The organism is Chryseobacterium ginsenosidimutans, assembly GCF_024807225.1.
Taxonomy (GTDB): domain Bacteria; phylum Bacteroidota; class Bacteroidia; order Flavobacteriales; family Weeksellaceae; genus Chryseobacterium; species Chryseobacterium ginsenosidimutans.
Genome location: NZ_JANUCO010000001.1, coordinates 3,114,264 through 3,575,636 on the forward strand (window position 1 = coordinate 3,114,264; position 461,373 = coordinate 3,575,636).

Annotated in this window: 386 protein-coding genes, 6 tRNA genes and 13 pseudogenes; 140 read left to right on the plus strand and 265 right to left on the minus strand. The window is 34.7% G+C overall.

Annotated features, from left to right (window positions below):
• Positions 1–246: 246 nt before the first annotated feature.
• From J3D55_RS14670 to J3D55_RS14680, 3 genes are all read left to right on the plus strand, one after another.
• On the plus strand, positions 247–1,875 hold the full coding sequence (locus J3D55_RS14670) for a M1 family metallopeptidase (RefSeq protein WP_259132251.1): 1,629 nt from the start codon (positions 247–249) through the stop codon (positions 1,873–1,875).
• Positions 1,876–2,036: 161 nt separating this feature from the next.
• Positions 2,037–3,761 carry a M61 family metallopeptidase gene (locus J3D55_RS14675; RefSeq protein ID WP_259132252.1) on the plus strand — a complete coding sequence of 575 codons (1,725 nt, stop codon included), beginning with the start codon at positions 2,037–2,039 and terminating at the stop codon, positions 3,759–3,761.
• 425 nt (positions 3,762–4,186) lie between these two features.
• Complete coding sequence (locus tag J3D55_RS14680; RefSeq protein WP_259132253.1) at positions 4,187–4,396, plus strand: hypothetical protein; 210 nt, start codon at positions 4,187–4,189, stop codon at positions 4,394–4,396.
• Positions 4,397–4,454: 58 nt separating this feature from the next.
• Here J3D55_RS14680 and J3D55_RS14685 read toward each other — a convergent pair whose 3' ends face one another.
• From J3D55_RS14685 to pepE, 3 genes and pseudogenes are all read right to left on the minus strand, one after another.
• Complete coding sequence (locus J3D55_RS14685) at positions 4,455–5,621, minus strand: sensor histidine kinase (RefSeq protein ID WP_259132254.1); 1,167 nt, start codon at positions 5,619–5,621, stop codon at positions 4,455–4,457.
• Positions 5,622–5,627: 6 nt separating this feature from the next.
• Positions 5,628–6,999 (minus strand): annotated as a pseudogene (gene dacB, locus J3D55_RS14690) (D-alanyl-D-alanine carboxypeptidase/D-alanyl-D-alanine endopeptidase).
• Between the two features lie 167 nt (positions 7,000–7,166).
• The gene (pepE, locus tag J3D55_RS14695) at positions 7,167–7,859 is read right to left on the minus strand and encodes a dipeptidase PepE (RefSeq protein ID WP_259132255.1); all 693 of its coding nucleotides are present in this window, start codon (positions 7,857–7,859) and stop codon (positions 7,167–7,169) included.
• A gap of 199 nt (positions 7,860–8,058) precedes the next feature.
• Between pepE and J3D55_RS14700 the strand changes: the two genes are divergently transcribed.
• Positions 8,059–8,607 carry a tetratricopeptide repeat protein gene (locus J3D55_RS14700; RefSeq protein ID WP_259132256.1) on the plus strand — a complete coding sequence of 183 codons (549 nt, stop codon included), beginning with the start codon at positions 8,059–8,061 and terminating at the stop codon, positions 8,605–8,607.
• Positions 8,608–8,643: 36 nt separating this feature from the next.
• On the opposite strand, the gene J3D55_RS14705 is transcribed toward J3D55_RS14700, so the two are convergent.
• Positions 8,644–9,129 carry a YdeI/OmpD-associated family protein gene (locus J3D55_RS14705; RefSeq protein ID WP_259132257.1) on the minus strand — a complete coding sequence of 162 codons (486 nt, stop codon included), beginning with the start codon at positions 9,127–9,129 and terminating at the stop codon, positions 8,644–8,646.
• A 666-nt stretch (positions 9,130–9,795) separates the two neighbouring features.
• Between J3D55_RS14705 and fsa the strand changes: the two genes are divergently transcribed.
• On the plus strand, positions 9,796–10,449 hold the full coding sequence (gene fsa / locus J3D55_RS14710) for a fructose-6-phosphate aldolase (RefSeq protein WP_259132258.1): 654 nt from the start codon (positions 9,796–9,798) through the stop codon (positions 10,447–10,449).
• A 59-nt stretch (positions 10,450–10,508) separates the two neighbouring features.
• On the opposite strand, the gene J3D55_RS14715 is transcribed toward fsa, so the two are convergent.
• The 4 genes from J3D55_RS14715 to J3D55_RS14730 form a co-directional block, all read right to left on the minus strand.
• Positions 10,509–11,351 carry a GLPGLI family protein gene (locus J3D55_RS14715; protein WP_259132259.1) on the minus strand — a complete coding sequence of 281 codons (843 nt, stop codon included), beginning with the start codon at positions 11,349–11,351 and terminating at the stop codon, positions 10,509–10,511.
• Between the two features lie 125 nt (positions 11,352–11,476).
• Positions 11,477–12,376 (minus strand): GLPGLI family protein, encoded by a 900-nt coding sequence (locus J3D55_RS14720; RefSeq protein ID WP_259132260.1) that lies wholly within the window; start codon positions 12,374–12,376, stop codon positions 11,477–11,479.
• A 274-nt stretch (positions 12,377–12,650) separates the two neighbouring features.
• A complete protein-coding gene (locus J3D55_RS14725) occupies positions 12,651–14,519 on the minus strand; it encodes a M56 family metallopeptidase (protein WP_259132261.1) in 1,869 nt (622 codons plus the stop codon).
• Positions 14,520–14,524: 5 nt separating this feature from the next.
• On the minus strand, positions 14,525–14,890 hold the full coding sequence (locus J3D55_RS14730; RefSeq protein WP_259132262.1) for a BlaI/MecI/CopY family transcriptional regulator: 366 nt from the start codon (positions 14,888–14,890) through the stop codon (positions 14,525–14,527).
• Positions 14,891–15,228: 338 nt separating this feature from the next.
• Here J3D55_RS14730 and J3D55_RS14735 point away from each other — a divergent pair, with 338 nt between their 5' ends.
• The 5 genes from J3D55_RS14735 (at position 15,229) to J3D55_RS14755 (ending at position 18,200) form a co-directional block, all read left to right on the plus strand.
• Entirely contained in the window at positions 15,229–15,810 is a 582-nt protein-coding gene (locus J3D55_RS14735; protein ID WP_259132263.1) for a hypothetical protein, read from the plus strand.
• A gap of 406 nt (positions 15,811–16,216) precedes the next feature.
• Positions 16,217–16,501, plus strand: coding sequence for a hypothetical protein (locus J3D55_RS14740; RefSeq protein ID WP_259132264.1), 285 nt, complete (start codon positions 16,217–16,219; stop codon positions 16,499–16,501).
• Positions 16,502–16,561: 60 nt separating this feature from the next.
• A complete protein-coding gene (locus J3D55_RS14745) occupies positions 16,562–17,083 on the plus strand; it encodes a GLPGLI family protein (protein WP_259132265.1) in 522 nt (173 codons plus the stop codon).
• 55 nt (positions 17,084–17,138) lie between these two features.
• Entirely contained in the window at positions 17,139–17,336 is a 198-nt protein-coding gene (locus tag J3D55_RS14750; protein ID WP_259132266.1) for a hypothetical protein, read from the plus strand.
• A 411-nt stretch (positions 17,337–17,747) separates the two neighbouring features.
• Positions 17,748–18,200, plus strand: coding sequence for a carboxymuconolactone decarboxylase family protein (locus J3D55_RS14755; RefSeq protein WP_259132267.1), 453 nt, complete (start codon positions 17,748–17,750; stop codon positions 18,198–18,200).
• A 163-nt stretch (positions 18,201–18,363) separates the two neighbouring features.
• On the opposite strand, the gene J3D55_RS14760 is transcribed toward J3D55_RS14755, so the two are convergent.
• From J3D55_RS14760 to J3D55_RS14775, 4 genes are all read right to left on the minus strand, one after another.
• Positions 18,364–18,436 (minus strand) — tRNA-Met (locus J3D55_RS14760).
• A 39-nt stretch (positions 18,437–18,475) separates the two neighbouring features.
• Positions 18,476–18,548, minus strand: a tRNA-Met gene (locus J3D55_RS14765).
• A 39-nt stretch (positions 18,549–18,587) separates the two neighbouring features.
• Positions 18,588–18,660, minus strand: a tRNA-Met gene (locus tag J3D55_RS14770).
• A 39-nt stretch (positions 18,661–18,699) separates the two neighbouring features.
• Positions 18,700–18,772: transfer RNA gene (locus tag J3D55_RS14775), tRNA-Met, on the minus strand.
• A gap of 101 nt (positions 18,773–18,873) precedes the next feature.
• On the opposite strand from J3D55_RS14775, the pseudogene J3D55_RS14780 reads away from it, so the two are divergent.
• From J3D55_RS14780 to J3D55_RS14810, 7 genes and pseudogenes are all read left to right on the plus strand, one after another.
• Positions 18,874–19,486 (plus strand): annotated as a pseudogene (locus J3D55_RS14780) (L-threonylcarbamoyladenylate synthase).
• 42 nt (positions 19,487–19,528) lie between these two features.
• The gene (locus J3D55_RS14785) at positions 19,529–20,230 is read left to right on the plus strand and encodes a CPBP family intramembrane glutamic endopeptidase (protein WP_259132268.1); all 702 of its coding nucleotides are present in this window, start codon (positions 19,529–19,531) and stop codon (positions 20,228–20,230) included.
• A 4-nt stretch (positions 20,231–20,234) separates the two neighbouring features.
• Complete coding sequence (gene yaaA / locus J3D55_RS14790) at positions 20,235–20,993, plus strand: peroxide stress protein YaaA (RefSeq protein ID WP_259132269.1); 759 nt, start codon at positions 20,235–20,237, stop codon at positions 20,991–20,993.
• Positions 20,994–21,845 (plus strand): peptide chain release factor N(5)-glutamine methyltransferase, encoded by an 852-nt coding sequence (prmC, locus tag J3D55_RS14795; protein WP_259132270.1) that lies wholly within the window; start codon positions 20,994–20,996, stop codon positions 21,843–21,845.
• Between the two features lie 19 nt (positions 21,846–21,864).
• Positions 21,865–22,194, plus strand: a complete 330-nt coding sequence (locus J3D55_RS14800; RefSeq protein WP_259132271.1) for an antibiotic biosynthesis monooxygenase family protein — start codon at positions 21,865–21,867, stop codon at positions 22,192–22,194.
• Between the two features lie 73 nt (positions 22,195–22,267).
• Entirely contained in the window at positions 22,268–23,734 is a 1,467-nt protein-coding gene (locus J3D55_RS14805) for a ligand-binding sensor domain-containing protein (RefSeq protein WP_259132272.1), read from the plus strand.
• Between the two features lie 6 nt (positions 23,735–23,740).
• On the plus strand, positions 23,741–24,100 hold the full coding sequence (locus tag J3D55_RS14810; RefSeq protein ID WP_259132273.1) for a DUF4180 domain-containing protein: 360 nt from the start codon (positions 23,741–23,743) through the stop codon (positions 24,098–24,100).
• 20 nt (positions 24,101–24,120) lie between these two features.
• Here the strand turns inward: J3D55_RS14810 and rhaM are convergent, their stop codons facing one another.
• The 11 genes from rhaM to J3D55_RS14865 form a co-directional block, all read right to left on the minus strand.
• On the minus strand, positions 24,121–24,438 hold the full coding sequence (gene rhaM, locus J3D55_RS14815) for an L-rhamnose mutarotase (protein WP_259132274.1): 318 nt from the start codon (positions 24,436–24,438) through the stop codon (positions 24,121–24,123).
• A 78-nt stretch (positions 24,439–24,516) separates the two neighbouring features.
• Positions 24,517–24,912, minus strand: coding sequence for a Rossmann-fold NAD(P)-binding domain-containing protein (locus tag J3D55_RS14820; protein ID WP_259132275.1), 396 nt, complete (start codon positions 24,910–24,912; stop codon positions 24,517–24,519).
• On the minus strand, positions 24,866–25,510 hold the full coding sequence (locus J3D55_RS14825) for an NAD-dependent epimerase/dehydratase family protein (RefSeq protein WP_259132276.1): 645 nt from the start codon (positions 25,508–25,510) through the stop codon (positions 24,866–24,868). The genes J3D55_RS14820 and J3D55_RS14825 overlap by 47 nt, the downstream gene beginning before the upstream one ends.
• Entirely contained in the window at positions 25,507–26,292 is a 786-nt protein-coding gene (locus tag J3D55_RS14830) for an SDR family NAD(P)-dependent oxidoreductase (protein WP_259132277.1), read from the minus strand. The genes J3D55_RS14825 and J3D55_RS14830 overlap by 4 nt, the downstream gene beginning before the upstream one ends.
• Before the next feature lie 142 nt (positions 26,293–26,434).
• Complete coding sequence (locus J3D55_RS14835) at positions 26,435–27,169, minus strand: helix-turn-helix domain-containing protein (RefSeq protein ID WP_259132278.1); 735 nt, start codon at positions 27,167–27,169, stop codon at positions 26,435–26,437.
• A gap of 1 nt (position 27,170) precedes the next feature.
• On the minus strand, positions 27,171–27,527 hold the full coding sequence (locus tag J3D55_RS14840) for a hypothetical protein (protein WP_259132279.1): 357 nt from the start codon (positions 27,525–27,527) through the stop codon (positions 27,171–27,173).
• A 31-nt stretch (positions 27,528–27,558) separates the two neighbouring features.
• Positions 27,559–28,221: a rhomboid family intramembrane serine protease gene (locus J3D55_RS14845; RefSeq protein ID WP_259132280.1), complete on the minus strand. Its 663-nt coding sequence runs from the start codon at positions 28,219–28,221 to the stop codon at positions 27,559–27,561.
• 7 nt (positions 28,222–28,228) lie between these two features.
• A complete protein-coding gene (locus tag J3D55_RS14850) occupies positions 28,229–28,798 on the minus strand; it encodes a hypothetical protein (protein ID WP_259132281.1) in 570 nt (189 codons plus the stop codon).
• A gap of 14 nt (positions 28,799–28,812) precedes the next feature.
• Positions 28,813–31,404 carry a DNA gyrase/topoisomerase IV subunit A gene (locus tag J3D55_RS14855; protein ID WP_374759497.1) on the minus strand — a complete coding sequence of 864 codons (2,592 nt, stop codon included), beginning with the start codon at positions 31,402–31,404 and terminating at the stop codon, positions 28,813–28,815.
• 7 nt (positions 31,405–31,411) lie between these two features.
• Positions 31,412–31,888: a hypothetical protein gene (locus J3D55_RS14860; protein WP_259132282.1), complete on the minus strand. Its 477-nt coding sequence runs from the start codon at positions 31,886–31,888 to the stop codon at positions 31,412–31,414.
• Positions 31,889–31,950: 62 nt separating this feature from the next.
• A complete protein-coding gene (locus J3D55_RS14865) occupies positions 31,951–33,840 on the minus strand; it encodes a DNA topoisomerase IV subunit B (protein ID WP_259132283.1) in 1,890 nt (629 codons plus the stop codon).
• 580 nt (positions 33,841–34,420) lie between these two features.
• On the opposite strand from J3D55_RS14865, the gene J3D55_RS14870 reads away from it, so the two are divergent.
• Positions 34,421–35,569, plus strand: coding sequence for a methionine aminotransferase (locus J3D55_RS14870; RefSeq protein WP_259132284.1), 1,149 nt, complete (start codon positions 34,421–34,423; stop codon positions 35,567–35,569).
• Positions 35,570–35,680: 111 nt separating this feature from the next.
• Here the strand turns inward: J3D55_RS14870 and J3D55_RS14875 are convergent, their stop codons facing one another.
• Positions 35,681–36,445, minus strand: a complete 765-nt coding sequence (locus J3D55_RS14875; protein ID WP_259132285.1) for an SDR family NAD(P)-dependent oxidoreductase — start codon at positions 36,443–36,445, stop codon at positions 35,681–35,683.
• Between the two features lie 99 nt (positions 36,446–36,544).
• Entirely contained in the window at positions 36,545–37,483 is a 939-nt protein-coding gene (locus tag J3D55_RS14880) for a helix-turn-helix domain-containing protein (RefSeq protein ID WP_259132286.1), read from the minus strand.
• Between the two features lie 158 nt (positions 37,484–37,641).
• On the opposite strand from J3D55_RS14880, the gene J3D55_RS14885 reads away from it, so the two are divergent.
• On the plus strand, positions 37,642–37,803 hold the full coding sequence (locus J3D55_RS14885; protein WP_259132287.1) for a hypothetical protein: 162 nt from the start codon (positions 37,642–37,644) through the stop codon (positions 37,801–37,803).
• A gap of 83 nt (positions 37,804–37,886) precedes the next feature.
• Here J3D55_RS14885 and J3D55_RS22565 read toward each other — a convergent pair whose 3' ends face one another.
• The 15 genes from J3D55_RS22565 to J3D55_RS14950 form a co-directional block, all read right to left on the minus strand.
• Positions 37,887–37,991: a DUF933 domain-containing protein gene (locus tag J3D55_RS22565; RefSeq protein ID WP_374759498.1), complete on the minus strand. Its 105-nt coding sequence runs from the start codon at positions 37,989–37,991 to the stop codon at positions 37,887–37,889.
• Positions 37,981–38,979, minus strand: a complete 999-nt coding sequence (gene ychF, locus J3D55_RS14890; protein ID WP_374759499.1) for a redox-regulated ATPase YchF — start codon at positions 38,977–38,979, stop codon at positions 37,981–37,983. The genes J3D55_RS22565 and ychF overlap by 11 nt, the downstream gene beginning before the upstream one ends.
• Before the next feature lie 181 nt (positions 38,980–39,160).
• Positions 39,161–39,712: a ferritin gene (locus J3D55_RS14895; protein ID WP_259132288.1), complete on the minus strand. Its 552-nt coding sequence runs from the start codon at positions 39,710–39,712 to the stop codon at positions 39,161–39,163.
• Between the two features lie 213 nt (positions 39,713–39,925).
• A complete protein-coding gene (locus J3D55_RS14900; protein ID WP_259132289.1) occupies positions 39,926–41,779 on the minus strand; it encodes a LamG-like jellyroll fold domain-containing protein in 1,854 nt (617 codons plus the stop codon).
• A 181-nt stretch (positions 41,780–41,960) separates the two neighbouring features.
• Entirely contained in the window at positions 41,961–42,632 is a 672-nt protein-coding gene (locus J3D55_RS14905) for an HAD-IA family hydrolase (protein ID WP_259132290.1), read from the minus strand.
• Positions 42,633–42,639: 7 nt separating this feature from the next.
• Positions 42,640–43,794, minus strand: coding sequence for a TIGR03364 family FAD-dependent oxidoreductase (locus tag J3D55_RS14910; RefSeq protein ID WP_259132291.1), 1,155 nt, complete (start codon positions 43,792–43,794; stop codon positions 42,640–42,642).
• Between the two features lie 12 nt (positions 43,795–43,806).
• A complete protein-coding gene (locus J3D55_RS22355) occupies positions 43,807–44,082 on the minus strand; it encodes a DUF5690 family protein (protein ID WP_374759500.1) in 276 nt (91 codons plus the stop codon).
• A 4-nt stretch (positions 44,083–44,086) separates the two neighbouring features.
• Positions 44,087–45,109, minus strand: coding sequence for a DUF5690 family protein (locus J3D55_RS14915; RefSeq protein WP_310467086.1), 1,023 nt, complete (start codon positions 45,107–45,109; stop codon positions 44,087–44,089).
• Positions 45,110–45,119: 10 nt separating this feature from the next.
• Complete coding sequence (locus J3D55_RS14920; protein ID WP_259132292.1) at positions 45,120–47,945, minus strand: TonB-dependent receptor; 2,826 nt, start codon at positions 47,943–47,945, stop codon at positions 45,120–45,122.
• A gap of 335 nt (positions 47,946–48,280) precedes the next feature.
• A complete protein-coding gene (locus J3D55_RS14925; RefSeq protein ID WP_259132293.1) occupies positions 48,281–48,856 on the minus strand; it encodes a helix-turn-helix domain-containing protein in 576 nt (191 codons plus the stop codon).
• 409 nt (positions 48,857–49,265) lie between these two features.
• Positions 49,266–50,873: a glycoside hydrolase family 10-like protein gene (locus J3D55_RS14930; RefSeq protein ID WP_259132294.1), complete on the minus strand. Its 1,608-nt coding sequence runs from the start codon at positions 50,871–50,873 to the stop codon at positions 49,266–49,268.
• 654 nt (positions 50,874–51,527) lie between these two features.
• Positions 51,528–51,713 (minus strand): hypothetical protein, encoded by a 186-nt coding sequence (locus tag J3D55_RS14935; RefSeq protein WP_259132295.1) that lies wholly within the window; start codon positions 51,711–51,713, stop codon positions 51,528–51,530.
• A 91-nt stretch (positions 51,714–51,804) separates the two neighbouring features.
• Positions 51,805–53,610 carry a translational GTPase TypA gene (typA, locus tag J3D55_RS14940; RefSeq protein WP_259132296.1) on the minus strand — a complete coding sequence of 602 codons (1,806 nt, stop codon included), beginning with the start codon at positions 53,608–53,610 and terminating at the stop codon, positions 51,805–51,807.
• Positions 53,611–53,797: 187 nt separating this feature from the next.
• Positions 53,798–54,055 carry a DUF1294 domain-containing protein gene (locus J3D55_RS14945; protein ID WP_259132297.1) on the minus strand — a complete coding sequence of 86 codons (258 nt, stop codon included), beginning with the start codon at positions 54,053–54,055 and terminating at the stop codon, positions 53,798–53,800.
• Positions 54,056–54,112: 57 nt separating this feature from the next.
• The gene (locus tag J3D55_RS14950) at positions 54,113–54,319 is read right to left on the minus strand and encodes a bacteriocin-like protein (protein ID WP_259132298.1); all 207 of its coding nucleotides are present in this window, start codon (positions 54,317–54,319) and stop codon (positions 54,113–54,115) included.
• A gap of 193 nt (positions 54,320–54,512) precedes the next feature.
• On the opposite strand from J3D55_RS14950, the gene J3D55_RS14955 reads away from it, so the two are divergent.
• Positions 54,513–54,869, plus strand: coding sequence for a hypothetical protein (locus J3D55_RS14955; protein ID WP_259132299.1), 357 nt, complete (start codon positions 54,513–54,515; stop codon positions 54,867–54,869).
• A 110-nt stretch (positions 54,870–54,979) separates the two neighbouring features.
• Here the strand turns inward: J3D55_RS14955 and J3D55_RS14960 are convergent, their stop codons facing one another.
• Positions 54,980–55,657 (minus strand): YceI family protein, encoded by a 678-nt coding sequence (locus J3D55_RS14960; RefSeq protein WP_259132300.1) that lies wholly within the window; start codon positions 55,655–55,657, stop codon positions 54,980–54,982.
• Between the two features lie 281 nt (positions 55,658–55,938).
• On the opposite strand from J3D55_RS14960, the gene J3D55_RS14965 reads away from it, so the two are divergent.
• The 3 genes from J3D55_RS14965 (at position 55,939) to J3D55_RS14975 (ending at position 61,521) form a co-directional block, all read left to right on the plus strand.
• Positions 55,939–58,341 (plus strand): hypothetical protein, encoded by a 2,403-nt coding sequence (locus J3D55_RS14965; RefSeq protein WP_259132301.1) that lies wholly within the window; start codon positions 55,939–55,941, stop codon positions 58,339–58,341.
• Positions 58,342–58,806: 465 nt separating this feature from the next.
• Positions 58,807–60,930: a Tex family protein gene (locus J3D55_RS14970; protein WP_259132302.1), complete on the plus strand. Its 2,124-nt coding sequence runs from the start codon at positions 58,807–58,809 to the stop codon at positions 60,928–60,930.
• Between the two features lie 12 nt (positions 60,931–60,942).
• Positions 60,943–61,521: an RDD family protein gene (locus J3D55_RS14975; protein WP_259132303.1), complete on the plus strand. Its 579-nt coding sequence runs from the start codon at positions 60,943–60,945 to the stop codon at positions 61,519–61,521.
• Positions 61,522–61,704: 183 nt separating this feature from the next.
• Here the strand turns inward: J3D55_RS14975 and J3D55_RS14980 are convergent, their stop codons facing one another.
• Complete coding sequence (locus J3D55_RS14980) at positions 61,705–63,276, minus strand: M20/M25/M40 family metallo-hydrolase (RefSeq protein ID WP_259132304.1); 1,572 nt, start codon at positions 63,274–63,276, stop codon at positions 61,705–61,707.
• Between the two features lie 218 nt (positions 63,277–63,494).
• Positions 63,495–63,671 carry a BF3379 family histone-like protein gene (locus tag J3D55_RS14985; RefSeq protein ID WP_027381692.1) on the minus strand — a complete coding sequence of 59 codons (177 nt, stop codon included), beginning with the start codon at positions 63,669–63,671 and terminating at the stop codon, positions 63,495–63,497.
• 665 nt (positions 63,672–64,336) lie between these two features.
• Between J3D55_RS14985 and J3D55_RS14990 the strand changes: the two genes are divergently transcribed.
• On the plus strand, positions 64,337–65,299 hold the full coding sequence (locus J3D55_RS14990) for a beta-1,6-N-acetylglucosaminyltransferase (protein WP_259132305.1): 963 nt from the start codon (positions 64,337–64,339) through the stop codon (positions 65,297–65,299).
• An 89-nt stretch (positions 65,300–65,388) separates the two neighbouring features.
• On the opposite strand, the gene J3D55_RS14995 is transcribed toward J3D55_RS14990, so the two are convergent.
• The 3 genes from J3D55_RS14995 to J3D55_RS15005 are packed head-to-tail and all read right to left on the minus strand — an operon-like array spanning position 65,389 to position 69,891.
• Positions 65,389–66,825: a SusD/RagB family nutrient-binding outer membrane lipoprotein gene (locus J3D55_RS14995; RefSeq protein WP_259132306.1), complete on the minus strand. Its 1,437-nt coding sequence runs from the start codon at positions 66,823–66,825 to the stop codon at positions 65,389–65,391.
• A gap of 20 nt (positions 66,826–66,845) precedes the next feature.
• Positions 66,846–68,126, minus strand: coding sequence for a SusC/RagA family TonB-linked outer membrane protein (locus J3D55_RS15000; RefSeq protein WP_259132307.1), 1,281 nt, complete (start codon positions 68,124–68,126; stop codon positions 66,846–66,848).
• Positions 68,104–69,891, minus strand: a complete 1,788-nt coding sequence (locus tag J3D55_RS15005) for a TonB-dependent receptor plug domain-containing protein (protein ID WP_259132308.1) — start codon at positions 69,889–69,891, stop codon at positions 68,104–68,106. Before J3D55_RS15005 ends, J3D55_RS15000 begins: the two co-directional genes overlap by 23 nt.
• Positions 69,892–70,719: 828 nt before the next feature.
• Here J3D55_RS15005 and J3D55_RS15010 point away from each other — a divergent pair.
• The 8 genes from J3D55_RS15010 to J3D55_RS15045 all read left to right on the plus strand — a co-directional run bounded on the left by J3D55_RS15010 (position 70,720) and on the right by J3D55_RS15045 (position 81,756).
• Positions 70,720–71,169: a MarR family winged helix-turn-helix transcriptional regulator gene (locus tag J3D55_RS15010; RefSeq protein WP_259132309.1), complete on the plus strand. Its 450-nt coding sequence runs from the start codon at positions 70,720–70,722 to the stop codon at positions 71,167–71,169.
• Between the two features lie 22 nt (positions 71,170–71,191).
• Positions 71,192–72,040: a universal stress protein gene (locus tag J3D55_RS15015; protein WP_259132310.1), complete on the plus strand. Its 849-nt coding sequence runs from the start codon at positions 71,192–71,194 to the stop codon at positions 72,038–72,040.
• A gap of 360 nt (positions 72,041–72,400) precedes the next feature.
• On the plus strand, positions 72,401–73,801 hold the full coding sequence (locus J3D55_RS15020) for a glycoside hydrolase family 28 protein (RefSeq protein ID WP_259132311.1): 1,401 nt from the start codon (positions 72,401–72,403) through the stop codon (positions 73,799–73,801).
• A gap of 1 nt (position 73,802) precedes the next feature.
• A complete protein-coding gene (locus J3D55_RS15025; protein WP_259132312.1) occupies positions 73,803–77,366 on the plus strand; it encodes a DUF4450 domain-containing protein in 3,564 nt (1,187 codons plus the stop codon).
• A gap of 173 nt (positions 77,367–77,539) precedes the next feature.
• A complete protein-coding gene (locus J3D55_RS15030) occupies positions 77,540–78,088 on the plus strand; it encodes a hypothetical protein (protein ID WP_259132313.1) in 549 nt (182 codons plus the stop codon).
• The gene (locus tag J3D55_RS15035; RefSeq protein WP_259132314.1) at positions 78,057–79,676 is read left to right on the plus strand and encodes a hypothetical protein; all 1,620 of its coding nucleotides are present in this window, start codon (positions 78,057–78,059) and stop codon (positions 79,674–79,676) included. The genes J3D55_RS15030 and J3D55_RS15035 overlap by 32 nt, the downstream gene beginning before the upstream one ends.
• A gap of 425 nt (positions 79,677–80,101) precedes the next feature.
• On the plus strand, positions 80,102–81,148 hold the full coding sequence (locus J3D55_RS15040; RefSeq protein WP_259132315.1) for a GntR family transcriptional regulator: 1,047 nt from the start codon (positions 80,102–80,104) through the stop codon (positions 81,146–81,148).
• Between the two features lie 170 nt (positions 81,149–81,318).
• Positions 81,319–81,756 (plus strand): nuclear transport factor 2 family protein, encoded by a 438-nt coding sequence (locus tag J3D55_RS15045; protein ID WP_259132316.1) that lies wholly within the window; start codon positions 81,319–81,321, stop codon positions 81,754–81,756.
• Between the two features lie 364 nt (positions 81,757–82,120).
• On the opposite strand, the gene J3D55_RS15050 is transcribed toward J3D55_RS15045, so the two are convergent.
• The 18 genes from J3D55_RS15050 to J3D55_RS15130 all read right to left on the minus strand — a co-directional run bounded on the left by J3D55_RS15050 (position 82,121) and on the right by J3D55_RS15130 (position 109,939).
• Positions 82,121–83,272, minus strand: coding sequence for an alpha-hydroxy acid oxidase (locus J3D55_RS15050; protein WP_259132317.1), 1,152 nt, complete (start codon positions 83,270–83,272; stop codon positions 82,121–82,123).
• A 75-nt stretch (positions 83,273–83,347) separates the two neighbouring features.
• Positions 83,348–84,736, minus strand: coding sequence for an FGGY-family carbohydrate kinase (locus J3D55_RS15055; protein WP_259132318.1), 1,389 nt, complete (start codon positions 84,734–84,736; stop codon positions 83,348–83,350).
• Between the two features lie 357 nt (positions 84,737–85,093).
• Positions 85,094–86,374, minus strand: a complete 1,281-nt coding sequence (locus J3D55_RS15060) for a sugar isomerase (protein ID WP_259132319.1) — start codon at positions 86,372–86,374, stop codon at positions 85,094–85,096.
• A gap of 222 nt (positions 86,375–86,596) precedes the next feature.
• Positions 86,597–88,699, minus strand: coding sequence for a bifunctional aldolase/short-chain dehydrogenase (locus J3D55_RS15065; RefSeq protein ID WP_259132320.1), 2,103 nt, complete (start codon positions 88,697–88,699; stop codon positions 86,597–86,599).
• Positions 88,700–89,011: 312 nt separating this feature from the next.
• On the minus strand, positions 89,012–91,069 hold the full coding sequence (locus J3D55_RS15070) for a RagB/SusD family nutrient uptake outer membrane protein (RefSeq protein ID WP_259132321.1): 2,058 nt from the start codon (positions 91,067–91,069) through the stop codon (positions 89,012–89,014).
• Between the two features lie 10 nt (positions 91,070–91,079).
• A complete protein-coding gene (locus tag J3D55_RS15075; RefSeq protein WP_259132322.1) occupies positions 91,080–93,356 on the minus strand; it encodes a SusC/RagA family TonB-linked outer membrane protein in 2,277 nt (758 codons plus the stop codon).
• Positions 93,304–94,125 (minus strand): TonB-dependent receptor plug domain-containing protein, encoded by an 822-nt coding sequence (locus J3D55_RS15080; RefSeq protein ID WP_259132323.1) that lies wholly within the window; start codon positions 94,123–94,125, stop codon positions 93,304–93,306. The genes J3D55_RS15075 and J3D55_RS15080 overlap by 53 nt, the downstream gene beginning before the upstream one ends.
• A gap of 346 nt (positions 94,126–94,471) precedes the next feature.
• Positions 94,472–94,672 (minus strand): L-rhamnose/proton symporter RhaT, encoded by a 201-nt coding sequence (locus tag J3D55_RS22360; RefSeq protein ID WP_310467102.1) that lies wholly within the window; start codon positions 94,670–94,672, stop codon positions 94,472–94,474.
• Complete coding sequence (locus J3D55_RS15085; RefSeq protein WP_310467104.1) at positions 94,659–95,561, minus strand: L-rhamnose/proton symporter RhaT; 903 nt, start codon at positions 95,559–95,561, stop codon at positions 94,659–94,661. The genes J3D55_RS22360 and J3D55_RS15085 overlap by 14 nt, the downstream gene beginning before the upstream one ends.
• An 859-nt stretch (positions 95,562–96,420) precedes the next feature.
• Positions 96,421–97,470 (minus strand): glycoside hydrolase family 88/105 protein, encoded by a 1,050-nt coding sequence (locus J3D55_RS15090; protein ID WP_259132324.1) that lies wholly within the window; start codon positions 97,468–97,470, stop codon positions 96,421–96,423.
• A 12-nt stretch (positions 97,471–97,482) separates the two neighbouring features.
• Positions 97,483–98,259: a rhamnogalacturonan acetylesterase gene (locus J3D55_RS15095; protein ID WP_259132325.1), complete on the minus strand. Its 777-nt coding sequence runs from the start codon at positions 98,257–98,259 to the stop codon at positions 97,483–97,485.
• Between the two features lie 8 nt (positions 98,260–98,267).
• Positions 98,268–100,148 carry a rhamnogalacturonan lyase gene (locus tag J3D55_RS15100; RefSeq protein WP_259132326.1) on the minus strand — a complete coding sequence of 627 codons (1,881 nt, stop codon included), beginning with the start codon at positions 100,146–100,148 and terminating at the stop codon, positions 98,268–98,270.
• Between the two features lie 299 nt (positions 100,149–100,447).
• Positions 100,448–101,245 carry a DUF4350 domain-containing protein gene (locus tag J3D55_RS15105; RefSeq protein ID WP_259132327.1) on the minus strand — a complete coding sequence of 266 codons (798 nt, stop codon included), beginning with the start codon at positions 101,243–101,245 and terminating at the stop codon, positions 100,448–100,450.
• A gap of 161 nt (positions 101,246–101,406) precedes the next feature.
• Positions 101,407–102,069 (minus strand): glycosylhydrolase-like jelly roll fold domain-containing protein, encoded by a 663-nt coding sequence (locus J3D55_RS15110; protein WP_259132328.1) that lies wholly within the window; start codon positions 102,067–102,069, stop codon positions 101,407–101,409.
• Positions 102,070–102,244: 175 nt separating this feature from the next.
• Positions 102,245–104,185, minus strand: coding sequence for a glycosyl hydrolase (locus tag J3D55_RS15115; RefSeq protein WP_259132329.1), 1,941 nt, complete (start codon positions 104,183–104,185; stop codon positions 102,245–102,247).
• Positions 104,186–104,379: 194 nt separating this feature from the next.
• The gene (locus J3D55_RS15120) at positions 104,380–105,702 is read right to left on the minus strand and encodes a rhamnogalacturonan acetylesterase (RefSeq protein ID WP_259132330.1); all 1,323 of its coding nucleotides are present in this window, start codon (positions 105,700–105,702) and stop codon (positions 104,380–104,382) included.
• 2 nt (positions 105,703–105,704) lie between these two features.
• On the minus strand, positions 105,705–108,560 hold the full coding sequence (locus J3D55_RS15125) for a glycoside hydrolase family 2 protein (RefSeq protein WP_259132331.1): 2,856 nt from the start codon (positions 108,558–108,560) through the stop codon (positions 105,705–105,707).
• Positions 108,560–109,939: a rhamnogalacturonidase gene (locus tag J3D55_RS15130; RefSeq protein WP_259132332.1), complete on the minus strand. Its 1,380-nt coding sequence runs from the start codon at positions 109,937–109,939 to the stop codon at positions 108,560–108,562. The genes J3D55_RS15125 and J3D55_RS15130 overlap by 1 nt, the downstream gene beginning before the upstream one ends.
• Positions 109,940–110,145: 206 nt before the next feature.
• Here J3D55_RS15130 and J3D55_RS15135 point away from each other — a divergent pair, with 206 nt between their 5' ends.
• From J3D55_RS15135 to J3D55_RS15160, 6 genes are all read left to right on the plus strand, one after another.
• Positions 110,146–111,009: a helix-turn-helix domain-containing protein gene (locus tag J3D55_RS15135; RefSeq protein WP_259132333.1), complete on the plus strand. Its 864-nt coding sequence runs from the start codon at positions 110,146–110,148 to the stop codon at positions 111,007–111,009.
• Positions 111,010–111,128: 119 nt separating this feature from the next.
• Entirely contained in the window at positions 111,129–112,520 is a 1,392-nt protein-coding gene (locus tag J3D55_RS15140) for a TolC family protein (protein WP_259132334.1), read from the plus strand.
• Positions 112,521–112,545: 25 nt separating this feature from the next.
• On the plus strand, positions 112,546–113,022 hold the full coding sequence (locus tag J3D55_RS15145) for an HlyD family secretion protein (RefSeq protein ID WP_259132335.1): 477 nt from the start codon (positions 112,546–112,548) through the stop codon (positions 113,020–113,022).
• A gap of 142 nt (positions 113,023–113,164) precedes the next feature.
• Positions 113,165–113,590, plus strand: a complete 426-nt coding sequence (locus J3D55_RS15150; RefSeq protein WP_510185684.1) for an HlyD family secretion protein — start codon at positions 113,165–113,167, stop codon at positions 113,588–113,590.
• A gap of 2 nt (positions 113,591–113,592) precedes the next feature.
• The gene (locus J3D55_RS15155) at positions 113,593–115,212 is read left to right on the plus strand and encodes an MFS transporter (protein WP_259132336.1); all 1,620 of its coding nucleotides are present in this window, start codon (positions 113,593–113,595) and stop codon (positions 115,210–115,212) included.
• A gap of 21 nt (positions 115,213–115,233) precedes the next feature.
• A complete protein-coding gene (locus tag J3D55_RS15160; RefSeq protein ID WP_259132337.1) occupies positions 115,234–115,653 on the plus strand; it encodes a mismatch-specific DNA-glycosylase in 420 nt (139 codons plus the stop codon).
• Between the two features lie 107 nt (positions 115,654–115,760).
• Here the strand turns inward: J3D55_RS15160 and J3D55_RS15165 are convergent, their stop codons facing one another.
• The 9 genes from J3D55_RS15165 to J3D55_RS15205 form a co-directional block, all read right to left on the minus strand.
• On the minus strand, positions 115,761–116,366 hold the full coding sequence (locus J3D55_RS15165; RefSeq protein ID WP_259132338.1) for a DNA-3-methyladenine glycosylase: 606 nt from the start codon (positions 116,364–116,366) through the stop codon (positions 115,761–115,763).
• A 63-nt stretch (positions 116,367–116,429) separates the two neighbouring features.
• Entirely contained in the window at positions 116,430–116,705 is a 276-nt protein-coding gene (locus J3D55_RS15170) for a UBP-type zinc finger domain-containing protein (RefSeq protein WP_259132339.1), read from the minus strand.
• Positions 116,706–116,731: 26 nt separating this feature from the next.
• Positions 116,732–118,393 (minus strand): FAD-dependent oxidoreductase, encoded by a 1,662-nt coding sequence (locus tag J3D55_RS15175; RefSeq protein ID WP_259132340.1) that lies wholly within the window; start codon positions 118,391–118,393, stop codon positions 116,732–116,734.
• Positions 118,394–118,405: 12 nt separating this feature from the next.
• Positions 118,406–119,824 carry a sensor histidine kinase gene (locus tag J3D55_RS15180; protein WP_259132341.1) on the minus strand — a complete coding sequence of 473 codons (1,419 nt, stop codon included), beginning with the start codon at positions 119,822–119,824 and terminating at the stop codon, positions 118,406–118,408.
• 316 nt (positions 119,825–120,140) lie between these two features.
• Entirely contained in the window at positions 120,141–120,548 is a 408-nt protein-coding gene (locus J3D55_RS15185) for a VOC family protein (protein WP_259132342.1), read from the minus strand.
• 261 nt (positions 120,549–120,809) lie between these two features.
• Positions 120,810–122,096, minus strand: coding sequence for a TolC family protein (locus J3D55_RS15190; RefSeq protein WP_259132343.1), 1,287 nt, complete (start codon positions 122,094–122,096; stop codon positions 120,810–120,812).
• Between the two features lie 74 nt (positions 122,097–122,170).
• On the minus strand, positions 122,171–124,486 hold the full coding sequence (locus tag J3D55_RS15195; protein WP_259132344.1) for an ABC transporter permease: 2,316 nt from the start codon (positions 124,484–124,486) through the stop codon (positions 122,171–122,173).
• Positions 124,487–124,681: 195 nt separating this feature from the next.
• Positions 124,682–125,404 carry an ABC transporter ATP-binding protein gene (locus J3D55_RS15200; protein WP_259132345.1) on the minus strand — a complete coding sequence of 241 codons (723 nt, stop codon included), beginning with the start codon at positions 125,402–125,404 and terminating at the stop codon, positions 124,682–124,684.
• 74 nt (positions 125,405–125,478) lie between these two features.
• Positions 125,479–126,720: an efflux RND transporter periplasmic adaptor subunit gene (locus J3D55_RS15205; RefSeq protein WP_259132346.1), complete on the minus strand. Its 1,242-nt coding sequence runs from the start codon at positions 126,718–126,720 to the stop codon at positions 125,479–125,481.
• A 268-nt stretch (positions 126,721–126,988) separates the two neighbouring features.
• Between J3D55_RS15205 and J3D55_RS15210 the strand changes: the two are divergent.
• Both J3D55_RS15210 and J3D55_RS15215 read left to right on the plus strand, forming a co-directional pair.
• A pseudogene (locus tag J3D55_RS15210) lies at positions 126,989–128,333 on the plus strand (sigma-54-dependent transcriptional regulator).
• Positions 128,334–128,475: 142 nt separating this feature from the next.
• Positions 128,476–129,792, plus strand: coding sequence for a sensor histidine kinase (locus J3D55_RS15215; protein ID WP_259132347.1), 1,317 nt, complete (start codon positions 128,476–128,478; stop codon positions 129,790–129,792).
• Between the two features lie 130 nt (positions 129,793–129,922).
• On the opposite strand, the gene J3D55_RS15220 is transcribed toward J3D55_RS15215, so the two are convergent.
• The 4 genes from J3D55_RS15220 to J3D55_RS15235 form a co-directional block, all read right to left on the minus strand.
• Positions 129,923–130,957 carry an IS110 family RNA-guided transposase gene (locus J3D55_RS15220; RefSeq protein WP_259132348.1) on the minus strand — a complete coding sequence of 345 codons (1,035 nt, stop codon included), beginning with the start codon at positions 130,955–130,957 and terminating at the stop codon, positions 129,923–129,925.
• A gap of 311 nt (positions 130,958–131,268) precedes the next feature.
• Positions 131,269–132,807, minus strand: a complete 1,539-nt coding sequence (locus J3D55_RS15225; RefSeq protein WP_259132349.1) for a RagB/SusD family nutrient uptake outer membrane protein — start codon at positions 132,805–132,807, stop codon at positions 131,269–131,271.
• An 11-nt stretch (positions 132,808–132,818) separates the two neighbouring features.
• The gene (locus tag J3D55_RS15230) at positions 132,819–135,296 is read right to left on the minus strand and encodes a SusC/RagA family TonB-linked outer membrane protein (RefSeq protein ID WP_259132350.1); all 2,478 of its coding nucleotides are present in this window, start codon (positions 135,294–135,296) and stop codon (positions 132,819–132,821) included.
• Positions 135,256–135,738, minus strand: a complete 483-nt coding sequence (locus J3D55_RS15235; RefSeq protein WP_259132351.1) for a TonB-dependent receptor plug domain-containing protein — start codon at positions 135,736–135,738, stop codon at positions 135,256–135,258. Before J3D55_RS15235 ends, J3D55_RS15230 begins: the two co-directional genes overlap by 41 nt.
• A 383-nt stretch (positions 135,739–136,121) precedes the next feature.
• On the opposite strand from J3D55_RS15235, the gene J3D55_RS15240 reads away from it, so the two are divergent.
• From J3D55_RS15240 to J3D55_RS15260, 5 genes are all read left to right on the plus strand, one after another.
• Positions 136,122–136,637 (plus strand): DUF2975 domain-containing protein, encoded by a 516-nt coding sequence (locus J3D55_RS15240; RefSeq protein WP_259132352.1) that lies wholly within the window; start codon positions 136,122–136,124, stop codon positions 136,635–136,637.
• Between the two features lies 1 nt (position 136,638).
• A complete protein-coding gene (locus J3D55_RS15245; RefSeq protein WP_259132353.1) occupies positions 136,639–136,845 on the plus strand; it encodes a helix-turn-helix domain-containing protein in 207 nt (68 codons plus the stop codon).
• A gap of 122 nt (positions 136,846–136,967) precedes the next feature.
• Positions 136,968–137,840: an ABC transporter ATP-binding protein gene (locus J3D55_RS15250; protein WP_259132354.1), complete on the plus strand. Its 873-nt coding sequence runs from the start codon at positions 136,968–136,970 to the stop codon at positions 137,838–137,840.
• A 2-nt stretch (positions 137,841–137,842) separates the two neighbouring features.
• On the plus strand, positions 137,843–139,741 hold the full coding sequence (locus J3D55_RS15255; protein ID WP_259132355.1) for an ABC transporter permease: 1,899 nt from the start codon (positions 137,843–137,845) through the stop codon (positions 139,739–139,741).
• Position 139,742: 1 nt separating this feature from the next.
• A complete protein-coding gene (locus tag J3D55_RS15260; RefSeq protein WP_259132356.1) occupies positions 139,743–141,020 on the plus strand; it encodes a M1 family aminopeptidase in 1,278 nt (425 codons plus the stop codon).
• A 195-nt stretch (positions 141,021–141,215) separates the two neighbouring features.
• On the opposite strand, the gene J3D55_RS15265 is transcribed toward J3D55_RS15260, so the two are convergent.
• Genes J3D55_RS15265 through J3D55_RS15275 form a run of 3 tightly spaced genes read right to left on the minus strand, consistent with a single transcriptional unit; the run spans position 141,216 to position 142,937 of the window.
• Positions 141,216–141,914, minus strand: a complete 699-nt coding sequence (locus tag J3D55_RS15265; RefSeq protein ID WP_259132357.1) for a LytR/AlgR family response regulator transcription factor — start codon at positions 141,912–141,914, stop codon at positions 141,216–141,218.
• A 2-nt stretch (positions 141,915–141,916) separates the two neighbouring features.
• Positions 141,917–142,498 (minus strand): sensor histidine kinase, encoded by a 582-nt coding sequence (locus tag J3D55_RS15270; protein ID WP_259132358.1) that lies wholly within the window; start codon positions 142,496–142,498, stop codon positions 141,917–141,919.
• Positions 142,488–142,937 (minus strand): hypothetical protein, encoded by a 450-nt coding sequence (locus tag J3D55_RS15275; protein WP_259132359.1) that lies wholly within the window; start codon positions 142,935–142,937, stop codon positions 142,488–142,490. Before J3D55_RS15275 ends, J3D55_RS15270 begins: the two co-directional genes overlap by 11 nt.
• Positions 142,938–143,095: 158 nt before the next feature.
• Here J3D55_RS15275 and J3D55_RS15280 point away from each other — a divergent pair, with 158 nt between their 5' ends.
• The 3 genes and pseudogenes from J3D55_RS15280 to J3D55_RS15290 all read left to right on the plus strand — a co-directional run bounded on the left by J3D55_RS15280 (position 143,096) and on the right by J3D55_RS15290 (position 148,848).
• On the plus strand, positions 143,096–144,481 hold the full coding sequence (locus J3D55_RS15280; protein WP_259132360.1) for a TolC family protein: 1,386 nt from the start codon (positions 143,096–143,098) through the stop codon (positions 144,479–144,481).
• Between the two features lie 12 nt (positions 144,482–144,493).
• Positions 144,494–147,779: pseudogene (locus J3D55_RS15285) on the plus strand (efflux RND transporter permease subunit).
• A complete protein-coding gene (locus J3D55_RS15290) occupies positions 147,766–148,848 on the plus strand; it encodes an efflux RND transporter periplasmic adaptor subunit (protein WP_259132361.1) in 1,083 nt (360 codons plus the stop codon). The pseudogene J3D55_RS15285 and the gene J3D55_RS15290 overlap by 14 nt, the downstream one beginning before the upstream one ends.
• Before the next feature lie 140 nt (positions 148,849–148,988).
• Here J3D55_RS15290 and J3D55_RS15295 read toward each other — a convergent pair whose 3' ends face one another.
• Entirely contained in the window at positions 148,989–151,091 is a 2,103-nt protein-coding gene (locus J3D55_RS15295; RefSeq protein WP_259132362.1) for a sigma-54-dependent Fis family transcriptional regulator, read from the minus strand.
• Positions 151,092–151,375: 284 nt separating this feature from the next.
• Here J3D55_RS15295 and J3D55_RS15300 point away from each other — a divergent pair, with 284 nt between their 5' ends.
• Together J3D55_RS15300 and J3D55_RS15305 are read left to right on the plus strand one after the other, a co-directional pair.
• Entirely contained in the window at positions 151,376–151,993 is a 618-nt protein-coding gene (locus tag J3D55_RS15300; protein ID WP_259132363.1) for a cysteine hydrolase family protein, read from the plus strand.
• 145 nt (positions 151,994–152,138) lie between these two features.
• A complete protein-coding gene (locus J3D55_RS15305) occupies positions 152,139–152,909 on the plus strand; it encodes an alpha/beta hydrolase (protein ID WP_259132364.1) in 771 nt (256 codons plus the stop codon).
• A gap of 94 nt (positions 152,910–153,003) precedes the next feature.
• Here the strand turns inward: J3D55_RS15305 and J3D55_RS15310 are convergent, their stop codons facing one another.
• The 13 genes from J3D55_RS15310 to J3D55_RS15370 all read right to left on the minus strand — a co-directional run bounded on the left by J3D55_RS15310 (position 153,004) and on the right by J3D55_RS15370 (position 169,672).
• Positions 153,004–153,873 carry a glycerophosphodiester phosphodiesterase family protein gene (locus J3D55_RS15310; protein ID WP_259132365.1) on the minus strand — a complete coding sequence of 290 codons (870 nt, stop codon included), beginning with the start codon at positions 153,871–153,873 and terminating at the stop codon, positions 153,004–153,006.
• Between the two features lie 13 nt (positions 153,874–153,886).
• On the minus strand, positions 153,887–155,290 hold the full coding sequence (locus J3D55_RS15315; protein ID WP_259132366.1) for a RagB/SusD family nutrient uptake outer membrane protein: 1,404 nt from the start codon (positions 155,288–155,290) through the stop codon (positions 153,887–153,889).
• Positions 155,291–155,304: 14 nt separating this feature from the next.
• On the minus strand, positions 155,305–157,716 hold the full coding sequence (locus J3D55_RS15320) for a SusC/RagA family TonB-linked outer membrane protein (protein WP_259132367.1): 2,412 nt from the start codon (positions 157,714–157,716) through the stop codon (positions 155,305–155,307).
• Entirely contained in the window at positions 157,670–158,515 is an 846-nt protein-coding gene (locus J3D55_RS15325; protein WP_259132368.1) for a DUF4974 domain-containing protein, read from the minus strand. Before J3D55_RS15325 ends, J3D55_RS15320 begins: the two co-directional genes overlap by 47 nt.
• A gap of 77 nt (positions 158,516–158,592) precedes the next feature.
• A complete protein-coding gene (locus tag J3D55_RS15330) occupies positions 158,593–159,390 on the minus strand; it encodes a FecR family protein (RefSeq protein ID WP_259132369.1) in 798 nt (265 codons plus the stop codon).
• A 157-nt stretch (positions 159,391–159,547) separates the two neighbouring features.
• Entirely contained in the window at positions 159,548–160,066 is a 519-nt protein-coding gene (locus J3D55_RS15335; protein ID WP_259132370.1) for an RNA polymerase sigma factor, read from the minus strand.
• A 143-nt stretch (positions 160,067–160,209) separates the two neighbouring features.
• Positions 160,210–160,482 carry a hypothetical protein gene (locus J3D55_RS15340; RefSeq protein ID WP_259132371.1) on the minus strand — a complete coding sequence of 91 codons (273 nt, stop codon included), beginning with the start codon at positions 160,480–160,482 and terminating at the stop codon, positions 160,210–160,212.
• An 11-nt stretch (positions 160,483–160,493) separates the two neighbouring features.
• Entirely contained in the window at positions 160,494–161,852 is a 1,359-nt protein-coding gene (locus J3D55_RS15345; RefSeq protein WP_259132372.1) for a S41 family peptidase, read from the minus strand.
• 10 nt (positions 161,853–161,862) lie between these two features.
• Positions 161,863–162,603: a hypothetical protein gene (locus J3D55_RS15350; RefSeq protein ID WP_259132373.1), complete on the minus strand. Its 741-nt coding sequence runs from the start codon at positions 162,601–162,603 to the stop codon at positions 161,863–161,865.
• A 159-nt stretch (positions 162,604–162,762) separates the two neighbouring features.
• On the minus strand, positions 162,763–163,677 hold the full coding sequence (locus J3D55_RS15355) for a T9SS-dependent choice-of-anchor J family protein (protein WP_259132374.1): 915 nt from the start codon (positions 163,675–163,677) through the stop codon (positions 162,763–162,765).
• A 73-nt stretch (positions 163,678–163,750) separates the two neighbouring features.
• The gene (locus J3D55_RS15360; protein WP_259132375.1) at positions 163,751–165,073 is read right to left on the minus strand and encodes a beta-helix domain-containing protein; all 1,323 of its coding nucleotides are present in this window, start codon (positions 165,071–165,073) and stop codon (positions 163,751–163,753) included.
• Between the two features lie 302 nt (positions 165,074–165,375).
• Positions 165,376–168,663 (minus strand): TonB-dependent receptor, encoded by a 3,288-nt coding sequence (locus tag J3D55_RS15365; protein ID WP_259132376.1) that lies wholly within the window; start codon positions 168,661–168,663, stop codon positions 165,376–165,378.
• 55 nt (positions 168,664–168,718) lie between these two features.
• The gene (locus J3D55_RS15370) at positions 168,719–169,672 is read right to left on the minus strand and encodes a FecR family protein (RefSeq protein ID WP_259132377.1); all 954 of its coding nucleotides are present in this window, start codon (positions 169,670–169,672) and stop codon (positions 168,719–168,721) included.
• A gap of 262 nt (positions 169,673–169,934) precedes the next feature.
• On the opposite strand from J3D55_RS15370, the gene J3D55_RS15375 reads away from it, so the two are divergent.
• The 4 genes from J3D55_RS15375 to J3D55_RS15390 all read left to right on the plus strand — a co-directional run bounded on the left by J3D55_RS15375 (position 169,935) and on the right by J3D55_RS15390 (position 176,498).
• Positions 169,935–170,528, plus strand: a complete 594-nt coding sequence (locus J3D55_RS15375) for an RNA polymerase sigma factor (RefSeq protein WP_259132378.1) — start codon at positions 169,935–169,937, stop codon at positions 170,526–170,528.
• A gap of 378 nt (positions 170,529–170,906) precedes the next feature.
• Positions 170,907–172,094 carry an FAD-dependent oxidoreductase gene (locus J3D55_RS15380; protein ID WP_259132379.1) on the plus strand — a complete coding sequence of 396 codons (1,188 nt, stop codon included), beginning with the start codon at positions 170,907–170,909 and terminating at the stop codon, positions 172,092–172,094.
• 27 nt (positions 172,095–172,121) lie between these two features.
• Positions 172,122–173,882: a flavin monoamine oxidase family protein gene (locus J3D55_RS15385; protein ID WP_259132380.1), complete on the plus strand. Its 1,761-nt coding sequence runs from the start codon at positions 172,122–172,124 to the stop codon at positions 173,880–173,882.
• A 219-nt stretch (positions 173,883–174,101) separates the two neighbouring features.
• Positions 174,102–176,498: a hypothetical protein gene (locus J3D55_RS15390; RefSeq protein ID WP_259132381.1), complete on the plus strand. Its 2,397-nt coding sequence runs from the start codon at positions 174,102–174,104 to the stop codon at positions 176,496–176,498.
• Between the two features lie 98 nt (positions 176,499–176,596).
• Here J3D55_RS15390 and J3D55_RS22570 read toward each other — a convergent pair.
• The 8 genes and pseudogenes from J3D55_RS22570 to J3D55_RS15435 all read right to left on the minus strand — a co-directional run bounded on the left by J3D55_RS22570 (position 176,597) and on the right by J3D55_RS15435 (position 183,890).
• Positions 176,597–177,380: pseudogene (locus tag J3D55_RS22570) on the minus strand (L-fucose dehydrogenase).
• Between the two features lie 246 nt (positions 177,381–177,626).
• Positions 177,627–178,451 (minus strand): amidohydrolase family protein, encoded by an 825-nt coding sequence (locus J3D55_RS15405; RefSeq protein ID WP_259132383.1) that lies wholly within the window; start codon positions 178,449–178,451, stop codon positions 177,627–177,629.
• Between the two features lie 28 nt (positions 178,452–178,479).
• A complete protein-coding gene (locus J3D55_RS15410) occupies positions 178,480–178,809 on the minus strand; it encodes an L-rhamnose mutarotase (RefSeq protein WP_259132384.1) in 330 nt (109 codons plus the stop codon).
• Entirely contained in the window at positions 178,806–179,657 is an 852-nt protein-coding gene (locus J3D55_RS15415; RefSeq protein WP_259132385.1) for a fumarylacetoacetate hydrolase family protein, read from the minus strand. Before J3D55_RS15415 ends, J3D55_RS15410 begins: the two co-directional genes overlap by 4 nt.
• Positions 179,658–179,886: 229 nt before the next feature.
• Complete coding sequence (locus J3D55_RS15420) at positions 179,887–180,651, minus strand: SDR family NAD(P)-dependent oxidoreductase (RefSeq protein ID WP_259132386.1); 765 nt, start codon at positions 180,649–180,651, stop codon at positions 179,887–179,889.
• Between the two features lie 206 nt (positions 180,652–180,857).
• Positions 180,858–182,499: pseudogene (locus J3D55_RS15425) on the minus strand (UxaA family hydrolase).
• Positions 182,500–182,608: 109 nt separating this feature from the next.
• On the minus strand, positions 182,609–183,391 hold the full coding sequence (locus J3D55_RS15430; RefSeq protein ID WP_259132387.1) for an MFS transporter: 783 nt from the start codon (positions 183,389–183,391) through the stop codon (positions 182,609–182,611).
• Complete coding sequence (locus J3D55_RS15435) at positions 183,300–183,890, minus strand: MFS transporter (protein WP_259132388.1); 591 nt, start codon at positions 183,888–183,890, stop codon at positions 183,300–183,302. The genes J3D55_RS15430 and J3D55_RS15435 overlap by 92 nt, the downstream gene beginning before the upstream one ends.
• Before the next feature lie 328 nt (positions 183,891–184,218).
• Between J3D55_RS15435 and J3D55_RS15440 the strand changes: the two genes are divergently transcribed.
• The gene (locus J3D55_RS15440; RefSeq protein WP_259132389.1) at positions 184,219–184,704 is read left to right on the plus strand and encodes a hypothetical protein; all 486 of its coding nucleotides are present in this window, start codon (positions 184,219–184,221) and stop codon (positions 184,702–184,704) included.
• Positions 184,705–185,145: 441 nt separating this feature from the next.
• Here J3D55_RS15440 and J3D55_RS15445 read toward each other — a convergent pair whose 3' ends face one another.
• The 12 genes and pseudogenes from J3D55_RS15445 to J3D55_RS15495 form a co-directional block, all read right to left on the minus strand.
• Positions 185,146–185,277: a hypothetical protein gene (locus J3D55_RS15445; RefSeq protein WP_259132390.1), complete on the minus strand. Its 132-nt coding sequence runs from the start codon at positions 185,275–185,277 to the stop codon at positions 185,146–185,148.
• A complete protein-coding gene (locus J3D55_RS15450) occupies positions 185,258–186,052 on the minus strand; it encodes a hypothetical protein (protein ID WP_259132391.1) in 795 nt (264 codons plus the stop codon). Before J3D55_RS15450 ends, J3D55_RS15445 begins: the two co-directional genes overlap by 20 nt.
• 13 nt (positions 186,053–186,065) lie before the next feature.
• Complete coding sequence (locus J3D55_RS15455; RefSeq protein WP_259132392.1) at positions 186,066–186,899, minus strand: hypothetical protein; 834 nt, start codon at positions 186,897–186,899, stop codon at positions 186,066–186,068.
• A gap of 10 nt (positions 186,900–186,909) precedes the next feature.
• Entirely contained in the window at positions 186,910–187,809 is a 900-nt protein-coding gene (locus tag J3D55_RS15460; protein WP_259132393.1) for a hypothetical protein, read from the minus strand.
• An 83-nt stretch (positions 187,810–187,892) separates the two neighbouring features.
• The gene (locus J3D55_RS15465) at positions 187,893–188,225 is read right to left on the minus strand and encodes a helix-turn-helix domain-containing protein (RefSeq protein WP_310467123.1); all 333 of its coding nucleotides are present in this window, start codon (positions 188,223–188,225) and stop codon (positions 187,893–187,895) included.
• A complete protein-coding gene (locus J3D55_RS15470) occupies positions 188,209–188,556 on the minus strand; it encodes a helix-turn-helix domain-containing protein (protein WP_310467125.1) in 348 nt (115 codons plus the stop codon). The genes J3D55_RS15465 and J3D55_RS15470 overlap by 17 nt, the downstream gene beginning before the upstream one ends.
• A 142-nt stretch (positions 188,557–188,698) precedes the next feature.
• The gene (locus J3D55_RS15475) at positions 188,699–188,911 is read right to left on the minus strand and encodes a hypothetical protein (RefSeq protein ID WP_259132395.1); all 213 of its coding nucleotides are present in this window, start codon (positions 188,909–188,911) and stop codon (positions 188,699–188,701) included.
• Positions 188,912–188,977: 66 nt separating this feature from the next.
• Positions 188,978–189,778, minus strand: a complete 801-nt coding sequence (locus J3D55_RS15480) for a hypothetical protein (RefSeq protein WP_259132396.1) — start codon at positions 189,776–189,778, stop codon at positions 188,978–188,980.
• A gap of 19 nt (positions 189,779–189,797) precedes the next feature.
• Positions 189,798–190,469: a hypothetical protein gene (locus J3D55_RS15485; RefSeq protein WP_259132397.1), complete on the minus strand. Its 672-nt coding sequence runs from the start codon at positions 190,467–190,469 to the stop codon at positions 189,798–189,800.
• Positions 190,470–190,625, minus strand: a pseudogene (locus J3D55_RS22715) (hypothetical protein); the annotation flags it as partial.
• Complete coding sequence (locus J3D55_RS15490; protein WP_259132398.1) at positions 190,573–190,704, minus strand: hypothetical protein; 132 nt, start codon at positions 190,702–190,704, stop codon at positions 190,573–190,575. The gene J3D55_RS15490 and the pseudogene J3D55_RS22715, both read right to left, overlap by 53 nt.
• A 20-nt stretch (positions 190,705–190,724) precedes the next feature.
• Positions 190,725–191,540, minus strand: a complete 816-nt coding sequence (locus tag J3D55_RS15495; protein WP_259132399.1) for a phage tail-like protein — start codon at positions 191,538–191,540, stop codon at positions 190,725–190,727.
• A 509-nt stretch (positions 191,541–192,049) separates the two neighbouring features.
• Between J3D55_RS15495 and J3D55_RS15500 the strand changes: the two genes are divergently transcribed.
• Positions 192,050–193,687 carry a helix-turn-helix domain-containing protein gene (locus tag J3D55_RS15500; protein WP_259132400.1) on the plus strand — a complete coding sequence of 546 codons (1,638 nt, stop codon included), beginning with the start codon at positions 192,050–192,052 and terminating at the stop codon, positions 193,685–193,687.
• A gap of 95 nt (positions 193,688–193,782) precedes the next feature.
• Here J3D55_RS15500 and J3D55_RS15505 read toward each other — a convergent pair whose 3' ends face one another.
• Complete coding sequence (locus tag J3D55_RS15505; RefSeq protein WP_259132401.1) at positions 193,783–194,538, minus strand: SDR family oxidoreductase; 756 nt, start codon at positions 194,536–194,538, stop codon at positions 193,783–193,785.
• A 368-nt stretch (positions 194,539–194,906) separates the two neighbouring features.
• Here J3D55_RS15505 and J3D55_RS15510 point away from each other — a divergent pair, with 368 nt between their 5' ends.
• The 9 genes from J3D55_RS15510 to pdxR all read left to right on the plus strand — a co-directional run bounded on the left by J3D55_RS15510 (position 194,907) and on the right by pdxR (position 205,153).
• Positions 194,907–195,395, plus strand: a complete 489-nt coding sequence (locus J3D55_RS15510) for an RNA polymerase sigma factor (protein ID WP_259132402.1) — start codon at positions 194,907–194,909, stop codon at positions 195,393–195,395.
• A gap of 83 nt (positions 195,396–195,478) precedes the next feature.
• Complete coding sequence (locus J3D55_RS15515) at positions 195,479–195,808, plus strand: hypothetical protein (RefSeq protein WP_259132403.1); 330 nt, start codon at positions 195,479–195,481, stop codon at positions 195,806–195,808.
• Positions 195,809–195,836: 28 nt separating this feature from the next.
• Positions 195,837–196,310, plus strand: a complete 474-nt coding sequence (locus J3D55_RS15520; protein ID WP_259132404.1) for a FecR family protein — start codon at positions 195,837–195,839, stop codon at positions 196,308–196,310.
• Between the two features lie 87 nt (positions 196,311–196,397).
• Complete coding sequence (locus J3D55_RS15525; RefSeq protein ID WP_259132405.1) at positions 196,398–199,520, plus strand: SusC/RagA family TonB-linked outer membrane protein; 3,123 nt, start codon at positions 196,398–196,400, stop codon at positions 199,518–199,520.
• A 10-nt stretch (positions 199,521–199,530) separates the two neighbouring features.
• Positions 199,531–201,264 carry a RagB/SusD family nutrient uptake outer membrane protein gene (locus J3D55_RS15530; protein WP_259132406.1) on the plus strand — a complete coding sequence of 578 codons (1,734 nt, stop codon included), beginning with the start codon at positions 199,531–199,533 and terminating at the stop codon, positions 201,262–201,264.
• Positions 201,265–201,276: 12 nt separating this feature from the next.
• Positions 201,277–202,380 (plus strand): metallophosphoesterase, encoded by a 1,104-nt coding sequence (locus tag J3D55_RS15535; RefSeq protein ID WP_259132407.1) that lies wholly within the window; start codon positions 201,277–201,279, stop codon positions 202,378–202,380.
• 253 nt (positions 202,381–202,633) lie between these two features.
• Positions 202,634–203,092, plus strand: a complete 459-nt coding sequence (locus J3D55_RS15540; protein WP_259132408.1) for a DoxX family membrane protein — start codon at positions 202,634–202,636, stop codon at positions 203,090–203,092.
• A 25-nt stretch (positions 203,093–203,117) separates the two neighbouring features.
• Entirely contained in the window at positions 203,118–203,561 is a 444-nt protein-coding gene (locus tag J3D55_RS15545) for a carboxymuconolactone decarboxylase family protein (RefSeq protein ID WP_259132409.1), read from the plus strand.
• 128 nt (positions 203,562–203,689) lie between these two features.
• Positions 203,690–205,153 carry a MocR-like pyridoxine biosynthesis transcription factor PdxR gene (gene pdxR, locus J3D55_RS15550; protein WP_259132410.1) on the plus strand — a complete coding sequence of 488 codons (1,464 nt, stop codon included), beginning with the start codon at positions 203,690–203,692 and terminating at the stop codon, positions 205,151–205,153.
• A gap of 180 nt (positions 205,154–205,333) precedes the next feature.
• On the opposite strand, the gene ppk1 is transcribed toward pdxR, so the two are convergent.
• The 4 genes from ppk1 to J3D55_RS15570 all read right to left on the minus strand — a co-directional run bounded on the left by ppk1 (position 205,334) and on the right by J3D55_RS15570 (position 210,075).
• Positions 205,334–207,364 carry a polyphosphate kinase 1 gene (ppk1, locus tag J3D55_RS15555; RefSeq protein WP_259132411.1) on the minus strand — a complete coding sequence of 677 codons (2,031 nt, stop codon included), beginning with the start codon at positions 207,362–207,364 and terminating at the stop codon, positions 205,334–205,336.
• Positions 207,365–207,563: 199 nt separating this feature from the next.
• Positions 207,564–208,394, minus strand: a complete 831-nt coding sequence (locus J3D55_RS15560; RefSeq protein ID WP_259132412.1) for a universal stress protein — start codon at positions 208,392–208,394, stop codon at positions 207,564–207,566.
• Between the two features lie 46 nt (positions 208,395–208,440).
• Positions 208,441–209,856: an inorganic phosphate transporter gene (locus J3D55_RS15565; protein WP_259132413.1), complete on the minus strand. Its 1,416-nt coding sequence runs from the start codon at positions 209,854–209,856 to the stop codon at positions 208,441–208,443.
• 15 nt (positions 209,857–209,871) lie between these two features.
• A complete protein-coding gene (locus J3D55_RS15570; RefSeq protein ID WP_259132414.1) occupies positions 209,872–210,075 on the minus strand; it encodes a hypothetical protein in 204 nt (67 codons plus the stop codon).
• Positions 210,076–210,501: 426 nt separating this feature from the next.
• Here J3D55_RS15570 and J3D55_RS15575 point away from each other — a divergent pair, with 426 nt between their 5' ends.
• A complete protein-coding gene (locus J3D55_RS15575) occupies positions 210,502–212,073 on the plus strand; it encodes a sigma-54 interaction domain-containing protein (RefSeq protein ID WP_259132415.1) in 1,572 nt (523 codons plus the stop codon).
• Positions 212,074–212,077: 4 nt separating this feature from the next.
• On the opposite strand, the gene J3D55_RS15580 is transcribed toward J3D55_RS15575, so the two are convergent.
• From J3D55_RS15580 to J3D55_RS15670, 19 genes are all read right to left on the minus strand, one after another.
• Complete coding sequence (locus tag J3D55_RS15580; protein WP_259132416.1) at positions 212,078–212,716, minus strand: TMEM175 family protein; 639 nt, start codon at positions 212,714–212,716, stop codon at positions 212,078–212,080.
• Between the two features lie 355 nt (positions 212,717–213,071).
• Positions 213,072–214,424, minus strand: coding sequence for a sigma-54-dependent transcriptional regulator (locus J3D55_RS15585; RefSeq protein WP_259132417.1), 1,353 nt, complete (start codon positions 214,422–214,424; stop codon positions 213,072–213,074).
• A 24-nt stretch (positions 214,425–214,448) separates the two neighbouring features.
• Entirely contained in the window at positions 214,449–214,751 is a 303-nt protein-coding gene (locus tag J3D55_RS15590) for a sensor histidine kinase (protein ID WP_259132418.1), read from the minus strand.
• Positions 214,732–216,711 (minus strand): histidine kinase dimerization/phosphoacceptor domain -containing protein, encoded by a 1,980-nt coding sequence (locus J3D55_RS15595; protein WP_259132419.1) that lies wholly within the window; start codon positions 216,709–216,711, stop codon positions 214,732–214,734. The genes J3D55_RS15590 and J3D55_RS15595 overlap by 20 nt, the downstream gene beginning before the upstream one ends.
• 44 nt (positions 216,712–216,755) lie before the next feature.
• A complete protein-coding gene (locus J3D55_RS15600; protein WP_259132420.1) occupies positions 216,756–217,421 on the minus strand; it encodes a YoaK family protein in 666 nt (221 codons plus the stop codon).
• A 4-nt stretch (positions 217,422–217,425) separates the two neighbouring features.
• On the minus strand, positions 217,426–217,899 hold the full coding sequence (locus J3D55_RS15605; RefSeq protein WP_259132421.1) for a Dps family protein: 474 nt from the start codon (positions 217,897–217,899) through the stop codon (positions 217,426–217,428).
• A 1-nt stretch (position 217,900) separates the two neighbouring features.
• Positions 217,901–218,326: a DoxX family protein gene (locus tag J3D55_RS15610; RefSeq protein WP_259132422.1), complete on the minus strand. Its 426-nt coding sequence runs from the start codon at positions 218,324–218,326 to the stop codon at positions 217,901–217,903.
• An 11-nt stretch (positions 218,327–218,337) separates the two neighbouring features.
• Positions 218,338–220,230 carry an amidohydrolase gene (locus J3D55_RS15615; RefSeq protein WP_259132423.1) on the minus strand — a complete coding sequence of 631 codons (1,893 nt, stop codon included), beginning with the start codon at positions 220,228–220,230 and terminating at the stop codon, positions 218,338–218,340.
• On the minus strand, positions 220,230–220,829 hold the full coding sequence (locus J3D55_RS15620) for a M17 family peptidase N-terminal domain-containing protein (RefSeq protein WP_259132424.1): 600 nt from the start codon (positions 220,827–220,829) through the stop codon (positions 220,230–220,232). Before J3D55_RS15620 ends, J3D55_RS15615 begins: the two co-directional genes overlap by 1 nt.
• Before the next feature lie 556 nt (positions 220,830–221,385).
• On the minus strand, positions 221,386–222,774 hold the full coding sequence (locus J3D55_RS15625; protein WP_259132425.1) for an alginate export family protein: 1,389 nt from the start codon (positions 222,772–222,774) through the stop codon (positions 221,386–221,388).
• A 13-nt stretch (positions 222,775–222,787) separates the two neighbouring features.
• Positions 222,788–223,420, minus strand: coding sequence for a hydrolase (locus J3D55_RS15630; protein ID WP_259132426.1), 633 nt, complete (start codon positions 223,418–223,420; stop codon positions 222,788–222,790).
• A 41-nt stretch (positions 223,421–223,461) separates the two neighbouring features.
• Positions 223,462–224,373, minus strand: coding sequence for an alpha/beta fold hydrolase (locus J3D55_RS15635; RefSeq protein WP_259132427.1), 912 nt, complete (start codon positions 224,371–224,373; stop codon positions 223,462–223,464).
• 155 nt (positions 224,374–224,528) lie between these two features.
• Complete coding sequence (locus J3D55_RS15640; RefSeq protein ID WP_259132428.1) at positions 224,529–225,017, minus strand: MaoC family dehydratase; 489 nt, start codon at positions 225,015–225,017, stop codon at positions 224,529–224,531.
• A 37-nt stretch (positions 225,018–225,054) separates the two neighbouring features.
• Positions 225,055–225,876, minus strand: coding sequence for an alpha/beta fold hydrolase (locus J3D55_RS15645; RefSeq protein WP_259132429.1), 822 nt, complete (start codon positions 225,874–225,876; stop codon positions 225,055–225,057).
• Positions 225,877–226,644: 768 nt separating this feature from the next.
• On the minus strand, positions 226,645–227,349 hold the full coding sequence (locus tag J3D55_RS15650) for a hypothetical protein (protein WP_259132430.1): 705 nt from the start codon (positions 227,347–227,349) through the stop codon (positions 226,645–226,647).
• 19 nt (positions 227,350–227,368) lie between these two features.
• Complete coding sequence (locus J3D55_RS15655) at positions 227,369–227,881, minus strand: hypothetical protein (protein ID WP_510185685.1); 513 nt, start codon at positions 227,879–227,881, stop codon at positions 227,369–227,371.
• A 201-nt stretch (positions 227,882–228,082) separates the two neighbouring features.
• Positions 228,083–228,156: transfer RNA gene (locus J3D55_RS15660), tRNA-Arg, on the minus strand.
• Between the two features lie 91 nt (positions 228,157–228,247).
• Positions 228,248–230,011 (minus strand): TonB-dependent receptor, encoded by a 1,764-nt coding sequence (locus J3D55_RS15665; protein ID WP_259132432.1) that lies wholly within the window; start codon positions 230,009–230,011, stop codon positions 228,248–228,250.
• Between the two features lie 86 nt (positions 230,012–230,097).
• On the minus strand, positions 230,098–233,061 hold the full coding sequence (locus J3D55_RS15670; RefSeq protein ID WP_259132433.1) for a tetratricopeptide repeat protein: 2,964 nt from the start codon (positions 233,059–233,061) through the stop codon (positions 230,098–230,100).
• Positions 233,062–233,312: 251 nt separating this feature from the next.
• On the opposite strand from J3D55_RS15670, the gene J3D55_RS15675 reads away from it, so the two are divergent.
• From J3D55_RS15675 to J3D55_RS15685, 3 genes are all read left to right on the plus strand, one after another.
• Positions 233,313–235,121: an amino acid permease gene (locus tag J3D55_RS15675; protein ID WP_259132434.1), complete on the plus strand. Its 1,809-nt coding sequence runs from the start codon at positions 233,313–233,315 to the stop codon at positions 235,119–235,121.
• A gap of 138 nt (positions 235,122–235,259) precedes the next feature.
• A complete protein-coding gene (locus J3D55_RS15680) occupies positions 235,260–235,598 on the plus strand; it encodes an Mpo1-like protein (RefSeq protein WP_259132435.1) in 339 nt (112 codons plus the stop codon).
• A gap of 558 nt (positions 235,599–236,156) precedes the next feature.
• Positions 236,157–236,504, plus strand: a complete 348-nt coding sequence (locus J3D55_RS15685) for a DUF4377 domain-containing protein (protein ID WP_259132436.1) — start codon at positions 236,157–236,159, stop codon at positions 236,502–236,504.
• 33 nt (positions 236,505–236,537) lie between these two features.
• Here J3D55_RS15685 and J3D55_RS15690 read toward each other — a convergent pair whose 3' ends face one another.
• The gene (locus J3D55_RS15690) at positions 236,538–237,488 is read right to left on the minus strand and encodes an SPFH domain-containing protein (protein WP_259132437.1); all 951 of its coding nucleotides are present in this window, start codon (positions 237,486–237,488) and stop codon (positions 236,538–236,540) included.
• A 122-nt stretch (positions 237,489–237,610) separates the two neighbouring features.
• On the opposite strand from J3D55_RS15690, the gene J3D55_RS15695 reads away from it, so the two are divergent.
• The 7 genes from J3D55_RS15695 to J3D55_RS15725 all read left to right on the plus strand — a co-directional run bounded on the left by J3D55_RS15695 (position 237,611) and on the right by J3D55_RS15725 (position 241,547).
• Positions 237,611–238,183 (plus strand): Crp/Fnr family transcriptional regulator, encoded by a 573-nt coding sequence (locus tag J3D55_RS15695; protein ID WP_259132438.1) that lies wholly within the window; start codon positions 237,611–237,613, stop codon positions 238,181–238,183.
• Positions 238,184–238,395: 212 nt separating this feature from the next.
• Entirely contained in the window at positions 238,396–238,929 is a 534-nt protein-coding gene (locus J3D55_RS15700) for a YceI family protein (protein WP_259132439.1), read from the plus strand.
• A 103-nt stretch (positions 238,930–239,032) separates the two neighbouring features.
• On the plus strand, positions 239,033–239,251 hold the full coding sequence (locus J3D55_RS15705) for a tautomerase family protein (RefSeq protein WP_259132440.1): 219 nt from the start codon (positions 239,033–239,035) through the stop codon (positions 239,249–239,251).
• Positions 239,252–239,257: 6 nt separating this feature from the next.
• Positions 239,258–239,782, plus strand: a complete 525-nt coding sequence (locus tag J3D55_RS15710; RefSeq protein ID WP_259132441.1) for an SDR family NAD(P)-dependent oxidoreductase — start codon at positions 239,258–239,260, stop codon at positions 239,780–239,782.
• Positions 239,757–239,990 carry an SDR family oxidoreductase gene (locus J3D55_RS15715; RefSeq protein WP_259132442.1) on the plus strand — a complete coding sequence of 78 codons (234 nt, stop codon included), beginning with the start codon at positions 239,757–239,759 and terminating at the stop codon, positions 239,988–239,990. Before J3D55_RS15710 ends, J3D55_RS15715 begins: the two co-directional genes overlap by 26 nt.
• A gap of 71 nt (positions 239,991–240,061) precedes the next feature.
• A complete protein-coding gene (locus J3D55_RS15720; protein WP_259132443.1) occupies positions 240,062–240,442 on the plus strand; it encodes a nuclear transport factor 2 family protein in 381 nt (126 codons plus the stop codon).
• A gap of 31 nt (positions 240,443–240,473) precedes the next feature.
• A complete protein-coding gene (locus tag J3D55_RS15725) occupies positions 240,474–241,547 on the plus strand; it encodes an NAD(P)H-dependent flavin oxidoreductase (protein WP_259132444.1) in 1,074 nt (357 codons plus the stop codon).
• Between the two features lie 88 nt (positions 241,548–241,635).
• Here J3D55_RS15725 and J3D55_RS15730 read toward each other — a convergent pair whose 3' ends face one another.
• Positions 241,636–242,991, minus strand: coding sequence for a deoxyguanosinetriphosphate triphosphohydrolase (locus J3D55_RS15730; protein ID WP_259135122.1), 1,356 nt, complete (start codon positions 242,989–242,991; stop codon positions 241,636–241,638).
• A 162-nt stretch (positions 242,992–243,153) separates the two neighbouring features.
• On the opposite strand from J3D55_RS15730, the gene J3D55_RS15735 reads away from it, so the two are divergent.
• From J3D55_RS15735 to J3D55_RS15745, 3 genes are all read left to right on the plus strand, one after another.
• Positions 243,154–243,696 (plus strand): hypothetical protein, encoded by a 543-nt coding sequence (locus J3D55_RS15735; RefSeq protein WP_259132445.1) that lies wholly within the window; start codon positions 243,154–243,156, stop codon positions 243,694–243,696.
• Positions 243,697–243,786: 90 nt separating this feature from the next.
• A complete protein-coding gene (locus J3D55_RS15740) occupies positions 243,787–244,494 on the plus strand; it encodes an endonuclease (RefSeq protein ID WP_259132446.1) in 708 nt (235 codons plus the stop codon).
• A gap of 11 nt (positions 244,495–244,505) precedes the next feature.
• The gene (locus J3D55_RS15745; protein WP_259132447.1) at positions 244,506–245,597 is read left to right on the plus strand and encodes a hypothetical protein; all 1,092 of its coding nucleotides are present in this window, start codon (positions 244,506–244,508) and stop codon (positions 245,595–245,597) included.
• Here J3D55_RS15745 and J3D55_RS15750 read toward each other — a convergent pair whose 3' ends face one another.
• Together J3D55_RS15750 and J3D55_RS15755 are read right to left on the minus strand one after the other, a co-directional pair.
• Positions 245,598–246,323, minus strand: a complete 726-nt coding sequence (locus J3D55_RS15750) for a LytR/AlgR family response regulator transcription factor (RefSeq protein WP_259132448.1) — start codon at positions 246,321–246,323, stop codon at positions 245,598–245,600.
• Positions 246,320–247,396, minus strand: a complete 1,077-nt coding sequence (locus J3D55_RS15755; RefSeq protein ID WP_259132449.1) for a sensor histidine kinase — start codon at positions 247,394–247,396, stop codon at positions 246,320–246,322. Before J3D55_RS15755 ends, J3D55_RS15750 begins: the two co-directional genes overlap by 4 nt.
• 252 nt (positions 247,397–247,648) lie before the next feature.
• Between J3D55_RS15755 and J3D55_RS15760 the strand changes: the two genes are divergently transcribed.
• The 3 genes from J3D55_RS15760 (at position 247,649) to J3D55_RS15770 (ending at position 249,832) form a co-directional block, all read left to right on the plus strand.
• A complete protein-coding gene (locus J3D55_RS15760) occupies positions 247,649–248,020 on the plus strand; it encodes a hypothetical protein (protein WP_259132450.1) in 372 nt (123 codons plus the stop codon).
• Positions 248,021–248,022: 2 nt separating this feature from the next.
• Positions 248,023–248,988, plus strand: a complete 966-nt coding sequence (locus J3D55_RS15765; RefSeq protein ID WP_259132451.1) for a DUF6268 family outer membrane beta-barrel protein — start codon at positions 248,023–248,025, stop codon at positions 248,986–248,988.
• A gap of 181 nt (positions 248,989–249,169) precedes the next feature.
• Complete coding sequence (locus J3D55_RS15770; protein WP_259132452.1) at positions 249,170–249,832, plus strand: glycosyltransferase family 32 protein; 663 nt, start codon at positions 249,170–249,172, stop codon at positions 249,830–249,832.
• Position 249,833: 1 nt separating this feature from the next.
• Here J3D55_RS15770 and J3D55_RS15775 read toward each other — a convergent pair whose 3' ends face one another.
• Complete coding sequence (locus tag J3D55_RS15775; RefSeq protein WP_259132453.1) at positions 249,834–250,169, minus strand: DMT family transporter; 336 nt, start codon at positions 250,167–250,169, stop codon at positions 249,834–249,836.
• An 820-nt stretch (positions 250,170–250,989) separates the two neighbouring features.
• Here J3D55_RS15775 and J3D55_RS15780 point away from each other — a divergent pair.
• From J3D55_RS15780 to J3D55_RS15805, 6 genes are all read left to right on the plus strand, one after another.
• Entirely contained in the window at positions 250,990–251,490 is a 501-nt protein-coding gene (locus J3D55_RS15780; RefSeq protein ID WP_259132454.1) for a MepB family protein, read from the plus strand.
• Between the two features lie 39 nt (positions 251,491–251,529).
• Positions 251,530–252,249: an AAA family ATPase gene (locus tag J3D55_RS15785; RefSeq protein WP_259132455.1), complete on the plus strand. Its 720-nt coding sequence runs from the start codon at positions 251,530–251,532 to the stop codon at positions 252,247–252,249.
• A complete protein-coding gene (locus J3D55_RS15790) occupies positions 252,246–252,632 on the plus strand; it encodes a hypothetical protein (protein WP_259132456.1) in 387 nt (128 codons plus the stop codon). Before J3D55_RS15785 ends, J3D55_RS15790 begins: the two co-directional genes overlap by 4 nt.
• Before the next feature lie 152 nt (positions 252,633–252,784).
• Positions 252,785–253,408 (plus strand): ankyrin repeat domain-containing protein, encoded by a 624-nt coding sequence (locus J3D55_RS15795; RefSeq protein WP_259132457.1) that lies wholly within the window; start codon positions 252,785–252,787, stop codon positions 253,406–253,408.
• A 10-nt stretch (positions 253,409–253,418) separates the two neighbouring features.
• On the plus strand, positions 253,419–254,198 hold the full coding sequence (locus tag J3D55_RS15800; protein WP_259132458.1) for a hypothetical protein: 780 nt from the start codon (positions 253,419–253,421) through the stop codon (positions 254,196–254,198).
• Positions 254,199–254,666: 468 nt separating this feature from the next.
• Positions 254,667–255,086, plus strand: a complete 420-nt coding sequence (locus tag J3D55_RS15805) for a DUF1801 domain-containing protein (RefSeq protein ID WP_259132459.1) — start codon at positions 254,667–254,669, stop codon at positions 255,084–255,086.
• 81 nt (positions 255,087–255,167) lie between these two features.
• Here the strand turns inward: J3D55_RS15805 and gcvP are convergent, their stop codons facing one another.
• The 22 genes from gcvP to tpx all read right to left on the minus strand — a co-directional run bounded on the left by gcvP (position 255,168) and on the right by tpx (position 273,483).
• Positions 255,168–258,026: an aminomethyl-transferring glycine dehydrogenase gene (gene gcvP, locus J3D55_RS15810; protein ID WP_259132460.1), complete on the minus strand. Its 2,859-nt coding sequence runs from the start codon at positions 258,024–258,026 to the stop codon at positions 255,168–255,170.
• Positions 258,027–258,892: 866 nt separating this feature from the next.
• Complete coding sequence (locus tag J3D55_RS15815; RefSeq protein ID WP_259132461.1) at positions 258,893–259,543, minus strand: J domain-containing protein; 651 nt, start codon at positions 259,541–259,543, stop codon at positions 258,893–258,895.
• A gap of 732 nt (positions 259,544–260,275) precedes the next feature.
• The gene (locus J3D55_RS15820) at positions 260,276–260,548 is read right to left on the minus strand and encodes a hypothetical protein (protein ID WP_259132462.1); all 273 of its coding nucleotides are present in this window, start codon (positions 260,546–260,548) and stop codon (positions 260,276–260,278) included.
• An 87-nt stretch (positions 260,549–260,635) separates the two neighbouring features.
• Positions 260,636–260,980: a hypothetical protein gene (locus J3D55_RS15825; protein ID WP_259132463.1), complete on the minus strand. Its 345-nt coding sequence runs from the start codon at positions 260,978–260,980 to the stop codon at positions 260,636–260,638.
• 14 nt (positions 260,981–260,994) lie between these two features.
• Entirely contained in the window at positions 260,995–261,549 is a 555-nt protein-coding gene (locus tag J3D55_RS15830) for an RNA polymerase sigma factor (protein WP_259132464.1), read from the minus strand.
• Positions 261,550–262,148: 599 nt separating this feature from the next.
• Entirely contained in the window at positions 262,149–262,607 is a 459-nt protein-coding gene (locus J3D55_RS15835; RefSeq protein WP_259132465.1) for a DoxX family protein, read from the minus strand.
• A gap of 54 nt (positions 262,608–262,661) precedes the next feature.
• Entirely contained in the window at positions 262,662–263,135 is a 474-nt protein-coding gene (locus tag J3D55_RS15840) for an SRPBCC domain-containing protein (RefSeq protein ID WP_259132466.1), read from the minus strand.
• A 122-nt stretch (positions 263,136–263,257) separates the two neighbouring features.
• Positions 263,258–263,686 (minus strand): SRPBCC family protein, encoded by a 429-nt coding sequence (locus tag J3D55_RS15845; RefSeq protein WP_259132467.1) that lies wholly within the window; start codon positions 263,684–263,686, stop codon positions 263,258–263,260.
• A gap of 118 nt (positions 263,687–263,804) precedes the next feature.
• Positions 263,805–264,638: an SDR family oxidoreductase gene (locus J3D55_RS15850; RefSeq protein WP_259132468.1), complete on the minus strand. Its 834-nt coding sequence runs from the start codon at positions 264,636–264,638 to the stop codon at positions 263,805–263,807.
• Between the two features lie 136 nt (positions 264,639–264,774).
• Entirely contained in the window at positions 264,775–265,641 is an 867-nt protein-coding gene (locus J3D55_RS15855) for a VOC family protein (protein WP_259132469.1), read from the minus strand.
• 114 nt (positions 265,642–265,755) lie between these two features.
• Positions 265,756–265,992 carry a helix-hairpin-helix domain-containing protein gene (locus J3D55_RS15860; protein ID WP_259132470.1) on the minus strand — a complete coding sequence of 79 codons (237 nt, stop codon included), beginning with the start codon at positions 265,990–265,992 and terminating at the stop codon, positions 265,756–265,758.
• A 35-nt stretch (positions 265,993–266,027) separates the two neighbouring features.
• Positions 266,028–266,441 carry an SRPBCC family protein gene (locus J3D55_RS15865; protein WP_259132471.1) on the minus strand — a complete coding sequence of 138 codons (414 nt, stop codon included), beginning with the start codon at positions 266,439–266,441 and terminating at the stop codon, positions 266,028–266,030.
• A gap of 80 nt (positions 266,442–266,521) precedes the next feature.
• The gene (locus tag J3D55_RS15870) at positions 266,522–266,953 is read right to left on the minus strand and encodes a VOC family protein (RefSeq protein WP_259132472.1); all 432 of its coding nucleotides are present in this window, start codon (positions 266,951–266,953) and stop codon (positions 266,522–266,524) included.
• A 264-nt stretch (positions 266,954–267,217) separates the two neighbouring features.
• Entirely contained in the window at positions 267,218–267,994 is a 777-nt protein-coding gene (locus J3D55_RS15875) for an alpha/beta fold hydrolase (RefSeq protein ID WP_259132473.1), read from the minus strand.
• A 3-nt stretch (positions 267,995–267,997) separates the two neighbouring features.
• Positions 267,998–268,522, minus strand: coding sequence for a DinB family protein (locus J3D55_RS15880; RefSeq protein ID WP_259132474.1), 525 nt, complete (start codon positions 268,520–268,522; stop codon positions 267,998–268,000).
• Positions 268,523–268,662: 140 nt separating this feature from the next.
• Complete coding sequence (locus J3D55_RS15885) at positions 268,663–269,115, minus strand: hypothetical protein (protein WP_259132475.1); 453 nt, start codon at positions 269,113–269,115, stop codon at positions 268,663–268,665.
• A gap of 136 nt (positions 269,116–269,251) precedes the next feature.
• Positions 269,252–269,659 (minus strand): VOC family protein, encoded by a 408-nt coding sequence (locus J3D55_RS15890; RefSeq protein ID WP_259132476.1) that lies wholly within the window; start codon positions 269,657–269,659, stop codon positions 269,252–269,254.
• Between the two features lie 39 nt (positions 269,660–269,698).
• Positions 269,699–270,109, minus strand: coding sequence for a VOC family protein (locus J3D55_RS15895; protein ID WP_259132477.1), 411 nt, complete (start codon positions 270,107–270,109; stop codon positions 269,699–269,701).
• Between the two features lie 77 nt (positions 270,110–270,186).
• Positions 270,187–270,777, minus strand: a complete 591-nt coding sequence (locus tag J3D55_RS15900; protein ID WP_259132478.1) for a Crp/Fnr family transcriptional regulator — start codon at positions 270,775–270,777, stop codon at positions 270,187–270,189.
• 280 nt (positions 270,778–271,057) lie between these two features.
• Positions 271,058–272,269, minus strand: a complete 1,212-nt coding sequence (locus J3D55_RS15905) for a DUF763 domain-containing protein (protein WP_259132479.1) — start codon at positions 272,267–272,269, stop codon at positions 271,058–271,060.
• Between the two features lie 220 nt (positions 272,270–272,489).
• Positions 272,490–272,894 carry a glyoxalase superfamily protein gene (locus J3D55_RS15910; RefSeq protein ID WP_259132480.1) on the minus strand — a complete coding sequence of 135 codons (405 nt, stop codon included), beginning with the start codon at positions 272,892–272,894 and terminating at the stop codon, positions 272,490–272,492.
• Between the two features lie 91 nt (positions 272,895–272,985).
• The gene (gene tpx, locus J3D55_RS15915; RefSeq protein ID WP_259132481.1) at positions 272,986–273,483 is read right to left on the minus strand and encodes a thiol peroxidase; all 498 of its coding nucleotides are present in this window, start codon (positions 273,481–273,483) and stop codon (positions 272,986–272,988) included.
• Between the two features lie 168 nt (positions 273,484–273,651).
• On the opposite strand from tpx, the gene J3D55_RS15920 reads away from it, so the two are divergent.
• Positions 273,652–275,871 (plus strand): NADP-dependent isocitrate dehydrogenase, encoded by a 2,220-nt coding sequence (locus J3D55_RS15920; RefSeq protein WP_259132482.1) that lies wholly within the window; start codon positions 273,652–273,654, stop codon positions 275,869–275,871.
• A gap of 58 nt (positions 275,872–275,929) precedes the next feature.
• On the opposite strand, the gene J3D55_RS15925 is transcribed toward J3D55_RS15920, so the two are convergent.
• The 3 genes from J3D55_RS15925 to J3D55_RS15935 all read right to left on the minus strand — a co-directional run bounded on the left by J3D55_RS15925 (position 275,930) and on the right by J3D55_RS15935 (position 277,871).
• Complete coding sequence (locus tag J3D55_RS15925) at positions 275,930–276,781, minus strand: IS3 family transposase (protein WP_310466776.1); 852 nt, start codon at positions 276,779–276,781, stop codon at positions 275,930–275,932.
• A gap of 14 nt (positions 276,782–276,795) precedes the next feature.
• Positions 276,796–277,230: an IS630 transposase-related protein gene (locus J3D55_RS15930; RefSeq protein ID WP_259128546.1), complete on the minus strand. Its 435-nt coding sequence runs from the start codon at positions 277,228–277,230 to the stop codon at positions 276,796–276,798.
• A 302-nt stretch (positions 277,231–277,532) separates the two neighbouring features.
• Positions 277,533–277,871 carry a winged helix-turn-helix transcriptional regulator gene (locus J3D55_RS15935; protein WP_259132483.1) on the minus strand — a complete coding sequence of 113 codons (339 nt, stop codon included), beginning with the start codon at positions 277,869–277,871 and terminating at the stop codon, positions 277,533–277,535.
• Positions 277,872–277,984: 113 nt separating this feature from the next.
• Here J3D55_RS15935 and J3D55_RS15940 point away from each other — a divergent pair, with 113 nt between their 5' ends.
• The 3 genes from J3D55_RS15940 to J3D55_RS15950 all read left to right on the plus strand — a co-directional run bounded on the left by J3D55_RS15940 (position 277,985) and on the right by J3D55_RS15950 (position 280,333).
• A complete protein-coding gene (locus J3D55_RS15940; RefSeq protein ID WP_259132484.1) occupies positions 277,985–278,731 on the plus strand; it encodes an SDR family oxidoreductase in 747 nt (248 codons plus the stop codon).
• A gap of 190 nt (positions 278,732–278,921) precedes the next feature.
• A complete protein-coding gene (locus J3D55_RS15945; RefSeq protein WP_259132485.1) occupies positions 278,922–279,893 on the plus strand; it encodes a heme-binding domain-containing protein in 972 nt (323 codons plus the stop codon).
• A complete protein-coding gene (locus J3D55_RS15950) occupies positions 279,893–280,333 on the plus strand; it encodes a hypothetical protein (protein ID WP_259132486.1) in 441 nt (146 codons plus the stop codon). Before J3D55_RS15945 ends, J3D55_RS15950 begins: the two co-directional genes overlap by 1 nt.
• Positions 280,334–280,601: 268 nt before the next feature.
• Here J3D55_RS15950 and J3D55_RS15955 read toward each other — a convergent pair whose 3' ends face one another.
• Entirely contained in the window at positions 280,602–282,161 is a 1,560-nt protein-coding gene (locus J3D55_RS15955) for a hypothetical protein (protein WP_259132487.1), read from the minus strand.
• Positions 282,162–282,652: 491 nt separating this feature from the next.
• Here J3D55_RS15955 and J3D55_RS15960 point away from each other — a divergent pair, with 491 nt between their 5' ends.
• The 4 genes from J3D55_RS15960 to J3D55_RS15975 all read left to right on the plus strand — a co-directional run bounded on the left by J3D55_RS15960 (position 282,653) and on the right by J3D55_RS15975 (position 285,868).
• On the plus strand, positions 282,653–283,669 hold the full coding sequence (locus J3D55_RS15960) for a sensor histidine kinase (RefSeq protein ID WP_259132488.1): 1,017 nt from the start codon (positions 282,653–282,655) through the stop codon (positions 283,667–283,669).
• Complete coding sequence (locus tag J3D55_RS15965; RefSeq protein ID WP_259132489.1) at positions 283,650–284,417, plus strand: LytR/AlgR family response regulator transcription factor; 768 nt, start codon at positions 283,650–283,652, stop codon at positions 284,415–284,417. Before J3D55_RS15960 ends, J3D55_RS15965 begins: the two co-directional genes overlap by 20 nt.
• A 142-nt stretch (positions 284,418–284,559) precedes the next feature.
• Complete coding sequence (locus J3D55_RS15970) at positions 284,560–285,333, plus strand: DUF1223 domain-containing protein (RefSeq protein WP_259132490.1); 774 nt, start codon at positions 284,560–284,562, stop codon at positions 285,331–285,333.
• 142 nt (positions 285,334–285,475) lie between these two features.
• Positions 285,476–285,868 carry a DoxX family protein gene (locus J3D55_RS15975; protein WP_259132491.1) on the plus strand — a complete coding sequence of 131 codons (393 nt, stop codon included), beginning with the start codon at positions 285,476–285,478 and terminating at the stop codon, positions 285,866–285,868.
• Positions 285,869–286,019: 151 nt separating this feature from the next.
• On the opposite strand, the gene J3D55_RS15980 is transcribed toward J3D55_RS15975, so the two are convergent.
• The 9 genes and pseudogenes from J3D55_RS15980 to J3D55_RS16020 form a co-directional block, all read right to left on the minus strand.
• A complete protein-coding gene (locus J3D55_RS15980) occupies positions 286,020–287,210 on the minus strand; it encodes an MFS transporter (protein WP_259132492.1) in 1,191 nt (396 codons plus the stop codon).
• A gap of 75 nt (positions 287,211–287,285) precedes the next feature.
• On the minus strand, positions 287,286–288,287 hold the full coding sequence (locus tag J3D55_RS15985; protein WP_259132493.1) for an aldo/keto reductase: 1,002 nt from the start codon (positions 288,285–288,287) through the stop codon (positions 287,286–287,288).
• An 87-nt stretch (positions 288,288–288,374) separates the two neighbouring features.
• The gene (locus J3D55_RS15990; protein ID WP_259132494.1) at positions 288,375–289,283 is read right to left on the minus strand and encodes a helix-turn-helix domain-containing protein; all 909 of its coding nucleotides are present in this window, start codon (positions 289,281–289,283) and stop codon (positions 288,375–288,377) included.
• A gap of 345 nt (positions 289,284–289,628) precedes the next feature.
• The gene (locus tag J3D55_RS15995) at positions 289,629–290,039 is read right to left on the minus strand and encodes a hypothetical protein (RefSeq protein ID WP_259132495.1); all 411 of its coding nucleotides are present in this window, start codon (positions 290,037–290,039) and stop codon (positions 289,629–289,631) included.
• 108 nt (positions 290,040–290,147) lie between these two features.
• Positions 290,148–292,476, minus strand: a pseudogene (gene bglX, locus J3D55_RS16000) (beta-glucosidase BglX).
• A 186-nt stretch (positions 292,477–292,662) separates the two neighbouring features.
• Positions 292,663–293,370 (minus strand): carboxylesterase family protein, encoded by a 708-nt coding sequence (locus tag J3D55_RS16005; RefSeq protein WP_259132496.1) that lies wholly within the window; start codon positions 293,368–293,370, stop codon positions 292,663–292,665.
• Between the two features lie 242 nt (positions 293,371–293,612).
• Complete coding sequence (locus tag J3D55_RS16010; protein WP_259135124.1) at positions 293,613–295,001, minus strand: glucoamylase family protein; 1,389 nt, start codon at positions 294,999–295,001, stop codon at positions 293,613–293,615.
• Positions 295,002–295,079: 78 nt separating this feature from the next.
• Entirely contained in the window at positions 295,080–296,504 is a 1,425-nt protein-coding gene (locus tag J3D55_RS16015; RefSeq protein WP_259132497.1) for a RagB/SusD family nutrient uptake outer membrane protein, read from the minus strand.
• Between the two features lie 10 nt (positions 296,505–296,514).
• The gene (locus tag J3D55_RS16020) at positions 296,515–299,340 is read right to left on the minus strand and encodes a SusC/RagA family TonB-linked outer membrane protein (RefSeq protein ID WP_259132498.1); all 2,826 of its coding nucleotides are present in this window, start codon (positions 299,338–299,340) and stop codon (positions 296,515–296,517) included.
• Between the two features lie 452 nt (positions 299,341–299,792).
• On the opposite strand from J3D55_RS16020, the gene J3D55_RS16025 reads away from it, so the two are divergent.
• Together J3D55_RS16025 and J3D55_RS16030 are read left to right on the plus strand one after the other, a co-directional pair.
• Positions 299,793–300,470 (plus strand): DUF4197 family protein, encoded by a 678-nt coding sequence (locus tag J3D55_RS16025; protein WP_259132499.1) that lies wholly within the window; start codon positions 299,793–299,795, stop codon positions 300,468–300,470.
• Positions 300,471–300,510: 40 nt separating this feature from the next.
• Complete coding sequence (locus J3D55_RS16030) at positions 300,511–300,816, plus strand: DUF493 family protein (protein WP_259132500.1); 306 nt, start codon at positions 300,511–300,513, stop codon at positions 300,814–300,816.
• A 56-nt stretch (positions 300,817–300,872) separates the two neighbouring features.
• On the opposite strand, the gene J3D55_RS16035 is transcribed toward J3D55_RS16030, so the two are convergent.
• The 21 genes from J3D55_RS16035 to J3D55_RS16135 all read right to left on the minus strand — a co-directional run bounded on the left by J3D55_RS16035 (position 300,873) and on the right by J3D55_RS16135 (position 316,237).
• Positions 300,873–301,223: an ArsC/Spx/MgsR family protein gene (locus J3D55_RS16035; RefSeq protein WP_259132501.1), complete on the minus strand. Its 351-nt coding sequence runs from the start codon at positions 301,221–301,223 to the stop codon at positions 300,873–300,875.
• Positions 301,224–301,311: 88 nt separating this feature from the next.
• Positions 301,312–301,926: a deoxynucleoside kinase gene (locus tag J3D55_RS16040; protein ID WP_259132502.1), complete on the minus strand. Its 615-nt coding sequence runs from the start codon at positions 301,924–301,926 to the stop codon at positions 301,312–301,314.
• Positions 301,927–301,964: 38 nt separating this feature from the next.
• Positions 301,965–302,657 carry a hypothetical protein gene (locus J3D55_RS16045; protein WP_259132503.1) on the minus strand — a complete coding sequence of 231 codons (693 nt, stop codon included), beginning with the start codon at positions 302,655–302,657 and terminating at the stop codon, positions 301,965–301,967.
• A 7-nt stretch (positions 302,658–302,664) separates the two neighbouring features.
• Positions 302,665–302,952 (minus strand): hypothetical protein, encoded by a 288-nt coding sequence (locus J3D55_RS16050; RefSeq protein WP_259132504.1) that lies wholly within the window; start codon positions 302,950–302,952, stop codon positions 302,665–302,667.
• 73 nt (positions 302,953–303,025) lie between these two features.
• A complete protein-coding gene (locus J3D55_RS16055; protein ID WP_259132505.1) occupies positions 303,026–304,051 on the minus strand; it encodes a glutaminyl-peptide cyclotransferase in 1,026 nt (341 codons plus the stop codon).
• A gap of 108 nt (positions 304,052–304,159) precedes the next feature.
• Positions 304,160–305,182, minus strand: coding sequence for a glutaminyl-peptide cyclotransferase (locus J3D55_RS16060; RefSeq protein WP_259132506.1), 1,023 nt, complete (start codon positions 305,180–305,182; stop codon positions 304,160–304,162).
• Between the two features lie 34 nt (positions 305,183–305,216).
• Entirely contained in the window at positions 305,217–305,600 is a 384-nt protein-coding gene (locus tag J3D55_RS16065) for a VOC family protein (protein WP_259132507.1), read from the minus strand.
• 12 nt (positions 305,601–305,612) lie between these two features.
• Entirely contained in the window at positions 305,613–306,041 is a 429-nt protein-coding gene (locus J3D55_RS16070) for an SRPBCC family protein (protein WP_259132508.1), read from the minus strand.
• A 202-nt stretch (positions 306,042–306,243) separates the two neighbouring features.
• Entirely contained in the window at positions 306,244–307,854 is a 1,611-nt protein-coding gene (locus tag J3D55_RS16075; protein WP_259132509.1) for a Na+/H+ antiporter, read from the minus strand.
• Between the two features lie 109 nt (positions 307,855–307,963).
• Complete coding sequence (locus J3D55_RS16080) at positions 307,964–308,968, minus strand: bestrophin family protein (RefSeq protein WP_259132510.1); 1,005 nt, start codon at positions 308,966–308,968, stop codon at positions 307,964–307,966.
• 156 nt (positions 308,969–309,124) lie between these two features.
• On the minus strand, positions 309,125–309,799 hold the full coding sequence (locus J3D55_RS16085; protein WP_259132511.1) for a DUF2490 domain-containing protein: 675 nt from the start codon (positions 309,797–309,799) through the stop codon (positions 309,125–309,127).
• Positions 309,800–309,936: 137 nt separating this feature from the next.
• Positions 309,937–310,332: a DUF1398 domain-containing protein gene (locus J3D55_RS16090; RefSeq protein WP_259132512.1), complete on the minus strand. Its 396-nt coding sequence runs from the start codon at positions 310,330–310,332 to the stop codon at positions 309,937–309,939.
• A 155-nt stretch (positions 310,333–310,487) separates the two neighbouring features.
• Positions 310,488–310,937, minus strand: coding sequence for a VOC family protein (locus tag J3D55_RS16095; protein WP_259132513.1), 450 nt, complete (start codon positions 310,935–310,937; stop codon positions 310,488–310,490).
• Positions 310,938–311,124: 187 nt separating this feature from the next.
• Positions 311,125–311,532 carry an SRPBCC family protein gene (locus J3D55_RS16100; RefSeq protein WP_259132514.1) on the minus strand — a complete coding sequence of 136 codons (408 nt, stop codon included), beginning with the start codon at positions 311,530–311,532 and terminating at the stop codon, positions 311,125–311,127.
• Positions 311,533–311,667: 135 nt separating this feature from the next.
• On the minus strand, positions 311,668–312,039 hold the full coding sequence (locus J3D55_RS16105; protein WP_259132515.1) for a VOC family protein: 372 nt from the start codon (positions 312,037–312,039) through the stop codon (positions 311,668–311,670).
• Positions 312,036–312,440, minus strand: a complete 405-nt coding sequence (locus J3D55_RS16110) for a hypothetical protein (protein WP_259132516.1) — start codon at positions 312,438–312,440, stop codon at positions 312,036–312,038. The genes J3D55_RS16105 and J3D55_RS16110 overlap by 4 nt, the downstream gene beginning before the upstream one ends.
• 2 nt (positions 312,441–312,442) lie before the next feature.
• The gene (locus J3D55_RS16115) at positions 312,443–312,913 is read right to left on the minus strand and encodes a hypothetical protein (protein ID WP_259132517.1); all 471 of its coding nucleotides are present in this window, start codon (positions 312,911–312,913) and stop codon (positions 312,443–312,445) included.
• Positions 312,914–312,959: 46 nt separating this feature from the next.
• Positions 312,960–313,487: a hypothetical protein gene (locus tag J3D55_RS16120; RefSeq protein WP_259132518.1), complete on the minus strand. Its 528-nt coding sequence runs from the start codon at positions 313,485–313,487 to the stop codon at positions 312,960–312,962.
• Between the two features lie 4 nt (positions 313,488–313,491).
• Complete coding sequence (locus J3D55_RS16125) at positions 313,492–313,947, minus strand: DUF1569 domain-containing protein (protein WP_259132519.1); 456 nt, start codon at positions 313,945–313,947, stop codon at positions 313,492–313,494.
• A gap of 86 nt (positions 313,948–314,033) precedes the next feature.
• Positions 314,034–315,680 (minus strand): hypothetical protein, encoded by a 1,647-nt coding sequence (locus J3D55_RS16130; RefSeq protein ID WP_259132520.1) that lies wholly within the window; start codon positions 315,678–315,680, stop codon positions 314,034–314,036.
• A 71-nt stretch (positions 315,681–315,751) separates the two neighbouring features.
• Complete coding sequence (locus J3D55_RS16135; protein ID WP_259132521.1) at positions 315,752–316,237, minus strand: ecotin family protein; 486 nt, start codon at positions 316,235–316,237, stop codon at positions 315,752–315,754.
• Between the two features lie 219 nt (positions 316,238–316,456).
• Between J3D55_RS16135 and J3D55_RS16140 the strand changes: the two genes are divergently transcribed.
• Positions 316,457–317,815 carry a hypothetical protein gene (locus J3D55_RS16140; protein ID WP_259132522.1) on the plus strand — a complete coding sequence of 453 codons (1,359 nt, stop codon included), beginning with the start codon at positions 316,457–316,459 and terminating at the stop codon, positions 317,813–317,815.
• Positions 317,816–317,866: 51 nt separating this feature from the next.
• Here J3D55_RS16140 and J3D55_RS16145 read toward each other — a convergent pair.
• A pseudogene (locus tag J3D55_RS16145) lies at positions 317,867–323,789 on the minus strand (alpha-2-macroglobulin family protein).
• A 105-nt stretch (positions 323,790–323,894) separates the two neighbouring features.
• Here J3D55_RS16145 and J3D55_RS16150 point away from each other — a divergent pair.
• From J3D55_RS16150 to J3D55_RS16175, 6 genes and pseudogenes are all read left to right on the plus strand, one after another.
• Positions 323,895–324,569: a UbiA prenyltransferase family protein gene (locus tag J3D55_RS16150; RefSeq protein WP_310467153.1), complete on the plus strand. Its 675-nt coding sequence runs from the start codon at positions 323,895–323,897 to the stop codon at positions 324,567–324,569.
• A gap of 3 nt (positions 324,570–324,572) precedes the next feature.
• Positions 324,573–324,812 (plus strand): hypothetical protein, encoded by a 240-nt coding sequence (locus J3D55_RS16155; protein ID WP_259132524.1) that lies wholly within the window; start codon positions 324,573–324,575, stop codon positions 324,810–324,812.
• Positions 324,800–325,108, plus strand: coding sequence for a type II toxin-antitoxin system RelE/ParE family toxin (locus tag J3D55_RS16160; protein ID WP_259132525.1), 309 nt, complete (start codon positions 324,800–324,802; stop codon positions 325,106–325,108). Before J3D55_RS16155 ends, J3D55_RS16160 begins: the two co-directional genes overlap by 13 nt.
• Positions 325,105–326,185, plus strand: a pseudogene (gene recF, locus J3D55_RS16165) (DNA replication/repair protein RecF). Before J3D55_RS16160 ends, recF begins: the two are co-directional and overlap by 4 nt.
• A 91-nt stretch (positions 326,186–326,276) precedes the next feature.
• Positions 326,277–326,663 carry a four helix bundle protein gene (locus tag J3D55_RS16170; protein WP_259132526.1) on the plus strand — a complete coding sequence of 129 codons (387 nt, stop codon included), beginning with the start codon at positions 326,277–326,279 and terminating at the stop codon, positions 326,661–326,663.
• A 35-nt stretch (positions 326,664–326,698) separates the two neighbouring features.
• A complete protein-coding gene (locus J3D55_RS16175) occupies positions 326,699–326,995 on the plus strand; it encodes a hypothetical protein (RefSeq protein WP_259132527.1) in 297 nt (98 codons plus the stop codon).
• On the opposite strand, the gene J3D55_RS16180 is transcribed toward J3D55_RS16175, so the two are convergent.
• Genes J3D55_RS16180 through J3D55_RS16190 form a run of 3 tightly spaced genes read right to left on the minus strand, consistent with a single transcriptional unit; the run spans position 326,973 to position 330,750 of the window.
• The gene (locus J3D55_RS16180; RefSeq protein ID WP_259132528.1) at positions 326,973–329,003 is read right to left on the minus strand and encodes a transporter-like protein; all 2,031 of its coding nucleotides are present in this window, start codon (positions 329,001–329,003) and stop codon (positions 326,973–326,975) included. The two genes, J3D55_RS16175 and J3D55_RS16180, sit on opposite strands and share 23 nt — an antisense overlap.
• A gap of 13 nt (positions 329,004–329,016) precedes the next feature.
• The gene (gene mtgA, locus J3D55_RS16185; RefSeq protein WP_259132529.1) at positions 329,017–329,661 is read right to left on the minus strand and encodes a monofunctional biosynthetic peptidoglycan transglycosylase; all 645 of its coding nucleotides are present in this window, start codon (positions 329,659–329,661) and stop codon (positions 329,017–329,019) included.
• A gap of 42 nt (positions 329,662–329,703) precedes the next feature.
• The gene (locus J3D55_RS16190; protein WP_259132530.1) at positions 329,704–330,750 is read right to left on the minus strand and encodes an ABC transporter substrate-binding protein; all 1,047 of its coding nucleotides are present in this window, start codon (positions 330,748–330,750) and stop codon (positions 329,704–329,706) included.
• A gap of 59 nt (positions 330,751–330,809) precedes the next feature.
• Between J3D55_RS16190 and J3D55_RS16195 the strand changes: the two genes are divergently transcribed.
• From J3D55_RS16195 to J3D55_RS16225, 7 genes are all read left to right on the plus strand, one after another.
• Positions 330,810–330,883: transfer RNA gene (locus tag J3D55_RS16195), tRNA-Arg, on the plus strand.
• Between the two features lie 1,101 nt (positions 330,884–331,984).
• Complete coding sequence (locus J3D55_RS16200; RefSeq protein WP_259132531.1) at positions 331,985–332,656, plus strand: MarR family winged helix-turn-helix transcriptional regulator; 672 nt, start codon at positions 331,985–331,987, stop codon at positions 332,654–332,656.
• A gap of 3 nt (positions 332,657–332,659) precedes the next feature.
• Complete coding sequence (crtID, locus tag J3D55_RS16205) at positions 332,660–334,111, plus strand: bifunctional phytoene desaturase/3,4-desaturase (protein ID WP_310467156.1); 1,452 nt, start codon at positions 332,660–332,662, stop codon at positions 334,109–334,111.
• Positions 334,112–334,132: 21 nt separating this feature from the next.
• Positions 334,133–334,969, plus strand: a complete 837-nt coding sequence (locus tag J3D55_RS16210) for a phytoene/squalene synthase family protein (protein ID WP_259132532.1) — start codon at positions 334,133–334,135, stop codon at positions 334,967–334,969.
• Between the two features lie 32 nt (positions 334,970–335,001).
• Positions 335,002–335,457: a sterol desaturase family protein gene (locus tag J3D55_RS16215; RefSeq protein ID WP_259132533.1), complete on the plus strand. Its 456-nt coding sequence runs from the start codon at positions 335,002–335,004 to the stop codon at positions 335,455–335,457.
• Between the two features lie 3 nt (positions 335,458–335,460).
• A complete protein-coding gene (locus J3D55_RS16220; protein WP_259132534.1) occupies positions 335,461–336,141 on the plus strand; it encodes a lycopene cyclase domain-containing protein in 681 nt (226 codons plus the stop codon).
• A 492-nt stretch (positions 336,142–336,633) separates the two neighbouring features.
• Complete coding sequence (locus J3D55_RS16225; protein WP_259132535.1) at positions 336,634–337,692, plus strand: 3-oxoacyl-ACP synthase III family protein; 1,059 nt, start codon at positions 336,634–336,636, stop codon at positions 337,690–337,692.
• Between the two features lie 138 nt (positions 337,693–337,830).
• On the opposite strand, the gene J3D55_RS16230 is transcribed toward J3D55_RS16225, so the two are convergent.
• Both J3D55_RS16230 and J3D55_RS16235 read right to left on the minus strand, forming a co-directional pair.
• The gene (locus J3D55_RS16230) at positions 337,831–338,022 is read right to left on the minus strand and encodes a cold-shock protein (RefSeq protein ID WP_259132536.1); all 192 of its coding nucleotides are present in this window, start codon (positions 338,020–338,022) and stop codon (positions 337,831–337,833) included.
• An 89-nt stretch (positions 338,023–338,111) separates the two neighbouring features.
• Positions 338,112–338,303: a cold-shock protein gene (locus J3D55_RS16235; RefSeq protein ID WP_259132537.1), complete on the minus strand. Its 192-nt coding sequence runs from the start codon at positions 338,301–338,303 to the stop codon at positions 338,112–338,114.
• Positions 338,304–338,684: 381 nt separating this feature from the next.
• Here J3D55_RS16235 and J3D55_RS16240 point away from each other — a divergent pair, with 381 nt between their 5' ends.
• The 4 genes from J3D55_RS16240 to J3D55_RS16255 all read left to right on the plus strand — a co-directional run bounded on the left by J3D55_RS16240 (position 338,685) and on the right by J3D55_RS16255 (position 341,041).
• A complete protein-coding gene (locus J3D55_RS16240) occupies positions 338,685–338,810 on the plus strand; it encodes a hypothetical protein (RefSeq protein WP_259132538.1) in 126 nt (41 codons plus the stop codon).
• 218 nt (positions 338,811–339,028) lie between these two features.
• Positions 339,029–339,619, plus strand: coding sequence for a Crp/Fnr family transcriptional regulator (locus J3D55_RS16245; protein ID WP_259132539.1), 591 nt, complete (start codon positions 339,029–339,031; stop codon positions 339,617–339,619).
• A gap of 125 nt (positions 339,620–339,744) precedes the next feature.
• Positions 339,745–340,293: a carboxymuconolactone decarboxylase family protein gene (locus tag J3D55_RS16250; protein WP_259132540.1), complete on the plus strand. Its 549-nt coding sequence runs from the start codon at positions 339,745–339,747 to the stop codon at positions 340,291–340,293.
• 22 nt (positions 340,294–340,315) lie between these two features.
• Entirely contained in the window at positions 340,316–341,041 is a 726-nt protein-coding gene (locus tag J3D55_RS16255) for a peroxiredoxin family protein (protein ID WP_259132541.1), read from the plus strand.
• Between the two features lie 634 nt (positions 341,042–341,675).
• On the opposite strand, the gene J3D55_RS16260 is transcribed toward J3D55_RS16255, so the two are convergent.
• From J3D55_RS16260 to J3D55_RS16285, 6 genes are all read right to left on the minus strand, one after another.
• Positions 341,676–342,686 carry a phosphotransferase gene (locus tag J3D55_RS16260; RefSeq protein WP_259132542.1) on the minus strand — a complete coding sequence of 337 codons (1,011 nt, stop codon included), beginning with the start codon at positions 342,684–342,686 and terminating at the stop codon, positions 341,676–341,678.
• A gap of 477 nt (positions 342,687–343,163) precedes the next feature.
• Positions 343,164–343,682, minus strand: a complete 519-nt coding sequence (locus J3D55_RS16265) for a DUF2911 domain-containing protein (RefSeq protein WP_259132543.1) — start codon at positions 343,680–343,682, stop codon at positions 343,164–343,166.
• Positions 343,683–343,895: 213 nt separating this feature from the next.
• Positions 343,896–345,410 carry a sodium:solute symporter family protein gene (locus J3D55_RS16270; protein ID WP_259132544.1) on the minus strand — a complete coding sequence of 505 codons (1,515 nt, stop codon included), beginning with the start codon at positions 345,408–345,410 and terminating at the stop codon, positions 343,896–343,898.
• A 100-nt stretch (positions 345,411–345,510) separates the two neighbouring features.
• Positions 345,511–347,877: a PIG-L family deacetylase gene (locus J3D55_RS16275; protein ID WP_259132545.1), complete on the minus strand. Its 2,367-nt coding sequence runs from the start codon at positions 347,875–347,877 to the stop codon at positions 345,511–345,513.
• Between the two features lie 704 nt (positions 347,878–348,581).
• On the minus strand, positions 348,582–349,343 hold the full coding sequence (locus J3D55_RS16280; protein ID WP_259132546.1) for a lipopolysaccharide kinase InaA family protein: 762 nt from the start codon (positions 349,341–349,343) through the stop codon (positions 348,582–348,584).
• An 18-nt stretch (positions 349,344–349,361) separates the two neighbouring features.
• On the minus strand, positions 349,362–350,408 hold the full coding sequence (locus tag J3D55_RS16285) for a glycosyltransferase family 9 protein (protein ID WP_259132547.1): 1,047 nt from the start codon (positions 350,406–350,408) through the stop codon (positions 349,362–349,364).
• Positions 350,409–351,391: 983 nt separating this feature from the next.
• Between J3D55_RS16285 and J3D55_RS16290 the strand changes: the two genes are divergently transcribed.
• Positions 351,392–351,961 carry a helix-turn-helix domain-containing protein gene (locus J3D55_RS16290; RefSeq protein WP_259132548.1) on the plus strand — a complete coding sequence of 190 codons (570 nt, stop codon included), beginning with the start codon at positions 351,392–351,394 and terminating at the stop codon, positions 351,959–351,961.
• 89 nt (positions 351,962–352,050) lie between these two features.
• Positions 352,051–352,596, plus strand: coding sequence for a DUF3575 domain-containing protein (locus J3D55_RS16295; protein WP_259132549.1), 546 nt, complete (start codon positions 352,051–352,053; stop codon positions 352,594–352,596).
• A 511-nt stretch (positions 352,597–353,107) separates the two neighbouring features.
• On the opposite strand, the gene J3D55_RS16300 is transcribed toward J3D55_RS16295, so the two are convergent.
• The 17 genes from J3D55_RS16300 to J3D55_RS16380 all read right to left on the minus strand — a co-directional run bounded on the left by J3D55_RS16300 (position 353,108) and on the right by J3D55_RS16380 (position 376,125).
• Positions 353,108–354,901 carry a pyocin knob domain-containing protein gene (locus tag J3D55_RS16300; protein ID WP_259132550.1) on the minus strand — a complete coding sequence of 598 codons (1,794 nt, stop codon included), beginning with the start codon at positions 354,899–354,901 and terminating at the stop codon, positions 353,108–353,110.
• Between the two features lie 2 nt (positions 354,902–354,903).
• A complete protein-coding gene (locus J3D55_RS16305; protein ID WP_259132551.1) occupies positions 354,904–355,842 on the minus strand; it encodes a hypothetical protein in 939 nt (312 codons plus the stop codon).
• Between the two features lie 91 nt (positions 355,843–355,933).
• Complete coding sequence (locus J3D55_RS16310) at positions 355,934–356,323, minus strand: hypothetical protein (protein ID WP_259132552.1); 390 nt, start codon at positions 356,321–356,323, stop codon at positions 355,934–355,936.
• Between the two features lie 2 nt (positions 356,324–356,325).
• The gene (locus J3D55_RS16315) at positions 356,326–356,946 is read right to left on the minus strand and encodes a hypothetical protein (RefSeq protein ID WP_259132553.1); all 621 of its coding nucleotides are present in this window, start codon (positions 356,944–356,946) and stop codon (positions 356,326–356,328) included.
• A 254-nt stretch (positions 356,947–357,200) separates the two neighbouring features.
• On the minus strand, positions 357,201–357,812 hold the full coding sequence (locus J3D55_RS16320; protein ID WP_259132554.1) for a leucine-rich repeat domain-containing protein: 612 nt from the start codon (positions 357,810–357,812) through the stop codon (positions 357,201–357,203).
• Positions 357,813–358,162: 350 nt separating this feature from the next.
• Positions 358,163–358,603: a lysozyme gene (locus J3D55_RS16325; RefSeq protein WP_259132555.1), complete on the minus strand. Its 441-nt coding sequence runs from the start codon at positions 358,601–358,603 to the stop codon at positions 358,163–358,165.
• Positions 358,600–359,169: a hypothetical protein gene (locus J3D55_RS16330; protein WP_259132556.1), complete on the minus strand. Its 570-nt coding sequence runs from the start codon at positions 359,167–359,169 to the stop codon at positions 358,600–358,602. The genes J3D55_RS16325 and J3D55_RS16330 overlap by 4 nt, the downstream gene beginning before the upstream one ends.
• 212 nt (positions 359,170–359,381) lie before the next feature.
• Positions 359,382–360,698 carry an ATP-binding protein gene (locus J3D55_RS16335; protein WP_259132557.1) on the minus strand — a complete coding sequence of 439 codons (1,317 nt, stop codon included), beginning with the start codon at positions 360,696–360,698 and terminating at the stop codon, positions 359,382–359,384.
• Positions 360,699–362,201: 1,503 nt separating this feature from the next.
• Entirely contained in the window at positions 362,202–362,945 is a 744-nt protein-coding gene (locus J3D55_RS16340; protein WP_259132558.1) for a hypothetical protein, read from the minus strand.
• 725 nt (positions 362,946–363,670) lie between these two features.
• A complete protein-coding gene (locus J3D55_RS16345) occupies positions 363,671–367,363 on the minus strand; it encodes a hypothetical protein (protein ID WP_259132559.1) in 3,693 nt (1,230 codons plus the stop codon).
• A gap of 219 nt (positions 367,364–367,582) precedes the next feature.
• Complete coding sequence (locus J3D55_RS16350; RefSeq protein ID WP_259132560.1) at positions 367,583–368,449, minus strand: hypothetical protein; 867 nt, start codon at positions 368,447–368,449, stop codon at positions 367,583–367,585.
• Between the two features lie 533 nt (positions 368,450–368,982).
• A complete protein-coding gene (locus J3D55_RS16355) occupies positions 368,983–369,393 on the minus strand; it encodes a 5-fold beta-flower protein (RefSeq protein WP_259132561.1) in 411 nt (136 codons plus the stop codon).
• Between the two features lie 264 nt (positions 369,394–369,657).
• Entirely contained in the window at positions 369,658–370,680 is a 1,023-nt protein-coding gene (locus J3D55_RS16360; RefSeq protein WP_259132562.1) for a hypothetical protein, read from the minus strand.
• A complete protein-coding gene (locus J3D55_RS16365; RefSeq protein ID WP_259132563.1) occupies positions 370,677–374,678 on the minus strand; it encodes a phage tail protein in 4,002 nt (1,333 codons plus the stop codon). The genes J3D55_RS16360 and J3D55_RS16365 overlap by 4 nt, the downstream gene beginning before the upstream one ends.
• A gap of 317 nt (positions 374,679–374,995) precedes the next feature.
• The gene (locus J3D55_RS16370; RefSeq protein WP_259132564.1) at positions 374,996–375,370 is read right to left on the minus strand and encodes a hypothetical protein; all 375 of its coding nucleotides are present in this window, start codon (positions 375,368–375,370) and stop codon (positions 374,996–374,998) included.
• A gap of 50 nt (positions 375,371–375,420) precedes the next feature.
• Entirely contained in the window at positions 375,421–375,585 is a 165-nt protein-coding gene (locus J3D55_RS16375; RefSeq protein WP_259132565.1) for a hypothetical protein, read from the minus strand.
• A gap of 381 nt (positions 375,586–375,966) precedes the next feature.
• Entirely contained in the window at positions 375,967–376,125 is a 159-nt protein-coding gene (locus J3D55_RS16380; protein ID WP_165602510.1) for a hypothetical protein, read from the minus strand.
• An 867-nt stretch (positions 376,126–376,992) separates the two neighbouring features.
• On the opposite strand from J3D55_RS16380, the gene J3D55_RS16385 reads away from it, so the two are divergent.
• Complete coding sequence (locus J3D55_RS16385) at positions 376,993–377,655, plus strand: S24 family peptidase (protein WP_259132566.1); 663 nt, start codon at positions 376,993–376,995, stop codon at positions 377,653–377,655.
• A gap of 74 nt (positions 377,656–377,729) precedes the next feature.
• Here J3D55_RS16385 and J3D55_RS16390 read toward each other — a convergent pair whose 3' ends face one another.
• From J3D55_RS16390 to J3D55_RS16480, 19 genes and pseudogenes are all read right to left on the minus strand, one after another.
• A complete protein-coding gene (locus J3D55_RS16390; protein ID WP_259132567.1) occupies positions 377,730–378,650 on the minus strand; it encodes a hypothetical protein in 921 nt (306 codons plus the stop codon).
• A 150-nt stretch (positions 378,651–378,800) separates the two neighbouring features.
• Positions 378,801–381,395 carry a PKD domain-containing protein gene (locus J3D55_RS16395; protein WP_259132568.1) on the minus strand — a complete coding sequence of 865 codons (2,595 nt, stop codon included), beginning with the start codon at positions 381,393–381,395 and terminating at the stop codon, positions 378,801–378,803.
• 98 nt (positions 381,396–381,493) lie between these two features.
• Positions 381,494–382,576 carry a PKD domain-containing protein gene (locus tag J3D55_RS16400; protein ID WP_259132569.1) on the minus strand — a complete coding sequence of 361 codons (1,083 nt, stop codon included), beginning with the start codon at positions 382,574–382,576 and terminating at the stop codon, positions 381,494–381,496.
• Entirely contained in the window at positions 382,506–384,473 is a 1,968-nt protein-coding gene (locus J3D55_RS16405) for a hypothetical protein (protein ID WP_259132570.1), read from the minus strand. The genes J3D55_RS16400 and J3D55_RS16405 overlap by 71 nt, the downstream gene beginning before the upstream one ends.
• A gap of 13 nt (positions 384,474–384,486) precedes the next feature.
• Complete coding sequence (locus tag J3D55_RS16410; RefSeq protein ID WP_259132571.1) at positions 384,487–387,339, minus strand: contractile injection system baseplate wedge protein; 2,853 nt, start codon at positions 387,337–387,339, stop codon at positions 384,487–384,489.
• A gap of 24 nt (positions 387,340–387,363) precedes the next feature.
• Positions 387,364–390,417 carry a baseplate J/gp47 family protein gene (locus J3D55_RS16415; protein WP_259132572.1) on the minus strand — a complete coding sequence of 1,018 codons (3,054 nt, stop codon included), beginning with the start codon at positions 390,415–390,417 and terminating at the stop codon, positions 387,364–387,366.
• A gap of 88 nt (positions 390,418–390,505) precedes the next feature.
• Positions 390,506–390,916, minus strand: coding sequence for a gp25 family contractile injection system sheath assembly initiator (locus tag J3D55_RS16420; protein ID WP_259132573.1), 411 nt, complete (start codon positions 390,914–390,916; stop codon positions 390,506–390,508).
• A 155-nt stretch (positions 390,917–391,071) separates the two neighbouring features.
• Positions 391,072–391,363 (minus strand): annotated as a pseudogene (locus tag J3D55_RS16425) (PAAR domain-containing contractile injection system baseplate protein).
• A 2-nt stretch (positions 391,364–391,365) separates the two neighbouring features.
• Entirely contained in the window at positions 391,366–393,108 is a 1,743-nt protein-coding gene (gene vgrG / locus J3D55_RS16430; RefSeq protein ID WP_259132574.1) for a type VI secretion system tip protein VgrG, read from the minus strand.
• A 1-nt stretch (position 393,109) separates the two neighbouring features.
• On the minus strand, positions 393,110–393,829 hold the full coding sequence (locus tag J3D55_RS16435) for a CIS tube protein (protein ID WP_259132575.1): 720 nt from the start codon (positions 393,827–393,829) through the stop codon (positions 393,110–393,112).
• Positions 393,829–393,990 (minus strand): DUF5908 family protein, encoded by a 162-nt coding sequence (locus tag J3D55_RS16440; RefSeq protein WP_259132576.1) that lies wholly within the window; start codon positions 393,988–393,990, stop codon positions 393,829–393,831. The genes J3D55_RS16435 and J3D55_RS16440 overlap by 1 nt, the downstream gene beginning before the upstream one ends.
• Positions 393,991–394,187: 197 nt before the next feature.
• Complete coding sequence (locus tag J3D55_RS16445; RefSeq protein ID WP_259132577.1) at positions 394,188–394,655, minus strand: phage tail protein; 468 nt, start codon at positions 394,653–394,655, stop codon at positions 394,188–394,190.
• Between the two features lie 2 nt (positions 394,656–394,657).
• A pseudogene (locus tag J3D55_RS16450) lies at positions 394,658–395,090 on the minus strand (phage tail protein).
• Between the two features lie 122 nt (positions 395,091–395,212).
• Positions 395,213–396,544 (minus strand): phage tail sheath family protein, encoded by a 1,332-nt coding sequence (locus J3D55_RS16455; protein WP_259132578.1) that lies wholly within the window; start codon positions 396,542–396,544, stop codon positions 395,213–395,215.
• Positions 396,545–396,569: 25 nt separating this feature from the next.
• Positions 396,570–397,001 (minus strand): phage tail protein, encoded by a 432-nt coding sequence (locus J3D55_RS16460; RefSeq protein ID WP_054509740.1) that lies wholly within the window; start codon positions 396,999–397,001, stop codon positions 396,570–396,572.
• Between the two features lie 38 nt (positions 397,002–397,039).
• Positions 397,040–398,605: a phage tail sheath C-terminal domain-containing protein gene (locus J3D55_RS16465; protein WP_259132579.1), complete on the minus strand. Its 1,566-nt coding sequence runs from the start codon at positions 398,603–398,605 to the stop codon at positions 397,040–397,042.
• Between the two features lie 78 nt (positions 398,606–398,683).
• Complete coding sequence (locus tag J3D55_RS16470) at positions 398,684–400,429, minus strand: contractile injection system sheath protein (protein WP_259132580.1); 1,746 nt, start codon at positions 400,427–400,429, stop codon at positions 398,684–398,686.
• A gap of 53 nt (positions 400,430–400,482) precedes the next feature.
• Entirely contained in the window at positions 400,483–401,067 is a 585-nt protein-coding gene (locus tag J3D55_RS16475) for a contractile injection system cap protein (RefSeq protein WP_259132581.1), read from the minus strand.
• 358 nt (positions 401,068–401,425) lie between these two features.
• Complete coding sequence (locus J3D55_RS16480; protein ID WP_259132582.1) at positions 401,426–401,626, minus strand: hypothetical protein; 201 nt, start codon at positions 401,624–401,626, stop codon at positions 401,426–401,428.
• Between the two features lie 283 nt (positions 401,627–401,909).
• Here J3D55_RS16480 and J3D55_RS16485 point away from each other — a divergent pair, with 283 nt between their 5' ends.
• The 5 genes from J3D55_RS16485 to J3D55_RS16505 all read left to right on the plus strand — a co-directional run bounded on the left by J3D55_RS16485 (position 401,910) and on the right by J3D55_RS16505 (position 409,426).
• On the plus strand, positions 401,910–402,224 hold the full coding sequence (locus tag J3D55_RS16485; RefSeq protein WP_259132583.1) for a hypothetical protein: 315 nt from the start codon (positions 401,910–401,912) through the stop codon (positions 402,222–402,224).
• Positions 402,225–402,269: 45 nt separating this feature from the next.
• Positions 402,270–403,784 carry a contractile injection system tape measure protein gene (locus J3D55_RS16490; RefSeq protein WP_259132584.1) on the plus strand — a complete coding sequence of 505 codons (1,515 nt, stop codon included), beginning with the start codon at positions 402,270–402,272 and terminating at the stop codon, positions 403,782–403,784.
• A 284-nt stretch (positions 403,785–404,068) separates the two neighbouring features.
• On the plus strand, positions 404,069–408,289 hold the full coding sequence (locus tag J3D55_RS16495) for a phage tail protein (protein WP_259132585.1): 4,221 nt from the start codon (positions 404,069–404,071) through the stop codon (positions 408,287–408,289).
• A gap of 5 nt (positions 408,290–408,294) precedes the next feature.
• Positions 408,295–408,747, plus strand: a complete 453-nt coding sequence (locus J3D55_RS16500) for a hypothetical protein (protein WP_259132586.1) — start codon at positions 408,295–408,297, stop codon at positions 408,745–408,747.
• Positions 408,748–408,790: 43 nt separating this feature from the next.
• Positions 408,791–409,426 carry a hypothetical protein gene (locus tag J3D55_RS16505; protein WP_259132587.1) on the plus strand — a complete coding sequence of 212 codons (636 nt, stop codon included), beginning with the start codon at positions 408,791–408,793 and terminating at the stop codon, positions 409,424–409,426.
• A gap of 713 nt (positions 409,427–410,139) precedes the next feature.
• Here the strand turns inward: J3D55_RS16505 and J3D55_RS22575 are convergent.
• Together J3D55_RS22575 and J3D55_RS16510 are read right to left on the minus strand one after the other, a co-directional pair.
• Positions 410,140–410,277: a T9SS type A sorting domain-containing protein gene (locus J3D55_RS22575; protein ID WP_374759522.1), complete on the minus strand. Its 138-nt coding sequence runs from the start codon at positions 410,275–410,277 to the stop codon at positions 410,140–410,142.
• A complete protein-coding gene (locus J3D55_RS16510; RefSeq protein WP_259132588.1) occupies positions 410,246–412,471 on the minus strand; it encodes an alpha-amylase family glycosyl hydrolase in 2,226 nt (741 codons plus the stop codon). The genes J3D55_RS22575 and J3D55_RS16510 overlap by 32 nt, the downstream gene beginning before the upstream one ends.
• 569 nt (positions 412,472–413,040) lie before the next feature.
• Between J3D55_RS16510 and susR the strand changes: the two genes are divergently transcribed.
• The 10 genes from susR to J3D55_RS16560 all read left to right on the plus strand — a co-directional run bounded on the left by susR (position 413,041) and on the right by J3D55_RS16560 (position 428,528).
• Positions 413,041–414,696, plus strand: coding sequence for a SusR family glycan utilization regulator (gene susR / locus J3D55_RS16515; protein ID WP_259132589.1), 1,656 nt, complete (start codon positions 413,041–413,043; stop codon positions 414,694–414,696).
• 248 nt (positions 414,697–414,944) lie between these two features.
• Positions 414,945–417,749, plus strand: a complete 2,805-nt coding sequence (locus tag J3D55_RS16520; protein WP_259132590.1) for a SusC/RagA family TonB-linked outer membrane protein — start codon at positions 414,945–414,947, stop codon at positions 417,747–417,749.
• A gap of 12 nt (positions 417,750–417,761) precedes the next feature.
• Positions 417,762–419,330, plus strand: a complete 1,569-nt coding sequence (locus tag J3D55_RS16525) for a RagB/SusD family nutrient uptake outer membrane protein (protein ID WP_259132591.1) — start codon at positions 417,762–417,764, stop codon at positions 419,328–419,330.
• Between the two features lie 15 nt (positions 419,331–419,345).
• A complete protein-coding gene (locus tag J3D55_RS16530) occupies positions 419,346–420,464 on the plus strand; it encodes a SusE domain-containing protein (protein ID WP_259132592.1) in 1,119 nt (372 codons plus the stop codon).
• An 8-nt stretch (positions 420,465–420,472) separates the two neighbouring features.
• Positions 420,473–421,576: a SusE domain-containing protein gene (locus tag J3D55_RS16535; protein WP_259132593.1), complete on the plus strand. Its 1,104-nt coding sequence runs from the start codon at positions 420,473–420,475 to the stop codon at positions 421,574–421,576.
• Positions 421,577–421,588: 12 nt separating this feature from the next.
• Complete coding sequence (locus tag J3D55_RS16540) at positions 421,589–422,593, plus strand: alpha-amylase family glycosyl hydrolase (protein WP_259132594.1); 1,005 nt, start codon at positions 421,589–421,591, stop codon at positions 422,591–422,593.
• A complete protein-coding gene (locus J3D55_RS16545; RefSeq protein WP_259132595.1) occupies positions 422,553–422,957 on the plus strand; it encodes an alpha amylase C-terminal domain-containing protein in 405 nt (134 codons plus the stop codon). Before J3D55_RS16540 ends, J3D55_RS16545 begins: the two co-directional genes overlap by 41 nt.
• An 11-nt stretch (positions 422,958–422,968) precedes the next feature.
• The gene (locus J3D55_RS16550) at positions 422,969–424,963 is read left to right on the plus strand and encodes a glycoside hydrolase family 97 protein (RefSeq protein WP_259132596.1); all 1,995 of its coding nucleotides are present in this window, start codon (positions 422,969–422,971) and stop codon (positions 424,961–424,963) included.
• Positions 424,964–425,256: 293 nt separating this feature from the next.
• Entirely contained in the window at positions 425,257–427,500 is a 2,244-nt protein-coding gene (locus J3D55_RS16555; protein ID WP_259132597.1) for a glycoside hydrolase family 95 protein, read from the plus strand.
• Between the two features lie 20 nt (positions 427,501–427,520).
• The gene (locus J3D55_RS16560) at positions 427,521–428,528 is read left to right on the plus strand and encodes a pectate lyase family protein (protein ID WP_259132598.1); all 1,008 of its coding nucleotides are present in this window, start codon (positions 427,521–427,523) and stop codon (positions 428,526–428,528) included.
• A 353-nt stretch (positions 428,529–428,881) separates the two neighbouring features.
• On the opposite strand, the gene J3D55_RS16565 is transcribed toward J3D55_RS16560, so the two are convergent.
• Positions 428,882–429,628, minus strand: a complete 747-nt coding sequence (locus J3D55_RS16565; protein ID WP_259132599.1) for a response regulator transcription factor — start codon at positions 429,626–429,628, stop codon at positions 428,882–428,884.
• Positions 429,629–430,369: 741 nt separating this feature from the next.
• On the opposite strand from J3D55_RS16565, the gene J3D55_RS16570 reads away from it, so the two are divergent.
• Positions 430,370–434,872, plus strand: coding sequence for a fibronectin type III domain-containing protein (locus J3D55_RS16570; protein ID WP_259132600.1), 4,503 nt, complete (start codon positions 430,370–430,372; stop codon positions 434,870–434,872).
• A 328-nt stretch (positions 434,873–435,200) separates the two neighbouring features.
• Here J3D55_RS16570 and J3D55_RS16575 read toward each other — a convergent pair whose 3' ends face one another.
• The 4 genes and pseudogenes from J3D55_RS16575 to gnd form a co-directional block, all read right to left on the minus strand.
• Positions 435,201–437,000, minus strand: coding sequence for a BamA/TamA family outer membrane protein (locus tag J3D55_RS16575; RefSeq protein WP_259132601.1), 1,800 nt, complete (start codon positions 436,998–437,000; stop codon positions 435,201–435,203).
• Positions 437,001–437,219: 219 nt separating this feature from the next.
• On the minus strand, positions 437,220–437,930 hold the full coding sequence (gene pgl / locus J3D55_RS16580) for a 6-phosphogluconolactonase (RefSeq protein ID WP_259132602.1): 711 nt from the start codon (positions 437,928–437,930) through the stop codon (positions 437,220–437,222).
• 27 nt (positions 437,931–437,957) lie between these two features.
• Positions 437,958–439,437, minus strand: a pseudogene (gene zwf, locus J3D55_RS16585) (glucose-6-phosphate dehydrogenase).
• Between the two features lie 12 nt (positions 439,438–439,449).
• Positions 439,450–440,868 (minus strand): NADP-dependent phosphogluconate dehydrogenase, encoded by a 1,419-nt coding sequence (gene gnd, locus J3D55_RS16590; RefSeq protein ID WP_259132603.1) that lies wholly within the window; start codon positions 440,866–440,868, stop codon positions 439,450–439,452.
• A gap of 736 nt (positions 440,869–441,604) precedes the next feature.
• Here gnd and J3D55_RS16595 point away from each other — a divergent pair.
• Together J3D55_RS16595 and J3D55_RS16600 are read left to right on the plus strand one after the other, a co-directional pair.
• On the plus strand, positions 441,605–442,168 hold the full coding sequence (locus tag J3D55_RS16595; RefSeq protein WP_259132604.1) for a hypothetical protein: 564 nt from the start codon (positions 441,605–441,607) through the stop codon (positions 442,166–442,168).
• An 84-nt stretch (positions 442,169–442,252) separates the two neighbouring features.
• On the plus strand, positions 442,253–442,948 hold the full coding sequence (locus J3D55_RS16600; protein WP_259132605.1) for an ABC transporter ATP-binding protein: 696 nt from the start codon (positions 442,253–442,255) through the stop codon (positions 442,946–442,948).
• Positions 442,949–443,166: 218 nt separating this feature from the next.
• On the opposite strand, the gene J3D55_RS16605 is transcribed toward J3D55_RS16600, so the two are convergent.
• Positions 443,167–445,104 (minus strand): SPFH domain-containing protein, encoded by a 1,938-nt coding sequence (locus J3D55_RS16605; RefSeq protein ID WP_259132606.1) that lies wholly within the window; start codon positions 445,102–445,104, stop codon positions 443,167–443,169.
• A gap of 455 nt (positions 445,105–445,559) precedes the next feature.
• Between J3D55_RS16605 and J3D55_RS16610 the strand changes: the two genes are divergently transcribed.
• Both J3D55_RS16610 and ade read left to right on the plus strand, forming a co-directional pair.
• Positions 445,560–445,856: a hypothetical protein gene (locus J3D55_RS16610; RefSeq protein WP_259132607.1), complete on the plus strand. Its 297-nt coding sequence runs from the start codon at positions 445,560–445,562 to the stop codon at positions 445,854–445,856.
• A 523-nt stretch (positions 445,857–446,379) separates the two neighbouring features.
• On the plus strand, positions 446,380–448,005 hold the full coding sequence (gene ade, locus J3D55_RS16615; protein WP_259132608.1) for an adenine deaminase: 1,626 nt from the start codon (positions 446,380–446,382) through the stop codon (positions 448,003–448,005).
• A 214-nt stretch (positions 448,006–448,219) separates the two neighbouring features.
• Here ade and J3D55_RS16620 read toward each other — a convergent pair whose 3' ends face one another.
• The 6 genes from J3D55_RS16620 to J3D55_RS16645 all read right to left on the minus strand — a co-directional run bounded on the left by J3D55_RS16620 (position 448,220) and on the right by J3D55_RS16645 (position 455,066).
• Positions 448,220–449,026 carry a patatin-like phospholipase family protein gene (locus J3D55_RS16620; protein ID WP_259132609.1) on the minus strand — a complete coding sequence of 269 codons (807 nt, stop codon included), beginning with the start codon at positions 449,024–449,026 and terminating at the stop codon, positions 448,220–448,222.
• A 92-nt stretch (positions 449,027–449,118) separates the two neighbouring features.
• On the minus strand, positions 449,119–450,669 hold the full coding sequence (locus tag J3D55_RS16625) for an amidohydrolase family protein (RefSeq protein WP_259132610.1): 1,551 nt from the start codon (positions 450,667–450,669) through the stop codon (positions 449,119–449,121).
• A gap of 825 nt (positions 450,670–451,494) precedes the next feature.
• Positions 451,495–452,091, minus strand: a complete 597-nt coding sequence (locus J3D55_RS16630; protein WP_259132611.1) for a hypothetical protein — start codon at positions 452,089–452,091, stop codon at positions 451,495–451,497.
• 74 nt (positions 452,092–452,165) lie between these two features.
• Positions 452,166–452,780 (minus strand): PH domain-containing protein, encoded by a 615-nt coding sequence (locus J3D55_RS16635; RefSeq protein ID WP_259132612.1) that lies wholly within the window; start codon positions 452,778–452,780, stop codon positions 452,166–452,168.
• 406 nt (positions 452,781–453,186) lie between these two features.
• Positions 453,187–454,575 carry a dihydrolipoyl dehydrogenase gene (gene lpdA, locus J3D55_RS16640; RefSeq protein WP_259132613.1) on the minus strand — a complete coding sequence of 463 codons (1,389 nt, stop codon included), beginning with the start codon at positions 454,573–454,575 and terminating at the stop codon, positions 453,187–453,189.
• Between the two features lie 230 nt (positions 454,576–454,805).
• Positions 454,806–455,066: a hypothetical protein gene (locus J3D55_RS16645; RefSeq protein ID WP_259132614.1), complete on the minus strand. Its 261-nt coding sequence runs from the start codon at positions 455,064–455,066 to the stop codon at positions 454,806–454,808.
• A gap of 484 nt (positions 455,067–455,550) precedes the next feature.
• On the opposite strand from J3D55_RS16645, the gene J3D55_RS16650 reads away from it, so the two are divergent.
• Positions 455,551–455,925, plus strand: coding sequence for a hypothetical protein (locus J3D55_RS16650; protein WP_259132615.1), 375 nt, complete (start codon positions 455,551–455,553; stop codon positions 455,923–455,925).
• A gap of 77 nt (positions 455,926–456,002) precedes the next feature.
• On the opposite strand, the gene J3D55_RS16655 is transcribed toward J3D55_RS16650, so the two are convergent.
• The 4 genes from J3D55_RS16655 to J3D55_RS16670 all read right to left on the minus strand — a co-directional run bounded on the left by J3D55_RS16655 (position 456,003) and on the right by J3D55_RS16670 (position 461,224).
• Positions 456,003–457,403: a glycoside hydrolase family 3 C-terminal domain-containing protein gene (locus J3D55_RS16655; protein ID WP_259132616.1), complete on the minus strand. Its 1,401-nt coding sequence runs from the start codon at positions 457,401–457,403 to the stop codon at positions 456,003–456,005.
• Complete coding sequence (locus tag J3D55_RS16660; protein WP_259132617.1) at positions 457,372–458,661, minus strand: glycoside hydrolase family 3 protein; 1,290 nt, start codon at positions 458,659–458,661, stop codon at positions 457,372–457,374. Before J3D55_RS16660 ends, J3D55_RS16655 begins: the two co-directional genes overlap by 32 nt.
• Positions 458,661–460,103 (minus strand): alpha-L-fucosidase, encoded by a 1,443-nt coding sequence (locus J3D55_RS16665; protein ID WP_259132618.1) that lies wholly within the window; start codon positions 460,101–460,103, stop codon positions 458,661–458,663. The genes J3D55_RS16660 and J3D55_RS16665 overlap by 1 nt, the downstream gene beginning before the upstream one ends.
• A gap of 227 nt (positions 460,104–460,330) precedes the next feature.
• Entirely contained in the window at positions 460,331–461,224 is an 894-nt protein-coding gene (locus tag J3D55_RS16670) for a TIGR01777 family oxidoreductase (protein WP_259132619.1), read from the minus strand.
• Between the last annotated feature and the right edge of the window lie 149 nt (positions 461,225–461,373).

The following is a 461,373-nucleotide window of genomic DNA, read 5'->3' on the forward strand; positions in this document are numbered from 1 at the left end:
CTTAAATTATACTTAGCGTAATCCTTGACAAGGTTTAAAACCTTGTCAAGGATCATAAAACCACTCCCTCCAAAACAGGCGAATTCTTACCTTATACATTTTAAAAGTGAAACACTGGAATGTCTTCTAAAAATGTAACAAACTTTTATTTCTGTCGTCTAATCCGAAAAAGATGGTAATAATTTAATTTTCTAAATTTTACAATCGATTAATTTTTTAATTTTAGCAAATTAATTTTAATTTCAAATGAAAAAGCTTTCGTATACCATATTATTTGCTTCAGGATTAGCTTTCGGGCAATTCTTCGAAAAAGATAAAGTTTTTACCAAACAAGATACTTTAAAAGGTTCTAACACCCAATTTCGAAATTTTTGGGATGTAAAGAAATATGATCTTTCTGTAGAACCCGATTTTGCTCAGAAAAGCATTAAAGGAAACAATAAAATTAGTTTCGAGATCATCAAAGACGTTACAAATCCTACTTTCCAGATCGATCTTCAACAACCGATGAAAGCCGATAAAGTGGAAGCAAGTTTTCCTATAGCCGATTCTAAACAGGATGGTGATTTTATCTGGATTAAAACCAATAAAAGCTTTAAAAAAGGCGAAAAATATACGATTGACGTTACCTATTCCGGAAATCCTACGATTGCAAAACGTGCGCCTTGGGACGGTGGCTGGGTTTTTACAAAAGACGAAAAAGGAAATCCTTGGATGAGCGTTGCCGATGAAGGAATCGGAGCTTCTATCTGGTTGCCTACAAAAGATATCTGGAGCGATGAACCGGATAACGGAGTCGTGATGAAAATTATTACCCCAAAAGATTTAGTGGGTGTAGGAAACGGAAAATTAATCGAAAAGAAAGCGGAAGGCGATAAAATGGTATATACTTGGGAAGTTAAAAACCCTATTAATGCCTATTCCATCATTCCGAATATCGGGAAATATGTGAATTTTAAAGACACTTTCAATGGAGAAAAAGGAAAACTGGATTTAGATTATTGGGTTATAGATTATAATTTAGATAAAGCTAAAAAACAGTTTCAGCAGGTAAAACCAATGCTCTCTGCATTTGAATATTGGTTCGGACCGTATCCTTTCTATGAAGATTCTTACAAATTAGTCGATTCGCCATATCTGGGAATGGAACATCAAAGCAATGTTGCTTACGGAAACGGCTACCAAAACGGTTATATGGGACAAGATTATTCCGGAACGGGAGTTGGTTTGAATTGGGATTATATTATCGTTCACGAAAGCGGTCACGAATGGTTTGCCAATAATATTACCGCGAAAGATCAGGCAGATATGTGGGTTCATGAAGGTTTTACGATGTATTCTGAAGTTCTTTTCACCGAAAGATATATGGACAAAAAATCTGCAGATATTTATGCACAGGGAATTAAACACGGTATCGAAAATGATGTTCCTATCATCGGAAAATATGGGGTAAGAAATGAAGGAAGTGGCGATATGTATCCTAAAGGCGCAAGTATGCTTCACACGATTCGTCAGGTGATTAATAATGATGAAAAATTCAGGCAGATTTTAAGAGGAATCAATAAAGATTTTTATCATCAAACGGTAACAACGGAGCAAATTGAGAATTACATTTCAAAAAAATCAGGAATTGATTTTTCAAGTGTATTTAACCAATATCTGAGATCTACAAAGATTCCCACTTTAGAATATTCTCAAAAAGGTGGGGAGCTGAAATTCCGATATACCAATATTGTTAAAAACTTAAAACTTCCGATTATCATTGAAGGCATCACCATTACTCCGACCGAGCAATGGCAAACCGTAAAGCTGAAGAAAGGCAGTCCGGTAGAATTTAACACGAATTATTACATTGATTATAATAAAGTTCAATAATTTATAAAAAGGGCAAAATCGCTAAAATGGTGATTTTGCCCTTCTTTTTTTAGTCTTTTTTTGATTTTGCAATGTAATCTTTAAAATTTTAAGAAAAGTTTAATACAACATTTCGTAACAAATTTACTTTTTCAGCAACTATTTAACTATAATTTGACTCAATGAAAAAAATAGCACTAAGTTTAGGAGTTTTAACGACCTTTTTAGTTAATGCTCAATCCATTAAAACGACCATCGATCTTGTGAACGTAAAAGACGATAAAGTTGCCGTAACAATGGAATTCCCCAAGATGAAATCTGGAGATGTGAAATTCCACTTTCCTAAAACTGTTCCCGGAACGTATTCTATAGACGACTATGGAAGATTCGTGGAAGGCATTAAGTTTTTTGATAATAAAGGAAAAGAATTGACTTTCACAAAAGTGAACGATAATACCTATTCATTAAAAAATGCTCAAAATTTAACTAAAGTTACTTACTTGGTTAATGACAGTTTTGATGATGAAATGGACACTTCAAAGCACAAAGCGGTATTTTCGCCTTCAGGAACGGATATTGAACAAGGGAAAATTTATCTTGTCAATACCCACGGTTTTGTAGGATACATCGACAATATGCAGGATGTTCCTTATCAATTGGTGATTCAAAAACCGACTGATTTCTATGGAACAACAGCTTTGGTTGACCAAGATAAATCTGAATCTACAGACACTTTTGTATTAGCAAATTATGCAAAAGTAACCGACTCTCCGTTAATGTATTCAAAACCCGACTATATCACTTTTAACGCGGGAGGTATGGATCTTGTTCTGGGAGTTTATTCTCCGACAGGAAAGTATAAAGCGGCAGATTTTAAAGATAATTTAGAAAAAATGGTCATGGCTCAAAAGAAATTTTTGGGTGACATGAATACCAATAAAAAATATGCGATCATGCTTTATCTTTCGGGAACGGGTGAACCGCAGATTAAAGGTTTCGGAGCCTTGGAACACCACGAATCTACAAGTGTTGTATTGCCTGAAATGATGCCTAAAGAAGCGATTGACAAGACTATTACCGATGTTGTTTCTCACGAATTTTTCCATACGGTGAATCCTTTGAAGACGCATTCGGAAGAGATTCATTACTTCGATTATGCAGATCCGAAAATGTCTCAACACCTTTGGATGTATGAAGGCGGAACGGAATATTTTGCTAATTTGTTCCAGATTCAGGAAGGTTTAATCAATAAAGATGAATTCCTTCAAAGAATGAACGAAAAAATTACAAATTCTAAGAACTACAACGACACCATGCCTTTCACGGTGATGAGTAAAAATGTCCTTCTGGATGAGTACAAAGATCAATACAGAAACGTATACGAAAAAGGAGCGCTTTTGGCGATGTGTCTTGATATTGAGCTAAGAAAACTGTCAAACGGTGAAATGGGTTACCGCGATATGATCAGAAAATTATCTCAGAGATTTGGTGAAAATAAGCCGTTCAAAGATGATAAATTAATCGATGAACTAGTAACTGTTACAGGATATCCTCAAGTGAAAGATTTCTATAACAAATACATTGCAGGAAGTCAGCCGACACCTTACATCGAATATCTGAATCAGGTAGGTGTGGAAGCGAAAAAACAGGAAACTCCGCCGATTTTCTGGTTTATTAAAGATCCACAACAAACGGGTTATGATGATAAGGATAATGCATTTGTATTTGATGAAAGTTCAGCATTGTCGCCTTTTTCAAAAAGTATAGGATTTAAAATTACAGATAAAATCGTTGCTTTGGACGGAAAAACCATCAATATTCAGAATATCCAAGCTTTTATTGAATATGCAAAAACAATTAAGGACGGACAAAATGTAACGGTAACAGTTTCTAAGAAAGAATGGTGAGAAAACCGATAAAATCGACCTTAAAGGAAAAGCTGTTCTGGATAAAATGACAGTGGAAACTCTTGCATTTAAGACTAATCCAACTCCTGCAGAACAAAAACTTCAGGATCAATGGTTAACCGGAAAGAAATAAGTAAAAATTAATAATAATTGAGCGGGGAATTTTCTCCGCTTTTTTTGTTTTTAAACATATAGCTGAAAATGTTATTTACCCAAAATATAATTTATAATTAGTTAAAAATTTTATCTTATAAAGTAAATTACAATTAAAAATATTTTAAACGAACTGATTTTATCTTAAAAAAAACAACAATATTAATAATTTTTACAGCAAAACAACATGAAAATATAAATTATTATAAAATTAGCAGCCGAAATAATAAAAATATTATATTTGAATTACAAATTTTTAAATACAAAATAAAATGAAAGAACTTTCAAAAAACGAAATGGAAAAAACTAAAGGTGGATTAGTTTATGGTGCAGGAAATAGAGTCTTAAAGGATGTAGTCACATATTATGGATATGCAGGAAATCCTTGTAAATATAGTAAGTATATAACCAAAAGATATACAGATGGCTCATATGAGACTTATAGTATTATTGGGACTTTAGTTGAATCCTGTTATGTTTAAAAGAATAAGGTTGTCTAAATAGGCAACCTTAAATTTGATTAATAATTAGTTCTGTATTTTATGTTATACTTTTAATGACAATTCTAAAAGTTGTTCCCTTTCCAATTTCTGTCTGTGCAATTTTAATCTCTCCGTTATGATATTCCTGAATTACCCTTTTTGCGAGTGACAATCCCAATCCCCAACCTCTTTTTTTGGTTGAATAGCCCGGTTTAAAAGCATTTCTTGCCTGCTGCTTCGTCATTCCGCTGCCGTTATCCTGAACTTCGACTAAAATATTTTTATTTCTCTCAAAAACAGACATGGAAATCGAACCTTCTCCTTTCATTGCATCCACAGCGTTTTTTACGAGATTTTCAATTACCCAGCTCATCAGAATTTTATTGTGCGGAACAGAAATTTCATAGTTCGGAAGATGTAACCCAAAATTGATCTTTCTTGAAATTCTTGTTTTTAAATAATCATAATTCTCCTGAATCGTTGCATTAAAATCTCGGTCATTAAGTTCCGGAACAGAGCCAATTTTAGAAAACCTTTCAGAAATAGTCCTTAGTCTTTCAATATCTTTTTCAATCTCATGAACTCCTTCAGAATCAGGATCGTCGAGCTTCATAATTTCCATCCAGCCAATCATTGATGATAACGGAGTCCCGATCTGGTGCGCTGTTTCTTTCGCCAGACCTGCCCAAAGATAACCTTCGTCAGTCTTTTTAACTGTTCTGAAAAACCAAAATGAAAAAAGAAAATAACTTAACAGAAATAAACCTAGCAAATAAGGTGAGTATTGAAGATAATTCAACACTTTTGAATTGTCATAATATACAAACTGTCTATTTCCATTTGCAATCTTGAGTTCAATAGGCTTGTATTTTTTTTCCATACTTTCCATTAAACTTCTTAGCTTTTCTGGACTTTCTATTATATCTTCAGGAATATTTCGGTAAAAACCTAATTCTAATATAGGCTTCTTATTTTTGTCAGTTACAATAAAAGGAATTGTATTATTAGAAGCATTAATTGTGAGAATAAGCTCCTGTAAATCTAAACTTGGATTAACTTCCTGTTGAAATTTCAGAGCAGTCACCAAAATATCCACCCTTTTGACCTCTTCTTTTCGAAGAAAATTAAAAAGAATAGTCGACGCAATAACGATGGTTAATACAACAATCGTCATCAAAACAAAAATGATCCAGTTATTTAATCTTGAAATTATGGATTTTTTCAAAGTAATTTATTTTAAAACATTCAGAATTTTCTGCAGCTCTGTGCTTCCGCTTCCCTGATAATTGTTAATAATGATTGAAAATACATATTTTTTTCCATCTTTCGACGTGTGATAGCCTGCAAAAGATTTGGTGTCTTTCATGGTTCCGCTTTTCATTTTCATTCCGTTGTCCTGCGTTGGAAAACCATCGTAATAAGTGTCGAACCAAGGTTGTTTTTTGGCGTATAATAAAGCCTGAACTTCGGCTTTTGCAGCCACATAATTTTGTGGTGAAAGTCCGCTTCCGTCAGCAAAATTAATCATATTCGGATTGATTCCTTTTGATTTCCAGAATTCTTTCAGAAACGCTACTCCACTTTTAAAACTCGGGTTTCCTTTTTTCTCTTTCCCTAATGTTTTGATTAAAGTTTCGCCATAAAAATTAATACTTTTCCTCAAAAACCAATACACAATTTTATCTAAAGTCGGAGATTCGTACGTAAGAATTACATTACTTTTCGGAACTTCAAGCGGCTTCTTTCCTTCAATTTCAAGCTGAGAATTGGTTACTACTTTTCCTGCAAATTCAATTCCTGATTCTTTTAACCATTGTTGCACTTCCGCTCCTAATTGTAATGGAGGATTGGGTACAGAAACCTGAAACAGTAACGGTTTTTGCGGGTAAAGTTCCATTAATTAAAGCCACATTGGAATGCGGTGCCGTAAAAATCAGACTTTGATCTGAACTTCCCCCAACTTTCACATCATTCAGCCAATTAATGCCTTCCAAAGGATAAGAAAAACTCTTGAATTCTGTTCCGTTCATGTTGATATCAAACTGATTTTCACGCCAGTTGATTCCCCAAACTCCTGCACCGTAATAATTTCCCAAATCATCCCACGGCCAACCTCCCGGAATTGTCTGATGATCGAAATAAGAATCATCAATAACAAGATCACCCGAAATCTTTTTAATTCCTGAATTTTTTACGGCTTCAATTAATTTTTGTTTAAAATTTTCAGGTTTATAAGCATCATATCTCCAGCTTCCCAATGTAGGATCTCCGGTGGAAGTGATGAAAAGATTTCCGTTCAGATTTCCTCCCGAAATACTTCCCGAATAGCTTGAAGTTGTTTTAAATGTATAATTCTTCCCCAATGTTTCCAACGCTGCAGCTGCGGTAAATATTTTCTGCGTAGAAGCCGTAGAAAGCCCTTTATTTCCCTGATAATCGTAAATTAAATTACCATTTTCATCAGAAACATAAAATGATAAACCAGACGAAATTGCTCCCGAAGAATCCATCAGATCTTTGGTTGCAGCCTCCAGTTTTTGGGTGATATTTTGAGCAAAAATAATTTGCGTTGATAAAGTAAGAACAGCAAATGCCTTTTTCATTGTGTTTAATTCTCTTGTAAATTCAATTATCTGTTTAAATGCTTCGACAAGCTCAGCATGACATTCCTAATACTAAACGTTTTTTATTAGCAATTAATTGTTAACATTGTCATGCTGAGCCTGTGGAAGCATCTTTAAACCTTATTCAAATATAATTAAATTAAAAATTATAGTTCTGAACCCGTTTCAATCTCGTAAGGTTCTTTATCTTTTTCGAAAATTCTTGTGAGTTCATTTCCTTCTACCGTAATTTTGTTTCCGATTTTTCTGATCCAGTTTCCTTCGCGAAGTCCTACAACTTTCAAGTCATTTTGCGTTAAAAATTCTTTAATTCTTGTTTCTCTCGTTTCTCCGTTATGCTTCAAATCCGGATTTGGATCTAAATAATGTGGATTTAAATTGAAAGGAACCAATCCCATACAATCAAAACTCGGCGGATAAACGATCGGCATATCGTTCGTGGTTTTCATGTTTTGTCCGCCGATATTGCTTCCTGCGCTGCATCCTAAATAAGGTTTTCCGCTTTCTACATTTGATTTTAAAACCGACATTAAACCTTCTTCATGTAAAGTTTTAACTAATAAAAAAGTGTTTCCGCCGCCTGTAAAAAAACCTTTTGCGTTGTTTACGGCTTCAATTTTATCTTCAAATTCGTGAAGACCTTTTACTTTAATATGGATGGTTTCGAAGAAAGAACGTGCTTTTGCAGTGTATTCATCATGAGAAATTCCGCCTGGTCGGGCGAAAGGGACAAAAATTATTTCGTCGATTCCTTGATATAATTTAATTAATTCTTCTCTTAAATATTCTAAATATTCTCCACCAAAAAGTGTGGAAGTCGAGGCTAATATAATGTTCATAAAGAGAAATGGTATTGATTATTAAAAATAACAGTTGATATACAAAGATAAACTCAAACATTGACGAATCAAAAATTAAGCTAAAAAAAACACTTATCCCGTTAATATTTTCTAAAAAACCTTAAAGCTTCTAAAATTTAAATCTTTGTGGAATTATTATTGAACTTTAGAAATTAGAAATTTTAAAAAATATAAGATTATGAAAATGACTAAAATGAATATCAAAAATCTGTTTTTAGGTTTAATGCTTGTTGGAGGTGCAAGTTTTGTACATGCACAAACGACTCAAACAGATACCGCAAATATGGCTGCTACAAGCCAATCTGCCAATCCTACGATTGATGGTCTTAAAAAACAAATTGAGACCAATCCAAAAGATACTGAAGCATTAGCAAAACTTGCAGGAGCTTATCAGGACGCTTCAGACTGGACAAATGCAGTGGATACATGGAAAAAAATCTCTGTTTTGTTACCGGATTGGGCTCCGTCATATTACAGTCAGGCTTATGCCTATCAATCTGCTAAAGATGATGCCAATGCAAAGCTTTCTTATGAAAAATATATAGCTACTGTAAAGCCTGAAGAAGTGGAACAAAGTAAGAAAAATCTGGCATATGCCTATTTCTATATCGCTTTCGCAGAACAGCAAAGTGACCCTGCAAAAGCCAAGGAACATATTGCAAAATCTATACAGTATGATCCTACCAATCAGGATGCTGTAAAACTTAACCAAGTTTTAAATTCATAAAATAAAATCCGGAAAATGTTTCCGGATTTTTTTGTTTTAATTGATATTCTTGCCGAAAAAATCGGTTTCACCATGTAAATGACGGATGATTTTTTGAATATTTCTGTTGATACTTTCTTCGGTTTTAAGATTGTTAATATATCTGATTAATTCTAATTTTCTTGAAGAAATCAGGTTTTCAAAGTTGGCAGAAGCCACCGGATTTTCATTAATCGCTTTCTCTAATTCTGGATGAATGGAAATCGTTCTGTCGGAATCATCAAATTCAACAGAAACCTCGATCATTTCACCGATTCTTTTGGGTGAATTTTTCAGCATCGTCAAATTGATGTATAATCGCCATTCTCCTAAATATTTCATCAGATTTTGCTTAAATTCTTTACCATTTACAGTTCCTTTCACCGGAATCGGGCTTTTACTCTTCCTTGATTTCTCGAAAATTTGATTTAAAATTTCTTCAGGAATGAACACAAAAGGATTGATGCCGATGATTTCTAATTTTGCTGTGAAGTAGTTTTTCATTATTTATAAAATTAAGAATTTATTGTTTTATTGAGTAAACTCCTATTATGTATTTTTTTTATTTCCCACGGATTGCACAGATTTTCACGGATTATTGTGTTTTATTTTGATTTGTATTGATCATGTTTTATAGAGTATTATTTTTTCTTCTATGACTTACCTGGAATTAAATAACGATTTCAAAATGAGAAACTTAGCCATGCCAAGATTTAAAATCTTGACATGGCTTCGGCTATATAGAAAGATTAATGTCCAAATTTTCTACAGAATGACAACTCCTTGTTTATTTCCAACTCTTGAAAGAACAACAAAAATCCTAGCCCCGATTGCAATGAAAATCCTTTTTTGCAAAAAAAGATTGTAATGGAAAGCGGGAAATAGCTTCAAAAAAAATATATTTTTATTTCCCACGGATTTCGCAGATTTTCACAGATTATTGTGTTTATTGAATTTATATTGATAATGTTTTATAGAGTTTTATTTTTTAACTCATCCTTTCAAAAAGAGGGAAATTTTCGCTTCTCGAATATTGGTTTAAATTTTAGACTTGAAACTCAAAACCCCGAAACGGGAATCCCGTATCTCAAACCTCGTAACTCACCCCCAAATTAATTTCCCACACAAAATGGAATGTTTATCTTTGTATAAAATAAATCTGTAAAACAAATGAAATTTTTTATTGACACTGCTAATCTAGAGCAAATAAAAGAAGCTAAAGACCTTGGAATCCTTGATGGAGTAACAACAAATCCTTCATTGATGGCAAAAGAAGGTATTCAGGGAGCTGAAGCTATTAAAAATCATTATAAAGCAATCTGCGAAATCGTAGACGGAGATATTTCTGCTGAAGTTCTTTCTACAACGTACGAAGAAATGATTAAAGAAGGTGATGAATTGGCAGCAATTCACCCAAATATCGTAGTGAAAATCCCGATGATTAAAGACGGTATCAAAGCGTTAAAATATTTTTCTGACAAAGGAATCAGAACGAACTGTACCCTAATTTTCTCTGCAGGACAGGCTCTTCTGGCTGCAAAAGCCGGTGCAACGTATGTTTCTCCTTTCTTGGGAAGACTTGATGATATTTCAACTGACGGATTAAACTTAATCCAGGAAATCAGATTGATTTTTGATAACTATATGTATGAAACTGAAATTTTAGCAGCTTCTATCCGTCATCAAATGCACATTATCGACTGTGCTAAAATCGGAGCAGACGTGATCACTTCACCACTTCCTCCGATCTTGAGTTTGCTAAGACATCCATTAACAGACAGCGGATTGGCTCAGTTTATTGCAGATTCTCAGAAATTAGCATAAGGATTGATCCTCTTTTAGATATAATTCGGCGCGGAAACTTTGTTTCCGCGCCGAAGTTTTTATTTCAACAGATCAATCTCAAGAATATTATTGTCTTTCGCATTATCTTCTTTTACTTTTCTTTCGCGTTTGCGCATCATCTCTTCGATATCCAATTTATTTCCTTTTTCATCGGTCATTACAACTTTTTCTCCGCTTGAAAGTATTTGTCGCATTCCTTTTGTGGGATTATTACGACTGTCCAGGAACTGGTTTTTGTATTTATCTTGAGATAAAGAGATCAATGCTCCGAATCTTTTTTTATCGGTTTCACTTTTCCATTCTTCATCTTTTAAATCTTTAATCGCTTTTAAATTATAAAAATGAGAATTGGTTTTATCTTCAATTTTAACGATCAAACCAGGTAAACCATGAAATTTATACGGTCCGTCCTGAATAGGGATATCTGTAACAAACCAAGCCGTCCATTGTCGCCCTGCAAAATCTGCAACTGCTTTTTGTGTATTAAATTCGCCAATTTTCTCTTTATCCGGTAAAATTTTCCAGCTTAGCTTTCTTTCATCCGAGACTTTATAATCATCCATATCCAAACGATTGAAAAATAGAATATTGTAATCGGGATAAGATTTTTCAACAACATAAGAGATGATTCCGAACTTAATTTTAGTAAAATCTAAGTTTTGATTTTTAGACTGAACCTGAATTAATGAGTCTGAAATATAGCGATCGCGACTGTAAAATTTCGATCCTTTTTTAGAAATATCCAAAAACATTAATTCTGTTTTGGTTTCATCTTTTTTTGTTGAGTCTGAAATTAATTTATACTCATAAATAAATCGTTTATTTTGAGCATTCATCATTATTACTAAAAGGAATGCAAAGGAAAAAATTATCTTCTTCATTACTATTTTGTTTCGTTTTTAAGTTTAATTTTTATAATCTGTTTTATTTTTTGATTTTTAAAGATAATAAAAGAAAGCAGGATGAAAATAACTTTCACCCTGCTTTTCAAGAATATTTTTTGTTCTTATTTTACCAAATCCGGTTCGATAGGATTGTTATTTTTTGCTAAAGATTCCTTTGTTCTTTTTTCCATTTCTCTGAAAACCTGATTCGGATCTGAGATTTCTTTTCCGTCCGAACTTCTTACTTTAAAAGATACTTTTGAGTTTTCTGTATTTCCCATCATCATTTGTCTCATGTTTTTGGTAGGATCGTTCACATAATCTTTCCAGACTTTTTTGTACTGATCTTTCGTTACTTCAATTTCTTTTCCGCCGATTCCCATCACTCTTACGTTTCCGGGCATTTCCAGTTCTTTTTGTTCGGCAGGAGTTTCTATTTTTTTGTTTCCGACTAAAGTCATAATGTGTGATCCAGTTGTGTCTTCCAGTTTCACGATTAATCCCGGAAGTCCGTAGAATTTATACGGTCCGTCCTGAAAAGGAATATCTGTTGTGAACCACGCAATCCATTGTCTTCCACCGTAATCTGTGGTTGCTTTTTGAGCATTGTATTCCCCGATTTTCTGTTTATCGGCCAGGATTTTCCATACTGGTTTTTCCTCTTCTTTTACTTTATACTGGTCTGTAGAAACTCTTGTAAAAAGGTAAGTTTTAAAATCGGGATACGATTTCATGACTTTATAAGAAGTTGTTTCCGGGCTTTCTCTTCTGTTGACACTGATGCTTCCGCCGCCGCCTTTAATTTGTTTCTGAATTTCTGCCATCGAAGTAGAATCTGCCACAAATTTGTCTCGGCTGTAATAGTTTGATCCGTTTTTATCGATGTCCAAAAACATCATTTCCTTTTTCACGTCTTCTTTATTATTAGAATCCGGAATAGATTTGTATTCGTAAAAAAAACGATTGATCTGAGCGTTGGTAAGCACTCCTAAAAATAAAAAGAGTAAAATGCTATTTTTCATACGTTGTATTTTAAGTTTTTAATTGACCGTTTTAATGCCTAGAATTAATTTAAACGCAAAGATTTTTTGATAGCTAAATGCTTTTAAGTTATACAAAGACGTTCTACTTAAAAAAGGACACAAATTTCTTTACTTAAACATTTTAGGTGGAAAACGGATATTCAAATTAAGTTTAAATAAAAAAAGCTTTGTCAATAAGTTGGTTTAAAATTAAAAATTTGAGGTTTGAAATTTTATGTTTACTGACAAAGCCTATAATTGGAACTTTTTATAATTAATTTTTCGTTTCGATTCTTATTTCTCCCGAACTGTCGCCGTCTTTTGATCTTTTATTGACGTTCATATTCTTGATTTTATTCGGTTCCAAAGATTCAAGTTCTTGCTTTGTCACTTCTTTTCCGTCGATATAAAACTTCATGTTACTCATGTCTCCTGTATACTTTTTCATACCTTCACCTCCAATGATTTTAGCATTATTATTCATCGTCATTACTCTTACATTGTCGAATTTCATCGGCTTAAAAGTATTATTAGTATTGCCGTAAATGTATACTCTTCGATCACCATCTAAAGCTCTTCTTTCTGCATTCAACTTAGCTCTCTCAACTTCAAGTTTGGCTCTTTTTTCGTCTAATTTTGCACGTTCTTTATCAAGTTTAGCTCTTTTTTTGGCAGTTGCCTCATCGTCTTTTGCTCTTGATTCTGATATTTTAAACGTTTTTTCCATGTCCGGCGACCATTTCATATCTTTCATGTCTTTGAAAGTATATACTTTTACTTTAGATGCGTTTGGAGCATTCGGAGAACTTGGCGGCGGTGGTGGAGCATCTGGGAAATCAACATTTATTTCAGGAATATCAGGAATTTCTACATTCAGATCTTCCAATTCTCTTACTTTGTCTTTCCATTCTTTTGATTTAAAATAATCGTTGACATTAACATCTTTTCCGTCCATTCTGATGACCATCGCAGATTTTAGGAAATCCTGAGAACTTGCAATCTTTCCGATTTCTCCAGATAATTTTCCGATTTCTTCTAAATTCTTATTGTAATCTTTGCTTTCAGGTTTAAGATTTTTCAGGTTTTCGCTCTTTTCCTGAATTTTTTTACTCAGATCAGCAATTTTCTTATCATCTTCCGCTCTTTTGTACACTCTTGGAGTAACTACAACATGGTTTTTAGATGAATTTGGAGTGATCGTATCTTTTTTAATACTGATATGATTATCGTTTTTGATTTGAGAAACTGCTTTCTCAATTTCTATATTGGTTGCTTTAATTTCTGTATTCTTAGCATTTACCAGGTAAGCAAAAGCTACCGAAAATAGGACAGGCAATGCAAAAATTCTACGCGCATACCCGAATTTGGTGTTAGGTTTTTGTAACATTTTTAATCGTTTTTTAAGGTTTGAACTTAAGAACGGACTTGTCGCAGGCAACTGGTTTCCGGAAAAGTGGCTTGCTAAAAGCATCTGCGCAAATGCTTTTGTGTCCGATTGTTTTACGGCTTTTTTATCAGCCAGATATTCGTGAATTAAACTAATTTCTTTTTTAATGATATGAAAAAAAGGATTGAACCAGAAAATAGACGTAATGATCTCAATAAAGATTCTGTCGAATGAGTGTTTCTGCTCTATATGCACCATTTCGTGCTTTAAAATCTGCTTTCCGACTTCAGAATTCAACATGATGGAATTCTTCCAGAAAAGGTTTTTAAAGTAAGAAAACGGAGCTTCAGTAAGGTTTGTATGGTAAAAATTGATCCCATCAAAACTTTCTTTCTGAAACTGACTTTTAAGCTGTTGGATCCTGAAAATCCCGTAGATAAATCTTCCTAAAAAATAGAAAGAAGCCAATCCCAAAGCTGAAAAAATAATTCTAAAATAAATGTGGTCATTGTTTGAGTTTTTAGTTGTATTAAAATTCTGTACCTTATCTATTAGCTTATATATATCACTGTTTACTTCAATCGTGAAGTCTTCAACCTTTATTAAAGGAAGCAGCAACGATATGAGCATCGCCGACAAAAGATAAAATCTGTTGTAGTGATGAAATGTCTTGTCTTTTAAAGACAACTGATAATACAAAAACATTACACCAGAACATAAAATAACTTTTCCGAAGTATAGAAGTACAGTTTCCATAGTTGTTAGTTTTTCTTTTTAAGCTCGTCTAATAGCATTTGAAGGTCTTCTACCGTCATTTCGTTTTTTTCTACAAGGAAAGAAACGGCACTTTTGTAAGAACCTTTAAAATAATTTTTCACAAGACTTTTCATCGTTTTTCCTGAGTACTGCTCCTGAGAAATCAACGGAAAATACTCGTGCTGTCTTCCGTATACGCTGTAGTCTACGAATTCTTTTTCCTTCAGTACTTTCAAAATTGTAGAAACGGTGTTGGTGTGAGGCTTTGGTTCAGGGAAAAGATCAAGAACGTCCTTTAGAAATCCTTTATCCAGTTTCCATAAATATTGCATCACCTGCTCTTCCGCTTTTGTTAAAGTCTGAATTTTCATATCCTTTTCATTTTATCATTAATTGTGACATAAAATTTTCACTTAATTCTGTATCACTAAGAAATTAGTTATACAAATGTAGAAATAAAATCAATTGAAACAACTATTTTTTTAGTGATAAACTAAAAATCAATATAATCAATTGAAAATCAATTAAATAAATTTTATTAAAATATGTTAAATTTTTAACGTAGTCAATTTATTGCCTATTTAATCGATATAAAAATGTTTGATTACAAAAGAAATTCTTAAAACTTGTTAAATTTTATTAAATAAAATTAAAATCTATTTGTTTAAACCGAGAAATTATATTTATTTTAGTGCTTTAAAAATTTCTCATGAAAAGATATAATTTATTAATTGTACTATTATTACTTATTTTTAACATTACTACCGCTCAAAAGAAAGGTACTCCGGCTGCGGATTTCAGTGCGATAGGGCAGGCTAAAACCAAAATCGAAAATACAGTTCCTCTATCGATTAAGTATCTGAAAGAAATCAGCGAAAAAGAAAGCGACCCGAATATTCTTACGAACGGTAAAACCGCTTTGGCAAGAGAATACGGAACAGTGGAACTTGAATGGCGTCTTTACAGAGGAAACATGAACAACTGTATCCTGAACAATTCTTCTAAAAAAGCCAAAAAATGTATGGAATATCATACTTCAATGTTCAGAGGTACCTTGATTAATTATAACAACTACATCACAAACCTTACAAGAAAGAACGGATATCTTGGTGTAGAAGGTGATACGAAGTTTGAATTCAACCCTGCTGAAATCACTACAAAACTTAGCGAATCTTTCTTCAACGGAAACGACGCTGCAAACAGAATGAAAGGAAATCAGAAAAAAGAATTTATCGGTCAGACAATGGCAGATGATAATGCTCTTACGCCTTTCAATCAACTGGCTCAATAATTTTTTTAATTAAATGATATTTAAATCCCGCTTTTTATAAGCGGGATTTTTTTGTTTTTAATTATTAATCAGTCTTATTTAGTTCCTAAGAGTTTATTTAAAATTTCTTAATCCCAATAAACAAAGTTTAAAGCTATTAGTATATGAAAAAAAAGAATATAATGCTAAAAGTAGCGTACAATTAACTATATTTCACTCTAAATACAAGGATAAAAATTAATTCATAAATGTTTTTTAAAGAAAAATTTCAACTCATAAATGCTTTTAAAATATTATTATCATACAGATTAACAATGTTTTAGCAAATACCACTTTCCATAGTTGTGAATAAGAATTTTAATGTAATATTGTCAATAGATTGCAATCGAAAAAAATTAATCATTAACAATTTAAAAAATTAACATTTATGAAAAAAATGCTCTTTATTGTAGCTCTAGGAGTAGCTGGTTTAGCAAGTGCTAAAGGTAATGAAAAAGTAAACACTGAAAAGAAGGCAGAAAAGAAAGCCAAAACAGAACAGAAAGCACCCGTTAGACAGTGCGGTGTAGCAATTACATACTGGTCAGGAGGTCAGGTAATAGGTTACCAAACAGTTTATTCTGATCAGCCTGATTTAGGAAGTTGTCAGGCATGGCAAACAGGTGTTCAAGTTGCACTTTGGGCTTCAGGGTGGTTAGTGTCAAATCCATAAAATTTAAGTTGGTTTAACAGCCCTTCCAGCATACTGGGAGGGTTATAAAATTTTTAATATATGATTATGATAAGAATTTTTCTATTGATTGTACTTTTTATTTCTGGACATTATTTCTCACAACAAGTTCACGTAAAATATCTAAAAGTATTATCATCATATACAACAACTCATGAAGATTTGTATATAAAAAATAATCAAATAATTTCTATTCAGGATTCGATTATAACAGAAAACAAATTAACTGGTGATTGGACTATCGCTGTTAATTTAGATAAGGGAAGAAAACCAAACAAACAGTACTACGTCTCTGACATAAATAACGAATCAGAAAGAGATATCTTTTTCACTTCCAGTGTGGATAGTAAAGAATTCTTTATTTATGATAAAGTACCAAAACCTGAATGGAAAATTGAAAAGGAGACTAAAAAAATTCTAGGTTATAATTGCACTAAAGCAACAGCAATTTTCAGAGGATCAAAAGTAACTGCATACTTTACAAAAGAATTACCTTATTCTGCTGGTCCATTTAAATTTTATGGATTGCCTGGCTTAATCCTAGATATTAGAAACCGACAATAGAGATCATGATATTTGGAAGGCAGAATCAGTTAATATTGATGATAAAAGTGCAATTGTGTATAAGCCACAGTTTTTAAATAAAGAAAAAATAAGTTTGAAGGATTATGTTGCAGCGAAAGAAGCTCACATGAATAAAATATTTGCCAAAGTAACGGACAATTTGCCGAAAACAAGTGCCAAAGTTCAAGTAACAACCAGTCAACGATTTACGGTTGAACAAAAATATGAATGGGAAAATGAAGCTTCCAATTAGTTTTGTTTTTCATGTTATTAAATTTCTTGAATTCTTTTGAAGCAAATTCTTCAACATCTTTTATTATTTCTCAACCAATGGTATAAACTACACCAAAGGTTTCCACAGGAAAAACATTTAAGAGATTTATATTGTTTACTTTATGAGGAATAAAGCCATAGCCTTTAAAATAATAGATGCAATATTTTTGTCCCGTCGATATTTAAGTCCTGCTTTTTATAAGCGGGATTTTTTTGTTTTTAATTATAATTTCCCGCTAGGTTTGTCATCCTGAAACCTTCAAGGTTTTAAAAACCTTGAAGGTTTGATTTTAAACATACTCTAAAGTTTTTCATTTATTTTTCCTAAAGTTTGTCCAATAATTAAAATACGGTTGTCATAAAGGTATAACAATTTAAAATATACTTTTTTATGGAATCAAGAATCAATTTATTTGAAAAAGGAAAAAAAGCAATCACTCCGATCTTTGGAATTAATCAATACCTAAAACATTCTTCTATTGACAGACAATTGATGGAGCTGATTGATTTCAGAATCTCTCAGATCAACCAATGTGCTTATTGTCTTGATATGCACTCGAAGGAACTTCGTGCAATGGGCGAAACAGAACAACGTCTGTACGGACTGAGCGCTTGGAGAGAAACTCCGTATTTCACAGACAGAGAAAGAGCTGCTTTTGAATATGCTGAAGCAGTGAATGCTCTTCACGTTTCTGATGAAGTGTATGAAAACACAAAAAAGCAATTCTCAGAAGAAGAAATCATAGATCTTACGTTGGTGGTGAATGCAATCAATGTTTGGAACAGATTCAATATTGCTTTCCGACAAATCCCGGGAGATTATCAGGTAGGAATGTTTGGATAGAATATTGCTCCAAAATTTAGATTTGATTTAATAGAAAGAGAGCCATACCGTGGTTCTCTTTTTTCGTATTCTTTAGGATGTAAAAAGAAGTAAAAGTAATTTAATTCACGATTAGGAGAAATAAAAAAGAGGATTCCAAAATTTGAAATCCTCTTTAAAATAGTAGCGGGAACAGGACTCGAACCTATGACCTTCGGGTTATGAGCCCGACGAGCTACCTACTGCTCCATCCCGCGGTGTATCTTTAGAGTGCTTACCGAAAGCACTTAACTTAGTAGCGGGAACAGGACTCGAACCTATGACCTTCGGGTTATGAGCCCGACGAGCTACCTACTGCTCCATCCCGCGGTGTATTTTTAGAGTGTTTACCGAAAACACTTAGCTTAGTAGCGGGAACCGGACTCGAACCGATGACCTTCGGGTTATGAGCCCGACGAGCTACCTACTGCTCCATCCCGCGGTATATTTTTTAAAACGTTACCGACAAACGTTTAATTAGTAGCGGGAACAGGACTCGAACCTATGACCTTCGGGTTATGAGCCCGACGAGCTACCTACTGCTCCATCCCGCGATATTGGATTGCAAATGTACGAATATTTTTTGAAAATCCTAATTTTTCTTTTAAATAAAGGACTTTTATGAAAACTATTTTAATATTCGTATCTTTGAACTATGGCAAAGATACTGAAAATTTACCCTGACAATCCTCAGGAAAACCTTATCAATGAGGTTATTAAAACTTTAAATAACGGTGGATTAATCATTTATCCTTCGGATACAATCTATGCTCTTGGATGTAATATTTTTGATGTAAAAGCCATGGAAAAACTGGCTCAGATAAAAAAAATCAAGTTAGAAAAGGCCCAATTCTCTATAATTTGTAATGATCTCAGTCATCTTTCGGATTTTACAAGACCGATTGACACTTCTGTTTTCAGGTTTTTAAAAAGCCATCTTCCAGGACCTTTTACTTTTATTCTTGATGCCAATAAAAATTTACCGTTGGCTTACAAAGGTCACAAAACGATCGGTATTCGTGTTCCGGATCATCCGATTCCACAGTTGATTGTTGAAAAATTAGGACATCCGATTGCCTCAACGTCTATTAAAGATGATGATGAAGTCTTGGAATACTCTACAGATCCTGAACTGATCGCAGAAAAATATGATAATTTGGTGGATATCGTGATCGATTCCGGTTATGGAGATAACGTCGCTTCTACGATCGTGGATCTTACTTCCGGAGAAACCTGAGATTATCAGACAAGGAAAAGGAGATATTTAACTATCAACCAAAAATAATTAACTATCAATTTATATTGATTTGATGAGTCTGAACGGAAAACATTCTTTAGGAATTTTGCTTACTTTCGTGCTGTTGGCTTCGGCGATGTTGTATATTTTTCCTTTTATTAATACAATAACAGGAACTACAGCGGTTACGGCAGAAAAATTTTTCTATTCCAGAATTACTATCTGGTTGGTTTTAGCCATCACTTTTCTTTATAGTTTTTTCATTGAAAAAGATACTTTTCTACTTTGGAAAGACAAAAAATATTCAATCGGATTTTATGTAAAAGCTATTATAAGTTTATACTTAATTTGTGCAATTGGGGGAAGTTTTCTCAATCTTCTCATCAAACATATAACACACGAAAAAACCAGTGCTATCATTATCCGGCTTCTTTCAATTTTTAAAAACAATTATTTATTAATTATCTTTACATGCTTAACGGCGGGTGTTATAGAAGAGCTTCTGATGCGCGGTTATATGCAACCGAGATTGGAGAAAATTTACCAAAATCAGTATTTCGGGATCATAATTTCTGCCATTCTTTTTGGGATTCTTCACAGCACTTACGGAACGGTTGGTCAGGTTGTAGGACCTCTCTTTATCGGGATCGTTTTTGCAATGTTTTATAAACTTTATTCAAACATAAAAATATTGATAATCTGCCATTTTATGTACGATTTTATATCGTTAATGGTCATGAATTTTATTAATATTAAACATTTATCTGCATTTTAACATTATGAAAATAGTAACATCTCCTGCTAAATTAATGAACGTAGAAAACTCAACCGAACTGTTGAAATCTACCACCCCAAAATTCATTGAACAGGCGGAATTTATACAATCTTATTTAAAACACAAATCTCCAAAATACCTTTCCGAATTAATGGAAATTTCGTCAAAACTGGCAGACGAAAATTGGGAAAGAAACCAAAAATGGAAGGCAAAACCTACTGCCAAAGAATCTGCTCCTGCAATGTTTGCTTTTACAGGCGAGGTTTATAGAGGTTTGGATGCCAAAACACTGGATAAAACTGCGGTTGATTATCTGCAAAAAAATTATAGAATGCTTTCCGGATTGTACGGTTTGCTGAAGCCTTCTGACAAAGTAATGCTTTACCGACTGGAAATGGGAAGACCTTTTGTGTTCGATGAATACAAGAATCTTTACGAATTCTGGAGAGAAAAAGTAACGGAACAGCTTAATTCTGAAATGAAGAAAAATGAAATCCTTTTAAATCTCGGAAGTAACGAATATTTTAAAGTAATCGATCGTAAAAAATTGAACCACACTGTAATTGATTTTGATTTTTATGAATTAAAAGAAGGAAAACTTAAAACGATTGTGGTATATACAAAGCACGCAAGAGGTTTGGTCGTAAGATTCTGCGCGCAAACCAATGCTCAGAATTTGGATGACGTGAAAGCTTTCAATTATGAAGGGTACAGAATTGATGAGGAAAAATCTACCGATATAAAACTGGTTTTTACAAGATAAATGACGATTTCAGAATTTAAAATATACTTTAAAACAGAACTTTCCGAGTTGTATACAGATTCGGAAACTGTGTTTTTGTCATCTATTTTTGTTGAAAAAATTGCCGGATTCAGCAGTTTTGATCAAAGAAAACTTTCAGAGCAGGAATTAGCCGTTGATATTGAGAAAAAGCTTTTAGAAGTGATTTCAGAATTAAAAACCAATAAACCTTATCAACAGATTTTGGGTGAAACAGAATTCTACGGAATGAAGTTTTTCGTAAATGAAAGTGTCTTAATTCCACGTCCCGAAACGGAAGAATTATTGGAAATTGCAATTCAAAAAATTAACAATTCACAATTCACGAGTAATAAGCTAAAAATCCTAGACATCGGAACCGGAAGCGGCATTATTCCTTTGGTTTTAAAAAAATATTTTCCGCAGGCTGAAGTTACTTCGATCGATTTTTCAGAGAAAGCTTTGGAAACGGCGAGAAAAAATGCAGATTTTCATCAGCTGGAAATTAATTTTATTCATGGGGATTATCTGAATTTTGATTTTAACCAAAACTTTGAAATTATTATTTCCAATCCACCTTATATCGGAATCGAAGAAGAACATGAAATTGCCGATTCTGTAAAGGAATTTGAGCCGAAAATGGCACTCTTCTCTCCTACTTCCGATGCTCTGATTTTCTACAGAAAAATTGCAAAAGATGCTGAAAAACATCTAAATGAAAACGGACTATTATTTTTGGAAATCAACCAAAAATTAGGTTCTGAAACGTTGGAATTATATGTCGATGGTTTCTCTGAAGCAGAATTAATAAAAGATTTATCTGAAAATGACCGATTTATTTTCGGAAAAAAATAACTTTACTGAAAACTAAAATATGACCACAATCTCAAAGGAAAATAATTATTTAACACTGATAAACGTTTTCACCGTTGAGCCGGAAAACCAGCAAAAATTAGTTGATCTTCTCATATTAGCTACAAAAAATACAGTTCGTAATATTGAAGGTTTTATCTCTTCAAGTCTTCACAAAAGCCTTGATGGAACGAAAGTTACGATGTACGCACAATGGAAAAGCATTGAAGATTATCAAAATATGAGAAACAATTCTACAGCATCACCTTATCTGGAAGAAGCCTTACAAATCGCAAAATTCGATATGGGAATGTATAAAGTTGTAGAAACTTTTTTACCGGAATCTAAGTAAAATTTGCAATAAAACAATATTTTCAACGAAAATAAATAAGCTAATAAACCATTTAAATAAAAATTTAAACATAATGAAAAAATCATTACTTCTTTTATCTGTTTTTGTTTTATCAAGTAAAATCTACGCACAAAATCTTTTTCCGGTTAAATTAGACAATTGTAAAACTGATAAATTCTGTCTCGATTGCGGAGATACAAAAGCTGGATATAATGAAGAAGAATTTCAAAAACTGAATGAAAGACTTAATAAATCTCTTACTCTAAAGGGATTATCTGGTGGAATAAAATTTCAGGTTTTAGTAGATTCAAAAGGAAAAGCGTGCGTTTTAAGTCACACAGACCAATCAAATAATATTATTACCCAAACAATCATACAAGAATTAAACAAATTTAAAGCTTGGAATCCTGCAATTACTGATAATAAAAAAGAGGACAAAAGTTCTATTAATTTGGCTTTTCTAGTTAAAGACAATTCGATAAAAGGTGGTGTCGAAAGAGTGGATGTGGATGCTTTTAAAAAATCGTTTGACAGACCCACCAAACCGGAAATTTTCAACAAAAATTATAATTATAAAAACGAAAATTTAAAAAATTATAAAATCACTGTATGGAATTCGAAAAACTCTAATCTTCCTAATAATACAACAGATAATATCGCTATTGACAAAGATGGAATTGTGTGGTTGACTGTTGATGAAGGACTCGTAAAATTCGATGGTTCTAAATTTATAAATGCAGAACAAAATATTACTGATAAAGGAAAATATTTTTCTTATACGGCATTAGAATCCGACAATAGCAATACAAAATGGATCTACGCCGGCAATAATGTTTACAGTTACAATAATGAACAATGGACAAAATACGACCCAAAAGTTATGGGATTTGATCGTGCTAATGAAATTATTAATAACAAGAAAACCGGAGAAATATTTTTCTGTTCAAATGAAGCCATAACAATTCTTAAAGATGGAAAATGGTCTGCGATCAATCATGATAAAATCAAAGAGATGCCTGCAGGTATTATTTCATTTGCAAAAAGAGATGCCAAAAACAGACTTTGGATAGGCACTTTCAAAGGAACTGCCATGATTGACGAAAACGGTAAAGTAACAAATTTTGAAAATTCTGACACCGTATTGAAGGGAAAAACCATCACTTCTATGGACGAAGATGAAAACGGAAATTTATATTTCACTTTATATGAATTTAACAGGGCAGATAAATTAAAAGTGAATAATAACGAAGGAATTGCCATAAGATCTAATGATGGAACTTTTAAACAATTCACAACAGATAATTCCGGAATGCCTTTCAATCATACAAATTGTGTGGTTTATGATAAAAAAGAAAAAGTTATTTGGATTTCGACTGACAGAGCAGGATTGGTTCGTTACGATCTCAATGGAAATTGGGAAAACTACCACAATGAAAATTCAGAAATTCCTACCTCATATATTTCTACCATGAAAATGGATGATGAAGGAAATCTATATCTTGCTACAAGACAAGGTTTAGTGAAGCTTGAAAAAAAATAATTAACGATGCAAACCAAAACCCACGAAATCAACAATACCAAAATCGCAGAAATAATTTCTGATAAAATCATCATACAAAACGCTCAAGATGGTTTAGATCTTTTGGGAAATATGTATTACCAGGATTTCGATAAAATTATTATTTACGAAGAAAATATTACTCCGGAATTTTTTGATCTGAAAACAAAAATTGCCGGAGATATTCTTCAGAAATTCTCAAATTATCGTGTGAGATTGGCGATTGTCGGAGATTTCAGCAAGTATGAAAGCAACAGTATTAAAGATTTTATTTTTGAAAGCAATAAAATGAAGCACATTAATTTTGTTGAAAATTTAGAACAAGCCTTGGAAAAACTTTCACACTAAATCTTTAAAACCGATTATTTTTATTCTAAATGAAAAACCTCTTCTAAAGGAATACTAATTGGAGAATTATCCGGATTGGTTTCCATAATATCTGCCATATAATCCCACCATTTTTTCACAATTTCAGAAGCTCCTAAATCCTGAGAACCAGAACCTTCAGAAACGATTTGATGAGCAAACAGAATATTGGTGTCTTTATCCCAATAGATCGTATAATCCGATACTCCTGAATTTTTCAGTAATACTTTTAATTCCGGCCATATTTCACGGTGTCTTTTTTCATATTCCTTTTCGCAGCCGGGCTTTAGAAACATTTTGAAGGATACTCTTTTTTTCATTATTTGTTTTGAATGTATTTTTTTGAATACCAAAACTAACCATCATTTTCAAAACAACCAAATTTAATTAGTGAGCAATTATATTTTATTCAACTTTTTTGAGGTATTTTCTTTATTTTCGAAAAAACGAACAGCATCTTTAATAGCCTTCTCAATGGGTTGATATTCTATTCCAAATTCATCAATTGACTTTTGATTAGAATAAAAATTGTCTATTCTTAATGCTTTCATATTTACAGAGCTTAAATTGGTTTTAATTTTAAAGCATCTTAAAACATCTCCTATAAAACCCAAAGTCTTTAAAATAAAATCCGGAATCGGAATCATTACCGAGTTTTGATGGGTTATTTTATTTACCTTTTGAAAGAAATCTTTATACTTCAGATTTTCATGCGTTAAAATATATTTTTCGCCGTTTTTTCCTTTTTCAATTGCTTTTACAATTCCATTGGCAACGTCTTCTACATGAACCAAACTTTTTCCACCTTTCGGGTAAAATAACAGCTTTTTCTTCCAGACCCAAAAGATAATTTTCCCGGAAACTCGGCTTGTAATCGTAAGCTCCGATCATGAAAGTCGGATTTAAAATGATGACTTCTGTTGTTTCATTATTTTTTAACAGAAAATTTTCTGCTTCCTGTTTGCTCTTAGCATAAAAAGAATGGGTAAAAGGATATTTCTGTTGACTATTTTCGTTTCCTAAATCTTCCAAATCACCAAAACCCAACGTATTTGCAGAGCTTATAAACAAGAATTTGTGAACCTTTGCCTCTACAGATTGAGAAAATAACCGGATGGTTGCATCATAATTTATTCGCTCATAATCCTTGTAAAAAAGTAGATTTTGTTGGGTTTCCGCCGCAATATGAATGACGTAATCAACCTCTTTCAAATGCTTTGAAATATCAGAAAACAAATCACCTTCGATCAGTTTAAGGTTTTCATTTTCTTTACCCAAATAACCGCTTTTCTGGCGCACCAAAGCAATAATAAAATAACCATCTTCTAATAATTTTATAACAACATTTGCTCCTAAAAGTCCAGTAATTCCGGTAACAAAAACTTTTTTCATGCTTCGATTTCTTTTTTAATTGCGCTTGTCATTAATGGGAGCTTAATCCAGATTGGCAATATTTTCATAATAATCCAGCTTACAGGATTTACAACGATTACAGAATCTTTTTTAAAGAGCTGCTTAATACAATAATCCGCAACTTTAGTAGGATCAAGAAGGGTCAATTTTCCTAAAAACCCTTGTTTCTCTATTCTTTTGCTTACATCAGGATTGGTTTTCATCGCACCCGGATTGACAACGCTTACAAAAACATTGGTATCTTTCAATTCTTCATGCAAACCTCTTGAAAACGAATGCACAAAGGTTTTGGAAGCCGGATAAACCGTTTTGAAACCGATCGGAGAAAATGCAGTCATACTCGACACATTTAAAATATACGCTTGAGGCTGTTTCAGTAAATTGGGCAATAATTGATGAGTAATTAAAGAAGTCGCCATTACATTCACCTGAAGAATCGTATTGATATAATTAGGACTTGCATCTAAAAATTTTCTCGTTCCGCCTAATCCTGCATTATTAATTAAAATATGAATATCAAATGATTTATTTAACCATTCTGTCAGATTTAAGACATTTTCATTAACGGAAAGATCAACTTCATAGTAATGCGTTTTTACATTAAATTTTTCTGAAATCTCTTCACTCAATTCTTTTAAATATTGATTGGGAAGACTCACGAGAATAATATTGATTTTCTTTTGGGCAAGACTTTCGGCAAACGCTTTTCCTAATCCCTGACTCGCTCCTGTCACAACTGCGTATGATTCTTTGATATTCATAACAAAACTTTCTGGAGCAAAAGTATCTTCAAAAAGTCCTTTTTATGTTCCAAATTATCTGAGTGAACCTATTTTTAAGTAAAAATTTAAAATTCATTAACAATTGTAAATCAATTACTTAAATCAAAAATAAAGTTAAAATTTATAAATCTGAACTGTTTTTGAATTCGGAAGGAGTTTGATTCGTGAATTTTTTAAAGGTAGTATTAAAAGAGGTCTTTGAATTGAATCCGGATTCATAGGCGATTCCAAGAATTGAAAGTTTGTGATTATCCTTCAATAATTTTTTAGCATAATCAATCCTGAATTCATTGACATACTGGAAAAAGTTTTTCTGAAAACCAGTATTGATTACGTACGACAAATGATGTGTGGAAACGGAAAGCATTTCGGAAAGCTTAATCAAATTAAGTTCGCTGTCGAGATATGGTTTTTGGGTTTCCATGACTTCTTCCAACTGCATTTTAATCTTTACTAATTCTTCGTCAGAAATAAGTTTACGTTTAATTTCTTCTGTTTTAGAATCATCCATGGAAATTAATTCTTCACGCTGTTTTTCTTCTACCGGATAAATTTCTTTTTGCTTTAAAGAATTATAAGCCACGAAATAAATTACCGATAAAAAGATGGTATTAATGAAAACATTTAATGATTTGGCATTAAAAGACAGATTATAAATCGCAAAAACGATACTTACGATGAAAATAATAAGAATGATATATTCAAGCCAGTTCAGATTAATTTCTTCCGTATTCGAAGAGAATTGCTGAATTTTCTTCTGATGTTTCCTGATCGTAAAATACGAAAGTCCGCTGTAAAATAAAGCCTGAAAGAGAATTAGACTTATAGTAACATATTGAAAAGTATGAAAACCCAATTCAACACAAATGAGACTTAGTAAAAATATTACGGGAAGAAACCAGATATTTAAGGTCGTAGATTTTAAACTTAAAAACCGGATTTGTATAAAATAAAACGCTGAAATAAAATACAATGGGCGTTAAAAACTGAATGAAGCGTCCCAAAAACAGCACGTGAATTTCGATCGTCGTATCCGTGATTAAAAAAAGAACTTCATCAAGCCAGAAAGTCGACCATAAAAAGAGAAATATCCCGAACCAGAAATTAGCTTTTTTATTGACTTTTAAAGGATTTGCCAGCTTCAGTAAAGACAGCAAAACCAATGAACCATAAATAAGTACAACGATAAAATTGTTTAACTCTGATGCGTTCATTGGTTTTGATATTTTAGTTAAAGATAAACTTTTACCCTATTCTTTTCCTTACAAAAATCTCATAGCTCAAATAAATCAATGGGAGAGCCATAATTCCTAGATAGAGTATATTGTGCATTGCAAGTTCAGGAAATATTAAAACTGAATATATAAGTCCGAAAAAAGCACCTCCTAAATGTGCTGCATGACCTGTATTATCATTACTTCTTGGGTTTAGCATGCTATAAACTGAATACGCAAAATAAAGCAGTCCAAAAATATATCCAGGAATACTCAACTGAGGGGGTAAAAATATAATCCCGATCTTTGTAAGTACAGGATTCAAAGAAACACTCGCAAAAATAATTCCAGCAACACCTCCACTAGCTCCGATAGCTGAATACCAACTCTGATTTTTATATATTAATAATGACAATAGATTTCCAACAATAATTGATCCTATATAAATTGCTAAAAATCCAGGAATTCCAAAAGCGCCTAATATTGCCGGACCAAACGAATAAAGAACATACATATTCAACACCAAGTGCATAATATCCGCATGAAGAAAACCGGCAGAAAGTAAACGAATGTATTCTTTTCTGTTCAGAATCGCTCCAACGCTGAACTTATATTTTTCAAAATTACTGCTTCCATTGGGTGCTACAAAGCTTATGATGGCAGTAATTGCTATAATTACTATTAAAATATTCATTTGTTTTTTATTTAATTTTTTGAATGAAGAGTTCTTTAGAATCTCCATTTTCTGAAGGAATCATTTCACTTTTGATGTAAAATTTTCCGTCTTTGCTATACAAAAAGTAGTCCAAATCAATTCCTGTATCTTCACCTTCAGAAATAATCTCGGGCAAAAATTTAATCGTATTATTTGTATTGTCTGCTTTTCCAAAACTTCCGTAAACATGGTGCATTCCTTCCTTTACGGTATCATTTGGCTTTTCATACCAAAGATAGAAATCTCCGTCTGTGGGAGAATCGAGGATCAGTTTTGCTTTAAGTTTCGTTCCGTCATTTTCTCCGGCATAATCGATATAATCTAAAAAGTACTCTCCTTTCCATTTTCCGAAATCTTTTTCATTAACTTCATCATAATCCAAATCAGATTTCACGCTTTCCGAATCAACAGATGCTTCTTCAACTTGAGGTATTTCAGTAGAATCAACAGGGGTTGTGTTCGCTGAAACTACTGTTGTTTCCTTTTTAACTTCCTTCTTTTTACAGGAAAAACTTATTGCGGAAATTAAAATAATCGGAAATAATATTTTTTTCAATGTGTATATTTTAATTATGCTTCATTATTCTCATCATCACTTTGAAACAAATCTCCTATCGTTCCGCCATCATCATCGCCTTCAATACGTTCCTGTTCTTCATACACTTCAGGCTCTTCTTCTTCCGGCTCAGGAATGGTGATATTAATTGATTTTACTTTGAATTTAGTGAACTGATTCCCAATAGCTTTGATCCCTTTTACCATGATGAATTCATCAATATTTATGGTTTCAGGATCGCGGTCTTTACCTTTGTCTTTAGCAAAAATAATTTCGGCAGTTGCACCATTTGAAACAAGTATATTTTCAATAAATGATTTTGAATGTTCAGATGGCATGAAAGTCTGTATATTCGTGTTATTTTCGAATAAGAACCTCTTAATGAAGTAGATATCTTTTTCGCCATCAAAATAAATACAGGTTACAGGCTGATTCGGTCGCCATTTTTCAAGCACCAAATATTCATCATCAAAACGGTTTCCAAGATCAAAAGACACCAGTTTTGCTTCTCCGTTGGTATTGATTGTCAGTATTTTATCATCACCTTTGAAACTTCCCAGCAAAGTTCCTCTTGCATCTGCATTTAATCTTCTTACCGTATCATCAAACCAGATTTTTCTCGGTGCCAAAGTAGAAACTCCTTCTTCTTTAAGGTCTACTTTTTTAATCGAATATTTTGTGACCAAATTTCCCTTAGAATCACGACCTTTTATCGCTAATTCTGAGAAATCGATATCCATTTTATTTTTTCTGATTCTTGGATTCGGTTTTAAAAGAACACTTACTGTTTCCGCTTCACCATTTGGATTTGCCGAAAAATAAAGCGTTTCCGAACCTTTTTTATCTGAAGCCAAAGGATAATCTGTATTTCTTGTGACTCCTGTTACAGAAAAACGTTTCATATAATAAGGTCCGTCGCGACCTTCACGATAGATCATGTTGTAAACCGTTCTCTTATCGTTTTTCTTGAAAATGGCAACGTGCAAAATATCTTTTCCGATAAAGGTTTTGGCTTCTACTTTCACCACTTTCATGCTTCCGTCTTTCCTGAAAGTAATGATGTCGTCGATGTCTGAACAATCGAATAAATACTGATCTTTTTTCAGGGAAGTTCCTATGAAACCTTCTTCAAAATTGGCATAGAATTTCTCATTCGCAACCGCCACTTTTGTAGCATCGATCGTATCAAAAATTCTAAGTTCAGTCTTTCTCTGTCTGTCTTTTCCGTATTTTTTCTGAATATTTAAATAATAATCAATCGCATACTGAATAAGATTCGCCAAATGATGTTTTACCAGCTCTATTTTACCTTCCAGCGCGGCAATATTTTCTTTAAATTTATCTAAATCGAACCTTGAAATTCTCTTGATTCTGATTTCTGTTAATTTTAAAATATCTTCTTCGGTTACCGCTCTTAAAAGATGTTTCGTATGAGGTTTTAACCCTTCATCGATTGTTTTTATAACATCTTCCCAGGTTTCCACTTCTTCAATATCGTGGTAGATTCTGTTTTCAATAAAAATCCTTTCCAATGAAGAAAAATGCCAGCTTTCCTGTAACTCATGAAGTTCTATTTCAAGTTCTTTTTTAAGCAAAGAAACCGTATGTTCTGTATTTCTTCTTAAAATTTCAGAAACATTCAGGAACATTGGTTTATCACCAACAATTACACAGGCATTCGGAGAAATCGTAACCTGACAATCGGTGAAAGCATACAGTGCATCGATCGTTTTATCAGGCGAAGAATCATTAGGAAGATGAATCAGAATTTCTACTTTATCTGATGTATTATCTTCAATTTTTTTGATCTTAATCTTCCCTTTTTCATTGGCTTTCAACACAGAATCAATCAAATCTCCTGTATTTTTGGAAAAAGGTAACTCCGTGATCATCAAAGTATGCTTGTCGACCTGAACTATTCTTGCTCTGGCTCTTACTTTTCCACCTCGGTGACCGTCGTTATATTCTGAAACATCTAAAAATCCTGCCGTTAAAAAATCCGGGAAAAGCTCAAATCTTTTACCTTTAAGGTGAGCGACAGAAGCATTAATTAATTCATTAAAGTTATGAGGAAGAATTTTTGTGGAAAGACCAACCCCGATTCCTTCAACTCCCTGAGCCAAAAGCAACGGAAATTTTACGGGTAAATCAATAGGTTCGTTATTTCTGCCGTCATAAGATTTTGCCCAATCGGTAGTTTTCGGGTTGAAAACCACTTCCAGCGCAAAAGGTGTCAATCTTGCTTCAATATATCTCGCCGCCGCCGCAGAATCTCCTGTGTAGATATTTCCCCAGTTTCCCTGAGTATCAATCAACAGCTCTCTCTGCCCGATTCCTACCATTGCATCCGTTATGGAAGCATCACCGTGAGGGTGATATTTCATGGTATTTCCTACGATATTGGCAACTTTATTATAACGTCCGTCTTCCAGCTCTCGCATGGAATGCATAATTCTTCTTTGAACAGGTTTAAAACCATCAAAAACCGAGGGAATCGCCCTGTCTAAAATTACATAAGAAGCATAATCCAGAAACCAGTCTTTGTACAGTCCGGAAACTTTTTTTAAGCTCTCACCATCATTATGCGAGTGTTCTTCTGTCATCATTTATATATTAACTCTTTTTCTCGTTATTAGCTTTAACTACTTTATTTAAGGAGAATTTTAAATCATTAATTTCTTTTCTTGTCAAATATGAAACTTCATATTTCAACATTGTTGAACCACCATTTTTGCTTGAGATCGTCACATAGAGTCTTTTTATAAAGAAAATATCAATGATCTCAAATTTTAATAGTTTGTACTTTGGAAATTCATCACTTAATGCCTTATGCAAAAAAGGAATGATATCCCTATTTCTGAAATGAAGCGCTTCTCCGTCGCTATCGTATTCAAAAATCTGTCTTCCAGTCAGGTAAAAAAGCACTATTAAAATAATTGGAATCGCAATTAATAGTAAACTTTCCTTTCCTAAAATATCAAATCTGTATTCTTCCAACAGATAAGCTCCCACTCCGCCTATCAAAAACATGATCAGCAGTGTATTTACGAAGCTGTAAACCGAGGTCTTATTACGGTTACTAAGTCTCATAACTATATTAGTTTTTTATGGTTGTGCGTGGCTTGTATGCGTTTTTTTATCTATAATTTTAATTAATTTTCATCTATAATTTCACTCAATATTTCTTTTTTATTAATGTCTGGATCTTCTACGACAAGATTTTCAAGGATAAAAACCTGTCTGTCCGGAGTGTTTTTCCCCATATAAAACTCCAATAACTGCTCAATTGTCTGATCTTTGCCTATCACTACAGGCTCCAGACGAATATCTTTTCCGATAAAATGTTTAAATTCATCAGGAGAAATTTCACCTAATCCTTTAAATCGGGTGATCTCAGGATTTTTCCCTAATTCATTCAATGCTTTTACTCTTTCTGCTTCCGAATAACAATATCTTGTTTCCTTTTTATTTCTAACCCTAAATAATGGTGTCTGAAGAATATAAAGGTGATTATTCTTAATTAAATCCGGGAAAAACTGCAAAAAGAACGTGATCATCAACAGACGAATGTGCATCCCGTCGACATCGGCATCGGTTGCGATAATTACCTGATTGTATCTAAGATCTTCTAAACTTTCTTCAATATTTAATGCAGCCTGAAGAAGATTAAATTCTTCATTTTCGTACACTACTTTTTTCGTTAATCCGTAACAGTTCAACGGCTTACCTTTTAGCGAAAATACAGCTTGCGTTTCAACATCTCTGGATTTTGTGATCGATCCGGATGCAGAATCTCCCTCAGTGATGAAGATCTGGGTTTCCCCTTTTCTTTCGTTTTTCTGATCGTTGTAATGCTGTCTGCAGTCGCGAAGTTTTTTGTTGTGAAGAGACACTTTTTTTGCTCTTTCTCTTGCCAGTTTCTGGATTCCGGAAAGTTCTTTTCTTTCTCTTTCAGAAATTAATATTTTTCTTTGAATCGCTTCTGCAATTTCCGGATTTTGATGTAAGAAATTATCTAATTTACTTTTTAAACAGTCGATAATAAAAGTTCTTACCGTCGGTCCGTTTGGTCCCATATCGTTTGAACCTAATTTAGTCTTTGTCTGAGACTCAAAAACAGGTTCTTCAACATTAATGGAAATCGCAGCAACAATAGATTTTCTTACATCTGAAGCATCAAAAGTTTTATTAAAAAACTCTCGAATCGTTTTTACATACGCTTCACGGAAAGCATTCAGATGCGTTCCTCCCTGCGTTGTATTTTGTCCGTTTACGAATGAAAAATAGGTTTCTGTCTGAGATTTATCGGTATGCGTAATCGCAACTTCTATATCATTATCTCTCAGGTGAATGATAGGATATAATGTTTCATTTTCCAGCTCTTCATCCAACAAATCTTTAAGACCGTTTTCAGAAAAGAAAGTTTCACCGTTAAAAAAGATTTTCAACCCCGGATTCAGGTAAGAATAGTTACGAAGCATTCTTTCGATGTATTCTTTTCTGTATTTAAAGTGAAGGAAAATATCACCATCCGGAATAAAAGAAATTTCGGTTCCGTTTCTGTCTGAAGTATCCTTTTCTTCATGATCTTCAGTGATCAATCCACGGGAAAACTCAGCAATCTTCATTCTTCCTTCACGGAAAGATCGTACCCGGAAATACTCCGAAAGCGCGTTTACGGCTTTTGTACCGACCCCATTCAGACCGACTGATTTTTTGAAGGCTTTACTGTCGTACTTACCTCCGGTGTTCATTTTGGAAACGGCATCCACCACTTTTCCAAGCGGAATTCCACGACCAAAGTCACGAATAGTAACTTTACCGTCGTCGACTTTTATTTCAATTCTTTTGCCCGATTTCATTCTGAACTCATCGATGGAGTTGTCTAGAATCTCTTTAAGCAAAATATAAATACCATCATCAGCAGACGAACCGTCTCCGAGCTTCCCGATATACATTCCGGGGCGCAAACGGATGTGTTCCTGCCAATCGAGGGTTCTGATATTATCTTCGGAATAGATTGGGTTTATTTCTTGTGACATACGTAATTTCAGCAAACGTACAAAAGTACGAATTTGGAAAAAATTATCCGAATTTTTTAATTCATTTTTTATCGATATTTATCTATATTTTTTGGATAGTTCTCAACGAAATTCTGTATTTACATTATTCAATCGTAAGTGAAAAACAAAATTGTTGTATTTTTCCTTATTAATTAGATAAAAATTCACTTGATATTTAACCTTTAATACCAAAAAAAGGATTCGATAAGATTAAAACCAACTCTCGATAAAACCAAACTAAGACCATGAAAAATAAATTACATGCCTGCATCATTGATGACCAGGATGACGAAGAATCTATCTCCCTACTCCTGAGAAATAAATTCCCTGAGTTTGAAATCGATTTTTAAACCTACGGCATTCCGTACGCTTCCGATTATCTCAGTCAACATTCTCCGGATCTTTTATTTGTCGATATTCAACTGGTGGATGAAACGGCGGTGAAAATTTTATCAAAAATCAGTTTAAATAATTAAAATTTATCGCCTTAATCTCATATTTTTTAGCCTTTAACTTGAAAAAATAAATTAAATTCGGTGTAAGTAAAAAATTCGCTTTAATGATACAACTTCCTTTATCAAAACTTTCCAATGTGGGAACTACTATTTTCAGTCAGATGACGCAGCTTGCCAATGAAAATGAAGCCATTAATCTTTCACAGGGGTTTCCCGATTTTATGCCGGATTCTGAACTGTTGGATCTGGTTGACAATTTCATCAAAAAAGGCTTTAATCAATATGCTCCGATGGGAGGAATGATTGGTTTAAAGGAAGAAATTGCTAAAAAAATTGAAAATTCTCATCAGGCGATTTATCATCCCGATTCTGAAATTACGGTTACTGCGGGAGGAACTCAGGCTATTTTTACAACGATTGCCACTTTTGTAAAAAAAGACGATGAAGTCATTATTTTTGAACCTGCATACGATTGCTATGAACCGACGATAGAACTTTTCGGAGGAATTGTAAAGCGTTTTGAAATGAAAGCTCCAAACTATGAAATTGACTGGAATGTCGTGAAAAATCTAGTAAGCGAGAAAACTAAAATGATCATCCTCAACAATCCGAACAATCCTTCAGGAAAGATTTTAAAGGAAAATGATATTCAGGAATTGATTAAAATTGTAGAAGGAACTTCCATTCTTATTTTAAGTGATGAAGTCTATGAAAATATTGTTTTTGATGGAAAACAGCACTTAAGCATCTGTAAATATCCTGAATTAAAGGAAAGAAGTTTATTGGTTGCCTCTTTCGGAAAGCTTTTCCATGTTACAGGCTGGAAAATAGGATATTGTGCCGCGCCAAAAATTCTGACGGACGAATTCAGAAAAATACATCAGTTCAACGTTTTCTCCGTAAACACGCCGATTCAGCTTGCTTTGGCAGAATACATGAAAAATCCGGATCATTATAACTATTTAAACCAGTTTTTTCAGGAAAAAAGAGATTTTTTAAGACAAGGTTTAGCCAATACTCCTTTTGAATTGCTGGATTGTGAAGGAACTTATTTTCAGGCTTTGAAATATAATAAAATTTCCGATAAAAGCGATTTTGATTTTGCCAGTGAACTGACTATTACTCACAAAGTGGCAAGCGTTCCGTTTTCTTCTTTTTATAAAAATAAACTGAATGAAAATGTCATCCGTTTGTGTTTTGCAAAAAAACAGGAAACGTTGGAAAGGGCGCTTGAGAATTTGTCGAAACTTTAATATTTAAATTTTCTCGCAGATTGAGCAGATAACGCAGATTTTTCTTTAATTATCTGCTCAATTTATGAGAAAAAAGATAGCTTCAATGAAACTATCTTAATTTATCAGGATCTATAAAAACATTCCGCCCGAAACTTCTATTCTCTGTCCGTTGATCCATCTTGCATCTTCGGTACATAAAAACGCGACAACTCCACCAATATCGTCCGGAACTCCTACTCTTCCCAAAGCTGTAGCACCCGCAATCATATCATTTACTGCCTTTGTATCTCTTACAACTCCTCCGCCAAAATCCGTTTCAATCGCACCCGGAGCAACTACATTAACTTTGATTTTTCTTGAACCCAATTCTTTTGCCATATATTTCGTCAACATTTCAATTCCTGCTTTGATAGAACCATAAATGGCATATCCCGGAGTCGCAAATCTTGCCAATCCTGAAGAAATATTTACAATTCCTCCATCTTCATTAATGAACGGTAAAAATTTCTGAGTTAAGAAAAATACTCCTTTAAAATGTATATCCACAACATCATCCAACTGCTCTTCCGTTACTTCTGTAATCGATGAATGTAAAGATGTTCCGGCGTTGTTGATTAAATAATCGATATTTCGGCTTCCTGTATTTTCTTCCAAATGATCTCCAACTTGCTTTACAAAAGCATCAAAACTTTTAAGATCTTTCGTGTCTAATTGATAAGCAATCGCTTTTCTTCCCAAAGCCTGGATTTCTTCAATTACTTTTTCAGCTTCTTCCTTATTACTTCTGTACGTGATGATAACATCAAGACCTTTTTGAGCGATTTTAATAGCAGAATTTCTTCCTAATCCACGACTTCCGCCAGTTACTAATGCGATTTTTGTTCTTGTTTCCATTTTTTTAATTCTTTTTTGATTCTTTTTGATGGGACAAAGTTCAGACAATTTCAGGTTGATGTGTTTGCTTCAATCAAACTGAAATTTGCAAAATTCAAATCACGAACGAAATTCTAAAGGTGCCAATGAAGTTTTCTTTTTAAAGAAGTTGGAGAAATGAGCAATTTCTTCAAATCCTAAAGCATAAGCGATTTCCGAGACATTCCATTTTGTTTGCTTTAATAATATTTTGGCTTCCTGAATCACTCTTTCTGCAATGATTTCGGTCGTGGTTTTTCCTGTGCTGTCTTTCAATTTTTTATTTAAATAATTCACATGAACCGCCAATCTGTCTGCATAATCTTTTGCTGTCTTCAGCTGTAATCTCTGATCCGAAGATTCAATAGGAAACTGTCTCTCCAACAACTCAATAAACAGTGAAACCACCCGTAAAGAAGCATCATTGGAAGTAGATAATTTTGAAGCCGGCTGCAGCTTTTGTCCGTAATGAATCAGTTCCAGCACATAATTTCTGATCAGATCATATTTAAAAATATAATCAGAACTAATTTCCTTTTTTATCTTGCTAAACAACTGTTCTATTTCGTTCGCCAATTCATCATCAATCTCAAATAAAGGAATATTTCCCGGCTGGAAAATCGGTAAATCTTCAAGTGTGCTGTGAGATTTATCTTTAATAAAAAAATCTTCGGTGAAAACACAGAAACTCCCCGACTGATCCTGATCTTCCGGAATCCAATGATACGGAACTTTGGGTGTCGCAAACAGCAAAGCATTTTGTTTTATCTGAATAATCTTATCTGCATATTCTGCCCTGTTCTTTCCTCTTATCAAACTTATTTTGTAATATTTCCTCCTGTTATAAGGCATTTCGGCAGTGGCTCTTGCCCTCTCAATAGTTTGGGCAATATCAAAAACATTAAAATGACCAATATCTTTATGAAGACCCTTTGGAAAGATGCTTTCAAGGTCTGTTCCGAGCTTTTCGCTCATTTCCTGATAGAAATCTTCGAGTGAAGTACGAACGATTTTTTCCATGATGTATTGTTTGCGAAAATCAAATGTACGAAATAATTGATTTGGGTCTTAACAGATAAATGAATTATGTAATTAAATAAATTTTTCCATTAAAAGTGATTTATTTATATTAATTTTTCTTAACTTAGTTTTCACTAACTCACTAAAAATCAATTATCATGAAAAATAAAAACTTAAACAACGGAAAAAAATTAAACAAAAAGCAATTGCGTTCCATTGTCGGAGGAAAAGAACAATGTGTTGAGCCAACAACAGGGCAATGCAGAAAATTTGGAATTGGCTGTGCAGAGAAACAATGCCAACTTCTTCCGATAGATTAGCCGTTAAAACAAACAAATTTTACGCAAAAAACGCTCCCAAAATACATTGGAAGCGTTTTTCTATAACTAACTTTAATATTTTCTTATACGTTGAATCTAAAGTGCATGATGTCACCATCCTGAACGATATATTCCTTACCTTCTACAGAAAGTTTTCCGGCCTCTTTTATTTTTACTTCAGAAACCATACGTCATGTAATCGTCATACTTAATCACTTCAGCACGGATGAATCCTTTTTCAAAATCTGTATGAATTACCCCTGCAGCTTGAGGAGCAGTCCACCCCTGTCCGATCGTCCAAGCTCTTACTTCTTTTACTCCTGCCGTGAAATACGTCTGAAGCTTCAATAGATCGTATGCTTTTCTGATCAAACGGTTAACTCCAGGTTCTGTAAGACCTAGCTCGTCAAGGAAAATCTCTCTTTCTTCGAAAGTTTCCAATTCGTTGATATCTGCTTCAATCTGAGCTGCCAAAACTACGACTTCAGCATTTTCATTTTTAGCCATTTCTTCGATTTTCGCAATCCAGTCGTTTCCGTTTTTAATTGAATTTTCATCAACATTACAAACGTAAAGAACCGGCTTGTTCGTCAAAAGCTGAACATCATCGATGATAGATTTTGCAAAATCATCCATAGGAAACTCTCTTGCATTTTTACCGTCTTCGATAAATATCTCAAGATTTTTAAGTGTTTCGTACGTCTGAATATCGTCTTTCTTTCCAGATTTGATGAATTTTTTAGCTTTTTCAACAGCTTTTCCAACGGTTTCAAGGTCTTTCAACTGAAGTTCGATATCGATAATTTCTTTATCTCTCATCGGATCTACCGACCCTTCAACGTGAATGATATTTCCATTATCAAAACATCTCAAAACATGAATAATAGCTTCACACTCGCGGATATTTGCCAAGAACTGATTTCCTAAACCTTCTCCTTTACTTGCGCCTTTTACAAGACCTGCGATATCTACGATCTCCACAACAGCCGGTAAAACTCTCTCCGGTTTTACTATTTTTTCCAATTCGAACAATCTTTGATCCGGTACAGAAACTGTTCCCAAATTTGGTTCGATTGTACAGAAAGGATAGTTTGCCGATTGAGCTTTTGCGTTGCTCAGACAGTTAAAAAGAGTTGATTTACCTACATTCGGTAAGCCTACGATTCCACATTTCATATTGTAAAATTCTAAGTTTAAGGTTTAGTATTCAAGGTTTAGACAAATTCTGTTTTAAATTTTGAACTCAGAACCTTGAACTTTAAGCGTGCAAAGATAGTGATTTTAAGGAGAGTTTCATAATAAAAAATCTGCCAAATATTTGACAGATTTTCAATAATTTAAATTTATGATTGCATTTTTATGGATTATCTCCTGTAGCTTCCTGAGCCAAAGGAACGCCATTCGGTGCATTTTGTAATGTTTTGTCTAAAGTAAACAGAGATTCGTCTGTAGCTCTGTCTCCGCCGGCAATTTTCAGTTTGTCGATCAGGCTGGAAGCCAATGTTTCTTCTTCAATCTGTTCCTGAACAAACCACTGCATAAAATTCCATGTTGCCCAGTCTTTTTCTTCCAAAGCCATGTCTACGATTTTGTAAATAGCCGTTGTATTATCCACTTCATGCTTGAAAACTCCTTCAAAACAATCCGTTAAAGATTCAGGATCTGCGGGTGGTGCAGGAATCGACTCAACCTTTGGTTTTCCCCCTCTGTTCAGCACATATTCCATGAATTTGATCGAATGATTTCTCTCTTCCTGAGCATGTCTGTAAAGAAAATTGGCAATTCCCTGATATCCTTTATCATCTGCCCAAATTCCGTAAGATAAAAAAACGTGTGATGCGTGAATTTCTTTGTTCATTTGATCGCTCAATGCTTTTTCTATCGTCGAGGAAAGTCTATTGGTATTCATAATAAAATATTTTTAGTGATTATGAAATCTATGATGCAAAAATGATTCCGAGAAGTTATTTTATTCAACCATATACATTACATGCAGTTTATAATATATTGAATTACTTTATTTTAAGTTAATAATTTATAGTTATTCTAAAATAAGTATCAAACTAAAAAAGCCTCCGATATTAAAATCGAAAGCTTTCTGTAAGGAACAATTACCTGTCTCCTATTGTTTTATAAATGTTTTATTCAATGATTTTCCTTTTCCTGATATTTTTATGAAATAAATACCGCTTGAAAAGTGACTGATATTCAGTTTTTCATTATAATTTTCGTTTGAAGAATTTATTTTTTTTGATAAAACCAAAGATCCTTTTGCATCCATAATCTCCACTTTCATTTCCTTTTCCTTTGATTTGAATTTTACGTTAACTTCCTGATTGGCAGGATTTGGATAAATCACAAAATCATTAGTTGAGATTTCCTCATCTTTTGCAGATAAACTTCCGCTTGAGCACAACGGAATTCTGTTTACTCCATCAATTCCCCAAGTTGGCTGAACCGGAATGCACAACCAATTCAAAACTGTCGGCAAATGATCTGTTTCTCTGGTTGTCGTTAAATAATTATAAATTTTAAAATTAGTAACCGTATTCAGATTTCTTGCGGGAGTTCCTGTAATGGCAACATTATTGACATTCGGACTTGAGTCGTTTAATGTATTTCCTGTCGTTTCATCACATTTCCAATTGGCTAATAATTGAGAATAATAAGGATGTGAAGGCGTAATATCCTGATTTGCCCAGTTCACAATCACCTCATTCGGAAGTGCCGATTTCCAGACTCTGATGTCTTTGTAAGAAGCTGCAAGATTAAGATTATAAACGTTTGTACCATCCTGATTGATCGTGAACGGAAGTCCAGAATCGATATTTCCGATCGTATTCATCTTGGCAAAAGTCACAGGAACACCATCTTCGTATAACGTTACAAGTCCGTCTCTGTCGAAGGTTGCTGCGATATGTTTCCAAACATTGGTCTCTACTTTTCCACCTGTAAGATCTATTCTGTTGGTTCCGTCACCAATATTCATTCTAAAAGTCTGCCCAGAATATCCTGAAATTACAAAACCTTTATTTTTTCCGCTTGCCCAGTTTTTATTACTTATCATTACAGGATCGCTCGTGTAAGCTGCATTTGGTTTTACCCAAAACTCAATCGTAAAATCCTGATTTGCACCAAAATTAAAAGGCGTTTGATTTGCCGGTTTTGCGTAAGTTCCTGCCGGAAAATTTAACTCATTAAAAGTTTTATTGGATTGTAAAGTTGTCTTACTGATCTGTTGAGGAGTAAAAGTCGGGTTAGAATAAATCGTGAAAATATTCCTTTCTGAAAGATTTCCACCACCGTGACCGTTATCTACAGCACCGTGATCCGTCGTTAAAACCACCAACCAGTCTTCATTATTATATGTTGCTCTGTTTTTCATCGCCGCTACAATTTCGCCAATATAAGCGTCTGTTGTCTGCATTGAAGCCACATATTGCGGCACGCTCGAAGAAAATCCGTAAGAATGTCCTGCGTGATCTACATCGTCAAAATCAACAAATAAAATATCCGGATTATCGCTTTGTAAAGCTGTGACAGCCGCATTTTTCACCGCTAAATCTGATCCTAAATTCGTCTGAACATCCGCATTCTGAACAATCTGATCATTAATCGGAGCCCAATTTACTAAAGAGATCGTTCTTAGATTAGGATTATAAGTTTCTGCTCTTGTCATGAAATCAGGATAATTAACGTAATTAGGATTCGTAAAATTATTGTCCTGAACATTGTGTTTTGTATGCCAAACTCCCGTCAACATTGTACTCCATCCGTTTCCGCTCCAAGTTGTTGCCGCGCAAAGCCCGTCCAAAGAATAAATAGACTGATTTGCCAACGTGTGAATGTTTGGTGTATTGGAAGACATCATTACATCAGCACGACAACCGTCGATCCCGATAAAAAGAACTTTTTTCGTCTGAGCTCCAAGAAAACAGCTCATAATGACTGCCATTGAAAATAGTTTTGCTTTCATAATAATAAGTAGTTTTTGAATAAGTATTTGTAAGTTTAGAACCTTGTCAAAGTTTTAAACTTTGACAAGGTTGATCACCACACTTTCACCAGTTTATTTTTGGTATTTGTGAAAATATTCGTGTCATTAATGTTTAAAATCAAAAAATTGAGGCTGAATTGGGTAGCTGAATTTGAAAGGATTAGTAAAGAATTGCTTCAGCCTCAGAGATTGTATTGAAAATATAATCGGGATTAGATTTTTCCAGTTCGGATTTGCTTTGAGCTCCGGAAAGAACGGCAATTGTCAAACCACAGTGCGCATTTTTCCCTTCTTCAATATCGATGACGGAATCACCTGCTTTTAAGACTTTTTCAGGTTGGTTAATATTGAATTTCTTCATTGCTAAAAGTATCATTTCAGGGCTTGGACGGCTTTCTGAAACATCATCTGCTGTAATTAAAGCATCGTAATGGGTGTTTTCTTTCCAGCCTAATTTATCTAAAAGCTGTTGGGCGATTTCGGAAGTATATCCTGTATTTAAAACAATTTTTTTGTCTTGAGACCTCATTTTTAGCAAGAAATTTTCAACGCCATTAATAGGTTTTACGTCTAAATTTTGATAGGCTTCCTTTAATTTATCCGAAAAGTTTTCAAAAATAGCGGGTGCATCTTCTTCGTTTCCTCCGATTTCCTTTAATAAACTTGTAATCGCTTCCAGTTTTTCCATTCCGGCACAGCTTGACAAGACTTTTTCTAACGTGACTTCATATCCGTAATCATTGACTGCGTTTGTTAGCGTTTTATATACTACATTGTCTTCATTGATCGTAGTTCCGGCCATATCCAGAACCAATAATTCTATGTTCTTCATTAGTTTTTTATGAATAAATTTTATCTATATTAAATTTTGAAAATCCACCGCTTCCCGTCATTCCTTTTCCTCCGATTCCTGTGATAATATGAATATTTGGCGATGGATTGTGTTCGAAAATATCTTTCGTTTTGCATTGAGAATACACTCCAAACCATCTTCTCTGGATCTCGTACGTCGGAAGATCTATAATTTTCTTGGCTTCATTAATCATGAATTCATCGATTTCCATATTTAAATCAAACCCCAAGTCATCAGCATTTTTCGCATCTGCATATTCATGGGAATCTCCTAAAATAATCGAGCCGTCGAGAGCTTGTTTGAATAAAATATGAACTCCAAATTTCTTCTCAAAAGAGTTTGAATCTTCCAACGATTTTATCTTTTCAAAAGAAGGACATTCTTCAAAAGACTCGTATCTTCTGATGGAAAGTCCCGTCAAAATATTTCCCTGCAACGAATAAATCCCTTGTGGTTTTGTCTGAAGCATCTGTAATTTACTTACTTCAAGATCGCTTTCGTTAAACACTTTTGGATACAATGTTTTAAACTCGTGTCCGCCGCAGATAATGATTTTTGAAGCATTCAATTCTGTTCCGTCTGCAGTAATCGCAACACATTTTCCGTCATTTTCGTTGGTTTCAACAACGGTTGTATTGTAGAAAATTTTTAAGTCTAGTTTTTCCTGTATAAGTGCATGAAGTTTTACGATCATTTCAGCAGAATCCACCGATAATTCCTGTGGGAAAAATAGTCCGCCTTTGCAATAATCTGAACGAAGACCGTCAAATCTATTGATACATTCGCCTTTTGATAAAAGAACAGATTCATAATCATTGTTCTTATTAATCTCGTGTAACTCGTTGACTAACTGCAATTCTTCATCATTTGAAGCAATGTAAACCGAGCCGTTTTTTCTTATTGTTAAATTGGTTTGAGCCTGAAGTTCGTTATAAATCGCCAGACTTTCTCTTCCGAAGTTCTGCCATTTGAGATCCATCCCGGAAGGAACGACCTGCCCGAAATTTCTTACCGTTGCCCCTTGAGGAACAGAGCTTTTCTCAACTAAAGCCACTTTAAGACCTTTTTTCAGCGCATGATACGCATGAAAAGTTCCTAAAATTCCGCCTCCTACAACGATTAAATCGAATTTTGTTGTCATTTTTACTATAATTTATATACTTTCCGACGGATCGAAATTGATGTATGGTTTGTTATTGACTTTACTTTTTTTTGATTTTCTTCTGAACATAATAAAAGCGATGAGAGAAGAAATTAACGTGACGACTACGATGATGTAGTTTAATTTTATATAAAAATTCAGCCAGGAAGTCTGCGGTGAACCGAAGTTTTTGTAAAGTAAAATTAAAACGCTCCCCAAATAACCGAAAGAATCTACCAAATAAATTAGAAATCCTACATTTCCTTTGATGTCAAAAGCGGCGATCATCCTGTCAAAATAAATTCCGTTGAACGGGATGTAGCACAAATACATGCCAAAACCCGAGAGAAACCATCCAGACAAAAGGCGACATAGCGCTGGTTTCAAATAAATAAGTTGAAAAACCGACCGTTAAAATTCCGCCAAAAAGAATGTAATGATAATAGGCAAAAGCCTTTTTGTTATTCTTCACTTTTACCATGAAACTTAAAATTAAAAGCACCATGATCGCAATCGGAATTTCCGTTAATGTAAAGATCGAACTATCGAATTTGATGTGTAAATTATCCCAGATTTCGCGGTTGAAATTATCTCTGAAATCCCTTAAAATCGTTAAACTCACATATAAAAATGTAATGCAGATGATCGGAACAAAAAACTGCTGAATGATTTTTTTTCTTTCGATTTTATTAAGTGGCTGTCTTTTGTTTTTTAATGCAATATCTTCTTCGGTCGGTTTTGGAAGTTTCTCCAACATGAAACCAAAAATTAATAATGGGATAATGAAAATTAATCCTGCCGAAAAAGGCATCCAGAATTCTGAAATATTAAAAGTATCCATTAAAAATTTCCCTACAGATTTTGTAAATCCTGAAGAAACGACAAAACTTGAACACAAAAATAATCCGATAATTTCCGTGGTTTTTCGTCCTTCAATGTAGGAGAAAACAATTCCCCAAATCATTCCCAACGGAATCCCGTTAATGAACATAAAAATAATGTTGTAAGGAGCAGGAACGACTGCAAAACCGAGCAAAGCAAGCTCTGCAACCGCGATGAATGTGAATAAATAAAAGATTCTTTTTTCCGGTTTTAATTCTGAAATAAATTTAATTCCGATAAATTTTGAGATAAAATATCCCATCACCTGAGTAATGATAATCAAGACTTTATAATCTACTCCGAAATAAGCAAGACCTTCGAAAGACGCGACTGTAAAGGGTTTCCGAAAACCATACATGCAAAAGTAGACCCCGAAAGCAGCGAAAGCCGCTCTCAGTGTTACTACTGTTTTTTTATTGATCGTTTCTGCCATTTTGATGTGGTTAGAAATTAAGTTTTACACCTAAATTGGATCTTACTCCATAATATTCAACCTGTTCGGGACGCGTTTCATCTTTTCCGAAATGATAGATCAAAGGTTTGTTCAGAATGTTGTTTACATCAACATATAACATCAAATGTTTGGTAAATTGATAAGAACCTCCGAAGTCTAAGCTGCTGTATTTCCCGTAATATGAATCATTTAGATCATCTTCTGCATATTCTACCGCATACTTTCCTTTGTAGTTGTAAGCCAGTCTTGCGTTGAATCCTTTTTTCTCGAAGAACAACTGAATGTTGTACAATTCTTTCGCCTGATAAGGAAGTTTCACCTCTCTTCCGCTTGGTTTTTCCATTTTAGAATCCATGAAAGTGGCGTTCAACTGTGTTCCGAAATATTGCAGGAAACCGGGTAAGAAATCGAATCTTCTGTTCATTCCTAATTCAATTCCGCTTAACGAAGCTTTTTTTCCGTTATTTGGCGCAGTGAATTGTACTCCGTTATTTCCATTATAATTTCCGATAAATGAGTCTTGGAAAATAGGATCGGTGATTGATTTATAGAAAACTCCACCACTCAAAATCCCAACGTTTGAGAAATAATATTCACCCATTAAATCGAAATTCAAAGAATAAGTCGGATTCAAATTCGGATTTCCACCTTTAAATTCGTTATCCGCTTCACTGTACGTTCCACCCGGAGTTAAGTCTCCAAAATTCGGTCTTGAGAACGTTCTCGTTGCTGCAAAACGTAGATTTGTTTTGTCGTTTAAGGCATATTTAATGTGCAACATCGGCAAAACGGCAAGGTATTTTTTCGTGTTTTCAACAGGAACTAACGTATTGTCGATCACATTGTATCCCTTCACTTTTGTATCCGTATTCGACAATCTGATTCCTCCTAAAATCGTGATCTGATCATTCACTTTATATGTTCCCATTCCGTATGCATCGGCATGTTTTTCGAAAACATCGAAGTTTCTTCCTAATGCTTTATTGTATTCAAGAGATTCGGAATCGGCAGGATTTATCTTTAAATTTCCCTGATTCTGAAACCAGAACTGATCCATTCCCGAAGTCGATAAAACTGGTCCGAAAGTGTTTCCGATATGGGTATTCATTTCACTTAAATATTTTGGACCGTTCGCTTGAGTGGTAATATATTGACCAAAATCTGATAAAAGTGGCGCTGTTCCGTTGCTCCAATTGTAGAAAATATCAGAGAATTTTGCATTACGCTCCTTGTCTCTGTATTTGAAACCATATTTTAAGGTTAATTTGTCAGAAGCATTGATCTCATGGTTAAAAGCTGCTACAATTTTATCTTTTTCCTCAACAAAAACTTTGTAAAATTCAAGGTCTGTGAATTTCATTTGAGAAGCATCCATCTTGAAATTCGGATCACTGTAAAAACCAAATAATGCATCCGGATCTTTGTAATCTAATTTCCCGCCATCCGCTTTCCAGTAAGCTCTCGGACCATTTCCGTGATCTGCAATGTAGCTTGGATCAATCCCAACTCCGGATTGGGTATATTTTATAACGTAATAGGAATTATTTTGCTTGTCAGGAATATTTCCATATTTAAATCTGTTGTCATAATAAGATAAATCCCAGTCGATTTTGCTTTTATTTAAATTATGAACTGCTCCTAAAGAAATTGAAGTTAATTCTGTAATCAACAGGTTATGAATATTTTGCAATTCTACTCTTGCCGTATTATTTGTCGAACTGAATTTATCAAATCTGATTCTGTGCTTGTAATGCGTTTCGTCATCAGACAATGTTCCGTACATTCCTTTTAGATAAAATGTCGTTTTCGGAGACAAGACATATTCAAAAGCGGTATTGATTCCGGTAGTTTTTCTAACTCCATTATAATCACGAAGTTCTAATCTGAAAACCCCTTCATCACCACTTCTTCTCGCTTCAAAATTATCTGTCGACCAGTTTCTGATGAAATGTGCAAAATTGAATAGATACCCGAATTTTTTATCTTTCGTTCTTCCTCCGTAAAGTAATCCGATGTTGTAAACTCCTTTATCCGATTTAGCATTATATCCGCTTCCCAGTGTTGCCTTAAACTCGGTTTTCATGGGTGGAGTTTTGGTGATAAAATTCACGCCACCTCCGATTCCGTCGGATTCCATGTCGGGTGTGAAAGATTTATTCACGTGAACGTAGGAAATTAATTCTGTCGGGAAAAAGTCGAATGCTGTTGCTCTGGAAGTTGTTTCTTCTTCTGCGGTCGGAAGTCTGTTTCCGTTGATCGTTGTTGATGCCCAAAACGGCGGCAATCCTCTGAGAGAAACGAATCTTCCTTCTCCCTGATCTCTTTCAATTGAAACACCTTGTACACGCTGAACCGTTTCTGCAGCGTTTCTGTCCGGTAATTTCCCAATTGCATCTGAAGCAATGACATTGGAAATATTAATGGCATTTTTTTGAAGGTTTAATGCTCTCGCTTCACTGTTTTTAAGAGATCCCGTAACAATTACTTCATCGATATTTTTTTGTTTCTGGAACATTGAGATCACTCCCAAATCCATTGCCTGCTCTGACTGCAAATCTATAGTAAGACCTTTATTTTCGTAGCCTATATAAGATATCTGCACATCATAATGACCGGGTTTCAGATCATTTACCGAAAATTTCCCTTCGATATCGGTGATTATTATTTTAGAACTTCCGGTGATTTTCACGGTGGCTCCCGGAAGTGGCTGATTATTGTCTGAAACAATTCCTGTGACTACCTGCTTTTGAGCAGAGATAAAAATAGTACAACAGGCAAAAAGAGGGAATAGAGATTTTTTTATTACTGATTCCATTGTTTACATATATTAAATTTCTACTGCAAAACAACTCAATAATTTTAATATATGTAAATTTTTAATGTTAATTAATATTTAAGAAGTATCTATTTTATGTTAACTGAGTCTTATCTCTTTTTTATTTCGTGTAGTTTATAAAAATGGAATTTCACATCATAAAACCCTATTAAACAAACGATTATTATCAAAAATAAAAAATGAACCATTCATCCGTGGTTCATTGTATTTTGATATTAAAATAAATTTTATGTTAAGAATCGGAAATATCGAAAATTGTAAATTTTACTATTTGTAAACTTTTTACCTAAAATAGATTTAAAATCATCTTCTTTTTAGTTATTATCCGAATAGAAATAAAGTACCAGCATAATACAGCTTTCATCACTGATGCTTACCGGTACGTGGGGAAGTTTCCCGTTGAAGTACAAAGAATCACCTTCTTTTAAAATAATTTCTTCGTTATCGATTAAATATTTCACCTCGCCTTTTAGAATATATTTAAATTCCCAAGCATCTGTAATTACTTTTTCTCTTTTAGAATTAGGTCCAAGAGTTAGCAAAACAGCTTCAAAACCTAGTGAATGAAGGCTTTTACTGAAAATATGCATGTACTTAAAACCTTCGGCTTCCACTTCCTTTTCTATAACCTGCTGACTTTCTTTAGGTAAATAAATGAATTTTGCATTCGATTTTTTCTCAACACCTTCAAAAAAATAACTCGCATCGATTTCTAATGACTGAATCAAATCCAAAAGTACAGGAAGAGAAGGAATTGTTCGTCCATTTTCGATTCTGGAAATCAAACCATTGCTTACATTTGCTCTGAGAGCCAGCTCGTTAATAGTTAAATTATTTTTTTTCCTAATATCTTTTAATCTCTTTCCAATACCTATTAAAAAATCATTCATATCATTTACTATTAGCTCAATCTGGTTATATGTAGCGGCAAATTTACTATATTAAATGATAATTCTTTCATAATATTTATAAATTGGAAATAGTCAATACCCAATTCTTTTAAACTTTTATTGAAAATTTCTAACTCTTTTTGTTGGAAATCGCAAAGGCGCAAAGCTTTTTATATTATACAGTTTTTAAGGCGCAAGAAAATCGAAGATTTTCAATAAATATTTTACAATAAAACGGTAAAAATTTTATCATAGATAAAATCTTTGCGCCTTAAAACATTGTTATAGATATTATATTGCGCCTTTGCGATTTCCAACTATAAAAATAAAAGTTGAAACAAATTCATCAAAAAAACTCAGCAACCAATTAAGATCGCTGAGTTTAATTTTTAGTATCTTTTAATTAAAATTACTTTATTTTCTTCGCCATATAGTCACTTTCGTTTCCTAATCTGTCAATGGCTTTGATGGCAATTGCATTCAACGTTTTACCATCTTTATATTTAGGGATCTCTTTTGAAAGCTGATCTAACGTTAGAATCTCCGTTTCCCAAGCTCCATTGTACTGAGTGAAAAGCACCCATTGGAAAACATCTTTTATATTTTTATTACTCCAGTTTGTCTGTACAAAACTCCCGTTATCATTGATAAATAAGGTCGGAGTCTGTAACGGAACTGTTTTCAACCAAGGGGTTTTCGGAACCAATGCCTTCTCTTTGTACGGTCCGTTTTTCAACGTTGGAAGCATGTTGGCATTTTTTGTAAGACCTGCAATACTCCAATGAACTTCTCCGGCATCTTTTCCTAAAACCTGTCTTGAAATTTCAATCTGATTTTTAATTTCCGTCGAACGATCTGATGATTTAATTTCAACGGTATTTAAGCCCGGCCAAAGATGGCGATTCATTGCGTTTTCTGATTTCCACCAATTTAATAATGTTTCGAAAGGCTGTCCTTTTGATTCAATCGGCCAGTATAATTGGGGTGAGAAATAATCTACCCAACCTTTATTTAACCATAATTTGGCATCTGCATATAATTCGTCATACTGCGAAGAACCTACAATACCTTCCGGAAAACCCGGTTTCCAGATTCCAAACGGACTGATTCCAAATTTCACATAGCTTTTCTCAGCATGAATTTCTTTGTAAATTCTTTCTACAAATTTGTTGACGTTATCTCTTCTCCAATCTGCTCTTGACAATGTTCCTCCACTGTTTACATAAGCGTTCCAAGTCGCATTATCCGGGAAATCTGCTCCTTTGTTATACGTTGCATACGGATAAAAATAATCATCAAAATGAACGGCATCAATATCATATCTTTTCACAATATCTTTCACGACATTAGAAACGTGACCTTGTGTTCTCGGATCAGCGGGATCAAACCAATACATTCCGTTTCTTAACCTTACAACAATGTCTGAAAGCTTGTTTGCCATCGACAAACTATTGGGAGAACCGCCGTTTGTATGATGCGCACGATAAGGATTTAACCAAACATGCAGTTCCAATCCTCTTTTATGGGCTTCATCAATCCAAAATTGTAAAGGATCATAATTAGGATAAGGAGCCGTTCCTGTTTCGCCCGTCAAAAAATACGACCAAGGTTCGATATTACTCGTGTACAAAGCATCCGCAGAAGGGCGAACCTGGAAAATTACTGCATTAAAATTGTTATCTTTTAACATATCCAACATATTGATGGCTTCTGCTTTTTGCTGATCAACCGTTAAATTATTTCTTGAAGGCCAATTGATGTTCGCTACACTTGCAATCCATGCTCCACGGAATTCGCGGTTGATTTCGGGGAGATTGGTTCTGAAAACCTCATCTGTAGGAATCGTGACAGGTTTGTTAATTACAACAGAATCTTTTGGGATTGATATATTATTGTTCGGCTTTGTTGTATTTTTTGTCGGAGTCGTTGCTTTTACCGCATTATTCTGAACAGAACATGAAGTAAAGGATGTAAAAATTCCGAATAAAAATACCAGCTTTAGTTTATTCACTTTCATAGTCTGCAAAACTACATTAATTTATTTTTTTGATTTTAAAAATTACAATAATAAAATGGATTTTTAATTATAGACTTATTTAAAATTTACTTCATTTGGTTTAAATCGCAAAGACTCAAAATTATAATTAAACATCTTGTTTTAAGGCGCAAGGATTTTATCTGCAATAAAATTTCGCAATGTAAAGCTTGCTAAAAACCCTATCACACCAATATTCTTGCGTTTAGAAATGTATAAAATTATGTTTTGGCTAAAGCCGATTTTTTTGTTTGAATGTTGAAAGCGGACTAAAGGCCGCTCCTATTGAATATTCCTATCGAGAAACATTAAAAAGAAAAAAGCCCCGAAAAAATCAAGGCTTTAATATTAAACTGTTTAAACAAATAAAAACTTAACCGCAAAAAAGAGGCAAAAGCTATTATTGATGTGTTATTATTTTACTTATTGAGAAACAAAAGGTAATAAAAGAACAAAAATCAAAGATTTTTAAAAGCTATTGTGTTCTTATTTTACTGTTTAGTAATGAACTTAAATAAATGATGTGTTAATCTTTTGTGGTAAAAATAAAAGTTTAAACAAGGTCTATATTTAAAAAAATTTTAGAGATACTTTCTTAAATTTTTCCATTGTTTTTAATGGATTAAAACTACTTTGTTACTTGAACCATTTTTCCATTTCATTTTTAAGCTCTTCTTCGGAAATGGTTTCATTATTCTCAGATTCTTTTTTTCTGATCTCCAGTTTTTCTATCATGATTAATCTTTCAATTACTTCATCAATACTAATTTCATCCGGAAATTCATCAATCTGTTTATGGAGTTTTTCTTTAGTAATTGTCATCTTCTTTATATTTTACTTATGCTAAATTAATCAATTAAAAAGAAAAAAGCCCCGAAAAAATCGAGGCTTTAGTATATTTAAGAATTTTAGATTATGCTTTCGCTCCTCTTTCCATTCTTTTTCTTTCTTCTTCAGAAAGGATTTTCTTTCTCATACGGATGAAGTTTGGAGTTACCTCGATGGCTTCATCAGACTGGATATATTCCATACATTCTTCAAGAGAGAATAAGATTTTTGGTGCAACACCTGTATCTTTATCTTTTCCAGAAGCACGCATGTTGTTCAATTGTTTTGCTTCAACGATGTTTACAACTAAGTCGCCCGGTTTGTTTTGCTCACCGATAACCATACCTGCATAGATCTCCTCACCCGGATCAACATAGAACTTACCTCTATCCTGTAATTTTGCGATAGAATATTCTGTAGCCGGACCTTGAGTTTTGCTGATTAATACACCATTACTTCTTCCAGGAATAGCCCCTTTGAAAGGCTTATATTCTGTGAAACGGTGTGCCATAATAGCTTCACCTGCAGTAGCTGTCAACATTTGAGAACGTAATCCGATCAAACCTCTAGAAGGAATTTCGAATTCCATGTGCTGCATTTCACCTTTAGTTTCCATAATGTGAAGGTCACCTTTTCTCTGAGTTGCCAAATCAATAACTCTAGAAGCAAATTCTTCAGGAACATCAACAACCAAAGATTCGTAAGGCTCACATTTTTCTCCGTCGATTTCTCTCAAGATAACTTGTGGCTGACCAATTGTCATTTCGTACCCTTCTCTTCTCATCGTTTCAATTAAAACTGACAAGTGAAGAATACCTCTACCGAATACCAAGAAAGTGTTTGCATCATCAGTCTGCTCAACTCTTAATGCTAAGTTTTTCTCTAATTCTTTAGTCAATCTTTCTTTCAAGTGATTAGAAGTCACATATTTACCATCTTTACCAAAGAAAGGTGAATTGTTGATAGAGAACGTCATGTTCAACGTAGGCTCATCAATAGCCGTTCTTGGCAATGGTTCAGGATTTTCAAGATCTACGAATGAATCCCCGATCTGGAAAGCGTCAAAACCTACTACAGCACAGATATCTCCAGCTTTTACTTCAGTTACTTTTTTCTTACCAAGACCTTCGAAAACGTACAATTCCTTTACTTTTCCTTTCACTACTTTTCCGTCTGCCTGAGCAAGACCAATCCACATAGATTCTTTGATCTCACCTCTGATTACTTTTCCGATCGCAATTCTTCCTAAGAAAGAAGAGAAATCAAGAGAAACGATTTGCATTTGAAGATTCCCTTCCTCAACTTTAGGTTCAGGAACATATTGTAAAATACCATCTAATAATGGGAAAATGTTTTCAGTTTCTTCTAGTGAAGTGTTGAACCAACCTTGTTTAGAAGAACCGTAGAATGTTGGGAAATCCAACTGCTCTTCTGTAGCTTCAAGGTTAAAGAACAGATCAAATACCTGATCATGAACTTCTTCAGGACGGCAGTTTGGTTTATCAACTTTATTGATAACAACCAATGGTCTTAATCCTAATTCCAACGCTTTCTGAAGTACGAATCTTGTTTGTGGCATTGGTCCTTCGAACGCATCCACCAACAAAATAACTCCATCTGCCATTTTCAATACTCTTTCTACTTCACCACCAAAATCGGCGTGACCAGGAGTATCGATTACGTTAATTTTCGTGTCTTTATAAGTAACAGAAATATTCTTGGATAAGATCGTGATCCCTCTTTCTCTTTCAAGATCGTTGTTATCCATAATTAATTCTCCACTTTCCTGATTTTCTCTGAAAATATTGGTAGCGTGGATGATCTTGTCAACCAAAGTAGTCTTCCCGTGGTCAACGTGTGCGATAATCGCAATATTTCTAATGTTTTGCATAAAAGATTTTTACGGGTGCAAAATTAGTGATTTTTAATGAAATAATCAGCAACAAGTTTTATTAATTAATAATTTCATAATGAAGAAGTTAAAAGAAAAGCCTTTCTTAATACTTTACAATTGAATGAATTATCTTGATATTGAAGTGAAAAACTGAGAATAACAGATTAATTTTTAATGAGTAATCTTAAAAATATTTTTGAAAAAAGTAAATCAACGCCGTTTGAATCAACACAATTAATCCAAATTTTAATAAAAAAGATGTCTTTGAAATCTTATGTCTGAAGAAGAGCATTGCTAGTATTGCACCGATTGTTCCGCCTAGAAAAGTCAGTATTAAAAGATTTAATTCTGAGATTCTCCTTTTATGTTTTACGGCTTTTTGTTTGTCAATACCGAAGATGATGAAACTAATAATATTGATTATTAATAATAAATAAGTCATTGAGACAAATGTAAATAAAAAAAGAGTGCTGAAAAACACTCTCTTTTAAACTTTTATTTATACACATGCCATTATTTCGCATGGATCTTGTGGTGGAGCTTCTCCACAAATAATTTCAAAATCACCACAATTAGCAGACGAACCTGTCCCCCATCCCCATTGTACTACACAAGTATCTGGATTTTTACATCTTACCATACCTTTAATAATTCCTCCTTGAATAGATTTCATTTCTCTTCTTGAAACCTTTTTTAAATTTTTCATGATATATTTTTTGATAGTTTGAATGATAAAAATATAAAAAAATAATCAAGGAAAAAATATTTGTTGAAAATATTTCATCTTTTAATGAATAATATAATAAAAAATTAATTAAAACTTTATAACTGATAAAAAATATTCATGATTCAATTAAAACAAGATTTTTAAATTTGTAATCCATTAGAAAAGCAAACCAATGACAGTACAGGAATTAGTGGGCAGTTATTCTGTTCAGGGAAGCAATCAGGAGGAGGCAGACTACATTTCTTATCAAGGCATATTAACGTTGTCTCTTGATGAAAACAACCGTATTATCGCACAATGGATAATCGGTGATCATGAACAGAACGGCACAGGTTTTTATAAGGACGAAATTTTAGTTATCAACTTTAATTATGAGGGTGATGATCATAAGATTTATAAAGGAGTTGCTGTTTACCGTTGCCTCAGCAAGGATATTTTAGATGGCTTTTGGTCGGAGAAACATGGTGATCCACTCTATCTTGGAAGTGAATATTGCGTGAGGATTAATACTTCTGAGTATTTGAATTGATCTATTTTATTTGTCTCAAGCAATACTCTTTTAGATACACATAATACTTTAAAACCAAAAAAAAGCCACCTTAAAAAAGGCAGCTTCAATGATTTTATAATCTAACAATATTATTTTTTAGCTTTTACGTCAACAGCGATTTCGATGTCTTTGCTGATCATCCATTCTGCAGGATCTGCTTCAGAAGTTCCGAATTTGATTCCCCAGTCTGCTCTGTTTACAGTGAATTTAGCTTGGATAGAAGCCGAACCTTCTGCTACATCCACTTTTGCAGGGAAAGTAACGTTCATTGTTTTCCCTGATAAAGTAAGGTTTCCGCTTACCGTTTTATTTGCTCCTGCAACAGCATCTTTTGGTGCTTCTTTAAGATCTGTTACGCTAGTGATTTTAAAGTCTGATGTAGGGTTTTTCGCAGTATCGAAGAAGTCAGGAGTTTTCAAGTGAGTCTCCAAGTCTGCTGGTTTTTTATCTTTTTCTGTTACTGAAGCCGGATCTACTTTGATAGAGTTCATATCGATCACAAAGTTTCCTGCAGATACATTTCCGTTTTCAATGCTTAAATCACCAGATTTTACAGATAGAGTTCCCCAACGAGGAGCCATTCCGCCTTTGTGAAAAGCTTTCCAGTTTACTACAGAAGCTACTGTGTCGATCGCCAATACTTCACCTTTGCTTTCAGCTACACTCTGTTCTTGAGCTGTAGCAGCATTTTCTGCAGATTTTTCTTTGTTACAAGATGCTGCAAATAACCCAATTCCCACTAATGCAATTACACTAAGTTTTTTCATATTATTTAAATTGTTTAAAAAGTTTATTTTTATTAAATGATTTAGAATACTTCAAATTTCGATGTCCAAAAATAGAAAACTTAATTGTTTAACGCCTTATCATACATCAAGAAATTATTATTTTCCTTTCAATTCTATAATTTTCCGCATTGAAATTAACAAGTTTAAGATAAAAATTTTAATAATATTTTAATCTACTTTGCAATCGTTTGCATTGTATTAAAATCTCAAATGATGTACTTTTATACTTAATTATTTTTAATGTAAATAATTCTATTTCTATGTCAAATAAACTCTTACCAATACTACTCTTTTTAAGTACTTTCAGTAATTTTCAAGCACAGGATAAAGCGGAGAGTGCTTTAGAAATATTTACAGAAAAATATCCTCAGGAAAAAGTACATTTGGTTTTCAATAAAAACAGTTATGTCGCGGGAGAAAATATTTGGTTCAAATCTTTCGTCTTTGATGGATACAGCCCTTCAACGATTTCTACCTCTTTGTTTGTAGAATTGTATGACCGGAATAAAACTCAGATCAGCAAAAAATTAGTTCCTTTAATTAATGGAGAAGGCAGCGGAAACTTTACGCTACCCGACAATTTAAAAGAAGACATTTACTACGTAAGAGCTTATACAACGTGGATGACTAATTTTAATGAAGATTTTCAGGCGTTAAGACCCATTACAGTGTATAATCCTTCTTCTCCTCAAAAACTTGTCATTGACAGCAATTCCCGATGGACAGCCTCGGTTTTCCCAGAAAGCGGAACTTTTGTAGACGGTATCAATACAAAATTTGCCGTTCGTCTGCAGTCAAAAGGATTACCACCATCCGATTGGAACGGTTATATTGTAGATACAGCAAAACCTGATGTAAAAATAACTTCATTTAAAGGTTTTGATCAAAATGTAGGTTCATTTTCATTAACTCCAAAAGCCGGAGCGAAATATCAGTTGATCGTCGATGATTCAAAAGGGAATAAACAGACCATTGATCTACCCAATGTATCAGATTCAGGGATAAATCTTCAGGTTATAAACACTAATGATGCCGTTAAATTTGCTTTAAAATCAAAAAATATTGCTCCAGGAACATTATATAAAGTGATTGCAACGATTAGTAACCAATTGGTTTTTAAAGTTAAATCAAACAAAATATTAGAAAAAACCTACTCTATTCCCGCAAACCAGCTCATCAACGGGGTTTTGCAGTTTACCGTGTTTGATGATAAAGAAAACATTGTCGCGCAGAGACTTTGCTTTGTTCAGCCTGATGTATTAAAGATAAAAAAACCGGAAATTCAGTCTTTATCTCTTAATGAATCTCCGAGAGCGTCAAACTCATTCGGCATTCCTCAAACTTCTGACGGAAGAGCTTATACTGTTCTCGTACTGGACGGAAATTCTGACAGTTCGGAAGATGAAAACAGCTTATTAAGCACGTTATGGTTAACAGGCGATATCACTTCAAAAATCTATACACCATCGCAATATTTTACAAAAAATCATAATTCAGACGCGTTAGATGCTCTTTTAATTTCAGAAAAATGGAAAAGATTCGACTGGAAAACGATCATGTCGGGAACCTATCCTATTATAGGTAATAAACCGCAATCGTATATTTCTTACAAAGGAAAGGTATCAGTTCAGGGAAAACCCGCTCCCAATACAGATTTGAATCTCTTGTTTGAAATGCCCAATCAGGGAGTAAAATTCTATCAGCAAAAAACTGATGCGAACGGATTTTTCTCTTTAAACAGTTTATTTTTTGAAGATGCCATTAAGTTTTCCTATCAATTAAATGATCCTAAAATACCTAAAGAACAGGTTCAGGTGATTTTCCAGCCCAATTATGCTTTCGTTCCTTACAAAAAGAGTTTACCTGAAAGCAATTATAATCTGGTACAACGCACCAATGAAGATAAACCGACCGCTCAAATCGAAAGATATCTTACAACGAAAAATAATCAAAGCTTAATTAACGAAAAAGCCACTCTTATCGAAGAAGTGAAGTTAAAAGGCGTAAGAAAAAACAAAACCCAAGAGCTTAATGAGAAACTCAGCGGTCCTTTGTTTCAAAGTGCGAATGATATGATTTTCGATTTCGTGAATGATAACAACAGCGCTCAAGGATCTGTCAATATTTTGCAATGGTTACAGGGAAGAGTTGCCGGATTGACCATCGAATCTAATATGGGAGAATTTATTCCAAAATTAAGAGGCAGCGAAATAAGCATTTATCTGGACGAAATGAAAGTCGATCCTTCTCAGATTAATTCAATTTCAACCTCAGATATTGCCATGGTAAAAGTGATGAAAGGCTTTTTTGCAGGCGGTTTTGGAGGCGGAAACGGAGCCATTGCAATTTATACCAAAAGAGGCGGAATTACAGGTTCTGTAAGTAATTCTACGGCTCCGACAAAATTAAAACAGATTACTTTAAACGGTTTCGATAAGGAGACACCATTTGTAAGTCCGGTTTACGGGGATGAAGGTTTTAACAATATTTCTAAAGATTTCCGCAATGTTCTTTATTGGAATCCATCGCTGCAAACACAGTCCAAAGAACCGGTTCAGGTACAATTCTTTAATAATGACGATGCAAAAAACTATAAAGTCATTATTATGGGTTACGATGAAAAAGACTACACTCCTATTTATTACAATGAAATAATTAAATAATAAGCTTGTTTAAATATTTTATTTGAAGTTATTTGACTTCTTCGAATTGTACTTTTATTATTTTTTTAAGGAGCTTTTTCCCGCTTTCCGCACTCGCTATTTTGGATGTCGTTTCAACATTTGAAAACAAATACACCGTTTGTCATTCCGCAAGAATCTAAGCAAAGATTTTAGAAAATAGTATGGAAAGATTCGCACCTAGATTCCTGCGGAATGACAAACCTTGTGGGAAATCATGATGTAAAAACAGTACTTTACAAAAGAATAAAAATCAAACATTTTTAAAAACTTAAGTGATCTTTTTTACGGTTTCAATTAAACTTACAATAACTTAAGTGTTTAAATTTATAGTCAAAATAAAAGTTTAAACAAGTCCTATATTTACAGAATTCTACACCAAATGTAGAAGAAAAAAGTAAATTATTTTATAAAAAAGTCAGTACTTTAGCCATTCAAAATTTTCGAATGAACACCATTACTTATATACAACAAACCTTAAATATATCCGAAAAAAGTATCAACGCTACCCTTCAGTTATTGGCTGAAGATTGCACCATTCCTTTTATTTCACGGTATCGAAAAGATAAAACCGGAAACCTTGATGAAGTACAGATCGAACAGATTTCAAAGATCAGCAAACAGTTTGAAGAAATTGTAAAACGTAAGGAAACCATTTTAAAATCTGTAGAAGAACAAAATGCCCTAACTCCGGAATTTAAACAGAGAATTGAAGAAAGTTTTGATATTCAAGAGCTTGAAGATTTGTATTTGCCTTTCAAAAAAAGAAGGAAAACCAAAGCTGATGCCGCAAAGGAAAAAGGATTGGAACCTTTAGCTAAAATGATTATGAGTCAGAAAGTTCAGGATTTGCAGTTTTTAGCTTCAAAATATCTGAATGATGAAGTTTCGTCTGAAGAAGAAGCTTTGCAGGGTGCGCGAGATATCATGGCAGAATGGATTAATGAAAATATGTACGTCAGAAAAAATCTTCGCCGACTGTTCCAGAGAAAAGCCGTTGTCACATCTAAAGTTGTAAAAGCTAAAAAAGATGAAGAAGATGCTCAGAAATTTTCGCAGTATTTTGAATGGGAAGAAAGCCTGAACAGAATGCCTTCTCACCGACTTTTAGCAATGTTGAGAGCCGAAACTGAAGGCTTTGTAAAAACAAATATCGGAATCGATAAAGATGAAGCAATCGATTTTATAGAAAATGCAGTTATTAAATCAAATAACGAAACATCCGAGCATATTTCATTAGCGATAAAAGACAGCTACAAAAGATTGTTGGAACCTGCTATTTCCAACGAAACGCTACAGGAAGCCAAAGAAAAAGCCGACAAAAAAGCGATCGAGATTTTCTCTGAAAACTTAACACAATTGTTACTTGCTCCACCTTTGGGAGAAAAGAGAATTTTAGCGATCGATCCTGGTTACAGAAGCGGTTGTAAAATCGTTTGTTTAGACGAAAAAGGAGATCTTTTACACAACGAAACCATTTATCCGCACGCTCCACAAAACGAAAGCGGAATGGCGATGAAAAAAATCCGCTCGATGGTGAATGCGTATAATGTTGAAGCCATTTCCATCGGAAACGGAACAGCAAGCCGTGAAACCGAGTTTTTCATTAAAAAAATTGCATTCGATAAGCCGTTGCAGGTTTTCGTGGTTTCGGAAGCCGGAGCTTCGGTATATTCTGCGAGTAAAATTGCAAGAGACGAATTTCCGAGTTATGATGTGACGGTTCGTGGTTCGGTTTCTATTGGGAGAAGATTGGCAGATCCGTTGGCGGAACTGGTAAAAATTGATCCCAAATCTATCGGAGTCGGGCAATATCAACACGATGTCGATCAAACTCAATTGAAAAATGAACTGGATTCTACCGTAATGAAATGTGTGAATTCTGTCGGAATTAATTTAAATACAGCAAGTAAATCGTTATTAAGCTATGTTTCAGGAATCGGCGAGAAAATGGCGGAAAACATCGTGAATTACCGAGCTGAAAACGGTGCTTTTGAAGACCGAAAACAATTGAAAAAAGTTCCCAGATTAGGAGAAAAAGCTTTTCAGCAAGCGGCGGCATTTGTGAGAATTAATCATGCTAAAAATCCTTTGGATAATTCGGCAGTTCATCCGGAAGCGTATGGAATTGTTGAAAAAATGGCAAAAGATCTTGGAATTAAAACCAATGAATTAATCGCCAACAAAGAAAAAATCGCTCAGATAAATCCTGAAAAATATATTACCGGAGAAATCGGAATTTTAGGAATAAAAGATATTTTAAAGGAATTGGAAAAACCAGGATTAGATCCAAGAAAAGCAGCGAAAGTTTTCGAATTTGATCCTAATGTAAAAAAGATCACCGATTTAAAAATCGGAATGATTTTACCGGGAATTGTCAATAATATTACAGCTTTCGGATGTTTTGTAGATTTGGGAATTAAAGAAAGCGGACTGGTTCATATTTCTCAGTTAAAAGACGGTTTTGTTTCTGACGTAAATGAAGTGGTAAAACTACACCAACACGTTCAGGTAAGAGTAACCGAAATTGATGAAGCAAGAAAAAGAATACAGTTGAGTATGATTATATAATTAAAAGTACAAATGAAAATTTCAGAATTAAAGGATAAGAAGATTACCCGAAGAGCGACAAGAAGTTTTGATTTGGAGGGAAATCGCATTTACGATTTCTTTGAATATTATTTACCTTATAAAGTGAATTTTCCCGATAGTGACAGACAAAGAGAAGTTGCAAAAATTATCGATCTTATTCCTTTCTTTTTGATTTTCTTTTTTCTTTTTAAACAGCCTCCGATTGTAGCATTTATCTTGTCAATCCCGTCTGTAATAATTTTGGGAAGTTTTACCGAAACAATTTGGGGAAGTACTTTAGGAAAAAAGATTTTTAGAATGATTGTGATTGATGATTTTGGAAATTACCCTAATTTTTCTACCTCATTAAAAAGAAATTTTTTGTGCTTAGCAAACTTCTATCCTTCCTTTTCAGAACACACCTTCAAAACCGTTGCAATGGGAACTCAAACAACCATGAGAACGAATCTAAGCATGCACATGAACAATAAATTATGCAAAACCTACATCGTAAAAGAAAGCAAAATAGCCGAGATCAGGAATTTACTAAATGTAGAACAACCTAAAAATAAAGAGCGACTTATTGAGTAAGCCGCTCTTTTTTATTGTATCTCTTTACATTTTTATGTAACCACAAAGTCTGTAGCTCTGAAAGTAAACCTTGAAAGTTTGATTTTTTGTAACAGTCGCAAATTCCTAGCCCCGATTGCAATGAAAATCCTTTTTTGCGAAAAAAGATTGCAATGGAAAGCGGGAAATAGCTCCAAAAAAAACTTATTTAAAATCTTTAGAATCTCTTATCGGTTTTCTTGCTTCCGGCCATTTTGTAACCTGCCCTTTTTCGTCAAGAGGCATTGCTCTCTTTTCCCTGCTCGTAAATTCGGGATCTTCTGACGCCATATACGCTAAAGTTGCCGTAAGAATCACGTTATTTTTCACCTCATCGAAGATTATTTTATCATAAGTATCTTTGGTTGTGTGCCATGTGTAGCCAAAATAACCCCAATTCAAAGAACCCAGACCAAACGCGGGAACTCCTGCTCCAACAAACGAAGCATGATCCGAACCTCCTCCTCCAGGCATTCCCGGAAAATCTGTTTTTACCTGATCTTTAATATTTTTTGGAGCTGCATTCAGCCATTTTCCGATGTAGTCGTAAGCATTCATAAAGCCTTGTCCGCCGATGTTCACGATTCTACCTGTTCCGTTATCCTGATTAAAAACAGCTTGTGTTCCTTTAATAATTTCAGGATTATCTGCCACAAAACCTCTCGATCCGTTCAATCCTTGCTCCTCGCTTCCCCAAAGTCCGACAACAATAGTTCTTTTATTATTAGGATAATATTTCTTCAGAATTCTCATGGTTTCAAGCATGGTAAGAACTCCCGTTCCGTTGTCTGTCGCACCTTGAGCACCGTCCCAAGAATCTAAATGTGCGGAAAGAATGACATATTCATTAGGTTTTTCCTTTCCTTTAATCACTCCGATCGTGTTGAAAGTTTTCGCTTGAGGAAGAACTTTTGAATGAGTTTCTACTTTAATTCTCGGTTTCTGGCCATTCTCAGCCATTCTGTATAACATTCCGTAATCTTCAACATCAATGTCGATCATCGGAATTTTTGTAGTTTTTGCTCCGAAAATTCTGTTTGCGCCCATAATTCCCGTCCAGTTTGAAATGGAAATTCCTGCAGCTCCGGCTTTTTCTAAAGCTTCAGGAAGCGAATTGTTATCGTAACCAATGCTTTTTACATAGTTTTGAAAATCTTTTGAAGCCTGTTCTTTTTCCTTTTTTAATTTTTCATATAATTCAGGAGTCGCAAATTCCTTGATCTGCTCATCGGAACGACCTATTTTTTGATATTGTGCGATAAGAACAATTTTACCTTTCGCAGAAGGCAGCCATTTGTCGAATTCCGCTTTTGAAGATACTTTGGGAAGGATAATCACTTCGGCTTCGATTGCTTTTCTGGTTGCAGGGCTCCATGCTAATTGTGTTGCAGACAAGCTTTTTATACGAGGATAGACCATATCCACATGCGTGATTCCTCTTTGCCAACCTTTCCAGGTTCCGAATTGCTGCAGATTGGCTTCAATATCCCAAGAACGCAGCTTATTGGCCGTCCATTCGTTTGCTGCCAACATTTCCGGAGTTCCCACCAAACGCGGTCCGATCCCATCAAGAAGATCATGAGCCATATTTTCCAATTGCGAATTGGTATTAATCTCATTCACAAAACTTTGAACAACCGGATTAAGTTTTTCCTGAGAACCTGCAGTCGTTTGAGCCAAAGAAAATTGCGTTGCCACAACTATCGCGGGCATCACAAAAAATCTGTTTATCTTCATAATTTTATTGATTGGTTTAAAGATAAACAGATTCGGTCAGAATGTAAAATAAAAGGAGGAAAATGCTTTAAAATAAAGGAAAAAGGGAATTTATGAATTGTCAATTTTTAATTCTTAATGATTAAAAAGATTCGCTAAAGAGCTACGAATCAAAGTCGATTATTGACAATACATTAAATGAATAAAAAAACCGACTTAAAAAGCCGGTTTAGGAGTAACTATTTTTTTGATTCTTCAACAGAAACTTTTCTGAAGTCTTTGAACAATTTGCTTAGTTCCAAAGCTGCTTTACGAGCTCTAGTTCCAGCTGCCTTGTTTCCTTTTTCTGCTTGTTGGTTCGCTTCAGTTGTGAAAGCTTCAAATTCTGCGTTGATTTTTTCAATTAGTTCTTTCATAATTTTTAAAATTTAGGCTGCAAATATAGGTTTTATGGTGATTCCAGCCTAATTGTGGAGAAAAAATTTGTAAGAATTAATCAAAATTTATCTTTTATTCTTCCTACAAATACGCATCTCTTTTAATTGATTGGTTTAAACTTTTATTTTTAGTCACTAAAGTTTTGTTCACTTTGGTTTTATTGGGTTAAATTATTAGTAGTAAAAACTGCACGTAAGTTTTTGAAAATCTTGACTTTCATTATAAACCTGTTTAAACATTTGGAAAAATATTTGCTGAATCTGTCGTCCTGAAAACATTCAGGCAACTCTTTCCAGACTATTTTCTAATATTATTCTCTTTCGGCAAAAACCTGGAGATATTTTTTTCAAAGTTTGTTCAGATTCCTGAAGAAAGATAAAGTTGTTGTCTTATTTCTGAAAAACTTTGGTTGCTACCAAACGGTTTGTTAAAATTTTTAAGTGTAAATAATATAGAAATCGATAGAAATAAAATTTAATTTTCTTTAAAAATAAATACGTAAAATTATTATATATTCATTCATATAATTGTTTTTAAATAATTTTTAATAAAAATATCATTTAATCTTTGTATATTTATAAAAATGTCTATTAATACTTTATAAAATAAGTTGTAAACATTACATAATTTAAAATAAATAAAATTGAAAAATGTTTATATAAGCGAAAGCGACGGACACAGCATAGAAAATATCCCGATGAAATCTATCTGCATTGCTTACTTAATTTTAGTACATCGTTTACCCAATCAATTCAAAAAACTTTTCAACGCCATCTACGATCCCTCCAATTTTTATCTTATTAATATTGATAGAAAAGCTGGTGACGAAATCGAAAAAGAGGTTACTGATTTTCTAAATAAATACCCAAATGTACGTATTCTTAAAAGTGAAAATGTAATCTGGGGAGGCTACAGCATGGTACAGGCAGAATTGGACGGGATGAAATATCTGCTGGAAATGAATGCAAAATGGGACTATTTCATTAATCTGAGCGGTCAGGATTATCCATTAAAATCGCAAAAAATAATCAAAGATTTTCTATCCGGAAACAATGGAAAAAATTACATTAAAGTTGCCGATCAGGAGAAAATAAGACCTGAAACGATGAACAGGATTGAAAATTATTTTGAGGAAACGGGAGATAAAATTTCGGATAAAACGCACAAAAGGGAGTTCATGAAAGACGTAATTCCTTATATCGGCGGACAATGGATGATCTTAACCAGAGATTGCTGCGAATTTATCAGTAATAATATAGAGGTTAAAAGATTTGAAGATTATTATCTGAATACTTTAATTGCCGATGAATCTTTCTTTCAAACCGTCTTAATGAATACTTCTTTTGACGGAATCCTGATTAATGACGATAAAAGAGCGATTATCTGGATTCCTGATGGCGATATTAAATTACGCCCCAAAACCTTCACAGAAACCGATTTGGACTTCCTACAGACCGGAAATCATCTTTTCGCACGAAAGTTTGACGACAATGTCGACAATAAAATAATTGAAGGTATTAAAATCCAATATGATATACCTTTTAAAACCTTAGTGAAAGTGGCAGATATTGGAAATCTTAGTGAAAATTTTAAGCATTTGAACTAAATCCTTATGCTCTTAATTGGAAATTTAGAAATAAAAAAAACCGCCCGAAGGCGGAATCAATATGAAGGAAATTAAACTGTTTTAATTGATTAATTAACGTCCCAGAATAATTTCGTTGTTGCTTTATCTCCACCAATTGCAGAGGCTGCAGCGCTAACATTAGCATTATTTGTAACATATTCCTGATCAGAATATGGCATTCTGTATGGAATACCACCAATATATGATGATGGCGGAGCTGTAAGTACTGGATTGTCTAATCTTCTTGTAAAATTCCAAGCAGCAAACGGATTATTCCACATAGCTACCCAACCTTCATACCCGATCGACTGTTTCCAGTTTGCAGCATTATAAGGATTAGCTGATAAATAATCTGTAACTGCCATTCCCGTTATACCATTTTCTGCCATTGAAGCGGTAACAGCATCTGCATATAGACCGGCTGCAGTTCCACCTACATTATATCCTCTTTGAGCTGCTTCGGCTTTTAGAAATAATACTTCTGTATAGCTTAATAGATTTGCAGGCGCATTTCCGGCTAAGAATGTTGGATTTACATGAGAGTTATTTGCGTAAGAATTTCCTGTTCCATACGTACCACCTGTATAGGTTGTCACGGGTGGTTTATTCTCAAAATAAGCTGCTCTTCTAGGGTCAGACTTAGCATTCATTGGGTTCACAATTACGTTTGAAGGAACGAAATCATTTCTCCCGGCTGCTACCAAATCATCAAATAATGGATTGGTAAATGTATTTCCATCAAATTTCAATGAATAAGAATCAGCCGCGGAAGCTATTACTCCTCCGCTGATAGCACTTTCTGCCACAGTTTTAGAAGTAGCAGGATCCACATCTGCAAGATTGATCGCCAATCTTAACTTTATAGAATTAGCCAATTTAATCCATTTTGTCATATCTCCTTTATACACTAAATCTTCAGGATAACCTGCCTTAGCTGGATGAATTTTTGAAACTGCTGCATCTAACCTGGAAATTAAATCTAAATAAATAGTTTTTGCATCATCATACTTAGGAGATTTAATTGTTTCTGCCTGTAAAGCTTCTTTGTAAGGTACATTTCCATAAGTATCCACAATATTTTCCCAAGTGAAAACAGACGCAATTTCCAATGTCGCCAATTTATTATCCACCACTTCAGGATCAGCATTAATTTCTGTTGGAAGATCTTTTTTAGCCTGTTCCAAAGGAGCTAATGTATAGACATACATCCTTCTGAAATGATTTCTAGGCTGGTTTCTGGTAATTAAATTATAGTTTGTTTCCTGAGTATAGGTTGTTTCAGTCCATTGTTGTATGAAAAAACGATAATTGTTAAAATTCACACTTCCTGTGTACGTATAGTAAAAACCTTGGTACATGCTTGTCGCCAACAGATTTCCGGAAGGCACACTCGATGGGTGCTTTGGATCTTCATTTAAAGAAGTGATATCGCTTTCACATGAACTCAACATGAATAACGAGGCAACAACTCCTCCTGTATATAATATTTTTTTGAAATTTTTCATCTTAAAATAGTCTTAAAGTTTTAGAATTTAAATGTAAAGTTTACTCCAATTTCTCTTGTAGTAGGCAAAGAACCAACGGACGATCCGTATGAAAATAAACCTCCCATCTGTGAAGATTCCGGATCTGCGTAAGGAAGATTTTTATGAATAATCCAAAGGTTTCTTCCTACAATAGACACTTTAGCATCGTTCATAAACGTATTAGCTATTAGGCTTTTTGGAAGAGAATAGGTAATACTTGCTTCTCTCAACTTCACGAAAGATCCGTCATATACAAATCTTTTATCCGGAACGATGGCATATCCATCATTAGGATTATTACCATACTCATTAGGATCAATTACCGCTGTATTAACCGGAGTTGTATTCACCTGACCATTTGGATTTACACCTGCTAATACCGGTATATTCGTTCTATATCCATCAACAGCTGTCTCCGGGAATAATCCACTCGCAAGTCCGTAATACATATCAGATGAAAATACATCACCACCATGACGAACATCAATTAAGAAGCTTAGTGAAAAATCTTTATATCTAAATGAGTTTCTTAAACCTCCGGTCCATTTAGCCTGAACATTTCCAATCACTTTGCCACTTTCTGTTTGGTATAATCCTGTAGCAGGATCAACCACTTTTTCTCCATTCAAATAAGCATAATCACTTCCATAAATATCACCCCATTGATTGCCAACAGAAGCCACGATAGAAGCACCACCTACTAAACTTGTTAATTGGTATACCTGCAGACCTTCGTCCAACTCAACAACTTTACTCCTGTTTCTAGCCCAGTTTGCATCTATTTCCCAAGAAAAATCTTTTGTTTTAAACGGAGTAACACCTAAATGCAATTCTATCCCTTTATTATTAATCTGTCCTGCATTAATTGCAGCTCCTAAACTTCCTGAACCAGCTGAAATATCAGGTCTGATTAACTGATCAATTGTTTTCGAGTCATAATAAGCTCCATCAAAAATAATTCGATCTCTAAAGAAATGCACTTCTGTACCAAATTCAAACTCTTTAGAACGTTGAGGCTTTAAATTTTCATTATTTAAAATAGTTTGTGGTCTGTAAATATTAACATTTCCATTACCCGTATTAAAATATCCGGCTGTATAGTACGTATAATTTAATTGATATGAATCTGCAGTTCCTCCAACTTCCGCATAATTCCCTCTTATTTTCCAGAAATTCATAATAGATTTGTCAGATTTTAAGAGTTCTGATAAAATTAATGATCCGGCAACAGACGCGTATGTAAATTTATTATTTTCTTTAGGAAGCGTGGAAACTAACATCTCTTCTTATAGTTCCGTCTAAATAAAACATTTTATTAAAATCAAATGAAGCGGTAGCATATAAACTATTCGTTTGTGTTGTTGCTTCAAACTCAACAGGATTCAAAAGCGGAGCCTTAGAATTATCCAATGAATAATATCCTGGCTTAATTAGCCCACCTTCAGTAGATGCTTCAATGGTACTTTGATAGTTTCTTCTTACATTTCCCCCTGCAATACCACTTAAATTCAACCAAGATGTTAAATCATATTTATAATTAGCAAAAACATCATAATTGGTTTCATTTTTTTTCAGATCATATCTGTGATATCCGGAACCTACAGATTTGCCAGATACCCCAAAATTCTGTGGATAAGAGCCGGGAGCAAGTCTTCTTTCAAAAACCAAATTCGTATTATCATAGCTTACCTTACCTGTAATATTCACATGATCATCAACATCATATGTTAACTGTGCATATGAGAAAGTTCTGGTTCTGTCATCCGTAGAGTAGTTCTGATAACGTTGGAAATATGGATTATTCCAGAATGCAGGTACTCCATTTCCGGCACTTTTTCTATTCCACGTTACATTTCCATAGTTATTTGCCAGTGTTGGATTACTTACATTATTAAAATAAGCATCTTTTAAAGATACCAGATCAACATTCGTTTGCCACCACTGTCTAAATCCTCCAACAACATTATCATTATAACCTGTTTCCGTTCTACCTGTTGTTCCCTGAAGAGTCAAGGTTGAATAAACAGTCGCATGTAACTTAGGATTTAAATCATAATTAATCTTTGTAGATAAAGTGTTTTTTCTTAAATCTGAATTTGGTAACAGACCGTTAGAAAGATTGTTGTCATACGTTAAATTAAAATTAAACCCTTTATTTCCTTTAGATAATGAAATAGAGTTAACGAACGACATTGGGGTTTCAAAAAACTTAAGAGGACCGTTTTTAGAAGCTACCCAAGGAGTTGCTTTATTGTAATTTGGTGATGTTGGATCAAAAGAATCCCATTGATACACTGATAGATTAGGATTAAATTCTGGTCCCCAAGAAGCATCCTCTCCGAAATTAGCATAATCAATTCCGTCCGGCGCACTTCCATAATAGAATGAAGGATCGTATCCTCCTCCATATTTTGTCTGATATTTTGTAAAAGTAGATTTGTCGATAAACCCTGCCTGTACAGAGGAAGATAAAGTAACACCCCAAGATTTATCATCTTTTCCTCTACCGTTTTTAGTTGTGATAACTATTACCCCATTAAGACCTCTTTCTCCATATAAAGCAGAAGCTGCTGCTCCTTTTAAAACATTTACGGATGCAATATCCTCTTGATTAATATCTGATAAAGCATTTCCCAAATCATATCCTCCATTTTGAGTTCCAAAAGAAGTTACAGAATTATCAACCGGTGATCCGTCTATTACTATTAATGGATTAGTTCCATTTATAGATTTTATACCACGAATAACCAGATTAGCAGAACCGCCAAAGTTGGAAGTAGTATTCACATTAAGACCTGCCACTTTACCGGAAAGTTGAGAAGCAATGTTTCCTGTATTTGTTGTCCCATCGAATAGTTTATCTGCTTTTACCTCTTGAGATGCGTAACCCAGAGATTTTTTTTCTCTTTTAATACCCAGTGCAGTTACTACCACACCTTCGATATCTTGTGTTTTTAGTGTATCGCTCTTCTTTTGCTGAGCCTCTGCCACAGCTAGGGATGAAGATAATACTAGTGCAAGTATACCCGTTGTTAATTTCTTCATATCAAACTAAAATTTTGCTTGAGACAAAGTTGTAAAACTTTCTTAAACTGACAAAGAAAAAAAGGTTAAAATTAACGAATATTCAAAAAAACAGAACAAAAATAAGAATATGATAAGATAAATATGTTAAAACGTATACTTTTAACAAAAATGATTTATCTACACAAACACAACATTACATATAATCCAGTTTTTAACAATTGATATTTTCTATGGATAATTTTAAATATTATATATAACATAGCAAATTTTCTTGTTGATCTTCAGTTGATTAGAACTATAAAATTAGTTTTGGATGGATTTGATTATAGAAATCTCATCTAAAACAAATTATGCTATGCATACAAGTTTTTAATACATTTTATGTTAAAATAAAAAACTACTCCAAGATATAATCACTTTTTATGTTTCAAAATCTTCCTAAAATTCTTTAAATAAAAAAGCCCCTAAAAAGGGGCTAAAATGAGATCGTAAACACGTAATGTTATTTTACAATTTATTTCTAAGGCTTCCAAAAAATCCATTGCTGCCGTTAAAAACAGCTAGTCTGCACCTGTTTTGTTGGTATAAACCATCATTCCTAGAGAAGGACTAAGAATGTTCTGCACATCATTCACGATAAATAAAACCTTGATTTGATTGTAGATTCTAAAAGAAATTCAGGTAGACAAAAAGAATTAAATTTATAAATATCAGATTTTTCTAATAAATTAGTTTTAATTAAAACCAATTTTCATTATATTTGTTATTGTAGGTTAACCACATAAAGATTTCATTGAGCCTTTTATTGTTAATTTCGTTTCATTTACATTCCTCATTATTTAAAGTATGTCTTCAAAACAAAATAACATATCAGAATTAGCATTAGAATTAGGTCTTGCGATGGGAGAAATGAAAAACCGTTTGCGACAGAAAATTCAGGCAAAAATTAATGAGTACGATCCTACTCTTTCTTTTGAACTCATCGAAATTCTGGGACTTCTTTCGCGTAATGACGGCATCAACCAGCAGGAAATTGGCAACAAAGTAAGCAAAGACAAATCGAGCATTACGTATCTGATTAACAGTCTTGTAAAACGTGAACTGGTTCAGCGCGTTGAAAATAAAGAGGACAGAAGAAACAAGCAGATCTTTTTGACTGATAAAGGAAAACAAATTGTAGAAACAGTTTATCCTTGGGCATTGGAACTTTATAAAAAAGCGGCGGGTGATTTTAACCAAACCGAAATAAAAAACGCCCTTCTTTTAGCAAAAAAAATGACAACAAATCTCGAATAACTAAGTTTTAAATTAATTCAATATGAGAACAATACTGGTACCGGTAGATTTTACCTCCACTACAGAAAATGCCGTAAAAGTCGCTGCACAATGGGCAAAACAATATGAATACACCCATATTATTCTTTTAAAAACCTCTGAAGAATCGGAATTTGATTATCTCCATATGGCGGAAGGTCATTCGTTTGTAAATGAAGAAAGCATCAACAGCCTTTTGGAAAAAACAGAACTCCGATTGAATGAATTAACTCATATTATTACTGAAAAATCACCCGAAATAAAAGTTTCAAAAGCAATCAGCGAGTGGACGCTTACAAGAAGTATCAATGATCTGTTAAGCGATCAACCTTCGATAGAACTGATTATTTTAGGCAGTGACGATCAGGCAGTTTCCAGTGATAGCTTGGTTTCGGAAAACATTATTGGTATTGCCAGAACAAGTCCGGTGAAGATATTAGTTGTTCCTAATGGTTATCATTACAGCACCATAAAAAACATCCTTATTCCGTGTGATGTAGACAGTATAGCCAAATTAGACCGACTCTTCCACCATAAATCTATTATCCAACAGCAGGATGTACAATTGATGTTTTTGAATATCCATACAAAAGAAAGCAACGATACTATAGAGCTAAAAAAGGTTGAGATTGAGGAATATATTCATCAAAACCTAACCGAAATACCAAGTAAAATCTATTATTCTTACGATAAAAACATTATCAATGGAATTCTGACTTTCGCGTCATCCAACGAAACCGATCTTATCATTGCTTTACCCGGCAAACACAGTTTCCTGTATTATTTAACGAGCACGAGTATTTCAGAAGGGATTTATCAGAATGTTAATCAGCCTGTTTTAATATTGAAATAGACAACATTATCTATAAGATTGATTTAATATTTTTAAATAAAACTTTCTTAATCCAAAACACATTTTCATAATAGTAATAGACCATAGATATATTGACGTTTCTTGTTTTGAAAGGTTCAGAAAATGGTATGTCGAATTTTTCAGGAATTTCAATTTTAAAATTGTAATTTTTGATATTGATTTCATATATTCTTATTTGTTTTATCTTTGATAATGCGCAATCGATTACATAAATAATTATTAAATTTTATAATACCGACAGTGCAGGATAATTTTTAATCTTAATTATTTTAGATTGCGATACATAAAGAAAATTATTTAAAGATAGCAGTCTTATAAACTAAACAATGCTCTACCATTATGAAAAAATATGCTTTATTCTTTCTTTTACTATTACTATCAATTCCTTTTTCGGCTCAATATAAACCATGGACTTCAGCACAGCAACCTTTAAAAGAGATTGATGCACTGAAAAAACAGATTGTAAAACCCAATTTTAGAAAAAAAGATTATCTCATTACAGATTTTGGGGCAATTGGTGACGGAAAAACAAAAAATACTGAAGCATTTAAGAAAGCTATTGAAAAATGTAATGCAGAAGGTGGAGGAAGGGTTGTCGTTCCCAAAGGAGTTTTCCTGACGGGTGCTATTTATTTAAAATCTAATGTGAATCTTTATGTAAGTGAAGGTTCTACCATTTTATTTAGCCAAGACAGCAACGACTACCCGATCGTTTTCACAAGATGGGAAGGAATGGAATGCATGAATTATTCATCATTAATTTACGCTTATGAAGAAGAAAATATCGCCGTAACCGGAAAAGGAACGTTAGACGGAAATTCTGATAACGACCATTGGTGGTTTTGGTGTGGAGCCAAACAATATGGCTACGACGAATCTCGTCCGGGAAGACAAAATCCGGCACGCGCTAAACTTCACGAATATATGGCTCAGAGAAAACCTGCAAGAGAAAGAATTTTTGGGGACGGATATTATTTAAGACCCAATTTCGTTCAGCCTTATAAATGTAAAAACTTCTGGATGGCAGATGTTCAGGTAAAAAATTCTCCAATGTGGAATTTGAATCCTGTCCTTTGCGAAAATGTTTTAATTGAAAGAGTAAAAGTAATCAGTCACGGTCCGAATAACGACGGTTGCGATCCTGAAGCGTGTAAAAATGTCTGGATTAAAGACTGTTATTTCGACACAGGCGACGATTGTATCGCTATAAAATCAGGAAGAGATGAAGACGGAAGAGATATCGGAAAACCTGCCGAAAATCACATCATCGAAAACTGCGAAATGAAAGACGGACATGGCGGTGTTGTGATCGGAAGCGAAATTGCAGGTGGAGCAAAAAATATCTACGCCATCGGAAACGTGATGGACAGCAAAAATCTTGACCGAGCTTTAAGAATTAAAACAAGCTCAAGCCGTGGAGGAATTATCGAAAACGTATTTTTCTACAACACAAAAGTTGGTGCTTATAAAGAAGCCGCAGTACGTTTCAATATGCATTATGAAAAACCGGGAAATTTTATTCCAATCATCAGAAATATTTGGGTTGAAAATTTAACGGTAGAAAAAGGCGGAAAATATGCCGTTCTTTCTGATGCTTATGAATCTTCTCCAGTAACAGATTTCACGATGATTAATGCAAAAATGAATGGCGTTGAAATTCCATACAAAGTGGATTTCCTGAAAAATGTGACGTTGAAAAATGTAACCGTTAACGGAAAACCTTTAACCAATTTTAAATAAAATGCGAAGAAAATCCATTTTAGTCGGCTTAATTATTTTGTCTGCTCCTTCGCTTTCATTTTCCCAGTCTAAACATTGGCAGGGAAACGAAAGAGAACTGCATTACAAAGAAGACAAAGGCGATTTTTTATTGATTAATGGAAAATACCGATTCAACCGTGCTTTGTATGGAGATAATCGTGCTTCGCGAGTGGAAGCAGGAGATTTGCCGGAATTCGCTTTATATCTTCCCGGAATGGGAGGAAATCTTCAATTCGTTATTCAGAAAGGAAATTCTATTAAAAAATTAATTCAGGCTGATAAAATTGAAACTCGTTATCGCCCTGGATCGATGCTTTATACGATTAAAGATCCGATTCTTGGAAATGGAAGTTTAAAACTGACAGTTTTAGCCCAATCAAAAGAAGAAGGTTTGGTTTTAAAAATGGAAACCGAAAATGTAGATTCTTCAACAAAGATCTATGCCGTTTATGGCGGTGCAAGCGGAACAACATTCAGCAGAAACGGCGACATTGGCGCAGATCCGGAATCTGGGTTTTATTTACTTCCTGAATATTGCACAAACAACAAGTTTCAAATCAATAAAAACCAATTCGAACTTACTTATTTAAACAAGAAAAAAGAAAATCAGTTCATCAACGGAAGTTTTTCAAATGCCAATTCATTACAATTGACCGATGCAAAAACGTTGGAAAAATTATCTGATTTTACTCAAAATAAAACCGAACAATCACCAATAATTTACGCAGCTTATTCTGCACAAAAAAATCCTGTTTATATTCAAATTAAAAAAGGAAAATCAGATAAAAACTTTTCAGATCAACAACTTGCAGCCATTTTTAACGAAGCTGAGCAAACTCGATTAACATTAACAAATCGGGTTCAGTTAAAAACTCCTGATTCAGATTTAAATAATTTTGGAGCAACTTTAGCTGTTGCTGCAGACGGAATTTGGGAAAGTCCTACTTTTATGCACGGCGCTGTTGCTTGGAGAATGAGGTTAAATGCGTGGCGTGGAGCTTATGCAGCCGATGTTTTGAGTTGGCACGACAGAGCAAAAGAACATTTTGAAAGCTATTCAAATTCTCAGGTTTTAAAGCCGGATTCCGCGCCTGTTGAGATGGATACGCTGTTGCATTTGGCAAGACACGCAGAAAAAATGGGAACTTCGGTATTTTCCAGCGGATATATTTCGAGAAATCCCAATGACAATACGAAACCGCATCATTACGATATGAATCTGGTATTTTTTGATCAGATGTTTTCGCATTTTAATTATACCGGAGATATTGAATTTTTAAAGAAAATGTGGCCGACAATGGTACGTCACATGGATTGGGAAAAGCGAAATTTCAAACGTGGCGATCTTTATGATGCGTATGCTGCGATTTGGGCAAGTGATGCGCTTCAATATTCAGGTGGAAAAGTCACTCATACTTCGGCTTATAATTACAGAGCCAATCGTGAAATGGCGAAACTGGCGAAAATTATTGGCGAAGATTCCACTCCTTACGAAAAAGAAGCCGAATCTATTTTAAAAGCAATGAAAAGTCAGCTTTGGATTAAAAAGAATGGGTATTTCGCTGAATTTAAAGATGCTTTAGGCAATCAAATCGTTCATGATCAGCCTGCAATCTGGTCGATTTATCATGTTTCGGATGCATTTATTTTGGATGAATTTGAAGATTATCAAAATACACAATACATTAATAACAACATCCCAAAAATTCCGGTAACGGTAAAGGGAGGAGTTGATAAAAACTATTATACACTTTCGACAACAAACTGGCAACCGTACGATTGGTCGCTCAACAATGTGGCTTTAGCTGAAAACTTACAGACGGCTTTAGCGTATTGGCAATCAGGAAGAAATGACGATGCCTACAGACTTTGGAAAGGAAATCTTGCCGAAAGTATGTACTACGGAATCAGCCCGGGGAATTTTGAACAATTATCACATTATGACGCTTTTCGAGGTGAATTGTACAGAGATTTTGCCGATCCGATCGGCGTTGCATCAAGAACTTTAACGGAAGGACTGTTTGGTGTTTATCCAAAATTATTAGAAAATAAAATCAATATAAAACCGGGATTTCCCAAAGACTGGAATTTTGCAGAACTGAAACTTCCGGATTGGGAATTTAAGTTTAATAGAAATTCTAAAAAAACGAATTATTGGTTTAAATCAAACTTTGCAAATCCTGTTTCGCTTGATTTGTTGATTCCTGTAAATCATACTCAAATAAAATCGGTAACTGTAAATGGTAAAAAAGCAGATTGGACGATACAACCGAATTCTATTTTGCAGCCTTTTGTTAAGTTAGAAACAGAAAAAGCAAAAGAATTCACTGTTGAAATTACATATTCCGGAGATGAATTAAAAAGTGATAAGACAGATTATATCAATTATATTTCTGAAAATCTTCAATTGAATTTAGATCCAAAAAAGAAAATCAGTCAAATCTACGATCCGCAGGAATTGGTAAAAACCCGAAACGGAAATCAATTTGATTTAATTAAAGAAGAAAGAAAGGGAACTTTTTTCGTTCAATTGGAACAAAATGCAACGAAATGGTGGCAACCTATAAATGTCGATAATCAATATCCTTTACAAATTAAATGGGCGAATAAAAAACTACAAATTCAGTCAAAATCATCAAATCCGATTAATGGAAAATTGAATATTAATGGTTTAAATAAAAATTTTTCAGTTCAGAAAAATCAATCTACATCAATTGAAATTCCGACAAATATTTTAAGCAAAGGAACAAATTCTGTTGTTCTTGAATATAACGGAATCAAACAAAATGTAGAAATTACAGATTGGGAAATTGACAACAAAGGTGAATTTAATACCGTTTCATTGCAATCAAAATATAATGAAAAAGTAACCCAAATTTTCAATCAAAAATATCTTTCACCAAGATTGAATGTTCCTACTCTACAGCTTCCGTGGCAAGGAATCGGAAATTGGTGCTATCCATTAATCACGACCCAAATCGACGACAGCGGATTGATGGCAAATCGTAAAAATGGAAAACTAGAATATTTAGGAATTCCTTTTTTAATCGATAATTCGGATAAAAATATTGTCTTTACGAGTCAATGGGATAATTTTCCGAAATCGGTTGAAATTCCGTTGACAGGAAAAGGAAAAAAAATCTATTTTCTGATGGCGGGTTCTACCAATCCGATGCAGTCGCAGATTACAAATGGAGCGATTACCGTTCAATATTCTGATGGTTCACACACAGAATTAGAACTAAAAAACCCTATCAATTGGTGGCCGATTGAACAGGATTTGTTGGATGATAATTTTGCTTTTGAAATTCCGGATGATAAAATTCCGTATCGTGTAAAATTGAAAACTGGAGAATTGTACAAAGGTGGAAGTTTAACCAAATATTCAGGCATAAAAGGATTCACAGACCGCGCTGTAGAGGGCGGTGCAGCGACTATTCTGGATTTGCCGATTGACTCAAACAAAGAATTAAAATCAATAAAATTAACAGCAGTGAGCAACGATGTCGTCATCGGATTGATGAGCGCCACCGTTTTGAAATAAAATAATTAAAAAGCTTTTTACCACAAAAGCTTCAAAAGAAATGTTTGAAAATAAAGTACTACAAAAGTTTACAAAATGAAAATATTATTCTACTATTTTGTCTCCTTTTGAATATCTATTCACACTAAAATCTTTTGATCCTTTTATGGTTAAAAAATAAAATAAATTTAAAAATGAAGAAATTAGCACTATATCTAAGTCTTTTTCTAATAGGATTTTCTACGGTAAATGCCCAGAAAATTGACCGTAAAAAGGTTGTTCAGCGACATAATATTGTCAATACAAAAGCTGATACTTTGGCTTCTTTAACGGTTGGTAACGGAAAATTTGCTTACACCGTTGATATTACCGGAATGCAGTCATTTCCGGAATATTACAAGAAAGGCGTTTCTCTGGGAACTCAGTCTGAATGGGGTTGGGACAGCTTTCCGAATACTCAAAATTATAAATTTGAGGAGACACTGAAAGCTTATGATTTCAATAATGACGGACGTAAAGCGTTGTACAGCACACAGCTAAAATCGCCTGAACGAAACAAAGAAGCTGTAGAATATTTCCGTGTGAACCAACACCGTTTGCAGTTGGGAAATATCGGACTTGAATTGCTTAAAAAAGACGGTCAGAAGGCAAAAATTTCAGATTTAACAAACATTAATCAAAAAATTGATCTTTGGACAGGAATTATAACAAGTGAATTTTCGCTTGACGGAAACTCCTATTAAAGTCTGGACTGCCTCTTTTCAAAATTCCGATAAAATTGGAGTTAAAATTGAATCGGATTTGATTTCTCAAAACAGATTAAAAGTTTTCGCACGCTACCCTTCTCCGACAGGACAATTTTTGGACGACGCGGCTTTTTACGGAAATGAAAACGATCATTCTACAAAAATTATTTCATCAAATCAAACTCAAGGATTGATTCAGCATAAGTTACAAAGCACTGATTATTATACTCAGTTTTATTTTACAGATGGAAAATTGCGTGAAGCCGGAAAACATTATTTCGTTTACGAACCTTCTTCTAAAACCAAAACCATAGAATTAAGTGCTGAGTTTTCAGCTAAAAATCCAAAAAGCAGCAAGACATTATTTGCTGATGCAGAAAAAGAAAGCACTTCAGGATGGGAATCTTTCTGGAAAAGCGGTGCAGCCGTTGATTTTGAAGGAAGTACAGATCCAAGAGCTACTGAACTAGAACGCAGAGTTGTATTGTCAGAATATTTAACAAAAGTACAGTGTGGAGGAAGCAATCCGCCACAGGAAACGGGGTTGACATTCAACAGTTGGTACGGAAAACCACACACAGAAATGCATTGGTGGCACGGCGTTCATTATGCGTTATGGGGAAGACCTGAGATTTTGGAAAAACAATTGGATTATTATTTCAGATCGTTTGACAAAGCAAAAAAATTAGCCGAAAGACAAGGTTACAAAGGCGTAAGATGGATCAAAATGTCTGATAATGACGGAAATGAAAGTCCGTCTTCTGTTGCCGCATTTTTGATTTGGGAACAACCGCATCTTATATATATGACCGAACTTTTGTATCGCGACAAAAAGGATAAAAAAGTCTTGGAAAAATATAAAGATCTGATTTTTGCAACCGCAGATTTTATGGCAGATTTTGCTACTTATGACAAAGAAAAAAACCGTTATAATCTGGGTAAAGGTGTGATTCCTGCACAAGAAGTTTTCCCTGCGAAAGACACTTACAACCCGACTTATGAAGTGGCATATTGGGATTGGGCATTAAGAACAGCTCAACAATGGAAAGAAAGATTAGGACAGCCGAGAGATAAAAAATGGGATGATGTCATCTCTAAATTGGCTCCGCTTCCGGTTCAGGATGGTGTTTATCTGTCGACCGAATCTGCAAAAGATTCATTTACATTTCCAAAATGGATGACCGATCACCCTGCAGTTTTGGGAGCGTTGGGAATGGTTCCTGAATCTCCGAAATTGGATAAAAAAATAATGAAAAATACACTCGATATCGTTTGGAAAAGATGGAGTTGGGAAAATACTTGGGGTTGGGATTTCCCGATGACGGCAATGAATGCTGCAAGATTAGGACTTCCGAACCAAGCGTTGGATGCACTTTTCATGAAAATTCAAACCAATACTTATCTGAAAGACGGTCATAATTATCAGGATGGACGTTTGAGAATCTATCTCCCAGGAAACGGCGGAACTTTAGCAGCAGTTGCAATGATGCTTGAAGGTTGGGACGCTTCGACAGGACAATTTCCTGGCTTTCCGAAAGATGGGACTTGGAAAATAAAAGCAGAAGGTTTCAAAAAGATGCCTTAAAAAATACTTACATTCATATATTACTGAGGTCTGTCGGAAACGGCAGGCTTTTTTTTGCTTTATATTTAATCGTTGGTAAATCGCAAAGACGTAACTTATATTTGAATACTGTTTTAAGGCGCAAAGATTTTATCTGCGACAAAATTTGTGCGTTGATTTGCTTGTGCTTTAAAGATAAATCTTTATGTTTTTAAAAGTGAAAATACTACATTTTAATTTTAGGCTAAGAAAATGGTGTTTTTTATCATTCTGATTAAAATAAAAATTAAAATATAATTAACTGTAAATAATAAAGTTACACAATTTTCAATCATTAAAGAAAATCAAAATTAAGTTCATAGAAATTTTGTAACTTGTGTTCGACCGTTACACCACTTTTTGATTAATATTTTCGTTAACTGAAATAATATCTCGTACCTGAAATCATGTCAGAAACATTAGAAATAAATATCAACGAAAACTCCAGAGTCCCTAAATACAAACAGATTGTAGATTCTATTCTCAATGGAATTGATGGAGGACAAATAAAAATTGGAGAAAAAATCCCTTCCATCAATGAGCTCAGCGAATCTTGTTTTCTTTCAAGAGATACTGTGGAAAAAGCATATAAAGAGCTTAGGAAAAGGCAAATTATTGAATCTGTAAAAGGGAAAGGTTATTATATTTCGCGTATCAATAAAAATGATATCATTAATATTTTCTTCCTGATCAACAAACCGAGTACCTATAAAATGATGATTTACAATTATTTCGTCAATGCCATCGGTACTAAAGGAAATGTTGAAATGTATATTTATCACTGTGATGAAACGCTTTTCATTAATTCGTTAAAAAAGAATCTGGGAGGATTTGATTATTATGTAATTATGCCCCATTTTCGAGATGACCAGTCTAAACACACCAGTTCAACACAGGAAGTTTTAGATATGATTGAACAAATTCCTAAAAATAAACTCTTATTGTTAGATAATACAAAACCTAACATTTCCGGTGAATACGGTTCTATTTTTCAGGATTTCGAACATGATATTTACAATGCACTAGAGGAAGGTTTAGACAAAATAAAGAAATACGAAAAGATCATTTTGGTCTATCCGGATAAATCTATTCACCCGTATCCTTTCCGTATTGTACGCGGTTTTGAGAATTTTTGTAGAGATTTTAAACTGGATTATGAGATTCTCGACGAAATTTATCCCGACATGGAATTGCAGGAAAAAGATATCTTCATCACAATCCGGGAACGCGATCTGGTGAATTTGGTGAAGCAAATCAGACAGAAAAATCTGAAATTGGGCGAAGACATCGGAATTATTTCCTACAACGAAACTCCACTGAAAGAATTGCTTGGAATTACCGTAATTACTACAGATTTTAAAGCCATGGGAGAATCTGCAGCCTATATGATTTTAAAAAATAAAAAGGAATCGGTGAATAATGTTTTTAAATTTATTCAAAGGGATTCTTTATAAATTATCATTTTTTTTAGCGCAAAAATTCTATTTATTGCTATTTTAAAGAAACAAGAGCGCAATCGATTGCATTGATTTTTTAAATTAAATCTTTGCGTTTAAAAGTGAAACAGGTTTTCAAATTCATAAAATCTATATAAAGTTTATTATTAAAAATATCTTATTTAATTATGATTAAAAAATTAATTTTTGCCATGACTTTTTTAATGGCACTTTCTGTATTCGGGCAGAAAAAAAATGATAAAGATGCGGTAACTGATGCTGCAGAAAAGCTGAGATTAGCAATGATCAGCGGTGAAAAATCAGCATTGGAATCTTTAATTTTACCTGAATTAACGTATGGTCATTCAAGCGGAAATATTCAAAATGCCAAAGAGTTTGTAGAAACATTGGTTACAAAAAAATCAGATTTTTTAACGATTGACATTACGAATCAAAACATACAAATCGTCGGAAACACAGCAATTCTTCGTCATCATTTGTATGCAACCACTGCTGATCTTGGAAAAGATCCGGGTGAGGTGAGTTTGGATATTATTTTGGTTTGGACAAAGGTTAAAAAGGATTGGAAATTGTTGGCGAGACAGGCAGTGAAATCTGGAAAGTAAAAATAAATTTTCAATTATAATAAACAAAATTCGCAAGGTTATCTTTGCGAATTTTTATTTTGAAAGTGTTGATGTTTTTTAACGCAAAGTCTTATTTATCATTCTAAATATTTTAAGTGAGCAAAGAATGGAATCAATAAATTGATTCTGATTAAGCCAGCTTCATCAGCAACTTGTTGCACTACTTTGCTTCCTTACATAATGCAATTTAATGTTAATCTTTGCGTTTAAAAAAATTTAAAGCTTATTAAGTTTTGGCTAAATAAAGCCAATGATAATTCTTTACAATGAAAAACGGGCTTCCTTCGACAAGCTCAGGATGACATACCCGTTCCTATTGAATATTTATATAATCTTAAAAATTTTATTTCACTCTAAAGTTTTGTAAATCCTCCGGTTTTTCACAGCAAACCTGTTCCATTACCTGTCTGAACTGCATTTTAAGCATTTCAATAATATGATCGCCACCTTTGTCGCCTAAAGCACCGACTGCATACATAAAAGTTCTTCCCATAAAGGTAAATTCGGCACCACAGCTTAAAGCGCGGGCAACATCGGGACCGGTTCTCACCCCACTGTCCATCATTATTTTGATCTGTCCTTTATATTTTTCACTGATATCTTTGACTACGGCAATCGTAGATTCTCCTGCATCAAGCTGTCTTCCTCCGTGATTGGAGATGATCATTCCGTCGAATCCTAAACGAACAGCTTCTGCAGCATCTTCGTCGGAAGCGACCCCTTTAATGACCAATTTTCCTTTCCATTTGTCACGAATTGCTTTTATTCTGTCTGAATTTAATCTGCCGGAAAAAGTAGAATTCATGAACTGCCCCAATTGTTTCACGCCCATATTTTTATCCATGTACTTTTCCATGGTCTTAAAACTTGGAACGCCATGTTTCAGAATTTCCAAGCACCATTCTGGTTTTGCCAACGCTTGCGAAACGTTTCTGAAATTCAATTGAGGTGGCATTGCCAAACCATTTCTGATTTCCTTTGCTCTGTATCCAAAAGTCGGAACGTCTGCCAAAACTACCAAAACATCGTATCCTGAAGCTTCACAACGGTCGAGAATATCGTCACGCAACCACTCTTCTCTCGGATGATATAATTGATACCAAGCTTTTCCTTCCGTTAGTTCGGAAATTCTTTCAAGACTGCTTGTTGTTACGGTACTTAAAATAAAAGGAATATTATGCTTAAAAGCTGCTTTTGCTAAAATTTCAGGAGCATTTGGCCACATTAATCCTTGTAAACCTACAGGAGAGATCCCAAAAGGAGCGGAATATTTCACTCCGAATAATTCCGTTTCCATATTGGCTTCCGCATAATTATTGTTCAGATATTGCGGACGAAGCAAGACTTCTCTCAGTTCGCTCGTATTTCTGTCGCGGTTTATATTTTCATTACAACCGCCGTCCAGATATTCGAAAGCGAAACGGGGCATCTTTTTTTTAGCTCTTTCAATTAACAATTCAAGCGAAGCGTAACGGGTATCAAATGGAAATGCCATAAATAGTTGTTGGTTGTTGTTAGTTATTGGTGTTTAGTTTTTAGAAATAAAACTTTCGACTCATTAACTAATTAATTACAAATTAAGGATTAAAGGTTGAAGCACTTTCATCTGATAATGCTGCTGTAAAAAAGTTTCGTCTATTTTCTTGTTAGAAATCACCATGGAAGCTCCCAACGCAGAACCCAGCGGAGAATGTGTAGACATCACATTATAATGCTGGAAATGGTGAGACATCAGTTTCATAAAAACATCATTATCGGTGAATCCACCGTCAATGTAAATGTTTTCAATGTCTGAATTACCGATGGCGTTTGTGATGGTATGAATCTGTAAATCCATCAATTCGATCATCAATTGGTGATAGGCTTCTTCGAAAGTGGAGAATGAATTTAAGTCTGTTTCACTGATCATTTTTCTTTTTAAAATAATCCCTTCAAAGCGGAAATAAATATTTTTATTTTTCATTAAACGCAAATACAAATCCTGATCAAACTGTACTTCTCTGTGGAAACCATATTCTTTTCCGTAATAAGCACACAGTTTTTCGACCTGAATTTTGTATTCATTTCCCATGAAAAAACGGGATGCTTTCACACGTTTTCCATCGATTCGCATATAATTCAGACAGTTGTTTTCTATATCTTCATCCGTTAAACTTTCATCATTAAATGGATTCAGAGAAATACTCCAAGTTCCTGTTGAAAGCAGTAAAAACGGTTCTTTTTTGCTTAAAATATAAGGCAATAGCGCTGAAGAACTGTCGTGAATTCCAACGCCTATTTTAATTTTTTTGTTTCTGTAAGAAGTATTGATACTCGCGGAAGTCGGTACAATTGGTGGCAATAAAGCATCTATTTCTTCTTCATACACCCAGTCATGATAATCAGCTTTATCGTAATCCCACAAATTGGTGTGACAGCCTATCGAAGTAAATTCCGACACACAAATTCCGGTAAACAAATACGATAAATACTGAGGTAAATGAAGACTGTAACGGATTTTTTTGAATATTTCAGGATGCTTGTATTTTAACCAAAATAATTGTAATCCAGAATTCAACATTCCTGCTTGAGGAGATGCTGTTTCGCGGGCAATTTTCAGTTTGCTGCCATGTTTTTCGTAGAATAAATCAAGAATTTCATCGTCCATCGGTTTGGTGTAATTGTACAATGGTGTCAGAACATTTCCTTTCTGATCAAGATGCACAAAACTCGCTCCGTAAGTGGAAAAATTGATGGCTTTTACTTCATACTTTTCATTGTCAAGAATGGCATTAAAATTATCTTTTATCCAGTTTTGCAGGGCTGCAAGATCTTCTGTAGGATAACCATCTTCATCAATTGTGAGCGGTAATTCTGTATATTCACGAACAATTTCTTGATAATTTTTATCAAATAAAAAGAATTTTTTATTGGTTTTTCCAATATCAAATACTATGGTTACCTTCTTTTTTTCGGACATTCTTGTAATGAATTAATTTTTATATGATGAAATGAAATATTTTTTTCTCTTTATTTTAAACACAAATATTACAAATATTTTCTCACTAATGACACAAATTATGATTCGTGAAATTTGCGTAAAGAATTTGTGCTTATTCGTGTTTTATAATTAAATTTCATTTAACTAAAACCATTAAGGAGTGTTCAGATCGTAAGATGCGATAAGAAAAAATCCACTAATTTCTTAAAGCAGCAATGCCTAAAACCCTACTCATCTAAACACTTTCAACCTTAATGATAAAAATATAAGGATACATATAATAAAAACTTTCGATTGCACTCAAAAGTTGAAATTATCAATTTTAAAAACAGGATTTTATAATCCCGTTGCTTTGGTTTCTAACCCTCTTTCGGTAATTAAATTTTCTCTTACCTTTAAGTTTCTGTAAGCCGCGATCGGATCTAAAGCCGCTCCTGTCTGCAATCTTGCAGCTCTTAGTAACGGACGAACATCTGTTCTGTAAGCATTCTGCAAAATATCTTGTGCACCAACGACATCATTGTTTAATTGTGCTGTTTTTAATGCTTTCTGATCAACTAAAAGTGCTGTCGCATACGCAATTAAAATAGCTTCCAAAGACTGTAATAAATCTTCCAACGGATCTTTGATGTTGTGACTTGCATCGATCATCCAAGCCGGATAAGGATTGTTTGGATTATTTTCCATTCCATACACCAATTCGTTGAAAATCAAGAACAAAGCATAAGGTTTGATAGACCCAACCGTTAAGTCATCATCTCCATATTTGCTGTCGTTGAAGTGGAAACCACCTAATTTTCCTTTGTACATTAAGGTTGCAACGATCTGTTCGATATTTGTATTTGGCAAGTGGTGACCCAAATCTACCAACGTGTAAGCTCTTTCACCACAAGCATTTGCCAACATAAACGACGTTCCCCAATCCTGAATTGTTGTTGAATAGAAGTTTGGTTCGTAAGGTTTATATTCGATGAAAAGTTTCCAGTCTTCAGGCATTCCTGCGTAGATTTCTTTTAAACTTTTTTCAGTATTTGATAAAGCGGTCTGGAAATTCAATTGTCCCGGAAAACTTGCGCCGTCTGCCAACCAAACGGTTAAGCTTTTTGAACCTAATTCTTTTCCGATTCTGATCACTTCTTTGTTGTGTTCTACGGCATACGCTCTTGAATCCTCATTCACAGCATTCAAAGAACCGAATTTATACGAATGTTTTGCTCCGGCTTGATCCTGAAATGTGTTGGAATTCATCGCATCAAAAATAAGTCCGTGAGAAGCAGCTTTTTCTTTAATAGCCGCTACATCACTTGGAATATCCCATGGAATATGCAACGAAACAGCTCCTGCAGAATGTGTTAAAGCGTGAATTAATCCAACGTCATCTAATTTTTGTTCTAAAGAAGAAGGTTCGCCACCGTAAGAAAATCTTCCGAAACGAGTTCCTCCAGCTCCTAAAGCCCAACTTGGAATTGCCACTTGAAAATCAGCAATTTTGTTGACAATCTCAGCAACATTTGCTCCTGATTTTGTTAATTTATTTTGTAGGAAATCGAAATCTGTAGTAAAGTTTTCAATTTCGCTTTTATTGTATTGTTCAATGATATCTTTTCCTATAATCATGATTTGATTTTTTAATTAACCTTGTCAAGATTTTGAATCTTGACAAGGTTGAATTGATTGATTAAAATTAGCATTAAATATTGATTTCGAACCCTTAATTACTTTCGAATCCCTCTCGCAGCCCGACCTGAGTGGAGCTCTTTTTGTGAGGAGTTACGACGAGCAAAAAAGCGGGAACGGAGGGCGGATTAAGCTGCCCAAATAAAATATATTAATCAATAATTATCTCGGGAAAGCATTCGCCATTCCTCCATCTACATTGATGATGTTTCCTGTTGTTTTATCTAAAATAGCAACACAAGCGAAAACGCCGTTTGCAATGTCTTCAGGAAGAATAATTTCGTTTAATAAATTTCTTTTTGCGTAAAATGCAGGGAGTTCTTCAACAGAAATTCCGTTTGCTTTCGCACGACCTTCTGCCCAAGCTCCTTCCCAGATTTTGCTTCCTACGATAACTCCATCAGGATTTACCACATTCACACGGATTTTATCTGAAGCCAATTCTGCCGCCAATAATCTTGTCATGTGTTGTTGAGCCGCTTTTGCAGTTCCGTACGCCACGTTATTTGGACCGGCAACTAAACCATTTTTACTTGCAATATTTACGATATCTCCTCCTAAATCTTGCTTTTTCATGATTTCCACTCCATTTTTCGCCATCAAGAACTGACCTTTTACCAATACGTTTTCAAGTAATTCCCAGTCTTTTGTTGTTGTGTCTTCCAACGATTTAGAGATCGCTAAACCAGCAGAATGAACCAAAATATCTACTCCACCAAAAGCTAAAATAGTTTCTTTGAAAGCATTAGCAATCGCATCTTCATTGGTTACATCACACGGAACACCTACCGCCTGATCTTTGCTGTATTTTTCTGTAACAGCATCCAAAGCTTCCTGATTTAAATCTGTGAAAACAACAACGGCACCTTCCTGAACCATTTTATCAGCAATAGCCTGTCCGATTCCACCTCCTGCTCCGGTTACGATCGCGATTTTTCTTGAAAGTGGTTTTTCTTTCGGCATTCTCTGAAGCTTAGCTTCTTCAAGCAACCAATATTCGATGTCAAATGCTTCCTGTCTTGGTAATGATGTGTATTCAGAAATAGCTTCTGCTCCACGCATTACGTTGATTGCATTGACGTAAAATTCGTTGGCAACACGAGTCGTTTGCTTATCTTTTGAGAAACTGAACATCCCCACTCCCGGATAAATGATGATCACCGGATTCGGATCACGCATTGCAGGACTGTTTGGATGTTTACACGTTTCGTAGTATTCTTTGTATTCTTGTCTGTATTGTTCGAAAAGAGGATTTAATTTATCTAAAATAGCTTTAGAATCACTTAAATCTTCATTTTTATCTAAAGTCAATACTAAAGGCTGAATCTTCGTTCTTAAAAAGTGATCCGGGCAAGAAGTTCCCAATGGCGCTAAACGCTCCAAATCATTACTGTTGATGTATTCTAACACAACATCGCTGTCTGTGAAATGACCCACCATTCTGCTTTCAGATGAAGCTAAACCTCTCAACAATGGCATGATTTGAACCGCTTTGTTCTTACGCTCTTCCGCTGGAAGAGACTCTACTTTTTGTCCGCCAAAAACCTGTCCGTTTTCTTCGATTTTTTTAGCGATATATTCAGAAGCCATTTCAATAACTTCTAAACTATTGATGTAAGATTCATAAGAAGTGTCTCCCCAAGTGAATAATCCGTGGCTTCCTAAAACGATTCCTCTGATTCCAGGGTTTTCAGCTAAACATTTTTCTAACTGTAATCCTAAATCAAAACCAGGACGTTGCCAAGGAACCCAACCCATTGTGTCTCCCCAGATTTCTTTGGTAATTTTTTCGCTGTCTTTAGCTGCAGCTACTGCAATTAAAGCATCCGGATGAAGGTGATCGATATGTTTGAATGGAAGTAAACCGTGAAGAGGCGTATCAATAGAAGGCGCTTTGCTATCCAAATCAAAAATACAGTGATTGAATAAGCCTACCATTCTGTCTTCATCTTCTAAACCTTGGTAAACATTTTTTAAGTTTCTTAATCTTTCTGTATATAATCCGGCAATTCCTTTTCTCGTTAAAGTTCCGATGTCGCCACCTGAACCTTTTACCCACATTACTTCAACTTCTTCGTTGGTTAATGGATCTTTTTCAAGTGTTTTGCAACTGGTATTACCTCCTCCATAGTTGGTAATTCTTAAATCTGCTCCTAAAATGTTTGATCTGTATAAAAATAAAGCCACCTGATCATCTCCTAAAGATGCCGCTTTATTTTCGTCCCATAAATAGTCTACGTACTTGAATGTTTTTACTTTTTCCATTATTTACTTATATTTCTAATTTCTACCCAAAATTAGAGCCTTATATTTTTTACAGCATCCCGTACTATACTGGTAAATACTGCTTTTAAAGATAAATTAACGTTATATTCTTTGTCCCTTAATTCTTCCTTAAAGTTTATCTATAAGAATCTGGTTGAGTTATTTCTAATTAATATTTTGTGATTAAAAGGTCGTATAAAATTTAACCATTAAGAAAAATTAAGGAAAACATCAGAGACATTTTTTAAGCGTAATGCTTACTAAACCTTATTTTTCTTAATGGTTAATAATAAATTTTATGTGTTAATTTAATTAATATCCAGGAAGCTGAGACAGATTCGGATTATCAACCAACGGATGACCTGCAGAAGCTGATGCAAAAGGAAGCAACTCTGTTTTATTCGGTACAAATCCGTAGAAAAGACCATCTCCACCGCCTTCGATCCAGTTTGGATAAGTTCCTCCGTTTTCAGCAGAACCTGTTGGTTTCGTATAGATAATAGCCCCAACCTGAATAGCATTAAATCCACCTACAAATCCTACAGCTTTTCTTGCATTCCCGTTAAAAGTACTGGTATACGCTTCAAACATCTTCGTAGGATACCATTTGTCACCAGCAGCTATCGTTTGTCCGTGTGCTGTAACTATACTTGCCAAAGCTGTCTGATATGCCGCAAAATTTGCAGCAGCCGTAGGAACGTTTTGAACGACTGCAATTTCTGCAGGGCTTGTTATTTCAATATATTTAAGTGCCAAGAATGGATCTCCATAAACCTGTGCATTCTTTTCAAATTTATAAAGACGTAAAGCAGGTGTATTAGCATATTGACCAGTTTTGTTCGATAAATTTTTCATTGCTTGTTTTGTAGCATCAATTTCGCTAGCAATACGATTCATACGAATTAAATCGGTACGAAGATTAAATTCTCCTGCAAATTCCCATTTACGCTCCTGAACAATAGCACTTTCGAAGGCTTGTTGACCGCCTGGAACTGGTACTGAACCTATTCCTGCACGGTTTCTCACCTGCATTAAAGCGGCGATTCCCGGAGCAGTAGGTCCGCCGTTTAGGTAATTTTGAGTTTCTGCATACATTAATAAAACATCTGCGTATCTAATAATCGGAATGTTTAGATTACGTGCATCTGCAGCCTGTGGCGCAACACCCCATCCCATTCTGAATTTACCTGGTAAAATACATGAGTAGGTAGTTCCTACATTCACCCAAGTGTCTGTTGCTGCCCCAGAATTTAAGAAATAAATACTGTAAGAAGTACAAGAAACATCTCTACGCGTATCACCAGGATTAAATGACAGATAATAGCTTGGTAAAATAAACTGTAATGCTTTACGTGAACCATAAGTTCCTCCACGAGAGCCTTCCATCGCATAGACCCCAAAAGCTGAGTTTGTATTAGGTCCGTATTCTGCGATATGCCAAAGCATTTCCGGATCGCTTACTCCAAATTTTCTTTGGCAGAAATTGAACCATAAAGCTTCAAAACCACTCTTACCGCTTTGAGCCTGTACCAAACTGTTGGTACCACCAGTAATTACAGCTGCTGCTGCTGCATCTGCAATTTGATACAATTGCTGAACTCTTGCATTGTCAGGACGACGAGACATTGTACCAGGAGCTCCTGTGTTAAGATCCCATCTTAGAGAATACCCTGCTGCATACAAAGCAATTCTGGCTAACAAAGCATTACCAGACGATTTTTTCAAACGCTCACTTGTTCCGGTAGTCGGCAAATCATTTATTGATCCCTGCATATCAGCGATGATACGATCGTAGATTACATCACGGGAAGTACGTTTTGGATATAGAGTATTAGGATCATTAGGATCTGCTTCTACTAATGGGATCCAAACTGCAGGAACATCTCCATAAACTCTGATCAAATTATAGTAACAAAATGCACGAAGAGCTTTTACTTCTGCTAATAAGGCATTACGTCTTGGACTTTCCGCCATCTTACTTAATCCGCTGATCGCAATATTAGTTCTCTCAATAGACGCGTACATTACTGAATATACCCCTGTAAGTGTATAAGGTGTTTTTGCATCATAGAAATAATTACAAATATTGTATTTGGAATTATTTGTTGTACCATCTTCCGCAGAGTGAACCACCGTATCACCAGCTCCTAATTGATAATACATCTCTGTAGGAATTATCCCTCTGTAACAACCTTGAACATAAATGTCTGCAGTATCCAAACTTTGAAACACCGATTCCGTATCAGATGTGTTGGTTGATGGCTGATTCAGAAAATCATCACTACACGAATTAATACTTAATGCGGCGATAAAAAAAGATGGAATTACTACTAAGCCTTTTATAAATGTGGATTTAATTATATTTTTCATGATCTAAATATTAAAAAGTTAAATTGATACCAAGAACATAACTTCTTGAACGTGGATAGGCAGAGCTATCATATCCTGGTGTTATCGAAACACCCGTTGCTGATGCTACTTCTGGGTCATAGCCAGAATAACCAGTAATCGTAGCTAAGTTATTAACTGTAAAATAAATACGCGCATTAGTTACTGCAATTTTTTCTAGAAATTCTCTATTCAAACTATACCCAAGAGTTAACTGAGCAATTCTAAGATAAGACCCATCTTCCACATAATATGAAGAAGGATAAGTAATGTTGGCAGTATTCGTATTGCTTAAGCTCCAAAGACTTGAACCTTCATTAGGATTAAGCTCTTTTAATCTTACTAAATTATTAGTTGCTTGTCCTGTATTAGGATCAATCAAATGATAGTAATTATTTCCAAATTCTGTAGGGACATTCTGGTATAATGCATATGGACTCAAACTTTGTTTAGTTGCATTATAAATATCACCTCCAACGCTGAATTTCATAAATACCGACAAATCAAAACCTTTATAAGAAAAATTATTACTGATACCCCCAATAAAATCTGGCGTACCATTTCCTATTTTTACCAATTTTCTTGTAAACTGATCTCCAGCTTCGTTATCTGCAGCAAATTTCATATCTCCAGGTTTAGGAGTTCCTGTTGAAGGTTTCACAACGCCAGGTTTTAGCGTCAATGTTCCGTTTGGTGCCTGAGTAAAATCATCAGTCGTATAAATTCCCTGATAAACATATCCGTACATATCTCCCAACTGTTGCCCTACCGTGGCATAATAAGTTACCTGCCCAGCTCTGTTACTTCCTACAGTAAATTGTCTGAAATCCCTTCCCTGATCAAGAGAAGTCACTTTAGACTTATTAAAACCAATATTAGCATCTGTCGTCCATCTGAACTTCTCCGATTTTAAATTGACTGTGTTAAGTGTGAATTCGTATCCTTTATTAGTCATAGTTCCAACATTCTGATATTGGTTTGAATAACCTGTATGAGCTGGGAGTATGGTTAATAATATCATGTTGGTTACATCATTTTTATAATATTCTGATGTTAGTTTTATTCTATTATTGAAAAATGCTAAATCTATCCCAATATTAGTCGATTTCATGGCTTCCCATTGCAGATCGATATTACCATAGGTTGGGCTCGTGACATAAGCTGGGTTACCTATTGTATTATCCAAAGGATAGTCTGTAAGTATAACATTGGTTCTCCACAAGTTGCTTGGAACATCGTTGTTTCCAGTTTCCCCATATTCAAACCTTAATTTAAAATCGTTGATAATATTATTAATCTTATGGTCTTTCCAGAATCCTTCCTGAGAAACACGCCATGCAGCAGCTCCAGAAAGAAACGTCCCATATTGGTTATCACGATAAAACTTAGAAGATCCGTCACGACGTATTGTACCTGTTAATAGATATCGGTTATCGTAATTATAGTTTACACGTCCAAAGTAAGAAAGCAGAGTTATCGGAGCTGGTTTGTCCACACTTTTATCTCTTACTGTAGCATTATCGATTTGATCCAGCCCAAAGTTTACAAATGGAGGGAATTTACTTAATGAAATAGTGTTACTTTCAGATTTTCCATATATTGCTTCCGTACCGGCAAGGACAGTAAGTTTATGCTTTTCGGCAAGAGTTTTATTATAAGTTACTGTATTAGTAATCTGATAGCTGTAAGATTCACCATTGCTTATACTTCCATTGATTCCTGTATTCACAGGATCTGTGAGGAATGCTTTGGAGTTTTCATCAGAAAATGCAGTAGATTTGCTGCTATTCCAAGTATATTGTCCCGCGGTTCTGAATGTGAAATCTTTCAGGAAATCAATCTCCAAACCAACATTGGCTACAAATGAACGTGAACGCTTATTAGCTGTAGAAGCATTATTTTCTATATAAGGGTTTTCTGTATCATAACTGGAATCGAAACCAGAAAAATCACCAAAAGTTTGTGTATTGTATAACTGATCTAATGAAAATTTAGTTCCACCATTGATAGGCTGTAGAAGCACCTTCTTCATTCCACCGTATGATCCTCCTCCGTTTACAGAATTGGAAGTAAACATAGAACCAAAATCTACTCTTACCCCTTTATAAAGTTCGGATTTGATATTAGCACGCAAAGAGTTGCGGGTTTCATCATGATTGGCAAGAATACCTTGTTGTTTATTATAATTATAACTGATAAACACCTGAGTTTTCTCACTACCCGCAGAAATATTGAAGTTTTGGTTTTGAGTCAACCCGGTTTCCGCCAAATACCTTATCCTGCCAATCCAATGAAGGAGCAGATGCGTAACGACTGTTGATCCTGTTATATACTCCTGTATAAAATCCCGGTGAATCTGTTCCCAAACTATTATCGAAAACATTGCTCCACTGTGCGGCTTTTCCTCCGAGTTGTGCTAATTCATATTGATATTTTACATAATCTTCTGAATTGGAAAGCATATCCAGTTTCTTGGAAAGCATATCAAAACTCATAAAAGAGTTATAATTAACCGTAACCTTTCCCTTTTTACCACTTTTAGTTTTAACTATTATGATACCGTTAGAACCACGCGAACCGTAGATTGCGATGGCTGAAGCCCCTTTTAATACATCAATACTTTCAATATCATTAGGATTGATAATATTCAAAGCATTATCCAATTGGAAACCATCTACAATATATAAAGGATCTGTACCTTGAGTGATAGAAGCACCACCACGAATGGTTACATTGGCTCCCGCTCCCGGTGCACCACCTCCCGTGACAATATTCAATCCGGCTGCTCTACCTTGTAATGCCTGTAAAGCATTCATTGCCGGTGTTGCAGCTAAATCTTTTGCAGATACTGAAGATACAGATCCCGTAAGATCTGATTTTTTTACTGTTCCGTAACCGATAACAACCACTTCTTCAATATCTTTTGTGTTTTTTACCGTATCCTTTACAGCCTTCTGCCCCCAAAGGAAACTTGTTGAAAGCATAAATGCCGGAAACACTATACGCTTAATATCCTTGTGTTTAATTATTAAAGACATATATTAATTTTTATTTATGTTACCAAAGTACACTGTTAGAAAAGTTTTAGCATCCTGCCTTATCCTGTATTATGAAATTCTTAATTCATCTTAAAAATTTATAAATATTTGATATAAAAATAAAAAATTACAACATTTTAATGATAAAAAATTGATAAAAACTTAAAATTCATAAAAATTCCACATAGTTAGATTTATCTTTTATTGTGAATTATACTTACAAAAATGCGTGCAATCACCAAAAAAAAGACACTGATCTTTATCAGTGCCTTAAAAGAGCTAGATTCTAACTCTGAACTATATGAATAGAATAAAAAGTATCAATTATAAATATTGCAGAAAAAATTTATTTCAAAGAATTTCCGTATCCTACAATTAAAATAGAAATAAACATCACGGTCATTCCAATCGCAATGGTAGTAGTCGTTTTTTTCGAAACTCCTTTCCATTCTTTGATGATAACACCCCATAAATTGGCAATTAAAATAATGAATGCCATGTGTAATATCCACGAACTTGCACCGTTCCCCATTTTACTTTCTCCCATACCATAGAAGAAGAAACTGTAGAAACCACATCGTCCCGGCAAGTGCGCAAAAGATGAGATTTTTTACAACAGGTACATTTTTCTTAGTATAATCTGTATAAGATTTATTTTTAATCGCTAAATACAAACAGCCGATCAGATTGACTGCCATTCCGCCCCAAAGGACAACGACATAGGTTACATTGTTTTGAAAAAGGAATTCTCCCTGTCCCGGATTTGCCAGTTTCCAAGCTTCGTTAGCTATATCTGCCATTGGTTTTCCTGCTTCCAGTCCAAAATTAAAACAAGCACTTAAAACGCCCGATATGATGGAAACAATTAATCCTAATCCAAATTTATATTCTGTTTTTACTTGTGTCCCATGAGGATCTAGTGAATCTGTTTTCAGTTCTTTTTCCTTCATCATCCCTGCTTTTCCACTGATGACGATTCCTATGACGCAGACAAAAAGTCCCAATAGAACCATTTGCCCCCATTTATTAGACATCAGTAAACCGATATTGTCTTTTCCTGTGTGCGGAGAAAATTCATAATAAATTGATGGAACGAGCGAGCCAAACACCATACAAAGTCCCAAAATAATGCTGCTCCCAAGCGCAACTCCCAAATATCGAACGCCTAAACCATAAGTAAAACCACCGATTCCCCACAAAGCGCCGAACAAAAACGTAAGTCCTAATATAGAAGAACTCTCACTCTGAATGATTCCCCAAAAATTAGGAATGGTAAGAAATGCTGCCAATGGCGGAACAATGATCCAAGAGACAACTCCTCCTATTAACCAATACGTTTCCCAGTTCCATCCTTTTACTTTTTTATATGGTAAGTAAAAACTTCCTGAAGAAAACCCTCCTAAGAAATGGAAAAAAATTCCTAATAATGCATTCATAATTTATCTTATGGTTAGAATTTGAAAATTAGATATATGAAACCGATTGCGCATCTTGTAGTGTCATGCAATTGATTTTATTGCTTTCTTTTCAGCAATAAAACTAAGGTTTTTTCTTTAATTATTAAATAATCTTTAATTTATTGAAATCTATAATTAAAGAATAGTTTAACATAAAGATTTTCCATTTACTTCATTTTAATTTCAAGTTTATTTAGACTTTTCATTTTGGTTAGTTTCTACTTTTTTTCTTCTAAATTTTGCCTAGAATTGCATAAACGTAGTCCAAATCATTATTTTACGTTATAATTTTCCACGTTTTCCTCCTGATTTCTATGACAAATAAGGCGTTGAATTGATTGTCATGTGTTGAAAAAACAACAAAAATCCTAGCCCCGATTGCAATGAAAATCCTTTTTTGCAAAAAAAGATTGCAATGGAAAGCGGGAAATTGCTCCTAAAAATAATCATAAAAGTACAATTCGACGTAGTCAAATAGCTTCAAATAAAAAGTTTATTAAGTAAAAATGAGGTGAATAAATTCGCTTAAGTTATATAAATCTTTACGCAAAAAAATAAGGCTTTAACCAAATTTTTATTGGCTAAAGCCTTATAAATAGACTTTATTTATTAGTCGGACTAAACCCGAACCTATTGATTTCCCACAGATTTCGCAGATTTGCACAGATGTTTATGCTATATTTTATTGAATTGCCAAATTATACGCAATTATCTGTAAAATCTGTGGGAATAAAAACGTTATTTCAATTTATAAACTTCGCTACTTGCAAGCAATAGACAACCTAAGCCATAGTCTTCAAAATCGGGTTCTTTGCTTATAGAAAGTGGTTGACCATCTTTAGGTTTCTTTTCCTGTTCCCTGAACCCAGCCTAAAAATCCATTCGGCTGAACAGAATCTTTTGCGATGGCATTCCAAGCTTTAACAACAACCGGCAAATAAGTATCTCTGTCGATCAAACCTTTGTTGATTCCATACGCCATTCCGTACACAAATAAAGCAGTTCCCGTCATTTCTTTTCCTCCGAAATTGGTAGGATCGTGCAAACTAGCGTTCCAAAAACCATCTTCTCTCTGAATCGGAAGCAACGCCGACAACAAGTCTTTGTAATCCTGTAAATATTCCTGATAATGAGGATCAGATTTTGGGGTATCTTCCAACGTACGCGCCAAAGCTGCAACTACCCAACCGTTTCCGCGACTCCAGTAGCAATCTTCACCATTTGGTTCTTTATAAGGCGGAACAAAGCTTTTGTCTCTCCACCAAAGCTTATCTTTTGGATTGTAAAGACCGTTTCCTCCGTGCTTATATTTTGTGAAGGCATACATTTCGTAATTTTTATCAAAATATTTTTGTTCACCTGTAACCTTACCCAATTTGGTAAAAAGAGGCATTCCCATTTGTAGCGCATCGATCCACCACCAATCATCTACTTTATTGGTCGCCATCATACTGTCGATGGAAGCTTTTACCAGTTTTATTCTTTCCGGATTTTTTTTACCATCGATTTGATAAAGATCCAAGTAGGTCTGTCCACAAGCCTGATTATCTGCATTTCGGGTATACGTGTCGCGCATCATGTCCCAATTGTGCTTTTCTGACCATGAAACGGCGTAATCATAATATTCCTTTTTGGGATCTACATTATATAAGGCCATTAATCCTTCATAATACACTGCACGTGTCCACAGATTGCTTGGCCAAACTTTTTTACCTACAATTTCTTTTCCCGTATCGGGCCATTTGTTCATGAAATATTGGTTGGCTCTTTCTGCAACTTCTAAAACTTCCTTTTTATTGGGAAGATCAACAGATTTTTTCTGAACCGAACACGAAGTCATTCCTCCGATAACCAGTGCAAAAAAGCTTGCTGTTAATAGTTTTTTCATAATATTTTATTTTTATTTTATATATTTCTTCAGTTCGCAGCTCTTTAAATTCTTAATCCCTTTCGTTACTAATTCTGCATTTAAGATTGCTCCTGCTTCGTTCGTATGAGTATGATCTTTCGGGAAGAAAGCTTTCACTTTTTCCTGTCCCATTTTTTGATATTTTTCGATCACCATTTCATTTAAATCAATAAAATAAGCTCCCGTTTGTTGTGCTACTTCTTGCGACCAAACGCCGTATTTATCTTTTTCTATTTTCCCGTTTTTATCAAAATCATTTCTGGGAATCGGAGAAACGATAATAGGAATTGCGCCTTTAGATTTTGCTTCATTTGCATATTTCCTCATGTAATATCCATAAGTATAGACGGTTTCGTTCACTTTACGGATCGGGTTGTAAATGTCTTTCGACTCATCTCCAATCCCTTTAATTGTCCCTCTTGCCCGTAAAGTATCTGCCAATTCACCGCCATCGTTATGACCAAACTGCATTAAAACATAATCGCCTTTTTTTATCGTTTTCATAATTGAATCCCAACGACCTTCCGTAAGAAATGTTCGGCTGCTTCTGCCACCTTTTGCGTGATTCTGAATTTCAATTTTATCAGTATTTACATATAAATTTATAAAACTTCCCCATCCCCAAAGTGAATCAGAACCTTTTCCTGAACCGTTTTGCACTGTGGAATCCCCAATAATGTACAGAACCGGTTTATTTTGAAGTTTTTGAAATGAAGCTCCTAAAAATATAACTAATAATACAAGCGGAAGAATGATTTTGGTTTTCATAAAATAATTTACTTTTTGGGAGTTATCGTGTAAATATTTGGTTTTGGAATTTCTTTCACCGATTCATCCAAATAATAATCGGTGTGTGGAGGCTGATTGTACCCTACATTTTGCCAAACAATACTCAAACGATATTGCGGATTATGCATCAAAGTATACAAACGGTGCTTCGTCGGAATTGTTGAAGTAAAAATTCGAAGTTCCTGATTATCCGAAGTTCTGCAAATTAATTCTTCACGCCAATCTCCAAATAAATCGGCAACTAAAGAAGGATTTTTCTTGGTTCCGTTGTTTGATTCACATTGAAAATCTTTAGCATCAAAAATAAGATTCGATTTCTCATTTTTCCAATCCCATTTTGATATGGAAGTTCCGTCTAAAATTTCGCTTAAAAAATCTCCATCCCAATAAATTCCCATATTAACAGACGGATTTTTTTCGCTAATTTTGTTTCCTTTGGCATCGTAAAGTCCTTTCACTCCTGCTCCTGCAGCCCAACATTCGGAACCTGCATAACGAGGATCAATATTTAATGATAATCCTCTTCCCGGACCTTGGAATTTGCTTTTTTCACTATACACTAAAGAAGGTAATTTCCATAAAACCTTACCTGTTTTTCCATCTCTGAAATGGGCACCTGCATCATCAAACCTCTCCTGAATATCAAAAATTTCCAATCCTGGATTTGATGGGTCTAAATCTCCGACATGTAAAGCATCGCCGTGACCGTAACCTGTACTGTTCAATACTTTTCCGTTGTCGTCGACCGTCATTGCGCCATAGATTATTTCGTCTTTTCCGTCGTTATCGACATCTGCAATGCTTAAATTATGATTTCCCTGTCCGCGATATTTTTTATTTTCTTCTGAACTTTCGGTATCAAACAACCATCTCAAACTAAGCTTTTTATCTTTATAATCCCAAGCTGCAATCGCTGTTCTTGTGTAATACCCTCTCGACATTACAAAACTCGGATGTTTACCATCTAAATAAGCTACCGCACCCAAAAATCGGTCTATACGATTTCCTTTTGCGTCGCCCCAAGTTTCGGTCATTTGTTCATCGGTTGGATTTAAACTCCCTGCAAATCTTGGAACCTGATAATTTACCGTATTAATTTCCTCACCTGTTTCGCCATTAAAAACCGTCAGATATTCTGGGCCGGAAAGGATAAATCCGTTTTCGTTAACGTAATTTTTTGTAGGATCTCCGATGAATTTACCTTTCGCATCTTTGCTTCCGTCTGCGGTTTTCATCACGATTTCGGCTTTACCGTCTTGGTCTAAATCGTATACCAAAAACTGTGTATAATGCGCTCCTTCTCTTATGTTTTTCCCTAAATTGATTTCCCATAAGAATTTCCCATTCATTTTATAAGCCTGAATAATCGGCTCATCCGTAATCCCTTTCTGACTGTTGTCGCGGGATTGTCCGGTTTGATGAAGGATGATTTCATACTCGCCATCTCCGTCGAGATCTGCAACAGAAACATCGTTTGGCGTGTAACCAGCCGGAGTTTTCAAGGGAATTGAAAAATAAGGTTTTTGATTAGCCACATATTTCGCAGAATCGTCATCTATTGTTTTATCCGAAGTGTTGGATTTCACGAAATAGGTGTAATTCTTTGCTTTGTCGGCTGTTTTATCTAAAAAGTTGGTTTCGTTGAGCAATGGCTTTTCATTGAGTTTTTTGCTCTTATTATTTTCAACCCGATAGAGATCAAACTGCGTGTTTTGAGGCTCTGTTCCGAGTAATCTCCAGCTCACAAAAACTCCAGATTCTGCGGGTGTAGCAACGATTCCTCTTTTCAGGTATTCCATTTGTCTTTGCGCGGAGAGTACCTGTGAGAAAAGAACTGAAGCTAAGATGAAATTAAATTTTATGTTCATAATTCCAGTATTATTTTAAAGTTTTGGCTGAAGCCAATTTTTTCACTTTAATTTGTAAACGGGCTTCCTTCGACAAGCTCAGGATAACATGCCCGTTTCTATTGATGTTCAATCCTTGTCAACGTTTTTGACCCTTGACAAGGATTTTTTCCGTTGAATCTCTCGCAGCCCGACCTGAGTGGAGCTCTTTTTGCCGCAGCGCAGCGGAGGCAAAAAAGCGGGAACGGAGGGCGGATTAAGCTGCCTAAATAAAATTTATTCTAATAATTCAATCGATTGCGCAGATTCAATTATTTATTTTATTTACTTTGTTTCAACAACCATTTCACCAATTCTTCTGCTCCCTGATAATTGGTAAAATCTGGAGTTAATTTTTTGCCATCGGTGTATTCGTTGTAGCACCATGGATCTCCCAACGCGAAAACCTTCCCTTTCCCGAATTTTGCAATGGCAGCAATGCTTTTGCCTTCTGCCGACAAAATCGCTTTTGCGGGTGATTTTACATCGATCGAGCTCACTTCTTTCATGTATAATTTTTGTGCGGAGAAAATTTCGTTTCCTGCAGGGACGTTCACTGCGCCTTGCTCGAACTCTCTTCCCTGAACTCGGTTATAACTGTCGTCGTTAAAATGGATTCCGAATTCTCCTGCCAATTTGTTGAAATGTTCGAATTCCGAATTTCCGTGATCGTTGCTCAATAAGACCAAAACACCACCTTTTTTAACCCATTCTGTCAAATTTTTGATGGTTGCAGGATCGATCAAATTTGCCTTCCCTCCAAAAGCTTCTTTATCGATATCCGGATCTACGATGATGTAAATATTGGTGTTTTTTAAATCTTTTTTGGTCGGAGCATTTTTAAGAGAACTGATTGTTGCGCCCTGTTTTGTGAACATTTCTCCCAACAAAGAAAATCCGCCGCTGGTCGTATCTTCCCAAGTGTAATGCCATGATTTTACTTCTCCAGTTTCTTTGTCTGCCTTTTTTTCGTTATTGAAAAAGTTATCCAACACGACTTTCGGTTTGTTTTGAGCATTGGAAAAACCAAATGTCAACACAGCTCCTAATGCGAATGTTTTTATTATGTTTTGTTTCATATTTTTTATTTTAATATTTAATTGAACCTGTTTTCTTTTTAATTATTATTGAACGCAAAGTTCGCAAATATTTTAAGTTACACAAAGGCGTTTGACTCCATCGAATCTGCGATTTCACTTAACAAAGAAAACAAAGTTTTTTAATTTGATAATAATAAAACTTATTTTGAGTAATATAACGGAATTAATTGAATTTCTCCATCCAAACCGGAAGGCTGAACTTTCCAATTGGAAGCATCAAAAGCTTTATAATCGATGTTTACGAAATTGATTTCGTTGTAATTTCGCCACGTTATTTTATTCTGATCCATGTATCGAATTCTGTTTGCCATTAAGTTACAAACTTCAATCTGAATGGTATTTTTACCTTTTTTAAGATATTTCCCGATGTTGATTTCAAAAGGAATGCTCCAGACAATTCCGGCTTCCTGACCGTTGACAATCACTTTTGCACTTTCGTACAATTTATCAAATTTTAAAAGATAATCGTCTGCATTTTTCTTTTTCAAATTTAAAGTTGTTGTGTAAACTCCTGTACCTGAAAAGCTTTGCGTTGCAGAATCTTGTGAAAAATTCGTCCAAGGTTCTAGTTTCTTTAAATTTCTGGATTTTGGAAATTCCGGACCGCCTTCTTTGAAACTTAATTGCCAAGATTGATCTAAAACGATTGGAGATTCTGTTTTCTCAAGATATTTCCATTTTGCGATCGAATTATCAACAGTTTCAGAGGTTTTTAAAATTAATGATTCTCCTGACTTTAATTGAATTCTTACGGAATTATTTTGCGTCTGCGCAACTCCAAAATCTCCATTTCCAGGATTCATTATCGTTGTTTGCTTTCCGGTATAATTAATCGGAACGAACTGATTGATTTCCTTTGAAGTGTGATTAACAATGTAATAATATTTTCCACCGTCAAACTGTCTTCTGACAAATTTTAATCCGGTGTCGGTTAACTTTTCTCTTTCGATTTTTAAATATTCTAAACCTTTCGCAACATCAGAAACTCAAAACAATTTTGCCTTTTCCGTATGTTGCAATTTTTATATTGTCACCCTGATTTTGAAACGGAATTTTATTCCATAAAGATTTTAACTGAGTTCTTCTTTTTTCAATTTCAAAGTTTCCGGGAATATCTTTTGGTTCGTTTTGAAAAATAATTGAAGCGCCATTTTGAGCTAATTCCAGCATATTATTCAAAGTCGTTTCCGGTAAATACGTCAATTCAGGAATAATTAAAACCTGATAAGAAGCTTCATTATTTTTTGTCTGGATTTTCTGATTTTCAGATTTCGCTTCACCAATCATTTTGTCGGAAACCATGTCCAGAGAATATCCCAGTTTGCCCAATTTCACTAAATCACCATAAAACGGAGTCGGTTGCAGCCATTTTTCAATATTATGAACTTTAAAGGCAACATCTTTCCCTTTCGGACTTGACCATTGATCGTAAATTGGCCAATACATCAAGACTTCGTTATCAGATTTTCCGCTCTGTAAAACACTTTGCGTGCGTTCAACATAGGAATTTAATCCCATCAAATGTGGCCAAAGACTATTTTCGGGAACAAAATTCGTCGAAGCATAAAACAACCATCCCGGAAAAGGAACATCAGTCGGCGTATAAGTCGTTCCGTGATAAAAAACGTGATTGATTCCCGATAAAAAAACCTGTTCCACTTCGGGTTTTGCTTGCGACCAAGAGGTTTTAAAATGTTCAGTCAACCATGTAAAAGTCTCGTTGGAGATCAGTTTTTTGCCTGTAACATTTGCAGCCGATGACGCAAATTTCAGCATATTAATATCCGGAATGTCGGATTTCTGTACATCTGCGCTATCTCTTCTCAAACCCGGAATATCAAAAACGGTACTTCCGAAAGTTTCAGATTCAGGAATATCAACTGCAGCATATAAATCCAGCAAATTTCCGGGTGAACCGTGTGCCTGATTTGTATTTTTTGACTTTTTAGAATGCGCCCATTTTGTGAAATTATCCGTAAAATTGTGTAAAATCAGTTCATTAAGCGTTTCTCTGTAGTCTGATTTTATTCTTCCTGCGATTTCATTTTCTTCTTTACCGACAAGATATTTGATGTACGGACTTACATCGTACCCTCTTCTTTTCTTAAATTCATCTTTAAAATCAGGAGTCCAATCGGCATTGTAAACTTCGTAACTATCATTAAAAAAAGAACGGACTCCATAATTCGAATTTCCAAAAGCCTTATCGAAAGTTTTAAAATAATCAACAATAGCGACAGGCGAAAAATGATCTAAAGTATACCCTTCTCCACCCGGAGCGGCACGTTTTACCTTTTGTAAAGTTTTACCTGTAAAAACTGCGTAAATCGTCCACTTTCCTGAATCCGGTTTCCAGTTGAGAGAACCGTCGTTCGACACTTTATCGGTTAAAACAACGGCTTCATTTTTGTCATTGTAAGCCGTTACAATATCTAATTTTGTGGTCTTTAAATCTTTCTGTTTTTCATCATTCAAAACAATTTTTTCTAAAAATTTTTCACCTGATGAAATTATGTACGTCTGGACAATCATTTTTGTAGCAGCATCCTGTTCATCAACTTGTGGACCACCGATTGGCCAACCTGTTCCGACCGCCATATCAACACCCATATTCAGAGTTTTTGCTTTATTCGTAGTGAATTGAAGCATTTTCATCCATTCGGGAGAAAGATATTGTATGTATTTATTTTCAAATCCTTTTGCGCCGTAAATGGGGACGATTTCTACTCCACCAAAACCTGCTTTATTAAGTGTTATCAATTGTTTATCCAATCCTTTTTCGTCAACAGCATTTCCCATCCACCACCAACGCGTCCATGGTTTTGCGGTTTCTGTAGTTTTTGGCCAAGGATTTTGTGCAGAAAGATTTCCGAAGGCAAAACAGATGAGACTGAGACTGACTATATTTTTAATTTTCATTTTTACTTATTTAATTTAACCACAAAAGATTTTACACTTAAGTCTAATTGAAGTTAACTACTAAACTTTTCAGAAGAACACTTAAGTTTTTGAAACTCTTTGATTTTCTATTAAAGTGAACTTTTTTATTTTCAATCATTTAAACTTTAAAAACTTAAGTGTTTTAAAGTGTTAAACTACAAAATTCTGAATTTTCAATTTCCATCAGGTTTTAAAGATTCCATAAAAATACTTTCCGGCCAATGAAATTTTTCAACTGCATCAGGTTTATTTGGATCAAAACTTTTATAATTCTTTGAAACAAATTTACTCAAAGGCAACTTTTGATCTACGATACTTTTCACGACACATTTTGCCAATTCATAAGCTCCATACGTATTAAAATGGGTATCATCCGCCAAAGCATTCGGTTGGTTGGGATAAGAATTTGCGGGATAATACACAAATGCTTTCTTAGAATTTTCCGGTCCCATTGCTTCAAACAGCGTTTTGCTCATCGCATTTAAATCGATTAAATCAACTTTCTCTTCCTTTGCAATTTCTCGCATCGCATCAGGAAAATCATCCAAAGTATTGACAATTTTATTATGTTCATCGAAAACATGTCGGTTCATCGAAGTAACCAAAACAGGAATTGCTCCTAATTGTTTGGCTTTCTGTATCCATTCTGTTAATCTTTTTCTATAACCGGACTTATTACTGTTTCCATATTTCTGGTCATTGTGCCCAAATTGGATGAACAGATAATCTCCTGGTTTTATCTTATTCCAAATCTTATCAATTCGGTGGCGGTCTTCAAAGGCTTTCAACGTTTCTCCGCTTTCGGCATAATTAGCAATCACGACTTCTTTCGGAACGAAAAAATACGGCAACATCTGTCCCCAAGAAGCCCATGGTTCGTACTGCGCATCAACAACGGTGGAATCTCCTGTAATATAAATTGTTTTTGCTGTTTTATTGGGTTGAATGGTTAAAGCACAAACTTTTGGAGCTTTATCATTAAATTCAATCGTCAATAAATTATCCCAGTGTAAATATTTTGTTTCTCTCGGTTTTAATTTTACAATCCCGATTTTCTCTCCGTTTTGATTGCGAATGATACTGTCTTTAACATGAACGGTTATTGTTTTTTCGACAATTTCGCCTTCTTTTGTTTTCACATCATCCAACATCAGACGGCGATTTTCTACACGAACCGTTGTTTCCGAAGTTCCTTTTGTATCGCCTAAACTTAGTTTAATATCATAATTTCCTTCAGGAATTGCCACCGAAAAATAGAAAGGTTTGTCGCTTGTAATATAATCTCCCGTCAAAGCATTTCCTCCATTGTCAACAGATTTTAAACCGGAAATATCCATAAATCCGTAACCGATTTTTTTATCAAATTTCGAAGTTGAAGTGACAGGAATAAACCCCTTCTCTGTTCTGCTTCCTCCAAAATCAAACTTGAAAGTCGTTTGTTGAGCAAACATCAACGAACAAATAAAAAGCATTAAAAATCCTATTCTCTTTTTCATAATTAATCCGTTAAAATATTTTCTTTCGGCATTGTAAACTGTGTCTTTTCATTGCCCAAGTCCGGCAATCCGAAATAGAAATACAGCGTTCTTTTAAAGCTTCCATTAAGATGATTCAGCTCGCTTTCCTTTCCTAAAGATTCGGTTTTATCGTTAATGTTAAAAGCTAAAACAGTTCCCAAAGGCGGAATGGCATCCAAAAATGAAACATTTCCGCTCGGTAATTTCGGATAACCTTCCGCTCCATAAATTCCGTAAAAGTCAAAAAGTCTTACAAACATCTTTTCTTCTTTTGTTCCAATCGTAATTTTGCCTTCTGCTGTATTGAGTTGCAACCAAGAAATATCATCGAAATAACCTTTAAATTCAGGATAAATCCAAGGTGAAGAACCCGTTCTGGTTGAGTTTTTCAAATTCTGCCAAACGTTATGAGTTTGTCCCTGTAAACGGTTTTTCCAAACGTGATAAGGTCCTTTTCCCAGCCATTTTGCGTTAATCACATAATTTTCAGGATAATCAAAACTTACGCCTGCAAACTGATAGTCTCCCGAAAGAGAATATTCATAATCGAGTTCTAAAATTCCATTGGGATTCAATTTCCAGACAGCTTTTTTTCCGTCTTTGTATGAAACTTCTATGAGTTGATTTTTCCCTTCTGCTAAAGATTTAATAGAAGATAATTCTGCTTTTCCGTTTACGAAAACAGGTCCGTTGCGGAAAGTCATTTTCTTACCTTTTTTATCTAAAATGACTGACTTTAATAAGCCATCTTTTTTCCCAAATGAAAATTCTTTTTCATCTGACTTTAAAATAAATAATGAATCATTTTCCGTAACAGAAACCGGAAATTCTTTGGTTAAAGTTTTCTGAAACTGTTTTGAAATTTCATCATTGGAAGAAATTTTCCAAGTCCATGTATAGATTTCCTTTCCTAACGAATCGGTTGCAGTTAGCATTAATGCTTCACTTTCTTTCCAGTTTGATGGAAGATTCAAATTAATATTTCCCTTTTCAATCGGTTGAATATTCGGAGATGCTGCTTTTCCTTTTTGAATAATATCAAATCCTGATTCGGAAGAAAATGATGTTTTAAATTTCACCAATTTCCATTCAAATTGACAATCCTTTAAATTGGTAAAATGATATCGATTTTCTACAGGAATCGTTCCATTAAAATCATTCGGAAGCGTTTTTAAATTAACTTTTACCGGACTGTAAATTTCGCGGATCGCATAAAAACTACCCTCTTTTTCACGATGCGGACCAACAACTCCATCCGGAGCATTGATGGCATTTACATCGATCTGATTGTTAAAATCGGTTCTCACTAAACCTTCATCCGCAAACGCCCAAAGAAAACCTCCCGCTCCTTTTTTGGAATTCCAGTGGAGTTCCCAATAATCGGCTAGAGAAGTTCCGCCGCCACCATCATCTTGCGCGTGCAAAAACTCGGTCGGCATATAAATATTTTCTCCTTCGAGGATTTTTTGTGTGCTGTAATAATCTTCGTAATGATTGCAATCAATTCCGTTGAAAGCATTTCCCGGCTTGTGATGCGCGTGAATTACAGGTCGATTTGACAAGTCATATTTCGCGAATTCTGCATCCATATCAAAATTATGTCCGCCTTCGTTTCCGTTGCTCCAAAAAATGATTGACGGATGATTGGCATCTCTTGTAACCATTTCTCTGACAAGCTTTTTACCAACTTCCGTACTGTATTTTTTTTGCCAACCCGCCAATTCATCCAAAACATACAATCCCAACGAATCGCAAATCTGTAAAAACGATTTATTCGGTGGATAATGAGAACAACGAACGGCATTCATATTCATTTCTTTGATGAGCTGAACATCCATCAAATCGATGTTTTTATTGACAGCTCTCCCCGTTTCCGGCCACCAAACGTGTCGGTTGATGCCTTTCATTTTGATTTTCGTTCCGTTGATGTAAATTCCGTCACCTTTTCGGATTTCAATCGTTCGGAAACCGAATTTTTCTTCGGTTTGATCGATCTCTTTTTTGTTTTTCTTTACACTGAATTTTGCTTTGTATAAATTCGGAGTTTCGGCTGTCCAGAGTTTCGGATTTTTAATGGAGAATTGTATTTGTTTTAAAGTATCTCCTTTTTGAATATTAATCTGAGATTCGCCGACGAGAATATTTTTAGCATCAAATAACTCTACTTTTAAATTATTGACTGATTCAATTCCTTTTAAATAAATATTTGACCGAAAAGTTCCATCGGCTTTTGCATCAATTGATGTCGATGAGATGTTTTCTTTTGAATTAGCTTCCAAATAAACAGGTCTGAAAATCCCTCCCAAAATCCAGTAATCCGCAAGTCGTTCTGCATTGTTCACTGATTTGTCGGCGGACATTTTTGAAACTTTAACCTCAAGAATATTTTCTTTTCCAAAGATTAATTTATCGGAAATATCATATTTAAATTCATAAAAAGCGCCTTGATGAATTTCGCCTGCCAATTTTCCATTGATTTTTACTTCGGTGTCGGTCATCGAACCTTCGAAAACGATGTTAATTGATTTTCCTTTCCATGAATTTGGAATAAGAAATTTATGCTTGTAAAGACCTACCTCATCATTAAATTTGAAATTCTTGCCATACGTCACATAATCTCTTCCGTAATTATATGAACCAAATCCCTGCTGTTCCCATTGCGAAGGAACCTGAATTTTGTTCCAACTTCCGGATTTTCTCCCTCCATTAATCCAAAAATCCCATTCTTTTGTATGCTCAGAATCTTTCCCGCTCAGGAATCGGATTTCCTTGCTTTGAGAATGCCATAATTGTGAGCATAAACATAATAGAACGAATATTTTGGAAGAATAATTCATTATTTTTTGCCTTCGTCAGAATCGTCTTTTTTGTCGTATGATTGACCTAAAGAAGCGACTTGGGTAACATTTACTTTAATTTTTTTCAAATTTTGAATCGCATCTAAGTTTTCCTCTTTAGGTTTTAATGCTTTAATCTTTAAGTTTTCAAAGGTGAAATCTTTCAACTCGTACAAGTCAGATTTTTCAATATCAAAAGCCGTTTCACAACTGATGTCGATATTTTTTAAGACGATATTATTTGCTAATCTCTTTTTCGGTGCTTCTTCTCCTTTCAAATCAAAAAACTGACTCCAGCCTTTTACAAATAAGAAAGTTTTTACGTTTCCTTTGATATTATCTAATGTGATATACTCATAATGTTGTGGTGTATCGGGACGCATTTTCAAGTGTAATAATCTTGAAGCCTCATTCACTGTTGAGTTTCTGAAAATGATATTGTAATTGTGAATCGATTCGCTACCGCAAGTCAATGCAGAATGACAGAATCCGAAAGTGTTATTTTCGATGATGATGTTTCTGTTTTCTCCATTTTCAGGGGCTTTATCGGCTTTCGGACCTTTTCCACCTTTTAATGCAATTGCGTCGTCGTTTACTGATAAATAACAGTTTTTAACCAAGAAATTAGAACAAGCATCGATGTCGATTGCATCTGTACTTGGCGCTTTTACCGGTTCTTTCGGAGCTAAAATTGTTAAATTCAACAATTTTACGAATTGACTTTTATAATAATGAGTACTCCAGAAAGGTGAATTTTTTACGGTAATATCTTCAATCTGAACATTTTTAGAATTTGAAATATAAATAATTCTCGGTCTCATTTCGTCCATATTGGTGCATTTGGGATTCCACTCGCGTCTTTTCCAGAATGATTTCCAGAAACGTAAACCATTTCCGTTAAGCGTTCCTTTTCCTGAAATCGTAAAACCATCCAATCCATCAGCATTTACAAGCGCCGGAAAATATTTTACCGTTTGTCCTTCCATTCTTGTTGTGACCACCGGAAAATCATTAATATCATCGCTTCCTTTTAAAACCGCTCCTTTTTCTAAATGTAAATGGGTTCCTTGTTTAAAGAAAATAGAACTTATCAGGAATGTCCCTTTTGGAACGATGATAACACCTCCCCCATTTTTAGCTGCGTTATCAATAATCGCCTGAACTTCTTTCGTCTGAAGAATCGTACTGTCATTTTTAACTCCAAAATCCGTAAGAATATATTTCTTTCCTAATTTGTTGATGTCCGTAGGTTTATTATTTTTAAACCATTCGGGAATTTTAGTTCCATCAGGGAATAAATCCTGACTTTTCACATTTGATGAAAATATAAAAAGTGCGAAAAGAGATAATATAAAGTTTGATGTATTTTGAAATTTCATAATTATTTTCAGTAAATCCTGAATTTATTTAATTAAACTAATTAACAAAAATAAAAATATACATTTTGGGTGCTTGTAGCATCCTGCTCTTTCATGTTAGGTGAAGAACACAATTTTAATCCCGCATTCCCACCCAAAACTTTTTTATCTTTGTTAAAGAAAACAGACGGATTAATATTGTAAATTCCAGTAACTAATAAAACCAGATGAAAACCTTTTCCCTTTCAACGCACAGCAAGCTTTTCTCTGTTCCGGAGAGCAAAAAAGACTATCTTTTTGTGGGATCTTCGAATCAGCCCTATCATGAAGAGCCGTATCGCGCAGAAAGTTATGCCATTGCGTATATCAAAGAGGGAACAGTAAAATTGACTGCAGGATTGTCTTCATGGATGGTTGACGGACCTTCGATTATTACGTTGGGACCTTCTGTCATCAGATATTTTACGAAAACCAACGAGCTCTTAAATATGGATGTTATCTTTTTTAAAGATACATTTTTGCTGGAGCGTCATCCCGATCTTTTTTTTCTTTTTAAATATGATTTTTTCGGGAATAATGGACTTCACGTTTTGCCGTTAAAGGAATCTTATTACACAAAAATCAACAAAATCTTTGAGCTGATCCAGTTGACACAGCTGAGAAATGAATATCACGGAAGTGAGCTTGTCCGCAACTATATTTTTGCCTTAGTCTATGAAATCGATACCTATTACAGACAATTAGGTTCAGAAATTTCGTCGATTAACGGACAGCATCCTCTTTTTACTAAATTTCGGCAGCTTTTGAGTAAAAATTATATGAATGAACATAAATTGGATTTTTACGCCAAACATCTTTATATGACTCCGAAATCTTTTTCTGCTGCCATTAAAAAATACACCGGAAGATCGGCAGGAAAATGGATCGACGATGCCGTAATTTTGGAAGCCAAAGTTTTACTTCAAAACAAAACATTAACCGTTTCTCAAGTCAGCGATGTATTGAATTTTTCCGACCAATCTGTATTTGGGAAGTTTTTCCGTGCGAATACCGGTGTTTCTCCTGTAGAGTACAGAAAAAAACTCGACTGAAATTAGTTTACCTTTTCCAAAATAAGCTATTTCGACGAATATCAAGGGTAAACCACCTACTTTAACGGGTTATTTTGTAGGAATTTTGTCTAATGAAAATTTAAATAAAAATTTGAATCATGACAAAATCAATACCTTACAGTTTGTCGCTTGAGAAGAGACAGATTGTTACCGAAAAATTACGTTCATCAGTTTTCGTTTTTTGGATGTGTGCTTTTTTGTTGCTTCCAATAACCATCGTTGCACAAAATAGCACAGAACAAAAATATCAGCTTACCCTTTCTGAAGCCGTACAATTGGCAAAACGCCAAAATCAATCGGTTCAGGCAGCAAATATCGAAGAAAATGCAGTTGATGAAGACCGTAAAGATGTTTATAAAAGTGCTTTACCTGTTATCAACGCAGGAAGTTCGTATCAACGGTTTTCAAATCTTATCTTATTTACAGACGGACTGAATCATTCGACTTCGGGATCAAGAAAACCGACTCCCAATTCTGCCAATCTGGGAATTGATGTATCATTCAATATTTATAGTGGTGGGAAGCAAAAAGCGTTGCAAAACGAACAAAATTCACGTTTAAAATTAGCCAAATTAAATACGCTTGATACCTCAGGAAATGCAGCTTTTCAAACAGCGAGTGAATATCTTGAATTACTGAAACTTAATGAATCTCAGAAATTTATTTTAGATCAGCTTAAAAGAGCTCAGATAAGACTGGAAAATATTAATTCGTTATATAAAAATCAAAAAGTGACCAAAAGTGACGTTCTTCGTGCACAAGTTATCTTATCGAATGTCGAGCTTTCTTTGCAGCAAAATCAAAATGATATTGGCATTACGAATCAAAAACTCATTGTTTTAATGGATCTGCCCGATTCTATAAAATTATCCCCGATTGATTCTGCAGGAATTTCAAAACCCGAAATCAATTCTCTTTTACCGCTTATTGAAAGAACGGAAAGCTCTTCTTTCAGCATACAAAAATCAGCAGAAAATGTGGAATTGCAGCGTACAAAAGTGAAAACTGTTCAAAGTAACAATATGCCAAGTCTTAGTTTTTTCAGTGCTTATGGGTTGAATTATCCTAATTATTTATTCTTTCCGCCTGTGGATCAGGCGTATGCTATTGGTTTTGTTGGATTGAAACTGCAATATAATATTTCATCAATTTATCAGAATAAAAACAAACTGACTGCCGCAAAAATGCGTGTAAAAGAATTAGAATTAATTCAGAAAGAAAATACTCACATTATTAATTCGCAGATTAAGGCGTATTACATTAAATATGAGGAAGCGCTTAACCGAATTTCGGTCAACGAAAAATCTGTAGAACAGGCAAAAGTGAACTACAGAATCGTGAATACAAAATATTTAAATCAGCTTGCATTATTAACGGATTTACTAGACGCAGACAACCTTTATCAGGAATCAAGATTAAATCTCGTAAAAGCACAAACCGATGCATTGACGATCTACTATCATATTTTATATACAAGTGGAAATTTATAACAGAAAAAAATTAAAGAATAAAGCCATGAAAAAAAATAATTATACAAGACATCCCGGCAATATTATTATTAAAATTGCAGCTATCATTCTGGTAATCGCAAGTACCGTGTATTTTTTTAATTATTTAAAAAACAGCAAAAATTACGAAGAAACGAACGATGCACAGGTAGAATCTTACATTAATCCTGTTTCGGCAAGAGCGGGAGGATATATTGAGAAAGTTCTTTTTAATGAGCATCAATTCGTGAAAAAAGGCGATACATTGGTTATATTGGATAACAGCGAATATCTCGCTCAATTACAGTCTGCTGAAGCGGCTTTTGACGATTCCTACAGTCAATTGGCGGTTCTTTCTGCGACTATTCATTCCGCTGAATCGGGGACGCAAATCAATCGTGATCAGATAAAAGGCGCTCACGCAAAATATGTTCAGCAACAACAGGATATCCGACGTTATGAAAATCTTGTGAGCGAAGAAGCCGCAACAGGAGCAGAAACTTGAGCAGGTAAAAGCGCGTTATGACGTATCGGAAAGTGATTACAGCGCTGCACAAAATGGTCTTCGAACCAACGAAGCCAAAATCTCAGAGCTCAGAACTCATTTTGCCCTTCTTCAAGCCGATATTAAAAGAAAAGAAGCTGCGTTGAAGCTCGCAAGACTTAATTTATCTTATACTATCATCAAAGCTCCCTATTCCGGAAGACTGGGACGCAAGAATATTCTGGAAGGACAACAGATACAGTCTGGACAGCCATTGGTGAGCATTATTAATGAAAAAGAAAAATGGATTACGGCAAATTTTAAAGAAACCCAAGTTGAAGATATGTATATCGGACAACCTGCAGAAATAAAACTGGACGCCATAAACGGTAAAATTTTTAAAGGAAAAATTGTCGCGATTGCAGGTTCTACAGGCTCGAAGTTTTCACTTTTACCGCCTGATAATTCGACGGGGAATTTTGTTAAAATTATTCAGCGAGTACCCGTGAAAATTGAGTTTTCAGATAAAAATGCGCAGCGAATTGTTGCAGGGATGAATGTCACTGTTTCCGTTAAAAAAAGATCTTAATTATGAAATCAATTTATTTTAAAAACTGGACGACAGGCTGGAAATGGGCAACCCGTATCATGCTGTTTTTCTTGCTTTTATCAGGCTTAGCACAATTGGGAATGTTTGTTTTTACTCAAAATTATCTGGTTTCGTATTTGGGAGCTCAACCGGAAGACATTTGGTTTGCCGTAATGGCAACTTATGCAGGAATTATCACGATTTTACCGATACAATTTCGATTTTTAAGGTATTTTGAAACAAGAAGTTATCTGCTGTTTAATATTGTGATTACGATTATCCTTAATATTGTCTGCCTTTATTGTCAGGATATTTTTTTATTTTTTGTGATCCGATTTTTGCAGGGGATTTTTGCGGGAAATGTGATTGTCTGTTCATTAACACTGGTTTTTTCATCTTTGGCTCCAGAACGTGTAAGACCTGTCGGTTCCGCTGTCTTTTATGGAACAATGCTTAGCAATACAGTTTTAATTGCGTTGGTTGCGGGAGTTGTTGTTGAATCATTCGACTGGAAATTCACTTATTATTGTCTGATTTTATTTCAGGTTTTCATGTTGGCTTTGGTTTTATTGATGTTAAAACGAAAATCGGGGATCAAAAAATATCCTTTGTATCAAATCGATTGGTCGGGAATGGCCATCTTTGCGTTCACGGCGCTCTCTGTGGCTTATACGGTTCTTTATGGCTCAAAATATTATTGGTTTGAAGATTCCCGGATTTGCTGGAGTGCTTTTTTTGGAGCAATCGGACTTATCTTATTCATTTACAGACAGTACATTGTAAAAAGACCTGTCGTGAATCTTGATGTTTTTAAATCACGTAATTTCCTTATCGGATTGTGTCTGTTGGCGATCTATTACGGAGGAAAAGACAGCATGAATCTCATCTACAATTACGCCGGAGGAATCCTGAAATGGAGCACATTGGATGTCATTTTACTCACGGCTACCAATTTAGCAGGAATCGTAATTTTCTTAGTGTTTTCGATTCGTTTAATTGTTGTAAAAAAGATTTCCGTGACTGTTTTTTTTGCTCCGGGATTTGCTTTATTGGGTGGATTTAATCTGTGGATGTCTTTTTTCTTAACACCGGATTTATCTTTTACAGATCTGTTTTTACCGGTATTTTTGCAGGGTGCGGCATCGGGACTTTTGTTTGTACCTATTATGATTTATGTACTTTCATCCGCTCCAGTTCATACAGGAACAACAGGTTTGATTATCGCTGCTTATACTCGTTTTACGGCAACTTTAAACTCATTTGCGGGATTTTATAATCTGCAGTTGTATTTTAATCAATATTTTAAAGAAGGATTTTTAGGATCAATCACGTCAGAGAATCAAAATACAATAGATCGTCTGAATTCGTATAAAAATCTGTATATTTCAAAAGGTTTTTTACAAGATCAGGCTGCAGCATTGGCGAATTCATCCATTGCGCAAAATCTGGCACAACAAAGTCAGCTTTTGACCAATCGGGCAATCTTCATGTTATTTGGAATTGGATTGTTGTTGATCGCTCTTTTAATCATAATAATCCCTCCTATTCATAAGAAACTGATCGTTTTTAAGAATCACAGTATATTAAAATTTCGTTTGACTACATTCAAAAACATTCATTAATATTACAAATCATTTCTACCCATGTTAACAGATATTATCAGTAAAAATCTTGAAGTAATTTTTGTCGGAATTAATCCCGGTTTAAAATCGGCAATCGATGGACATCATTTTTCAGGGAAAAGCAACCGTTTTTGGAAAGTTCTTCATTCGGCAGGTTTTACGCCACACCAGATCGAACCTGAAAATGATACCAGTATTCTGGAATTCGGATATGGTTTGACGACCGCTGTAGCCAGAGCAACTTCGCGCGCAGACGAACTTTCAAAAGAAGAATTTAACGATTCTCTTGAGTTTTTTAAAACTAAAATGAAAAAATTCCAGCCAAAATATATTGCATTTTTAGGAAAAGTGGCGTACAAAACGTTTTCAGGGAAAAAGCAGATTTCCTGGGGATTGCAGTCTGAAGATTTTTGTGGTGCAAAAGTTTGGGTTTCTCCCTAATCCAAGTGGTCTGAATCGTGGGTTTTCACTTGATAACCTCATTACTTCTTATGGCGAATTATATATTGAACTTCATCGTCAGGAAAAAGGATTTCTTTTATTTTGATCTAAAAATTATTGGGCTTGCTTACATATTTGTTCCCTTTTACAAAAAACCGCCACGGCAAAAGTGCATGTTCCTGAGCATACGCTATTCCTACTCTCGGTACTTCGGCAATTTCATCCGGTGAATATCTGATCTGATGATCTTCAATCCAGATTTCTTCTCCCGTTAAATCTTTTTTGTTGAAAGCCCCATCAATTCCCAAAGCCTTTGACAAAGAACCCGGACCTGATGAAATGGCAGATTTGGTGAAAGGCATATTTCTTCTGAGCTCCATTATTTCTTTGCCAATAAATGGTTCAACAGCTCTTATCAAAATACCATGCGGTTCGTTTTCCAAGGAAGTCACGATATTGAAAAGGTGATGAATACCATAACATAAATATACGTAGCTTAAACCTCCTTGACTGTATAGCGTTTCTGTTCTGTTGGTACGTTTTCCGCCATACGCATGAGACGCTTTGTCGATCTCACCAAAATAAGCTTCCGTTTCGACAATGATTCCCGCTGTGATTTCTCCGTCTATATCCGTAAAAAGGACTTTCCCCAAAAGATCTTTAGCCAGAAAAAGGACATCCTGATTAAGGTAATATGATAATGGAAGTTTCAAATGGAGTTGTTTTTTATTAATTATTTTTAAATAATTTCTTGGGTATTATTCGTAAATTAATCTTTAATATTCAGCAAATAGCTCATCCTTATAACACCAAAGCCAACGTTCTCCAGGTTCGGCTGAAATAGCAACAAAATGTTCCTTTTCATGGGCATGTTTGGTCATATGCTGATTGGGTGATGAATCGCAGCAAAGTGTTTCTCCACAGGTTTGACAAGTACGAAGATGTACCCATTGACTGCTTGTTTTCATGCATTCTGAACATTCGTGTTTTAAAGGAAGCTTTAATTCTTTAATAGCTTCCAAATGTTCACATATTGTATTTTCTTCTGTCATATTTAGTTTAAAAAATGATGATTATTTTAGTTTTCTGCAAGGTATTTATGCACGAAAGAAATCGCCATAGAACCTTCACCCACCGCTGAAGCAACACGGTTCATCGCACCGGAACGAACGTCTCCTGCTGCAAAAATCCCCGGAAGGCTTGTTTCCAGAAGAAACGGATCTCTATTCAGTTTCCATTGTTTTGTAAATTCCGGATATCCTGTAAGATCTCTTCCGGTTTCTATAAAGCCTTTCTGATCTCTTTGTACCGCTGCACCAAGCCAGTCTGTGAAAGGTTTTGCTCCAATAAAAATATATAATGCAGCGGCATCTCCAACCGTTGTTTTACCCGTCGGTACATGCTCAATAATAAGGTTTTCTAAATGGGTATCGCCTTTCGCTTCAGTGATTTCAGTATCAGTAAGAACTTCAATATTGGGTAAATCGGCAATTTGCTGAATAAGATAAGACGACATGGTGTAAGACAAACTGTCTTTGCGTATTACTATATAAACTTTATCCGCAAATTTTGAAAGATACACCGCCGATTGTCCGGCAGAATTTCCGCCACCTACGATGTACACGCTTTTATTTTTGCATGCTGAAGCTTCAGTAATCGCTGCTCCGTAATAAATTCCGGCACCGGTAAAATCTTCAATTCCTTTTTTATCAAGTTTTCTGTAATCGACTCCGGTTGTGATGATGATCGAGCGGCAGTTAATTTCCTGTCCGTCACCTAATGTCAATATTTTATAATTTTCAACTTCTTTAATATCAACTACTTCTTTCGGTGACAAAAATTCTGCTCCTAAACGACGAGCCTGACTTATCGCACGTCGCGTCAAATCTGCCCCCGTTAATCCTGATGGAAAACCAAGATAATTTTCAATTCTCGAACTTGTTCCCGCTTGTCCGCCGGGAGCTTTTCTTTCCACAACCAATGTTCTTAATCCTTCTGAAGCGCCATAAACAGCTGCAGCCAATCCTGCTGGTCCGGCTCCAATAATTACCACATCATATATTTCAGCAGTAATTTCGGGATTTGTTCCTATATTTTCAGCCAGTGTAGCAACATCGGGCTGTTTGAGGATAGAACCATCATCAAGAAATACAACAGGTAGGTTTTCTTTTGCTAATTTATTAAGATCCAAAAGATTTTGAGCTTCGGGATTTTTCTCTACATCAAGCCATAAATAAGGAATAAGATTTGCCGCGAGATAATCTTTTATATTGTGCGAAAATGGTGAATATTGATAGCCGATAACTCGCAATCCTTTAAAATCAGGCTTATAATTACTTTGCCAATCCGTCAGTAAATCATCAATGACTGGGTAAAGTTTTTCTTCCGCGGGATCCCAAGGTTTCATTAAATAATAATCCAATTGAACTTTATTAATGGCATTAATAGCGGCTTCCGTATCGGAGTAAGCGGTAAGTAAAATTCGTTTGGCTTCCGGATATATTTTTATCGCTTCTTCCAAAAACTCCACGCCTTCCATTTCCGGCATACGCTGATCGCAGATAAACATTGCTATTGCGCGTGCTTCATTTTTAAGTTCAGTAATTCTTTCGAGAGCTTCCTTTGCAGAAGTTGTACTGATAATTTTATATTGACTGCTATATTTTACTTTAAGATCTCTTGCGATGGCGTTTAATACCTGTTGATCGTCATCTATTGAGAAAATAATTGGTTTTTCCATGGTTTTTTGTTTTTAAATATTATCGGAAATAGTAGAGCTATTAATAGGAATGCATATGATAAAGGTCGTATTACCGGGTTTTGATTCTACTTTTACAGAACCTTTATGTTTCAGGATAATCCTCTGAACCGTTTCAAGTCCCATTCCCGTCCCTTTACCGACTTCTTTAGTTGTGAAAAAAGGATCGAAAATTTTAGATCTGATATTTTCAGGAATTCCGGGTCCGTCGTCATTAATTGTTACTTTTATAAATTCGCGATCTCTTTCTGTGGTAATAATAATCTTTCCTTTTTTATTGATTTCCATGCTGTCGAGCGCATTATCGATAAGATTCGTCCAAACCTGATTAAGCTGTCCTGTATAAGCCATAACTCGTGGAAGGGTTTCATCATATCTTTCATCCAGTTCTACATTGCCTTTGCGGAATTTGTGTCCAAGAATACTCAGCGTATTTCGAATCCCATCATGAATATTGGATGCCATTTTTTCTGATCCGCGATCCATGTGCGTATAAATTTTGATAGATTTTATCAGCTCGGCAATCCTTCCTGAAGAGACCTGAATATCCTGTATCATTTTTTCGGTCACCAAAACATTGAGAAGCCAATTAAAAATCGGTGATCTTGCATGTTCAGGAATCAAATTTTCAAATGTTTTCAGGTTCTCGAAAGTGAAATTAAATTCAACAAAAGTCTCAGCTATTTCTTCTGCGTTACTTACGTTTCGCTCATCAAGCCAATCGGTAATCGCATCTTCTTTTTTAGATTTTTCTTTAAGACTTAAAATCGGTCTATCCGTTTCAGCTAAAATTTTCATTAATTCTTCACTTACTCCATCTACCTGAGAAGCTTCTAAATGTAAGGAAGTGAGTTCTTTAAAAGCGGCAGGCTCTAGACGCAAATGTTGCCGAAGCGAAAGAGAATCACTCACCAAGGCAGCGGCAGGATTATTAATTTCATGAGCAAGACCTGCAGCCAATTTCCCTAAAGCCGCCATTTTATCATTTTGCTGCTGAAGAGCCGTAAACTCACGAATCCTGTTGTTCATGATATGTACCAATGCCTGAGTAAGCTCAAACTGATCCCGAATCATACTGTTGATTTCATCGGTATTAAAAGACATTATCTTTACAGAACCAATTGCCTGAATGTTTACACCTGCAATGATCCCCCGCGAATAAGGAAGATACCCAAAAATACTTCCTTTGGAAAGCACGGAAATTTCCCGGTTCTCATTGCCTTGTTTAATGAAAAGAGAAACGCGACCTTCAAGAATAAAATTGGGACCGTCTATTTTACTCCCTTCTTCACTAATAAACTGTCCATCAGCAAAATCTATAATTTTGCTATGCTCTTCCAGCCATTCCAACTGTTCTTTGGGTACAGCAATTAATGCATCAAATTCTTGTAAAAGCTCTGTGTTTTGTCCCATATTTATCCTTTTGTTTTAAATACCGACTTGAGTGTTATATTAATTATTATAATAGATGTTTAACGTAATGTTATTAATCATAAAGATAAGAATATTAATAAGAATAAATAGATACAATACATTAACAAAAGCTAATATATTTATTGCCTGAGATCTTATAATTACAATACCAAACCGTCATAGTTGAAAAGTTCTATTTTTATAAGATTTAACAGCATATATAAAAGAAACAAATAAAAAATCGCACTATAAATAGGGCGATTTGTATTGCAAATATACAGTTTTCAAAACACTTTTTAGAATGAATATTTTACCTTTAACGAGGCATAAATTTCTCTATAGATTCCTTCGTAACAGGGGTAAAAAAGTTGACCAAATTACCATCCGGATCTCGGAATAATAACGATTTATTTCCCCACGGCATTGTGGTCGGTTTTTGCACCAAATAAGGAAGCAATACATCTTTTAATCGATCAAATTCCTTTTCTACATCGTCAACTAAAAATTCTATAATCGCCGTATGGTTTTCTCCGGCTCGTGCGATACTTTCGTCACCAAAAAACTGTAATGTTTTGGTACTTCCGATCGCAATTGTTGCAGTGGGTGTTTTCAGTTCGGCAAAATCCGGTGTGTATTGTATGGCAGAGATTCCGGTTATTTGCTCGTAGAATTTTACCAGATTGTCTATATTGTCAGTAATAATACGTATTGAGACTAAATTCATTTTTATAAAAATTTTAATTATTCTACAAAAATAAAACAGTCTTATGACAACAGTTTGTCAGTAGAAGTTAAAATTTACAGATATCTATTTCAATAGTATTTGTAAATTTTGAAATTATCATTTAACAACCGACTTAGTTGCGATTTTTGCTGAGTGAAACGCCTTTGCGAACGAAAAATATTTTCAAGTTTAATTAAAAAATTTTGCGAACATAGCGTTTAAAATATAAAATTTTCACACCCCGAACTTAAGTTTAACGGATTAAAAATCAGAGTTCAGTACTTTTAATAATTCGGTTTGCTGCATCACTTCATTTTTACTGTTGATAAGGTTATAATTGGCTTGAAGCCAGTTGTTTCGTACCACAAAAAATGTGTAGGCATCCATTAATCCTTCTTTGTATTTCTCTTCAGATTTTTGAAATGATAATTTTTGATTCTCAAAATTCGATTGCAGCAAGGTATATTTTTCTTCAGAATTCTGAAATTGCGCTTTGATGGAATTAATGCTTTGCGTAAGATTATTCACCACAATTTCTTTCTCATAATTGTAATTAATAACATTGAGTTTTGCAATCTCCACATTATTTTTCACCTGCAACTTATTAAATATTGGAACGGAAAGTCCGAAAGTAACCTGCTGATTTTTATTCCGTTTGAACTGATCTGAAAAATTATCCGCCGATTCACCCAACGTTTTGCTGTAAAAACTCGACCAGTTATAAGAACCGTTAAGAGTAGGTAAATAAGCAGATCTTGCAATATTAATATTCTTTTCGGCAGCTTTTATTTCCGTGATAACGCTTTTGTAGGCTGGGTTTTTCTCAATCAGGTTTTTTACAAAATCCGGATCGTTGAAGTTTGAATCCAAAAGATCTTCATCATTCATTTTAAAATCCAAAGAATCGGTTGTAATCGCCAATGCATTTAGTAAATTTATTTTAGAAAGATCGCGGGAATTCTTTGCAGAAACCCATTGTTCCTGCAACGTTCCAAGATTGGCTTTGATGTCATACACATCGCTTTTGGGGCGGTTTCCGATTTCCACTTCTTTCTCGGTACGTTTAATTTGATCTTCTATTCCTGAAATCTGGGTTTCCAAAACATCCAGCCAGCTTTTGCTGTTCTGATAACTGAAAAACATCTGAATGACACTCATTTTCACCTCATTTTGCGCCTGTTTCATTTTGAAAGTTGAACTTTCTTTATTGATTTTCGACAAAGAAATATTGAGATAATTTCGCCAATTCATCAGTTCCCAATTCGCTTGCGCATACACATTATCATTTTGTGTATTGAGTGCTTCTCTCTGATTATTTTGGGTGTTGATTCCTAATCCAAAACCATAATTGTGGCTTATTCCCGCTTCAACTGACGGAAGCAACATCCCTTTTGCGGCAGAAATCTGACGGTCATTTTTCTGAATAGTAACGACAGATTGCTTTACCAGCGGATGATTTGCAGATGCATAAACCAAGCATTGTTTCAGCGTCCAAGTTTGCTGAGCCGGAAAAAGATTAATGATTAATATAAAAAAGAGTTTTTTCATAATTGGTTGTTGGTTGATAGTTGTTGGTTGTCAGAAAATCTATCAACAATTAACCGACAACCATCAACAATTTTTTACTCGTATTTCAGATATTTTACAAGATTCACTTTTGTGGCTTGATACGCTTTGATGCTCACGACAGCAAAAGTTAATAAAAGTAATACCACAAGACTTAGAATGAACGGTAAAACCGGCATATCGATCCTGTAAGCGAAGTCTTTAAGCCACTCATTCATCAGATAATAACTGATCGGAATGCTGATAAGAACGGCGATCAAAGTGATCCAAAGGAATTGCTTCGTCAAGCCGATAATTAAAGTTCCGTCTGATGCTCCCAATGTTTTTCTGATGGCAACATCTTTTAATTTTTGTTCAATCATTAATGACGACAAAGCGAATAATCCTAATAAAGCGACCATCAAAACCATTGCATTCAGGATGGTGAAAAGTGTTTGCTGCTTCTGATATTTCTCGAAAGTTTTTGCAAATTTCTGATCCAGAAAATAATAATCTATCGGATACCCTTGTTCTACATTGCTTTGCCAATACGTTTTAATTCTTTTTACCGTTCCGTCGATATCATCCGATTTTATTTTCAACTGAATATTATAGACATTCGATCTCTTCCACTCGGTTTCTTTGTAATGGAAAAACGCAATCGGCTCTATTTCTGTTCTAAGATTTCTGAAGTTAAAATCTTTTACAATTCCTACAATATTATATTGCTTATCATCAAATCCCGGACGAACTTTATTTTTTAAAGCTTCATCATCTTTCCAACCGAATTTTCTTACAAAAGCCTCATTTACTATAAGATTATTAACGGTATCTGATGCAAGATTCGAATCCAGCCAACGACCTTTTTTCAGTTTTACATTGATAAATTTGAGGTAATTATAATCCATAGATCCGTGTTGCGCCTGAATACTTTTATTCATATAATCGACATTCGAACTGCTAGATCTGCCATTTCCGGGAACCAGTTCTCCATAAGAAATTTCGGCAATACCTTCTATTTTACTCATTTCTGTTCTTAGCCTTTCATATTTCAGCCAGGGTTTCGGGTTACTTTCACTGAAGTTAATCATCATAATCTGTTTCCCGCTGTAACCAAGGTCTTTATCCATCATATATTTCACCTGTTGATTCACGATTAATCCACCGATAATAAAGAATGAAGAGATGATTAATTGTAAAGTTAAAATTCCGTTTCTCAGCCAAACACCGTGTCTGCTTCTGGCGAAATTTCCTTTTAAAGTTTCTATTGCCTTAAAGTTTGACAGATACATTGCAGGAATTAGTCCCGAAATTAATGTTACCATAATCACCATTACAAAAGAGTAAAAGTAAATATGCCAGTCATTCATTTTCATTTCTTTGTCATAAAACTTGTTGAAGCTTGGTAAAAGAAGCTCTGCTAAAGCCAATGACAGCAAATATGAAGCAATACAAATCACAAAAGTTTCCAACAAAAACTGAAGAACAAGATTGGTTTTTGTACTGCCAATTGCTTTTCTTACCCCGATTTCTTTTGCACGTTGAGAAGCCTGAGCCGTTTTTAGATTAATAAAATTAATCGCCGACAAAATCACAATTAAAACAGAAAGTGTGAAAAGAATCATTAATGTTTTGAAATCAGGATTTCCAAACCAAGATGCTTTTGCGTGGAGTTTTATTTCATCAAGTGGCGTCAGTACACTATCAGTCGGACCGTATAAATCAAGATATTGCTGAACTGTCATTCCCGAAGAATCTTTATCCAGACTCGCACGATATTCGAAAATATCTTTGATGAATTTTTGCTGTACAACGGCAGGATCTGTTCCTTTTTTCAACATAAAAAGACATCCGTAATTGAAATTTCCCCAATTCTTTTCGTCGTTTTTAAACTGTTCTGCAGGAGGAGTAATTATAAACTCTGGCTTAATCTGGCTGTTTTCTTTTGGCAATTCATAAACCGCAGTTACAACATAATTTTTATTATCAAATTTCACACTTTCTCCCGCAACATTAGTTTTCTCAAAAAGATTTTTGGCTGCAGTAGTAGAAAGTGCAATGACACCCTCTCCTTTTAAAGCATTTTTAAAGCTTCCGGAAACCAATTTGAAGGGAAAGAAATTGAAAAAATTATCTGAAGAGGTCATTCCATCTTTCTGAAAAACCGTTTTATCTTTTGTTGTCATCTTCAGACCTATTCCCGAACCATTGAACAAAACGTAATCTTCAACTCCCGGAATCACTTCTTTTGCGCGCTTTGCCATCGGAATAGAAATATTATTTCCGTATGAATTTTCTGGTTTATGGTACGTTTGGAAATAAAATATATTGTCCTTTTTTGGGTTCCATTTTTCGAAGGATTCTTCATCATTCCAATGCATCAGGATGAGCATAAATCCAGTCAAACCCACCGTTAATCCAAACAGATTAATGATTGTTGAAAGCCAGTTTCTTTTTATAATTGATGAAAGCGATTCTAAGCCAGTTTTGTAACATAATTGTTGATTTTGGGTTGATTGTTGTTAGTTGATTGTTGTTAGTTTTGAGAATGCCCATCAACTAACAACCGACAACCATCAACTAAATTTTTATTCAAAGTTTTTTGCGTCTGCTTTTTCGAAAACATCTTTTCTTTGGGAAGAATGCTCTTCTGAGAAAATCTCGCCGTCTTTCATATTCACGATTTTGGAAGCGTAACCTGCATCATAAGACGAGTGCGTTACCATTGCAATTGTAGAACCTTCCCTATGCAATTCTGCGAGAAGATTCATCACTTCGTTTCCGTTGGAGCTGTCCAGATTTCCGGTTGGCTCATCGGCAAGAATCAGTTTTGGTTTTGTCACCAAAGCTCTTGCAACGGCTGCTCTTTGCTGTTGACCACCCGAAAGTTGCTGTGGATAATGTTTTGCTCTGTGCGCGATGTTGATTTTATCCATAATTTCCTCGACACGTTTTTTTCTTTCGGAAGAAGAAACTCCGTTGTAGATCAAAGGCAATTCGATATTTTCAAAAACCGTCAGTTCATCAATCAGATTAAAGTTCTGGAAAATGAACCCTATATTTTTCTTTCTGATTTCAGATTTTTTCTTTTCAGAAGTTCCTATTGTTTCAGTCGTTTCAAACTGATAAGAACCAGAAGAAGCGCTGTCCAAAAGTCCAAGAATATTAAGGAAAGTTGATTTTCCGCAACCTGAAGGTCCCATTATCGCTACAAATTCGCCTTCTTTTATACTCAAGCTTACGTTGTTGAGCGCATTGGTTTGAACATCTTCCGTTTTATAGACTTTTGAAAGGTTTTGAATATTTATCATTTTAATTTAGGTTTAAAGTTCTATGTTTTGGTTTCAATATTAAGTTTAAGATTTTAAGTCTCTCATCTATCCGTCTATTGTCTCACATCTAAAATCTCATATTTTTTTAGTTCAGAATAATCTGATGTAATCACCATTTCGCCCGGTTTCAATCCGGAAACCACTTCGTAATAAAGCGGATTTTCTTTTCCCAAACTGATGTTTCGTTTTTCGGCTTTGTTATTTTTCATTACAAAGATCCATTTTCCGTTCGTGTCTTTATAGAAATTTCCTTTCGGAATCATCATGCTTTGCGTGTCGGCAGATAATTTCAGTTTCACTCCGAAAGTCATCCCAATTTTTAGGTTTTCAGGTTTTACATCGATGAAAGTCAGCTCCACAGAAAACTGTCCGTCTTTTACTTCGGGAAGTATTTTCGTAATAATGACTTCAAATTGTTTTGCATTGCTTTCCAGACTTCCTTTTATTCCGTTTTGGAGCTTATTGATGTAATACTCATCCACTTTTGCAACCAGTTTATAACCGTCCATTAAATCGATTTTCCCAATGCTTTCACCACTTGTCAAGTTTTGACCAAGTGAAATATTAAATGATGATAATCTTCCGGAAACCGGCGACATAATCAGGAAATTATTTTTATTGGATCTCAAAATTTCTAAACTTTTTTCCATTTGACTGATGGAATTATTGATTGCCGCAAACTGAGAATTTCTGGAAGCTTTTTCACTGGAAGCGCCTTTTTCTACAATTCCTTTTCTTTGTTTCTGATAATTCAGATTTTGTAAAGCAACATCATAATCAGTTTTCTTTCCGATTTCTGCATCGTACAATCTTTTTTGAAGGTTGAAAGATTGTAAAGCCGTGTTGTAATCGTTTTGAGATTGTAATAATTCTTTATCCTGAGCAAATTCCTGATTCTTCAATTCTAAAAGCGAACTTCTCATTTGGCTTATCTGCTGCATAATTCCCGTTTCCTGATTCAGATAATTAAATTCCGTATTCGGGTTGTAAACTCTCGCGATCGGCTCACCTTTCGTCAACATTTGTCCGTCTTCTGCAAAAATTTCTTTTACCGCACCGCCTTCTAAAACATTTACGAGAGAAGAATTAAGAGATTGCGTTTGCGCGGTCACCATCAACATATCTTCAAATTTTCCTTTTGTAACGACATCCGTCTGAATATCTTCCAATTTCACATTGTACGTTTTTTTCTGATTTAAAAAATACCATCCAAAAACTGAAACTGCCAAAGCAGAAACAACGATAATCGATATTAATTTTAGTTTAGAATTCTTTTTTACTATTTTCGTATCCATATTTAAGATAACTTATTTGCTTACAGATAATTACACAATACAAATGCCAGAGATTTATAACTTTGTAACTCTCTGAAAATGTGGTTAAATATAATTTTATTAATTTTAAGACTGTTCATTATCGGACACTTTTTGTGCGAAAACGGACATTTTGATTGGTTTTTAGTTGTTAGTGTTTGGTGTTTGGTGTTTGGTTATTATAAAAATTAAATTCGGACAACTAACCGCTAAACACTAACAACTAAAAACCATACACCTAATAAAAAAAATGCGAAAAAAAGAAGCACATATTTTAATTGTTGATGATGACGAGGATATTTTATTTTCGGCAAGAGTCTGGCTCAAAAAGTTTTTCACCGAGGTAAGCTGTCTCAGTGAGCCGAAGAATATTTTAAAATTTTTAGCAGAACAGCAAATTGATGCCGTTTTGCTGGATATGAATTTCCGGAAAGGTTTTGAAAACGGACAAGACGGATTGTATTGGATGCAGGAAATGAAAACGCTGGAACCTCAACTTCCAATCATTTTGATGACAGCTTACGGTGAAGTGGAAACTTGCTGTTGAAGCTTTGAAAAATGGCGCATCCGATTTTATTCTGAAACCCTGGAATAACGAAAAATTATATGCTTCGGTGAATCTTGCCGTGGATATTTCCCGAAAAAACAAAAAACTGAATCAGTGGGAAAATGTAAGTATCAAAACCAATCAGTACAAGCTGGAAACGCAGTCTGCTGCAATGCAGGAAGTGATGGATCAAATAAAAAAAGTAGCTGCAACAGACGCTAATGTTTTACTTTTAGGAGAAAACGGAACCGGAAAATATGTTCTCGCAGAATATATTCACGAATTATCCGAAAGGAAAAATCAGCCTTTTGTACACATCGATTTGGGAAGTCTTTCCGAAAATCTTTTTGAAGCTGAATTATTCGGGTATAAAAAAGGAGCTTTTACTGATGCCAATCAGGATTATTCCGGGAAGATAGAAAATGCTCAGAATGGAACGGTTTTTCTTGATGAAATCGGAAATTTACCGCTTCATTTGCAAACCAAATTATTGACTCTCATTCAAAACAGAAAATTAACGAGAATTGGAGAAAATAAAGAACGAAATTTGGACGTCAGATTTATTTTTGCAACCAACGAAAATCTAAAAAAAGCAGTCTCGGAAAATCGTTTCCGGAAAGATCTTTATTACAGGATCAATACTGTTGAACTGCAGATTCCAAGCTTGAGAAACCGATTGGAAGACATTCCGACTTTAGCCAATTATTTCCTGGAAAAGTACAAACAGAAATATCATAAAATAGATCTCGATCTAAACGAAACTTTAATTGAAGAATTAATAAATTACTCGTGGCCGGGAAACATCCGCGAACTCGATCATTGCATAGAAAGAAGCCTAATTCTTTCCAATGAAAAAAAACTGAAATTGCTGATGCCACAAGACGAAGAATCTGAAAAGCCAATCATCAACCTGAATATCGAGGAAATGGAGGAAATTCTCATCAAAAAAGCATTGAAAAAACATCGTGGAAATATTTCTCTCGCGGCGGAAGATTTGGGATTATCTCGTGCAGCATTGTATAGAAGAATGGATAAATTTGAATTGTGATTCGGTTGTTAGTTGATTGTTGTCAGTTGATAGATTTTAAACAAGCTGCACTTCGACAAGCTCAGTGTGACAAAACCACTATTGATGTATATTCTTAAGTACTGTCAGGCTGAGCTTGTCGAAGCCTTTTTAATAAATTATAATGAAATTAAATCAATACATCTGGCTGTTATTTATTTTTCTGGCGATAGTCAGCGGGATTTTCGCCTTTGATTTTTATTCGCAGAATAAGTGGATCAACTTTGGGTTGTTTACGTTCATAACAATTGGTTGCATTCTCGTTGCGCGGATTTCAGCTTTATCTTTTATTCGGAAAAGTGAAAAAATATTACTGGCAATTCAGAAAAAAGATTTTTCTCTTTTCCCGAAACCTGAACAAAATAATCTGTTCGATAATGCCGTAAAACTCTATTATCAAAGTAAAGAAGAACATCTTTCATTCTCTTCTTATAAACTTCTTTACGAAGAAATTTTGAATCAACTGGAAATTGGATTGATGATTCTTTCCGAAAAAAATAACGAATGGGAAGTTTTTTATGTAAATCCTGTTTTCTTGGAAATTTTACAAATTCCAAAATATAATTCGTGGGAACTTTACGAATCTAAAATACCTGATTTTTACAATATTATAAAGCAAACCCATTACGAAAACTCTCAGGAATTCTTTGACATTTCGATCAATGAAAATGCGAAACAATCGTTTTCTCTGAGAACGAAAAAAGTTCAAAATGTAAAAAACCGCTTCTGCATCATCAGTCTGGAATCTCTTCAGAAAATCATCGAGCAAAAGGAAAAACTCGCCTGGAATAATCTGATGAAAGTGATCTCTCACGAACTTCTGAATACTTTGACGCCTGTAAACAGCTTAATTCAAAATCTTGAATACATAGCGAATCAGGAAGTTGTAGAAAAAGAAGATCAACAGGAAATGAAAGAAAGTTTGAGAATCATCAATTCAAAATCAAAACAATTACTGAATTTTGTGGACGATTACCGACAGGTTGCCGAGTTGCCAAAGCCGGTTTTCAAAACCATTTCTTTGACGAATATTGTAGAATCTGCGCTTAATTTTATGAAACCTGAATTCGAAAAAAATAAGATTAAGGTTATTAATTCATTAGAAAATCAAATAATTTGGGGCGACGAAAAAATGATAGAAAGATGTCTGATCAATCTTTATCTGAATACTATTTATGCCGTTGAAGATACCTTAGAAAAGACAATTAAAACAGAAATTAAAACCCTTAATAAACGTATCATTCTAAGTGTAGAAGACAATGGAATTGGGATTCCGAATGAAATTAAAGACAAGATTTTTATTCCGTTTTTTACCACCAGAATCAGTGGTTCGGGAATTGGTTTAACCCTCAGCAAAAGCATCATCGAAGCGCACAAAGGCTATCTCACTTACAAACCGCTGGAAAAAGGCAGCCGTTTTGAGATCTGGTTTTTGGAGTAATTGACTTTATTAATGGTTTAAAATTTAATAATAAATCCGGTTAAATTAAAAAATATAACCACAAAAGATACTGTGTTCATTTCCAAATATTTTCAGATATTTGTATAAACTATTTAAGGAGAATATTTATTCATCCTGTGTAGGCAGGCGCAACCCTGTCTATTTTTTTATTTTCTATATAATTAGGATCAAATTCCATATTGCTTTTCCAAAGTTTATAAGTTAAAATGAGCAACTTTCTTGCGACTGCTATTACTGCTATTTTTTTCACAGGTTTTCTGTCTTTTAGATTGTTATAAAACTCTTTCATTAACGGATTGAATCTGGTTGCACATAAAGCGGGCATATATAAAGAATGGCGGATAAAACTGTTTCCCTTTTTAGATATTCTTGTCTTCCCTTCCTTATTCCCAGACTGATTGTGCTGAATATCTAAACCTGCATAACTTGCCAGTTGTCTTCCATTTGTTATTAACGCAAAGGCATTGGTTTCTGCAATAATACATATTGTTGTAATAAAACTTACTCCCGGAATACTGCATATTTTTTTAACTTTATCAGAAAACTCTGTATCAGACATTACTAAAAGCCTAAGTTCCGACTCGATCTCCGATACCTGTACTTCTAATAAGGAAACCTGTGTTTTTAACCTTTTTTGAGTGGAGACAGGGCAGTCATGACTGTGATGTTTTGCATGAAGCTGATTCTTAGCCTGATTGATTTTAGCTTTTACTTCACGGTATTCACGGCTTAAAAATTTTAAATCACGCATAATTTTAGTAGGCATATTCCAGGTTCTTAATTTCCTTTCCAATCCTAACCTGCATAAAACCTCTGAATCCTTTTGATCTGTCTTGGTTTTCACATTAAGACTGCGGGAATAATGCTTCACCATATTGGGTAATAGCACAGATAATTTACAATGATGCTCATTTAAAAAATAAGCCAAATGCTCATAATAAACGCCCGTGGCTTCCATTACATAAAATACTTCTCTTGAGGCATTCTGTTCATCCGACCACTGCAATAATTCTTTATATCCACAATAGTCATTTTTAAATCTTTTACTCTTCCCAAATTTTTGATTTTGAAAGCTGTCTGAAGTTCCAAAACAACAGTCTAGATAATCTTTTGAAATATCAATACCGATACATTGCTTTTCCATGATGTTTAATTTTAAGTGAAAAAACTGCAGTTTCTTGTAATCTTTTCTCGCATTTATACGGAATGTAAAAACTTCCTAAGTACTGTTCAGATTTTAAAGAAACTTAGAGACAGAGAATCTTTCTTTTTCCGGTATATTAATAAAAATTACCTCTCACAAAATATTTCTGCTGCCTCTTAGTTTTATTATTTAAAGTAACTTATATTTATAAATACAAACATACGAGTTACGAAAGCTATTTTACTTCTTTTGCATCTTTTGTGGCTAAAAAATATAAGGTTTTACTTTATAAAACTTTAAAAGTATATTTCTTAAGGATTTTGTTCATATCCCGCTATCTGAATCTGAGATAAAGGAATCTGATACAGATAATCCTTCGTTGTAATCGTAAAATTATAATTAAGATCTGCAGCAGCCTGATTGATAACGGCAACTCCCGTATTCCAACGTACCAAATCGTGCCAGTAAACCCCTTCTCCTGCAAATTCTACTCTTCTCTCTTTTCGAAGTGCGGTCGTAAAATCGGTACTCGAAATAGAGGTAGAAAGCGCAGAAAGACCCGCTCTCTGACGAATTCTATTGACATACGGAACCGCAGCACTCGTATTTCCCTGATTATTTAAAACCTCCGCATACATTAAAAGAACATCTTCATATCGAATGATCGGAAAATTGATTGGCCAATCGTAACGGTTGGTGATCACCAATCCAGGTTCACGAAATTTCACGAAATAATTCGCATTATCCGGTTGCCCGTTTTGTGCGATGAATTGAGTTTTGACAGTTAAAGGACGTCTCAAATCTCCAGGTTCATAAGCATTAAGTAAGGATTGGGAAACCCCCAATTCAGAAGAACTAAACAAGCTGCCTTGTGCGTTGTACAAAGGATCGGCACTTCCAAAAGTAGGCGAAACATAACTTGGCAGATAAGAACCTTGCGATAAACCTCCGCTGATATGCTGAATTTCAAAAATATGGTATTTGTTATCGTTGGCGCTTTTAAACAAGTCTGCATAATTGGCTGCAAATGTAACGAACTGACCCTCTCCCTGAATCACCGAAAATAAGTGGTCTTTTGCTTTTGCCAAATAGGATGCATTGTTGAGAGGATAGCCGTTTCCTGTAAGATAAATCCTTCCTAACATCGCATGAGCTGCCGATTTTGTTATTCTGCCTTTATTTTTTGCGTCATATGTATTTTTCAATCCATCTACAGAAGCTTCAATTTCTGATGTTATAAAATTGTAAAGTGTCACCAAATCTGTTCTTTGAATAGTAGCGGCTTCTTCAGGACTCACCGGATGATCGACTAAAGGAACTTTTCCAAAATTACGCATCAGTTCGAAATAAGCGTAAGCTCTTAAAAAACGGGTTTCAGAACGGTATTGCTCTTTTGTTGCATTATCCGCAAAAGGAACGGCATCAATTCTTGCTAAAATATTATTCGCATAAGAAATCAATTGATAAGCATCTTCCCAAAGAATATTAACTTCTTCTGTTGAAGAGGTATCCTGAAAACGGTTGATTGCGTAATAATCTCTGTTTCCGTTTTGTGAAATTGCATTAAAATTGTTGGAACGGACTTCTGATGCCAGTAAATAAAAATTAACATCAAAACCTCCTCTTGATGAAGAGTTTATCATGGCAGAATATACTCCTGATAATGCCTGATTGATTTGCAGTTCTGTGGTGTAAAAAGAGGTCTGTGTAATATTATTTTCAGGTTCAAGCATCAAATCTTTTTCACAGCTCATCATTCCGAGCATCAATGTTCCGACAAGTAATGTCTTTCCGAAATTCTTAATATGTAATGGTAAAAAGCGTCTATTTTTATTATAAGTTATTTTCATTTTTTTAAATTTTAGAAGTTAAAGTTTAAGCCCATCATATAAACCTTTGCATTAGGATACGCCCCGTAATCGGTTCCGTCTGACTGTACAGATTCTGGATTATAACCACCGTAATAGTGATCTTTTCTCCAGACATTTTCTAAGCTGACATAAATTCTCAGATTAGAAATTTTTAATTTATCGGATAACTCTTTATCAAAGTTATATCCTAAAGTCACATTTTTTAATTGAATGTAAGTCGCATCATACAACCATCTTGTATCCAGAAGACCTCCTGTTGTACCGTCTAATCTGGGCGTTTTTCCATCTCCCGGATCTTCATCGGAACGCCATCGATTTGCCCAATTGCCCATCACATTTGTCGTGGTTCCCATACCGGGACGATCGATTGCACGACCTAACAATGCATAACTGTAACCTCCTTTTTGCCCTTGAAAAAACACAGAAAGATCAAATCCCTTATAAGAAAATGTATTCGTAATCCCCCAATAATAATCAGGAGTAGGACCTCCAATGATATGACGGTCTTTTTCGTCGATAACGCCATCCCCATTTGCGTCTAGGTATTTCACGTCTCCGGCAATTGCTCCAGCTGTTTTGGCAACGCTTGTATTGTTGATATCTGCTGTAGATAGTACACCTATCGCTTCATAAAGATAAAATGCATTCAGTTCCTGCCCTACCTGAATAATATTTGTGCTCTCACTAAAACCTGTAGGAATCGATTTATTATTATTACCTAACTGCAATACTTTGTTATTATTAAATGCAATATTAGCGGAAGTATTCCATCTGAAAGCTCCGACTAAGTTTTTTGTGCTTAATTCTAATTCCAGTCCTTTATTTTGAACCGAACCAACGTTTCTCCAAATTGTTGAATAACCTGAAACAAGAGCAATCGGTTCTTCCAAAAGAAGATCCTTTGTTTTTTTGATATAATAATCTGCGGTAAAATCAATTCTGTTGAATAAACCCAATTCAAAACCAAAATCAGACGATTGCGTTTTTTCCCAGGTAAGATTAGGATTCGCAATGGTGTTCGGGATTAAACCGTTTGATAAGTTTCCGCCAAAAGAATAATTTCCTCCCGAAAGTGTTCCAAATGCTCTGTAATCTCCAATTGAATTATTCCCGTTTTCTCCCCAACTGTATCTGAATTTAAGGTTATTCAGCCATTTTATATCTTTTAAGAAATCTTCCTGATCTGCTTTCCACCCAGCTCCGAATGCCGCAAAAGTTCCCCAAAGATTATTCCACCCGAATCTGGAAGATCCATCTCTACGGATACTTGTGGATAACATATATTTCTTTTTATAATCGTAGTTAACACGACCAAACATAGAGATCAACATCCATTCTGAAGCGGTATATTCAGAATTAAGTACCGATGCAGATTGTGTAAAATTGAAGGTTTTTAAATCATCATTCGGAAAACCTTTGTTTCGGTTATATTGAGTGGTTGTTCTGTAATTTTCTGCACTGTAACCCGCAATAGCATTAACATTATGATCACCAAAAGATTCTTTATAACTCAGCAAACCTTCACCCAAATATCTGTTATAATTAACTGTTCTTCGGCTTGCAATACTTACCTGTCCCGGTATATTGGTAATTAAATCAAAAGTTGGCGTATACCCATTATTGAGGTTAAAATTATTGGTTGCCCCTCCGGAAATTTTCAAATTCAGAGTTGGTAAAATATCATAAGATACATACAAGCTCGACAATAGACGAAATTCGTTGGTATCATTTGTCGTTTGCTCCATCAAACCGATAGGACTTTGGGTAGAACCTGCCCATCTGTATCTTGTATTTTTCCAAAAATTGGTATAAAGACCGGCATTTAATTCTGCTATGGGAACCATCGAAAGCATTTTATGAGCGAGATTGTCTTTTCCGTCTACTGTTGCTCCGTAACTTTGCGAATAACTTGGTCGAAGTGCGATTCCGGCTTTCCATTTATCTGAAAGATTAACATCTATAGTTGCACTTAAATTAAATCTGTTAAAACCAGTATTAATCGCCAAACCTTCCTGATCGAAATACGCCCCCGAAATCGCATATTTCACATTCTTGTTTCCTCCTCTTACCGACAATTGATAACTTTGAATAGCCGCCGGATGATAAAATTCATCCTGCCAGTCAATATTAGCAACCTGATTGGTTCCCCATCGAGGATCGATCATATAGTTGATATTCGCCAAATTATAATCAGTAGTATTGGCTAACCCAAAATAATTGGCTCTCACCGCATAACTGTCTGATGCAGAATTGCCGGGAGCCAAAGCGACCCATTTTTTATTAATCGCTTCAGTTGCATAATCGATCCATTCTGCACTGTTCATGATATCCAGCTTTTTCTCAATCGTCTGAACTCCATAATATTGAGAAAAGCTAAAGGATGGTTTTCCCGTTGTTCCTTTTTTTGTCGTTACGATAACTACCCCATTAGAAACCACGAGATCCGTACATCGCAGTGGATGCGGCATCTTTCAGTACTTCAATCGATTGCACATCATCGGGTGAAATGTTTGCCATATCGTCGACAACCATTCCGTCGACAACATAAACTGGGGAATTACTTGCCGATATGGAAGCGGTACCACGAACTCGGATTTCCAACGGTTCTCCAGGTTTTCCTGACGTAGCGCGTGTTTTCACTCCGGCAATTTGACCTGTTAACGCCTGATCAACTCTCGCAATGGGGCGATCTTTAAAACTTTGGGCACTAACTCTGCCGACAGAACCCGTAACTTCTCCTCTCTTTTGCGTACCGTAAGCAATGATAACTACTTCCTCGATATCTTCAGTTTTATCTTTAGAATTGCGTTGTATGCTATCCTTAACCGTTTTGGTCGTTTGCTTTTCCTGCGCAAAAATAAAACCCGTGGCACCGGCTAAAAGACCAAGTGTCAATATAGTTTTTTTCATTTAGTGATTATTAATTATTTAAAAATTTATTGTTATTCTTAAACAGAAAATCGAAGCTTAAGAACTCTGTTATTTATATCATTGAGATATTTCACACATCTTTGTTTTAATAAAAATATACTTATAGAAAAATTTTACTATCCTGTAGTCACCTGTATTATTCTCTTTACTGAGAGATATTTCACAATAACCTGTTTTTTTTTAAATCTTTTTTTTCTAAAGAATTCTTTGAGTTTTTATCGCAGAATCAAAAGAGGAAATTTTTTAAAATCAGAGGGTATTTTGAAAAGATAAAAAAATGATTATTTAAAATAAAATTTTATTTAATTAATGTTTTACGATAATTAATTATATATTTGCATTAATAATTAATTAACTATGTTATGAATCAAAGCAAAAGCATATCAAAGATTCTGTATTATCTGTGCCTCTTATTATCCTTAGGTTATCTCATTACCTTCGTGTATTCTGTTTTTTGTTTATTGACGGGTTTTGCCGTTACACCTTACAAAGAAAACCTGTATCTGCACATTAATTATCCTTTTACGGAACAGCCATTTTTGAATATTGAAAATAATTGTCCTTATATTATTCTCTCATTTTTGTTGGTTTTACTTACCTACGGAATTTTTTTTTGGTTGTCGGCAAAAGTGTTTCGAGTTTTTTTTCAGTCAAAATTGTTTACTGAAGAAAATATCTTACAGCTCAAAAGATTTTATACTTATAATATTTTCTTTCCTTTGCCCATCGTCATTGTGGCGATTTTTTTTGTGGAGGTAGAATCTGTAATCTGGGGATTGGTGTTTATCCATTTCATGTTAGGAATTTTCTGTTTCTTCCTTGCCAATATCTTTAAACAGGGATTACATTTACAAAACGAACAAGATTTATTTATATAAAATGCCAATTATAGTCAACTTAGATATTATGCTTGCCAAGCGAAAAATGCAGAGTAAAGAATTGGCGGAAAAACTGGGCATCAGTACAGTCAACCTTTCTATTCTGAAAACAGGAAAAGCAAAAGGCGTGCGTTTTGATACACTTGAAGCAATCTGTAAAGCATTGGAATGTCAACCCGGAGATATTCTGGAGTATAAAGAGGAATAATTAAATATTTCAAAAAGCTTTTTTGACTTTTGGTTTAAAAACTTTACCATAAACATTTTTTACACACAATTTCGAAAGCAATGGAAACGTTGCCAGGATTTCTATACCCTAAAATCAATCCTATGAATACCTTACACATTAACAATCTAAATCTCACTTATAAAAATGGTTTTCAAGCCATTAAAGATATTTCTTTAGAAATAGGAAACGGAATGTTCGGTTTATTAGGACCCAATGGAGCCGGAAAATCATCTTTAATGAAAACCATTGTTGGCCTGCAGAAACCAACGTCGGGAACTATCATTTTTAACGGAATCAATGTTTCTGAAAACCCCGATTATATCAAACAAAATCTCGGATTTCTTCCTCAGGATTTTGGAGTTTATCCCAAAGTATCGGCTTACGATCTTTTGCAACATATTGCTATTTTAAAAGGAATTATAAATAGTTCGGAGCGAAAAAACCAGATTTTAAACCTACTTGAAAAAGTCAATCTTTCTGATTTTAAAAATAAGGAAGTTCACACTTTTTCCGGTGGAATGAGGCAGCGTTTTGGCGTTGCACAGGCTTTACTGGGAAATCCTAAAATCATTATCGTTGATGAACCGACTGCCGGTTTAGATCCTGAAGAACGAAATCGTTTCAATTCTTTGCTCAACGAAATCAGTAATGATGTGATCGTCATTCTTTCGACCCATTTGGTTGAAGATGTCCGAAATCTCTGTTCCGAAGTTGCGATTATTAATCAGGGAAAACTTCTCAGACAGGGAAACCCAAACGAACTGATTGCCGAACTGGAAAACAAAATCTGGTCAAAACCTATTGATAAAAATCAGTTGGAAAATTATCAATCCAATTACAACATAATCAGTCAGCAATTGATTGAAAGAGAATTACATATCACTGCATTTTCAGAACAGCAGCTTCCTGATTTTTCTTCGGTACATCCTTCATTGGAGCACGTTTATTTTAATACGCTCACTCAAAAACCATAGTTATGAATGCTATATTTTTATTCGAGTTCAAACGTCTTGTAAAACGTTGGACTGCATATCTTATTGCCTTAATTCTAGTATTGATCGGCATTTTTTGCGGAAACCAGTTCAATCTTACGGTTGGAGAAGGAATTTTTCTCAATTCGCCTTACACCATTGGTTTTATGACCGGAATGTTGAGTCTTGTCGTCATCTTTTTTGCGATTATTTACGCCACTCAGATTCTTTTTAAAGATTGGGATTCGAAATTCGACATTCTTATTTTTTCATATCCATTATCAAAACGGACTTATTTGCAGGGGAAATTTCTCATATTTTTTCTACAGACTTTTTTAAGTTTTACATTTTTAATGATCGGATTTGTGATCGGACAGAATTTACGAACAGGAAGTGAAATCCAGCATTATTTTAATTTTTGGCATTACTTCTACCCTCTTTTGATTTTCGGAGGCATCAATTGTTTTGTAGTGTGCAGTTTTTTATTTTTCATCTCGTTCAGTACGAAGAAAAAGCTTCTGGTCGTTATTGGCGGACTATTTCTTTACGTTCTTTATATGATTATTCTGGTATTTTCCAATTCACCGTTTATGGCAGGAAGCTTACCGCAATCATTGGAAACACAGCAATTATCGGCTTTAATTGATCCTTTTGGAATGTCATCTTATTTTTTTGAAGCAAGAATTTTATCCGCTCAGCAAAAGAATGAGATTATTGTTCCGTTTTCAGGATATTTATTGATTAATAGAATCATTTTTCTGATTATTTCAATCCTTCTTTTATTATTGACTTACAGATTATTTTCTTTCTCAACATTTTCTCAAAACAAAAGTAAAAACAAGAAGAAAAACCAGATAACAAGTGTTTCTTTTACTCATAATTTGGAACAATTTACAACTACAAAATCAGTTTTCGGAATTTCTGCCGGGATAAAATCTGTACTGTCCTTTGCGAAAATCGATCTCATTTATCTTTTTAAAAGCATTACCATTGTCGCCGTTTCAATATTGCTTTTATTTTTTGTCGGGATGGAAATGTACGCCGAAATCGAAAAAGGAATCCGTCTTCCTCAGAAATACGCAAGTTCAGGACTGATGTCGACTACTATTTCGGAGAATTTCCATTTGTTTGGAATGCTGATTGTCATTTATTTCATTAACGATTTGTATTGGAGAAGCCATTCGTCGGGGTTTTCACTGATTGAAAAAAGTACCTATTTTTATAAAAGCAAACTGAGCGGACATTTTATTTCCATTACCATTTTATTATTCTTTCTTACCGCGATTTTAATTTTAGAAGGATTAGCATTTCAGCTTGTTTACAACTATTTTCACATCGAATGGAATGCGTATTTGGGAACAATTCTCTTCAATACTTTTCCGCTGATTCTTTTCTCCGCTTTTATGCTGTTGATTAATGACAATATTAAAAATCGTTTTGTTGCTTTGGGAATTTCCGTTCTTGCGGGTTTTACGTTCGCCGGACCAGTCTCAAAAAAGATCATTTCTTATCCATTATTAAGGATTTTCTCAGATTACAAAGGCGTTTACAGTGATTTCAGCGGATACGGAATCTATGCATCTGCTTTTGCAGAACGTCTTGTATTCGGATTCGGACTGATTCTTTTTTTATGGTTGATTAATGTATGGATTAAAACCAAAAAATGGGATATCAAACAAATCATTTTCACCATAATTATTTTATCTATTGGAATTTTTACAGGAAATCTCTTTATGAAAGGCTATATTCCTCAAAATGAAGATGAAAAAATAGCGCAATCAGTTCAATACGAAAAGAAATTCAAACACTATGAAAATCTCGCACAACCAACTATTACAGATGTAATTACCGAAATTCAACTTTATCCGTCTGAAAATTCTTATAAAATCAACGGAAACCTATAAATTGGTCAATCAAACCGACAAACCCATTAATAAGATTTTAATTAATTTTCATCCTGATTTAAAAATAGAATCCGCCATTTTCAATACAAATTCTGAATCAAAAAAGATCGATCAGGAAGTCACCGAAATTTCTTTGCATAAACCTCTACAACCTGGAGAAACAGCCAATCTTGATTTTAAAATCTCCTATCATTGGTCTGCAGTTAATGGACACGATTCATTTAATTCTATCATCGAAAACGGATCTTTTATGAGAATCAGTCGATATTTTCCAACGTTCGGTTATCAAGCAAATAATGAAATTGAAGATGAAGAAAAACGAGCCAAATTTAAATTGGGAAAACAATCGGAATTAAAAAAATTAGAAGCTCCGGAAGTATTCAAAAAGGATTTCATTACTCTGGACATGACCGTTTCCACAGAAAAAAACCAGACTGCTGTAGGAACCGGAGATTTAGTTCAACAATATATTAAAAATAACAGAAATTATTTCCGTTATAAAGCTGAAAATATTCCGTTTCGTTTTGCCGTTTCTTCCGCAAAATATCAAACAAAAACTACCGTTTATAAAGGAGTGACCATCAACATTTTTTATCACGAAAAACATTCAGAAAATGTAAATCACTTAATTGAAAATGCAAAAATTACTTTAGATTATTGCATCCAAAATTTTGGAAAGTATCCGTTTAAAACCGTCAATTTTGCAGAAGTTTCTTCCTTTACGAAAGGTTTTGCGGCAACCGCTTATCCTTCCTCGATTTTTATGACAGAAGATATGCTGTTTCACGCCAATATTCATGCAGATAAAGATCAGGATGTCATCAATGAACTTGCGGGCCACGAGCTTTCGCATCTGTGGTGGGGAAACAGCGGGATCGATCCCGACGACAGAGAAGGCGCCGTAATGTTGACCGAAACGTTGGCGATGTACACCGAAATGATGCTTTACAAAAAGATGCACGGAAAAGAGAAAATGATGGAAAGAATAAAAGTTCATCAACAGATTTTTGATAATGAAAAAGGCTTATCCCAAAATCAGCCGTTATATAAAGTTACGGGCGAAAATACTCATATTTCGTATTCAAAAGGAGCAATTATCATGGTAAAATTAAGCGAATTGATCGGTGAAAATAAAGTAAATACAGCCCTTCGAAGTTTTCTTTTACACAATCAATATCCAAAAAAGCCGACTTCATTAGATTTGCTGAAAGAGTTTTATAAAGTAGGTCCTAATGAAGCTGTAAACAGGAAAATTGATATTTTGTTTAAATCTGAATAACCTATTGACAATAATGAATCTGTTTACACTTTTATTTGAAGCTATTTGTCTTCGTCGAATTGTACTTTTATATATTTTTTAAGGATCAATTTCCCGCTTTCCGCACTCGCTATTTTGTTGAATTTCAGACCAAGTGCAGAAGATAAAAGTAAAACCTGTTAAAATGAAAATTTTAAACAAATTCTAAATCCGATTTCATTTTTTCAACCGCTCCGAAAGTTCTCTTTTATAGGTAATTCCGATCGGAAGTTTATATTCATGAATCGAAACAAAATCTTTTTCAAAGCTCTGAATCTTATCTAAAGCCACAATATATGACTTATGAATTCTTAAAAAAGAAGTATTTGGAAGGCATTTTTCGATCTCATTGGTGGTAATTGAAGCGAGATAGGTTTTTGTGGTTGTAAATAATTTAACATAATTCCCAAAACTTTGCGCATACAGCAATTTATCCAATTCGATTTCCAAAAGATGACCATCAACTTTTATATTGATAGAATTGACAGTTTTCATTTCGGAGACAAATTCTGAAGGACTTAAAGAAAGAAAACGGTCGATGGCTTTCAAAAATCTCGGAAAATAGATCGGTTTCAGAAGATAATCGATGACGCCATAATCATAACTTTCCAAAGCAAATTCTGAATAAGCCGTTGTTAAAATAGTTTTTGGAGGCAACGGCATGATTTTAAGAAGTTCAAGCCCGGTAATTTCAGGCATATCGATGTCTAAAAACATCAGATCTACCTTGTTTTCCCGAAGATAGTTCATGGCTTCAATGCCGTTATAACATTGTTGTACCAATTCCAGATTTGCATTTTGCTTGATGTAATTCATCAAAACATAATGCGCAGCAGGCTCATCATCAACAATTATACATTTCTTTGAGGTTTCCATTATTAGTTTAAATCAATTTCCAAATTTACATTAAAAACTGTTTTTGTCGGCTTAATTTCAAGTTTATGTCTTTCCGGATAGATAATTTCAAGACGCTTTTGGGTATTTTTCAAGCCAATTTTTGTGGAAACAACATCTCTCTTTTTTGCCGGAATTGAATTGGAAATATTTAACAATAATTTGTTATCTTTAATCATAATGTCGATCGTCACAAAACAATCTTCAATCGTACAAGCTCCATGTTTAAAGGCATTTTCAACAAACGAAATCAACAACATCGGTGCAATTTTATACTGCCTTTCAGAATCTAAATTCGCAGTATAAGTGATTTTGCAACGATAACCCACACGTTCTTTTTCAAGTTGGATATAACTTGAAATAAAAGAAACCTCATCATCAATCGAAACAAATTCCTTTGAACTGCTTTCCACCTGATAGCGCATCAATTGCGAAACGTGCATAATCATATCGGAAGTCTGTTCTGGATATTTCAGGCTGATTCCGTAAAGTGTATTGAAAGTATTAAAAAGAAAATGCGGGTTTAATTGAGCTTTCAAGGCACTCAACTGCACTTCATTGTACAAAAGCGTTTTGCTTGTCTTCTTTTTTTGTTCCCGATAATGCTCTAAAATCAGGGTAGAAACCTAAAATACAAACCAAAGTTCCGGTAAGCGTAGACAATTGAAAAGGATACGTTTTTTGATAAGAAGATTTATAAAGAAAACAGTTTTTATACAATATTTCCGTCGAAGTTTCATATAAAATAACGGAGAAAATTAAAATTAGAAGTGCCGTTAAAAGCAGATACAACATAGGTTTTTGCTCTTTCAGCAACACCGGAAGCAGAAAAAAACGGTTGATTTGTGCGTGAACATACAAAATGAAAAAATAAACCAGCCCGCTAAAAAAACCTTTCCAACTCAATATCAAAATCCAGTCGTTCAGCGTGAATAATATAAAAGAGAAAACAAGGATGAAAATTTCTTGCCACCACTGGTTTTCTAAAACATATTTAAATTTCATTTTTTTTATTTAAAAGAATACAAAGTAACTACTTATAATTTTTATTACCATGGGAATAATGACGTATTCAATTCGTCATTTTACAAAACCATTTCGTCATTAATAAAGCCTTTATCCTGTTTTATTGGCTTAAAATTGCGCTTTAAAATTTACTCTCAATGATATTAAAAAAAATCCATCTTTTGTTTTTTTTATCGTTCTGTCTTAATGCTTTTTCTCAAGCACTTTCATTAAAAGAAGCCGTAGAAACTGGAGTTTCAAATTATGGAACCATCAAGGCAAAAAACAGATATGTCGAAGCTTCCCAGGAAACATTGAAACAGGCGAAGCTCGATTATTTACCTAATTTAAATCTTTCTGCACAACAGGATTTCGGAACTGTAAACGGACAAAACGGTCCGCTTTATGGGCTTGGAGGTCTCGGCGTTGCTTCTTCCGGATTGGCGCTTCCCGAGCAGAATTGGAATGCCTCTTTCGGAGCTTTATATCTTGCCAATATCAACTGGGAATTTTTTACTTTCGGAAGAATTAAAGAAAGAATCAATGTTTCAAAAGCCGATGTGGTGCGTTTTGAAAAAGATCTTGAACAGGAAAAATTTCAACAGAAAATTAAAATTTCCACCGCTTATCTGAATCTTTTGGCAAGTCAAAGGCTTGTTATTTCTCAAGAGAAAAACCTAAGCAGAGCCGAGATTTTCCAAAGACTGGTTGCCGTGAGAGTCAAAAATGGATTGCTTGCCGGTGTAGATTCTACTTTAGCTTCTGCCGAAGTTTCCAGAGCGAAAATTTCTTTAAACCAGATAAAAGATCAGGTTAAGGAGCAAAATAATAAATTGGTATCGTTGATGGGAGTTCCGGTTAAGGATTTCGTTTTAGACAGTACTTTTGTCAGTCAGCTTCCGAAAGCGATTTTTAATGAAGAACAACCTGTTGACAGCCTGAATCCTGTGCTTCAGTTTTATAAAAGCAGAATTGATTTCAGCAATCAGCAGGTGAAAGCTTTTAAAAAAGAACAATATCCGAGTTTCAGTCTTTTCGGGATTTATCAAACCCGGGCTTCAGGATTTAATTCAGATTATGCGACGAATCAGAACTCGTTCTCTCAAAGTTATTGGAAAGGAATCAGTCCGGATCGTCAGAATTATTTATTCGGAATCGGTGTTACTTGGAATTTGACTTCCATTGCAAGAGTCAGCAAAAAGGTAAACGCTCAAAAGCTGATTTCAAAAGGTCTGGAAGAAGAATATGAGGTCATCGATCAGCAATTGAAAACACAATCCGACGCCGCCGATACCAAAATTAAACTTGCCATGGAAAACTATACAGAAGCTCCAAAACAAGTTGCCGCCGCAAAACAAGCCTATCTTCAAAAAACAACTTTATATAAAAACGGATTAACCAATCTGATTGACGTCACACAGGCATTTTACACCCTGAATCGGGCAGAAATCGATCGTGATATTATCTATACCAATGTTTGGCAGTCGCTTTTGTTAAAAGCTGCTTCTACCGGAAATTTCGACCTATTTATTAATGAACTTTAATTTTCTCCTCTCATGAATTTAATACGTTTTGCACTTCGCAAACCCATATCGATTCTTGTGCTTGTTGCCGGACTCTTTTTCTTCGGAATCGGAGCCGTAAAAACAATCAAGGTAGATATTTTGCCAAAGATGAATCTTCCGGTAATTTACCTTGCGCATCCATTCGGTGGTTACACTCCGAACCAAATGGAATCGTATTTCGCCAAGAATTATGTTAATATTTTACTGTTTGCCAATGGGGTAAAATCTATTGAAACAAAGAATATTCAAGGCTTGACGCTGATGAAAGTGACTTATTATGAAGACACCAATATGGCACAAGCAGCCGCTGAATTAAGTGCGCTTTCCAACAGAATTCAGGCAGGTTTTCCTCCCGGTTCGCAGCCGCCGTTTATTATTCGTTTTGATGCTTCATCACTTCCGGTCGGTCAATTGGTTTTGAGCAGTAAAACAAGATCAAATAACGAATTGCAGGATCTTGCCAACGTTTATGTAAGAGCTTCGTTTACTTCGATTCCCGGATTATTATCGCCGCCGCCTTTTGGAGGAAGTCCGAGAACGATCGAGGTGAATGTTGATCCGGATGCGCTTCGTGCCCATAATTTAACGCCTGATCAAATTGTAGAAGCCATTAAAATTAACAATCAAACAGCTCCTTCCGGAAATGTGAGAATTGGTGATAAAAACTATATTACCCCTACAAACAATACAATTAAAGATGTTAAAGATTTTGAGAAGATTCCTTTGTTTAAAGGTGGTGTTCAGAATTTATATTTAGGCGATGTTGCTAAAGTAAAAGACGGAGCGGATATTACAGCCGGTTACGCATTAGTCAACGGAAAACGTTCGGTTTATGTGAGTATTGCTAAAGCGGGAGACGCTTCTACATGGGATGTTGTTCAGAGATTAAAATCAGAATTACCGAAAATCCAGAGTACGTTGCCTGAAGATGTGAAAATTTCTTATGAATTTGACCAATCTGTTTTTGTCATCAATTCTGTAAAAAGTTTGATTACCGAAGGAGCAATTGGAGCGGTTTTAACGGGCTTAATGGTTTTACTGTTTTTGGGAGACAGAAGAGCAGCATTAATTGTAATTCTGACCATTCCGATTTCGATTATTTCGGGAGTTTTATTCCTAAAATTATTCGGACAGACAATCAACTTAATGTCATTAAGCGGTTTGGCTTTAGCCATCGGAATTTTGGTTGATGAAAGTACCGTTACCATTGAAAACATTCACCAGCATTTGGATATGGGAAAACCAAAAGCACTCGCCATTTGGGATGCCTGTAAAGAAATTGCTTTACCAAAATTGCTTATTTTACTCTGTATTCTCGCGGTTTTCGCTCCTGCGTTTACAATGACAGGAATTCCCGGAGCTTTGTTTTTACCTTTAGCGTTGGCGATTGGTTTCTCAATGATTATTTCGTTTTTACTTTCGCAGACTTTCGTTCCGATTATGGCGAATTGGCTGATGAAAGATCATGTTAAAATAAAGCATGAACCAACCATTACGGATGATGAAGCAGAATTTAATGCTTCAGGATTAACACCGGAATCAGAGGAAGATACGTATGCTCAAAGAAAAGCTTTAGATCGTGAAGATCTCGACCATGACGGAAAAATAGGAAAATTCGAGAAATTCAGAATTGGTTTCATGAAATTAATCGACAGGCTTTTTGCTGTAAAAAAACCAATAACATTAATTTATCTGATCGGAATTACAGGTTTGGCAGTTTTATTTTTAAATATAATCGGACAGGATGTTTTCCCGAAAGTAAATTCAAGTCAGTTTCAAATGCGACTTCGGGCTGCAGACGGAACGAGAATAGAAAGAACGGAAGACAAAGCATTAATAGCCTTGAAGGAGCTGGAAAAAATGGTCGGAAAAGAACATATTTCTATTTCATCAATATATGTCGGTCAGCATCCAAGTTTGTTTTCCGTGTCCCCGATTTATCTCTTTATGGCAGGTCCGCATGAAGCTGTTTTCCAAATCGGATTAAAAGATTATCACACCGATATGGAGGTTTTCAAGGATGATTTCAGAAAAAGACTGAAAAAAGTTTTACCTGATGTAAGAATTTCTTTTGAGCCGATTGAACTGACGGATAAAGTTTTAAGCCAAGGTTCACCAACGCCAATCGAAATCAGATTTGCCGGAAAAAATAAAAAAGCAAACGAACAATATGCTAATAAATTAATTGAAAAATTAAATAAGATTGATTATTTCAGAGACGTTCAAATTGCACAGCCTATAAAATATCCATCTTTAGATATTAATATCGACAGAACGCGCGCTGCACAATTGGGCGTTGACATGAATGATATTTCCCGTTCGCTGATTGCATCCACATCTTCATCAAGATACACCGAAAAAAATACGTGGATCGATGAAAAAGCAGGACTTTCCTACAACGTTCAGGTTCAGGTTCCTTTAGATAAAATGATGACGGAAAATGATATGGGAGAAATTCCTATGTTGAAAAATGCGTCGCGCCCTGTTTTAAGTGATGTAGCCACCATTACACCATCATCTACTTACGGAGAAAACGACAACTTAGGAGCGATGCCTTATATTTCGGTGATTGCCAATACGGATCATACAGATTTGGGAACTGCTTCAAAAGCGGTACAAAAAGCGATTGCCGATTTGGGAGAAACCGCCGAGAGGTATGTTTATAGAACCGATCGGTTTAAGCAAAGTTTTAGTAGAAACCATGTCAAGCCTGCAATCGGGATTATTGATTGCCGTTGTCGTAATTTTCCTTATGCTTTCGGCAAATTTCCAATCGTTTAGAATTTCACTGGTTATTTTAACAACGGTTCCTGCTGTAGTTTTAGGCGCTTTATTGATGTTGCTGATTACAGGTTCTACCTTAAATTTACAATCGTACATGGGAATTATCATGTCGGTCGGAGTTTCCATCGCCAATGCGGTTTTACTGGTTACGAATGCCGAACAATTGCGCAAAGTAAACGGAAATGCAATGGCATCGGCAAAAGAAGCGGCCTCATTAAGATTGCGTCCGATTATTATGACAAGTATTGCCATGATTGCGGGAATGTTACCAATGGCAATCGGTCACGGTGAAGGTGGCGATCAGGTTTCTCCATTGGGAAGAGCGGTTATCGGAGGATTATTATTCTCAACATTTACCGTATTAATTATCCTGCCGATGATTTTCGCCTGGGCATTAGGAAAAACAACCACACAATCGCCTTCATTGGATCCGGAAGACGAAGAAAGCAAACATTATATCTCATCATTACTCCACAAAAATGAAAAATACTAGTATCAAAATAACAGCATTATTGGCAGTTTTGTTTTTAACAAGCTGTTCGGAAAAGAAAGAAGAAGTAAAACCGGTGGAAGAAACACCAGTGATTGAAACTTTTGTAGCAAAGAAAGAAAAACTGTCAACAGAATTGAGAATGCCTGCGGAATTGGTAGGTTTTCAGCAAGTTGACGTTTACGCAAAAGTCAGCAGTTTTGTAAAAGAACTGAAAGTCGATATCGGTTCTGAAGTAAGAAAAGGACAATTGCTTCTGGTTTTGGAAGCACCGGAAACGACTTCTCAATTGGCAGCAGCGGAATCGAGACTACATTCTCAGGAAGCAGTATATGTATCAAGCAATACGACGTATAAAAGATTACTGGAAACCAGCAAAGTGGAAGGAACCATCGCAAAAAATGATCTGGAATTAGCCAGAGGAAGAAAAGACTCGGATTTTGCGCAGTTGCAGGCAGCGAAAGCTTCGTATAGAGAAGTGCAAAGTAACATTGGTTATCTGCAGATTCGTGCCCCTTTTGACGGTGTTGTTTCAGCAAGAAATGTGAACTTGGGAGCTTACGTGGGACCTGCAGGAAAAGGTTCTGAGTTACCCTTATTCACGATTCAACAGCAGGATAAACTGCGTCTGTCGGTATTCGTTCCGGAACTTTATACGGGATATTTAAGTGACGGTGATGAATTATCTTTCACAGTAAAATCTTTATTAGGAGAGAATTTTAAAGCAAAGATTTCCAGAAAATCCGGAGCTTTAGATACAAAACTTCGTTCTGAAAAGGTAGAAATGGATGTCATGAATACCACCAAAAAGCTCTTGCCGGGAATGGTTGCCGAAGTTTTACTTCCGTTAAATTCTAAAGACAGCACATTTGTCGTTCCAAAATCGGCGGTAGTCTCTTCAAGCGAAGGAATTTATGTCTTAAAAGTAGAAAATCATAAAACGCTGAGAACGAAGGTTCAAAAAGGAAGGGAATTTGAAGACAGAGTGGAAGTTTTCGGAGATATTGTTCCCAATACGAAGTTAGTAAAGGCGGCTTCTGAGGAAATAAAAGACGGAACGGAAGTGAAATAAGCTATTGGGGCGAGGAATTTGAAGCTGTTGCAAAAAATCAAACCTTCAAGGTTTTAAAAACCTTGAAGGTTTACATCCGCAAAGTTTATCATCCTGAAACCTTTAAATTAAATATAAAACTAACAAAACCTCATCTACAATCAACCAAATATATCCGTCTTGGTTATTCCTAATTTTTTAATTTTTGAATGCAGTGTTGTGTGTGGAACTCCTAAAATTACTGCCGCTCCGGTTGGTCCGAAAACCTTACCGTTGCATTGTTTTAAGATCGCGATGATGTGTTGCTTTTCAAATCCGGCGATCGTTCTGTCTCCGGTTTCTTTTTTATTTTCATGAAAAGTATCTCTGTATGAAAAGAAAACGTCTTTAATTAAATCTCCTTCCGTCATCAATATGCTTCTTTCAATGACGTGTTCAAGCTCTCTTACATTTCCCGGCCAATCGTACTGCAGGAGTTCAGACATGGCTTTTTTGGAAACATCTTTCACCGTCTTTCCTACCGTTTTTGAAAATTTTGCCACAAAATAACTTACTAATTCCGGAATATCTTCTTTTCTGTTTTTAAGCGACGGCATATGGATGGGAAATACATTCAGCCTGTAATACAGATCGCTTCTGAACTTGCCTTCATCTACTTCTTTTATAAGATTTCTGTTGGTCGCTGCAATGATTCTTACATCGGTTTTTAAGATACCTTTTCCTCCTACCCGCTCAATTTCTTTTTCCTGAATTGCTCTTAATAATTTCACCTGTAATTCAACGGGCATTTCCCCTATTTCATCCAAAAATAAAGTGCCTTTATGAGCCAGCTCAAACTTCCCGATCCTTCTTTCGAAAGCTCCTGTAAAACTTCCTTTTTCATGCCCGAATAATTCACTTTCGATTAAATTTGTCGGTAAAGCAGCACAATTCACTTTCACCAGAAGATTGTTTTTTCTGGGCGACGAATTATGAATAGCCCTTGCAATAAGCTCTTTTCCAGTGCCGGTTTCTCCTAAAATAAGAACTGTACTGTTTGTGAATGCAACCTGCGACAGCATATGAAAAACATTTCTCATCTCTTCGCTTCCGCCAATAATATCGCCGTACCGGTTTCCGGATGTTATTTCTTCCTGAAGATAAGCTTTTTCGTTTTCCAGCTGTTCTTTATAACGCACTATTTCCTTTAGCTGACTTTGATTTTTTTCGTTTGAAATAATATTTGATAATGCTATAGCGATTTGCGAACTTACTCCTTTTAACAAATCCATCATAGGCTTCATATCAAAATCATCTTCAATTCTCAGAAACAAACAGCCTAAACCGTCATTGGCGACCCTCAATGCAACGCCGATAATGCTGCGGATATTTCTTTTCTTCCAAAACTCGGCGTACAATGGCATTGTTCCTTCCAATTGATTAATATCTAAAATCACAGGAGAATCTGAGTTTAAAATAGTATTAAAAATCTCATCATTGGTCGTGATATATTCATGATTGATAACATGTTGAAAGTCGGGATTATCTTTTGTTTCATCATCTACTTCAAACATAAAAAAGCTGTGCGTCTGAGAATCTGTATTTTTTACAATGATCCCAAAACTTACAATCGAAAACAGCTCTTTTAGTTTTACTCTGATTACTGAAAATAATTCTTCTTTATTCTTAACTTTTGCCGTCTCATTGCTTAGGGAAAGCAAAATACTTTTTTCTCTGTCTCTGTTTTGAATTTCTTCATTGGCGATAATATTTGCCACCGCAGACGAAATATAATTGGAAATTTTCTCAATAAGCCTTCTCTGTAAAACCGTAAAAGAACCTTCCTCTTCCGATAAAAGCACCATCCCGCCAAAAACTTCCCCATTTTGTAAAAGACGGATTCCTACAATTTCTTTTATCCCTGCATTCTGTAGAAAAACCAGATGCTTCATACCACTTTCTATCAAACTATCGACGGACAACACCACGCTTGTTTCCGACTCCATAATTTTATCGTGCAAACCGTCTTTAATAGGATATTCTTCGTACGCAACGGAACTAAAATCAGGATGTTGATTTGTTTTGTCACAATGTTCAAGAAAAACCTTGAAAGTGCCTTTGGAAGTATTAAATCTCGTGATGGCAAGATCTGAAAACGGGAAAATATTTTTTAATTTAAGCTGAATAAAACTTACTAAATCATTTTTATTTCTAATCGAAACCGTAGCCTGACTTATTGAAACGAATAAATCAAGTTCTTCACCCAAATTATCGGTATTATTCATAAAAATGTTATTTAAAGATTCATAATCAATTATTATAAATTTACTAATAATTACTTTATTTCGGAAAAATATTTCGTCAATTCACTTTATTTCGTAATTATTTCAACTGTTAATTCTCAAAAACGCCATTAATACTACAATTATTCATTGGCATATAATTAGAACATATTCACTGCATACAAAACTCAAAATTATATATGTTTTGTTTCAAATTTACTTCACATAAGAACAACTGTGTAACCGATTGCCTTCATTTAAAATATAACCATTAAACCTTGAAAACTATGAGTCTCTATCAACTTCAAAAAACTGCTCTTGTCCTCATCGATCCATTCAATGATTTTCTTTCGGAAGGAGGAAAATTATATACTATAACAAAAGAAACCGTTGAAGGAAACGGAGTGGTCGGAAATATAAAAAAGCTTCTGGATGCTGCGAGAGAGAAGAAAATTCAGGTGATTTATGCGCCTCATCGACATACACAAAAAAGAGATTATTTAAACTGGAAATTTATGGCACCTTCTCATTTGGGAAGTAAAAGTGTTACTTTATTTGAAAAAGACTCTTGGGGAGCCGAATTTCATACTGATCTCGCTATGCAGGAAGGCGATCTTATGGCTCAAAATCATTGGACAGCAAGTGGTTTTGCCAATACGGATCTGGATTTTCTTCTGCGTCAACATAATATCGACCAAATCGTACTTGCCGGAATGCGAGCCAATACGTGCATCGACTCAACCGCTAGATTTGGAGTCGAATTGGGTTACCACGTAACATTAATTAAAGATGGAATTGGTGCTTTTAATTGGGAAGAAATAAAAGCAACCGTGGAAACCAATTTTCCGAATTACGGGCATGTTCTTTCATCGACTGAAGATTTTATAACCCATATTAATATGTAAATCATGGAAACCTTCACAGAAAGTACAATGACTGCGGAAAACTCTTAAAAAATTTAACTCAAAAAGAATAAAAATAAAGACTTTTTAAAACCAATAAAGACTTACATGCTATTTATAAAATTCTAATAATCAAAACTTAACCCTTATGACAACTTCAAAATCCATTATTCTAATACACGGAAACTTTGTGAACGAAATAACCTGGGCAAAATGGAAAGACCGATACGAACAAAGAGGATATAAAGTCTATACACCAGTTAATCCGGGACACCAAGGAAATCCTTCTGATTTGAGGAGACAGGTACATCCTGATCTTATGAAAACCGGTTTTACAGATATTGTAAACAACATCGCAAGAATTGCGGACGGTCTGCCTGAAAAACCCCTGATTATCGGGCATTCAATGGCAGGAATGGCAACGATGAAATTGCTTGAAATGGGTAAAGCCATCGCTGCAGTAAGTATCGACGGAGCCCCTCCAAAGAATGTATTTCCTCCCTTCACTACGCTAAAAGCAGTATTACCGGCGTTTGGTTTTTTCTCTTCTAAGAAATATTTTATGGGCAGCCGCGAATGGTACGACAAATGTTTTTTCAATACGTTGCCGGAAAGAGACAGACCCGCCGCGTTTGACAGTTTTGCAGTGCCAGAAAGCTATAAAGTAAGCCGCGAATTGGTATTGAACCCTTTTTCTAATATTGATTTTAAAAAGTCACATCAACCGATTTTATTTATTGGTGGTGGCAGCGACACGATTTTTCCGGCATCGCTTACCACAACACTTGCCAAAAAGTATAGCGACAAAAACAGTAAAGTTGATTTAAAAATTTTCGAGGGCAAAAGTCACTTTATATGTGGAGAACCGGGATGGGAAGCTGTGGCAGATTATATTCTGGACTGGTATGAGAAACTGTAGGTTTTCAATCAAAAAAACGTCATTCTAACCCTATAAAAATTATCAAGAAAAAATAGCCACTAAAATTATTAGCGGCTATTTTTTTAATCAGAAATTAATAATATAAGTTTTTAATTTTCAAATAATTAATTAATTCTTTCGGACGATCGGTCTGAATGATATTCACATTATTTTTTATGAACCAGTCGTAGATATTCGGATTATCAAGAACCATATCGTCATTATGATGAGCATTATGATGAGGCCACAATGAGTTGACCCAGACTTTTACACCTTTCTCCTTTAATTTTTTAAAATCCAGCATATTGTCTTCGGTTTCACCTATCGTAAATTCAAATCCATAGACTTTAAAATTATCCAGATAATCGTTTATCTTTTGCCATCCTTCATTTTTATTTAATCTGATAATCGGCATATATTTGATCTCTTTTTTGAGATATCCGTATTTTGAATCAAAGCCTTTATAATCTTCGTATCCTTTAAAAAGAACCTCATCCAACATTTTTCTTTCCTTTAACATCGGATAAACCAATCCGATATAATCAAATCCTTTATCAAGATTAATTAATATTTTGCCTTTGGTGATATCTAAAATCTGGGTTAATGTCGGTATTTTCATTTGTGTGGTAACACCCAATCCGTCTTTCAGGAAAAATGTTTGCAGCTCTGCATAGGTGTAATCTTCCGGTTTTCCTTTTCCCGTCGTGGTTCTGTCGATTGTTTGGTCGTGCATCAACACCAATACGCTGTCTTTCGTTAATGCCAAATCGATTTCCACCATATCCACGCCTTTTTCAATGGCTTTTTTCACAGCCCATGCCGAATTTTCGGGAGCTTCTCTCCAGTCTGCACGATGGGCAACCACCATGACTTTATCATTCGGAAATTTCGACAGAGAGACATTTTTTTGTGCAAATACGGTGTTTGCAATAAGCAGTAGAAGTAAAAATATTTTTGTTTTCATAAGATTTCTTTTTTTAATATCCTTGGTTTTGTTTAATCGCAGGATCTGTATTAATTTGACTTTGAGGAACAGGCATTAATAAATTGTGCTGGTCTATTTTTGCCGTGCTGTATCCCGGTGTCACTGTAAAATGATTGGTTAAAACCGCAACCGCTCTCCCCGTTCGAACCAAATCGAACCAACGGTGACCTTCACCAATTAATTCCAATCTTCTTTCTTTATCTATTTCGTCTAAAAGTGCTTGTTGAGAAGCCAGATTCACTGTCGGAATTCCTGCTCTGGATTTAATTTTATTGAGATAAAGATTACCGTTCTGCAAATCATTTGTTTTGGCATAGCTTTCTGCAAGTAGCAAATCAACTTCTGCCAATCGAAGAACCACAAAATTACTTCCGCCATCGACAATCGTATTGGATGTTTTTACCAGCTTTTTAGAAAAAGGAATTCCATTCGCTGTTAAGCCTATATATGCCGATCTTCTGGTATCTGCTGCCGAATACAGATTGTAAATCTCTTTTGTCGGCAGATTATGACCTTTTGCTCCTGAAACCGAACCTGAAGGACTGAACATCTGAAACGCGCTGCTTCCTTCCGAATTACCATTAATTCCGGAAGCAAACTGTACATCAAATATAATTTCCGGGTTGTTTTTATTCGTGACATCAAATATTTTGTTGACATCAGTTTGCAGCGTATATCCTAAACTTTCAATTTGATTTAAATAAGGAAGCGCTTCAGCATGCTTATTCTGAGTAATTAAAACTTTTCCTAAAATTCCCAATGCCGCACCTTTTGTCACTCTCCCTTTTTGTGTTGTGGTAACGGGAAGAATGGCAACCGCCTCTTTCAGTTCATTTTCAATAAAAGTGTATAGTTCTGCGGAAGGAGTTCGTGGTTGCCCGAAATATTCATTAACATTCGTGGTTTCTTTTGTGACCAAAGGAACGTCTCCGAAAATTCTTACCAAATTAAAATACATCAATGCTCTCAGGAATTTCATCTCTCCGATTCTGGTTGTTTTCAAAGCTTGAGACATATCGCCAATTGCATCGATTCTGTTCAGGATAATATTTGCCTGCTGAATTCCTACATAATTGTCTTTCCATGCATCTGCAATCAAAGTATTATTAGGCTGAATGGTAAAAAAATCAAATTCACCATACGTAAAAGAATCGTTGGCAGGAACTTCATCGTAGGTGTTGTCTGATGGGATTTCGCCAATCGTAGGAAGCGCAAGTTGATATTGCCCCGAATATTGTAAGGTTGCATACACCGCATTAATTCCCTGCTCTATCTGCGCCGCATCTTTGTAAAACTGAGAAGACACTTTGGTTGCTTCAGGCGTAATATCAAGAAGATCTGACGAACAAGATTGTATCAGCACAATGGTTACTATAGAAATTATTATTTTTTTCATAAGATTTTTACGTTTTAAAATTTAAAATTCATCCCGAATGAGTATACTTTTGCTACCGGATAAAAAGCGCTGTCGTAGCCTTGGGTAAGCGCATTATCCGAATTCGCATCAAGGTTCATCCCGTTATAAGAAGTGATGGTGAAAAGGTTATTTCCTAAGAAATAGATCTGCGCAGATTTTATTTTTAAAGCTGAAGTAATGCTTTCTGGTAAGTTGTATGATAATCTGAGAGACCTTAATCTTACATAATCTGCATTTTTGAAAAACAAATTAGACGTTCGTGCTTCTTTTCTGTTGTTGGAAAAATTCATGTTCGGCATTGCAAAAAAGCCATTCGGATTTGTTGTGGGATTGTAACGGTTATCAAAATAATATTGAGAAGCCATCCCAAAACCTTCACCGGATTCTAATGTACTTACAGAATCGCCGTTGTAAATCTTTTTGCCCAATTCACTGTAGAAAGTAAAGCTCAGTTCAAAATTTTTATATTTCAGATTATTCGTAAAACCAAAAATATATTTGGGAATCCCCGATCCGAAGCTTTTCTTATCATCAGTATCTATTTTTCCGTCTTTATTTAAATCTTCCATAATATAATCTCCGACCAGTGTTCCGGAAATGTGAGCGCTGTTGTCGATTTCCTGTTGAGATTTATAAATACCTACGATATTGTATCCGTACATTTCTCCGATCGATCCGCCCACTTTGGTTACCGAAAAGTTATTGGCTCCCGTTATAATCTGATTTTGTCCGTTCGCCAAAGCCAAAACCTTGTTGGTATTGGTTGAAAAACTTAAGCTGTTGTTGTACTCAAAATTTTCACCGATATGCAATGATTTGGTTGATAACTGAATTTCCAACCCGTTATTTTTAATTCTTCCAATATTCTGAAGCGACGTCGTATAACCGGATTGCTGCGGAACGGGTACGTCGAGAAGAAGACCATTTCTGTTAAGGATATAATAATCTGCGGAAACATTTAAAAAGTTATTGAAAAGCGCGAAATCCAATCCAAAATTATTTGATTTCGATTTTTCCCAGGAAATATTCGGATTTGGAGCGGTAGAAGATCGATAACCGGCTCCCAAATTACCTCCAAAAACATAATTTTCCTGCGCCATCAACGACAAAGCCCCAAAGTTTGGAATCTGATTGTTCCCATTGCTTCCGATGCTGTATCTTAATTTTAGGCGATCGATGTATTGATTTTTAGGAAAAAAACTTTCATTACTTACGCTCCAGCCTAATGCTAATGCATAAAAATCGCCCCATTTTGTATTAATTCCAAATCTTGAAGAACCGTCTCTTCTGTAAGATGCCATGACATTATATCGATTGGAAAAGTTATAATTTACCCTTGAAAAATAAGAGATCAACGCCCATTTGTACTGACTTAAAGTGGTTTTAAATGCAGTTCCTCCCGCAATATTCGTAATGCTGTTGTCGGGAAAAGCGGTGGCTTCAGTTAAGACTTCATTGTTTTCTTCCTGCTGGTAAGATTGTCCTGCGATAATATTAAAACTATGATTATTCCATTTTTTATCATACGTAAGGAGATTTTCTACAAGATAATTTTTCCTTATATAATCCGAACGTTTCGCCGTTGTTACATCAGGCGCAGCAGCTCTGTAAGCTCCAACCGAAGAAGGATCAAAGAAATTGTATTCGTAATTGGTATAATCTCCGCCTACTGATAATTTATATTTAAAATCTTTCAGAAAAGTAATTTCTGAAAATACATTTCCGAAGGTTTTAAACAAAGTATATTTACTGTTCACCATCTCTGCTATAGCCAAAGGATTTTCCACCAAAGCACCGTCTGTCGGAGTATTTATCTTTATCTGCTGAGAAATTGCTATGTTTCCATTCGCATCGTAAGGCGAAAAGAAAGGATAAGAAATGGTTGCCATCTGCAACGGATTATAAGACCTTGAAGTTTCCGCAATAATATTTCCTGTGGAATAAGACGGCGTAATGGATGCGCCAAGTTTAATATTATCCGATAATTGGGTGGCTAAATTAATATTCGTAGAATATTTCTCGTAATCTGTACCGATTACAATTCCTTTCTGATTAAAATAACTTCCTGTAAAAGCATATTTTGTTTTATCATTTCCGCCAATCACCGATAATGTTGTCTGACTTATCGGAGCAGGTTTCATAACGGTTTTAAGCCAATCTGTATTCGTTAATCCTTGTTGACCGTCCAAATACGGCTTCAGATATTCAGGAATCAGTTCTCTTAAAGATGCACCTTTGCTTGTTCTTGTGGCATTATCGTCATTAATACTTCTGTTCGTTCCTTTAGACAAATAATTGTTGTCTCTCGCTTCTTTCAGAAATGTTGCCATATCGTAAGCATCCACAAACTTCACATTATCACTTCTCATCTGAATTCCGTAATAGGAATCCAGATTCACTTCCATTTTGCCTTTTTTTCCCTGTTTGGTTTCTATGAGAATCACGCCGTTTGCACCTCGAGAAACCATAAATTGAAGCCGAAGCTGCATCTTTAAGAATATCAATTTTTGCAATGGAATTAGGATCGATAGAATTCAGATTTGAACCTTCGGTAAGCGGTAAACCGTCAACAACAATCAATGGATTGGAACCTGCCGTGATTGTACCTATTCCTCTTACTCTAATCGTTGGCGAAGAACCCGGACTTGCATTGGTTTGCGTAATTTGCACACCTGTCACTTTTCCCGCAATGGCATCTCCGAAATTACCTGTAGCCACTCCTTTCATCTGTTTTTCGTCAATTGATGAAATGGAACCGGTAACATCCTTTTTATTCTGTTTCCCGTATCCTACCAAAACAACCTCATCGATATCCTTTTCTCTTTCGGAGATTGTATCGTTGTATTTACCGGTATTGGAACTCAATAATTGCTTTTTAACATCAATTTTATTCTCTCTTTTTCTTACCGTTACGTTATTATTTTTAATGATAAAATCAATAGAATAATTCTTTTTGAGATAAGCAAGCGTTCCCTCGAGAGAATTGTAATTGATCTTGCTGTCGTCAACGTAAATGTCTTCCAGATCGGAAACCGAATAAAAGAATTGTCTGTTCGTTGTCCTGCCCAGTTTTTCCAGTACCTTCGTTAAAGGCACTTGTGATGCGAACACGGATGTCACTGAGTATTTTGCAGCCGATGCGTACATGATATTCGGTACACATAAAACCCCAAGCAACACAATGCTGATTGCCGTTTTTTTCATAAATTTGCTAAAATTAGTTTGTTAGATTCTTACTAGTTTATCATAAAGCATCGATAACCCCCATTATCGGTGCAATTTTATTTTAAGATGATTGTATTCTTCTGAGAATGGTCTATTTTAAAATTAAACGGATAGCTTATAATGATCAGAATTTCATTAAGATTCCCCTTAAACGATCCGCTTATTTTTTCGTTTTTATATTCTGAAGGATATTCCAGATCGATATTATAATTTTCTTTCAGCGTATTGATTACGTCCGAAAAATTGTTGTTTTTAAATGTAAATGTTCTTACCAGATCCGGACTGTAATAATGATGTTCGATATTATTAACATCAGTTACCCAAGATTCTTTAGGCATCAGGAAAGTTATTTTCCCCTGATTTTCTATTTTTACCTTTCCTTCCAAAAGCTCCACTTTCTTTTCAGGTGATTTCTGATCCAGATAAAACTTTGTTCCCAAAACCTGCACATGAAAAGCTTTGGCATTTATTTTAAACGCTCTGCTTTTATCTTTTGCAATATCAAAATATCCGTACCCCTCAAAATTGACTCCTCTTTCTTTTTTTCCAAAATTTTCCTGAAGACTCAGTTTACTGTTTGGAAACAGCTTAATGTGACTACCATCGGGAAGCGTAAAAACCTGAGACTTATTTTTGGTTTCAAAAACGAGGTTTTGCTTTTGTTCTAATTTATTTTCGGAATTATAAAAAAACAACAGCCCAAAAATTGGAATCAAAACTGCTGCAGCCCAATACAATTTCTGTCTTTTTTTCGAGATCTTATTTTGAATACCGTTCCAAATTCGTTGGTCAGTTTCTCCATCAATTTTTTGATTTTCTTCAGATATTGATTTCCAGTTTTTTTCAAAATCCATTATAACATTTGTCTTATAATTGAGATTACGCAGGAAACCTGAAATCGTCCACCCTTAAAAATCACAATTAATGTTTAATTAATTCTTAATTTATCTGGAGTTAATATAGAAAAGCTTTAAAACGAATCAAATCATTTAATAATCAATGACTTAAATTTTAAATAAAATAAAGAAAAATAATAGAAAATATGAACTGTTGGAAGTTCGTTTTTAAGAATTTCAGAACTTTATTGATGTGTTTTTCCACAGCAGATTTTGACAGATTGTTTTGTTCTGCGATTTTTGAATAGCTTAAATTTTGGACTTTATTCTGTAAAAACAAATCCCTGCTTTTTGCAGGAACTTTCTCCAAAAGAGACTGAAGCGTACTAATATCCTGATCAGAAATGATGTTTTCAGGGATTTCTTCCGCGTGATTTTCCAATACAGATTCATCGTTGCTGGAAGCAAGGATCATTTTATTTTTTCGGTAAAAATTGGCGATTTCCTGTTTGGCGGTCTTAAAAATAATTGCTTCCACATTTTCAGAATTCCTAAGATCTTTTATATGTTTCCACAGATGGATGAAAATTTCCTGAACAACATCTTCAATATCCTCATTATTCGAGATGTATTTTTTCACAAAGAAATAAACTTTATGTTTGTAGTCAGTGTATAAATTTTTAAATTGATCCATTCAGTTTTGTCTGAAAAGTCGTACAAAGTTTTGCAAATATACTTTTCTCAAACTTTTAGTTCGTGAATCTTGTGTTAATTATTAGTGAACAGAATTTTGTAATAAATATTTGGGTTTAAACCTTCAAGATTTGGTTGAAAATCTCACTTTTTCTTTATCTTTTTCCTTGCGTCACGTATTTTTAAAGTCAATAATTTCCTTAGATCGCTGTGATATTGGTTATAGTTTTTGATGCTTTTTTCGAGCTTCTTTTTATTGTTTAAATACTCTTCGTAAAGGGTTGATAATTCTGAAACTTTAGAAATAATATCGCAGGACTGAACATCAGAATGATCGGGAATTTTTTTTAGCATAAAATGATAATATTCCGCTCGTTCGGTGAGGTTGGTGTGAGATTTAGGCTCTATTCCCTGCATTTTTTGTGTTTTTATTTAAACTTTACTCTTGAAAATCCGGCTTCAGAAGTTTCACTTTGAAATAAGATCTTCACATTTTCCTGATCGATTTCTTTATTCACAGATTTTGAATAAATTTTACTTAACACCGAAGAAAGCAAAACCTCATCGGCATCTCCTAAAGAACGCAACGGCAGAGTAACAAATTCGTTTACAGCCAATTGAGGAGCAATTCCGTTGCTGTAATTTCCTTCGCCATTCGCATTGAAAACTTTATAAACAACCGGATGAATCTGCCAAGTAATTTTCTTAGGTTTTCGTTTGTCTTCAATCATAAATCCTGCCATATCTTTCCCCAACGTAAGGTCTCCCACCTGAATTACCTGTACATAAGGCTTTAAATTATTAATCACAATTTCCGATGCTGAAGCTGTACTTTTTGAGGTAAGAATATAGACTTTATTCAACCCTAAAGAATTGGTGTGCAAAGCAGTAAAACCTAGCGAACCGGGATCATAAGCTATTTGTTGGGCGAAAGTTCTTTTCACTTCTCCTCCATTTTTATTTCCTTTATAGACAATAAATTGAGAATCTGCAGAAATTCCGGAAGGGATTAATGAACAAAGTGCGGCCGCCGATGAAACGGAACCTCCGTAATTATAACGAAGATCCAGAACCAATTCCTGTACTCCTAAAGATTTGAATTCTGCAAATTTCTGATTGAGAGAAGGCGTCATTCCGTCCGGAAAATCGTAGACATACAAATACCCTGTTTTTTTACCATTTTTTTCGAAAATCTTTGATACCAAAGGCTGATCAAGAGAATATCCGTAATAAACCGTAATATTTTTTTCGTTGATAATGGATCCGTTTTCCCACTTTCCTACGGTCAGTTCAAGAATGGTTTTAGTGGGAATAGACGAGGTTAATTGCTCCGCATTGGAAGCGGTAATCGTTTGTCCGTTGATTTTTGTGATCATCATTCCTCTTTCTAATCCGGCGTTGGAAGCGGGAGAATTTTTCAACACCAATTTAATTACTGTAACGACTTCACCATTTGATAATTGCAGAATCGCGTAATCAAAACCATACATATTGCGGACAGAAAGCGGATAGGTAGAAGAATCGGCGGTGTTGACAATAAAAGAAAACCGATCCTGAGAAGCCAATAAACTTTTAAAAAAATCCTTTACCGGAAGATGATAATCCGGCTTCAAAGGCATCTGATCTGCCCAGTAATAATACCGTCTCATGCTGTCCTGAACCCAAAGATTGACAGATTCTGTGCTGCCTTCAGGAAAATCCGGAGCGTCATCGTCTGTACGGTTGCACGAAATCAGCATTGATAGTACGACTAAAATTACTCGCTGAATTTTTAAAAAGTTTTTCATAAATTTTTATTTATAAATAATCTGCCACATCAATATCTCCTTTCACCACCACAATTCCGTTTTCCATTTTCTCCTGAAGTACGATCATATTGGCGCCGATATCTTGTTTTACGGTAACTTTAATGATATTTGAACCTGTGTATGGTGCTGTAGTTCCCGGTTTATACAATTCCAGATAAACAGGCGCTGTCGTACTGAAGAAATTATATATTTTCACGGCTGTGAAATCTTTTTTTCCGATGTTATCAAATTCGGCAAGCACGACTCCGTTTTCTCTTTTTAGAACACCTTTCACGCCTTCCAGAGATGATCCTGAAAATTCGCCAAGATTGGGAAAGATAAATTCAAATCCTACTTTTCCTAAATTTACGGTAGGTTTTACAGCATAAGTCTGCAAGAAAATCCCTGGCAAATTGAAGAAATACAGATTTTTATAGTCTGTAAAATTATCGTACGTAATGGTGTATTTAGCGATTTGAGCTCCTGTCTGATTGTTGTAGATTCCCAATTCGTCGGTTTCTCCTTCATCCAGCACAAATGCGACCTGCGTTTCTACTTTTTCGGAGTAAGAGGTTTTTCCTGATATTGATATTGGAGCTCCATTCAGTCTCATTTGAATAACGTCGGGTTTTGAATATCCTTTAATATTCACTTCAGCTGCTTTTTGTGCTTTGTCATAAGGTTGTAAACTGTCGTTGTCTGTGCAGGAAAATACTATTGTAAGTAGGGTGAGTGCTATGATTTTTTTCATCTCTAATATTTTAAATTCAGAAAAATTTAATGTAGAAAATTGCCCGTGCCTCAAAAAAGCACAAGGCAATCAATCTAATTATAAAAATCTACGTTGAAAAGGTTGTTAACTTCAGTTTTTTAGTTTTCATGGTTATCCTTTTTTATGGAAGGATAAAGGTTATTTTTTAATAAATTTCACTCTTTCAGTGATGATTCCGTCGGAGATTACCGTGATGTAAGTTCCTGCGGTAAGTGCTGTAACATTTATGTTTTTAGAATAATTTTCTTTTGCTATTTCCTGACCTGCCATATTGTAAATAGTTGCGGTAGTTGTACTTTCTTTTAATCCAGGATTTAATTTTAACTGAAGATAATCAGCAACAGGATTTTCTACTACTTTTGTAATATTTTGAGTTGTTTTCACTTCTTTAGTCGCCAAAACGGAAGCAAAAATCGCCATTTCATCAATATTGATATTCTGAGAATTCGGAGCAGATCCGGTAGTAATTCTGTTGGACCAAAGTCCTATATAAATTTTCTTCCCTGCAAATGCGGAAATATTAATTAAAGATTCTGCAAACTGCGTAAGATCAGTCGGAAGATTGCTTGTAGCGCTGAATTTATAAGTCGCACCCCCTGAATTCTGAGCATCAGTCGCCATCTGCTGGAAATCCGACAATCCCGGAACCTGCTTTTGAGGCGTACTTACAAAAATATAGACATCTCTGCTTACACTGGTATGAGTAGATCTCTGTCTTCCAAGGTATCCTGCTAAAGTGATGTTTCCTCCGGCGTTGGTAAGATCTATTTCCGGAGAAATGATCCAATCGTTTTCTGCTGCAAAACCTGTGGCATTTCCTGTAGGAACCAGATTGATCGAATAACGCAGAACGCCCGATGTTCCGTACGTTAAAGTAGTACCATTGTGATAAATATTCTGTCCCTGAATCCAGCCGTTTCCGTTGCCATTCAAATCATGAAAAGTCCATCCCTGTAAATCAGCGGGAGTATCAAAAGAATTGATCCAAACAGGATATTGTGCAAATATTGCCTGTGATAAAAGAATAACAGATAATAAAATTATTTTTTTCATAATAGTAGTATTTAGATTATTTAAAAAAAGTAAAAAGCAGGGAAAGAAATAAACCTTTCCCTGCATTGATGTATTAATCTACAAGAGAGAAGTCATATTTCGTCCATACTCCTGCGAAATCTCCACAGTTTCTTGGCGAGATGTTCCAACCTCCAACATTGAAGAATGCCTGAGATATCCCAAAAGCGTCTGCAGTAGCTGAAACTACTAAGTTAGCCGAAGGAATTCCTGAAGTACCTGTACCTAAAACAGAATTTGTAAATCCGTGTACTTTGATTGAGCTGTAAGTAGATGCAGAAGACAATTCTGAACCTGCTCCTTCTACTCTGATACCTGTAGGATATCCTGTAATTACAGCATCATTTAACGTTAATCTACCGCTTCTTCTGATATGAATACCGTTTTCATATTTTGAACCTGTATAAGGCGACGGTGATGCATACAACACATCTGTTTTTACACCTACAATAGTAAGATTATTAACAACCGGATGTGTAATCAATGCTGTAGAAGTACCTCCAGCGTTGTTGTCTAGCTCGATACCGTTAGTATCAGAAAGCAGTCCGCTTACTGTATGCTCAGAATTGTAATCTGCCAAAGCAAGAGCACAAGTAATGGTACCTGTATATCCGTTATCGAAATCGAAATTGTCATCTTCTGCAGCAAAAGAAACTAAGTTTGTAGCATTTACAGTTCCTCCGAAGAATTCGAAAGAATCATCCTGCCCGTAAGAAACCTGGATATGATCGATCGTAGTACCGCTTCCAACACCAGCTAACGTTAAAGCATTCACTTCATTTCCAGAGTTAGCTCCAACGAAATCATAACCTGCAAATTCGATACGAACGTATTTCATGATCCCTGCATTGTGACCAGAGTTATCACCTCCGAAATAGAAATCTGAATTTGAAGGAAGACCTTCTACAGTTGTAGTAGTAGGAACGTTTGTAGGAGCATCACCCAATAAAATTACACCTCCGAAATCTCCTGCTTTAGCAGTAGTGTCTTCGTTACCGTCTAATAATTTGTAGCTTGTAAAGATAATAGGCTGAGATTCTGTACCTACAGCATTGATCTTACCTGTTTTAGTAATAATCAAAACACCTCTACCTTCTCCGATGGAGTTTGGCTTAGCTTTAATGAATGTTCCGGGCATGATCGTTAAAGTAGCTCCGTCTTTCACAGCGATGTTACCGTCTAGCTCTATTACTCCACTCCAAGTAGTGTTTGTAGTAATGTTGCTGTTAACAGTAGTCACAGGAAGTGCAGAAGCTGTAATATATTCAGCAGAAGTAGACTTCATGTCGAAAGAGTTGTTTGAAGAATCTGCTAAAGAATCGTTTTGACAAGCAGTAAGTGATAAAGCTGCTGCTGCGATTAAAACTAATTTTTTCATTGTTATAATTTTTAGCTTATCAGGTTATTTTGTTTTTAAACCTAATATTTTGTGAGTTTTTTAGGAATATCCACCTCGATACTCCTACGATTTGGTAGTTTTTTTTCATTCCGCATTACAAGAGGTGCTGTATTGCAGATTTCCCCGAAGTTTTACTATCCGTATTTGGGAGAATACCGACATCCGGTTTTTGGATCAGAATCTTTACTGTGCTGCGCATCATCAGTAGTATTTAGATTCAATCTCAGGTTACCGAAACCTGTACATTTCATGAGCTCTTTTCTTCTATTTTTTATAATAACTTAAAATGTATAGTTCACACTCAAGCCGAATATTCTTCCGCTGTAAGCACGAAACAGTATCTTATCTATGTTTTTATCATATTTATCCGTTGCTCCGGGCAGAAGTTCCAGCATTTCTCGTTCTGTTTGGGAGCTTCCTGCTTTCGCCACCGAATAAGAATTGTAATTGTTGTAAAACTCTTTTACCCTGTTGAAAAGATTTCTGGCATTAATTTTCACTTCTAAATTTCTGTTTTTAAGAAACTTATAAGAAACCTGTGCATCGGCAACGGCATAAGGTCTTTGAATTTCCTCTCCATTGTAGCTATATCCTACCGTGATGTACTGATCGCCTTTTGCGTTGTATAAAAAGCTTAGTCCCAATCTTTCCCCATCATACATCAAGCCCAAATTGTAAGCATAAGGAGTCTGCCCGTAAAGCGGTCGGTCTACTTCATAAGTATCATCCTGGTCTGTTGTTTTTGTTCTGTCTTTAAAGGCAATTACTTTGGTATCGTTGTAAGTAAAATTTCCGCTGATGAAAAGCTGTTCGAGAAAAGAATTTGTTGCGATGAAGCCTAAGTTTTTTCTTACCTCAGCTTCCACTCCTTTCAGTTTTGCATTTTTAGAATTTCCGTTATAGAGATGTAGGTTTCCTTCGTTGGAAATGTAGCCTTCTCTTTCAATCGGTCTGTCGATATTTTTATAGTACAATCCTGCTGAAAATATTTCTCCTAATCCTGGAAACCATTCAAATTTGAAATCATAATTATTTACGATTGATGATACCATTTCCATATTATGAATCAATCCGTTGGCGATAGGATCGAAATAGGGCAATCCCGTTCTTTCGTTAAACTGAGGTCGAATCGCGGTTTTGCTGTAAGCTAATCTTACATTAATTTTATTGGTCGGGCTGTACGTAAAATTGGCAGAAGGCATGAATTGCCAAGGCTTATCTTCCACAGCTTCTTTGTACACATTCTGCGGATCACTTGGATCTAATTGTTGAGAAATTAAATTATATCTAAAATATTCTGCTCTCAATCCCCAAACCAGCCTGAATTTATTTTCCCATCGATTATCAAACATGATAAATCCTGCATGCTGATCGACTTCACCTTCATATTTTTCATCATTATACAGCGGTCTTGTCTGCCATCCGATTCCGCCCGGAACGTAATGTGAACCATCCAGCCACTCAGAAAGTGCCCCTGTTAAAGGAAGAATTTTGGTTCCCGCTACTTTTTCGTCGACTCTCAGCAAGAATTTCTGCTGAAGATTCGTATTCTTCTTAGATGCTCCTGCATATCCTATTTTCAGATCATTTTTAAAATTTCCAAAATCCTTACCCCATTTAAAAGAAGCTCCGTAATTATAATCTGTCTCCTTGTTTTCTATAAAACCTCTTGCGAAATCACTTGATGAGTTGTTTACCTGATGATACGCAATGGTCTCATTTCCAATAAAATTATAAAGCGTTTGATGCAATGTATAATCTTTGGTGTCGGAAGCCACACCCGTTCTCGCTGCAAACCAGCTGACATCTACATTTCCGATTTTATGATTTCCTTCCAGTTTATTCTGTAAAAGCGTTTGATAAATAGGGTAATTGGCATTGGCTGTATAAGGTCTGTCCAGATTTTTTATTTGTTCGGGATCGTTGTTGGGAATAATTCCGTGATAAAAATAATTGTAAGCAAGTTCTGCATTTGCCGGTAAGCCGCTTCCCGATGTATACTCGTTCCAGCCGGTAATTCTCGTTACTGTATTATCATAAATATGAGTATAAGAATTTCGGAATGATAATCTGCTTTTTCCTAGCTGCAACCCAAAATTCAACATTCCTGCAACCGTAGAATTATAGGTATAAGAAGCTCCCTGATTTTTAAAATTATAAAATTTTACAGGAGTCTGCTGATAATCAGGATCTGTAGGACTCGTGAGATAAGTCGTATCGAGCCAGTTTCCTCTTCCTGTATGATCGATCTCAAGCTTGTTTTGTTCGTTTTTTAGAATCAAAGCACCTGCAAAACCCCATTTGTTGTTATTTTTAAGCTTAAAAGTTCTTCCTAAAGCCAACTGCATATTAGATCCCATATCGGCAGTCGTCGCATAATTGGTAAAATTATCATTCGTGAACTGCTTTGATTGTTCAAAAAACAAAGGATTCTCCCAATTCACCGCTTTCAAACCCATCGGGAAATCTCTTGTTCCGTCGTCGTATCCGAAATAATCATACTTACCGCGTTTACGGGTTAGAGATTCTTTAAAAGTAGCCTGATCATTATAAGAAGTTCCCAACGTTACCGTCGTGAAATTTTCATTAGGAATATCTTTCGTTCTTACCTCAACATAACCGCCCGCGAAACTTGCATTCATATCCGGAGTTGCCGTTTTGCTTACGATGACGCTTTCTACCATTGCGGTAGGAATAATGTCGAATGAAAAATTCTGATTGTAGGCTTCCGTGCTTGGAAGATTAATTCCGTCCATTGCAGCCGTGTTCCAACGTTCTCCCATCGAACGAACGACTACGTATTTATTATCAATTGTGGTGATTCCTGTTACTCTTTTCAACGTTCCTCCTACATCGCTGTCGGGAGTTTTAGAAATCTGTTCGGCAGAAATTCCGTCGCTCATCTGTGCCGCTTTTTTCTGCTGCGCCAATAATCCGGCTTGCGTATCTGCTTTACGCGTTCCGGTGATAACGACTTCTTTTATATCCGATACTTTATCTGAAATTGATCTCATTGAAAATGAAACCCTATTTGTTTCATTATTATTGATCGTCAGTTTTTCTACTCTTAAAGCATTATATTTCGGCGATTTCACGGTAAGCGTATACATTCCGGAAGGAAGATCTAATGTAAAATCTCCGTTGTTGTCTGTTACCGTATATTTTCCAGCTACATTAATTTCTGCTCCCACAACAGGATTTCCCACTTCATCGACTATTTTTCCTGAGATTTTTCCGTTTCCCATGACAGAAGCAATCGACCCTTCATATTTTATTGAAATAAGATCTCCGCGAAGGCGATATACAACCGGAAGTCCATTCGTAATATCCTTCAAACAATTATCTACAGGACTATTTTCACATTGTATAGCTTTTACTTTTAATTCTTTAATATCTGCTTTAGAATACGCCAGTCTCATTCCTGTTTTACCGGCAAATTCTTCCAGCACCTCGATCAAAGGCTTTCCTACCGGAACAGAAAACGACACTTTTTGAGATAATTCCTGTGCTTCTGCTTTTACAATAAAAAATATTGCTGCGATAGTAAGACTACATTTCAAACTTTTCATTTCCACGCTCTCTTTTAATTAAATTTTATCTGATTATTAGTTTTTTAATTTTGATTTAAGGCTGCTTTCTAAGGATATAGGTTTGTTTCTCTTTCTGCACTTCAAATCCGAGTATAAATGCTAATGCTTCAATGTTTTCATCTGTACTTCCGCCTGCAAAATCTACCGTTACCTTCTTATCTGCCGATTCTTTAGGATAAACAATATGAATGTTGTAGTTTTTCTGTAAAACTTCCGCAACTTCTTTTAAACTGACATCATTAAAACTTAAAGACAATAATGACGATAGTTCTTTATTCGTTTTATTCTCCTTTTTCAGCGAAATAACTGCGGCTGTACGAGCGACCCCGAAATTGGTCCATTTCTGATGCGGTTTCAGGAAAGTTACCGGAACACCTGTGTAAGAAACCGCTACTTTTCCTTCGTAAAGATCTACTGCTTTATCATTTCCTGTTTGGGTAATTTTAAAAATCGTTCCCAACACTTTGGTACTGAAACCATCTGCATGAACGATGAAAGGATGCTTTTTTGATTTAGCTACAGAAAATATCGCATCACCTTTAAGATTCACCACTCTTGTATCTGCAGGAAAAGATTTTTCAACGGTAAGTTCTGCTCCCGGAAATAAGGTCACCACAGAACCATCTGCCAAATGAACTTTTTGGTTGACAGACTCTGCAAAATAAACATCCGGCTTAAAGAAAGTATTGTAAGTGAAAACACCTCCTAATGAAAGAAGAAGTAATATGACGGCTGCGATTTGGTAAAAATACTTTCTAAAGCCGTTTGGATGATCTATAATAGCTGTCTGAATAAAGTAAGATTCTAAAGCAAATAAAACCCTGTCTTTAGATTCTTGTATATGGTTTGTATCAATATTTTTTTCTACACTGATTTTCCATTGATCTAAAAGTTCGGTTTCTTTTGGGGACATTTTCTCTTCAGAAACTTCTCTCTGCCAAAGCCTGAAAACGAATGCTTCAATATCTTTATATTTTAAGTTTTTCATAAATATTCTAAATGTAAGTTCACCGTTACATCTATAAAACAGAGAAAATAAAAAACTTCCCCAACCCACATTTAACATTGTATTCACATTAAATCAGCTTGTTAACAATTGAAGACCTTTTTTTGTCGTTTATCAACATTCGCTTCACATTTAACCGTTGATTTTCAGAAATAATTAATCTTGAATTCCCCAAAGTTCACAAAAAGTTAATTTTCCTTTAGGTAATTTTGCATCACCGATGAATCAAACAGATCACATATTATTGAATAAAATAAAAACAGGCGACCGTCCTGCTTTTATGGTACTTTACGAAAGGTATTGGAATGATTTGTACCGTTTTGTTTTTGTAAGAACGCGGGATAAAGAAGTTGCTGAAGAACTTTTACAGAATCTCTGGATTAAAATTCTGGAAAATACAGAAAGTATTCAAACAGATGACAATGAAAGTGCAAAAGGATATCTTCTGAGACACCTTCATTACAGGGTTATTGATTATTTTAACAGCTATAAAAAAGCATCACCCACAATCAGCATTGATGAATCGGAACATTCTATCGATATCACCGACACCGAATATTTTGAAATTCTTGAAGACCATGAAATTTCTGTCTTATTTACAATGATTGATGAAGTTGTTTCGCAGCTTCCGATTACCGAACAGAAAGTTTATGACATGAGAATCCGGAAAAATATGTCTGTAGACGAAACCGCCGAAGCGCTGGGAATAAGCAATAAAACAGTCAGTAATAAATTAAGCAAAGCGATTGGTGAAATCCGTGAACAGCTGAATCCTGAATATCAATCTTCGAAAAAATTTGTATCGATTCTTATGCTTATGGAAATGTTTTTGAAGTAGTAAGGAAATTATACAATAGTTTGAAAAGATTCAGAATGACAAATATTGTGGATTTAAACCTTCAAGGTTTTTGAAACCTTGAAGGTTTGGTTTGATTTGTAACAGCCACAAATCCTACAATACGTATTTCTACTCAAAGTGATAATTAGTTGTTTATACTATTTCATATGTACCACATTTTTTGTTACTTTGAGAATCATAATAATATTATGACACTTATTTTACAATAACATACTTGATTGTACCGGCAAGACGAGTATTTGAGTTAATTTAAATTATTCAATTGTATTGAGTAATTAAACAATGATGGCACACTTAATTTTTGTGCCTTTTCTATTGCATATTTCTTACAACCATTAAAACTAAAAACTATAACACATGACTCAAGAAAACTACGACGTAATCGTCATTGGTGGAGGAGCAATTGGTTTGTCTACAGCGTATCATCTTGGCAAACGCAAGGCAAAAACCTTAGTTCTGGAACAATTCACGTTTGTGAATCAATTGGGAAGCTCTGCAGGAGTATCCCGACAATTCCGAATCCCTTATCCTCAAGAATACATGGTACAAATGGCTTTGGATGCAGAACCTTACTGGGACGAACTGCAAAAGCAAACCGACACTCAACTGCTTGACAAAGTAGGAACGCTATGGTTTGGAGATCCCAATGTACATTCTACCGAAGGAAATATTGCTGAAGCGGAAGAAGCTTTAAAAGCATTAAAGGTTCCTTACGTCACCCTTTCTGCAAAAGAAATTGAAGAAAAATACCACTTCCAAAACCTTCCGGAAAAATATACAGGATTGTTTCAGCCGGACGGAGCAAGTATTAATTTTAAAGCAACGATTGAAACGCTTTTAGATCTTTGTAAAAAATCTGAAACGGTACATCTTGAAGAAAATTCTCCGGTTCTTAAAATCGAACAAATGGGCGATCTTTTTGAAGTCATCACACCAAACGGAAGTTATATTACTAAAAAACTGGCGATCATTCCTGGTCCATACATCAATAGTGTAATCAATTTACTGGATTTTAAAATCGAAGCAACGTACTGGAATATGTCTTCGGCTTATTTTAAGAAAACCGATCCGAACATTCAATATCCTACCTGGTTTGTGTTCCAGAATCCGATTGGGGAAAATGGAAATCAGTTTTACGGCTTCCCTTCCGTTGACTGGGATCATCCGGAATACATTCGTGTAGCACCGGATTTTGTGATTACGCCTTTGGAAGAACCGAGCGACAGAACATTAATTCCTAATGAACAGGAACTTGCCTATACTTCAGAATGGGTAAAAACATATATGAAAGGCTTAGGTACAGAACCGGAATACACCTCAACATGTCTTATCGCCTTAAGTAAAATCGCCAACAAAGAATTATTGATAGATTTTGCACCAAGCTATGTTCCGAATCACAAAAACATCGTGTTATACGCGACAGGTTGGGCAGCAAAATTCACTCCGTTTTTAGGAAAAATAATGACAGATCTTGTATTGGACGGGCATACTGATTTTGATATTACTCCTTTCCAATTAGGAAGAAAATACTTTAAAGCAATTTAAAAAAACCAAATTAAAACTAAAACTACTATGAACAAAAACACTCCACTAAATCCGGGGAAACATCCTGATTTAAAAATTGAAGTCGCTATTATCGGTGCCGGAACTTCCGGATTGTACTCTGCTTATCGTTTAGTAACGGATAAAAAATTTAAAGCCAGCGATGTACAGATCTTCGACATGAATAATAAACTAGGCGGAAGACTGGAATCTGTTGTGATGCCCGGAATGAATTTCTGGGGAGAATTGGGAGGTATGCGTTATCTGACTTCTCAGGAAATTGTAACCACCTTAATTGAAGGCTACACTATTCCTGCAGATCCGCACAGACGTATTCCTGTTTTGAAAGATCAAATGACGCCTGTTCCTTTCCCAATGGGAGATTCTACAAAATTGTTGATGTATCTTAGAAAAGAACGTTGCAAACAAGACGCATGGAATGTTGCTCAGGCGGAAGGCGAAAAACTCATTACAAGATATTATTTAAATGATGATGATTTGGGCTTCAGTTCGGATCAATTGTTTAATAAAATTATTTATGATGTTTTAATGGCAGATCCTTGGGTTGCTGAAAAATATGGTAAAAAAATAATAAGAGGAAAAACAATTTACGATTATTCATTTGAATTAGACAGCAGAGATTGGGATGATATTAAGCCTAAATTGGTTTATAATTTCCCGAATTCTCCTTACGACAACCGTAAAGTAAATGACTTAGGTTTCTGGAACTTAATCAAAGATCAGGTTTCACAGGATGGATATGAATTTCTAGCAAACGCCGGAGGATATTATTCAAATACCATCAACTGGAACTCAGCGGAAGCTTTTCCTTATATGGTAGGAGATTTCTCTGCGGGAACGATTTATAAAACCATTGAAGAAGGCTATGACAGCATTGCTTATGCCTTAGCAAATTCTTATATGGAGCATGAAGGAGCGTGTATTTGGTCTGAAAATAAACTACTTACCTTCACAAAAGCACATCCTCTGACAAGTTCTCACAGATATGAACTGACTTTCCTTAACCTGAAATCTAACACCCAATGGAAAGTGTATGCCAATTCATTGATTCTTGCGATGCCGAGAAAATCGTTGGAGCTTTTGGATCAGGATAATTTCTTCTTTAATGTTAATCAAAATTCAACACTAAATTATAACATTCGTTCTGTGGTTATGGAACCTGCCTTTAAAATATTAATGGGCTTCCCATATCCTTGGTGGAAAGAATTAGGAATTGATTCCGGACACTCGATCACCGATTTGCCGATGAGACAGTGTTATTATTTCGGAACAGATCAACAATCCGACAACTCAATGCTACTGGGAAGTTACGGAGATATGGAAACCGAAACTTTCTGGAAAGCACTTTCTGATGATAAGATACTTTTTGAAGTAAAAGCTGCAAAATCTGCTTCATTAAAAGAACTTCATGAATTGGATGATGTTCAGGCTACGAAATTAATGGTTGACGAATTGATGAACCAACTTCGTGAGCTTCACGGAGATCTGGTAACGATTCCGGAACCTTATGTAACGTATTTTAAAGACTGGACAGACGATCCTTTTGGCGCAGGTTACCACGCTTGGAAAGCCGGATATTCGGTAGAAAACGTAATGCCGTACATGAGAAAACCTATGACTGATGAGCAGATTCACATTTGTGGAGAAGCTTATTCTGATCAGCAAGGCTGGGTAGAAGGTGCTTTCTGTGAAGCCGAAAAAATGCTTCAGGAATATTTTGGAATGCATCGCCCAATCTGGCTAAGTCCTGATTATTATTTGGGATGGTAGAATAAAATTAATTTTTAAAATAAAACAGCCTCAGAATTTCTGGGGCTGTTTGTTTTTTGTTTTTTGTCGTCAAAATAAAAGATTAAGAAAATCCATTTATAAAAAAGGCGGTAAAAGAGTTAAAATCTCCTTAAATTTTTCAATTAGAAAGCAAATATCAATTTTTGAAATCTTTAAATGAGTAATTTAGCATCGGATTAATAATGCGTTAAGATCTTTATGAAAAATATATTCTTTTTATTGCTTCTTTCCAGTGTACAGCCTGTATTGGCACAAACTAAACTAGAAAAAGCAATTACCAGTCTCGAGAATAATTACGAACAAGAAAAAGTATACCTTCTTACCGACAAACCACAATATGTCGCGGGTGACCAAATCTGGTTTAAAAGCTTTGTATTTGACGGCTATAATCGTTCTACATTGTCTACCACTCTATTTGTTGAATTGTACGATTCTGATAAAAAATTAGTAGACTGGAAAACCATACTTCTTACTAATGGTGAAGGCAGCGGAGATTTTAAACTGAAAGAAAACCTTCCTGAGGACGTTTATTTCGTAAGAGCTTATACGCCTTATATGGACAATTTTAGTGAAGATTTTCAGATTGTGAAAACGATACCTATTTACAATCCCAACTCTGCTGAAGCATTAGAGATTTCTAAAAGTTCTGATTGGTCTGCCAAAGCCTTTCCCGAAGGTGGAACTTTCATTAACGGGATGCCAACGAAATTTGCCGTAAGATTATCAAGCAATACTTCTTTTCCGGAAAACTGGACCGGGAAAATAATAGACACCCAAAATCCAAATGTACCTATCACAACCTTTACCTCATTTGATAAAAATGTTGCGTCTTTTAAAATAACTCCAGCTTTAGGAAAAAAATATCAAGCGGTCATTAAGGATAATACAGAAAAAAGTCAGACAATAGATCTTCCGCAAGTTGCAGGAAGTGGTGTCAATTTAGAAGTTTCCAGCTCTAAAGATGGGATTAAATACAGCTTAAAAGGAGTCAATTTAACACAACAGCTCCAGAATTATAAAATTGTCGGAACCATCAACAACCATCTTGCTTATAAAGCCAACATCAGTAATTTAACGAATGAAGCTTCAAGTACGATTCCTACAAAAATCAGCAATGGAAACAACGGTGTTTTACAGTTAGCTATTTTTGATGCACAGGAAAATCTGGTTGCACAAAGGCTTTGCTTTATCAAACCTAATAATTTAAAGATCGAGAAAGCAGAGATTATCGGTCAGAATTTAAAACAAAAACCAAGATCATTCAATAGCATTGATCTTTCTCCGGAGTCTGCTTTTAAAAATTATACCGTTTTGGTAAGTGAAGACGACGGTAATACCAATCCGGAAGAAGAAAATATACTGAGTACTCTTTGGTTAACAGGAGATTTTACCACAAAAATAGACGCACCGGCACAATATTTTTCTAAAACAGCGAATAGTGAAGCGTTGGACGCACTGCTTATCTCCGAAAACTGGAAAAGATTTGACTGGAATTCTGTATTGAGCGGATCTGTACCAACCATTAAAACCAATTCTAAAAAGTTTCTTTCTTACAGAGTAAAACCTCTTAAAAACAGCGCCATGCTGAAAGATACTAATGTAAATTTAGTATTAAAATTAGGTGAAAATCAGCCTACTTTCAATCCATTCAGAACCGATCAAAACGGGTATATTTATTTGGACAACCTTAACTTCAATGAGCCTTTGAATGTTTCATTATTCATCAATTCAGAAAATAATAAAGAAGCAAGTACAGAAAATTTATTCGTTACGGTAGAGCCTTTGGTGAATCCTACCCAATTTAAAGGCAATTTCCCAAGTACAAAATACAAATTGGTAAAAGCCGCTGAAAACAAAAAACTTTCTCCGGCAATTTCCAGAGCCATCAATACTCAGAAAAACAATAAAAAAACGGAGAATGTCGATGTACAAATTGAAGAAGTAAAACTGGTAGGAAAAAAGCAAGATCCAAAAGAAGAATTAGACAAACAACTGTCCACGGGAATGTTCAGCTCTATCAATTCTACTATATTTGATTTTGTAAATGAAGACCAAAATGCCACCGGATCGGGCAATATATTAGATTGGCTACAGGGAAGAGCTGCCGGTTTAACGTTTCAAAGAAACAATTCGGGAGTGAATGTTCCGTACATTCGTGGCAGTCAAGCTAAGCTATATTTGGATGAAGTAGTCACTGATCCTTCTATGATTGCAAGTCTTCCGATAAGCAATATTGCTATGGTGAAAATTATTAAAGAATCAGGATTAGTAGGCAATGCCGTAGCAATCTACACCATGAAAGGCGATATGAAGTCTAAAAATGTAAAACCAACCCAAAACAATAACTCATCTGTAGTAAAAGGGTACGATAAACCTTCGGAATTTCCTATTGAAATGTTAGACGACGATTCTCCGGTAAAAATCGAAAACGATACCCGAGAAACCCTATATTGGAATCCAAATTTATTTGATAGTGATTATGTTCCTCCGATCATTAAATTTTATAATAACGACAGTGCAAAACAATACAAAGTGCTTATCATAAGTTTTGATGAAGATGATAATATTCTTTATGATAAAGAAATTTTAAAGTAATATATTTTTCTATATTTAAAAAGCCTTTCAATTCTCTTGAAAGGCTTTTTTGTATTTTTAAATTGAATTATATCCTATCTTTTTAAAGTCAAAAAAAATTACTCCAAACTCCTGTCCAAATGAACATAACCGCCATCTACATGAATCAGCTGTCCTGTTGTGTGTGAAGATTTTTCCGATAGCAGAAATGCTGCCATATTCGCAATTTCCTCAGAAGTTGTCATGCGTTTTTCAAAGGGAATTTTTGAAGTAATACTTTTTAATTTTTCTTCCGGATTTTCAAAAGTAGAAATCCACGATTTGTAAAGCGGAGTCCAGACTTCTGCAACGATAATCGCGTTTACACGAATGCTGTAAGGCAAAAGTTCTACCGCCCATTCTCTTGTTAAAGCATTTCTTGCCCCGTTCGCAGCGGCATATCCTGAAGTTCCGCCTTGTCCGGTTTCTGCTGTTTTGCTGCCAATATTCACGATGGAAACCTTTACTTTCTTTAAGATAAGGAAGTGCGTGATGCACCAAAAGATAATAATGCACCACATTTTTATGATATGATTCGAGAAATCCTTCGTATGAACCGTTTTCCAGACCTATTCCATCGTTTACACCTGCATTATTGACGATTCCATCGATTTTTCCGTATTTTTTTACGACTTCTTCAATTGCTTTTTTGCATTCTTCAGGTTGAGAAAGTTCAGCGGTAACAAAGTCGGCTTTTCCTCCCTTATCCACAATTTCCTGAATGGCTTTTTTGTTGTCGTCTTCGTTTCTGCCAATGATTATGGGGAAAGCTTTTTCTTCGGCTAAAATTTTTGCAATGGCGTTTCCGATGCCTTTTGCACCGCCGCTTACGATGATTATTTTATGGTCAAGATTTAGGTTCATAATTTTTTGTGTTATGTTTTTTAACGCGAGGAGCGCAAAGATTTTCTTTAATATTGTTCTTCATATTTTTTGTTCGCAAAGGCGTTTCACTCAGCAAAGACGGCGAAGTTTTATTGTATAAATTTTTAAATAATTACATTTAAAAAAATTGACAAAAATAAAAATCTTCGATTTTTAAAACTTATGTGCTCTAATTATTCTCAAAGCATTAAACTTAAATCTAATGTGACTAATGTGTCAAAAAAACTATAATTTGTAAAACTCAACAGCATTTCCCGAGAAAAAAAGCTGTTGTTCTTCTTTTGAAAACTGACTTACATATTTTGAAATTAATTCCATCCACAAAGCATAATTCCCTCCTAATAACATAACTGGCCAATCACTTCCGAAAATTACACGTTTAATTCCAAATTGTGAAAAAATGAAATCCAAAATTTCAAAAATTGATTTTTCATCAATCGTATTCCAATTTCCTTGGGTTAAAAGTCCCGAAATTTTGCAATAAATATTAGGATTTTGGGCAAGTCCTGAAATATTAGATTTCCAGTCTTTTAAATCATTTGTTTTAACATCCGGTTTTCCGCAATGATCCAGAATAAAAGGTTGATGGGGTAATTTTTCCGAAAGTTTTAAGGCATCAGAAAGCTGATCCTGTCTCAATAAAATATCAAAAGTATAATTAAATTGATTAAGCTTAGAGATTCCATTCAATATATTTTTTTGCAGTAAAAACCCTATTTCTTCTCCTTCAGCGATATGTCTGAAACCTTTAATGAGTCTTTCAGATTGATAGTTTTGAAGCGATTCTTCAAGTTTTTCAGAAGTCAAATCAATCCACCCGACAATCCCTTTAATAAATGGATTTTCTTTCGCTAAATTGACCAAAAAAGCAGTCTCTTCATCGCTTTGATCCGCCTGAACCGCAATGCAACCATCAATCTTGTTTTCATTTAAATATAAAGAAAAATCTTCCGGCAGAAAGTCCTTTCGGATTACAGCCATCTCTTTCGTAATCCATGCATCCCGAATCGGATCAAATTTCCAAAAATGTACGTGAGAATCAATAATCATATTTAATTATTTTTTTCTGAAATGAAATTTATAATGAAAATATTTTGTCCATCAACTGCCACTTTTCTCCGGGCTTCGAATTGGGTAACTGTTGTTGAAATTTCCACATCAATTCTTCCCATTCCTGAACTTTTGGATTGTTTTTATCCGCTTCATTTTTAGCTTCGAAAGAAAAATTATCGTCGGCTTCCACAATCATAAATAATCGATTTTGAACACGATAGATCTCCATATTTATAATTCCGGAATCCAAAATACTTTGTTTGATTTCAGGCCAAACATTTTGATGATATTTTTCGTATTCGGTAATCAATTCAAGATCATCAATCAAGTCGAGGGCGAGACAGAATTTTTTCATTCCCCGTACGCTTTTACTTTTTGAGTGCTGCTTCCCAAACCGTCAATTCCCAATTCTACCACATCGCCAGATTTCAAATACCAAGGCTCAGGTTTTTGCCCCAAACCGACACCGGCAGGCGTTCCTGTACTGATAACGTCTCCAGGAAGCAACGTCATAAACTGACTGATATAACTTACGATAAATGGTATATCGAAAATCAGATTGGAAGTATTTCCATCCTGCAGAATTTGTCCATTAACTTTCAACCACAAACGTAAATTATGAACATCTTCAATTTCGTCAGGCGTCGCAATGAAAGGTCCGATTGGCGCAAAAGTATCGCAACTTTTTCCTTTTACCCATTGTCCGTTTCTTTCCAACTGAAAGGCTCTTTCGCTATAATCGTTGTGCAAAACGTAACCCGCAATGTGTTCAAGCGCATTTTCCTCAGAAACATAACTTGCTTTTTTTCCGATGACAATTCCCAATTCAACTTCCCAATCGGTTTTTGTACTGGTTTTAGGAATAATTAAATCATCGTTCGGACCAACGATTGCAGTAGTAGCCTTAAAAAACAAAATGGGTTCCTCCGGAATCGGAGCGTTGGTTTCTGCAGCGTGATCTTTATAATTCAGTCCGACACAAATGATTTTTGACGGTCTTGCCAAAGGTGCACCCAGTCTTTCATCAAGAGAAATTTCGGGTAGATTCTGAGCATTTATTTCAGATTTTAAATTTTCTATGGCATCACCGGAAAAAAAGTTTTCATCATAATCTTTTATCAAATGAGAAACATCGTATCTTTTTTCGCCAATGATTACTCCCGGTTTTTCGTAGCCCGGTTTTCCGAATTTTATTAATTTCATTTTTTAATTTTATTAATTTGATTGTTCTTGAATGCTTGATTTTAACTCAAAGGAAACAAAGATTTCTTTAATATTATTCTGTATATTTTTCGTTCGCAAAGGCGTTTCACTCAGCTAAGGTTTATTGCTATCATTTGCTGAACGAAGTGCCTTTGCGATCGGAAATTTTTTAAGTTTAATTTTTATAATCTTTGCGAGCCTTTCGTTAAAAAATAACAAACAGTTTATTTTAATTATTCAAAGTGGTAAAACCACCATCGATGGGGTAATCTACACCGGTGATGAATGAAGCTTCATCACTGCAGAGATAAAGCGCCAAAGAAGCAACTTCTTCAGGTTGAGCCATTCTTCCGATCGGTTGGGTTTTTGATAACTTTTCAAACATTTCTTCAATGTTGTCGGGGTAATTATTCTTTAAAAATCCATCCACGAAAGGTGTATGTACTCGCGCCGGAGAAATGGAGTTACAACGAATATTTTCACTAATATAATCTTTGGCAACACTCATCGTCATTGCTTTTACGGCACCTTTTGCTGTGCTGTATGCGAAACGGTCTGGAATTCCCACCAATGCGGCAATCGAAGCCATATTAAGGATCACACCCCCTCCCGATTTTCTAATCTGCGGAATGGCAGCGAACAGGCAATTGTAAACGCCTTTGATATTGACATTATAAATTTTGTCGAAATCTTCTTCTGAAGTGGTATCTGCTTTTCCAATGTGCGCAATTCCGGCATTATTCACAAGAATATTGATGGCTCCAATCTGATCGAAAACGGCTAAAACATCTTTCTGCTTTGAAACATCACAGGCATAAACCGTAGCATTTCCTCCGGAAGATTGTATTTTCCCCAACGTCTCCTGTCCGTTTTGTTCTGTAATTTCAAGAATGTGAACTTCTGCACCATTGGCTGCAAGCTGAACCGCGATTGCTTGTCCGATTCCGCTTCCGCCGCCTGTTACAACGGCTTTTTTATTTTTTAATGAAAACATTTTTATATTAATTATTAAATTTTACTTATATTTTTTAAAGCAAAGGGCGCAAAGATTTTTTTTAATATTCTTCTGCATATTTTTCTTTCGCAAAGGCGTTTCACTCAGTTAAGATCACGAAGATTCTTGTTTGTTTCAACCTTCATGCGACTTGTAATAATCTTTGCGTTTAAAAACCTTTTTTAAGATTAATAATACTTAAATTATTAAAGACTAACCCCTCTTTTCCAAGGGATAAAATCATCCTGATTCAATGCAACCGCTTTAGGAATAATATTTCCGCTGGCAACATCGATGCAGAAATCTAAAATATCTTCCCCCATTTCCTGAATGGTTTTTTCGCCACGCACAACTGCACCTGTATCAATATCGATAATATCAGACATTTTCGTTGCTAAAATTGTATTGGTAGCGACTTTGATGACTGGACAAACCGGATTTCCTGTAGGCGTACCCAAACCTGTCGTAAACAGAATCAACGTAGCTCCAGAAGCAGCTTTTCCTGTGGTCGCTTCCACGTCATTTCCCGGTGTGCAAACTAGACTTAATCCCGGTTTCGTGGCGCGTTCTGTATAATCTAAAACATCTACAACTGGCGCGGAAACCTCCTTTTTTTGCTGCACCTGCAGATTTTATAGCATCTGTGATCAATCCATCTTTAATATTTCCGGGTGATGGATTCATGTAAAATCCTGAACCGACGGCATGAGCGAGTTCATCATATTCTGTCATCAGTTTAATGAATTTTTCAGCGGTTGGTTTATCTACGGCGCGGTCGATTAATTCTTGTTCGACACCACACAATTCCGGAAACTCGGCAAGTAGAACTTTAGCTCCCAAAACAGAAAGAATATCCGCAAGATGTCCTACAGCCGGATTGGCTGAAATACCACTGAAACCATCGCTTCCGCCGCATTTTACACCAACACAAAGTTTGCTGATCGGTGCATCTTCACGTTCCAATTTATTAATTTCTAAAAGTCCTTTCAGGGTTTCAAAAATGGCATTTTTGATCATGATTTCTTCGCTTACCGCTTTTTGCTGTTCGAAAACAAGTAAAGGTTTATCAAAATCTGGATTTCGATTGTACAAATCTTTTTTAAAATTATCAATCTGAAGATGTTGACAACCCAAACTTAGCAAAGTGATTCCTGCAACATTGGGATGATCTGCATAAGACGCCAACAGTTTACTGAGCGTATCCGCATCCTGTCTTGTTCCGCCGCAACCACCGGTATGATTGAGAAATTTAATTCCGTCTACATTTTTGAAAACTCGATCTTTTGCAGGAATATTTGAAGGTGAAAAATCAATATCATCAATATTTTCTCCTTTAGAAATCGCTTCTACCAATTGATGGGTGTAGCTTTTATATTTTGCATCAACCGCATAACCTAAGTTGTCATAAAGAGATTCTTTAATAATATCAAGATTACGGTTTTCACAAAAAACAGTGGGGATAAAAAGCCAGTAATTAGCCGTTCCCACATCTCCGTTTGAACGGTGATATCCTTTAAACGTTTTATGTAAAAATCTTGACACATCGGGTTTTGTCCAATGATAGTCAACATCGCGGTAGTAGTAAGGCTCGGCTGCGTGTTTCGTATTGTCAGTCGTCATTCTGATTCCTGCAGCCAAATCGTATTGTACTTTACCGACCAAAACACCGTACATAAAGATTTCGTCGCCCTCTTTCATGTCATTCATAAAGAATTTATGTTTAGCGGGGATTGCTTCTAAAGTGATGTAAGTTGCTCCTTCGAAAATGATTTCAGTTTCTGCCGGAATATCCTGCAAAGCAACCAAAACATTGTCTTTATGATTTATTTTTAAAATTAAATTGCTCATTTTAAAATATGTTTTTTAAACGCAAGGTGCGCTAAGATTCTTTAGTATTGTTCTGCATATTTTTCGTTCACAAGGGCGCTCTGCTCAGCAAAGAGCGTATATTATGTTCTTAATTTATTGAAGATTTTTTAGTTCTGAATCTTAATGAAAATAAAAACACAATGATAAAACATAGTAAAGGAACAACATAAGAAAAATGAATATTCCCTGAAATATCGGTGATTTTACTTGCAATCGGTGGTATAATGGCACCTCCGACAATTGACATAATTAATAAACTCGATGCAGATTTTGTTTCTGCACCGGCTCCTTCTATTCCCAAAGCAAAAATCGTGGGAAACATAATTGACATAAAAAATGTAAGGGCAACCAATGCATATAACGTTGAAATTCCTGATCCCGCAATAACCCAGAAACTCAGAACTATGCTGATTACACTGTAAATTGCCAATAGTTTTTGTGGTGAAATATATCTCATGAAAAAAGTTCCTGCAAAACGCCCGATCATAAATAATAATCCTGCAACACCTGCATAATATTTAGCTTCCTGACCTTTCATATTGATGGCATCTTCTGCAAAAACCAAGAGAAAACTGAAGACATAAATTTGTGCTCCGATATAGAAAAACTGTGCAAGAACGCCCCATCCAACATTCTTCACACCTAAAACCTGCAGAAAATTTTTTGTTGATTTTTCCTTGCTCTCCGTTACTTCCGGTAGTTTTACGAATAAAAACAACAGCATTACCAATAGAATTATTAATCCTAATATAATGTAAGGTCCTTTTACGAGGGATGTTTCAGCTTGAATATAGGCTAATTTCGCTGCCTGATCGAGTCCGGCAAGTTCTTGCTGTGATTTTGGTTTCTTCGCTAAGAATAAAAATTCCACCCACAATAGGAGCAATTGAAGCTGCCAAACCATTAAAAGACTGTGCAAAATTTAATCTTTGGGTTGCTTTTTCAGGATCACCCAAAATCGTTATGTAAGGATTTGCGGCGGTTTCTAAAATCGCCAAACCGCATGACAAAACAAAAAGTGCTCCGAGAAAAAATGGATAACTAATTGTATTCGCTGCCGGAACAAACAAAAAACATCCGGCTGCAAAAAAGAACAACCCTACCAAAATTCCGGTTTTGTAGCCGTATTTCTGAATAATCATTCCGGCGGGAATTGCCAATAAAAAGTATGCTGCAAAAACAGATGAATCGACTAATGAAGCTTGGAAATGGTTCAGTTGAAAAGCACTTCGCAGGTGTTTAATCAAGATAGGATCCAGATTATGAATAAATCCCCAAAAGAAAAATAAACTCGTTATAAGAATCAGTGGAAAATAGTAATTTTTCTTTTTTGAAGAAGAAAACGAGTTTCCGGATTGGGTATTATTCATTGAATTTGGTTTTATGTATTGTTTTTTCTGTTTACAATGAAGAGGTTAATCGATTGTGCAATGTTTCATTGATTGCTCTTCAAAACGTAAACTTTTTCTGACTTTTAAAAGTATAATAATTTTCCGAATAAAAATTTGGCAGTGCAGGATAGTACAAGATAGTTCAATTATTCTGGAGATTTATTAAGGATTTGTTATTGTGTTTTTAGTTTTTTTGAAGGGATTTAGAAATGGTAAAGGAAGTTTAAAATTAATCTAAATTATTAAAGAATCCCTTTCTGATACAACCTTTTTTAACTATTTTTACCTCACAATATATAAACAGTATATGAGAAAAATCGCATTGGTGGGAATAATGGCTTTAGGAGGATTTCTAACAGCAAATGCACAGTGTAAAACGGTATCTACACTTACAGAAAATTTTGATACTTGGAAAGAGATCAACAAATGTTGGACGGCTCAGCAAGGAAAAGCAATGCTTTATGCCAGTGACAAAAAAATTATATTTTATTCGATGAACAATCCGGGAGAAAATATGTATTTGGTCACTCCAAAAATTAAAGCAGGAAAATATACATTGAGCCTTGATATTTCAGACAACGGAGGAGACACCACGCTGGAATTGTTCTCCATAAACAATCCATCCGATGCAAAATCGTATGCTTCAATCGTTAAATCTTCTAAAATAGAGGGCGGTAAAAAAACATTTGATATCTCTCTGAAAAAAGAGTCAAATTTGGGTCTTAAAGTTTTGCTGAATGGAGTGCATCAAGCAGTGTATGTGGATAATCTTTCTTTGAAGCCTAAAAAATAATTGTTTAAGATTTGAGATAAATTACTATTCGTGAAGAGAGAATTTCATTAAAGGAGACACAAAACCTCATCACATATAATTTTAATAATCACACTCTTATCACATTAATTAAAAATAATCCGATCCCGCATCGTTCTCCAAAGTCTCCCGACTTTGGAGTTCTGTTTTAGTGAATATATTTACAACAAGTGGGATGATTATAGAACTTGTTTGCACCTTTTATTTGAAGCTTTTTCCCGCTTTCCGCACTCGCGGCTAAGAATTTGCGACTGTTACAAAAAAATCAAACCTAACAGGTTTTAAAAACCTGTTAGGTTTGATAACCCTGAAAAATATCCAACCGGGAATATCTGAAATGTTTGAGATTCATCTCAAATATTCAATTAAATATTTCAATATTTTTCTTTATAAATCCTTAATTTGTATGTTTAAATTACATTTTTACTGCTCCACAATCGTTAAGGCATTATAGCCTGCAGGATTCGTTATAAACTGACTGGTTGTACCATCAAATCCTACCGAAATCCATGTAAATGGTCGTAATTTGTCCCCTTTATTCAGATAAACGCTCACTGTACAGGCAGAAACCTACAGGCACTGCATTGGGAGCAATTCCCGTATCTGAAGCGTAACCGTTATTTGTTTTTACCCTTTGAGTAATGGTCCCGGCTGGGTTTCTTACTTCCCAAATAGCTTCTGTCTGGTTGTTTCCACCCGTATTTACCTGGCTCGACTGCAATGCAAAAGTAAACGTCGCAAAATAGACACCGGTACGGGGTGCTATAAATTCGCCTGTAGCAGGATCGAAATTGGTATTTGCAACCCCCGAATCAGAATCTAAGACTTCCGTCCAATTTGTTAAATAAGACGATCTGCGCTGAACAATACCTGATTTAGTTCCTATTTCTGAAGGTGTTGCACTTTCAAACACATACGTGTCCTGTGTCGTTTTCTTCGCCATTACTACGATACGAGGTTTTCCTTTGGGATAAAAACTGATCCAATTCGTACCGTCGGAGAATTCTAAATACCCTTTTACCCCAATTGCCGGACTCGCTATGTAACGTAATGTTCCCGCTCCTGCCTGAACAGCCGTTTTATCGGTGTTTCCTATCGCTACAGAACCATTGGTTCCGCTGCGTAAGTCTATAGCTACTTTTGGAGTGGCAACCAACACGCCTATTTTTCCTGTATTATCTACAATTACATTGCCTGCATCAGTTTTAATTTCGACAGGATTTATAGGGTTTTGTACACCAATCCCAATTTGGGCGTTAAGCTGAGTTGCCAAGAATAACATAGGTATAAAAGTAGCGGTCGAGTTTTTTATCTTATTTTTTCGTTTCATCTTTGTTATGCTTTTACAATTCGCTAATGCTTAAATTATTTAGTTTGCCGTCATTTAAAGTATTTCTTGCACTGCCTATATTATGTTTAACACTAAATTTTATGGTATTATCTTTTTTAAGGTTAAAAATAGCGTTGCAATCACCACTTATATAGTTACTTACTGCATTAGCCTGAAATGCCGGATAAGAATTTACCGTTATAAATTCGGGAATAGTAGTAGCCGTAGATCCGTTACTTTCGATTGCCGTTTCCAGATATGTATTTTTTGGGATGTTACCAGTTGCCAACGTAATACTGAAGGACACCAAATAAAATCCGTCTCGTGGAGCAGTGAAAGTAGCACCGTCAAAATTGCCGCCTAAATCAATGGTTTCAGTCCATCCATCGATGTAGGTAACTGTGTTGTTTGGTATACTTTTACCGGAACTGTTAGTCGCATTTACAAGTGCTTTGGTGGGCGGCGCAAGTGGTAAAGAAATCCATTGTTCACCATCTGAATAGTCTAAAAATCCACCAATATTATAACGAATAGCTCCTGCTCCTGCCGCAGCTGGAGTTTGCGTATTAGTTCCAATCCCAACAAGACCTTCATTATCTGGCGAACGAACATCTACTTTAGTGACAGGATTTAAAAGTCCAACTCCTAATTTACCATCAAATGTTACTACGACATCATTGGATAGTTTCGCGGCATCCGGCGCTGTACCGTTGTCTTTTGCAGCGTCTATTTGCAAAGGCTGCATAGGATTTGGAGTAAAAAAACCTGTTTGTGCAGCCATTTTAGCTGTCGGAAAAATTAAAATACAAGCCAATAATGTATATCTGATATTCATTTTCTTTTTCATTATTTGTGTTTTAATGTTCTATAATGGTTAAATTATTAAACCCATCATCTGGATTTGCAGGATCTGAGGAATTACTGGTTACCCGAAGTAAAACGGCACCACTTGAAAGGGTATGAAGTAATCTTGCCACCACTTTTGTACCGGCAGATAAGGTAAGTGTAACGGTACTGGAACCTCCGGCTTGTGTAGAACGGGTAAAATTACCATCATCGGAAGTCCCCGTCATCGATTGACCGAATGTTTTATATACACTGGCGAAAATAGTACCCGTCACAGGATTATAAAACTGTGATTCTACTCTGGAGCCATCGTTAATAACGGTACTGGCAAAATTGAAGGTTAATAAAAAAGTATAAGTACCATCACGGGGAGCCATAAATTCACTTGTCATTGTATTGAAACTACTGCTCATATCGCGTACTACATTCCAGCCTGTAATAGGAGTTGCGGAATTGGGTGATATTGACTGGCTTGTGATTTTACGCAGCACCACAACTGCTTTTTGAGGAGCAACATAAGCTTTGTTCCATACAGAACCATCCGAAACTTCTATTTTTGCGCCTGTCGGTGCATTCAACACGTCATATCGTACAGCTCCGGCTCCCGCAGCAGTGGCAGTCATAGTGGTAGAACCTAAACCTAACGCATTTTCAGTACTTACCGATCTCATGTCTAATTTTACCTGTGGATTGAGGACACCTACCCCAATAAAACCGGTTGCCTTGTTGATAATCACATCATTGCTTAGTTGTGCGGTAGTAGGTATTCCTGTTGCTGCATTATCTTTGCCACCGTCTATATGAAAAGCCCCTTGTGGATTTCCTGTACCAATACCGATTTGAGCATTCATTATCCCGGTACAGCAACAGAGTATGGACAGTAGTATTATTTTATTTTTTCTTTTTTTCATCTGTTTTTTATTTTAGCAAAATTTAAATTATTGTAATTGTGTCAGTTGAGATGATGATTATATTGTTCGTCTCAATTTTTTCATCATACTAAAAATCGATTTTTCCATTTTGTGACTGTATTTCTGCTTAGATTAAAGTGTCTCGCCAGTTCACTGTTATTCAATTTGTTTTTCTTTTGATATTCAAGAATTTCAATAATTGCCGATCTGTCATACGAATGATGCTTCTGATTAAAAGAAAAATCTTCTTTGGTTATTTTATTAAAAAGAATCCGGCTAATCTCAATAATATCAAGTGTTGACAGATTATTTTTTGATAATAAATCCTTACATATTTCTTTTTTTTCAGGATATTTCAGGCTGATTATATCGTTGTATATTTTTTTGTAATCCGGTGTACTATTTTCTTTCATCATTGTGTTGTGACTGTCGGTATTTGTTAACCCATTTGTATATTGTTGTTTTAGGAATCTTGTATTCCTCCATGATTTGCGCCTTTGTTTTGTTGCCGTTTTCTATCTGTTCCAAAATAAAATCCACCACTTCCTTCATATAAATACTCTTTCTGAAATGCGGAAGTGAGGATTTTTTGTTTTCGATAGTATTATAATTGGTATTCGCTTGAGGAGCATACAAAATCAAATATTGTGAATAGATCCTGAAAAAATCATACTCAAGAAAAGTACTTAGTTTCAAGATAATCTCTGTATCCAACGACTTTTGAGACTGTATTGATTTCCATTCCAAATCAGTACATTTTAAAAATTTACATATGCGAAATGAATCGAATCCCTTTTCTGTCACACGCTGACTTATCAGGTTTCCCATGTGGATATTTTTCAGATCAAGAATCATGAATAAAATATTTTATATTTAAAATTTGTGTTTTTTAATAAGTGGTAACATAAATATCTCTTATTTTGTTATCCGTATTGTCTGTACAGTATAGAAACAGCCTTTTTTTGATTAGTCCGAAAAAATATCTTTTCAGGGTACATTCATATCCTACAGCCTGCACTTTTTCGATTTTGTAGCCTTTCAGCAAAAATTGCGCTTCTGAAATTGTTTTTCCTACAAGTATCTCATAGTTATTTTGTTGCATTTTTTCTCAAATAATGTTTTTATACCTAAAATTTCATTTGTGTTTTCAGAATAATCCAGCCCTATTTTACAGTATCCTTTCGATGCTTACACTGCTTTCAGCGGTTCCTCCAAAATTGTAACTGCTGATCGACCATGATGAACCGTCCAAAATCAAACGGAACGTCACATCATTATTAATATCAAGAAACAACACGCCGTCCGTAGAAGCAAGATAATTCCCTACATTAATAAAAGGAGATGCTTTACCCGACATATAAGTCTTTTCTACCCCATTTACCACCACGACAATTGTAATTCTGGCTCCGTTAAAATCAAATCCGGCTGTAAAACCACTGAATAATACATTGAAATTAATCCTGTACAATCCTTTCTGTCTTATTCTGAATGTTTCAGAATCTTTCACAACAGACAGATAATCAGAAAACTGCGAACTATTTGCCGGAACAGAAAATTTCAGATTATTAGAACTGCAAAGCTGTAAAAGCTGCCCGAAGAGATCAGAAGTAGAAATGCAGGTCATATTGGTACTGTTGATACTTGCCCGCGTCCACGTTGTCGACTTATTTTTGGTATTAAAAGCCTGCTCCCATTTTGTTCCGTCGTAGACTTTGGTAAGACTTTCCGCTTTATTGTACATCAACATCGCTTCCATTGTAGCATCGTCGTCATATTTATCCGGTTGAGAAGCGTTGTATTTTGGTAATATCGTTTCGTTTTCTGCCACAGGAAGAATCAATACTTTCTGTCCGGAATTTTGGAGCTCAAGCTGCGTATTGCTACTGGAAAGCGTTGATCCGCCTATAATAACTTGGGAATTTGCTGTCATAAATCCCAACATACTTATTAATATTAAATATTTTTTCATGTGTTTAATTTTTATGGGATTATCTTAATTTTTGAATATTAACAAAGGTTTCTCTATGATCCACAGAATTTGAAAAAGAAGAGATCACAGAATCCGTATTTACAGCAGCCTGAAGCCTGATCCGGGAATTGGCAGGTAACGTAACCGAAGCAGAAACGCTTCCACTTTTATTACCTCCCTGTCCCAGATCAATGAAAATCCCACCGTACAGTTTAGTTTCTTCAAAAGCTAATGTCGACCAGTTTGTTCCTCCGTCGTAGCTTACATCAATGCTTACCCAAAACGTAGCATCTTTTCCTAAAGAAATTAATGAAAACCCATCAAACCCTGTAGCCGCGGAAATATAATACAGCCCCGCTTCTGGTATTTGGATCACATGATCACTACCGTTTGTAGGCATTGTCGTACTAAGGTTATTCACTAATAATTGAGACCTGTTTGTGACCGGAGAAAGTGAAATTGTCTGTTTGCTATTGCTTCCGAAAAGTGCCAAAACACTACACGTACTTATCGTTATCGGAGTAAACGGCGGAAAAGGATTAAGAGCCTGTATTCCTAAACAATTCCATGTTTTTGAATTGTCGGCTTTTCTTCGTGTTAAAAAAGGATTATACCATCCTCCGAGCTGAAGCGCAGGAATCCACGTCGTTCCGTCGTATTTATAATATTGTTTGTCTTCTTTATTGTACAAAATTGCACCTTCCAGAGCAGCTTCATCATTAAAATAATCTTCCTGAGCATTATTAAATAACGGGAAAGCGGTAATATTTTCAGCACGGGTAAAAATAACGCCTTTAGTGGCATCTTTTATATCCAGTAAAGCATTTTGATGGGCAGAAACCGGCAGTTTTGGAAATCATCACCTGCGCACTGAATAACGTTGCAGCCAGTAAAGCTGCAGCCGATAAATATATTTTAGGATACATAATTTTTAAGAATTAATGATTTATAAAATAATTTTTTCGAAGATCAACTCCCCTTTTCCATACGTATTATTGTTTTGAAAGCTGGTCGATGAGTTAATTAAAGGTGAAAATCCGGATTGCATGAAACCTTCTAATCGGAATTTTTCTCCGGCATTCACCTGCACAACGATCGAACCGTTAAAAACAGGTGAATATCCCAAATTGTCATTGTCACTTGTAAAAGACTTAGAATCAATGGTTGAGAATACTGTAGGCGTTGCTACTGCTGTCTTTTGGAGTCTCAACTGAATCTCATCCGTATTGAGTCCATTAAAAGTTGCATAAGACCTGTAAGTTACTCTGTACAAACCTGTTTCGTTCACCGTTACCACATTTGATGTCAAAGAAAGGTTAATAGAACTTCCCTGAAAATCTGAACTTCCGTTGTTAATGAGCGGGATAATTCCTGAAGCTGTACAGCCATATGGAGGAAGAAACCCGCCGTTGCAGGAAAGATTCAGATTGGAGGGACGCGAAAAGTGGGCAAAATACTGCGGTCTTACCTCTACAACATAATTGTAAATACTCGACCAATTGGTTCCGTCATGCTCATAAATAGTAGAATTACCTTTACTGTAAGCTATTGCTCCCCTAAAATTGTTATCGTTATCCGGATCTGCCGCATTGGTGATCTGTGAAACTACGGGCAGCAAAACTGCTTTTGAGGGATTTGAAGATTTCACATCCAGAATGGAATTCTGATGAGGTTCGTGATCGGCAGGATTGGGAGCAATAGCTATTTGAGCATACCATAAACTCTCAAAAAGCAGTAGCGAAATAAAATAGTGTTTTTTCATCATCATTTTTTTTAAGTGTTACAAAATGTAAATTGGATCAAACGCGTTTTTTTCAAAAGCAATAGATTTTTAATCATTATTCGGTTGTGTGTGTTTTTAGAATCTGTGTAACAAAGACTCGGAATTAATTCCAATTATTCATTGAATTACAGTGCAATGTTAGAAACTTTTAGAGGGTAGTTCAAAATGAGAGGAGTTGTAAATTCGGAAATTCAAACTTAAATAATCCTTCAATAATCACTTTATTATTAATAAATTACCTCTTTACGAATCAAAATAAGTCGTATTTTTAACTTAGAAAATCCTCAAGAGAAAAAGAAACGATGTTGCGGGGAAATATTTAAAAAAGATGACTAATTAAAAATAATTATTTTCAAACTTTTAACTCATTAAAAATCAGAATATTAAAATAAAATCATATAGTTATAAATTCGGAATTTATTACAAAATAAACGCAGGTTATGAATTAAATAGCATTAAAATTGTAATCTAAAAAAACAAATACAAAGATGTCCACAAGAAAAATTATTCTCCTACTATTCAGTTTGGTTTTCGGTTTCTATTACGCACAAGTTGGTAATAGAACAATCACAAAAGAAAGTATTGATAATGAGATTGCTTTAAGTAAGAAAAATACTTTTGATCAAAAGAAAACTTTGGCTTTATTTTTAAAGATAAATAAAGATTCAAAAGGCATTAATTATTCAGAAGGCATTATAGCCAGTGCAAAAAAATTAATGATTCTCTATCACAGTACCGGAGAAGATGAAAAATCGATCGAATATTCTCAAGAATTAGAAAAGGAGGCAAAAAAGCTCAATGATAACGAATCTATTTCTACGGCAATTATTCAAAGGGCAACCGATCTTTCTTCACTCGGTCTTTCCGACGAAAGCTATAAAGAACTTCAAAATGCAAAATATTACGTCAACAAGATTACAGATGTCAACACGAAACATTATCATATGTCTCTTATCTATCAAGGGTTCGCTGGAGGTTATTATGTTCCTAAAAAAGCAAATCAGGATACCATTTTATCTTATTTCAAAAAAAGTCTGAATGAGGTAAAACAAATTTCCGATAATAAAAATAATGTACGACAGACCGAAGAAAAATATGATATGATCTCTTATCTTTATATGAATATGGGGATGTTTTATGCCATAGTACATCAACCTAAAAGATTAGATATCGCTGAAGAATACCTGCAAAATTCACTGAGTACGATTAATAGCAGGAAATTTACTGAGATTAAAGGTGATAAAATACCTATTTTAAATTATTTAGGTAATTTTTATTCGGAGCAAAATAAAAATGCAAAGGCTATAGACTATGCAAGGCAAGTCATAAAACTCGAAAAAACAACAAAATCTCCTTCCGCAAGAGTGGCTGCTTATGCAACTTTAGCTAATTCTTATGAAGCAATTAAAAATAAAGATTCTACGATAAAATATATGTCGCTTTACACCAATCTTAGTGACAGTCTGGCTCACATCGATAGGTTATCTGCAGATAAAACGATAAAAAAAATCAGTTCAAAACAAGATAAAGCACATAAAGATAATGAATTACAAATCGTTATTATTTCGTGCATTATTTTCTTATTGCTGGTTGCATCCGGTTGGTTTTTCTGGAGACGAAATCAAAATAAGATTCATAAAAAGTACGAAACAGTTATTGAAAACCTTAAAAAAGAAGCAAAAACAAGAGAAATCGAACCTGTTTTAGTTGAAATCGAAAATAAAAACCCAGAAAATGTTATAAGTATCTCTGAAGACACCACCACTTCCCTATTAAACAAGCTTTCGAAATTTGAAAAATCCGAAAAATTCCTGAAAAAAGATATGAGTCTTTCTTCTTTATCAACTTCATTGAATACGAATCCTCGATATCTTTCAGAAATTATAAAGCAACACAGAGGAAAAAATTTCAATAATTATCTTCATGGGTTACGAATCTACTACATTACCAATAAGTTATATGAAACTCCTGTTTTCCGGGAATATAAAATAAGCTATCTCGCAGAATTCTGCGGGTTTTCTTCCAGAGAAGTTTTCGCTGTGATATTCAAAAAAGAAACCGGTGTTACGCCTTCATACTTCATCAGTCAGCTCAAAAAAGATGATATTAAACAAGAAATTATATAAAAAAGTAAAAACACTTAACCACAAAAAATTTGTGTGTCAAAATAAAGCTTAAAATAAAAAACAGTTGCAGAAATCCGCAACTGTTTTTTTATAATTTATCGTGTAGTATAGCCTCCGTTTGCGAAGATTGTTTGTCCGGTAATCCACCATCCATCGGTTACTAAAAACTCAATCAAAGGAGCAATATCTTTAATATTGGTTAATCCGCCCAAAGCTGATGCAGATTTGTGATAAGCCACTGCATCATCACTCTCTTGCCCGTAGAAAAAAGGCGTATCCATCGGACCCGGCGCAACAGCATTTACAGAAATTCCTCTTTCTCCAAATTCTTTAGAAGCAGCTCTTGTAAAATGCTCTACCGGAGCTTTAGCACCTGCATACGTGGAATACAACCCTGTATAAGCTGCTAATAATGAAGTAACAATGGTACAGATTTTACCATTATCATTAAGTTTTTTACCCGCTTCCTGCAAAAAGAAATATGCAGATTTTGAATTAACACCAAACATGGTATCATATTCTGCTTCTGAAGTCTCTGTAAACGGTTTCTTTAATACCATTCCCACTGTATTGATGGCGATATCAATACCTCCGAATTTGGAAATTGTCTCGTCAAATAATCTGGTAATATTTTCTATTTTGGTTAAATCACCCTGAAATAAAAAAGCTTCTGCCCCCAAAGTCTGAACTTCCTCCAATGTGTTTTCGCTTTCAGCTCTAGCTCCTTCGCTGTTATAATGTATTGCCAGTTTTGCACCTTTTACCGCAAAATCTTTGCTTAATAATCCACCCAAATTTTTACCTCCTCCGGCGATCAATACTACCTTATCTTTCAAATCATTTTTTGACATGTACATGTTTTTTTTTAATTGTTAAGTCTTACAAATGTGGATATTATCCATTAAAAAGACACCTTATTTTCCAAGGTATATGTTATCAATTCGGAATTTCTTTTGACTAAAATACGTTCTAGACTTAGATATAATACGAAAGATCAGTTAAAAATAAAAAATTTGAGAAAAGCATTTTTACTACTTTTCCATCCTTATGATACAATGGGATTATTGTTTTGTGGCGATTTCAAAAAAGAATTAAAAAGATGAGTAATTAAAGTGAATATAGATTAATTAACACTAAGCTAAATTTAATATATACTTGACATTAGCTCAACACGAATTGCTTATTTTTGCCATGCATTGAAACCGTGTCGTGCCTTATAATGGAGGATTTTAAAAAAATATATTTAGATTACAAATATCAAGTATACTTTTTTGTCAAAAAGTTTATTTCCAACATTGAGGATATAGACGATGTGGTGCAGGAAATTTTTATCCACCTTTGGAAGCATTCTTCTTCTCTTAAAAATCCCCAGACTTTAGAATCTATCATCTTTAAAACAGCTCAACAGGAAGTTTCTAATTTTTATCGAAAAAATAAAATGCTCTTTTCTTTTTCAGATGAAAGTTTTATAGAAGATGAAGCCGATTCAGAAAAAACGGATCATGAATTTAAAGAAGAGCAACTACAAAAAATACAAAACCTTCTGGAAGAGCTTCCTGAAAAAAGCAAAACTTTTTTTTATAAAAATAAATTAGAGAAAATTACCTATTCTCAGCTCGCCAAAGAAAATAACATCTCAAAAACAGCGGTAGAAAAGCAAGTCAAAAAAGTCATTCTCTATATAAAGACGAATTTACATCTATTTTAACCAAATATTAACCCGTATAAACAAATCATTAATTCCATCTCTTCAGGGTGGAAATTTTTATTTTACCACGTAATTATAATTGTATGAAAGATTCTCAAAAACATTTTGAAAAAATTTGGAAAACCGTCTCCGAAGAAAAAAAGGAAATGGATGCTGCAACCGATTCCAGAATCTGGAGAGGAATAGAAGCGAGAATTAAACAAATGAATAAACAAAAATATTACTGGATGGCTGCGGCGGCTATTTTGGTGCCTTTATTCGGGATTTTATTTTTCTATAAAGATATTGAGCCAAAAGACACGAAAAATGATTTGCCGACATTGGTACTGCAAACTAAAGAATTTTCTAAAACCTTCAGACTGTCTGATCATAGTGTGATAACGTTGGAAACCTTACAGCAAACTATCCATTAATAAAGATTTTGGAAAGAAATATAGAAATGTGGAATTTCAGGGGAAAGCTTTTTTCTCGATTGCAAAAGATAAATCTAAACCTTTTATAGTAGATGCAGGTGTTTTCAGTGTTGAAGTATTGGGAACAAAATTCTCAGTTGACCAAAAATCAAAAGAAAAAAAAGTAAAACTGCTTGAAGGAAAAGTGAAAATAGACCACAACGGCAAACTCACTTATCTTCTCCCTAATGAAAACTGGAGCACTTCTCCGGCAAAAAATGATTTTCATTATTATGCAACGACTGTGGTAAAGCCTTTTACTTTTGAAAACACAACTTTCGAGGATGCTATAACTGAAATAGAAAATACGTACGGAACTCATATCACCTATCCAAAAAGAATTACTAAAAACGAGGTATCCGGTTCGTTCTCAGGAAATCTGAAAGAAATTCTTTCCATTATAAATTACCCCTTTAACCTAAAAACTGTTTTTAAAAATGAAAATGAAATAACGCTCTATTAAAATAAAACAGCACCAATAATGTGGCGTTATCAGTGCTTGTAATTAATTCAAACTCGCTAAAGAATAATAAATTAACTCTTCAAATTTATGAAAAAAACTGCAATATCTATTGCTTTACTCGCAGCTATGGGACTTCCTGTGCTCAATTATGCGCAAACCCAGGCTAATCTGCCTGTAACAAACAATCAAAGGCAGGTACAACTCGTTAAAATCCTTAAAAATCTAGAGAAATCTACCAAAACAAAATTCTTCTATTCTGCCTCAGATTTTAAAAACATTTGGGTGGATGAAAACAGAATAAACTATTCATCATTAAAGCAAAGTTTAGAGTATCTGAAAAAAGCTGTTCCCTTAGATTATCAAATTCAGAATAATACGGTAACTCTTAGGAAATTAGCTTCTAATAATGCTCTTGCTGAAAATGAAATAAAACCAAAAAACGATACAATAAACCAACAGGAGAAAAAAATAGAGGAAGTTGTAGTTGTGGGTTACGGTACACAAAAGAAATCTATTATAACCGGATCTGTATCTGTTGTAAAGGGTTCAACAGCAGAAGGACAACCCGTACTTTCAGCCGGAAATGCTTTACAGGGTCTTGCAGCCGGAGTTACGGTGACTACCCAAACAGGAGCTCCTGGAGGTGATGCAGGAAATATCAGAATCAGAGGGATCAATAGTTTTGGAGGTTCCGACAGCAATCCTCTATTTATTATCGACGGTGTTGCAGGAAATATTAATGATGTTGATGTTAATATGATTGAGTCTATTTCCGTTCTTAAGGATGCTGCTTCTGCTGCAATATATGGTTCCAGAGCAGCAGGTGGAGTTATTCTTGTAACCACAAAACGTGCTAAAGGAAATAAATTATCTGCTCAATACAGAATGTACACAGGATGGCAAAGAGCAACAGCAATACCCAAAGTTACCGACGGTCTTACGTACATGAAAGTATTTAATGATGCAAGTATGAATGACAACGGGACAAAGATTTATAGCGATGATGCTATTAATGCTTTTGCAGAAGACTACAAAAAAAATCCCAGCAACTATGACTGGCAAAAAGCGATTCTTCAGGGAAGCGGATTCTTGCAGGATCATTATTTTTCGTTATCGGCAAAATCCGGAATCATAAGTGTTGCGCCGTCATTTGGATATTCGAAACAGGAAGGTATTATTAAAAATACCGATTTTACGAGGTTTACTTTCCGTAATAATATGGATATTACTCCGAATGACCAATGGAATATCCGACTGGATATGTCATTCGTAAACAAAGACAGAAAACAGATTGCCGATGAAGGCACGATCTGGAATTATCTTGGTAGAATGCCTACGAATATTCCTATTTACTATGGCAATAATTATTCTGACGGATGGGTGAAAATTAATCCCGTTGGTTTTATCGAAAATGGTGGAAATCGTCTGCAAAACGACTTAGAATTCATAGGAAACATGAATATTTCTTACAAACCTACAGATTGGTTGACATTAAAAGGTCTTGTCGCTCCACGTTATCACACGACCAATATCCATCTTTTCAGAAAAAGCGTTCCCACTTTTTACGAAGACGGAACTCCGGCTGGTTCTGCCAATACTTTTACAGAACTTACAGAATCTGCAAGACGTCAGTTTTACGGAACCTATCAGTTTCAGGCGGATGCAAAAAAAGATTTTGGTAAGCACAGTTTTGAGCTTCTTGCGGGAGCTTCCAGAGAAACGTATAATGAAAAAATATTATCAGGATACAGAAGAGATTTTCTCTACAATAACTACGAACAGCTGGATGCCGGTGCAGATAACGAGACTAAAGATAATGGAGGTTCGGAATACGAATGGCTCTTGGTTTCCGCTTTTGGGAGATTAAATTATAATTACGATCAAAAATATTTATTTGAAGCTAATGTAAGATATGATGGTACTTCAAGGTTTATCGGCAAAAACCGTTGGGCAGTTTTCCCATCATTTTCTGCAGGTTGGGTGGTTTCAAGAGAAAGTTTTTTTGAGGGTTTAAGAGGAACAATCAGCCAGTTAAAACTGAGAGGTTCTTGGGGGAAATTGGGAAATCAGAACATCAGTTCTTCATACTACCCTTTTTCAGAACCATTATCATTGGGAGGTACTTCTATGAACGGACAAGTGTATCAAACGATACAGCAATTAGTCATGTCTAATCCTGATCTGAAGTGGGAAGAAACCACCATGTCAGGCGTTGGTGTCGATTTATCTTTATGGAAAAAATTAGACTTAACTTTTGATCTTTACAATAAAAAAACAGACGGAATTCTTTTAAGATTAAACACTTCTCAGCTTACAGGTTTAGAAGCACCTATTCAGAATGCGGCGACGGTAGGCAACAAAGGTTGGGAAATCGGCGCACAGTATAATGAAAAATGGGGAGATTTTAAAATGAATATCGGTTTCAATCTTTCTGACGTCAAAAATGAAATTCTTGATATGAAAGGTCAGTCTTCCGGAACAATTCTTCGTCAGCAGGTTGGTTCTTCGGTGAATTCTATTTATGGTTTTATCGCCGATGGATTATACCAAAGTCAGGCAGAAATCAACGCCGGTCCGACACAATTCGGAACTTTAAAACCGGGAGACATCAGATATAAAGATATTGCCGGAGCTTTTGATGCCAATGGAAATCCGATTGGGGACGGAAAAATTACAGATGCCGACAGAACCATTATCGGAAGTACAGTTCCCAGATACACTTATGGTTTCAATATGGGTCTTTCTTATAAAGGCTTCAGATTATCTGCTTTAATACAAGGTGTAGGAAAAGTGGACGGTTATCTGGATTCACATTACGTAATTCCTGCGGTAAACTCAAGTGCTGTGAAACCTTGGCAGCTCGATTACTGGTCACCGGAAAATCCAAATGCTCAGTTTCCGCGTGTTTCTCTGACTTCTACAAACAACACCCAAAACTCAACCATGTGGATGAGAAGTGCAGCGTATATGCGTCTTAAAAACCTACAGATCGGATATGAATTGCCTAAATCTTTTATAGATAATACATTCCTGCAAAGTGTTTATATCTATCTAAATGGACAAAATCTCTTGACTTTCACAAAATTCTACGAAGGATATGACCCGGAAATCAACTACAATGCAGGAAGTTCTGACGGCGTTGCTCTGGGAGGCGGAAACTTCTATCCACAAGTAAAAACGTACTCATTCGGTATTGATGTTAAATTTTAATGATAAAAAAATGAAAAACTTTTTAAAAATATCTTTATTAGCCATAATCACTTCGTGCTCAAGCGCCGATATGGATTTAGAACCCCTTAACGGACCAACATCCGGAACTTTCCCCGCATCTTACGAGGAAGGAAAAATGGGACTTTTTGCAGCGTACAGAAACTTAAGCACGTTGGATGCAGCAAGTACTCCGATGTGGCACGTGATGGATAATATTACGGATATCGGGTATGCAAGACCGGGAACCAATTATACCTCCCCTATCACGAGTTCTATTACGACGACCAATGCATTAACGATAAAACCGTGGGAAATTCACTATAAAACAATTGCAAGATGTCACGCCGTACTCGATAAATTGGATGGAATTGCAGGACTTACCGAAGCTCAAAGACAGGAACTCGGTTCGGAATTAAGATTTGTTCGTGCGTATGCTTATTCTCAATTGATCGAGCTTTACGGAGATGTTCCGTTAATAAAATCAGCAGTTACGCTTGACAATGCTAATGTTCCCAGAACACCCGTTGCAGAAATTCAACAATTTATTATTGATGAACTTGGAGCTGTTGCACCTCAACTTCCGATATCACAATCGCAGTTCGGAAATGTACGTGCATCCCGTATCGCCGCTTTACTCTTAAAATCCAGAGTTGAACTTTATTCTAAACAATATGCAGCTGCAGCGGCTACTTCGAAGCAGGCTTTAGACTTATCTGCAGGAGTTTATAGTTTGACACCGTTCAATACTTCTGTGAATTATGTGGGTAAAGATCACACTGTAGGAGAGCCGGATCCTAGCAATATATTTGGGCATACCGGTTTTTCCAGTAGTAAAGAATGGATCTGGGTTGCCGAATACAATAAGAATGTACCGGGATACCTGCACAATCAGCAATATTATGCAGCATCTCGTTTGGGGAAAGGAGTTTGCTATTGGGGACCTACTCAAAATCTTATCGATTCGTATGAAATGACAGATGGTTTATCAATAACAGAATCTCCGTTGTATGATGAAGCAAATCCATTTAAAAACAGAGATCCACGTTTGGATATGTACGCTGTACGTCCGCATTCAAGATATCTCGGATACCAATTTGAGCCGAATACGTCTTTCACAAAAGTAAATAATTATTGGTCGACTGGAGCACCAACACAAGTTGCTAATGCCGATGCAACCAATGCTTATCGTTCTTTCAGTGGTTATCTTTGGAGAAAAGTGGTTGATATTGCTGATTTTAATTCTACCTCAGTAAGTGGAAATTCAGATTTAAATGTTGGAATTTTCAGGTTGCCGGAATTACTATTGATTTATGCAGAAGCAAAAATTGAATTGAATCAGTTGGATAATTCTGTTTATGATGCGATTAATCAAATCAGAACACGTGCAAAAATGCCGGTTTTAAATCCCGGAATGTCACAAGTTCAATTAAGAAAAGCCCTTCGATATGAAAGAAAAGTAGAATTGGCAAATGACGGATTAAGATGGTATGACATAAGACGTTGGGGAATTGCAAACAATGTAATGAACGGATATTTATACCTGAACCGTAACGGAAACAACTGGACAAAATCTGTAGTAACAGGCTTTGATGAAAGTGCAAATCCTATTTATAATTATTCACAAGCTTCGGCATCTTTCACAACACAGCAAGTTGTTTATACCATCAATAAAGATGAATATTGGCCAATCCCACAATCGGAAATGGATGCAAACCCTTCGTTAAAACAAAACCCAGGATATTAATTATAAAAGATTATGAAGAAGAATATATCAATATTGCTTTTACTGCTGTCTGCAGTGGTTTTTGCACAGGAAAAATTTCAAGCTCCCAAATTAGACAACGAAAAATCTTGGAGTATCATCTTGATTCCGGATACACAAAACTATGTGAAATGGAACAGAAATCAGCCTATTTTAGATTTGATGGTAAGATGGATTGAAGATAATATTTCTCCGCTTAACATTAAAATGGTTTGTCAGGTTGGAGACTTGGTGGAACATAATAATATTCTAAATCAAGGATATGACGGTGATCAAAGTGCCGATGACCAATGGAAATCTGTGCAGTCAATCCTTGGAAGACTCAATGGAAAAGTACCTTATGTAGCTGCAACAGGAAATCATGACTTCAGTATTAATGAAGAAGGCAGAAGATTTTCTCGTTATAATGAGTTTTTTCCTTCTAATTTTAATAGTTTAAATCAGAAATATTTAGCACAGAACTTTTATAATGATGCAGGTGCTCCAAGTATGGAAAACTCTGTTTTGGAATTGAAAGGATTAAATGGTCTAGACTATTTATTTTTAAATCTTGAATTTGCACCGAGAAATAAAACGCTGGAATGGGCTAAAAAAGTCTTGGATATGCCTCAATACAAAAATCATAAATCGATTTTAATCACCCATGCTTTTCTGAATGAGAAAGACAAGAGAACGGATAAAGAGAATTCGTGGTTTATGTACGAGCCTTTTTTGGTAAATAATATCCCGCAAAAGTCTAAAACCATCGCACTTCCGGAGTCTAATAACGGAGAACAGATATGGCAAAAACTGATACAGCCGTCTCAAAACCTCGAGTTGGTGTTAAGTGGTCATATCTCAGGTGAAGGTTTCCGCGTGGATTCTAACAGTTCTGGGAAAAACGTGAACCAAATGCTTTTTGATATGCAGAGCGAAGGCGGCGGTCATCGTGACGGGAACGGAGGTGATGGGTGGATCAGAATTATTGAGTTCTATCCGGATAATAAAACCGTGAAAGTGAAGACTTATTCACCACTTTTTGGTATTTCGCCGGTTACTCAGAAAAATGCTTATAAGACCGATGCTAGAAACGAGTACACTTTTAAACTTTCGGAATAGTCATATTTTTGATATCAAAAATAGTAAAGACTGCTTGTAATCAAGCAGTCTTTATTTTAAGCTAGTTGCTAACCTCAACAACAGGAAATCAGACTTATCAGTCAAAATGAATTGACATATTGATACAAATAGAGAAAAATGTGGTATCCTTCTTATCAGTTTTCTTAGTTTACATCTGGGCTATCTAATTTAACAAAACTGGGGTAATAAAACAGCTCAGAGTCTCCTTAATTTTGTCCCAATAAAAAAGATTATGGAAAATACATTTAGAATCCCACAACTTCTTTTAAGATATGCTTTAGGAATTACATTTCTGACTCCCGTTGCAGACAGACTTGGAATATTAGGAGCGCCGGGAACAGGAAATATAGAGTGGGGAAACTGGAATAATTTTATCGATTATACCTCTACTCTGATGCCGATTTTTGAAAGATCTATGGTTAACATCATGGGAGGAATCGCAACAGTAAGTGAATTATTGATCGGAATCTGTCTAATCATCGGATTTAAAACCAAATACGTAGCCATCGGAGCTTCACTTATTACCTTGATGTTCATTATTTTCATGACCCTTTCGGTAGGGATTCAAAAACCAATTAATTATGGAGTGTTTACCGCATCAGCAGCGGGTTTTCTTCTGTCTTTTATCCCAAAATATCATTGGAGTATTGATGGTTTTTTAAACAACAAATCAGATTCAGGCAAAAATTAATAAAATAACAATAAATCATAACAAAATGGCAACAAGAATTAAAATCGATCAGGTAGAACCCAACGGTTATAAAGCGATTCTCGGATTAGAAAAATTCATCGAAAGTACACCGCTTACGAAAACACATAAAGATTTAATTAAAATCAGAGCATCACAAATCAATGGCTGTGCATTCTGTATCGATATGCATACGAAGGAAGCTCGAAAAACAGGTGAAACCGAACAACGTATTTATGCACTTAATGCATGGCGCGACACTCCGTTTTTCACAGAAGAAGAACGTGTGATTTTAGCTCTGACAGAAGAAGTTACCTTGATAAGCAATCATGTAAAAGACGAAACTTACGAAGCTGCAGAAAATATATTAGGACAAACGTACTTAGCACAGGTTATTCTTGCCATCATCACGATCAATGCATGGAACAGGATCGGAATTACTACTTTATTGATTCCTGCTCAAGATCAATAAATCATAATTTATTTTTTATCATTGTTGTCTCCATTCTTAGTGGGGACATTTTTTATTCATTTATTAATTGTTTAATATTTAACTTTGATATAACATAATACGCTTTTATTGCATTAAAAACATTTGATATGCTTCCTTACAAATCACTCATACAGCTCAATAGAGATTCAAATGTTGCTTTATATATTCAGTTGTGCAATAGTTTTATCAAACTGATAACTACGGGTGCGCTTCAACCTTCGGATGTTTTACCCAGTACGCGTGTCCTTTCAGAATTGATCGGACTTAATCGAAATACCGTAAAACTTGCCTATGAAGAACTTATGAGTCAGGGATGGGCAGAATCGGTTGAAAGAAAAGGAATTTATGTACTTTCTAAACTTCCTATTCTTCTCCAAAAGAAAAAAACAAATTTTGAAGAATCTATAGAAACGCCAAATGAAGGATTTTCCTGGACAAACCCTTTTAAAGAGAGACAAATTGAAGAAAATTATCAGCAATCTTTGCTTACTATTGATGACGGATTTCCGGATGTCCGTTTAACGCCGATCGATCTTTTAATGAGAGAATATCGCAGCATTTCAAAGAAATTTTACGGGAAAAATTACCTTAAATATGGATTTCCGGAAGGCTCGGAAAACCTTCGTTCCGCTTTGTCACGCTACTTGTCAAATACTCGTGGACTTGTTGTGAATCCCGAAAATCTGTTGATCACCAAAGGAAGCCAAATGGGAATTTATCTCGCAGCGCAACTTCTCCTCAAAGAATCCGACAATATTGCAGTTGGCGTATCTAATTATCGTTCTGCCGATGAAATATTTACTTATACAGGCGCAAATCTCATCCGCATTCCTGTAGATGAACATGGAATGGATATTGATATTTTAGAAGAAATTGTAAAGAAAAAGACGATAAAAGCGGTCTATATTATTCCTCATCATCATTTTCCGACTACGGTAACCATGAGTATGGAACGCAGGTTGAAGTTATTGAAATTAGCAAAAGAATATCAATTTGCTATTATTGAAGACGATTATGACTTTGATTTTCATTATGATGCAAAACCTTACATTCCTCTTGCAAGTATTGATCACAACCGAAATGTTATCTATATCGGATCCATTACCAAAACTTTTGCTCCTGCTCTGCGAATCGGGTTTATGGTTGCCCAACCAAGTTTTGTAAAAGCAGCATCTTCCTTACGACGACTTATAGACAAACAAGGAGACTCACTGTTGGAAGAAGCTTTTTCCTCTTTATTTGACAACGGAGAAATGGAAAGACATTTCAGAAAATCTTTAAAAATATACAAGCATCGCAGAGATCTGTTTTGTGAGATTTTGCAAAGCAACTTCAATGATGTTATTGAATTTAAAATTCCTGAAGGAGGATTGGCGGTTTGGTCGGTTTTCGATCCATCAATTAATCTCCAAAAGCTTTCTACGACTGCGAAAAAGAAGGGATTAAAAATTTCAGACGGATCTTTTTACAATAATGAAGCATATACTCCAAATGGTCTCAGATTAGGTTTTGCTTCACTTAATGAAAAAGAAATTGAAAAGTCGCTGGAGTTATTGAGAATTATTATTTAATATTCCACCGCTGAGTTTGAATAATATTATGGGGAAATCAAGAAAAAAATTAATTATTTTTAATTTTAACATATTTAAAGTAATGAACCAGCAACTCATACTATTGCCGATTCATTCATGATAAATATTAACTTGGAGTTTATTCTTAGTATTTATTGTATTGAGGAAGCGCATTATTTTTTATGATATGCTACCATTATTTTTTAAGAAATTATAGATTTCTATTTGTGATCTTTTAGGGAGTGCAGCTTCCTTATTTTCAATAATATTTTCACCTTTTCTGTTGATAGTGCGTTTTTTGGTATTGTCTTCTACTTGTAATTCTATAATTTTATTGAGTTGTTTCTTTAATGCTTCATCAAAAATCGGAAAAGCAATTTCTATTCTGCGACTCAGATTTCGGCTCAGCATATCCGCAGATGCAAGGTAGATTTTCTCATCGCCATTATTGTGAAATTTATAAATCCGTGAGTGCTCTAGAAACATATCCACGATTCTGTAAATTTTAATATTTTCAGAATACCCTTTTATTCCCGGTAAAAGCGTGTAGATTCCTCGGATAATCAAAACAATTTCAACTCCGGCGTTATTGGCTTCAACCAGTTTTTCTATAATTTCCTTTTCGTCTAAACCATTAGCTTTTATAAATATGGAGGCATCTCTTCCGTTTTTCTTATTCTCGATTTCAAGATCGATTTGCTGTAGAATATTTTCTTTCAAATTAAATCCGGCAACCCATAAATGATTAATAGATGACTTCTTCTCCTTAGTTTTTAAAAATTTAAATACCTGCTTGAGATCATCCGTATATTTGGTATCCGAAGTGAAAAAACCAAAATCAGAATAAATTCCTGCCGTACTTTCATTAAAATTTCCTGTGGAAAGATAGGCATAGGTTTTTGTTTTACTTTTTCTTTTATAAGTAAATAGCGCTGCTTTTGCATGAACTTTAAGATTAGGAAGACTATACATGATCGTTATTCCCGCTTTTTTCATTTCATTTGCCCAAAACAGGTTGTTGTTCTCATCAAAACGAGCCTTCACCTCAACAAAAACCGTTACTTTCTTTCCGTTTTTTGCTGCACTTATTAATGCATTGGCAATAAGTGATTGCGAAGATATTCTGTATAAGGTAACTTTTATGTCTACAATATCCTTATTCACAGCTGCTTCATTAAACAACTGCAAAACATAATGATAAGAGTGATAAGGAAAGTGAAGCAAATGGTTGGATTCTTCTATATTTTCAAAAACCGACTTTTTATTTTCAAAATAAGGATATTTTAAGGGAGAATAGGGTTCGTTTTGTAACGCAGGATATTTCGGATTAGGAAATTTAAACAAGTCAAAAAAATTATGATGCGTCCCGCCTTCTACCATTTCATTTTCCTCGATCTGAAAAACTTTTTTACAAAAATCTACCATTTCCGGCGGCATATTGAGGTCATATAAAAATCTTGTTGAAGAACCTGTCTTGCGTTCTTCAATTTTCTTTTTGATCTTAACAACCAAGTTTCCGGAAGTTTCATCATCTATAAAATAATTTTCATCTCTGTTTATTTTAATAGAATATACTCCCAAAATTTCTTGTCCGGTAAAGATATAAGGAAGGCACTTTTTAATGATTGTATCTAAAGAAATAATAAAGTTCTCGTCTCCTATTTTACTCAACGATATATATCTGCTAAGCTTATCAGACGGGATATTTACATAACAGTATCTCTCGGTATTTCCTTCTTTTAGCTTTATTAAAAGGTAAAGCTGCCTGTTATTTAAGAAATATTCTTTGCCGGAATCTTCTGAAAGATATACCAACTGAATATAAGATAGAATTGTCGTTTTAAAATAACTTTCAATCTCTTCGAGATGAAGAGTTTCTATGGTCTGGTTTTCATAATAAACAATACCATTGTTCTGCAATTCTTTGAGAATTTCGTTTTTCCAGATTTTCCCGAATGCTAATTGCTGACGGATTATTTCAGCATTAATTTTCTTGAGCAAGTCTTTTTTAGAATCCGATTTCAATAATAACTTATTTACTTTCACCCTGTAAAACTCATCGAGATTTGAGGAATGTATGGCGAGAAATTTTATTCTTTCATAAAGAGGATTGCTTTTATCTGCCGCTTCCTGAAGCACACAATTATTAAAGGATAACCAAGAAAGTTCTGCAGGAAAAATTTCCGGAGAAGGAGTTTTATTTTCTTTCATATACTCTAGTTTCTACCCGATTATTGTTCAGCTTTATCCATTAAATAAAGGTAACAATACATCATCATGTAGTACGAATTGAAAAATGATTAAGCCATAAAATATCTCTTTTAGCAATAAAATACTTTACAATTTAGCCATTAAATTTACAATAAATAACGAAAAGAATATCTTTAAATTTTGTTTTGCATTTATGCGTTTACTCATGAAGCACCAATATCGCCTTAACTGATTTGTTCAGTACCTCATTCACGGTACTGCTTGCAAATAAGCGGTAAATAATATTTTGGTTACGCTTTACGAGACATAGAATGTCGGTTTCATTTTGCTCTATAAAATCTATAATTTCGTTTGATGTTTTGCCATCATCATCTACGTAATTAAAATCAATTTCAACAGATGGAATCAGGTCTTTTAATTTTTTCTCTCCATTTCTGATGCTTTTTTCATCCATATCCCTCTCGGAAACATGAAGAACTTTCAGCTTTTTCGGTTTGGAGACCTTAAGAATCTGGTTTAAAGCCTTTACATCTCTTACAGATAATCTGGCGGTTTTATAATCGGTAGCTAATGTAATGATAGGATCTGTAGATAATACACTTTCTAACGGGACAATTAACGTCGGTATTCTCATTTTCGTAACCGCCATACTTGCATTACTTCCTACAATCCCTTTGATTCCTGTAGCACCGGTAATCCCCATTACTAAAAATGATACCGCATGATATTCGGTATATTTGGTGATTACGCTTCGTAGAAAACCTACATCACAGATTGTTTTAACGGGTATATCTTTATAGTCCTCATGTTGGGTGAAGGTTTCAGTCCATTCTTTTAAAGCTGATCTTTTTTTAGCATAATAATCTTCAATAAAAATAGCATTGTAAGTACTGTTGTTGATTCCCTCTGTGGGATGTATAGCGTTAATTACAGCAATTTCCATCTGCAAAATTTTAGCTAATGACAATGCGTATTTCAGAGCGTTACCCGCGCTGTTTGAAAAATCTGAGGCAACTAATATTTGTTTCATTTTTTTTCGGTTTTTAATAATGTAAATTAATCAAAAGTCTGTAATATTAAATAAACAGATGGAACAGTGTAAATAATAACAACGACAGCACTATAGAAACGGGAAGCGTAAGTACCCAAGCAAGACCAATACTTTTTAATGTTCCTTTATTCAGATTGCTTTTACCACCAGAAGCTACCATAGAACCCGCAATACCGCTTGATAAAACATGGGTCGTACTTACGGGAAGTCCCAAAAGTGTACTCATCCCGATCGTTGATGCAGCTACAATTTCACTTGAAGCGCCCTGAGCATAATTTAAATGTTCGTTACCAATTTTTTCACCAATAGTAACAGCGATTCTTTTCCACCCAATCATCGTACCCAAACCTAATGAGACCGAAATTGCGATAATCACCCAGATCGGTGCAAATTCAGTTATTTTCTTAAGTTCTGATACTTGATGAGTAAGTGCGGTGCTATTTTTTTCATCAATGACGATGGCTTTATTTTCGTTGAATGCTTTAATAGATCCTACTAAAGCTTCCACCTGCTTCCTGAATTTATAAGTTCCTTCCTTATCTTTTTCGCTTTTGAATGCAAGATGTGTTTTCACGGCTTCAATATTATCATTTAATTTGATAAATTCTGCGGCATTTTTAATATTGCTTTTTGCAACGGTTTGTAAAATACTTTCGGTCTGATTTAATGTAGAAACAATTTTATCGTTAGGAATATCATGATTTATAGCAAATCTAGCGGGAAGAAATGCAATAAGAATCAACATGAAAAGCCCCACTCCTTTTTGTCCGTCATTACTGCCATGAAAAAAGCTGACTAACGTACAGGTTGTAATTAAAATAGCTCTGATCAGTAAAGGCGGTTTATCATTTTCGCCTTCCGGAATATGAAAAAGAGCTTTATATCGAACGACATATTTAAAGAACCACATCAGTAAAACGGCCAATCCAAAACCGACAATTGGTGAAAGAATAAGTGACAGACCAATTTCTTCTGCTTTATGCCAGTTGACTCCACTACCACCATAATACCATGTAAACCCTAAACCGGCTCCGATTAATGCCCCAATTAGAGTATGAGAACTAGAGCATGGAATCCCTAAATACCACGTTCCCAAATTCCAGATAATAGAAGCCAGTAAAACCGCAAGCACCAAACTTGCACCAACGGCGATCGGAAGCGTCATTAAAGTATCCATAGGAACCAGCTTTAGAATTCCCATAGCTACGGCGATTCCGCCTGTGAAGACCCCTAAGAAATTCCAGAATCCGGACCACGGTATTGCAATAACAGGTTTAAGTGCTTTTGTATAAATAACGGTAGCCACTGCATTGGCAGTATCATGGAAGCCGTTTACAAATTCAAAAGCTACTACAGCGAGCAGGCATAGTCCGAAAACTATCACAAGACCCGTTGTTAAATCTGATTCTCCCAGAAAAGGTAGAACGTTCGTTAAAAGCATAATATATTTTTTATTTTAAATTGAATAATAATCGGAATTGTCAGGAAAATCATCACCCGAAAAAGAAGTTATCCCTGAAGACTGTGCTTTCTGAAATTGAGACTGCAGACACTCGGTAATTTTAATATCATGAGGATCATAACTTGATGGGGCATTGTTATTTTGCGCTGCAGAGATAATGTGCAAAACAGCCATTAACAGCATCAAATATTTTTTCATTACAGCAAAAATAGACAGTCTATGTTACCACAATATCAACAAACAGTTAATGTTTCATTATATTTATCTGTAAATCAATATCATACAATCGTTGAATCAATTCATTAAAGGAAATACAAAATGATATAATTAAAATCTACAATATTTCACACATATAAAGTTAATTCGTTGCTAAATAAGTAATAATTTCTAAATATTAAAAATATTTTCTTATTGCGCTATTCAAATAATAACATGCATTTTTATTCTTTCAAATTTTATACTCACTAAAGGAAGCAACCTCAATTGCATCGCTTCAATTTTAAATAATTACATGACAACAAACTTTTTTAAATATGAATAATCTACCTATTTAATTGGCTTATGACAAAAGAATTTATTTAAATAAAACACTTTCCTTATCTTTAAACTTTCAATGAAGTTTTGATGAGTAGACAAGAAGAACAGAATACAGAAATGATAAACCGACTGCAAAATATGCAGAAAGAACTGTTTATGATTTCAAATTTGAACAAAGCATTTTCTGGAGTTCTGGATAAAAATCAATTTCAAATGGTATTGAATCAAAGTTTGAAATCTGAGTTTCATTTCAATGATTTTGTCTTCATTAGAAATGTTGATCTTGGTATTGAGACCTTTTTGAGCAGTATAAAAATTGAAAATAATATTACCGAAAATTCCATTGATGCATATTTTGAAAAATGCCAGAATTCTCCCGAACCTTTATGTATTGATTTGAAAGAATTGTCTGATAATCAAACATCTACTCCATCCTATTTTCTGAGTGCTAAAAATGCAGGATTACGAATGGCTGTCGGATTTTGTCTGCCTAAAATTCTTAATGACAACAATGTACTTTTCCTTTTTTATAAAAATTATATAACTTCGGATGACTTTCCTGAAAGAATTCTAAAAGATATTGCTACACAATTGTCGATAACAATTCGTAATATTTTGATTGGTGAACAATCTAAAAACAACCAAAATACGGTTCAGGAAATCATTGAAAAACCTATTTTAGAAAAAAATAATAAAGAAGGTTTTCATGGAATAATTGGAGAAAGCGAGGGAATGAAAAATATTTTCTATAAAATCTCTCAAGTAGCACCATCGGAATCCAATGTTCTTATCGACGGCGAAACGGGTACGGGAAAAGAGCTGATCGCACAAGCCATTCACGATCTGTCTTCTTCTTCAAAAAATAAAATGATCAGAATAAACTGTGCATCGATCCCAGCAAACTTAATCGAAAGCGAATTGTTCGGTCATGAAAAAGGTAGTTTTACCGGTGCTACGGAACAACGAAAAGGGAAATTTGAACAAGCACAAAACAGCACCATTTTCCTTGATGAGATTGGAGAATTGCCCATGGAATTACAAGGAAGATTATTAAGGGTTTTACAGGAAAAAGAAGTCGAAAGGATTGGCGGAAATAAGTCTATAAAAGTGAATACAAGAGTGATTGCTGCCACCAACAGAAACCTTGAAAAAGAAGTTGCCAACGGAAATTTCCGGAGTGATCTTTTTTACCGTCTTAATGTTTTTAGGATTCATCTTCCTGCTTTGAGAGACAGAAAAACTGATATTCCTTTGCTTGCAAATCATCTTTTGCAAAAACATAATGCTAAAACGGGTAAAAAAATCAAAGGCTTTTCTCAAAAAATAATGAATGATCTGTGCGAAAATCCGTGGTACGGAAATATTCGTGAGCTTGAAAATTTAATTCAAAGAAATATTCTCACTGCAAAGGATGATACAATCCGAGAAATGGATGTTGCAAAAATCGTTATTCCACCGATTACTGATGATAATTTGGAAATCAAAACCTTACATCAAATTGAGAAGGAATATATTCTAAAAATCGTAGAAAAATGTAATGGCAAAATATCCGGTACATCGGGTGCTGCCAAATTGTTAGGATTACCACCTACAACACTCATTTCAAAAATGCAAAAATTAGGAATTCGGAAAGAACACCAATTTAATAAATCCAAATAATTATTTAAATTAAATCCTTTTTCACAACTTTCAAATGCATTTCTATCTTCCCTGAAGATACCGCCCAAAAGATCCATAATCCTAAAATAAAGATCAGCGAAACAGTCGGAATCCAAAAGGAAAATAACAACGCGATCACATAAATTGGCAGTCCGTACAAATAATTGTTATGAATTTTTCTAATCGCCTGATCTGTAATTCCGGGACGCAAAAGTTCTTTATTTTTACTGGCGAGATACCAAAGTAAATTGTAGGAAAGATTGATTAACACAAATATTCCGGTATATATTGCCACAACCACAGACGATGCTTCACCATCAAAATACTGAGCCAGCAAAGATGTCGGATATGAAACTGCAGAAACCAAAAAAAGGATCAATCCATTAGCAAATGTAATTGCTGAATTGCGGCTGTAGATTTGTTTGAAAATCTTATGATGATTGACCCACATTATAAAAATGCTGAAAAAAGAAAGGATAAATGCCATAAATACAGGCCATTGATTTTTCAGGAAAATCAACAAATCACTACCATTCTTTATCGTATCTTTTTCGGGAACATGAAGATCTAAAACCAAAAGCGTAATCGCAATTGCAAAAACTCCATCACTGAATCCTTCTATTCTGCCTGTTTCTTTTTCCATAATTGATTTTAATTTCTGTTAGAGCCTATTTAAATTTTAAATCTATTTTTAACATTAAGGAATTAAGACAATTTATCTTAAAAAACTTAATAAAAAGCAATCTATTGATTTCTTAATTACATTCAGCTTAATTAACTGAAAATCGTAATGTTAAAAACAAGAATAAACAAAGTTTATTTTAATTTAGAAAATTAAGAAAAAGGTCATAAAAAAATTATTGTATAAAATTTAAACAAGGTCTTAGTCTCGGCAATTCGAGTGAAATTTCCGTAGGATTTTATTTTAAACATAAATCAGGTCAAGATGTGAAAGCGAACTAAAGTCCGCTCCTATTGAATAAATTGATTATCAGCATTTATTTATATCCTTTATCAATCCCTAATTTCTTCATTTTGGAATAAAGCGTTTGTGCCTGAATTTTTAATAATTCAGCGGCGCCGCCACTTCCCGAAACTTTGCCATTAGAACTTTGCAGCGCATTCAAAATATGATCTCTTTCCATTTCTTCCATCGATTTTATTTCTCCTTGAGAATCTTCTGATGGTTTTTCAATAGTTTTTGGAAGATCAAAACTCTCTATTTCTGTTGTTTTGGTTAAAAGAACGCTTCTTTCTATCAAATGTTCCAGTTCACGGATGTTTCCGGGCCAATTGTAATGATAAAGCTGTTCGAAAGCGACTTCGCTGATCGAGGTGATATTTCGTCTTGAAGCTGCCGCATATTTATTCAGGAAAAAATTAGTTAACAATTCTATGTCTTCTTTTCGCTCTTTTAAAGAGGGTAATTCGATTGGGAAAACATTTAATCTGTAATATAAATCTAGTCTGAATCTTCCTTCGGCAACTTCTTTTTCCAAAGATCGATTGGTCGCAGCAACGATTCTTACATTGATTTTAATGGTTTTATTTCCGCCTAATCTTTCGATTTCCTTTTCCTGTAAAACTCTCAGTAATTTCACTTGAGAATCTAATGGCAATTCACCAATTTCATCTAAAAATATCGTTCCTCCGTTTGCCTGTTCAAATTTGCCGATTCTCAACGCATTTGCTCCCGTAAAACTTCCTTTTTCATGACCGAAAAGCTCAGATTCAATAAGAGAATGCGGTAATGCGGCACAATTTACAATCACAATCGGGCTATTTTTCCTTTCTGAAAGATTATGTACAGAATGGGCAACTTTTTCTTTCCCGGTTCCGCTTTCTCCAACCACAAGAACGGAAGTATCTGTTGGCGCAACCACTCTTATTTTCTCAATAACATCCTGAAGTAATGGGCTTTTACCAATAATTCCTTCTATCTGTTCATGAGTTTCAGATTCCTGAATTTCAGCATTTTGTTCAATATCAAAACGGTATTTTGCAATATCCAGCATCACGATAAGATCGCGCTCCCGAAAAGGTTTTACCATAAATCCGTAAGGTTGGGTTTCCTTTACCGCTTCCAGTGTAGATTGGTTGGTATTGGCTGAAATATAGAGAAAAGGCAGCTTTTTTTCGCGCAATTCCCAAGCGAGATCGATGCCTGTAAGATCGCCTTTCAGCATAATATCCAACAATATCCAATCCGGTTTTTTTTCGGCAATAGATTTCCTCGCCTGTACAACAGAAGATGCAATTCCCGTGATCTGATACCCTGCTTTCATCAGCATGATTTTAAGATCATTGGCTACGATAAATTCATCTTCTACTATTAATATTTTTTCTTTCATTACTTTTTAAAAACATCAATGTCCTTATTTTTGAACGTCGATATCTGTATTTTTTCTAAAGGTGATGGTTATTTTTAAACCGTTTTTGTTTTCCAGCGAAAAAGTTCCGTCCAGCTGATCGGTAAGACCTCTCATCAGATTCATTCCGAGAGATTCTGTTTCATCAATATTAAAATCCTGCGGAAGTCCTACTCCGTTATCAGAAATAATCAGCTCATAAAAATCTTTTTCTGTACTTTTAAAAGAAACTGTTACTTCCCCTCTTTTTTCTTCAGGAAAGGCATATTTTACAGTGTTATTCACCGCTTCATTTACAATTAAACCCATCGGAAACCGCTTGCGCTACATCCAGAAAAACTTTTTCTGTGTCTAAAACAAAATTGATGCTTTTTTCTGATGAATAACATTCTTTGATATAGCTTATTAATTCATAAATATACCAAGACATATCAATGGTCGAAAGATTGTCTGACTGGTATAATTTCTGATGAATCAGAGACATGGCGTGCATTCTGTGTTGGCTGTTTTGGATCGCCATCAACGCATCTTCATTATCAAGATAGGCAGATTGGGTATTCAGTAAACTAATGACAATCTGCAAGTTATTCTTTACTCTGTGATGAATTTCCTTCAACAGCCATTCTTTTTCTGCCAGTAATTTTTTCAGCTGTTCATTTTGTTCATCAATCTGTTTACGTTTTAATTCTAAATTTTTATTGGCATTCGTTTTAACCCTTGAACGGTTATACAACAAAGCTAAAAAGAGCACCAACGCAACCAGACTTCCTAAAAATAGATAGCGTATTACCTTTTCGTTTTCAATTTTTATTTCCTGCAACTTCCCTTGCTGCGTGAGCAGTTTGATGTTTTTGTCTTTTTTCTCTGTCTCAAATTGAAGTTCAAGCGCAGTTGACTGTTTCAGTTTTTCTAAATTAAAAATAGAATCCTTATAAACCTGATGCTGCTTTAAATGTTCGATCGCCGATTCGTATTTTTTACTTGCCTGATCCGATTGAAAAGACAAAAGTTCGATTTGTGAATAAAAGATAAGCTTATCCGATTTTTTAGCAAATTCTTTGAATCTTTCGAGATAAGCATACGTCTTTTCTACTTGCCCGGAATGTTGCAGATAGATGATAATTCCTGTTAATTTATAGAAAAGACCCACATCAGATTCCTGATATTTTTTTAGCAATTGCTCATAATAGGGTTTGGCTTTATCAGGTTGCTCAAGCATAGAATAAGAAACTACAAATATAAAAAGCTGTCTTATTTTAGTAATTTCATCCTTTGGAGGATAGCTCTTTTCGCTTCGTTTCAGCGTTCGCAACGCTGCAATATAATTTTTTTTGTGGCAGTACAGCGATGCAAGATTATACGTTATTGCATTGATATCATCTACATTTTTATTCTTTAAGGCAATATTCAACGCTTTTTCAAAATTAGCAAATGCCAAGTCAAATTTTAGAAGATCATAATAAGCAAGACCCAAATGATTGTAAATCGTACACAACTGGTAACTTGTATCGTGAACTTCTTCTGCTGTTTTTTCCGCCATCAATGCATACTTCAGAGATAGTTGTGGATTTTGTAACATCCCATAATCACCGGACATTAATGTATAAACCCCTTGAAGCTCTTTAAAACCAATCGATTTATAAATAACAACTGCATTTTCAAGAACTGTCAATGCCTTTTGGTGCTCTTCTACGAGACCGTAATAATCCGCAAGATCTTTTAAAGCATCTGCTTCTTTTCTGAGCGCTTTACTTTTTTTGTAAAGCGGAATTGCTAATTCAAGATATTTTATTTTTTCTTCAAAATCCGCTTTTTCATACCCTTTATAAGCGCAAAGTTCTTTGTAAACATCGGCAGTAAGAACAAATAAGCTGTTCTTTTTAGCATAAATAAGTGCTTCATTGGTTTTTGTTAATCCATATTTAGAATCTCCACTCTCTCTATGAATTTGTGCATCTAAAAGCATTACTTTTCCGATACCAAGTTTGTAACTTAAACTGTTACTCAACTTTTTCGCCTCTGCATTTATCTGATTCGCTTTTTCAAGATCTGCTTTAAGTTCTCGTGGTTTACTAAGATAATTATTGCTTAAAGTAAGCAATAACTCCACCTTTTGACTGTCATTTCCAGCATTAGCAATTTTCTTTTCTAATTGATCGGGATCTTCTTTAGACTGCGCCATTGCCTGAACATTTACAAGCAGAAACAACGACACCGAATATACAATACGCAAGTAGTTTTTGACAGAAATAAGAGAGGTAAAATTCATTTTTTAAAGATAATCTATATGCAAATAATTATGAAATTTTCAGATTAGTTTTTACGGTGATAATAAAAACAAATAATCATCGCCAAACCCGGAAAAACCAAGGTTACAAGACCAAATTGTTTGCCCGCATAAGCGCCTAAAAAACATCCTACCAGGAAACCTAAAATAGTAATCAGTTGTTTTTTCAAACTTACCCATGAATCCGGATCTTTAAACTTATTTTTAATTAAATTTCCAAAATCCAGCGAAGCCTGCGTCACATTTCCTGTCATCATCGTCGTTGGTCCGTGTGTTTCTTTTGCATACAACTTTCCGAAAGCATTCTGAAGTCCCATCGCAAAAACGGTAATCATCACGACTGTATACATCATCACTTCCGTGAAAACACCGTTATAACTAAGAACAGCGACTAAAATTCCGGCTAAAAAAAGAAGCAGCCCTTCCCAAAACAAAATCGTGTAATGATTGAGTACTTTTGCAGCAATTCTTCCACCAACTATGACCGCCAAAATAAACACGGGAAAAGTCAGTAGCTTTACCCATGCATTCATATCAGAACCTTTCACAAACTGGTAAGCGAAAACAATAAAGTTTCCCGTAACGTGCGCCGAAAAAATAGAACCCGCCGCCACGAAAGTTACTGTATCACAATAACCTGCAATCATCGTTAGCAATAAGGTGACGAAACCTATATTATGTTTTACTTCCATATTTTTACTTTAAATGTGAACGAAGCATCCAAGCCATTTTCTCATGAGTTTCCAATAATCCTGTAATATAATCACTCGTTCCGGAATCATGAAATTCAACAGCAAAATTTTCAATATTTTCACGAAGATGAATGATAATACTTTCGTGATCGGATAGCAATTCTTTAATATAAGTCAGGCTGTCATTACCTTCTAAATGACTTTCGGAGAGATGAGTCAACGCCAAATATTCCCTCAAAGTAGCCGGAGCATAATGTCCCAATATTCTGATTCTTTCCGCTAGATTATCAACAATTTCATCCAACTGCTCATATTGCGCTTCAAAAAACAGATGTTTGTTGTAAAAATCTGCGCCTTCTACATTCCAGTGCGCTTTTCTTGTTTTCGTATACAACACAAATTCGTCGGCTAATGTTGCTATCAATACCTCAGCAACTTTTGCTAAATTTTCTGTTTTAATTCCAATAGATGTTTTCATTTTAAATAAGATTTAATAAATAATAATCGAGTGAATATTTTCCGGCGCCCAACGCAAGAATTAACAATAAAGACAGGGTGTACATATAAGGAACGTCGCGAACTTCCAAAGAATCTTTCCTGTGAACCACGAAATAACCAATCGCTGTAACGCCAATTGTCGGCAAAACGGCGAGCCTCGTTCCCAATCCTAAAATAATTAAAAAAGGAACCACCAAATCGGAAAATGAAGCCACCAAAGCATTTATTTTATCGGGAAGTCCGAGTGGATTTGGGACGATTTCTTTCTGTCCGTTTTCTATTCTGAATTTCTTTAGTCCATGAACCCTAAACAGCTCGACAGCCAAAAGTACTCTGAAGATCAGAAAAGCAATATCGTTGAATGATGTTCCTAAATCTGAGGATAAAATTTGTTTTAAAATTTCCATAATTTATATATTTAAAAAGCGAAACAAGAACATCCGAGCGCTCCCCAAAACGAATGATAATTATTCACCGGAATATTGCTCATTCTCGCATGGTCGTGATTATGATTGTGAACATCGCAGCTTCCCGCACAACTGTGAATCTGAGAAGTCAATGGTGCTTTTAAACCTGACTTTGCATTTTTTTCAATTGCTGCCTGAAAATGTCCGCCAACAGGAGAATAGCCGTTATACAAATTCGTCGGCGACCAATCCGGAAGAATAGGAATCGAGGGTAGCGCAAATGATGAAAACTCACCTTTTGCGTAGACAATTTTTCCGTCTACAACCGTCATTTCCGCTTCGATATTTTTAATATCTTCGTCTTCAACCGTAAAATAATCTTTATCTAAAACTGCCAAATCAGCAAACATCCCCACCTGAATATCCCCTTTTTTCTGCTGTTCCTGAGAAAACCAGGCACTTCCTTTAGTGTACAATTCCAGCGCAACATTTCTGTCTAATCTGGTATCAGTATACAGCTGAAGTCCGCCAACTGTTTTCCCCACTGTCAACCAATACATCGAAACCCACGGATTGTAACTGCTTACTCTCGTTGCATCAGAACCACCACCAACAGGAACTTCCATTTCCAGCATTTTTTTGATGGGTGGTGTATTTTCAGCGGCATTTGCTCCGTATTGGTCGGTAAAATATTCTCCCTGATACGCCATTCTGCTTTGGATAGCGATTCCTCCGCCGAGCATTTTTACGCGCTCGATATTTTTTTCATCAATCGTTTCGGCATGGTCAAAAATCCAGGAAAGTCCGTTGAAAGGAATATCCTGATTTACTTTTTCAAAAACATTTAAAAATCTTGTAATACTTTCATTGTAAGTCGCATGAAGTCTGAATGGCCAACGATTCTCCACTAATAGACGAACAACTTTTTCAAGATCGGCTTCCATATTTTCAGGCAAATCGGGTCTTGGCTGAAGGAAATCTTCAAAATCTGCTGCAGAAAAAACCAGCATCTCTCCTGCTCCGTTGTGACGGTACATATCATCGCCTTGGTATAATTTTACGGTATCAATCCAGTCGCTGAAATCTTCAAACTCATTTTTTGGTTTTTGAGTGAATAAATTATACGCGATTCTTACGGTAAGCTGTTTATTTTCATTTAGTTCATTCACGACTTGATAATCGTCCGGAAAATTCTGAAAACCTCCACCTGCATCAATAACACTCGTAATTCCAAAACGGTTTAATTCTGTCATAAAATGTCTCGTAGAATTCACCTGATGTTCGTACGAAAGTTTCGGACCTTTTGCTAAAGTTGAATACAAAATCATGGCATTTGGAGTGGCAATAATCAATCCTGTAGGTTCTCCGTTGGTATCTCTTTCGATGTGTCCACCTGCAGGAGCTGGAGTATTTTTAGTAAATCCAACCGCTTTCAAAGCCGCTCTGTTCATCAAAGCTCTGTCATACAAATGAAGGATGAAAACCGGAGTTTCGGGAGCAATTTTGTTGATTTCTTCCAACGTCGGCATTCTTCTTTCCGCAAACTGAAATTCTGACCAACCACCGACCACACGAACCCACTGCGGAGAAGGAGTACGATCAACCTGTTCCTTTAACATTCTCAGCGCGTCGGCTAATGACGGAACGCCGTCCCATCTTAATTCAAGATTAAAGTTTAATCCGCCACGAATCAAATGAATATGAGAATCATTGATTCCGGGAACTACTCTTTTCTTTTTTAAATCGATAATCTTTGTCGATTCCTCTGAAAACTGGTCGACCAAACTGTCATTTCCAACGGCAATAATTTTTCCTTCTTTAATGGCAACCGCAGAAATATCCGGCGTTTCTTTATTGAAACTGTGAATTTTTCCGTTATATAAAATTAAATCTGCCTTCATCATTATTGGGCATCAAGTTTTGTAATCGCTTCTTTAATTCCACCTCCTGCAACCGTAAAAAATGAAGGTCCTGCCAATAAAATAAGTTTTTGTACGGTCAGTTTTTCAGACAAATGATTTTTATCCAAATAGGTTTGAGCTCTGTAAGCATCAAAAGCTCCCAACACAACATTTTCGGCAACCAGAGCAGTCGGAGAATCTACTCCTGCATCTTTGAGGTCGCTGGCAAAAGAAACGGTTTTCACTTTTAGCTTTAAAGCTTCTCTCATCGCCACACTTCCGACTTCTCTCATTAATTCAGCATCGAAAGAATTTCTGTTTCCCAATCCGATTAACAATAATTTTTTTGATGATAAACTTCCTTTTGGCGGAGCGATTAATAATGTTTCTAACGCATGACCTTTAAACTGTCCTTTTTTTCTGACATCGGTAATTATTCCTTTCAAAGCTTGATCCAGATGAACCATTCCGTTTAACTCGGTAGGAAGCGCAGGTGGATTGAAAATGTCGCCTTCCGTATATTCGAAAACACAGGCAATCTGTAAGTCTGCGCCTGCCGCAGAAGGTCCTTGAACAAGACCAACGATAGAAACGCCGTCCACTTTTCCCCAAGTTGTTGTGGTTTCCGATGGCTGTTTTTGTTTCAGCTGTTGTTTGCGCTGAAATAAAATTCGTTGCTGAAGTTGTCAGTATTAATGCGACAAACATCGCTTTAGACCAATTGAAATATTTTGAAATTGAATTTTGCATAATTAAATCGTTTTAATGATAATTTGGGTAAACTTTAATTTTATAGTTGGTAATCGCAAAGGCGCAAAGCTTTTTTTATGTTTTAAGGCGTAAGGATTTTATCTTTGATAAAATTTCACTCAGATTATTTTAAAAATATTTGCTTAGACCTTTGATTCTTATTTTTTATTAAATTTCTATTCTCAACGTTTGTCATCCCGTAGGAATCTAAACATAGTATTAGAAAAAATAATTGTGGAAAGATTCGAGCTGAGATCCCTTCGGGATGACAAACTTTGTGGTTATTTTTCTGCTCTTCAAATGGAAGACAGCGACATTAGCCCCGATTGTAACGACATCCTTTTTCTGAATTGGCTTTGAAAAAAAGCATAGGCGAAAAAGATATAGTGGAAAGCGGGATTAAGCTCCTTAAAATTTGAATCCTAAACGGATATTGTAAAAGACCCCGCTTTTCGCATCCGGAATAATATCCTCGATAAAAGCACCTTTTCTGAAATACTGAAGTCCACTCACCAACGAGATATATTTGCTGAAACTGTAAGTAAAATTGGTTAAATAAGCCGTCCCAATATATCTTTTGTCTGAGCTGCTTCCGGGACGATTGAGGACTCCGCTTGGTCTATAAACACCGTCATTCAGGGAATATCGCCAATTGAAAACAACATCGACCTGCATTTTAAGTTTAGATGTTAAATCCAATGTTGCATACGGATGAATATCAATTAAATTAACCGGTCCAACCTGCGGACTGAAGCCAAAATAACCGCCTTTAGGATAGAGAGGATTAAATGTATTGAGTTTTCCATCGTTCTTCGATTTGTCTCCGGAAATGTAGTCGTTGCGAAGATTAATACTTGGCTTAAACTTAACATTTTCAAACAGATAACCAATATCAACAGAGCCTGTCCACGCACTGATATTTCCTTCTCCGAAACTTCCAAATTGATAGGCTGCTTCCAGATTATAGATGAATCCGCCGCCGTATTTCCAGAATCTTCCGCCGATGGTGTGGCGTTTTTCCTTGGCTGTTCCGGCTTCAAAGACAGATTCGTCTCTTCGGATTCCGATATAGTACAGATCGAGGTTTCCGGCTTTTGGAAAGATAATTTTTGAATATAATCCCCAAAGATTCATCTGTTTCGACATTTTATTATCAAAAACTCCTGCATTAATACTGTCTGCCATCATTGCAAAAGCATCAACAGAAAAATCTTTAGCAGAATACATCACTTTAGCTCCTGTAAAAGAAAGTCTTGCGTTTGGTCCTTCTCTTACGGAAATTAATCTTCCGGAACCGTAATCCAATTCCTGTCGACCAATTCTTGAAACCAATTTTCTATTCTGATTTTTAAAAATATTGACATCAATAAAGAGATTCTGAATACTCAGCTGATCTTCATCAATTCCTCTGGATCCGTTTTTTCTTCCGTTTTGTAAAGCGCTTCTGACTTGTGAAAAAATCCTTACATTTTCGCCCAAATGCAGATCGGCATGAACATCGTATCTCTGTAGAAAAAAATTGTTGTGTCCGATATTCTGTCTTCCCCAATCTTCGTTGTTGAAATCTACATATTCATACCGTGCTTCTCCCCCGAAAGACAGATAGCTATTTTTCTTTTCATTAAGAGGAAGAAATTTAACCTTATTATAAAAAGTGTCAGAAGAATCTTTTAAATATTCATAGTTTTCATCGTATCGCAGAAGCTTGAAACTCTGAGCCGATAAACTTTGAGTACAGAAAAAGATGATACCAATGACAACTTTTAAAAACGATAGGTAATGTGCAGATTTCAACATTGAAAATTTTAGATTAATGTTGAATCATTTTGTGTGAGTATTGAATTCCCAATCCGTAAGAACCACCGTATTTTTTCATCAAATCGGTAACGGCAACGTACGTTTCCTGACGCGCCCAATCTCTCTGCAATTCTAAAATATACTGGATGGAAGTCATCGGTTTTACGCCTGCGTGAATCATTCTCTGAATGGCTCTTTCGTGTGCCTCGTCGCTTACATCGCCACAAGCATCGGTAATTACATACACATCATAATTTTCTTCCAATGCGGACAAAGCGGGTCCCACGATACAAACGCCCGTCCACAAACCAGCAAAAACCAGTTTTTGTTTCTGAGTTCCTACAATTGCTTTGTAAGCCGCTTCGTCTTCCCATGTGTTCATCGTCGTTCTGTCGATATAACCGGAAGTCGCCATTGGATATGCTTCTTCAATTTCCGGGAAAACAGGTCCTGAGAAACTTTCTTCAGCAACAGTTGTTACGATCGTCGGAACATTGAATATTTTGGAAGCTCCACAAATTACGGCAACGTTGTTACGAAGCTCGTTCATTGAAATACTTTTTGTTGCAAACGCCATTTGACCTTCAAAATCGATTAATACAAGAGCGTGATTATCCGGAGATAGTAGTTTTGGTGATGGTTTCATTTTAAGTTATTTTTTTGTTGTTATTTTAGTTTAATAGAAAATTATTGCTTTAAAAATTTGATGAATTCAGCATTGAATTTATCTTTCTCTTCAATAAAAGAAGCGTGACCGCTCTTCTCAAAAGGAATTAATTGTGAACCTGCAATCGCTTTATGCATTTGTTCAGCCAATTCATAAGAAACAATTTTGTCCTGTTTTGCGTGAAGAATAAGGGTTGGAATTTTAATTTTTGGCAGATCTCCTCTCAGATCTTCATCTCTCAAAGCGATAAGTGCCTGCTCCATTGCATAAGCAGAAGACTGCATCTCGATGCTTCCCAACCAAGCGCCAATTCCAGGTGAAACTGAAGTTGCAGATAAAACAAATTTTTCTCCTACAGCATTTAGCAATGCAGGTCTGTCATTATTATTGAGCTCGATCCATTGGGTAATATCTTCTTTCTTAAACAATGGATAAGGATAATCGGATCTTTTGGTGTGTAAAGGTGCAGCAGCAGAGAACAATGCCAATTTGCTGACGTGCGCGCTATTATATTTTGCAACGTAATGCAATGCTATGGCACCGCCCATCGAATGTCCAGCTAAAGTTGCATCTTTGATGTCTAATTTGTCTAAAACAGTTTTGATATCGGAAGCAAATTGATCGTAATCATACTTTCCATAAGGTTTGTCTGACTGTCCGAATCCTCTCAAAGTGATCCCTATAACACGATATCCTGCTTTGATTAAGGGATGATATTGATATTCCCAAGAGGCATCACTCAAAGGATAACCGTGAATTAAAACAACCGTTTTTCCTTCGCCAAGGTCGGTAATGTGAAGTCTTACGTTGGGTTCAACTTCAATATATTCGGCTCTCGCTTTTGTTGATTTTCCTGTATTTTGTGCCTGAACATTGGTAACGAATACTGTAGCTAATAAAGCCGCAGTACCAAGAATTGATTTTAATTTCATGATATTACATATAAAGGTTGATATTTGACAGATTTATTTTAAAAATGTCAGAGGTAATTAAGTAAGTTTTAAAATGGAATTTTCAAATCAGCTGCCCCTTACTCTAATATAATTTCAATTTATAAAAGAGACAGCAGATTCAAAAAAGAAGAATTTTATCTTTTCAATAAGTATTTATGCTCACCTTCCAATACAAGTTCAGATTTTTGGTTATAGATCGTCACTTTTGTGGTAACGACACCTTTATCTCCTTGTGGCGTAAGATCTGTAATCGTGAGCGAAGAATACAATGTATCACCGGAATGAACTTCCTTCAAAAAGCTACACGAAAGCTCCAGAAAACTGATGAAAATATTTCCAAAATAATGAGGCAGCAAAGTCGCTCCGGGAGCGGTAAATGCCAAAACCTGTAATCCGTGGACAACCGGCGCTTCGTGGCCGTATCTTTTCGCATATTCTGCATCGTAATGAATGGGATGATTATCACACGAAACCGTTTGAAAAGCCGATGCATGAGCGTCCGTCAATGTTCTGCTCGGTGCCCGGAAAACTTCTCCGATAACCAATTCATCAAAAGTACGAGCCTTTACGATAGCGAAATCTTTAGGATTAAATGCTGATTCGTTTGTATTTGAATTTTCCATAAAAACTTTTTTGAGTTAGAATATTTTTAAATGGAATTTATTCGGTAATGAAAGCTAATAAATCATTGTTGATCGTTTCTGCATGTACAGTCGGCATTCCATGAGGGAAACCTGGGTAAGTAATTAGTTTACCATTTTTTAATAATTTAATTGATTTTAGAGCTGCATTCTGGTAAGGAACAATCTGGTCATCTTCCCCATGAAGAACCAAAACCGGAATATCAACCGCTTGTAAGTCTTCTCTAAAATCGGTTTCAGAAAACGCTTTAATGCCTTCGTAATGAGCCACGATACCTCCCATCATTCCCTGTCTCCACCAATTTCTCTGTACACCTTCTTTTACAACCGCACCTTCTCTGTTGTATCCGTAGAAAGGAATTGTCAAATCGATGTAAAACTGCTGTCTGTTGTTCAACGTCTGATCTCTGATCCCGTCGAAAACTTCCATCGGTACACCGTCCGGATTGCTGTCACTCGCTACCATAATTGGCGGAACAGCACTGATTAAAACTGCTTTTTTGGCTCTTCCGTTGGCATATTTGTTCACGTAACGAATTACTTCACCACCACCTGTTGAGTGTCCGATGTGAATAACGTCTTTCAAATCAAGGAATTCTACCAATTCAACTGCGTCGGAAGCATACTGTTCTATAGTGTGACCATAAATATCCTGGCTGGATCTTCCGTGACCTCTTCTGTCATGCGTTACAACTCTGTAACCTTTCTGTAAGAAGAAAATTACCTGTGCATCCCAATCGTCAGATGATAAAGGCCATCCGTGGTGAAACATCAATGTTTGTCCTTTTCCTTGATCTTTGTAGAAAATCTCTGTTCCGTCTTTCAATTTTAGTGTACTCATTGTTTTATTTTTTTTGATTAATAATTAAATTCATAACATTAATTTCAAAAAACAGCCCAAATAAATAAATCACTGATTTACAGATTATTAAATTTCAAATCATTAATTTTCCATTACGGTATTTCGTAAATTTATTACGGCTTTATGATAAACTATCTATATTTTGATTAATTTTTAAAATTCTGACTGAAATAAAATTCTTAAAATGATTATACGATAGCATTATCATTGACCTTATATCAATAAAATTTCTGTGGCTTCTGTTGTTGATTTGATCTTCAAATCTGAAAAAACCTTTTCTTGTTTCCTCTTGCTAATCTTTGATTTTCCCGCTTCCTGTAGCGATTTTTTATAGAAAAATATAGGGGAGCAGTCAATTAGAAAATGACTTGCAAATACGCATTTAGAATGAGTATTGATCAATTCTTTAGATTAAACCTAATGAAAAATCCCTTCAATAAATCTATTGAAGGGATTTTTACTAGTGACCCCAGTGGTGCATTTTTCGAACAAGTTTGTAGAAGATTTGAATAAACTTATAGCTCTTACAAGGTTATTAATCATCATATGACGATTCTGAGAAATATTTTATATTACAAAATATTATGAGAGCTATTATGGGCGGTTTATATTAATTTTCAAAATATAGATGATTATTGTAAACTCCATTCTTACACGATCCTAGCAATTTGCGTTCGCTAATTGTTAAGATTTGTCACGGATTACAAATCCGCGACATCGTGGTACTATCGCGTAAAGAGCCGAAAATTAGGAAGTTGACACTAACATAACATCTTCTATTTCCCAATAATTATCATGCAATCTTAGTTTAAATATAGCATTTCTACCGTAATAATCTTTTTTTATACGATGGTCAACAAAAACTAATGCTGTTCTTTTAGAAGGATCAAATACAATCTCTGAAAAATAGACAACACCTATCTCACATTCATTTGTATGTTTATCATACTCTGCCAGATCTAGGACTTTTGCGGTACACAAATTAAATTGATTTGCTTTTATAGAACTTCGTGTACTTAATTTTTTAATAATATCTGTATTACTGGAAAATTCTTTTAAAAGCTCCTTCGTACTTTTTATGTCATTTATATGAGCTTCGGGATGACCTGTAATAAAGTTTTTACTACTTGTAGCAAAATATGTATTTTTACGTTTAGTAGAATCTATATACAAATTGCAAAATTTTTCAGGATGATTAAAAATTTCGTTGTGCACTTTTGTCTTCTCTTCGATATATAAATCATCATCATGAACTCTTAAACTATCAAAATATCTTTTTTCACCTAAATAGTCTTCTCTAAAAAAATAAGGTATCAACTGATCTGTTAAATCATTATATAGTTTTACATTAGTATCGGTTGATTGACTTACACATTTCTTCATTTCCTCCTTACAATTCGTAAGTAATAAAGAGGATAATAAAATTATAACTATTTTAGTTTTAAAATTCATATTGTTTAGGGATTTTGGGTTAATAACATGGTCTTACTCGCAAATTATCTTTTGGTTTTTTATAATTATCTAAAATAGATGGCATTTTTTGTGATTTTAAGTCCCTGATTTGACGTTGTTGCCTAAAATCTTTTGCAGCATTATTCCTTCTAATTCCATCAAACTTTTCACTAATTATATTACGATCAGACTCAGAAAATTGAGTATCTGTTCCAAAATAAACAGCTTCCCAATTATCTCCTGCATCTCCAATACCACTTTTTGATTTAAAACTCGTCTTAAAAAGTGGGTCAGATTCCTTGGAATGATGGTCAATTGCATAGTCTGCCCAATGACCACCTTCATGAATTATTATTTCTGCTAAATTATCAATATACTTGTTATTTCCTTTATTTTTTGAAACCGTATTTACTACGCCAGAATCTATTGTAATAACATCGGGATTCTCTCGATCAAATTGCGCCAAATCAAGTAAACTTTCATTCATTATAACAGTGGGTCCATCTTCATCTGTGATCATTTTCAGTATCATTTTATCATCGGCAACAATACATTTTAATGTTCCAAGAAAACCTTAGTAATTTGTAAGAGGTATCATTACTAAAAATTATTAGTTTTTATTTCGAACCTAAATTTACTAAAAAACTAAAAAAGATTAATCTGGATTATTCTGGAATCAAAAACAAAAAAAAATGGCTCAATTTGAATTAAATTGGAGCCATTTGGGTGTTTGTGACTTCGGAGGGGTTCGAACCCCCAACCCTCGGAGCCGAAATCCGATATTCTATCCAGTTGAACTACGAAGCCGGTTGGTGTTTAAAAGCTTTAGAGTAAGAGAGTTTTAACAATGTATTTTAAGATCAATACACAATCACTAAAACTCTCTTACACTCAAACTCTAGAATGTTATTTTAACTCCTCCCAAAACCTGTGCACCAAGAACTTTATAGCCTTTGTACGTTTGGTATTTTGAGCTTAGAAGATTATTTCCGAGTGCGAAAATACTTAAATTTTTGTGAATTTTATACTCTGCCGAAAGGTTTACATCTGCATACCCCCCAACTTTATCATTGGTATTCTCGGTAGACTGGTACATCATGGGACTCCCAACTCCCTCAATCATAAAGGAATTCGTCGTTCTGTCGCTTGCAAAAATCCCTTTGAAACCTAGTAATAATTTTTGATCCAACATGGTATATTTTGCTCCGATACTTGCCGTAAGTAAGGGTACATTATAGATATCTTCGTAATTCTTTAAGTCAAACTTGGTGAATTTAACCTCTGTATCCAACACTAAATTCGCCAAAGGAAAATATTGTAAGCTTCCTTTGATGTCACCAACATTTCCATCATCATAAATTGCCGAGAATGTATTGGCAAAATTATATGCAGAACGGTTTAGCGTGTAATTAGTATCAAATAAATCATTTGCCTTAAAGAACATAATATCCTTCATTTTTCCGTATCCTGCAGAAACATCGTATTTGAAAGTTTCATCGATATCCCCTCTCAAACCTACATAAAAATGATATTTTGTTTCAGTGGGTCTCAAATATTGGTCAGAAACAATGAACGGATTTTGTTGTAATAGATCGCTGTATGTATTTAATTTTAAACCTCCGTCAACACCTCCGTAAAATTTAAATTCTTTTGCCGCTGCAAACTGAAATTCAGCTTCCGGAAACCAATAGGTTTTATTGTTTTTCATTTGCTCAGCCATCAAATCGTTCTGATTTTTTGCATTCAGGAAAGAAAATGATGAACCTAACATTAAATAAGATTCTCCCTTTCTGAACGTAACTTTCGGAGCTAAACTTGTATTAACAAAGTTAGACGTATTTTTATCTCTTATCGCAAATTCACTCTTTACAGCTTCCAAACCAATACCCAGATCAGCATTCAGATTAATTCCTGATTTTCCGATTTCTACCGCGTGTTTAGACAAATTCGCCAATACGGAAACCTGATTTTCCTGCGCATCAAAATGATCTTTTAAGAATGAAGATTTTACGCGTATATCATTTAAAATTTCATTAGAATAGAAATCGTAATATCCGTTTACTTTAAACTGATTCACTCTTTGATCCAAATCGACATCTCCCGGTTCCAATGCATAAATACCGTAATAATTATAGCTGTTTAAGCCATATTCAGCATTTAAATTGAATTTCCCTTTATCTCCATAAGAATTAAGGAAAGCGCCCAATGTGGTCGAACTTTGTTTAGAATCCCAAGGATATTCTTTTTTCAGACCTTGAGTCGAAAGGAAATGGACATCTGCTCCCACTTCGATCTTATTTTGCAACGTCTTCGAAATATTAGCATCACCCAAGATTTTTCCATAATTACCCATCCCGAATTGAAGGTAATTATTCTGAGTTGATCCCTGAAACTTCGGAGTTACATCCTGCCCCTGAATCGTTGAAGTTTTGAAATCCGAAACCGCAGGAACATCTGTAATATTATATTGTACAGGGTTTTGCGATTTCTCTTCCGGTGGATAATTTTTAATGGTTTCCACAGAAGTTTTCTTTTTTTCGATCTTTTTTACTTCCGGTTCTCTTTTTTTATTAAGAACCAGTTTTTCTTCTTTAATTTGAGAAAACGCGACCGACGAAATCCCTAAGAATATGATGGATAATAATTGAATTCTTTTGTTCATTATTTTTTGTATTTAAGTATTTAGTAAAAAATATTCATGATTTTTATTTTAAATCTTAATATTTTACATTAATACGTTACTACATTTTATTTTTTAATCGACTTCTTCACTTCTTTCGCTTCTGCAACAATATCAGGGAAATCTTTATAGTTTTCAATGATCTGATCACAAGTATAGCTCGCCTGATAATTATCTTTTAGGCCTACATAATTTTTCGCAAGTAAAACAAGAGCTTTTGCACCCCAATATTCTTCTGAAGCGTAATTATTTGATAATTTAAAGATCGTTTCATTAGAAGATTTAAAGGCTTTTCCTTTATTTTGATAGAATGCTTTTGCGTAGAAAGCTTCTGCCGCCACCGACGTGTTGGAAGACTTTTCAAGAGAAGTATAAGCAGTTTGTGCATCCTTATCTTTCCCAGAATTCATCAGACTTCTCGTCTTAATTACTTTTGCAGTTTCAATGACTGCCGCAGAGTTTTTATTGTTTGCAATTACTGCATCTGCCAATTTTTCAGCCTGTGAGAAATTCTTTTCGTCTGCATATAACTTCATTAATTCTACATTGGCGTAATTTTTAACGTTTACGTCAGAAGAATTTTTGATGTTTTCCAAATATTTTCTGGCTTCCGTAGTATCTCCCTGCGCAATGTAAATTTGAGCCAAACGAGTCTGTGCATCATCCTGATAATCATTCTGAACATTGCCAACTTCCTGTAAAACTAACAATGCTTTTGTTGTATTTTTTGTTTGATAATAACTTTCTCCAAGCTCGTACTTAGCCTGATAAAGTCCTTCTCCTGTTGGGTTTTGCGTTAAATATTTCTCGTAATAAGAAATCGCATTTTTATAATCTTTCTTCGTGAAATATTGTTTTGCCGTTGACAGATTAATTTCGTCAATTTCTGCAGCATCAACATTTACACCTATATTTTTAGCAAAATTTTCATAGCCTGCAACATCGCCGTTTTTCGTGAAAATTGGTTTTGCAGCCTGAACGATTTTTTCTGCGTAAGCCGTATTTTTGTATTGATCACCAAGACTTTTCAACTCAGATAATGCTTTATCGCTTTGATTCTGATCGATATAATTCTGAGCTCTGTAAATGGAAGCATTCGCTACCAAATCTTTATCAGATGAAGTTTTAATGACTTTATTAAAGAAATCGTTCGAATTCGAAAAATCATCCTGAGCTGCATAAGCCGTTCCCATTTCGTACTGAGCATCGTCTAAATAATCAGAACCCGGATATTTTGATAAAAGATTTTTTAAATTGGTAATTTTCGCCTGAGTATCACCTTTAAATCCTAAAGCCATCGCTTTTTGGTATAAAGTATAATCTGTCGCGTCTTCGTTTTTGTCGTAGATCGCAATCGCTTCATTCAGATTATTATTCGCATAATTAATATCTGCCAAACGAAGTTCTGCATCATTTTTAAACTCAGATTTCGGATTCGTTAAATATTGTTTGAAATACGTTTCCGCCTGATCGAATTTTTTAGATTTAAAATAAGCATATCCTAAATCGTAAGGCAACTGTTGTTTTTCAGGGAAAGTTTCGGTCAGCAATTTTTCGTAACGAACGATTGCAGACGGATAATTTCCTTTCTGATAATACACTTGTCCTAGCCAATATAAAGCTCTGTTGTTGAATTCTTTATTGATATTAAATCCTAAACTTCTCAGGAAATATTGTTCTGCTTCATCGTAATTCCCTTTGTTAAATTCTTCGGTTCCTAATAAATAAGAAACTTCCTGATCCACTTTATCAATGTCAGGAGAAGAATTTTTAAGCCTGTCGATCGCTTTTAATGTTTCCTTATAATTACCCGAATACAGATAAGATTTCACCAAAAGTGATCTCATTTCTGCTCCATTCGAATCATTCGGATATTCATTAATATAATTTTGAATAACTGTCGATGCGCTTTCAAACGGATTTCCGATGTCGTAGCTTAATTTTGCATATTGTTCGTGCGCCAGTTTCTTCACATTGGCATCATATGTCATCTGATAAGACGAACGGAACGCAGAAAGTGCTTCTTGCTTTTTACCAACCGCCAAATAAGCATTTCCAAGTTGATAATACGCATTTTGAGCCAACGCAGAATTGCTGTTCAATAATTGATTGTAATAAGAAACCGCTTCATCATATTTTTTAAGCTGAGCTGCGACAAATCCCATCTCGTAAAGGTCATTTTCAGACGGATTCTGCTGAACGCTCAGATAATCCTTTAAATGAGGATATGCCGAAGTATAATCACTTTTCATGAAATAACTTTCACCAATGATCTTGTGAACCTCAGCTTTATAAGCATCAGAAATATCTTCATTAAGCAAAGCAGTTCCTTCCGAAATCGCCTTGTCATAATCCTTATCATTATAATACATTTGTACATAATAAGGACGCACCAGCTTAGAATATTTCGGCTGATCTTTTACAGAATCAAAATATTTAAAAGCCTTATCATTCTGTCTGTTAGAATAATACAAATGTCCCAACATATAAGCAATATCGCCTTTCTGAGATTCGTCCGCTGTTTTGTAAGCTTCTTCCAGTGCATCAGTTGCCCCTTTAGAATCGCCCATCATAAATTTGGCATAACCCAATTTCAAGATGTATTGCGTATTTTCTTCTTTTGAAAGTTGATATTGGTTTACTTTTTTCAAAGTTTCCAAGGCTTTCGGGAAATCTTTTTTAGCCAGATAATAATCAGCCAACGGAAGATTTGCCTGAGCAAAATAGGCAGAATTCGGATATTCTTTCATGAAAGCGGTTAACCCTTCTTCAGCATGATTTTTCTGAAGAATAACCCCGATCACGTTATCAAAAAACTGCGCAGCTTCTTTCCTCGACCTCGACAAATTCTGATTATAGAAATATTGTCTTGCGTATTCGTATTGGGAAGCGTTGTATATTTTGGTCTGATACAGATTTTCAGCCAGATTGAATCTGTAATTTTCTTTTTGTGTAAAGTATTGTGACTGTTGTGCTTCGGAAACCCCGAAATAAAACACTGCAGCCGCTAAAAGTATTTTTTTTGATCTCATTAATATCAAATTTTAAAATGTTTGAGCCTCAAAAACAAGGCCATAAATTTTAAATTTAACGTGAATTTTATCCACATTTTATCAACGAAAATATTGAAAAGATATTGTATAAACAAGCCTTTTAACATAATGTTAATAACTATAATCTTTTTTAAGACTTCTTAACTTTTTGATAAGAAACCTTAAGAAAACAAAAATTATTTCAGAGAAATAATTACATTTGCTTTTTTCGTAATCAAATATAGAATTGAATGAATCAACTTTTTAGAAGGAAACCATTGAATGCGACAATTTTGGAGGGAGGTGATGGTGAAAACCATTCTTTGAACAAAGTTTTAAGTGTAAAAGATTTAACCTTTTTCGGTATTGCTGCCATTATTGGTGGTGGTATTTTCAGTGCGATTGGTAATGCTTGTTTTTCCGGCGGTCCCGGTGTTATTTTCTTATATGCTATTTGTGCTGTTGCATGCGGTTTTACAGCCATGTGTTATGCAGAATTTGCTTCACGAGTTCCCGTTTCAGGAAGTGCTTATACTTATGCTTATGTTTCTTTCGGAGAAATTTTTGCGTGGATTATCGGTTGGGCTTTAATTATGGAATATTCCATCGGAAATATTTATATTGCCTTTTCGTGGAGTGGTTATTTTACCAATTTAATAGAGACATTCGGAATTCATATCCCGGAATGGTTGACTGTTAATTACAAATCTGCACATGCTATTTTTAATGATAATACAGCTTTCATTCAAAGTATCAACAATTATCTGTCGAATAAAGCAACCCTTGTACATGATTCGTCTTTAGAAAGTTATTTAACATCTAATGAAGTAAAAGGACATCTAAAAGAAGGGCAAAACATTACCACTATTCTTCAAAAGAAAATAACAACACTACAAAATGCGGAAGGCTTTCTGGCATGGAAAAATTCACCGCTTTTAGGAAGTTTAAAAGTAATATTCGATTTACCGGCTTTATTAATTAATGTACTAATTACTTATTTGGTTTACAGAGGAACAAAAGAGTCTAAAAACCTAAGTAACTTAATGGTTTACATCAAATTAGCCGTAATTCTTCTTGTCATTATCGTAGGTTTCACTTATGTTGATATTGATAATTGGACACCGTTTTTACCTAATGGTTTTGGCGGAGTAATGGCAGGAGTTTCTGCAGTTTTCTATGCTTATATTGGTTTTGATGCCGTTTCTACTTTGGCGGAAGAAGCAAAAAATCCTCAAAAAGACTTACCAAGAGGGATGATTTACTCTTTGGTGATCTGCACTGTCGTTTACATTATTTTGGCTTTGGTTCTTACCGGGATGGTTTCTTATAAAGAATTGGGTGTTTCCGATCCTTTAGCAGAAATATTTGCCATAAAAGGCGTAAAATGGATGCTTTTCATCGTATCAATCTCTGCGGTTGTAGCCATGACAAGTGTTTTATTGGTGTTCCAGATGGGACAGCCAAGAATCTGGATGACGATGAGTAGAGATGGATTAATGCCAAAAAAACTGTCTGAAATTCACCCTAAATATAAAACGCCTGCTTTCGCGACAATTCTTACGGGTATTGTTGTGGGACTTCCTATCTTTTTTACCGACGAAAATTTAATTTTAGATTTTACAAGTATCGGAACTCTGTTTGCGTTCGTTCTTGTTTGTGGAGGTGTTTTGATGCTTTCCCCACAAAGTGAGGAGGAAATGGCAGAGAGAAAAGGGAAATTCAAAATCCCTTATATTAATTCAAAATACATCTTCCCGATTGGGTTTATCTTGAGTCTGGTTTTGGTAAATTACATTTTCCCAACCTATTTTACAGATATGTTTAAAGATGTCGTAATGAACATCCCATTGATTACTTTTTTCTTAGTTTGTGTGGTGATTTCATTCTTGGCATTTCTGAAAAACTTATCTTTAATTCCACTTTTAGGGTTAGTTTCTTGCTGTTATCTTTTAACAGGTATGAGTACAGAAAACTGGTCTTGGTTTGGGATCTGGTTGGTGTTGGGATTAATCTTCTATTTCTCTTACGGTAAAAAACACAGTAAACTTAATAAAGCTTAGCCCTCAAAAGGTTTTCAATAAAATATACTAAAAAGGCAAAATTGTGAATCGCAGTTTTGCCTTTTTGCTTTTTGTACTTTTCTTTAAAAATTGGCTGACTTATTGCTTTAGATTTTTTAAACCTAAACTAAAAACGCCATGTCTGAAAGAATAAAAACCTTCAAAGAATTTTATCAGTTTTACCTTACCGAACACAGCAGAACGGGAACCAGAATATTGCATTTTATAGGGACATTGCTCGTATTTTTCGTGATCGGATATGTCATCAGCTCAGGAAAAGAAAGATTTCTATGGTACGTTCCTATTTTTGGTTACGGTTTTGCGTGGTTCAGTCATGCTGTGATTGAAAAGAATAAACCTGCAACCTTCAAATATCCTTTATGGTCACTGATTTCGGATTTTAAATTGTTTTTTGAATTACTCATCAGAAAGCAAAGTTTTATTGGAGTTGCCAAACCGAAGCAACCTTGGGAATAGTTCTTTTAAACAACCTTAGTTAACACTTTATTCAACAAAGACTGATTGCGATTTTAGCTGAGTGAAACGCCCTTGCGAACGAATTTTTTTTCAGTTTTAATAAAAAAAATTGCGATCATAGCGTTTAAAAAAGACCTAAAATTTTCTTATCCCGAACTTAGAGTCTATTTAAATTTGATTCAAACATTTTAAAATTTACTGCTGATTTTTAACACAAAGATTTATTCAATATTAATTTAATTAAGTGAGCAAAGATGAATCAACAAGTTGATTTTGATGAAGCTATATTTTCACGCTTCGCGAAGCAAATTTTATTTGCCTTTGCCTTCTAAAAATAATGCGTAATGTAAATAGAATCTTTGCGTTAAAAAGAATAACAGATTCTGTTTGAAAAGATCTTAAGTCTTTCAATGTAAAAACTTTCACTTTCAAAAAAATAGATTTTCAAACAGGTTACAAAATTTGTAATATAAAATGTAAACGGGCTCTTATGCTTAAATAATTTTGAATCTACAAATCGGCATAAAAATTGCGCGCTCAATTTTTAAAGTTTGAATTATGAAAAACACTAAATTATTTCTAAAAGTATTATTTTCCGCAGTTTTTATGCTTGTATTGGCACAATGTACTACAACTGCAGACGCTTCCGGCGAGAATGAAAAAACATTTATCGTAGGACCCGAAACTGCAGACTGTACAGGAGTTGCACCTATGAAATGCCTGCAGGTGAAAGAAACCCAATCGGGAAACTGGACAAACTTCTACAGCAATATTGAAGGGTTCACCTACGAACCGGGTTACGAATACGTTTTGAAAGTAAAAACAGAAAAAATCGCCAATCCTCCGATGGACGGTTCTTCAATTAAATATACTTTAATAAAACAGGTCTCTAAAACCAAGAAATAACAAAAAACCTCCGAAATTCGGAGGTTTTATTTTTTATAGATTGCTGCTCGTATTGTGATTGTGATCTTTGGGAGGTTTAGGATAATCACCCTTCGTCGCCTCTCCTACTGTATTTGCCGTGGTCATTGCTACAATCAGATCATTCAGCATTCCGCTTGCTGCCGTTGGTGAATTGGGAAGTAAAACAAGATTACTTCTGCTACTCGCTCCTACCGAATGAAGCGTATCATAATGTTGCGTAACCACGATTAATGCAGATGCTTCGTGAGAATTAATATCCACATTATTCAGCATTCTTACCGATTCTTCAAGACCTTTTGCTATCTCTCTTCTTTGGTCCGCAATACCTTGTCCCTGTAATTTTTTAGATTCAGCTTCTGCTTTTGCAACCGCTACAATCCTGATTCTTTGTGCTTCAGATTCATATTCTGCAGCTGTTTTTTCTCTTTCCGCAGCGTTGATTCTGTTCATGGCATGTTTTACCTGCTCATCCGGATCAATATCTGTTACCAAAGCTTTGATAATATCATAACCATAACTCTGCATCGCTTCCTGAAGTTCGGCTTTTACAGCGATCGCAATATCATCTTTTTTCAGGAAAACATCATCCAGTTTTAACTTGGGAACTTCCGCTCTCACTACATCAAAAACATAAGAAGTGATCTGATCATGTGGACTTTCAAGTCTGTAAAAAGCATCTCCAACCTGTGTTCTGATTACCTGAAACTGAACCGATATTTTCATTTTCACAAAAACATTATCCAACGTTTTGGTATCGATCATGACATCCAATTGCTGGATTCGCAGATTCATTCTTTTTGAAATTCTATCTAAATAAGGAATTTTAAGCTGCAAACCCGCATGACGGACAGAATGAAATTTCCCTAAACGCTCCACAATTGCCGCCGTTTCCTGTTTTACAGTGAAAAAAGAAGCAAATAATGTTACCAACCCGATAAAAACAATAATTCCTAAATATGCCATAATTTGATTTTTTAATGAGTCGTTGTTATTTTTATTTTGTTAAAAATAATTAGAAAATCTACAAGCAATTAATGTAAATTAATTTTAAGAAAAGACTTAATTTTGATTATTAATAATTCATTATGGTTGATGCTAAAGAAATATTAAAAGCGCACATCTCAAAATTTGCTTCTCTTACTGAAGATCAGTTTGAGTATGTTTTCGGGCATTTTAATATGATAAATCTAAAAAAAGGACAAAGTCTGATCTCGGAAGGAGATTTCGTAGATCACGAATATTTTGTTTTAGATGGCTGTCTGAAAGCATTTTACCTTAATGATGCTATGAAAATGTTTATCCTTCAGTTTGCGATGCAGAATTGGTGGGTAACAGATTTTGATGCGCTCTACAGCAAAAACAGAGCAACCATCAACGTTGATTGCGTTACCAATGCAAGTATTTTATCTATTTCAAATGAAGACAGAGAAAAGATCTGCAGTGAAATTCATGAGGTGGAACATTTTTTCAGGTGGCGAACGAATAAAGGCTATGTTGCAGCTCAAAAACGTTTGCTTTCTTTCATGAATAACGATGCGAAATTCAGGTATGAAGAACTTATGGCTTTGTATCCTCAATTATACAACTTAGTCCCGAAACATCTGATTGCCGCTTATTTAGGTGTTACAAGAGAGACTTTGAGTCGACTTCATCAATAGCAGGAAGTTTGAAGGTGGGAGCCGGAGGTTACTATTGGAATGGTAATTTCTGCTTGTTAATTTTAATTAAATATAAACCTTTAAAAACATCAATTTCCATCCTCCAACTCCCATCTTCCCGCCCTTAAACTTCTCCATATTTCGTGATCTACATCACGTAACTTTTTCCTTCAATCGGCTGAACTTTGTATCAACATTTAAAACCAATTAAAATGGATACAAAAAAATTTAAAGTAAACAGCAAAAACAGTTTAGTAGAGTGGATCGGAAGAAAAGTAACCGGAGCTCACAACGGAATAATCGAAGTAAAAGACGGAGATTTCACTTTTGAAAACAACAATCTTCTATCCGGAAAATTTGTAATCAGCACAAGATCAATCACCATTCTTGATGTTGAAGATGCCGAAACAAACGCACAATTTGCGAGTCATTTGGCTTCAGACGATTTCTTTAACTCAGATCAGTTTCCTGATGCGGTTTTCGAAATCATACATGCAGAACCAAGCGACAGTAACCTTTATCATGTAAAAGGAGATCTTACGATCAAAGGAATTACAAATTCTATTGAGACAACTTTACAAATTGTGAAGACAGACAATGTTGCAGTTTTAGACGCTAAAATTGTAATCGACAGAACAAAATTCAACATCAAATTCAGATCATCAAATTTCTTTGCCAATCTTGGTGACACTTTGATCTACAACAATTTCGATCTGAATGTACATTTGGTTGCAGACGCACAATAATTATTAATAAGAAATTATTTAAACTTTTATTTTAACCGCGAAAGGTTTAACAACTTTTGTCTCTTTTGCGGTTAATTTTAATCACAATTAAAAATTTAACATCATGCCATTCATTACAATCGACGTTTTACGCGAAGATATTAACCGCGAAAAAAAACAGGAATTAATCAGAAAAATCAGTGAAGTTGTCACTACAGTTTTAAATAAAGATCCACATTTGACACACATCGTAATCAACGAAATCGAAGATGATAATTGGGGATATGCGGGAGAACAGGTTTCAGTGTTAAAAGAACAAGGATTTTCAACAGCAAAAAAGTAAATTAAAATGAAAAAACAAACAATAATCGTAACAGGCGCATCATCAGGAATCGGCTTGGAAGTAGCCCGTTATTTTTTGGACAGAGGTGATAATGTGGTGATTAATTCACAAACAGAATCAAAATTAGAGCAGGTTTATAATGAATTGGGAGCGGGAGAAAATCTGGCGATGGTTGCAGGAAATATTGCCGATAAGGCAGTTGGAGAAGCATTGGCAAAAACGGCTCTTGAAAAATTCGGTTCGATAGACGTTTTGGTTAACAATGCAGGAATTTACGATAACAAACCATTTTTAGAAGTGACAGAAGAATATTTGGATAAATTTTTAACAACCAATTTAAAAGGAACATTCTTCACGACACAAGCCGTTATTCCTCAAATGATTAAGCAAAAAGACGGAGTTGTCATCAATGTCGGAAACACCTTTGGTTTATCATGCCATTGCACAATCTCCATCGACTGCACCGATTTCGAGCAAAGGAGCAATTCACGCTTTGACCTTACAATTGGCAGCGGAATTTGGGAAAGATAATATCAGAGTAAACACCGTTGCACCAGGATTAATCAGAACACCGATGCACGATGAAACGATCGACAATAATGTAGGTTTACACTTAATAAACCGCATCGGAGAACCGGAAGAGGTTGCTCAGATGATTCACGCGATTGCTAAGAACAAATTAATTTCCGGAGCCATCATCAACGTTGACGGAGGAATGGGAGCCGGACACAATTTATAATGAAAATTCTATTAATCATTGCATGGCTGTTCAGTTTTCCATTGAACGGCTATGCACAAAAAACAAGTGTTATGAAAACAGATCAAACACAGGAAACTGAAATAAGAAATGTTATTGAAAACTATTATTTCAAAGGGATTTTTGAAGGAAATACCGAACTTCTCAAAAAAGCTTTCTATAAAGATGCATTTCTTTTCGGAGACATAAAAGGCGTTCCTTATTTCAAAACCGCAGCACAATATATTGAAGGGGTTGGAAGTCGTATAAGTCCGGAAAAATCAGGGAAAGATTTCACGGCGAAAATCATTTCTATTGACGTGATTAACTCGATTGCCACAGCAAAATTAAATGTAAAAATGTATGATTTTAATTACTATAATTTTATAACTTTCAATAAAATTAATGGGGAATGGCTCATTGTCAACAAGACATTAACCGACGTGCAACCTTAACTTCATTTTTTTAACCAAAATCATCAAAATCATGTGGAATAAAAACAGAATCACAGAATTGCTGGGAATTGAATATCCCATTATGCAAGGTCCTTTTGGCGGAGGTTTATCAACGGTTGAACTGACAACGACAGTGAGTAATCTCGGCGGTTTGGGAGGATTCGGAGCTTATACTCTCTCACCTCAGGAAATTTATGATATTCACAAACAAATACAGTCGAAAACCGACAAACCTTACAACCTTAATCTTTGGGTAAACGATCACGACATCATTGATGAAGAACATACTAAAAAGCAGTATGAAAAGGCGGTTGAGACTTTTAAACCTTATTTTAATCTTTTAAATACCGAAATTCCTGCACTTCCACCCTCTTTTGAATCGAGATTTCAAAATCAGCTGCAGGTCGTTTTTGATATTAAACCTAAAGTTTTCAGCTTTATGTTTGGACTTTTAGATGTCAATATCATTGAAGACCTTCATAAACAGGGAACCATTGTTTTCGGAAACGCCACAACGCTGGATGAAGCCATTGCTTTGGAAAAATTAGGAGTTGACGTTATTGTTGCTTCAGGTTTCGAAAGTGGCGGTCACAGACCTTCTTTTCTCGATAAATCTGAACTTTCTACAACAGGAACTTTTGCTTTAATTCAACTCGTTAAAGATAAAGTAAAAATCCCGGTTGTTGCAGCCGGAGGAATTGCCAACGGTCGCGGAATTGCCGGAGTTTTCACTTTGGGAGCTGAAGCCGTACAAATCGGGACTGCATTTTTGGCAACCGAAGAATCCGGAGCTTTGCCGATTCACAAAGAATTTCTGTTCTCCGATGCTGCAAAATCTACTACCCTTTCCAGAGCGTACACCGGAAGATTAGGACGCGGAATTACCACTAAAATCACGAGAGATGTATTGGCTGCGACAGACAAAACGTTGCCTTTTCCTTTGCAGACAACTTTCATGGGAACCTTGAGAAAAGCCGCGTTGGAACAACAAAAAAATGATTTTGTTTTCTTTTGGTCCGGTCAGATTGCGCCACTTTTAAAATATAAAAAAGCCTCCATTTTAATGCAATCCTTAATCAAAGAAGCGAATGAACTGCTTGGTTGATTTGTTTGAAGTTTGAAGATGGAAGCGGGAAGTTTTTGCAAATGTTATAAACATCGAGCTTCTATCTTCAAACTTCCATCACTACAACCTAAACCGTCATTCCGATGTCGATTCCTTTGATTTTTCTGTAAAGATCGGTTGCATAATTATCGGTCATTCCGGAAACAAAATCGACTACGCCCAAAACCTTCTGATAATCGGTTCCGTTTTCGTAAATGAATTGTTTCGGAATTAATTTTAATGCTTTTATATCGTAAGATTTTACATTAGCTTCAGATTTTAAAATCGACGGAATAAAATGATCCAACAATTCGTACATTACGTTGTAGCCGGCGTTTTCAATTTCTACCACCGCTTTATGATTGTAGATTTTCTCCACTGAAAAACTTGCAATATCCTGCAATGCCTTATTTTCATTTTTATACATATCGAGGAGACCGTTGCTAAGATTTCCTTCAAGAATCGTCTCAAAATTATGCTTGTACATTTCAAGGGACTTATTAATCAATGCGTTGATGACTTTCGCTCTTAAATAAGAAATCTGCTCGTTTTCATTGGAAATAGAACTCAGTTTTCTTTCAATTCTTTCAACATCATCGGTTTCAGATTTTACCAGTTCGAAAAACAAATTTTTACAATCTGCTGTCGAAACAATGCCCAATCGGTGAGCATCTTCCATGTCGATAATGTTGTAGCAAATATCGTCTGCCGCTTCTACAAGCCAAACAAACGGATGTCTTTTGAAAATATACGGTTCTTCGTTTTCTAAAATTAAATTAGTCCCTTTTGCGATTTCAAGGAAAATATCTTTTTCATTTTGAAAGAAACCGAATTTTTTACGATGAATAATTCCTTTCTTTTTGGCAATCGCTTCACACGGATATTTTGCGATACTCGCCAATGTCGAAAATGTCAATTGAATTCCTCCCGCATCTTTTCCTTGCTGCTGTTGCGCCAAAACTCTGATCGCATTGGCATTTCCTTCAAAATTAACCAAATCTGCCCATTCTTTTTCATTGAATTTTGGCTTTAAATCGGTTTCATTTCTATCAAAATAACTCGCAATCGCATCTTCACCGGAATGTCCGAAAGCAGGATTTCCCACATCATGACACAAACAAGCGGCTGCAATGACGTTTCCTAAATTATGAAGGTAAAAATTCCTGGAATCTTCATTTAAATCATTTTTATAGGTATCGTGAATAAACTCACCGATAATACTTCCCAAACTCCTTCCTACAGATGAAACTTCCAACGAGTGAGTCAAACGGTTGTGTACAAAAACACTTCCCGGAAGTGGAAAAACCTGCGTTTTATTTTGCAGTCTTCTGAAAGCCGATGAAAAAATAATTCTATCAAAATCTCTCTGAAAATCCGTTCTTGAAGCCTTTGTATGCGGATTGTTTCCTGTACGCTGATTCGTGAAAATCTGGTTTAAGTTCATCATTTTTCAAAATTACTCCAAATTTTATTTTTTATGAACTAATCGAATGATTTTTTCTAAAAAACTCTCATCGGAAACTTCTATTTCTCCGTAAAAATACCTGAAAAATCTCCTTCTTTTTTATTCTAACTTTATGATTACTAATAATCAAAAACTGAAATCATGCCCGAATTACTACAACAAATACTGGGAAGTACGATTGTCACTGCTTTTTTCACGGCAATCATCGCTTATTTTTTCCATAGAAAAACAGAACGGCACAATTCAATCATCAAAAGAGAGTTTGAAGCGTTGTCGAAAAAAGATAACTCCTATTTTGAATGGCGAAAAAATACCGTGGAATTATTGGGACAGGTTTATATTCATTTGAATCGGCTGAAACTTGCTTTTAAAAACAAATATTCTAAAATCGAAAAATACGATCAGTTTTATGAAGATGAAATTATTTTAAAATCCAATCAGCACATTCGGGATTTATTGATTAATAACGGACATTCTCTCCCGCCCGAATTACTGGATGAAGCCACAAAATTGATTGAACATTTTGATGTCTGGTTAACAAAATACAACCAAATCAGAATTTTAAATAAAGATATTGATACAAAACAAATTTATGTAGGACCAGATGGTTTTCCTTTTCCTGAAAATGCTGAGAAAATGTTTAAAGAAAAATATATTGAGATGTTTAATGATTTGCATCGATGAACTTTAACTTATTTAAATTTTTTCGTGGCAAAATTATTGTTGTGTAAGATCTAAATTAAAAACATGCCTGAAGGTCCAACAATAGTGTTAATGAAAGAAGATCTGCAAAAATATGTCGGTCAAAAAGTAATTGAAGTTGAAGGAAATTCAATTAAAGAAACATCCGGAATTAAGAATGAGATTTTACGGGAGATAAAAACATTCGGGAAACAAACTTACCTTATTTTCGATACTATCAACATCCGGATTCATTTATTGATGTTCGGTTCTTATAGCTTGTTCGAAAAGAAAGATCAGAAAGATAATTTACGATTAGGGTTGATTTTTAAAGAAGGCGGAATGTATTTTTACACCTGTAATGTGAAGCTTGTCGATCTTGAATTTTTAAACAAAATTGATTGGGAAGCCGACGTGATGAGCGACGATTGGAGTCCTGAAAAAGCGGAAAAGAAATTAAAATCAACTCCTAAAATGATGGTTTCCGACGCCTTAATGGATCAGGATATTTTCTCTGGAGTCGGAAATATTATTAAAAATGAGGTTTTGTTCAGAATTGGAGTTCATCCTGAAAGTCTGATCGGAAATTTACCTCCAAAAAAATTAGACGAGCTAATTGCAGAAGCCAGAAATTACAGTTTCGATTTCAAAAAATGGAAAAAGGCAAACGTTCTGAAAAAACACTGGCAAGTTTATCACCAGAAAAACTGCCCGAAATGTGGTGCAGAAATTATAAAAAAAGACACAGGAATTGGTAAACGAACAAGTTTTTTCTGTGAAAAAGATCAAAAACTCTATTAAAAACAATTTTCATGAAATCATTTTACTCATCTATTCTTCTCATTTCATTATTTTCCTGTAAACAATATGATATAGAAAAAAACTGTTTTGAGGACGGCAAAGAAAAAGATACCAAATACAAAGAATTCAAAATCGATACTCCTGAAGAAATCTTGAAGGCAAATCCTTCTCATGTAAAATTCAGCATCAATAAAGATCTGAAAACTTATGAAGAAGAATTTAATGATGAGAGAAAATCAATGTCTGACTATGATGAAAATTCATGGAAGAAAAGAACGGAAGAATACAATGCAAAATTTGGTGATCTAAGAAAAAATTTTGGCGAACAGTTTCTTTATAAAAATATTCAGAAAGAAAATAATAATACTTACGGAATTGGCGAAAATCAGTTTGGGTATTGGTTTCTTGAAGTGAAAAACAATATTCCCAATGCTTACTATTTAGGTTTGAGCAATTTTACTCATTTTAATAATAATCAACCGGAAAATTTTGTATCGGGCAACAAACTTCTGGCTTATGGAAATTTTATAAGAATCAGTGAAGATTGGGGTTATCCTTTTGGTCCGCCAAAAGAAGCCGTAAAAGATCAGCTTGTTTTTGAAATCAATCTTGATGCGGTAAGAAAAGATAGTGACAAAGATCGTTTCAACGATTTATTTGAAAAGTTAATTTTATTAAATCCAAACTCTGCAGACACAGATAATGATGGGATTTCGGATTTTACAGATATCAATCCGTTGTACAAATCTGAGAAATCTAAATTCACAGATTTGTATTCTCAGATTGTAGATCATGATTATCATAATTATGATTTTTCCAAAAACAATTATTCTTTTACGGGATATTTTTCGGATTGTGACTATTTCCAAAAAATTAAACCAACTCATGTAAAAGTACTTGTTTATCCTGAAAAAGAAAGATTTAATTTAAAATCTGATTACAAATTAGGTATGTTTCCCGAATATGTCGGAAAAATTAAAAAGGATAAAGACGGTAAAAAATTCTTTATCAATTATGGAAGCGGTGCAGGTGGAGGTTTTGTTGAAGCGGTTTACGAAAATGGAAAATGGGTTTTATCAAAACAGTCAACTCACTCTATTTAATTAATTATCAATATTCAACGAACCTCCGGAATACGCCTTAAAAAACTCCGATTTATAAACCTCTCCCAAAGGAATTTCCGCATCGCCAATGTAGATATTATGATTGTCGAAAGAATCAATAAAATCAATATTAATGACATACGATTTGCTCACTCTCAGAAAAATATTTGCCGGAATTTTTTGATGAATGGTCTTTAAATTCATTGCTGTAATCAGCTTTTGCGTTTGGGTATGAATGACGACATAATCTTTTAAGCCTTCGATAAATTTAATATCAGAAAAGTTAATTTTATAATATCTTCTGTCTGCTTTGATGAATAAAAAATCGGAAGTATTGGATTCTACGGTATTTTTTACCGTTTCGTTTGATAACAACTCTTTATAAAGAATCGCTTTATTGATTGCTTTTTCAAGTCTCTGTTTTTCAATGGGTTTCAATAAATAATCGACCGCATCCAGTTCATAACTTTTTAAGGCATACTGCGAATAAGCTGTTGTGAAAATTATTAAGGTGTCTTTTGGCAACGTTTCTGCGAATTCCAATCCTGAAATTAAAGGCATTTCGATATCAAGAAAAATCAAATCGATTTCTTTTGTTTTCAAAAATTCGGTTGCTGCAAGAACATTCGAGAAACTTCCCAACATTTCAATTTGCGAAACTTCTTTTATTAACGACTGCATTTCGGCTCTTGCCAACGGCTCATCATCTACAATTATACAATTCATACAGGAATAATTAAGTTTACAATATATTCTTTATCCGTCGAAACAATCTCCAGTTCATGGGTGTTTTGGTACAATAATTCTAATCTTCTTTTGATATTTACCAATCCCAAACCACCATAATTTTTATTAGAAACAGGAAAATCAGAGTTTTTTGAATTGATACATTTAAAATGCAATTTTTTATCCTGCATTTTAAGATCGATTTTAATGTAATGTTCTTTTCCACTGATGTCGACACTGTGTTTTACGGCATTTTCTACAAACGTTGTAAAAATATTAGGCGGAATAAAAATACTGTTCACCGTTCTTTTGTCGATATCAACCCAAATATCCACAGAAAGATCTTCTCTTCTTATTTTTTCAAGGTTTATAAAGTTCGAAAGAAAATCGATTTCCGAAGTGAGCAGCGTTTTTTCTTCGCCGTTTTCATACAATTGGTATCTTAAAAATTCGGACAGTTTCATGATAACAGTTGTCGCTTTTTCGGGATCGGTTCTTATTAATGCTTTTACATTATTCAGCATATTAAACAGAAAATGAGGATTGATCTGGTTTCGGAGCTCATTCAGTTCCATTCTCAGTGTAAGATTATTAAGATCTGTGATTCTCTGGCTGTCTTTTATCCATTTTTGTAAAAGTTTTACCGTTGTTGTCGTCATAATAATCGGAATACACATTAAAACACCTTCATAAATCCCACCTTTTCCGCCTTCCCGTGGAATATGCATCACTCTGTATTCTGAGAAAAAAGTTTCGAAACAATAGCCAATAATATTCAAACCGACGACTCCGAGCAAAACAAGAAGAATAAAATACGTTAAATAACGGGTTTTAAAGAAAAACAACGGAACCAATACATAAATATTGATATACACCATCGAAATCAACAAAAGATATACAAAAAACAAGATGTAATACTGATAAACTCCCGAATACCAATGCCAGAATCTCGCATTATAAATCAATAAAAAGAAGAAAATAAGAAACAAAAAATGCCTCAAAAACCTGAAACGGTCTTCTACTAGAAAATCCATCACCAATGTTTCTTTAAAATGCTGAGAATCGTATTTCATTCTTTCCGATCTATTTTTATAACACAACAAAAATACGTTATAACGATAGTTCTCATTAAAATATTATACAAAATCCGCATTTTATTATACAAATTTTAAAACTAAAGATTTCGTATAAAATACCACCCATTTCGTATAAAAAACAATTTTCGCATAATGTTTCTCTATTCCTTTGCCTTGTAAAATTTTCACTTATGGAACTAACGGCTTTCCAGGAAACTGACGGAGCAAATCTCAATAGAATGTTTTTATATGACTGACTCTCAACAAGAAGAAAAAGTAATTCAACTGATTGATCTGCATCATTTTATTGATTGCTACAATTCGGAGATTAAAATTATTAACTGTATCAACCATCCTGTAAATATTATTGAAGAAAATAATGTTAAAAAAGGAATTTTATTCTACGATTTGAAACATCCGATTTCTCTAGACCTGAATCTTTTCGAAAGTTTTAAGAGAACCAATCACTTAAAAGAAATCTGGTTTGTTTTTGTGGAAGAAGATTCCGTTTCCCAATCTAAGGAATATATTGAATTCATCATAGAAAACAGCATTGAAATTTTTTATGATAAAATCTTCCATTTCAACTTTTTTCAGTCCATTATTAAAGAACTAAAATAACTATGAAAACATTTAGAAAAGCTCTTATTCCGTTTGCATTTCTTCCTTTTAAAAATATTGTTTATGCTCAGAAAAAAGACAGTATTCCGTTGAAAGTAAGAGCATTTGTTGCAGATAAATTTCCACAGACCCGTGATTTTAATTTAGAATTTACCCAAACAACACCTTACAAATTCACTTCAAATCTCAATGGAAACGAGCTTCCTGAAAATAAAGTGAAAGATTTTCATCAGGTAAAAGCCAATGCCAATATTTATTTCGTTAAAAACAGAAAATGGCAATTAAGTACCTCTTTAAATTACCGCTACACTTCCATAAATACCGAAAACCCTGTTTCCGATTATCAACAAAAAAGCGATTATCATTATTTTTCTGAAGCCATTAATGCCAATTATTTTTCTAAACTTTTTAATAAAATCGCGGTTTATTCTGCATCAGTTTCTGTGGATGGAAGCGAACAGCATTTTGAAAGAATCCGCGGAATACTGACCGGACTTATTGTTTTAAAAGCCAACCCGAAAACGAAAATAACATTGGGAGCTGCCGTATTTATCGATCCGAGCTCACAAGTTCCTGTTCTTCCGATTTTTACTTATGAACATAAATTTGATAATGGCTGGGTTGCGGATATTCTTTTGCCCAAAAAGGTCTTGATAAGAAAAAATATTTTTTCAAACGGTAGAATTTCTTTCGGATCCGAGCTGGATAATACGTCTTTTTACCTTTATCGATCGGATAAAACCTATGAATATAGACAAGTGGAAATCAATTCCGGAGCAATTTATGAACATAATTTAGGCGGATATTTCATCGGAACTTTAAAAACAGGAATCAGAGCAACTCCGAATGCCCGAGTTTTTGAGAAACAGGAATCTTTTAAAGACTATGTTTTCGAGGCAAAATACAAACCTTCTTTTTATTTCAATATCGGGATTTCTTACAATCTTTTCGGGAAACCCAAAAATTAATCAAGCGATTGATTTAACTTTTTAATAAAATTTTAATCTTAAAAGTAACTCAAAGATAAGCTGCATCGGCATTTTAAGAGGTTCTCATGGTTTCCCTCCCATCCATAATCTCAATTTAAAAATCCAAGTAAATGATTTTCAGCATATTGAATATTAAATAATAGACATTAAAAAATAAACTATGGCAGTTCCGAAACAGATATTTCAGACTTTTAAGACAAAAAAGCTTCCCTTCATTACAAAACTGCACATTTGGAACATGAAAAGAAAAAATCCTGAATACAATTATTTTTTCTATGACGATCAGGATATTGAAAAATTCATCACAGAAGAGTTTCCTCCTGAATATATCGAAAACTACAAAAAATTAACCATTGGAGCCGCAAAAGCAGATTTTTTCCGTTACGCCATTCTCTATAAAAAAGGCGGGGTTTATCTGGATATTGACAGTTCTATTACCAAACCTTTACGATACCTTATAAAAGATAATGATGAAGCCGTTATCAGTGCAGAAAGACATCCCAATCTTTTTGTACAATGGGGTCTTATTTTCAATAAAAACCATCCTTTTCTTGAGAAAACATTAGAGCTTATGCTCGATAATATAAAAACGCACCGCTATCCGAATAATATCCATGAAACAACTGGTCCTACAGTCTTCAGTAAGGGAATCAGAAGGGCTTTACAGGAAAATCCGGATATTCCTTACCGATTATTTGACGGGATTGAATTTCGGGGGTTTCTGAAATTCAAATATAAATTAGGAAAATTTTTCCTGTACGAAAAGCGCGCCGAACATTGGAAACAAAAGCAGAGAAACCAGGCAATTATCCGGGAATTCTAAATTAATGTGTCCCCATTTTCGAAAATAAATTAATAATCATTACTCCAATTATGATTAAAATTATTCCTGCAATCGCGGGAAGGTCGGGAATTTGTTTAAAAACCACAATTCCGATTAGGGTAATGAAAATAATTCCTACACCAGACCAAATAGCATACGTTACGCCTACAGGAATTTGCTTTAAAGTAAGACTTAAAAAATAAAAAGCTGCAGAATAGCCTATAATGGTAATTACCGAAGGCAAAACTTTAGAAAATCCATCCGATTTTTTCAGGAAAGTTGTGGCTATAATTTCGAAAACAATTGCTAATAATAAGTAAATATAACTGCGTCCCATACTCTTTATTTTTAAGACAAAAGTAGTCAAAAACAATTGTGTCATATATTCTATTATGAAAAATTATACCATAAATACTGACACCATCACTGTATTAAAATTCACTTTAAATGGATTAATAATAAATTTAGTTAACATTAAAATCTTTACAGTTCAAAAAATAGTGATATAATATTATCTCAAATCATGTTATTATGTATCGCATTTTTTCTTTTTTGTATTATCAACTTTTAAATACAAAACAGGAAAGCATTGAAGGATTGATAAAATTTTACAGATAACATAATAAAACCTACTATAAATTTTTAATTTTATATTAATTTAATGTAAACTATTCTTATCTAAATCATAAACAAAACTACCCTAAAACCCTGATATACATCATGATTATTTGTTTTGGTACATTATTTGAAAGTTGTAATATTGCAAATGTAAAATTGATAATAAAAAGTCAAATAATTAAAAATAAAACAAAATGGTAACTTACATTGGAATCGCAACATGTTTAGTAGTATTCGCTTCTTACTTTATGACAGTAAAAAGAGAACAAAGAAATTAATTAAACGTTCTGAGCTGTAAATTGATTGCAGTGGCAGGACACACAGACGAATTATATTGTTTATGTTTTCAATCTGTAAAAAGATTGACTGCTCTTTTACTCACAGCGAGTAAAAGGGCACAAAAAACATAGCAATAAGATTTTACACTAAGGAAGAAATTTAATTTTTATAATAGCCGATCGGGTCGAACATTTATGTTCGGCTTTTTTTATTTATTCTATTGAAGTTGCCTAAGTTTGTACTCTCAACACGTATTTCCCATGAGTAAAGAAATTGAAATAATACCAAATTCTGTTTTTTCAAAACTAAACTGCCAACTTACAAACCTTTTAAAAGACCTTGAATGCGATGAGTATTTTGGATATAATTTTCAATTAAATACATTCAGTATAAAATTCAGGAAAGCTAAGATTACACCTAAAAAAGTGGGACAGTTCGTTACGTTATGGAAAAGGAATCCCGAAACAAGGGAAACAGAACCTTTTACCCAAGAAGATGATTTTGATTTTTATATAATTATGACAGAATCTGGAAACAACAAAGGGTTTTTCATTTTCAGTAAAGAGGTTTTAATTCAGAATAAAATTTTAACAACACTTTCCAAAGAAGGGAAACGTGGTTTCAGAGTATATCCAGATTGGGATATTCCGGAAAATAAACAGGCAGAAAAAACGAAAAACTGGCAGGAGAAATCATTCATTAACCTTTCCGAGGATCATTATCTTGAAAAATGTAAGTCGATTTTGGATTTAAAATTCTAAATGATTAAAACTTTATCTTTGTATATAATTTTAATATAAATGAATCTGTACGACCTTATTATTCAAGATAAAGAAGAAATAACGCTGAATGATGTTTTCCTTGAACCTCAAAATAAGGAGCAATTTGTACAGCTCATCAAAGAAAATACCTATTCCAAAGAATTACAGGAATACGGACTTCCGGTGAACAATAAAGTGCTTCTTCAGGGAAGCTCGGGTTGCGGAAAAACCATGACGGCAAAAGCGATTGCGAATGCTTTAGGTAAAAATATCATTATTCTTAATTTAAGCAATATCGTTTCTTCGAGAATCGGGGAAACCTCGCAGAATATCAAAATGATTTTCGATAAAGCTTCCCGAGAACGATCGGTACTTTTCCTTGATGAACTTGACCAGATCGGGAAAGCGAGAGGCAGCGACGACAAAGATGTGGGCGAAATGAGACGACTGGTGAACACATTAATTCAGCTGATTGATTATTATCCCCAAAACGCCCTTCTACTGTGCGCTACGAATCATCCTGAAATCATTGATACCGCTTTAATCAGACGTTTTCAATTAAAAGTTAATTACGAAATGCCTTCTAAAGAGTTTCTCGATCGTTTTTATGATAATTTATTGTCAAAATTTCCTGAGGATTTGAGGACTATTGAAAGGAAATATGAAGTTTCTTTTGCGGAAGCGAAGGATTATGGTTTTACGGTGGTGAAAGGAAATTTAATTCAAAAACTCGAGGCTCAACACCAAAGACAGTCATGAAAGAGTTTTTAGGAATAAAAACCATCACTATTTTTTTAATTGCTATCATTTTAATTTCCTGTTCAAAAAAGTATACAGGAGAAGTCAGTTTTAAATCCTGCAAAGTAAGCTATCCTCTTCATGATGAAGAAAAAGAAAGGAAAATTAATTATGAAGCTGTTTCAAATCAATGGGAATATGAATCTGCGATGCAAAAATTAGCACTTTGTCTCTGTGAAAAATACATGCAGAAACCCGATGAAGAAATCAAAGAGAAAATCATAGAAATTTATAAAGAGGATTTTGAATATTATCGCAAAGAAATTTCTTTTAAAAAAGTAAATTTTGACTCTATTTTGGTAAATAGAAAAGAAGTTTTTAATTCTGAAATTCTCGTTGATTAAAAGATTTTGTTTTTATATTTGGATGCTTTAAAATTAATTCAAAATAAAACTTAACCTTATGAAAACCAAAAGCCTTTTTATTGCTTTATCATTATTTACATTCTCTTCATTATTTTCTCAAAAAATCTTCAAAGCTATTGAAAGTCAGGATTTTGAAAAAAATAAACAAATTATTAGAAAAAGGAGAAGACATTAATCAAAAATCCCAAGAAGACGGGATTACCCCTTTATATTCTGCTGTGGGTACAGGAAATGCAAAAATCGTTGAATTGCTCATCCAGAAAGGTGCTGATGTGAATATGCCTTTGGAATCAACAGCAACGCCACTTAATCTTGCCGCTCAGGAAGGATACCTAAAAATCGTTGAAGTTCTATTAAAAAACAATGCAAATCCTAATTTTCAGGATGTAAATGGATGGTCATCTCTAAGATTTGCTACACGAAACAATAAAATGGAAGTGGTAAAACTTTTGGTAGAGAATAAAGCCAAAGTAGATACAAAAGCAACTGATCTTGCAACACCTTTTGCAAGCGCAATCGGAAAAGGTTACCTGAATATTGCAGAATATCTTATAAAAAACGGAGCAGATATCAACAATATTGATAAAGACAATGAAACTCCCATCATGTATTGCTCACAAGGAGGAAATGTAGAAACCGTAAAATTTTTGCTGCAATATAAACCAGATTTAACGATTAAAAATAAAGACGGTAAAACAGCGCTGGATATGGCAAAAGAGAAAGGTAATACAGAAATTGTGAAGCTTTTGCAATAAATATAATCTTATGAAAAATTTTTCTATTATACTGTTCATTTTCATGTCAATAGTAGCTTTCGGACAAAATAAGAATGAACGAAAGTTTGATTTAGAAATATTCGATTATTTAAATAAAATAACCGATCAGGAATATACTTCTGTAGAAGCTTACCTTATTAATTCCAAGCCTTTTTCTAAATGGGATATGAGACCTTTAGAATCAAAGGAAGTAAAGGCATTAGATTCTATTTATACTTCAAGTCAAATTCCAAATTTCATATGGGGTGCTTTTTCAGATAAATACAAAATTTCTATAGAGGAAGCCATGGCAAAAGCAAATACTTTTTTAGGAGAGGGGGCGAAGAATCAAGATAATCTTACTAATCATTTTAAACTTAATATTGAGAAATTTGATAAATTATCTAATCTGATCCTTACATCTACTAACAAAATTTTTCTAAATCAAAAAAACCTTCAGAGAATAGATACTATTTTCAAAGAAAATAATCTTTATTGGGGTTATATCATTCCGAAAGGTTCTCCCTATCCTATTTCTCCTGAAACTAAAAAAGAACATATAAAATTTTCCAAACAACAGGATCAAATTTTGAATTTGTTGAATGAACTGAATATATATTCTGCCGTTAAAACAACAAAGGGTATTTTTTATTTAGTCGATGGGTTTACAGATAATTCATATGGTTTTTATTTTAATGAAAAAGGTCACATCGAAGAAGATCATTTACTTTTTGAAATTATGAAGTCTGAAAAAATTGCAGATAATTATTTCTATTATATTGCTAATTAATTTTTAGAGTCTGTTTAAATTTGATTCAAACATTTTAAAATTTACTGCTGATTTTTAACGCAAAGATTTATTCAACAGTACTTAGTATAAAGTGAGCAAAGATGAATCAACAAGTTGATTTGATGAAGCGTTGCTTTCATGCTTCGCGAAGCAAATTTTATTTGCCTTTGCCTTCTAAAAATAATGCGTAATGTAAATAGAATCTTTGCGTTAAAAACAATAACAGATTCTGTTTGAAAAGATCTTAAGTCTTTTAATGTAAAAACTTTCATTTACAAAAAAATATATTTTCAAACAGGTTACAAAATTTGTAATATAAAATTTAAACAGGCTCTTAGACAAAAAAAATAACTTTTAAATAGGTTTATAAATACAATCAAATTTCTATCTTCTTTAAAATTTTGAGCGTATACAGAATATTATTTTATATTTAATTGATTTAATAAAACAACTCAATTTCATATTGCTATGAACACAGAAGAACAAATCAAAGAATATATCAATAGCCAACCCGAGCCAAAAAGCAGTGAACTACAAACTCTGCATCATCTCATCTTGCAAACAATGCCAGAATCCAAATTATGGTTTCTGGATGGTAAAGACAGTGATGGTAAAGTTGTTTCCAACCCCAATATCGGATATGGAATTCATATGATGAAATATGCTAATGGAACAACCAAAGAATTTTACAGAATCGGTCTCAGTACAAACACAACCGGAATTTCGGTCTATATCATGGGTATTGAAGATAAAAAATTCTTATCTGAAACTTATGGAAAAAGATTAGGAAAAGCGAGTGTGAGTGGATATTGTATTAAGTTTAAAACATTGAAAGATATTAATATTGAAGTATTGGAAGAGATTATACGATATGTAAGCGAATTGTAATTTCCATCTAAATATTGAGCATTAAAAACAAAAAAATCCCTCTCAAAACTGAAAGGGATTAATTATATAAGAAACTTTTAATTACATATAAGCTTCAATCGGCTCACAAGTACAAACTAAGTTTCTGTCTCCGTAAGCTTCATCAACTCTTGAAACAGAAGCAAAGAATTTGTGCTCTCTTACCCACTCTAATGGATATGCTGCTTTTTCTCTGCTGTATGGTTTATCCCAAGAATCAGAGATTACCAATTGCTCGGTGTGAGGAGCGTTTTTCAATACGTTGTTTGTAGCATCTGCATCTCCGTTGGCAATCTCATCGATCTCATGTTTGATGGCAATTAAAGCCTCTGCAAAACGGTCGATTTCAGATTTACTTTCAGATTCAGTTGGTTCGATCATCAATGTTCCTGCAACCGGGAAAGAAACTGTTGGAGCATGGAAACCATAATCCATCAATCTTTTTGCAACATCAGCAACTTCAATTCCTAAAGATTTAAACTGACGGAAATCTACGATACACTCGTGCGCTACTCTACCTTCAGTATTTGAATATAAAATAGGGAAATGCTCAGCTAAAATTTCTTTTAAATAATTAGCATTTAAGATCGCATGTTCAGTTGCTTTTTTCAATCCTGAAGTTCCTAACATTTTGATGTAAGCGTAAGAAATATTCAAGATCAAACCAGAACCGTAAGGCGCTGCAGAAATACCTTCGATCGCTTCTTTAGCTCCGATTCTGATGTTTGCATTGGAAGGCAAGAAAGGAACCAAGTGTTTAGCAACACAGATAGGACCAACTCCAGGACCTCCACCTCCGTGAGGAATCGCGAAAGTTTTGTGAAGATTAAGGTGACAAACGTCTGCTCCGATGTTTCCCGGACTTGTATATCCAACTTGCGCATTCATGTTCGCACCGTCCATATATACTTGTCCGCCATGTTGATGGATTAAGTCTGTAATTTCAATAATATTTGCGTCGAAGAATCCGTAAGTTGACGGATACGTAATCATTACACAAGATAGGTTTTCAGAATGCTGCTCTGTTTTAGCTTTCAAGTCTTCGAAATCAATTTCTCCGCTTTCAAGATTTTTAACAACAACGATTTTCATTCCTGCCATTGCTGCAGAAGCCGGGTTTGTTCCGTGTGCAGACTGAGGAATCAATACTACATTTCTGTGACCTTCACCTCTTGAAATATGATATTCTCTGATTACCATTAATCCTGCATATTCTCCCTGAGCTCCAGAATTTGGCTGAAGAGAAGTACCTGCAAAACCAGTGATTTCAGCTAAATCTTTTTCTAATTCCTTAATCATTTCCTGATATCCTCCTGCTTGGTCAACCGGTACAAATGGGTGAACAGCTCCCCAGTTGTCCCAAGAAAGTGGTAACATTTGAGTGGCTGCGTTCAGTTTCATTGTACAAGAACCTAGAGAAATCATTGAATGTGTTAATGATAAATCTTTTCTTTCCAAACGTTTGATGTAACGCATCAATTCCGTTTCCGTGTGGTATTTGTTGAATACGCTTTCTGTAAGAATTTCGTCTTTTCTTAAATTCTCTTCAGGAATGCTATATCCTTCTTTTATTTCTAATTTGAAAGTCTGCTTATCTTTAAACTGAGCAAAAGAAGCCATTAGAACATTTAATTTCTCTAATGTTGTACTTTCGTTGATCGCGATGCTTACAATTCCTTCTGTGAAATAGTTCAGATTAAGTCTGTGATCCAACATCATTCTTGATAATCTTCCTTTTTCATCTTCGTTCATCGCAATTTTTACCGTATCAAAAATCGGCTCTTCAACCGTTTGATATCCTAAAGCTTTAAGACCGTTTTTCAAAGCGTTTGCTTTAAAGTGAATCTGATCTGCGATATAATTTAACCCTTTCGGACCGTGATAAACAGCGTACATTCCAGCCATAACCGCCAAAAGAACCTGAGCTGTACAAATATTTGAAGTTGCTCTTTCTCTCTTGATGTGCTGCTCTCTCGTCTGTAAAGCCATTCTCAATGCACGTCTTCCGTACATATCCTGAGAAACCCCGATAATTCTTCCCGGAATATCTCTCTTATAATCTTCCTTACAAGAGAAAAATGCTGCGTGAGGACCACCGTAACCCAACGGAATACCAAATCTCTGTGAAGTCCCAACTGCACAATCAGCGCCCATTGAAGCCGGAGATTTTAGTTTAACCAAAGCCATCGGATCACAAGCAACTGCAACCTGAAGGTCTAATTTTTTATATTCTACAATATCTTCTGTGTAATCTAAAACGATTCCGTTTTTGCCAGGATATTGCAATAGAACTCCATAGTAAGAACCATCAAACTCATGCGTTTTGTGGTCACCTTCTACGATCTCAATTTCAAGTCCTTCCGCTTTCGTTTTCAATACTGAAACGGTTTGAGGCAACACAAGGTCAGAAACAAAAAATTTGTTTGCTCCTGCTTTTTTCTGATCTTTCGTTCTGTTGTTGAAGAACATGTGCATTGCTTCTGCAGCGGCTGTAGATTCATCCAATAATGAAGCATTTGCCAAAGCAAAACCTGTAAGATCACACACAACAGTCTGGAAATTCAGAAGAGCTTCCAATCTTCCCTGTGCGATTTCCGCCTGATAAGGAGTATAAGCTGTGTACCAACTCGGGTTTTCAAAAATATTTCTCTGAATAGCCGATGGCAACAAAGTGTTGTGATATCCAAAACCGATATAGCTTGTATAATCAGTATTTTTCGATGCCAAATCCTTAGAATGGATAAGCATTTCGTATTCTGAAAGCGGTTCTGAGATTTCAAGATCCTTTTCTAAACGGATAGAAGAAGGGATGGTTTGAGAGATGAGCTCTTCGATACTTGAAACGCCTACTTTTTCCAACATCGCCTGTTTATCGGCTTCATTTAGGGAAATGTGACGGCTCACAAACTGTTCTGTATTCATTTTTTATATTAGATTTTGTTTGTAAAAAAGATGGGTAAAATTACGATTTTTTCGAAAATTGTACAACTAAATTGAAATCACAAACAAATAACGAAAAGTTTTCTATCTTATTCAAAATTAATGGGTTTTTATTATCATTTTAAATATAAAAACAGTTAAATCTAACTTTTTGATTAAATTAAGATCGGTTCCAAATTTTAAAAAATTCATAAAAATGACTGAGAGTCTGTTTAAATTTGATTCAAACATTTTAAAATTTACTGCTGATTTTTTAACGCAAAGTTTTATTCAATATTAATTTAATTAAGTGAGCAAAGATGAATCAACAAGTTGATTTGATGAAGCGTTGTTTTCACGCTTCGCGAAGCAAATTTTATTTGCCTTTGCCTTCTAAAAATAATGCGTAATGTAAAAATAATCTTTGCGTTAAAAAGAATAACAGATTCTGTTTGAAAAGATCTTAAGTCTTTCTATGTAAAAACTTTCACTTTCAAAAAAATAGATTTTCAAACAGGCTACAAAATTTGTAATATAAAATGTAAACGGGCTCTGAGAAAATTTCTATTATTGAGCTAATACAGTTTTGAGTGAAAATTTTTAATAAAGACCTTTATATTATAAGAGCAAAATTGCATTCAAACAATTAATAGTCAATCACATAAAATTTATGAAAATTTATTATCTATATTTATTCTAAATTAATATATTTGCAACATGAATATGATTGTCCCTTTCAAAGTACCGACTTTGACTCCTGCTTTTTCTATGAATACTGAGGAAATGTATTGTGGCACAAAGAAATCTTGTTGTAAAAAATTTAAAAAAGGAAAAAGATGTAAATCTTGCCCGGGAAGAAAGAAATTAGCTTAATGGCTAAAGTTTTTTACTAAAAAATAAATCGCCAGAATTAATAATAAAAGCCCAGCGATTATTCTTACGATTTTTGGTTGACCGTGTCGATTTGCAACGGTTCTAGGTTGCGACTTGAATAATTCTTCCGCTTTATCTTTAAATTTCTCTGTATTATTTTCAAAAACTTCTGTTATCGTAATTCCCTGAACTACCGTTTTGTGCAACAGCGAATTCGTTGCATGAAGCAAGATCTGGAATTTCCCGTCTTTGAATTCCGTTATTTTAAAAACTCTTTCTCCGTAAGGTTTTTCCAGTCCGAAAGGGAGAACTTTCACTACATCGGCATTTTGTGTCTGCCAATTGATAATAATCTCCTCTCCTTTTTTCGCATGAACTTTATTCGCTGTAAACGTCTTAATCGAAGGCGGAATATTATATCTGAAACTTTTCTGGTGACTTTCTAAATTCTGATCGTAAGTATATCTCTTACTTTTGTCGCTCAATGTTTCATAAGCTTCATGAATTTCACGGAAACGATCTGCAAAGAAATCGTCGTTATCATTTTTGTCGGGATGGTATTTTAAAGACAGTTTTCTATAAGATTTTTTGATGTCTTCTTCTGAAGCATCATGAGAAATCCCGAGAAAATAGTAGTAATCTTTCATTTGAACTATGCAAAAATAAGGAATTTGTCGTTGCGGGCAAAGTGAAGCAATCTCTTTTTAAACACAAATGATCACGAATAACACTTATACTCTTTGTGAAAATTTGTGTAAGGAATTTGTGTGATTCGTGTTTTGTTTTAATGCAAAGGTCGCAAGGATTTTTTTTTAATGATTGAGAATATTTTTCGTTTGCAAAGGCGTTTCACTCAGCAAAGACTGGAAGTTTTAATCCTTTCTTTTCAGCTGCATGAATATCCATAACATTTGTCATTCAGAGCGGAACGAAGTGGAGCGTGAAATCTCAGTTCATTTTGTAGAAACTTTTTGTAAATATCTTTGTTGAGATTCCAGCGGAATGGCAAAGTTTGTGGCAATTGTAAAAAGTTGAGAAGAATGACAGCAATTCTAGCCCCGATAGAAACGGCATCCTTTTTTGTTGCGGGCGGAGCGAAGCGGAGAACGTAACAAAAAAGATACAGTGGATAGCGGGAAATAGCTCCTGAAAAAATGGTGAATTATTAATGATGAATTATTAATGGGTGGATTTCTACTTCGTCGAAATGACAGGTTTTATGGAAAATTTTGGGTCTAAACTCTTAAGATTACTTTACTTTGATAAACTCAGGACATACTAATTTCGTTCTTTGCAATGGCTTTATAAAAATATTCCGGCGCGGGAAGCTCTGCTTCCCGCGCCGGAATTAACAATTTCAATTTAGTTACTTTCTATTATTATGCTTCTGCAATATCTTCTTTTTTCTCAAATCCCCTGTGGTGACATCTTGAAGCAAATTCTTTCTTGAATTTACCTTTCAATTCCTGATATTGTTCTTCATTCATTTCTCTGATCTTGTCGGCCAATCCGAAAGGAGATTTTTCTTTGATTCCGTATTCTTCGAAAATACCTTTTACAAATCTTTTTCTTTCGATTGCTTTTTTAGCGATCATCGCAACTCCTGCTACTGCCAATGCTCCTAGAACACCTTTTAATACTGAATTTTTCATTTTTTCAAAATTTTAAATTTTACTACTTCTTGTTTTTTATATAGACGAATGAATGATAATTTTACTTTACTACTTCTAAAATTTTTATTATTCGTTTGTTCTGTTGTGTCTGTTGAAGAATCCTCCTGAACATCTGTCTTTCCAGACTTCTTTGAATTTTTCTCTTTCTTCCGGAGACAAGCTCATCATTCTGTCTCTCATCATTTTCTTTTCTTTAAAATCTCTCATTCCTTTTCCAAAATGGAAACCTCCGAAAAGGATCTTACTTAAGATCAAAATTCCCATTGCCTGCCAATAAGTAATCGATTTCACTCCTAAAATATCGGGGAGCAGACAATTCCAAAGAGACATCACGATCCACGTAACTCCCAATAAAATCAATGGCGGACATAGAAATAAAAAAATCCACCCTTTTTTATGTTTATAATTCATAACTTTCTTTTTTACTAACTATTTAAATCTTCGTATAATTTTCTCAATCTGTTTCTCAAATGCTTTACGGCATAGTTTTTCCGACTGATAATTGTTTTAATGTTTTCGCCCTGTTCATCGGCGATTTCCTGGAGTGTTCTGTCGTTGAGTTCGTTTTCTACGTAAACCAATCTTTGTTTTTCCGGTAATTCGTCCAACGCTTCAAAGAGCTTTTTCCAAATCTCATCCTGAAACATTTTTACTTCCGGACCTGCACTTTCATCAAGCAAAAGAATGTCTTTAATAGAAAAAGTTCCGTCTTCATCTTCGTAGACAAAATCTTCAAGATTTTCGGTTTTCTTTTTACGGTATTTGTCTGTAATTTTATTTGCCGTCACTCTATACAGCCAACCGCCAACATTCACAATCTCAGAAAGATTGGTAATACTACTGAACTGATACCACACTTCCTGCAAAATATCTTCCGCATCCTCCGTGTTTTTTACTTTCGGACGAATGTAAGACATCAGCTTTCCGCCGTACTTGGTAACGGTTTGTGAGATGATATTTTCCTTCTCTTTTTGCGGCATTGTTATTTTTTCGACAATCTCCATATTGCTATGACGATTGATATTTTTGTTTTACTTTAATAAATTTAAAATATTTTTCCGGAAATTCGGTTTTTCTTTTATTTATCGAGTTTTCAGTATCCTCAATTTATTACTCATTAGCAACTACTTATTATTTATTTTTAGAAGCTTAATCCTGCTATCCACTCATACTCCTCACTCCATCGCTCTCCCACTCCTTGTTGCGGGGTAACCGTTTCTATCAGGGCTAGAATATTCGTCATTCTTTTGAACAGTTCAGAATAACCACAAAGTTTGTCATCCTGAAAACACCTCAACAATGTATTTGAAAAAATTCACGTTCAACGATTTATATTTTTTCAGGATAACAAACAGTCTGCCGAAGCCTTGTCAAGGTTCAAAAACCTTGACAAGGCTCACAAATGTTCATAGATAAAAAATAACCTTTGCTGAGTGAAATCGAAGATTCGACATAGTCAAACTCCTTTGCGAACGAAAAACATCCTCAAACATCACAAAAAATATTCGTGATCATTTGTGTTTAAAACAAAAAACGGAAAGCAAAACACTCTCCGTCTATATTTTAAAACAATAAAATTCTAATTCAAATAAATCCCGAAATACCAAGTCCATGCAATCAAAATAATCTGCATCGGTATTCTTTCTTTATAAAGATAACTCATTCCCGGACCGGTATAATCTCCTTTAAATAAATTCACTCTTTTCTTCGAAGAATTTATATTAGCCAGAAAAACTAAAATCAAGAAAACGATGAGTAAAATAGCCGTCGTTTCACGAATTGAAGGAATCATTAACCCAATTCCGGCAGCAATTTCAATAACTCCCGTAAAATATACCCAAAACATTTTCGCAGGGATAAAATCAGGAATCATCAACGCCATTCCTTTTTGAAATTTGAAATGCGCAAATCCTGTAAAAATGATAAAAACTGCCATTCCCAGATTTCCGGAAAATAAAAAATTCCAGTCGCCTTGAAAAACTTTTGTCCCCAATAAAGCCAGAATAAAGGTGACAAAAAGGATTGTTAATAATTTCATATTCAATTTTAAATGTAAAAGTATCTTAAACTGATCAACAATCTGTTTGTAAAGTTAGAATAAGCTATCTAAATCATAGTTATTTTCTTCAGCAAGATTTTTTACAATTTCCAGCCCTTTTATAAAACCTGTATTGATAGTATCTTGCCATTCTTTTTCGATTTGAACTTCCGTATGAAGCTTTGTTTTTCCGCCAAAATCGATTAAAATATATTTTTCATAACAGCCGCTCCATTGTTTCACTTCCATGCTCTCGGTATCTTCTACTCCATCCTTATCTACCATTCCCAAATGTTTGAAAATAACTTGTTTGGGTTCATCCAGACTATCAATTGTAGAAACCATTCCTGCGCCTTCCATATTCACAAAGTAGGTTTTTCCACCCACTTTCCAATCGGTTTTTATTTGTGATTGTGAAGCTGGATTAAAAAATTTCGTCCATTCACCATACGTTTCGTCTCCCCAAAGAATATCCCAAACTTTCTGTTTTGAGGCATCAATTACTTTTTCATAAGATAGAGTTTCCATATTTTTATTTTTTTTGATTCAATTTCAAAGACAAATAACACTCATTTTTCGTCACAAATAACACAAGTAAATATATTTAAAATTCGTGATAACCGTATAAATATTGTGTTCGTAATGGTAATTTAAAGTTGATTCTGCGAAAGATTTTTCACAATCGCCAAAGCTTTTGGAAATTTATCTTCAAAAAACTCCTTAAATTCTGCCGGTGTATTAATTTCACTTTTCAGTTTTGTTCCCTCATCATTTTCTTCCAAAATATAAGCTTCCGTCGCTTCACCCCAATCCTGCGGAGTTTCTACACCATCATAAATCTCACCAAGATGTAAGAATTTTATTTCCTGATGAGGAATATTTTTTTCTACACGACCGTACATTCCGTTGTTATTGGGATCAAAAAACTTTACGATACTTCCTTCCTCCAAAGTTCCCTGATAAAAAGAGCCTTCCGTAAAAGCCGTCGTCCATTGTCTGTATGTCATTTCACTCCAAAGTACATCCCAAACCTTTTCCGGACTTGCATTAATCTGAATTTCAAATAATAATTTTTCCATTACTTTAAATTTATTACATTTATTTTTCTGCCACAAAAACTTTAGATTAATTTTAAAAATGATTTACATAAAATCAAAGATTTTCACCAATTTAAAGGTCAATCTTCTATCATTAATTTTATCCTCCTACAAAATCTCCTCCATTAATATGAATAATTTCCCCCGTAATAAAACTGGAATCTTCCGAAGCCAGAAAAACATAAGCGGGAGCAACTTCCGAAGGTTGTCCTGCCCTTTTCAAAGGATTATCTTTTCCGAAAGTCGATAAATCATCAAAAGTTTCTTTCACAAGCGGGGTCCAGATCGGTCCTGGAGCGACTCCGTTTACAAGGATTTTTTTCTCTGCCAAATTCGTAGCCAACGAACGGATAAAAGTTGTGATAGCACCTTTCGTAGCAGAATAATCGATCAAATGATCACTTCCGCGATAGGCTGTGACAGAAGTTGTACAGATGATTCTTCCTCCATTTTTCATGAGTGGTAAAAAATCTCTTGTCAAAGCGATCATTGAAATAATATTGGTATCAAAAGTTTTCTGAATCTGGTCGTCAGAAATTTTTTCAATATCATTTTTTGGAAACTGGATTCCTGCATTATTTACGAGAATATCTAATGTTTTCCAGTCTTTTTTGAGTTTATCTAAACATTTTGTCCTAAAGGCTTTTTTTGAAACATCGCCTTTCAGTAAAATACATTTCTGCCCTTCTTTTTCAACTAATTTTTGAGTTTCTTTGGCATCTTTGTCGCTTTCTTTATAAATGATCGCAACATCGGCTCCTTCTCTCGCAAAATGTACAGCAACGGCTTGTCCGATTCCGCTGTCGCCACCGGAAATGACAGCTTTTTTGTTAAGAAGTTTTTTGCTTCCTAAATAATTTTTACGGATAATTTCTGGGAACAGCCCGTCTTTAGGCACTTTTGATTTAGATCTTGACTTGTTCTGTGTCTTCATAAGCAAATCTTTTTATGAATTACCATCAAACAATACGCCGAAGAAGAAAAGTAAGGAAGTTAGAAGATGGAAGCTGGAAGTTTTTAATAATGAATAACAACTTCCAGCCTCCCGCTTCCATCTTCAAACCAAATTTTTAAGAATTATAAGCGTCTTCCAAATCCTGAATAACAATTTTCTGCATTTTCATCATTGCCTGAACTACTTTCCCAGCTTTTTCCTGATCAGCATCACTCATCAACTTAATTAATCTTTTCGGAACAATCTGCCAACTGAAACCATATTTATCCTTCAGCCAACCGCACATACTTTCACGACCTCCATCCGAAGTCAGAGTATTCCAGTATTTGTCGGTTTGTTCCTGATCATCGGTCATTACAACCATAGAAATTCCCTCATTGAAATCAAATTGATGATCGTAAGAATTATCCATGCAGAAGAAACTGTAGGTATCGATTTCAAAATGTGCATGCTGAATATTTTCCGCAGGTTCTGTGATCGGATGACCTTCACTTCCTTCGCCATATTTCAAAATGTTTCCGATTTTAGAATTCGGGAAAGTTTTGGTATACAATTCCATCGCTTCCATGGCTTTTCCATTATTTTCATGGAAAAACATCAACGTCGGAATAATTTTCTGATCGCTTTGTTTTTCACCTAAAAATAGTTGCCAAGTAACATCATATTTATCTTTAAGCCAGCCATATTTTTTGCTCCACGAATAAGAATCCAGAGCCATTAAAGCCATTCCGCCTTCCATCAGCTGATCCCAATATCTTTGAACCTCATCTTCCGTTTCACAAATGACCATGAAAGAAACCGAAGCATTTTTCTTGAATTGCGGACCTCCGTTTAATAACATTAATTTCTGACCGAAAAGATCAACATTCATCACAACGGGAGTATCTGCCGTAATTTTTCCGTCAAATATATTGCAGTAAAATTCTGCCGACTCTTTTGCGTCTCCGTCGTACCAAAGACATGGGAAAATATCGTTATTCATATAGTTTTTAATTTAATATTGAGTGATTTTAAACGCAAATGGCACGAATATTTTCACAATCTTTATTCGTGTTTGTTCGTGTAAAATATTAGAGTTATTTGTGTTTAAAAAAATTTAATTTTTAAAAGAAACATGATTTTCGTTCATGTAATTCTTCAGTTTTTGCATTGCATTTTTTCCAAAACCATGAAGCTGCATGATTTCTTTTTCGGAATAATCCGACAATTTTTCCAGAGAATCTATTTTCTCTTTTTCTAACGCTCTTCTTGCAGGCATTGCTATAATTCCTCTAAGAAAATCTCCTTCCACAACATGACTCACCACACAAATAGAGCTTAAACATTTCGCCATTATTATTAAGTTTATCATGATGATTTCAAGGTTATTTAATGATTTTCGACGTACTTATGAAAATTGTTCAGGATCGCGTACCAACCGTCTCTTTGCATTTCCACAGAGTTTTGTTTTTCGGGATCGAAAGCTATTTTAACATTCGTTGTCTTATCATCAATTGCATTGAAAATAATGTCAACGTTTCTGCCATCTTCCAAATGGTATTTTATTTTCTCATTGGGGATCACTTCATCATAAATTCCCTCAAAATCAAATCCGAAACTTCCATCTTTCGCTTCCATTCTGTTGTTGAATTTTCCACCTACTCTTAAGTCATTTTCGGATTTTGGACATTCCCATGTTTCGTGGGCAAAATTCCATTTCGTAATATGTTTAGGCTCGTTATAATAATCCCAAACCTTTTGTACAGGGGCTAAAATCGTAATATCAATTTTAATAGGTTCCATGAATTGTATTTTTAATAGTTGTAATGAAAGGGCAACCAAAAATTCAGTTACCCTGTTTATAATTTAGTTTAAAGATAAGATTATTTTGTATATTCTTCATTATAGTTCACCATCCAATGAACGCCATATTTGTCTTGGAAGCTCCCGAAATAGTCTCCCCAAAACTGGTCTTCAATCGGCATTTCAACGTTTCCACCTTCCGAAAGTCCTTTGAAAAGTCTATCGGCTTCTTCTTTCGATTCCGGGAAAATTGAAACATAATTATTATTTCCAACCGTCAAATTTTGTCCGAAACTCGGCACAATATCTGAAGCCATCAACAGATCTCCGCCAACTGGAAGTGCAATATGCATTACTCTGTTTTTTTCGTCGTCTGATAAGTTTTCAGTTCCGGGAGCGTTTCCCATTTTGTGAATTTCACCAAGAAATTCTCCACCAAAAACAGATTTGTAAAAAGTGAAAGCTTCTTCTGCTTTCCCATCAAAATTTAAATACGGATTTAATTTAGCCATGATATTTTATTTTTAAAAGTTTGTTTTGTTATTTAAACACAAATGATCACGAATATTTTTCACGAATAACACTAATGATTTGTGAAAATCCGTGTAAGAAATTTGTGTTATTAGTGTTTTATTTTAATGCAAAGGTTTTTGAAATGATTGAGCATATTTTTTGTTCGCAAAGGCATTCCACTCAGCGAAGGTTGAAAGCGAATTTCTTTATCCATCGAATTTGTCATTCTGACGAAGGGAGAATCTATTTTAATTTTAAATGAATTATTGGTTCAAAAATTTCTCAATCTCGTTCACTGTAAAATCAATCAATTTTTCGTCAATATTTCCTCCAAAATCAGCCATCATATAAGAACCGTGAGTTGCAGGAAGAATCATCAATTGAGAATTTTCAACCAGACGCCACATTTCAACGACGTGTTCCGGTTTCATTACATCTTTATCACCAGAAATAAACAAAGTCGGAGATTGTATTGATGTTAAAATATCTTCGCTCCAGTCTTCGAAAGTCTGCATTCTTTTGCTGTCTTTGTCGAACATATTTTCGAGCGCGGAAAAGTCGGGATTTAAGTTTAAAAAATTAATTTTTAACGGTTCAGGCATTGATTCTAAAGTCGCGTCCATCATACTTTCGAAAAAACCGTCCATCATTCCGTTTCTTTTGTAAAATGCGGATGCAACGACCAGCTTTTCTACGATTTCAGGATAAAGATGGGCAATTTGCATCACGGTATTTCCGCCGTTGCTGAATCCCCAAAATGACGCTTTTTCAATGTTTAATTCCTTCAAAAGAGCAGCAACATCTTTAGCGTCTTGCTCAAAAGTCTCGGGAATATCGCGATGTTCAGACATTCCGTGGTTTTGAAGATCGATTCCGATTAACTGAAATTTGTTTTCTAATCTTGAAATAATTTCTTTGTAATCAAATAAAATAGAACCGCCTCCTCCATGAATCAGCACCAAAGGCTTTCCGGAACCGTAGATTTCATAATACATCTTGATTCCGTTGACCCGTTTATGACCTTTTTCAACCGGATTCATAATTTAGTATTTTAAATCTTTATCAAAATCGTATTTCATTCCTTCGTAGCCCAGAATTCTACGCATTAATCCGATTTGTCCGCTCAGATAATCTTCACGACCGATACACATTCCCACGAAATTGAGAACAGTTTCCGGGAAAAAATCGATGTTCATTCCCATCGGAAAAGCTTTGTCTAATTCTTCGTCAGAAGCTTCCAGTAATTTGTTGTAAACAAGTGGTGAAATTTTATGAAAAGCATCTTTCAATTGCTGCAAATTGGGATAATTCAAATTTTCATCCAATGCTTTTCCCTGAAAGAAAAAATCTTTGAATTCAAATTCTTCATGCAGTCCGAGTACAGATCCCAATGCATAACGCATGTCGAGAAAATTCCCGACCATCCAAATGATGTGATTGGTTCTGCCTTCGATTCTTTTCAAGGCATCTTCTTCAGAAATTCCGTCGAGAACCATCAGAAAATTTTGGCTGTGACCTCGAAAAGCCGGAATTATTATTTCTAGTTTGTTTGATTTTGGTGTGTCCATTTTGGTTTTTTTTATTTTCCCACAGATTTCACTGATTTACACAGATGATTGTGGTTATTTGTGAAAATATTTGTGTGGTTTGTGTTTAATTTTCTCTCGAAGATTTTGCGGATTACGCGGATTTTTTTTGACAACCTTTTTTATTTTATTGCTCCGGGTTTTCCGAGAATTCTTCTGAGGTATCCGAATTGTCCGCTGTGGTAAATTTCGTGAAGAGATAATCCTGAAACGTCACTAATTATTGCAGGATCGATGCTTTCAAGACTGTTGAGTTTTGTTTCGAATTTATCCTGAGATTGTTTTAAATAAGATTTTAACTCTTCAAAACTTACAAATTCATCTTTTCTGTTTAAAGGGATTTCGCCTCTGTTGTAGCAGGAAAATTTTTCGTTATCCCAAACCGGTTCTTCACCCAAAACATTCAGAAAAGCATTTCTTATGTAAATTAAATGTCCTAAAATCCAATTCATGCAATTGGCTTCACCATTAGGAAAAATCATTGCTTCTTCATTGGAAATTCCGTCGATATTCATTGAAATTACTTTGTAATTACTGAATACGAGGTATTTTACAATTTCAATATCGTTGCTCATATTTTTTGGATTTTGGTGTATTTTTTATCCCACAGATTTTAATGGTGGATATTTGATTTTCTCTCGCGGATTTTGCTGATTACGCAAATTATTTGTGTAATATTTGTGTGAAAATTCGTGTTATGAGTGTTAAGATTTATTCAGTCGGCATTTGAGAAGGGTCTGCAAACATTACATTCCAGCCGTGTCCGTTGATGTCCCAGAAAGAATTATGATACATCCAGCCGTAATCCTGCGGTTCTTCGTGCTGATAAGCTCCATTCGCTACCGCAGCATTCACCACTTGATCTACTTCTTCACGAGTGTCTAAACTGATAGCCACCAAAACTTGTGTTGTATCACCTTTTGGAACCGGTCTTTCGGAAAAAGTCTGAAAAGATTCTTCTGTCAAAAACATGACATAAATATTGTCACTCATCACAACACAAACCGATTTTTCACTTGACATTTCTTCGTTGATCGTGAATCCAAGTTTCGTCCAGAATTCTGTTGTTTTCTGAATATCTTTTACCGGAAGATTAACATAAATTTGATTGATTTTCATTTTGTAATTTTTTAAAGTTTTTATTTAAATTTTGAAATTTTATGCTGTCGGAATTTTAGACATATCAGCAAACATCACTTCCCATTGATGTCCGTTCAAATCAGAAAAAGCTCTTTGATACATCCAGCCGTGATCTTGCGGTTCACTGTATATTGAACCTCCGTTTTCGACAGCAGTTTTCACCATATTATCAACTTCTTCACGACTGTTTACTCCGATTGCCAGAAGCGTTTGAGTTGTCTTTCCTTCTGCAAGAGGTCTGTCTGTAAAAGTTTGGAAAAATTCTTCTTTTAAAAACATCGCGTAAATATGATCAGTTTTCATGATCACACAAATTGCCTTTTCATCAGAAAATTGTTCGTTGATCGAAAAACCTAATTCTACCCAAAATTCTCTCGTCTTCTGAACATCTTTTACAGGAAGATTGACATACATTTGATTGATTTCCATTTTGTAATTTTTTAGTGTTGAACTTTTAACCAAAATTACCAAGTCACAATTAAAATCTACTTGCCATAAGGCAAGATTTAAATTTTCTTTGGATGAGAAACCAATTCTTTACGAATCCTGCTTAAAGAAGTATCTGTAACTCCCAGATAAGAAGCGATTTGCTTCAACGGAGCAAATTGTATGACGTGAGGTTTTTGTTCTAAAAGATTAAGATACCGTTTTGTGGCAGAAAGAGTAAACATTTCCACAGAACGCTGCTTGTAAACGAAAAGCTGCTGCGACATCCAAGCTCTTCCCCACTCTCTGAGATTCGGAATTTTATGGAATAATTCCTGAAAAGTTTCAAAACTGAATTTCCAGCATTCGCAATCTGAAATGCAGACAATATTTTCCTGCGTAGGAATTCTCTGAAATAACGAAGAAACTTCGATAATGATTTCGTTTTCTACGAAAAAGTGCGTTGTCACCTCATTTCCATTAAAATCATTGACAAACGAACGAGCCAAACCTTTCTCCAAAATATAATATTCATTGGCAGTTTTTCCTTCTTCAAGAATAAAATCTCCTTTCTGGAAAACTACTTTTTCATGAGCCTGAAAGATCTCTTCAAGCTCTTCAGACAAGAAAAATGGAAAATCATAACAGATTTCTAAGGCTTTGTTTGTCATCAAATCAATGTTTTTAAAGTTTTTAAAAATATAATTTTTATCGGACTTGATGAAAGATTTATTAAACAAAATGATAATTTGTGGCAGATGATTTTATTGCAATCCTTTGCATACAAACGTTATAGACTGTTTATATTGATTATAAATTATTAAACATATGCTTTTATGTTATCATTCTCACGAAGGAAGAATCTTTACACGTACAAATAGGTTCTTCACTCTATTTCATTTCGTTCTGAGTGACAAAGAGCCTTTTCAAATCTATACTTTAATTGAATTCTTAAAATAATGAAAGCTGAATTGATTTTGGACCGGAAGGTTTCTGAGCATCTCCAAAAACAGTTTTCCCACCGAATCGCCATGAATTTTGTCTTTCTTCTTCAATCACTTCCTGAATATCAAAATTGGGAGTAAAATCTTTTTCTGTGGCTTCCACAATTTGATGAAGCTTACTTAAAGTCTTTAATTTATCTGAATTTCCGAGCTTTGATTTTTCAATTCCTGATTTAAGAATCTGAATGCTTTCATCATAAACTTTGGTCGGAACAGGAAACGGATGACCGTCTTTTCCGCCATGAGCAAAGGAAAATCTTGCCGGATCTTTGAATCTCGAAGGCGCCCCATGAATTACTTCGCTCACCAAAGCCAAAGACTGCATCGTTCGCGGACCGACACCTTCCAACAGTAATAAATCTTCGAAATTCTGAGGTTGCTGCTCACGAGTAACATATAAAAGCGCTCCGAGACGTCTTAAATCAACATCAGAAGCCTGAACATCGTGATGATTGGGAAGAATTAATCTTGAAAAATCGCTCATAATTTCCGCAGAATCGGTGTGAGAAATATCCAAAATTCCTTTTCTGTTTTCTGAAGCTTCTGAATCGGTAAGATTGAGAATTTGACCTCTCGAAATTCCGTTGATTCCTGTGTGAGGTTCTTCAATAAAGGATTTTATATTTTCAGAATGCCAATGATAGCGTCTTGCCGTTCCGTCGGATTCGTGCATTCCTTGTTGAACGACGCTCCAGTTTCCGTTATCCGATACAATAAAATTATGCAGATATAATTGATACCCATCCTGGATCGCCGTGTTATCGACTTTTGCAGACAATTTACTGGCTCTCACCAAATCATTTCCGTTTAAGCCTGTTTTCTCGGCAATTTGAAGAAGTTCTGAAGGCGTCTCTCTGGAAAATTTGCCTTTTCCACCACAAATATACAAACCAAGCGATTGTGAATTGGGATTAATAGAACGTTTCAAAGCACCCATCACGGAAGTTGTAATTCCGGAAGAATGCCAATCCATTCCCATCACCGCACCAAAACTTTGGAACCAAAACGGATCAGCCAATCGGCGCAGAACTTCATCTTTCCCGTAATCTGCTAAGATTACTTCAATGATTGAAAGCCCGAGAATAGACATACGCTCATACAACCACGGCGGTACTTTGCCATAGTGAAGGGGTAAATCTGCTGTTCCGGAACGTTTCATTTAATGTGTAAATTTAGTTTTATTATAATTGAATTTTGATGATTTGAATCAATGTTAAACACAAATATTTACAATAATATACTATAGAGATGCTTCGACTCCGCTCAGCATGACATCGCTACAAATTAGTCGCTAATAAAAAAACAAGATAGTATTAGATATGTCATGCTGAGCGGAGTCGAAGCATCTTATTCATTTATAAAAATTATTTAAACAAATATTAATGATTTGAATAAAACTCTAAATTCTTATGTTTCTCCACATCAAACTTTTCATTAAAAATAATCTTATTTCCAAAAGGATCATCGACGGTAAAAGCAATGGCGTTGTAAAACGTTTTTTCCAAACCGGGACGATTGTATTTGTACTTTTTGTCGATCAATTCTTTATGATAATCTGCGACCCCTTCACCCCAGATAAAAACCCTGCTTCCGGGAGTTCCGTCACCATGATGTTCGCTTAAATGAAGAGTAATATTATCCTTTTTTACCTCCATATAAACCGGAGTATTGTCTTCGAAATGATGTTCCCAGACAATCTCAAAACCGAGCCAATCAACATAAAATTCAATTGTTTTTTGATAATCGAAAATTCGGAGAATGGGAATAACTTGTTCTGCTTTCATATTAATTAAAGACTAGAGGTTAGAACTTGAATATTAGCTAAAAAAAGCCCTGCGAAACTTTCACAAGGCTTTATAAATTCTTATTTTTTGCTTATTTTAAAGCTGCTAAAGCTGCTTCATAATTAGGTTCGTTTGCAATTTCTGAAACCTGCTCTGTGTAAATAACTTTATTATCGGCATCAGTTACAATGACAGCACGACTCAATAATCCTTTCATCGGAGAATCTGTGATCGTCACTTCATTATCATCACCAAAACTGCTTCTGAAATCAGAAAGTGTTTCAACATTGCTCAAACCTTCTGCCGCACAGAATCTTCCTAATGCAAACGGTAAATCTTTAGAAACGTTGATGACAACCGTATTATCAAGAGCAGAAGCTTCTTCGTTGAATTTTCTTGCTGAAGATGCACAAGTTGGTGTATCGATGCTTGGGAAAATATTGAATACTTTTTTCTTTCCTTCGAAGCTTTCTAATGTTTTTACATTTAACCCAGAATCTACCAAAGCAAAATCCTTGATTGTAGCTCCTACTGACGGTAAAGTTCCTATTGTGTTTACTGCGTTTCCTTTTAAGGTAATATTTGACATAATTTATTTTTTAAGGTTTTTCAAATTTAATCAAAATGAAAAGGATTTTATTTCAATTAAAGGTTAAATAATTCTTAAAGTGGAAAATCTTATTTAGGTTTAATCTAAAAAAATTAAATTTTAACTAAATTTGTGGAACTAAAAAATCAAATAATAAATAACAGTATAATGTCAGACAAATCAAAAATCTATTACACACTTACGGATGAAGCTCCAATGTTGGCTACACACTCGTTTTTACCTATCGTAAAGGCATTTACAAAATCAGCAAATATTGAGATCGCTGTTCCGGATATTTCTTTGGCAGGAAGAATTTTAGCCAACTTCCCTGAGTTTTTGAATGATGATCAAAAAATCGGTGATGCGTTGGCAGAATTAGGTCAATTGGCGACTCAACCTGATGCAAACATTATCAAATTACCCAATATTTCAGCTTCTGCACCTCAATTAGACGAGGCTATCGCTGAATTACAATCAAAAGGTTTCGCAGTTCCAAATTATCCTGCAGAACCTAAAAATGACGAGGAAAAAGCAATCAAAGCTAAATATGCAAAAGTATTAGGAAGTGCTGTAAACCCTGTGTTAAGAGAAGGAAATTCTGACAGACGTGCTCCAAAAGCTGTTAAAAACTATGCAAAAGCAAATCCTCACAGAATGGGAGATTGGGCTTCTGACAGCAAAACTGATGTTGCTCACATGAACACCGGAGATTTCTACGGTACTGAAACTTCTACAACGCTGGAGAATGCAACAAAATATAAAATCGTTTTCAAAGGAAATGACGGTGCTGAAACTTTATTGAAAGATTTCGCAGGTCTTCAAGCTGGAGAAGTGATCGATTCTTCTGTAATGAATTTAAACGCTTTGAGAGCTTTTGTACAAGAAGCTATCGAAGAAGCTAAAAATAAAAATATACTTCTTTCTGCTCACCTGAAAGCTACGATGATGAAAATCTCAGATCCAATCGTTTTCGGAGCTATTGTTGAGACTTTCTTCAAAGAAGTATTTACAAAATATGCTGAGACTTTCAAGTCTTTAGATGTTAATCCAAATAACGGTCTTGCTGATCTTTTCGAAAAAATCAAAGGAAATGCTCAGGAAGCGGATATCAAAGCTGATATTGAAGCGGCTTTAGCAAACGGACCAAGAGTGGCAATGGTAAATTCTGACAAAGGAATTACGAATTTCCACGTTCCTTCTGACATCATTGTTGACGCATCTATGGCTGCTTTGGTAAGAGGTGGCGGTAAAATGTGGAACAAAGAAGGAAAAGAAGAGGATACGGTTTGTATCATTCCGGATCGTTCTTATGCAGGTTTTTATCAGTCTGTAATTGATGATATGAAAGCGCACGGAAAGCTTGATCCTACCACAATGGGTTCTGTTCCGAACGTTGGTTTGATGGCTCAAAAAGCTGAAGAATATGGTTCTCACGACAAAACTTTCCAAGCTGCAGCAGACGGAACAATTGAAGTTCAGGACGAAAATGGAAACGTTCTTCTTTCTCAAAAAGTAGAAAAAAGTGATATTTTCAGAATGTGTCAGACGAAGGATGCTCCAATCCAAGACTGGGTAAAATTAGCAGTAAACAGAGCGAGATTATCTGATACGCCTGCCATTTTCTGGTTAGATAAAGGAAGAGCGCACGACAGAGAAATCATCAAAAAAGTTGAAAAATATCTTGCTGATTACGATACAAACGGACTAGACATTAAGATTCTTGATGTTAAAGATGCCATGACAGAAACGCTAAAAAGAGCAAGAGAAGGAAAAGATACGATTTCTGTTTCAGGAAACGTATTGAGAGATTATTTAACAGATCTTTTCCCAATCCTTGAACTTGGAACTTCTGCAAAAATGCTTTCTATCGTTCCATTAATGAACGGTGGTGGTTTATTCGAAACAGGAGCTGGAGGTTCTGCTCCAAAACACGTTGAGCAATTCTTGGAAGAAGGATATTTAAGATGGGATTCTTTAGGTGAATTCTTGGCTTTACAGGCTTCTTTGGAACATTTAGCACAAACGCAAGGGAATACAAAATCTCAGGTTTTAGCGGATGCATTGGATGAAGCAAATGCTAAATTCTTAGCGACTGACAAGTCTCCAGCAAGAAAAGTTGGACAAATTGACAACAGAGGTTCTCACTTCTATTTGGCAATGTATTGGGCAGAAGCGTTGGCAAACCAAACAAAAGACGCTGATTTAGCTGAGCAATTTGCTCCGGTTGTAGAAGCAATGTTGGAAAATGAAGAAGTTATCAATGCTGAATTAATCGGTGCTCAAGGTAAGCCTCAAAACATTGATGGTTACTACAAAACTGACACTTACAAAACGTATGCAGCAATGAGACCAAGTACCGTTTTAAATGAAATTATTGACGGAATCTAATTCTCGATTTTGTCCCGTCCTAAAAATCCGATACAGATTATAGGTCAAAAATAATTAATTAAACCAAAGCAACAACGTTTTTGCTTTGGTTTTTTGTTTTATAGGTTTTCATTTGCAATGTTTGTTGTTGGTGCATTTGGTTTGGAGTTAGGTAATGGTTTGAAAAGTGAGGACGCAATTCATTGTAAATCTCTATTGATTCATCTACTATTTTTCTTCTCAACGGTGTTTTAAGATCATATTTATCAATATCAAATTCTTGTTTTAAAATACCGTTTATCCTTTCTGCTACGGCATTCTCATAAGGATCTGAGTTTTGCGTCATACTGCATTTGATGTCGTTTCTTTCCAATATTTTTTGGTATTCGTTCGAGCAATATTGTAGACCACGGTCAGAATGGTGTATCAGCGATTCTACATTCACTTTTTTATTTTTCAAAGCTTTCTTTAAAGCAATCAAACTACTTTCTGTATTCAAATTGTCTGCAACGTGATGTCCTACGATTTTCTTGGAATAAGCATCTGTTATCAGACTTAAATAACTGGGATTTGCCCTGTTTCCAATATAGGTAATGTCTGCAACCCAAACTTGATTCGGTTTGGTGATCTGATAATCCAATATCATGTTTTTATGCTTTCTGAAGCGATGATGCGAATTTGTCGTGACGTGATAACTTCTCTTGGGAATAATCAGTAAATGATTGGCTCGCAAAATGTCAAAGAATTTATCTCTGCCAATATTCAATAATTTCAGAGGTTCTTTTAACATAAAATACAATTTCTTACCACCAATTTTTGGCTGCATTATACGCTTTTCCTTCACCAAGGCGACTACCTGCTGAGCTTTGCTAATGCGCACGGTGCTTCGTTTTAAACTTCGATAATAGACTTGTCTATCCAATCCGGACAATCCGCAGGTGAAAACTAAAGTTTCTTTTTCTGTTCTGCGGAAGTTGCTGATTGTGCGGATGCGGAGTTTTTTCGTATATCAATCTGATATTCACTCTCCGCAAGATCGATCATCATATCGAAGAAAATTGCTTTTTTATCGGCAATGTAGGCTTGGCTTTCCAGGAGTGCTTTTTGTTTTTCGAGCACTTTTACTTCAGCCTCCAATTCCATAATTCTTTGTTCAGGAGTTTTTTGCATAGAATCCGGTGTTTGATTGTCCCAATCAAAGTTACCATATTTTCTGAGCCAATTTAAAATAGTAGAACGAGATTGTATCGCATATTTCTTACGACATTCGGTAATTCCCAACTTACCAGACTCAATTTCTTTTACAATCTGAAGTTTCAAACTCAAACTGTAATCTTTCTGTGTGCGCTTTAAATAAAGCGTTTCTAAATGTTCTTTCATAACGATTCTTTTTTTTGTATCGCTATTTCAGGACTAGACATTTAATATAAATGAAAAGCTCCTTTTTTAAGGGGCTTTTTTTGTTTAAACACAAATGAGCACGAATATTTTTCACAAATGACACAAAATAAATACATCTCGTTTGTCATTCTGACGAAGGAAGAATCTATGCAAAGTATTATTTTAAGTTTTGGCTAAAGCCAATTTGATCGTCGTTTGATCTAAACGGGTTAAAGCCCGTTCCTATTGATGCAAAGCTTTGTGTTATTAGTGAAAAACATTTGTGAGCATTTGTGTTTAATTTAAATTTTATCCTCCACAATTACCTTTCTATGTTCCCTACCCCAAATAATCATCTCCTGAATAATATTTCCAAAAGTTCGGCAATAATCTGTCGCTTCATATTCAATTAAAACAGGGGTTTCCGGATAAACATTTCGTTTTACAAGCTTGTTTAATTCCATGTCTTTTAACTCTTTTGAAAGCATTCTTGTTGTGATTCCGGGGATGCTTCTTTCAATTTCACGGAAGCGTTTATTACCATTACAAATGGCATTAATAATGGGAATTCTCCACTTTCCGCCGATAAAATAAATAGTGTCTTGTAATGCTCTCAACTCTTCGTTTTGATCTCTTTCCATGTCTGCAAATTTACGTGATATAATTGATGATACTGATATACCCTGTGATACTGATTACAAAAGTATACCAATTTGAAATAACTTTGTCAAAAATTTTTAAAACATTTAAAACAATGAGTAAATTTAATAACAAATTAGCCATCGTAACAGGTGGAAACAGCGGAATCGGATACGCAACCGCAAAAGAATTAATCGCGGAAGGTGCAAAAGTTATCATCACAGGAAGAAGAAAAGAAGCTGTTGAAAAGGCGGCTGAAGAATTGGGAGCAATTCCGTTTGTGGCGGATCAGTCAGATATTAATGATATTGATTCATTAAAAACAGAAGTAGAAAATCAATACGGAAAAGTTGATATTTTATTTATCAATGCAGGAGTTACGGGAGGTTTAATTCCGATTGAAAACATGAGTATCGAGAACTTTGATCAAGTAATGAACATCAATTTCAGAGGAGCGTATTTTACACTGAATAAATTTATTCCTTTATTAAATGAAGGAGCTTCCGTTGTCTTTTTATCCTCAATTGTTGCGACGATGTATCATCCGAACAATTCGGTTTATCAGGCAAGTAAGGCTGCGCTAAATTCAATTGCAAAAACAGCAGCTGCAGAATTAGCACCTAGAAAAATCCGAGTGAATATGGTAAGTCCAGGACCGACAAAAACGGAAATCATGTCGAAAGCGGGCTTAGATGATGAAAAACTGAAAGGTATCAACGAATGGATGATCGAAGCTATTCCTTTGAAAAAAATAGGAACGGCTGAAGATGTTGCTAAATTAGTTGTTTATTTGTCTGATGACAGTGTTTCAAGTTTTATGACCGGTACAGAAATCGTTATCGACGGCGGAATGGTGTTGTAGTTGGGAGATGGAAGCTGGATGCTGGAAGTTTAATAACGTAGAAAACCTTCCCTCTTCCAACATCCAGCTTCTTTTCTCTTTAATCCTAAAAAATTCCATTTTCACCTATTGATTTGTCCGGTTCACCTAATTTCATATTCTAAAAAACCCTTCAACGAACTACTTTTGATCCATAAAAAAATCAATTATTATGGACTCAGTAAAGAATAAAAGAACCACAAAACCCATAGCCATAGTGTTTTTGGTCATTTTGGGAATCTTTGTCGTTTTACAGCTTTTCAATAAGCCATTAGAAGGAAAACCTGTTGCAAAAAAGATTGAAGCTCCGCGCGAGGTTTTAGCAATTCTGGAAAATTCTTGTTTTAATTGTCATTCAAATCAGCAAAATCTGAGTTGGTATGATAAAATTGCCCCGATTTCATGGGCGGTGAATAAAGATGTAAAAAGAGCAAAAGAAGTTCTCAACTTTTCAGAATGGAATTATTCAGCCGGAGAACATCAGGGAAAAATGTACGCTATTTTAAATATGATTCAAAGTGGAAAAATGCCGCTTCATAATTATACATTGCTTCATCCATCGGCAAAAATTACGACTAAAGACATTGATGTCATTAAAAAATATACGCTTTCATTATCAAGTATTGCTCCTGTAAAAAATATTCATCAAAACGTTGAAAGTAAAGAAAATAATACACCTTCGAAATTTCCGGTTTCGCCAAACGGCGTAAAATACACAGACGATTACAAAAACTGGAAAGTCATCAGTATGAGTACGCTTTTCGATAAATCAATCCGTGTTATTTATGGAAATGATATTGCGGTAAAAGCCATCGAAACAGAAGATTTTCATCCTTGGCCAAACGGAAGTATCGTCGTAAAATCTGTTTGGAAACAACAGGAATTACCCGACGGAGAAGTAAGAGCAGGAGAATTTGTCAACGCTCAATTCATGGTAAAAGATTCAAAAAAATATACCGATACGGAAGGTTGGGGATTTGCGAAATTTTCAGGGAAAGATCTTCATCCGACTGGAAAAACAGCATCATTTGCTAAAGAATCATGTATCGCCTGTCATCGTCAATTAGCTGAAAAGACAGGATTCTTATTTGATGTTCCGATGAAAGTAAATACAGAAAGATTAATTAAAAACCTTCAGAAATAATGAAAAAAATACTATTCATCATCATGTCAGTTTGCGCATTATTCACAGCGTGTAAAATCGATGAGCCGGATAAAGATTTACATCGTGTCGTTTTCGATCCGGGAAATTTAAAATTCATTTCGACCTCATTAAACACCAAGAAAGAAACATCATCCGCTTTGTACGGAAACCAAAAAGCACTGGAATCATTATCAAGTAAAAATAATCAACTAAAAATGGGTTCTGAGATAAAATTAGTAACCTGGAAATACCACGAAAATCCGCAATATATCGGAGGAACGATTACAGGAGAATTACTCCGTGTAGAAACCATTAAGACAGATAAAAACGGAAAAACATCTTATCAAATACAAAACACTCCAGGAACTGAAAATTTTCAACCCAATAAAGAAGAAAGGATAAAATACATCATGAGTTATAAACCCGTCGTAAGGCCTTAATAATAGTAAAAGTGAAATATGATGATCTGGAGTTGAGAAATCGGCTTCGGATTGTTTGTAAAATCAATTATGAGTGGGCAATTCACTTTAATAAGTATGTATTTTCATACATTGAGTGTTTATCTACAAAAACTCGTTCATTTTCTGTACATCATTAATATAAAGCTTTCATTTTATTAAGCTAATACAAAAACTGCCTAGTAAATATTCTAGGCAGCTACATAAACACTTAAAAAAACTCTATGCTTATTAGATTTTTGTTTGTTTTTTAATTTACTGCGATGGCGGTAATAGAATTTTCAGCCCGAGCTGTACTTGAAAAATTATTCAAAAATGCACCTGCTCCTACTCCTACAATAGGACCTTCAGCTTCAGTTTGCCCTGCAATATATTTATAGGTTTTAGGAGCACTGGAAGTATTGTTTATATAAACAACCCCGGTCTTTACATCTGCACGATGAGGACCACTTACTGAGAAAGTCATATAATTAGGTTGAGAAAGATCTCCAGATGGCAAGGCAACCTGCCCTACAGTGGTTACACTAGTCTGATCAGAAAAAGTGGTTCTTACCAACATCCAGTTATCCGGAGATATATTACCACTGGAAGTTCCCGGATCGTATCCAGAAATATCAGTATATTGACTAATGTTAATCAGCCATTTTCCTGGTGGCAAAGTAATGGTAGCTCCTGTATAATAAAAATTAGAATCACTCTCAAAAGGCAGATCGTAACCTCCTCCCATTACTCCCATGACAGCAAGGGCTTTAGGGCTCTGCCATGTTCCTAGTCCATTTGCATCAGAAGTTAATACTTTACCTTCTCCCTGCGTACCATCTACAATTTTTATGGCGCCGTTTGTGGTACCATTGTAGACTTCCAATCTTGTAGCGGGATTTGTTGTACCTATTCCTATATTTCCGGCAGGGTTGAATGTATTACCAGTAAGTCCTGTACCAAAGATAGCTCCTCCAATGTTAAGCTGGTTGCTTTCTGTTGCATTAGCTAATTGTTGGCGAGAACCAATGGCGATGTTATTAGTGGTTCCATCTTGTAGTCCACCTGCTGCTGTAAATCCAATGGCGATATTGTGAGTACCTGTCATATTAAGAGAATTCGATAATGCATTTTTCCCAATGGCTACATTAAACTTACCTGTAGTATTGAAATCAAGACTACTTGTTCCTAAAGCAACATTACCTCCTCCAGTGGTATTTGAAGTCATAGAGCTATGTCCTACAGCCACATTATTTTCTCCAGATGTAGTTTTGTTTAGACTATAAGCTCCAACCGTTGTATTATGTGTACTTAATGTATTAGCTTCCAGGGCATGGCTTCCTACTACCGTATTACTATCAAAATTACCTGCTCCTCGTCCTACGGTAATTCCATTTAAATTTAAATCTCCTCCGGTAATTTTTTTGATTATGTTAGTTGCGTCGGCTGCCTTATAGATACGCTCTCTTTCAGTATTATCGGTTTTTACCACGAAATCTACGGCATCAGTTGTTCCTACAAAGTTTGTGTCAGCAGATGTTCCGTTATTACCTAAAACAGACCAATCGCTTCCTTCATTTCCAGTCCTTAATTTCTGCCAAATATTTCCATCAAAATAAAAATATCCTATACTCGTAACGTTTATCGTTTTGGAACTCGTGTCAGCAACAGCTAAAGGTTCTGTTACATACACAAGACTAGCGTTCTGATCGGTACCATAAAGCGCATCTTTAGCTTTTAGCTCATCTCCTTTAAGTCTCGGTGCTATGATACCGTCTACCTTTGAAAGATCGGAGGGGTTTCCCGTAACATCCAAAGTAGCCTTTGGCATTACTGTATTTACGCCAACCTGGCTATACAAAAAACCAGACAATAGCATGCCTGCAGCAAAAAATAATTTTCTCATTTGTATTTGTTTTTAAGAAACAAATGTATGTGAAATTCAAAGAAAACATAAAAAAATGAAAGAAAAAATTCCGGAATTTTGTTCAAATAAAAATACAATCAATTAATAATCAAACAGTTAAAAAAAACATAAAATACTATTTCTTTTTATATAATATAATTTTTTCATAGTCTCATTCAGTGTATTATCATGAATATTTTGCGCAATATATAAAGCAAACACATTACAAGTGCAACTATTTTTTTCATTATATTATTTTATTTTATATAAAATTTACCTATATATTATTTTAATTTGTAATTTTTAGGAAACTAAAAATTATTGCAGCTATTAATTGATAGGAAAAGTCAGCTATATATCTCTAAAAAACTCTCAGCGAAAAATATTAACTTCACCTTTTTAAATTCACAGTTGTCATGCAACAACAAAAAATAAAAATTTCACAAGCCGTCATTTGGATAAGTTCCCTGTTTTTGGGAATATTATCATCCGTTCCGCAACTTGCTTCTCATGCTTTCAACTGGGATGAAGCGATCGTAAATTCGGCGATAACAGCAGCATTTTCGGTCATTATGTGGTACCTCAACATCTATATGCTGAACCGCAATTCAGGGAAAAGAAGACAGAATATTTCTTACTCAAGACTGATGGTAGTTTTGGCTTTCGGAATGGTTGTCATGTTCGGTTTGGCGTGGATTCAACAGCTTATTTTGTCACACATCAATTTCGGTCCGACGATGCTGATGGTGGAAGTCAGAGGGATTTTAATCAATTTGGTTTGCTATATGTTTTTAACGTTGCTTCAAAATAATTACGCAGGACAACAGGTTCAACTGGAATTAGAAAAAGTAAAAAGCGATAATTTGGGCGCTCAATATGAACTGTTGAAACAGCAGGTGAATCCCCATTTTCTTTTTAATAGTTTAAATACTTTAAAATCAATGGTTGAAACTCATGATTCCGAATCCGTTGATTTTATTATGAAACTGTCTGATTTTTATCGATTTACATTAGAAAGCAGGAAATTAGATTTAATTACGGTTAAAGAAGAAATGAAAATTATAGATTCGTATCTTTTTCTCCAAAAAGCGCGTTTTGGCGAAGGAATTACTTTTTCAAACCAACTCGAAGAAAGTGTTTTAAAAACATTAATTCCGCCTTTTACCTTACAGTTATTGGTTGAAAATTGTATTAAACATAATATTGTTTCAAGAAATAAACCGCTTCATATCGACATTTACAGTTCGGAAGATAAAATTATTATTGAAAACCCGATTCAGCGGAAAATGATTCCTGAAGATTCTTTGGGAGTGGGTTTAAATAACGTAAATATGCGCTATAAACATCTTTTAGAACAAGAAATCAGCATTTTAGACGACGAGAAAATATTTCAAATAAAACTACCCTTAATCCATGAATATAATCATCATTGAAGACGAATTTCGAGCAGCCAAATCTCTGCAGAATTTGATTTTAGAATTAAAACCCGAAGCCAAAATCATCGACGTTTACGACAGCATAGAAACGAGTGTCGAAGCTTTATCAAAGGGCATTACACCTGATCTTATCTTCATGGACATTCACCTTTCGGATGGACTTTCGTTTGAGATTTTCAAGCAGGTAGAAATCACTTGTCCGGTGGTTTTTTGTACCGCTTTCGATCAATATATGTTGGATGCTTTTAAAAGTAAAGGCGTCGATTATGTGCTGAAACCTTTTTCTCGTGACGACATTGCCGAAGCTTTGAGAAAAGTGGATGAGTTGAAAAAATTCTTTCAGAAAAATGAATTACCCGATCTGGAAGCTCTTTTACAAAAAATCAGTCAGCCACAATCTGCGAGCAAGAGCAGTTTTCTGGTCTTTAAAAATCAAAAATATACGACGATTCTTACGGAAAATATTGCCTATTTCTATATTCACAACGAGATTACGCATCTTGTAACATTTGATAAAGAGCAGTTTCAATTGACTCAATCTTTGGGACAGGTTGCCGAACAGGTTTCTGAGAAACAGTTTTTCAGGATTAACCGTCAATATGTAGTCAATTTTAAAGCAATTAAAGAAATGGAACATTATTTTCAGCGTAAAATTTTGGTTAAATTAACGATAGAAACCGCCGAAAAACTCCTTATCAACAAAGAGAAAACACACAGTTTTTTCACATGGCTGGAAGATCGTTAACATCAAAATTCTATCTCCCAATTTCTATTCAAAAAAATTCAAGTTTATAAAATACAGGTTCACCTTTCATTTTGTCCGGTTGAACCTTTTTTGTATTCTTTTGCGTTTAGAATGTATCTACTTTTGAATCAAATTAAAAGAAATGATACTAAAAAACTTAATAGGAACAGCCGCTTTTGTAGCATTAATGTTCATTGTCTCCGCTTTTGTTTATAAAAATAAAGCCGAAGAAACTCATCAGAATTTATCTTCCAAAAACAATGGTTTTGCCGTTTTGGAACTGTTCACTTCTGAAGGTTGTTCGAGTTGTCCTCCCGCAGATCAGTTGATGGGTGAAATTGAAAAACAATACAAAGATCAACCGGTCTATATTCTCGCCTATCACGTCGATTATTGGAATAGTTTAGGCTGGAAAGACAAATTCAGCAGTGTAGAAAATTCTAAACGCCAACAGCAATACAGCCAGACTTTGCATTCACAGGTTTACACTCCGCAACTGGTTGTGAATGGCAAAAACGAGTTTGTAGGTTCTGACCGAGATGCAGTGGAAAGTGCGATTCAGACTGCTTTATTTAATGCTGATAATGCTAAAGTTGATTTATCTGCAAAAGTCTCAGAGAAAGAAATTAACGTAAACTTCAAAACTGCAGAAACTTATTCACAAAACAAACTTTTGGTAACGCTTGTTGAAAAAAAGTCTTCCACAAACGTACAAAAAGGTGAAAATGAAGGCCGTCATTTGATTCATTGGCAGATTGTTCATCAGCAAAATCAAATTTCTTTAAAAAATTCTACAGAAGGAACAACCAGTTTCAAGCTTCCCGAAAATTTCAATACCCATGACTGGGAAATTATCGGAATGATTCAAAATGTGAAATCCGGGGAAATTCTGGGTTCTTCTAAAGCCGGTTTTTAAACACAAATTACTTTAATCTTTTCACAAATAGACACAATTAAAAAATTCGTGGAAATTGGTAAAAAACATTTGTGCCATTCATGTTCAAATTCTTCAATAAATATTCAAAATAAAAATAATAACAACTTAAAACAATAAAAAAATGAAAACAAAAACAACAAGAATCATCTATTGGTCAGGAGCAATTTTTATGTCACTTTGGTTTGGAGCAAGCGGTTTCTTTGAACTGACAAAAAATCCTGTCGTTTGGGATATCACCTTGCAATTAGGCTATCCATCGCATTTCATCTATATTTTAGGAGTCTTTAAATTAGCCGGAGTTTTGGTTTTATTACTTCCCAACAAATTATTGAGACTGAAAGAATGGGTTTTCGCGGGAATGTTTTTCGACATCACCTTTGCTTTCTTCTCAAAAATCGCGGTGCTTGGTTTTCCGTCAACGATTGATGCTATTGTAGCATTTACGGTACTTTCAGTTACTTATTTTATGTTTAGAAAATTGTATACACCTGAACCGATTTTTGGAGAAGCTTAATTAAAATTTAAAGTAAAAACAAAACACATTCGTCTTTAACAAAACAACAATCAACTTTTCAGGCTTATGTTAAAATAAATCCTCCCAGTAATGAGAGGATTTATTGTTGAAAATTATGAGTAGAAAATATAAATTAAATTTTTAAATCAGTTTAAATATGAGCCTTTCTTAATTTAATCATGCTTAAAATTAAAAGTCCTAAAACTCCCAGTATAAAATACCCTTCTGCCACCTGCAATTGAATTTCCGGCTTTATCATACTTACAATTCCGTAGCTTATTGCTGAAGTGATAATGAAGGCAATTCCGCCTGTTAAACCACCTGCAATCCCTGCAGAATTCGGGAATCTTCCGATACAGTATGCAAAATAATTATTAAAGATAAATCCTGCCGTAACATGAATTAAAAATGCAAAAATCACCAGACTGTAAATATTACTTGCAAAATAAGAAGTCGCAAACATCAAAATAATTAAACCGATCTGAACAAAATTGGCATATCGAATTTTACGTAGAAACGCTTTATTAATCAATGCTTTTCCTAAGAAACCACCTGTCATCCAAGCAAAACCAAGAATTAACGAAACGGAACCTGCAACCACTTCAGAATACCCCATTTTATGTTCGATAATGAAAGATCCGCAAAGGTTGAAGAACATGACGATTGAATAACTTAAACCGCACATCAGCATTCCATAGAAAAAATCTTTCGTTTTAAACATTGAATTATACTCTTTAATCAGGAAATCGATATGAAAAGGATTTCTCTTTTTCAATGTTTCGCCTGAAAATAGGAATTCCAATATTAAAAGCAGAAAACTGTATCCCGCTAAAACATAAAAATTAGATTGCCACCCAAAATGTTTTTGCAGATAACCACCGATAAAAGGCGCAATAATAGGACCTACAGACCAAACGATCGTCATAATACTTAAATAATGCTTCCGTTTTTCTCCTTCATAAACATCCACAAAAAACGCCCGCTTGGAAACCACCGCAAAACCCGATAAAATCCCTTGCACGACCCGCATTGCGTAAATCACCATGATGTCTTTCGTCGTCGCTGTAATGATAAACGAAACCACGAACAAAGCCAGTGACAGCATCGAAACCCTATATCTTCCGAATGAATCGACAATGCTTCCTGCGAAAAACTGCGTTAAGCCATAACTGATTAAAAATATTGATAAAGTAAGCTGTATGCTCGCTTCCGACTTATGAAGTTCCGCCGCCATACTTGGCATGGAAGGCAGATAAATATCCGTTGCCAAACCCGACATCGGGATTACGGCAAAAGCCAGAATCGTTGCTATAAATTGATTTTTTTCTTTAAGAGTTTTCATTCCTGTCATTAAATCTTTTCAAAAAAATTTAGGTTTCTGCTTAATAATTCAGAAACCTAAATCGTAAAATGTCTTTTAGTTATTTACTAATTTCATAGAACCTTCGCTGTATCTTTCCCCGATATTCGGATATTTTTTCATGATGGAGTCGATGGTTTCTAAATCTGATGTTGAAAGTTCGATATGGGTTGCGGCAATATTTTCTTCCAGATATTTAATTCTTTTTGTTCCCGGAATCGGAATGATATCTTCCCCTTGATTTAAAACCCAAGCCAACGCCAATTGAGTTCCTTTTATCCCTTTTGAAGCGGCAAAATCATTAATTTCCTTCGCTAAATTTCTATTGTTTTCAAGGTTTTCCTGCTGATAACGAGGCAGCGATTTTCTGAAATCATCGTCTCCGAAATTCTGAACTTCATTGATATTAGAGAAAAGCCCTCTCGCCAACGGAGAATACGGAACCAAAGTAATCCCCAATTCTCTGATCGTGGATAGAATTTCTTTCTCAACATCTCTTGTAAGAAGAGAATATTCTGACTGCAACGCGGTAATCGGATGAATTTTATTTGCTTTTCTGATCGACTCCGGAGAAGCTTCAGACAAACCAAGATATTTTACTTTTCCTGCTTTCACCAAATCTGCCATCGTTCCTACAGTCTCCTCAACAGGTACATTCGGATCAATTCTGTGAGCATAATACAAATCGATCTCGTCAATTTTTAATCGTTGAAGGCTTTGATCTACTGCTTGTTTGATCCATTCTGGAGAACCGTCGAAATACGTTCCCGGAGCACCGCTGTGACTTGCTTTTCCGTCTTTAAACCTGAACCCGAATTTTGTTGCAATAAAAATTTTATCACGATTCGGAACTAATACTTTTGAGATCAGTTTTTCGTTTTCGCCATTCGCGTACATATCGGCAGTATCCCAAAAATTTACGCCAAGATCGAGCGCTTTATGCAACGTGTTGATGCTTTCCTGTTCGTCTGCAGGTCCGTACGCAAAGCTCATTCCCATACATCCCAAACCAATAGCAGATAACTGCTCTCCGGTGTTTCCTAATTTTCTAAATTTCATGATGATTGTGATTTAAATTTATTGGTACAAAATTAGAACAAGACCAAAATAATTACAATATAGAATTCAAACTAAGAATTATAAAAATCAAACAAAATGAGTTCTGATTGCATTTGGCGTTATTCCGGTTTGTTTTTTGAAGTAATTGGTGAAATAAGCAGGTTCTTCAAAGCCTAATCCATAAGCGATTTCAGAGACATTCCAATCCGTATGTTTCAATAAGGCATTGGCTTCCTGAATGATTCTGGACGCGATCTGCTGACTTGTCGTTTTCCCTGTAATTTCCTTCACAGAACGGTTTAAAGAATTGACATGAATGGAAAGATTTTCCGCGTAATCGGTCGGAGTTTTTAACTTTAAATAGGCTTCCGGACTGTCAATAGGAAATTGTCTTTCAAGCAATTCCATAAACAAAGATGCAACACGCTGAGAAGCATTTTGATAATGTTCAAAATTTTCTGCAGGATGAATTTTCATGGTTTCATGCACCAAAAGGTGAAGATAAGCTCGAAGCATATCATATTTATGAAGATAATCGGACTGAATTTCCGTCATCATTTTAATAAAAATATCCGAAACTGTTTTCTGCTGTTCCTCATTAATAAAGAAAACCGGAGTTCCGCCCACTTTAAAAAGCTGTGAATCCTGAAGCGTTCCGAGACGGTTTCCATTTTGTAAAAACTGGTCTGTGAAAAGGCAGAACCACCCTTTCTGATTCTCATCTTCTGCCTCCCAAGAGTAAGGAATTACAGGATTTGAGAATAATAAGGCAGGTTTGTCAACATAAATCCATTTATCTGCATAATGAAGTTTCCCCTTTCCCAAGATCAATGAAATTTTATAATAATCACGTCTGCTGTAAGGCGTAATTGACGAACAATTTTCACGCTCAAAGACATTAAAATGACCGACTCCCGGAGTTTTAATACATTGCAACCCTTTATTTGATGCATTACGCTCGTAAAAACCTTTTATTGATTCTCCTTTAGATTCCATGGTTCAAAATTATAAAAATCAAACAGAATTTGAATCATAAAATAATTACAATTGATAAAATGATTTGAGAGTTGTACTAATTTTATGCTTTCGTTTTCCGTTCCGTTTCTAAATAGCCCAGATTGCAGCATTTGTTTGAGCTCATTTTGAGGATTTGGGTTGGCGGAAAGCTGGAATAGCTTCTGAGAAAATTATAAATGGTGAATTATAAATGGTTGTAGATTTCTCCTTCGTCGAAATGACAAACTTTATGAATTTTTGAGATTGCTTCTTCGTCGTTACTTCTCGCAATGACAAAGAAAAAACCACTCTTACGAATGGTTTTGCTTATTTTGAAACTGAGTTTTACTGATAGATTACGACATCATCTTTTTTAATCTGATAGCGCGTTTTCTTGTAAGGAGTTAAAACATAGCTTTCTTTAATATGGCTTCCACTTTTCCAGAGTTTGCCTTTGCCCTGTCTTGTAAGGATAATGCTTTTTGCGGCTCCATCCGGAATGAAAATTTCGGCTTTTTTCATGTCTTTGCTGAAAATAACTGCTGTCATTGTGGTATATCCTTTTTCTGAGCTTACTTCGTTTAATTTGATCTTTTGTTCGAAAACTCGTACACAGTCATTTTTGATTTGCGAATACGTGTATCCTGCAGAACCTTTGCAGCCATGAACATCTTTGTCGCCTCCGACAACGGGAGCTTTTTGTGCAAAAGCCAGAGAACCGAGGAACATCGCGCCGAATAAAATTGTTTTTTTCATATTTTAATTTTTAATGTTTTCAATTGGGTAAAAATATGCCAAAATAGGTATTAGTAATTTAATTCTAAGATACAAAAAAAGCCACTCATTTTGAGCGGCTTATATAATTTATTTTGTCCAGTTGATTTTTGAATGTTTTACATCTTCGGAGTTTGTACCGATCATGATATCAAATTCTCCGGATTCCCAGTCGTATTTCAAATCTCCGTTGTAGAATTTCAGATTTTCAGGAGTAATGTCGAAGGTAATCTTTTTAGATTCTCCTTTTTTCAACATCACTTTTTGGAAGCCTTTCAATTCTTTTACCGGTCTTGTGATGCTTCCTACCATATCTCTGATATATAACTGCACGACCTCAGCTCCATCGTAATTTCCAGAATTCGTAACTGTTACGGAAGCCTGAATTGGTTGATTTCCTTTTGGATTTGCATTAGAAACCGTTACATCAGAATAATTGAATTTAGAATAACTTAGACCAAATCCAAACGGATACAATGGCGTATTACATTCATCCATATAGTTAGAACGGAATCTCTGGTATTCACATTTATCAACCAATTTCTGATCTAAAGGACGACCTGTATTTTTAGCATTATAATAAATCGGAACTTGTCCTAAACTTCTTGGGAACGTCATCGGCAATTTCCCTGAAGGATTTACTTTTCCGAAAAGAACATCCGCGATGGCATTTCCTGCTTCTGAACCTGCGAACCAAGCATTCAAAATTGCATCAGGAGTATCTTTTACGTTCGTTAAAGCTAATGGACGACCTGTGAAAAGTACCATTGCGATTGGTTTCCCTGTCTTTTTTAATTCGTTTAATAAATCTACCTGCGACTGTGGAATTGTAATCTCCGTTCTTGAAGAAGATTCACCGCTCATTTCTGCAGATTCCCCGATTGCTAAAACGATAACATCCGCTTTATTGGCAACGTCAACTGCTTCTTTTAATAACGCTTCTTTTGAACGACTGTCTCTGTCGGTTTTCTTACCGTGAGCTGCGTAAATATCTTCTAATTTAGCATCATAATCGATATTTGCGCCTTTAGCAGAAAGGAACTTCACCTCTTTACCATAATTCTCCTGAAGACCCTGCATTAAATTAACCGCTTTTGCATGTTGAGCAGCAACACTCCAAGTTTCCGGGCATGTTCAATGAATTGTTTACCAATGGACCGATCACCGCAACAGTTCCTGCTTTTTTCAAAGGAAGAACCTGGTTTTCATTTTTCATTAAAACCATTGACTGAGCGGCAGCATTTCTTGCAATATTTCTGTTTTCCATGCTGAAAACTTCTTTTGCCGCTAGTTTTGCATCTCCATATTTGTAAGGATCTGTAAATAATCCTAAGTCATATTTTGCTTCAAGAATTCTTTTTGCAGCCGTATCAATCTCAGCCTGAGTTACTTTTCCTTCTGATAAAGATTTTTTAAGTGTCGTTAAAAATCCTTCACCTACCATATCCATATCGATTCCTGCCTTTAAAGCCAACGCCGAAACCTGTTGAAGATCTCCCATTCCGTGGTCGACCATTTCGTTGATTCCTGTGTAATCTGTTACTACGAAACCTTTGAAATTCCATTTATTTCTTAACACTTCAGTCTGAAGCCATCTGTTTCCGGTTGCAGGAACTCCGTCCACTTCATTGAAAGATGCCATCACAGAAGCTACACCCGCATCAACAGCTGCTTTGTAAGGTGGAAAATATTCGTTGAACATTCTGATATGGCTCATGTCAACCGTATTGTAATCTCTCCCCGCTTCACCTGCTCCGTACAATGCGAAATGCTTTACACAAGCCAAAATCGTGTTACCAACAGCAAGATCTTTTCCCTGATAACCGTAAACCATGTTTTTAGCAATTTCACTTCCTAAATAAGGATCTTCACCGGAACCTTCAGAAACCCTTCCCCATCTTGGTTCGCGGGAAATATCCACCATTGGCGAATACGTCCAGTTGATTCCGTCGGAAGAAGCTTCTTTTGCTGCAACTCTCGCCGACTGCTGAACCAAATTCATGTCCCAAGAAGCCGCCAATCCTAATGGAATCGGGAAAGTAGTTTCGTAACCGTGAATCACATCCATTCCGAAAATCAAAGGGATTTTCAGGCGGCTGTTTTCAACGGCAACTTTTTGAACGGCTCTGATTTTATCAGCTCCTTTTATATTGAATAGTCCACCGACTAAACCTTGTTCCACTTTTTTTCCGATATCGGAACTTTTTGCCAAACCTGTAGTAAAATCGCCTGAACTCGGTAAATTCAGCTGTCCAATTTTTTCATCTAAAGTCATTTTCGACAAAAGATTATCTACAAAAGCTTTCTTTTTAGCCTGATATTGAGCCGTCTGATAAGACTGAACAGGCTTCGTTACCATTTCCTGCGCCGAAAACATTGGAGCAAGTGCTAAAGTTGCTATTACAATTAACTTTTTCATAAATCTATCTTCTTTTAATTATAGTTCTATTTTTTTGTTTTAATTTTTAATAATTAGTTATTTTAAACGCAAGGTTCGCTAAGGTCTTTTTTACAATTGTTGCGGATATTTTTCGTCCGCAAGGGCGTTTCACTCAGCAATTGATAGCAACCTTTAAAAATACTAATATTATTAAATTTGAATGAATTATTTCTCTTTCCTTTTTGACATCATCCATTCGTATAATGCGGGATTTGAGTAGGTTGAATCCCAAGAATTATGGTTGTCATTTGGGAAAATGGTCAATTCTGCGGATGGATTTACCGGATGTAAAGCCTGATAAAAGTTAAGTGCATTTTCGGGTAAAACGACATCATCCATTCCGCCGTGAAAAATTTTCATGTTTAAATTTTTGTATTGATCGATGTTTGCATACATCACTCGATCTGTCGGAGCACAAACTGAAACTACGGCAGCAAACATTTCAGGATGCTCCATTGCCAGTTTTAGCGTTCCCCAACCTCCCATTGACAATCCAGTCAGGTAGATTCTGGAAGCATCAATCTTATATTTTTTCTGAATTTCTTTAATTAAATTATAAACAGTCACGGTATCCCACCACATATTTTCAGGGCATTGAGGCGCTAAAATCGCAACAGGTTCTTTAATTAAGTTTTTGTACGTGAACGGACTGTGCGCTTTTACGATCTCCAGATTGGTTCCTCTTTCGCCAGACCCGTGAAGAAATACAATTAAAGGTACATTTCCTTTTACTTTTTGAGGGTAATCGAGAATGTAGGATATTTTTTCCTGTCTTTTGATTTCTTTTTTAAATTCTGCTTTAATTTCCTGAGCGTTTAGACTTAGAGAAAATGGGAGAAGTAAAAGAGGAAGATGTTTTAGTTTTAATTTCATGTTGAGAATTTTTAAGTTTTGGCTAAAGCCACTTTAATTAATTCCTTTTTTTAAACGGGTTTCCTTCGACAAGCTCAGGATGACATACCCGTTCCTATTGATGTAAAATGTTATTCTGAAATTCAATTATAGTATTAACTAGCCCCGATTGAAACGGCATCCTTTTTTGTTGCGGCCGGAGCAAAGCGGAGGCCGTAATAAAAAAGATATAGTGAAAAGCGGGAAATAGCTCCTAAAAATTATTATTTAATATGATATTTTTCAGATTTGAAGCTTAATTTCTTTAATCCTTGCTGAATTTCGGGAGCATTCATGAATAATTTCCATAAAAATCCTGTTCTGTAGTTTTCAATCATCGGCGCAATTGTTCCCTGATCGATCGCTAAATATCTTGGGGTCGTCCAATTGTTATAATTGATCGAAGTGGCGTCGTACGGTCCTGCAGAACCGATGAATTCAGGTTTTTGAGTATATATAAATCTCAGAAAATCTATTGATTCTTTTGGTGAATACGGAAAACTGCTCAGAGCCGCTGTCGGAGTGATTACACCATGATCGTTTTGTGGAAAATGGGCGTCATAACCAACACTTCCATCATTATTTCTTGAGTAACTTGCCGTTAATCCCCAATAATTTGATCCGTATCCTTTCCATTGTTTTGGATTTTCGACGCAATATTTATAGTCAATTAAAACTTGATTTTTATTTAAATCAAAGTAATTTTTAATTAATTTATCTGATAAATTGGTTGGATCTAAACCGATGTAAGAATATTGTGTCCAAAATAAAGGACCTCCATATTCTTCGGCTCCATTGTGCTTTACATACATTGGAAGTCCGTATTTTTCTTTGTCTGAAAGGTAAGTTCCATTTCTTGTCCAGCCTTTGTAATAGGTTTCGGCATCGATTGGGTGAGTTGGTGATGAAGCTGCTAAAATGTACGTAATTAAACATTCGTTATAACCTTGTAATGGAAAATTCATTTCCCATTGATATTCCGGCGACCAATGCCAATAAAGGACTTTTTCGCCTCCTTTTGTGTACCAATTCCATTGAATTCCTTTCCACAGTTCATCACATTTTTGGGCAAGCGCTTTTTCTTCGGCATTTCCGTTTTTGAAGTATTCACGAACCATTAAAATCCCTGAAGTCAAGAATGCTGTTTCTACCAAATCTCCACCATTATCTTTTTTTCCGAAAGGAACAGTTTTTCCTGTTTCTCCATTGATCCAGTGCGACCAAGCGCCTTTATGACGGTCTGCTTTTGCAAGGAAATCCATCATATTGGTCAATCTTTTTACCGCTTCTTTTCTTGGAACAAAACCTCTTTCTACTCCGACCAAAATAGTTGCTAATCCAAATCCTGATCCACCTGTTGTCACAACGTGTTTATCATTATCCGGATAGATATTGTCTTCGTGATAGCGCTCTCTTCCCAACATAGAATGCGGTTCGGCATAATCCCAGAAATATTTTAAAGCATCTTTCTGCACTCTGTCCATTAATTGCTGGTCGGTAATATTACTTTTCACTGCTTCAACTTTTGAGACTTCTTGTTGAGCTGTACGGGAATTTTTGCAGGAAACTGCCAGTAATGATATTGTAGTAATTGATAGTATTATCCTTTTCATCATTTTCAATTTTTTTAAACGAAATACTAAAAGAAGAGGAGAAACTTTCATTCTCCTCTAAGCTTTTATGATTAAATTTTAGTAACCAGGATTTTGGACGAAAAGCCCATTACTCTCGTTCATTGCGTCTAACGGAATCGGGAAAAGTTCATTTTTCCCAGCTACAAATCCTTTAGATGCTAGAAATGTAGAAGCTTGTCCTGTTCTTACTAAGTCTGGGAATCTATCATTTTCCAGCGCTAATTCTACTCTTCTTTCCTGCCAAATAGCAGCTTGAAGAGCATCCTTAGTAGAAGCTGTAGTATTTCCAAGATTTGCTCTGTTTCTTACTTTATTAATATTTGTAATGGCAGTAGCAGTATTTCCTAATTCATTAGCAGCTTCTGCATTGATTAAAAGAATATCAGCAAATCTTAAAATTCTAATATTTTGAATAGAACCATATCCACAAGCATTATTATTTAAAGCTGATGGTACATAAACTTTTTGATTCCAAGAATTTCCCGCTTGAGGATCTCCTTTGTGAATCAAATCTCCTTCAGGAGTTGTTTCTCCTTCTCTCAAAATAGTTAATTCTTTTCTGATATCTCCTGGTTCAAATGCATTTTCCAAGGCTTGTGTAGGTGTAAAGAAACCCCATCCATATTGATTTCTAACCCCTTGAACTTCTGCATACTGACTACCTCCAAATGCAGCAGAACACTCACAATTAACCTCAAAAACAGATTCTGTACCGAATTCTCCAGCCGGTCTGAATAAATGATTGAAATCCGGATCTAAACTATATCCCATCCCAATAACCTGCGTTGAAGTATCATATGCTTTTTGATAATCTTTCATATAAAGATATACCTTAGAAAGCAATCCTAAAGCAGCACCTTTTGTTACTCTTCCACGGTCTGCGGCAGAATATGTCTGAGGTAAAACCGCTGCAGCTGCAGTAAGATCAGAAGCTATAAAATTATAAACTTCTGCTGCAGAGTTTCTTGCTTTTCTGTAATTTCCATCTGCCGGCAACCCGTCATAAATAGGAACTCCACCGTAAATTCTTACCAAGTTGAAATAGAAATACGCTCTCAGCATTCTGGCTTCAGCAATCAATCTATTTTTAAGAGTAGCGTCCATTTCTATTTTTGGAACATTTGTAATCACTTGGTTGGCTCTGTTAACAGCTTGCCACTGCCCGATCCAGTATCCTCTTATTCCTTCGTCACTCAATGTATAGGTAAAATTATCGTACACATTAATAAACGAAGCATCACCAGGATTAGATCCTTTTTCTACATCATCACCCGGTACTCCAAATACATATTGTGCAGGGAAACCAGAATTTTCCCAGCTTCTTAAAAAGCTATAAACGGCATTCGTAGCCTGCATTGCATCCTCCTGTGTCGTGAAGAAATTTGACACATCTGTTTGCCCTTCATCTTTAATATCCACAAAGTCATCGCTACAACTTACGATTAATGAAAATATGGAAAGTGTTAAAAATATTTTTTTCATGATCTTTTAATTAAAATGTTAAATTCATACCTACTGTATAAATTGCAGAAATAGGATAAATATTATTATCAATTCCCATCTGTACTCTATCCGTGTTTGTAATCTCCGGAGAGAAACCATTATACTTGAAGCTTGTCCAAGGATTCTGTGCACTTACATACAATCTCAATTTTGTAATAGAAAGAGCTTTTGCAAATGCTTTTGGTAAATTATATCCAACCTGAATGTTTCTGATTCTGATATAGCTACCATCTTCTACATAGAAACTATTTGGTAAAATGATAGATTGATTAGATGTAATCATAGAATTGGTATTTGACGTACCCGCTCCCTGCCATCTGTTTTCATACATATCTAGATCCCATGTTTCACTTCCAAAACGTTGTTCACGGTTGTAGTTGTATATTTTGTTTCCAAATACACCTTGGAAATCAACAGCAATATCAATCGCGTAGATATTAAAGTTAACTCCAAAACCATAAGTTCCTTTAGGAATCGGACTTCCTAAGAATGTTTTGTCTCTTGAGTCAATAATTCCATTACCATCTTGGTCTTGAAATTTGAACCATCCTGCTTTTGCTCCACTTTGTCCCGATGTAGCAGCTTCTGCATCTGTTTGGAAAACACCTGTAACATTATAACCATAATAAGAACCTACCGCCTGACCAGCTTGTAGTCTTACAATAGAATTCCCAAATAAACTCGCTCCAGCTGCTAAATATGATCCACCGTAAACTGATGTAATCTCATTTTTAAGAGAGGCAAAATTACCGTATACTCCAATGGTCATATTCTCATTAATCTTGGTATTGTAATTAACAGACAACTCAAAACCTTTATTATTAAAAGAATAGGCATTGGTTACAAAGTTGTTCCAGTTAGCTGCACCAGATACAGTTCCTTGGTTTACACCATATACTACATTCTTAGAATCTTTATCATAGTACGCTGCATCAATTTTAAGTTTATTATTAAATAATGCCATTTCCAGACCTACATCTTTTCCTGTTGTAGTTTCCCAGCCAATTGCCGGATCAATAAATTGGTCAACAGTTGTAGCAGGATATCCCGTAGTTCCAAAATAAGCACCACCTCCTATAATTGATGTATTTGCATTAAATTTTCTTCCTACATTAGGATTTCCCAGTTCTCCGTAACTTGCTCTTAATTTTAATAAATTGAAGATATTCTGCTCACTCATAAAATCTTCTTTAGAGATTACCCAACCTGCGCTAACTGCCGGAAAGGTTCTTGATCTATCGACGTTAATTTGTGAACTGGCATCTCTACGAATAGATGCATTTAACAGATATTTTCCTTTATAATCATAGTTAATTCTTCCAAAGAAAGATTCAATTCTTTGCTGATCCTGGAAAACACCGGAAACCACAGCATCGTCTCTATCTATACCACTTACATGAACAAGGTCTGTTCCGTTTGCAATATTCAGAGAAGCATTCGTTCCGTCATATTTAACATTTTTAGCAGACCAATAGTCTTGTGACAGAGAAGTTCTCGTTCTCGAAAAACCGGCAACGATATCAAAATTATGATTTCCGAAGCTTTTTTTCCAGTTGATTGTATTATCCCAAACGTAATTTCTATTTCTGAAATTTCTTGTCACTAATGTAGGTGCTACCTGACTGGAAACAGGAACATAAGTAAGTGTTGGTGTATATTCGTATTGACTAGGGCTGTAATTATCACTAGAATAACTAATTCTGAATGTGAAATCTTTTAAAAACTTCAATTCTCCCCAAACATTATTAAGCAATCTCTCCTGTCTTACCTGAGAACGGTATAAATCTAACTTTGCTCTAGGATTTGGGATAGAATATCCGTTAAAAAACTGATAATCTCCTGTATTAGGATTCATTACAGAAAATATTGGAGGTGCCGAATATGCATCCAACAAAGGATTCTGTGCTACATCAGTACGAATTTTGGAAAAACTGAAGTTATCTCCGATCGTAATATTATCCGTTATTTTATAGCTAAGATTTAGTTTACTGTTAAATCTATTAAAATCACTTCCGGAATTAATTCCTCTGCCTGCAGCAAGAATACCTTCATCCTGAAGATATCCTACACTCCCATAATAATTAAGTTTTCCCAGACTTCCTGTTGCAGAAAAATCATTAGAATTTATCATGCTTGTACGGAAGATCTCATCAAACCATTTTGTATCAGCCGGAAATTGATTTCTATTAAGAGAACCTGCTCCGTTTCCGTTATCATTATAAAGCTTTTCGTTATAAAGCTCAATATATTGATCAGAATTAACCATTTCAGGAACATTAGTTACCTTTTTAAATCCTATATAAGAATTGAAATTGTAAACCGGCTTACCTTTTCCTGTTTTAGTTTTGATAATAATAGCACCATTCGCAGCCTGAGCTCCGAAAATAGCCAAACTCGATGGATCTTTCAACACACTCATCGATTCAATATCCTGCGAACTAAGATAAGAGATATCAGTAGTAATCATACCGTCCACAATAAATACGGTATTTCCTGTAAGAGAACCTACTCCTCTGATGTCTACTCTTGGAGAACCTCCCGGAGTACCAGAATTCGTAATATTTACCCCTGCAAGCTTCCCTTGAATAGAGCTAATCGGGTTCGCATTAGGTTTATCTGCTAAATCCTTTGCGGAAACGATACCGATACTTCCTGTAACGTTCTCTTTTTTCTGAGACCCATATCCAATCATCACAACCTCTTCGATTTTTTGCTCTTTTGGAACAGTATCTCTTGGGGTTGTCTGTGCATTGACAGTCATACCGAAGTATAAAACCGCAATGAGACATGAATACTTTAAATCACGTTGTTTCATATAGTTAAATTTTATTCGTACAATCAGAATTTTAACAAAAGACATTCGTCTTTTTCACCCTTTTCATCAAAAAATCCTTTTTTCTCAAAAAAAGACATTAGTCAAAATTATAAAAATATATCCAACAATGTTAATTTTACTTAAATATTTTGTCATTCTGTCAATACATTAAATTTACATAAAAACCACATATATTCAATTATATTTATTAAATGATTTAACATAATTAAAATAATTAAATATTTTATAATTTCATATTAATTCTATGTAATAAAAAAAATATTAAAAATTTATTCTGAAGGCTCTTTCAGAAAGCTTTTAGAGTATATTATGATGTAAAAAAATATAAAAGTATTTTATCAATTAATATCCTTCGTAAAAGTTTGTTAAAATAATTATTGTGTTTAAATTTGGTTCGTTATTTGAAATTACATAAAGCTTAATCAATCTCAATGAAAAAATACATTATCGCTGCTGCTTTACTTATAGGAACAGGAGCTGTTATCAATACAACAATGCAGTCTTGCACTACGTTGGCAACATCGGATCTGGGTTTATCAATTATTAAAAAATTTCTTTTAAACGGAATTGATAAAGGAGTGAATGTTTACAGCAATAAAGAGGCTTTCCTACAAAACAATATGGTTGATAAAGCATTGCCAAAACAGCTGAGAGACATCAACTCGATGTTAGAAAAAGTATCTCCGTCTTTGGTGGCAAAAGAAAGACAATATATTGCTGATGCTGCAGTGTACACCGTAAATATCTCAAAACCGATTTTGGTAAGTGCTGTAAACAGCTTGAATGCACAAGACGTTACAAGAATTATTCAGGGAGAAAAAGGAACAGCGACCCTTATTCTGAAAGAGAAAACAGCGCAACAACTCGTTGCTGCCATTGCTCCGAAAGTAGATGAACAGCTCAACCAATATGGGATTGTGAAAAGCATCAATACCGCTTTATCGGGAAGCAATTTATTAAGCAGCCTTCTTGGCGGAAACAAAAATACTGTGAACGCAGGAGGTCTAAGCCAGTTGGCTTCAGAGCAATTGGTGGACGGAATGTTTAATATCATCGAAGATTACGAAATCCAGAACTCCAAGTCGCTTCTTGGACCTCTTGGAAAATAGAAAAATTTTCGCTATATTTATATATAATTTAAAATTGGTGATGGATATATTACAAGGAAATCAACATGCAAATCCTGAGGAATTTTACAATTCTTTAAAGGAAAAACTGGAAGGTCATCACGACTTTCCCGAAGACTATTTATTTAAATTCATAATTCCTACGGATCAGGCAAAACTTACGGAAATTTACAAAGTTTTCGACGGTATAAAATTCACATTAGGAAACCGCGAAAGTAAAAACGGAAAATATACTGCCTGCAATATCAACGCATTTGTTTTGGATGCAGATCAGGTGGTACATATTTATAAAGAAGTAGCAAAAATAGAAGGCGTTATTCTATTGTAACAAACAAAAAGTCAGCTTTATCGCTGACTTTTTTTAGTTTAAATCTTTATCGTTTATTATTTTTCAATAAAATATTTTACGTTCTCAATCGGTCTTCCCAACATGGCTACAGAACCTTTAATGATAATCGGTCTTTGTATCAGCGAAGGGTTTTCAGACAATACTTTTATCCATTCTTCTTCGGATAAATCTTTGTTCGCAAAATTTTCTATATATAACTTTTCTGTCTTTCTGATGAGATGAAAAACACTTTGGTTCAGTTTCTTCAGCACTGTTTTGATTTCAAGAATACTTAGCGGATCTTCCACAATATTAATGATCTCAAACGGCACTCCATTTTCGTCCAGATACTCCAAAACCGCATTCGATTTTGAGCAGCTTCCATTATGTAAAACCTTAACTAACATATTTAATTATATTTAAAAATTAAACTTGTACTAGACAAATTTAGAAAGAAATCAACGGATCCGAATCTTAATTTATAATAAAAATTTGTTAAAACAAACCGTTTAATTCTGTTTCAATTCTTTCTAAAATAATTCCGAAATCTTCCGGTTTTTCTACAAAATCCAAATCGTCAACTTCTATAATCAACAATTTTCCTTCTGTATAATTAGAAATCCACTTTTCGTATTTCTGATTCAGTTTCGACAGATATTCGATGCTGATCGAAGCTTCATATTCTCTTCCTCTTTTGTAAATCTTTTTAACCAGATTCGGAACATCAGATTTAAGATAAATCAACAAATCCGGCGCAGAAACGAAAGATTTCATCAAACTGAATACCGCCTCATAATTTTTAAAATCACGATCCGAAAGAAGGTTCATATCATTAAGATTCTCAGCAAAAATATGCGCATCTTCATAAATCGTACGATCCTGAATAATGTTTTTTCCACTTTCTCTGATCTCTTTTACCTGACGAAATCTGCTTCCCAAAAAATAAATCTGCAAAGCAAAACTCCATTTGCTCATGTCTGCATAAAAATCCTCCAGATAAGGATTGTGATCTACATCTTCAAACTGAGCATCCCAACCGTAATGCTTAGAAAGCATCGTCGTCAAAGTAGTTTTCCCTGCTCCAATATTTCCAGTAACCGCAATATGCATATTTTTCCTTAATGTATTTTATTGATGTTGATAAATAACTAAACTCCGGCAGACTCTACTTCCGAACTATCCTCAATCAGCTTCTGCAAAGAACTTTCCGCAGAATTTTTATCTTCTATTTCCTGTGTCTTTTTCTCCAGCTTTCCTTCCGGACTGTCTGGTTCTGCAGGTTTTTCCGCTGATTTTTCTACGTCCTGTTCCGTAGCTTTTTGTTGAGGAGCCGGTTGATCTGGTTCTGTTTGCAGTTTAGTTTCTTTACTGTTTTCGAGGTTGTAAAGATAAAGCTTGTTGGCTTTGATTTCAAAATAAGAAAGGGTGTTTTTATCCACAATTTGGGCATCGGCATCACCGAAAATCTTAACCATTTCTTTTTCCGGAATGTATTTTAAAATAGAATTATTTGTTATGACTAAAATAAATTCGTTTTCTCTTCTGAAGCGTTTTCCGTTTTCTATCAGAGCTTCAAAGATTTTTTCAAACTTAAAAGTATATACTCTGATGTGTTTCTTTGTTAAAATATAGATCTTATTTTCGTAAACCAAAAGATCCGTAAGATCATCAAAACTAGCATCAAAAGGATAAGAATTAATCGTCGTTTCGTTTCTGAAATTATATTGAATAAGACGTTTTGTACTTTCGTCCAACAGCCACAACTGCTGCAAATCTTCAGCATAAGCCATTTTGATAAAACCAAATTTCTGCTTAAAATCCACTTTTTGAATTTCATTCATATTTTGATCAACATATTTCAGTTTCCTGAGCATTTTCCGAGAATAAAGGCACACTTAAAGGATTCTGAACGCCCTGCACTTTATAAGGAACCGTGAACATCAGTTTCCCGATCTGCTTCCCCAAAGAATCGTACTTTGTAAAACTAAAATCTTTGCTTTTGTAGATGTATAAATTCCCGTAATCGTCGGCGAGCATATCTTTAGCTTCCTTCAGCTTCAAAGTGTCTAAAGGAATAGCTTTCTGCGCAGAGAACGAGCAGAAAACCAATATCAATATCAAATGTAATATCCTCAAAATCTTATAGATAATATTCCGGTAGAATACCGGCAATTTACATGTTTTATTTTATTAAGAACGCGGTTTTTAATTATTTAATAGAAACCTCATAGATTTTTGACCAGTTTTTACCTGTCACCAACATATTCTCCCCTTTAAAAGCAATTCCGTTTAAAACGTTATTTTCGTTCTTTTTAATATTTGGATTGGTAATTTTCGTAAAATCAAACTTTCCTACCACTTCTCCTGTTTTAGGATCGATTTTCAAAATAATCGGTTTAAACCAAATGTTGGAATAGATAAATCCGTTGTGATATTCCAGTTCATTTAGTTGATCGTAAGTTTCTTTATTTCCTGCAACAGCAACCGTTCTCACCACTTTTGAAGGATTATTGACATCCAGAAAAAACAGATTTTTCGATCCATCTGTAGCCACAAGATTTTTCCCGTCATACGTCATTCCCCATCCTTCACGAAGCTCTTTCGGTAAAGGAAATTCTGAGATTTTCTTCAATGTATTTTTATCATAAACAAAACCTACCCTGTTTTGATAAGTCAACTGATAAATTTTGTTCCCAACGATCGCACAACCTTCAGAAAATATATCTGCAGCCTGTTTTTCTTCAACAATCGGAGTCGTTCCGCCCAATGTATATTTTATTAACTGAGATGAATTTTTCAAACCATCACTTTCATAAACCGTATTTCCTTCCAAAAGAAAGCCTTCAACAAAATTATTCTGATCATGAGGATATTCTGTTACGATTTCATAAGAAATATTTTTCTCCGGATTCTTTGCAAAAACGTTAATCGTGGCATCCTGATTTAAATCTTCCCCGCTTTTTGTTTTAATATTGAAGGTAATTTCGTTATCCCCTAAAGTGAAAAATTTAGGATCAATGACTAAATTTGAAGTTTCACTATCACCAAAACTGATCGAAATCTTTTCTGCAATTTCCGTCACATCTTTCGGAAGAGTAAGCTTATCTCCGAAATGATATCCGTTCTGCATCATCGAATTGTTGTAATCCGCCAACGTATTAAGAACATCTTTGTTGTCTTTGCATGAAATCAGTAACAAAACGGTCGCAAAACCAACCCATATATTTTTTTTCATTGAATTATTAATCTTTTTCAAAAATAGTAATTTTTATTCCTTTTACCGAAAATAGCGCTCCGGAGAACGCTATTCATAATTTATACTAAATGTATTGAAATTTTTTGCTTATTTGATCGCAACTTCATATATTTTTGACCAGTTTTTCCCTGTCACCAACATATTTTCACCTTTAAAAGAAATTCCGTTCAAGACATCATCGCTTCCTTTTGTATTTTGTTTTGCAATTTCAGTAAAATCAAATGTTCCGACAACCTCTCCGTTGGCAGGATTTATTTTTAAAATAATTGGTTTTTGCCAAACGTTTGCATAGATAAACCCGTTGTGGAATTCAAGCTCGTTTAATTGATCGTAAGCCTGAGAACTTCCTGCAACAGCAATATATTTCACCATTTTTGAAGGATTATTTACATCAAGGAAATACAATAATTTACTTCCGTCTGATGCGATAAGGTTTTTCCCGTCATACGTCAATCCCCATCCTTCTCCCAACACGTTTGGATAAGCAAATTCAGATAATAATTTCAAAGAACTTTTATCGTAAACGTATCCTTTTTTGCTCTGCCAAGTCAGCTGATATACTTTATCTCCTGCAATGGTACTTCCTTCGGAGAAATCTTCCTGACCTTGTTTTGTAGAAGCCAAAGGAGTTGTAGTTCCCAATGTATATTTTAAAATCTGTGAAGAACCGTTTTGCCCGTCGCTTTCATAGATTGTATTGCCTTCGATCTGGAAACCCTGTACGAAATTTTTAGGATCGTGAGGATATTCTGCCACGATTTCGTAAGATAATTTTTGTTCAGGATTTTTCGCAAAAACATTGATTGTCGCGTCCTGAGTCAAAGTTTCACCGCCTTTTGTCTTGATATTAAAAGTAACGGCATTGTCGCCCAACGTAAAGAATTTCGGGTCGATCGTTAAATCTGAAGTTTCTTTATCTCCAAAACTGATGGAAATACTTTCTGCATCATCCGTCACCTCTTTTGGCAGCGCCAGTTTATCACCAAAATGGTACCCTTTCTCCGTCATCGAATTGTTGTAATCTGCCAATGAATCAAGAACTTTCTTATCATTTTTACAAGACACCAATAACAAAACCGCTGCAAAACCTATTATTATATTTTTTCTCATTGAATTTCTAAAATTTCCCCAAAATTAGCAAAATTTATTCCGCTTTACTAATTTCGCCGACATGTTGACCAAATTGTAATATGTAACCGTTGTTATCATAGATCGCAAACTCTCTCATTTCCCATTCGAAAGTCTCTATTTCGTAGCAGATTTTTGCCTTAGTTTTTAATTCTTCCCAAAGCGCATCAACATTTTCAACAGTAAAATAAAATGAACCTGTAAAACCAATTCCACTGAATTTCTCATGTGAGTTTGGTCTTGACAACATGATCTGTACCTCATCTTTTTTAAGAGAAGCCCATTGCCAATCGGCATTTTCGCCCAACAATGTAAAGCCGAGACATTTCGTATAAAACCCAATCGTTTCTTCAAGATTTTCCGTCCATAAAACCGGACGAAGGAACGTAAATTTTGCCATCTTTTATTAAGCTTATTTATTTTCCAAATAAGGCTTCAGACTTTGCCCGATAATTCCGTTCCAGCCGTCTGTGAAAGATTTTTCAGAAAAATTTTCGCCCATATCTTTGAAATGATCAATATTATCGTGGGTCAGTTTCACCAACGTTTGTTCGCCTTCCGGATGGAGTTCCCAGGTTACCACTGTTTTTTCTTTTGAAAACTCAGGATAAAACCAAGTATGCTTCAATTTTTGATTCGGAACAACTTCTAAAATTTCCGCCCGATGATGATATTTTTTCTCTTCTCCGGGTTCGTAAAAATTAAATGTTTTTCCGGGTTCCAATTCAAAATCATAAATATCAAAATACCATGATCTCATTTCGGTTTTGTCGGTTAATGCACTCCAAACCTCATGGATTGGTGCATTTACTTTGTGTTCTACTGTAATTGGATTGCTCATATCTGGTGTTTTTTATAAGTTTAACAGATCTTAAACATTTAGTTATTAAAAATCCTGATTCTAATTTCCATTCAGTTTGTCACTCCGTAGGAATCTAAACTAAGATTTCTAATTACTTTGCTGAGATTCCTACGGGATGACAAACTCAACGAATATTTTTTACTACTTTAAAATTAAAGGTAAAAAAATTTAAACAAACTTATCAGTGCGCAAATCCTGTAATCTTCGCTTCATCAAAATCCAGTTGCATTTCGATTGTTCTCATCACATGATCGTCGAAAATTTTCTCACGTTTCATTCGGTAAAGTTCATTTCTCTGCGCCTGAATAACCTGTCTCATAACATCTTTATTTTCATTCATCGCGGTCACATAATCTCCTGTTGAAGCCATACATTGTGCTTTATCTGCCATCATCATCATTTCGTTTTCCAACTTATGTTTCTGATGCTGAACAAGGCTGTTTCTTTCTGCCAAATCTGAGAAATCATTCTGCAATTTATGCAAAGCGGTTTCTTTTAATTTTCTCATTAAAATCACTTCCTGTTTTTCTTCCGGAAGTTCGCTTCCCGCATCATTTATCTTTAATATTTTTAAAATTGGAGCCAACAATAATCCTTGTCCAACCAACGTAATTAATATGATAACGAAAGTTACGAATAAAATAATATTTCGGTGCGGAAACGCATCTCCATTGGGTAAAAATGCAGGAATCGACAACGCTGCAGCCAGTGAAACAACACCTCTCATTGCTGCAAAACTAATGATAAACGGTTCTCGCCAATCGGGTTTCGGAACTTTTAATCGTAATTCTTTTGAGCAAATTCTGGGGAAATACATTAAGGCATAACTGTACAAAATTCTTGTCCCGATAATCGCTCCGCCAATCACAACACTATAGAAAATTCCTTCGGAAATGGTGTATTCTTTCATGGCTGCAATTACCATCGGCAACTCTAAACCAATTAAAATAAAGATAATGGTATTCATCAAAAATATCAGAACGCTCCAAACATTTCCTGATTGAATTCTTGAGGTATGACTCAGATAACAATGAGAGTTATATGACATCAATAAACCTCCTGAAACCACCGCCAATACTCCGGAAAAGTGAAAATGTTCCGCCGCAACGTACATGATGTAAGGAACAATTAAAGTGATAATCGTATCAATATTTGAATTGGAAGGAATAATCCTTAATAAAGCTCCAAATAAAAGCCCTGAACCAATCCCAACAGCAAGTCCGCCAATTGCCATGGTGAAAAAATCTTTTACCGCTTCACCGAAAATGAATTGCCCGGAAATCACAGCAGCTAAAGCAAATTTAAATACAATTAAACTCGATGCATCGTTGATTAAGCTCTCGCCTTCTAAAATTGTTGTGATCTTTTTTGGAATTTTCAGGTGCTTCAACACAGAAGTTGCCGCCACTGCATCCGGTGGAGAATTCACGCCTCCCAACAGAAATCCCATCGCAACCGTTAATCCCGGAATGATGGATGATGAAAGGTAAGCAACAACAATTGAAGTTAAAAATACCAATCCGAAAGCCATGGAAAAAATCTGTTTTCTCCATTTGTGAAAATCCTGCCATGAGGTAAACCAAGCCGCTTCAAATAAAATCGGCGGAAGGAAAATTAAAAATACCAAATCGGGCTCTATTTCAATATGCGGCATTCCCGGGACAAGGCTTATCAAAAGACCTGCAATAACCAAAAATATGGGATATGCAACCTTCAATTTTTGCCCGATCATCACCAGTATCATTACAGACAAAAGTACTGCAATGGATATTATAACGTAACTGTGAATCATTTATCTTGAGGTTTTTAATGTTAAATTGTATTACTTTTTCAAATAATTTAATTTCAACAAAATGGTGTGTTTTTTATATCTCTAAGCTAATCAGATTCTTTCAGATTATTTAAAGTACAATATTATTTTTTGGAGTAATTGCCGGCGGAAGATCAGTTTCATCCAACATATCTCTCATATCAATCTCGATGGTGCGGCTTATTTGTGTGATCGGAACGTCATTCGGACTTCCTTCAAACGGATTCACGGAAGCCTCTCCTACACTATCCAATGTATGAAAACACCACGTCACCAAAATAGAAAACGGAATATTGAACCATAATGTATAGCTTTCAAGGAACGTTCCTTCGCCGATTTTATCAAATTCTTTCAGCAATCCAAAAGGCACAAAAAAGATGAACAACAAAAGAAGATAAGTCGTAATCGATGAAAAATTTCTAGGGTAAGGAAAGTTTTTAATTCTTTCGGTTTTCCCCTGATTCTCCGTAAGCTTTACCAGTTGCTGATTGATCTGCGTCCATTGAAAATCATTGATTTCTCCGTTTGCATAAGCTTCTGACAATTCTTTGCTCTGAGAAGCCATCAATTGTGTTGCTCTGTTTTTTTTGCTTAAAATATATTTCAGTTCGTCATCAGAAAGGTAACTTTTCAATTCGTCATCCAGCTTAAGAAGCTTTTCGCAAATATCATACTTCCTTGCATATTCTTCGTACTGCGCGGTATTCATATTTTCCCAAGCTCTCGGCTCACGAAGCTGAAAACGAAGTGCGGTAAGCCACGCATAATGGCGTTTGAACATCGTTTTTACCTTCTCAGAATTCTTTCGCGAAAGAGAATCTCTCAAGACATAACCAAAGCTACGGCTTTCATTAATGATCGCTCCGTAAATCTGTCTCGCTTCCCAAAGTCGGCTGTAACTCGCATTATTTTTGAACCCTACGATAAAAGCGACGGCTGTTCCCATAATAGCGATCGGCTGCCACGGGAAGGATATAAATTTCCAGCCTAAATAATAAAGTACCGTTGGAATTGCAGATAATATTGTCAGGCAGAGAATGCTTCTCTTCGTCCAGACAATGAATTCTATTGCTTTAAATTTTTTTCCTGCGTGCATGTGTGTTTATGGTTTTTAGTTTTTAAATTAAATTTTGTTACTTGTTTAAACTTTTGTTTTGATGATAAAAGTTACAAAAAGAATAACACATTCGATATTTTTAAGATCATTATTAAACTCTAAATAAGAATACATTAGTTTTTAAAATCTTCATTTTTAATCTTTTGTAAACGGAATATTGTTATAAAAACCAATCTGAATTTGTCCACGATTCTTATTTTCCTGAATCTGATTCATGTAACCCGCTTCAATTCTCATATTTTTATTAATTACGTATCCCAAAGCTCCATAGACTCTGTTTCTGTCGAAAACAGGACTGTCAAGATGCAGAAATATTTCGTTATAAGCCGAAGCATAGAGAGTTTTTGGCAACATTTCTTTATTCGTGATCGGAATATTAAATCCTAAAAGATATCTGAACCTCATCCTAAAATCATCCTGCAGAAAACGCTCTTCCAATCGGTAACGATGCTGAATATTAAAACGTCCGAACTTTTGTTTTGTAATATATTGCTGGAAAATTCTGTGCTCTATATTCTCGGTTTTTTCACCGTTTACATAAGGTCGGCTCAGAATGAAACCATATCCCAACAAAATATTATTGTTGTTTTCGGTAAGATCATATCCAATTCCGGTACGAATTAAAAGCTGCTCCAGATCTCCGATTCCATCAAAGTTTCTGTATTGAATTTCGTTGTGTAAGTTTAATTTTTTGCTAATTTTATTGTTCCCAAAATACATATACCAAGCTCCGAGATCATTTTTCTGTGCAAACGAAAATGTTGCCGTTAAAGAAAAAATAACCAAAGCCAACGACTTTAAAATCTTCATAATTTTATTTTTAAACCTATATTTATCATTTCTATCTATTGAATTAATAAAACTCAATTTGAATTATCAATAATAAGCAAAAAATATTTTTTATGAAAGTTTTATTTTTTGTTCAAATTTTCATTTAAAGTTTCTGTTTACAATGACGGAATTTGCTCTATTAAAATATCATTTCCTGCTGCATCAAAATAAGTACAGGTCATTTTATTTAAATCCATTTTCCAGCCTTCTACTCCATTTTCTGCGCAGTCTTTACAAAAAGTTGGATAATCTGTTCCGCCTTGCTGATGGAGTTTTAATCTTGTTTTAAAATTATCGAGATTTAAATTTTCCGAAATAGATAAAGTCTCGTATTTATTTCCAGTGTGGGCTGATTGGTTTTCTGCATCAAAATATTCTGTATTTCCATCTTTTACATACGCAGTGTAATGCGAAACTCCCAGATTTTTTATCGCTTGAATATACTTTGGAAAATCTGCACCACTTTTTACTTTCTGATGCTCTGCTTTGATTTCTTCAATTGTGAATTTCATTTTTGTATTGGTATTTAGTTTGGTTTTTAATAATTTCAAATCTGCTCTCTAATTTCAAATTTAGAAATTTTTAGGATGTAAATATATCATAAATAAAAAACCGACAGTAATCTGCCGGTTGGTTTTAACTATATTTCGAATTCAAAATAGTATTCTTACGGATGCTGTTGCATTTTCGCAGGATCGTCGTAGTTTACCATCCAGTTGATTGCGAATTTATCTGTAAACATCCCGAAATAAGCTCCCCAGAAAGTATCTGCCATCGGCATCGTAACTTGTCCGCCGTCAGAAAGTCCGTTGAATAATTTATCCGCTTCTTCTTTAGATTCTGCATTGATTGAGATTGAGAAATTATTTCCTTCTTTGTAATGAGTAGACCATTCTCCGCCTGTATCGCTGCCCATTAAAACGGTTTCTTTAGAAATAGGAAGAGAAACGTGCATGATTTTGTCTTTGTCTTCTTCAGGAGTTTCTTTACCTTCCATTGGAGGCATTTCCCCGAAAGTTCCGATGTAAGGATATTCTCCGCCGAAAACCGATTTGTAAAAATCAAATGCTTCTCTGCAATTTCCGTTAAATGTTAAATAAACGTTTACTGATGCCATAACTGTGTTTCTTTTTTAGTTAGTATAATTTAGTCTTAATCTGTTTACAATTTATTGCTTTTCAGACAGATCTTTCAACCTTGAAAGTCCTTTCTGATAATCTTTTCCGATTGCACCTTCCATGTCCATAAACAGTTTCATAATGGTAAAAGGATAAGGAATCGTTGATGTGAATCCCCAAGTTGCTTTACTTCCGTTTCCTTCCGGAAACTACGGTTACATAAGCTTTAGCTTCACTTTTATAAGGTGTTAAAAAAACAATTTCGGTATCAATTCTTTTATTAGCTGCATCTACTTTTTTCACTTCCTGACAACCTTCTCCTGCTTCTTTTTTTGCACTTTTCCAGCAAACTTTTTCTCCCGGTTGTCCTGTTGTTCCAGTCCAGTCTTTTTTCATATTCGGATCAAGATCATTCCACGGACTCCATTGATCCATTGCTTTCAGAGTGTTGGTATTTTCCCAGACCTTTTCTACAGGAGCATTAATTGTAATCGATTTTTCGTATTTGCAGTCTCCCGAGATGAAAAATGCGACAACCATCCAAAGAATTAAAATCGATGCCAAAACAATGATGATCCACTTTAATATTTTCATATTTATATTTTTTTAGTAGTGTTAAACCGATATAAGTTTTGAGTATTTGATAGAAATGTATTCAAACCTAACAAGTTTTAAAAACCTGTTAGATTTAGTCTTATCTATTTCAATTTAACAATCTAATTTTTTAAATTATCTGTGCTGATCTATCAAAATCATATTTCCATCGGGATCTTTCAGATAAATATGAGCCGGACCGGAAGTTGTTTCGTCGGTATCTTTCTCTAATGTTAATCCCTGTTCTTTTAATTTTTTCTGAATTTCACGAACGTCATCAAAATCTTCAAGATTCTGTGCATCCTGATCCCATCCCGGATTGAAAGTCAGCATATTTCCATCAAACATCGCCTGAAAAAGACCGATAATGTGATCGCCGTTTTTCATGATCAAATAATTATGCTCCGTATTTCCCGCCATCTGACTGAAACCTAATTTCTCATAAAAATCTTTAGACTTCTGAAGATCTTTTACACTTAAGCTGATTGAAAATGCACCTAATTTCATATTCTAGTTTTATTTAATGCTAATTTATATCCTACCAAAACCAATCCCCAAACCGCGATTCCGAGAACCCAGAACCAAATCGGAGTTGGTAACATAATCAAATTGTAGATGGTGAAAACAGTAAAAATAGCTCCACAGCTTATTGCAGCAGTTGGTTTGCCATTATTAGCAATTTTCGTCGCAACAAAACCTGAAAGCAAAGCTCCCAAAGCGTAACCGAGGATCACTATAAATTTCCCCATGAATGGTAAATTTTCAACATACTGCTTAAAACCTTCCAGATCATCGGGTCTCAAACCTGCCGGAAACGGATACAGAGAATGCCCCAATCTTTCCATCAGCCAAACTCCGATTGATCCTACAAGTATTCCGCCTATTACAGCTAAAATTCTTCTTATCATGGTTATTGATTTTTAATTCTGGTTTTAAAATCCAACGTTCCGTCGTAGCTTTTCCAGTCACCGATTAATTCGATGTATTGAGCTTCTACTTTTTCATTTTTTTTGTCCCATTTAAAAGTATAAATGAATTTGCCTTTCAAAATGCCGGAATGTTTTCCTTTATTTTCTTCCGCCAATTCATATTCGCCAAAAACAACCCCTTTTTTCTTGGCGTCTCTGTATTTGGTAATGGTAAAATTTCCTTCGAATTTGGAATAATTTTTATCAACTAAGGTATAACCGGAAACGAAATATTCCTGATCGTTTTTCTTATTTTGTTCAGAAATATTGATCTTCAGTTTAATTTCCTGATTTTTATTTCCGATCGTTCCTGTGTAAGCTTTGCTGTTATTCAGCCAAACATTTGAAATATTCGGCATTTGCGCGAAGGCAAAATTTGAAATGAGAATAAGGAATAATAAAAGTTTTTTCATTTTGTTTTTGGGTTTTGAACTTGTTTATGTTTTACTCTAAACAGGTTTATTTAAATATCACTTTAGAAATATCGGTTGGTGTAAAGTTTGCCCACCAAACATCAAAATCAAGATTTCCCGAATAGTTTTTCCATTTTCCTTTGAAAGTAATTGTTGAAAATTTTTGCACAATTTTTAAATCTTTATTGGCTTGAATTCTAAACTTACCTTTAAAAGTTCCCGAATGTTCTCCCGATTTCTTTTCAATGAAATAAAAATCACCAAAAAGAAGCATTTGATCCGCTTCTCCTTTTACATCATATTTTTCATTAAAAATCATTTCTCCTAAAAATTCCGCTTGACTTCCGTCAACATCTGAAGATCCGGAAACCAAATAAACATTGGGCTTTTCAGGGTTTTTCACAATATTCCCTAACTTTAATTTAAAGACCGAATCTTTTAAAATAATTCCTTCAAAATACATTTGCTTATTTAAAACAATTTCACTGAAATCCTCATTTTTCAATGGAAATTCCTTCGTCTGTCCAAAAGAAAACGAATACGCAAAAACTAAAAATAATAGAATTTTTTTCATCAAATTATACTCCGAATTGTGCCAAATGATGATTTAAATGTTTTGCAAACATATTATTCCATTCCTGAGATTTCAGTTGTCCGAAAGAAAAAGATTCTTTTCCGTCAAAAGCTGCCGTTCCCAACTGTTGTGTTTTTTGGATAAACCCAATAAGTCTCTTTTTTTCCTCTTCAAAATCCTTTCTTTCTGAAACGATAAACTGAGGTGCAGTAGGTCCGTTTTGTGTATAAGATTTCTCACCTACCACTTTAGGTTTTACAAAAGATTTTAAAATAAATTTTGCAATTGCCCCCGGTTTTTTGTGTTTTTCCTGCTCGTAAACCATTTCGTAAGACACATTACAATGCGCCAACATTTGATCAACCATCATTTTTCCCCACAAACCTTTCGTTTCCGGTGTAAGATTATTTATCCTATCAATGTAATTCTGAGCATCTTTTGCATCAAAAACGTTTTCCATAGTTTAATTAATTGTTAAAAAACAAATATATTAGTTTTTTGTTAATGTTTACTTTTTGATCTATAAGTAAATCCTCAATCTTTATCCTAATTTTTAATTTTATCCATTACCATCTTAGAAAACCTTTCTGCTCCAAAACCAAAAAACTTTTTAGAAAATATTTCTTGTAGCTGAGCTGCATCATATTTTGAAACCAAAAAATCTGCAAGAATCTTTTCATCTTCCTCAGAACCATTCCATGCTTTTCTTGAGTTAATTGAATTCAAAAATTTTTGTTTATTAAGTGTAAAAAGCTTTTCTGCATATTGATTAATGATGGAAGTTGAAGTATTGTGATCGATAACATCCAACATCTTTTTGTAATTTTTTTCATAATCCAGAATAGCAAAATAAAGATCCATATTTTCCGGATAGTTATAAAAAGAACCTTTTAAGAGTGACAAAACTTGGTTTCTAAATTTCTTAAGCTCTTCAATATCTGTATCATTTTCTGCAATAAAAATATAGTTTTCAATGGACGGATCTTCCCAAAATTTCTTTCTTTTGATATAAGCCACATCTTCCAGACTGTTTCTTTCCTGATACATCTTTTCGAGAATATCATAGTAAGGAACATTATATTTATCATTGACATTAGAATCAATAATTTTTTTACAAATTTTTTCTGCTTTATCCTGATCAATTTTTAAGATTTCTCCGATTACTTTTAGATTATAAGAATTTTCATAACGCTCTATAGGAAAGTATTTTTGAAGCTCGACAAAAAAATTATTTTCAGCAATAATTTCCAACAAATCTTCTTTAAGCGAAGTTCTTAATTCAAACTTACTTTTTATCCAAACCAGAATTTCCTTCCTTACGATCTCTGCAATATAGATTTTTTGTTGGCTATCACCAGAATGATACATTTCTTTAATAAAATAATAGAAATGAAATGACATATAGTCATCCTTTTTCAGAAAAATATTCCAGTTTTCGGTTGCTATTTCTTTCCATTGTTCAAAATCTTTCATAGAATTGAGATAACCAACAAATTTTTCTCTGAGTTTCTCCTGAAACGTATCAAATCTTTTACTGGAAGAGAAAACATTCATTTGATAATTTGCTATTTCTTCATTTAGAAACAGAAATTTCTCAATACTTTCCTGCTTGTCATTATTCTGAAAAAGAAACTGCTCTAGGGGTTCTAAAGCTTTTGTAAGAAGATCGACTATTTTTTTAACATCTTGTGCTGTAAGATTTTTTTTCTTTCCAACGACAGAGTGGGTCGTATTTTTTATGATCTCTGAAATCTCTTCATTTGAAAAATCCTTTTTCTTTTCTCCAAATTCCAACATAAACTGAACTTCGGCTTCTTTATTTTTCTTGAAAAAATCTAAAAGCCAGGTTTTCAATTCTTCGGAATTGAGATTTTCCATAGCCACTTCGGCTTCAGAAATTTTCTTCTTCGTTGTTTTCTTTAAAGTTGTTGCTCCTGTCTTATTTTCCGAAATAAAAAGTCCCATTGCCAAAAGATGCAAACAAAAATCTTTGCTTGCGCAATCACATGAAGATTCTGCAATTTCGAGTTTCGTATTCAATACAATTCGAACATCATAAGATTCATTTTCTTCATCTACAAAACAAACAAAATGATTCTTTTTTTCTTCTTCTAATTCTCTTACAGCTAGTTTTTTAGCTTTATTTATTTTCTGTCTCGAAAACTGATTTTCTAAATCCAATATTCTATACATTAATATTCTTTGTTTCAAAGATAAAAAAAAGCCACTTTATAAAAATAAGGTGGCTTTAGTTATTATTAAAATTATCTTTCAATCGCTTTCTTCATTTTACCCGGTTTTAAAATTCTGTACTGAATTTCCATATCTTTCGGAATGTAGAAAACCAATGGTAATTTACTATTATATCTTACCGTTTCTGGCTGAAGTGAAACAAACTTTTCCGTCAGTTTCGGATCCAGACAAGCCATCAGTGTTCCTCCTGTTTCGCCTTTAGATTCTACTTCATAATAACTATAACCCCAACCTTTAAGATCCTGGTTATTCACTTTTCCAATCAAAAAATGTTTATTACAATCCAGCATTTTTTCTATACCTGCAAAGAATTCTACTTTTAAATCACTTTCATTTTTTGCAATAGGAAGCTGAATGTATACTTGCTTATACCCTTCCTTCGCTTTTGGGAACATTTCAATCTGTAATTTCTCAAACTTTTTGGCTTTCTTTTGAGCGAAAGCATTTACTCCTACAAACATCATCAACCCTGCAATAATTGTTTTTGAAAATTTCATATTTTTTGTATTTTTAATTTACAAGTTCCTTAAAGCCAAAAATCATTCCAATAAAAAAAAACTTTGTGATCCTAATATTTAAAAAGATGTATGAGATTTTTATCCGAACTGAGATCAATTAAAAATTTACATCAAAATTTAATCAACACTGAAAAATATTAATTTTGAACATCCGTTTATAGCATAAATTATTATTTCAATAACCGAATAAAAATGACCATGAATAAAAAACTTTTCTTATTACTTCTCTTTGCTGTACCGCTAAACCTTTTTTATGCACAGAAAAATGCCTGCAAATGCACAGAACTTGAAAAATATGATCAGAAGAATCAGGAGAAGTGGAAAACCTATACATTTCAACCGATTTCAAAAGATTCTGCCATAAAACCGCCGTTTAGTTTTATAAAAACTGATTTCCTGTATGATCCTTCAAAAAGATCTGATATTGTAGATTCTATAGAGATAAAGATGGCTCCTTACCGTTATCTCATGAATATTTCTGAGCCTGAAAATAATGATGCTGATAAAAAAAGGAAAAAGGATAAGAAGAAAAAGGACGAGACTTCATATATGGATGGATTCGAAAAGTACATGAAAATTGAAGATTCCATCAGAGGTATTGAAGCCGCAAAATTAATCGGTCCTTTAAGCAAAATTAAAGTGATAAAGAGCGAACAGAATAAAAATAAATGGGCAATTTTATATTACGATTTCAAATATGATGAAATGCTTACGTTTGCTGCAGGTTATTGGCTGGCTTATTCTGAAGATTCCGGTAAAAACTGGAGTTATAATTACACAGGACTTTCGGAAAAAAACAATTATATATTTAAAGAAAATTCAAAACTTCCACTTTGGAAAGATGATCATCACCTACAAGTAGAATCGGATATTGTAAGAATGACAGATCCTATGGGACATCCTCTCCCGCCGGAATATGAAGTGGTGAGAGATAATGCACTGGTCATCATGGATATTAACGAAATTCTGAAAGACAGTGATCATGATGGAACAAATGATATCACGGAGAAAAAACTATTCCTCAATCCTAATTCCGCTGATACAGATGAAGATGGCATTCCCGATTCAAAAGATACCAATCCCCGGTTTAAGAGCGATACTAATGAATTTACAACTCTATACGAGGGGATTATGTATGGGAATTATGAATTTAAAGGGAAAGCTTTTTTTGAGGAATTCGATATTGATGTAAGCAATCCGAAAGTAACATCAAAGGAAAACCTTCAACAACAAATAAAAGATACCGAAGTTGATTTCCCTCAAATGGGAGACGTTTTCAACACTGTACAAATGATCGTGACGGATGATAAAAACCTTCAGCAGATAAACCCACCCAACGAAACCATCATTATCCTGACCACCAAAGAATATGAGCAGTATAAAAAACAAAACCAGTCTAAAATAATTTTAAAAAGCATCACTCCCCTTTTTAAATGCGACACGGAAAAAGATACCTATATTTTACAAACCAGCGGATCCTACAGTGGTGAAACTTATAAAATAAAGCGAACGAAAAAAGGGTGGAATGTCAAGATAATTTCCAGTTGGATATCATAAAAAAAGCTGCAGTAAAAATTACTGCAGCTTTTTTTATTCCTTGTGTATTACTTATTCCGAAATCACCACTTTCGTTCCTTTCGTATGCCCATTCATCTGTGGCGCATAGTAATTCTGAATCGTCGTAATGCCATTAGAGAATTTTCCGGATGCATTGGCAACATAATCGTATTCAAAAACATATTTTCCTTTCGGCATTTGTTCGATGTAGAAATTGGTTGACGCATCTTTTGTCGATTGATAATACCCCAAACTGTTTTTCCATTGATATCCGGAAAGTACATCTACAGGCTCAAATCCTGCTGCTCTCATGTCTTTGATGTGAATAAATTCCATCGGGCGATCTGTATTTAAAATCATTCTTACCGTTACTTTATCACCCACTTTTAATGGAGTTTCGGGAGAGATTTTCTGCAATTCTTCTCCGTTTACGGTTTTGATTTTTTTGTACAATTCTTTCGTTATGGATATGTAATTCTCAGAAGACTTTATTTTATCCAAATCTTCATAATATTGCCAGAATAATCCACCCTGAACAATTCCTGCACCGGGTTTTGTTACGGTAACGGTTGCTAAACTTTTATCTAAAACATCCGTTTTCACAGTAGATTTCACATAACCTGTTGCCTGAGTTTGAGACTGCAGTTCTTTTCCGCCCCAAATGATGGTTGCTTTATCACTTTCAGCGCTCGTCCAAGATTTTCCTGAATTTAAAATCGTAAAAATCACTTCCGAAGTTCCTCTGGAACTTCCCCAAGAATTGACTTCTTTTTGCGTAATCAGCCAGATTTTCATGTCTTCGATGAATTTCTGATCGTTTGGTTTTAACTTGTTAAAAGCTTCCAAAGCTCCTGCATGATTCACCACTTTTGAACTGAACCAACCCCAATCATCAAGATTTTGTTTCCAGTAAATGCCCTGAGTTTTTGAATCGACTGATGTTTCTTTTAAATAATTCATCAACTTATCTGAAGTATCTTTCAAGCCGTAACCGTTCATCAATAAAGCGGCACGATGCAATCCAAAGAAAGTAAAATCGGTGATTTTTGCCGTTTTTGATTTCTGTTTTACTAATGATTTTAATGCTGCTCCTTTTCCTTTTAACGGATATTGTTTTTCCCAATAATTTCGGGTGTCAAGATAATCCAGCGTCCAGTTTGTCCAGATATTTTTTTCTTTAATATCGTAATGTTTATTGATCTCATTATCTAGATATTGAACCAGTTTTTTAACCAATTCATTTTGTTCTGAATCTTGATAATCTTTCACATTATCTTTCAACCAGGAATTGATTTTTCCTAAATTTTTAAGGATATAAAGCGATGTCGAATACGAACTCGGATAACCGGAATACCAGGAAAAACCACCATCCGGATTTTGAAGTTTTTTGAAATCATCCCAATCCTGATTGATCGAGTTTTTCATCGTATTGGTATCAAATAAAAGCGAAATTTTCTGCATTTGCTCTCCTTCATTTTTGCTTTCCAAAACCCACGGCGTTTCTTCTAACAGCAATTGTTTCAGCTCTTGATTCTTTTCAAGATTTGAGTTTAATAATCCTTTATTTTGATATTCTTCGAAAACAGTTTTTAGCTTTGGATTAGCTTTAAAAATTTCTGAAGCTAAAACATCGGCAAACCATTTATTAAAGATCACATCCGCAGAATTATTCTGATCATTTTTAAGACTTGGAAGCGCAAACATGATTTCCCAAATCGGATTCGTCGTCAGTTCCAATGTATTTGAAACATTTGAAATCGTTGTGGAATTTGCATTTTTAAGATTTTCTATTTCAAACGTTTTGGTTTCCCCTTCTTTCACGAAAACCGGAAACCGCATCCGTCACCAACATTCTGTTGGGTAAAACCGCCACCGCTTTTTGTTCGCCATCGGAATATTGACCGGCTTTTGCAACGACTTTTAAAATAATCGAAGAAACATTATTCGGAACTTTTATTTTCCATGTCAACGCTGAGTTTCCGTTTTCATTCAACTCAAAATTCTGAATGCTTGAATTCAAACCAAAATGAGACGAAATATCTTCATTCGTGAAAGCATCTAAAATCTGTAAACTCGCAGAACCGCTTAGTTTTTTGCTCGTTAAGTTTGATAATTTAGATTGAAGGTTTAATTCGTCACCTTCTCTCAAAAATCTAGGATAATTGGGAGTTACCGAGAATTCTTTCTGCGTCACTACTTCTTTTTCCAATGTCGCTGCTCTTGCGTCTTTTGTGTGAGCTAAGAACATTAATTTCCATTTTGTCAATGCTTCCGGAGACGTGAATTCGAAGCTTACGTTTCCTTCGGAATCGGTTTTTAAATCGGGATAGAAAAAAGCGGTTTCGTTTAAATTCTGACGAACAGGAACGTTATCCAAAGGTTTATCATCTTTATCTAATACTCCATCATAATCAATATCCGTCAATTCTTTTTTCTCTTGTTCCGTTAATTGCCTTCCTGAGTTTATAATATCAATTGCTTCATCGCTAACTCTCATAGATTGCATCTTCATTCTTGACGACGCTTCTGCTTTTGCTGCTGCCATCGGAGCTGGAGCAGAAAAATTCTGTATCGATACTCCTGCTACTCTGCCTTGTAAAGCGTATATAGCATCTCTACTACTAAACCAATTAAAATCAGGAGCTTCTACATAATCTCCCGGTAAATAAGCTAATCTTTTCTGATAAGATTTCTGAAGAAGATAATGTCTGATGTCGTAAGAGGTTACAATGGAAGTCGGAACATACAAGCTGTACCAGTTAAATGTATTGACGGCAAATTTATCCAGCGACATATCATACATATTCGCTAAAACTTCTGCATTCATTTTCTCTTTCTCGTTTCCTAAGACTTTTACAGACCATTTTTCTTTTGAATTCGGCTGAATTTTATCTCTGAAAGTAATGGTTTCAATTTTTAAAGGCTGTTCAGAATCTTTTATCGCAAGGTTGAGAGATTCTGTCTGAATATCATTAAATGCCACCACTTGAAACTGCAGATTCAAAGTCTGTACATTTTTATCTTTCGGAATATCTGTCGTGTATTCTACGATTCCGTTTTTAAACTGACGAACTTCAGAAACCGTTTTTCCTGATCCGTCCTGAACAAAAATATTCAATAAAGCATCCGGAATGGCAGAATAGATAGTAAATACAGCCTTTTCTCCTCTCGTAAATTCCTTTTTAGAGTCTAAAACCGTAAGAAAGGTTTTCTGATTGGGTTTCAAAGAATTTTTATTCCAAACACTGAAGTTTTGAGAAGTTTTTATCGTGTCTTTGCCTTCAATATTATACAATTCAAGCTGATAATCTCCTGCTTCTAATTTTCCTAAATCAAGGTTGGTTGATAGTTGTTGATCGTTTGTTGTTGCTTGTTGTGTTTTTTCAAAAACGACTGTTGATTTCCAGTTTTTAATTTCGTCATTTTTATCATAAAAATCGTGTGGAAATTTACTTATGAATTCTTCTTTTGAGAATTTCGGCAGATCCTGAACTTCCGATTTGAAATTAATTCTAAAAATCCTGTCTGGAGATTCAAGCTTTGATAATTTTACCTGATAAGATTTTTTTAGAGCCTGTTCGTTGTAATTTTTCGTTTCAACTTTTACTTTTACATTTTCATCGGAGAAAGTATTTTTTATTTTATCAGCGTTGATGTAATGAGAAACTGAAGCTACTTTCAGGTCTGTATCTGCAGTCTGAGTTTCACCATTAATGTCTGTCACAGAAGCATTAATTTCATAATTATCAATTTGAATTCCTTCTAATTTTTCATCTTTTTTCAGATCAAGTTTAATCGTAAATTCTCCTTTTCCATTGGTTTTTGCTTCTCCCAGAATCGAGTTTTCGTTGTCGTCATTTTGTGGATACCAACTAAAATACCTCCATCGGATATTATGCTTTTTGATTTCATAATTTACCGTCGTATTACTCAAAGCAACACCCGAAAACATCATCGCTTTTCCTTTCAGTTCGATCGTTTGTCCGTATTTGTATTCTTCTTTTACAGGATCAAAAGTCACCTCAAATTTTGGTCTTTTATATTCCTCAACACTGATATTTTTATACCCATCATTTCCATCGGTTCTTAAATAAAAATTTCCATTAAGCTTCCCTTTTGGAAGGATAAAACTTCCGTGATAAGAGCCAAATTCATTGGTTGTAAACGTTTGGGAAGAAACTTCCTGACTGTTTGTATCCGTTAAAGTGATCTTTTGTTTTAATCCTGAAATAACAGATTCAATTTCGTTATTTCTTTGCGTATTAATCACTTTAAAATAAACAGTTTGACCCGGTCTATAGATCGCTCTGTCCGTAAAAATCTGACTTTTACTAGTGGTTTCTTTGTTTGGGTTATAATAATTAGCACCTCGATCTCCGTACACCTGCATGATCTGGAAATCATTCGTTTTTGGCTGTCGGATCAGGAAAGTTCTGTAATATTCTTTATTTTCAGTTGCCGGAAATTTGAAAACTCCGTTATCATTTGTCTTTCCTTCTACTTTACTCAACGTTTTATTGGCAACAAACTCATAAAATGCAAGATTTTCATTAGTTACAGGTTTTCCGTTTTCACTGTTAACTAATTTTAATTCATTTAATAATTGATTTCTATCTGTTTTTGTCTGATAAATAATTTTGCTGCCTGAAACCAAAAAGTAAAAATCTTTTTCAGCATCACTGTCTTTTTCACTGATCCCCGCAACCGTATATTCCGCAAGATAAATTCCCGCCGGAAGAGATTGTATTTCCAAAGATGTTTTGTGCGTTTTATAATCTTTAGGATCATTTACCGTGTAAGTTTCTTTTTTTACCAGATTTTTTTTAATCTTACTAAACGTATTTCCGTAAGAATTTTGGGCATATTGTAATAATGACGTTAAATCCTCTTTTACTTCATAAATATTGATTGAAAAAGCAGAAACGTTTTTATATTCTGCCACAAAATGAATCGGCAGATTGCTTTGCGTTTGCTGTTCGTATTTTATACTTAAAGACGAATTAAGAATTTGATGTTCCTTATTTTTAATATTCTCAATAAAAGGAGATTTCGGATATTGTTTTTTTGCCTGATTTACAAGTTCAAGCGCTTCTTTTTCCTTATTTTTAGATAGTAATTCTTCTGCAACCTCATCCATAATCATCACTTTATAATCTCCTTCCGTTTCAGATTTCAGGAGGTTCTGAAGCTGTTGCAATTTATCTTTGCATTGATTAAAACTACAGTTATCCTGCAATTTTTTATCCATGAAATATAACTTGGAATTCCCATTATTCTGAGCAATTAATTCATCATAAATTGTATTGATCTTGGTATGGTTTTCATCAAGTTCATTTTTAGTAAAAAGATCATTATAACTAAGAAAAGTGATTTTCTTTGTTGAATACCAATCCATCAAAGTCGGGAAATAAGAAATATATTCGCTATTTGAAAAAGCATTTTCATATTTTTTCAAAGAAATCTTTTTCATTTCTGCCTTTTGCTGATCGAGATCTTGGTAGTTTTTATTTAAATAATTTTTAAAATCAAGCTTGCTCCAAGTTTCAATCTGTGAAATATCCTGTGAATTGATATTCGTTCTCCTATTGATTTTCCACGAATTCTCTCCGTAATAATCCAGAAAAAAACCATTCAGCAAAACATCATATACAATCTTATCTTCTCCTTTCAATTGTTTTTCAGCATTCTGTAATTTTTTAAAAAACTGACTGACAGAATTGTTTTTATCATCGTCTCTGGTTTGATTCACAATACTGAATTCCGCCTTTAAAGACTGAATAAGCTGTAAAATATTATTGTCTTTCATCGCTTGCTTTTGTATGTCTAAAATGATGGGAAGATTAGATTTAAAAGTACCCTTTTGCGAATTTGCAGCTACTTTCTTCCATTGCTCATCATAATATTTTTGAGCAAAAACCACCGAAAAATTCAGCAGGAGAAGCAAAAGCACAAAAATCTTGGTAAATCTTTTCATATATGTTATTTTTGATAAATGAATTCCTTAAAAATACTGAAAAAATCCGTTATAGACAGCCAACTTTACGTATCCTTAATGGGGACTCTTTTTGCAGTATTTTTCATGGAAGAGCAAAACACATTCCGTTATCCGACGGTGTTCCTGATTTTCATCACCTATTTCAGCGGATATCTTTACACGAAATACCAGAAGACCAAACATTTCTTTAAGATAGTTGTTATAAATATTGTTGCAGGAACCGCTTGTGCATTTTTAATTATTCACAATCATAATGAAATACGATTGATAAAATGGTTTATCATTGTGGTTTTAGGATTGCTGTATAACAGTTTCTTTTTAGACCTTTATATTCGAAGAATCCCTTTATTAAAAGTCTTTTATGTCGGTTTAGTCTGGGCTTTAATGAATTGTTGGCTTACTTTACCCGAATTCAATATTCCTATATTTTTTATCAGTTTCTTTTTTATTACCGCTTTGGTTTTACCGTTTGATATTCGTGATATGAAAGTGGATACCGTAAAGACATTTCCAACGATTATCGGTGTTCAAAACACAAAATATATCGCTTATTTATTAGTTTTTATAAGTACGATTCTTTCAGCTTTTTATTTGGAATTAAATTATTCAATTGCTTTTTTTCTTTCCAGTATTATCACTTATATTTTAATTTATTTTTCTGAAAACGAAAGAAGCGATTCTTATTTTTCTTTTTGGATAGAAACCTGTTCTGGTTTGCCTTTTTTATTTTGGATTATTTATCTTTACTTAAAATTTTGAGCGATGGAAAATATTGAATTATTAAGGAGTCAACTTGTCGAAAAAATTTTTTCTACCAACAATATTGGTGTTTTACAGGCAATCGATGATTTACTCGCCTCTATACGTACAAAAGAAGAGGAAGAATTTGTTTTTTCCGAATCACAAAAAGACCTTCTTTTACTAGCTGAAGAAGATATAAAATATGGCAGAACGACAACAGATGAGGAACTTAGAAAACTAGACGAAGAATGGATGAGATAAAAATCATTTGGTCAAACATTGTAATTACACAGAGAAACAAAGTTTTTGAATATTGGAATAATCGAAATAAAAGCAATTTATATTCGAAAAAAATAAACAAAAGCATTTATGATAAACTTGATCCTTTAAAATCAAATCCATATGCAGGAAAATTTGGAAGTTTAAAAACCTTTAGAATTTTACATTTAGGAAATTATAGCCTTGTTCAAAGATATTCACCAACTATTATTTACATCATTTCGTTTTGGGACAATCGTCAGAATCCTGATACATTAAAGAAAATTTTAGGATTATGATTATTAAAAAAATATCCCTTTACAATTTTAAAAACCATTCTGAAAAAAAATTCGAATTTTCTCATCAAATCAATTGTTTTGTGGGAAATAACGGTGTGGGAAAAACCAATATTCTGGATGCCCTTCATTATTTGTCTGTCGGGAAAAGTTTTTTAGGAAATACCGATACCAACAACATCAAAATAGACGAAGATTTTTTCACCATTGATGCTGAAATTCAGAATGATGATAGCGAAGATACCATCAGAATTTCTCAGCCGAAAGAAGCAAAAAAAATCATTAAGAAAAACGATAAAAGCTACGATAGAATGGCAGATCATATTGGATATTTGCCGAGTGTAATGATTTCTCCGTATGATTCTAACCTGATTTCGGATTCGGGAGAAAGCAGACGAAAGTTTCTGGATTCGATGATTTCTCAGACCGATTCAGAATATCTTTTTGATTTAATTCAGTACCAAAAAACAATTCAGCAAAGAAATGCCTTGTTAAAATACTTCGCCAAAAATCGAGTTTGGGATAAAGATTCTTTAGATATTTATGATGATCCGATCACCAGATTCGGAACAAAAATTTTCATTAAAAGAAGAAATTTTGTCGAGAAATTAAACCCGATTGTCAAGAATTTTTATCACATCATTTCCGGTGGAAAAGAAACAGTTTCCGTTCTTTATGAATCCCATTTACTGGAGAAACTCTTTTGAAAATTTACTAAAAGAAAGTTTGGAAAGAGACCGAATGTTGACTTACACTTCAAAAGGCATCCATAAAGACGATCTTCTTTTTGAAATGGATTCTGTTTTAATTAAAAAAATCGGTTCACAAGGTCAACAAAAATCATTCTTAATTTCTTTAAAACTAGCTCAAATGAGTCTTATAAAAGAGTTAACCAACAAAACTCCGATTCTCTTGCTGGATGATATTTTTGATAAGCTGGATGACAGCCGCGTTTCTCAATTGATTGAATTGGTAAATCAGGAAAATTTCGGACAGATTTTTATTACCGATACGCACAGAGAACGTACAGAAAGTGTGGTGAAGAAAATTAATGAAGAGAGTATAATTTTTGAGATATGAGCGAGATTCGGGATTCGAGGTTTGGGAATCGGGGTTTTGGGGTTTTAGTTTAGGGGAGATTTTAAGATTTAAATAATATAAAAACACACAAATGAGTTACAGAAATTTAGACATTTACAAAATGGCTTTCAGTTTATTTATAAAAACGCATAAAGCATCTTTTCTTCTTCCAAAGTATGAACTCTACGAACTTGGAAGTCAGTTAAGAAGATCTTCAGATTCTGTTATTACTAATATTGTAGAGGGTTATGGAAGATCTTGTTACAAAAATGATTACGTCAGATTTCTTGTATTTAGCCATGCAAGTAATGATGAAACCATCAATCATTTAGAGAAGATTATAATTTTATATCCTGAATTTTCGTCAGAATTTGAAATTGTAAGGCAAGAGTATAATTTATTGGGAGGAAAAATAAATAATTATAAAAAGTGGGTAAAAGAAAACTGGAATGAAAATAATAACCAAAACATTCAATAACGCGAATCTGAAAACCCGTAACCCGCATCTCATCTATGAAAAGGAATAAAAAACGCGAATTTCAATCCTCAGAACTTGTAAAATCTTTTGCAAGAATTCATGGTTTTGAACATAAACTGGTCGCTTTTGAGATCAAAGATTTTCTTGAAGAATACCTTGACGAAAGTCTGTTTCAGGAAATCAAAAGTGTAAATATCGAGGATAAATGTGTTGTCATAAAAATAAACTCACCTTTGTTGAAACATGATTTTCAGATGCGTAAAAGCTTTTATCTGAAAAAATTTCAGGATAAATTCGGAGAGGATAAATTTAATGATCTTCAGATTTTGTAGTCATCGTACTGTTCATTAATTCATCTGCTTTTTCATCCAAACCGGATCTTATAGGGATGAAAAATTTAAAGGGATGCTTGAGGAAATATTTAAAAATTCCTTTGTAGATCTCACTTACTTGTCCGAAATTAAGTTTTCTGGACCTGAAAGCTAAAAACATAGACAAACTAAAACTCACTAAAAAGTTGAAGAATCCAATGACAAAAACGGTGATAAAAGAAATCCAGAAAGTATAAGAATCTACAGAAAAATCTTTCCCGTACAACCCGATGGCGAAGTTTCCGGCTGCAAACGTGATGTGTCGAATATCCAGATCTAATCCTAAAAATGCCCCTACAGGAGCTGTTGCCCCAAGAAAAACACCAAACCAGAAATTTGAGATGATTCCAGGCCAGTTTTTAGCATAATATTTAGATAATCCTTTCGCAAATCTTTTTCCGAAAAGTCTTCGGATCGAAAGATTTTTTGCAATTCTTTCCGGTATCTGATAAAAAACAGAATTGTTCCCGATATTTCCTGAAATAATCCCTGAAATAAAAAGATAAAACCCTGCAATACTCGCATGAAGAATCGCTTTTGAATTAAAAGGATCTAAATCTTTCAATAATTTATCTGATCTTTCTACAGCTAAATTTTGCGAGAAAAAGACATCTAAACCATAAATAATAATCAACGCAATAGGAAAAGACAGCAAAACATTCCCGACAAATGCAATAAACTGACTTCTGAATAATTTCGAAACCAGATGCGCAAATTCTGTGCTGTTACTCTTTATATTTCCTTCTTCTGCCAAAACTTTGGTCATCGTTGCCGCGGTCATTGCGGGCTGTTTCGTTGCCAAAGTGAATCCCAATAAATAAATCATCACGAATCCCATCGCATAATTCATGGAATATAAAAATGCGTGCGAAAAATCACTTCCGGGAACATAGCCGTACAACATTTTCAAAATACACAAAGCACCTACAATAATACCTCCACCACTGGCTTTGTAGAACATTTTCATATATTCCTTCTTGGTTGAAGTAATATAATGCGCTCCTGTTTCGGCGGTGTGATTGGTTATTAAATGTGAGATTAATCTCGTACTGTCATTAATTAAATCTGAGATATTATTTTTATGAGATTTATATCTTAAAATATTAAAAATCAAATATTTAGAATTAATTAAAATATCCTTTTCTTCATCAATTACCAACAATTGGATGATCTCATAAATTCTTTGAACCTGTTGGCGGATTTTTAAAAGCGATTGATTAATTTTCCCCGAAATACCATATTTAGAGGAATTTTTAAAGGAAATATTGACAAATTCCAAGCATTGTTCAATATAAATTTTAATCTGCTTATATCTGCTATCTTTTGAATGCAGCTGTAGCTCTTGATCTTTCTCAAATTCGGCAGCCAGTTCTTCAAGTTCATTTTGTAGAGCAAGAAACGGATTGTCGAAGTTTCGGTACTGGGGAGCCATTCTCACGACTTCCACTTCCATAGCCGCTCCTGTTACGCGCCACGAAAGGATATTCATTGAAAAAAGCAGTTCTCTCCTCACTTCCGGCAGAATGATAAAATCTGAAACCCCAAGAATATTGAACAATTCATCGATCTCATTTTCAGGGAGATTTTGAAAATATTTCAAATCTTTTTCAGGTCTAAAACTGGTATTATCTATTAAATACCAAATCGTTTTATCATTAACTACAGGCGGTAAAATTTTATTAAGAATTCGTTTTTTAAATTCAGGAACAAAAGCATTTTCCGACAGAATATTGGCTTCAGTTAAGGATAAATTAAAAGTTCTTCCGCCAAAAATACGATGAAGGTAATATTTAAAACTTTCTGTATGTTGAGGATTATTTTTGAAAAAACTAAGGACATTGGTAAAATCCGACTTTTTTACGCTCTCCAAAAGTTCGGCAAACGGTTCCAGAGAAAGCGTTTCATTCTTAAAAGAAAAGTATTTTTTAAGAACGGACTCAAAATTTGTGCTGGAATTAAAGAATTTCATTAGTACAAAGATACTATTTCAAACTCACATTCCTCATTTGTCTCATGATCCAATTGTGTTTCTTTCTTAAATATGCCGATGGATTCTTAGGATCATACTTCTTTGGATTGGGTAAAACTGCTGCAATCCAAGCTGCCTCAGAGGTGGTAAGATCTTTGGAAGATTTCCCGAAATAATATTGTGAAGCTGCTTCAATCCCGAAAACTCCCTGTCCCATTTCGATTGAATTCAAATATCTTTCAAGAATAATATCCTTATTCCAGACCTTTTCTATGATAAAAGTGTACACCGCTTCCAACCCTTTTCTGAACCAGCTTCTGCCTTGCCAAAGGAAAATATTTTTTGCCGTTTGCTGAGAAATTGTGCTTCCACCTCTTATTTTTTTCCCTTTTTCATTGTTTTTCATAGCCTTTTCGATCGCCGTATAATCAAACCCGTTGTGAGAGAAAAATTTTTGATCTTCTGAAGCGATAACCGCTTTTTTCACGTTATTTCCCATCTCGTCGTAGGAAATATAATCTCTCTGCAGTCTTCCGTATTCGAAAAGTCCGCCTATCTGAGTAATCGTAATTGGCGCATTGAAAAATCTTCCCCAAACGATGAATACAACATTCAGGATCAGAACGATAAAGATAATTTGTTTAATTTTTTTCCACATAATCTTGTAAAAAGGAATTCAAAAATAAGCAAATACTCCGAGTTATTGCAACTCTTTCATATAAGTCAGCTGATAATCCGGTAAAAGTTCGGGATGAAAAATTTTAATATAATCCTTCAAAACAAGGTCTGATCGCACTACGCCACTCTCGAAAAAGTCATTTGCCTGCGCTCTTTCCTTGCCTGTAATCACGTAGATTTTTCCTTTATTAAAGACATTTAACTTGCCATAAAAAGGATTCATGCTCAACATCTCTTTTTTGGAAATATGATTTCCTGCATTTACCCAATACTGAACCTCATCTGATTTGGCATAAACCTCTTCAAAGCTCATCGTTACAGCTTTTTCTTCTGAATTATTTTTTAAAACATAATTGGCATTGGCATCCGAAATAAAATTCGCCACAGAAGTTTTTCCACCCGGAAGATACCAAACATCGCCGTACATTTCGTTTGCTAAAACGGTCGGTTTTTCTTTTGCTTTTAAGGCTAATTGTTTTAAATCCTTATAGTTTTTCTCAACTTCCTGATATTTGGTTTCGGCTTCTTTATCTTTTCCTAAAAGTTTCCCGAAAAGCTTGATGTAAGCTGTCTTTTCTAAAGGTTTCTGCTCCATATATTCGTCAAGAAAAACCACCTGAATTCCGTTATTTTTCAATAATTGATAGGTATTGTCAAAACTTGCAATATGATTGGTAAAAACAGCATCAGGTTTTAAAGAAAGAATTTTTTCTACATCGTATTTCTGTTCGTTTCCTACATTTTGAATTTTCCCTTCCTTCAATAAACTCTGTATTTTTTCAGAAAAAATGTATTCCGGACTGGAAACTCCGATCACTAGATTTTCTGCTCCAAGCTCCGAAATATATCCCGCCATACTCGCATTAAGGAGAATAATTTTCTTAAAAGGAATTTGATTTTGTTTAAAATCATAAGTGAAATTTCCCGATTTCAGATTCAAAACTCCATTTTGCTCCTTGTATTGCACAAGATTTGAGATTGAAGTCGATTCTGAAGACGAAATTTTTGGTTCTCTTTTACAAGCGGTTAGCGTGAAAAACGCGATTAACAGTAAAATTCTTGGTTTCATCTTTCAAAGAAAAGAAAAAAGTGCTATATTTGCAAACCCTTAATCAATAAGGAAACAACGGCCTCGTGGCGCAACTGAATAGCGCATCTGATTACGGCTCAGAAGGTTACAGGTTTGAATCCTGTCGAGGTCACAAGACCGACATTTGAAGTTTTAACTCTCTTATGTCGGTTTTTTTATTCCCTAATCCACTGTTATACTGATAGATACACTGGGCGACAATATTCATTTTAGGTGTTTGAAAACTTTTTCCGTCAAATTCAACTTTTTGAGGAAATATCAAACACCCTATCGTTCTTTTTGTTTGAAGATCACCCTGCTGGTAGAGGTTTGCAAGGTTTTCTATTGAACTAAGCGCGTTCTCGATTTTTGTTTTGATGTCAAGTTATTTGCTGTCCAAAAAGATGTATTGAAGTTCCTGTTCCAGTTGTTCAATTTATGATCTTGTGAGCATTTTAATCTTTATAATCATCTTCATCCAATTGTTGAAATACAACAATCTTTACTGGCTGATAAAAACGATTGAAGCAATCATTGATCAAATGGTCATCTGTTGTTTTTATCTTTCTAATGGAAATCCTCATTCTGGTGAAAAATTCGATTATAAGTTTTCCTGAATCAAAAGACTAAAGAAGCGAACCAATCAGCTCGTCGATATGGAGCTTCCTGTTATTCTTATCGGTGATTTTAATATCATACCAACTACTTGGAGGTCTACAAACCTGAAAAATGATGCGCTTTACAGGATAGAAGTAAGATACGTTCTGGGATTATCTCTACAAAGCTTACGATAGTGATACAGGAATTCGCCTCGATCATTTTCTTTTGAATCCTTTTTACAGCCGATGTTGAAATCTACCGGTGTAGACAAACATGTTCGTGGATGGCAAAAAAGCAGTGACCATGCTCCGGTGTGGATTGAACTGGATAAAAACGGATAATTACAAATTATAATAATGAACAGAAACTGCCAAAATCATTAAAATTGAATTTTTCATAATATTATATAAATTACTTGGTGAATTGTTATTTAAGATTGCTCTTTTCAAACCGTAACCATTTATTTGCCAAACATTTCCACAAAAAATATAAATTTTCAGAGCATGGTATTCAAAGTTGATCTATATGTAGTTTCTAAAGTTGACCAAAATTATTTGGCATAAAAAATGATATTAAGTTCATTAATCAACTTTTATAAAAAATATTAGTATATTTATAAACTAAATATGTTGTCATGAATTATAAGATCACCCAAGAAGTTATAGGCTTATTAGAACAATTTGAAGCAGAAAATACGACAAAGTCTTATTCTCCGGATATTCTAGGCTTTAAAAAATGGATAAGTGATCAGGAAGCATCTGCTCAATTTACCAAGAAAGATGAACCTTACTGGGAAGGGAAGGAAAATGGCAGAACACCCGAAAGCGCCATTAGTACTCTACTCGTCCATATTAACAGATACGCCAAAACCTATTCTAAATCAGCGATTGCAGATTCAGACTTTTCCACTCAGGAAGATTTTATTTATTTGATTAATTTAAAAGCTTTCGGAAAAATGACAAAAACAGAACTCATCAAAAAAAACATCCATGATAAACCGGCAGGAATGCTGATTATCAAAAGATTATTAAATAACAAATGGATTGAACAGATTGATTCTGAAAATGATAAACGTAATAAGGTAATCAATATTACCGAAAAAGGACTACAGGCGTTAGAACTTCAGATGAAAAATATCAGGAGTGCCACAGAAATCGTAACAGGGAATTTGAATCATCATGAAAAGATAGAATTGATCCGCATTCTCCATAAGCTCGAGCATTTTCATAACCCCATATTTTCCCGTAATATCAATAGCAAAGACCTAATCAATACTGTTCATAAAGAGTATTTATTTAAAAATTAAATCATGAAAAAGAAAATTGCGGTCATTGGCTCGGGTTTTTCGGGGTTGTCTGCTGCTGCCTATGCTGCAAAAGACGGTCATGAAGTTCATTTGTTTGAAAAAAATAATGATGTTGGAGGAAGAGCCAGAAATTTTAAGACTGAGAACGGTTATACTTTTGATATGGGACCAAGTTGGTATTGGATGCCGGATATTATTGAATCTTTTTTTGAAGACTTCGGGCAGTCTATTTCAGATTTTTATACACTTATTCCTTTAGATCCGCAATTTGAAATGGTTTTTGATGATGGAGTAATGGGCATTCCGCACAACTATGAAGAGATGAAAACTCTTTTCGAAAAAACTGAAACCGGTGCCGGAAAAATGCTTGATAAATTAATGGCAGATGCCCAATATAAATATGAAGTAGGCATGAAAGATTTTGTTAATAAACCTTGTCATTCATGGTTTGAATTTGTTTCTCCGAAAATAGCGAAAAGTGCATTAAAACTGGATTTATTAACGAATTTTAAAAGCTTTGTCAGAAAATATTTTTCTCATCCAAAACTGATTATGTTAATGGAATTTCCTGTGATTTTTCTGGGAGCGGCTCCAAAAGACATTCCTGCATTATACAGCCTGATGAATTATGGTGGCTATAAATTGGGAACTTGGTATCCGATGGGTGGATTTTCAAAAATTATTGATGCGATGAAAGATATTGCTGTAAAACAAGCAGTTGAAATTAACTGCAACGCCAATGTAGAAAAAATCATCGTAAAAGATGGAAGGGCTTCAGGTTTAGTAGTCAATCAACAGGAAATTGATTTTGATGTTATCATTGCTTCGTCCGATTATCATCATACTGAAACCTTACTTCCAAGAGAATTCAGAAATTACGATGAAAAATATTGGGAAAAACGAATTTTTGCTCCCTCCTGTCTGATTTATTATTTAGGTTTTAAAGAAAAGATCCCGAATCTTATTCATCATACTTTATTTTTTGAAAACAATTTGGATCTTCATACCGAAGAGATTTACTCCGATAAAAAATGGCCTACAAAACCTTTGTTTTATGCATGTTGCCCTTCGAAAACAGATCCTTCTGTAGCGCCTGAAAACTCCGAAAATATATTTCTTTTGATGCCTGTTGCAACCGGAATAGAAGATTCTGAAGAAATCAGGGAAATTTATTTTAAAGAAATGATCTCAAGATTAGAAAAGCACACCGGAGCTTCTGATCTTTTGTCTAAAATTGATTATAAAAAAAGCTATTGCATAAAAGATTTTAAAGAAGATTATAATGCGTATCAGGGAAATGCCTACGGTCTTGCCAATACACTTTCTCAAACAGCAGTTTTAAAACCATCGATTCAGAATAAAAAATTAAAAAACCTCTTTTATACAGGGCAGCTTACCGTTCCGGGACCGGGAGTTTCCACCCTCCATAATTTCCGGAAAAATAGCCGCATATGAAGCCATTAAAAATTAATTGATATGAAAAAGTTATTTGATGAACTCTCCTACAAGGTCAGCAAAGAGACTACCAAACAATACAGTACAAGTTTTTCTTTCGGAATCCTTGCTCTTGCGTCATCTATCAGAAATCCTATCTACGCTATTTACGGATATGTTCGTCTGGCTGATGAAATCGTCGACAGTTTTCATGAATATGATAAAAGCAAATTGCTCAAAAGATTCAGAGAAGAAACCTGGGATGCGCTGGAAGAAAAAATTTCCCTCAATCCTATCCTTCAGTCATTTCAGGAAACGGTTCATCAGTATGATATTGACAGGATTCTTATTGAGCAATTCCTGAATAGCATGGAGATGGATCTTGAAAAGATTGATTATAATTCGGATCTTTATAAAGAATATATTTTAGGATCTGCCGAAGTGGTGGGATTAATGTGCCTTCAGGTATTTGTCAACGGAAATAAAGAACAATTTGAACAGTTGAAACCTTTTGCTATGAAATTGGGTTCTGTTTTCCAGAAGGTAAATTTCTTACGCGATATGAAAGATGATTATGAGATTTTAGGAAGGTGCTATTTTCCGGATCTTGACATTTCGTCGTTTGATAATTCCGTGAAGCTCTCCATTGAAAAGGATATAGCAACAGAATTCAAAGAAACACTGGAAGGTATAAAAATGCTTCCCGGATCATCAAGATTTGGAGTTTATCTTGCCTACCGCTATTACATTTCTCTTTTTGCTAAAATAAAAAAGAGATCTGCCAAAACCATTATGACTGAAAGGATAAGAATATCAAACGGAGCAAAAATTTCTTTGATGATGAGCAGTTACTTACAATATAAAACCTCTCTGTTATAGCAATACATTTTTATAATCTAATACTATTAAGCATGAATTTCCTTATTGTGGTTATTACTTTTTTTATCATGGAAGGCATGACCTGGCTCATCCATAAATATATTATGCATGGTTTTCTGTGGATTTTGCATAAAGACCATCATGATCACAGCAACGAAGGACATATGGAAAAAAATGATTATTTTTTCGTCATATTTGCTGTTCCTACTATTATTTTGATGTATTATGGGACGATTCAGAATTTCAACCATTGGTTTTACATCGCCGTAGGTATCGCATTGTACGGAATGGCGTATTTTTTTGTACATGATATATTTATCCACCAACGGATAAAATTCTTAAGAAATACTGAAAACCCGTATTTATTGGCCATCAGAAGAGCACACAAACAGCATCACAAACATACCGGAAAAGAAAAGGGAGAATGTTTTGGCTTTCTATGGGTTCCTGTTAAGTATTTTAAAATGTTTTTCAATAAAAATAAATAACCCATGCTTTCATACACTTATCTTCTGATCAACTTTTTTACGGTTATTATTTGTTTTATTTTTTCATTTCATCATAAAATAAAATTTAATAAGCATTTCGGGGCATTTTTTTCTGCTTCTTTTATCGTTGGCTCGGTCTTTATTATTTGGGACGCATGGTTTACAAAAATCGGAGTCTGGTGGTTTAATGAAAAATATATAATCGGAATTAAAATTTTAAAGCTTCCATTAGAAGAAATTTTATTTTTTATCTGTATTCCTTTTTCGTGCCTATTTACATATTTCTGTCTCGATAAATTTTTTAAGCTCGACTGGAAACCTCTTCCTGAAAAGATATTTGTCATAATAAGTATTCTAATCACCTTATTGATCGGAATTTATTTTAATGAAAAAATTTACACTTTATTTACATTTATAACGACTTCAATAAGCCTCTTTATATTGTATTTTATTTTAAAATCAAGATGGATTGGCAAGGCTTCATTTATTTATTTACTGCTAATGCCCGGTTTTCTATTAGTAAATGGAATTTTAACAGGTACCGGTTTGGAATCACCAATTGTTAATTATAATCAAAATGATTTTATAGGATTAAGAATATTGACCATCCCAATTGAAGATATGTTATATGGCTACGAGCTTATTTTATGGAATATTTATTTATTTTTAAAATTTAAAAAATAATTACTTGTATTTTAGAATCTGTGTAAATTTGATTCAACTATTTTAAAATTTACTACTGATTTTTTAACGCAAAATTTTATTCAATAGTATTTTAATTCAGTGAGCAAAGATGAATCAACAAGTTGATTTGATGAAGCATTGTTTTCACGCTTCGCGAAGCACATTTTATTTGCCTTCTAAAAATAATGCGTAATGTAAATAGAATCTTTGCGTTAAAAACAATAACAGATTACAAAATTTGTAATCTAAAATTTAAACAAGCTCTTAGATTCCTGTGAAGAGAAAAACTCATAAGAAATTTACTCTAATCTTCTTAGGTCGACATAGGTCAATTCGGATATACCGATGACCATTAATTTAAATCATATTAATTTTCAAATATTAAAAAATATCTCATAAATAAGTTTTACATTAACTTAAATAATTTTATAGATTAGCACCTTTTTTGAATTAGTCGATTTGAAATAAATAATATTCGTAAAAAGTAATTACATGACAAGTAAAATAATCGGTGTAGGAAATTATATACCCTTAGAAGTTATTGACAACATATTTTTTAATGACAACATATTTTTTGATGAAAATGGTAATAAATTGGAGCAGGACAATGCTATAATTGGAGAAAAGCTAAAAGAAATCACCGGGATTGAGGAGAGAAGGTATGCATCCAAAGAATTGGTAACTTCTGATCTGGGTCTTATTGCTGCAAAAGCTGCGATACAAAACTCTCAAATAGATCCTGAGACATTAGATTATATAATATTTGCGCACAATTTTGGCGATGTTCCTTACGGCGAAACTCAATCTGATGCTGTTCCCAGTTTAGCTTCCAGAGTTAAGCATCAATTGGGGATCAAAAATAATTACTGCGTTGCTTATGATGTTATATTTGGCTGCCCCGGCTGGATCGAAGGAGTTATACAAGCTAACGCATTTATTAAATCCGGAATTGCCAAAACTTGTTTGGTTATAGGAGCAGAAACTTTATCGCGTGTAGTCGACATTCATGATCGTGACAGCATGATTTATGCAGATGGTGCAGGTGCCGTAGTTCTTCAATCTCATGAGGGAGATTCTGGTGTTAAATCACATATTTCGGCTTCTTACACTTATAAAGAGAAAGATTATCTTTATTTCGGAAAAAGCAATAATCATGACAATTTATCAGATACGAAATTCATTAAGATGACCGGGAGAAAAATATATGAATTTGCTCTTTTGCATGTACCGGAAGCTATGAAAAAATGTCTTGACGATAGCGGATTTAAGATAAATGAATTGAGTAAAATAATTATTCATCAGGCTAATGAGAAAATGGATGAAGAAATTGTAAAGCGTTTTTACAAATTGTATGATACATCAGTACCAAAAGATATTATGCCCATGATAATAAGTAAACTTGGAAACAGCAGTGTTGCAACAATACCAACGTTACTCTCGATGATTTTAAATAACGAACTTCAAGATCATGATATCAAAGAAAATGATATTATATTATTCGCTTCGGTTGGAGCTGGGATGAATATAAATGCTTTGGTCTATAAATTTTAGTTAGAAGCAAATTTGAAATATTTGTCTCATTATATATTATTCTTAAAATAAAAAATGATTAATCTTAAAAAAATAGCAGGAAACCAATAATGGTTTCCTCTATTTATATTACCAAGAAAATTTTTAGTTTTTTCTTGATTATGCTACTTTTACGTTAACCGCGTTAACGCCTTTTGCTCCGTTTTGTAAATCGAATGTTACGACATCATTTTCACGAATATTATCTACTAAACCTGAAGTATGTACGAAAACATCCTGACCACCATTTGTAGGTGTAATAAAACCAAATCCTTTGGCATCGTTAAAGAATTTTACTGTTCCTTGTTGCATTGTATTGTATTATAAATTGTTGTATTTACTGATAAATTATGGGCTGTTGCCCGTAAACTGTTGGGATTATATCAAAACAGTTTTTTAATTTACGCTATTTTTACGTTAACCGCGTTAACGCCTTTTGCTCCGTTTTGTAAATCGAATGTTACGACATCATTTTCACGGATATTATCCACTAAACCTGAAGTATGTACGAAAACATCCTGACCACCATTTGTAGGTGTAATAAAACCAAATCCTTTGGCATCGTTAAAGAATTTTACTGTTCCTTGTTGCATTGTATTATATTATAAAATTATTGTATTTATTGATAAATTATTTTGGCTGCTGCCATCACGGCTTTGACGATTAGATCAAAACAGTCATAAATCGATTTGTGAACAAGAAATGATGTTGGTATTTTTAGAATCTTGAAAGTTTCAAGATGAAAAGGTACTGCACCTGGTAAATTGATGACAAAAATTAGCGGCTGAAAAAGCGAAGACTGATAGGGAATTGTAAATTCAAAAATTCAGAAGAAGCATCGGCAGGAGCCTGATTATTTTACAAATGTACTCTTAATTTATTGAATACAAGCAATTTTATTTTTTTATTTTTAATAATATCAATAAACATAGGCATGTTAAATAAAAATTGTCATTAACAATTAACCTGTAAATATGGATATTTACAGGTTTCATATCATTTACGATACTTTCGTCGGAATTTATTTTTACAGAAAAGATTATTTCTCAGAAATTATAGACTGCGATAATGAATTAATAGATACCCGTTGTGCATTTTAAAATATGTTTGGTTTTAAAATGCACAACGGGTTTAGAGATATTATGTTTAATACATAGTATACCTATCAAAAAAGAAATTGATGTAAATCTAAAGTCAGGTTCTAGAAAGAGATATAAGTTTTTTAAACATTTTTTCCTTCATCAATGTCGAAATAGATCTGATTATTTGTCAACAAAATTTAATGCCCTAAATTAGCCCTATAAATTTAGAAATAGATATGGATTCATTTCAGCCGCTCATCAATCACATCAGTAAAAAAATCTCATTTACCGAAGATGAAATGAAGGAATTTATCTCGCACTTCAAAGTGACTAAAATCAAGAAGAGACAATTTATCATTCAGCCTGATTTTATTCCGAAATATAGAAACTATGTGCTAAAGGGTGCATTTAGAGCTTATGTTATCGCTGATGAAGGCGAGGAACATACGATTCAGTTTGCTGTCGAAGACTGGTGGATTTCAGATTACAACGCTTATATTTTACAAAAGCCTGCATCGATGTTTGTCATGGCTCTGGAAGACAGCATTATCCTCCAGATTGATTATGAAAGTGAACAAAATCTAAAAGCTGCTCATCATAAATACGAAACTTTTTTCAGGATTATGGCAGAAAGTTCTGTCGCAGCAATGCAGAGAAGACTTATTAGCAATCTTACGAAAACTGCCGAGGAACGCTATCAGGAATTTGAAGAAAAATATCCTTCCATAGCTCAGCGCGTTCCTCAATATGCGCTGGCTTCATTTTTGGGCATGACCACACAATATATGTCCAAGCTCCGAAACATCAGGGTTTCCAAGAAAAGTTAATCTAGTTTCACTTTTTAAGCTCAACTAGTTTCTGTTTATTTCCTAATCTAGTTGATTGTACTCGCAGTGTTCATTACCGCACCTTTGTAATGTCAATAATGACAAATAATTTACATACAAAGTATATGAGCACAACAGAAAACAGAACATTTACAGTTCCGGTACGCGACGAAGTTTCTTCAAACAACCAAAATATCTTCGACACCCTTCAAAAAGGTCTTGGTTTCGTGCCAAATCTATACGCCTATTTTGGTAAAAATGAAACCGCATTAGGCGATTATCTTGGGTTACAAAATCGAAAAAGCACACTAAAACCCAAAGAAAGAGAAGTTATCAATCTTGTAACGAGCCAGATCAACGGATGCCGTTACTGCCAATCTGCCCATACTGTTTTAAGTAAAATGAATGGTTTTTCAGAAGACAATATTTTAGAAATCCGTGGAGGCAAAGCTTCTTTTGATACGAAATTAGATGCTTTGGCTAAATTTACGGCTTCCGTAGTTGAAAATCGTGGTAAAGCCACTCAGGAAAGTATTGAAGAATTCTTTGAAGCAGGATACACCGAACAGAATCTGATTGATGTTATAATGGTCGTTGGTGACAAGATCATTAGCAACTATATCCATAATCTTACCCAACTTGAAATTGATTTTCCTTTAGCTGATCAATTATAATTCACCATTAATCATCAAAACAATGAAAAATACAGGAAACTTTCAGCTGGAGACCCGTTTGAAAAAACTTAGAGATTTTTGGGGCTCTAAATTAACGCCTGCAGAAAATGAAACGATGGAAAGACATATCGAGTTTCTCCGCGAATCAGGAGCATTGGATAAAGTACTGAAAAAGGGAGACTTGGCTCCTGAATTCAATCTCAAAAATCAAAACGGACAGATCATCTCATCATCTGAATTATTAAAAAATGGACCTTTAGTCATTAGCTTTTACAGAGGAAGCTGGTGTCCTTATTGTGTGGAAGAAGTAAAGGCATTAGATCTTTTCTATCCTCAAATTCAGGAAAACGGTGCAGACCTCGTTGTATTGTCGCCACAAAGTTTTACCCGGACAGAAAAGCAAGCCGAAGAATTGCATCTAAAATATAATCTGCTTGTGGATGAAGACAACAAGACAGGAAAAGCATTTGGATTGGTGTACGAATTTCCTCAATATTTAAAAAATTTATATACGGAAAGATTTAATAACAATATTCAGGAGATTAACGAAGGTTTCTGCCTGGGAACTTCCTATTCCGGCTCGATTTGTAATAGGACAAGACGGGAATATCTTGGACGTTTTGGTAGATCCGGACTACCGTTTCCGCCCAGAACCGCCGGTCACAATAGCATTTATCAAAAATTTAGCGAAACAATAAGAGCGTGTTTAAAATTTTCTTACAAAGATTTTTTAACATTAAGAAGTTAAGGATTTATGCTTAAGAAGCTTAAAAAAAATCAATTTATTGATTTCTCAATTCTTAGTAATAAGCAGAATTCTTAAATTCTTAATGTTTAAATAAAGAATAAACTTCGTTTATTTTAGATTAAGAAAATTTAGATGATAAAATTTAAACAGGCTCTTAGATAAAAAGTATAAAACTAAAATAACTAGTCTGTTATTTTAGTTTTATACTTTGATAGAATGCATTTACGGGCAATCCTTAAGTACACGTATAGTATAGATCCATTTTGCGGTGTGATCAGAAAGCCGTGAATTTTTTCATTTTACCGTTGATCGTCGACTTAAAAAGAGAATCATCCCACAATACGATCTGATATGCAGAGTGATGATGCATCTCAACAATTAGATTTCGTGCGTAAGACCTAGAATAAATTAGTTTATTTTAGTGATGGATGATCTAATTGAATGACTGGCTGAATTCCAAAAGGATCTGGTTGGTTTTGCTCTTGAATAAACGGGTAAAAGATTGGGGATGTTCAAATCCCATTAAGCTCTATAATATGGCTGGTTTTTAATACAAAAGTCACTATAAATACTTCCGTTACCCACTATTGCCCAATTCCTCTAAGACGTACGTGATTCTCGGTTGTCCCTTATTTTAGTCTGTTAAAAGTTTATCATTAATCTCAATTTTATTGTAAGCTATCCATCGTTTTAAATTTCCAACCATTCTTTTTAAATGATCTTCATTCAAGAAAATATTTGTCCAATATTCAAATCTGTCGCACTGAACACTTATGTAATAGGTCATAATTGCTAAACATGCGTAGGATAAAAACTTTTTTTCTTCGTTACTGATTTTAGTTACAGTCTCATACCCTTTTATGAAGCTATCTGCTTTTACTTGATATTCTTCTTCGTTCAAATGGGTTGCAAATAACTGAAATAGGAAATAAGAAATGTCAAAGCATAAATAACCGTTGCCACAAAAATCAAAGTCAAAAAATGTTATTTCTTTTTCATCGTCAATGTGCAAATTGTCAAACCAAACGTCTAAATGAACAGTTCCATATCTCATTTTCTGTTTGTCAATATTTTCCATTTTTAGCGTTAAAAAAGTAGAAAGGGTTTCTAAAAATTCAATTTCGCTACTATTTTTACTATAGAATTCTTTTGTTGTTAAAATGGGATTCTTAAGCAAGTTTTGAGCATTGTAAGACATTCTCATCAGTTCTATATTCTCTGTAGATTGATGAACTTTTGCTAATGCTTGCCCAATTAGAAAGCTCGTTTGGTCTGAAAATTTTGCTGTCTTTATACCTTTAGCATACGAAAATAGAACGCCAAATCTTGTCCCTTCGGGAGCTTCAATTTCCTGAATGAATTTGTTCGATTTATCAGCTATCGGAAAAGCAACTTGTCGGTCTGCTTCTTTTAGAAGAATTAAAAGTCTTACTTCTTCTTCAATTTCTAATTTAGTCCGCCAATTATGGGTGTAAACTCTAAAAACGTATTTGTCTTCGCCATCATGAACAATGTATAAATGATTCATAGCAAGTCGAAATATGCTACATTCCGTCTTGTCGGTTAATTCATATTTTTGTTGAATAAGTTTACCGAGTTCATTTGGTGAAAGTGTACTATTTATTGTAGAAAATTTCTCTGTCATCAATCTTTAGTTCGTAGTTGGTTATAAAATATATGCAATTTCGTTAACATTTTTCGGATTTACACCTATTAATTCGTTTTGTGAGATTTAACAATATCCCCTTGTTAGCAGCAGGCAATTATTTTTCATTAAGAATTAATATTAAGAAACTGTTTATAATTATTAAAGTGTTGGTTACTCCAAGATCAAAATAATGAAGCCATTGAGTAAGCAAAGTCAGAATGCTTAGCGTATTAATATCCATCGGTTATTTTTGAAGCAGAAGAATCTTGCAAATGCAGTTGTGACCTCATTATTAGCTTTTTCATGTGCTGAAATTTTCCTAAATGTATTAAAAAAGTAAGATTGTATTTCTAACAATTTAAATCTCAATTCCTTTACATTACAGAATGTAATCTGCAAATCTTTGATACAATATCAAAATTTTAAACAAAAAAAATCCCGGATGAACGGGATTTTAATTTCTGATATTCAAATTTATTTTATCTCTACAGGAACTGAGATTTTATCCCAATCCATTGTGAATCCATTATTGTTTACTTTGTAAACCAACGTTTCCTGTGTTGCTGGTAAAGCTTTTGTTTTTACATCAACACGTAAAGCATCTTTAGCTTCTTCGTATTTATAAGCGCCCCATTGTTTTGGCTCTTTGTTGAAAATCGCAGTCCAGGTTCCGGTTTCTTTAGGGATTAAGAAAAAGCTGTATTTACCTGCAGGAAGTTTTTTCCCCTGAACGGTAATGTCTTTATTCGTTTCGAAAGTAGTTGCTTCATTGGCACCCGCACGCCAAACTTTATTATAAGCTTCCAACCCACCCCAGATTGTACGCCCTTTAACAGAAGGACTGCTATAGGCAATTGTAATGGTTGCATCTTTAATTTTTCCCGTTACAGTTGCCGGAGGACTCGCAGGTTTTTTAGCTTCCTGTGCAAATGCATTTACTGAAATCGTCATTGCAGCAAAAACTACAGCAACAGTTTTAATCATTGTTTTCATAATATTTTTATTGTATGTATTTATGTATGTATGCGTTACGAAGTTACTGCTTTCTGCTTATAAAACAGTAACCCGATTGATGAAAATATAATAACTGCCGCTGCACCAATGACGTTGAGCCAAAGGAAAGAAACGATATCAAAATTGTAAATGGCAATAACCGTAATTTCTGATAAAATTGCCGAAATAAATACATTTGAACCGGTAATTTTTTTATAATAAAACGCGACAAGAAAAATCCCTAATATCGGACCGTAGAAAAGAGAAACCCAAGACATTCACCGCTTCAATAAGAGAACCCATTTGAGTGGCAAACATGGCAACACCGATTGAGAAAATACCCCACGCTAAAGTATGTAGCCGACTATACTTCAATTCGGTAGCATCATCTAAAACTTCTTTTTTAAATATCAAATGAACATCTTTCAGTGAACAGGCGGCAAGGGAATTCAGTGCTGCGGAAATTGAACCCCAACTGGCTAGAAAAATGACGGCAAACAGTAAACCAATCATTCCTACAGGCAATGTATTTTTTACGAAATACAGGAAAATATAATTGGTATCTGTTTTCTCCGCATTAAAATTTGAATTGTTTATAGCTTCTTCTACCCTGCCGTGAAGTGCTTTTACCTCGGTTTGTGTACTTTTAAAATCCTGAATTATTTTTTGAAGTTGGGGAGAATTGTTTTCTTTTAACTTTAAAATTTCTTTCGATTCTGCATTAAATTTTGTTTGCAAATTCTGATGCTCTTTTTCAAAAACCGCAGCCTGTTCAGGTTTTGTTTCCTTTAAATGTTGATAAGAGCGTTCGTTAAAATAAATCGGAGCCGGTTTTAGAGAAAAGAAAGCGAAAAGCAAAGCACCGATCAAAAGAATAGCAAACTGCATCGGAATTTTAACTAATCCATTCAACAGCAAGCCCATTTTTGCATTGGTGTTGTCTTTCGCAGTAATATATCTCCCAACCTGACTCTGGTCAGTACCAAAGTAAGAAAGTGCCAGGAAAAAACCGCCGATCAACCCACTCCAAATATTGTATTTATCTTTCCAATCGAATTCTGTGGTGATTACATTGAGCTTTCCGGATTTCCCCGCCAGATAAAGCGCATCCTTAAAACCAATACCATTCGGCATATTTTGAATAAGCAAATAACCTGCAAAAGCCATGGTTCCCAGAATAATAAGAAACTGTAATTTTTGGGTGTGAGCGATCGCTTTTGCGCCACCAACATAAGTGTAAATCATCAGAATTCCACCTGTTAAAACATTCGTTAAATAAATATTCCAGTTTAAAACGCTTGATAAGATGATACTCGGAGCGTAAATGCTGATTCCTGTTGATAAGCCTCTTGAAAAAAGAAAAAGCAGTGAAGTAAGCACCCTTGTTTTTTTATCAAAACGGTTTTCTAAATATTCATAGGCGGTGTAGACATTTAATCGCTGAAAAATCGGGATGAAAGTGATACAGATAACAATCATCGCCAAAGGCAAACCAAAGTAATACTGCACGAAACGCATCCCATCTGTATAAGCCTGACCCGGTGCCGAAAGAAATGTAATGGCACTTGCCTGCGTAGCCATAATACCTATCAACACAATGTACCAAGGCATTTTATTATCTGCTTTCAGGTATGATTCGTTGCTTTTTTGCCCACGACCGATAAATACGCCGTAAACAACCACTGCAACCAGTGTAAAAATAAGAACTGTCCAATCTATCGTACTCATGCCCAGAATTTAGTAAACAAATAATAAAATGCGATCTGTAATACTAGTGCAACTGCTAATAATATATACCAGATATTCCAATTTTTAAGTTGATTGTTCATCAGTTTTTCTGTGCAGATAAAAAGTTTAAAAATAAACGTGCCGCGCCAACATTTCCTGCAGGCAGCTGTCTGAAAAATGCCAACGGTGTATAAATAAAATTACCCTTCCCGTATTTGGCATATAAAGTTGATCCCTGAAGAGAATCTTCACCTGTATCGTGCATTTCAAAAAGCGGTTCATACGCTGCATCCCATTTCTCAGGGAAATAAGCGCCACGCTCCTGAACCCAACCTTTAAAATCATCAGCAGTAATTTTGTTCGGATAGTTCAGCAATTTATGATTGGGATTTAAAAACTTAACCTCAGCATTTTCTTCGGTCACACGCTTATTGGCAATACTGAAATTATACATCCCCAATTGGTTAACCGTTGTATCCTGATTGGTGTTATACTGCATCACCAAATTACCTCCCGCTTTTACATAAGACCATAAAAAAGGCATCCAACGACCCAATTTTTTCTCCGTATTATTGGCACGAACACCCAATACAATGGCGTCATATTGCGATAGCTTGTTTTGACTACCGTTTCCGCCGGATTCATCTAAGTTGCCATAAAAATCTTCGTCTTTCAAGACATCTACCTGAATACCTGCAATGCGCAGAAACTCAGGAATGAAATCACCCGCACCTTCTATGTAACCCACTTTTTTAACTTTCGCCTGAATATCGCCTTTCATTACGATGACCGTTGCAGGTGCAAAATATTGTAAGGACGGTAAATGCGGGTACTGAATTAGTACCTTATTTTTATTGTAAATTACTCCATCTGCAACATAATTTGCATCCAATTGCAAACGACTCGAATTGATTGAGGCAAGTTTATTTTTTGGAATAACGTAATCGATGGTAAAATCTTTGCCTGTGATCGAATTTACATCAGCACTGCCTAATTGTTCTCCGTTATACATCAGGTTTATTTTACTATTAGTGAATTTTTTGCTGGAATTAACCTTAACATTTAAACTCAAATGTAAATCTTCATTTTCCTTGACCAAATAAAGGGGTTGTGCAAATTTCAGTTCCAATGCAGGAACAATGCGCAAAGCTTCAACCACATCACCACGCACCGGATCTAATTTCTTGAAAGATAAAGGAAGTTTAACCTGAAACTTTTCCGAACCTATTTTTAAATTAAGCAAAACATTCAATGGTGATTCTGCTTCCGGCAAACCGACTAAAGTATCATTCGGAACAGAGAAAGTTGCTGCGTTCGTGGGAGATTTTGCCAACCAGTAAGGTTCTGTGAGTGCTGCATCTGCAGGAATCTGAATGTCGTGCTGAATGGTAATTAAAGAATCTTTTGATAATTTTCTATTGAAGCTTTCTGATTGACTTAACCATTTTACATTTTCTAAAACGACAGGATTTTCAGCTCTTGAAATCAGATTTAACCTGAAATTGTGATTGTCTCCGGCAACAGCTTCCGCCTGATTGGTCACTACTTCGCCCATAAATCCGGCACAGCTTAAAATGATATTATCGAGTGCTGTAATTTTATCCTTTTTTAGGTTTACGTCATTTAGCGCCATCACCTTTTTTCGCAAAACAAGCAAAGCAGGTAAACTAAGGTCAGGTTTATTAAAATTGAAAGCAGAAATAATTTTATCCAATGATTGATCAATATCGGCGTTTCCTTTTGCCGTCCAGGTTTTAACTACACCATCAAAAAGTGTTGCTTTTGCAGGCTCGCCAAGAACGCTGGTAAAATATTCAGTTTTGATTCCGGCTACAGACTGTGTTCCCGCACCCTGACTTTTATGTAAACTTCTGCTTAATCCTGCCAATTCACCATAGCCCATTCCCAATTGCGCATCATATTGCCCAACGGTAACTTTCATTTGATTTTCAGCTGTTGTATTGACAGAACCAAATCGGAAAGTATTCCACAATACACGTTTTGGTTGCCATACAGTAATATATTTTAGTTGATCCGGGAAAGCGGTTTTATCTCCTGCCAGCTTAAAAGCTTTTTCCGCAACCACAGCCGAAGCCGCATGTTGTCCGTGTCCTGCCGCAGCAGTAGGAGGAAAACGACAAATGATCACATCAGGACGGAATTTTCGGATGACCCAAACTACATCTGCTGTAATGCTGTCTGCATCCCATTGTTTGAAGGTGTCGGTCGTATTTTTAGAGAACCCGAAATCAATCGCGCGGGTAAAAAACTGTTGGGCACCGTCTAACTTTCTTGCTTCTAAAAGCTCATGCGTTCTTATTAAACCCAATGCAGCACCTTGTTCTGTCCCCAATAAATTCTGACCGCCATCACCTCTGGTTAAAGACAAATAACCCGTCTCTACATTCTGGTCGTTGATTAACCAGGAGAGTAATCCTGTATTTTCATCATCGGGATGAGCAGCCAAGTATAAAACTTTAGGTATATGTTTAAGGGTTTTGAGTTCTCGGTAAATTTCGGATGATTTTGAGGGACGAACCTGTTGGGCCGAACAAAAAACCGAAAAAAAGCCAAGGATAAATATAATGAATACTTTTTTGAACATTTGAATTTGCTTTGCGGGGCAAATATAGGTAAATCGTTTTTCTTTCAACTTTAAAAGAAAAAGCACGTAACAACTCCGAATATTCTATTATATTTTTCGTAAATCTCTGTGTAAAAAAAGACAATCGTTTTGTGATTTAAATTTAGAGCCTGTTTAAATTTCATATCATAAACTTTTCCCCTGTTTGAAATATGATTTTTTATATTTTCTTGAAATTGAAAGTTTTTGTATCAAAAGACTTAAGGTCTCTTTCAAAAGGAATCTTCTTTTTAACGCAAAGATTATATTTACATTCCGCATTATTTTAGAAGGCAAAGGCAAATAAATTTGCTTCGCGAAGCGTGAAAACAAGACTTCATCAAATCAACTTGTTGATTCATCTTTGCTCACTTCAATTAAATAATATTGAATTAAAGCTTTGCGTTAAAAAAATTAATAGTGTTTTTTTTAATTTTTAAATCAAATTTAAACAGGCTCTTAGGCTATTCAGGCTCTTACTTCATTTTACTGTAATTGCACTTATTGTATATTTAGAATACTGTAAACATCGTTTAATAACAAAAGAATTAAATTTTTATAATATGTTTATATAACTTAAGTACTTTCTTTATTTTACGTTTAATTAATAATCTATTTGTTGCCTGAATAATTTTTTTAAGACAAAACTCTGAAGAAATTCCGGATAGTAGAGCGTATTCTTCAGCAATTATTTTTATTATTTCTCTGTCATTTGTGAATCTCGCAAAACTCTTTAGACGCTTGTCGATATCGATGTTATCATAAAAATTCATTCTGTTTAAATCCACCATATAAACATCATAATTATCATTTTCTTTTTTTATTAAAAAATTACCCGAAGAATTATCCAGAAACTGAATCCCATTATTATGTAAACGAAAGATGAGAGACACATATTCCTTAATAATTCTTTCTCTGTCCGGAAAAGAATTATCGTAGAGAACATCCGTTAAAGGAATTGAATTTTCAAGTTGTTCGCTCACATAATAACTAGACGTTAAGCCTATAAAATCGTGATTTTCAATATAAGCGACAGGTTTTGGGGTATGAAATTTTTTGTCAATTAACATGTGTGCATATTCAAAAGATCTTCTGGCTTTAGATTTTCGATAAAATTTATAGACATGTCTATTGATAATGTTATGTTGCTTAAAAGATTTAAAATTTAAAATCAGACCACCAATTTCAAAAATTTTAATCACATTTCTACTGCCATTTCCAATTAGTGTTCCATCATTTTTAAATTTTTTTAGAATGGCTGTTATTTCCTCTTCGTATTGGGATAAGTTTTCAGCAAGAATCAGTTTCATGATCGTTTATTTAAAAAATTAAGAATGGCTTAAAGTTTTGCGTAGTAAATCTATAATACCTTCATTATCCACATTTCCCGTATTAATAGAAAAACTCTTATTGCCATAAGGTTTATAAGCATTCTCGTCGGTTACTGAAAACAAACCGACAGTAGGCGTTCCGGAAGCACTTGCCAAATGCATTACTCCGTTATCTGCTGCGATAAAAAGCACACAATTTGCAATAAAAGCGCCCATCTCGCGAATATCTTTACTGTAAAAAGAGGGGATTTTAAAATTTAATTTCGATATATTTTCAACGGGTAAAAGCTCGATAATATTATACTCCGGAAAAGCTTTTTCTAATTTATCATAGAATTCTGTCCACCAGCTTTCAGAATAGCACTTTTCTCCTGTAGCGTTTGTAAAAAGACAAATGGTCTTCTTGTCATTTTTTACGAGTTCAAGTAATTTTTCCTTTCCTTTTTGGATTTCATTTTTATCTAACTTAAGGTCAAGAGATGGTACTTTGTCTGTGTTTTCAGACTTACCTAATTTTGATAAATAATCTCTTAAATTGTAAACACTGTTTTTAGCAGAATGCCCATAATCTGAATATTGTGATGAACAATTTTCGTCAAAGTCTCCAAATAATCTGTATTTTGAATTCGCAAAAAGAGTAGATAATCTACCTGAAGACGACCCAAAACTGGCATTAATAACCAGATCGTATCTTTTTGTTCTTATCGAAGTCCATCCTTTTATATATTGAAATAAATTGCTAAACGGTTTTTTTGGAAGTTGGGTAATCTTATCAATATTTGTATAATTTTTATAAATTGAAGGGGTAATACCGCCTTTTACAAATAAATCGATTTTGCTTTCCGGAAAAGTATCAATAACTTCCTGAACCAAAGGGCTAAGTAACAATAAATTGCCTAATCTGTGATTGGGTCTGGAAATTAATATTCTTTTTATGATGATATCTTTTTCAGGATTTAGATCTATACTTGATTTTCCAATATTTTTAGTCAAGCTTCGCATGATAGATCTTCTAACACTATTTATATTTTTCTTGATTTTCATGGGCAAAATATTTTGTAACAGTTATGCGTTACGAATTTAGAGAAAATACTTTAAACAGTAGATTTTTTAATAATTTCATCATAATAGTTTTTTTCAATATAAAAAATTTTGAATATCGATTTTTGTGGATTATTACTAAATATCCATTACAACAATCTCATCTGCTAGCAATTATTTTTAGTAACTCGAAAAAAGATAAAATATTTCAAAATAGGGGCTTAAATTTACCATTGATCTAATTTTTTTTCAATCAGAAATTTGATAGAGAAATATTATCAATAATTTAAATATTTTCATATTAAGAGAATGATGGTTTTTGATATTTTCTTAGTTTCTGCCCTGCCAAAGATTGGCTAAATTCGTTTTATCAATCCGTATTAAAGAGCTATATTTAAAGCAAATTTTATATTAAGAAATTGATCTATACAACACTTTTAAATATTGCTATTTTTCAGGGAGTAGTCTTAGGCGTAGTCATTTTAAAGTCTTCCTTATTCAATAGCAAATCAAATAAATATTTAGCCTATTTACTATTTGCACTTTCCTTTGTTTTACTGAATTATGTTTTTGAAATTGAAGGTGCATTTACGTCCTATCCTTTTCTACGTTTTCTGGACTATATTGAGTGGATATTTTTACTACCCGTCTTCATCTTCCTGTTTATAATAAACCGAATTGATGACACTGTAAAGAACAGACAAAGAACTTATTTGTATTATATTCCGTTTGCCTATTCCTCTACTTTTACGATTACATACCATCTGAATGATATTTTAGGAATTTATAAAATCGCAGATTCAGGCATTTTCATAATCAATATACTTAGACTGATTCAGCTTTTATTTGCCTTTATCATCATCTTGTTTCCACCTTTTTACTCTTATTTTATGATAAGGCACTTAAAAGATCTACAAGAAAAAAAATGGATAATCATCTTATTAACTACACTCTATTTATTATTATCTACCTGGCTAATTACATATATGACTGGCTTCTTTTTTGGAGTAGACATTTCTTCTACCATGAGTGTGTTGGCTTTATGTGCAACATTTATTATGCACTGGACAGCTTATATAGGTATTTACAAATACAAGCTTGCAAAAAACAAAGATGCTGTCTACCATTTTCTAAATAATGATTCAACTGTTTTGTCTCCCGATCTGCAAATTGTAGAAAATAGTACGCCACAAGAATATAAGGAATCTATCACGGCAGATAATCTTTATTTTCAAAAACTGGAACTTCTTTGTAAAGATGAGCACATTTATACCGACAGCACATTAAACAGGGAAAAAGTTGCTGAAAAACTAGGCATAAGCGCTGGATATGTTTCGCAAATTGTAAACACGATAACCGGAGATAACTTTGCCCATTACATCAATCAATATCGGGTGGAAGCTGTGAAGAAAATGATATCAGATCCGGAATATGAAAACTATACTTTGCTGACGATGGGATTAGAATCCGGGTTTACTTCAAAAACTACTTTTTACAATGCCTTTAAAAAAGTTACCGGTCAAACCCCCAATGAATACAAAAACAGCAGAAAATAAGTCCCATTTTATCCATTTTTAAGCTTTTGGAACCCGTTCTAATTTGATTTATTTGAGTTTTGCACTTAAATAATTCAAATTAATTTTTTATGAAAAAAAACTTTTTACTACTCATCATTTTGTTTGCTTTTTATTCTGTCAAGGCTCAAAATGAAAATGGAAATGATGCAAATCCTTATCAGAAAAACAATGAAATTAGGCTAAATTTAATCGCGCCATTAGCCGGTGCTGTGGAAGTAAATTTTGAACGGTATCTCAACAAAAATTCATCACTGGGAATCTCTGCATTTTTTGTTTATGATAATACAGAAAATGAGGATCTGAATTACTACATCTCCCCCTATTACAGATATTATTTTGGAAAAAAATATGCTTCCGGTTTCTTTGTAGAAGGGTTCGGAATGTTTACTTCTATTGATGGAAAAAAAATATATTCAGCAGACCAACTGACATTTACTGAAAATAAAGATGTTTATGATGCTGCACTGGGAGCTGGTCTTGGTTATAAACTGGTCACCAAAAAAGGATTTGTTTTTGAAGCCCACGCAGCCTACGGAAGACTTTTGTTCAATGCAGACAAAACAGATCATGATATTGTTGCCAAATATGGATTGAGTATGGGTTACCGATTTTAATATCAACTCTATCTAAAAACTGAATAATGAATAAAATCCTGACGAGAGTTGGGATTTGTATTTGTAAATGTTTAGAAATAGATAGAAATTTATGCTATTTGGGTTCTCAAGATTATAATTTGAGGCAAAACATAAATAAATGTTGATTATTTGAGTAATAATATTTTTCCAGCTATCAAAGTAATATAAGACTTGTTTAAGCTTTTATTTTGACCCAAAAAGTCACAAAAGAATAACACATAAGATATTTTAAGATGATCATTGAACTACCAATAAGAACACATTAGTTTAAAAAAAATCAAAGATTTTTATTTTTTTGTAATTTCTGTTTTTTTTAAATAGCGGTTAATTTTCAATTGTTTAAACAGCTTTATAACACAAAACCCACAATCAGAAGATTTTTGTCCTCCAACTGTGGGTTTTATGCTAAATTAAATTACCGTGAGAAGTTTTAATTTGTTGGAGTACATTTTTTAATTCCTTTTCTCCGAGGAAAATCTTTGAGGTTTCTTTACCAAATAAAATCACACGGTTGTTGCTTTTCTGCAATTATTCTTAATGATTTTGTCACATACAATCTAAGGAAACAACCGGGCTCAATATTATATATGATTTTGCCTTGTATTTTAACTGCCATCATATTGCCAGACTGGTCAAAATTATAAATAACAATCTGTTGTTTATAGTAAACTTTTTTAAAATCAACAACCATTTTAACCTGTTCCCCAATAATATGGATAAGTCTATTTCTATCGTCTACATTAAGATAGCCAGAAGGATCGATCTCATATTCGTGCGGATCTAATCTAATTGCATACTCAGATTCATCATTAACAATCTCATCATTTAAAGTCGCTAAGTTACCATTAGGAATAAATATTGTATTTGGTTTTTCATCCTCTGATTTAAAATTTTGACTGGCTTTTACAGATCCCTCTACTGTTAACTTATCATTCTTATTAGCTTCCCTCCCCATTCCGAAGAGTTTTGTATTAAAATTGAAGTTTAACCCATCAAAGGTGCCGTAAATGGAACCATACTTATAATAATCATTTTGTTTACCTGAAACAAATCTTTCATAATGATTATCAATCATACCAGAATCTCCTCCGTAATAATCATCTACAAGCATTAATCCTACGCCTGTATTGTAAGTAAACTCTTGGTTTACTATAATACCATTGGTCAAATTATTCCAAGCGTTAATATTAGCCTGGCTGAAATCCTGAGTAGTCCATACCTTTTGCCATGCAGACCAAGCGCCTCCGGACATGACTCTCTGGTAAGTCATATTTGCAGTATTACCCGATCCGTAAGTAGTGACCGTTTGTTTAACCCAAGTAGAATCATGTGCCTCAACAATAACAAAAAACCACCCGTTATTAGGCGCATGCCCTAAGCCGGAACCTCTATAAAATCCTGTATTTTTACTCTCATTAAGATCTTGCCCGGAAATAATGACAGAATATCCATCCGGAGCATCTACATAATTCTGACCTACCCAAGCCATGGTAGCATAGTTACCCAATTGGGTATTGAAAGTAGATTGTGTTACGAAAACTTCTTTTATTCTAGAAAACACGGAACTATTTACTTCATAAATTTCAGCAAAAGCTAAATAGAATTCCAGTGCAGTATTTGAACCCTCAACATATACATGACCTCCATTTCCAAAACTAGTTCCAGTTCCGCACATAACTGCTCTCACATAAGTTTCCCATTTTCCAGTTCCTGCTTTTGATGTTAACCAAGTGATAGAAGCATTATCTCCCATGTAGTTTTCAGCATTATTAAATGAATATCCTACAGGAAGTTTAGCCATAAACTTTTGAATAAATACAGCATTAGATCTGGCATTGAAACCTAATATAAATCCACCTAAACCAGGAGTAGCTCCATTACCATTGTAATTGAATCTTAATTGTATTCCTGATCTATTCGGAAGATTAGAGGCAGCTTCTCTGGTCATCGTTACAGTACCGTTACCATAGTTATTATAAACTCCTATTCCATTAGTTCCCTCCCTAAATTCTTCATCTCCATATAAAGGATAAGCTCCTTGTAATGCAAGATTAAGTAAAGAGAACGGACCCATCTGTGGATTAGTAACAGATGATCTATCCCATCCGGAATAAATAGTATTCTGAGGACCCATAGTTTTAGTAGAATCTAGGGTTTGCCCTGAATATCTATCAATATATTCTTTACTATCTAAAGAACCGTCAGCTTTTAAAAAGTGGGCGGCTGTACCGCCCGTCACTTTATAGCCTTTTGAGGTATTATAATATGCGTATTTTACGTCCATTTCTAAATATCTTTACGGGTTACTGTTATGGATACAGTATTAGGTAAAGCAGAATCAAATTCAATATCTATTTTATTAGGATCGGTTAATTTTATCCTGCCCTCGATTTTGTAAAATGTTACCGTATCATACATTGCAACATCAATATTTCTAGTCCCTAAGTTGTGTGCTATACTTGCAGTTCCGGAAATAGCAGTAGTGTATGATTTTACAATATTACTTCCTGCAATCACCCTACCTTTAGCATCAACTGTAACTTCATCATAAGTTCCGGCAGTTACTCCTGTTGCAGCTAATGTCAACGCTGAGGTAGCATTTGCCGAACCGTCAAAGGTTGTTGTCCACGCAGCGTCACCTGTAGCAGAAATTGTTCTCGATGTTGTTAATTTTGCAGCTGATCCTGTTGTATTGATTGCTGCAGTCCCTGTTAGTAATGTCGCAGGAACAGCCGTAATAGGAACTGCTACATTTCCAGAACCGTCAATGGTTTGTGCTGTTGCCGTAACTCCGGAAAGCGTAATCGTTCTCGCTGTAGTCCATTTTGTAGCAGAAAGAACATTTTTCGATACATCTGCCGTATTATCGACATTGCTTAAGCCAACATGAGATTTATTTAAGACAACAACACCCGTTAATCCATTTACAGAATCTACAGCTCCAGAGGTGATGTAAACGAACGTTGTCCCCGTCCATCGGTAAGTTTTGTTAGTATCAAGAGATACATAAATTTTACCAGTTTCTCCAGCGATGAGGTTGGTATATGCCGCTTCTTTGTAAAACTTTCCATCAGCAGCTTTATAATATCCCTCCAAAACATCATCCACATAAGATGGCAATTGAGATGCAGAAACCTGTCCGGCTGCATCAAGCATAGCAACTCCATTTGCTGCACCTTTTTGCGATAACGGAATATAATTAGCCAAATCCGTTGAGGTAGGCATAGAGCCCAGATTCACAGTTATTCCGTTAGCTGTCTGTGTAATTCCCGTAACCACATTTCCTGTACCTGAAGTAGTGACGGGTAGAGAAAAGCTAGTTTCCCGTCAATGTCAAACCGTTACCCGCACTGTAAGTTGTATCTGTAGAGGCTAAGGTAATTGTATTCCCGGTTTGATTAATCGTCACATTAGAACCTGCTGCAAGGGTAACATCTCCGGAAACTAAGGAACCGGATGCACCACCTTTCAGACGGGTAATTGTGTCCGGCGTTGTAAATGATCTGTTTGCCGACAAATCATAAGTCGTACCGTTAATTGTTAAAGTTCGTGTTTTTGGCACATAATCTAACGGATTTAAATTTCCATCATGCCAAAAAGAATTGATTGATCTCGTGCCACCGCCGGCCGTTAAAATATCATTGTCTGTTTTCCCTTCAATTTTGTATCCAACAGAGCTTCGATAATAAGCGTATTTAATGTCCATAATTATATTTTTTTAATTGTTATCTGAATTATATTTGGTGGTATTGAATCAAAGAGCACTTCAATAGTATTAGTGTCTATTCTTCTTACCTTAAGGGGTATTGTAAACATGGTAACTGTGTCGTAAGCATCAATTACAAAGCTTAATGTATCAAGATCATGTTTTATCCTAGAGTCACCCCTCACTCTCTCTTCATATTTATTTTTTTCGGAGCTGGTTGCGTCTTCGATATTTTTAATCTTATCATACACCAAATCATTAAACTGATTTTGATAAGTGATCGCGCCCCAGTTTGAATAACTTCCGATAAGGTTGATTTTATCATCTGAACTGTTTCGGATAATATCCTCTTTAAGCAATTCTATCTGCCTCTTGTTTTCTTTGATATAGTCTGCGATTTCCTGAAGTTCATCTAAAGACAGATCATTGGATAATAGTATTTTTTTTATATTTTCTATCTCCAAGGAAAATGATTGAAAAATTTCTTCAAACCCTTCAATATTTTCTATAGGGATTGAATCATCTTTGTGATAGAAAGATGAAAATGTTTCTTTAAACTGCGTTTCTGTGGGAAAATCTCCAGCTTCAAACCAACTGAAAATTATATGTAATGGTATACTCATTTGATGATTGAAAATTAGTTTTGATAAAATGGATAATTGAGGGAAAGGTTTTATATTATTTATAACCTGATTGCCCTAAATGGAATTCTATATTTTGAACGATTTTTGATCTCCCCTCTTTTATCATCCTATCTATTAGAGAATTACGTATGTGGTCATTGCCAAGAAAATCCTATGTTTTGTAATTTTATTTCCTATCAACAATATCACTTAGGTTTTTTATAATACTTTCTTAGTATAATATTTTTTGTATTTTATCTATATGTAATTACTGCTGTGGAAGGAATTCCTGCATTACTTAAATCTAATCCTGAAGAGGCAGAAACTGTTTGAAGTGATGGAATATTAAATGCTTCTTGCCCAACAGTTTGTACAGAGTTGGGGATGTACAAGTTATGTAATAATTTAGCTCTCAGACATTTAAAAGCGTAATCACCTATAGTTATTAATCCTTCGTTTAAAATAATCTCTTCTAAAGAACTTGTTGAAGCAAATATTATATCTCCCTGATCTACAAAAGCACCAGTCTCGATAGTTTTTAAAGTTGAAGGAGTTTTAATTTTTTTTACATTTTGTCCCTGAAATACATATCCTCCAATTTCTTCAAGACCTTCATTAAAACTGGCTTCATTGATTTGATAAGTCACCCCAGTAAATTGAAATGCTCCTTGCTTAATTTTTTTTACATCTTTTGGTGTAGAAATAGATAAACCATGTCCTATAAGAATCCCGTCAGTAACTAAAGGAATCACCCTTTCTACAACTTCCTCTTTATGCCAATAAGAATCCATCCATTGCCAGAATTGCTCCTGTGTCGGTTTATCTCCTTTTTCAAAATAGAGTTTCAGTTCTTCTTTTGTTTTCATAAATCTTGTTTTGGTTAATTATTAATTGTTTAAAGCTTTTCATCTGCTCCGATATTCTGCCTGTTTTTTCAGGCAGCTTCACAAAACTTTTCATCTTTCGCATTAAATTTCATTTTTCATTTTGTTTTGTTTGGGTATGATTTTTAAACACAGTTCTGGCTGTCCAACATTTTGTGAATGATGAATCCAAAGGAGTTTTATAAAATATTGAGAATTTTTTTGTGTTTTATTGATACTCCAAAAGTAATGTTGGAGAGTGACAGAACTTAATATTTTTAAAGTATTTCAGAAAAAATAATCGTTTTCTTAAAATTTATTTTCGCAAAATTCAGACAGGTTTATTTTTAATTCTATTTTACAAAAAACAAATCGGCTTCTGCTTTTCTTCTTTTTATCAAACCATTCAAAATTTTACCTCCAGCGGTTGTATATCTCGACGTAAACCAATCTTTAATGGTTTCGGGATCTGCCTTTTTATTGATTAAAGAAAATAGCGTGTCAGATCCTCCCGTATTGTACGTGTGCGATACAAGAGCGTCAAATTGATTTTGCGTAAGCGTCACTTTAATTTTACTGTTTACTATTTTTTCATATGTTGGTAAAACAGATGAAAATAATTCGGCACCTTTTTCTTTACTGATTGAAGCGTCCTTCAAGGTTACTTTTTTTCCACCGGGATAATAGGTGTTTCCGTAGCCTATTGTCGGAATTCCTGCAGAATCCAGATAAGGTTTGGAACTGAAACCTTCAAATGATAAGATTAAGTTTATTCCTTTTTGCGATGTTTTCATGCTTTAAAATATTTATAAGTGAAAAAGATGAGTATTAAAGTGATTCCAATAACGGTAAGGAAAATCCAAGCTGCGACTTCCAGTCCGGTTACTTTTATTTTTTTTGTCTCGTTAGAAACTTTCGAAGTTGATTCTTTGATTTCTTCTTTTAAAACAGTTTTCTGAGCTGAATCCTGAATAATCTTTGTCGATTCTTCTTTCGTAACCTCCGACTTTTTATGGTCAGTCTTTGCATAATGATTACTGATCGAGTATTCGGCGTTTCCCATAATGGAAATGCTTTGAATGGTATCGTTTCCCACAACATTATGAAAAACAAAAGGATTGGATAGATCAGATTTCCCTGTAATCAATACATCTCCGGAAATTTCATTTTTCTTTTCCTTCAATAATGTATCGGTTGATGTATTTTGAATTGATTCTAAGCTGTGTACACTCAAAGAATCCACTTTTACTTTCTCCGTTTCTTTTTTGTTTTCTTTGTGAGCGGTTGTAATTTTAGTCTTAGTTCGGCAACACAATATGAGACCACTGAATATGATCAGTAGCAGAATTTTTGCTTTCATCAGCTTTATTTTTGAAAATTATTTGGTTAGGAAGCCGGGAGTTTTAAGAAGGAAGTTATTAGGTTAGAAAAAATGTTCCCGACTTTTTTGATCTTTTTTTAAAAGGTAATTTCATTAGGTTTATAGCAACCTTAATAAGTTATAATAGTAACAAGAAACTTCAAACTTCCTCCCTCCATCTTCCAGCCTTTTATACATTGAATTTCAAATTTTTATGTAAATACTTTATCTTCCTTTACATATTCTTTTTTGATACTTTCCAATAACATCTCTGCACTTACTTTGTAATCAGGTTCTTTTGATGCAATTGTTTTTAAACTTATATCTTGTATTACGTTCATAATATTAGAACCTGTGAGTTCATATCGTTTCGCAATCTGTTCCAAATTAATATCTCCAAGCTGTAATTGTTGGGGCAAATTTTGTTGCCAAATACGCAAACGCTCCTCATGTTTTGGATTATTGAATTTTATGCAGCTATGAAAACGTCGCGTAAAGGCTTTGTCCATATTATTTTTAAAATTGGAAGCCAAAATAATAAGTCCTGAAAACGTTTCTATTCGCTGTAGCAAATAAGAAACTTCCTGATTGGCGTATTTATCATGAGCATCTTTTACATTGGTTCGTTTCCCGAAAATAGCATCTGCTTCATCAAAAAATAAAATCCAGTTTTTGTTTTCTGCTTTATCAAATAATTTCGCCAATTGCTTTTCCGTTTCTCCGATATACTTTGAGACCAACATGGAAACATCAACCCTGAAAACAGGACGTTTGGTATATTTCCCTAAAAGACTGGCTGCAAGAGTTTTTCCGGTTCCCGGTTCTCCGTAAAACAACACCCTGAAACCCGGTTTAAGTTTTTTCTGCATACCCCAATCTTCCATAAGAACCTTGCTGCTGTTGTACCAGTCTTCAATACTTTGAAGTTCGTTTAACGTGATTTCAGGAAGGATTAAATCACTCCAAGATCGAGCGGTATGTAATAATTCTGCCGGAAAATCATTGCTCATTTTCGGCAATAATTCTGATCCGAAAATTATCGTATTAAAAGCTTCCTGATGAACAGTTATTTGGCTATTCATCGGCGTATTCTCGTGAGCTGAACTTGAAAAAACAATGAGTTCTTCTTTAATTAAAACAGAATTGGGATCGAAATAATCCAGTGCTTTCAGTCGTTCTGAAATACTATCGCCGCCTAAAATATACTGAAGAGCCTGAATTGTAGGATAAAAGAGCCTGCCGTTATCATTGGTTGAACACAAATCAAACAACACATTATTGGGAAACTCTAAATAAATGCGTTTCAGCAACGATGGATCCAATCGTGGTGATAAAGCCATTAAAAGAATTACAACTTCCTGATGGGCAAGCTCTTTCCCTGAAATATAGTCTCCTAATTGAAAACCTTCATGGTCATTAGTTTTAAATTCCGGGGCTCCTACATTAAAATGTTCTGAAGAATTGTTAATACGCCATGTAATAACCTCTTCTAAATGAGTAAATAATTTTTGTATTTGTTTTGCTTCCATTGGTTTTTTTAGTCTTTTTGTTTTTGAAATTCAAAATTTACTCTTCTTAATCTCTTCTGCTATTGTTTGTTTCCTGCTTTTTTTCGTGCAGTAATTATTTCTTTTCTGATTTTTAAAACTTTTAAACATCGGCTAATTGCCACTAAAAGTAAATGTAACTTATAGTCGAAAGTCTTACCTAACCGCCGTAGCAGCTATTTTTAGAAAGTCTTTCTCTTACCGGAATTCCTACTTTGTAAAGAATCAATCTTCCGCTTTCACGGAATCATTATCAACTCTCGAAAGAAAAATAATAGATCTGATAACCCATCATTCTGCTTCTTGGATGAGATTCTAATGCTTTCACATCAAAAAATTCCAATATTTCAAGAGCAAAAGGCTTCCCTTTTAAGCGCATCTTACTCGATTGAATTAAAATATTGCCTCTACATCTTTACGATGTTTCTACTCTATTTTAATAAACCTCAACCGAAAAGTTGCTCACAAATCACTATAAATAACTTTTGCCACATCTCATTTTCCATTGGTTTCTTAGTTTTTATTTTTGAATTTTTAAAATTTACTCTTCTTTATCTCTTCTAGAGCGTGTTTAAAATTTTCTTACAAAGATTTTTTAACATTAAGAGCCTGTTTAAATTTTATATTATAAATTTTGTAACCTGTTTTAAAATATATTTTTTTGAAAGTGAAAGTTTTTACATTGAAAGACTTAAGATCTTTTTAAACAGAATCTATTATTCTTTTTAACGCAAAGATTCTATTTACATTACGCATTATTTTAGAAGGCAAAGGCAAATAAAATTTGCTTCGCGAAGCGTGAAAACAACGCTTCATCAAATCAACTTGTTGATTCATCTTTGCTCACTTTATACTAGGTACTATTGAATAAATCTTTGCGTTAAAAAAATCAGCAGTAAATTTTAAAATGTTTGAATCAAATTTAAACAGACTCTAAGAAGTTAAGATTTTAAGGATTTATGCTTAAGAAGCTTAAAAAAAATCAATTTATTGATTTCTCAATTCTTAGTAATAAGCAGAATCCTTAAATTCTTAATGTTTAAATAAAGAATAAACTTCGTTTATTTTAGATTAAGAAAATTTAGATGATAAAATTTAAACAGGCTCTTAGATAAATTTGTTTTCTGCTTTTTCTAATGCAGCAATTATTTTTTTGGATGTATTTACTTTTTACATCTATCCATTTGTCACTAAAAATAAACCTCAACCGAAAAGCTGTTCACATAAGAAGGTCTTACCTAAACTGCCGCAGCAGCTGTTTTAGAAAATCCTTCTCTGACTGGGATCCTACTTTTTAAAGAATCAATACTCCGCTTTCACGAAAATAGTATCTGCTCTTGAAAAAAAATAACAGTTCAGCCATAAGCCATTATTCTGTTCTTGGATGAGATTCTCATGCTCGCACATCAGAAAATTCCAATATTTCAAGAGCAAAAGGTTTCCTGTTACAGAACATCTTACTCGATTGCGATTATTTATTTTTTATTAATTAATAATATAATTGATTAAATCTTGCTCGTGTCTTGATCCCAAAATAATTTTTATATCAACGGGATGCGATTTGACTTTTATGCCATTAATATCAATTTCTAAAAACATCTGAATAAGAGAAAATGGTTTTCTATGAAAAATTGAATATTTAAATGAACCCGGTCTGTTAAATGTACCCGATGGATAAAACTCTTTATAATCTTCATTAGGTCTGAAATAGTTAATAGGATTAATGTCTATCACCATTTCATTAGCCGTTACAGGATATTCGGATTGTCTGCCCCAAGATTCTGCATCCAATGGAAGCTCCTGGTAAAAACCGGCTTTTTTTAAATAGCCACTTTTAAGTTTTTTCTTCTGTTTGTAACGTTTTATAATGATCTTCGGCTGATATTTTTCGATTTCTAATTCGTTTGACAATTTTACGTTTAAACATTTATACCCTACAGATCTACTTAGAACATGTTTGTAATATTCTATTTCCTCTGGTAAATTTTCGGCTTCATCTTCTATGTTTATATGCCCTCTACTGGATTTTTCCATATCTTCAGCGACATAGAAATGATAGTATTTTTTCTTACTCGTTCCTGTTGCTTTTACATCCAGTCCAAAATTAAACTCGCTTAGAAGCACATAACTGTCTATAAGTTCTGAAAATTGATTTTGGGTAGGGCGATCCCCTGTTTCAAAATAGGTTTTTAATTCTTCTCTTGTGGCTAATTTATTTTTTTCTTCCATAGTATTTTGATGTTTTTTTAATGCTGATGTTCTCCGTATAATTGCTTTTCCTAGATGAATTGTTATTGATGATTTAAAGTTCAAAATTCATCCTTTTTTTGTTCTTATAAAAGTTTTTCGTCCTTCCTAGTCTGTAGTTGCAGTAACTCTTATATTTTTGACAATCAAATAATTATTGATTTAATTTCAGAATTTAACCTCCTTTATCTTCTCTGATCAATTTTTATTTTCTGCTTTCTCTAAATGCAGTAATTAAGTATTTCTGATGTTTTAAACTTTTTGAAAAATCTAAAAATTTATCACTAAAAAATAAACCTCAACCGAAAAGCTGTTCACATTAGAAAGCCTTACGAAACTGCCGAAGCAGTTGTTGTTACAAGTCTTTCTCCTACCGGAATTCCTACTTTTTTCAAGAATCAATCTTTCGCTCTCACGGAATTGTTATCTGCTCTTGAAAGAAAAATAATAGATCTTACAACCGACTATTCTATTTCCTGGATGAGATTCTAATGATCGCGCATCAGAAAATTCCAATATTTCAAGAGTAAAAGGCTCCCCTTTTAAGAGCATCCTACTCGATTGAGGTTACATTTTTAGTAATTAATCATGTATTTTGAATTGCTTTTGGAATGCAATTATTAGTGATGATTTAAAGTTCAAAATTCGTTCTTTTTTTGCTCTTATAAAAGTTTTTTGCCCTTCCTAGTCTGTAGTTGCAGCAACTCTTATTTTTCATAGACATAAATTTCGATAATCCCGAATTCTCCTTCCACATCAACAGGAATATAATCTCTTTGGGTAACAATATTTAGATTTACCACATTATCATCAGACCTTACTGCCACACAATCTACCGGAGATGATTTATTAAAGGGTATATTTATTTTGCTATTGATCCAAACTCTGCCTTCGGGAAAAGCTTTTTCCAGCAATCCGGTATAGAATCCGACATCATTGCGTTTCCAGTCAATATTTCCAATTGTATTTTCTAATACGATAAATGTAGGTTCAAAGGATTTGTCATCTACCCGCAAGAGAGCCCTGTACATTTTATAATTCGTTCTGTGCTCCAGCAATTCTCTAATTCCTAAAGTCGATTGCCAGTTATAAACATTGTCATAATCCAAATTGGAAGCGTCTCTTTTTGCCAAATAACTAATATGCGAGTCCGATGACCACACATGGCTGTCTAATGTAGCTTTATCGGCTTTGTATTGAAGGTTGCTATTCAGATTATTAAATTCTCCCTGAAGACCTTCTACCATTCCGATCGTAATATTCGAAAGTCCGGTTGGAAGATAATTCCCTTTTTCTGTCTTTTCGCCGCCTTTAAACATAAACAGTGAAAAATTACCTCTTTCATCAGGAACAGCGATAAAATCGTTATTTTCAAATTTATATTTTGTGGAATTCGTGGCAAAGTCTGAAATATTTTTCTCTGCAGCTTCTATCAAGGTCGTTAAACCAAGAGCTTCTATTTTTTCTGCCAAAATCTTATTGTCACCATTCAAAAACTCACTCAAAAACATATATTTTGAATCACTTTGGTCTTTCGTATAAACGTTTCCAAAATTGTGACCATCATCAAAAGTCGCTAGATTACTTAGTAATTCTTTAACTCCTAAAGTTGTTTTCCAAGACTGAATATTTTCACTATTTAAATTAGATGCGTCTCTTTTTGCTAAATAATTAACATGGGGATCTGATGACAAAACATGGCTATCGAACGTACTTTTATCGGCTTTATATTGAAGATTAGTATTCAGACTGGTTAATCCGTCCTGAACAACTTGAATCTTATTCAATTCTCCCTGAAGACCTTCTACCATTCCGATCGTAATATTCGAAAGTCCGGTCGGCAAATAATTACCTTTTTCTGTCTTATTGCCGCCTTTAAACATAAACAATGAAAAATTACCTCTTTCATCAGGAACAGCGATAAAATCGTTATCTTCAAATTTATACGCTGCGGAATTCAATGCAAATTCTAAAATGTTTTTTTCTGAAGCTTGTATCAAGGTTGTTAAACCAAGAGCTTCTATTTTTTCTGCTAAAATCTTATTGTCGCCATTCAAAAACTCGCTCAAAAACATGTATTTTGAATCACTTTGGTCTTTCGTATAAACGTTTCCAAAATTATGACCGTCATCAAAAGTCGCTAAATTGCTTAGCAATTCTTTAACGCCCAAAGTATTTTTCCAGGATTGAATATTTTCACTATTTAGATTAGAGGCGTCTTTTTTTGCTAAATAATTAGTATGTGAATCTGATGATAAAACGTGGCTGTCAAGTGTAGCTTTATCGGCTTTATATTGAAGATTCGTATTCAGATTGATTAATCCGTCCTGAACAACTTGAATCTTATTCAATTCTCCCTGAAGTCCTTCTACCATTCCGATCGTAACATTTGAAATTCCTGTCGGCAGATAATTCCCTTTTTCTGTCTTTTCGCCGCCTTTAAACATATGCAAGGAGAAATTACCTCTTTCATCAGGAACAGCGATAAAATCATTATCTTCAAATTTATACGCTGCGGAATTCAATGCAAAATCTAAAATACTCTTTTCTGAAGCTTGTATCAAGGTTGTTAAACCAAGAGCTTCTATTTTCTCTGCTAAAATCTTATGATCGCCATTCAAAAACTCACTCAAAAACATGTATTTGGAATCACTTTGGTCTTTCGTATAAACGTTTCCAAAATTGTGACCATCATCAAAAGTCGCTAGATTACTTAGCAATTCTTTAACTCCCAAAGTTGTTTTCCAGGACTGAATATTTTCACTGTTTAAATTAGAGGCGTCTTTTTTTGCTAAATAATTAGTATGTGATTCCGCGTTTGAAACATGGGTATCAAAAATATTTTTGTCGGCTTTATATTGAAGATTGGTATTCAGATTGGTTAATCCATCCTGAACAACTTGAATCTTATTCAATTCTCCCTGAAGTCCTTCTACCATTCCGATCGTAACATTGGAAATTCCTGTCGGCAGATAATTTCCTTTTTCTGTTTTTTCGCCGCCTTTAAACATATGCAATGAAAAATTACCTCTTTCATCAGGAACAGCGATAAAATCGTTATCTTCAAATTTATACGCTGCGGAATTCAATGCAAAGTCTGAGATGTTCTTTTCTGAAGCTTGTATCAAAGTTGTTAAACCAAGAGCTTCTATTTTCTCTGCTAAAATCTTATTGTCGCCATTCAAAAACTCATTCAAAAACATATATTTTGAATCACTTTGGTCTTTCGTATAAACGTTTCCAAAATTGTGACCATCATCAAAAGTGGCTAGATTGCTTAGTAATTCTTTAACGCCTAAAGTATTTTTCCAGGATTGGACATTTTCACTGTTTAGATTAGAGGCGTCTTTTTTTGCTAAATAATTAGTATGCGAGTCCGGGTTTGAAACATGGCTGTCGAACGTAGTTTTATCGGCTTTATATTGAAGATTCGTATTCAGATTAATTAATCCGTCCTGAACAACTTGAATTTTATTCAATTCTCCCTGAAGACCTTCTACCATTCCGATTGTAACATTGGAAATTCCTGTCGGCAGATAATTCCCTTTTTCTGTCTTTTCGCCGCCTTTAAACATATGCAAGGAGAAATTACCTCTTTCATCCGGAACAGCGATAAAATCGTTATTCTCAAATTTATATTTTGTGGAATTCAATGCAAAGTCTGAAATATTTTTCTCTGCAGCTTCTATCAAGGTCGTTAAACCCAGAGCTTCTATTTTTTCTGCTAAAATCTTATGATCGTCATTCAAAAACTCATTCAAAAACATATATTTTGAATCACTTTGGTCTTTCGTATAAACGTTGCCAGAATTGTGACCATCATCAAAAGTCGCTAAATTGCTAAGCAATTCTTTAACTCCCAAAGTTGTTTTCCAGGATTGAACATTTTCACTGTTTAGATTGGAAGCATCTCTTTTAGCTAAATAATTAACATGAGAATCTGCTGACAAAACGTGACTATCAAACGTACTTTTATCGGCTTTATATTGAAGGTTCGTATTCAGATTGGTTAATCCGTCCTGAACAACTTGAATCTTACCATCACTCTGATTTTTTGTATAAACGTTCCCAGTATTCGTACCATCATCAAAAGTAGCTAAATTGCTTAGTAATTCTTTAACTCCCAAAGTTGTTTTCCAGGACTGAATATTTTCACTGTTTAGATTAGATGCGTCTTTTTTTGCTAAATAATTACTATGAGAATCCGGGTTTGAAACATGGGTGTCAAAAATATTTTTGTCTGCTTTATTCTGTAATAAACTATCTAATCCGGTAATTTTATTGGTAGGAATAGATTCGTCTCTATGCCAGAATGAGGACCATGAATCCTGAAACTGTTCCTGAGTTGGAAAATCACCGGATTCGAAGTAGCTGTATATCGTATTTAATGGTATTGACATGAGTTTTATTGATTTTTGTTTTAGAATTATAGAATCGTATCATCTATAAATTTTATGATGCTTGAGTTAGGATCGTTAAGAAAAACGGTGAATAGAGAATTTTGTAAATACAGAACGTATATATCAAACTGTTTCACAGGCACATAAAACCTATCGAAAGGTTATTTTCGCCTATTTATTTCATCAAAAAAAATTCTGATTAGCTTTTTTAAAGTAATTCTATTTACCTCCACTTTGATAGTCGCATTCGATTCTTACATCTCTGAGTCCCAAAACTTGACCACCACCCCAAATATCCTGATTGTTTCGTCCGGCATCTAAGTAGCATGTCATTAAAAGCCTGTCGTCATTTGTATCAAACACCTTGCATTCTATAGACTTATCGATTTCCCGAAGATCTGCTTTGTACCACAAGTACAGGTAATCCCCAAAACTGTAATGATCGGTAACGGTGTCTCCCGCTCTGTATTTATCAGCCCAGTTACCCGAACCTCCTTCTAATCTGTATTGAATGGGTGCTTCAGTTTTATTAACAAATTTAATACTTGTGTTTACGATATCTATTTGCTGATCAGAAGTTTGCTTGTATAATTGAAAGTAAAACCAATTATCCTTCACTGTTCCAAATTCGAATCCCTCCGGAATCGCAGGCAGATTGTTTCCGAAAATCCTAGTAGATACGTCAGTGTCTGAATCGATCCTGTAAGACACATGATAGTATTCGTATTTCTCTAATTTTTCCATTTCGAATTTTTTAGCTTTAATGGTGTAAGGTGCATTTCCCAAAAAGTATTGTTTTTTGTCATAACCGTTGGTATTGCCCATTTCGATCACTTGATCTTCTGCATCCTGTTGGCTCACAACTATAGGAAATTTAAAATGTCTATCATTACGTGTAATGTATTGAACATATCCGTTTTCCAAAGTTGCCAAACTATTGGCAAGGATGACCATTTCTTTATTTGTCAAGACGTCTTCCTTATGTTTTAAAGAATCTATCAAATCCGAAAATTGACTTTGTGTCGGATATTTTTCTGTTTCAAAATAGGTTTTCAGCTCTTCTCTTGTGGTTAATTTATTTTCCATACTATTTTACTATTCTTTATTGCCTATGCTTTTGGCATAATGATTTTTGGTGATAATTAGATTTATGCTTAAAGTTCAAAATTCATCTTTTTTTTGTTCCTGTAAAAGTTTTTGAACCTCTCTATTCTGTAGTTGCAGCAAGCATTATGTTTAAGAATCGGATGATTATTGTTTGATTTCAAAGTTCAAAATTCATCTTTTTTTCATTCTTATAAAAGTTTTTGGATCTCTCTATTCTGTAGTTGCAGCAAGCATTATTTTTTAAGAATCAAATGATTTATTGCTTGATTTTAAAGTTCAAAATTCAAGTTTTTTTTGTTCTTTTAAAAGTTTTTTGACTCCACTATTCTGTAGTTGCAATAAGAATTATTTTTTAGGATTGAATGTTTTTAGAAAAGAGGAAATCCCAATATTCTTACGCTGTCGGATCCTGGAAGAATAAACAAAGAAAAAGGCTCAGATTATAAAATCCAAGCCTTATTTTTTTAATTTATATCTCTAAAAAGATAGTTTCTTCCTCGCAGAACTGATTATTAATTCATTTTAAAGAAGAAAAAAGCCACCGCTGCCCATTCTTTTTTTACTCCTTTAGCATAGCCGATAGTACCATGACTGCTACCTTCTACTGTTCCATCGTCTTTAATGTAACCAATGGTTGAGTGGCTGCTGTTTTCTACCGTACCGTTACTTTTTACATAACCCACGGTAGAATGGCTTTTGTTTTCTATCGTACCATCACTTTTGATATAACCAATGGTGCTGTGACTTTTATTTTCAATAGTACCGTCATTTTTGATATAACCCACTGTGGAATGGCTGCTGTTTTCTACGGTACCATCACTTTTGATATACCCCGCCGTACTGTGACTTCCCGATTCTATCGTTTGTGCACTTACAATGGAAAGATTGAATAGAAGGATACAAATGAATAGTGTTTTTTTCATGGTTTAAGATTTTAATGGTTTGTTTTATTTATCCAAATATTGATTAAAATTTTATGTTTGCATATCTTGGTATGCTAATCTAAAGATAACGAGTTTTATTTCAATAAAAAAGGCGAAATTTCTGAATGAAATTTCGCCTTTTTAAATAGTTAAAATTTATCTTTATAATGATTATAAAATTCTAATTGATCTATTAAAACCTCATTAATCTCTGTCCAACCATGTTTTTCAGACAAATCAATGGCAGCTTTCCAAGCATTCATATTAGGTTTCTCCAAAATTTACGCCACTCCAATATCCTGCACTTACTAAAGCATCCCATGCCATAATAGGATCTTTTAATTCTTCGTCTATTATCTTGGCAGCTTCTATATGAGCGTCTCCATTGTATGAACTTTTATTTTTTTTAATAATTTCTAAAACCTTAAATAATGGATGTTCTTTGATATTATTTGAATATTCCCATTCTAAATCTGGATTTGTATCAAAAAAAGAGATTATACCATCTAATTCAAAACTTGTTGATGTTGCATGAGGTAAAATATCAAAAGCATATTCTACAGGATCAAAACCATTAGGTTGAATAACGCTTTGAAAATTATATCTTTCAAACTCTACAACATTTTTATAATTTGTTTTTGAATAAGCTCTTTGGGCTAAAGCATTATAAGCTCTCGTGTTCCAGATGCCATAATCTTTTATTTCAAAGTCTGAAAGATATGATTTATCATCCATCATTGACTGCATTAGTTTAGCATATTCTTTCTGTTGGGGAGTATCGTAATAATGATTCCAAAAGTCTAAATATACTTTGGTGTAAAACTCCGAAGGATTTTCCAGATATTTCAATTTATTTTCATCATCCAAATACTCTTTTAAAAATATCAATGAGTCTAAACTATCCGTATATTCTCTAAACGGTAATGAAAGTTCCTCAAGTAATCGCCAGTTTTTTTTAATTTCCTCATTTACAATATCAATATCTTTTAAAAGTGGAAGCAATGACATTGCAATAAAAGAAGTCAGATTAGGCGAAATCGTCCTAAAATCAGCAATACCTTTTGTTATCACTGGAGAATCTGATAAATTTTTATTAGGCATTAATCTGATAGCAAAATTATTGTAATCATCAAATGCAAAAGGAACAACAGACCAAAAACCAGATCGGAATATATTGAAACATTTTTCAATTTCCTCTTCATCATCAAATTGAAAACCTAGAATAATATCTATTTCCTCATCTTTATACAATTCTTTTAAGTCTTGATGTATTTTATTTAGTTTCATAATTCAATTGGTTTTACAATGTGATTTCTCCATATTTGTCCTGCTATTATTTTCAAATGCTCTATTGCTTGTGGGTGTTCAGATTTGTCTCCGTCATCATCACTTTTACTAAGTGCTGTAGCTACAGTCTCAATCCCCGACAATAAAGCTCCTTGATAACTTTTATTCACGGTCATGTTAATCTGTTCTAAAATTTTATTTTTTTGCCTAAGTAATTGCGATTTTGGCATTTCTTTACCAGCGAATTTATTAAATAATTTTTGAATTTGATCAGCAATATCATCGGAAATTATATTTAGTACTCCTGCGTTGTTACCTGGTACTTTTATGACATAACTATCTTTATTGTTTTTTACAAAATCCTCGACATTAATATTTTTATGTTGTAAAAACAAATAAACATCTTTAATAAAGTTATCCCAATGTTCTTCCCTCATTTGAGCTCTCTTAGTTTCTCTTCCTTCATCATATCCCATAAATACAAGCTCTTTATTTCTTGTAGCCTGCTTCTCAACACTATCTGTAGCATCTGCCTGTAGTTCAACACTATGAACCGCTTTATCGGAATGTATATGAGTTGTTTTATATAATAAAATTGCGGATAAATTTTTCCCATTTTTAAAATTGATTTCTATATCCGCTTCTCTTTGCAAAAGTTTATTAGCTACATCTTTAAAATCTTCATTTCCATTTAATTTTTTGCCAATATTTCCATAAAACTCTTTGACTCTTTCCATAAATTTATTTTCAGGAACATGGTGTGACTGCCTGTCTTTTCCTTTGAGTGGATGTTTTCCTACAGCAATTTCACCAAATGATTCTGCTTTGATATCAATTTTTTCTGTCTGTCCTTTTGGATTGACCTCTCCTTCAAAATGTATTGTTTTTGCATTCTCATTTTGATTATCAACAACCATTTTTAGAGATTTCATATCGTATTGCTCTTCTATTTTAGGCAGTTTTTTTCTTATTTTTTCGGCATCTTGAGTCTTCTTCGCATATTCTTTGGCAGCATTCAATCCACCTCTTAAATCTCTTTCCTTTTCTGCTGTAGTACGTTCGTCTTTTGTTTTCTTCTCCTTCTTATCTTTCTTACCAACACCAACTTTCCCAATCAATCCTTTAGCCTTGCTCTTAACAAAATTCCAGAACTTCGTAATCGCTTTCACAATACGTTCTCGTATTTTTCGAATTACACCAACCACTTTATCTGCCAATCCACTAATTCCTAACAGCGAGGCCAAAAAGCCAATCAATACAGGAATAGCTCTTCCCAATGCGTTTTCTATCGATTTGGCTACGGCACCTACATTTCCGCTGGCAATTGCTTTTATACTTTCGGTAAAGGCTTTTACCAATTCCATGATTTGTGCTGCTCGTTGGATGAAGAATTTTACGACATCTATAATCGCCATTGCTGCTTTTATAAATGCTCCTACAGGAGTCAATAATCCCATAATCCATTTGATTCCCGCTTGTATAACCTGCGTTTGGACGATATCCATAATGGCATCCATTACCGTTTCTTTTAGGTCGGCAAATTGGTCTTTTAGATGTTCCCAAAGCCCGGCAACGCCTTCTTTACGAACGACCTGCACCATTTCAAAACCTGTTTCAAGAACTTTCATTACGGGTTCTCCAATCACTTTAGCGCCAATAGATCTAATGCCTCCCCACGTTAAATCAAGCACTTGCATGGTAATGGAGAAAATTCCTTTTAACGAAAATGCATCTTCCGGTATGATGACAGAAACACCTTTTGAAGCTCCTGTAAGCCATCCGAAGAAGCCTGTTTTAAGGTGCGTCCAGATGTTGTTTCCGAAATTGGTAAATCCTTGCGAAACTCCGTCAATAAGGTTTGATAAGAAATCAATCGGATGTGTAATGATTGATAAAATCACATCTAATGCGCCCGAAAGTATATCGGTAAGCGTTTTTTTGATATTTTGAATGGTTTCCCAAACTCCTAATGTGGCGTCTTTTAAAGCGCTTAAGAATCCCTGGTTACGTTTTTTAAATTCGTCAACCATCTCATCAACTTCTTTCAGCGTATTGTTGTATTTGGTTACCAATGAGTCGATTAATGAAGATTCTTTTGCACTTATCGATTTTTCAAGTTGTTTAAATTGTCCCTGAATAGCATCGATATCCCCTTTTATCGCTTTTTTAACATCGGCAGGAAGGTTTTTGATAAATGCTGTTACCTTTTGACGCCCGGAAGTAATAGCGGTTTTAGCTCTATTCAATCGGTCGGTTACTAGTTTGGCAATGGCATCAATAGTTGCGTCTAGTTTTACTAAGAATAACTTTCGCCCTTCAGTAAAAAATACATTTACTTCGTCTGGTAATTTTCCGTTCCAGCCATCTTTTAGACGTTTACCATATCCACGAACATCGTACCAGCTTCCGTATCGTTTTTCTTTGTAGTCGTCTGTTTTTTTAGTGACATACTTTTCAAAAGCATCTTTAGCAACTTTAGCACCGGCGTCAAATAACTGGGTTACTTTGGTTTCAAGATCGTTCAGTTCGCCATCGACAGATTTTTTAGTATCAGCATAAATTTGATTCAACTGAGCTACAACGTCCTGATGTTTGCCTGTATTTTTCTCACCGGCTTTGTGTTGTTTTTGGGTTACACCATCCAGCATTTCTTTTCTGCTGTGATGCATCCCTTCCATAGTGCTGTTGGTTTTGCCTTGAGCATCTTGTTTAGAAGATTCCAGTTTTTTGCTTTCGGCAGCTTTAAATGCTCCAGGTGTATTTTCAGCATTCTCTTTAGCCGCTTTTTTAGCGTTGAGTGCATTTATAAAAGTAGGTTCGTTGGAGCTTGCCAATTGTTCATCGGTAATATTATTTTTTTCAAATTGTTGCTCAACCGCTTTGTATCCTTGGGTAATAGGTGTGCTGAGTTCAGCATCGCCTCGTTTACCGGGTACAATTGCTTTTATATTAACTTTAGAACCTATTTTCGGGTCAGGTAATGCTGTTGCTACACGTGGCTGAATTTTTGCTTCGTTTGGTTCTTGTTTAGCAACTGTTTCAATACCGCCGGTTACACTATTTTTGGATGCAACGACATCTGCTCCAGCCGATTGATTGACTTGGGCAATATTGTTGTGCGCTTCAAAATTTTCGACTTCTTTTTCATTAGTCGGCAATTTCATTTTATTGATTTTGCTGGTCAGTTTTGCTTTAAAATCTGAAGCTTTAAAAGGATTTGTTTTTTGCTGATCAAGCTTTTCTACTTGCTGACCACGTGCTTTCGATTTACGTTCTCCGCTTGGTATTGCCGCTGCTGCATTGGCTTGAGTCTCAGCTTTGTCCTTAGTCGTATGGGTACGTTTTGCTTTAGCCGTATTTTTAACCAAATCTACCGTTTGGTTGAATTGTGGGTCACTATGCGGATCGGTTGGGGTAGTTCTCACTGCAGCATCTTCTTGCTCTACAGGTAAAACCAATCCTTCGCTTGCATCTGATGTGGCAGTAGAATCTTGTACAGGCTGCACTTCATTCAAAGCAACAGGCGTTGGAATCTCCTGACTTGCAGATTCAGAATTGCTTTTAGCACTCTGAGCCATAGCTGCTTGTTCTTGTAGGGTTTTTGGCTGATAAGTTCCTGATTTAAGATTTTGATAATCATTCACTTGATCAATATTCAAAGTCGTCATATACCCCTTTTCCATCTTTTTGGTATCGGGATGATTGATGTCGCCGGTTTGCGACAGACTTTCTTGAAGTTTTCCATACATTATTTCCGCACCTTGATCGTAAACGGTTTGCGAACCATGAACCGGTGATATACTTCCGTTCTGGTTTATCTTATTGGCATTCGCGTTTGCAAATCCGGCGTTAACGACTGATTCTTCAGGTTTTTGCGTTTGCATATTAGTAGCTTCTACCATTGGCAGAGGTACAACCATCGGCTTTTTAGCCTTTTGATTTTTGCTTTGGTTCTGATGGTTTTTGTTGTCTTTTTCTACAGGTTTTGCTGCTTTCATTGACTTGGTGTTTTTAATTACATATTATTTTAAAAAGTATATAAAGCACAACTGATATTGTTGCGCTTTATACCTATACCTGTTGAAGTGAAAAATCGAACCGTGTAGGGCAGATTTTTTTTAAAGAATTTGAGTAATTAGAAGTGGTTTTTCAACTTGGCGATGAGAAACAGGTATTGCTGAGCCACTTATATTTTTTGCTTTATTGTTCTTTTTGAGTTTTCAGGTTTCAAGTTTTCATGTTCAAAATTCACACTTTCCGGGGAGAATTATCTACTTTTTAAGCGATGGATTCTGTAGTTGCAGTGAAGCGTTTTTTAAGAATCTTTTCTTACTTCTTCTTCCTCGTCAGTTTGTCTATCTGTCTTTACGCCATATCGGGTTTCAATAAAAAGGTTCACTGATTTCTCAATCCAATTCGGCAGATTTGTAGTGATCATTTTCAGGAATTTATCATAGCCATAGCCAAGTACAAATAGGATTCCTGTTGAATACCATTTGTCGTGCAATTCGGCTCTGTTCATTAAATAACTCATGGTAAAACCAACGATTACGACTATTGCCAATGTGATAAAGTGCTCCCACGGCTGTTTTTTTTCTTTGTTTTGTATTGAGACCAGTACTCTTAATAACCCTCCCGAAAATGCTATTGCAGTTCCTATTAACAGGGCTTTTATACTATCCAGATTCATCCTTATTCTTATATATTATTTATTAAAATTTTGATTTTTTTTACAACTCATTATTCTTGACACAGTATGTACATATCGTCTAAAAACCTTTTACTTTTTCGAATGTTTTCATTTTCATTTTCATAGGCTAATTCGTCGATAAGGTCACTGATGTCTTTGCCAGACTTTTGTAATTTTTCTTTTTTCTCTTTATTTTTCTTTTTCTTCTTTTTCATGGTTTCTAAAATTTATTAAACGGGCATTGTTTTTTTATCTTTTGAAATTGATTTTTGTAACAATCCAAGGTCAGACGGTTTTATTTTTTTCAGGCTCATGTTTCACTTATAACAATAGAAACCGAAAAGCAAAAACATTTTTACCCTAGTATTTTACCTATAAATTAAATGTGAGAAAGATATCAGGATGCCCTTTAATTCATCTGATGTATGGCTTAGTTATTAAGACATTGTAATAACTTTGAATCCTTTTTATCTTTTTAGAATATATAATTCGGGATCTACTTCATAAGTTTACATCAGCTCTAAAAGATTGTATCATGAGGTTGGCTTGCCATTATATCGAATATAAATACCGAACTTTGTTCTCCTATTTACAAACTAACTTTGCAGAAGAATGTTATATATCGTTCTTTCAGACAAAAATAACATTTCCGTTAATTCAGTTACGATCACTTTCATTTGTTTATCTTGATTTCGTTTTACATATTCGATAACAAAATCTTTTCTTTTCTCTACTAATTCTTTACTACGTTTCATTTTTTGGTGGTTAAAAGTTTTTAAAAAATTTTATTTTTGAATTAGACAGTTATTCATATTTCTTCCTTTTTTGCCGTTCAATTGAGTCCATAAAAACCCTAAAGGCAAAACTTTAAGCCTTTGAACAGATGTCTAATTGCGTTATTAAATTTTGGTTGTCAGAAGCCGATACCGGGTATTTTCTAATAAAAATGATACTCCAGCTTCTTTGTTCTACATTTTACTTTTTGTAAATAATTCTGTTGATGTTTATAAGGAATTGATGCTTTATAAACAATTAAACAGGAGCATTTACTTCTTGTAATTTGTTTGTAAAAGAGCGCATTACTTTATTTTCGTTTTACATTATCTTTAAAAATAATTGAGCCTGTTTCACAAATTTTATTTACCCTTTAAAATCTATTAACAGTCTTACTGATTGCTATAATTAATCGATATTTTATATGCTAAACAGTAATGTCAATCTACATTTTTTGGTTTGCCTTTTATTTTCAAAAAGAGCAAAATGGCTGCTTTATTTTTAAATCAATTAAAAAATATCCGCATTTTATTCATTAATTAAATTACTTCAACATGAACAAAACTCTTTTTTTTGTTTTAATTAGCGCCGGATAAAACAAAAAAATAAAATCTGATTACAGAACGCACTAAGTACAAAACTATTGTTTAACCTTTTGATTAAAAGAATTTTTACAACTCAAGTAAGACTTTTAAATAATAAGGGACTATTAAATTATAAATATAATTGTGTATCTTTGTGCTGTTCCATTTTAATATCGAGACAAATATACGAACAATGTTCGTTTATTTGAAATAAAAAGCGAATATTTTTCATATTTTTTCATAAATAACTATAAACATATCAAAATGAACTATTTAGAATTCAAAGAAATCAGAAAGAAGTTAAAAATGAAGCAGGCTGATATAGCAAAATCTATAGGAGTTGGAACCAGAGCTGTACAATATTGGGAAAAAGGCGAACGAAAAATACCTGAAACGACGGCCTATTTTGTAACCAATTTATTAGAGGAACAAGAAAAAAAACTAGATGATAGTGCATCTCCTGTCATTTTTGCAGATTTAAAAATCATGAATGTTCCGCTTGCGAATCAATACGCACAAGCCGGGTATCTGAACAGCTTTGCAGATGAAGAATACATCGAAAGCTTGCCGACAATACCTTTTACCGACGATGTAGAGCACCGAGGCGAATACATGTGTTTTGAAGTGAAAGGAGACAGCATGGACAACGGATCGTACGAAAGCTATCTGGAAGGCGACATTATTTTGTGCAGAAATATAAGACAAGATTACTGGATGAGTAAGCTGCATTACGACAAATGGGATTTTGTAATCGTACACAAAGAGAAAGGAATTCTGGTAAAAAGAATCATCAATCATGATGTTGAGAAAGGCATAATCACCCTTCATTCTCTAAATGAATATTATGATGATTTCGAAATTCACCTTACGGATGTTGCGAAACTTTTCAATATCATAAGTACAAGACGAAAAAACAACAGAAGATAATTAAAAAACTACTTGACTGAATAAAATCCTCAAAAAATTGAGGATTTTAATTCAGTTTTTTTAGATAATCACCATTAGGTATTACAATTATAGAAAGATGAGACACCGATGATCTGACCGTTTTTTTCTACATCATAAATTTTATATCCATTATCATTGGCAAATCTCACCCATTTGATTCCACGTTCGTTGAATCCGCTACTTGCTCCACCAATATCAAAACTATTTAAATTCGGAGGTAATGCAAGGGTATTGCCGTCCATCAAATAAATAAAACTTCCCACCTGCGGAGTAACTGTATTAAGATGTATTGTTTTCAGTAATACAGGTCCTGCTAAACAAATCTTTGCTTCCGTTGTAATAGGATCTTCAAATTTCCCAGACACACAATACGCATCGAAAGTATAAGGAGCTTTTTGAGGAACCCATCTTCCAGATGTAAACCTAACTACATTGGACCATCCTGAAACCCCGGAAGTTCCGGTAGACTTATAGGAACAATGCTTTCTTGCTCTAATGTATAAATCTTTCAAAAAAGTAAAATTCCCATTATTCATAAAAACATTTTCAATTTGAGTATAATCAAAATCTATTTTTAACTGAATAATATCTTTGAAATCAGGGTCAGTTGCTATTTGATATTCCGGAGTATCAAGGTCTGTAGGATCTACTAAATAATCCATGACTATTTGACCATTATTCTGCACCTGCACACTGTTAATTTTCGGTTCTTTACAAGAGCTACAATTCCCTATTGTAAAAGAACTTGTCTTTGTAGCATCAACTCCGCCCGCAGATAATTTTACCGTCAAATCGTAATCACCAGGAGCTTGGAGGACAGGAAGACTTACCATACTATCTGGATTTACGTTATTCATAACAGTTGAATTCCCCGATCCCTGAATCCCGTAGGATACAGTTGCAGCTGTATTTGTTACTGGCACGGAAGACGTATAATCTATCTCAAATGAAATTTTGCATTCTGCTATTGCCATTATATTATTTTTTTATTGTTATTGTTAATTTTTATGATGTGTAAGAGGTGATTTTAAGATTATTTAATCACCTCTTTACAATATATATATATGATCTGTGCTTGCAGATAAGCATTTAGTAGCTTTACCTTGTTATTATCAGATACAAGATTATGATTGTTCTTGGTATATAGATATTTCTGCAATACTGGTAGCAAATACTCCGCTATCAGCATCAACAACCGTAAGTTGAAATTTATATAATCCAATATCGAAATCTGTGATTGTAAGATCCTGTTTACTGACACCGCTAAGCGTAACTGCCGCACCAAATGTCTGAACCCATGAATAAAGAAGTGTTGATGTTCCTGAGCTCGATCCCAATCCTTTTAATATTAAAGTACCCTTAGACAAAGGGAATCTTTGAAATCCTCCTGCATCAGCTCCAATTGTAGGAGTAATACCGTCACAACACTGAACACCACCTTTGGTAAAATCAATATCAGTTATCACAACAGACGGAACAGAAGGAACTTCGTACCAATTGTTTAGAGCTACCGTTTGAGTACATCCGTCACCCCCTATATTTACCCTTATCGTTGGAATTCTTGTCGGAGTAAAATTGTAGAAAGTATAACTAATACTTCCCTTAGAATCCGGATTTAGAGTAACCCAACCGCCATTATCCCAGAAATCCCAACTGTAATCGTAGTCTGCAAAATTTTGTCCGTCTTGTCCTGAAACGGTAAAGTTTACCGTTGTTGCTGTAGAGCCGGCTTCCGGATAAATAACAGAACTAACCACTATTTTCACATTGGGTTGTGAAGTAACTTTTATACTGCAATTGGTAGGTTTTCCGTTGACAGTAAACTTAATTTCCTGACCATGTAATTGAGAACTTACTACCGCCGGATTAAAGAAATATAAACCATTGATAACTTCTACACCTCCCTCCAAATTTGTACCTACAACCGCTTCTACAACACCATTCGCAGGGAATACCGTAAATGGTATACGACCAGATTTAGCACAAACAACAGTACTTGGCAAACTCAATTTAATATCAGATTTTGGTGCACAACAGATGTAAGGAAGCGAAAAATCTGCAATAACTCTTGAGCCTCCACCAATCACTTCATAAACCATTACAAAGGTACCTCCTCGTTCTACTCCACGCTTATGTTCTAATCCTGGATGTTTTTCTAGATATTCATTGAAATATGCTTTAGACAAATCTTTATTATCTACCAATTCGGTTAAAGACAAAGCCATAATATCAAATCCCAACTGTTGCTTGTCCCTGATCTCTTTTATTTGTTGAAAAGCTGATTCGTAGGACATTCCCTGACAACCTTCTATGTTATAAAACGAATTTTTATCTATATTAAAATGTAAAGAATCATCTTGTATCTGTGTATTTGGCGTAAAGAAATTGACCGCATATCCTAAATTATCTCCAGATGATCGATTGCTCGTTTTATCAAAATTCCAGGCTTTTAAAAACTCTTCTGTAACCTCATAGTAAAAAGGAACCGCTTTATTGCTCAGAGGGCTTAATTTTTGCGATGGAGTAATTTTAATTTCCGCCTCGTCCGAATACCTGAAATTCTGTGTCTGTAGATTAAAACGATTAATTAATACTCTTACTTTTTCTGTTGCTTTTTCATCATCCAAAGCAGGCGAATTATAAAACTGATGTCTAAATGAATCTAACTGAGTATTCGAGATTAATTTCCCCAGCATGATGTGTTTAGGAAAAGACACCAAATCCGGAAAACCTTTCGTAAACGATTTAGGAAGTAGTTTTATAATTTCAGAATACGTATCCTCCAAATCTTTCACTACATCATAAGCGTACTGAAAACCTGTTGTTTGAGCAAGGCATTCTTCTAATGCATTCTTAAACGTTGCATGGTCAACATCCTGACCTCCTATTATTTCAGAGATTTTATTGATTTTCTCAAAAACAAACTCACCATAATTATTTTTTTCTAAAACAGCTGAGTACATCTCTTTTACATCAGAAGATAAAAAATGGGTATCAATTCCTTTATCTAAAATAAGTCGTTCTACAATAACCCGTTCTTGTTTTTCAGCCTTCAATATATCTTCTATAAACAAAGGATGAGGCTGAATATAATCTTTTTCAAAAATATAATTGATTCCCTGTGCTGTAGTAACTAATACTTTAAGATTTCTGATTTGCTGGATTCCATGATTGTCACAATCTACTCCTCTACAAGGTTTTACTTCTTTTTCATAATCCTCTAAATACAGCAGCAAATATTTGTCTTCTACATTGGAAAGATTATTAATGGCTTGAAAATCATAATTTGCTTCCTGAGTTGTCGCCAATTCCCAAAGTTCAATCTGATGATCGTCGTCATCATAAAATGCCGGATATTTTACTTTAAAATTATCATACATCTTAAAATGTGTATAATTTTTACTTTCTATGTTAATGGTTTTTAAGTCACTTACATATAACTCTTCACTTACCACACTTGTATTATTCAAGGTGAGTAAATCGCCGTCGGTTGTGAGTGCCGCTCCCTGAGAAAGCTGTATACTGCTCAACAACTTATTTGTATACATAAGATTGTGCTTGAGACCGCATACAATACCTACTCCTTGCAGCAGCACTCTCGACAAACGGTCCTGATCTTCAAAAAAATCTAAAAACTCATTGAACTGGGTATGTTCTATGTATTGTCCTTTACTGAATTTGCGGTATTGAGTTGATATATTACTTAATTGATTATTCATTATTGTTAATTTTTTAATGATTTATTAAGATCGTTTAATAAACTTCATAGACAGGCATACTGTCTATGAAGTTATTACACATATTTCTCCTAAAATTATTATCTTGTTACTCCTGTACAAGGATTGATTTCTAAGAAATTACCATTTGGATAACCTGAATAAATAGGTGTCGGAGCATTTGCCAGAAATATCTGAGTAAAGGCAACACCGGTATGACAATAGCCTAACGCACACTCTAGAGAGAACTTCACAAAACCATCTGGTGACAGTAAAGCGATTTGCTGCGCTTCGGTCTGGGTTATAGCAATTTCATTATATCTGCTATATCCAGTTGTAACACCTGAAGGATAATTCTTGGCATCCTGACTTTGTAATGTATTACTTAGATGAATATTTCCTTTGATGATTCCTTTTGGATCATTGTAAGGAGTTGCACCTTGAATTAAAATACCGTTTCCTTTTAAGTTGAAACTAGCATCATTACAAGTATGTCCCGGATCTATACCATCTCTATACTGAATCACAACTCTCATTCCGTTCAGACATACCACCGTCATTTGTCCTTTAATTTTTACCGGAGCGACAGCCACTGTTTTGCTACAGCCGTTTCCATTAGTTACGGTAAGCGTTGGATTAAAGACATCCTCTTGTCCTGCAACAAGATTATATTTATGTTGAACAATTCCATTGCTTGGTAAGGCAGTTAAAGATAATGGAGGTGTTCCATCTCCAAAATTGAATGTATAAGTAAGCCCTGTACTGTTATTTGGAACAGTAACATGGAAATCCACAGTAGCATCCGGATCTGATGTATCTGTACCATACGCAATATTTCCTGTAGTTACAGATACGCTTGGTTGTGCGTACACCATCAATTGTGCTTCCACAGCATCATCATTAACAGTAAAGGTGATTGCTTGTCCAAAATAAGTTGCATTCACCAAACTAGGATCAAAGAAATTCTGACCTCCGGATTGTGTAACTGCAGGTATTTGAGTACCATTTACAAATGCTTTTACCTGACCATCCAGCGGAAGGATTGTAATAGCAACCGGAGCATCGTTTTGACATATTCTGCTTTCCGGCAATGCCAAAAATACAGGATCTTTCTTAGAACAACATAAGTAAGGCAATGAGAAATCTGCAAGAACCTGGTTGTTTGTTTCTGATTCGTAAACCAAAACAAAAGTTCCTCCCGGTTTCTACACCGGCTACATGTTCTAAGCCTGATTTTCTTTCTAAAAACTCACTTAAAAGCTCGCTTACAACATCGTCTTTTTTAGGATCTTGTTTTACAACAGTAATACCATCTAATGATCCTTCTTTTGAGAATTCAGCTTGGTTTAATAGTCTTAATTTATCATCTAATTTAGAGATGTTCAGTAAAGTACTTTGTGAATCAATTTTTCGGTTGCTGATATCACTGGAAATTGACACCAATTGTTTTCTCAGATCGTCTATTGATACTGTTTTTTCTTTAATGGGTATATCTCCACCGGTTTTTTCGCCTTTCTGTAAAACCAATGCAATGACATCAAAAGCTAATCCGTATTTTGTTTTAAGATCGTTGATGTTTTGCAGTGCGGTTTTATAAGGGAGTCCTAAATGACCTTCAATTCTATAGAAATCATTGTTATCAATATTATAATTCAACGGGTTCTGAACAAAGTCTTCTACCGCCAAATTGGTTGTATGATAGCTTAAATTATAGGTTTCTCTATCGGTTTTTGTTTTTTCAAAATTCCATTGAGTCAATAATGGCTGATCTACATTATAGTAATACGGGATTGCTTTATCACCCAATCTCACATAAAGATTAGAAGGGGTAATTTCAATAGGTCCGAGATACGTTTGAAATCCGTTTAACTTCTGTACAAAACGATTGACAAGCATTATTACTTTTTCGTAATTCTCATCATCATTTGTGGTTACAGGCGAATTATAAAAATTATGACGGAAAGGCACGTATTCTCCTAATTCCAGGGTCGCTCCAACGGGACCCAACATAAGGTGTTTTGGGAATGAAGTTACACTTGGGCAACACTCCACATTCAGATGTAATATCAATCCTTTTATTTCATTGTAGGTGTCGATTAAATCTTTCATCAAATCATATCGATATTGATAATCTTCCAATCTTGCTGGTACAACAGGAAGCAACAAAGACTTCAATTTATCAAGGAGCGATTGCCCGCTAAAGCTAACAGTCACATCGAAAGTCCTTGCAATAGCACTAAACCCCTCGTTTAATTCTGCAATCGAACTAATAGCATTTCTAAATTTTGTTTTTAATTGCGGTGCGGTTGTAATACTCGGATCCAAAATAACTCTTTTCGCCTCTATTTTAGGTAAATGATCAAAGAGTTCTTCATAAGCATTGTGAGCTTTATACAGACTATCATTTGCATCACCTCTGGTCATAAGATCTGCAACAGATGCAGAATCTGCCAAAAGTACCTTAAGATTAGAAACCTGTTCTGCTCCGGTATTGTCACAATCGGCGTCTTCACATGGCGACTCTTCATTGGAGTAGCTTTCCAAATACAGAAGGATGATTTTATTTTGTAAATTAGCGATATCTTTTACTTCTTTAACATTGCTAATATCTGTTAATTGATTATATTCTTCTTGTGTAATCAACTCTAAAAGAGGAATCTGCACATCTCCGATACGGAAATGTTCGTATCTTACTGCATCAGTATAATTTCTATAATATTTGTATCTTCTGGTATTGAAACCTATGGTAACCTCTGAAGCCTTCTCTCCTTTTTGGCGCAGCGTTATTAAATCTCCGTCTGTGGTAACTCCGGCACCTTGTGTAATAACAATAGTAGTATAGTTTTCAACTATTGGTTGTTCACCTTGAGAAATTTTCCCCGTCAAAATTTTAGTTTGTAAGTCTGAATCTAATGCCGATTCAAAACCACATACTACTCCTACTCCATTCAGACGCGTTCTTGATAATCTGTCCTGATCTTCGAAATAGTCTATAAATTCGTTTAATTGCCCTTCTGTTAACGCCTGATTTACGTTAAACTTTCTATATTGGGTTGTTACATTATCTAATTTAGCATTCATTGTTTTTCAATTTTTATATGTTTGATTGTCCTAAAATTATTTTTCCGTCTAAGCCATCATTATCATCTATTGCACAGTCTAAAAGTCTTCCCGGACGATAAATATTGTTTAAATTAGTAAGAGCGATCAGTAGATCCTGAGTGCTGTTTCCTAAATTATCAAGATTGTTTTTCGCTTTATCTGAAAGATATTTTTTAAAGGCAACTTCAAATTCAGACAAGTCGTTTTGAGCGGTTTGTTTTTCACCCAATCGATCTCCAACCCAGCAAATTTTCGCTAAAATATGAGCCGGAATTTCTTGTCTGATCACGGTTTCTGCATAACGTCTGAAATCAGGATCCTGAAAACGGTACGCAAAACCAGGAAGAACAACGCTTACACGGTAAGAATAGGGATCAAAAACATCTGTTTCGCAATCTTCTTCACAAGAAGACATGAGCGCGTCAGAATATTCTACCTGAACCGTTGGAGGATTGGTTCCTGCTTCTTTAGAAAACATTTCAAAAGTATTTCCTCCAGTCATAGAATCACCACTTTCCATATCGCTGAATATTTTAAAAGTACCTTCTATAGACATGCAGCCAATGCCGCCTCCCGTGAGTTTATAATCTTTAAACGTTGGCTTTAATAATAAATGCTCAATAAGGAAAATCCCCTCTTCTGTAAAATCATATTTAAGATACCTTACCGTCTCCCTAATTCCATCTTTCAAATCATTCAGTGTAGAATAAGGATTGGTTTTTTTATGAGTAGCCATTACATTTTGTACTTCGGCATCATCCAGGATATCAAAATAGTAGTTACCTCCTGTCGAAAAACGAATTTTTATATTTCCAATTAAGTCATAATCAGGTTTACCTTCTTCTAATTTTTCTAAGGCATTTTCAAGGTCTTCCTCATCTATTTGAATCGTCTGATAAATTGCTTCATTCAAATTTTTGGTTGCAGCGTATTCAATTTGATAAGGATTTATAGACGACAAAATAATATTGTTAAGGGCATCCTTTACTTTCCAGGTGTAGGTTGCTGTACCATCACCATTGTCTGTTTTAATGATCGAGACAGGCGTTTGAGATAAATTTCTCTGGGTATAATTTTTAATTCCCAACAAACGGGCAATTCTTTTCTGCGCACCGGAAATATTATCGGTATTCCAAAGAGCTGAATCCGAAGTTAATGTGTAATCGTAACCTAATCCTCGGTCTTTACTTAATGATGTATACTCGTTTAAGAAGTTTTCTTTGTTGCTTAAAACAATTTCATCAGCGGATTTTCCGTACAATGATTTCATTAAAAAAGTATAGTCGCTGAATGTTTCCGCAAAACGAGAAAGCAAATGATCCAACAATTCATTTCGACGTTCTACACTGTTGTCTAGCTCTTCATACAATGAATCTGTAAGCTGATCATCATTATTGATCGTATAATCAGAAACCAAATCATCAAAACCTTTAATATTTTTAAGAGCCTGTGTAAAATATGTTCTCTTTAAATTACTATTTACACTTAATACTTCTTTTACTTTTTCCAGGTGTTTGAAATAACTCGCAAGGATCTGATCAAAAAACAACAAATACCCTTTTAATTGTTTTGCTAAGGCTTCTCTCTCCGGATTTTGATTTCCTATAATTCCGGAAATTCCTACGCCGTACGTATCCGGAAATTCATTTAAAATGGTTGCATAATTGGCTATATCATAAGAAGTTCCTTGTGGTAAAACCAATTCTTTATTTTGTTTCGCATCGTCTCGAAGTGCTTCTTCTTCCTTTTTAAGAGTTTCTAAATACTCCTGAACTTTTTTGTCACTGATATTTAAAGGAAGCGAACCTTTGCTGTAGCTGAACGAACTGAGTTCGCAGAGTTCCGGTTTTTTACCTTTTTCAATGCAGATCAACCAATCGTTTGTCTGTGAGATCGCGCTGTCGCAGCCTGCAATAGAAATCTCATGAATTTCTTTAACACCATCTACTTTCATGATCTCACTGATGATATCAGAAAGACGGACTTCTTTTCTAAGTTGGCTATTTTTAAGTTCTTCAGTATCAATAAAACCGTTATCTAAAAGAGGTCCTTCAAAAATTTCATCGGTAGTCAGCCCTTTTTCAAGCATCTGCTTTAATGAATAAAAATGAACCTCCGGAGACAGGTAATTATTAATTGCTCTTGTTACTTTGGCGTGCACCAGTTCTTCATCGGCTTTATTTATAAGTCCGATACGGGCACAAACAGCCACTTTTTGGGTTTCGATTGGTTTAATATCCACCAAATCTTCACAAAGACTTCTGTTATCGTGGTAGCGTTCTAATATTTTAACTCTTGTAGTGGATGTATCGCATTCAACATCTTTAATACCGTCATCTTCGGCATAATCTACATACAGATCATACAATCCTTTTACGTTAAAGTCTTTTGCCTTTTCTCCGATAGGTTCAAAATCTAATTGTCCGGTTTTGCAATCGACATATAATTTTTCATTGTTCGGAACCAACCAGCAATTACGGATGGGTCTTTGAAGGCTCGAACCAAAGCTGATATCGATAAACAATTTTCTATAATCCAGCTCCGTTAAAGGTCTTGAAGGTAAAACTTCTGTAGCCTTCAGAAACTGGGTATGAATGTCTTTGTTTTCATCTTCAGAAGCCAAGATATCCTCCATGTTCAGATTCATTCTCATCCCAAGATCTGTTATGGCATAGCTTAAAACTTCCAACGTGGTGATACCGGGATCATGAGAGTTATAATCGGTCCATAGTTTTCCTCCCAGCTCTTCTATGTATTCAATACCTGTTTTGCGTAGAAAATGAAAATCGGTTTGATCCTCGGTTTCTATTTTTTTGGGTATACTAATGTGCTTATTTTCTGACATAATTATATTTTCTTCTTATTTTTATTAAATACACACCTGATCTGTAACAGTAACTTTGTGTTGTTTAGCAGATACCAAAATCGATTTCGGATCTACTTCGATTAAAGATTGTTTTTGTAAAACATTATTCACCAATATGTTTATCTCATCAATATAATCTACATAATACAGTTGCTCCAGATAGTTAATAAGCTGATTGACATTTAGTTTCACATTAAAATCAATATCTTTAGTGTCTGTAAAAGCCCAAGGTGATATGTATTTTTTAATATCTTCGTCTAGCTGTTTGGTATAAAATGTTTCGTCGTACTGTGCAAAGAATTTCACCTTTGCTTCTACTTTTGCTTCTTTATAATTGGGATTAATCACCTGAGCGGTAACATGCATCGTATTTAATTCATTTACATAATTCTGAATTTTATTAAGACTCGCTCTGCTTACTCTTGGCTGATAAACATCAAAAGCATTTTTATTTTGAATATTCGGAACTACCATCAAGGTTACATGACCGGGAGCCATATAGGAAAGTTCAGAAGTATGGTTTAGACATTTCACCTTAAAGACTTCCGGGAATTCCTGTAATACCAAATGCTCGTAATCCCATTGCGTAATGGCTCTGTTTTTATGTCTTAATCGCTCACTTACACGTCTGTAAAACTCGGTATCCGTTTCTTTATATTGCCCATCAAACGAATTGTAAGGCTGGCTCACCGATTTTACCTGAGGAACTCTCGTGATCAGTTTAGTAATGGTATTGGCTTCCAATCCGTTATTTAAATGAGACAGATCATTGTCCTGATTCTGGAATGTTGCCAAAACAGCTTGCGTATAAATTCCCTGAATTTTACATACCGCATCATAGCTTCTTTTCGTTTTCGCTCTGATCCAGACCAATCCGTCGGTAAATCTTGTATGGTTTGTATTGATATCTTTAGAAATTTTGAACTTTACAATACCCGATTCCAAAAATCTTCTGGTTTCATTCTGCAGGATATCACCCGACAGATCCATCCATGTATTATTTGAAAGGATGCTCCATTCTATAAACTCTTTTTCCGGGAAAGTATCCACCAAAGGGTTTTCGCTTCCTTCCAGCATTTGAATTAATAGCGAAACTGTCGTTTGTGGTGTCGCTTCCAGACCGATGTATAATTCACCTCCATTTTCGTGTACAGGAACAATATTCTGTGTTTTTACTTCTTTTTCGTATTGTCCGAATACATCTTCATGATACAGTTGTACTCCTTCACTTTTTGAAGCTTCACCGTCAGAATCTTTACTTAAATAAGAGTATGCATTTTCCTTTGCACTGTAATTCAGCTCGATATCTTCAGCAAAAGGAATATAAGGCTCGTTTGGAATCAGTTTTTTATAGGTCGAATTACTGGATAATGCCAGTGTATATAATTTGGGGTATACATCCTGTAATGACGACTGGTTCAGCGTTAATCTGATAGACTCGCTTGTACCCGACTCATCACTCAAATTATTGATAGAAAATTGAGCTTGATAGCCGTTTTCTACTTTTTTAAATACATCAATATCATTACCTTTTGCATACCAAATTTCTTTGTCTAATAGCGCTGTATCTGCTTTAAAATAAGCATCAGAACCTACAATTGATGAGGTTTCCAACGCTTGAAAATCTACCAAACTGATATTTTGATTAGGCTGAATTACATAGGCGTTGTATAAATCTTTTATAGAATCCGGAGTATTTTTCCAATTGATGGTGATGTCTGCATTTAGCCATTTTTTAGAAAACATTTCAGGACATTTAATGTAAAAATTAGATCCTTTAATCGGCTGTGCAGTGAATGGATAATAAGGTTTTTCCGAGTTTAGTGCCCCGTTATCGTTTTCTATCTGAATCGATTTTACTCCTTTTACATCAACCGATATTGCTATGTTTTTTATTAGTTTTTCTGAAAGAGCTTCGTAAATATCGTAGTATTTTTCTCCTTCAATCATAAACCTTACAACAGGGAAGTTTGTCTGAAACGTTTCTAACAACACTTTCTTATTGTATTTTACCACTGCAGGAAAATCTTTAGGTAGCGTAAAAGAAAGTTCTAATCTTTCTTCTTCGTTTTTAATACATTTTAAAACGATTCCCGATAACCATTCTTTTTCTCCACTACAAAGCACTTTGATATTGTTTTCGATATATTCTATCGGAAGATTTTGTAATTTCTGAGTCGAATTTTTATTAAAATCTATGGCAAGAGTTATCGTTCTTTCACCTTCTTTTAAATCAAATAATGATGACGCCACCGAAAAACCTAGTTTAGCTTTTGGAAGTTCTTTATAAATAGATTTTTTTTCTACAATGGTTTCATCAGAATTATATCCAAAAGGCCACCAATAATTGCCGTTTTCCGGTAATTTATCACCCAATCCATCAGCAGTATTTGCTTTTGGAGCCATTTTCAGTTCTCTTTTTTTGGCATCATTCAGAAAACTTTTAACCTCGACTACTTTTGCCTGATTGGCAATAAGCTCATCGCCTGTTTTGTAAACCAGTTTTTTTCCGTTGGCGTCTTTATTACCATCCAGCAATGTGCCGCTCGGAATTTTTTCCTGAATTGCTTTTTTTGCCAATTCAAAAATCACATAAGCTTTGTCTGATTTAGCATCATTTTTTTCGATTTGGAGTATTTCGTTATAATAGAAATCCAAATGCCTTTTGGTTAAATTATTGAAGGCTTTTTTTGAGAAATCCAATAACTTTAAAAAGCAAACAAATAATGTTAAATGAGGGGTCAAGTTGCTGTCTTGTTCAAACTGGGACATAAGATCTGTAACCTGTTTTTTCATACTTTTATACTCCACGCTTTCTCTTCTTGGAATAGCATCGGTATCATCACCCAGGAAGAAGTTTCCCCAGTTTCCTTGTGGTGTTGTATTATCATCTTTGTCAAAATAGTTTACACGCTTAGCAAAATTGTTTGCGAACAACAGCCAATCAAACAGATCGAAATCGTGTAATTCAAGATTGCCCGGATCTAATTCTGCTAAAAAGCGCTGCATTTGTGATTTTCCTTCACGATAATGTGAAAATGTATCTGTTTTTTTCATTTGTTTATATTTATCTTTCTATGGTCAGATGCAATACTTATTGTAATGTTGGTAGTATTCAAAATGGCTACAGACATCCCGTAATTCATTATATTTCAGTAGCTTCCCCTTTATAAAAAGGAAAAACAATATTGCTTCTTGTATTCGTATTTCTTACTTCGTAGTCAATGTGTATCAAAACTTCACCTTCAAGCTCATCCTGAGTGTCAATTTCAATACTTAAAATGTTTATTCTAGGCTCATGGTATAAAATGGCACGCTCCACGATTCCTTTCATTTGAGTGATAAGCGTTAAGTCCAGTGGTTTGAAGAGCATTTCCTGCAAGTCGCATCCGTAGTTGGGGAACATTACACGTTCGCCCGGTCGTGTCGACAATAAAATAATAAGACTATTATTGATGTCTTCCACATCTGTGGTCATTGCCAGTTTTCCTTCAGTCTCATTAAACTCAGGCGGAAAACTCCAGCCTATTCCTAAAAAATCTGTATTTATTTTCATACGTTATTTGTATTGTATTTAGTTATAGCATCTTGCATCTGTAACATAGAGTTTTAGTTTTTCTAACTGTTTTGTTATGGATGTTTTACATTTTTATTTTAAGCAGATAACATTTAAATAATGGTTTATGATGGTATAAAACCTATTCTTAAATATCATCCGCCAATTAAAACAGTAGCTTCACCTGCAGCTATTACGCCTCCATGAGCGGTAGAATCTCCCATTCTTGCGGCTGGTTTCCCGCCTATCATTACACTTGAAGATCCTGATGCAATCGTATCTGGCGGACCTGTACATACTGCTTTGTCTCCCACTCTTGCGGCGGGTTTTCCTCCGATCAGTACGGTAGGTTTCTCCTGCGGGAATGATGGGTCCTCCTACATGGGGAACAGTTCCCGTTACCATAGGACAGGTATGCATGTCTGTAATTCTTGCTGCCGGTTTCATGATTAATTAATTTTTACTTGAGATCCTTTTACGACTGTTACTGCTCCTGATTTAAGCTCAGAACCTGAACTGCCTTCTGCTTTTAACTGGGCACTTGCTTTAATGTTGATATTGGTTCCTTCCATCGTAATGTCGCCTTTTGCCTTGATTTTGATGTCTTTGCCGCTTTCTATGCTAATCCCATCTTTATTAAGCGTAAGAATATTAGAATGCTCATCTTCTATTTTAATGATGTCTGCATCTTCATCTAAAATCAATTTTTTGCCTTTTGGTGTTTCGAGCGTGTATGAGATTTTATCGTCATTAAAAATCATTTTCATTTCGCTTCGGGTGACAAATCCTTTTTCGTGATTATCATCAGAAGCTACAATGGGAGCCGGTTTTGCGCTGCTATTCAACATTCCAAGTACCACTGCGTCATTGGGATCGTCATTAATAAATCCGATGATGACCTCATCTCCGATTTCCGGTCTGAAAAACGAACCTCTGTTTTCTCCTGCATCCAGCGTAGCTATTCTTGCCCAAATTCCCTCCTCTTCGTTGTTAATGATTGGGATTTGTACTAAAATTCTGTCTTCGCCATCCGGATCTGATTCTAATTGTGATACGATACCGATATGTAATCCGCTGATGGAAGGCATAATTCCTGAACCGGGCATTTCGCTGACATCATAAGTTTCTGAAAACCATGTCGGAGAAAGCCCGAATTGAGCATCAACCAACCAATTTCCATCAGCTATTTCGTGACGAATACCTGTAACGTATATTTTTCCGTTAAATCTGTTTCCTACTCCTTGCAATGTTAATAAAGATCCTATTTCCAAAGGAATTCCTTGGAATTGTACTCTTCCTTTTGTTTTTGCTAACTGTTGGAAGGTTGCTTTCGCATCGCCCCATTCCTGCAACTCGCCCTGAGTAAGATTTCCGCCGTGCTTAAGCTGAAGATCTTCAATTCCGAAAACATCGGCTAAATCACCGGATGAAAGATTTCCATTAAGATTAATTGCCGGATCCTGAGCTTCAACTTCTGTAAGCTCCTGATCGGTATAGCTCCATGTTTTGGCTGTAATTTTGTTGAATTGATCTCTTGCATCAATTTCTCCGTCAAATTCATGTACAGATGATCCGTAAACCACTGTTTCTACGGTTTCACCACTAAAATCAGGCTTAGCAATTTTAATCGTTCCATCTTTAACAAAACAAAGCTTACCGTTTGCCTGTGCTCTGGTTAACATAAAATCCCAATCGGAAGCTCGGTACTGAACCAGTTCTTTATGTGAGTTTGAAGTCGCTTCAACATCGGCAGTAAGTCCGCTATTCCCAATAAGCTCTTCCATGATATCGCTGTCTGTGCTTTCGTAGAAATATTTGCTTTTTCTTCCTAAAGTCATTTTTACCGCCTTATCTCTGCATTCTACAATCAGGTAAGAAGAACCGTTTCTGATTTTTATATTGTGTTTTACGACAACTCCTTTAAAAATAGTTTCTTCTTCAGAGTGATATCCTGCAGTGATCTCAATTTCTTTCCCAGGAATCAGCAATTCTTCATTGCTTAGCTTAAAGTCTTGTTCCGGCACACTTCCGTCTAAAATAACGATGCGGGCATAAGGAATTCTGTTGACTTCTTTTTCCACCACAATGCTTTTCACACCGTACTTACCCGGCAATTCTGTACCTCCCGACATCACTTTAAAAGTTATTAAGTCTGGGGTTTTAGCCGTTTTTATGTATCCGCTGTTATTCATGTTATAATGTTTTTTCTAAAGGTGGAAAGTATAGCTGATCTCCGGGTGTTAACTGTCTGAAATTGATAAGATTATTTATTTTAGCTACTTCTAAATAGTATTTAGAATCTCCATAAATTCTTTCAGTCATTAAGGGTAATGTATCTCCGTCTTGTATAATTCTTTTGTGCGTTACATCTGGAGACTCAAATTTCTTCTCTGCTGCTTCCAGCTTGGGACTGATTGATTCGCTAAACTTTGCTTTTCCGATAGCTCTCAAAGGCTGTCCTTCGTTGTCAAACAACTTATATTCTACAGTAAATTCTGCTAGTACTCCTTTAAATTCAAAATCACCCCAATTAAGAATAACATTATATGGTTTATGTATAGGACCGGCAACCTTTCCTGTAGCCTTATAAAAACCATCGACTTGATCTTTTACAGATGTTTTTTTAAAAGCTTTCCCTTTAATTTTATTGATAAGTTTGTTTCCAGAATAGGCTTCTGTAACTCCTGTACCATCAAATAGAAATTCTAATTGTAAATCGGTTGAAGGTGATGCGACATATTTTGCATCGGTTTTAGCAGCTCCTGGTAATAGTGGAGATTCAAGTTCTGTTTTATAAGTTACAGAATAACCTGTAGGATTGATAAAAGCTGTAAAAGCGCCATCCTCAACTCTTTTGTCATAATCGGCATTCTCAAATGTCGCGATTGTTAATTTTTGAATTGCTCCTCCCATTATCTTTCTTTTTTACGATGTTCAATATTTACTACCTGCTCTACACTTTCGCTAATTGCCCGCATGATTTGTGCTTCATCTACCGAAGCGGTAGTAGTCGTTGCTGCTGCTTTTTCGTCCACATTTATTTTAATGTGAAGCTCTTTTATTTCTATTGGCATTTCGTTTGTTTTTAATCAATTATTAATATTCAAAACATTAACAACCAATGATTTAACATGTTTATTTTTAAAAATCTAAGCACATAAAGAGTGTGTTCAGTCTGTGATAGACCAATCTGTTGTTATTTATCCGAAAAATTCGATGAATGTTATCTGAAAACTAACACACTTTCCCGTGCTTAGATTAGATTTAGAAATTACAAGCCTAAGCTTGCTAACGATGTGGGTATTGTGAAATATCTATATTTCAGTTCTATTGTTTCAATAGCAAGTTTGCTTTCTTCTGCGTTGAACTCCGACACTTCCCATTTTACAGGGTAAGCTCCAACTACGTTCCAGACCATTAAAGGTGCTGTAGACTGAAGTCCTCCTGAAAGAGTAACGATGAGGTCTCTGGGTTCAAACTCGAAGTTTTCCATGGCATTTCTACACCAGCTTATCAATCCGGAACTTACGATTAATCCTCGTTTAAGAACTAAATTTGGATATTTTGGACGCAAAGGAAGTTGATGAACAAATCTGTTTTCGCCTCCTTCGGCATATTCTTCAGTTCCAATTTCTGTTGATAAACCAGATATAGACTGAAATCTGGAGTCAATACCCTCTGTTGTCGAGATCCCATTAACAATAAAAGAGAAACTAGTTGGAGGATATAAAAGAGCCATGATTAGTTATTTTCAATAGTTAATCCTTCGTGCGCCAATTCTAAAGTTTCAATAGCCACCTCGTTACCTTCAGCTTTCAAGTCTGTTGATTGTAATTTAAGAGGGAATGCATTTTTCACTTTCCAGGTAACTGCAGGTTTCTCCGTTTTCGTCTAAAAGAGAAATCGTAATCGATCTTCTTTCTACCGTATTCAATTGAATTGTTTGAAACCATGCAAAGAATTCATTATCACTTTTGAAAGTTCCTCTCTTTAAAGTAATGTTATTGAAAACTTTCAAGCCCGGCATTTTAATTTTGCTAAAGTCTGGACTTGCGCCGTGTCTATACTCAATTAAACCTGCTTCAACATTCAAGCCGCTTACTTCCTGAAAACCGATTTTCTTCCCGCCCCAATCTACTTCAAAGGCAAACTTTACTAATGGATATGTACTCATAATTATTTATATTTATATTTATATTTATATTTATATTTATATTTATATTTATATTTATATTTATATTTATATTTATATTTATATTTATATTTATATTTATTTGTTATTTAGTTTAATTGATTTTATGATTCTTGTAATTTGTGTGAAAAACGCAACACAATAAATTCAGCAGGACGTACCGCAGCCATTCCTACTTCAATAATCATTCTTCCTTCCAAAATATCCTGAGCAGACATTGTTTTGTTCAAACCAACGCTTACATAATAAGCTTCTTCAGGCTTGCTTCCAGCCAATGCACCGTCTTGCCATTGTTGATTAAGGAAATTTTCGATCATTGTTTGTACACGGATCCAAGTATTAGCAGTATTGGCTTCGAATACGAAACGTTCAGTCGCTTTCTTCACAGATTCTTCCACCATGTTGAAGAAACGACGTACAGAGACATATCTCCACTCATTGCTGTTCCCGTCCAGTGTTCTTGCGCCCCAAACCAATGTTCCTTTTCCTGTAAAAGTTCTGATTGCATTGATTGATTTTCCAGCAGTTGCATCTACGTTAAGATTTTCTTGATCTTCATGAGAAATTTTCACCATTGGTGCTACTACATAGCTTAATCCAATGTTAGCTGGTGCTTTAAATACTCCGGAAGTACTGTCTACTTTAGCATAAACTCCTGCCATTGCTGATGATGGAGTCATTACTACTTTTTTAGACTCAATTGCTGCTTTAGCCAGGTTGTACAATTCAGAATCATTAGTTTTCCAATATTCTAAAGTTTGAGCTCCAACAGTAATAGCTGGATCATAGTTGTAACTTAAAATTGTTTCTAATTTTGGATAATAAGCAGCACCGTATTTTAAGTTTTCGCCACTATCTAAATTATCTCTAAAATCATCAACTGCTTCACCATCGTTTCCTACAACATCCATAATGACAAATCTGTCTTTCATAAGCTCTGCATGCTGTAAAGCCTGTCCGTACAAATCATAAGCTTCATTTCCTAAAGCTTCCGCATCAGGGAAAACAATAAGAGTAGGCTCGTCTTCTTTTTCTAAAGTATCAAGACCGTCTTTCAACTCATCAAAATCTACTGCAGTCGGATAACCTACAGCGTCTCCTACAGAAACGATATAACATGGTCCGCCGCCATTGGCAAAATACATTTGCATAGCATAATACATTTTGAAAGGACTAGGTGACAAAGTCGCAGTAACAGCTCTAGGCTTAACTGTTGGAGTTGTAGTCGCCGGAACTATAGTAAAAGTAAAAGCTTCATTTTTTGCTTTTCCGAAAATCGTTTCGTACTCCAACATAGAAGAGATTCTTGTCGGTTCATTTTTTGGCCCTTGTGCTGTATATCCGATAAAAGCAGGAATAGCCGTTTCTACTTGTGCTACAGATGGTGGGAATTTTGCAATTTCCTCTACGTAGACTCCAGGTGTTTTGTAATTCATTTTTTTTAAAATTTAATGTTAATAATTAGTTATTTTCAATAGTTAATCCTTCGTGCGCCAATTCTAAAGTTTCAATAGCCACCTCATTACCTTCAGCTTTCAAGTCTGTTGACTGTAATTTTAGAGGGAATGCATTTTTCACTTTCCAGGTAACTGCAGGTTCTCCGTTTTCGTCTAAAAGAGAAATCGTAATCGATCTTCTTTCCACTGTATTCAATTGAATCGTTTGAAACCATGCAAAGAATTCATTATCACTTTTGAAAGTTCCTCTCTTTAAAGTAATGTTATTGAAAACTTTCAAGCCCGGCATTTTAATTTTGCTAAAGTCTGGACTTGCGCCGTGTCTGTACTCAATAAGACCTGCTTCAACATTCAATCCGCTTACTTCCTGAAAACCGATTTTCTTCCCGCCCCAATCTACTTCAAAGGCAAACTTTACTAATGGATATGTACTCATAATTATTTATATTTATTTGTTATTTAGTTTAATTGATTTTATGATTCTTGTAATTTGTGTGAAAAACGCAACACAATAAATTCAGCAGGACGTACCGCAGCCATTCCTACTTCAATAATCATTCTTCCTTCCAAAATATCCTGTGCAGACATCGTTTTGTTCAAACCAACGCTTACGTAATAAGCTTCTTCAGGTTTACTTCCAGCCAATGCACCGTCTTGCCATTGTTGATTAAGGAAATTCTCGATCATCGTTTGTACACGGATCCAAGTATTGGCAGTATTGGCTTCAAAAACGAAACGTTCAGTCGCTTTTTTTACAGATTCTTCTACCATGTTGAAGAAACGACGTACAGAGACATATCTCCACTCATTGCTGTTCCCGTCCAGTGTTCTTGCGCCCCAAACCAATGTTCCTTTTCCTGTAAAAGTTCTGATTGCGTTGATTGATTTTCCTGAGGTTGCATCTACGTTAAGCGCATCTTGCTCTCTGTCAGAAATCTTTACTGTAGGTGCTTCTACGAAGTTTAATCCTAAGTTTGCCGGTGATTTCCATACTCCGGAAGTACTGTCTACTTTAGCGTAAACTCCTGCCATTGCTGATGATGGAGCCATTACTACTTTTTTAGACTCGATTGCTTTTTTAGCCAGGTTATAGAAGTCAGAGTTTGTTGATTTCAATCCTGCTAAAGTTGTGACTCCAGATGCACCGGTCACTAAAACAGCAGCATCGTTAAAATCATAACTCAATACTGTTTTTAATTTCGGATGATAAGCAGCTCCGTATTTTAAGCCTGTAGAAAGCACTTTATTTCTAAAAGCAACATCATCTCCAAGAACATCCATAATAACGAATCTGTCTTTTAATAATTCTGCCTGATCTAAAGCTTTGTTGTACAGCTTATAAGCATTTGTAATAGCATCATCAACATTTGCAGCAGTAATCTTTGTTAAGTTAGCGTCAACAACCGCAAAAATTGCATTAGCTGTTGCAGCATCTGATTGTGCATCTGCTAAAACTTGGTTAGCTTCGGCTAATTCTTCGGGTGTAGTTGCGTCTTCAACTGCTTCCTCTGCATTGTCAACTGCTGTATTTGCAAGGTCTTTAGCGTATTGAGCAAGATCTTTGGCAGTTTGTGCTGCTGCTACATCAGCAGAAGTAGCTACTAAACCTTGAAGATCAGGGAAAACGATAAGGGTAGGCTCGTCTTCTTTCTTTAACAATTCCAGACCGTATAATAAAGTTCCTGCTGTTGTAGAATTTCCTACAGTCACCTGACCGCTATAATCTCCTACTGAAACAATATAACAAGCACCTCCGCCATTTGCAAAATACATTTGCATAGCATAATACATTTTGTAATCACTTACTTTAGGTTGCGTTGCAGTTGCAACACCATCTTTGAAAGCTACAGCAAAAACTTCCGGGTTTGCTTTTCCAAAAAGAGCTTCGTACTCCAACATTGAAGAGATTCTCGTCGGTTTGTTTTTTAGTCCTTCTGCTGTGTACCCGATAAATGCGGGAATAGCTGTTTCAACTTGCGCTACGGAAGGTGGAAATGTTTCCTGCTCCTCCACATAGACTCCAGGGGTTTTGTAATTCATTTTTTAAAAATTTTAAATTAATATTAATTATTCCTCGAAGTAAACCCTTCGAATGTTCAATCATGATTGATTGTGTTTTTATGATTGTTGTAATTTGTGTGAAAAGTTTAATACAATAAACTCTGCAGGGCGCACTAATGCTATCTTAATTTCTACAATCATCGTATCGGTAATATTTTCAGTAATAGGGTCTTTGCTTCCGTAAACTTTTACTTCATACGCTTCTTTCGTAGTATTACCCGCCAATGCGCCATCCATCCATTGTTGGTTTAGAAAATTTTCTATCATTGTTTTTGCGCGTAACCATGTGTAAGATATATTGGGCTCGTTGATAAATTTTCCGAGAGCTTGGCTGATGGATTCTTCAATCATATCATAATAGCGACGTGCATGCACATACTTCCATTCATTATCTGTATCGTCCTCTTTTTTGTCTTTCCCATCAAGGGTTCTTGCGCCCCAAACCAACGTACCTTTTCCTGTAAAAGTTCGAATAGCATTGATTGATTTTCCGGTATCATGGATGTTTAAAACTGACTGTTCCTGTTCGGAAACTTTTTCTGTCGGATCGATTACATACTTAAGACTTACATTTGCCGGAGCTTTCCACACTCCTCTTGTACTGTCTACTCTACCATATACTCCAGCCATTGCTGATGATGGTGGCAATACCACTTTTAAAGATCTTATCGCTTCCTTTATTTCATTGTATAATAAAGAATTGGATGATTCTAAATTTTTAAGAGTTATCCCGTTTGCATTTCCTTTTTCGTCTTTTACTGCGAGAATTGCATTTATTAAGTCATCAAATTCTCCACTAAAAATAGGTGCACTTTCGTCTAAATCATCAGGGATAATAAAATTGTCTATGGTTCCGTCATGTATAGCATCTAATACAATTTTTGCTTCATCAATTGCATCTGTTAAAGCTGTTTTTACATCAGCTGTTTCATTAATTTCTTCTGCAATTGAAATCGCCTGACCTAATAAATCGGCAAGTACAAAAGCATTGGCAGACCCACTTGAGATTTCATCACTTGCTAAGCTTTTTAATTCATCTAAAGCAGCAATCTCATCTGCATAAAAAGTCGCACTATCTTGTCCTGCTTGTTGTAAACCGGTATGTATTATAGCTGTTTCATTTTCATCAAAAGTATAATTCAAAATGGTTTTTAAATGAGGAAAATAAGCTGCAGCGTGGTTAGTTGAGTTTACTTTAGCTCTAAAATGCCCAATGGTATTAAGATTTTCTGATGAGCTTGTAGAATTTCCGTAATAGGTGTCTAAGATGGCAAATCTATTTTTAGTCTCTATTTTTCCTATTGTCTCATTATAAAGATTGTAAAAATCTACTTGAGTTAGCGATACTGCATCGGGGAAAACAATAAGAATCGGATCTTTAATCGCTTTTAGGGTTTCCATCTTATCCAGTCCGTTTTTCAGTGAAGATAGCTGTGGTCCTGCAGGAGCAGAATTATAAGTTCCTACAGAAATAATGTAGCATGAGCCGCCCCCATTTGCAAAATACAGCTGAAGAGAATAGTACATTAAAAATTGTACATCCGGCTCTACAAGGGTTACTCCTTTATCTTTTGTATCTTTTAGCTGGATACTTTCTTTTTTAGCATATCCAAACTTATCTTCATATTCCAAAAGAGAGCTGATTGTAAGCTTTTCATTATTATTATCATTAATATTATAGCCTTCGGGTATTAGCTCAGTGTACCCGATGAATACAGGCATAGCCGTATCTACTAATGTAATTGAATAGGGAAGTTTTGTAATTTCTTCAACTGAAACGCCGGGCGTTGTTGGATTTGGCATGTTTTAAAAATTTAAGTTAAAGGTTATTAGTTTTTATTTTTGTTTTTTTATAATTAATTGACTTTAATGCTTTTTATATTAACTTCATCAATTAATTCAACATTGATTGGGTCTGTAGCCGCAATTTTTATTACACTGATTTTATATAATGCAGAAGGCATTACCTTGCCGCCTAATAATCCCCAGATATAGCTTAGCTGTTCAAAAGGAATGGTGTGCAATTCGATTCTGAAATTGAAACTGTTTGCTGGTGTTGTAGAATCAGTATATCCCAATACATTGTTTGTCTGAAATATTTCAATCACTTTTGAAATATTTATTAAAGCGTTGGAATATCTTGTTCTGTTGGCAGCGATCATTACATATAGATTCAAGTAAGCCGGCGGATTCTCCTTTTTCATGTCATATTGGAGTGGTGTATCGCTTATTTTTGTCTTATTGTACCATGAGCTGTTTTTCATTGTAGATTCTTCCTCAACGCTTAGCAAAGTAATTACTACCTTATTGCCAAGACCTGCAGTGTCGTCGTCATGTTTTGCTATATCATCAACAACAGCGATTTCGCCATCATGGTCCTTTAAACCTTTTACTGAATCATTCAGCTTATCTTTTAAGATTGTTAATACATTATCGATCATAATTTCTGTTCTTAATTATTATGATGCAAACATACAATCATACCCAATCAAAAGACAAATATTTTGAGGCCTCAAACCTGTCTTTGCAGTAAATAGAATTTTTGTTTTTCAATAAATGATGAAAAAACAACCATTATAAAAATCTAAAAATCAGGTATTTAAAATATAAAACAAAAATAAAAGTTTAAATAAAAATTACATTAATCAAAATTCCGTGAAATGTATACGTAAAAATAGGGTGTGGTTTTATCATTAAAAATTATTTTGTTTTAAGATAAAATTGACGGTTAATTAATTACAATTTTTGTGATTTTGAATTCGTTTTTGAAATCAATATTTTTCGCATTTGTTTAAATTTTTATTTATCGATTTTAAATATATGGTCGATAAACTCATCCTTGTCAAGGTTTAAACCTTGACAAGGATTCGGCTGTTGTAGAAAATAGTAATAGAAAGATTTATGTTTAATCTTTTCAGAATAGTAAATTTTGTAGTTATTCTGGACTTTGAAATTATTGACTGCAGCCATAGCCCCGATTGTAGCTTTGTTTGAGCTCATTTTTTTTGATTTTGGCGCGGTGGCTTTGCCGCCGCGCCGAAATCAAAAAAAATAGCGAGTGCGGAAAGCGGGATAAAGCTTCAAAAAAAATTAAATAAGTTCATTGTTTTTCTGATTAGAAACCTCCCCTTTTTGAGCCAAACAATTTCTAAAAATTGTAAACCCGCATCCTCAGGAAATGATTTTGCCTTTTACTGCAAAGACTGAATAGACACGCCTGATAATTCGCAAAATGGATTTTCATCTTCTAATTTTGACCCCAATAATTTAAAACTTTAATCACATGAATATTAAAAAAATCTTTGGCAAGCGCAATGAAATCATTGGCGGTCATTTTAACGAATTACGCTCAAAAATGGGCATGGCAGATCAAAACGAAGAACTTATTTTCTCCCTCAGAGAACAGATTTGTAATGCATGTCCTTTAAAAAACGGCAACAATTGCAACGCTATGAAATGGCTTAATCCTGAAACACTGGAAGTTGTAGATTCTCCAAAAGACGGGTTCATCAGAGGTTGCGGATGCAGATTGAGCGCGAAACAGAGATCAAAGCTAAGCCTTTGTCCTGCAGGTTTTTGGGGCGGTGAATTCAAATAAAATAATTTAACAATTCTAGTATTGTATCATTAAAATCTATTTAAGGTGAAGCAGGATCATATCATTCAGAAAGTATTTGTAGAAATTACAGTAAACAACAAAGAAAAAGCATTTTATATAAAAGATGATATTAATAGCTTTTTGTCTATCGATGTTTTTCCGGAAATAGAAAAGCAAATCAATGCTTTAGAATATAAATTGGCTGATCATACTCTTCAAATCCCACGTTTAGAACTGACTCTGGATGTAAAAAGCAGCTCATTAAATGCTGAATTAAAAGACAAAATTGCTCAACTTTTTAAAGAAGAACTGTCAGAAATTACGAAACCTGTTGAAATTGCAGATCAAGAAACAGAAAGCGATTCTAAAGCATATTTGATTGAAAATCAAGAAAAAATGATCCAGACTTTTATCTATTTTTTAGAAAAAGGATCTATGCCTTGGTGGAATTCGGACAAAAAAGGTGTTTCATTTTTAAAACCAACAGTATTTGAGACTCTGATTTTGTCTGACAACTTCCAAAAAAGTATCATCCCTATTTTGTCGAAACCAAATGTTCAGGAACGAATAATTAATCAACTTTCAAACGAGCAGATTTCACAATTATGTCTGACGGTTTTAAAAAATAAAGACTTAAAAATCAACTTGGAGGTCGATATAATACATCGTATATCAAAACTAAGCCACACCGAAAGACAAATCGTCTGGCGTTTGGTTTTAAGCGCATTATCTGAGTATTTGAAAACATCAAATAGTAATCATCTTCGGGAATATCTTTTACAGCAAATAGTAAAGATAGAATCGGTTTCAGCGGGTTTTTTACAGTCAAAAAACAACCAGCAGAATTTGAAAACAGTCGTTGAGATATTCTCTTTTATTAAAGAAAATGAAGTTCTTGAAATAATCAAAAACAATTCAGAAGACACCTTTGAAAACGCAAAAGATAAGTCTGAAAATGCAAAAGATAACCCTGAAAACGCAGAAGTTTCAACAGAAAAAATTCATAAAAAGAATACAGAAGTTCAAGAGGGATTAAGTAGGAATGACAAAGATTTAAATCAAAACGATGGACAATATGTTCAAAATGCGGGACTTATTTTGATACATCCGTTCATTAAAACTTTTTTTGAACATTGCGATCTTCTGGACACAAAAACCCAGCAACTTACTGATCCTGAATTATGTGCCCATTTATTACATTATATCGCTACCGGAAAAACAAACGCTCCTGAATACGATATGGTTTTTGAAAAGTTCTTATGTAATATTCCGATGAATCAAACCGTTAACAGGCATATTAAACTTTCTCGTAAGCACAAAACGCAAGCCAAAAATGTAATAGAAAGTGTTCTGCACAACTGGAATCCGATGAAAAAATCGTCTGCCGCATTATTGCAGAACGAGTTTTTTCAACGTTCGGGGAAATTGGTTGTCACCGACCACGATTATACTCTTACCGTAGAACGAAAAGCTCAAGACATTTTATTAGATAAGCTTGGTTGGGGAATTGGTCTTGTGAAACTGCCATGGAAGGAAAAATTCATATTTATAAACTGGTAATGGTTGATTGAAAAACTTTTTGCTGTAACTACAGAATCTATCGCTTAAAAAACAGATAATTCTCCCGAAAAAGGGTGAATTTTGAACTTGAAAACCTGAAGTGGCTCATCGCTTCTGATTTCTCATCATCGTTGAAAACCACCTCTGGTTATTCAAATTCTTAAAAAAATTTCACCACACAAGGTTTGATTTTTCAGATCGAACAGGTCTTACATAAAGCACGACAGTATTGTTTGTGCTTTATACACCTTTTAAAATAATATGTAATTAAAAACACCACGTCAATGAAAACAGCAACTCCTGTAGAAAAAGACAATAAAGCCCACCAAAGCCAAAAGAAAAAGCAAAGGCAGAAAGAACCAATGGTCATCCCTCTATCCGAGGTAGAAGTGGTCGGTACGCAAACACAAAAACCTGAAGACTCTTCTGTTAAAACGGGATCGACAAATCCCGTCAACAACCAGCTGAATTTAAATGGTAGCATTCCGGCCGTTCATGGTTCGACTACCATTTATGATCAAGGTTCGGAAATAATGTATGGGAAACTTCAAGAAAGTCTGGCGCAAACCGGCGACATCAATCATCCCGATACCAAAGAGGTTGAGAAAGGTTATATGACGACTTTAAATGTTGATCAAGTAAATGATTATCAAAATCTTAAATCTGGAAATTATCTCCCAAAAACAGCACAAGAACAAGCCGTAGCTTATCAAGAAAATAAAACAAATCAAGACACAAAGCCGAAAGAGAAAACAAAACCAAAAGCAGCGAGTAAAGGCAATACTGATACTTCTTTGGCTGATTTATCTAATTCTCCGGCTACCCAATTGGTTGGTAATTTTAATGCTGTTCAAAATAACAGTACAGCACTTTTAAATAATCAAGCTGAAAAAGCAACAGGCAAACTTCCAAAAGTGAATGCAAAAATAGGGAGTGCTTTTTCCGGATCTAAGGCAAAAAGCAAAGTAAATACAGGTAAAACTGTAGCTAAATCAAGTAAAAAGACAGTAAAATCTACAGCTCAAAAAGCAAAGCCAAAAGAAATTCTTTTCCCGGAAAAGGAGCCTTTGAAAAAAGTAAACTATTCTTTTAATTCAACCGGTGCTAAAAACGGATTTTTTGAAAAACAAGCTCAAAATCAGTTCAATGCCATTAATCTGAATACTTCTGCAATTCCGACAACTATGCAACAAAAAGCACAGTTAGACCTTAATGGAGAAGCTGATACAGAACATTTATCAATCGAACAAAATGATGCTGTTCAGGATATGAGTATCAAAAAAAATCAGGCGGCAAAAGATATTCATAAAGATTATGGTGAAAACAGTATCATCAAAAAGCCAAACGATGAAACACTTAAATCTTCACGTAAATTAACTTCAAAAGCTGTTAAAAAGCAACCTATTGAGGCTCTGAAATTAGAAGGTATTGATGAAGCCAGTATCAATGCTCAATTTGGATCTACTATTCAATCAAAAATAAGTGTCGAAAACGAGAAATACCAAACAGCCGAATTAGAGCATAATCAAAAAGTCTCGGAACAAGAAACAACAGCCGAGACCCAGATAGGAACTGAAAAAGACAAATCTCACAAAAATCAATTAAAATCGGTAAAAGACGCTCAAACAGACGTAAACCAATCGAGAGTTGAATGGCAAAATGCGCTCAATAAAACGGAATCTGACTTTGCAAAAAAATCAGGCGATCACGCAAAAACAACACTTGGCAATATCAAAACCGAAAAAAGCAAAGGCGAAACTACGGCTCAAGGTCATATTAACAAAGCCAACGAAGAAGCGCGCAAGAAAAAAGAAGCTGCAGATAAAGAAGCACAACAGAAAAAAGCAGAAAAGAAAAATGAAAGCAAAGGTTTCTTTGGCTGGTTGGCGGATAAAGCTTCGGCATTTATTAACGCTCTTAAAGATGCGCTTAATTATATTTTCACCAAGCTCAGAGAAGCGGTTAAAGCCATTTTTGATGCTGCCAAAAAGTTAGTTTTAGCAGCATTAGAACTAGCAAGAAAAGCAATTGTAAACTTTATCAAAGGATTTGCTTCATTGTTAAAAGGCTTCTTAGACATTGCTCTGGCTGCATTCCCAGGAATAAGGGATCGACTGAAAGCCAAAATAGACAAATATGTAGCCGCTGCCGAAAAATTGGTAAACCAAACCTTTGAAGTTTTCAAAAAAGCTGTCGTTGCTGTGATTGATTTCTTGGCGGATGCAGTGGATACATTACTGGGAGCATTACAAGCTGTATATAATTTCGTTCTTGATGCAGTTGATACTATTGTTGTAGGAATCATTAAAATGCTTGAGTTTATCCTTGATATAGAAAAGCAATACAATCTTTTCAAAAAATTAATAACCGGAATTCAAGAGATCTGGAATAATCCTAAGATTTTAGAAAATTATGTTATTGGTTTTATAGCTCCATTTATAGAAAAAATTCCTGGAGAAGCGAACAGTCAATTCAAAAAATTCTTTGCTCAGTCAGGAGTTTCATTTGCAAAACATATTACAGGAGTTTGGACTCATCTACAACCTATTTTAGCTTATATGGCAGGTAATTGGTGGGGCGAAATGAAGAAGATGATCTGGTATTTGGTTTGGCCTTTTGCAGAAGGAGGTCCGGTTCGTACAGAAGCGCCTAAATTATGGACACTTATCCCAGAAATATGGAACAATATCTCTAATAATAATTTTAGTAAAGCTGTTGATGGTGGATTGGCTTGGATGCAGACTTTAAATACCGTAGTTGGTACATTTTCGGGTTGGATTACTATTGGAAGTGTTTTAATTGGTGGTATTGTAGGAGCATTTTTTGGAGGAGTTGGAGCAATACCGGGCGTAATGGCAGGATTAGAATTTGCAACAGCAGTAGGCGAAGGTTTATTAATATCAATGTTAGCAACAGAAAGCAGTATTATATTAAAATCTATTTATGACATCCTTACTATTGATGATGACGGTATTGAAGGAGAGGCTATCAAGAAAAAAAGAGAAAGTAATGAAAGTGAGCAAGGTGGCGAACAATCGAAAGATGACAATTCAATTATCAATTACGAAAGTAATGATGTGGAAACCAATCATGATCGTTTGCAATATGCTTACCAACGTATTGCCAATAGTGGGTTTGCATTGGCTATTATTGGGGTATTTATTGCCTTAGGATATTTGGCGACCAATATCGTTAAAGCATTAAAACCTAAGTTCTCGCCTAAAATAGTGAAGTTTAAAGCGAAAGTTAAAAATACTAAATTAGGAAAGGCATATAGTAAATGGAAAGCAAAAATTACAGAGAAGGGATATAAAGATTATCGCCCTGAATGGATGAAGGATAAAGAAAAATCTAGTATTCCAGAAGGAGAAGTAAAACCAATTCAAACGCAGGAAAATACATATGAAGAAAGCATATTCAGACAAGATAATAGACCTTATTCTCCTGAGGGTTCAAAAGAAGGAAGAATAAAATCTCATATTAATGAAGAAGGAAATTTAATTCCTGCAGATAAAAATGGAAATGCTACGATCTCTGATCACGTAAGAGGAAGCGAACCTATGAAAAGCAAAAGTCCTTACACCTCATTCTCCGATGAGGGTCCCGGTATAGGTAAAACCTACGGAGACAATGTGATTGAAGTCGATATCAAAAGATTAGAAGCTGATATTGTTGCGGGTAAAATAAGTGAAGTAGAGGTCTTAAGACCTGAAAAAGTACAGGCAGAATTACAAACCAAAATAGATCAGGCGATGAAAAGATTTGAAGAAAATCCAACGCCTAAAAATCAGAAAAGAGTGGATGATGCGGTAAGAGATCTTAATAACAGTATTAGAGATAAGGAAATTTTAATTAAAGGTGAAATTCCTTCTGATTATTTTAAAGTGAAATCTACTAAAAGTGATATATTTGAAGATGCTTTACCTGAAATTGAAAAAAACATAGGAAAAGGTGTAGAAGGTATTAATGGACAGGCTTTGGTTAAAGATGAAAATAACATTATTAATACATCTAATTCGAAAAAGCCTAGAGATTTTACATTAAAATCAATAAATTCTTTAGCGAAAAGACAGTTATCCATTTTGGAGAAATTACCGCAATCTGGAGATTATATATTTTTACCAAAGAAAAGCGTTTCTATGAAAGATTTGTTAAAATTAACAAATGTAACAGGCGATGAATTTAATATGTTTACTTTAAAATCAAGAAGATTAATTATGAGAGGTAAGGACAATGAAATAAGAGTTCCTAATCAGCAATTTTTAGATGATCTTTTAGCAGGTAAACATGGGAAGTTTTCGGGGCATACACACCCACCTGGAGCTAGTATTAATCCCGGTCCGGCAGATAGGCCATTTTTGGATATGATGAATCAAAGAAGAAGTGGCATTTGGGGAAATACTGTTGATGAACCTTATATTTTTGGTAGCTTACCAACAGATGATGTAATAATTCGATCAGAAATTGACAGAGCAAAATGGCTTAAATACTATGAAAATAACTAAATAACATGGATAATAACGAAATAGACAAATTGATTAATGATGCTAAAAATTTTCAAATTGAAAAGTTTAAAGTATTTCTTGACAGCAGTAATATTAAAGACATTTATAAGTATTGCTTTTCTATTTTTTCTGTCAACACCAAGAAAAGAAAATTTACTTACACAGTTAATATTAATTTTGATATTGAATTAAATGAAAATTTTTATTGGGAAAATACACCAAACGGTAAAAATCTAATTAAGGTTGATGAAAAAACTGGAGCTAAAGAAATTGTAATCAGTTATTCATACGAAGGTGAGTTTATTTACAAATCATATTCTGATTTTTCAAAAAGTGAATGTGTATTTTCAGATTATACAATTGATATAGATGATCTAAAAAATATTTTGAAAAATAAATCATTAGTTACAAATGAAAATTGGATTTCGGAGTTTAATTTTAACAAGAATAATATTTAAAGAAGCAACTGCTAGTACATTAGTATTTTAAAATAATAATCAAATGAATAACGAAATACATAAGCTCCTTTATCACTACCATGAAGAAGGACAAGAAGGACACGATTTAAACGAAGTACAGCTCCTTGAAAAAATAGATTCTGACAGAGTTGAAAAATTAAAATTGCTTCTTCATAATGACGATCAATATATTGCTTATCAGGCAATGCTTATCTTACTTGCGTGGTCTATCCCGGAAGGATTCGAACAGCTTGATCGCTTCATTACTGAAAAATGGGACGAAAAAGAAAACTTTGAACCCCACAGAATCTATAACGAAGATAATGTATATGATGTCATTTCAAATGCATTATATATTGCAACATTAAATGGGAAAAACGAACAGGAATTATATCCTTACATTAAGCAATTTTTAAATCTATACGGTGATAATTTTTTTGAATCGAATCTAAAGAATTTTCTCTTGAAGAAGAATTGCAGACCACTTTTAAAAGAGATAGAACAAGCAATAGAAAGTGCTTTAAACAATAAAAGATATTACCAAGCCAGTCAATTATTTCCGGTAATTGTTTATTATGACAAAAGCACTTTTCATACATATTTAGATATTTTTAGTGATTTAATAAGCCTGGATAATAGAATTGCAGAGAATATAGAAGAGGCAAAAAAAAGCATTTAATAGACTTATATACAACTTGATATAATTTTATTGAAAGCGGTTTTATTAGATAATAAAACCGCTTTCTTGTTATAAAAAATGAAGGAATGAAAACAAAAGGGGAAAAACGGTACATATAAAGAAATAAAATATTAAAAGAATTTAGCAACCAACTGGTGGCAATTCGTTGCTAAATAACCAGAGTTCGGTTTAAGAGAACTCTGGTTAAATATACTCGTGAGTACAATAATTCTCTAACAATGTCGAGTTATGAAAATTGATTAGATTTGTAATTACCGCATTCGCCAATCATTTTTTATAATAAACATTTATGCTTTCTGATGAAACCATTGAACACATACGATTCAACAAGTACACGATCAGCTTGCAAAATATTATTCTGCAGAAGAAATTGCAGAAATTTCCGCTATCGTAATTAATATGTCATTGTGGACGAGATACAAACTAGCACAGGGTCAAACTCCTTATATAAAATAAAATTACCCTAATAATCCGACTCAAATACAGACTGTAATTGAAGAAATCTGTTTTTGAGGGTTCTCGTGTGGGAGTTGACTAACGCTCCGTAAGGTGAATGTTTTTTTCTGACCGAGACACTACTCGTTTGCATCTGTGTAGAAAAGCTTTTTAAAATCATTAAAAAGGTTGAAAACAGAAAAGCTAAACCTCATTACGAAGTTTAGCTTTTTTGTATCCTTTAATTTTTCAATTATTTACTTAAAAACAATCTTTTGCGTTGTAGATTTTGTTTTTGAAGAAATCGTGATAAAATATATTCCGCTTGGTAATGAGTGGTTGATTTTTCTGGAAGATGATAAATCAGTTTGTAGTAAGGTTTCTGCCTGAAAAATCCGTAATTGTTATTAAAGCTTTTTCATTTGAAGAACTAAAATCTTGAGGAACTTTCACATAAAATTCTCCATTCGTAACAGGATTTGGATAAATCTCTACATCCTTATCTTTTACATCCGTGATTAAATCATTTTTCTCTGAACTTCCCGTCATTTTTGAGGAAGAAGATGCCGCTACAAATTTCCATTGGGCGCTGTACCATCCATTCTGAGCACCTGCATATTGAGCATTTCCTGTAAGATTTTCGAGGTGTACCCATTCGCTGGTTTGCCATCTGTTGATGATATAATTCCAGCCGTTGTCGGTAGCCGAAATACTCCATTGTGCGCTGTACCAAGTCGCATCTGTAGCACCGGTTTGCACAGAACCGGTTTGGTTTTCAACATGCATATATTTTCCTGTCGATCTGTTTTTTAATAATACAAAACTTCCTGTAGATATTCTTTCCCATTGATAAGAAGTATTTGTTCCCGGATTTGCTCCGTATTTAAGGATTCCGCTATTGTCATCAAATAAATAAAATTCCGGATGCCATCTATTTTGAATATTGTAATACGTAACAGACGGAGTCACAACTGTGATCGTACTGATAGCTGTCTTATTTCCATCCTGGGTTTTAACTGTAATCGTAGCTGTACCCGCAGAAACGCCCGTCACTACTCCACTGCTGCTTACTGTTGCTACAGAAGAATTGCTGCTGCTCCACGTTACATTTTTGTTGGAAGCATTCGCTGGAGCTACTGTTTCCGTTAATTGTGTTGACGATCCCGTGTTTAAAGAAACTGAAGCCGGACTTACACTTACTCCCGTCACAGCAACTGTCGCAACATTAACGTTAGTAAGAACAATATACTGGAACGGCGATAAAGTCTGGGTATTTCCCGAAGTCAACGTCACAGAACTTCCTGAATATGCATCTTTATAAGCCCCCGCAAAACCTGAAGGTATCGTAAATGTAGAAGTACTGTTTCTTAGATTTACCATCACAATAACTTTCTCACTCCCGTTTATTTTGGTGAATGCACAAACATTGGTATTCGAATAATTGGTCATTGAACCTCTTCTAATCGCTGTACTTGATGTTCTGAAATTATTAACTTTAGCAAAATCAAGCGCTGCCGAAGGATTCGTACTCCAATTGATCTTCACACTTTGATAAGGCCACGGAATGGTTTGGTTAAAATCAACTTCCTGTCCGCTCGTCAAAAACGGAACGCCGCGCATATAACCGGATACAAGATAATTTGCAACGACACCTGCATGACTTCCAAATCGCTGCAACGCTGTTGTATTGCCCAAAACATCATGATTGCTTGTGTATCTTACAACCTGTTGTCCGTTGGTGGCAAAAGCATATTCTGTATCTGTCGTCGTCTGAATTTGAGCTACAGAAGTTCCGCTTGCGATGGGCGAAATAGCATCATAATACCATTTATCGCCAAAATTAAGGTCAAATCCTGCCTGAAAATTTTCCAGTCGGTCTCCTTCGGCAAACATAAGCAGTTTGTGGGAAGTAATTCCTCTGAGGTTTGTAATCACGTCAGACCAGAAACTCAGCGAAGGATCATTCGCAAAATCACATCTGTATCCGTCGATATTTGCGGCAAACACCCAATATCTCATGGCATCGATAATCGCAGATTTTACGGAAGCATTATTTAAATTAAGATCTGCAACATCGGGAAAACTCGCCAATTGTCTGATTGTCGATCCGTTATAATCATACCAATCAGGATGTTGCGTAATCCACGGATGATCCCATGAAGTTCCGTTCACAGCAAAATCCAGCATGACCGACATTCCAAGAGCATGCGCCTGATCTACCAGTGAACGCAGATCTGCCAATGATCCGTATTCGGTGGCGACAGATTTAAAATCTTTGATACAATAAGGAGAAGGAGAATCTTTAACGCTTGTTCCGTGTGGATAAATTGGCATTAAATAAATGACATTCACGCCCAGATTTTTTATATCGTTAAGCCTTGAAATCACGCCCTGCAGATTCCCTGAAGCACTATACGGACGAATATGAACCTGATACATATTAACATCACTTCTGTCGGGGACGCCATTAAATGGAGTTCCGTATTGGGCAGGATCCTGCGCTTTAGCTTGTAAGCATAATAATAACAGAAAAAAAGAGCAAATAAATTGTACTGCTTTTCTGTTACCAAAAAATGTTGATGTATTCATAAAATTGAATTTTGTGGTTAGCAGTTTAAAATTATATTCTTTCGATCAAGAAAACAGATGAGGTGAGGCGAAGGTAAATTGATGTTAAAATAAATTCAATACAATTAATTAAAAATCAAATATTTATATTAATTAATTATTAAGTTTAAGGTAAATTATAGGTTAAAATTGTTCATGATTTTTTAACAAAAAAGAATGTAAGCAGCCTCAGAAAAAGTTGTCAGAACAATAATTTGGAAAAATAAACCTTTTTAAATAATTAAAAATATAATCACAAAAGTAACACAAGATTAACACATTAGAACACTTAAGAAAGTTTAAAATTTTGAAAATAATTAAGATCACATAAGAAGAAAATCAAAGATTTTTAAAAACTTATGTGTTCTTAATTTGCCGTCTAATCATAAACTTAAAATAACTAATGTGTTAATCTTTTGTCACTTTTGCGGTTAAAAAACATATTCTACAAACAATCAACAATATAACGTGTATTTTTTTTAATAATCTGTCATTATCTGAAAATATTTCTATATTAGTAGACTCTTTCATAAAGATCAAAATCCTTTTCAATGTTTAAAAAATTTCTTTTCGGAATATTCCTGCTTGTAGGAACAACTACGGTGTTTTCCCAAAAAACACTGGATGTTCTTTTAAAGACTCTGGATCAGGATGTTGCCAAGGAAGATTTTTATACTAAAAAAAAGCAGCACGAAATTCACGCCGTCTTACAACAGTTGAATTCTACGAACGATAACGAGAAAAACTATAAAATTTATCATACGCTTTCCAGAAGTTATGAGGTTTTTATTGCAGATTCAGCGGAATATTATACCAAAAAATCTTTGGAAACAGCACAGTTGCTGAACAATCAAAGCTATTCTGCAGAAAGCAAAATTCAGCTTGCCCGAATAAAAGCAAAAGCAGGAATGTTCCCAGTTTCACTCGACATTCTGAAAACCATTGATAAGAAAATACTGACTCAAAATCAGCTCGTAGATTATTATAAAGCTTATATCGAGGTCTATATTTATTGGATAGAATATCAGGACGGTCACGATATGGAAGAAATTATTAAGAAGAAAAATGCCGTTCAGGACACGCTTTTGGCGATTCTTCCCAAAAACGGTTACGAATATGTCATTAATTACGGTACAAAAAATATTGAGCTTAATAATTATAACCTTGCCGAAAAAGAATTGTTGAAGGGTTTCCAATATGTAAAGCCTGATACGCGGGAGTTTTCAATCCTTAATTCTATTCTTGCCTATCTTTACGAAAAGAAAAATAATGTCGAAAAACAAAAAGAATATCTTGCAAAATCTGCACTTTCGGATATTCATGCTGCCGTAAAAGAGAATATTTCTCTGCGTTCGCTTTCCATTTTACTTTTTGATGATAATGATATTTCAAGAGCTAATTTTTACATTAAAAGAAGTCTTGAAGATGCCAATTTTTACAACGCAAGATTACGTAATATACAGATTGCAAGAGTATTGCCTATTATCGACAAAGCGTATCAGATAGACCGTGAAAATCAGCAGAAAAAACTACGGATACTTTTTATTACTGCCAGTATTTTATCGCTTGTGTTATTTATTGCAGTCATTCTTATTATTAAGCAAAACAAAAAAGTTTTAAAAGCTCAAAAAAAGCTCACGGAAACCAATGAAAAACTTAATATTCTGAATGATGAGCTTAAAGAAGCCAGTCTTCGACAGATAGAAACCAATCATTCCCTTGCTGAAGCCAATCACCTGAAAGAGCAGTACATCAAAAGCTTTCTTGAAATCTGCACCGAATATATCGATCGTCTTGCTCATTTTAAAGGCATTGTAAACCGAAAAATAAAAACCGGACAAACCGCCGAGATCCTGAAAATGACCACCTCATCACAGGATAATACAAAAGAATTGAAAGAATTGTACAGCAATTTTGACAGAGCTTTTCTTAAAATATATCCAAATTTTGTGGAACAGATCAACGAACTTCTTCGTCCTGAAGAACGCTACCTCATTAATGACAGCCAAACATTGAATCAGGAGCTTCGTGTTTTTGCGCTGATTAAATTGGGTGTTACCAACAATAATCAGATCGCGACGTTTCTTCATTACACTTTGCGTACGATCTATAATTACAGAAGCAAAGTAAAATCTAAGGCAATCCATTCTGATGAGAGCTTTGAAATAAAGGTTCAGAATCTGGGAAATTTTTCAGATCAGGTGTAAGTTTCAGTGAAGTTTTTTTACTAAAACGAGTCAATTTCACATCATTTTACGTTCAAAAAGTTACTTTACGATAGGTAAATACTATTGATAATTAATTAATATTCAGTTCATTAAAAATTAATATAGTTATTTACGATTTACTTACCTCTTCTTACGGAAGTTGCGGCAATGCACGAATATTATATTTGTGAGAAAAGGAATGCTTTTTCATAAAAGAGCTTATTTCTTCCCTTGATTAAAACTATAATATGAACATCAATTTTTTTGAATTCCGGAAAAATAATACCTCTTCACTACGATTTCCTGTAGCTGCAGTGTTTTTATTTTCTGTAGCCTTGGCTCCGAATTTTCATGCTCAGCAAAAGAAAGGAGATACACTCACTAAAGAAAAATCCATCGATGAGGTCGTCCTGATCGGATATGGAAAAGTGAAGAAAAAAGACCAGACAGGTTCTGTTGCCACCTTGAAAATGAATAGCGATACGCGAGGTTTTGCACCCAATGCACAAGACGTTTTGGTAGGAAAAATAGCGGGTGTTACTGTCACAACGGAAGGCGGATCTCCAAGTGGAGGTGCAACCATCAGAATACGTGGAGGTTCTTCTCTTTCTGCAAGCAATGATCCTTTAATTATTATTGACGGAGTGATGATTGATAATGGCGGATTGGGAGGCGCAGGAAACATTCTTAATATCCTGAATCCTACAGATATTGATACTTTCACTGTCTTGAAAGATGCTTCTGCCACTGCAATTTACGGTTCCAGAGCTTCGAATGGAGTTATTCTTATCACAACTAAAAAAGGCGGTGGCAAAATGAGAGTAACTTACGATGCCAATATGTCTGTAAGTTCTCCTAAAAAAACGATTGATGTATTAAATGCAGATCAATACAGGTCTTTCGTGATGAAAACCTTTGAAGGTCTTGGGAATTATAATGAAGTTGTTGGAAAACTAGGAAATTCCAATACCGACTGGCAAAAAGAAATTTACAGAACCACCTTTAATACAGAAAATAATCTAAGCTTTTTAGGTTCGATAAACAATAAAACGCCTTATCGGATATCGTTTGGATATACTAATCTTTCGGGGATTCTTAATACCTCGAATATGGAACGTTATACTTCCAGCATCACTTTTAATCCTACCTTTTTTGATAAGCATTTAACGGTAAATCTTAATGGTCGCGGAATGTATATTAAAAACCGTTTCGCTACCCAAGATGCGGTAGGATCTGCCATTGTGATGGATCCGACGCAAAGTGTTTACGACGACAACAGCCCGTTTGGAGGGTATTTTACATGGACGGGAAGTGATAACAATATCATACAGGTTTCTACCAAAAATCCGCTTTCATTGCTTACCATGAGAGAAGATCAATCTAATGTGTACAACTTTGTGGGGAATGCGCAATTGGATTATAAATTACATTTTTTACCCGATCTGCATTTTAACCTGAATGTCGGTCTGGATTATTCCGAAAGTGAAGGGAAAACTTACATTCCTGCGCTTGCTCCGTCCGATTATATCTATGGAGGTTATGATATGACATGGGATCAGTTGCGAAGAAATTCAACATTAGATTTTTATACGCAATACACCAAAAATTTCGGCTTCCTTGATAGTAAATTTGATATAATGGGTGGATATTCGTGGCAGCATTATTACAGAAACGGAAGCAATATTGCACACCGGGTTTCAAGATACGATGCTTATGGCGATCCGCTTTTGGTAAGTGAAAACAACTATGCCACAGAAAACTATATCGTTTCTTTCTTTGGAAGGCTTAATTACAGCATAAAAGACCGCTATCTCTTTACTTTTACCTTGAGAAATGACGGTTCTTCAAGATTCAGTTCAGAAAACCGCTGGTCTGTGTTTCCGTCTGCTGCTTTTGCATGGAAAATTAATGAAGATTTCTTTAAAAATTCTAAAACCGTAAGTGATTTAAAGCTCCGTTTGGGATGGGGAAAAACCGGTCAACAGGATATTAATCAGGGAGATTATCCTTATTTGGGAACTTATCAGCACAGTATCGGTTCTCAGGCGACTTACCTTCAAGGTTATAATAATGGCGTTCCGGTTTGGGTTTCTTTACTGCGTCCTCAAGCGTATAATCCTGATTTGAAATGGGAAACCACGGAAACCTATAACATCGGGTTCGATTATGGTTTATGGAATAATCGTATTGAGGGAAGTATAGACCTTTATCAAAGAAAAACAACCAATCTTATCAATGCCGAAACCAAAGTAGCAGCAGGAACAAATTTCGCCGAATATGTTGCTGCAAACATAGGATCTCTGGAAAATAAAGGAGTAGAATTTTCTTTAAATACCAAACCAATTGTCAGCAAAACCTTCACTTGGGAAATTGGTGGAAATATCGCCTACAATTACAATAAAATCACCTCTCTGAGCTATGGAGAAAACGACAGTGCCATGAGAAGATACAGCATGAATGTGCATAAAGTAGGCTATGCAGCCGGAATGTTTTATGTATACGAGCAAATCTACGACAACAACGGAAAACCTGTGGAAGGATTTTATAAAGACCAAAATAATGACGGTGTAATCAATGAACTGGATTTAAGAGTTTACCATAAACCGACTCCCGATTACACGTTTGGAATCAATACCCGGTTCACTTACAAAAAATGGGATCTGTCAGTAGCAAGTCACGGAAGCATCGGAAATTACAATTACAATGCAGTTGCGGCGAACAATGCAGCTTTAAGTCCGAGCTCGATTTATGCGAATGAATTTCTTGTGAACCGTCCTACAAGTGCTTTTGATACGAACTTCCAGAATTCACAGACGCTTTCAGATTATTATGTTCAGAATGCGTCATTTTACAGAATCGATAATGTCGTTTTGGGCTACACTTTTAAAGAGTTGAGCAAAATGCTGAAAAGCCTGCGTGTGTACGGAACCGTTCAGAATCCTTTTGTCTTTACAAAATATAAAGGACTCGATCCTGAAGTTTTCGGAGGAATTGACGGAAATGTTTATCCAAGACCGCTTACTGTAATGCTTGGAACCAATTTTAATTTCTAAAAAATATTTAAAATGAAAATTAATAATATCTATATTCTGGCTTTAATGATTTTTTTCACGCTGACTTCTTGCGTAAAAGATCTTGATACAGAACCGCTTACCGATAATATTCTGACTCCCGAAAAAGCGTGGCAGGATCCGCAGTCTTACGGTCAGTTTTTAGCAAAAATCTATGCCGGATTTGCACTTTCCGGAAACGAAGGTCCTGCCGGTTCTCCCGATATGAACGCTTCCGATCAGGGTGAAGCTACTTTTTTGCGCTCGTACTGGAATCTTCAGCAGCTTTGTACCGATGAGGTAATTGGAGCTTGGGATAATGAGACGTTGCGAGGTTTGCAGTTTTGTCAGTGGAATTCTGCGAATAATTTTCTCTTGCTTAATTATACCAGAATCTATCTGAATATCGCTTATGCCAATGAATTTATGCGTCAGACAACAGATGAAAAATTGAGCTTCAGAAATGTTTCCCCGGAATTAAAAGCGCAAATCCAGACGATGCGCGCTGAAACAAGAGCATTAAGAGCGTTGAGCTATTATTTTTTAATGGATCTTTATGGTAAAATCCCTTATATTCCTGAAGAAGCAGGCGTTGGAGCTTATCTTCCGGATCAGAAAGACAGAGCGTTTATTTTCAGTTTTATCGAATCTGAATTAAAAGCTGTAGAAACTGCTCTTCCTAATAATTCAGCTAATAATTACGGAAAATTCACGGCTCCGGCTGCATGGATGCTTCTTGCTAAAATATATCTGAATGCAGAAGTTTACATTCAACAAAATAAATATTCCGAATCTTTAATATATCTTAATAAAGTACTGTCAGCGGGCTATATCCTGGAACCTGAATACAAAAATCTGTTCAACGCAGATAATAATCAGTCGAAGGAAATTATTTACTCAATCGTTTTCGACGGACACCAAGCTACAACCTATGGCGGTACTACTTTTTTGCTTGCGGCATCTTATAAATCGGATATGAATCCTTTGGATAATTTCGGATTTTCACAGGCTTGGTCGGGCATTCGTTCAAAAGAAACGTTGTCTGATAAATTTACCGGTACCGACAAACGTGCGATGTTCTGGAAAACAGACAGAACGAAAGAAACCACTCAATGGAGCGATTTTAATCAAGGTTGGTCTGTCACCAAATTCAGCAATAAAAACAGAGACGGTTCCAACGGATCTAATGCCGTTTTTGCCGACACCGATTTCCCTGTTTATCGATTGGCAGATGCTTATCTGATGTATGCAGAAGCAGTTTTAAGAGGCGGACAAGGCGGAACATTACCTCAAGCCGTAACGTATGTCAATCTTTTAAGAACAAGAGCAAATGCACCACTCATCAGCGAATCTACAATGAATTTAAATTTCATTCTTGACGAACGTTCACGCGAATTGTACTGGGAAGGACACCGAAGAACAGATCTTATCCGTTTCGGGAAATTCACCAAAGAATACAACTGGCCTTGGAAAAACGGAGTCTACAGCGGAACACCGAATATAGACGAGAAATACAAGATCTACCCTCTTCCGGCGACAGAAATTTCCGCTAATCCTAAACTTACTCAAAATCCCGGCTATTAAAAAACCTCAACAACTATGAAAACATATTTAAAAATATTAATCACAGGGCTTTTTGGAGCATTATTGTTTCTTTCGTGCAGAACCGACGATCAGCTTACTCTGGATGAAATCCTGCCCAGTAAAATAGATGAGGTTGCCGTCAATAAATTTATCCTTCAAGAACCTGCAACCAATACAAATCCTTTGTTACTGACTGTTACGTGGACGCAGACTCAGTTTATGCTGAGCAGTTCTTCACATTCCGAACCGGGCGGTCCTGTCAATTATGTTATTCAAATGGATAAAGAAGGGAATAATTTCGCAAATCCTGCTGTTTTAGCTTCTACCAACGGGCTTTCTGCAGATCTTTTTGTGAAGGATATCAATACCATTTTATTGAATAAATTAAATGCAACTCCTGATCAGGAAAATGTGGTAGAAATAAGAATCATGACCAATTACGGGCAAAATAAGTCTGTAGCTTCTACCAATATCCTGAAACTGACGATTACTCCTTATAAACCTTTGGAAGAAGTACAGGCAGTTTATCTTTTGGGAGATATGAATGGCTGGAACAATACCAGTACAGAATACATCATGTACAGAAACTCCAATGATCCGGATGATAAAACCTATACTTATTCGGGAAGAATTGCAGGAAATACCTATTTTAAATTCATTCCACAAGAGTCTTTAGGAACGTTTAAAGCGTATTGCAGAAAAGACGATACCACGATGACTTACGAAGAAAAATCAGACGGATCGTTTTATAATCCGACCGAAAGATACGTCACCATCAATATCAATATCGAAACACTGACTTACACTATTGAAAATTATACAGGAAACAATACCACTGTTTTTTATAATACGATGGGACCAATCGGTGGATTCTGTAACTGGGATAATGAACCTTTGATGGCAAAATCACCTTACGACGGACATCAATGGAGCAGCACGGTCACTTTCGGAGTTTCCACGGCGTGTAAATTCAGAGCCAACCACGACTGGGCAACCAACTGGGGAGGCGGAGCTGCAGATTATCCGTATGGAAAAGGTGTTTTTGACGGACCCGGAGCGAATGTTTCCGTTACCGGAACGTACAAAATTTATTTTAATGATTTAACGGGACATTATACCCTTCTTCAACAATAATTTGCACCATGAAAAATCTAAAATTCTTATTATTCATATTTGTAATGGTATGCTTTACAGGCTGTACCACAGAATATAATACTGACGATACAGGCATGAAAATAACTTCATCATCCATCAATGCTCTTTCTAAAACAGACTGGAAATTAACCAAACCAACAACAGGTGAAGACCCACTCGTTTTCCGTCTCAGCTGGACAAAAGCAAGATATAATTACGACAACGGAAATTATATTTACGCAGATGACATAAGCTACGAAGTACAGGTAGATCTTACGGAAAACAATTTTTCAAAAACCAAAACCTTAGTCACTACAAAAGAGGTTTATACTGATTTTTTTACTGTAAAATTTAAAACCATTCTGGATGATCTTAAAGGTGAAGAAACGGCGACGCTTCAAAACATAAGCATCAGAATTAAAGCGACTTCTTCAAAGGGAGAATCTTTCTCTGAACCTATGAATCTTACGCTTACATCCTATTTTACGATAGATCCTGTTGCTAAAAACATTTACATCATTGGTGATATGAATGGTTGGGATAACACCAGCAAAAATTATATCATGTTCCGAAATTCTAACAATTATCAGGATGGAGCTTACACTTATACCGGCTACTTCCCTGCTGCAACGTATTTCAAGTTTTGTTCGGAAGAATTTCTCGGAAGCTACGATCATATGTACTGTGCAGGAAACGGAGGTGTTCTTCAGCAAGGTAATCTCGGATCTTTTTACGTAACAGCGGGTTATCATACGATTACAATTAACACGAAAGATATGACTTGGGAAATCACCGATCCGAACATTACAAATCCTACTGTTTATAATCAAATGGGACCGATCGGCGGTTTCTGCGGTTGGGATAATGAGCCGATGATGACCAAATCTACTTTTGACCCGCATCAATGGAAAATTAATTATGATTTTACCTCATCTACAGCCTGCAAATTCCGTGGTAATAAAGATTGGGCAAACAATTGGGGCGGAAATGATGCCGATATTCCGTACGGAAAAGCAATTTTCGACGGACCGGGAGCTACCGTTCAGAATGCCGGAAATTACACCATTTATTACAATGATCTTACCGGTCATTACGCGATTGTTAAACAATAAATTAAAAATCTCATGAAACCATTCCATATAATTAAACTCTTTCTGATTTCATTTTTGCTGATTTCCAATTTAGGAAGCTGCAATGATGATAATGATACGATTAAGGAAATTTCCAACAGCGAAGTTTCTCCCATTACTGCTCACAATAAGGTTATTTATGAAATCAATGCCCGGAATTATTCTTCTGAAGGATTTAATGGGGTTAAAAAAGATTTACAACGTTTAAAAGATCTTGGCGTAGACATCATCTGGTTGATGCCAATTCACCCGATTGGCACACTGAAACGTGAAGGAAGTCTCGGAAGCCCTTATTCAATACGTGATTACAAAGCTATTAATCCTGAATTGGGAACTGAAAATGATTTTAAATCCTTAATAGAAACCGCACACAGTCTTCACATCGAAATCTGGATGGATTGGGTGGCAAATCACACCGCATGGGATCATCCGTGGGTTACGTCTCACTTGGATTATTACGCTTCACAAAACGGACAGCAACCTTATTCTCCAAACGGATGGAACGACGTTGCACAGCTCAATTACAGCAATCCCAATCTTCGTACCGCGATGATTGGTGCCATGAAATATTGGGTTCAGAATTATAATATTGACGGGTATCGATGTGATGCCGTAACTTTTGTTCCTTTAGATTTTTGGCAACAGGCGATTCCGCAGGTTAACAGCATTAGAAAAATAAAATGGCTTGCAGAAGGAGATAATCCTGCCTATATGTCTGTTTTTGATTACGATTATGCTTGGGATTTTAATAATAAATTGAATGATTTCGGGACAGGAAGTAATGCTTCCGGACTGATTCAGGCTTGTAAGGATCTTTATAATAATCCGGCTTATTCGGGAAAAGGCAGAATGGTTTATCTTACCAATCATGATCTCAATTCTCACGACGGAAACCGAATTCGTAAGGTACGGCGCCAATGTTTTGCCATTATCCGTTTTATCTTTTACGATTTACGATATGCCTCTTTTGTACAACGGACAGGAAATCGGAATGAATAAATCGATGAGCCTCTTCAATCCTGATCCTGTACAATGGGATCCCGCCAATAAAATCTACCTGAATCTTTTCAAAAAACTGACTCTCTTGAAAAGAACCCAATCTGCATTGGAAGACGGAGCCGGTCGTGGTGCATTAAAAATCTATCCTACCAATAAAGACAATCTTTTTGTTTATTCCAGAAAAAAGGGAGATAATGAAGTTCTAATTATGTTGAATTTCAATAATGTCGCTGTCAATTTCAAATGGACCGGAGAAATTCCTTCCGGAAGTTTTAAGGATTATCTTAATGACGGACAAAAGACTTTCAGCAGCAGCGAAGGAAATATTTTAATGGAAAAAGGCTATGCCGTATTTGTAAAATAAAAAAGAATTAAATGAAGAAGTTTATCGTAGGATTTTTAAGCGTCTTTTTGCTGCTTTTGGGTACAGCAAATGTATTTTCACAAAACCCAAAAATCTATTCTGTAAAATCTCCGGATGCAAAATTGAATGTTGAAGTCGGAATTTCAGAAAACGGATTATTCTATAAAGTCTCAAAAAACGGGAAATCTATTCTCGCACCGTCTTTTCTTGGTTTAAAGCTAAAAGACAGCGAAATTCATAAAAATATTGAAATAAAGGAGGTAAAATTTGCTGAAGCCGACGAAACTTGGCAGCCAATTTGGGGCGAAGAAAAACAGATTAGAAATCAGTACCATCAAATGTTAGTGTATGTTCAGGAAAAAGAAAATCTTAAAAGAAAATTTACGTTAAACATTAAGGTTTTTAATGATGGATTCGGATTTCGCTATGAATTTCCGGAGCAGAAAAACATGAAAGATGTTGTGATTATGGATGAACTGACGGAATTTAATTTCCCTGAAGATCATCAAGCATGGTCTATTCCTTATCAGACTGAATTTTATGAAGGGCTTTTCAAAAAAGAACCACTTTCAAAAAAAGACACGATCTCGACTCCTGTCACAATGGAAACTAAATCAGGACAATTTATAGCACTTCACGAAGCCAATCTTACCGATTACGCTGCCATGAATGTGTATCCTGATAAAAAAACGTCCAATCTGAAAGTATATCTTACGCCGTGGTCTACGGGAGAAAAAGTATTTACCAAAACGCCTTTCCAAACTCCTTGGAGAACGCTGATTATTGCGGATAATGCAGGAGATTTATTACTTTCAAGAGTAATGTTAAACCTTAATGATCCGACTGCGATAAAAGATACTTCATGGATAAAACCGGGACGTTATATCGGGATTTGGTGGGGAATGCACATGAAAAAATACACCTGGAACATTGGTCCGGATCATGGAGCAAAAACAGAAAATGTACTTCGATATATCGATTTTGCAGCTTCACATAAATTTGCCGGAGTACTTGTAGAAGGCTGGAATTTGGGTTGGGAAGACTGGAAATCTTTTGAATTTGACAAACCTTACCCTGATTTTGATATTAAAAAAATCACAGATTATGCAAAACAAAAAAATGTACAACTCATCGGTCATCATGAAACGGGAGGAAACACCCTGAAATACGAAAGTCAGCTTGAGGATGCCTTTAAACTTTATAGTAAATATGGTGTGACTACGGTTAAAACAGGATATGTCGGTGGTCTTTTAGATGGAAAAGAACAACACAGCGGTCAATATGGAGTAAGACATTACCGTAAAGTCATTGAAACGGCTGCCCAATATAAAATAATGATCGACAATCATGAACCTGTGATGCCGAGCGGATTACAGCGTACTCTTCCGAATCTGATGACGCAGGAAGGTGTTCGCGGTCAAGAATGGGATGCATGGTCTAAAGATGGAGGAAATCCTGCCGAACATACGACTATTATTCCTTTCACGAGAGGTTTGGCGGGTCCGATTGATTTTACACCCGGAACTTTTAATTTTACCAATACAGCGCTTCCAGATACGAAAGTTCATACAACGTTGGCAAAACAGCTGGCTTTATCGGTGATCATGTACAGTCCGCTGCAAATGGCTTCGGATATGATTGAGAATTATGAAAATAATCCTGCCTTTGAATTTATTACTTCATGCCCTGTAAACTGGAGCAAAACCGTAGTTCCGAACGCAAAAATAGGCGAATATGTAACAATTGCCAGAAAAGACAAAGATTCCGAAAACTGGTATTTGGGAAGTATTACCAACGCTGATTCGCGAAAACTAAATGTTCCGTTACATTTTTTAGATAAGAATATAAAATACAAAGCAAAAATTTTCAAAGACGGCAAAAATGCCGATTTCGAAAAAAATCCTTATCCTGTAGAAATTCTCGAAATGGAAGTCGATTCCAAGACCATTTTACCAATTTCGTTGGCAAGAAGCGGTGGGACGGCTGTGATTTTTGTAAAATCTTAAGATTAGCATAAATGTTGCGAACTTAAACCTAACAGGTTTCAAAAACCTGTTAGGTTTGATTTTTTGTAACAGTCAAAAATTTCTAGCCCCGATAGAAACGACATCCTTTTTTGTTGCGACCGGAGCAAAGCGGAGATCGTAACAAAAAAGATACAGTGGATAGCGGGAAAAAGCTTCTAATAAAAACGTAAAGATCCTTCTGACTTTCAAGACTTCGGAAGGATTTTTTTATAGCCTAAAGTGCAGGATACTCTATTGAACCGTTCATACTAATTTAGCTGTAAATCAAACCAATGGGCAAATCCAAACTTATCATGCGTAAAGATTTTTTACAAACTTCAGCTTTTGGAACCTCAGCTGAGGTTTTGGATTTCTCATCATTCATTATAAATATCCATAAAGCATTATTAGTAAACAGAATTTGTTGCCTTTTTACGGCATTGTGTATTATTTTTTCGGTAAAATTTAAGGCACAAGCTATTGATCGGTTTGATCTGGTAAACCGACATAATGTGATTTTAAAAGAGATCGATCCATTGGCATCATTATCGGTTGGTAATGGAGATTTCGCTTATACAGCCGATGTTACAGGGATGCAGTCTTTGGAACAGTATTATTATAAAAACGGGATTCCGCTTGAAACACTTTCTACTTGGGCGTGGCATTCTTTTCCGAATACAAAGAACTTTAAAATGGAAGATGCCATGAAACCTATTGATTTTCATGGGCGCAAAATCATGTATGCGAGTCAGGAAAAAAGTGAAGCAGGAGATTATTTCAGGAAAAACCCTCATCCTGCTCCGCTTGGACAGATTAGTCTTGTAAAAGAAAACGGGAAGTCCATTGAAGTATCCGATTTAAGCCAGATTAATCAAAAACTTGATCTTTGGAAGGGATTATTATCCAGTTCTTATCAATTAAACGGAACTCAGGTTTCAGTAGAAACCGTTTGCAGTCCTGAAAATAGCACCGTCGCTTTTAGCATTACATCATCATTATTAAAAGACGGAAAATTAAAACCGGCATTCCGTTTTCCTTATTCTTATGATTTATCCATTAAAAATAAACCTCCTTTTGACTGGTCTAAACCTGATCTCCATAAAACCACAATCATCAGCAAGAGTGCAAATAATGTGTTATTAAAAAGAGTAATTAATACGACTGAATATTATGTTGACATTCACTGGAAGGGAAAAGCGAAATTTGAACTGGACGGGCCTCATCGTTTTTATTTAAATGCAACAGGTTCAGATAGTCTGCAGATCGTTTGCCGATTTTCTCCTGTCAATATTAAACAATCACCACCACTTTTTGACGCAATCCGCAATGAAAGTGTCCTTTCGTGGAAAGATTACTGGACGAAAGGCGGAGCTGTAGATTTTTCAGGCAGCAAAGATCCACGCGCAAACGAACTGGAAAGAAGAGTCATTCTTTCCCAATATTTAATGAAAGTCAATTATGCAGGTTCTTTTCCTCCGCAAGAGACAGGTTTAACGCATCTCAGTTGGTATGGTAAGCATAATTCGGAGGTGTATTGGTGGCATGCAGCGCAATTTTACCAATGGAATCATACCGATTTACTTGAAAAAAGCTTTAGCTGGTATAAAAAGATATTGCCGATTGCATTAAAAGAAGCTAAACGTGAAGGATTTGAAGGAGCGAGATGGCCAAAAATGGCAGGACGAGATGGCAGAACCAGTCCGGGAGGAATTAATCCTTTTATCATCTGGAATCAACCCAACCCTATTTATCTTGCTGAGTTAATATACAGAGCAAATCCAAATGCTAAAACTCTTAAAAAATACAGTGATGTCGTTTTTGAGTCGGCTCAATTTCTGGCTTCGTATGCTTTTTATGATGTGAAAACTGATCGTTATATTTTAGGACCACCCCTTAAAAGTGTAAATGAAAGTACCGCTGAAAGCACGACCCAAAACCCTACTTTTGAACTGGTACAATGGTATTACGGCTTAAAAGTTGCCCAAGACTGGCGCGTACGCATGGGTATGACAAGAAATGCACAATGGGATGAGGTTCTGAAAAAATTAGCATATCCAACCATAAAAGATGGAAAATATCTTGAAATGGAAACCGATCCGGATATGTATGATAAAAAGGGAGGTTTTTCGTCTGCAATGCTCATGAGTCTGGGATATTTACCTCAAACTCCTTTAATTGATCCAAAAATAATGTCTGCTACTTTTAATACCATCTATGAACGTAATGGTTTAAAGAGTTTCGTCAGTTGGAGTCTGGGTAAAGGAGCGATGACGGCGGCGCGTTTAGGCGAACAGGATAAAGCAATAGATATATTGTGTAATACCCTTCCCGGTGCTGTATTTTTAAAGAACGGACATGTACAACGCGCCAAAGAAACTTTGGCTTGTCCTGCCTATTTACCTGCAAACAGTGCTTTTCTTGCAGCGGTTGCATTAATGGCTGCAGGATGGGACAACGGATCGGAAGTAAATGCACCCGGATTTCCTCAAGATGGAAACTGGCATATAAAAGTAGAAAACTTAAATAAATTACCATAACTCTTATAATCAATCCTATTATGTTTCGAAAACTATATTTATCCTTATTTTTATTAGGTTCATGCTCGGTGTTAACTTACGCACAGCAACTCGCTTTTCCAGGAGCTGAAGGCTTTGGTCGTTTTGCAGCAGGAGGTCGTGGTGGCAGTGTTTATCATGTGACCAATCTTAATGACACAGGTGCAGGTTCGTTCAGGGATGCAGTAAGCCAAACCGGAAGAACTATTGTTTTTGATGTTGCGGGTGTCATCAAAATCAAAGAAAAAATTGCGGCGGCTCCCGGAATTACCATTGCGGGACAGACTTCGCCGGGAACGGGTATCACCGTTTATGGCAACGGAGTATCTTTTGGTGGTAATTCCATTATAAGATATATCAGATTCAGAGGTAGTATTACTATGCCTAAAGGAGCATGCACCGTAGTAGCAGATGATCTGAAGGATATTATCTTTGACCACGTTTCTATCGAATGGGGAAGATGGGATAATCTGCATGTAAAAAACAGTACCAATGTTACCCTGCAATATTGCCTTATTGGTGAAGGAATCGATCCTCAACGTTTTGGAGCTTTATTGGAAAATCCTGTAGATATCACCGTTCATCACAGTCTATGGACAGGAAACCAAAGCCGTAATCCCAAAGCAAAAGCGAAAATTGAATACCTTAATAATGTAGTCTACAATTGGGGGAAAAGTGCCTTCATTGGAGGGCATTCTGCGACAGACCATTTTCAGGATGTTGTAGGTAATTATTTTATTGCGGGACCGAGCTCTACCAATGATTTTTTAAGCATGTTCACTCCTACAGATCATGTGTATCATAAAGATAATTATGTAGATCTTAACAAAGATGGAAAAGTAAACGGCAGATTGGTGACTGATGAAGATTTTACCAAACAGACGGCCACTTTGGTAAAAGAACCGTCAGCAATGTCGAGAAGTAGTGTTAAAATCGATGCCGCAACTGATGCTTTGAAAATCGTGATGGCAGAAGCAGGTTTCTTCCTTAAAACGGGATGCAGTAGATAAGCGGATTATTAGCTATTTTAAAAGTTTAGGCAAGAAAGGTCAGATTTTTAAAACTGAAACTGATGCGGGTGGACAACCGGAAGTAAAACAGGAAACTTCAAAATTAAAAGATACAGATTCAGATGGCATCCCTGATAATTGGGAAACTAAAAACAATCTGAACGTTAAGGACGCAACAGATGCAGCAGCTATAACTCAAACTGGTTATACAAATCTGGAAAATTATATTAACAGCCTTGTAAAATAGGTCGGTAAATATGTATCATACAAATCAAACCTTCTTTAACTCTGTAGAGAGGGTTTGTTATTTTATTGAGCCTTGTAAAATTTAATTATAATTCAACTTAAAAATTCTAAATCAGGTTATTTGATAACACATAGGATAAAGCTTGCGTTATATTATTTACCCCTATTTTCTCGAACAGTTTACTGCGGTGAAATTTTATGGTATTGGCTGAAACAAAGAGCTTTTTGGCGATCTCTTCAATGGTTAATCCCTGAAGATAGAGTCTGATGATTTCTATTTCTCTGGCTTTTAATGCAATTTTATATTCCTCAGACCATGTGCCTGTAGAAAGATTATATTGCCAATAAATATCTGAGGTATCTGATGATACACGAATGTTTCCAGCGGTTTTACTAAAAGAATAAGAGACTACACAAACAATTTTAGAAATATCTCCGTTTTCATCCAGCTCAATGGGAGTAATTTTATGATTAATCAGCACATCTACCTGATCCTCGTTTTTAATATGAAAATCATAGCTGATCGTATGCACTTTTTTTTCTTCGGGAGTAAAGCATTCAAAAAACTTAAATCCCGAGCTGTTCACTTCTTTTAAAATCTTTAGATCTTCGGTTCTTGCATATTTTTGAAAAAATTTATAGCCCAGCTTTTCGACCTCTGCAGAGCTAAGCCCTGAAAAAAGAAACGGCTTTTGAGACAAAAACTCTATTTTCTCTTTTTTAAGATCTGCAATGTAAATACATCCGAAACTTGTTCTGCCTAATCCCTTTAGTGCATTGTAATACTTTTCAAAGGATTTGATTTTATATCGGCTATCTACATGGTTACGTGATGAATTTGAAAGATAAGTCATACTTTTATTTGATAATTTGTGTTTTTCAAAACTATACAAAAGTATAGTGATATTGAAATAATATTAAATTATATTTACAAACATATTAATAATTGCGTTTCGTTATCACTCGATATACATAAAATTTATTTACGCAAAATTAGCTTAGCTTCATCTGAAAAACTGAATTAAAACTCGAATAAGACAGATGAACAATTCTATTCCCTTACTAAAAACATTGTTAGCATTAAGTAATTAATGGCTATCAGAACATCTTTTGTGAAACTAAACCATCAGAATTCTAAAAGGGAGATTACATAAAAAATAACTTGAAAAAGTAAAATATAAAGATTATAATTTTAAAATTAATAACAATAAAAGATATATTAACCGAACAACTATACCAAAGTATAGCAAAATCCAACTTCTGTTAAATTATTTTTACGAACATAATTAAAAATCCTATTCCAAAATGAAAAAATTCCAAATCAAACCGCCGCACCACGCCAGATTATAAAATCCCTTACATAATCTTCAGGTTTTATCAAAACTGATATTCCAACAATACTGCAGGTCACTTTCGATCTTGTGGGTATTCTTCCTGCTTACTGTATAGCTATAGATTACCATTATCCAAGTCATTGTAGGCTTTAAATTAAAAACTTAAAAATCTTTATTAAATATTAAAAAACAAATCGCTAAAAAATTTATTCCGTTTGATCACCCATATTAAATTTTATTATTTCCAAAATATATAGTAATATGAAAAAAATTTTACCAATTATCACATTTCTATGGTGCTTTGCATTGGTCTCGGGACAGACCTGTGCTCCTGTACCTGTACCATTTTTAGAATTATTCAGTACCGGAGCACTTCCGACGTGTTGGGTAAGCCAAAATCCTACAACAGCTTCTACCAGTATCTACGCAAAGTGGAGATTCTTCGGAACAGCAGGATATGGAGCAACCGGAAACGGAGGAAAACCTGCCGGAACATTCGCCTGGGTAGATGCCTCTAATCCTTATATAGGTGAACATAATGTAGAACTCATCACGCCACAGATTGATCTAACAGGATTAGCCAGTCCTTATGTAAAATTTGAATGGTTTAAAAATCATTTAAACACATTAAACGGAACCCTTCCAGCTTTTCAAAACAACCAATTGAAAGTAGAAGTAAATGATGGCAGCGGATGGGTACAAATCTGGATCAACAATACCAACTACCCTGAATGGAGAGCAGCCGGTATTGTTTTAGCACCAAGCTATGTGGGAGCTACCATTCAATTAAAATTCACAGTAGACAAAGATGTATTGGGTGGATATATCTATGACGACTTATTATTAGACGAAGTTCAGGTGATAGAAGCTCCGAGCTGTTTTGAACCGACTTCTTTACCAGTGACCAATATCGTGCCTAATTCCGCTACCATAAACTGGAGTGCACCTCTTGCTCCGGCACTCGCTCCGGCAAACGGATATGAATATTATTACAATACAACCAATACTCCTCCTGTAGCAACCACTACAGGTACAATTATTCCGGGAACTACAGCAGATTTAACATCGCTTGTTTCGGGAACAACCTATTATTGGTGGGTAAGATCTGTCTGTTCACCTACAGATAAATCAGCATGGGTAGCAGGACACCCTTTTACACCGGGACAAATTGGTGGTGGTACTGCAACTAGTGGGTTTTTACCTATTTATTCGTGTTCAGGATTCAATTATTCTCAACAGATTTATACGGCATCAGAGGTTTCCGGAGCTGTTGGAACCAATAATCTGATAACATCCGTTAAGTTTTTTGTAGCGACTACTGCTCCTGTTCAGGCTAATTATAATCAATGGACAGTGTACATGGGAAATACATCACAATTGAATTTTCAAACAACCACAAACTGGGTTTCTTCTTCATCATTAAACCAAGTCTATTCGGGAACGTTACCGACAATGACACCAGGAACATGGGTTGAAATCCCACTGGCAACCCCTTTCTTATGGGATGGGACAAGCAATCTTGTAATCGGTGTTGATGAAAACTCTCCAACAACGTCATGTACCGCAAAGTGGGGGAACTATCCTGCCGGAACAAACCGCGGAATGATTTATTACAACACAACAATAAATCCAGATCCTGCAAATCTGCCAACTGCCGTAAGCCGATATTCTACAATACCTATCATTCAGCTTATAGGTGCACCTTTAGCAGCATGTACCAATGTACCTCCTTCTAATATTATTGTCAGCAATATTACCGCAACATCGGCAAGTGTTTCATGGGCAGCCACCGCAAATGCAACTTATGTTGTGAGATACAGAACACTACCGAGTGGAGCATGGCAAACCATTACAGTCAATACACCTTTCACAAATAATATTATTCTACCCGGTCTTACGGAAAACACTCCGTATGAAGTAGAAATAGCTACCATTTGTGGTACGCAGGGCGCATTTTCTCCTCCTGTGAATTTTACAACACCTGCATTAACTTATTGTAACACATCTACAGCTACCGTCACCAACGGCTTCATCAGTAATGTTACGATGATAGGCTCTAATGTACCTTTAACAAGTAATACTTCAGGACCATCTACCTATACCGATTATTCTTTAGATCCGACAAAAACCGTTACGCTATTGCGAAACTCTACAAATAATACATTATCTGTAGGAAGATCAATCGCTGCAGGAAATTACACAACCAATGCTTGGATCGATTTTAACGGAGATGGAATTTTTGATAATAATCCTTCTACAACACCGGGAGGAGAAAAAATCACATATATAGGATTTAATAATACAGCCTCTGTTACAGCTAATTTTGATGTTCCTGCAAACGCATATACAGGAACAAGTAAAGTTAAAATGCGAGTGATCATGTATTCATCAACTCCTTCAAATGCCTGCACACCGCTTACCGGTAATGGTGAGGTTGAAGATTATTATATTAAATTCATTGATTTACAACCTTGTACTACCGCATCACCTGCCAATATCGCTGTAAATAACCTTACTCACAACTCTGGTTATGTGTCTTGGCTGCCTACTACGGGTGCAACATATGTGATCAGATGGAGACAGGGAACAACTGGTGCATGGCTTCCTTCTGCGGCAGGTCTTACACTTCCGGCAGGACAGAGTTTTCACACGATCACCGGGCTTAATGAGCAGACTGCTTATCAGCTTCAGGTAGCAACAATTTGTGGAGGTACTCAAGGAGCTTTTTCTCCAAATGTAGACTTTACTACGACTCCGTTGACGTATTGTACAATGATTGGTACAGGTACAAATGATTATATTTCTAATGTAAAAGTTACGCCTGTTAATTTCCCTGTAATGGATAATACTTCTCTTCAGGATAATTATACAAACTATACTACACCGACGACATTAATTAATCTGGAAACAGGTTCCACAGGAAATCAATTATCAGTTTCTAAAGGTTGGACCGTAAATACTTACTCCGAATCAGTTTATGCCTGGATCGACTGGGACAGAGATGGTACTTTCACCGATGCCGAGAGAATAATGACCTCTGCAGCCAACACGGCAACTCCTGTTACTGCTACTTTTGATGTTCCATCAACAGGAATCTATACAGGTCCGTTAACAACAACCATGAGAGTTGTACTTAAGCGTTACAGTGCACCTGTAATTTGTGTGAATCCCGCTAATGGAGAAGTTGAAGATTATACTGTAAAATTAAGACCTTGCAACAATACTACACCGGGAAATCCCGTCTTTTCAACTATTACCCATAATTCAGTTATAATAAACTGGACGGCTGCTGCTAACAATAATGCATTTGTTTTAGAATACAGACCTGTTACGACACCGGCTTCTGCATGGACTACTTTAAATCTTTCCGCTTTTGGAGGAAACCCACCGGTAACCGTAAATGGTTTAACACCGGCAACAATGTATGAAGTAAGAGTTGCTGCTGTTTGCGGAAGCACAGGAATTGGTATCTACACCCCAATCGATACATTTACAACAAGATGCGATCCTACCCCACCTGTGGTTACAATAAGCAATGTTACCTCAAACTCCGCAGTTGTAACGTGGAACCCTCTTGTTCCCAGTGCAAATTATGTTTTAAGATGGAGAGAAGCCGGTACTACTGTCTGGAATCAGCCAACGATTCCGCAACCACCTGCCAATTCATATACTATTTCAAATCTTAATTCATTCAAAACATATGAAGTACAGGTAGCGAATATCTGTGTGGGCGAGACAACGCCAAATACATGGTCTAATCCGCAGATATTTACAACAATAAGAGTTTGTGAAATAGCACCTCCGGGACTTACGATTACTCAGCTTACTCCAACAACCGCAAAAGTAACTTGGGACGCATTTGCGGGTTCAACTTATATATTAAAATACAGAAAAGTAGGAATTCCAAGCTGGACGACGGTCGTTGTAAACACCAACACCTATACCATAACAGGTTTATTGGAATTAAATAAATATGAAATGCAGGTAGCTAATATCTGTAACGGAACACCGGGTGATTTTACTGATCTTTATTATTTCACAACACCTACCATTATATATTGCGATATGTCATCAGATAATTCTGATACAGAATTTATCTCAAAAGTTCATGCAATACCAAACGGAAAACCTGAGATGATTAATGAATCATTAGCAACAAATTATTCAGACTTTACAGGAGATCCGACTAAATTTATCGAATTGATACAGGGATCTACTGGAAATCAGATTACCATTGATAAAAAATCTGGTTCAGGAACGGAATCCGGAGTTGCCATCTGGATAGATTTCAACAGAAACGGAGAGTTTGATATCGATGAAAGAATATTAGCTGACGGACCCAATACCAATCCAACGGCAAGTACAACCTTTAGTGTTCCTGCTAATTCGTATATAAGCCTTACAGACTTTCAATATGTTGTGATGAGAGTGGCTATGCAAAAAGATGGAATTCCGATTAACTGTACCAATTTTGCAGACGGAGAAGTGGAAGATTATACCGTTAGAATTTCAAAACAGCCCGTTCCTAATTTAGTGGATCAAACAGAAATTCTGATCTATCCTAATCCTGTAAAAACGATTTTGTATGTGAAAAATATCAGTGCTAAAGCCAATTACAAAATTTACAGTGCAGAAGGAAGGCTTTTAACAACCGGAATAATCCTTAATAATGAAATTAATGTAAGCAATCTCATTAGTGGTATTTACATAATTGATATTGAAGACAGTAAAGGATCTGCAATGAAAAAATTCATTAAAGAATAAATGGTCAAAAATCGCTTACATCTTTATAACATGTAATTAAATTTTTACGACTAATCACTAAGAGCGAACATTGATGTTCGCTCTTTTTATTTTGGCAACAATCGAAAAGATTAAAGAAATGACAAATTCTTAAATATAATTATCAATCTTGTTTATGCTTCAATCGTGGTTAAGAATTTGCGACTGTTACAAAAAATCAAACCTTGAAGGTTTTAAAAACCTTGAAGGTTTACATCCGCAATAGTTGTCATGCTGAAAAAGGAATTAATAAAGACCAGCTAAAATGAAAAGTGTAAACAAAATTAGTATTACTTTTAACAATAATCCATCAATTTCCAAAATTCACAAAATGCGGAATATCTGTCGCAAAACTGTTCATTGGTAAAAGATTGTTTCGGTTGCTGTTAAAATCAAAAATCGAATTATTATCGAAAGGAACACGAGGATAATAGGTAAAGGAAATCTGAATTCTGTTGAAAACCAAATACGGGTTATTAATTAAAACACCGATTCCTATTTTAGTATTCGCACTTGTTTTTAACAATTTCTCTCCGGGCAAACCTAACCAACCGACTGCCGTTGTTAAATAGGGACTGAAATGAAAATTCTTCCACGTTTTATTAACGAAAAGCTGAAGCTGATATCTTAACACCAATTTTTTAGTCCCTATATAATCTCCATTGTAAACAGGGAATTCATCTGCCGCAGAAAGATTAATTCTGTCTTTGTAAGAATAATTATGCTGTGGATTTCCCAATGCCAACGTGGGAGAAAAAAAGTGTCTTGCTTTGGCAAATTTCCAATCCATAAGATTGGTAAAATAGGTTCCATCCAGACGGAAAGATTCCCGATTTTGTCTACTTTCATTAAAAAATCTTCCAAACTGAGCTTTCAAATTAAAATATCCAAGCTTTGTAAAATCTCCATAAGAAGCAGAAATTCCCACGTAAGGCGTCACGTCGTTACTTCTCGACAACGCTCCGGCGGTTAAATTCACCGAATTACCATACGCAATATCCTCCGGCAAATCGTACTGAAAAATATTTTTCTCCACCGAAAATTTCCTCTGAATAAATCCTACAGACATCAGAAAACTGCTGTAAGAACTGAAATACTGATATTGATCGATTCCGGGACTGTCTTTGTACTGATAATTCTGAATTCTCCCTATCAATGCGATATTACTGGAGACTTTTTCACTTGGGTCAGACGAAACAGGAATTTGATAACCGCCCCACAAATCCTGACTGTACACTTTAATCTGAACTTCCGGAAAAGTCGTGTCATTTTCCATCGGAAGCGCAACATTTCGCATAAAATATTCAAAAGTAAAACCTCCTGCCCATTTCGTTAATGGTGAGAAAAAATCTCTTGTGACATTGAAATTAATCCTTTCATTTTTCGCAAAATCCCGTTCTCCCAAAATCTGAGCATTGATGTAAGAACCAAACAAATTATAGGCTGTATAACTTCCCAGAAAATAATCTTGCTTTTCTTTGGAATCGTTTCTATAAAGGAGATCCAGCTCGTGTCCCAATCCCAATACATTTTCTTCGGTAATACCCAATCCGATTTTACTTCCTGAATAGCTGAGTCGCGGTTTTAGACTCCAGGAATCCAAGACTTTTACAACAACATCGATAGAATCCTGGGTTGAGGTACTGTCGGAAACACTGATGTTTACTCTGTTGATGAAAGGCATTGCTCTTAATAAACGTTCAGATTCGTAGAGTTTTTGGGCATTATATTCTTCACCTTCGTGAAAAAGCAAATAATTATTAACCGTAGAAATTCTTGTGTTAGAATGAAGATGATTTGTAAACCAATCGTACCATTTGGATTTTTCTTTTTCGTCTTTCGAACCATATCCGAACGGGTCGATTGTTTCTATCTTGATATTTCTGATATGCTTTCCGTTGTAGGTTTCCTGAGCTTGCTTTTCGGTTCTTGTTTTCACAGAAGCCGAATCTGCTTCCCTACGAAATATGAAACGATGAACGAATTTGGTAACCTTTCTTTTATCAGAAAATTTCTCTATTTTATAATAGATCGAATCTTTTCTTTCCTGTGCACTTAAAAAGAAAAAACCACCTAAAAAGAATATTAAAACTACAGTCGATTTGTTCATCAATAATCAAAAATTTCAATAAGGTTTCTACTATCAATTAGCAAGCCAATAAAGAGTAAAACAGAGTAATATCTCGAATTTTATTATGCTAAAGTTAAAAATTTTCGTTGTTATTTTAATTTTGACGAATAATAATTCTTGTTTTACGATGTAAACTTATTTCAAAAAATAAGGTCAACAGAATCTTCCATTGACCTTTATATTTTTTACAAAACAATTTTATCCCATTGCTTTTTCATCTGTGAAAAACTGAAAACTTTCTTTTTTCTCGATGAGTTGTAGTGGATATAATTTAGGATTGTATTCTCCGTTTAAAATCTCATTCAATGCATGCTTTTTAGATTCACCGAATGCTACAACCAGTATATTTTCTGCTTTGTTAATGATCGGCGCAGTCAATGTAATTCTAAACATTTCCTGTGGTTTCAGATAATAAGCATCTACCCATTTTTCATTTTCATTTAAAATCTCCTCACCCGGAAATAAAGAAGCTGTATGGCCGTCGTCTCCCATTCCTAACAAGATAAAATCAAAAATACCTTCGCTTCCCAGAATTTTTCTGATCTTAATTTCATATTCCTTTGCATACTCTTCAGGCTCTGTTCCGTCCTGATACATTGGGAAAATCTGATTTTTGTTAACAGGAACTTTATCCAGAAGCGCCTCAAATGTCATCTTTGCATTGCTTTTCTCATCATCCAAAGAAACCCATCTTTCATCAACCCAGAAAAAGTATACTTTATTCCATTCTATTTTGTCTGCATATTCCTGAGTTGCCAACAAATTAAAAATAGCTTTCGGAGAAGAACCTCCACTTAATGCCACCACAAAACGATCGTGCTTTTGGATAGATTTTTTTGAAAGATCAACAAACGTATCTGCTGCTTTTTTATATAATGTATTTAAATCGTCAAATACTGTAATATTCATTTTCTTCTATTTAAATTGAAATAATTTTTATACCCAAGTATGACCTTGTCTCTCAACTAAAGCAAAACTCTCTTCCGGTCCCCAACTTCCTGCTTCATAGTTTGGAAAAGATGCTTTCCCATCTTGCCAAGCTTCCTGTATAGTTTTTACTACATCCCAAGCTTCTTCCACCTGATCCGAACGCATAAACAACGTAAGATCTCCTAAAAGTGCATCTAATAAAAGCGTTTCATATGCTTCGGGAGTATCTTCCTGACAGGCAAAATTATCAAAGATCATTTCAACAGGTTTTAAAACCAATGAAAGTCCCGGTTTTTTTGCCATAAACTGCAATCTGATATCCATTAACGGCTGAATATTAATAATCAATCTATTAGCCGATAGAAGTTGTGAACTTTCTGAAAAAGTGGAATGAGGAAGCGGTTTAAACTGAATCGTGATATAAGAATGCTTTTCTTTCATTTTTTTCCCTGTACGAACGTAGAAAGGAACGTCTTGCCATCTTTCGTTGTCGAGATAGAATTTTACGGCTGCGAAAGTTTCTGTATTAGAATCCTCGGCAATCCCTTCTTCCTGACGATAACCTTTGGCTTTAACTCCGTTTACTGTCCCTTTTCCGTACTGACCTCTTACTGCGTAATGATCAACCTGATCTTCTGAAATTCTGCGAATCGATTTAAGAACATCTACTTTACGATCTCTGATCTCGCCAGATTCTAATGAAGCAGGCGGTTTCCATAGCAACCATACACAAAATTTGCAATAAATGATTTTGAATCATATCTCTTAATGCTCCTGTCTGCTCGTAGAAACTTCCTCTTGTTTCGACACCCACTTCTTCAGCTACAGTAATTTGTACAGATTCTATATGTTTAGAATCCCACAAAGGTTCAAAAATAGAATTTCCGAATCTAAACGCCAATATATTCTGTACCGTTTCCTTACCTAAATAATGATCGATACGGTAAATCTGTTCTTCTTCAAAAGTCTCAGCCAATAAACTGTTTAATTCTATTGCTGATTGTTTATCATGACCAAAAGGTTTTTCGATGATAATACGGTCTTTTTTAGCATCAGAAGCTAAAGCCGTATTTTTGATATGATTTGATATGGTAGAAACGAAATTGGGTCCGATGGATAAATAAAACAATCTGTTTCCTCTTTTTCCGTAAACCGTATCAAACTTTTCTAATTTTTGATGCAGATCTATATAAGAATTTTCTTCATCCAATTGATGTTGAAAATACGTAATATGAGCCTGAAATCCTGCCCAATCTTCTGAAGTTATCTTTTTTCTTGAGAAGTGTTCAAGATTTTCTTTAATGTAATTTTTAAAATATTCATCGGTATTATCTGCTCTTCCCAATGCCACAATATTGAAGCCTTTGGGCATTCTGCCATCGATGTATAAATTATAAAATGCCGGAAAAAGTTTTCTTTTTGCCAAATCTCCTGTTGCGCCAAAAATAATTATTGTAGTTGGCTGCAAGGCTCTATTTTCACTCATTTTTCCTGATTATTAATTATTTGTACTTTCCCAAGAAGTGTGGAAAACACCTTCTCTGTCGATTCTCTGATACGTATGTGCTCCAAAATAATCTCGTTGTGCCTGAATTAAATTAACAGGCAAAGATTCTGTTGTATAGGCATCGAAATATCCTAAAGCAGTCTGAATTCCTAAGCTGGAAATTCCGTTTGAAGCAGCAAAAGCAGCCGTTTTTCTTAATGATGATATTTTCTCTTTAACGATCACAGAAATATCCTGATCCAGTAAAATATTAGACAAGTTTGAATCTTTCGAATAAGCTACATAGAATTTCTCCAATAAAACAGAACGAATGATACATCCTCCTCTCCAGATTTTCACGACATCTTTTAATGGAATTTCAAATTGATATTCTTCAGAAGCTTTTACCAATAATGCCAAACCTTGAGCATAACTGATTAAGCTAGCCAAAAACAGGGCATCTCCTACTTCTTTTATGAATAATTCTGTATTTTCCGGATTGGTAATTTGTTTTTCAGAATATAATTGAGAAGCTTTAATTCTCTCCTCTTTGTAAGCAGATAGAATTCTTGAAGTCACTGCAATATCAATAGTCGGGATAGAAACACCAATTTCCATGGCTTGCTCTGAAGTCCATTTTCCGGTTCCTTTTGCGCCGGCTTTATCTAAAATCTGATCGACAAGATAACCTTCCGTTAATGAATCTTTTTGTTTAAAAATATCTCTTGTGATTTCAATTAAGAAAGAATTCATTTCGCCATTATTCCATTCCTTGAAAACTTCGTAAAGCTGATCGTTATTCAGGTTTGCTCCTCTTTTTAGTAAATCATAAGCCTCACTGATCAACTGCATAATGGCATATTCAATTCCGTTGTGAACCATTTTTACGTAGTTTCCGGCAGAACCTTTCCCCATATAAGCGGTACAAGCTTCGTTATCTACCTTTGCAGAAATAGATTCTAACATCGGTTGAAGAAGATTGAAAGCCTCCAAATCTCCTCCAGGCATAATGCTCGGTCCTCTTCTCGCCCCTTTTTCACCTCCGGAAACTCCCATTCCCATAAAATGAAGATCTTTTGACGCTAAGTCAGCAATACGTCTGTCGGTATCTTTGAAATAAGAATTTCCTGCATCGATCACGATATCACCTTTGCTTAAAAGCGGAGTAATATTGCCGAGAACCGCATCTACAGGTTTTCCTGCAGGAACCATAAGAATTATTTTTCGAGGAGTTTCCAGTGCAGATACAAAATCTTCCAGAGAAGCTGTACCTTTCACAGTCATGTTTGCAGTAGCACCGCCTTCCAGTTCTTTTACTTTTTCTTCATCAAGATCGAATCCTGCGATCGAGAAACCGTTATCAGCGATATTATAAAGAAGGTTTCGCCCCATTACTCCAAGACCGATCATCCCGTAATTATATCTTTCCATTTTATGATATTATATGAATTCTATTATACGGAGTATAAAATTAGGCAAATGCTAATTAGGAAAAAAATAAAAGCACAGAAAAAATTTTACATAATTTTGCATATTACTCATTTATAAGCATTTATTGTTTTATTGAAATTTTCGATATTCTTTTTTTGGATGAAAATCTTTCAAAAATAGGGTCTTTTGAAGTCTGAAATTTTGTCTTGTTATTTTATAAGGTTATCATCATTTCAATAAATTATTTTAGTACTTTTGTTATCTTACATTTAAAAACACATACAATGAAAAAAAAAATTACGTACCTATTCTGTGAATTCCCGAAGAGTTCACCAAAGAGAAATCCCACAAGTTTTCAATCTTTAACACCCATAATCTAAACAAATTTATAAATCAATAATTTGGTTACGCAGAATTAATATTTATTTTAAATTACTCTTTATTTCCATTGACAAAAAGTTCATTAACAATTGACTTTTAATGAATTAAGGCAATCTGTAAAAGGATTTTCAACTAATGAATCCATAAAGCAGACTTTATTCTCATTTAAAATCAAAATACTGAATTTCAATAAGTTGAAATAATTCATTAGTTATTGAATAATATTATCTAATAATTTTCATTAACGGATATTAAAAAAAATTGTTACTTTTGCTCAAAGGAATAAAAAATGTTTTTTTACGTTTTTATTTATTAATTTAGATATACCAAATTATAAAACATTAAAAATCACCTTATGAGAAAGATAATTCTACTATTTATATGTTTATTCGGTATTTCGGCTTTCGCACAGATAAAAGTGTTGAAAAACGTGACTTTGGTGGAAATTGGTAAAGATAATTCCGTAGGTTTATATAAAAAAGACGATAATTTTACCATTAATTACCAGGATTTAAATACTGCTAACCTTAATACATTCAGATCTTTTTCTTTCCAGAATCTAAATAAAGATGTTTCCGGTTTATATGAACTGATCACAAACGGATTTATAGACGCTCCGGAAAGTAATATCGTGTTGGAACTTCCCAATGACATTATCGAACTGCATTTTGAGAAAAACTACGGAACACCGACTGTTCAGTTTATTCAATATATTAATAAGAACAAAAAATATGTTGGAAAATCTCAGCTTCTGAATAAAAAGCAGGTTGATAAAATCTTCGGAAAAGGAAACGGAAAATTTGCACTCTATGAGAAACCTGCTACGATGAATCCTATCAATTCTTCCAATCAGTCTGCAAATACAGCATCAACGGCTAATCCCGCGATGAACAGTAAAGACAAGAAATCAAAGAAATAATCAACATTTTTGAAATATTAACTCAACTCATTCCCTCGAATGAGTTTTTTTATTTTTATTTTTGCAAAAAGATCATTACAAATTATGTCTCTTCAAATAAATAATTTAACCAAAAAATTTGGTGAACAAACTGCACTGAATAGTATTAATATTTCTATTGATAAAAACAAAATCATTGGTCTTCTTGGTCCAAACGGAGCCGGAAAATCTACGTTGATGAAATCTATTGTCGGTGCTTTGAAAATAGATGAAGGCGAGATCATTTTTAATGGTAAAAACATTACAGAAAACGAAATTGAAAGCAAGAAAAAAATAGGTTTTCTTCCTGAAAATAACCCGTTGTATCTGGAAATGTATGTAAAAGAATACTTACAATTTGTTGCCAATATTCACAAAATCCCGTCTTCGAGAGTCGATGAGGTGATTGAATTGGTAGGAATTACTCCCGAAAAATCTAAGAAAATCGGACAACTTTCAAAAGGTTACAAGCAAAGAATCGGTCTTGCTCAAGCCATCATTCACCAACCGGATCTATTGATTTTGGATGAACCTACAAACGGTCTTGATCCCAATCAAATCGTTGAAATCCGAAATGTAGTAAAAGAAATCGGACAGCAAAAAACGGTTTTACTTTCGACGCATATCATGCAGGAGGTTGAAGCACTTTGTTCACGCGTAATCCTTATTCATAAAGGAAATATCTTACAAGATTGCCCGATTGAAGAATTCAAAGGTAAGTTTGAAAGTCTGGAAGAAGCTTTCGCAAGTTATACTGCTTAAAAATAAAAAATGCTCCATAGTTTGGAGCATTTTTGTTTTTATCAATTAATTTAAATGCAAAGATTAGTTATTTAGACTTTTGATTTTTAGGAGGCAAAGGCAAATAAATTTGCTTCACGAAGCTTGAAAATACAGCTTCATCAAATCAACTTGTTGATTCTTCTTTGCTCACTTAAATAACATATTTAAAATAAAATCTTTGCGTTAAAAAAAGAAAATTAAGAATTATTATCTGTCTTTTCTTCAATTACAGAAACCGTTTCTACATTTTTCTTTTGTATCTGCTCCAAAAGCTGAAGTCCCAACAATCCACTGATGCCGCCGTTTGCAGCATCTCCGCCTCCACCGATCAATACTTCAGGCATAATTCTCACATTTTGGCTCGCAATATTTTCCATAATTTTTAATTGAGTAAAGTTACTTCCGCCCATTGCTTCTACGGATAATTTATACGATTCCGCATTAGATTTACCGATGGCAAGAATTTTTTCCGCTTCTGCATTACCCGTCAATGAGATTTGTTCTGCGTTTGCTTTTGCCAACAATTCTATTTTTTCTGATTCTGCTTTTGCGAGAAGTCTTGTTTTTTCGGCTTCACCTGTTGCCAATAGTTTCAATCTGTCCCCTTCCGCATTGGCTTGTAATCTAACGGAATTGGCATCTCCGGTTGCTTTTTTCACGGATGCATCGGCAATTCTTTCGGCAATCCAAACTCCCTGATCTGCTTTTACTATTTCCTTCTGCATATCGGCAACTGCGGTTTCTTTTTCTAAGGCTTGTCGCGTTTCTTGAGCCAACATTTCAGTTTCATAAGTGATTTTCTGTTCTTCCGCCAATTTTCTGTCCGTTAAAGTTTTCATTAAACTTTCCGGAGGAACAATCGCCCCGATCAAAGTATCGACCGCATTTACATTATACTGTTCCAAAACGCTGCTGATGTGATCTTTTGCGGATTGCTGTCTTTCTTTACGCGTTCCCAAAAAGGCAATAACATCACTGTCTTGCGCAGAGTTTCTGAAATAATTCCCGATTGTTGGTTCTAAAACCTGGCTTACAAGATTAATCATATTTCCGAAACGGGCGATCACCTTTGGAGCTTCATACGTCGGAATATGAATAATCTGGGAAACGTCGAGATTGAAAGGGAAACCATCTTTACTTCGAACCGTAATCGTTGACAAGTTTTTATCAAGTTGGTGAGATTCGCTTCTTTCGTAAGCCCAGTTTAAGACTAAATTGGTTGTAGGAACAAGCTCCACTTTCATAATATAAGGATTGATCGGATATTTTCCGGGACCAATCGGTTCTGCCCAAACTCCTTTATGGCTTTTTTCTACAATATTTCCGTGTTTAAAATCTATTCCGCTTAAATCTTTGCCATCTTCACCGACATAACTGATAATCACACCGACATGACCAATGGGAATTTCCGTCATTTTCACCATTTCGACTTTTGTGAACCAAGGATTTAAGAAATATGAACCCGCCAAAATCACCTGTTCTTGCAGACCTTTGTAACCGCCACTATTCAAAAAAGTATCAACATCCTGAAATTTATTATGATCTAAAATACTCTTCCCTGCAATCTGACCTTCTTCCAAAGGACTACCTTCCATTGTCGTGATAACCCCCACCGCATTATCCGGAATTTGGGTCATATCCGTTAATTCAATTTCAAATAATAAGGTATTAATTCTGTACGAACCCGGAGCGATGATCGCTGTTTGACGACCTTTTCTTCCTCCATTTCTTAAAAAAGCTTCGGCATCCTGAAAAGAATCACAGTCCACTTTTCTACCGAGAATTCTTCCGGTTTCCAGTTCCATACCGTCTTTTGCCAGTAGCAATCCTATTTTCCCTGTCGGAATCACGATGAAAGGCTGGAAATCAATAGAATATTGCCATATCCATTTTGCGAAATAAACTCCCGGAGCCAATGTCTGAGCCTGAAAACCAGCTTCCCCATTGGTTGCGATAATTCTCCCTTCCGGAAGTTCCTGTTTACCTACCAACACGAATTTTTTGGTGACCAATCCTATTTTGTCCTGAGGAACAATGATTAATCCGAAGAAAATTCTTAAAATAAATTTGTAAAAAATTGCGCACAACAGTGCAATGACAGCCGGAATCATCCAGCCATGAAAACCTAGTTCCATAGTTCGTTTGTTTTTATGTTTGATTAAATTTGAAAACAGCGATTGTGCTCTATTTTTCAGAATATGAAAAAACAGAGTACGAATTATTTGATAATTCTTTCGAGAAAATTAAGAAATTGAAGGAGGAGAAGTATTAAAAATCGTGAAGATGATTTCTGATACTCTTAGTAGAAAAAACTTAAAGTTAATTAGTTTCATTTCAATGGTAAAGGAAAGAGATCCTTTTGTGCTACAAATGTACGCAAGAAAAATATTCAGTTGTTTCAAAAAATTAAAATATTTTTTAGCATAAATCACAATCAACTGATAATCAATATTATTATTTTTAAATATCGACTATTTGCATTTTCAAAACTCTATTTTTGATAAGAAAAATACTTTGTAAAATTGTGAAAAAGATCAATAATTGGCTTTAAATTTGATGAAACAAAGCATCAACAATAAGCATTAAAAACATGATTAAAAAACTGTTATTCGGAGCGTTTTGTATGGCTCAGTTTTCATTAATTCAAGCGAATACTATTAATGAAAATCCAATTTCAAAAGTAAATTATCAAAAAGAAAAAGTCCCAAAATCGGTTATTATTAAAACTAAAAAATTTAAAATAAAAATCGATAAGCAGCCCAACGGAAAATATCTGTACCAATCTTGGGGCGTAAACGGGAAAGTAACGACAAAACCAAGCATGATTATCAGCGACGGAGAATTGATTCCGGACGGAAACTGGCGGAAATTATTATTACGAATTTAATAATAACGGATATACTTATCAGATCTGGAGAAATTATTTAACTGATTCTCCTAAAAAAGCCCCTTATACTCTTACTGTAGATGACCAAAACGGAAAAACAATCGTCAACCAAGACGGGCAGGTTGTGAAAAATTAAAAATAAAATAATTATTGATAAATTCCTGATTTTTACAGTCAGGAATTTTTTATTAGCTTGTTTATAATTTTCTGTAAATTTTATCATACTGATTTCTATCACAAATACTCTGGATATAAACCTCATAGGTTTTAAAAACCTATGAGGTTTGATTTTTTGTCACAGTCGCAAATTCCTAGCCGCGATAGAAACGACATCCTTTTTGGTTGCGGTCGGAGCGAAGCGGAGACCGTAACCAAAAAGATATAGTGGATAGCGGGAAAAAGCTCCAAATAAAAAACATTTACCCCTTTCCAACAAAAGCTTTCTTCTTATTTTCACTCAAAAAGGACACATTTATTTCTATTATTGTGGTAAATTCACATGATTAAAAATAATAGGAACATAATGACATTTACCATCAAAGCAAACCTAATAGACGTTGTTTCCAAGGAAACTTATCCCGCAGAATTAGTCATTACAGACGATAAAATCAGTTCGATAAAAAAGATTTCGGAAACGCTGAATACTTATATTTTGCCAGGTTTTATTGATGCTCATGTTCACATCGAAAGCAGCATGCTCGTTCCTACAGAATTTGCACGGATTGCCGTAAAACACGGAAGCGTGGGGACAATTTCAGATCCTCACGAAATTGCAAATGTTTTGGGTATTTCCGGGGTGGAATATATGATTGATAATGCTCAGCAAGTTCCCTTTCATTTTTATTTTGGCGCTCCGTCTTGCGTTCCTGCAACGAATTTTGAAACAGCAGGAGCGGTGATTGATTCTGATGATATTGATAAATTATTAGACAGAAAAGAAATCGTATATCTAGCGGAAATGATGAATTTTCCCGGAGTTATTTACAATGACGAAGAAGTTCATAAAAAACTAGCTTCCGCAAAAAGACATAACAAGCCCATTGACGGTCATGCTCCCGGTTTAATGGGTGAGGAAATGAAAACCTATTTCAACGCAGGAATTACGACCGATCATGAATGTTTTGGGTATACAGAAGCATTAGAAAAACTTCAACATGGTGTAAAAGTGATGATTCGTGAAGGAAGTGCTGCTAAAAATTTTGATACCTTAATTCCGTTATTAAAAGATTTTCCGGATCAGATTATGTTTTGCTGTGACGATAAACATCCCGATAATCTGCTTGAATCTCATATTAATGATCATGTAAAACGGGCTTTAAAAGAAGGTCATGACTTGTATGACGTTTTGCGAGCTGCCTCTTATAATGTTATAAAACACTACAATTTACCCATCGGATTATTGCAAATCAGCGATCATGCAGATTTTATTGAGATCGATAATATTCAGGATTTTACTATTTTAAAAACATATATTAACGGTAATCTGGTTGCTGAAAATGGAGAATCATTTATATCATCTTTCGACGCTCCTATTGTTAATAATTTTCATTGCAGTCTAAAACAGCCTTCTGATTTTAAAATAAAAAGTGAAGGTGAAAAAATTCGTGTGATAGAAACGTTAGACGGACAGTTAATCACGAATGAAGTTCATGCGAAATCATTAATCATAAATGGTTATGCCGAATCTAATACCGAAGATGATATTCTGAAAATAGCCGTTGTAAATCGTTATCAAGATGCACCAATTGCGACTGCTTTTATTAAAAATATCGGATTAAAAACCGGTGCTATCGCTTCATGCGTGGCGCATGATTGTCATAATATTGTGGTCGTGGGTACGAATGACGATGATATGTGCAAAGCTGTCAACGCCATTATTAAAGCTAAAGGAGGAATTTCACTGGTAACAGAAACTGAAGAAATGGTTTTAGAATTGCCTATTGCAGGGATTATGACGGATCTTCCGGCGGAAAAAGTCGCTGAATCTTACATCAAATTAGACCAACGTGCAAAAGAATTGGGAAGTAAACTGAGAGCTCCTTATATGAGCTTATCTTTCATGGCTCTTTTGGTAATTCCTGAATTGAAACTGAGTGATAAAGGGCTTTTTAATGGTAAAAGTTTTGAGTTTACGGATCTTTTTATTTAATAAAACTAAATTACAGTTTTGTTGGTAAATCGCAAAGGCGCAAAGATTATTAATGCTTAGTCTGTTTTTAAGGCGCAAGAAAATCAAAGATTTTCAACAAGCATAAAACAATAATTCGATTAATTAAATTTTATCGAAAATAAAATCCTTGCACCTTAAAAATTATAGTTGTTAAAAAAATTGCGCCTTTGCGATTTACAATAAAAATAGTCTTTTAAATTATCCGTTTTTCGTTTTCAAATTCTGAAAAAAACTGACTTTCTGCAAAGCTGTCTTTTGCGGCATTATATCCGATATTATAAATCTGTTCCAGGCGGTCTTTTTTTCTTTCAAAAGTTCCGTAGCTCGATAAATCCTGAGAAGAAATAAACCAGTCGCAATACTCGAATTTTATTTTTTCGATACGGTATGACAACAAATCGTAAGAACGCGAAACGATGGATTTAATAGTCTTCAGATCATTAATTTTAATATCATGTGGCGGAGATACAAAAACCCCGATCAATCGATCACAGTCGTTTCTTATGACATCTGCAGGGAAATTATTGAGCACTCCCCCATCGCAAAACATCTCTTCCCCTAAAATATAGGGAGTCGTAATTCCCGGAATCGAACATGAAGCAATGACCGCATCGGTAACAAAAAAGTTTTCATCGAAAATTTTCTCTGTTCCGGAAACAAGCTCTGTCGCTACAATTTTGATTTCTTTATCTAAATCTTTAATCCTCATATCCTTAAATATAGGCTTCAGATAATTCGCAAAAATAATAGACGAAACCAACCCCGGCTGATTAAATGCAAAATGTTTCCAGTCGAAGAAATATACCGACTGAAAGAAATCCAGAATTTCCTCCGGTTTTTTACCGATCGCATAAAGACTTCCGACGATAGATCCGGCGCTGCAGCAAGACAAAATATCGATATCAATATTCTTTTCGCTTAAAAATTTTAAGACGCCTGCATGTGCGATCCCTTTCGTACCGCCTCCCGATAAAACCAACCCTGTTTTTTCAAAGTTCATGGATTAAATGTAAGAAAACGACGTGAGAAAATCGGATTATTTTTTCTAAATGGAGCGATTTTAAAATTACTTTAACACAAATAAAATTATTATTAAATTCCAAATCTGGATTTTATGAAATTGAGTCCGTTTCGATAGAAAAAGTTTTCCATAAACGTATCCATATTGATTCGATCCGACCATTTTTTGGCATCATCCAGATCTTCCAGAAAACCTCTAAAATTCAAACTGATATAATTTCTTAATTTTCCAATTTCTCGCACGGTTGGCGTCACATTAAAAGGATTGATCAACCCGTCATAATCTGTTCCGATCGTGATATGTTTTTGAGCCGTTTCAATAGAAATCTTATGATCAACACAAACCTGAAAATAATGTTTAAGATGATTAAGAATATGATAGTAGAAAAACTCTTTTTCGGCATCAAGACTGTCAAAATCCAATTCATTTACCATAAGACAATTGCTGTCGCTGATTGATTTTTTTAAATTCTTATCATCAATACCCAAAGCATTCCATTCGTCGATAGAAAAAAATTCTCTGTCAGTTACCATTTCATCCGGTCCGCTTCCCGAAGGTTTATCCGTAAACCCTAAAATTCTTTTGTCTAAAGAAACTCCAATTACGCCGCCATTTTTTACAATCCATGCAATTTCTTCATCAAACAAGTTAATTGTTGAAGCATTAAATCCCGGAAATCCGGGTCTTTGGGGATTACTTTTAGACTTAATCGGTTTTGTAATATCTAAGCTAAAAGCTCCAAAAACCGTTTTTCTAAACTGTATATATCCTGCCCAATCTTTAAAAGGAATTCCCGTAAAACCTGCATGAGTACAAACTAATGGCTGCGCATTTGTAAATTCACCGGAGTCTATTTTACCCATTAAATCTTTCCGAGATTTGTAACTCATATGCTTTACATCAACACAAATATTTCTGTTAAACAGTTCCTGAACAACCTTTTTCCCATCATCTTTCAGTCCGTTTCCTTTCGGGATAAAAGGTTCAATTTTCGCAACCTGCATTCCAAAGGCATGATTGCATAAACTTGATTGCTGAAGATGGGTTAAATTAACCGAGATAATGTCTACTTTTTTTAAGACTTTATCAAGATTGGTAACAATTTCTTTTACATTATAAGACTGCGTTGCATTGCATTCGTTTATTTCATCGACTAAAGAATGGCAGCCTTCAATCGTGAAAAATACATTGATTTTATTTTTCGGCAACGGGTTTTTAAAACTGGATTTTGTAAGAATATTATAGGAGGAAGCTTCAATATATTCCTGCAGGGTTCTTTCCATTAGAAACCCTGAAAATGATTTGTAATCGTTGTTTTTAATGTTTTCCAAAAGAGATTTTGAAAGCTTGAATTGCGATGCTTTTTCGAGGTTACCACGAAGAGGAATTACATTTTCTGCAACAAATTTTTCTACGCTATACAAGACCGCACCTACAATTACTTCATCTTTAAACTCGGCAAGCTGCGTATGATGCGTCTGTGTCTGAATAATATCTCCAAGCTCCGAACATGCTTTCGGAATGATTCCTAAATCTTTTTTGTAAATAAATGAATCTATATTGGGATCATCATTAAACAACTGTTTCAAAACAGGATGACAGTGGAAATCAAAATATTTCATGGCCTTAGTTTTTGTTATCTTAAAGTTACTAAGTTAATTCTGAATATGTTATTATCCTTTTGGGGTATTTTTTTATTTTTTATTTGAAGCTATTTCCCGCTATCCACTGTATCTTTTTTGTTACGGTCTCCGCTTCGCTCCGACCGCAACAAAAAAGGATGTCGTTTCTATCAGGGCTAGGAATTTGCGACTGTTTAAAAAAAATCAAACCTTGAAGGTTTAAATCCACAATATCTGCCACCCCCGAAGCCTTGTCAAGGTTTCAACCTTGACAAGGCTCATTCAGCATCCTCTTTGTCATCTCGTAGAGATCCAGGCACGAATCTTTTCACACTATTTTCTAATACTATGCCTAGATCCTTCCAGGATGATAAACTTTGTAGAAAATTATAATGTAATAAAACATATTAGAAGTTTTTTATATTCCATATACATTTTTTAGTCCTACAGATACATTGTTTATCCGTTACGACACCTTCCGCAGACCTCTGGATATGTTCAAAAATAGTCTGGATAAGTATTTTACCTATCTTGAGTCGTAGATTATCTATCGGGATGGGTTGTACAAGGTATTCTGAGAGTTAAATAACCTCAACTTCGGTGTCATCAACCCCAATGGATTTATGAATAACGTGTCGCAAGAGGTTGCCCTACGTATCGGAACTTATAACCAACATATCCGCAGCTTTGCAGAACGTATCGGGACATATTCGGAACGTATCCGGCGGGGTTCAGAACGTCAAATTTTGGGTTCGCAGCCTCTCTGATGATTTTTTTGAACAGTAAAAAACCACAGACAGAATCTGTGGTTTATATTTAAATCCATCAATCTAATGAATCTTCAAATTTTTTCTCGTAATCAGTAAGCAGCTCGTAATATTCAGCATCTTTTTTTATTCTTTTATATCTTTCAAGCAAGTCAGGATATTGTTCAAGTCGCTCTTTCAGAACTTTATCTTTACCTGCTTTTTTAAGCAATTCTCTTTTATCAAAAGTATAATAGGTGGCTCCAGTATTACCGTAAATATTCACATTATATTCCTCTCTCAGAACTAAGATTCTTTTTCCCTGAAATAAAACTTCAAGCATTCTACTTCCCAATTTCAGTTCAGGAAAACGATCAGAATTAATAAATTTTCTTACTTTTCTATCAAAATCAGTGATTTCAAGATATCTGATTGTTTCTACAGGAATTTTTGTTTTCACTTCACTATTTTCAGTTTTTATATTCTTTAAAAACGTATCTGCTGTGAAATGGTTCTTTTTAAATGCATAACTTCCCGCAACGTGGGTAATAATAGTATCTTTTGAAGTTTTCAAAACATACTTTGCCGGAAGAGGATTATTAATGTATTCCGTTTCTTCTTGTGAAAATAAAAAAGTAAAACTTACGATAGACAGTAAAGTCAATATTTTTTTCATGGGTATAGTTTATTAAAAAAGCCTAGATTAAATCTGAGCTTAAATATATTATTTTTATTGAATTGAATTAAATTCTAATTATTAATATACTTTTCAAAAATCTTCGAGAAATCTCTTTGGTTATATTTATCGAAACTGTTCGTATTCCAAGCGAAAATATACTCGTTGATGGCTCTTAATTCCTGACTTTTCGAAACATTTTCCTGCTTTCCTGATGCTACACTTGTTATTGCTTTTTGGATGCTGTCATTAGAAAAATTCAACAACGAATGATTGTGGTGAACTTCCTGCTGAATCGCCAAAAGCGCTTTGTACAAGTCTTTCAACTGATCAATCTGACCTTTTGCAACGCTTATCATCAAAGGAACATTTCCGATATTAAATGAAATTTCAACATCCAAATCAATTGTTCCGGCAGTTTGCAAAGCTATTGCAGAAAAAGGAAACTGATAATATTCGTATCTTCTTAAAATTCTCTTTTTATCCAAAGCACTTGCTCCATCGATATGAATTAATGCTCTGTTTGTAAAGCAATATTCGTCTCTTTTAGATTTAATTAAGAAGAAAATTTTCTCATTATCTTCTGATAAAATATAATCATCAGAATCTACTTTATCATAATCCTGAGAAGGAATAATTTTACCGATATCTCCCAGTCCCAAAGCTTCTGCAGCTAATTTTTTAAACATAATTTATTTTAATTTGTAGTTTATTAAGTGAATAAAATTAAGAAAATAAGTGAGATAAAATCAAAAAAATTATCTTGGAACTAGTTTAAATTTGACTAGATATTAAAATCATCATTCATTTTTGACGCAAAGATTTTTATTTAAAGACTTAATTATTTAAGCGAGCAAAGAAGAATCAACAAGTTGATTTGATGAAGCTGTGTTTTAAACCTTCTCGAAGTAAATTTTATTTGCTTTTGCTTCCTAAAAATAATCTATTAAGTTTAATTAAAACTTTGCGTTTAAAAATAATAAAGTCATAAAAATTTTAACAAGTTCTTAGAAAAAGAAAAAACCACAGAACAAATCTGTGGTTTTGATATTGTGAAACTTTTTCAAAGATTTACACCTTTGTCAAAGCTAAAAATTAAATGTGAATCACCTCACCGTAAGCAGCAGCAGCAGCTTCCATAATCGCTTCAGAAACTGTTGGATGCGGGTGAATAGATTTGATGATTTCGTGACCAGTCGTTTCTAATTTTCTAGCAACAACAGCCTCTGCAACCATATCTGTAACTCCTTCACCGATCATGTGGCAACCTAACCATTCCCCATATTTAGCATCGAAAATAACTTTAACGAAACCGTCTGTATTTCCGTTTGCAGTCGCTTTTCCACTTGCAGAAAGAGGGAATTTACCAACTTTGATTTCGTAACCTTTCTCTTTTGCCTGCTTTTCAGTAAGACCAACAGATGCAACTTCCGGGTGACAGTAAGTACATCCAGGGATATTGCCATAGTCGATTTTCTCAACGTGAAGTCCTTTAATTTTTTCAACACAAGTAATTCCTTCCGCAGAAGCAACGTGTGCCAAAGCCTGAGTAGGAATAAGATCTCCGATTGCGTAATATCCCGGAACTGAAGTTTCGTACCATTCGTTCACCAAAACTCTACCTTTATCTGTCTGGATTCCCACTTCTTCAAGACCAATGTTCTCGATGTTTGCAGCGATTCCGACAGCAGATAATAAGATATCAGCTTCAAGAACGATGTTTCCTTTTGCAGTTTTTACGGTAGCTTTTACGCCTTCTCCGCTTGTGTCAACGCTTTCTACAGAAGCATTCAACATAATTTCGATTCCTGATTTTTTCAGAGATTTTTCTAAGTGCTTAGAAATGTCCTCATCCTCTACAGGAACGATGTTTGGCATAAATTCAACAACAGTTACTTTCGTACCCATTGTGTTATAGAAATCAGCAAATTCTACCCCGATTGCTCCAGAACCTACAACAATCATAGATTTTGGCTGCTCAGGAAGAGATAATGCCTGTCTGTATCCGATTACTTTTTTACCGTCTTGAGGTAAGTTAGGCAACTCTCTAGAACGAGCTCCTGTCGCGATAATGATGTGATTTCCTGAATATTCAGTTACTTTTCCGTCGTTATCTGTAACAGAAACTTTTTTACCTTTCTGAACTTTCGCAGTACCCAAAATGACATCGATCTTGTTCTTTTTCATCAAGAACTCAATTCCTTTACTCATTTTGTTGGCAACTCCACGGCTTCTCTGAATTACGTTTGGAAATTCAAAGCTACCTTCTACTTTATTTAAACCATAGTCTTCAGCGTGATTGATGTAATGAAAAACCTGAGCCGACTTCAATAAAGCTTTCGTTGGAATACATCCCCAGTTAAGGCAAATTCCCCCTAAACTTTCTTTCTCGATAATTGCAGTTTTGAAACCCAATTGTGCAGCTCTGATTGCAGTAACATATCCACCAGGACCACTTCCGATGACAATAATATCGTAATTCATTAGTTTAAAATTTTTATGCGAATTTAAGGAAAAATATTGGATGTTTCATATTTCCCGAAATTCATGTCATAATGCATTGTTAATACCATTTTCATTTAATTTTAAACAAAAAAGAGAACGCAAAAAGCATTCTCTTTCAATAAATTTTATTTTAAATTAAAAATTTCGTAAAACCGAATGTATAGAATTAAACTATATGCATTTTAATAATTTCTAAAAAAACTGCATTATTACATTTGTTTGAGCAATCTTTTCTGACTTCTGTATTTCTCATTTAAAGCCTTTAATTGCTCTTGTTTCATTTTTTTGGTTGCTACCGGATGATTCAAAATTGCTTTCTTTTCCAGATTATATCTTTTATCCAGTTCACGCGATTTGGTATTTACCAGTTCGCTTTTTGAAGGATGAGGTGGCGGTGACGGATGTTTCTGTGCCGAAACGCTCATTGATAAACCTACTAATAAAACGGTGGATATAAATAACTTTTTCATAATATTCATTTTTTGAATAATTTTAACCAATAAGTCTTTATTAATTAAATTTATTCAGATTCGAACTAAATATTACAGATATCATACCAATTATTAAATGTTTATTATAAAATCTGTTAACATTTTATTTTGAGAGTTGGAAATCGCAAAGGTGCAAAAATTTTAAAATAAACAGTGTTGAATGAGCCTTGTCAAGGTTGAAACCTTGACAAGGCTTTGGCTGGGTGCAAAAAATAATTATGAAAATTCATTCCCCAATTCTTACAGAACGACAACATAATAGGTATTGCGATCGGTTGAGAAAACGACAAAATTCCTAGCCCCGATAGAAACGACATTCTTTTTTGTTGCGGTCGGAGCGAAGCGGAGAACGTAACAAAAAAGATACAGTGGATAGCGGGAAAAAGCTTCAAATAAAAAGTGTAACAGATTTATAAACTATTTTTTTTACTTTTATATATAGTAATTAAGCTACAATACATCTATGAAAAAAAACATATTGACCAAGGATAATATTTGGATGAAAGAGCCTCAAGAACATGATTTTCCTGCTGCACAAGATTATCTGGAACTTCTTTTTCTTCCTGATCATGTACAAAAAATCGTGGAAGAACTGAAAAAAGCGCCTACTATCATGAAAAAATCTAAAGATATTCTAAGAGCCAGTAGACTTGCTTTGCTGCCGGAAACTAATATCCACGTCAAAGAAAATCTGAAAAAAGTACAAAAAAATAAAAAACTATCCCCCATTTTACTGGTAAGAGGACAAAATGATCTGATTATTGCGGACGGATATCATCGTTTATGCTGTAGCTATTACCTTACCGAAGATCTGGAAGTTCCTTGCAGATTAGTTTAATACCCAAAGCTTCAAGCGATTTGGGTATTAAATTTATTGATTTTTTTAATTTGAATATACCTGATTAACAGGTAAATCTATTGTATTTCAATGTTCTGTTTCAACGGCAGGTTTTTTGAAGAATTTCCAACCATAATTCTATATGTTCCCTTTTCTACGATCCAATTCATTTTCTCATCTAAAAACTGTAATTCTTTTACAGGAACTTCGATGGTAATTTGTTTCGATTCATTTGGTTTTAAATACACTTTCTGAAAACCTTTCAATTCAATAATCGGTCTTGAAACCGAAGCAAGTAAGTCTTTTACATATAATTGAACGACTTCGCTTCCAGCTTTCGAACCTGTATTTTTCACATTGATTTTAGCAATAACCGTATCATTTTCAGAATATTTTAATTTATCTAATTGCAGATCAGATATTTCAAAAGACGTATAACTCAATCCAAAACCGAAAGGATACAATGGTTCACCGCTCAAATCATAATAATCATTTCCGCGTCCTGTCGGATGATGATTGTACGTCAAAGGCAATTGACCTTCCTCAATCGGAAATGTAATCGGTAATTTTCCCGAAGGATTTTCTGCTCCGAAAAGCACTTTTGCAACCGCATTTCCACCTTCTTCTCCGGGATACCAAACATCTAAAATCGCTCCTACTTTATCTTTCCAATCCGTAGTTTTTATTGCTGAACCTCCAACCAAAACAACTGTTGTCGGTTTGTTTAATTTTGAAATTTCCTGAATAAATTGTTCCTGATTTCCGGGAAGACTCAACGAAGAACGATCCTGAAATTCACCTTCATGAATTCCTGCGGTAACGATGATATAATCTGCATTTTGAGCTTGTTTTAAAGCATCATTAAAATCTTTTTCGTAATTATTTAAGCCATAATTCCAGATCAGTTCGATATTTGCTTCACCTCTATTTTCATGGAATTCAACAAGGATATCAGATTTTTTACCTTTCACAAAATCTACATCAACAGTTTTGGTGGAATAACTTAATTTTTCCCAATTGTCGATCAATAATTTTCCATTTACATACAATCTGAAGCCATCGTTTCCGCGTAATCCCAATTGATATTTTCCGGAATTTGGCGCTTCTAATTTCCCTGTCCAGCGAACGCTGTAATTGTCGGGTTGCAGTTTTTCAGGATTTGGAGAATATAATGTCCATTTGAAATTTAATTGTTCATCTTGTCTCTCAAAAGCAGAATTTCCTTTTAAATCTGAATTGGAAAAATAATTTCCTTGTAAGCCTTTTTTATTTTCAGAAGATAAAAATTCGGTTGGAACGGTCGTAAATTTTTTCAAATTCCAATCAATTCCTTTTGAATAACTGATTTCAATATTTTTATTTTTAACGAAATTTTTAATCCCCTCCAAAATACTCACTTTCTTATTTCCCGGCCCGGAATAACCGCCCAATCTTGCATCAACAGCATCAGTTTCCAACCACCAAAATCTTTTTAACATTTTCCGAAATTGGAAGTGTCTGATGGTTATTTTGAAGCAAAACAAAAGATTCAATGGCTGTTTTTTCCGCTAAAGGTTTGTGATTTATTTTTTTTAATTCCGAAATAGCAGCATCAGAAACGTAAGGATTTTCAAATAAACCCAATTCAAATTTCGCCCGTAAAACTCTGGAAACCGCATCATCGATTCTTTCCTGCGAAATTCTTCCATCCAAAAACGGCGGAATAAATAATTTATAATGATTGTATTCTGTCTGGAAAATCACATCAAGTCCTGCATTAATCGCCTGCGCAGAAGCATCGTCATAATCTTTTGCCGTAAAATGGAGAACATTTGCACCACCAACCGCACTTGCATCACTGATAACAAAACCTTTGAAATTCCATTCGTTTTTTAATTTTTCGGTCAGCAACCAATGATTTGCCGTTGAAGGTCTTCCATCCAACAAATTATAAGAAGTCATTACCGAACGGCTTTTTCCCTGAGTAAAGGCTTTTTGAAAAGGAATTAAATGCGTTTCCTCCAAATATCTTTTGCTCCAATGAATAGGATACGAATCTCTTCCGCCCTCTCCAACATTCGCTAAAAAATGTTTTGGAGTGGTAATAATTCCCTGATTTTCAAATGAACTGACGAAATTTACACCCATCATAGAAGTCAGAAACGGATCTTCACCATACGTTTCTTCTGTTCTACCCCATCGAACATCGCTCGCCAAATTTACAACCGGTGTTAAAATCTGACGAATTCCTCTCAATTTTGATTCTTTTGCAATCGCTGTCGAAACTTCTTTCATCAACTCAGGATTAAAAGTCGCCGACAAACCGATCGCTTGAGGAAAAGCGGTTGCGCCTTCACGCATCAATCCGTGTAAAGCTTCATCAAAAGGGATAATCGGAATTCCCAATCTCGATTCTTCCACAAAATATTTTTGAATAGCATTGATTTTTCTCGCCAATTTTTCCGCATCTTCATTCGCATTGTATTTCAATAATTGCCCTGCAACTCCGCCTCCTTGATTTCCTGCGCTCACTTGTAATCCAAAGATTCCGTGGGAATATTGACCTTTCGGAACGTTGTCCAAATCTCCGGGAATCATGAAACATTGCCAGAATTTTTCTTCAGGCGTCATTCTTTTCAGTAAATCCTGAACTCTGGCTTCTATAGGCTGTTTCGGATCTTTGTATAAAGGTTTTTGGGCAGAAATAATGACAGAACTCAACAACGAAATTCCAATTAATGTAAAACTCAATTTCATTATTGCGTTATTTGAATTACAGTTGAATATTTTAATTGATTTCTCTCTTTTGGTAAATTAATTTCAATAGAGTTCCCTGATTTTTTCCATTGAATTTTATTCGATAATCCTAAAATTTTCAATGATTTTGGTTTAAAATTTTCAGGAATAGGGAAATTTAGCATCGATGGAGCTTGATAATTTATTTTTTCATCCAAGTGAAAAATATTCACCATTTTTCCATCTTTGCTTTGCGTATAATAAAAATTCCCGTCGTGATAAGGAGCGATTGCTCTTGTCGCAAAAACGGCCGATTGATTGTTATCCATCCAACCTGAAATTTCTTTTAATATTTCATAAACGATGGTGTCATAATCTCCGTTGGGTCCGGGAGCAATATTCATCAGATAATTCCCGCCTCTTGAAATGATTTTAACCAACGTTTCAATGATCTTTTGAGAAGATTTGTAATTGTCATTCGGAACATACGAAAACGAATCTCCCATCGTGATACAGCTTTCCCAAGGAATCGAAAGCGCCTTTTCAGGAACGGCTTGTTCGGGTGTCACATAATTTTCCCATTTTCCTGGAACAGTACGATCTACCACAATAATTCCAGGTTGATTTTTTCGAGCCATCGTCCCGATTTTATCCATATCAATGTCTTGTTCGACTTTGATCGTTCTTTGCCATTCTACATTTTGATCGATCGTGTGAAACGGACGAACCCAACCTCCATCCAACCAAAGAATATCGATTTTACCGTAGTTTGAAGTGATTTCATTCAACTGATTAAATGTGAATTTTTTGAAATTGTTCCACTTTTCAGGATATTTTTTCGGATCATAATTTACATTTCGATCTTTTGGCGGAAAATACGACCACCAATAATTGTCTGAATGCCAATCGGGTTTTGAGAAATAAGCCCCGATTTTGAAACCTTCCTTTCTAAATGTATTGAAAATCTCTTTCGTCACATCCGCTTTTGGATTTTTGGAAAAAGGTGTTTTTGAGGAAGTAATTTTATAATCAGATTGTTGCGTATCAAACATTGCAAAACCGTCGTGGTGCTTTGTCGTGAAAACCACATATTTCATTCCTGCTTTTTTCGTCGCATCTGCCCATTTTTGCGGATTAAATTGAGTCGGATTAAAAGTGGTCTGCAGATTTTCATAGTTTTTCACATATTCATTGTAAGATTTTCCGTGTTCGGGTTTTCTTTGAGTCCAGGATTCGTCTTCAGGACATAAGCTCCAACTTTCAACAATTCCCCATTGACTGTATGTTCCCCAATGCATGAAGAGTCCGAATTTTAAATCCTGCCAGTTTTCAAGATTTTGAATAACCAATGGATCTGTCGGTTTTTGATACCCTTCCGAAACATTGTGAGCCTGAGAAAAAAAAGTAGATGAAATGAAAAATGATGAAAGAAATATGGTTTTTGCTTTTTGTCTGATTACCATTGACGTTTAGTTTTTGCTAATTTAATCATCATTTGATGAATTCGCAAACTGTTTTGCTTGGCTGTTTTTAAACCGCAAAAGTGGCAAAAGATTTAACACATTAGAATTTTTAAGATGATTATCATACTGCAGAGAAGAACACATTAGTTTTGAAAATCTTTAATTTTCTTCTTATGTGATCTCAATGTTTTCAAAATATTTAATTAAAATCTAATGTGACTCATGTGTTAAACCAAATTTTTAAATACAGATTCAACGTTCGGATAAGAAAACTGAAAACCATTTTTGAGTAATCTTTCAGGATAAACATTTCGGCTTTTTAATAACAATTCTGTTTCGGTTTTTAAAAATATAGATGCGATTTCCAATTGCCAAACCGGAGCATTTAATCCAAAAGGAATTTTCATTTCTGTTCTTAATCTTTTCATGAATTCTTCATTGGGTAAAGGATTTGGAGCAGTTACATTGATAACTCCTGACATATTTTCAGAATCAATAATATGTTGGATCGCATTGCAGAAATCATCAATATGAATCCAGCTTACATTTTGGTTTCCTCTTCCTTGTTTTCCACCCAAACCTAATTTTGTAATCAATTTTAATTTCGGAAAAGCTCCGCCATTATTACCTAAAACGATTGAAGTTCGCAACGCCACTTTTCTCACATTTTCATCTTTAATAGTAAAAAATTCTTGCTCCCAACTTTTACAGATATTCATAGAAAAATCGTCGCCGATGATTCCGTTTTCTTCTGTATTTAAGTGTTTTTCGGAATGAACATAAATTGTCGCTGAACTTGCATTCAACCAAACTTTTGGTTTATTAATACAATGGTCAACGGCTTGTTGAAGAACTTTTGTACTGTTAATTCTTGAAGAATAAATTTCCTTTTTATTTTCCTCAGTATATCTGCAATCGACAGATTTCCCTGTAAGATTGATTAAAACATCTGAATTTTCAAGGAGACTTTTCCATTCGCCCAACGTTTTGGCATCCCAATGAATTTCATTTTCACGTTTCGGATTTCGGGTTAAAATATAAACTTCATTTCCTTTATCCGTAAAATATTTTTCAAGATTTTTTCCGAGGAAACCGGTTTCAGCGGCAATGATTATTTTCATTTTGGTTGGTTATTAATTATTTAGGTTCATAGCTCGAAGCTTTGAGAGCTTCCTTTATATTTATTTAAACTATTTTTTATTATATTTGGTAAATACTGATTGTTCTACCAATTGTTATTTAGCTTTTTTTCCATTAAAAACTTGAACAA

Bases quoted from the DNA above. Each gene is read 5' to 3' on its own strand.
- J3D55_RS16365 (WP_259132563.1), bottom strand. From the start codon at position 374,678: ATGAAAGCAGCAAAACCTGTAGAAAAAGACAACAAAAACCATCAGAAC.
- J3D55_RS15545 (WP_259132409.1), top strand. From the start codon at position 203,118: ATGGCAACAAGAATTAAAATCGATCAGGTAGAACCCAACGGTTATAAA.
- J3D55_RS15105 (WP_259132327.1), bottom strand. From the start codon at position 101,245: ATGAAACAAAACATAATAAAAACATTCGCATTAGGAGCTGTGTTGACA.
- J3D55_RS16500 (WP_259132586.1), top strand. From the start codon at position 408,295: ATGGATAATAACGAAATAGACAAATTGATTAATGATGCTAAAAATTTT.
- J3D55_RS15765 (WP_259132451.1), top strand. From the start codon at position 248,023: ATGAAAACATTTAGAAAAGCTCTTATTCCGTTTGCATTTCTTCCTTTT.
- J3D55_RS14910 (WP_259132291.1), bottom strand. From the start codon at position 43,794: ATGACAACAAAATTCGATTTAATCGTTGTAGGAGGCGGAATTTTAGGA.
- J3D55_RS15980 (WP_259132492.1), bottom strand. From the start codon at position 287,210: ATGAAAACTCTTAAAGAAAAAAATCAATTTATAGCAACGATTCTGGCT.
- J3D55_RS14875 (WP_259132285.1), bottom strand. From the start codon at position 36,445: ATGGAAACAAGAACAAAAATCGCATTAGTAACTGGCGGAAGTCGTGGA.
- J3D55_RS16110 (WP_259132516.1), bottom strand. From the start codon at position 312,440: ATGATAAGAAGAATTTTAGCTGTAATAGGCGGAATACTTGTAGGATCA.
- J3D55_RS16065 (WP_259132507.1), bottom strand. From the start codon at position 305,600: ATGGCAAAATTTACGTTCCTTCGTCCGGTTTTATGGACGGAAAATCTT.
- J3D55_RS15505 (WP_259132401.1), bottom strand. From the start codon at position 194,538: ATGTCAAAAAATGATTTGAAAGATAAGGTAGTATTGATCGCCGGAGGA.
- J3D55_RS14810 (WP_259132273.1), top strand. From the start codon at position 23,741: ATGCAAACCAAAACCCACGAAATCAACAATACCAAAATCGCAGAAATA.
- J3D55_RS15115 (WP_259132329.1), bottom strand. From the start codon at position 104,185: ATGAAAATTAAAAATATAGTCAGTCTCAGTCTCATCTGTTTTGCCTTC.
- J3D55_RS15775 (WP_259132453.1), bottom strand. From the start codon at position 250,169: ATGGGACGCAGTTATATTTACTTATTATTAGCAATTGTTTTCGAAATT.
- J3D55_RS15890 (WP_259132476.1), bottom strand. From the start codon at position 269,659: ATGAAAATCAATCAAATTTATGTTAATCTTCCGGTAAAAGATATTCAG.
- J3D55_RS16645 (WP_259132614.1), bottom strand. From the start codon at position 455,066: ATGAAAAAGTTATTTATATCCACCGTTTTATTAGTAGGTTTATCAATG.
- J3D55_RS15055 (WP_259132318.1), bottom strand. From the start codon at position 84,736: ATGTCCGAAAAAAAGAAGGTAACCATAGTATTTGATATTGGAAAAACC.
- J3D55_RS14970 (WP_259132302.1), top strand. From the start codon at position 58,807: ATGAACACCATTACTTATATACAACAAACCTTAAATATATCCGAAAAA.
- J3D55_RS16015 (WP_259132497.1), bottom strand. From the start codon at position 296,504: ATGAAAAAAATATTTTTAACACTTTCCATATTTTCATTAATCGTAAGT.
- pdxR (WP_259132410.1), top strand. From the start codon at position 203,690: ATGCTTCCTTACAAATCACTCATACAGCTCAATAGAGATTCAAATGTT.
- J3D55_RS15050 (WP_259132317.1), bottom strand. From the start codon at position 83,272: ATGGCATTTCCATTTGATACCCGTTACGCTTCGCTTGAATTGTTAATT.
- J3D55_RS15410 (WP_259132384.1), bottom strand. From the start codon at position 178,809: ATGAAAAAATTCTGTCTCGCCCTCGACTTGATTGATGATCTTGAATTG.
- J3D55_RS16300 (WP_259132550.1), bottom strand. From the start codon at position 354,901: ATGGACGTAAAATACGCATATTATAATACCTCAAAAGGCTATAAAGTG.
- J3D55_RS15835 (WP_259132465.1), bottom strand. From the start codon at position 262,607: ATGAAATTATTAACAATCCTTTTTGTCACCTTTATTCTGGCTTTATTG.
- J3D55_RS16370 (WP_259132564.1), bottom strand. From the start codon at position 375,370: ATGAATCTGGATAGTATAAAAGCCCTGTTAATAGGAACTGCAATAGCA.
- J3D55_RS15000 (WP_259132307.1), bottom strand. From the start codon at position 68,126: ATGTTAGTTTCCACGCTTCCTAAAGAAAATAATAAATTTACATACGCG.
- J3D55_RS15820 (WP_259132462.1), bottom strand. From the start codon at position 260,548: ATGAAAAATTCAGTATTAAAAGGTGTTCTAGGAGCATTGGCAGTAGCA.
- J3D55_RS16605 (WP_259132606.1), bottom strand. From the start codon at position 445,104: ATGGAACTAGGTTTTCATGGCTGGATGATTCCGGCTGTCATTGCACTG.
- susR (WP_259132589.1), top strand. From the start codon at position 413,041: ATGTTTAAAAAATTTCTTTTCGGAATATTCCTGCTTGTAGGAACAACT.
- J3D55_RS15935 (WP_259132483.1), bottom strand. From the start codon at position 277,871: ATGGAAAGAGATCAAAACGAAGAGTTGAGAGCATTACAAGACACTATT.
- J3D55_RS14920 (WP_259132292.1), bottom strand. From the start codon at position 47,945: ATGGAATCAGTAATAAAAAAATCTCTATTCCCTCTTTTTGCCTGTTGT.
- J3D55_RS14915 (WP_310467086.1), bottom strand. From the start codon at position 45,109: ATGGCAGAAACGATCAATAAAAAAACAGTAGTAACACTGAGAGCGGCT.
- J3D55_RS16550 (WP_259132596.1), top strand. From the start codon at position 422,969: ATGAAGAAGTTTATCGTAGGATTTTTAAGCGTCTTTTTGCTGCTTTTG.
- J3D55_RS16570 (WP_259132600.1), top strand. From the start codon at position 430,370: ATGAAAAAAATTTTACCAATTATCACATTTCTATGGTGCTTTGCATTG.
- J3D55_RS16600 (WP_259132605.1), top strand. From the start codon at position 442,253: ATGTCTCTTCAAATAAATAATTTAACCAAAAAATTTGGTGAACAAACT.
- J3D55_RS16200 (WP_259132531.1), top strand. From the start codon at position 331,985: ATGAATTATAAGATCACCCAAGAAGTTATAGGCTTATTAGAACAATTT.
- J3D55_RS15145 (WP_259132335.1), top strand. From the start codon at position 112,546: ATGAAAAAAAATAATTATACAAGACATCCCGGCAATATTATTATTAAA.
- J3D55_RS14740 (WP_259132264.1), top strand. From the start codon at position 16,217: ATGAAAAAAATGCTCTTTATTGTAGCTCTAGGAGTAGCTGGTTTAGCA.
- J3D55_RS15995 (WP_259132495.1), bottom strand. From the start codon at position 290,039: ATGAAAAAAACAATTTTATTCGGCGCGATGTTCCTCGGTTCTCTGGCT.
- J3D55_RS15510 (WP_259132402.1), top strand. From the start codon at position 194,907: ATGGAGGATTTTAAAAAAATATATTTAGATTACAAATATCAAGTATAC.
- J3D55_RS16610 (WP_259132607.1), top strand. From the start codon at position 445,560: ATGATTAAAAAACTGTTATTCGGAGCGTTTTGTATGGCTCAGTTTTCA.
- J3D55_RS15965 (WP_259132489.1), top strand. From the start codon at position 283,650: ATGAATATAATCATCATTGAAGACGAATTTCGAGCAGCCAAATCTCTG.
- J3D55_RS15615 (WP_259132423.1), bottom strand. From the start codon at position 220,230: ATGATGAAGGCAGATTTAATTTTATATAACGGAAAAATTCACAGTTTC.
- J3D55_RS16655 (WP_259132616.1), bottom strand. From the start codon at position 457,403: ATGTTAAAAAGATTTTGGTGGTTGGAAACTGATGCTGTTGATGCAAGA.
- J3D55_RS16285 (WP_259132547.1), bottom strand. From the start codon at position 350,408: ATGAAAATCAAGAAAAATATAAATAGTGTTAGAAGATCTATCATGCGA.
- J3D55_RS14895 (WP_259132288.1), bottom strand. From the start codon at position 39,712: ATGAATACCAATAGACTTTCCTCGACGATAGAAAAAGCATTGAGCGAT.
- J3D55_RS16260 (WP_259132542.1), bottom strand. From the start codon at position 342,686: ATGACAGAGAAATTTTCTACAATAAATAGTACACTTTCACCAAATGAA.
- J3D55_RS16310 (WP_259132552.1), bottom strand. From the start codon at position 356,323: ATGGACATTAAATACGCTTATTATCGAAGCTCTGTTGGATACAAAATT.
- J3D55_RS15170 (WP_259132339.1), bottom strand. From the start codon at position 116,705: ATGACAGAAGAAAATACAATATGTGAACATTTGGAAGCTATTAAAGAA.
- J3D55_RS15840 (WP_259132466.1), bottom strand. From the start codon at position 263,135: ATGGAAACTCTATCTTATGAAAAAGTAATTGATGCCTCAAAACAGAAA.
- J3D55_RS16435 (WP_259132575.1), bottom strand. From the start codon at position 393,829: ATGGGAGGAGCAATTCAAAAATTAACAATCGCGACATTTGAGAATGCC.
- J3D55_RS15220 (WP_259132348.1), bottom strand. From the start codon at position 130,957: ATGGAAAAGCAATGTATCGGTATTGATATTTCAAAAGATTATCTAGAC.
- J3D55_RS15335 (WP_259132370.1), bottom strand. From the start codon at position 160,066: ATGGATCAATTTAAAAATTTATACACTGACTACAAACATAAAGTTTAT.
- J3D55_RS15970 (WP_259132490.1), top strand. From the start codon at position 284,560: ATGATACTAAAAAACTTAATAGGAACAGCCGCTTTTGTAGCATTAATG.
- J3D55_RS15030 (WP_259132313.1), top strand. From the start codon at position 77,540: ATGAAGAAATTAGCACTATATCTAAGTCTTTTTCTAATAGGATTTTCT.
- J3D55_RS15080 (WP_259132323.1), bottom strand. From the start codon at position 94,125: ATGTCTTTAATAATTAAACACAAGGATATTAAGCGTATAGTGTTTCCG.
- J3D55_RS14845 (WP_259132280.1), bottom strand. From the start codon at position 28,221: ATGAATATTTTAATAGTAATTATAGCAATTACTGCCATCATAAGCTTT.
- J3D55_RS15225 (WP_259132349.1), bottom strand. From the start codon at position 132,807: ATGAAAATAACTTATAATAAAAATAGACGCTTTTTACCATTACATATT.
- gnd (WP_259132603.1), bottom strand. From the start codon at position 440,868: ATGGAAAGATATAATTACGGGATGATCGGTCTTGGAGTAATGGGGCGA.
- J3D55_RS15930 (WP_259128546.1), bottom strand. From the start codon at position 277,230: ATGAAAGAACATTTAGAAACGCTTTATTTAAAGCGCACACAGAAAGAT.
- J3D55_RS15680 (WP_259132435.1), top strand. From the start codon at position 235,260: ATGTCTGAAAGAATAAAAACCTTCAAAGAATTTTATCAGTTTTACCTT.
- J3D55_RS15095 (WP_259132325.1), bottom strand. From the start codon at position 98,259: ATGAAAACCAAAATCATTCTTCCGCTTGTATTATTAGTTATATTTTTA.
- J3D55_RS15155 (WP_259132336.1), top strand. From the start codon at position 113,593: ATGAAATCAATTTATTTTAAAAACTGGACGACAGGCTGGAAATGGGCA.
- J3D55_RS15245 (WP_259132353.1), top strand. From the start codon at position 136,639: ATGCCAATTATAGTCAACTTAGATATTATGCTTGCCAAGCGAAAAATG.
- J3D55_RS16535 (WP_259132593.1), top strand. From the start codon at position 420,473: ATGAAAAATCTAAAATTCTTATTATTCATATTTGTAATGGTATGCTTT.
- J3D55_RS16415 (WP_259132572.1), bottom strand. From the start codon at position 390,417: ATGAAAAAAACAGATACATTTTCACATTATCGTGAAGGAAAATCACAA.
- J3D55_RS16095 (WP_259132513.1), bottom strand. From the start codon at position 310,937: ATGGCATCAGTAAACGTTTATTTAACATTTAACGGAAATTGCAGAGAA.
- J3D55_RS22360 (WP_310467102.1), bottom strand. From the start codon at position 94,672: ATGGGAGAAAGTAAAATGGGGAACGGTGCAAGTTCGTGGATATTACAC.
- J3D55_RS16405 (WP_259132570.1), bottom strand. From the start codon at position 384,473: ATGAATGCTAAATTAGATAATGTAACAACCCAATATAGAAAGTTTAAC.
- J3D55_RS15750 (WP_259132448.1), bottom strand. From the start codon at position 246,323: ATGAATTGTATAATTGTAGATGATGAGCCGTTGGCAAGAGCCGAAATG.
- J3D55_RS15450 (WP_259132391.1), bottom strand. From the start codon at position 186,052: ATGAAACGAAAAAATAAGATAAAAAACTCGACCGCTACTTTTATACCT.
- J3D55_RS14885 (WP_259132287.1), top strand. From the start codon at position 37,642: ATGAAAAATAAAAACTTAAACAACGGAAAAAAATTAAACAAAAAGCAA.
- J3D55_RS15515 (WP_259132403.1), top strand. From the start codon at position 195,479: ATGAAAGATTCTCAAAAACATTTTGAAAAAATTTGGAAAACCGTCTCC.
- J3D55_RS15760 (WP_259132450.1), top strand. From the start codon at position 247,649: ATGACTGACTCTCAACAAGAAGAAAAAGTAATTCAACTGATTGATCTG.
- yaaA (WP_259132269.1), top strand. From the start codon at position 20,235: ATGAAAATAGTAACATCTCCTGCTAAATTAATGAACGTAGAAAACTCA.
- J3D55_RS15330 (WP_259132369.1), bottom strand. From the start codon at position 159,390: ATGGATTTTGAAAAAAACTGGAAATCAATATCTGAAGAAAATCAAAAA.
- J3D55_RS15650 (WP_259132430.1), bottom strand. From the start codon at position 227,349: ATGAATTTTAAAACTAAAATAGTTATAATTTTATTATCCTCTTTATTA.
- J3D55_RS15855 (WP_259132469.1), bottom strand. From the start codon at position 265,641: ATGAATAACGATATTTTCCCATGTCTTTGGTACGACGGAGACGCAAAA.
- J3D55_RS15685 (WP_259132436.1), top strand. From the start codon at position 236,157: ATGAAAAACACTAAATTATTTCTAAAAGTATTATTTTCCGCAGTTTTT.
- J3D55_RS15345 (WP_259132372.1), bottom strand. From the start codon at position 161,852: ATGAAAAACTTTTTAAAAATTCAGCGAGTAATTTTAGTCGTACTATCA.
- J3D55_RS16085 (WP_259132511.1), bottom strand. From the start codon at position 309,799: ATGAAGATTTTAAAGTCGTTGGCTTTGGTTATTTTTTCTTTAACGGCA.
- J3D55_RS16140 (WP_259132522.1), top strand. From the start codon at position 316,457: ATGAATAAAAAACTTTTCTTATTACTTCTCTTTGCTGTACCGCTAAAC.
- J3D55_RS15405 (WP_259132383.1), bottom strand. From the start codon at position 178,451: ATGATTATTGATTCTCACGTACATTTTTGGAAATTTGATCCGATTCGG.
- J3D55_RS15535 (WP_259132407.1), top strand. From the start codon at position 201,277: ATGAAGAAGAATATATCAATATTGCTTTTACTGCTGTCTGCAGTGGTT.
- J3D55_RS15865 (WP_259132471.1), bottom strand. From the start codon at position 266,441: ATGGAACCTATTAAAATTGATATTACGATTTTAGCCCCTGTACAAAAG.
- J3D55_RS15900 (WP_259132478.1), bottom strand. From the start codon at position 270,777: ATGACAAACAAAGCCTTAGAAATCTGTTATGATTTTCCATTTTTCTTG.
- J3D55_RS15940 (WP_259132484.1), top strand. From the start codon at position 277,985: ATGAGTAAATTTAATAACAAATTAGCCATCGTAACAGGTGGAAACAGC.
- J3D55_RS14945 (WP_259132297.1), bottom strand. From the start codon at position 54,055: ATGACTTATTTATTATTAATAATCAATATTATTAGTTTCATCATCTTC.
- J3D55_RS15815 (WP_259132461.1), bottom strand. From the start codon at position 259,543: ATGAAAGATTACTACTATTTTCTCGGGATTTCTCATGATGCTTCAGAA.
- J3D55_RS16525 (WP_259132591.1), top strand. From the start codon at position 417,762: ATGAAAATTAATAATATCTATATTCTGGCTTTAATGATTTTTTTCACG.
- J3D55_RS15870 (WP_259132472.1), bottom strand. From the start codon at position 266,953: ATGGCTAAATTAAATCCGTATTTAAATTTTGATGGGAAAGCAGAAGAA.
- J3D55_RS15185 (WP_259132342.1), bottom strand. From the start codon at position 120,548: ATGAATTTAGTCTCAATACGTATTATTACTGACAATATAGACAATCTG.
- J3D55_RS15850 (WP_259132468.1), bottom strand. From the start codon at position 264,638: ATGAAGACACAGAACAAGTCAAGATCTAAATCAAAAGTGCCTAAAGAC.
- mtgA (WP_259132529.1), bottom strand. From the start codon at position 329,661: ATGTGGAAAAAAATTAAACAAATTATCTTTATCGTTCTGATCCTGAAT.
- J3D55_RS16340 (WP_259132558.1), bottom strand. From the start codon at position 362,945: ATGGAAGAAAAAAATAAATTAGCCACAAGAGAAGAATTAAAAACCTAT.
- J3D55_RS15655 (WP_510185685.1), bottom strand. From the start codon at position 227,881: ATGATACTGAAAATGATCACAGATGAAGATGGACCCACTGTTATAATG.
- J3D55_RS16420 (WP_259132573.1), bottom strand. From the start codon at position 390,916: ATGAAAATAAATACAGATTTTTTAGGAATAGGCTGGAGTTTTCCGCCT.
- J3D55_RS14930 (WP_259132294.1), bottom strand. From the start codon at position 50,873: ATGAAAGTGAATAAACTAAAGCTGGTATTTTTATTCGGAATTTTTACA.
- J3D55_RS22355 (WP_374759500.1), bottom strand. From the start codon at position 44,082: ATGATCGCCGCTTTTGACATCAAAGGAAATGTAGGATTTCTAATTTAT.
- J3D55_RS16650 (WP_259132615.1), top strand. From the start codon at position 455,551: ATGAAAAAAAACATATTGACCAAGGATAATATTTGGATGAAAGAGCCT.
- J3D55_RS16280 (WP_259132546.1), bottom strand. From the start codon at position 349,343: ATGAAACTGATTCTTGCTGAAAACTTATCCCAATACGAAGAGGAAATA.
- J3D55_RS15315 (WP_259132366.1), bottom strand. From the start codon at position 155,290: ATGAAAAAAATAATAATTTCTATAGTAACCATTGTGCTGATACAATCT.
- J3D55_RS15630 (WP_259132426.1), bottom strand. From the start codon at position 223,420: ATGAAACCATCACCAAAACTACTATCTCCGGATAATCACGCTCTTGTA.
- J3D55_RS15665 (WP_259132432.1), bottom strand. From the start codon at position 230,011: ATGAACAAAAGAATTCAATTATTATCCATCATATTCTTAGGGATTTCG.
- J3D55_RS15735 (WP_259132445.1), top strand. From the start codon at position 243,154: ATGCCCGAATTACTACAACAAATACTGGGAAGTACGATTGTCACTGCT.
- J3D55_RS15720 (WP_259132443.1), top strand. From the start codon at position 240,062: ATGAAAACAGATCAAACACAGGAAACTGAAATAAGAAATGTTATTGAA.
- J3D55_RS14960 (WP_259132300.1), bottom strand. From the start codon at position 55,657: ATGAAAAAACTTAGTGTAATTGCATTAGTGGGAATTGGGTTATTTGCA.
- J3D55_RS16100 (WP_259132514.1), bottom strand. From the start codon at position 311,532: ATGAAAATATTAAAGTGGATCATCATTGTTTTGGCATCGATTTTAATT.
- J3D55_RS15300 (WP_259132363.1), top strand. From the start codon at position 151,376: ATGAGTCTCTATCAACTTCAAAAAACTGCTCTTGTCCTCATCGATCCA.
- J3D55_RS15240 (WP_259132352.1), top strand. From the start codon at position 136,122: ATGAATCAAAGCAAAAGCATATCAAAGATTCTGTATTATCTGTGCCTC.
- J3D55_RS16090 (WP_259132512.1), bottom strand. From the start codon at position 310,332: ATGAAATTCACAATTGAAGAAATCAAAGCAGAGCATCAGAAAGTAAAA.
- J3D55_RS16225 (WP_259132535.1), top strand. From the start codon at position 336,634: ATGACAAGTAAAATAATCGGTGTAGGAAATTATATACCCTTAGAAGTT.
- J3D55_RS15025 (WP_259132312.1), top strand. From the start codon at position 73,803: ATGCGAAGAAAATCCATTTTAGTCGGCTTAATTATTTTGTCTGCTCCT.
- J3D55_RS15560 (WP_259132412.1), bottom strand. From the start codon at position 208,394: ATGAAACAAATATTAGTTGCCTCAGATTTTTCAAACAGCGCGGGTAAC.
- J3D55_RS15920 (WP_259132482.1), top strand. From the start codon at position 273,652: ATGTCAGACAAATCAAAAATCTATTACACACTTACGGATGAAGCTCCA.
- J3D55_RS15610 (WP_259132422.1), bottom strand. From the start codon at position 218,326: ATGGAAATTTTAAAACAAATTTTATCCTCAGATTTAGGAACATCATTC.
- J3D55_RS15015 (WP_259132310.1), top strand. From the start codon at position 71,192: ATGAGAACAATACTGGTACCGGTAGATTTTACCTCCACTACAGAAAAT.
- J3D55_RS15690 (WP_259132437.1), bottom strand. From the start codon at position 237,488: ATGGCATATTTAGGAATTATTGTTTTTATCGGGTTGGTAACATTATTT.
- J3D55_RS15585 (WP_259132417.1), bottom strand. From the start codon at position 214,424: ATGAAAGAAAAAATATTAATAGTAGAAGATGAATTTATCGTAGCCAAT.
- J3D55_RS15005 (WP_259132308.1), bottom strand. From the start codon at position 69,891: ATGAAGAAATTAACAACGGGTATACTTGCACTAGTATTATCTTCATCC.
- J3D55_RS16250 (WP_259132540.1), top strand. From the start codon at position 339,745: ATGAGCACAACAGAAAACAGAACATTTACAGTTCCGGTACGCGACGAA.
- J3D55_RS16565 (WP_259132599.1), bottom strand. From the start codon at position 429,628: ATGACTTATCTTTCAAATTCATCACGTAACCATGTAGATAGCCGATAT.
- J3D55_RS16335 (WP_259132557.1), bottom strand. From the start codon at position 360,698: ATGGAAGCAAAACAAATACAAAAATTATTTACTCATTTAGAAGAGGTT.
- J3D55_RS15880 (WP_259132474.1), bottom strand. From the start codon at position 268,522: ATGGACACACCAAAATCAAACAAACTAGAAATAATAATTCCGGCTTTT.
- J3D55_RS16330 (WP_259132556.1), bottom strand. From the start codon at position 359,169: ATGAAAGCAAAAATTCTGCTACTGATCATATTCAGTGGTCTCATATTG.
- J3D55_RS16120 (WP_259132518.1), bottom strand. From the start codon at position 313,487: ATGAAAAAAATTCTATTATTTTTAGTTTTTGCGTATTCGTTTTCTTTT.
- J3D55_RS14715 (WP_259132259.1), bottom strand. From the start codon at position 11,351: ATGAAGAAGATAATTTTTTCCTTTGCATTCCTTTTAGTAATAATGATG.
- J3D55_RS16470 (WP_259132580.1), bottom strand. From the start codon at position 400,429: ATGCCAAATCCAACAACGCCCGGCGTTTCAGTTGAAGAAATTACAAAA.
- J3D55_RS15265 (WP_259132357.1), bottom strand. From the start codon at position 141,914: ATGGAAACCTCAAAGAAATGTATAATTGTTGATGATGAGCCTGCTGCG.
- J3D55_RS16325 (WP_259132555.1), bottom strand. From the start codon at position 358,603: ATGAAAACATCGCAAAAAGGAATAAACTTAATCTTATCATTTGAAGGT.
- J3D55_RS14785 (WP_259132268.1), top strand. From the start codon at position 19,529: ATGAGTCTGAACGGAAAACATTCTTTAGGAATTTTGCTTACTTTCGTG.
- J3D55_RS15710 (WP_259132441.1), top strand. From the start codon at position 239,258: ATGAAAAAACAAACAATAATCGTAACAGGCGCATCATCAGGAATCGGC.
- J3D55_RS15790 (WP_259132456.1), top strand. From the start codon at position 252,246: ATGAAAGAGTTTTTAGGAATAAAAACCATCACTATTTTTTTAATTGCT.
- J3D55_RS15595 (WP_259132419.1), bottom strand. From the start codon at position 216,711: ATGAATTTTACCTCTCTTATTTCTGTCAAAAACTACTTGCGTATTGTA.
- J3D55_RS16670 (WP_259132619.1), bottom strand. From the start codon at position 461,224: ATGAAAATAATCATTGCCGCTGAAACCGGTTTCCTCGGAAAAAATCTT.
- J3D55_RS15730 (WP_259135122.1), bottom strand. From the start codon at position 242,991: ATGAACTTAAACCAGATTTTCACGAATCAGCGTACAGGAAACAATCCG.
- vgrG (WP_259132574.1), bottom strand. From the start codon at position 393,108: ATGAATAACAGCGGATACATAAAAACGGCTAAAACCCCAGACTTAATA.
- J3D55_RS16380 (WP_165602510.1), bottom strand. From the start codon at position 376,125: ATGAAACGTAGTAAAGAATTAGTAGAGAAAAGAAAAGATTTTGTTATC.
- J3D55_RS15805 (WP_259132459.1), top strand. From the start codon at position 254,667: ATGAACACAGAAGAACAAATCAAAGAATATATCAATAGCCAACCCGAG.
- J3D55_RS15725 (WP_259132444.1), top strand. From the start codon at position 240,474: ATGTGGAATAAAAACAGAATCACAGAATTGCTGGGAATTGAATATCCC.
- J3D55_RS16255 (WP_259132541.1), top strand. From the start codon at position 340,316: ATGAAAAATACAGGAAACTTTCAGCTGGAGACCCGTTTGAAAAAACTT.
- J3D55_RS16235 (WP_259132537.1), bottom strand. From the start codon at position 338,303: ATGCAACAAGGAACAGTAAAATTCTTTAACGATGCCAAAGGATTTGGT.
- J3D55_RS15830 (WP_259132464.1), bottom strand. From the start codon at position 261,549: ATGCCGCAAAAAGAGAAGGAAAATATCATCTCACAAACCGTTACCAAG.
- J3D55_RS16375 (WP_259132565.1), bottom strand. From the start codon at position 375,585: ATGAAAAAGAAGAAAAAGAAAAATAAAGAGAAAAAAGAAAAATTACAA.
- J3D55_RS14800 (WP_259132271.1), top strand. From the start codon at position 21,865: ATGACCACAATCTCAAAGGAAAATAATTATTTAACACTGATAAACGTT.
- pepE (WP_259132255.1), bottom strand. From the start codon at position 7,859: ATGAACATTATATTAGCCTCGACTTCCACACTTTTTGGTGGAGAATAT.
- J3D55_RS15490 (WP_259132398.1), bottom strand. From the start codon at position 190,704: ATGTATCCTAAAATATATTTATCGGCTGCAGCTTTACTGGCTGCAACG.
- J3D55_RS15860 (WP_259132470.1), bottom strand. From the start codon at position 265,992: ATGGCGAAATGTTTAAGCTCTATTTGTGTGGTGAGTCATGTTGTGGAA.
- J3D55_RS14935 (WP_259132295.1), bottom strand. From the start codon at position 51,713: ATGACAATTACTAAAGAAAAACTCCATAAACAGATTGATGAATTTCCG.
- J3D55_RS15845 (WP_259132467.1), bottom strand. From the start codon at position 263,686: ATGGAAAAATTATTATTTGAAATTCAGATTAATGCAAGTCCGGAAAAG.
- J3D55_RS14900 (WP_259132289.1), bottom strand. From the start codon at position 41,779: ATGAAAGCAAAACTATTTTCAATGGCAGTCATTATGAGCTGTTTTCTT.
- J3D55_RS15420 (WP_259132386.1), bottom strand. From the start codon at position 180,651: ATGTTTTCATTAAAAAATAAAAAAGCCGTTGTAACAGGCGGCGGAAGC.
- J3D55_RS16395 (WP_259132568.1), bottom strand. From the start codon at position 381,395: ATGAATAATCAATTAAGTAATATATCAACTCAATACCGCAAATTCAGT.
- typA (WP_259132296.1), bottom strand. From the start codon at position 53,610: ATGCAAAACATTAGAAATATTGCGATTATCGCACACGTTGACCACGGG.
- J3D55_RS15895 (WP_259132477.1), bottom strand. From the start codon at position 270,109: ATGGAAATCAATCAAATGTATGTCAATCTTCCTGTAAAAGATGTTCAG.
- J3D55_RS15755 (WP_259132449.1), bottom strand. From the start codon at position 247,396: ATGAAATACGATTCTCAGCATTTTAAAGAAACATTGGTGATGGATTTT.
- J3D55_RS15570 (WP_259132414.1), bottom strand. From the start codon at position 210,075: ATGAAAAAATATTTGATGCTGTTAATGGCTGTTTTGCACATTATCTCT.
- J3D55_RS14995 (WP_259132306.1), bottom strand. From the start codon at position 66,825: ATGAAAAATTTCAAAAAAATATTATATACAGGAGGAGTTGTTGCCTCG.
- J3D55_RS14705 (WP_259132257.1), bottom strand. From the start codon at position 9,129: ATGAAAAACTACTTCACAGCAAAATTAGAAATCATCGGCATCAATCCT.
- J3D55_RS14965 (WP_259132301.1), top strand. From the start codon at position 55,939: ATGTCAAATAAACTCTTACCAATACTACTCTTTTTAAGTACTTTCAGT.
- ppk1 (WP_259132411.1), bottom strand. From the start codon at position 207,364: ATGAAAGAAAATAAAACTCCTTCTCCGGAAATTTTTCCTGCAGAACTT.
- J3D55_RS15675 (WP_259132434.1), top strand. From the start codon at position 233,313: ATGAATCAACTTTTTAGAAGGAAACCATTGAATGCGACAATTTTGGAG.
- fsa (WP_259132258.1), top strand. From the start codon at position 9,796: ATGAAATTTTTTATTGACACTGCTAATCTAGAGCAAATAAAAGAAGCT.
- J3D55_RS16060 (WP_259132506.1), bottom strand. From the start codon at position 305,182: ATGAGAAAAAATATAATAATAGGTTTTGCAGCGGTTTTGTTATTGGTG.
- J3D55_RS15125 (WP_259132331.1), bottom strand. From the start codon at position 108,560: ATGAATTATTCTTCCAAAATATTCGTTCTATTATGTTTATGCTCACAA.
- J3D55_RS15280 (WP_259132360.1), top strand. From the start codon at position 143,096: ATGATATTAAAAAAAATCCATCTTTTGTTTTTTTTATCGTTCTGTCTT.
- J3D55_RS16305 (WP_259132551.1), bottom strand. From the start codon at position 355,842: ATGCCTACCTCAACGGATTTGGCTAATTATATTCCGTTATCGCAAAAA.
- J3D55_RS16440 (WP_259132576.1), bottom strand. From the start codon at position 393,990: ATGCCAATAGAAATAAAAGAGCTTCACATTAAAATAAATGTGGACGAA.
- J3D55_RS15800 (WP_259132458.1), top strand. From the start codon at position 253,419: ATGAAAAATTTTTCTATTATACTGTTCATTTTCATGTCAATAGTAGCT.
- J3D55_RS15635 (WP_259132427.1), bottom strand. From the start codon at position 224,373: ATGAAATTAAAATCAATTCTTGGTACTGCGGCTTTATTAGCTACAGTA.
- J3D55_RS16160 (WP_259132525.1), top strand. From the start codon at position 324,800: ATGGATGAGATAAAAATCATTTGGTCAAACATTGTAATTACACAGAGA.
- J3D55_RS15390 (WP_259132381.1), top strand. From the start codon at position 174,102: ATGAAAAATATATTCTTTTTATTGCTTCTTTCCAGTGTACAGCCTGTA.
- J3D55_RS14735 (WP_259132263.1), top strand. From the start codon at position 15,229: ATGAAAAGATATAATTTATTAATTGTACTATTATTACTTATTTTTAAC.
- J3D55_RS15070 (WP_259132321.1), bottom strand. From the start codon at position 91,069: ATGAAAAATATAATTAAATCCACATTTATAAAAGGCTTAGTAGTAATT.
- J3D55_RS15010 (WP_259132309.1), top strand. From the start codon at position 70,720: ATGTCTTCAAAACAAAATAACATATCAGAATTAGCATTAGAATTAGGT.
- J3D55_RS16290 (WP_259132548.1), top strand. From the start codon at position 351,392: ATGACTGGCTTCTTTTTTGGAGTAGACATTTCTTCTACCATGAGTGTG.
- J3D55_RS16630 (WP_259132611.1), bottom strand. From the start codon at position 452,091: ATGAAAAAAATATTGACTTTACTGTCTATCGTAAGTTTTACTTTTTTA.
- J3D55_RS16390 (WP_259132567.1), bottom strand. From the start codon at position 378,650: ATGGCAATAGCAGAATGCAAAATTTCATTTGAGATAGATTATACGTCT.
- J3D55_RS15580 (WP_259132416.1), bottom strand. From the start codon at position 212,716: ATGGAAAAAGAAACAGGCAGAATAGAAGGATTCAGTGATGGAGTTTTT.
- J3D55_RS16465 (WP_259132579.1), bottom strand. From the start codon at position 398,605: ATGAATTACAAAACCCCTGGAGTCTATGTGGAGGAGCAGGAAACATTT.
- J3D55_RS15045 (WP_259132316.1), top strand. From the start codon at position 81,319: ATGATTAAAAAATTAATTTTTGCCATGACTTTTTTAATGGCACTTTCT.
- J3D55_RS14725 (WP_259132261.1), bottom strand. From the start codon at position 14,519: ATGGAAACTGTACTTCTATACTTCGGAAAAGTTATTTTATGTTCTGGT.
- tpx (WP_259132481.1), bottom strand. From the start codon at position 273,483: ATGTCAAATATTACCTTAAAAGGAAACGCAGTAAACACAATAGGAACT.
- J3D55_RS15950 (WP_259132486.1), top strand. From the start codon at position 279,893: ATGAAAAAAATACTATTCATCATCATGTCAGTTTGCGCATTATTCACA.
- J3D55_RS16485 (WP_259132583.1), top strand. From the start codon at position 401,910: ATGAATATTAAAAAAATCTTTGGCAAGCGCAATGAAATCATTGGCGGT.
- J3D55_RS16530 (WP_259132592.1), top strand. From the start codon at position 419,346: ATGAAAACATATTTAAAAATATTAATCACAGGGCTTTTTGGAGCATTA.
- J3D55_RS14905 (WP_259132290.1), bottom strand. From the start codon at position 42,632: ATGAAGAACATAGAATTATTGGTTCTGGATATGGCCGGAACTACGATC.
- J3D55_RS15235 (WP_259132351.1), bottom strand. From the start codon at position 135,738: ATGAAAAAAACTATATTGACACTTGGTCTTTTAGCCGGTGCCACGGGT.
- J3D55_RS15040 (WP_259132315.1), top strand. From the start codon at position 80,102: ATGTCAGAAACATTAGAAATAAATATCAACGAAAACTCCAGAGTCCCT.
- J3D55_RS15780 (WP_259132454.1), top strand. From the start codon at position 250,990: ATGAGTAAAGAAATTGAAATAATACCAAATTCTGTTTTTTCAAAACTA.
- J3D55_RS15190 (WP_259132343.1), bottom strand. From the start codon at position 122,096: ATGAAAAAACTCTTTTTTATATTAATCATTAATCTTTTTCCGGCTCAG.
- J3D55_RS14980 (WP_259132304.1), bottom strand. From the start codon at position 63,276: ATGAAGATAAACAGATTTTTTGTGATGCCCGCGATAGTTGTGGCAACG.
- J3D55_RS15380 (WP_259132379.1), top strand. From the start codon at position 170,907: ATGACTCAAGAAAACTACGACGTAATCGTCATTGGTGGAGGAGCAATT.
- J3D55_RS16660 (WP_259132617.1), bottom strand. From the start codon at position 458,661: ATGAAATTGAGTTTTACATTAATTGGAATTTCGTTGTTGAGTTCTGTC.
- J3D55_RS16665 (WP_259132618.1), bottom strand. From the start codon at position 460,103: ATGGTAATCAGACAAAAAGCAAAAACCATATTTCTTTCATCATTTTTC.
- J3D55_RS15600 (WP_259132420.1), bottom strand. From the start codon at position 217,421: ATGGAAGTAAAACATAATATAGGTTTCGTCACCTTATTGCTAACGATG.
- J3D55_RS14745 (WP_259132265.1), top strand. From the start codon at position 16,562: ATGATTATGATAAGAATTTTTCTATTGATTGTACTTTTTATTTCTGGA.
- J3D55_RS14975 (WP_259132303.1), top strand. From the start codon at position 60,943: ATGAAAATTTCAGAATTAAAGGATAAGAAGATTACCCGAAGAGCGACA.
- J3D55_RS16075 (WP_259132509.1), bottom strand. From the start codon at position 307,854: ATGATTCACAGTTACGTTATAATATCCATTGCAGTACTTTTGTCTGTA.
- J3D55_RS15705 (WP_259132440.1), top strand. From the start codon at position 239,033: ATGCCATTCATTACAATCGACGTTTTACGCGAAGATATTAACCGCGAA.
- J3D55_RS15495 (WP_259132399.1), bottom strand. From the start codon at position 191,540: ATGAAAAAACACTATTTTATTTCGCTACTGCTTTTTGAGAGTTTATGG.
- J3D55_RS16030 (WP_259132500.1), top strand. From the start codon at position 300,511: ATGGATATATTACAAGGAAATCAACATGCAAATCCTGAGGAATTTTAC.
- J3D55_RS16070 (WP_259132508.1), bottom strand. From the start codon at position 306,041: ATGAGCAATCCAATTACAGTAGAACACAAAGTAAATGCACCAATCCAT.
- J3D55_RS16555 (WP_259132597.1), top strand. From the start codon at position 425,257: ATGGGCAAATCCAAACTTATCATGCGTAAAGATTTTTTACAAACTTCA.
- J3D55_RS15295 (WP_259132362.1), bottom strand. From the start codon at position 151,091: ATGAATAATACCGATAATTTGGGTGAAGAACTTGATTTATTCGTTTCA.
- J3D55_RS16295 (WP_259132549.1), top strand. From the start codon at position 352,051: ATGAAAAAAAACTTTTTACTACTCATCATTTTGTTTGCTTTTTATTCT.
- J3D55_RS15120 (WP_259132330.1), bottom strand. From the start codon at position 105,702: ATGAAAAAGAGAATAGGATTTTTAATGCTTTTTATTTGTTCGTTGATG.
- J3D55_RS15645 (WP_259132429.1), bottom strand. From the start codon at position 225,876: ATGAGTACACTAAAATTGAAAGACGGAACAGAGATTTTCTACAAAGAT.
- J3D55_RS15640 (WP_259132428.1), bottom strand. From the start codon at position 225,017: ATGGAAAATTCAAATACAAACGAATCAGCATTTAATCCTAAAGATTTC.
- J3D55_RS16240 (WP_259132538.1), top strand. From the start codon at position 338,685: ATGGATATTTACAGGTTTCATATCATTTACGATACTTTCGTCGGAATT.
- J3D55_RS15825 (WP_259132463.1), bottom strand. From the start codon at position 260,980: ATGAATTATAAACATAAAAAAGGGTGGATTTTTTTATTTCTATGTCCG.
- J3D55_RS15575 (WP_259132415.1), top strand. From the start codon at position 210,502: ATGAGTAGACAAGAAGAACAGAATACAGAAATGATAAACCGACTGCAA.
- J3D55_RS16480 (WP_259132582.1), bottom strand. From the start codon at position 401,626: ATGAGCTCAAACAAAGCTACAATCGGGGCTATGGCTGCAGTCAATAAT.
- J3D55_RS15455 (WP_259132392.1), bottom strand. From the start codon at position 186,899: ATGAAAAAGAAAATGAATATCAGATATACATTATTGGCTTGTATTTTA.
- J3D55_RS15990 (WP_259132494.1), bottom strand. From the start codon at position 289,283: ATGGAATCTAAAGGAGAATCAATAAAAGGTTTTTACGAGCGTAATGCA.
- J3D55_RS16460 (WP_054509740.1), bottom strand. From the start codon at position 397,001: ATGAGTACATATCCATTAGTAAAGTTTGCCTTTGAAGTAGATTGGGGC.
- J3D55_RS16135 (WP_259132521.1), bottom strand. From the start codon at position 316,237: ATGAAATTTTCAAAAACAATTATTGCAGGGTTGATGATGTTTGTAGGA.
- J3D55_RS16190 (WP_259132530.1), bottom strand. From the start codon at position 330,750: ATGAAACCAAGAATTTTACTGTTAATCGCGTTTTTCACGCTAACCGCT.
- J3D55_RS14880 (WP_259132286.1), bottom strand. From the start codon at position 37,483: ATGGAAAAAATCGTTCGTACTTCACTCGAAGATTTCTATCAGGAAATG.
- J3D55_RS16540 (WP_259132594.1), top strand. From the start codon at position 421,589: ATGAAACCATTCCATATAATTAAACTCTTTCTGATTTCATTTTTGCTG.
- J3D55_RS16545 (WP_259132595.1), top strand. From the start codon at position 422,553: ATGCCTCTTTTGTACAACGGACAGGAAATCGGAATGAATAAATCGATG.
- J3D55_RS14985 (WP_027381692.1), bottom strand. From the start codon at position 63,671: ATGAAAGAACTAATTGAAAAAATCAACGCAGAATTTGAAGCTTTCACA.
- J3D55_RS15770 (WP_259132452.1), top strand. From the start codon at position 249,170: ATGGCAGTTCCGAAACAGATATTTCAGACTTTTAAGACAAAAAAGCTT.
- J3D55_RS15590 (WP_259132418.1), bottom strand. From the start codon at position 214,751: ATGGGTTTAATTGTAAATGAAGCGGTGAATAACACTGTAAAATATGCC.
- J3D55_RS15180 (WP_259132341.1), bottom strand. From the start codon at position 119,824: ATGGGACAAAACACAGAGCTTTTACAAGAATTTGATGCATTAATTGCT.
- J3D55_RS15500 (WP_259132400.1), top strand. From the start codon at position 192,050: ATGTCCACAAGAAAAATTATTCTCCTACTATTCAGTTTGGTTTTCGGT.
- J3D55_RS15215 (WP_259132347.1), top strand. From the start codon at position 128,476: ATGAAATTAAATCAATACATCTGGCTGTTATTTATTTTTCTGGCGATA.
- J3D55_RS15350 (WP_259132373.1), bottom strand. From the start codon at position 162,603: ATGAAAAAAATCATAGCACTCACCCTACTTACAATAGTATTTTCCTGC.
- J3D55_RS15275 (WP_259132359.1), bottom strand. From the start codon at position 142,937: ATGAAATTTAAATATGTTTTAGAAAACCAGTGGTGGCAAGAAATTTTC.
- J3D55_RS16115 (WP_259132517.1), bottom strand. From the start codon at position 312,913: ATGAAAAAACTTTTATTATTCCTTATTCTCATTTCAAATTTTGCCTTC.
- J3D55_RS15905 (WP_259132479.1), bottom strand. From the start codon at position 272,269: ATGAAACGTTCCGGAACAGCAGATTTACCCCTTCACTATGGCAAAGTA.
- ade (WP_259132608.1), top strand. From the start codon at position 446,380: ATGACATTTACCATCAAAGCAAACCTAATAGACGTTGTTTCCAAGGAA.
- J3D55_RS16625 (WP_259132610.1), bottom strand. From the start codon at position 450,669: ATGAAATATTTTGATTTCCACTGTCATCCTGTTTTGAAACAGTTGTTT.
- J3D55_RS15460 (WP_259132393.1), bottom strand. From the start codon at position 187,809: ATGAAAAAAAGAAAAAATAAAATAATACTACTGTCCATACTCTGTTGC.
- J3D55_RS15525 (WP_259132405.1), top strand. From the start codon at position 196,398: ATGAAAAAAACTGCAATATCTATTGCTTTACTCGCAGCTATGGGACTT.
- J3D55_RS16385 (WP_259132566.1), top strand. From the start codon at position 376,993: ATGAACTATTTAGAATTCAAAGAAATCAGAAAGAAGTTAAAAATGAAG.
- J3D55_RS15365 (WP_259132376.1), bottom strand. From the start codon at position 168,663: ATGAAAAGTTTGAAATGTAGTCTTACTATCGCAGCAATATTTTTTATT.
- pgl (WP_259132602.1), bottom strand. From the start codon at position 437,930: ATGAATATTACAGTATTTGACGATTTAAATACATTATATAAAAAAGCA.
- J3D55_RS14955 (WP_259132299.1), top strand. From the start codon at position 54,513: ATGACAGTACAGGAATTAGTGGGCAGTTATTCTGTTCAGGGAAGCAAT.
- J3D55_RS14670 (WP_259132251.1), top strand. From the start codon at position 247: ATGAAAAAGCTTTCGTATACCATATTATTTGCTTCAGGATTAGCTTTC.
- J3D55_RS14730 (WP_259132262.1), bottom strand. From the start codon at position 14,890: ATGAAAATTCAGACTTTAACAAAAGCGGAAGAGCAGGTGATGCAATAT.
- J3D55_RS15745 (WP_259132447.1), top strand. From the start codon at position 244,506: ATGAAATCATTTTACTCATCTATTCTTCTCATTTCATTATTTTCCTGT.
- J3D55_RS16520 (WP_259132590.1), top strand. From the start codon at position 414,945: ATGAACATCAATTTTTTTGAATTCCGGAAAAATAATACCTCTTCACTA.
- J3D55_RS16355 (WP_259132561.1), bottom strand. From the start codon at position 369,393: ATGAAAAAAACACTATTCATTTGTATCCTTCTATTCAATCTTTCCATT.
- J3D55_RS16455 (WP_259132578.1), bottom strand. From the start codon at position 396,544: ATGAATTACAAAACACCTGGAGTCTACGTAGAGGAAATTGCAAAATTC.
- J3D55_RS16045 (WP_259132503.1), bottom strand. From the start codon at position 302,657: ATGAATGAAATTCAAAAAGTGGATTTTAAGCAGAAATTTGGTTTTATC.
- J3D55_RS15340 (WP_259132371.1), bottom strand. From the start codon at position 160,482: ATGCAGGGAATAGAGCCTAAATCTCACACCAACCTCACCGAACGAGCG.
- J3D55_RS14950 (WP_259132298.1), bottom strand. From the start codon at position 54,319: ATGAAAAATTTAAAAAAGGTTTCAAGAAGAGAAATGAAATCTATTCAA.
- J3D55_RS15885 (WP_259132475.1), bottom strand. From the start codon at position 269,115: ATGAGCAACGATATTGAAATTGTAAAATACCTCGTATTCAGTAATTAC.
- J3D55_RS16345 (WP_259132559.1), bottom strand. From the start codon at position 367,363: ATGTCAATACCATTAAATACGATATACAGCTACTTCGAATCCGGTGAT.
- J3D55_RS15320 (WP_259132367.1), bottom strand. From the start codon at position 157,716: ATGGAAGTGAATCTGGATTCCTATTACGGAATTCAGATGAGAAGTGAT.
- J3D55_RS16125 (WP_259132519.1), bottom strand. From the start codon at position 313,947: ATGGAAAACGTTTTTGATGCAAAAGATGCTCAGAATTACATTGATAGG.
- J3D55_RS14830 (WP_259132277.1), bottom strand. From the start codon at position 26,292: ATGAATATCAAAGAATCATACGCAGTTGTGACAGGAGCGAGTCAGGGA.
- J3D55_RS14865 (WP_259132283.1), bottom strand. From the start codon at position 33,840: ATGTCACAAGAAATAAACCCAATCTATTCCGAAGATAATATCAGAACC.
- J3D55_RS16575 (WP_259132601.1), bottom strand. From the start codon at position 437,000: ATGAACAAATCGACTGTAGTTTTAATATTCTTTTTAGGTGGTTTTTTC.
- J3D55_RS15955 (WP_259132487.1), bottom strand. From the start codon at position 282,161: ATGCCAAAGGCTACTTTGGATGTTACGGGAAACCCCTCCGATCTTTCA.
- J3D55_RS16080 (WP_259132510.1), bottom strand. From the start codon at position 308,968: ATGCACGCAGGAAAAAAATTTAAAGCAATAGAATTCATTGTCTGGACG.
- J3D55_RS15325 (WP_259132368.1), bottom strand. From the start codon at position 158,515: ATGAAAAAAACGGCAATCAGCATTGTGTTGCTTGGGGTTTTATGTGTA.
- J3D55_RS15250 (WP_259132354.1), top strand. From the start codon at position 136,968: ATGAATACCTTACACATTAACAATCTAAATCTCACTTATAAAAATGGT.
- J3D55_RS16475 (WP_259132581.1), bottom strand. From the start codon at position 401,067: ATGATCGATAATGTATTAACAATCTTAAAAGATAAGCTGAATGATTCA.
- J3D55_RS16510 (WP_259132588.1), bottom strand. From the start codon at position 412,471: ATGAATACATCAACATTTTTTGGTAACAGAAAAGCAGTACAATTTATT.
- J3D55_RS16315 (WP_259132553.1), bottom strand. From the start codon at position 356,946: ATGAGTATACCATTACATATAATTTTCAGTTGGTTTGAAGCTGGAGAT.
- J3D55_RS15135 (WP_259132333.1), top strand. From the start codon at position 110,146: ATGAAAACCTTTTCCCTTTCAACGCACAGCAAGCTTTTCTCTGTTCCG.
- J3D55_RS15985 (WP_259132493.1), bottom strand. From the start codon at position 288,287: ATGAAATTTAGAAAATTAGGAAACACCGGAGAGCAGTTATCTGCTATT.
- J3D55_RS16210 (WP_259132532.1), top strand. From the start codon at position 334,133: ATGAAAAAGTTATTTGATGAACTCTCCTACAAGGTCAGCAAAGAGACT.
- J3D55_RS15085 (WP_310467104.1), bottom strand. From the start codon at position 95,561: ATGAATGCATTATTAGGAATTTTTTTCCATTTCTTAGGAGGGTTTTCT.
- J3D55_RS16170 (WP_259132526.1), top strand. From the start codon at position 326,277: ATGAGTTACAGAAATTTAGACATTTACAAAATGGCTTTCAGTTTATTT.
- J3D55_RS16350 (WP_259132560.1), bottom strand. From the start codon at position 368,449: ATGGAAAATAAATTAACCACAAGAGAAGAGCTGAAAACCTATTTTGAA.
- J3D55_RS14855 (WP_374759497.1), bottom strand. From the start codon at position 31,404: ATGATGACAGAAGAACACTCGCATAATGATGGTGAGAGCTTAAAAAAA.
- J3D55_RS16180 (WP_259132528.1), bottom strand. From the start codon at position 329,003: ATGAAATTCTTTAATTCCAGCACAAATTTTGAGTCCGTTCTTAAAAAA.
- J3D55_RS15060 (WP_259132319.1), bottom strand. From the start codon at position 86,374: ATGATTATAGGAAAAGATATCATTGAACAATACAATAAAAGCGAAATT.
- J3D55_RS15415 (WP_259132385.1), bottom strand. From the start codon at position 179,657: ATGAAATTAATAAAATTCGGAAAACCGGGCTACGAAAAACCGGGAGTA.
- J3D55_RS16265 (WP_259132543.1), bottom strand. From the start codon at position 343,682: ATGAAAACAATGATTAAAACTGTTGCTGTAGTTTTTGCTGCAATGACG.
- J3D55_RS16495 (WP_259132585.1), top strand. From the start codon at position 404,069: ATGAAAACAGCAACTCCTGTAGAAAAAGACAATAAAGCCCACCAAAGC.
- crtID (WP_310467156.1), top strand. From the start codon at position 332,660: ATGAAAAAGAAAATTGCGGTCATTGGCTCGGGTTTTTCGGGGTTGTCT.
- J3D55_RS16635 (WP_259132612.1), bottom strand. From the start codon at position 452,780: ATGTTTAAAAAATTAGCTGCAGAAGCTTTGGGACTGGGAGATATCGGT.
- J3D55_RS16270 (WP_259132544.1), bottom strand. From the start codon at position 345,410: ATGAGTACGATAGATTGGACAGTTCTTATTTTTACACTGGTTGCAGTG.
- J3D55_RS16105 (WP_259132515.1), bottom strand. From the start codon at position 312,039: ATGAAATTAGGTGCATTTTCAATCAGCTTAAGTGTAAAAGATCTTCAG.
- J3D55_RS15205 (WP_259132346.1), bottom strand. From the start codon at position 126,720: ATGGATACGAAAATAGTAAAAAAGAATTCTAAACTAAAATTAATATCG.
- lpdA (WP_259132613.1), bottom strand. From the start codon at position 454,575: ATGAATTACGATATTATTGTCATCGGAAGTGGTCCTGGTGGATATGTT.
- J3D55_RS15465 (WP_310467123.1), bottom strand. From the start codon at position 188,225: ATGATGAAAGAAAATAGTACACCGGATTACAAAAAAATATACAACGAT.
- J3D55_RS15945 (WP_259132485.1), top strand. From the start codon at position 278,922: ATGGACTCAGTAAAGAATAAAAGAACCACAAAACCCATAGCCATAGTG.
- J3D55_RS16445 (WP_259132577.1), bottom strand. From the start codon at position 394,655: ATGGCTCTTTTATATCCTCCAACTAGTTTCTCTTTTATTGTTAATGGG.
- J3D55_RS14805 (WP_259132272.1), top strand. From the start codon at position 22,268: ATGAAAAAATCATTACTTCTTTTATCTGTTTTTGTTTTATCAAGTAAA.
- J3D55_RS16155 (WP_259132524.1), top strand. From the start codon at position 324,573: ATGGAAAATATTGAATTATTAAGGAGTCAACTTGTCGAAAAAATTTTT.
- J3D55_RS16220 (WP_259132534.1), top strand. From the start codon at position 335,461: ATGCTTTCATACACTTATCTTCTGATCAACTTTTTTACGGTTATTATT.
- J3D55_RS22565 (WP_374759498.1), bottom strand. From the start codon at position 37,991: ATGGTTTCTGAAGTAAAAATAAAAGAGGCCGGAAAACTTTCTGTAGAA.
- J3D55_RS15540 (WP_259132408.1), top strand. From the start codon at position 202,634: ATGGAAAATACATTTAGAATCCCACAACTTCTTTTAAGATATGCTTTA.
- J3D55_RS16055 (WP_259132505.1), bottom strand. From the start codon at position 304,051: ATGAAAAAAAATATATGGGTTGGTTTTGCGACCGTTTTGTTACTGATT.
- J3D55_RS15305 (WP_259132364.1), top strand. From the start codon at position 152,139: ATGACAACTTCAAAATCCATTATTCTAATACACGGAAACTTTGTGAAC.
- J3D55_RS15090 (WP_259132324.1), bottom strand. From the start codon at position 97,470: ATGAAAAAACTATTAACAGCAAGCTTTTTTGCACTGGTTATCGGAGGA.
- J3D55_RS15370 (WP_259132377.1), bottom strand. From the start codon at position 169,672: ATGAAAAACTTAAAATATAAAGATATTGAAGCATTCGTTTTCAGGCTT.
- J3D55_RS15440 (WP_259132389.1), top strand. From the start codon at position 184,219: ATGAGAAAAATCGCATTGGTGGGAATAATGGCTTTAGGAGGATTTCTA.
- J3D55_RS15530 (WP_259132406.1), top strand. From the start codon at position 199,531: ATGAAAAACTTTTTAAAAATATCTTTATTAGCCATAATCACTTCGTGC.
- J3D55_RS15975 (WP_259132491.1), top strand. From the start codon at position 285,476: ATGAAAACAAAAACAACAAGAATCATCTATTGGTCAGGAGCAATTTTT.
- J3D55_RS16035 (WP_259132501.1), bottom strand. From the start codon at position 301,223: ATGTTAGTTAAGGTTTTACATAATGGAAGCTGCTCAAAATCGAATGCG.
- J3D55_RS16010 (WP_259135124.1), bottom strand. From the start codon at position 295,001: ATGAAAAGGATAATACTATCAATTACTACAATATCATTACTGGCAGTT.
- J3D55_RS14755 (WP_259132267.1), top strand. From the start codon at position 17,748: ATGGAATCAAGAATCAATTTATTTGAAAAAGGAAAAAAAGCAATCACT.
- J3D55_RS15670 (WP_259132433.1), bottom strand. From the start codon at position 233,061: ATGAGATCAAAAAAAATACTTTTAGCGGCTGCAGTGTTTTATTTCGGG.
- J3D55_RS14925 (WP_259132293.1), bottom strand. From the start codon at position 48,856: ATGAATGATTTTTTAATAGGTATTGGAAAGAGATTAAAAGATATTAGG.
- J3D55_RS16130 (WP_259132520.1), bottom strand. From the start codon at position 315,680: ATGTATAGAATATTGGATTTAGAAAATCAGTTTTCGAGACAGAAAATA.
- J3D55_RS15605 (WP_259132421.1), bottom strand. From the start codon at position 217,899: ATGAAAACATCTATTGGAATTAAAACAGAAAATTTAGCAAAAGTTGCT.
- J3D55_RS14840 (WP_259132279.1), bottom strand. From the start codon at position 27,527: ATGAACGCATCAGAGTTAAACAATTTTATCGTTGTACTTATTTATGGT.
- J3D55_RS15355 (WP_259132374.1), bottom strand. From the start codon at position 163,677: ATGAAAAAAATAATTTTATTATCTGTTATTCTTTTATCACAGGCAATA.
- J3D55_RS15480 (WP_259132396.1), bottom strand. From the start codon at position 189,778: ATGAAAAAATATTTAATATTAATAAGTATGTTGGGATTTATGACAGCA.
- gcvP (WP_259132460.1), bottom strand. From the start codon at position 258,026: ATGAATACAGAACAGTTTGTGAGCCGTCACATTTCCCTAAATGAAGCC.
- J3D55_RS16005 (WP_259132496.1), bottom strand. From the start codon at position 293,370: ATGAAATTAAAACTAAAACATCTTCCTCTTTTACTTCTCCCATTTTCT.
- J3D55_RS14720 (WP_259132260.1), bottom strand. From the start codon at position 12,376: ATGAAAAATAGCATTTTACTCTTTTTATTTTTAGGAGTGCTTACCAAC.
- J3D55_RS15910 (WP_259132480.1), bottom strand. From the start codon at position 272,894: ATGAAAGCAGAACAAGTTATTCCCATTCTCCGAATTTTCGATTATCAA.
- J3D55_RS16360 (WP_259132562.1), bottom strand. From the start codon at position 370,680: ATGAAACTAAATAAAATACATCAAGACTTAAAAGAATTGTATAAAGAT.
- J3D55_RS15065 (WP_259132320.1), bottom strand. From the start codon at position 88,699: ATGGAAAAAGTAAAAACATTCAAGTACGTAGACTATTTATGGGACGAA.
- J3D55_RS16505 (WP_259132587.1), top strand. From the start codon at position 408,791: ATGAATAACGAAATACATAAGCTCCTTTATCACTACCATGAAGAAGGA.
- J3D55_RS14860 (WP_259132282.1), bottom strand. From the start codon at position 31,888: ATGAGACTTAGTAACCGTAATAAGACCTCGGTTTACAGCTTCGTAAAT.
- J3D55_RS16620 (WP_259132609.1), bottom strand. From the start codon at position 449,026: ATGAACTTTGAAAAAACAGGGTTGGTTTTATCGGGAGGCGGTACGAAA.
- J3D55_RS15130 (WP_259132332.1), bottom strand. From the start codon at position 109,939: ATGAAATTTCAAAATACATCAAACTTTATATTATCTCTTTTCGCACTT.
- J3D55_RS15960 (WP_259132488.1), top strand. From the start codon at position 282,653: ATGCAACAACAAAAAATAAAAATTTCACAAGCCGTCATTTGGATAAGT.
- rhaM (WP_259132274.1), bottom strand. From the start codon at position 24,438: ATGAAAAAAAGAGTATCCTTCAAAATGTTTCTAAAGCCCGGCTGCGAA.
- J3D55_RS14680 (WP_259132253.1), top strand. From the start codon at position 4,187: ATGAAAGAACTTTCAAAAAACGAAATGGAAAAAACTAAAGGTGGATTA.
- J3D55_RS15310 (WP_259132365.1), bottom strand. From the start codon at position 153,873: ATGAAAACAAAAATATTTTTACTTCTACTGCTTATTGCAAACACCGTA.
- J3D55_RS16410 (WP_259132571.1), bottom strand. From the start codon at position 387,339: ATGTCAGAAAATAAGCACATTAGTATACCCAAAAAAATAGAAACCGAG.
- J3D55_RS16230 (WP_259132536.1), bottom strand. From the start codon at position 338,022: ATGCAACAAGGAACAGTAAAATTCTTTAACGATGCCAAAGGATTTGGT.
- J3D55_RS15785 (WP_259132455.1), top strand. From the start codon at position 251,530: ATGAATCTGTACGACCTTATTATTCAAGATAAAGAAGAAATAACGCTG.
- J3D55_RS15290 (WP_259132361.1), top strand. From the start codon at position 147,766: ATGAAAAATACTAGTATCAAAATAACAGCATTATTGGCAGTTTTGTTT.
- J3D55_RS15435 (WP_259132388.1), bottom strand. From the start codon at position 183,890: ATGAATAATACCCAATCCGGAAACTCGTTTTCTTCTTCAAAAAAGAAA.
- ychF (WP_374759499.1), bottom strand. From the start codon at position 38,979: ATGAAATGTGGAATCGTAGGCTTACCGAATGTAGGTAAATCAACTCTT.
- J3D55_RS15875 (WP_259132473.1), bottom strand. From the start codon at position 267,994: ATGAATCCGGTTGAAAAAGGTCATAAACGGGTCAACGGAATCAAGATG.
- prmC (WP_259132270.1), top strand. From the start codon at position 20,994: ATGACGATTTCAGAATTTAAAATATACTTTAAAACAGAACTTTCCGAG.
- J3D55_RS15360 (WP_259132375.1), bottom strand. From the start codon at position 165,073: ATGAAAAAATTAGTTTTAATCGCAGCAGCAGCTTTATCACTTACTGCT.
- J3D55_RS14870 (WP_259132284.1), top strand. From the start codon at position 34,421: ATGATACAACTTCCTTTATCAAAACTTTCCAATGTGGGAACTACTATT.
- J3D55_RS14700 (WP_259132256.1), top strand. From the start codon at position 8,059: ATGAAAATGACTAAAATGAATATCAAAAATCTGTTTTTAGGTTTAATG.
- J3D55_RS15475 (WP_259132395.1), bottom strand. From the start codon at position 188,911: ATGCAACAAAATAACTATGAGATACTTGTAGGAAAAACAATTTCAGAA.
- J3D55_RS16320 (WP_259132554.1), bottom strand. From the start codon at position 357,812: ATGAAAACAAAAGAAGAACTGAAACTCTATTTTGAAAAAGGAGATAAA.
- J3D55_RS16150 (WP_310467153.1), top strand. From the start codon at position 323,895: ATGGAAGAGCAAAACACATTCCGTTATCCGACGGTGTTCCTGATTTTC.
- J3D55_RS15625 (WP_259132425.1), bottom strand. From the start codon at position 222,774: ATGTTGAAATCTGCACATTACCTATCGTTTTTAAAAGTTGTCATTGGT.
- J3D55_RS16020 (WP_259132498.1), bottom strand. From the start codon at position 299,340: ATGAAACAACGTGATTTAAAGTATTCATGTCTCATTGCGGTTTTATAC.
- J3D55_RS15110 (WP_259132328.1), bottom strand. From the start codon at position 102,069: ATGAATCCTGGAAATGGAGATTTTGGAGTTGCGCAGACGCAAAATAAT.
- J3D55_RS15195 (WP_259132344.1), bottom strand. From the start codon at position 124,486: ATGCTCATCCTGATGCATTGGAATGATGAAGAATCCTTCGAAAAATGG.
- J3D55_RS15100 (WP_259132326.1), bottom strand. From the start codon at position 100,148: ATGAACATAAAATTTAATTTCATCTTAGCTTCAGTTCTTTTCTCACAG.
- J3D55_RS15255 (WP_259132355.1), top strand. From the start codon at position 137,843: ATGAATGCTATATTTTTATTCGAGTTCAAACGTCTTGTAAAACGTTGG.
- J3D55_RS16595 (WP_259132604.1), top strand. From the start codon at position 441,605: ATGAGAAAGATAATTCTACTATTTATATGTTTATTCGGTATTTCGGCT.
- J3D55_RS14825 (WP_259132276.1), bottom strand. From the start codon at position 25,510: ATGAAAAAAGTTTTTGTTACCGGAATTACTGGACTTTTAGGAGCAAAT.
- J3D55_RS15140 (WP_259132334.1), top strand. From the start codon at position 111,129: ATGACAAAATCAATACCTTACAGTTTGTCGCTTGAGAAGAGACAGATT.
- J3D55_RS16025 (WP_259132499.1), top strand. From the start codon at position 299,793: ATGAAAAAATACATTATCGCTGCTGCTTTACTTATAGGAACAGGAGCT.
- J3D55_RS15740 (WP_259132446.1), top strand. From the start codon at position 243,787: ATGAAAGAAGATCTGCAAAAATATGTCGGTCAAAAAGTAATTGAAGTT.
- J3D55_RS15175 (WP_259132340.1), bottom strand. From the start codon at position 118,393: ATGGAAAAACCAATTATTTTCTCAATAGATGACGATCAACAGGTATTA.
- J3D55_RS16175 (WP_259132527.1), top strand. From the start codon at position 326,699: ATGAAAAGGAATAAAAAACGCGAATTTCAATCCTCAGAACTTGTAAAA.
- J3D55_RS16245 (WP_259132539.1), top strand. From the start codon at position 339,029: ATGGATTCATTTCAGCCGCTCATCAATCACATCAGTAAAAAAATCTCA.
- J3D55_RS15385 (WP_259132380.1), top strand. From the start codon at position 172,122: ATGAACAAAAACACTCCACTAAATCCGGGGAAACATCCTGATTTAAAA.
- J3D55_RS15695 (WP_259132438.1), top strand. From the start codon at position 237,611: ATGGTTGATGCTAAAGAAATATTAAAAGCGCACATCTCAAAATTTGCT.
- J3D55_RS14675 (WP_259132252.1), top strand. From the start codon at position 2,037: ATGAAAAAAATAGCACTAAGTTTAGGAGTTTTAACGACCTTTTTAGTT.
- J3D55_RS16040 (WP_259132502.1), bottom strand. From the start codon at position 301,926: ATGCATATTGCGGTTACTGGAAATATTGGAGCAGGGAAAACTACTTTG.
- J3D55_RS16560 (WP_259132598.1), top strand. From the start codon at position 427,521: ATGTTTCGAAAACTATATTTATCCTTATTTTTATTAGGTTCATGCTCG.
- J3D55_RS16215 (WP_259132533.1), top strand. From the start codon at position 335,002: ATGAATTTCCTTATTGTGGTTATTACTTTTTTTATCATGGAAGGCATG.
- J3D55_RS15020 (WP_259132311.1), top strand. From the start codon at position 72,401: ATGAAAAAATATGCTTTATTCTTTCTTTTACTATTACTATCAATTCCT.
- J3D55_RS15700 (WP_259132439.1), top strand. From the start codon at position 238,396: ATGGATACAAAAAAATTTAAAGTAAACAGCAAAAACAGTTTAGTAGAG.
- J3D55_RS15565 (WP_259132413.1), bottom strand. From the start codon at position 209,856: ATGCTTTTAACGAACGTTCTACCTTTTCTGGGAGAATCAGATTTAACA.
- J3D55_RS15200 (WP_259132345.1), bottom strand. From the start codon at position 125,404: ATGATAAATATTCAAAACCTTTCAAAAGTCTATAAAACGGAAGATGTT.
- J3D55_RS15160 (WP_259132337.1), top strand. From the start codon at position 115,234: ATGTTAACAGATATTATCAGTAAAAATCTTGAAGTAATTTTTGTCGGA.
- J3D55_RS15230 (WP_259132350.1), bottom strand. From the start codon at position 135,296: ATGCCGCATCCACTGCGATGTACGGATCTCGTGGTTTCTAATGGGGTA.